Source organism: Eikenella corrodens, assembly GCF_900187105.1.
GTDB lineage: Bacteria > Pseudomonadota > Gammaproteobacteria > Burkholderiales > Neisseriaceae > Eikenella > Eikenella corrodens.
Genome location: NZ_LT906482.1, coordinates 391,242 through 843,994, shown reverse-complemented (window position 1 = coordinate 843,994; position 452,753 = coordinate 391,242). Strand labels below are relative to the sequence as shown.

General features: G+C 55.3%; 422 protein-coding genes, 16 tRNA genes, 9 rRNA genes, 1 other RNA gene and 12 pseudogenes (1 of these 460 only partly in view). 231 read left to right on the top strand and 229 right to left on the bottom strand.

The annotated features are described in order from the left end of the window. Positions 1–203: 203 nt before the first annotated feature. Both CKV94_RS04225 and pnp read right to left on the bottom strand, forming a co-directional pair. A complete protein-coding gene (locus CKV94_RS04225) occupies positions 204–698 on the bottom strand; it encodes a winged helix-turn-helix transcriptional regulator (protein ID WP_023887978.1) in 495 nt (164 codons plus the stop codon). A 195-nt stretch (positions 699–893) separates the two neighbouring features. Further along, positions 894–2,999: a polyribonucleotide nucleotidyltransferase gene (gene pnp, locus CKV94_RS04220; RefSeq protein ID WP_003824754.1), complete on the bottom strand. Its 2,106-nt coding sequence runs from the start codon at positions 2,997–2,999 to the stop codon at positions 894–896. A gap of 450 nt (positions 3,000–3,449) precedes the next feature. Here pnp and yccS point away from each other — a divergent pair, with 450 nt between their 5' ends. Next, positions 3,450–5,645 (top strand): YccS family putative transporter, encoded by a 2,196-nt coding sequence (gene yccS, locus CKV94_RS04215; protein WP_003824752.1) that lies wholly within the window; start codon positions 3,450–3,452, stop codon positions 5,643–5,645. A 160-nt stretch (positions 5,646–5,805) separates the two neighbouring features. On the opposite strand, the gene dusA is transcribed toward yccS, so the two are convergent. The 6 genes and pseudogenes from dusA to CKV94_RS04185 form a co-directional block, all read right to left on the bottom strand. Then, positions 5,806–6,807 (bottom strand): tRNA dihydrouridine(20/20a) synthase DusA, encoded by a 1,002-nt coding sequence (gene dusA / locus CKV94_RS04210; RefSeq protein WP_035581209.1) that lies wholly within the window; start codon positions 6,805–6,807, stop codon positions 5,806–5,808. A gap of 55 nt (positions 6,808–6,862) precedes the next feature. Beyond that, positions 6,863–6,938 (bottom strand) — tRNA-Lys (locus CKV94_RS04205). 2 nt (positions 6,939–6,940) lie between these two features. Further along, positions 6,941–7,016, bottom strand: a tRNA-Asn gene (locus CKV94_RS04200). Between the two features lie 238 nt (positions 7,017–7,254). Further along, positions 7,255–10,500 carry an exodeoxyribonuclease V subunit gamma gene (gene recC, locus CKV94_RS04195; protein WP_003824750.1) on the bottom strand — a complete coding sequence of 1,082 codons (3,246 nt, stop codon included), beginning with the start codon at positions 10,498–10,500 and terminating at the stop codon, positions 7,255–7,257. 110 nt (positions 10,501–10,610) lie between these two features. Continuing rightward, positions 10,611–10,717 (bottom strand): annotated as a pseudogene (locus CKV94_RS11345) (IS5/IS1182 family transposase); the annotation flags it as partial. 171 nt (positions 10,718–10,888) lie between these two features. Continuing rightward, positions 10,889–11,098, bottom strand: coding sequence for a hypothetical protein (locus CKV94_RS04185; protein ID WP_003824749.1), 210 nt, complete (start codon positions 11,096–11,098; stop codon positions 10,889–10,891). A 36-nt stretch (positions 11,099–11,134) separates the two neighbouring features. Between CKV94_RS04185 and tatA the strand changes: the two genes are divergently transcribed. From tatA to CKV94_RS04160, 5 genes are all read left to right on the top strand, one after another. After that, positions 11,135–11,344 carry a Sec-independent protein translocase subunit TatA gene (gene tatA, locus CKV94_RS04180; RefSeq protein ID WP_035581206.1) on the top strand — a complete coding sequence of 70 codons (210 nt, stop codon included), beginning with the start codon at positions 11,135–11,137 and terminating at the stop codon, positions 11,342–11,344. Between the two features lie 3 nt (positions 11,345–11,347). Next, positions 11,348–11,824, top strand: coding sequence for a Sec-independent protein translocase protein TatB (gene tatB / locus CKV94_RS04175; RefSeq protein ID WP_003824746.1), 477 nt, complete (start codon positions 11,348–11,350; stop codon positions 11,822–11,824). Next, positions 11,821–12,570, top strand: coding sequence for a twin-arginine translocase subunit TatC (tatC, locus tag CKV94_RS04170; RefSeq protein WP_003824745.1), 750 nt, complete (start codon positions 11,821–11,823; stop codon positions 12,568–12,570). Before tatB ends, tatC begins: the two co-directional genes overlap by 4 nt. Before the next feature lie 153 nt (positions 12,571–12,723). Then, positions 12,724–13,071 (top strand): DUF2069 domain-containing protein, encoded by a 348-nt coding sequence (locus tag CKV94_RS04165; RefSeq protein WP_371125766.1) that lies wholly within the window; start codon positions 12,724–12,726, stop codon positions 13,069–13,071. Beyond that, positions 13,068–14,921 (top strand): PglL family O-oligosaccharyltransferase, encoded by a 1,854-nt coding sequence (locus CKV94_RS04160; protein ID WP_003824743.1) that lies wholly within the window; start codon positions 13,068–13,070, stop codon positions 14,919–14,921. The genes CKV94_RS04165 and CKV94_RS04160 overlap by 4 nt, the downstream gene beginning before the upstream one ends. A gap of 68 nt (positions 14,922–14,989) precedes the next feature. Here CKV94_RS04160 and CKV94_RS04155 read toward each other — a convergent pair whose 3' ends face one another. Continuing rightward, positions 14,990–15,643, bottom strand: a complete 654-nt coding sequence (locus CKV94_RS04155) for an IS1595 family transposase (RefSeq protein ID WP_095114596.1) — start codon at positions 15,641–15,643, stop codon at positions 14,990–14,992. Positions 15,644–15,944: 301 nt separating this feature from the next. On the opposite strand from CKV94_RS04155, the gene CKV94_RS04150 reads away from it, so the two are divergent. Beyond that, entirely contained in the window at positions 15,945–16,622 is a 678-nt protein-coding gene (locus CKV94_RS04150) for a response regulator transcription factor (protein WP_003824739.1), read from the top strand. On the opposite strand, the gene CKV94_RS04145 is transcribed toward CKV94_RS04150, so the two are convergent. Further along, entirely contained in the window at positions 16,601–16,807 is a 207-nt protein-coding gene (locus CKV94_RS04145; protein WP_003824738.1) for a hypothetical protein, read from the bottom strand. The genes CKV94_RS04150 and CKV94_RS04145 overlap by 22 nt on opposite strands. Here CKV94_RS04145 and CKV94_RS04140 point away from each other — a divergent pair. From CKV94_RS04140 to CKV94_RS04120, 5 genes are all read left to right on the top strand, one after another. Then, complete coding sequence (locus CKV94_RS04140) at positions 16,806–18,245, top strand: sensor histidine kinase (protein ID WP_003824737.1); 1,440 nt, start codon at positions 16,806–16,808, stop codon at positions 18,243–18,245. The genes CKV94_RS04145 and CKV94_RS04140 overlap by 2 nt on opposite strands. A 187-nt stretch (positions 18,246–18,432) precedes the next feature. Then, positions 18,433–19,683, top strand: a complete 1,251-nt coding sequence (locus CKV94_RS04135) for a cell division protein ZipA C-terminal FtsZ-binding domain-containing protein (RefSeq protein ID WP_003824735.1) — start codon at positions 18,433–18,435, stop codon at positions 19,681–19,683. 101 nt (positions 19,684–19,784) lie between these two features. After that, positions 19,785–20,867, top strand: a complete 1,083-nt coding sequence (apbC, locus tag CKV94_RS04130; protein WP_003824733.1) for an iron-sulfur cluster carrier protein ApbC — start codon at positions 19,785–19,787, stop codon at positions 20,865–20,867. 406 nt (positions 20,868–21,273) lie between these two features. Continuing rightward, positions 21,274–21,924, top strand: a complete 651-nt coding sequence (locus tag CKV94_RS04125; protein WP_064103257.1) for an IS1595-like element ISEco1 family transposase — start codon at positions 21,274–21,276, stop codon at positions 21,922–21,924. Positions 21,925–22,123: 199 nt separating this feature from the next. Beyond that, on the top strand, positions 22,124–22,777 hold the full coding sequence (locus CKV94_RS04120; protein ID WP_157727247.1) for an IS1595 family transposase: 654 nt from the start codon (positions 22,124–22,126) through the stop codon (positions 22,775–22,777). A 7-nt stretch (positions 22,778–22,784) separates the two neighbouring features. Here the strand turns inward: CKV94_RS04120 and CKV94_RS04115 are convergent, their stop codons facing one another. The 6 genes and pseudogenes from CKV94_RS04115 to CKV94_RS04095 all read right to left on the bottom strand — a co-directional run bounded on the left by CKV94_RS04115 (position 22,785) and on the right by CKV94_RS04095 (position 26,739). Then, a complete protein-coding gene (locus CKV94_RS04115; protein WP_155733664.1) occupies positions 22,785–23,024 on the bottom strand; it encodes a hypothetical protein in 240 nt (79 codons plus the stop codon). Between the two features lie 8 nt (positions 23,025–23,032). Continuing rightward, entirely contained in the window at positions 23,033–23,383 is a 351-nt protein-coding gene (locus tag CKV94_RS04110) for a hypothetical protein (RefSeq protein WP_095114595.1), read from the bottom strand. A 508-nt stretch (positions 23,384–23,891) separates the two neighbouring features. Then, on the bottom strand, positions 23,892–25,145 hold the full coding sequence (locus CKV94_RS11585) for a 3'-5' exonuclease (RefSeq protein WP_408607581.1): 1,254 nt from the start codon (positions 25,143–25,145) through the stop codon (positions 23,892–23,894). Positions 25,146–25,169: 24 nt separating this feature from the next. After that, positions 25,170–25,912: pseudogene (locus tag CKV94_RS11580) on the bottom strand (UvrD-helicase domain-containing protein); the annotation flags it as partial. A 91-nt stretch (positions 25,913–26,003) separates the two neighbouring features. Beyond that, the gene (locus CKV94_RS04100; RefSeq protein ID WP_003824724.1) at positions 26,004–26,309 is read right to left on the bottom strand and encodes an RnfH family protein; all 306 of its coding nucleotides are present in this window, start codon (positions 26,307–26,309) and stop codon (positions 26,004–26,006) included. After that, positions 26,302–26,739 carry a type II toxin-antitoxin system RatA family toxin gene (locus CKV94_RS04095; RefSeq protein ID WP_003824723.1) on the bottom strand — a complete coding sequence of 146 codons (438 nt, stop codon included), beginning with the start codon at positions 26,737–26,739 and terminating at the stop codon, positions 26,302–26,304. Before CKV94_RS04095 ends, CKV94_RS04100 begins: the two co-directional genes overlap by 8 nt. A 225-nt stretch (positions 26,740–26,964) precedes the next feature. On the opposite strand from CKV94_RS04095, the gene dprA reads away from it, so the two are divergent. The 3 genes from dprA to topA all read left to right on the top strand — a co-directional run bounded on the left by dprA (position 26,965) and on the right by topA (position 31,213). After that, positions 26,965–28,257 (top strand): DNA-processing protein DprA, encoded by a 1,293-nt coding sequence (gene dprA, locus CKV94_RS04090; RefSeq protein WP_003824721.1) that lies wholly within the window; start codon positions 26,965–26,967, stop codon positions 28,255–28,257. Beyond that, positions 28,254–28,724, top strand: coding sequence for a DUF494 family protein (locus CKV94_RS04085; RefSeq protein WP_003824720.1), 471 nt, complete (start codon positions 28,254–28,256; stop codon positions 28,722–28,724). Before dprA ends, CKV94_RS04085 begins: the two co-directional genes overlap by 4 nt. Positions 28,725–28,912: 188 nt before the next feature. Continuing rightward, entirely contained in the window at positions 28,913–31,213 is a 2,301-nt protein-coding gene (gene topA, locus CKV94_RS04080; protein WP_003824719.1) for a type I DNA topoisomerase, read from the top strand. A 237-nt stretch (positions 31,214–31,450) separates the two neighbouring features. Here topA and CKV94_RS04075 read toward each other — a convergent pair whose 3' ends face one another. After that, positions 31,451–31,687, bottom strand: coding sequence for a GlsB/YeaQ/YmgE family stress response membrane protein (locus CKV94_RS04075; RefSeq protein WP_003824718.1), 237 nt, complete (start codon positions 31,685–31,687; stop codon positions 31,451–31,453). A gap of 717 nt (positions 31,688–32,404) precedes the next feature. On the opposite strand from CKV94_RS04075, the gene CKV94_RS04070 reads away from it, so the two are divergent. The 4 genes from CKV94_RS04070 (at position 32,405) to CKV94_RS04055 (ending at position 39,768) form a co-directional block, all read left to right on the top strand. Beyond that, positions 32,405–33,850 (top strand): peptide MFS transporter, encoded by a 1,446-nt coding sequence (locus CKV94_RS04070; protein WP_049258193.1) that lies wholly within the window; start codon positions 32,405–32,407, stop codon positions 33,848–33,850. Positions 33,851–34,072: 222 nt separating this feature from the next. After that, positions 34,073–35,515 (top strand): peptide MFS transporter, encoded by a 1,443-nt coding sequence (locus CKV94_RS04065; RefSeq protein ID WP_003824713.1) that lies wholly within the window; start codon positions 34,073–34,075, stop codon positions 35,513–35,515. Between the two features lie 245 nt (positions 35,516–35,760). Further along, positions 35,761–37,554: an aminopeptidase P family protein gene (locus tag CKV94_RS04060; protein ID WP_035581195.1), complete on the top strand. Its 1,794-nt coding sequence runs from the start codon at positions 35,761–35,763 to the stop codon at positions 37,552–37,554. A 726-nt stretch (positions 37,555–38,280) separates the two neighbouring features. Continuing rightward, positions 38,281–39,768 carry a peptide MFS transporter gene (locus CKV94_RS04055; RefSeq protein ID WP_035581193.1) on the top strand — a complete coding sequence of 496 codons (1,488 nt, stop codon included), beginning with the start codon at positions 38,281–38,283 and terminating at the stop codon, positions 39,766–39,768. On the opposite strand, the gene CKV94_RS04050 is transcribed toward CKV94_RS04055, so the two are convergent. Further along, positions 39,765–39,992 (bottom strand): hypothetical protein, encoded by a 228-nt coding sequence (locus tag CKV94_RS04050; RefSeq protein ID WP_003824705.1) that lies wholly within the window; start codon positions 39,990–39,992, stop codon positions 39,765–39,767. The two genes, CKV94_RS04055 and CKV94_RS04050, sit on opposite strands and share 4 nt — an antisense overlap. 141 nt (positions 39,993–40,133) lie before the next feature. Here CKV94_RS04050 and CKV94_RS04045 point away from each other — a divergent pair, with 141 nt between their 5' ends. From CKV94_RS04045 to CKV94_RS04025, 6 genes are all read left to right on the top strand, one after another. Continuing rightward, on the top strand, positions 40,134–41,930 hold the full coding sequence (locus tag CKV94_RS04045; RefSeq protein WP_003824704.1) for an aminopeptidase P family protein: 1,797 nt from the start codon (positions 40,134–40,136) through the stop codon (positions 41,928–41,930). Between the two features lie 517 nt (positions 41,931–42,447). Next, on the top strand, positions 42,448–44,610 hold the full coding sequence (locus tag CKV94_RS04040) for an ornithine decarboxylase (protein WP_003824702.1): 2,163 nt from the start codon (positions 42,448–42,450) through the stop codon (positions 44,608–44,610). Positions 44,611–44,738: 128 nt separating this feature from the next. Further along, positions 44,739–46,055 carry a putrescine-ornithine antiporter gene (potE, locus tag CKV94_RS04035; RefSeq protein WP_003824701.1) on the top strand — a complete coding sequence of 439 codons (1,317 nt, stop codon included), beginning with the start codon at positions 44,739–44,741 and terminating at the stop codon, positions 46,053–46,055. 218 nt (positions 46,056–46,273) lie between these two features. Next, complete coding sequence (prfB, locus tag CKV94_RS04030) at positions 46,274–47,377, top strand: peptide chain release factor 2 (RefSeq protein ID WP_003824699.1); 1,104 nt, start codon at positions 46,274–46,276, stop codon at positions 47,375–47,377. Between the two features lie 208 nt (positions 47,378–47,585). Beyond that, a complete protein-coding gene (locus CKV94_RS11100; protein ID WP_003824698.1) occupies positions 47,586–47,897 on the top strand; it encodes a hypothetical protein in 312 nt (103 codons plus the stop codon). Next, positions 47,894–48,226, top strand: a complete 333-nt coding sequence (locus tag CKV94_RS04025) for a DUF4328 domain-containing protein (RefSeq protein ID WP_064103570.1) — start codon at positions 47,894–47,896, stop codon at positions 48,224–48,226. The genes CKV94_RS11100 and CKV94_RS04025 overlap by 4 nt, the downstream gene beginning before the upstream one ends. Before the next feature lie 127 nt (positions 48,227–48,353). Here CKV94_RS04025 and hemB read toward each other — a convergent pair whose 3' ends face one another. Beyond that, positions 48,354–49,361: a porphobilinogen synthase gene (gene hemB, locus CKV94_RS04020; RefSeq protein ID WP_035581189.1), complete on the bottom strand. Its 1,008-nt coding sequence runs from the start codon at positions 49,359–49,361 to the stop codon at positions 48,354–48,356. 382 nt (positions 49,362–49,743) lie between these two features. Between hemB and CKV94_RS04015 the strand changes: the two genes are divergently transcribed. The 5 genes from CKV94_RS04015 (at position 49,744) to rrf (CKV94_RS03995) (ending at position 55,040) form a co-directional block, all read left to right on the top strand. Next, positions 49,744–51,285 (top strand): 16S ribosomal RNA (locus tag CKV94_RS04015). A 68-nt stretch (positions 51,286–51,353) separates the two neighbouring features. Then, a tRNA-Ile gene (locus CKV94_RS04010) sits at positions 51,354–51,430 on the top strand. A 35-nt stretch (positions 51,431–51,465) separates the two neighbouring features. Further along, positions 51,466–51,541 (top strand) — tRNA-Ala (locus tag CKV94_RS04005). A 329-nt stretch (positions 51,542–51,870) separates the two neighbouring features. Beyond that, positions 51,871–54,754: ribosomal RNA gene (locus CKV94_RS04000) — 23S ribosomal RNA — on the top strand. 172 nt (positions 54,755–54,926) lie between these two features. Continuing rightward, a 5S ribosomal RNA gene (rrf, locus tag CKV94_RS03995) occupies positions 54,927–55,040 on the top strand. The 16S, 23S and 5S rRNA genes sit together here with 2 tRNA genes alongside, the layout of an rRNA operon. Positions 55,041–55,217: 177 nt before the next feature. Here the strand turns inward: rrf (CKV94_RS03995) and ppk1 are convergent. Next, on the bottom strand, positions 55,218–57,272 hold the full coding sequence (gene ppk1 / locus CKV94_RS03990) for a polyphosphate kinase 1 (RefSeq protein ID WP_003823613.1): 2,055 nt from the start codon (positions 57,270–57,272) through the stop codon (positions 55,218–55,220). A 218-nt stretch (positions 57,273–57,490) separates the two neighbouring features. Between ppk1 and CKV94_RS03985 the strand changes: the two genes are divergently transcribed. Next, entirely contained in the window at positions 57,491–57,832 is a 342-nt protein-coding gene (locus CKV94_RS03985) for a hypothetical protein (protein ID WP_003823610.1), read from the top strand. 87 nt (positions 57,833–57,919) lie between these two features. Here CKV94_RS03985 and CKV94_RS11095 read toward each other — a convergent pair whose 3' ends face one another. From CKV94_RS11095 to CKV94_RS03965, 4 genes are all read right to left on the bottom strand, one after another. After that, a complete protein-coding gene (locus tag CKV94_RS11095) occupies positions 57,920–58,477 on the bottom strand; it encodes an RICIN domain-containing protein (RefSeq protein WP_003823608.1) in 558 nt (185 codons plus the stop codon). A 70-nt stretch (positions 58,478–58,547) separates the two neighbouring features. Then, complete coding sequence (locus CKV94_RS03975; protein ID WP_003823607.1) at positions 58,548–59,003, bottom strand: hypothetical protein; 456 nt, start codon at positions 59,001–59,003, stop codon at positions 58,548–58,550. Positions 59,004–59,090: 87 nt separating this feature from the next. Continuing rightward, positions 59,091–59,582: a hypothetical protein gene (locus tag CKV94_RS03970; RefSeq protein WP_023887725.1), complete on the bottom strand. Its 492-nt coding sequence runs from the start codon at positions 59,580–59,582 to the stop codon at positions 59,091–59,093. A 29-nt stretch (positions 59,583–59,611) separates the two neighbouring features. Continuing rightward, the gene (locus CKV94_RS03965) at positions 59,612–60,106 is read right to left on the bottom strand and encodes a GNAT family N-acetyltransferase (protein WP_003823603.1); all 495 of its coding nucleotides are present in this window, start codon (positions 60,104–60,106) and stop codon (positions 59,612–59,614) included. A 208-nt stretch (positions 60,107–60,314) separates the two neighbouring features. Between CKV94_RS03965 and CKV94_RS03960 the strand changes: the two genes are divergently transcribed. From CKV94_RS03960 to CKV94_RS03945, 4 genes are all read left to right on the top strand, one after another. Then, positions 60,315–60,587 (top strand): hypothetical protein, encoded by a 273-nt coding sequence (locus CKV94_RS03960; protein ID WP_003823599.1) that lies wholly within the window; start codon positions 60,315–60,317, stop codon positions 60,585–60,587. A gap of 71 nt (positions 60,588–60,658) precedes the next feature. Then, a complete protein-coding gene (locus tag CKV94_RS03955; protein ID WP_003823597.1) occupies positions 60,659–61,843 on the top strand; it encodes a multidrug effflux MFS transporter in 1,185 nt (394 codons plus the stop codon). A gap of 93 nt (positions 61,844–61,936) precedes the next feature. Further along, the gene (locus CKV94_RS03950; RefSeq protein WP_035580555.1) at positions 61,937–62,545 is read left to right on the top strand and encodes a hypothetical protein; all 609 of its coding nucleotides are present in this window, start codon (positions 61,937–61,939) and stop codon (positions 62,543–62,545) included. 146 nt (positions 62,546–62,691) lie between these two features. Then, entirely contained in the window at positions 62,692–63,138 is a 447-nt protein-coding gene (locus CKV94_RS03945) for an SMI1/KNR4 family protein (protein ID WP_003823595.1), read from the top strand. Between the two features lie 65 nt (positions 63,139–63,203). On the opposite strand, the gene CKV94_RS03940 is transcribed toward CKV94_RS03945, so the two are convergent. Beyond that, positions 63,204–64,100, bottom strand: a complete 897-nt coding sequence (locus CKV94_RS03940) for a LysR family transcriptional regulator (protein WP_003823594.1) — start codon at positions 64,098–64,100, stop codon at positions 63,204–63,206. Positions 64,101–64,219: 119 nt separating this feature from the next. Between CKV94_RS03940 and CKV94_RS03935 the strand changes: the two genes are divergently transcribed. Continuing rightward, positions 64,220–64,633, top strand: a complete 414-nt coding sequence (locus CKV94_RS03935) for a DoxX family protein (protein ID WP_035580552.1) — start codon at positions 64,220–64,222, stop codon at positions 64,631–64,633. A 96-nt stretch (positions 64,634–64,729) separates the two neighbouring features. On the opposite strand, the gene CKV94_RS03930 is transcribed toward CKV94_RS03935, so the two are convergent. The 4 genes from CKV94_RS03930 to CKV94_RS03915 form a co-directional block, all read right to left on the bottom strand. Continuing rightward, a complete protein-coding gene (locus CKV94_RS03930; protein WP_003823590.1) occupies positions 64,730–65,047 on the bottom strand; it encodes a hypothetical protein in 318 nt (105 codons plus the stop codon). 38 nt (positions 65,048–65,085) lie between these two features. Next, positions 65,086–65,418 carry a hypothetical protein gene (locus CKV94_RS03925; RefSeq protein ID WP_003823588.1) on the bottom strand — a complete coding sequence of 111 codons (333 nt, stop codon included), beginning with the start codon at positions 65,416–65,418 and terminating at the stop codon, positions 65,086–65,088. A gap of 125 nt (positions 65,419–65,543) precedes the next feature. Continuing rightward, the gene (locus CKV94_RS03920; RefSeq protein WP_003823587.1) at positions 65,544–65,987 is read right to left on the bottom strand and encodes a bactofilin family protein; all 444 of its coding nucleotides are present in this window, start codon (positions 65,985–65,987) and stop codon (positions 65,544–65,546) included. A 45-nt stretch (positions 65,988–66,032) separates the two neighbouring features. Further along, positions 66,033–66,914 carry a M23 family metallopeptidase gene (locus tag CKV94_RS03915; protein ID WP_003823586.1) on the bottom strand — a complete coding sequence of 294 codons (882 nt, stop codon included), beginning with the start codon at positions 66,912–66,914 and terminating at the stop codon, positions 66,033–66,035. A gap of 196 nt (positions 66,915–67,110) precedes the next feature. Here CKV94_RS03915 and CKV94_RS03910 point away from each other — a divergent pair, with 196 nt between their 5' ends. From CKV94_RS03910 to CKV94_RS03875, 8 genes are all read left to right on the top strand, one after another. Beyond that, a complete protein-coding gene (locus tag CKV94_RS03910) occupies positions 67,111–67,725 on the top strand; it encodes a hypothetical protein (protein ID WP_003823585.1) in 615 nt (204 codons plus the stop codon). A 93-nt stretch (positions 67,726–67,818) separates the two neighbouring features. After that, complete coding sequence (gene smc, locus CKV94_RS03905) at positions 67,819–71,301, top strand: chromosome segregation protein SMC (protein ID WP_035580549.1); 3,483 nt, start codon at positions 67,819–67,821, stop codon at positions 71,299–71,301. Positions 71,302–71,412: 111 nt separating this feature from the next. After that, positions 71,413–72,336 (top strand): LysR family transcriptional regulator, encoded by a 924-nt coding sequence (locus CKV94_RS03900; RefSeq protein WP_003823581.1) that lies wholly within the window; start codon positions 71,413–71,415, stop codon positions 72,334–72,336. A gap of 68 nt (positions 72,337–72,404) precedes the next feature. After that, a complete protein-coding gene (locus CKV94_RS03895; RefSeq protein WP_231934028.1) occupies positions 72,405–72,731 on the top strand; it encodes a hypothetical protein in 327 nt (108 codons plus the stop codon). 361 nt (positions 72,732–73,092) lie between these two features. Continuing rightward, on the top strand, positions 73,093–74,187 hold the full coding sequence (gene trmA / locus CKV94_RS03890; protein WP_003823579.1) for a tRNA (uridine(54)-C5)-methyltransferase TrmA: 1,095 nt from the start codon (positions 73,093–73,095) through the stop codon (positions 74,185–74,187). 140 nt (positions 74,188–74,327) lie between these two features. Further along, a complete protein-coding gene (locus tag CKV94_RS03885; RefSeq protein WP_003823578.1) occupies positions 74,328–74,714 on the top strand; it encodes a RidA family protein in 387 nt (128 codons plus the stop codon). A gap of 96 nt (positions 74,715–74,810) precedes the next feature. Then, positions 74,811–75,623, top strand: a complete 813-nt coding sequence (locus CKV94_RS03880) for a symmetrical bis(5'-nucleosyl)-tetraphosphatase (RefSeq protein WP_003823577.1) — start codon at positions 74,811–74,813, stop codon at positions 75,621–75,623. 139 nt (positions 75,624–75,762) lie between these two features. Beyond that, entirely contained in the window at positions 75,763–76,323 is a 561-nt protein-coding gene (locus tag CKV94_RS03875) for a hypothetical protein (RefSeq protein WP_050754446.1), read from the top strand. Between the two features lie 180 nt (positions 76,324–76,503). Here CKV94_RS03875 and CKV94_RS03870 read toward each other — a convergent pair whose 3' ends face one another. The 3 genes from CKV94_RS03870 to CKV94_RS03860 are packed head-to-tail and all read right to left on the bottom strand — an operon-like array spanning position 76,504 to position 78,347. Then, the gene (locus CKV94_RS03870; RefSeq protein ID WP_095114594.1) at positions 76,504–77,154 is read right to left on the bottom strand and encodes an IS1595-like element ISEco1 family transposase; all 651 of its coding nucleotides are present in this window, start codon (positions 77,152–77,154) and stop codon (positions 76,504–76,506) included. Positions 77,155–77,208: 54 nt separating this feature from the next. Beyond that, positions 77,209–77,538: a hypothetical protein gene (locus CKV94_RS03865; protein ID WP_003823574.1), complete on the bottom strand. Its 330-nt coding sequence runs from the start codon at positions 77,536–77,538 to the stop codon at positions 77,209–77,211. A gap of 20 nt (positions 77,539–77,558) precedes the next feature. Further along, the gene (locus tag CKV94_RS03860) at positions 77,559–78,347 is read right to left on the bottom strand and encodes an inositol monophosphatase family protein (RefSeq protein WP_035580545.1); all 789 of its coding nucleotides are present in this window, start codon (positions 78,345–78,347) and stop codon (positions 77,559–77,561) included. Between the two features lie 67 nt (positions 78,348–78,414). Here CKV94_RS03860 and CKV94_RS03855 point away from each other — a divergent pair, with 67 nt between their 5' ends. The 11 genes from CKV94_RS03855 to CKV94_RS03805 all read left to right on the top strand — a co-directional run bounded on the left by CKV94_RS03855 (position 78,415) and on the right by CKV94_RS03805 (position 87,214). Further along, positions 78,415–79,137, top strand: a complete 723-nt coding sequence (locus CKV94_RS03855; protein WP_003823570.1) for a 16S rRNA (uracil(1498)-N(3))-methyltransferase — start codon at positions 78,415–78,417, stop codon at positions 79,135–79,137. A 105-nt stretch (positions 79,138–79,242) separates the two neighbouring features. After that, complete coding sequence (locus tag CKV94_RS03850; RefSeq protein WP_003823569.1) at positions 79,243–80,106, top strand: ParB/RepB/Spo0J family partition protein; 864 nt, start codon at positions 79,243–79,245, stop codon at positions 80,104–80,106. A 174-nt stretch (positions 80,107–80,280) separates the two neighbouring features. Then, positions 80,281–80,634, top strand: coding sequence for an ATP synthase subunit I (locus tag CKV94_RS03845; protein WP_003823567.1), 354 nt, complete (start codon positions 80,281–80,283; stop codon positions 80,632–80,634). After that, the gene (gene atpB, locus CKV94_RS03840) at positions 80,624–81,493 is read left to right on the top strand and encodes a F0F1 ATP synthase subunit A (protein WP_003823566.1); all 870 of its coding nucleotides are present in this window, start codon (positions 80,624–80,626) and stop codon (positions 81,491–81,493) included. The genes CKV94_RS03845 and atpB overlap by 11 nt, the downstream gene beginning before the upstream one ends. 57 nt (positions 81,494–81,550) lie before the next feature. Continuing rightward, entirely contained in the window at positions 81,551–81,805 is a 255-nt protein-coding gene (gene atpE / locus CKV94_RS03835; protein ID WP_003823565.1) for a F0F1 ATP synthase subunit C, read from the top strand. Between the two features lie 54 nt (positions 81,806–81,859). Continuing rightward, the gene (locus CKV94_RS03830) at positions 81,860–82,330 is read left to right on the top strand and encodes a F0F1 ATP synthase subunit B (RefSeq protein ID WP_003823563.1); all 471 of its coding nucleotides are present in this window, start codon (positions 81,860–81,862) and stop codon (positions 82,328–82,330) included. 4 nt (positions 82,331–82,334) lie between these two features. Continuing rightward, positions 82,335–82,880 carry a F0F1 ATP synthase subunit delta gene (locus tag CKV94_RS03825; RefSeq protein ID WP_003823562.1) on the top strand — a complete coding sequence of 182 codons (546 nt, stop codon included), beginning with the start codon at positions 82,335–82,337 and terminating at the stop codon, positions 82,878–82,880. Positions 82,881–82,889: 9 nt separating this feature from the next. Beyond that, the gene (gene atpA / locus CKV94_RS03820) at positions 82,890–84,437 is read left to right on the top strand and encodes a F0F1 ATP synthase subunit alpha (protein WP_003823561.1); all 1,548 of its coding nucleotides are present in this window, start codon (positions 82,890–82,892) and stop codon (positions 84,435–84,437) included. A gap of 24 nt (positions 84,438–84,461) precedes the next feature. Further along, positions 84,462–85,340 carry a F0F1 ATP synthase subunit gamma gene (atpG, locus tag CKV94_RS03815; RefSeq protein WP_003823560.1) on the top strand — a complete coding sequence of 293 codons (879 nt, stop codon included), beginning with the start codon at positions 84,462–84,464 and terminating at the stop codon, positions 85,338–85,340. Between the two features lie 40 nt (positions 85,341–85,380). After that, positions 85,381–86,778 carry a F0F1 ATP synthase subunit beta gene (gene atpD, locus CKV94_RS03810; protein ID WP_003823559.1) on the top strand — a complete coding sequence of 466 codons (1,398 nt, stop codon included), beginning with the start codon at positions 85,381–85,383 and terminating at the stop codon, positions 86,776–86,778. 10 nt (positions 86,779–86,788) lie between these two features. Continuing rightward, the gene (locus CKV94_RS03805; protein ID WP_003823558.1) at positions 86,789–87,214 is read left to right on the top strand and encodes a F0F1 ATP synthase subunit epsilon; all 426 of its coding nucleotides are present in this window, start codon (positions 86,789–86,791) and stop codon (positions 87,212–87,214) included. A gap of 352 nt (positions 87,215–87,566) precedes the next feature. Here CKV94_RS03805 and coaD read toward each other — a convergent pair whose 3' ends face one another. Then, entirely contained in the window at positions 87,567–88,082 is a 516-nt protein-coding gene (coaD, locus tag CKV94_RS03795) for a pantetheine-phosphate adenylyltransferase (RefSeq protein WP_003823556.1), read from the bottom strand. Between the two features lie 222 nt (positions 88,083–88,304). Between coaD and lnt the strand changes: the two genes are divergently transcribed. From lnt to CKV94_RS03780, 3 genes are all read left to right on the top strand, one after another. Then, positions 88,305–89,939 carry an apolipoprotein N-acyltransferase gene (gene lnt / locus CKV94_RS03790; RefSeq protein WP_003823552.1) on the top strand — a complete coding sequence of 545 codons (1,635 nt, stop codon included), beginning with the start codon at positions 88,305–88,307 and terminating at the stop codon, positions 89,937–89,939. A 191-nt stretch (positions 89,940–90,130) separates the two neighbouring features. Further along, positions 90,131–90,982, top strand: coding sequence for an RNA polymerase sigma factor RpoH (rpoH, locus tag CKV94_RS03785; protein ID WP_003823551.1), 852 nt, complete (start codon positions 90,131–90,133; stop codon positions 90,980–90,982). A 271-nt stretch (positions 90,983–91,253) separates the two neighbouring features. Further along, positions 91,254–92,093 carry a tetratricopeptide repeat protein gene (locus CKV94_RS03780; RefSeq protein ID WP_003823550.1) on the top strand — a complete coding sequence of 280 codons (840 nt, stop codon included), beginning with the start codon at positions 91,254–91,256 and terminating at the stop codon, positions 92,091–92,093. A gap of 146 nt (positions 92,094–92,239) precedes the next feature. Here the strand turns inward: CKV94_RS03780 and CKV94_RS03775 are convergent, their stop codons facing one another. The 3 genes and pseudogenes from CKV94_RS03775 to zwf all read right to left on the bottom strand — a co-directional run bounded on the left by CKV94_RS03775 (position 92,240) and on the right by zwf (position 96,313). Further along, positions 92,240–93,673, bottom strand: coding sequence for an amino acid permease (locus CKV94_RS03775; protein WP_003823548.1), 1,434 nt, complete (start codon positions 93,671–93,673; stop codon positions 92,240–92,242). A 184-nt stretch (positions 93,674–93,857) separates the two neighbouring features. Next, positions 93,858–94,512, bottom strand: a pseudogene (locus tag CKV94_RS03770) (IS1595 family transposase). A gap of 352 nt (positions 94,513–94,864) precedes the next feature. Next, a complete protein-coding gene (gene zwf, locus CKV94_RS03765) occupies positions 94,865–96,313 on the bottom strand; it encodes a glucose-6-phosphate dehydrogenase (RefSeq protein ID WP_003823545.1) in 1,449 nt (482 codons plus the stop codon). A gap of 118 nt (positions 96,314–96,431) precedes the next feature. Here zwf and pmbA point away from each other — a divergent pair, with 118 nt between their 5' ends. From pmbA to CKV94_RS03750, 3 genes are all read left to right on the top strand, one after another. Next, a complete protein-coding gene (pmbA, locus tag CKV94_RS03760) occupies positions 96,432–97,760 on the top strand; it encodes a metalloprotease PmbA (RefSeq protein ID WP_003823544.1) in 1,329 nt (442 codons plus the stop codon). 143 nt (positions 97,761–97,903) lie between these two features. Beyond that, the gene (locus tag CKV94_RS03755; RefSeq protein ID WP_003823541.1) at positions 97,904–99,139 is read left to right on the top strand and encodes a PDDEXK-like family protein; all 1,236 of its coding nucleotides are present in this window, start codon (positions 97,904–97,906) and stop codon (positions 99,137–99,139) included. A 295-nt stretch (positions 99,140–99,434) separates the two neighbouring features. Next, on the top strand, positions 99,435–100,325 hold the full coding sequence (locus CKV94_RS03750; protein WP_003823540.1) for a DMT family transporter: 891 nt from the start codon (positions 99,435–99,437) through the stop codon (positions 100,323–100,325). A gap of 144 nt (positions 100,326–100,469) precedes the next feature. Here the strand turns inward: CKV94_RS03750 and adhP are convergent, their stop codons facing one another. After that, positions 100,470–101,507 carry an alcohol dehydrogenase AdhP gene (adhP, locus tag CKV94_RS03745; protein ID WP_003823539.1) on the bottom strand — a complete coding sequence of 346 codons (1,038 nt, stop codon included), beginning with the start codon at positions 101,505–101,507 and terminating at the stop codon, positions 100,470–100,472. A 206-nt stretch (positions 101,508–101,713) separates the two neighbouring features. On the opposite strand from adhP, the pseudogene thrB reads away from it, so the two are divergent. Beyond that, positions 101,714–102,619: pseudogene (gene thrB / locus CKV94_RS03740) on the top strand (homoserine kinase); the annotation flags it as partial. 481 nt (positions 102,620–103,100) lie between these two features. Here thrB and CKV94_RS03735 read toward each other — a convergent pair. The 4 genes from CKV94_RS03735 to CKV94_RS03720 form a co-directional block, all read right to left on the bottom strand. Beyond that, positions 103,101–104,063, bottom strand: coding sequence for an IS110 family RNA-guided transposase (locus CKV94_RS03735; RefSeq protein ID WP_003823537.1), 963 nt, complete (start codon positions 104,061–104,063; stop codon positions 103,101–103,103). Positions 104,064–104,238: 175 nt separating this feature from the next. Further along, a complete protein-coding gene (locus tag CKV94_RS03730) occupies positions 104,239–104,526 on the bottom strand; it encodes a DUF2523 family protein (RefSeq protein ID WP_003823536.1) in 288 nt (95 codons plus the stop codon). Between the two features lie 29 nt (positions 104,527–104,555). Then, positions 104,556–104,978 (bottom strand): virulence factor TspB C-terminal domain-related protein, encoded by a 423-nt coding sequence (locus CKV94_RS03725; protein ID WP_003823535.1) that lies wholly within the window; start codon positions 104,976–104,978, stop codon positions 104,556–104,558. Continuing rightward, complete coding sequence (locus CKV94_RS03720; RefSeq protein WP_003823534.1) at positions 104,979–105,269, bottom strand: hypothetical protein; 291 nt, start codon at positions 105,267–105,269, stop codon at positions 104,979–104,981. A 371-nt stretch (positions 105,270–105,640) separates the two neighbouring features. Here CKV94_RS03720 and CKV94_RS03715 point away from each other — a divergent pair, with 371 nt between their 5' ends. After that, entirely contained in the window at positions 105,641–106,291 is a 651-nt protein-coding gene (locus CKV94_RS03715; RefSeq protein WP_064103257.1) for an IS1595-like element ISEco1 family transposase, read from the top strand. Positions 106,292–106,660: 369 nt separating this feature from the next. Here the strand turns inward: CKV94_RS03715 and CKV94_RS03710 are convergent, their stop codons facing one another. Further along, entirely contained in the window at positions 106,661–107,455 is a 795-nt protein-coding gene (locus CKV94_RS03710) for a thymidylate synthase (protein WP_035580579.1), read from the bottom strand. A gap of 188 nt (positions 107,456–107,643) precedes the next feature. On the opposite strand from CKV94_RS03710, the gene CKV94_RS03705 reads away from it, so the two are divergent. Further along, positions 107,644–108,651, top strand: a complete 1,008-nt coding sequence (locus tag CKV94_RS03705; RefSeq protein WP_003825078.1) for an IS5 family transposase — start codon at positions 107,644–107,646, stop codon at positions 108,649–108,651. A 241-nt stretch (positions 108,652–108,892) separates the two neighbouring features. Here the strand turns inward: CKV94_RS03705 and rlmD are convergent, their stop codons facing one another. The 8 genes from rlmD to recJ all read right to left on the bottom strand — a co-directional run bounded on the left by rlmD (position 108,893) and on the right by recJ (position 117,637). Beyond that, positions 108,893–110,185 carry a 23S rRNA (uracil(1939)-C(5))-methyltransferase RlmD gene (gene rlmD, locus CKV94_RS03695; RefSeq protein WP_003823529.1) on the bottom strand — a complete coding sequence of 431 codons (1,293 nt, stop codon included), beginning with the start codon at positions 110,183–110,185 and terminating at the stop codon, positions 108,893–108,895. A gap of 67 nt (positions 110,186–110,252) precedes the next feature. Beyond that, positions 110,253–110,435 carry a DNA gyrase inhibitor YacG gene (gene yacG, locus CKV94_RS03690; protein WP_003823528.1) on the bottom strand — a complete coding sequence of 61 codons (183 nt, stop codon included), beginning with the start codon at positions 110,433–110,435 and terminating at the stop codon, positions 110,253–110,255. After that, the gene (zapD, locus tag CKV94_RS03685) at positions 110,432–111,208 is read right to left on the bottom strand and encodes a cell division protein ZapD (protein WP_003823527.1); all 777 of its coding nucleotides are present in this window, start codon (positions 111,206–111,208) and stop codon (positions 110,432–110,434) included. The genes yacG and zapD overlap by 4 nt, the downstream gene beginning before the upstream one ends. A 3-nt stretch (positions 111,209–111,211) precedes the next feature. Then, on the bottom strand, positions 111,212–111,817 hold the full coding sequence (coaE, locus tag CKV94_RS03680; RefSeq protein WP_003823526.1) for a dephospho-CoA kinase: 606 nt from the start codon (positions 111,815–111,817) through the stop codon (positions 111,212–111,214). Between the two features lies 1 nt (position 111,818). After that, the gene (locus tag CKV94_RS03675; protein WP_003823525.1) at positions 111,819–112,676 is read right to left on the bottom strand and encodes a prepilin peptidase; all 858 of its coding nucleotides are present in this window, start codon (positions 112,674–112,676) and stop codon (positions 111,819–111,821) included. A 74-nt stretch (positions 112,677–112,750) separates the two neighbouring features. After that, the gene (locus tag CKV94_RS03670; protein ID WP_003823524.1) at positions 112,751–113,986 is read right to left on the bottom strand and encodes a type II secretion system F family protein; all 1,236 of its coding nucleotides are present in this window, start codon (positions 113,984–113,986) and stop codon (positions 112,751–112,753) included. A gap of 31 nt (positions 113,987–114,017) precedes the next feature. Continuing rightward, positions 114,018–115,694, bottom strand: a complete 1,677-nt coding sequence (gene pilB, locus CKV94_RS03665; RefSeq protein ID WP_003823522.1) for a type IV-A pilus assembly ATPase PilB — start codon at positions 115,692–115,694, stop codon at positions 114,018–114,020. A gap of 245 nt (positions 115,695–115,939) precedes the next feature. After that, entirely contained in the window at positions 115,940–117,637 is a 1,698-nt protein-coding gene (gene recJ, locus CKV94_RS03660; RefSeq protein ID WP_003823521.1) for a single-stranded-DNA-specific exonuclease RecJ, read from the bottom strand. A 214-nt stretch (positions 117,638–117,851) separates the two neighbouring features. On the opposite strand from recJ, the gene CKV94_RS03655 reads away from it, so the two are divergent. The 3 genes from CKV94_RS03655 (at position 117,852) to fumC (ending at position 119,669) form a co-directional block, all read left to right on the top strand. Next, positions 117,852–117,927 (top strand) — tRNA-Val (locus tag CKV94_RS03655). An 11-nt stretch (positions 117,928–117,938) separates the two neighbouring features. Then, positions 117,939–118,015 (top strand) — tRNA-Asp (locus CKV94_RS03650). 259 nt (positions 118,016–118,274) lie between these two features. Beyond that, a complete protein-coding gene (gene fumC / locus CKV94_RS03645; RefSeq protein WP_035580537.1) occupies positions 118,275–119,669 on the top strand; it encodes a class II fumarate hydratase in 1,395 nt (464 codons plus the stop codon). Between the two features lie 162 nt (positions 119,670–119,831). Here fumC and CKV94_RS03640 read toward each other — a convergent pair whose 3' ends face one another. After that, positions 119,832–121,037, bottom strand: coding sequence for a hypothetical protein (locus tag CKV94_RS03640; RefSeq protein WP_003823519.1), 1,206 nt, complete (start codon positions 121,035–121,037; stop codon positions 119,832–119,834). Positions 121,038–121,135: 98 nt separating this feature from the next. Between CKV94_RS03640 and CKV94_RS11090 the strand changes: the two genes are divergently transcribed. The 6 genes from CKV94_RS11090 to rpsO all read left to right on the top strand — a co-directional run bounded on the left by CKV94_RS11090 (position 121,136) and on the right by rpsO (position 126,889). Further along, positions 121,136–121,417 carry a hypothetical protein gene (locus tag CKV94_RS11090; protein ID WP_003823518.1) on the top strand — a complete coding sequence of 94 codons (282 nt, stop codon included), beginning with the start codon at positions 121,136–121,138 and terminating at the stop codon, positions 121,415–121,417. Positions 121,418–121,607: 190 nt separating this feature from the next. Continuing rightward, positions 121,608–122,162: an anaerobic ribonucleoside-triphosphate reductase activating protein gene (gene nrdG, locus CKV94_RS03635; protein WP_003823517.1), complete on the top strand. Its 555-nt coding sequence runs from the start codon at positions 121,608–121,610 to the stop codon at positions 122,160–122,162. Between the two features lie 63 nt (positions 122,163–122,225). Beyond that, positions 122,226–124,031 (top strand): anaerobic ribonucleoside-triphosphate reductase, encoded by a 1,806-nt coding sequence (gene nrdD, locus CKV94_RS03630; RefSeq protein ID WP_003823515.1) that lies wholly within the window; start codon positions 122,226–122,228, stop codon positions 124,029–124,031. A gap of 344 nt (positions 124,032–124,375) precedes the next feature. Continuing rightward, positions 124,376–125,419 carry a PTS transporter subunit IIC gene (locus CKV94_RS03625; RefSeq protein ID WP_196761997.1) on the top strand — a complete coding sequence of 348 codons (1,044 nt, stop codon included), beginning with the start codon at positions 124,376–124,378 and terminating at the stop codon, positions 125,417–125,419. Positions 125,420–125,593: 174 nt separating this feature from the next. Beyond that, positions 125,594–126,370 (top strand): TrmH family RNA methyltransferase, encoded by a 777-nt coding sequence (locus tag CKV94_RS03620; protein WP_003823510.1) that lies wholly within the window; start codon positions 125,594–125,596, stop codon positions 126,368–126,370. Between the two features lie 249 nt (positions 126,371–126,619). Continuing rightward, a complete protein-coding gene (rpsO, locus tag CKV94_RS03615; protein WP_003823508.1) occupies positions 126,620–126,889 on the top strand; it encodes a 30S ribosomal protein S15 in 270 nt (89 codons plus the stop codon). 135 nt (positions 126,890–127,024) lie between these two features. On the opposite strand, the gene CKV94_RS03610 is transcribed toward rpsO, so the two are convergent. Both CKV94_RS03610 and coaBC read right to left on the bottom strand, forming a co-directional pair. After that, positions 127,025–127,831: an IS481 family transposase gene (locus tag CKV94_RS03610; protein WP_003823507.1), complete on the bottom strand. Its 807-nt coding sequence runs from the start codon at positions 127,829–127,831 to the stop codon at positions 127,025–127,027. Between the two features lie 162 nt (positions 127,832–127,993). Then, the gene (gene coaBC, locus CKV94_RS03605; RefSeq protein WP_003823505.1) at positions 127,994–129,181 is read right to left on the bottom strand and encodes a bifunctional phosphopantothenoylcysteine decarboxylase/phosphopantothenate--cysteine ligase CoaBC; all 1,188 of its coding nucleotides are present in this window, start codon (positions 129,179–129,181) and stop codon (positions 127,994–127,996) included. A 337-nt stretch (positions 129,182–129,518) separates the two neighbouring features. Between coaBC and CKV94_RS03600 the strand changes: the two genes are divergently transcribed. From CKV94_RS03600 to CKV94_RS11085, 6 genes are all read left to right on the top strand, one after another. Further along, positions 129,519–134,003, top strand: coding sequence for an autotransporter outer membrane beta-barrel domain-containing protein (locus CKV94_RS03600; RefSeq protein ID WP_003823504.1), 4,485 nt, complete (start codon positions 129,519–129,521; stop codon positions 134,001–134,003). Between the two features lie 77 nt (positions 134,004–134,080). Beyond that, a complete protein-coding gene (locus tag CKV94_RS03595) occupies positions 134,081–134,611 on the top strand; it encodes an OmpA family protein (RefSeq protein ID WP_003823503.1) in 531 nt (176 codons plus the stop codon). A 583-nt stretch (positions 134,612–135,194) separates the two neighbouring features. Next, on the top strand, positions 135,195–136,319 hold the full coding sequence (locus CKV94_RS03585) for an ABC transporter ATP-binding protein (RefSeq protein ID WP_003823499.1): 1,125 nt from the start codon (positions 135,195–135,197) through the stop codon (positions 136,317–136,319). Between the two features lie 315 nt (positions 136,320–136,634). Continuing rightward, positions 136,635–137,609, top strand: coding sequence for an ABC transporter permease subunit (locus CKV94_RS03575; RefSeq protein ID WP_003823496.1), 975 nt, complete (start codon positions 136,635–136,637; stop codon positions 137,607–137,609). Continuing rightward, positions 137,572–138,591: an ABC transporter permease gene (locus tag CKV94_RS03570; RefSeq protein WP_003823495.1), complete on the top strand. Its 1,020-nt coding sequence runs from the start codon at positions 137,572–137,574 to the stop codon at positions 138,589–138,591. Before CKV94_RS03575 ends, CKV94_RS03570 begins: the two co-directional genes overlap by 38 nt. A gap of 57 nt (positions 138,592–138,648) precedes the next feature. After that, positions 138,649–138,873: a hypothetical protein gene (locus CKV94_RS11085; protein ID WP_155114512.1), complete on the top strand. Its 225-nt coding sequence runs from the start codon at positions 138,649–138,651 to the stop codon at positions 138,871–138,873. Here CKV94_RS11085 and CKV94_RS03565 read toward each other — a convergent pair. Further along, positions 138,870–139,709 carry an XRE family transcriptional regulator gene (locus CKV94_RS03565; protein ID WP_003823493.1) on the bottom strand — a complete coding sequence of 280 codons (840 nt, stop codon included), beginning with the start codon at positions 139,707–139,709 and terminating at the stop codon, positions 138,870–138,872. The genes CKV94_RS11085 and CKV94_RS03565 overlap by 4 nt on opposite strands. 195 nt (positions 139,710–139,904) lie before the next feature. Here CKV94_RS03565 and CKV94_RS03560 point away from each other — a divergent pair, with 195 nt between their 5' ends. The 5 genes from CKV94_RS03560 to CKV94_RS03540 all read left to right on the top strand — a co-directional run bounded on the left by CKV94_RS03560 (position 139,905) and on the right by CKV94_RS03540 (position 146,251). Then, positions 139,905–140,159 (top strand): helix-turn-helix domain-containing protein, encoded by a 255-nt coding sequence (locus CKV94_RS03560; RefSeq protein ID WP_003823492.1) that lies wholly within the window; start codon positions 139,905–139,907, stop codon positions 140,157–140,159. A gap of 65 nt (positions 140,160–140,224) precedes the next feature. After that, positions 140,225–140,701, top strand: a complete 477-nt coding sequence (locus CKV94_RS03555) for a hypothetical protein (RefSeq protein ID WP_003823491.1) — start codon at positions 140,225–140,227, stop codon at positions 140,699–140,701. Then, a complete protein-coding gene (locus tag CKV94_RS03550; RefSeq protein ID WP_003823489.1) occupies positions 140,688–141,020 on the top strand; it encodes a DNA-binding protein in 333 nt (110 codons plus the stop codon). Before CKV94_RS03555 ends, CKV94_RS03550 begins: the two co-directional genes overlap by 14 nt. 105 nt (positions 141,021–141,125) lie before the next feature. Then, positions 141,126–141,881, top strand: coding sequence for a phage tail tube protein (locus CKV94_RS03545; protein WP_003823488.1), 756 nt, complete (start codon positions 141,126–141,128; stop codon positions 141,879–141,881). Between the two features lie 170 nt (positions 141,882–142,051). Continuing rightward, on the top strand, positions 142,052–146,251 hold the full coding sequence (locus CKV94_RS03540) for a tape measure protein (RefSeq protein ID WP_003823486.1): 4,200 nt from the start codon (positions 142,052–142,054) through the stop codon (positions 146,249–146,251). 228 nt (positions 146,252–146,479) lie between these two features. Here the strand turns inward: CKV94_RS03540 and CKV94_RS03535 are convergent, their stop codons facing one another. Both CKV94_RS03535 and luxS read right to left on the bottom strand, forming a co-directional pair. Beyond that, entirely contained in the window at positions 146,480–146,695 is a 216-nt protein-coding gene (locus CKV94_RS03535) for an RNA-binding S4 domain-containing protein (RefSeq protein ID WP_035580529.1), read from the bottom strand. An 83-nt stretch (positions 146,696–146,778) separates the two neighbouring features. Beyond that, positions 146,779–147,288 carry an S-ribosylhomocysteine lyase gene (luxS, locus tag CKV94_RS03530; RefSeq protein ID WP_035580564.1) on the bottom strand — a complete coding sequence of 170 codons (510 nt, stop codon included), beginning with the start codon at positions 147,286–147,288 and terminating at the stop codon, positions 146,779–146,781. Positions 147,289–147,412: 124 nt separating this feature from the next. Between luxS and CKV94_RS03525 the strand changes: the two genes are divergently transcribed. Further along, entirely contained in the window at positions 147,413–147,634 is a 222-nt protein-coding gene (locus CKV94_RS03525; protein WP_003823481.1) for a hypothetical protein, read from the top strand. A gap of 155 nt (positions 147,635–147,789) precedes the next feature. Here the strand turns inward: CKV94_RS03525 and murJ are convergent, their stop codons facing one another. Further along, entirely contained in the window at positions 147,790–149,328 is a 1,539-nt protein-coding gene (murJ, locus tag CKV94_RS03520; RefSeq protein WP_003823479.1) for a murein biosynthesis integral membrane protein MurJ, read from the bottom strand. A 271-nt stretch (positions 149,329–149,599) separates the two neighbouring features. On the opposite strand from murJ, the gene CKV94_RS03515 reads away from it, so the two are divergent. The 3 genes from CKV94_RS03515 (at position 149,600) to tpx (ending at position 151,625) form a co-directional block, all read left to right on the top strand. After that, a complete protein-coding gene (locus CKV94_RS03515) occupies positions 149,600–150,121 on the top strand; it encodes a hypothetical protein (RefSeq protein ID WP_003823478.1) in 522 nt (173 codons plus the stop codon). 196 nt (positions 150,122–150,317) lie between these two features. Beyond that, positions 150,318–150,830: a protein disulfide oxidoreductase gene (locus CKV94_RS03510; RefSeq protein ID WP_035580561.1), complete on the top strand. Its 513-nt coding sequence runs from the start codon at positions 150,318–150,320 to the stop codon at positions 150,828–150,830. Positions 150,831–151,130: 300 nt separating this feature from the next. Continuing rightward, complete coding sequence (gene tpx / locus CKV94_RS03505) at positions 151,131–151,625, top strand: thiol peroxidase (RefSeq protein WP_003823476.1); 495 nt, start codon at positions 151,131–151,133, stop codon at positions 151,623–151,625. Between the two features lie 189 nt (positions 151,626–151,814). On the opposite strand, the gene CKV94_RS03500 is transcribed toward tpx, so the two are convergent. After that, positions 151,815–152,435, bottom strand: coding sequence for an L-threonylcarbamoyladenylate synthase (locus tag CKV94_RS03500; RefSeq protein ID WP_003823474.1), 621 nt, complete (start codon positions 152,433–152,435; stop codon positions 151,815–151,817). A 256-nt stretch (positions 152,436–152,691) separates the two neighbouring features. On the opposite strand from CKV94_RS03500, the gene CKV94_RS03495 reads away from it, so the two are divergent. Continuing rightward, the gene (locus tag CKV94_RS03495) at positions 152,692–153,348 is read left to right on the top strand and encodes a hypothetical protein (RefSeq protein ID WP_003823473.1); all 657 of its coding nucleotides are present in this window, start codon (positions 152,692–152,694) and stop codon (positions 153,346–153,348) included. A 99-nt stretch (positions 153,349–153,447) separates the two neighbouring features. Here the strand turns inward: CKV94_RS03495 and CKV94_RS03490 are convergent, their stop codons facing one another. Both CKV94_RS03490 and CKV94_RS03485 read right to left on the bottom strand, forming a co-directional pair. Next, positions 153,448–153,807 (bottom strand): YbaN family protein, encoded by a 360-nt coding sequence (locus tag CKV94_RS03490; protein ID WP_035574037.1) that lies wholly within the window; start codon positions 153,805–153,807, stop codon positions 153,448–153,450. 411 nt (positions 153,808–154,218) lie between these two features. Then, the gene (locus tag CKV94_RS03485) at positions 154,219–154,704 is read right to left on the bottom strand and encodes an Lrp/AsnC family transcriptional regulator (protein ID WP_035580526.1); all 486 of its coding nucleotides are present in this window, start codon (positions 154,702–154,704) and stop codon (positions 154,219–154,221) included. 803 nt (positions 154,705–155,507) lie between these two features. Between CKV94_RS03485 and CKV94_RS03480 the strand changes: the two genes are divergently transcribed. From CKV94_RS03480 to CKV94_RS03460, 5 genes are all read left to right on the top strand, one after another. After that, entirely contained in the window at positions 155,508–156,785 is a 1,278-nt protein-coding gene (locus CKV94_RS03480; RefSeq protein WP_003823468.1) for an HAAAP family serine/threonine permease, read from the top strand. A gap of 144 nt (positions 156,786–156,929) precedes the next feature. Then, positions 156,930–158,297 (top strand): L-serine ammonia-lyase, encoded by a 1,368-nt coding sequence (locus tag CKV94_RS03475; protein ID WP_035580523.1) that lies wholly within the window; start codon positions 156,930–156,932, stop codon positions 158,295–158,297. Between the two features lie 135 nt (positions 158,298–158,432). Further along, the gene (gene gcvT / locus CKV94_RS03470; protein WP_035580521.1) at positions 158,433–159,533 is read left to right on the top strand and encodes a glycine cleavage system aminomethyltransferase GcvT; all 1,101 of its coding nucleotides are present in this window, start codon (positions 158,433–158,435) and stop codon (positions 159,531–159,533) included. 241 nt (positions 159,534–159,774) lie between these two features. Further along, positions 159,775–160,161, top strand: coding sequence for a glycine cleavage system protein GcvH (gene gcvH, locus CKV94_RS03465; RefSeq protein WP_003823464.1), 387 nt, complete (start codon positions 159,775–159,777; stop codon positions 160,159–160,161). 97 nt (positions 160,162–160,258) lie between these two features. Continuing rightward, the gene (locus CKV94_RS03460) at positions 160,259–160,879 is read left to right on the top strand and encodes a GDSL-type esterase/lipase family protein (protein WP_003823463.1); all 621 of its coding nucleotides are present in this window, start codon (positions 160,259–160,261) and stop codon (positions 160,877–160,879) included. A 191-nt stretch (positions 160,880–161,070) separates the two neighbouring features. Here CKV94_RS03460 and CKV94_RS03455 read toward each other — a convergent pair whose 3' ends face one another. Together CKV94_RS03455 and CKV94_RS03450 are read right to left on the bottom strand one after the other, a co-directional pair. Further along, the gene (locus CKV94_RS03455) at positions 161,071–161,661 is read right to left on the bottom strand and encodes an LURP-one-related/scramblase family protein (protein ID WP_003823462.1); all 591 of its coding nucleotides are present in this window, start codon (positions 161,659–161,661) and stop codon (positions 161,071–161,073) included. 122 nt (positions 161,662–161,783) lie between these two features. Next, positions 161,784–162,749, bottom strand: coding sequence for a PhoH family protein (locus CKV94_RS03450; protein ID WP_003823461.1), 966 nt, complete (start codon positions 162,747–162,749; stop codon positions 161,784–161,786). Positions 162,750–163,103: 354 nt separating this feature from the next. On the opposite strand from CKV94_RS03450, the gene CKV94_RS03445 reads away from it, so the two are divergent. Continuing rightward, positions 163,104–164,135, top strand: coding sequence for a porin (locus tag CKV94_RS03445; RefSeq protein WP_003823460.1), 1,032 nt, complete (start codon positions 163,104–163,106; stop codon positions 164,133–164,135). Positions 164,136–164,608: 473 nt separating this feature from the next. On the opposite strand, the gene CKV94_RS03440 is transcribed toward CKV94_RS03445, so the two are convergent. From CKV94_RS03440 to CKV94_RS11340, 7 genes and pseudogenes are all read right to left on the bottom strand, one after another. After that, complete coding sequence (locus CKV94_RS03440) at positions 164,609–165,910, bottom strand: adenylosuccinate synthase (RefSeq protein WP_003823458.1); 1,302 nt, start codon at positions 165,908–165,910, stop codon at positions 164,609–164,611. Positions 165,911–165,988: 78 nt separating this feature from the next. Further along, positions 165,989–167,023, bottom strand: a complete 1,035-nt coding sequence (purM, locus tag CKV94_RS03435; RefSeq protein ID WP_003823456.1) for a phosphoribosylformylglycinamidine cyclo-ligase — start codon at positions 167,021–167,023, stop codon at positions 165,989–165,991. Between the two features lie 84 nt (positions 167,024–167,107). Further along, positions 167,108–168,022, bottom strand: a complete 915-nt coding sequence (locus CKV94_RS03430) for a TIGR01777 family oxidoreductase (RefSeq protein ID WP_003823455.1) — start codon at positions 168,020–168,022, stop codon at positions 167,108–167,110. A 240-nt stretch (positions 168,023–168,262) separates the two neighbouring features. Next, entirely contained in the window at positions 168,263–168,868 is a 606-nt protein-coding gene (locus CKV94_RS03425; protein ID WP_003823453.1) for a nitroreductase family protein, read from the bottom strand. Positions 168,869–169,056: 188 nt separating this feature from the next. Beyond that, complete coding sequence (locus CKV94_RS03420; protein ID WP_003823452.1) at positions 169,057–169,584, bottom strand: hypothetical protein; 528 nt, start codon at positions 169,582–169,584, stop codon at positions 169,057–169,059. Between the two features lie 76 nt (positions 169,585–169,660). Then, complete coding sequence (locus CKV94_RS03415; protein WP_003823450.1) at positions 169,661–171,091, bottom strand: sodium:proton antiporter; 1,431 nt, start codon at positions 171,089–171,091, stop codon at positions 169,661–169,663. 255 nt (positions 171,092–171,346) lie between these two features. Then, positions 171,347–171,459: pseudogene (locus tag CKV94_RS11340) on the bottom strand (IS5/IS1182 family transposase); the annotation flags it as partial. Positions 171,460–171,564: 105 nt separating this feature from the next. Here CKV94_RS11340 and CKV94_RS03405 point away from each other — a divergent pair. Next, a complete protein-coding gene (locus CKV94_RS03405; RefSeq protein ID WP_003823446.1) occupies positions 171,565–171,792 on the top strand; it encodes an exodeoxyribonuclease VII small subunit in 228 nt (75 codons plus the stop codon). Then, positions 171,785–172,672 carry a polyprenyl synthetase family protein gene (locus CKV94_RS03400; protein ID WP_003823445.1) on the top strand — a complete coding sequence of 296 codons (888 nt, stop codon included), beginning with the start codon at positions 171,785–171,787 and terminating at the stop codon, positions 172,670–172,672. The genes CKV94_RS03405 and CKV94_RS03400 overlap by 8 nt, the downstream gene beginning before the upstream one ends. A 339-nt stretch (positions 172,673–173,011) precedes the next feature. Here CKV94_RS03400 and CKV94_RS03395 read toward each other — a convergent pair. After that, a pseudogene (locus CKV94_RS03395) lies at positions 173,012–174,514 on the bottom strand (DASS family sodium-coupled anion symporter). A 229-nt stretch (positions 174,515–174,743) separates the two neighbouring features. Continuing rightward, the gene (locus CKV94_RS03390) at positions 174,744–175,721 is read right to left on the bottom strand and encodes a hypothetical protein (protein ID WP_003823443.1); all 978 of its coding nucleotides are present in this window, start codon (positions 175,719–175,721) and stop codon (positions 174,744–174,746) included. A gap of 310 nt (positions 175,722–176,031) precedes the next feature. Here CKV94_RS03390 and CKV94_RS03385 point away from each other — a divergent pair, with 310 nt between their 5' ends. Both CKV94_RS03385 and ygfZ read left to right on the top strand, forming a co-directional pair. Further along, positions 176,032–176,283 (top strand): NGO1151 family protein, encoded by a 252-nt coding sequence (locus CKV94_RS03385; RefSeq protein ID WP_035580518.1) that lies wholly within the window; start codon positions 176,032–176,034, stop codon positions 176,281–176,283. 42 nt (positions 176,284–176,325) lie between these two features. Beyond that, positions 176,326–177,183, top strand: a complete 858-nt coding sequence (ygfZ, locus tag CKV94_RS03380; RefSeq protein WP_003823441.1) for a CAF17-like 4Fe-4S cluster assembly/insertion protein YgfZ — start codon at positions 176,326–176,328, stop codon at positions 177,181–177,183. Positions 177,184–177,301: 118 nt separating this feature from the next. On the opposite strand, the gene CKV94_RS11455 is transcribed toward ygfZ, so the two are convergent. From CKV94_RS11455 to rplU, 14 genes are all read right to left on the bottom strand, one after another. Then, on the bottom strand, positions 177,302–178,090 hold the full coding sequence (locus CKV94_RS11455) for a Slam-dependent surface lipoprotein (RefSeq protein ID WP_003823440.1): 789 nt from the start codon (positions 178,088–178,090) through the stop codon (positions 177,302–177,304). Positions 178,091–178,224: 134 nt separating this feature from the next. Further along, positions 178,225–179,127 carry a tRNA pseudouridine(55) synthase TruB gene (gene truB / locus CKV94_RS03370; protein WP_003823439.1) on the bottom strand — a complete coding sequence of 301 codons (903 nt, stop codon included), beginning with the start codon at positions 179,125–179,127 and terminating at the stop codon, positions 178,225–178,227. A gap of 88 nt (positions 179,128–179,215) precedes the next feature. Next, on the bottom strand, positions 179,216–179,713 hold the full coding sequence (locus CKV94_RS03365; protein ID WP_003823436.1) for a peroxiredoxin family protein: 498 nt from the start codon (positions 179,711–179,713) through the stop codon (positions 179,216–179,218). Next, positions 179,710–180,138: an acyl-CoA thioesterase gene (locus CKV94_RS03360; RefSeq protein WP_003823434.1), complete on the bottom strand. Its 429-nt coding sequence runs from the start codon at positions 180,136–180,138 to the stop codon at positions 179,710–179,712. The genes CKV94_RS03365 and CKV94_RS03360 overlap by 4 nt, the downstream gene beginning before the upstream one ends. Positions 180,139–180,183: 45 nt before the next feature. Then, positions 180,184–180,537 carry a hypothetical protein gene (locus tag CKV94_RS03355; protein ID WP_003823433.1) on the bottom strand — a complete coding sequence of 118 codons (354 nt, stop codon included), beginning with the start codon at positions 180,535–180,537 and terminating at the stop codon, positions 180,184–180,186. Between the two features lie 112 nt (positions 180,538–180,649). Next, complete coding sequence (locus CKV94_RS03350) at positions 180,650–181,552, bottom strand: MlaA family lipoprotein (RefSeq protein ID WP_003823431.1); 903 nt, start codon at positions 181,550–181,552, stop codon at positions 180,650–180,652. Further along, on the bottom strand, positions 181,549–181,839 hold the full coding sequence (locus tag CKV94_RS03345; protein WP_003823430.1) for an STAS domain-containing protein: 291 nt from the start codon (positions 181,837–181,839) through the stop codon (positions 181,549–181,551). Before CKV94_RS03345 ends, CKV94_RS03350 begins: the two co-directional genes overlap by 4 nt. 4 nt (positions 181,840–181,843) lie before the next feature. Continuing rightward, positions 181,844–182,434: an MlaC/ttg2D family ABC transporter substrate-binding protein gene (locus CKV94_RS03340; RefSeq protein WP_003823429.1), complete on the bottom strand. Its 591-nt coding sequence runs from the start codon at positions 182,432–182,434 to the stop codon at positions 181,844–181,846. 45 nt (positions 182,435–182,479) lie between these two features. Next, positions 182,480–182,950, bottom strand: a complete 471-nt coding sequence (gene mlaD / locus CKV94_RS03335; RefSeq protein WP_003823428.1) for an outer membrane lipid asymmetry maintenance protein MlaD — start codon at positions 182,948–182,950, stop codon at positions 182,480–182,482. A 7-nt stretch (positions 182,951–182,957) separates the two neighbouring features. Beyond that, complete coding sequence (gene mlaE / locus CKV94_RS03330; RefSeq protein WP_003823427.1) at positions 182,958–183,734, bottom strand: lipid asymmetry maintenance ABC transporter permease subunit MlaE; 777 nt, start codon at positions 183,732–183,734, stop codon at positions 182,958–182,960. 3 nt (positions 183,735–183,737) lie between these two features. Beyond that, on the bottom strand, positions 183,738–184,538 hold the full coding sequence (locus tag CKV94_RS03325) for an ABC transporter ATP-binding protein (protein ID WP_003823426.1): 801 nt from the start codon (positions 184,536–184,538) through the stop codon (positions 183,738–183,740). 251 nt (positions 184,539–184,789) lie between these two features. Further along, positions 184,790–185,788, bottom strand: a complete 999-nt coding sequence (gene pdxA, locus CKV94_RS03320) for a 4-hydroxythreonine-4-phosphate dehydrogenase PdxA (RefSeq protein WP_003823424.1) — start codon at positions 185,786–185,788, stop codon at positions 184,790–184,792. A 174-nt stretch (positions 185,789–185,962) separates the two neighbouring features. Then, positions 185,963–186,235, bottom strand: a complete 273-nt coding sequence (gene rpmA, locus CKV94_RS03315) for a 50S ribosomal protein L27 (protein WP_003823422.1) — start codon at positions 186,233–186,235, stop codon at positions 185,963–185,965. A 29-nt stretch (positions 186,236–186,264) separates the two neighbouring features. Continuing rightward, a complete protein-coding gene (gene rplU, locus CKV94_RS03310) occupies positions 186,265–186,573 on the bottom strand; it encodes a 50S ribosomal protein L21 (protein WP_095114592.1) in 309 nt (102 codons plus the stop codon). Positions 186,574–186,963: 390 nt separating this feature from the next. On the opposite strand from rplU, the gene CKV94_RS03305 reads away from it, so the two are divergent. The 10 genes from CKV94_RS03305 to pheT all read left to right on the top strand — a co-directional run bounded on the left by CKV94_RS03305 (position 186,964) and on the right by pheT (position 198,604). Then, positions 186,964–188,505, top strand: a 16S ribosomal RNA gene (locus tag CKV94_RS03305). Between the two features lie 68 nt (positions 188,506–188,573). Beyond that, positions 188,574–188,650, top strand: a tRNA-Ile gene (locus tag CKV94_RS03300). 35 nt (positions 188,651–188,685) lie between these two features. After that, positions 188,686–188,761 (top strand) — tRNA-Ala (locus CKV94_RS03295). A 329-nt stretch (positions 188,762–189,090) separates the two neighbouring features. Continuing rightward, a 23S ribosomal RNA gene (locus CKV94_RS03290) occupies positions 189,091–191,974 on the top strand. Positions 191,975–192,146: 172 nt separating this feature from the next. Further along, a 5S ribosomal RNA gene (rrf, locus tag CKV94_RS03285) occupies positions 192,147–192,260 on the top strand. Positions 192,261–192,700: 440 nt separating this feature from the next. Then, complete coding sequence (locus tag CKV94_RS03280; RefSeq protein WP_003824819.1) at positions 192,701–193,129, top strand: ComEA family DNA-binding protein; 429 nt, start codon at positions 192,701–192,703, stop codon at positions 193,127–193,129. A gap of 97 nt (positions 193,130–193,226) precedes the next feature. Next, a complete protein-coding gene (trxB, locus tag CKV94_RS03275; protein ID WP_003824821.1) occupies positions 193,227–194,174 on the top strand; it encodes a thioredoxin-disulfide reductase in 948 nt (315 codons plus the stop codon). Positions 194,175–194,485: 311 nt separating this feature from the next. Next, positions 194,486–194,929, top strand: coding sequence for a DNA polymerase III subunit chi (locus tag CKV94_RS03270; RefSeq protein ID WP_035581275.1), 444 nt, complete (start codon positions 194,486–194,488; stop codon positions 194,927–194,929). A gap of 151 nt (positions 194,930–195,080) precedes the next feature. Further along, positions 195,081–196,073, top strand: coding sequence for a phenylalanine--tRNA ligase subunit alpha (gene pheS / locus CKV94_RS03265; protein WP_003824824.1), 993 nt, complete (start codon positions 195,081–195,083; stop codon positions 196,071–196,073). Positions 196,074–196,243: 170 nt separating this feature from the next. After that, positions 196,244–198,604 carry a phenylalanine--tRNA ligase subunit beta gene (pheT, locus tag CKV94_RS03260; protein WP_003824825.1) on the top strand — a complete coding sequence of 787 codons (2,361 nt, stop codon included), beginning with the start codon at positions 196,244–196,246 and terminating at the stop codon, positions 198,602–198,604. A gap of 66 nt (positions 198,605–198,670) precedes the next feature. On the opposite strand, the gene CKV94_RS03255 is transcribed toward pheT, so the two are convergent. From CKV94_RS03255 to kdsA, 11 genes are all read right to left on the bottom strand, one after another. Then, complete coding sequence (locus CKV94_RS03255) at positions 198,671–199,108, bottom strand: type IV pilin protein (protein ID WP_049257746.1); 438 nt, start codon at positions 199,106–199,108, stop codon at positions 198,671–198,673. A 12-nt stretch (positions 199,109–199,120) separates the two neighbouring features. Further along, positions 199,121–199,645: a pilus assembly PilX family protein gene (locus CKV94_RS03250; RefSeq protein ID WP_035581278.1), complete on the bottom strand. Its 525-nt coding sequence runs from the start codon at positions 199,643–199,645 to the stop codon at positions 199,121–199,123. Beyond that, positions 199,627–200,718, bottom strand: coding sequence for a PilW family protein (locus tag CKV94_RS03245; protein ID WP_003824829.1), 1,092 nt, complete (start codon positions 200,716–200,718; stop codon positions 199,627–199,629). The genes CKV94_RS03250 and CKV94_RS03245 overlap by 19 nt, the downstream gene beginning before the upstream one ends. A gap of 6 nt (positions 200,719–200,724) precedes the next feature. Then, positions 200,725–201,288, bottom strand: coding sequence for a type IV pilus modification protein PilV (pilV, locus tag CKV94_RS03240; RefSeq protein ID WP_049257748.1), 564 nt, complete (start codon positions 201,286–201,288; stop codon positions 200,725–200,727). A gap of 19 nt (positions 201,289–201,307) precedes the next feature. Next, positions 201,308–201,964, bottom strand: coding sequence for a GspH/FimT family pseudopilin (locus tag CKV94_RS03235; RefSeq protein ID WP_141744157.1), 657 nt, complete (start codon positions 201,962–201,964; stop codon positions 201,308–201,310). A 60-nt stretch (positions 201,965–202,024) separates the two neighbouring features. After that, complete coding sequence (dnaB, locus tag CKV94_RS03230) at positions 202,025–203,413, bottom strand: replicative DNA helicase (protein ID WP_023887936.1); 1,389 nt, start codon at positions 203,411–203,413, stop codon at positions 202,025–202,027. A gap of 395 nt (positions 203,414–203,808) precedes the next feature. Continuing rightward, positions 203,809–205,209: a DEAD/DEAH box helicase gene (locus CKV94_RS03225; protein ID WP_003824832.1), complete on the bottom strand. Its 1,401-nt coding sequence runs from the start codon at positions 205,207–205,209 to the stop codon at positions 203,809–203,811. Positions 205,210–205,552: 343 nt separating this feature from the next. Then, positions 205,553–206,242 carry an energy-coupling factor ABC transporter permease gene (locus CKV94_RS03220; RefSeq protein ID WP_003824834.1) on the bottom strand — a complete coding sequence of 230 codons (690 nt, stop codon included), beginning with the start codon at positions 206,240–206,242 and terminating at the stop codon, positions 205,553–205,555. A gap of 12 nt (positions 206,243–206,254) precedes the next feature. Further along, entirely contained in the window at positions 206,255–206,914 is a 660-nt protein-coding gene (gene ung / locus CKV94_RS03215; RefSeq protein WP_003824836.1) for a uracil-DNA glycosylase, read from the bottom strand. A 71-nt stretch (positions 206,915–206,985) separates the two neighbouring features. Then, positions 206,986–207,411, bottom strand: coding sequence for a DUF4870 family protein (locus CKV94_RS03210; protein WP_003824837.1), 426 nt, complete (start codon positions 207,409–207,411; stop codon positions 206,986–206,988). Between the two features lie 45 nt (positions 207,412–207,456). Next, on the bottom strand, positions 207,457–208,308 hold the full coding sequence (gene kdsA, locus CKV94_RS03205) for a 3-deoxy-8-phosphooctulonate synthase (RefSeq protein WP_003824838.1): 852 nt from the start codon (positions 208,306–208,308) through the stop codon (positions 207,457–207,459). A gap of 412 nt (positions 208,309–208,720) precedes the next feature. On the opposite strand from kdsA, the gene CKV94_RS03200 reads away from it, so the two are divergent. Beyond that, positions 208,721–209,884, top strand: coding sequence for a 5-(carboxyamino)imidazole ribonucleotide synthase (locus tag CKV94_RS03200; RefSeq protein WP_003824840.1), 1,164 nt, complete (start codon positions 208,721–208,723; stop codon positions 209,882–209,884). Positions 209,885–209,951: 67 nt separating this feature from the next. Here the strand turns inward: CKV94_RS03200 and CKV94_RS03195 are convergent, their stop codons facing one another. Both CKV94_RS03195 and CKV94_RS03190 read right to left on the bottom strand, forming a co-directional pair. Beyond that, positions 209,952–210,605, bottom strand: a complete 654-nt coding sequence (locus tag CKV94_RS03195) for an IS1595 family transposase (RefSeq protein WP_095114591.1) — start codon at positions 210,603–210,605, stop codon at positions 209,952–209,954. Positions 210,606–210,842: 237 nt separating this feature from the next. Beyond that, a complete protein-coding gene (locus CKV94_RS03190) occupies positions 210,843–211,781 on the bottom strand; it encodes a D-2-hydroxyacid dehydrogenase (protein WP_003824841.1) in 939 nt (312 codons plus the stop codon). 166 nt (positions 211,782–211,947) lie between these two features. On the opposite strand from CKV94_RS03190, the gene cls reads away from it, so the two are divergent. After that, complete coding sequence (cls, locus tag CKV94_RS03185) at positions 211,948–213,405, top strand: cardiolipin synthase (RefSeq protein WP_003824843.1); 1,458 nt, start codon at positions 211,948–211,950, stop codon at positions 213,403–213,405. 295 nt (positions 213,406–213,700) lie between these two features. Here the strand turns inward: cls and CKV94_RS03175 are convergent, their stop codons facing one another. Further along, positions 213,701–214,708 (bottom strand): IS5 family transposase, encoded by a 1,008-nt coding sequence (locus CKV94_RS03175; RefSeq protein ID WP_003825078.1) that lies wholly within the window; start codon positions 214,706–214,708, stop codon positions 213,701–213,703. 209 nt (positions 214,709–214,917) lie between these two features. Here CKV94_RS03175 and CKV94_RS11335 point away from each other — a divergent pair, with 209 nt between their 5' ends. Continuing rightward, the gene (locus CKV94_RS11335) at positions 214,918–215,358 is read left to right on the top strand and encodes a hypothetical protein (protein ID WP_003824844.1); all 441 of its coding nucleotides are present in this window, start codon (positions 214,918–214,920) and stop codon (positions 215,356–215,358) included. A 129-nt stretch (positions 215,359–215,487) separates the two neighbouring features. On the opposite strand, the gene CKV94_RS03165 is transcribed toward CKV94_RS11335, so the two are convergent. The 4 genes from CKV94_RS03165 to gmk form a co-directional block, all read right to left on the bottom strand. Continuing rightward, on the bottom strand, positions 215,488–215,772 hold the full coding sequence (locus CKV94_RS03165) for a DUF3079 domain-containing protein (protein WP_003824848.1): 285 nt from the start codon (positions 215,770–215,772) through the stop codon (positions 215,488–215,490). Between the two features lie 108 nt (positions 215,773–215,880). Next, the gene (locus CKV94_RS03160; RefSeq protein WP_003824850.1) at positions 215,881–218,409 is read right to left on the bottom strand and encodes a RelA/SpoT family protein; all 2,529 of its coding nucleotides are present in this window, start codon (positions 218,407–218,409) and stop codon (positions 215,881–215,883) included. A gap of 2 nt (positions 218,410–218,411) precedes the next feature. Continuing rightward, a complete protein-coding gene (rpoZ, locus tag CKV94_RS03155) occupies positions 218,412–218,618 on the bottom strand; it encodes a DNA-directed RNA polymerase subunit omega (RefSeq protein ID WP_003824851.1) in 207 nt (68 codons plus the stop codon). 85 nt (positions 218,619–218,703) lie between these two features. Continuing rightward, entirely contained in the window at positions 218,704–219,318 is a 615-nt protein-coding gene (gene gmk, locus CKV94_RS03150) for a guanylate kinase (protein WP_155114529.1), read from the bottom strand. Positions 219,319–219,528: 210 nt separating this feature from the next. On the opposite strand from gmk, the gene CKV94_RS03145 reads away from it, so the two are divergent. After that, complete coding sequence (locus tag CKV94_RS03145; protein WP_003824854.1) at positions 219,529–221,160, top strand: CTP synthase; 1,632 nt, start codon at positions 219,529–219,531, stop codon at positions 221,158–221,160. A 215-nt stretch (positions 221,161–221,375) separates the two neighbouring features. Continuing rightward, the gene (locus CKV94_RS03140) at positions 221,376–221,666 is read left to right on the top strand and encodes a hypothetical protein (protein WP_003824857.1); all 291 of its coding nucleotides are present in this window, start codon (positions 221,376–221,378) and stop codon (positions 221,664–221,666) included. 112 nt (positions 221,667–221,778) lie between these two features. On the opposite strand, the gene CKV94_RS03135 is transcribed toward CKV94_RS03140, so the two are convergent. From CKV94_RS03135 to CKV94_RS03115, 5 genes are all read right to left on the bottom strand, one after another. Beyond that, positions 221,779–223,047, bottom strand: a complete 1,269-nt coding sequence (locus tag CKV94_RS03135; protein ID WP_003824858.1) for an NRAMP family divalent metal transporter — start codon at positions 223,045–223,047, stop codon at positions 221,779–221,781. Positions 223,048–223,248: 201 nt separating this feature from the next. Further along, complete coding sequence (locus CKV94_RS03130) at positions 223,249–224,238, bottom strand: phosphatidate cytidylyltransferase (protein ID WP_003824860.1); 990 nt, start codon at positions 224,236–224,238, stop codon at positions 223,249–223,251. Further along, on the bottom strand, positions 224,235–224,945 hold the full coding sequence (locus CKV94_RS03125; RefSeq protein ID WP_003824861.1) for a lysophospholipid acyltransferase family protein: 711 nt from the start codon (positions 224,943–224,945) through the stop codon (positions 224,235–224,237). Before CKV94_RS03125 ends, CKV94_RS03130 begins: the two co-directional genes overlap by 4 nt. 4 nt (positions 224,946–224,949) lie before the next feature. Further along, complete coding sequence (locus tag CKV94_RS03120) at positions 224,950–225,330, bottom strand: hypothetical protein (protein WP_003824862.1); 381 nt, start codon at positions 225,328–225,330, stop codon at positions 224,950–224,952. Then, entirely contained in the window at positions 225,327–226,895 is a 1,569-nt protein-coding gene (locus CKV94_RS03115) for a phosphatase PAP2/dual specificity phosphatase family protein (RefSeq protein WP_003824863.1), read from the bottom strand. The genes CKV94_RS03120 and CKV94_RS03115 overlap by 4 nt, the downstream gene beginning before the upstream one ends. Before the next feature lie 262 nt (positions 226,896–227,157). Between CKV94_RS03115 and CKV94_RS03110 the strand changes: the two genes are divergently transcribed. Continuing rightward, entirely contained in the window at positions 227,158–227,526 is a 369-nt protein-coding gene (locus CKV94_RS03110) for an ACP-like domain-containing protein (protein WP_003824865.1), read from the top strand. Positions 227,527–227,574: 48 nt separating this feature from the next. On the opposite strand, the gene CKV94_RS03105 is transcribed toward CKV94_RS03110, so the two are convergent. From CKV94_RS03105 to CKV94_RS03090, 4 genes are all read right to left on the bottom strand, one after another. Beyond that, a complete protein-coding gene (locus CKV94_RS03105; RefSeq protein WP_003824866.1) occupies positions 227,575–229,317 on the bottom strand; it encodes a bifunctional alpha/beta hydrolase/class I SAM-dependent methyltransferase in 1,743 nt (580 codons plus the stop codon). Between the two features lie 80 nt (positions 229,318–229,397). Continuing rightward, entirely contained in the window at positions 229,398–230,021 is a 624-nt protein-coding gene (locus tag CKV94_RS03100; RefSeq protein WP_003824867.1) for a DUF2238 domain-containing protein, read from the bottom strand. 88 nt (positions 230,022–230,109) lie between these two features. Next, positions 230,110–230,517, bottom strand: a complete 408-nt coding sequence (locus tag CKV94_RS03095; protein ID WP_003824868.1) for a hypothetical protein — start codon at positions 230,515–230,517, stop codon at positions 230,110–230,112. Between the two features lie 10 nt (positions 230,518–230,527). Beyond that, positions 230,528–231,127, bottom strand: coding sequence for a CDP-alcohol phosphatidyltransferase family protein (locus tag CKV94_RS03090; protein WP_003824869.1), 600 nt, complete (start codon positions 231,125–231,127; stop codon positions 230,528–230,530). A gap of 315 nt (positions 231,128–231,442) precedes the next feature. On the opposite strand from CKV94_RS03090, the gene CKV94_RS03085 reads away from it, so the two are divergent. Beyond that, on the top strand, positions 231,443–231,808 hold the full coding sequence (locus CKV94_RS03085) for a hypothetical protein (protein ID WP_003824871.1): 366 nt from the start codon (positions 231,443–231,445) through the stop codon (positions 231,806–231,808). 388 nt (positions 231,809–232,196) lie between these two features. Here the strand turns inward: CKV94_RS03085 and secF are convergent, their stop codons facing one another. The 5 genes from secF to CKV94_RS03060 all read right to left on the bottom strand — a co-directional run bounded on the left by secF (position 232,197) and on the right by CKV94_RS03060 (position 236,738). After that, a complete protein-coding gene (gene secF / locus CKV94_RS03080) occupies positions 232,197–233,138 on the bottom strand; it encodes a protein translocase subunit SecF (RefSeq protein WP_003824873.1) in 942 nt (313 codons plus the stop codon). A 1-nt stretch (position 233,139) separates the two neighbouring features. Continuing rightward, positions 233,140–234,972: a protein translocase subunit SecD gene (secD, locus tag CKV94_RS03075; protein WP_003824874.1), complete on the bottom strand. Its 1,833-nt coding sequence runs from the start codon at positions 234,970–234,972 to the stop codon at positions 233,140–233,142. Positions 234,973–235,039: 67 nt separating this feature from the next. Further along, positions 235,040–235,342, bottom strand: a complete 303-nt coding sequence (gene yajC / locus CKV94_RS03070; protein ID WP_003824876.1) for a preprotein translocase subunit YajC — start codon at positions 235,340–235,342, stop codon at positions 235,040–235,042. 310 nt (positions 235,343–235,652) lie between these two features. Next, positions 235,653–236,387, bottom strand: a complete 735-nt coding sequence (locus tag CKV94_RS03065) for a UDP-2,3-diacylglucosamine diphosphatase (RefSeq protein ID WP_003824878.1) — start codon at positions 236,385–236,387, stop codon at positions 235,653–235,655. 3 nt (positions 236,388–236,390) lie between these two features. Beyond that, positions 236,391–236,738: an arsenate reductase gene (locus tag CKV94_RS03060; RefSeq protein WP_003824879.1), complete on the bottom strand. Its 348-nt coding sequence runs from the start codon at positions 236,736–236,738 to the stop codon at positions 236,391–236,393. 110 nt (positions 236,739–236,848) lie between these two features. On the opposite strand from CKV94_RS03060, the gene CKV94_RS03055 reads away from it, so the two are divergent. Then, positions 236,849–237,484 (top strand): hypothetical protein, encoded by a 636-nt coding sequence (locus CKV94_RS03055; RefSeq protein WP_003824880.1) that lies wholly within the window; start codon positions 236,849–236,851, stop codon positions 237,482–237,484. Between the two features lie 148 nt (positions 237,485–237,632). Here CKV94_RS03055 and dtd read toward each other — a convergent pair whose 3' ends face one another. The 6 genes from dtd to CKV94_RS11070 all read right to left on the bottom strand — a co-directional run bounded on the left by dtd (position 237,633) and on the right by CKV94_RS11070 (position 243,052). Then, the gene (dtd, locus tag CKV94_RS03050; RefSeq protein WP_003824881.1) at positions 237,633–238,091 is read right to left on the bottom strand and encodes a D-aminoacyl-tRNA deacylase; all 459 of its coding nucleotides are present in this window, start codon (positions 238,089–238,091) and stop codon (positions 237,633–237,635) included. Positions 238,092–238,278: 187 nt separating this feature from the next. After that, positions 238,279–241,026, bottom strand: coding sequence for a DNA gyrase subunit A (gene gyrA, locus CKV94_RS03045; protein ID WP_003824882.1), 2,748 nt, complete (start codon positions 241,024–241,026; stop codon positions 238,279–238,281). Between the two features lie 153 nt (positions 241,027–241,179). Further along, on the bottom strand, positions 241,180–242,214 hold the full coding sequence (locus CKV94_RS03040; RefSeq protein WP_003824883.1) for a tyrosine-type recombinase/integrase: 1,035 nt from the start codon (positions 242,212–242,214) through the stop codon (positions 241,180–241,182). 12 nt (positions 242,215–242,226) lie between these two features. Beyond that, positions 242,227–242,430, bottom strand: coding sequence for a DUF4224 domain-containing protein (locus tag CKV94_RS03035; RefSeq protein WP_064084432.1), 204 nt, complete (start codon positions 242,428–242,430; stop codon positions 242,227–242,229). 10 nt (positions 242,431–242,440) lie between these two features. Continuing rightward, a complete protein-coding gene (locus tag CKV94_RS03030; protein ID WP_223417317.1) occupies positions 242,441–242,800 on the bottom strand; it encodes a hypothetical protein in 360 nt (119 codons plus the stop codon). 45 nt (positions 242,801–242,845) lie between these two features. Next, the gene (locus CKV94_RS11070) at positions 242,846–243,052 is read right to left on the bottom strand and encodes a hypothetical protein (RefSeq protein ID WP_141744169.1); all 207 of its coding nucleotides are present in this window, start codon (positions 243,050–243,052) and stop codon (positions 242,846–242,848) included. A gap of 181 nt (positions 243,053–243,233) precedes the next feature. Here CKV94_RS11070 and CKV94_RS03025 point away from each other — a divergent pair, with 181 nt between their 5' ends. Then, entirely contained in the window at positions 243,234–243,584 is a 351-nt protein-coding gene (locus CKV94_RS03025) for a DNA-binding protein (RefSeq protein WP_155114530.1), read from the top strand. Positions 243,585–243,771: 187 nt separating this feature from the next. Continuing rightward, positions 243,772–244,059, top strand: a pseudogene (locus CKV94_RS11445) (MuF-C-terminal domain-containing protein); the annotation flags it as partial. 423 nt (positions 244,060–244,482) lie between these two features. On the opposite strand, the pseudogene CKV94_RS03020 reads toward CKV94_RS11445, so the two are convergent. The 8 genes and pseudogenes from CKV94_RS03020 to rpsP all read right to left on the bottom strand — a co-directional run. Then, positions 244,483–244,669, bottom strand: a pseudogene (locus tag CKV94_RS03020) (IS1595 family transposase); the annotation flags it as partial. A gap of 80 nt (positions 244,670–244,749) precedes the next feature. Beyond that, entirely contained in the window at positions 244,750–245,616 is an 867-nt protein-coding gene (locus CKV94_RS03015; protein ID WP_035581284.1) for an endonuclease/exonuclease/phosphatase family protein, read from the bottom strand. 82 nt (positions 245,617–245,698) lie between these two features. Next, positions 245,699–248,023 (bottom strand): J domain-containing protein, encoded by a 2,325-nt coding sequence (locus CKV94_RS03010; RefSeq protein WP_003824888.1) that lies wholly within the window; start codon positions 248,021–248,023, stop codon positions 245,699–245,701. Positions 248,024–248,316: 293 nt separating this feature from the next. Then, entirely contained in the window at positions 248,317–250,026 is a 1,710-nt protein-coding gene (locus CKV94_RS03005) for a molecular chaperone HscC (protein WP_003824890.1), read from the bottom strand. Between the two features lie 371 nt (positions 250,027–250,397). Further along, the gene (gene rplS, locus CKV94_RS03000; RefSeq protein WP_003824892.1) at positions 250,398–250,769 is read right to left on the bottom strand and encodes a 50S ribosomal protein L19; all 372 of its coding nucleotides are present in this window, start codon (positions 250,767–250,769) and stop codon (positions 250,398–250,400) included. A 17-nt stretch (positions 250,770–250,786) separates the two neighbouring features. Then, positions 250,787–251,530 (bottom strand): tRNA (guanosine(37)-N1)-methyltransferase TrmD, encoded by a 744-nt coding sequence (gene trmD, locus CKV94_RS02995; RefSeq protein WP_003824893.1) that lies wholly within the window; start codon positions 251,528–251,530, stop codon positions 250,787–250,789. Further along, complete coding sequence (gene rimM, locus CKV94_RS02990) at positions 251,530–252,042, bottom strand: ribosome maturation factor RimM (RefSeq protein WP_035581287.1); 513 nt, start codon at positions 252,040–252,042, stop codon at positions 251,530–251,532. Before rimM ends, trmD begins: the two co-directional genes overlap by 1 nt. A gap of 16 nt (positions 252,043–252,058) precedes the next feature. Beyond that, positions 252,059–252,307 (bottom strand): 30S ribosomal protein S16, encoded by a 249-nt coding sequence (gene rpsP / locus CKV94_RS02985; RefSeq protein WP_023887900.1) that lies wholly within the window; start codon positions 252,305–252,307, stop codon positions 252,059–252,061. A 386-nt stretch (positions 252,308–252,693) separates the two neighbouring features. On the opposite strand from rpsP, the gene hslU reads away from it, so the two are divergent. Both hslU and CKV94_RS02975 read left to right on the top strand, forming a co-directional pair. Continuing rightward, positions 252,694–254,031 carry an ATP-dependent protease ATPase subunit HslU gene (hslU, locus tag CKV94_RS02980; protein WP_003824898.1) on the top strand — a complete coding sequence of 446 codons (1,338 nt, stop codon included), beginning with the start codon at positions 252,694–252,696 and terminating at the stop codon, positions 254,029–254,031. Positions 254,032–254,277: 246 nt separating this feature from the next. Beyond that, the gene (locus CKV94_RS02975) at positions 254,278–254,859 is read left to right on the top strand and encodes an opacity family porin (RefSeq protein ID WP_003824899.1); all 582 of its coding nucleotides are present in this window, start codon (positions 254,278–254,280) and stop codon (positions 254,857–254,859) included. Positions 254,860–254,979: 120 nt separating this feature from the next. Here CKV94_RS02975 and CKV94_RS02970 read toward each other — a convergent pair whose 3' ends face one another. Further along, on the bottom strand, positions 254,980–255,480 hold the full coding sequence (locus CKV94_RS02970; protein WP_035581293.1) for a hypothetical protein: 501 nt from the start codon (positions 255,478–255,480) through the stop codon (positions 254,980–254,982). Between the two features lie 77 nt (positions 255,481–255,557). Further along, positions 255,558–257,345, bottom strand: coding sequence for a M48 family metalloprotease (locus CKV94_RS02965; RefSeq protein WP_003824901.1), 1,788 nt, complete (start codon positions 257,343–257,345; stop codon positions 255,558–255,560). Positions 257,346–257,671: 326 nt separating this feature from the next. On the opposite strand from CKV94_RS02965, the gene CKV94_RS02960 reads away from it, so the two are divergent. The 16 genes from CKV94_RS02960 (at position 257,672) to metK (ending at position 271,769) form a co-directional block, all read left to right on the top strand. Next, entirely contained in the window at positions 257,672–258,103 is a 432-nt protein-coding gene (locus tag CKV94_RS02960; RefSeq protein WP_003824902.1) for an HIT family protein, read from the top strand. Positions 258,104–258,196: 93 nt separating this feature from the next. Beyond that, complete coding sequence (locus CKV94_RS02955; RefSeq protein ID WP_003824903.1) at positions 258,197–258,673, top strand: hypothetical protein; 477 nt, start codon at positions 258,197–258,199, stop codon at positions 258,671–258,673. Between the two features lie 67 nt (positions 258,674–258,740). Next, a complete protein-coding gene (locus CKV94_RS02950) occupies positions 258,741–259,925 on the top strand; it encodes an LD-carboxypeptidase (RefSeq protein WP_035581297.1) in 1,185 nt (394 codons plus the stop codon). Between the two features lie 76 nt (positions 259,926–260,001). Then, entirely contained in the window at positions 260,002–260,484 is a 483-nt protein-coding gene (locus tag CKV94_RS02945; protein ID WP_003824905.1) for an SMI1/KNR4 family protein, read from the top strand. 23 nt (positions 260,485–260,507) lie between these two features. Beyond that, positions 260,508–261,134, top strand: a complete 627-nt coding sequence (gene recR, locus CKV94_RS02940; RefSeq protein ID WP_035581300.1) for a recombination mediator RecR — start codon at positions 260,508–260,510, stop codon at positions 261,132–261,134. 164 nt (positions 261,135–261,298) lie between these two features. Further along, positions 261,299–261,862 (top strand): TIGR01440 family protein, encoded by a 564-nt coding sequence (locus tag CKV94_RS02935; RefSeq protein ID WP_003824910.1) that lies wholly within the window; start codon positions 261,299–261,301, stop codon positions 261,860–261,862. Between the two features lie 146 nt (positions 261,863–262,008). Next, positions 262,009–264,033 (top strand): prolyl oligopeptidase family serine peptidase, encoded by a 2,025-nt coding sequence (locus CKV94_RS02930; protein ID WP_035581302.1) that lies wholly within the window; start codon positions 262,009–262,011, stop codon positions 264,031–264,033. A gap of 277 nt (positions 264,034–264,310) precedes the next feature. Next, on the top strand, positions 264,311–264,547 hold the full coding sequence (acpP, locus tag CKV94_RS02925; protein ID WP_003824915.1) for an acyl carrier protein: 237 nt from the start codon (positions 264,311–264,313) through the stop codon (positions 264,545–264,547). Positions 264,548–264,664: 117 nt separating this feature from the next. Continuing rightward, complete coding sequence (gene fabF / locus CKV94_RS02920) at positions 264,665–265,912, top strand: beta-ketoacyl-ACP synthase II (protein WP_003824919.1); 1,248 nt, start codon at positions 264,665–264,667, stop codon at positions 265,910–265,912. 235 nt (positions 265,913–266,147) lie between these two features. Continuing rightward, positions 266,148–267,128: an NAD(P)H-dependent glycerol-3-phosphate dehydrogenase gene (locus CKV94_RS02915; protein ID WP_003824923.1), complete on the top strand. Its 981-nt coding sequence runs from the start codon at positions 266,148–266,150 to the stop codon at positions 267,126–267,128. Between the two features lie 159 nt (positions 267,129–267,287). Then, positions 267,288–267,623, top strand: a complete 336-nt coding sequence (locus CKV94_RS02910) for a hypothetical protein (protein WP_003824925.1) — start codon at positions 267,288–267,290, stop codon at positions 267,621–267,623. Beyond that, positions 267,620–267,916 (top strand): cell division protein ZapA, encoded by a 297-nt coding sequence (locus CKV94_RS02905; protein WP_003824927.1) that lies wholly within the window; start codon positions 267,620–267,622, stop codon positions 267,914–267,916. Before CKV94_RS02910 ends, CKV94_RS02905 begins: the two co-directional genes overlap by 4 nt. A gap of 17 nt (positions 267,917–267,933) precedes the next feature. Continuing rightward, positions 267,934–268,112: non-coding RNA, 6S RNA (gene ssrS / locus CKV94_RS02900), on the top strand. Positions 268,113–268,280: 168 nt separating this feature from the next. Beyond that, positions 268,281–270,140 (top strand): Fe-S protein assembly chaperone HscA, encoded by a 1,860-nt coding sequence (gene hscA, locus CKV94_RS02895; RefSeq protein WP_003824930.1) that lies wholly within the window; start codon positions 268,281–268,283, stop codon positions 270,138–270,140. A gap of 287 nt (positions 270,141–270,427) precedes the next feature. After that, a complete protein-coding gene (locus tag CKV94_RS11520; protein ID WP_256374335.1) occupies positions 270,428–270,550 on the top strand; it encodes a hypothetical protein in 123 nt (40 codons plus the stop codon). A 49-nt stretch (positions 270,551–270,599) separates the two neighbouring features. Further along, a complete protein-coding gene (gene metK, locus CKV94_RS02890) occupies positions 270,600–271,769 on the top strand; it encodes a methionine adenosyltransferase (protein WP_003824937.1) in 1,170 nt (389 codons plus the stop codon). A gap of 118 nt (positions 271,770–271,887) precedes the next feature. On the opposite strand, the gene CKV94_RS02885 is transcribed toward metK, so the two are convergent. From CKV94_RS02885 to CKV94_RS02870, 4 genes are all read right to left on the bottom strand, one after another. Continuing rightward, positions 271,888–272,478, bottom strand: coding sequence for an NAD(P)H-dependent oxidoreductase (locus CKV94_RS02885; RefSeq protein WP_003824939.1), 591 nt, complete (start codon positions 272,476–272,478; stop codon positions 271,888–271,890). Positions 272,479–272,579: 101 nt separating this feature from the next. Then, positions 272,580–273,131: a hypothetical protein gene (locus tag CKV94_RS02880; RefSeq protein WP_035581305.1), complete on the bottom strand. Its 552-nt coding sequence runs from the start codon at positions 273,129–273,131 to the stop codon at positions 272,580–272,582. A 221-nt stretch (positions 273,132–273,352) separates the two neighbouring features. After that, entirely contained in the window at positions 273,353–275,260 is a 1,908-nt protein-coding gene (thrS, locus tag CKV94_RS02875; RefSeq protein ID WP_003824942.1) for a threonine--tRNA ligase, read from the bottom strand. Positions 275,261–275,624: 364 nt separating this feature from the next. Then, positions 275,625–275,701 (bottom strand) — tRNA-Val (locus tag CKV94_RS02870). Positions 275,702–275,910: 209 nt separating this feature from the next. On the opposite strand from CKV94_RS02870, the gene tgt reads away from it, so the two are divergent. The 3 genes from tgt (at position 275,911) to CKV94_RS02855 (ending at position 279,573) form a co-directional block, all read left to right on the top strand. Beyond that, positions 275,911–277,026: a tRNA guanosine(34) transglycosylase Tgt gene (gene tgt / locus CKV94_RS02865; protein ID WP_003824947.1), complete on the top strand. Its 1,116-nt coding sequence runs from the start codon at positions 275,911–275,913 to the stop codon at positions 277,024–277,026. Between the two features lie 270 nt (positions 277,027–277,296). Further along, on the top strand, positions 277,297–278,871 hold the full coding sequence (locus tag CKV94_RS02860) for a DUF4874 domain-containing protein (protein WP_080543263.1): 1,575 nt from the start codon (positions 277,297–277,299) through the stop codon (positions 278,869–278,871). Positions 278,872–279,012: 141 nt separating this feature from the next. Beyond that, positions 279,013–279,573: an SMI1/KNR4 family protein gene (locus tag CKV94_RS02855; RefSeq protein ID WP_003824950.1), complete on the top strand. Its 561-nt coding sequence runs from the start codon at positions 279,013–279,015 to the stop codon at positions 279,571–279,573. Positions 279,574–279,641: 68 nt separating this feature from the next. On the opposite strand, the gene guaA is transcribed toward CKV94_RS02855, so the two are convergent. From guaA to CKV94_RS02820, 7 genes are all read right to left on the bottom strand, one after another. Further along, a complete protein-coding gene (guaA, locus tag CKV94_RS02850; protein WP_003824952.1) occupies positions 279,642–281,210 on the bottom strand; it encodes a glutamine-hydrolyzing GMP synthase in 1,569 nt (522 codons plus the stop codon). 117 nt (positions 281,211–281,327) lie between these two features. After that, complete coding sequence (locus CKV94_RS02845) at positions 281,328–281,681, bottom strand: hypothetical protein (RefSeq protein WP_035581309.1); 354 nt, start codon at positions 281,679–281,681, stop codon at positions 281,328–281,330. Positions 281,682–281,771: 90 nt separating this feature from the next. Then, entirely contained in the window at positions 281,772–282,563 is a 792-nt protein-coding gene (gene trpC, locus CKV94_RS02840) for an indole-3-glycerol phosphate synthase TrpC (RefSeq protein WP_003824956.1), read from the bottom strand. Next, positions 282,560–283,096: an RNA pyrophosphohydrolase gene (locus CKV94_RS02835; RefSeq protein ID WP_003824957.1), complete on the bottom strand. Its 537-nt coding sequence runs from the start codon at positions 283,094–283,096 to the stop codon at positions 282,560–282,562. The genes trpC and CKV94_RS02835 overlap by 4 nt, the downstream gene beginning before the upstream one ends. 129 nt (positions 283,097–283,225) lie before the next feature. Then, positions 283,226–284,131: a site-specific tyrosine recombinase XerD gene (gene xerD, locus CKV94_RS02830; protein WP_003824958.1), complete on the bottom strand. Its 906-nt coding sequence runs from the start codon at positions 284,129–284,131 to the stop codon at positions 283,226–283,228. Further along, positions 284,125–284,586 carry a methylated-DNA--[protein]-cysteine S-methyltransferase gene (locus CKV94_RS02825; RefSeq protein WP_003824960.1) on the bottom strand — a complete coding sequence of 154 codons (462 nt, stop codon included), beginning with the start codon at positions 284,584–284,586 and terminating at the stop codon, positions 284,125–284,127. The genes xerD and CKV94_RS02825 overlap by 7 nt, the downstream gene beginning before the upstream one ends. Before the next feature lie 12 nt (positions 284,587–284,598). After that, positions 284,599–285,045, bottom strand: a complete 447-nt coding sequence (locus tag CKV94_RS02820) for a peroxiredoxin (RefSeq protein WP_035581312.1) — start codon at positions 285,043–285,045, stop codon at positions 284,599–284,601. Between the two features lie 267 nt (positions 285,046–285,312). Between CKV94_RS02820 and CKV94_RS02815 the strand changes: the two genes are divergently transcribed. Next, complete coding sequence (locus tag CKV94_RS02815; protein ID WP_003824964.1) at positions 285,313–285,864, top strand: nitroreductase family protein; 552 nt, start codon at positions 285,313–285,315, stop codon at positions 285,862–285,864. A 308-nt stretch (positions 285,865–286,172) separates the two neighbouring features. Here CKV94_RS02815 and CKV94_RS02810 read toward each other — a convergent pair whose 3' ends face one another. The 5 genes from CKV94_RS02810 to ligA all read right to left on the bottom strand — a co-directional run bounded on the left by CKV94_RS02810 (position 286,173) and on the right by ligA (position 292,170). Next, positions 286,173–286,475 carry an integration host factor subunit beta gene (locus CKV94_RS02810; protein WP_003824966.1) on the bottom strand — a complete coding sequence of 101 codons (303 nt, stop codon included), beginning with the start codon at positions 286,473–286,475 and terminating at the stop codon, positions 286,173–286,175. Between the two features lie 12 nt (positions 286,476–286,487). Continuing rightward, positions 286,488–288,164 carry a 30S ribosomal protein S1 gene (gene rpsA / locus CKV94_RS02805; protein WP_023887868.1) on the bottom strand — a complete coding sequence of 559 codons (1,677 nt, stop codon included), beginning with the start codon at positions 288,162–288,164 and terminating at the stop codon, positions 286,488–286,490. Positions 288,165–288,328: 164 nt separating this feature from the next. Next, positions 288,329–288,982: a (d)CMP kinase gene (gene cmk, locus CKV94_RS02800; protein WP_035581315.1), complete on the bottom strand. Its 654-nt coding sequence runs from the start codon at positions 288,980–288,982 to the stop codon at positions 288,329–288,331. Between the two features lie 220 nt (positions 288,983–289,202). Beyond that, complete coding sequence (locus CKV94_RS02795; RefSeq protein ID WP_035581318.1) at positions 289,203–289,718, bottom strand: ClbS/DfsB family four-helix bundle protein; 516 nt, start codon at positions 289,716–289,718, stop codon at positions 289,203–289,205. Positions 289,719–289,833: 115 nt separating this feature from the next. Beyond that, positions 289,834–292,170: an NAD-dependent DNA ligase LigA gene (gene ligA / locus CKV94_RS02790; protein ID WP_003824974.1), complete on the bottom strand. Its 2,337-nt coding sequence runs from the start codon at positions 292,168–292,170 to the stop codon at positions 289,834–289,836. Positions 292,171–292,305: 135 nt separating this feature from the next. On the opposite strand from ligA, the gene CKV94_RS02785 reads away from it, so the two are divergent. From CKV94_RS02785 to CKV94_RS02770, 4 genes are all read left to right on the top strand, one after another. After that, positions 292,306–292,755 carry a hypothetical protein gene (locus CKV94_RS02785; RefSeq protein ID WP_003824977.1) on the top strand — a complete coding sequence of 150 codons (450 nt, stop codon included), beginning with the start codon at positions 292,306–292,308 and terminating at the stop codon, positions 292,753–292,755. Positions 292,756–292,969: 214 nt separating this feature from the next. Next, the gene (locus tag CKV94_RS02780; protein WP_050754466.1) at positions 292,970–293,491 is read left to right on the top strand and encodes a hypothetical protein; all 522 of its coding nucleotides are present in this window, start codon (positions 292,970–292,972) and stop codon (positions 293,489–293,491) included. 402 nt (positions 293,492–293,893) lie between these two features. Beyond that, positions 293,894–296,188 carry a 5-methyltetrahydropteroyltriglutamate--homocysteine S-methyltransferase gene (gene metE / locus CKV94_RS02775; RefSeq protein ID WP_003824987.1) on the top strand — a complete coding sequence of 765 codons (2,295 nt, stop codon included), beginning with the start codon at positions 293,894–293,896 and terminating at the stop codon, positions 296,186–296,188. Positions 296,189–296,444: 256 nt separating this feature from the next. Next, entirely contained in the window at positions 296,445–297,320 is an 876-nt protein-coding gene (locus CKV94_RS02770; protein WP_003824989.1) for a prephenate dehydrogenase, read from the top strand. A gap of 566 nt (positions 297,321–297,886) precedes the next feature. Here CKV94_RS02770 and rfbD read toward each other — a convergent pair. From rfbD to minC, 17 genes and pseudogenes are all read right to left on the bottom strand, one after another. Beyond that, positions 297,887–298,759: a dTDP-4-dehydrorhamnose reductase gene (gene rfbD, locus CKV94_RS02765; protein WP_003824992.1), complete on the bottom strand. Its 873-nt coding sequence runs from the start codon at positions 298,757–298,759 to the stop codon at positions 297,887–297,889. Between the two features lie 23 nt (positions 298,760–298,782). Beyond that, a pseudogene (rfbC, locus tag CKV94_RS02760) lies at positions 298,783–299,325 on the bottom strand (dTDP-4-dehydrorhamnose 3,5-epimerase). Between the two features lie 119 nt (positions 299,326–299,444). After that, positions 299,445–300,239 (bottom strand): glycosyltransferase family 25 protein, encoded by a 795-nt coding sequence (locus CKV94_RS02755; RefSeq protein WP_003824997.1) that lies wholly within the window; start codon positions 300,237–300,239, stop codon positions 299,445–299,447. Continuing rightward, positions 300,236–301,231 carry a capsular polysaccharide synthesis protein gene (locus CKV94_RS02750; RefSeq protein ID WP_003824999.1) on the bottom strand — a complete coding sequence of 332 codons (996 nt, stop codon included), beginning with the start codon at positions 301,229–301,231 and terminating at the stop codon, positions 300,236–300,238. Before CKV94_RS02750 ends, CKV94_RS02755 begins: the two co-directional genes overlap by 4 nt. A 103-nt stretch (positions 301,232–301,334) precedes the next feature. Beyond that, entirely contained in the window at positions 301,335–302,201 is an 867-nt protein-coding gene (rfbA, locus tag CKV94_RS02745) for a glucose-1-phosphate thymidylyltransferase RfbA (RefSeq protein WP_003825003.1), read from the bottom strand. Between the two features lie 73 nt (positions 302,202–302,274). After that, positions 302,275–302,646: a hypothetical protein gene (locus CKV94_RS02740; protein ID WP_003825005.1), complete on the bottom strand. Its 372-nt coding sequence runs from the start codon at positions 302,644–302,646 to the stop codon at positions 302,275–302,277. 12 nt (positions 302,647–302,658) lie between these two features. After that, the gene (gene rfbB, locus CKV94_RS02735; RefSeq protein ID WP_003825006.1) at positions 302,659–303,732 is read right to left on the bottom strand and encodes a dTDP-glucose 4,6-dehydratase; all 1,074 of its coding nucleotides are present in this window, start codon (positions 303,730–303,732) and stop codon (positions 302,659–302,661) included. A 92-nt stretch (positions 303,733–303,824) separates the two neighbouring features. After that, positions 303,825–304,247 (bottom strand): annotated as a pseudogene (locus CKV94_RS02730) (IS1595 family transposase); the annotation flags it as partial. Positions 304,248–304,289: 42 nt separating this feature from the next. Beyond that, positions 304,290–305,102 carry a glycosyltransferase family 25 protein gene (locus tag CKV94_RS02725; protein ID WP_003825010.1) on the bottom strand — a complete coding sequence of 271 codons (813 nt, stop codon included), beginning with the start codon at positions 305,100–305,102 and terminating at the stop codon, positions 304,290–304,292. 345 nt (positions 305,103–305,447) lie between these two features. Continuing rightward, positions 305,448–306,347, bottom strand: coding sequence for a hypothetical protein (locus CKV94_RS02720; protein WP_064088051.1), 900 nt, complete (start codon positions 306,345–306,347; stop codon positions 305,448–305,450). A gap of 485 nt (positions 306,348–306,832) precedes the next feature. Continuing rightward, complete coding sequence (glyS, locus tag CKV94_RS02715; protein WP_003825017.1) at positions 306,833–308,896, bottom strand: glycine--tRNA ligase subunit beta; 2,064 nt, start codon at positions 308,894–308,896, stop codon at positions 306,833–306,835. A 112-nt stretch (positions 308,897–309,008) separates the two neighbouring features. Continuing rightward, positions 309,009–309,920 carry a glycine--tRNA ligase subunit alpha gene (glyQ, locus tag CKV94_RS02710; RefSeq protein WP_035581322.1) on the bottom strand — a complete coding sequence of 304 codons (912 nt, stop codon included), beginning with the start codon at positions 309,918–309,920 and terminating at the stop codon, positions 309,009–309,011. Between the two features lie 223 nt (positions 309,921–310,143). Further along, positions 310,144–310,794, bottom strand: a complete 651-nt coding sequence (locus CKV94_RS02705) for an IS1595-like element ISEco1 family transposase (protein WP_064103257.1) — start codon at positions 310,792–310,794, stop codon at positions 310,144–310,146. Between the two features lie 91 nt (positions 310,795–310,885). Then, positions 310,886–311,806, bottom strand: coding sequence for a hydrogen peroxide-inducible genes activator (locus CKV94_RS02700; RefSeq protein WP_003825027.1), 921 nt, complete (start codon positions 311,804–311,806; stop codon positions 310,886–310,888). A 3-nt stretch (positions 311,807–311,809) separates the two neighbouring features. Continuing rightward, the gene (gene minE, locus CKV94_RS02695; protein ID WP_003825031.1) at positions 311,810–312,082 is read right to left on the bottom strand and encodes a cell division topological specificity factor MinE; all 273 of its coding nucleotides are present in this window, start codon (positions 312,080–312,082) and stop codon (positions 311,810–311,812) included. A 3-nt stretch (positions 312,083–312,085) separates the two neighbouring features. Then, the gene (gene minD / locus CKV94_RS02690) at positions 312,086–312,898 is read right to left on the bottom strand and encodes a septum site-determining protein MinD (RefSeq protein WP_003825033.1); all 813 of its coding nucleotides are present in this window, start codon (positions 312,896–312,898) and stop codon (positions 312,086–312,088) included. Positions 312,899–313,022: 124 nt separating this feature from the next. Next, a complete protein-coding gene (gene minC / locus CKV94_RS02685) occupies positions 313,023–313,742 on the bottom strand; it encodes a septum site-determining protein MinC (RefSeq protein WP_003825036.1) in 720 nt (239 codons plus the stop codon). Positions 313,743–313,947: 205 nt separating this feature from the next. Between minC and ruvC the strand changes: the two genes are divergently transcribed. From ruvC to CKV94_RS02610, 15 genes are all read left to right on the top strand, one after another. Further along, positions 313,948–314,484, top strand: a complete 537-nt coding sequence (gene ruvC, locus CKV94_RS02680) for a crossover junction endodeoxyribonuclease RuvC (RefSeq protein WP_003825039.1) — start codon at positions 313,948–313,950, stop codon at positions 314,482–314,484. A 314-nt stretch (positions 314,485–314,798) separates the two neighbouring features. Beyond that, positions 314,799–316,340: ribosomal RNA gene (locus CKV94_RS02675) — 16S ribosomal RNA — on the top strand. A 68-nt stretch (positions 316,341–316,408) separates the two neighbouring features. Next, positions 316,409–316,485: transfer RNA gene (locus tag CKV94_RS02670), tRNA-Ile, on the top strand. 35 nt (positions 316,486–316,520) lie between these two features. After that, positions 316,521–316,596, top strand: a tRNA-Ala gene (locus tag CKV94_RS02665). 329 nt (positions 316,597–316,925) lie between these two features. Beyond that, a 23S ribosomal RNA gene (locus CKV94_RS02660) occupies positions 316,926–319,809 on the top strand. Positions 319,810–319,981: 172 nt separating this feature from the next. Next, positions 319,982–320,095, top strand: a 5S ribosomal RNA gene (gene rrf, locus CKV94_RS02655). Between the two features lie 216 nt (positions 320,096–320,311). Then, a complete protein-coding gene (locus tag CKV94_RS02650) occupies positions 320,312–322,513 on the top strand; it encodes a UvrD-helicase domain-containing protein (protein WP_223417323.1) in 2,202 nt (733 codons plus the stop codon). A gap of 107 nt (positions 322,514–322,620) precedes the next feature. Beyond that, a complete protein-coding gene (locus CKV94_RS02645; RefSeq protein WP_035580030.1) occupies positions 322,621–323,040 on the top strand; it encodes an HIT family protein in 420 nt (139 codons plus the stop codon). 240 nt (positions 323,041–323,280) lie between these two features. After that, complete coding sequence (locus CKV94_RS02640; RefSeq protein ID WP_003822541.1) at positions 323,281–323,883, top strand: sigma-70 family RNA polymerase sigma factor; 603 nt, start codon at positions 323,281–323,283, stop codon at positions 323,881–323,883. After that, positions 323,876–324,088 (top strand): zf-HC2 domain-containing protein, encoded by a 213-nt coding sequence (locus tag CKV94_RS11575; RefSeq protein ID WP_246824954.1) that lies wholly within the window; start codon positions 323,876–323,878, stop codon positions 324,086–324,088. The genes CKV94_RS02640 and CKV94_RS11575 overlap by 8 nt, the downstream gene beginning before the upstream one ends. A 116-nt stretch (positions 324,089–324,204) precedes the next feature. Then, a tRNA-Phe gene (locus CKV94_RS02630) sits at positions 324,205–324,280 on the top strand. A gap of 199 nt (positions 324,281–324,479) precedes the next feature. Next, positions 324,480–324,698: an Arm DNA-binding domain-containing protein gene (locus tag CKV94_RS02625; protein ID WP_003822536.1), complete on the top strand. Its 219-nt coding sequence runs from the start codon at positions 324,480–324,482 to the stop codon at positions 324,696–324,698. Positions 324,699–324,729: 31 nt separating this feature from the next. After that, complete coding sequence (locus CKV94_RS11330; protein ID WP_003822535.1) at positions 324,730–325,143, top strand: AlpA family phage regulatory protein; 414 nt, start codon at positions 324,730–324,732, stop codon at positions 325,141–325,143. 203 nt (positions 325,144–325,346) lie between these two features. Continuing rightward, positions 325,347–325,616, top strand: coding sequence for a DUF7146 domain-containing protein (locus CKV94_RS02615; RefSeq protein ID WP_456298174.1), 270 nt, complete (start codon positions 325,347–325,349; stop codon positions 325,614–325,616). Positions 325,617–326,173: 557 nt separating this feature from the next. Beyond that, the gene (locus tag CKV94_RS02610) at positions 326,174–326,698 is read left to right on the top strand and encodes a hypothetical protein (protein ID WP_035580024.1); all 525 of its coding nucleotides are present in this window, start codon (positions 326,174–326,176) and stop codon (positions 326,696–326,698) included. Between the two features lie 69 nt (positions 326,699–326,767). Here the strand turns inward: CKV94_RS02610 and CKV94_RS02605 are convergent. The 4 genes and pseudogenes from CKV94_RS02605 to CKV94_RS02590 all read right to left on the bottom strand — a co-directional run. Further along, positions 326,768–327,085: pseudogene (locus tag CKV94_RS02605) on the bottom strand (IS1595 family transposase); the annotation flags it as partial. Positions 327,086–327,225: 140 nt separating this feature from the next. Next, positions 327,226–327,618: a 30S ribosomal protein S9 gene (rpsI, locus tag CKV94_RS02600; RefSeq protein WP_003822527.1), complete on the bottom strand. Its 393-nt coding sequence runs from the start codon at positions 327,616–327,618 to the stop codon at positions 327,226–327,228. Positions 327,619–327,630: 12 nt separating this feature from the next. After that, positions 327,631–328,059, bottom strand: a complete 429-nt coding sequence (gene rplM, locus CKV94_RS02595; RefSeq protein ID WP_003822525.1) for a 50S ribosomal protein L13 — start codon at positions 328,057–328,059, stop codon at positions 327,631–327,633. Positions 328,060–328,387: 328 nt separating this feature from the next. Then, positions 328,388–328,951: an alpha/beta hydrolase gene (locus CKV94_RS02590; RefSeq protein WP_003822524.1), complete on the bottom strand. Its 564-nt coding sequence runs from the start codon at positions 328,949–328,951 to the stop codon at positions 328,388–328,390. Positions 328,952–329,194: 243 nt separating this feature from the next. Between CKV94_RS02590 and pseB the strand changes: the two genes are divergently transcribed. The 3 genes from pseB to pseC all read left to right on the top strand — a co-directional run bounded on the left by pseB (position 329,195) and on the right by pseC (position 332,136). Then, positions 329,195–330,193 carry a UDP-N-acetylglucosamine 4,6-dehydratase (inverting) gene (pseB, locus tag CKV94_RS02585; RefSeq protein WP_003822522.1) on the top strand — a complete coding sequence of 333 codons (999 nt, stop codon included), beginning with the start codon at positions 329,195–329,197 and terminating at the stop codon, positions 330,191–330,193. A gap of 103 nt (positions 330,194–330,296) precedes the next feature. Further along, positions 330,297–330,860 carry an Sbal_3080 family lipoprotein gene (locus tag CKV94_RS02580; protein ID WP_179209331.1) on the top strand — a complete coding sequence of 188 codons (564 nt, stop codon included), beginning with the start codon at positions 330,297–330,299 and terminating at the stop codon, positions 330,858–330,860. 118 nt (positions 330,861–330,978) lie between these two features. Beyond that, positions 330,979–332,136 carry a UDP-4-amino-4,6-dideoxy-N-acetyl-beta-L-altrosamine transaminase gene (gene pseC, locus CKV94_RS02575; RefSeq protein ID WP_003822519.1) on the top strand — a complete coding sequence of 386 codons (1,158 nt, stop codon included), beginning with the start codon at positions 330,979–330,981 and terminating at the stop codon, positions 332,134–332,136. Between the two features lie 70 nt (positions 332,137–332,206). On the opposite strand, the gene CKV94_RS02570 is transcribed toward pseC, so the two are convergent. Both CKV94_RS02570 and CKV94_RS02565 read right to left on the bottom strand, forming a co-directional pair. Beyond that, positions 332,207–333,019 carry a formate/nitrite transporter family protein gene (locus CKV94_RS02570; RefSeq protein WP_003822517.1) on the bottom strand — a complete coding sequence of 271 codons (813 nt, stop codon included), beginning with the start codon at positions 333,017–333,019 and terminating at the stop codon, positions 332,207–332,209. A gap of 232 nt (positions 333,020–333,251) precedes the next feature. Beyond that, on the bottom strand, positions 333,252–333,476 hold the full coding sequence (locus tag CKV94_RS02565; RefSeq protein ID WP_003822516.1) for a DUF1653 domain-containing protein: 225 nt from the start codon (positions 333,474–333,476) through the stop codon (positions 333,252–333,254). 146 nt (positions 333,477–333,622) lie between these two features. Between CKV94_RS02565 and CKV94_RS02560 the strand changes: the two genes are divergently transcribed. The 4 genes from CKV94_RS02560 to CKV94_RS02545 all read left to right on the top strand — a co-directional run bounded on the left by CKV94_RS02560 (position 333,623) and on the right by CKV94_RS02545 (position 336,706). Beyond that, a complete protein-coding gene (locus CKV94_RS02560; protein ID WP_035580269.1) occupies positions 333,623–334,039 on the top strand; it encodes a YqaA family protein in 417 nt (138 codons plus the stop codon). Positions 334,040–334,085: 46 nt separating this feature from the next. Next, on the top strand, positions 334,086–334,772 hold the full coding sequence (locus CKV94_RS02555) for a histidine phosphatase family protein (RefSeq protein ID WP_003822513.1): 687 nt from the start codon (positions 334,086–334,088) through the stop codon (positions 334,770–334,772). 104 nt (positions 334,773–334,876) lie between these two features. Continuing rightward, positions 334,877–335,602 (top strand): nitroreductase family protein, encoded by a 726-nt coding sequence (locus CKV94_RS02550; RefSeq protein WP_003822512.1) that lies wholly within the window; start codon positions 334,877–334,879, stop codon positions 335,600–335,602. A gap of 336 nt (positions 335,603–335,938) precedes the next feature. Beyond that, positions 335,939–336,706, top strand: a complete 768-nt coding sequence (locus CKV94_RS02545; protein WP_003822510.1) for a pseudaminic acid cytidylyltransferase — start codon at positions 335,939–335,941, stop codon at positions 336,704–336,706. A 68-nt stretch (positions 336,707–336,774) separates the two neighbouring features. Here the strand turns inward: CKV94_RS02545 and CKV94_RS02540 are convergent, their stop codons facing one another. Further along, positions 336,775–337,047, bottom strand: coding sequence for a GNAT family N-acetyltransferase (locus CKV94_RS02540; RefSeq protein WP_003822509.1), 273 nt, complete (start codon positions 337,045–337,047; stop codon positions 336,775–336,777). Positions 337,048–337,136: 89 nt separating this feature from the next. Between CKV94_RS02540 and pseG the strand changes: the two genes are divergently transcribed. The 7 genes from pseG to CKV94_RS02505 all read left to right on the top strand — a co-directional run bounded on the left by pseG (position 337,137) and on the right by CKV94_RS02505 (position 345,696). Further along, positions 337,137–338,789, top strand: a complete 1,653-nt coding sequence (gene pseG, locus CKV94_RS02535) for a UDP-2,4-diacetamido-2,4,6-trideoxy-beta-L-altropyranose hydrolase (protein ID WP_003822506.1) — start codon at positions 337,137–337,139, stop codon at positions 338,787–338,789. A 51-nt stretch (positions 338,790–338,840) separates the two neighbouring features. Next, positions 338,841–339,893: a pseudaminic acid synthase gene (pseI, locus tag CKV94_RS02530; RefSeq protein ID WP_003822505.1), complete on the top strand. Its 1,053-nt coding sequence runs from the start codon at positions 338,841–338,843 to the stop codon at positions 339,891–339,893. 526 nt (positions 339,894–340,419) lie between these two features. Then, positions 340,420–341,619 carry an oligosaccharide flippase family protein gene (locus CKV94_RS02525; RefSeq protein ID WP_003822503.1) on the top strand — a complete coding sequence of 400 codons (1,200 nt, stop codon included), beginning with the start codon at positions 340,420–340,422 and terminating at the stop codon, positions 341,617–341,619. Further along, positions 341,612–342,697, top strand: a complete 1,086-nt coding sequence (locus CKV94_RS02520; RefSeq protein WP_003822502.1) for a glycosyltransferase family 52 — start codon at positions 341,612–341,614, stop codon at positions 342,695–342,697. The genes CKV94_RS02525 and CKV94_RS02520 overlap by 8 nt, the downstream gene beginning before the upstream one ends. A 24-nt stretch (positions 342,698–342,721) precedes the next feature. Next, positions 342,722–343,546, top strand: coding sequence for a beta-1,6-N-acetylglucosaminyltransferase (locus CKV94_RS02515; protein ID WP_003822500.1), 825 nt, complete (start codon positions 342,722–342,724; stop codon positions 343,544–343,546). Then, positions 343,543–344,406, top strand: coding sequence for a glycosyltransferase family 2 protein (locus CKV94_RS02510; protein WP_003822499.1), 864 nt, complete (start codon positions 343,543–343,545; stop codon positions 344,404–344,406). Before CKV94_RS02515 ends, CKV94_RS02510 begins: the two co-directional genes overlap by 4 nt. A gap of 54 nt (positions 344,407–344,460) precedes the next feature. Then, complete coding sequence (locus CKV94_RS02505; RefSeq protein WP_003822498.1) at positions 344,461–345,696, top strand: sugar transferase; 1,236 nt, start codon at positions 344,461–344,463, stop codon at positions 345,694–345,696. Positions 345,697–345,830: 134 nt separating this feature from the next. Here CKV94_RS02505 and CKV94_RS02500 read toward each other — a convergent pair whose 3' ends face one another. After that, entirely contained in the window at positions 345,831–346,238 is a 408-nt protein-coding gene (locus tag CKV94_RS02500; protein WP_003822497.1) for a Spy/CpxP family protein refolding chaperone, read from the bottom strand. Between the two features lie 183 nt (positions 346,239–346,421). Here CKV94_RS02500 and rpe point away from each other — a divergent pair, with 183 nt between their 5' ends. Both rpe and CKV94_RS02490 read left to right on the top strand, forming a co-directional pair. Beyond that, the gene (rpe, locus tag CKV94_RS02495) at positions 346,422–347,105 is read left to right on the top strand and encodes a ribulose-phosphate 3-epimerase (RefSeq protein ID WP_003822495.1); all 684 of its coding nucleotides are present in this window, start codon (positions 346,422–346,424) and stop codon (positions 347,103–347,105) included. Positions 347,106–347,374: 269 nt separating this feature from the next. Further along, positions 347,375–349,087 (top strand): proline--tRNA ligase, encoded by a 1,713-nt coding sequence (locus tag CKV94_RS02490; RefSeq protein WP_003822494.1) that lies wholly within the window; start codon positions 347,375–347,377, stop codon positions 349,085–349,087. A 52-nt stretch (positions 349,088–349,139) separates the two neighbouring features. On the opposite strand, the gene CKV94_RS02485 is transcribed toward CKV94_RS02490, so the two are convergent. Further along, complete coding sequence (locus tag CKV94_RS02485; RefSeq protein WP_095114590.1) at positions 349,140–349,790, bottom strand: IS1595 family transposase; 651 nt, start codon at positions 349,788–349,790, stop codon at positions 349,140–349,142. Positions 349,791–350,115: 325 nt separating this feature from the next. Between CKV94_RS02485 and CKV94_RS02480 the strand changes: the two genes are divergently transcribed. Then, complete coding sequence (locus CKV94_RS02480) at positions 350,116–350,664, top strand: carboxymuconolactone decarboxylase family protein (RefSeq protein ID WP_003822493.1); 549 nt, start codon at positions 350,116–350,118, stop codon at positions 350,662–350,664. A 340-nt stretch (positions 350,665–351,004) separates the two neighbouring features. Then, the gene (locus tag CKV94_RS02475; RefSeq protein WP_003822491.1) at positions 351,005–352,342 is read left to right on the top strand and encodes a sodium-dependent transporter; all 1,338 of its coding nucleotides are present in this window, start codon (positions 351,005–351,007) and stop codon (positions 352,340–352,342) included. Positions 352,343–352,526: 184 nt separating this feature from the next. Here the strand turns inward: CKV94_RS02475 and gshA are convergent, their stop codons facing one another. After that, positions 352,527–353,870, bottom strand: coding sequence for a glutamate--cysteine ligase (gshA, locus tag CKV94_RS02470; RefSeq protein WP_003822489.1), 1,344 nt, complete (start codon positions 353,868–353,870; stop codon positions 352,527–352,529). A 108-nt stretch (positions 353,871–353,978) separates the two neighbouring features. Between gshA and CKV94_RS02465 the strand changes: the two genes are divergently transcribed. From CKV94_RS02465 to CKV94_RS02455, 3 genes are all read left to right on the top strand, one after another. Then, positions 353,979–354,563 carry a tRNA (mnm(5)s(2)U34)-methyltransferase gene (locus CKV94_RS02465; RefSeq protein ID WP_035580014.1) on the top strand — a complete coding sequence of 195 codons (585 nt, stop codon included), beginning with the start codon at positions 353,979–353,981 and terminating at the stop codon, positions 354,561–354,563. 5 nt (positions 354,564–354,568) lie between these two features. Further along, entirely contained in the window at positions 354,569–355,006 is a 438-nt protein-coding gene (locus CKV94_RS02460; protein WP_003822487.1) for a hypothetical protein, read from the top strand. A 174-nt stretch (positions 355,007–355,180) separates the two neighbouring features. Further along, positions 355,181–355,552, top strand: a complete 372-nt coding sequence (locus tag CKV94_RS02455; protein WP_003822485.1) for a SirB2 family protein — start codon at positions 355,181–355,183, stop codon at positions 355,550–355,552. A gap of 551 nt (positions 355,553–356,103) precedes the next feature. Here the strand turns inward: CKV94_RS02455 and CKV94_RS11065 are convergent. Further along, a pseudogene (locus CKV94_RS11065) lies at positions 356,104–356,214 on the bottom strand (IS5/IS1182 family transposase); the annotation flags it as partial. Positions 356,215–356,380: 166 nt separating this feature from the next. Between CKV94_RS11065 and CKV94_RS02445 the strand changes: the two are divergent. After that, positions 356,381–356,740, top strand: a complete 360-nt coding sequence (locus CKV94_RS02445) for a hypothetical protein (RefSeq protein ID WP_003822480.1) — start codon at positions 356,381–356,383, stop codon at positions 356,738–356,740. Between the two features lie 324 nt (positions 356,741–357,064). On the opposite strand, the gene CKV94_RS02440 is transcribed toward CKV94_RS02445, so the two are convergent. Continuing rightward, entirely contained in the window at positions 357,065–358,216 is a 1,152-nt protein-coding gene (locus CKV94_RS02440; RefSeq protein WP_003822478.1) for a class I SAM-dependent methyltransferase, read from the bottom strand. 260 nt (positions 358,217–358,476) lie between these two features. Between CKV94_RS02440 and mraZ the strand changes: the two genes are divergently transcribed. From mraZ to CKV94_RS02405, 7 genes are all read left to right on the top strand, one after another. Next, a complete protein-coding gene (gene mraZ / locus CKV94_RS02435; RefSeq protein ID WP_003822477.1) occupies positions 358,477–358,932 on the top strand; it encodes a division/cell wall cluster transcriptional repressor MraZ in 456 nt (151 codons plus the stop codon). Then, positions 358,929–359,885: a 16S rRNA (cytosine(1402)-N(4))-methyltransferase RsmH gene (gene rsmH / locus CKV94_RS02430; protein ID WP_003822476.1), complete on the top strand. Its 957-nt coding sequence runs from the start codon at positions 358,929–358,931 to the stop codon at positions 359,883–359,885. The genes mraZ and rsmH overlap by 4 nt, the downstream gene beginning before the upstream one ends. After that, entirely contained in the window at positions 359,878–360,141 is a 264-nt protein-coding gene (ftsL, locus tag CKV94_RS02425; RefSeq protein ID WP_003822475.1) for a cell division protein FtsL, read from the top strand. The genes rsmH and ftsL overlap by 8 nt, the downstream gene beginning before the upstream one ends. An 86-nt stretch (positions 360,142–360,227) precedes the next feature. Continuing rightward, positions 360,228–361,964: a peptidoglycan D,D-transpeptidase FtsI family protein gene (locus tag CKV94_RS02420; protein WP_003822473.1), complete on the top strand. Its 1,737-nt coding sequence runs from the start codon at positions 360,228–360,230 to the stop codon at positions 361,962–361,964. Positions 361,965–361,984: 20 nt separating this feature from the next. Further along, entirely contained in the window at positions 361,985–363,466 is a 1,482-nt protein-coding gene (locus CKV94_RS02415; RefSeq protein ID WP_003822470.1) for a UDP-N-acetylmuramoyl-L-alanyl-D-glutamate--2,6-diaminopimelate ligase, read from the top strand. Between the two features lie 124 nt (positions 363,467–363,590). Then, positions 363,591–364,973 (top strand): UDP-N-acetylmuramoyl-tripeptide--D-alanyl-D-alanine ligase, encoded by a 1,383-nt coding sequence (locus tag CKV94_RS02410; protein WP_035580257.1) that lies wholly within the window; start codon positions 363,591–363,593, stop codon positions 364,971–364,973. Beyond that, positions 364,963–365,991: an MBL fold metallo-hydrolase gene (locus CKV94_RS02405; protein WP_003822468.1), complete on the top strand. Its 1,029-nt coding sequence runs from the start codon at positions 364,963–364,965 to the stop codon at positions 365,989–365,991. The genes CKV94_RS02410 and CKV94_RS02405 overlap by 11 nt, the downstream gene beginning before the upstream one ends. A 93-nt stretch (positions 365,992–366,084) precedes the next feature. Here CKV94_RS02405 and CKV94_RS02400 read toward each other — a convergent pair whose 3' ends face one another. Further along, positions 366,085–366,852, bottom strand: coding sequence for an alpha/beta fold hydrolase (locus CKV94_RS02400; RefSeq protein ID WP_035580011.1), 768 nt, complete (start codon positions 366,850–366,852; stop codon positions 366,085–366,087). A 283-nt stretch (positions 366,853–367,135) separates the two neighbouring features. Here CKV94_RS02400 and mraY point away from each other — a divergent pair, with 283 nt between their 5' ends. From mraY to ftsZ, 14 genes are all read left to right on the top strand, one after another. Beyond that, positions 367,136–368,218: a phospho-N-acetylmuramoyl-pentapeptide-transferase gene (gene mraY / locus CKV94_RS02395; RefSeq protein ID WP_003822465.1), complete on the top strand. Its 1,083-nt coding sequence runs from the start codon at positions 367,136–367,138 to the stop codon at positions 368,216–368,218. Between the two features lie 108 nt (positions 368,219–368,326). Then, entirely contained in the window at positions 368,327–368,614 is a 288-nt protein-coding gene (locus tag CKV94_RS02390; protein WP_003822463.1) for a hypothetical protein, read from the top strand. Positions 368,615–368,731: 117 nt separating this feature from the next. Then, the gene (gene murD / locus CKV94_RS02385; protein WP_035580008.1) at positions 368,732–370,075 is read left to right on the top strand and encodes a UDP-N-acetylmuramoyl-L-alanine--D-glutamate ligase; all 1,344 of its coding nucleotides are present in this window, start codon (positions 368,732–368,734) and stop codon (positions 370,073–370,075) included. An 82-nt stretch (positions 370,076–370,157) separates the two neighbouring features. After that, positions 370,158–370,736 carry a hypothetical protein gene (locus CKV94_RS02380; protein ID WP_003822460.1) on the top strand — a complete coding sequence of 193 codons (579 nt, stop codon included), beginning with the start codon at positions 370,158–370,160 and terminating at the stop codon, positions 370,734–370,736. 109 nt (positions 370,737–370,845) lie between these two features. After that, on the top strand, positions 370,846–372,000 hold the full coding sequence (gene ftsW / locus CKV94_RS02375; RefSeq protein WP_003822459.1) for a putative lipid II flippase FtsW: 1,155 nt from the start codon (positions 370,846–370,848) through the stop codon (positions 371,998–372,000). A 10-nt stretch (positions 372,001–372,010) separates the two neighbouring features. Further along, entirely contained in the window at positions 372,011–373,081 is a 1,071-nt protein-coding gene (gene murG, locus CKV94_RS02370; protein WP_003822458.1) for an undecaprenyldiphospho-muramoylpentapeptide beta-N-acetylglucosaminyltransferase, read from the top strand. A gap of 78 nt (positions 373,082–373,159) precedes the next feature. Further along, positions 373,160–373,876 carry a hypothetical protein gene (locus CKV94_RS11060; protein ID WP_155733683.1) on the top strand — a complete coding sequence of 239 codons (717 nt, stop codon included), beginning with the start codon at positions 373,160–373,162 and terminating at the stop codon, positions 373,874–373,876. 167 nt (positions 373,877–374,043) lie between these two features. Beyond that, entirely contained in the window at positions 374,044–375,441 is a 1,398-nt protein-coding gene (gene murC, locus CKV94_RS02360; RefSeq protein WP_035580002.1) for a UDP-N-acetylmuramate--L-alanine ligase, read from the top strand. After that, positions 375,434–376,483, top strand: coding sequence for a hypothetical protein (locus tag CKV94_RS02355; RefSeq protein ID WP_003822450.1), 1,050 nt, complete (start codon positions 375,434–375,436; stop codon positions 376,481–376,483). Before murC ends, CKV94_RS02355 begins: the two co-directional genes overlap by 8 nt. A 3-nt stretch (positions 376,484–376,486) precedes the next feature. Then, positions 376,487–377,533 carry a hypothetical protein gene (locus tag CKV94_RS02350; RefSeq protein ID WP_003822448.1) on the top strand — a complete coding sequence of 349 codons (1,047 nt, stop codon included), beginning with the start codon at positions 376,487–376,489 and terminating at the stop codon, positions 377,531–377,533. 73 nt (positions 377,534–377,606) lie between these two features. Continuing rightward, complete coding sequence (locus tag CKV94_RS02345) at positions 377,607–378,527, top strand: D-alanine--D-alanine ligase (RefSeq protein ID WP_035580000.1); 921 nt, start codon at positions 377,607–377,609, stop codon at positions 378,525–378,527. Beyond that, positions 378,511–379,266: a cell division protein FtsQ/DivIB gene (locus tag CKV94_RS02340; RefSeq protein WP_003822444.1), complete on the top strand. Its 756-nt coding sequence runs from the start codon at positions 378,511–378,513 to the stop codon at positions 379,264–379,266. The genes CKV94_RS02345 and CKV94_RS02340 overlap by 17 nt, the downstream gene beginning before the upstream one ends. A 131-nt stretch (positions 379,267–379,397) precedes the next feature. Next, positions 379,398–380,636 (top strand): cell division protein FtsA, encoded by a 1,239-nt coding sequence (gene ftsA / locus CKV94_RS02335; RefSeq protein WP_003822442.1) that lies wholly within the window; start codon positions 379,398–379,400, stop codon positions 380,634–380,636. 99 nt (positions 380,637–380,735) lie between these two features. Next, positions 380,736–381,908, top strand: coding sequence for a cell division protein FtsZ (gene ftsZ / locus CKV94_RS02330; RefSeq protein ID WP_003822440.1), 1,173 nt, complete (start codon positions 380,736–380,738; stop codon positions 381,906–381,908). 312 nt (positions 381,909–382,220) lie between these two features. On the opposite strand, the gene CKV94_RS02325 is transcribed toward ftsZ, so the two are convergent. From CKV94_RS02325 to rarD, 5 genes are all read right to left on the bottom strand, one after another. Continuing rightward, on the bottom strand, positions 382,221–382,889 hold the full coding sequence (locus CKV94_RS02325) for a hypothetical protein (RefSeq protein WP_064103821.1): 669 nt from the start codon (positions 382,887–382,889) through the stop codon (positions 382,221–382,223). 62 nt (positions 382,890–382,951) lie between these two features. Then, positions 382,952–383,473 carry a hypothetical protein gene (locus CKV94_RS02320; protein WP_003822438.1) on the bottom strand — a complete coding sequence of 174 codons (522 nt, stop codon included), beginning with the start codon at positions 383,471–383,473 and terminating at the stop codon, positions 382,952–382,954. A 94-nt stretch (positions 383,474–383,567) separates the two neighbouring features. Next, positions 383,568–385,967: a DNA topoisomerase (ATP-hydrolyzing) subunit B gene (gene gyrB / locus CKV94_RS02315; RefSeq protein WP_003822436.1), complete on the bottom strand. Its 2,400-nt coding sequence runs from the start codon at positions 385,965–385,967 to the stop codon at positions 383,568–383,570. A 115-nt stretch (positions 385,968–386,082) separates the two neighbouring features. Continuing rightward, positions 386,083–386,493 (bottom strand): hypothetical protein, encoded by a 411-nt coding sequence (locus tag CKV94_RS02310; RefSeq protein ID WP_003822434.1) that lies wholly within the window; start codon positions 386,491–386,493, stop codon positions 386,083–386,085. Positions 386,494–386,660: 167 nt separating this feature from the next. Continuing rightward, positions 386,661–387,587, bottom strand: a complete 927-nt coding sequence (gene rarD / locus CKV94_RS02305) for an EamA family transporter RarD (protein WP_223417324.1) — start codon at positions 387,585–387,587, stop codon at positions 386,661–386,663. A 30-nt stretch (positions 387,588–387,617) separates the two neighbouring features. Between rarD and CKV94_RS11055 the strand changes: the two genes are divergently transcribed. The 5 genes from CKV94_RS11055 to CKV94_RS02285 all read left to right on the top strand — a co-directional run bounded on the left by CKV94_RS11055 (position 387,618) and on the right by CKV94_RS02285 (position 394,207). Next, positions 387,618–387,857, top strand: coding sequence for a hypothetical protein (locus CKV94_RS11055; RefSeq protein WP_064105795.1), 240 nt, complete (start codon positions 387,618–387,620; stop codon positions 387,855–387,857). 74 nt (positions 387,858–387,931) lie between these two features. Then, on the top strand, positions 387,932–388,588 hold the full coding sequence (locus tag CKV94_RS02300) for a hypothetical protein (RefSeq protein ID WP_003822431.1): 657 nt from the start codon (positions 387,932–387,934) through the stop codon (positions 388,586–388,588). Positions 388,589–388,804: 216 nt separating this feature from the next. Continuing rightward, positions 388,805–389,626: a bifunctional DNA-formamidopyrimidine glycosylase/DNA-(apurinic or apyrimidinic site) lyase gene (mutM, locus tag CKV94_RS02295; protein WP_003822430.1), complete on the top strand. Its 822-nt coding sequence runs from the start codon at positions 388,805–388,807 to the stop codon at positions 389,624–389,626. Positions 389,627–389,671: 45 nt separating this feature from the next. After that, positions 389,672–390,448: a 1-acyl-sn-glycerol-3-phosphate acyltransferase gene (locus tag CKV94_RS02290; RefSeq protein WP_003822429.1), complete on the top strand. Its 777-nt coding sequence runs from the start codon at positions 389,672–389,674 to the stop codon at positions 390,446–390,448. Positions 390,449–390,880: 432 nt separating this feature from the next. Further along, entirely contained in the window at positions 390,881–394,207 is a 3,327-nt protein-coding gene (locus CKV94_RS02285; RefSeq protein WP_003822427.1) for a YadA-like family protein, read from the top strand. Between the two features lie 165 nt (positions 394,208–394,372). On the opposite strand, the gene CKV94_RS02280 is transcribed toward CKV94_RS02285, so the two are convergent. Then, positions 394,373–394,918: a DUF1697 domain-containing protein gene (locus tag CKV94_RS02280; protein ID WP_003822425.1), complete on the bottom strand. Its 546-nt coding sequence runs from the start codon at positions 394,916–394,918 to the stop codon at positions 394,373–394,375. Between the two features lie 78 nt (positions 394,919–394,996). Then, a complete protein-coding gene (gene lgt, locus CKV94_RS02275; protein WP_003822423.1) occupies positions 394,997–395,872 on the bottom strand; it encodes a prolipoprotein diacylglyceryl transferase in 876 nt (291 codons plus the stop codon). Positions 395,873–396,224: 352 nt separating this feature from the next. On the opposite strand from lgt, the gene dapF reads away from it, so the two are divergent. From dapF to CKV94_RS02260, 3 genes are read left to right on the top strand one after another with little or no spacing between them, the layout of a single operon-like run. Beyond that, a complete protein-coding gene (gene dapF, locus CKV94_RS02270; protein WP_003822420.1) occupies positions 396,225–397,073 on the top strand; it encodes a diaminopimelate epimerase in 849 nt (282 codons plus the stop codon). Next, positions 397,073–397,723 (top strand): DUF484 family protein, encoded by a 651-nt coding sequence (locus CKV94_RS02265; protein WP_003822419.1) that lies wholly within the window; start codon positions 397,073–397,075, stop codon positions 397,721–397,723. The genes dapF and CKV94_RS02265 overlap by 1 nt, the downstream gene beginning before the upstream one ends. Then, positions 397,723–398,367 carry a hypothetical protein gene (locus tag CKV94_RS02260; RefSeq protein ID WP_003822418.1) on the top strand — a complete coding sequence of 215 codons (645 nt, stop codon included), beginning with the start codon at positions 397,723–397,725 and terminating at the stop codon, positions 398,365–398,367. Before CKV94_RS02265 ends, CKV94_RS02260 begins: the two co-directional genes overlap by 1 nt. 253 nt (positions 398,368–398,620) lie before the next feature. Here CKV94_RS02260 and CKV94_RS11290 read toward each other — a convergent pair whose 3' ends face one another. The 7 genes from CKV94_RS11290 to CKV94_RS02235 form a co-directional block, all read right to left on the bottom strand. Then, positions 398,621–398,791, bottom strand: coding sequence for a hypothetical protein (locus tag CKV94_RS11290; RefSeq protein WP_169303231.1), 171 nt, complete (start codon positions 398,789–398,791; stop codon positions 398,621–398,623). Next, positions 398,775–399,116 (bottom strand): hypothetical protein, encoded by a 342-nt coding sequence (locus tag CKV94_RS02255; protein WP_003822415.1) that lies wholly within the window; start codon positions 399,114–399,116, stop codon positions 398,775–398,777. Before CKV94_RS02255 ends, CKV94_RS11290 begins: the two co-directional genes overlap by 17 nt. Before the next feature lie 11 nt (positions 399,117–399,127). Next, entirely contained in the window at positions 399,128–399,274 is a 147-nt protein-coding gene (locus CKV94_RS11285) for a hypothetical protein (RefSeq protein ID WP_003822414.1), read from the bottom strand. Positions 399,275–399,283: 9 nt separating this feature from the next. Then, the gene (locus CKV94_RS02250; protein ID WP_003822412.1) at positions 399,284–399,793 is read right to left on the bottom strand and encodes a D-Ala-D-Ala carboxypeptidase family metallohydrolase; all 510 of its coding nucleotides are present in this window, start codon (positions 399,791–399,793) and stop codon (positions 399,284–399,286) included. A gap of 62 nt (positions 399,794–399,855) precedes the next feature. After that, a complete protein-coding gene (locus tag CKV94_RS02245) occupies positions 399,856–400,167 on the bottom strand; it encodes a hypothetical protein (protein ID WP_223417325.1) in 312 nt (103 codons plus the stop codon). A gap of 8 nt (positions 400,168–400,175) precedes the next feature. Then, the gene (locus tag CKV94_RS02240) at positions 400,176–400,559 is read right to left on the bottom strand and encodes a hypothetical protein (RefSeq protein ID WP_003822409.1); all 384 of its coding nucleotides are present in this window, start codon (positions 400,557–400,559) and stop codon (positions 400,176–400,178) included. Further along, entirely contained in the window at positions 400,556–400,954 is a 399-nt protein-coding gene (locus CKV94_RS02235; protein WP_003822408.1) for a hypothetical protein, read from the bottom strand. The genes CKV94_RS02240 and CKV94_RS02235 overlap by 4 nt, the downstream gene beginning before the upstream one ends. Before the next feature lie 64 nt (positions 400,955–401,018). On the opposite strand from CKV94_RS02235, the gene CKV94_RS11435 reads away from it, so the two are divergent. The 4 genes from CKV94_RS11435 to CKV94_RS02215 all read left to right on the top strand — a co-directional run bounded on the left by CKV94_RS11435 (position 401,019) and on the right by CKV94_RS02215 (position 402,860). Further along, on the top strand, positions 401,019–401,183 hold the full coding sequence (locus CKV94_RS11435) for a hypothetical protein (protein ID WP_003822407.1): 165 nt from the start codon (positions 401,019–401,021) through the stop codon (positions 401,181–401,183). A gap of 42 nt (positions 401,184–401,225) precedes the next feature. Then, complete coding sequence (locus CKV94_RS02225) at positions 401,226–401,585, top strand: hypothetical protein (RefSeq protein ID WP_223417326.1); 360 nt, start codon at positions 401,226–401,228, stop codon at positions 401,583–401,585. Positions 401,586–401,598: 13 nt separating this feature from the next. Further along, positions 401,599–401,928 (top strand): helix-turn-helix domain-containing protein, encoded by a 330-nt coding sequence (locus CKV94_RS11430; RefSeq protein ID WP_003822405.1) that lies wholly within the window; start codon positions 401,599–401,601, stop codon positions 401,926–401,928. 74 nt (positions 401,929–402,002) lie between these two features. Further along, on the top strand, positions 402,003–402,860 hold the full coding sequence (locus tag CKV94_RS02215) for a tyrosine-type recombinase/integrase (protein WP_003822404.1): 858 nt from the start codon (positions 402,003–402,005) through the stop codon (positions 402,858–402,860). 29 nt (positions 402,861–402,889) lie between these two features. On the opposite strand, the gene CKV94_RS02210 is transcribed toward CKV94_RS02215, so the two are convergent. The 11 genes from CKV94_RS02210 to CKV94_RS02160 all read right to left on the bottom strand — a co-directional run bounded on the left by CKV94_RS02210 (position 402,890) and on the right by CKV94_RS02160 (position 413,798). Continuing rightward, positions 402,890–402,965: transfer RNA gene (locus CKV94_RS02210), tRNA-Lys, on the bottom strand. Positions 402,966–403,103: 138 nt separating this feature from the next. Further along, positions 403,104–403,784, bottom strand: coding sequence for a hypothetical protein (locus CKV94_RS02205; RefSeq protein WP_155114498.1), 681 nt, complete (start codon positions 403,782–403,784; stop codon positions 403,104–403,106). Positions 403,785–404,010: 226 nt separating this feature from the next. Further along, positions 404,011–406,794, bottom strand: a complete 2,784-nt coding sequence (ileS, locus tag CKV94_RS02200; protein WP_003822400.1) for an isoleucine--tRNA ligase — start codon at positions 406,792–406,794, stop codon at positions 404,011–404,013. 192 nt (positions 406,795–406,986) lie between these two features. Then, complete coding sequence (locus CKV94_RS02195) at positions 406,987–407,433, bottom strand: ExbD/TolR family protein (RefSeq protein ID WP_003822398.1); 447 nt, start codon at positions 407,431–407,433, stop codon at positions 406,987–406,989. Between the two features lie 4 nt (positions 407,434–407,437). Beyond that, positions 407,438–408,094: a MotA/TolQ/ExbB proton channel family protein gene (locus CKV94_RS02190; protein WP_003822397.1), complete on the bottom strand. Its 657-nt coding sequence runs from the start codon at positions 408,092–408,094 to the stop codon at positions 407,438–407,440. Positions 408,095–408,145: 51 nt separating this feature from the next. After that, positions 408,146–409,102 carry an energy transducer TonB gene (locus CKV94_RS02185; protein WP_003822396.1) on the bottom strand — a complete coding sequence of 319 codons (957 nt, stop codon included), beginning with the start codon at positions 409,100–409,102 and terminating at the stop codon, positions 408,146–408,148. A 187-nt stretch (positions 409,103–409,289) separates the two neighbouring features. Continuing rightward, the gene (locus CKV94_RS02180; protein WP_003822395.1) at positions 409,290–409,958 is read right to left on the bottom strand and encodes a hypothetical protein; all 669 of its coding nucleotides are present in this window, start codon (positions 409,956–409,958) and stop codon (positions 409,290–409,292) included. Positions 409,959–410,022: 64 nt separating this feature from the next. Beyond that, entirely contained in the window at positions 410,023–410,787 is a 765-nt protein-coding gene (locus tag CKV94_RS02175; RefSeq protein WP_003822394.1) for a hypothetical protein, read from the bottom strand. Between the two features lie 107 nt (positions 410,788–410,894). Further along, on the bottom strand, positions 410,895–411,254 hold the full coding sequence (locus CKV94_RS02170; protein WP_003822392.1) for a hypothetical protein: 360 nt from the start codon (positions 411,252–411,254) through the stop codon (positions 410,895–410,897). A gap of 72 nt (positions 411,255–411,326) precedes the next feature. Beyond that, positions 411,327–413,492, bottom strand: coding sequence for a heavy metal translocating P-type ATPase (locus CKV94_RS02165; protein WP_003822391.1), 2,166 nt, complete (start codon positions 413,490–413,492; stop codon positions 411,327–411,329). A 96-nt stretch (positions 413,493–413,588) separates the two neighbouring features. Further along, positions 413,589–413,798 (bottom strand): heavy-metal-associated domain-containing protein, encoded by a 210-nt coding sequence (locus CKV94_RS02160; RefSeq protein WP_035579988.1) that lies wholly within the window; start codon positions 413,796–413,798, stop codon positions 413,589–413,591. Positions 413,799–413,944: 146 nt separating this feature from the next. Here CKV94_RS02160 and cueR point away from each other — a divergent pair, with 146 nt between their 5' ends. Then, the gene (gene cueR, locus CKV94_RS02155; protein ID WP_003742986.1) at positions 413,945–414,337 is read left to right on the top strand and encodes a Cu(I)-responsive transcriptional regulator; all 393 of its coding nucleotides are present in this window, start codon (positions 413,945–413,947) and stop codon (positions 414,335–414,337) included. Between the two features lie 56 nt (positions 414,338–414,393). Here the strand turns inward: cueR and CKV94_RS02150 are convergent, their stop codons facing one another. The 4 genes from CKV94_RS02150 to CKV94_RS02135 are packed head-to-tail and all read right to left on the bottom strand — an operon-like array spanning position 414,394 to position 420,872. After that, on the bottom strand, positions 414,394–415,932 hold the full coding sequence (locus CKV94_RS02150; protein WP_223417328.1) for an efflux transporter outer membrane subunit: 1,539 nt from the start codon (positions 415,930–415,932) through the stop codon (positions 414,394–414,396). 40 nt (positions 415,933–415,972) lie between these two features. Beyond that, positions 415,973–417,094 (bottom strand): ABC transporter permease, encoded by a 1,122-nt coding sequence (locus CKV94_RS02145; RefSeq protein WP_003822386.1) that lies wholly within the window; start codon positions 417,092–417,094, stop codon positions 415,973–415,975. Position 417,095: 1 nt separating this feature from the next. Beyond that, positions 417,096–419,879 (bottom strand): ribosome-associated ATPase/putative transporter RbbA, encoded by a 2,784-nt coding sequence (rbbA, locus tag CKV94_RS02140; RefSeq protein WP_003822385.1) that lies wholly within the window; start codon positions 419,877–419,879, stop codon positions 417,096–417,098. Between the two features lie 9 nt (positions 419,880–419,888). Beyond that, the gene (locus CKV94_RS02135; RefSeq protein WP_035579982.1) at positions 419,889–420,872 is read right to left on the bottom strand and encodes an HlyD family secretion protein; all 984 of its coding nucleotides are present in this window, start codon (positions 420,870–420,872) and stop codon (positions 419,889–419,891) included. A gap of 173 nt (positions 420,873–421,045) precedes the next feature. Between CKV94_RS02135 and CKV94_RS02130 the strand changes: the two genes are divergently transcribed. Continuing rightward, positions 421,046–421,621, top strand: coding sequence for a TetR/AcrR family transcriptional regulator (locus CKV94_RS02130; protein ID WP_003822382.1), 576 nt, complete (start codon positions 421,046–421,048; stop codon positions 421,619–421,621). Positions 421,622–421,640: 19 nt separating this feature from the next. Continuing rightward, positions 421,641–421,892, top strand: coding sequence for a hypothetical protein (locus CKV94_RS11050; RefSeq protein ID WP_003822381.1), 252 nt, complete (start codon positions 421,641–421,643; stop codon positions 421,890–421,892). A 201-nt stretch (positions 421,893–422,093) separates the two neighbouring features. Here the strand turns inward: CKV94_RS11050 and trpS are convergent, their stop codons facing one another. The 3 genes from trpS to CKV94_RS02110 all read right to left on the bottom strand — a co-directional run bounded on the left by trpS (position 422,094) and on the right by CKV94_RS02110 (position 424,675). Beyond that, positions 422,094–423,101, bottom strand: a complete 1,008-nt coding sequence (gene trpS, locus CKV94_RS02120; RefSeq protein WP_003822380.1) for a tryptophan--tRNA ligase — start codon at positions 423,099–423,101, stop codon at positions 422,094–422,096. A 307-nt stretch (positions 423,102–423,408) separates the two neighbouring features. Beyond that, positions 423,409–423,879 carry an Aca2/YdiL-like domain-containing protein gene (locus CKV94_RS02115; protein WP_003822378.1) on the bottom strand — a complete coding sequence of 157 codons (471 nt, stop codon included), beginning with the start codon at positions 423,877–423,879 and terminating at the stop codon, positions 423,409–423,411. Between the two features lie 19 nt (positions 423,880–423,898). Continuing rightward, complete coding sequence (locus tag CKV94_RS02110) at positions 423,899–424,675, bottom strand: tRNA threonylcarbamoyladenosine dehydratase (protein ID WP_003822376.1); 777 nt, start codon at positions 424,673–424,675, stop codon at positions 423,899–423,901. Positions 424,676–424,817: 142 nt separating this feature from the next. Here CKV94_RS02110 and CKV94_RS02105 point away from each other — a divergent pair, with 142 nt between their 5' ends. Further along, positions 424,818–425,282 carry a universal stress protein gene (locus tag CKV94_RS02105; protein WP_003822375.1) on the top strand — a complete coding sequence of 155 codons (465 nt, stop codon included), beginning with the start codon at positions 424,818–424,820 and terminating at the stop codon, positions 425,280–425,282. Between the two features lie 103 nt (positions 425,283–425,385). Here the strand turns inward: CKV94_RS02105 and CKV94_RS02100 are convergent, their stop codons facing one another. From CKV94_RS02100 to CKV94_RS02085, 4 genes are all read right to left on the bottom strand, one after another. Further along, positions 425,386–425,808 (bottom strand): hypothetical protein, encoded by a 423-nt coding sequence (locus CKV94_RS02100; RefSeq protein ID WP_003822374.1) that lies wholly within the window; start codon positions 425,806–425,808, stop codon positions 425,386–425,388. 261 nt (positions 425,809–426,069) lie between these two features. Continuing rightward, complete coding sequence (gene hemW, locus CKV94_RS02095) at positions 426,070–427,242, bottom strand: radical SAM family heme chaperone HemW (protein ID WP_035579979.1); 1,173 nt, start codon at positions 427,240–427,242, stop codon at positions 426,070–426,072. Between the two features lie 30 nt (positions 427,243–427,272). Then, complete coding sequence (locus CKV94_RS02090; RefSeq protein WP_035579976.1) at positions 427,273–427,713, bottom strand: hypothetical protein; 441 nt, start codon at positions 427,711–427,713, stop codon at positions 427,273–427,275. An 89-nt stretch (positions 427,714–427,802) separates the two neighbouring features. Next, positions 427,803–428,903 (bottom strand): NUDIX domain-containing protein, encoded by a 1,101-nt coding sequence (locus CKV94_RS02085; RefSeq protein ID WP_003822365.1) that lies wholly within the window; start codon positions 428,901–428,903, stop codon positions 427,803–427,805. Between the two features lie 182 nt (positions 428,904–429,085). On the opposite strand from CKV94_RS02085, the gene CKV94_RS02080 reads away from it, so the two are divergent. After that, positions 429,086–430,168, top strand: coding sequence for an ATP-binding protein (locus CKV94_RS02080; RefSeq protein ID WP_003822363.1), 1,083 nt, complete (start codon positions 429,086–429,088; stop codon positions 430,166–430,168). Between the two features lie 233 nt (positions 430,169–430,401). Here CKV94_RS02080 and glnD read toward each other — a convergent pair whose 3' ends face one another. Then, a complete protein-coding gene (gene glnD / locus CKV94_RS02075; RefSeq protein ID WP_003822361.1) occupies positions 430,402–432,960 on the bottom strand; it encodes a [protein-PII] uridylyltransferase in 2,559 nt (852 codons plus the stop codon). A gap of 115 nt (positions 432,961–433,075) precedes the next feature. Then, the gene (locus CKV94_RS02070) at positions 433,076–435,289 is read right to left on the bottom strand and encodes a RelA/SpoT family protein (RefSeq protein WP_003822358.1); all 2,214 of its coding nucleotides are present in this window, start codon (positions 435,287–435,289) and stop codon (positions 433,076–433,078) included. A gap of 165 nt (positions 435,290–435,454) precedes the next feature. On the opposite strand from CKV94_RS02070, the gene CKV94_RS02065 reads away from it, so the two are divergent. Next, on the top strand, positions 435,455–436,045 hold the full coding sequence (locus tag CKV94_RS02065) for an adenine phosphoribosyltransferase (RefSeq protein ID WP_035579973.1): 591 nt from the start codon (positions 435,455–435,457) through the stop codon (positions 436,043–436,045). 174 nt (positions 436,046–436,219) lie between these two features. Beyond that, positions 436,220–436,786: an azurin gene (azu, locus tag CKV94_RS02060; RefSeq protein ID WP_003822356.1), complete on the top strand. Its 567-nt coding sequence runs from the start codon at positions 436,220–436,222 to the stop codon at positions 436,784–436,786. 155 nt (positions 436,787–436,941) lie between these two features. On the opposite strand, the gene CKV94_RS02055 is transcribed toward azu, so the two are convergent. Then, positions 436,942–437,667 (bottom strand): phosphatidylserine decarboxylase, encoded by a 726-nt coding sequence (locus CKV94_RS02055; RefSeq protein ID WP_003822354.1) that lies wholly within the window; start codon positions 437,665–437,667, stop codon positions 436,942–436,944. Positions 437,668–437,831: 164 nt separating this feature from the next. Then, complete coding sequence (locus tag CKV94_RS02050; protein WP_035579970.1) at positions 437,832–438,395, bottom strand: hypothetical protein; 564 nt, start codon at positions 438,393–438,395, stop codon at positions 437,832–437,834. Between the two features lie 181 nt (positions 438,396–438,576). Here CKV94_RS02050 and argG point away from each other — a divergent pair, with 181 nt between their 5' ends. Both argG and hflX read left to right on the top strand, forming a co-directional pair. Next, positions 438,577–439,923, top strand: coding sequence for an argininosuccinate synthase (gene argG, locus CKV94_RS02045; RefSeq protein WP_035579968.1), 1,347 nt, complete (start codon positions 438,577–438,579; stop codon positions 439,921–439,923). A 179-nt stretch (positions 439,924–440,102) separates the two neighbouring features. Next, a complete protein-coding gene (hflX, locus tag CKV94_RS02040) occupies positions 440,103–441,287 on the top strand; it encodes a GTPase HflX (protein ID WP_003822348.1) in 1,185 nt (394 codons plus the stop codon). A 303-nt stretch (positions 441,288–441,590) separates the two neighbouring features. Here hflX and CKV94_RS02035 read toward each other — a convergent pair whose 3' ends face one another. Next, a complete protein-coding gene (locus tag CKV94_RS02035; RefSeq protein WP_003822346.1) occupies positions 441,591–442,481 on the bottom strand; it encodes an NAD(+) kinase in 891 nt (296 codons plus the stop codon). 246 nt (positions 442,482–442,727) lie between these two features. Between CKV94_RS02035 and miaA the strand changes: the two genes are divergently transcribed. Beyond that, entirely contained in the window at positions 442,728–443,681 is a 954-nt protein-coding gene (gene miaA / locus CKV94_RS02030) for a tRNA (adenosine(37)-N6)-dimethylallyltransferase MiaA (protein ID WP_003822345.1), read from the top strand. Beyond that, positions 443,678–444,196 carry an RDD family protein gene (locus CKV94_RS02025; protein ID WP_003822344.1) on the top strand — a complete coding sequence of 173 codons (519 nt, stop codon included), beginning with the start codon at positions 443,678–443,680 and terminating at the stop codon, positions 444,194–444,196. Before miaA ends, CKV94_RS02025 begins: the two co-directional genes overlap by 4 nt. A 283-nt stretch (positions 444,197–444,479) precedes the next feature. Here the strand turns inward: CKV94_RS02025 and rplI are convergent, their stop codons facing one another. From rplI to CKV94_RS01990, 7 genes are all read right to left on the bottom strand, one after another. Next, entirely contained in the window at positions 444,480–444,932 is a 453-nt protein-coding gene (gene rplI, locus CKV94_RS02020; RefSeq protein ID WP_003822342.1) for a 50S ribosomal protein L9, read from the bottom strand. A 19-nt stretch (positions 444,933–444,951) separates the two neighbouring features. Beyond that, positions 444,952–445,182: a 30S ribosomal protein S18 gene (gene rpsR / locus CKV94_RS02015; RefSeq protein WP_003822340.1), complete on the bottom strand. Its 231-nt coding sequence runs from the start codon at positions 445,180–445,182 to the stop codon at positions 444,952–444,954. 5 nt (positions 445,183–445,187) lie between these two features. Then, a complete protein-coding gene (priB, locus tag CKV94_RS02010) occupies positions 445,188–445,484 on the bottom strand; it encodes a primosomal replication protein N (RefSeq protein WP_003822339.1) in 297 nt (98 codons plus the stop codon). Between the two features lie 10 nt (positions 445,485–445,494). Beyond that, the gene (gene rpsF / locus CKV94_RS02005) at positions 445,495–445,869 is read right to left on the bottom strand and encodes a 30S ribosomal protein S6 (RefSeq protein WP_003822338.1); all 375 of its coding nucleotides are present in this window, start codon (positions 445,867–445,869) and stop codon (positions 445,495–445,497) included. A 250-nt stretch (positions 445,870–446,119) separates the two neighbouring features. Further along, positions 446,120–446,195: transfer RNA gene (locus CKV94_RS02000), tRNA-His, on the bottom strand. Between the two features lie 11 nt (positions 446,196–446,206). Further along, positions 446,207–446,283, bottom strand: a tRNA-Arg gene (locus tag CKV94_RS01995). 38 nt (positions 446,284–446,321) lie between these two features. Then, a tRNA-Pro gene (locus CKV94_RS01990) sits at positions 446,322–446,399 on the bottom strand. Positions 446,400–446,792: 393 nt separating this feature from the next. Between CKV94_RS01990 and folD the strand changes: the two genes are divergently transcribed. Further along, complete coding sequence (gene folD / locus CKV94_RS01985) at positions 446,793–447,656, top strand: bifunctional methylenetetrahydrofolate dehydrogenase/methenyltetrahydrofolate cyclohydrolase FolD (RefSeq protein ID WP_003822335.1); 864 nt, start codon at positions 446,793–446,795, stop codon at positions 447,654–447,656. 120 nt (positions 447,657–447,776) lie between these two features. On the opposite strand, the gene CKV94_RS01980 is transcribed toward folD, so the two are convergent. Then, entirely contained in the window at positions 447,777–448,154 is a 378-nt protein-coding gene (locus tag CKV94_RS01980; RefSeq protein ID WP_003822334.1) for a hemerythrin domain-containing protein, read from the bottom strand. 127 nt (positions 448,155–448,281) lie between these two features. Here CKV94_RS01980 and hemC point away from each other — a divergent pair, with 127 nt between their 5' ends. From hemC to CKV94_RS01960, 4 genes are all read left to right on the top strand, one after another. Beyond that, complete coding sequence (gene hemC, locus CKV94_RS01975) at positions 448,282–449,220, top strand: hydroxymethylbilane synthase (protein WP_003822333.1); 939 nt, start codon at positions 448,282–448,284, stop codon at positions 449,218–449,220. Between the two features lie 281 nt (positions 449,221–449,501). Then, positions 449,502–450,017 carry a CPCC family cysteine-rich protein gene (locus CKV94_RS01970; RefSeq protein ID WP_003822330.1) on the top strand — a complete coding sequence of 172 codons (516 nt, stop codon included), beginning with the start codon at positions 449,502–449,504 and terminating at the stop codon, positions 450,015–450,017. A gap of 48 nt (positions 450,018–450,065) precedes the next feature. Beyond that, positions 450,066–450,869, top strand: a complete 804-nt coding sequence (locus tag CKV94_RS01965) for a tetratricopeptide repeat protein (RefSeq protein ID WP_003822329.1) — start codon at positions 450,066–450,068, stop codon at positions 450,867–450,869. Positions 450,870–451,068: 199 nt separating this feature from the next. Beyond that, entirely contained in the window at positions 451,069–451,914 is an 846-nt protein-coding gene (locus tag CKV94_RS01960) for a leucine-rich repeat domain-containing protein (RefSeq protein WP_003822328.1), read from the top strand. 191 nt (positions 451,915–452,105) lie between these two features. Here the strand turns inward: CKV94_RS01960 and lolD are convergent, their stop codons facing one another. Continuing rightward, positions 452,106–452,753 carry the 3' portion of a lipoprotein-releasing ABC transporter ATP-binding protein LolD gene (lolD, locus tag CKV94_RS01955; RefSeq protein ID WP_003822327.1) on the bottom strand. It continues 33 nt past the right edge of the window, so 648 of the gene's 681 nt are visible here — the last part of the coding sequence; its start codon lies beyond the right edge, outside the window; its stop codon occupies positions 452,106–452,108.

The window sequence follows — 452,753 nt, the reverse complement described above, 5'->3', positions numbered from 1 at the left end:
AAACTGGTTGTACCGCAGGGCTTCCGTTTTGCGAACCCCAGCAGGTGATGTTGGATGAATTCTTGCGTTCGCAGTGCAGGCTGTTGGGTGAGGTAAGAATGGCGTATTGAGGTAAAAGGCTACCTGAACTTTTAGCTACACAGAAACTTCGCTGCGCTACGTTTTAACTCCGTTGAAGCTTACGCTTTCAGGTAGACTTCGGTTTAATCTTCCCAATCTTCCAAGGCCAGCGGCCCGTTTTCCTTCACTTCCTCCATCACCACATAACTGCGGCTTTCCACGGCGGAGGGCAGTTGCAGCAGGATTTTGCCGAGCATGTCGCGGTAGGCGGACATGTCTTGCAGGCGTACTTTGATCAGGTAGTCGTATTCGCCGGACACGAGGTGGCATTCGAGGATTTGCGGGATTTTCAGCACTTCGCGGCGGAATTCTTCAAAAATATCGCCGGATTTAGAATGCAGTTTGATTTCCACGAACACCAGCAAGCCGTAGCCCAAGCGGGCGGGGTTGAGGCGGGCATGGTAGCCGCTGATGTAACCGTCGCGCTCCAATCGGCGCACACGTTCGGTTACGGGGGTGGCGGAAAGGCCGACGCGTTCGGCCAGCTCGGTCATGCTCAGGCGGGCATTTTCCTGCAGGAGCTTGAGGATGTGGAGGTCGATGCTGTCGGCTTCTTTGAAGGTGGGGCGGTTGGGCATGGGCTTCTCCTATCATTATCGTGGTTGAAATAAGAATGCTGCTGCGGTGCCTGACCGTACGTGGGAGCCGTCTACAGCCAGTCGCCTCGTTTCATTCTTATTTTAATCCGCTATGAAAGCGCTTCTCTGTAGTTTCAAATAAAGGCTACCTGAAAAGGTTTCAGGTAGCCTTTGCTTTATCTAATCATCCTGCGCTTATTGTTCGCGGGTTTGATCCAGCAGGGCTTTCATGGAAAGGCGAACGCGGCCGCGGTCGTCCACTTCCAGCGCTTTCACACGCACGTTTTGGCCGACTCTGAGGTAGTCGTTCACGTCTTTCACGCGCTCGTGGGCGATTTGGCTGATGTGTACCAGGCCGTCTTTTCCGGGCATCACGGATACGATGGCGCCAACGTTGTTGTCCAAAATCTTAATCACCACGCCGTTGTACACCTGGCCCACTTCCACTTCGGCCGTGATTTCTTCGATGCGTTTGCGGGCGGCTTCCACGGCTTCCACATTCACGGCGGCGATAGTAATGGTGCCGTCGTCTTCAATGTTGATTTCGGTGCCGGTTTCGGCGGTGAGGGCGCGGATGGTTTCGCCGCCTTTACCGATAACGTCGCGGATTTTGTCTTGGTTAATCTTCATGGTGAAGAGGCGCGGGGCGTGCTGCGAGAGCTCCTGCGGGCCGGCCACGGCGGCTTTCATCTGCTCAAGGATGTGCAGGCGGGCTTCTTTGGCCTGTGCCAGGGCGATCTGCATGATTTCTTTGGTGATACCTTGGATTTTGATATCCATCTGCAGGGCGGTGACGCCTTCAGTGGTACCGGCCACTTTGAAGTCCATGTCGCCGAGGTGGTCTTCGTCGCCCAAGATGTCGGTGAGCACGGCGAATTTGTTGCCTTCCAGAATCAAGCCCATGGCAATACCGGCCACATGGGCTTTGAGCGGCACGCCGGCGGAGAGCAGACTCAAGCAGCCGCCGCACACGGAGGCCATGGAAGAAGAGCCGTTGGATTCGGTGATTTCAGACACCACGCGCATGGTGTAGCTGAATTCTTCGGGCGAGGGCAGCACGCCGAGCAGGGCGCGTTTGGCCAGGCGGCCGTGGCCGATTTCGCGGCGTTTGGGCGCGCCCATGCGGCCGCATTCGCCGGTAGAATAGGGCGGGAAGTTGTAGTGCAGCATGAAGCGGTCGGTGTATTCGCCGCTCAAGGCATCAATAATTTGCTCGTCGCGCTGGGTACCGAGGGTGGCCACGGCCAGGGCTTGGGTTTCGCCGCGTGTGAAGAGGGCGGAGCCGTGGGTGCGCGGCAGTACGCCGGTTTGGATGTTGATGGGGCGCACGGTGCGGGTGTCGCGGCCGTCGATACGCGGCTGGCCGGCCAGAATCTGGCTGCGCACCACGTTGGCTTCCAAATGCTTGAAGATGCCTTTGATTTGGTTGGCGGCCAGGGTGTCGGTGTCTTCCGTAATCAGCGCGGCTTCCACGGCGGCCCAGGCTTCGTCCAGCTTGGCGGTGCGTGCCTGTTTTTGGCGGATTTTGAAGGCTTCGGCCACGGTTTGTCCGGCAATTTCCTGCACTTTGGCCACCAGAGCGGCATCGGTTTCGGGTGCTTTCCAGTCCCACACTTCGGGGTTGACCGCGTCGGCCAGCTCGTTGATGGCGCGGATAACGGCCTGCATTTCATTGTGGCCGTATACCACGGCGCCGAGCATCACGTCTTCGGGCAGGATTTGGGCTTCGGATTCCACCATCAGCACGGCTTGTGCAGTACCGGCCACCACCAAATCCAGCTGCGATTTGGCCAGCTGGGTTTTGGTCGGGTTCAGCACGTATTCGCCGTTCAGGTAGCCCACGCGGGCGGCACCGATGGGGCCGGCAAAAGGCACGCCGCTCAATACCAACGCGGCAGAGGCGCCGATCATGGCGGGAATGTCGGAATCGATTTCCGGATCAACCGATACCACCGTGGCCACGATTTGGATGTCGTGGAAGAAGCCTTCGGGGAACAGCGGGCGGATGGGGCGGTCGATCAGGCGGCTGGTGAGGATTTCTTTTTCGCTCTGTTTGCCTTCGCGCTTGAAGAAGCCGCCGGGGATTTTGCCTGCGGCATAGGTGCGCTCTAGATAATCCACGGTGAGCGGGAAGAAATCCTGCCCGGCTTTCACTTCTTTGTTAGCAGTAACAGCCACCAGCACCACGGTTTCGCCCATGGATACTTTCACCGCACCTGCAGCCTGGCGGGCGATTTCGCCGGTTTCGATGGTAACGGTGTGCTGGCCATATTGGAAGGATTTGACGTGTTTGTTAAACATTAGGATTCCTTTAGGAAAAGGCCGCTGCCGCTAAAACACTAAGCATAAGCCCGCACAGACGCAGGCGCATGGTTAGGGTTTCAGACAGGCAGGGCAGGTTGGAAATAAAACAAAGGTTTGAGGCTACCTGAAAGCGCAGCCCGAAACCGGCGCGCATTCTAACACGCTGCCGGAACGATTGCACCGTATATAGCTAAAAGCAATTATTTTTCTTGCCAAGCGACGAGTTGCACGCAGCGTGTAATACCGCAAGGTGAGGTAGAGCAGCATAAATAAAAAAGTGTTTGGGCTATCAATCAAGATAATCTGTTTTTCAGGTAGCCTCAACCATACAGGCTACCTGAAAGCGAGAGTTTCAATGAAGTTAAAATCCAAGCTTTTCTGTTAAGCCAAATCATCCGCCCTGCGCTAAAATACTGCCCTTTCCCACTCATCCTTTATTTATCCACCATGCCCCTTATCCCATCTCGGCTCAAATGGCTTTCCGCACGCGTGCTGGCCGCGCTGCCGATGCTGGTTAGCGTATGCATAGCCGTGCTGGCCGTTTGGTATTGGCAGAAGCCACTGATGTGTATGCCGCTGGTGCTCGGCGTGATTGCCGGCGGCTTGGTGGATTTAGACAACCGCCTCACCGGCCGCATCCAAAACCTGCTCTCCACCATTGCCGCCTTCAGCGTTTCCTCGCTTACCGTGCAGTTTACGTTCGGCCAGCCGCTGCTGTTTCTGCCCGCGATGACGCTGCTCACTTTCGTGTTTACCCTGTCCGGCGCCATCAGCCTGCGCTACCGCACCATCTCCTTTGGCACGCTGGTGGTGGCGCTCTATACCATCCTCACCATCAACCACAGCATGGTTTGGTATGCCAACACCCTGCTGATTTTGTGCGGCACGCTGCTCTACAGCGGCAACACCCTGCTGCTGCACCTCATTTTGCCGCACCGCCCCGTGCAAGACAGCATGGCCGCCGCCTATACCGAGCTCGCGGGCTATCTCGACATCAAAGCCCAATTCTTCGACCCCGACGACACCGACCAGATCGAGCAGCGGCAAATCGCGCTGGCCATGCAAAACGGCAAAGTAATCGCCGCCTTCAACCAAGTGCGCAGCGCCTTGTTTTACCGCATGCGCGGCCAGCACCGCCACCCGCGCACTGCCCGCATGCTGCACTACTACTTTGCCGCGCAAGACATCCACGAGCGCGCCAGCTCCAGCTACATCGGAGAATACCGCCGTTTTGTGGCCGAGCTCAGCCACAGCGACCTCATCTTCCGCATCCAGCGGCTGATCGAATGGCAGGCGCAGGCCTGCCGCGATGTGGCGCACAGCCTGCAACGCGGCAGCACGGTGCCGGACAATGCCAAGCTGGACAAACTGGCCGCAGGCATCCGCCGCTCGCTCCAGCACCACCAAGCCGCCCAAGCCGATAAGAGCCCGCGCAGCCTGCGCCGCCTCATCGACAACCTCTACGGTATCAACTACCAGCTCACCCACTTGGCCGGCGAGCAAGCGGAATACACCGAAGCCAGCGAGCAAACCCGCATCGTGCGCGAAGATGCCGGCAGCTGGCGCAGCCATCTCAATATCCTGCGCCGCCACCTCAGCTTCGAATCCGGCGTATTCCGCCACGCCGTGCGGCTTTCCATAGTGGTGTTCCTCTGCATCGCCCTGGTGGAAAGCCTCAAGCTGCCCATGGGCTATTGGGTGCTGCTCACCGCCGTATTCGTGTGCCAGCCCAACTATTCCGCCACCAAAAGCCGCCTCATTCAACGCGTGGTCGGCACGATGGCCGGTGTGGCCGTCGGCTCGCTACTGCCCTATTTCACTCCCTCGCTCGCCACCCAGCTGGCCGTGGTAGCTGCTTCCAGCACCCTGTTTTTTTTCTTCCGCACCAACAAATACAGCTATTCCACCTTCTTTATCACCATCCAAGCCATCACCAACCTCTACATCGCCGGCCTGCACGGCATCGACGCCCTGCCTTGGCGGCTGCTCGATACCATTGTCGGCTGCGCGCTGGCCTGGTGGGCCGTATCCATGCTCTGGCCGGATTGGCACTACCTTTCCCTCGCCCGCACCGCCCAACGTGCCCTCGCCGGCAACGCAGGCTACCTGAAAAGCATCACCGACCAGCTCCAGCAAGGCGGCCAGTGCGACGATGCCGCCTACCGCAGCGAACGCCGCCGCGCCCACGAACGCGCCGCCCAACTGAGCAGCACCCTTTCCGACATGTCCGGCGAGCCGAAAAAATACGCCGCGCACCTGCCCGGCGGTTTCACCCTGCTCAAAACCGTTTACGCCATCAACGGCTATATCTCCGCCCTCGGCGCCTACCGCAGCCACCTCAGCCCTGGCCAAATCGAGCCCGATTTCAATGCCGCCTTCGCCCGGGCCGCTAATGAAACCGCCCGCCTGCTCGAACAGCTGCCCAACCTGACCGAAGCCGAATTTCAGGTAGCCTACAGCGCCCTGCGCCAACAACTCACCGCCCTGCGCCCCGATGGCAGCGCCAGCCCCCACGCCCACACCCTCTGGCAGCAGCTTTCCTTGATTGCCAAACTCCTGCTCCCCGCCTACCAAGCCTTGCAAGACGTGGACGATACCCAAACCGAAGCGCAGGATGCGGCGGCAGTGGGCACCAGCGGCTAGGTGATGTTTGCACCCAAAGAGGCTACCTGAAAGCGTAAGCTTCAACGGAGTTAAAACCATGTCTTGGCGTAGCCAAGGCTGAGTTTCTGCGAAACTAAAACACGGTTGCTATTGGCGGCTGCGTTGCTAGATGGCTTTCAGGTAGCCTTTGTTTATGCAGTTAAACCCCGGCGGAAACCTTCTCCCACGCTTCCAAAATCAATTCGGGGCGGTTGCTTTGCAGCAAGGTGGCATCGGAGAGCATCTGCCGCCACACTCGGGCATGGTTGCGGCCATGCAGCAGCCCGAGGTAGTGGCGCAACATGTGGCGAATGGTGAGACCCGGGTCGGCGGCGAGCGAGCGCTGCATATAGCGGTAGAGCGTGTGAATAAGGGTGTTGAAATCGGTTTCAGGTAGCCTTTCGCCGTAAAACAGTCTGTCCCACGATTGCATCAGCATCGGGTTGTGGTAGGCCTCGCGGCCAATCATCACGCCGTCGACGTGTTGCAGGTGTTCGGCGATTTCAGTATTGGTTTTGATGCCGCCGTTGATGATGATTTCCAAATGGGGGAAATCCTGTTTGAGGCGGTAAACATAGTCGTATTTCAAGGGAGGCACATCGCGGTTTTCTTTGGGCGACAGGCCTTCCAGCCAGGCATTGCGGGCGTGGACGATATAGGTGCGGCAGGCAGTTTTGTCGGAGAGCGTGCCCACGAAATCGCATACGGTTTGGTATTCGGTTTGGCGGTCGATGCCGATGCGGTGTTTCACGGTTACGGCGCAATCGGGCGCGGCTTCCTGCATGGCGTTGAGGCAATCGGCCACCAAATCCACTTCGTTCATCAAGCAGGCGCCGAACGCGCCTTTTTGCACGCGCGGGCTGGGGCAGCCGCAGTTGAGGTTGATTTCGTCATAGCCCCAACCTGCCGCGATGGCGGCGGCCTTGGCCAAATCGGCCGGGTTGCTGCCGCCCAGCTGCAGGGCAACCGGGTTTTCGCTTTCGTCTTTGCCTAAAAAACGCTCGGCCTGTCCATGGATGATGGCGCCGGCATGAATCATTTCGGTGTAGAGCCAGGCATGGCGGCTGATTTGGCGTGCCATGTAGCGATAATGCCGGTCTGTCCAGTCCAACATCGGAGCAACAGATAAACGGCGGGCGGGGAGGGTTTGGCGAACGGGCATGATGGGCGGGGGATAAAGAAAAAGCCTAAACGGGATGTTTAGGCTTTTTAAAATTTGGTGGGTCGTGAGCGATTCGAACGCTCGACCAACGGATTAAAAGTCCGCTGCTCTACCGACTGAGCTAACGACCCTTTGGCTCCCCGAGCTGGGCTCGAACCAGCGACCTGCGGATTAACAGTCCGTCGCTCTACCGACTGAGCTATCGGGGAAAGGAAGCGCGCATTTTAGAGAGGAGGCGGGGAGTTGTCAATAGAAATTTGGCATAGATGAGGAAATTTTTTAACAGTTTGCGCGAAAATTTAAAAATACAATTTAAATACAGCGTATTAAATTATGGGGTAATTTGAAGCAAGGCTACCTGAAACTTGTTTGCAAGCCGAATGCGGCTAAGTAAATTTCAGGTAGCCTCTATTTTGGTGTGGTGTGTTCCCGGTGCAGCCCGCCTGTTTAACCAGCTTTTTTGCCTTTGCTCTCTTTGGGCGCGATGCATAAATGCAGCGGGGCGAGCAGCTCTAAAACGAGGCGGGCGAACAGGGGACTGTTAATTGGCTCGTCTTCATCACGGCCGTACACTTGGGCGACTTCGCGATCTTGGTTTTGGCCGGGGTAGTCGCGGCTATCGCGGTATTTACTGCGGGCAGCTTTGAGGGCTGCTTCAGGTAGCCCTTGGGCAGAGAGGTCTTTGGCGGTGCAGGCTTTGGCGGCGGCCAGGCTGGTGCGGGGGAAGAAGGGCAGCGGCTGTTGTTGGCCGAGCAGGTAGTAGTCGAGCCAGCGGGCAAGTTGCTCGGCGGCTTCCGTTTGCGGCAGCGGCGGCAGGGTTTGCGGGCTGTCGAGAGAGACGAGGTGGGTGGCTTGTGCTTTGGGGTGAACGGCGCAATACACCAGGTGTTGCAGCCACAGCCTAATTTCGGCGGGGGCTTTGAGTTCGGCGGCGTGGTAGAAGATTTGGCCGTGTTGGTGCAGGTGGGTGAGGCTGCCGACGAGGGTGTGGCCGCCGTACTCGAAACGGAAGGGGAAGTCGGGCTCGCGCGGGCTGGCGAGCAGTTCGGAATCGAGCTGCTTGGCGGCGGTGCGCTCGGGCTCTTGCAGGATTTCGCCGAGCAGGCCGGCGGGCAGGAGGCTGTCGGCCTGCAGTTTGGCTTCGGTTTGGGCGAAGTCTTCGCGGTGGCGTCGGGCGTCGAGGTAGCGCTGTTTCACTTCGTCGGTGTGTTCGATGGCGTAGGGCTCGGCAGAATCGGCAGGGCGGTCGGCATAGGGGCCTTTCCATTGCAGGGCACGGCGTAGCCAATGGCGCACGGGGTTGCTCCAGAAGTTTAGGAAACTGTCGAGCGATACGGTGGGTTCGCCTGCAGCTTCAGGCAGGGTATCGCCGATAAAGGGCGCGGCTTCGGCGGCGGGTTGGTTGAGGGCTTGGGCATAGTCTTGGCGGAGGCCGGATAGGCTACCTGAAAGCCCGTTTTCGCTAAGTTCGGCTGAACTTTCCCCATCCTGTTGCGGGACAAAGTAGCGGGTGGAAAAGGCTTGCAGGGGGTGTTGGCGCACGTGGGCGGCGGCGAAATCGGCGCTGCTTTGGCCGGCCATTTGCGCCAGCGTGTCGATGAGTTCGCTCAACAGCGGCGAGGGGGCTTGGGCTTCGTCTTTGAGGTGGTCGCGGCCGATGTAGGAAAGATAAAGGTGGCTGCGGGCGCTGAGCAGGGATTCGAGGAACAGGTAGCGGTCGTCGTCGCGGCGGGAACGGTCGCCGGATTGGGGGTGGCGGGCGATGAGGTCGAAGGCGGGGGCGGGGGTTTGGCGCGGGTATTTGCCGTCGTTCAGGCCGAGCAGGCACACGGTATCGAACGGCAGGCTGCGCATGGGCACCATGCTGCAGAAGGTGATGCCGCCGCGCAAAAAGGCGGCTTCGCTGCTTTGGCCGAAGAAGCGGCGCAGGTGCTGGCAGGCGTTGTCGGGCGGCAGGGCTGCGGTATAGCCCGCCAGCGCAGCTTCTTCCTGCCAGGCGGCCAAGGCCTGGCTGATTTGCTGCCAGGCGGCTTGGTCGGCTTCGTCGGGGGTGTCGCCCGCGGCATCGGCCAAGAGGGCGCGGAAACGTTCGATCCAGCCTTCGATGGATGCGGGGCTTTGCCAGCGGCGGTGGTGCTCGCGCAACTTGCCCAGCAGCACAAACCAGGCGGCCTGGGCAGGCTGGCGGGCAAAATCAGCCGGCCAGGGGTGCACTCCCTGCCACAACGTACCTTCGCCCTCGGGCAGCAGCCAGCCCAGCACGCTGCGTTCTGTGGCCTGCTGCCAAGTGAAGACTTTGCCGCTGCCGCTGTGCTCGGCGCGCATTTCGGCATCCGCGCCCCAATGCACGTTGAGTTCGGCCACGCTGCGGCGCAGGAATTCGGCATCGGTTTCATCAATCTGCCAATGGCGGCGCACCGCTTGGGCATCGAGCAGGGGCAGCAGGCGTTCGGTTTCGAATCGGCTCTGCATCAGGGCGATGAGCTGCTCGGCCAGCAGCATCAAAGGCTGGCTGCGGCTGAGGCGCACGTCGGCCACGGAATACGGCAGGGCGCGGCTGCCGGGCGCGGCTTCGCCGAACACGGCGTGAATGAAGGGCAGGTAGTCTTCAACGGCGGGGGTGAGCACGGCGATGTGGTGCGGCTGGAGCTCGGGGTTGTCCGCCAAACGGCGCAACAGGTGTTCTTTGAGGATTTGCAGCTCGCGCAGGGGGCTGTGGGCGGCTTGGATCACGATGCTGCCGTCCATCTGCGCGCTGCCTTTTTCAGGTAGCCTCAACAGCTGGATGTCGGCCTGCAGGTGTTGCAGCAGGCTGGGCGATTCGGACGGCGCGGGGAAGAGTTCCACCTGCTCCATGGCGCGGGTGCTCACGGCCAGGCGGTCGAAAAAGTCGCGCCCCTGTTTGCCCAGCGAGGAGAGCAGCGGGTGGCCGGCTTCTTCGGCTGCGGGTTCGGCCTGTGCGGCCAGCCGTTTCGGGCTTTGGATGTCGCCCCAGTATTGTTGGCTGGGGTTGACCGCAAACAGGTGCACATCGGTGTGTTCGGCCAAGGCCTGCAACAAATCCAGATACACCGGCGCCAGTGTGGAAATGCCGAACGCCAAATAACGCTGCGGCAGGCGCGCCGGATTCAGCGCGGCCAGCAGCCGTTCGTGCTGCGCGGCACGGTGGGCGACGGGGGTGTCGGCGGCGAGCGTGCGCCACAACGCGGCCTGCCAGGCTTCATCTGCGCCCAAGCCGTTGAGCTTGCCCTGCTCCCATTGCGCGAGCCAATGCGGGCGGTACACCAAATATTGGTCGAACACGTCTGCCAGCCGCCCCGCCAAATGATAGGCCGCCGCCGTGCTGCTTTTCAGGTAGCCCTGCAATACGGCCGGCAGAGCCGAATCGGCATTTTCCAACAGCGACAGCAGCCGCCAGCGCAACACTTCCGGCGCAAACGGGTTCAGGCGCGGCGCATCGGGCAGGAAGCGGCGCGTGAGCTGCCAGCTCAGGGCTGCAGGCAGGCTGAAATTCAAATTGGCCGCAATGCCGCTGCGCTCGGCTAAATAATGATTGAGATAACGGCGCATCCCCTGGCTCTGCACCACGATTTCTTCCGGCGCCAACACCGCTTTCAGCGGCGTAGTCCACATCAGCGCAACGGCGGTTTCGGCAAGGAATTCTAGGCGGTTGGAAGAATAAAGGTGGAGCATGGCGCGGGCGGGAGTAAGCAAGAAGAAGGAATTAGCATTATATAGCGAACGGCCGGGTTTGGCGGCGCGGCGGAAGGCTATCTGAAATGGCAACGATGGGCTTGGCGGGAATATAGTGAATTAAATTTAAACCAGTACAGCGTTGGCTCGCCTTGCCGTACTATCTGTACTGTCTGCGGCTCGTCGCCTTGTCCTGATTTAAATTTAATTCACTATACATGGCGGTGTAGCCAAGTCAGCTTTTGGGCTGCCACCCGTTTTCAGGTAGCCTCATTCAGATTGGCAGGATAAAACCGTTCCAACAGGATAACTTGCAGCCCGCCATCTTGCAGGCTAGCTGAAACCCCGTAGGAATAGGCTGGCTATCTGCCCGCAGCCCTAACAAGGGCTACCTGAAATTGGCATGGCATGGCTTGCCCAACACCCGCAGCTTGCTTACTGCTGCGCTGTCATCCCATCCGCTTGCCGCGCCGTTCTTTCGGTTTGCCGCGCCCGCTGTTACAATCGCGGCTGTTTGCAGATTGGCGGCGGGGCTGTTTAATTCGGCCGGAAACAACGTTTTGGCGAAACCTGCCTCGCCGGTTTCAGGTAGCCTCATGTGTGCTGCCGTTGAATGGATTGAAAGGAAAGAATGATGGGTATTTCTAGCGGCCTGCATTGGCTGGTGATTTTGATTGTGGTGGTGCTGATTTTCGGCACGAAGAAGCTGCGCAATGTGGGTAAAGACCTCGGCGGGGCGATTCACGATTTTAAAAAAGGCCTAAACGAAGGCAGCGAGGGCGAAAGCGAAACGGCGGCGCCCAAGCAGATTGTTGAGCATAAAGAAGAGAAGCCGGGCGAATAGGCGATGTTTGATTTCGCGTTCAGCGAGATGCTGCTGGCGGCACTGGTGGCGCTGGTAGTGCTCGGGCCGGAGCGGCTGCCGCAGGCGGCACGGGCTGCCGGACGGATGGCGGGCAAGCTCCAACGTTTGGCCGGCAGCCTGAAGGCGGAGCTGGCGCAGCATGCGGATATGGCGGATTTGCGCCGGATGCAGGAAACGCTGGCGGATACGGCCAGCGAGCTGCGCCAGGAAATGCAGCATCTGCGTTCGGCAGCCGCGCTGGATGTGCCGGCTTGGGAGCGTTTGCCGCCACAGCGCACGCCGGCGGATTTCGGCTTGGATGAAGACGGCCTGCCCGCCCTGCGGGATACGCCGACCGCGCCGGGCTTCCACACGCCCTCGCTGGGCCAGCGCTCGCGCGTGTGCCGGCGCAAGCTGCAGCCGCGCGTGCGGGTACGGCCGCGTTTGCGGGTGCGCAAACAGGCGGGAGGTGGCAGATGAACGCGCAGCCTTTGGTGGAACATTTGAAGGAATTGCGCCGCCGCCTGATGTGGGTGGCGGCGGTGTTGCTGCTGTGCCTGTTTGCGGCAGTGCCGTTTGCCAACCGGCTGTATGCGCTGGTGGCCAAGCCTTTGATGGCAAACCTGCCGCCGGGGGCGCATATGCAGGCGATTGATGTGATTGCGCCGGTGTTTGTGCCGCTGAAGGTGGCGCTGATGGCGGCGTTTTTGGTGTCGCTGCCGCATACGCTCTACCAGCTGTGGGCTTTCGTGGCGCCGGCGCTCTACCGGCACGAAAAACGGCTGGTGTTGCCGCTGTTGCTCTCAAGCGTGGGGCTGTTTTTTGCGGGGATGGCGTTTTGCTATTTTTTGGTGTTCCCGCTGGTGTTTAAAGTGTTTGCCTCGGCCACGCCGGAAGGGGTGAGCATGATGACGGACATCGACCGCTACCTTTCCTTCGTGTTGGGGATGTTTGTGGCCTTCGGTATGGCGTTTGAGCTGCCGGTGTTGGTGGTGCTGCTGTATCGGATGGGGGCGGTATCGCTCGCGGCGCTGAAAACGGCGCGGCCTTATGTGGTGGTGGCGGCATTTGTGGTGGCGGGGATTGTCACGCCGCCGGATGTGATTTCGCAGTTTCTGCTGGCGGTGCCGCTGATTGCGCTGTATGAGGCGGGTTTGCTGATGTGCCGGCTGTTTAAGCCGAATGCGGATACGGCGGAAACCACGGAAGCGGATGAGGCTACCTGAAAGCCTCAGCTTTAGCGCCGCCAAGCCCTTCGTTTGCATTTTCAGGTAGCCTTTCCATTGCGGCAGGCGGGTGTAAAACCTGCCTTTACTGGTTTCAGGTAGCCTCTTTATTCATTCAACCCGATTCTTTTTTAATTTGAACAAGCAATGCCGATTTCGCAATCTTTTGCCTACCGTGCGGCTGTGTGCAGCCTGTTTGCGCTGATTTTCCTTTCCCTGGCTTGGGAGCTGTGGCTGGCGCCGCTGCGCCCGGGCGGCTCTTGGCTGGCTTTGAAGGCGCTGCCTTTGTGCCTGCTGCTGCCGGGGGTGTTGCGGCGCAACAGGCAAACTTTCCTGCTGGGCGGGATGTTGGTGCTGTTTTATGCGGCGGAGGCGGTGGTGCGGCTGTTTGACGCGCAGCCGGCGAGCCGGGTTTGTGCGGCGGCGGCTTTGGCCTTGGGGGTGTTGTTTTTTGTGTCGTGCCTGATGTTTATGCGAGCAGGCAAACGGGAGCGGGCATGATGTGGGAACGGTTGAAAGAAAGCTGGGTGGTGTGGCTGGGCATGGCGCTGATGGCGGTGGTGCCGTTTTTGTCGTCTTGGCGCACGGGGCCGCAGGGGGGCTGGTTTATTGAGAGCGGCTCGCTGCTGTTTGCCGCTTTGTTTGCATTGCTCACGCTGTGGCGCAATCCGGCGCGCGCGCGGCTGCCGGGGGCGATGGTGTTTTTTGTGCTGTTGGCGGGATTTTGGCTGGTGCAGGCGCGGATTTTGCGGCTGCCGTATCCGGAAATGTCGGATTTGACGGCGGCGGTGTTTTGCGTGATGGCGCTGCTGGCTTGGGCTTGTCGGCTTCAGGTAGCCCGGCTGGGGCAAGACAGGGTGGTGGAGATTTTTGCCTGGGCGCTGCTTTGCGGGGCGGTGTTGCAGGGCTTGGTGTGTGTGTTTCAGTTTATCGGCCACACGTCTTGGCTGCCGGGAATGATGCGCGCGCCGCAGAAGTATTTTGTGTTCGGCCAAGTGGGGCAGCGTAATCATTTGGGGCACTACATGATGTGGGGTGTGCTCGCGCTGGGCTACCTGTGGAGCAGGCGGCGGCTGCCGGGGCTGATTGCTTTGGCGCTGGCGGTGTTTTTGCTGCAGGTAATCGGGGTGATTACTTCGCGTACGATTATGGTGTATGTGGGGGCGTTGCTGCTGCTGGTGCCGCTGCTGTATGTGTTGGGCGGCCGCCCGCTGCGCCGTTGGTGCGCGCTGACGGGGCTGTTGGTTTTGGGTGTGCTGGCGGCGCAGTTGATTATGCCTTGGCTGGTGGATACGTGGCTGGCTCCTGATGTGCAATCTTCGGGCGTGGGGCGTTTGGTGTCGGGCGATGCGGCCAGCCCGGGGCGTGCTTCGGAATGGGCGAAGGCGTGGACGGTGTTTACCGAGCATCCGTGGCTGGGCGTGGGCTGGCAGGGCTATGCGCACGAAAGTTTCGCACTGGCCATGCGCGGTTCGGCGTTTCGCAATTATGATGTGGGCGTGTTGTTCACCCACAGCCACAACAGTATGCTGGAAATCTTGGCCGAGATGGGCGTGGTGGGCGCCATCTTGGTGTTCGGCGGCTGGCTGGCGGTGGCCAAGGGCTACCTGAAAAAGGGATTAGGCGCGTCTTCGGCGCTGATGCTGGCTCTGATGACCGTGTCGTTGTGCCACAGCCTGCTGGAGTATCCGCTGTGGTATGTGTATTTCCTCACGCCGTTTGCCGTGATGATGAGCCTCACCCCGGCCAAAGCGCCCGGCTGGTATATCGTGCAGGCAGGCAAGTGGCCGCAACGTTTCGGCATGGCCTTTGCCGCGCTGGCGGCCGCCATCATTGTGCAATACGGCTTTGCCTACCATCGCCTGGTGTTCGCCTATGCCAATCCCACCGAAAGCTATCCGCAATACAAACAGGTGGATACTCTGCGCGAGCTGGAAAGCAAACACTATTTCCTCAAATACTACGCACAGATGGGCTTGATCCGCAAAGTGGATTGGTTGCGCCCGCTGCCCGAGTGGGGTCGTGATGCCGCCCTGCGCGCCAGCCTGTTCCGCCCCTATGCCAACACCGCCGTGCGCGCCTTCTATTTGGAGCAAGACGGCCGCCCGCGCGAAGCTACCGATTGGCTGGTGAACATGGGCCGCTACTACCCCAAACAAATGCCCGGCCTGCTCAGCACCGCCGCCGCTTTCCGTGCCGCGCCCGAAGTGGTGCAGCCCCTGCGCGAGCAGTGCCGGCTGTATGTGCAAACCATGCCCCAGGCCGCCGGCAACCTCACCTGCGGCAACGCTTCCGCCCCTGCCAACAACAGCGGCAGCCGCCCGGCTTCACGCAGCGGCAGCGGGGTTTGACGAGAGATGAGGCTACCTGAAAGTGAAGCGGCAACCCAATTAAAACAAGGGGCTGACGTAGATTAGCCCTAAATTCCACACCACTCCCGCAGGATTTTAAGCTGTTGGGACGGTGTGCCGAAGTTAAACCGAAATTCGCATTCTTTCAAGAACAGCGGGAAGGATTTGCGATCGATTCCGTTATATTTACGTAAGACGCGTTTTGCCTGATTCCAAAAATTCTCAATGCCGTTAATGTGGTTCTGGCGGTCTGCAAATTCCTTGGAATGGTTGATGCGGTGATGGATGAAACCGCTCACGTCCAACTTGTCGTAGCTGCTCAGACTATCGGTATAAACAATGCTGTCCGGCATGATTTTCTTTTTGATGACAGGGAGTAACGTTTCAGACTTGGCATTATCCACGACAACAGTATAGACCCGTCCGTTGCGTTTCAAAATGCCAAAGACAACCACTTTTCCTGCAGCACCGCGACCACGTCTGCCTTTACGCCGTCCGCCGAAATAGCTTTCGTCTAACTCGACGGGGCCATTGAAAACCTCATCGGTAGCCAAGGCCAAATGATGGCTGATGACCATACGGATTTTGCGGTAGAACAGAATGGCGGAGTTGGGCTGAATGTCTAAAATATCGGCAGCGGAACGGGCGGTAACTTGGAGTACAAAAAATTCAAGTAGTTTCTTTTGAACTCTCTTGCTTAATTTACAATTGGTTATCTGCATTTTTGTAGACTAGCATGACTGCTAATCTACGTCAGCCCCTAAAACAAAGCGCCATTTGTTGCTGGGCTTAAACAAGCATAACATCCGTGATATCCCGCCCGGCTTACGCAAAGATACGCAAAAGAATTTGGCTTGTTCGCCTGTATCAGGCAAAGTGTTAAGACGCTTGAAATTCAACAGCCAACCAGCCTAATCCCGGCTACGAAGCTTGAAAAATCACGTTGGTTGGCCAAATTGCCGGGCAGTTCCCGGCGGCAAAATTTCCGTGCTGCAACGGCACATAAAATACTAAGGAGTAAGCATGAACCGTGTTTTATTGGTAGACGACGACGCCCTGCTCACCGAACTCTTAACCGAATACCTGAGCGCCGAAGGGCTGGAAGTCAGCAGCGTGCCGGACGGCGAAGCCGGCGTGAACGAAATCCTCAACGGCAACTACAACGTGGTGGTGCTGGATTCCATGATGCCCAAACTGAGCGGGCTGGATGTGCTCAAAACCGTGCGCCAGCAGAGCAAAATCCCCATCATCATGCTTACTGCCAAAGGCGACGACATCGACCGCATCATCGGCTTGGAAATGGGCGCTGACGACTATGTGCCCAAGCCCTGCCAGCCGCGCGAACTCTTAGCGCGCATCAACGCCATCCTGCGCCGCACCCGCCTGGCCGAGCCGGACAACAACACGCCCAATGTGATTTCCGTGAGCGACGTTACCCTCTATCCGGCCAAGCGCCAAGCCACCATCAACGAAGCCCCTCTGGAGCTCACCAGCACCGAATTCAACCTGTTGGAAGTGCTGATGCGCCATGCCGGCCAGGTGGTGAACAAAGAAACCCTTTCGCTCGAAGCGCTCGACCGCAAGCTGGCTAAGTTCGACCGCAGCATCGATGTGCACATTTCCAGCATCCGCCACAAACTGGGTGATGCCTCGCTCATCCAAACTGTGCGCGGCCTGGGTTATCTGTTTGTGAAAAACTGATATTTTGATTTTAACTTTATTGAAGCTTGCGCTTTCAGGTAGCCTGCATCAAACAGGATAAAGGCTACCTGAAAATACCGCTTCTTCATTTGCACTATCCACCCAACGGCCGCCGCCAAGCCTAAACCGACTGACGGCGGCATTGTTTTGTGGCCGGGCAAACCTTCCCGCCAAAGCATATTCATGAAACTGTTCCAGCGGATTTTCCTCACCTTCTTCTTCGTCATCATCGCCGCCATTTTTGTGGCCAGCTTCTCCTTCTGGCTGGTGCAAGACAGAGTGGCCGAAAGCCGTTTCAAACAGCAGCGCGCCTTCGAAACCGGCCTGCTGAATAGCACCGTTACCGTGTTTCAAACCCGCGGCCTATCCGGCGTGCGCGAAACCCTGCAAGACTGGAACAACACCCCCACGTTCGACAACATCCTCGTGATTTCCGGCGACAGCAAAGCCGATATTTTCCAGCGCCAGGTCGAGCCCGCACGCATCCTGGCCGCCCGCAAATTCGCCGCCGAATACCCCAACACCCGCGCCGTGCGCGTAGCCTACGACCCATTGGGCGAAGAATACATCTTCATGCTGGCCGATTGGGACAAACAGCAGCCCACCCGCCTGCCGTCCCCGCTGATGATTCCCGGCGTGGAAATGGCGCCGGTGTGGCACGAGCTCATCATCCTCAGCTTCATCATCATCGTCGGCCTGCTCCTGGCCTACATCCTTGCCCGCAATATTTCCCAACCGATTCGCACCTTAGAGCGCGGCATGAGCCGCCTGGCCGAAGGCGACCTCGAAACCCGTATTTCCCACCAGCTGCTCGGCCGGCGCGACGAGCTGGCCAAACTCGCTGTCCAGTTCGACCACATGGCCGGCCGCTTGCAAAAACTGGTGGAGCGCGAACGCCACCTACTGCATCACGTTTCGCACGAAATGCGCTCCCCGCTGGCGCGTATGCAGGCTCTGCTCGCCCTGCTGCAAGTGCAGCCGCACAAACAGGAGCAAAACATCAAGCGCCTCGAATCCGAGCTCACCCGCATGGATAAACTCGTGGGCGAGCTGCTCACCCTTTCCCGATTGGAAACCGCCAACGTGGAAATGGAAAAAGACCCGCTCAAGCTCGTGCCCTTCTTGGAAAACTTGGTGGAAGACTGCCGCGCCATCGCCGTGCAGAACAATCAGCAAATCGATTTTGCCTACGCCCCGGCCGATGCCGATGCCACCGTTTCCGCCAACGAGGGCTACCTCTACCGCGCTTTCGACAACGTATTGCGCAATGCCATGGCCTACAGCCCCGAAGGCAGCAAAATCCACGTCCGCCTCTCCGGCCACAAACACCATTGGCACATCGACATTGCCGACAACGGCCCGGGCGTGGACGAACGCCAGCTGCCGCACATCTTCACCGCCTTCTACCGCGCCGACAGCGGTGCGCACAAACCCGGCACCGGCCTTGGCCTGGCCATTGCCCGCCATGTGATCGGCAAACACAACGGCCGCATCAGCGCCGCCAATGTGCAGCCTAACGGCCTGAACATCCACTTCGAGTTGCCCGAGCTCACCGCCAAACAGCAGAAGCTGGAAGAAAAAGAACGCGAAGAAAAAGAGCGTGGGCAGGATGAAGGCAAATAATCCGAACCGTTGCCGCAGCGGGAACGCGTATTTTTCAGGTAGCCTTATTTCCGTCAGCGCTCCAATAATCGTTCAAATCAAACCGAGCCAACACAATATGGCCGGGTTTGCAACGGCCGTCTATGGGAAAGAAAGCCTTTTCGCTATATAATTCCGCTGTTTCGACAGCTCCCCTTCGGAAGTATCAATGAGCACCAACACCATTCTGATTATTGCCATCCTTATTTTCGCCCCCGTGTTCGGCGTATTGCTGTACAACACCTATCAGGAAAAGAAATACCGCGATTCCATCCGCGCCCAATTCGGCCATGCCGATAAGGACGCGCTGATGGAAAGCCACACCCATTCCGTGCGCGACGGCCAGCAGCAAGCTCCCGCTGCCGAAGCAGAGGCTGCCCCGCGCCTGCAGCCGGCCTTTGTTAAATTCAGCCGCTCAAGCGAGCCCGCCGGCGAAACCCCTGTTACCGAAACACCGGCCGCAGCCGACAGCGCCCCTGCCGAGCCGGTATTGCAGGCCGAGCCCGCCGCCGAAGCTCCTGCATTCAACTTTCAGCCCGTGCCGGCTGCCGCGCCTTCGCAAACCCAAGAGCCGGCCAAGCGCAAGCTGCTGCTTGATTTGCAGGATTTGGCCAAACAACAGCTGCCCTGGTTCGACAGCCGCTTCGACTACCTCTGCTACATTTCCCTGAAAGAGCCGCAGGAATTGCACGCCATGCCGCGCCTCTCCAGCCGCCACCGCTTCCGCATCGCCGGCTGCACCATGGACGACCGCTTCCAAATCGCCGAGCCGATTCCCAGCGTGTACTACCAAGGCTTTGTGATCGGCCTGCAAGCCATCAGCCGCAACGGCCTGGCCAGCATTGCTGATTTGGAACAATTCGGCGAACAGGCCAACGCCTTTGCCGAGAAAATGGACGGCGGCCTGCTGCTCACCGACATCGACACCTTCCTCTCCATCGCCCGCCCGCTGGACGATCTGTGCGCCCGCGTGGATCAAACCATCGCCATCCATTTGGTGTCCCGCAACAACGTGAGCGGCGTGGAATTGCGCAACGCCATAGAACGCCAAGGCTTCGAGCTTTCCCACGACGGCATGTTCTACCTGAACGACGCCAAAGGCGAGCCGCTGTTTGCCATCTCCACCCTCGACAACAGCGCCTTCACCGCCACCCTGCTCTCCACCCAAAATTATCGCGGCATCAGCATGCTGTTCGATGCCCCGCACATTCCCGACGGCGAGAAAAACTTCAATCGCTTCATGGATATCGCCGTGAAGCTATCCAGCATGCTCGGCCTGGATTTGGTCAACGACAAGCTCGAAGAGCTTTCCACCCAATGGCTGAAAGAAATCCGCAGCTATGTGGTGGCGCGGCAAGACGAGATGAAACGGGTGGGCATCGAGCCTGGCAGCGAGCTGGCCAAACGGCTGTTCTCGTAGCCGACCCGCTAGAACACCAACCAAACAGGCTACCTGAAACGGCATTTCCCGTTTTCAGGTAGCCTGTTTCCCTAATCCACACACACCTCAAGGAAAACATCATGCACAACGATAACACCCTGCGCGCCGCTGTCGAGGCCGTCGCCATACCCAACAGCAGCCTTACCGTCGGCAGCAGCCATGCCCTGCAAGCCATCGAGCAAACCGCCGGCGGCCTGCAAATCGAACTCTGCTTCGGCTTTCCCGTCGGCCATATTGCCGATCAGCTCAAGCAAAATATCGCCGCCGCGTTGGCTCAAGCCGGTTACACCCAAAATATGCAAACCAGCATCCGCAGCGAAATCACCACCCGCAAAGTCCAGCCCGGCGTGCGCACCATCAATGGCGTGAAAAACATCATCGCCGTCGCTTCCGGCAAAGGCGGCGTGGGCAAATCCACCACCGCCGCCAACCTCGCCGTGGCGCTGCACAACATGGGCGCGCGCGTGGGTATCCTCGATGCCGACCTCTACGGCCCCAGTCAGCCCACCATGCTCGGCGTGCCTGAGCGCAAACCCCAGCAGGAAAACAAACATTTCATCCCCGTGCGCTCGGCCGAAGGCATCCAAGTGATGTCTATCGGCTTTCTGGTCGATACCGACCAAGCCGTGGTGTGGCGCGGCCCCATGGTGAGCCAGGCCCTGCAGCAGCTGCTGTTTCAAAGCGAATGGGATAATGTGGATTACCTGTTTGTCGACCTGCCGCCCGGCACCGGCGATATCCAGCTCACCCTGTCGCAGAAAATCCCCGTTACCGGCGCCATCGTGGTGACCACCCCGCAAGACATCGCCCTGATCGACGCACGCAAAGCCGTGGACATGTTCGGCAAAGTCAACATCCCCATTTTCGGCGTGCTGGAAAACATGTCGGTGCACATTTGCAGCCATTGCGGCCACCACGAGCCTATTTTCGGCCAAGACGGCGGCAAGGCGCTGGCCGAACGCCTCGGCGTGCCGCTGCTGGGCCAGCTGCCCTTGAGCCTGCCCGTGCGCGAAGCCATGGATAGCGGCAGCGCCGCCCAAATGCAGGCCGCCCACCCCGCCATCGCCCAAATCTACACCGAAGCCGCCTGGCAAACCGCCCTGGCCGTGGCCGCCAAAGGCAAAGACTTCAGCAACCGCTTCCCGCAGATTGTGGTGGAATAAACAGCATGGCTGGAATGCAAAAAGGCTACCTGAAATCGTTTATCTGCGGTTTCAGGTAGCCTTTGGTTATCTGTTAATTGTTGTTCCGGCTAGTCGGATAGATTAATTATCCACAAGTTTTAATCGGTTACTTCAAGCGGATAACACACAAGCAGCCCGTAGGCTGCTCATGTGTGATTAACGCATCACGCGTTCAGTTTGTGATAGCGCGCTCGCTCTGTGCTGTCGCCATCCCAAGGGAAGTATGCACAGTTATCTTAATTACATACAAGCAGATAAACTTTTTCTACCATAGACTCTGGCGAGATGGGATTATATTGGATTTGATATGGTGCATGGTGCAATGAATAAACTAAGGGGCTGTCCTAGATAACCAGGAATATTCAAAATTGATTAAAATATTCCTATGAGAAAAAGTCGCCTCAGCCAGCCCGTTCAAAACAAACTGATCGAATTGTTCGTTGCAGGAGCAACCGCCCGTACTGCCGCCGAATTGGCCGGAGTCAATAAAAACACCGCTGCCTACTACTTTCACCGTTTACGCTTGCTTATCTTTAATCGTTGCGAACACTTGGAAATGTTTGATGGCGAAGTAGAAGCAGATGAAAGCTATTTTGGCGGCTGCCGCAAAGGCAAACGCGGTCGCGGAGCAGCCGGAAAAGTGGTGGTATTCGGACTGTTGAAGCGTAACGGTAAGGTTTACACCGTTACCGTGGCCAATACTCAGTCGGCTACCCTGCTGCCGATTATCCGGGAGAAGGTAAGGCCGGACAGTGTGGTCTATACTGATTGCCACAGTGCCTACAATGTATTGGATGTTAGCGAGTTTAACCACTTGCGCATCAATCACCGCACCTGTTTTGCAGACAGGCAAAACCACATTAACGGGATTGAGAACTTCTGGAGTCAGGCCAAACGCCATTTGCGTAAATTCAACGGCATTCCGAAAAAGCATTTCGAACTGTATTTGAAAGAGTGCGAATGGCGATTTAACAACAATGAAATGAAATCTCAAATTGCCATGTTAAAACAAATGGTAAAAGATAGTCTAACCTAGTTATCTAGGACAGCCCCTAAACTAATCCATACCGACTATGATTAGCGATTAAATCTTTTATACCGTATTGTCTAGTTTGGCAAATGATAGAAAACTGTATTTTTACTTCGTCAAAAGTGTGCTGCCTAGAGCCGAGTCTTTCGGTTACCGCTTTATCATAGGGGCTGTACTAGATTAGCAGATATGTTACCCTCGAAATATGAAGATAACACACTGCAAATTAAGGAAGAAAGTACAGAAAGAACTGCTCCGCTTTTTTGTACTCGAAGTTACCGCCCGTTCTGCCGCCGATATTTTGGGTATCCATCCCAATTCGGCAGCCCTGTTCTACCGCAAAATCCGTATGGTCATCAGCCATCATTTGGCCTTGGCTGCCGATGAGGTTTTCGAGGGGCCCGTCGAGTTGGACGAAAGCTATTTCGGCGGACGGCGTAAAGGCAGACGTGGTCGCGGTGCGGCAGGCAAAGTGGTTGTCTTCGGCATTCTGAAACGCAACGGACGGGTCTATACTGTTGTGGTGGATAATGCCAAGTCCGATACTTTGATGCCTGTGATCAAACAAAAAATCATGCCGGACAGCATTGTTTATACCGATAGTCTGAGCAGCTACGACAAGTTGGACGTGAGCGGTTTCATCCATTACCGCATCAACCATTCCAAGGAATTTGCAGACCGCCAGAACCACATCAACGGCATTGAGAACTTTTGGAATCAGGCAAAACGCGTCTTACGCAAGTACAACGGAATCGATCGCAAATCTTTCCCGCTGTTCTTGAAAGAATGCGAATTTCGATTTAACTTCGGCACACCGTCCCAGCAGCTTAAAATCCTGCGGGAGTGGTGTGGAATTTAGGGCTAATCTAGTACAGCCCCTTATCATAAGCTACTTTTACCCAAGCACTTTGTTGCGGCACTATAGTTTCTGTATCAATGAAGGAGTATTTTGCGACACCATTTTGTGAACCCATCATAAGGTATTGCCACCGGCCAAACCTTCCCTTCGCTGATTCAATCCTCATAACAGCATCATCAAACTCATCCGCATAAGCAACGGTTCCGAATAAACAAACTAATAGGAAAATCAATAGTTTTTTCATCATTCAATTCCTCAATCTGAATAAACCTGTTTCACGTCCTTAGACAGCATCAAGTACAGCGCCCATCCGATTCCCCATGCGATATTAAACGCATTCCCGGTCAGGCCGCCAATGCCAGCAATTATCCCCAGTAGGAAAATTGTTGCCAGCACAGATGAACGCTTAAAGCGATACCCTAGCAGCCACACCGGCGCAGCAGATGCCACAATCAGTAGTAGTGAAAGGGACAGTTCCATAGCCCACCCTGTGCCGCCGGTGGGCTGTTGGGCGATGCCACTAATGGTATAGACAATGGATAACAAAGTGCGGATAACCGTAATTGCTAGAAACACATTCAGCGGTGCAGGGATGCGCTTGCTCATCATCCATTTCCTTAACAAGATTTAATGTTTAACATCATACCCCAAGCCCAATAAAAAAGGCAGCCGAAGCTGCCAAGTGTCGTTCTAATGGGACCCCCCTACAAACCGCCAAACATCGCATCCTCTAACATTTGCGGCTCAGCTCGTGCTGCCGCCGCAGATTAAGTGCGTAAAGGCTGCTAGCTGCCTACCTGGACCAAATCAGTGCGGCACAGGACGAAGAGAGTTGGCAGGAAGTCGAAGCCCTGTGCTTTGAGAAAGAATACCGCAGCGCCATCATCCGCGAATGGGCAGAAATCGCCATCGAAGACGGTGAAGAGAACTACGGCTTCAGCGATCAATGCATACCCTCATTTTTAACTTCGTTGAAGTTGCGTTTTCAGGTAGCCTTTTGGTGGCATGGCAAACCAACTGAACTTTCGCTACGGCCTGGGTTCGCCTTGCTGTGCTTTTGTGTTGTCTGTGGCTCACTGCCCCGTATCGAAAGTCAAGTTGGCTCGCTATATATTTATTTGCCCTGCCCCATTTTGGCATTAAGCATATCGAGCATGCTGCGCAGGTTGGCTTTGCCTTCTTCGTGACTCACAATGGGTTCGCCGCCTTTGCGGCCGAGGATTTTGAGGTCGGCTTGGGGCATTTCATCGATAAAGCGGCTGGGCTCGGGGAATTGCCAGCCGCCCTGGCGGCGGCGTTTGACGCAGTGGGTGAGGGTGAGGCTGTGTTTGGCGCGAGTGATGCCGACATACATGAGGCGGCGTTCTTCGTCGAGGTTGCCTTCTTCTACGCTGTCGGCGTGGGGGAAGAGGCCTTCTTCGCAGCCGGCGAGGATAACGTGGGGGTATTCGAGGCCTTTGGAGGCGTGCAGGGTGGAGAGGGTGACGGTGTCGGTTTCTTCTTTGCTGCGGCTGTCGAGCAGGTTCATCAGGGCGATGGTTTGGGAGAGTTCGATCAGGGTTTTGCCGTCTTGTTCGCCTTTTCTGGCCAGCCAGGCGCATAAATCTTGCACGTTGCGCCATTTGATTTCGCCGCTTTTGCCTTCTTCGTGTTCGAGCAGGTAGTTTTCGTAGCGGATGTCGGCCAGGAGCTCTTGGATGAGGCTGCCGGCGGGCTCGCTTTGGGCGCTGCTTTGGTAATTTTGCATGAGGGCGGTGAATTGGCGCAGGGCTTCACGGCCGGCGGCGGGGAGTTGGGCTAGGGCTTCGGCGGTGTTGGCGGCGGCGTAGAGGCTGCAGGAGGCTGCGGCAGCGTAGCGGTTGAGGCTGCTGAGGGTGGCGTCGCCGATGCCGCGTTTGGGGGTGGTGGCGGCGCGCAGGAAGGCGGGATCGTCGTCGGGGTTGGCGAGCAGGCGCAGGTAGGCGAGGATGTCTTTGATTTCGGCTTTTTCAAAGAAGCTTTGCCCGCCAGAAACGCGGTAGGGGATGTGGGCGCTGCGCAGGGCTTCTTCAAACAGGCGGGCTTGGTGGTTGCTGCGGTAGAGGATGGCGAAGTCGGCGTAGTTGAGGCTGCCGCCGCTTTGGTTGCGCCGGCGGATGATGCTGCCGGTGGCGTATTCGGCTTCGTGTTGTTCGTTTTGGCAGGCGATGATGCGCACGGGCTCGCCTTCGCCGTATTGACTCCAGAGGGTTTTGGGGAAGAGCTTGGGGTTGTTGGCGATGACTTGGTTGGCCACGCGCAGGATGCGGGCGGAGGAGCGGTAGTTTTGCTCGAGCTTGATGATTTTGAGGGCGGGGTAGTCTTGCTGGAGCAGGCGGAGGTTTTCCATGTTGGCGCCGCGCCAGGCGTAGATGCTTTGGTCGTCGTCGCCCACGGCGGTGAAGCGGCCTTCGGCACCGGTGAGCAGCTTCATGAGGGTGTATTGGCAGGTGTTGGTGTCTTGGCATTCGTCCACCAAAAGGTGCAGCAGGCGCATCTGCCATTTGATTCGGATGCCGGCTTCGTTTTGCAGCAGGCGGGTGGGCAGGAGGATGAGGTCGTCGAAATCGACGGCTTGATAGCTGTGAAGGGTTTCCTGATAGCCTGCGTAGAGCTGGGCGGTTTGGCGTTCCCATTCGTTGGAGGCTACCTGAAAGGCTTGCTCGGGGGTGAGCAGGTCGTTTTTCCACAGGGAGATTTTGTGCTGGGCGCGGAAGACGGCGTCGCGGCCGCTGCTGCCGAGCAGCTCGGCGATGATTTGCCGCTGTCGGAGCCGTCGAACACGGAGAAGTTTTTTTTGTAGCCGATGTGTTGGGCTTCTTCGCGCAAGAGGCGCATGCCCAGCGAGTGGAAGGTGCAGACGGTAAGCCCGCGGGTTTGGCGGCTGCCGAGCATAGCGGCGGTGCGCTCCTGCATTTCGGCGGCGGCTTTGTTGGTGAAGGTGATGGCGGCGATGTTGTGCGGGGCGTAGCCCACTTCGCGGATGAGGTGGGCGATTTTTTCGGTGATCACGCGGGTTTTGCCGCTGCCTGCGCCAGCCAGCACAAACAGGGGGCCGCCGAGATAATGCACGGCTTCGAGCTGCTGGGGGTTGAGTTGGAAGGGGGGTGTGGACATGGGGTGTGGATAAGGCTGCCTGGGCTTTCAGGTAGCCTTTGGATGGTTTGGGTAATGGATACAGGCTACCTGAAAACGGTTTGCCTGATTTTCAGGTAGCCTCTTTTTTCTGTTTGGCAGCTGCTTTGCGGCGGCGGTTTTCTTTCGGGTCGATGAGTAGGGCGCGGTACACTTCCACGCGGTCACCTTCACGCAGCGGGGTGCTGTCTTCCACTTTTTTGCCAAAGATACCGATGGGCGCGGCGGCAAAATCCACGTGCGGAAATTCGGTTGGCAAGGAGGATTGCAGCACGGCCTGCCGCGCGGTGGTGCCGCTGGCTACCTGAAAAGCCAGCAGGCGTTGTTTCCCCGGCTCGGCATAGGCCACTTCGATATGGAGCGGGGTATTGTTAGGCATAGCGGCGGCCTGCCTCTTTCACGAAAGCATCCACTAGCGTACCGCTGATGTGGCTGAACACGGGGCTGATGAGTGCGGAGAGCACGCGGCTGGAAAATTCGTAGTGCAGCTCGAATTCCACTTTGCAGGCATCGTCGCCCAAGGGCAGGAAGTGCCAAGTTCCGTTCAGGCTTTTAAACGGGCCTTCGAGCAACACCATGCGGATTTCGCGGCCGGGGATGTTGCGGTTGTGCGTGGCAAACGATTGGCGCACGCCCATATAGTCCATAAACAGCCGTGCTTTCAATTCGTTGCCGCTGCGCTCGATGATTTCGGTGCGGCTGTACCACGGCAGAAACTGCGGATAATCCTCCGCTTTGTCCACCAGCTCGAACATCTGCTCGGCAGAATGCGGCACGAGCAGGGATTTCTTCACGGTTTTGAGCGACATACAAACGGCCTTGGCAATGCAAAGTGCGCATTATATAGCGAAACGCCAAACCTCCCCACCGCCAAGCACGCACATGGTGCATAAAAACACATATTATCAATATAAAACAATATATTATTTATTATCTGCCATTCTTGGCTCGAAACTTGCTTGAAGTTTGTTCGATATCGCTCGGCAGCCGCCGACCTGCTTCCCTAACTCCCATTCTCCGCACACGTAAAACACATGGAAAACTCCGCAGAACGTTTGGCTTGGATACAGCTTGCGCTGATGCCGTATATCGGCGCGGAAACGTTTTACGAACTCTGCCGCCACTACGGTTCTGCAGCTGCCGTGTGGGCTGCCGAGCAGGAAGTGGGCGACATCCTGCCCAGCCGCCCGGCGCAGGAAGCCTGGCGCAGCCGCCGCCACGAGGCCGAGGCTGCCGCCGAAGCCGCGCTGGCATGGGAGCAGCAGGAAAACTGCCGTTTATTGTTGGCTTGCGACGCAGATTTTCCGCCGCAATTGGGCGAAGGCATCACCGCACCGCCCTTATTGTTTGCCCGCGGCAACACCGAATGGCTGCATCGGCCTTCAGTGGCCATCGTGGGCAGCCGGCACGCCACGCCGCAAGCGATGCGGATTGCCGGTGAATTTGGCGAAGCCTTGGCCGCTGCCGGCATCGTAACCGTATCCGGCATGGCCGCCGGTATCGACAGCGCCGCCCACGAAGGCGCGTTGCGCAAGCAGGGTGGCACGGTGGCGGTGTGGGGCACGGGCATCGACCGCGTATATCCCGTGGCCAACAAAGCACTGGCGCACCGCATTGCCGAACAAGGCTGCGTGCTCTCCGAATTCCCCTTGGGCACGAGTCCGTTGGCCGGCAACTTTCCGCGCCGCAACCGCCTGATTGCCGCCCTCTCCTCTGCCGTGCTGGTGGTGGAAGCTGCGTTGGAATCCGGTTCGCTGATTACCGCGCGGCTGGCGGCAGACATGGGGCGCGAAGTGTTCGCCGTGCCCGGCTCCATCGACAACCCGCACAGCAAAGGCTGCCACGCGCTGATTAAGCAAGGTGCGAAGCTTACCGAAACACTGGCCGATATTCTGGAAGAATGCCCGCAGCTGCCGCAAACCGCATCGACTAGCCGCCAAACGGCAGCCCAAACCAAAAGGCTACCTGAAAACGAGCGCAGCGAGTTTCTACGTAGTAAAAACGAGCGTAGCGAGTTTCGCCAAAACGAACGTAGTGAGTTTCTACAAAACCAAAACGCAGATGTCGAACATCGCCAAGCCGAATCGCTCCCAAGCGAACAGCCAGCCTTGGTCGATGCCACACCGGCATCAACTGAAACCGAAACCTCACCGCTGCTGCAAGCCATGGGCTACGACGCGGTACACCCCGACAGCTTGGCCGAGCGGCTCAAACTGCCCGCGGCCGATGTGTATGCCGAACTGACTTTATTAGAAATCAACGGCCAAATTGCCCCGCTCTCCGGCGGCCGTTACCAACGGATTGCTCCAAACAGGAATACCAAATGATTGATGTAATTGCCTTCTTGATAAACAACTTCCAAGACTTCGACACCTGCCCGCCCAGCGAGGCCTTGGGCAGCCTCTTGGAGCAGGTGGGTTTCCAGGATGAGGAAATTCGTGATACGCTATTATTTATGAACGTGCTCCAAGAGCGTAGCCGCTCGCTGCACCGCAATTTCCGCGAGGAGCAGGCGATGCGCGTGTATCTGCCCGAAGAACTTGCCGCTTTGCCGCCCGAGGCTTTGGGTTTGCTGCACTTTTTAGTACAAAACGGCGCGCTTTCTGTGGAGCAGCGGGAATTTGTGCTGCTGGCGCTGATGCACCTGGCAGACAAGGCAGACGAACCGCTCACCGATGCACATGTAAAAGTGCTGTCGCTCTTGGTGTTGTGGGCAGACAAATCCGAGCTGCCGATGCTCATCAGCGATGATTTGGTTAATGCCCTGCTGCACGGCCAGGCGGTGATGAATTGAGAAAGGCCGCTGCTCTTTATATAAAAGGCTACCTGGAAAATGAAGGTTTTCAGGTAGCCTTTGATTGAATACGGCGCACTTGCACCAAGATGGATTCAGGCTACCTGAAACCTTGCTTTTATTGGCTAAAGCACAATATTTCTTTAGCTACAGCGTGGCTAAAAACAAAAGTATTTTGCGAGGAAACTATGTCGAAAAACCTGCTGATTGTGGAATCTCCCAACAAAATCAAATCGATTAAAAAATACCTGGGCAGCGATTTTGAAGTATTGGCCTCCTTCGGCCATGTGCGCGATTTGGTGCCGAAAAACGGCGCTGTCGATCCCGAGCACGATTTCGCTATGAAATATGAAGTGCCGGCCAAGAGCAAAAAGCACATCGACGCCATCGTGGCCGCCGCCAAAGAAGCCGACACCCTCTATCTGGCCACCGACCCGGACCGCGAAGGCGAAGCCATTTCTTGGCATATCTACGAAATCCTCAAAACCAAACGCGGCATCAAAAATCTGGACGAGCGTACCCTGCGCGTGGTGTTTCACGAAGTTACCAAAAAAGGCGTGCAGGAAGCCCTCAAGCAGCCGCGCAAGCTCGATATGGGCTTGGTGGACGCGCAACAGGCGCGCCGCGCCTTGGATTACCTGGTCGGCTTCAACCTCTCCCCGCTGTTGTGGAAAAAAATCCGGCGCGGCTTGAGCGCCGGCCGCGTGCAAAGCCCCGCCTTGCGCCTGATTTGCGAGCGCGAAAACGAAATCCGCGCCTTTGAAACGCAGGAATACTGGAGCGTGCATCTCGACAGCCACAAAGGCCGCCAAAAATTCGCCGCCAAACTCACCCAATGGCAGGGCAGCAAACTGGAACAGTTCTCCCTGCTTAACGAAGCCGCCCAGGCCGCCGTGTTGGCCGCCATGCAGGGCAAACCGGCGCAAGTGCTCGATGTGGTGAAGAAAAAAGCCACCCGCAAGCCTGCCGCGCCCTACACCACCTCCACCATGCAACAGGACGCCGTGCGCAAGCTCGGCTTTACCACCGACCGCACCATGCGCACCGCCCAGCAGCTGTTTGAAGGCGTGGATGTCGGCCAAGGCTCGGTCGGCCTGATTACTTATATGCGTACCGACAGCGTAACCCTGTCGCAAGACGCGATAGCCGAAATCCGCCACTACATCGACAACAAAATCGGCGCCGATTTCCTGCCTAAATCGCCGCGCATGTACCGTACCAAATCCAAAAACGCCCAAGAGGCGCACGAAGCCATCCGCCCCACTTCGGTATACCGCACGCCCGAAAGCGTAAAGCCCTTCCTTTCCGCCGACCAATTCAAGCTCTACCAAATGATTTGGCAGCGCACCATGGCCTGCCAGATGGTGGAAGCCAAATTCGACGCCACCACCGTAGACATCGGCGTGGGCGAAGGCGTGTTCCGCGCCACCGGCCAAGTGCTCGTATTTGCCGGTTTCCTGAGTGTGTATCAGGAAGGCCACGATGAAGACGACGAGGATGAAGACAACAAAAAACTGCCCGAATTGGCCGTGGGCGACGCCCTGCCTGTAGACAAGCTCTACGGCGAGCAGCACTTCACCCAGCCCCCGCCCCGCTTCAACGAGGCCACGCTGGTGAAAGCCTTGGAGGAGTTCGGTATCGGCCGCCCCTCCACCTACGCCAGCATCATCAAAACCCTGAAAGACCGCGAATACGTAACCATCGACCAGCGCCGCTTCCTGCCCACCGACACCGGCGAAATCGTGAACAAATTCCTCACCGAACACTTCACCCAATACGTGGACTACGATTTCACCGCCAAGCTCGAAGACCAGCTCGACGACATTGCCAGCGGCAAGCGGCAGTGGATTCCCGTGATGGACAAATTCTGGAAAGGCTTCCACAAACAGATTGAGGAAAAAGCCGGCATCGAGCGTGCCAAAATCACCACCGAAGAGCTGGACGAAACCTGCCCCAAATGCGGCCAGCACAAGCTGCAAATCAAATTCGGCAAACGTGGCCGCTTCATCGCCTGCTCCGGTTACCCCGACTGCGACTACACCCGCAACCTCAACGAAACCGCCGAAGAAGCCGCCAAGGCCGCTGAAGAGCCCACCATCGTAGAAGGGCGCGAATGTCCCAAATGCGGCGGCCAGCTCGTGTATAAAAAAGGCCGTTTCGGCAAATTCATCGGCTGTGCCAACTACCCCAAGTGCAAACACATCGAGCCCTTGGAAAAACCCAAAGACACCGGCGTGGCCTGCCCCAAATGCGGCAAAGGCAGCCTGATCGAGCGTAAATCGCGCTACGGCAAGCTGTTCTACAGCTGCAATACCTACCCCGACTGCGACTACGCCACCTGGAACCCGCCCGTGGCCGAAGAGTGTCCGAAATGCCACTGGCCGGTGCTCACCATCAAAACCACCAAACGCTGGGGCGTAGAAAAAGTCTGCCCGCAGAAAGAATGCGGCTGGAAAGAGCAAATTGAACCGCCTGCTCCGAAAGGCTAAAGCAGCAAAGAAGTGAAAGGCTACCTGAAAATGAGCAATATTTTTCAGGTAGCCTTTTATTGAGCAAATAGATGAATCAAATTTCAATCAGAATAAGACGGCGAGCTTTTAATTCAGCCGGGTGAGTGAACACTATAGGTCTCAAATACAATTACTACACCACGCCAACACGAAAAAAGCAGCCTACCAACCGCTATCGGTTGAGGCTGCTTTCGTTTGTTTGGTGAGACAGAGACCTTATTTCCGCAGGCTTGCAAAGATAGCCAAAATACCCATGGCACCCAGCGTGGAGGCAATCCAGCCTGCGGGCTGCCCGATGGCATACCAGCCCATCGTTTGCCCAACCCAGCTGGCCAGCACCGAACCGCCGATGCCGAGCAGCGTAGTCATAATGATGCCCAAGCGTTGCCCGCCCGGATACAGGAATTTGGCCAAAATACCGATGATGAAGCCGATAATGATGGTGCTGATCATGGTTGGTTTTCCTCTTATGGTGTGGATAGATGATATACATATCAGGCAAACGGTCAGTTTTTCAAGAGAAAGGCTGCCTGAAAAGTAGAATAGCCATCTAACAGTATGAGAACCCAAAATATTGTAATCAAGCTTATATCATTGGGTGGTGAATGCATCGGAAGTACAAGATTAGATTTATTTTGTTAGCATGGCTTTAAGGTTATTATCATTTCGTGTTTACAAAAGTTTTCAAAAATAGCGTGTGCTGCCAAGACAGTCTGTGGAAGATTTGTATATAAATATGGTTAATGTAAATACATAATTTAATAAAAGAAATCTTTCATGTGTGGTCTGGTTATTTGCACGCCATCAACCATGATATGTCGGTTCTTGTGGCATTTTTGACTTGCATCAACGAAAAAAGTTAATGTTTCTTGACGAATATTATTGCGAATATTAAGATTGCATTAACAAATTTTCCCGGTTGATGCAGCAATTGTGCTGTATTGCCCCAACTGGGATGTCAAAACATGTGCCGCTCGGCGGCAGCTTTATCACCCGACGGCGGTACTGTAACGGCAACGGCAAGTGGCCGTTGTACAGAGTATGGCCGATTCAACGAATACCGACACTGGCATTTTCATGTTGTAAGGCAAATGTTTCAGTGCTGTAACGCCAGGTAACTCGGCGGGTTGGCCGGATTTTCAAGTGAACCCTATTAAAGAGGACGCTATGATGACTACGTCGACCGAAAAAAGATTCTTCGGCCACCCGCGACAGCTGGGTACGCTGTTCTATATCGAGATGTGGGAGCGCTTTGCCTTCTATGGCGGGCAATCCCTCTTGATGATTTATCTATATTACAAGGCCTCTCAAGGAGGTGGCTTGGGCATGGAGCAATCGCTTGCCGCAGGCCTTGTGGGTGTGTACGGTGGTAGTATTTATTTGACCACCATCGTGGGCGGTTGGCTGGCCGACCGTGTGCTTGGCACCAAAAATACCCTGCTGTTGGCCACCGTTGTGATGCTTGGTGGTACCGTCCTCCTCGTATTGCTGCCCGGCTATGCCAGCTTGGTTGGCTTGCCATTCATCTCTTTGGGTAGCGGTAGTTTCAAAGCCACGGCCAGCGCCATGGTGGGTTCGCTCTATGAAGATGAATCCGAACGTGAGCTGCGCGATGCTGGGTTCTCTATTTTCTATACTGCCATCAACGTAGGTATCTTTATTGGTACGCTGCTAGTGGGTTATTTACAGCCTAAATACGGTTTCCGTGTGGCTTTTGCCGCTGCCATGGGGGGTATGGTGCTCTGCTTGATTACCCTGTTGCAAGGTCGCAGCAAATTGCCGGAAACGCCGATTCCTAATCCTCTGCCTAAAGAGCAACGCGGCAAAGTGGTTGGTATCGTGGCGGCTATTTTGGCTGTGATTGGCGGTGCAATCGGCTCAGGTTTGGTGAATCTGACCAACTTCTCCAGCGTGATGTTGGGCTTGGTATGCGTGATCAGCGTTGGCTACTTCTTCGTGATGTTCGGCGACAAAAACTCTACTGAGGCCGATAAACGCCACTTGATTGCCTATGTTCCCCTGTTCGTGGTGATGTGCCTGTTCTGGGCGATGTATTTGCAGATGTATAGCGTGGTAACTGTGTATTTTGAAGAAACCGTGCCGCGTAAGTTCGGTGATTTCGAAGTGCCGATTGCTTGGTTGGTTACTTTCCAGAGCTTGAGCGTTATCGTACTGGCCAGTGCCATGGCTGCTTTGTGGACCAAAATGGGTAAACGCCAACCTTCATCCCAGATGAAATTCGCCTTGGCCGCATTGGTGGCTGGTGTAGGCTATCTGGCTTTCATCCCCTTCCTGTCTACCGGTACGCCGATGCCCATCTTCGTGTTGATGGTGGTGCTGGTGTTGCTGACCGTGGCCGAGCTGCTGCTCTCGCCGATTTCCCTCTCCTTCGCCACTAAAGTTGCACCTGAGGCGTTTAAAACCCAGATGGTATCGTTCAACTTCCTAAGCTTGTCTTTGGGCTTTACCTTGGGCGGTGTGCTGGGTGACAAACTCTATACTGCCGAGACGGCCACCAGCTACTACATCATGCTGGCCGGTATGGGTATCGGTTCTGCCGTAGTGCTGTTCGTAATGATGCCTATGCTCAAACGCCTGTTGCACGATGTGGACTAATGCATCAGCTAGCTTTGTGTTTAAGCGCGACCCGGGAATCTGCCTTCGGGCAGATTCCCGAAACGGCAACAATTTGCAAGGTTGTTGTGTGAAGCATGTGGTTGGTTTGCAATAAAGATGATTTGATGTGCCGGAGTAGTATGGCCAAAAGCCCCGTGCCGCACAGATGATTTGGATGGATGTTGCTGTATTGATTAATATAAGTAATGTAAGGGCGTTAACATGAATACGTCGACCGAGAAAAAATTCTTCGGCCATCCGCATCAGCTGGGAACATTGTTCCAAGTTGAGCTGTGGGAACGTTTCTCGTTCTACAGCATGCAGGCCATTCTGGTAATTTATTTGTCTCATCAATTGAGCCAAGGCGGCTTGGCTATGCCGGAGGCGCTGGCTGTGGGCATTGTGGGTGCCTATAGCGGCAGTATCTATCTTTCCACCATTATCGGCGGTTGGCTGGCCGACCGCGTGATCGGGCCTAAAAATACTTTATTCTTTGCGGTTGCCACCATGTTGGTGGGGCATATCTTGCTGGTGATGATTCCCGGTGTGGGCAGCTTGGCTGGCCTGCCGTTTATTGCCTTGGGCAGTGGTGGTGTGAAATCCGCCTGTAGTACCTTGGTGGGCTCGCTGTATGAAGACGAATCCACCCGCAATCTGCGCGATGCCGGTTTCTCCATCTTCTACACAGGTATCAATATCGGTAGTTTCTGCGGCTCGCTAGTGGCGGGCTACCTGCAATCCAATATGGGTTTCCGCATGGCATTTGCCGGTGCGGTGGTGGGTATTGCCATTGGTTTGACGCTTTTTATTAAAGGTAAGAGCAAACTACCGGATTTGCCGCTGCCTAACCCGCTGCCCAAAGAGCAGCGTGGTAAAGCCATCGGTATGGGCGTGGCTATCTTGGCCGTTGTTGGTGGCCTGATCGCAGCCGGTATCCTGCGCTTAGACAACTTCTCCAGCATTCTGTTGGGCGTGGTAAGCTGCATCAGTATCGGTTACTTTGTGATGATGGTGAAAGACAAACAGGCCACCGAGGCCGACAGGCGCCATATCATTGCTTATGTGCCGCTATTTCTTGCCATGTGCGTGTTCTGGGCGATTTATTCCCAAGTGTATAGTTCTGTAACCCTGTATTTCGATAAAACTGTGCCGCGCACTTTCGGCAGCTTTACTGTGCCGGTGGCTTGGCTGGTTACCTATCAGAGCTTGGTGGTGATTGTGCTGGCCAGTGCGATGGCCGCCCTGTGGACCAAAATGGGCAAACGCCAGCCCACATCCCAAATGAAATTCACTTTGGCTATGCTGGTGTTGGGCTTGGGCTACTTAGGCTTTGTGCCCTTCCTTTCCTCTGGTACGCCGATGCCGATTTTCGTCTTGATGCTGCTGTTGCTGGTGATTACCGTCTCCGAGCTGCTGCTCTCGCCGATTTCTCTCTCGTTTGCCACCAAAGTTGCGCCCAAAGCGTTTAAAACCCAAATGGTTGCGTTCAACTTCCTCACCCTTTCCCTCGGCTTTACGCTGGGCGGGGTGCTGGGCGACAAGCTGTATTCAGACGATGCCGCCACGCAATACTTCATAATTTTGGCCGGCCTAAGTATCGGCTCCTTCGTAGTGCTGCTGCTGCTGTTGCCGAAACTCAACAAACTGTTGCACGACGTAGATTAAAGCCTAGCGTTTTCAGGTAGCCTCAACAGCCTCCCAAGTGAGGCTACCTGAAAACGCCACTTCAACATAGCGAAAGCATCATGGAGCGAAGTTTCTACGGAGCGACGCTCATTCAACCGATTCAAACTTAATTTTCCACACTTCCGCCCGTATCCGATTGCACCCGATTGCAGGCCGGCGTGGTAGCTACGCCTACTGTTGCAGTGGAAAATTAAAAAATGCATATTATACAAGGAGTAATTGAAATGACCGCATCTTATGCCCAACGCTTGGCTGCTTTGCGTGCCGCCATGAAAGCAAAAAATATCGATGCCTGGATTATCCCCACCGCCGACCCGCATCTTTCCGAATACCTGCCAGCCCGCTGGGAAGGCCGTTACTGGCTCACCGGCTTCGGCGGCACCGCCGGCACGCTGATTACCACCGCCGATATTTCCGAATTGTGGGTGGACGGCCGCTATTGGGAGCACGCGGAAGATTGCCTAGCCGGCACCGGCACTGTACTGGGCAAACTCGTTACCGGCACGCCCCATGTGGATTCCCTGATTAAAAACCTGAAATCCGGCGCCGTGGTCGGCATTGCCCCCGATGTATTGTCGCTGAGCGAAAAACGCTATTTGGAAAGCCAGCTGGGTAAAGCTGGAATCAGCTTGCGCCACGACATCGATTTGCTGGACGACATCTGGATCGACCGCCCCGGCGCATCCGATAAACCCGTATTCGCCCAAAAAGCCCAGTTTGTTCCCGAAAGCACCGCCCAGAAAATCGAACGCATCCGCCAAGCCATGCAGGCAGCCGGTGCCGACCACCACTTGGTATCCGGCCTGGACGATATCGCCTGGATTACCAACCTGCGCGGCAGCGACGTGCCATACGACCCGATTTTCTTGTCTTATCTGCTGATTAGCGGCAAGGAAGCTACCCTGTTTGTGGATGAAGCCAAGCTCGATGCTGACAGCAAAAAAGTATTGGCCGACGCCCATGTGGCCGTTGCCCCCTATGCCGACGTAGGCAAAGCCGTGGCCAAACTTTCAGGTAGCCTTCTCATCAACCCCGACCGCACCGCCGTGTCCACCCTCGGCAACCTGCCCGCCGGCGTAAAACTGATTGAAGGCCTCAACCCCAGCACCGAATTCAAAGCTTGCAAGAGCGATGCCGAAATCGAGCACAACATCGAAGCCATGGTGCAAGACGGCGTGGCTTTGTGCGGCTTCTTTGCCGAACTCGAGCAAAAACTGGCTGCCGGCGAGCGCATCAGCGAGCTGGATATTGACGATATGCAGCTCAAACACCGCCAACAGCAGCCCAACTTTGTCGGCCTCTGCTTCGGTACTCATGCCGGTTTCAACGCCAACGGCTCCTTGCCGCACTACATCGCCACCAAGGAAAAATTCAGCTATATCGAAGGCCAAGGCCTGCTCTTGGTGGACTCCGGCGCGCACTACCACAACGGCACCACCGACATTACCCGCATGGTGTGCGTGGGCGAGCCCACCCCCGAGCAACAGCGCGACTACACCCTCGTGCTCAAAGCCCACATCGCCCTCGAACAGGCCATCTTCCCCGAAAACCTCAGCGGTGTGCTGCTCGACGTGATTACCCGCGCCCCCATGTGGCGCACCATGCGCGACTACAACCACGGCACCGGCCACGGTGTGGGCTACTTCCTCAACGTGCACCAAGGCCCGCAGATTATTTCCTACTTCAAGCCCGTGAACGGCCAAAACGTGATGAAAGCCGGTATGCTCACCTCAGACGAGCCCGGCCTCTACCGTCCGGGCAAATGGGGCATCCGCATTGAAAACCTGCTGGTTACCCGCAAAGTGAAAAACCCAGAAGAAACCCAGTTCGGCAGCTATTTGTGCATGGAACCGATCACCTTCTGCCCTATCGACACCAAACTCATCGACCGCAGCCTGATGACCGAAGACGAAATCCAATGGCTGAATGACTACCACGCCCTCGTGCGCGAAAAACTCGCCCCACGCACCCAAGGCGCGGCCAGGGAATGGCTGGAAAGAAATACCCAGCCGATTTAATCGGTTGGCTTATTGGATAAATCAGCTAAGTTGAAATAGTTGGCGCAAGAAAGGCTACCTGAAAGTTTTCAGGTAGCCTTTTTATTGCAGCCGGCGGGGATGAAACAGGCCGCTGCACAGCTTGCCGCGAAAGGCCGGATAATAGTTTGCCACTGTGAGCTTGGTGTCCGCCCGCAACTATGCCAAAGGCTACCTGAAAATTGGGCCGTGCCGCCCCAATCGGTTTTGGCGCAGCAACGCGGCTTCGCCATTTTTCCAACGGGGTAGGGCGGTATCACCATACTGCCGAATGAGGCTACCTGAAAACCCCAACGCACATTTTCAGGTAGCCTTTACCGCTATATAAGAACGAGAAAAGCACTAGGCCACACACTCTATCCGGTTTGCCCGAAAATCCCTGAAAGGCACGGTATTCGGCGCTTGTAAAGCATTTTGATTTGGCCGCTGGGAAAATAAATGTTGGGAAATGCAAATTTATGCTTGCACACAGGCGCAGTGCATACTAATATTTGTCGCACCAAGTCCCCCTTTGTGCAAGAGAAAACGGATGCGGCTTTCATTTGGATACCGCCCGTATTTTGCTGCCAAAGGAGGAATTATTTTTTTGTTGCAACAGCGCCGCTTGGCCGGAAGCAGGCTTGCCATGGTTGGATGGGCGCAACGCAGCATTTTTCAGGTAGCCTGTATGCAGGCATAGAAAAACAGATCATTAGTAAGGAACACCTTATGACTACACCAACCAATGAGCAGCTTGCCACTCCTTCCCCCACGGGCGGAGAAGATCAAGGCAAATTTTTCGGCCACCCGCGCCAGCTGGGTACTTTATTCCACATTGAGCTGTGGGAACGTTTCTCGTTTTACGGCATGCAGGCCATCCTGCTGATTTATCTGTATTACGAGGTCTCCAAGGGCGGCTTGGGCATGGATGAAACCAAGGCTGCCGGCATCGTGGGTGCGTATAACGGCAGTATCTATCTGGCCACCATCCTGAGCGGTTGGCTATCTGACCGCATCTTGGGCGCAGAAAAAACGCTGTTTTTGTCTGGCGTGGTGGTGATGCTGGGGCATGTTGTATTGTCCGCATTGCCCAATATGAGCGGTTTGGTAATCGGCCTGTTGCTGATTGCTTTGGGCAGTGGTGGGGTGAAATCTTCCGCCGGTGCGATGGTGGGTTCGCTGTATGAGACTGAATCTACTCGTGATTTGCGCGATGCCGGTTTTTCTATTTTCTACACTGCCATCAATATCGGCGGCTTTGTCGGCCCGTTGATTGTGGGCGTATTGCAGGTGCAATTCGGTTTCCACTACGGCTTTGGTGCTGCTGCCGTGGGCATGGCTTTTGGTTTGTGGCAATACTGGCGTGGCCGTGTTTCCCTGCCGCATACACCGCCGGCCAATCCGCTGCCCAAACAGAAATACGGCGTTGCGCTGGGTGTGGCGGCTGCCGGGTTGGCAGTAATCGGTGGCTGCATCGCTACTGGCCTGCTGCGCTTGGATAACTTCTCACAAGTTCTGTTGGGTACCGTAATTATTACCAGCCTGCTGTATTTCGTACGTCTGTTTTGCGATTCCCAGGTTACCAAAACCGAGAAACAGCATATGCTGGCCTATGTGCCGCTGTTTATTGTAATGTGTTTGTTCTGGGCGGTATGGTCGCAGGTGTTCACGGTGGTTACCGTGTATTTCGACCAAACTTCACAGCGCGTGGTGGGCGGGTTTGAAATCCCCGTGGCTTGGCTGAGCGCTTTGCAGAGCTTGTGGGTAATTGTGTTTGCCGGTGTGATGGCGGCTTTGTGGACCAAAATGGGCTACCGTCAGCCAAGAACGCCGATGAAATTCACTATGGCCATGATCATTCTGGGCGTGTCATATCTGTGTTTTATCCCGTTTTTGTCCACCGGAAAAGTAATGCCGCTCGTCATCATGGCGCTGCTGCTGCTCACCATCACCATTTCTGAATTGCTGCTTTCGCCGATTTCGCTGTCGTTTGCCACAAAAATCGCACCGCAATCGTTTAAAACACAGATGGTGTCGTTCAATTTCCTGACCTTGTCGCTGGGTTTCACTCTGGGCGGGGTGTTGGTGGACGAGTGCTATGTACCGGAGAAGGCTGTAGAGTTTTACGTCCTGCTCGGCGCATTGGGTATCGGCGGTGGCGTGTTGCTGATGGTGATGATGCCGATGTTGAACCGCATGCTGCGTGATGTGGATTAAATCATTTCAAACGAATTATTTTTCTTCACCAGCCGGGTTTGGCCGGGATGAGTCGAGAAGAATATTTGCGATGAAATAATTTTCAGGTAATCTGAAGCTATCCAATCATGAAAACCGCTATTGGCACATGTTGCCATGGCGGTTTTCATGTTTTCTTGTTGAGTAAGATGAAGTGTGAACTTTGCACATGAAAAATCGTATTTGCTGCTTTGCAAGCGAGCCATTTTCAGGTAGCCTTACAGTTGTCGGCAGTATTTAATATGAAAACAATAGCCGTCAGTCATACACACTTCAACCGGACAAGTTTAAAGCAGCAACACCTTGCATCAGCAGCATTTTCCCAGCAACTGTCAAAGGAGTAAGCTATGAGTAATATTCACGCGCAACGTCTCGCCGCATTGCGGCAAGCGATGAAAGAACAGAAGATCGACGTTTGGATCGCGCCCTCCGCCGACCCGCATATTTCCGAATACCTGCCCGAACATTGGCGCGGGCGCACTTGGTTGTCCGGCTTTGACGGCTCGGTTGGCACGCTGGCCGTGAGCGCCGATTTTGCCGAATTGTGGGTGGACAGCCGCTATTGGGAACAGTCTAAACGCCAGCTTGAAGGCAGCGGCTTCGTGTTGCAAAAACTGGGCCAGGGTTATCCCACTATGATTGAATCCTTGGCTGAAAGGCTACCTGAAAACTCTGTAGTCGGTATCCCGGCAGACGGTTTATCACTCTCGCTCAAGCATGAAATGCAAGCCGATTTTGCCAAGAAGAACATCCATCTGAGGCTTGATATTGATCTGCTCAACAGCTTCTGGCACGACCGCCCGGGCTTGCCGGAAAATCTGATTTTCGTGCATGAAGCCCGTTTCGAACCCGAGAGCGTGTCGGAAAAACTTGCCCGTGTGCGTGCTGCCATGAAAGAACTTGGCGCAGACTACCATTTGGTTTCTTCGCTCGACGATATTGCGTGGATTACCAATCTGCGCTGCAACGACGTGCCGTTCAATCCGCTGTTTATCTCCTATTTGCTGATTGATGCCGAACGGGCCACTCTGTTTGTGAATCCCGCCAAACTTACCGATGCTTGCCACAAAGTGCTGAGCGAAGCCAAAATCGATGTGGCCGAATACCGCAGCGTGGTGGATGCCGTGGGCAAACTCAGCGGCAGTCTCTTGGTCGATCCCGATCGCACCGCCGTTTACACTTTGGGTAAACTACCCGCTGGCGTACGTGTTATTGAAAACATCAATCCCAGTACTCTGTTTAAAGCCTGCAAGCCTGAAGCTGAAATCGAGCACACTAAAAACGCCATGGTGCGCGATGGTGTGGCTCTGTGCGGCTTCTTTGCTGAGCTGGAGCAGAAACTGGCTGCTGGCGAAACCGTTACCGAGCTGGATATTGACACCATGTTAATCGACCATCGCAGCCGCCAGGCCGATTACATTTCGCTCAGCTTCGATACTATTGCCGGCTTCAATGAAAATGCTGCCTTACCGCATTATGCTGCCACCCCCGAATACCATAGCACCATCAAAGGGCAGGGCATTCTGCTGATCGACTCCGGCGCACACTATCTGGATGGCACGACTGATATTACCCGCGTTATCCCCATCGGCAAGCCTACTGCCGAGCAGAAGCGCGACTACACTCTTGTGCTCAAAGCGCATATCGCCTTGGCTGAAGCCATCTTCCCGGAAAATCTATCCGGCCAGATTTTGGATGCCATCTGCCGTGCACCGCTATGGAAAGAACAGTGCGACTATGGTCACGGTACCGGCCATGGTGTGGGCTATTTCCTCAATGTGCACCAAGGCCCACAGAAAATTGCCTACAATACCTCCGGCCTCAAGTGCAATAACATGAAAGAAAATATGATTACCTCCAATGAGCCTGGTTTGTACCGTCCAGGCAAATGGGGTTTCCGTATTGAGAACCTGGTGGTGCATCGCCGCGTGAAACAGCCGAAGGAAACCGAATTTGGCCAATACCTGTGCTTCGAGCAGCTTACCCTGTGTCCGATTGATACGCAGTTAATTGAACGCAGTATGCTGAGCGATGAAGAAGCCGCTTGGCTCAATGACTATCATGCTCTCGTGCGCGAAAAACTTGCTCCGCACACTGAAGGCGCAGCCAAAGAATGGTTGGAAAGAAATACCCAGCCTATTTGATAATATGGTTTTAATAATGCGCTAATAAAAAGGCTACCTGAAATTTCAGGTAGCCTTTTTAGCTTTTTCAGCCGGATTTTCCTTCTGAACAGGAATATTTCCTATTTCATGTAAAGAAATTTTTACATAACTTATTTTTACAAATAATAGACTTACGGCCAATAGAGGCGTTTTCTGCTGTTTTTCTAGTGAAAAACATTTGGCAGTTGTTTGGCAGTTATGCTACTATTTCGCCGCGCAGTAAGAAAAAAATTTTAAGAATTGCGCTATGTTAGCAATAGAAGAAATAGAGATGTGAGCCACATTCATTTAAACGCATTGGAATTCAGCAGTTTGTTACTTGGTTAATAAAAAGCAAAGTGCTAAAATTTGTTTAGATGAGGTGCAGAGCCAGAAGGCCGATTCACAAAACTACACAAAAAACGCAAAACATACACTCATCACTCCAAATAAAGAGTTTTTCCCATTGCTGCCGCTGTGGTTTGGCGGTGGTGTTTTTAACATATAGGAGTTTGATATGACGTTTTTGAAAGTAGCAGCTAGCCCGTCTGTTCAACAGGGCTTCACCACTCAGTTAGATGTGGTGGACGTGCAAGGTGCCGACCTCGCAGGTATTGGTGCTGTTGTTGCTTCTACTGCTGATGCAGCTAAGGCTGTAGAGCAGGTTGAAGCCACCGGCTTCGGCATTCCGGTATTTGTTGCTCTGCAACCTGGTGAAAGCGTACCTGAAAGCCTGTTGACCCGTGTGAACGGTGTGATTCAATTGGGTCGCGGCAACGAAGAGTACTACGGCCGCCAAGTAGACACTGCCGTAAACCAATATGGTTCTAAACTTGCTCCTCCCTTCTTCGGCGCACTGAAGCAGTATGTAGGTATCGGTAACGCTCAGTTCGACTGCCCCGGACACCAAGGTGGTCAGTTCTACCGTAAACATCCTGCCGGTCGCGAATTCTACGAATTCTTCGGTGAAAACGTATTCCGCGCTGACTTGTGCAACGCCGACGTTCGCTTGGGCGACTTGCTGATTCATGAAGGTCCTGCCTGTGCAGCTCAACAACACGCTGCTAAAGTGTTCAATGCCGACAAGACCTACTTCGTTCTGAACGGTACTTCCTCTTCTAACAAAGTGGTAACCAACGCCCTGCTGGCTAAAGGCGACTTGGTATTGTTCGACCGTAACAACCACAAATCTAACACCATTGGCGCGCTGATCACTGGCGGTGCTATTCCGGTTTATCTGCAAACTACTCGTAATCCCTACGGCTTCATCGGCGGTATCGACAACGCTTGCTTCGAAGAAGCCTACATCCGCGAACAGCTGGCTAAAGTTGCTCCGGAACGTGCTAAAGAAGAACGTCCGTTCCGCTTGGCTATTATTCAGTTGGGTACTTACGACGGTACCATCTACAATGCTCGCCAAGTAGTAGATCGCATCGGTCACTTGTGCGACTACATCCTGTTCGACTCTGCTTGGGTAGGTTACGAGCAATTCATCCCGATGATGCGCGACTGCTCACCGATGCTGCTGGAACTGAACGAAAACGATCCTGGCATCTTCGTTACCCAATCCGTACACAAACAACTGGCCGGCTTCTCTCAAGCTTCTCAGATTCACAAAAAAGACAGCCACATTAAAGGCCAGAAACGCTATTGCAGCCACAAACGCTTCAACAATGCGTTCATGATTCATGCTTCTACCAGCCCGTTCTACCCGATGTTCGCTTCTCTGGATGTGAACGCTCGAGTTTTGGATGGCGAGGTAGGCCGCAACCTGTGGCGCGACTGCGTAACCGTAGGTATTGAAGCTCGTAAGATGCTGCGTGCAAGCTGCAAGCTGATCAAACCGTTTATTCCGGAAACCATCGACGGCAAACCGTGGGAATCTTACCCGACCGAGAAGATTGCCAACGACCTGCGCTTCTTCGAATTTGAACCGGGCGCTAAATGGCACTCCTTCCCCGGCTACGGTAAAGGCCAATACTTTGTTGACCCGTGCAAATTCCTGTTGACCACTCCTGGTATCAATGTAGAAACCGGTGAATACGAAGACTTCGGTGTACCTGCTACCATTTTGGCTAACTTCCTGCGCGATAACGGTATCGTTCCGGAAAAATGCGACTTGAACTCCATTCTGTTCCTGATGACCCCGGCCGAAGACCTGGCTAAGATGGAACACTTGGTTGCTCTGATCTCTCGCTTCGAAAAACACATCGAAGCCGACAGCCCGATGAGCGAAGTGGTGCCCACTGTATACGGCCGCAACGCCGAGTACTACAAAGGCTACACCATCCGTCGCCTGTGCCAAGAAATGCACGACTTCTACAAACGCAACAACATGAAACAGTTGCAGAGCGAGATGTTCCGTGCCGACGGCTGGCCGAAACAAGCCATGCTGCCCTACGATGCACAGCAAGCCTTCATCCGCAACGAAGTGAAATTGGTTCGCTTGAGCGAAATCGCTGGTCAAATCGCTGCTGAAGGTGCTCTGCCTTATCCTCCGGGCGTACTGTGTACCATCCCGGGCGAAGTTTGGGGCGGTGCAGTGCAGAAATACTTCCTGGCTCTCGAAGAAGGCATCAACTGCTTGCCTGGTTTCGAACCCGAGCTGCAAGGTGTATATCTGCAGACCGTGGAAGACGGCAGCCGCCGTGCCTTCGGTCACGTAGTGGTTAAAGGCTAATAAGCCGTATCAGGCTACCTGAAACGGTTTCAGGTAGCCTTTGTTAGATAAATTTGATTGCGCGGCAGCGCAGGCTTTGCCGGAATATTGGCCAAACCCGCCTGCCGCATTAAGAAGGATTAAGTATTATGTCAACCTCTCAAAACAAGATGGGTGTGGTACAACTGACCATTCTCACCATGGTAAATATGATGGGCTCAGGCATCATCATGTTGCCGACCAAATTGGCTCAGGTTGGTACGATTTCTATTTTGTCATGGCTGGTTACCGCTGGCGGTTCTCTGGCCTTGGCGTATGCGTTCGCTAAGTGCGGCCGCTTTAGTAAAAACCCCGGTGGTATGGGTGGTTATGCCGAGTATGCCTTCGGTAAATCCGGTAACTTTATTGCCAACTATACTTATGCCGTTTCTCTGGTAATCGCCAACATCGCTATCGCCATCACTGCCGTAGGCTACCTCGCCCAGCTGATGGAGTGGCAGCTTTCTCCACAACAAGTAACCATGTGGACCATCATCTTCGTATGGGTTACCACTGTGGCTAACTTCGGCGGTCCGTCTATTACTGGTAAAATCGGTGGCTTCACTGTGTGGGGCGTGGTGATTCCGGTGGTTGGTATCTCCATTATCGGTTGGTTCTGGTTTGATGGCGCTAAATACGCTGCTGCTTGGAACCCGCATAACTACGGTGTGTTTGAAGCTCTGCCGAAATCCATCTCAATCACTCTGTGGTCATTCCTTGGCTTGGAATCTGCTTGTGCAAACTCTGATGCTGTAGAAAACCCCGAGAAAAACGTACCGATCGCTGTATTGGGCGGTACCATGATGACTGCGGTAATCTACATCGTTTCTACCAACGTAGTAGCCGGTATTGTAGACAATCCTACTTTGGCTGCTTCTGATGGTCCGTTCGGTTTGGTATTTGCCCAAATCTTTAATCCGACTATCGGTAAAGTGGTAATGGGTTTGATGGTATTGGCTTGTACTGGTTCTCTGTTGGGTTGGCAGTTCACTGTAGCTCAAGTGTTCAAATCCAGTGCTGACGAAGGCTACTTCCCGAAAGTATTCAGCTCTGTTACCAAATCTAACACTCCGCTGGTAGGTATGATCATCTTGTGCGTGGTGCAAACCCTGCTCTCCCTGATGACCATGAGCCCGAGCTTGAGCGAACAGTTCGACGTATTGGTGAACCTCGCTGTGGTAACTAACCTTGTGCCCTACGTACTGTCTATGTCTGCCTTGTATGTAATGCAGAAAGTTAGCAACGTGCCGGCAGGTGAAATGAAAGTAACCACTTTCGTTGCCCTGATTGGTAATATCTACAGCTTCTATGCTCTGTATGGTTCAGGTGCCGAAGCTATGCTCGGCGGCGGTTTGGTAACCTTCTTCGGTTGGGTAATTTACGGCCAAGTTGCTGGTAAAAAATTCGACCTGAAACAGCCGTACTAATCGGTTACAGCAAACCGGTCTGAACACAGTTTAGACAAATCTGCTAAAAGCAGCCCCCGAATTCTAAATAGAGGAGAATTCGGGGGCTGCGCTTTTTCAGGTAGCCTCATGGATTAAAGGCTACCTGAAAAATACTACCACTGCTTTTCGGGTGTTCTTCCTGAATCTGTTACAATACGCCCCCTGAATTTAACGCATTAAACACCAAGACAATAATCATGGAAGCCGAACGCATCAACCTGCTCAACAACACCCTCGCCGACCTAGAAAAACGCAGCGGCGAAATTCGCGTGTATCTCGATTACGACGGCAAAAAAGACCGGCTGGAAGAAGTGGTCGGCCTCTCCGAAGATCCCGAGCTTTGGAACGATCCCAAACGTGCCCAAGAAATCGGCAAAGAGCGCAAAGTGCTCGAAGGCATCGTGCTCACGCTCGACAACATCGCTGGCGGCATCGACGACAACCGCCTGCTTATCGATATGGCGCTGGAAGAGGGCGATGAAGACAGCTTTGCTGCGATTGAGGAAGACGTAGCAGAGCTGGAAAAACAAATGGCCGAGCTCGAATTCAAGCGCATGTTCAATCAGCCTGCCGACGTGAATAACTGCTTTATCGACATCACAGCCGGCGCCGGCGGCACCGAAGCCGAAGACTGGGCCGGCATGCTGCTGCGCATGTATGTGCGCTATGGCGAGCGCAAAGGCTTCAAAGTGGAAATCATGGAGCAGGACGACGGCGAAATTGCCGGTATCAATCGCGCCACCATCCGCTTGGAAGGCGAGTACGCCTACGGCCTGTTGCGCACCGAAACCGGCGTGCACCGCCTCGTGCGCCACTCCCCTTTCGATTCCAACAACAAACGCCACACCTCCTTTGCCTCCGTGTTCGTCTATCCCGAAGTGGACGACAGCTTTGAAGTGGAAATCAACCCGGCAGACGTGCGCACCGATACTTTCCGCGCATCCGGTGCCGGCGGCCAGCACATCAACAAAACCGATTCCGCCGTGCGCATGACGCATATCCCCACCGGCATCGTGGTGCAGTCGCAAAATAGTCGATCGCAGCACGACAACCGTCGCGTGTGTGAAGAAATGCTGCGCGCCAAACTGTTTGAGCTGGAAATGCGCAAACGCAACGAAGAGAAACAGGCGCTGGAAGAAGGCAAATCAGACGTGGGCTGGGGCAGCCAGATCCGCTCCTACGTGCTCGATTCTTCCCGCATCAAAGACTTGCGCACCAGTCACGAAACCGGCAACACCAAAGCCGTGCTCGACGGCGATTTGGACGACTTTATCGAAGCCAGCCTGAAACAGGGCGTGTGATTACCGCCTAAGTGAATTGAACGCAAAAGGCTACCTGAAAAAGATTAGATAGGTTTCAGGTAGCCTTTTACTTACTCAGTGAGAATAGTGCGATTTGCATGAGAAATGCCGAAGCCGGTGGGATAGTTGGTTTTGCAAGAGCTCAGGCTACCTGAAAAGTGTAAGCAGGATTTTCAGGTAGCCTCAACTGTTTAATCCGAAAGATAAAATGATGACCAAACGACAATGCGAATACACGTTTCGCCCAGCCGACAGCCTTACCCAGCTGGTGCAGCTGCTGGCAGCCTTGGTATGTCTGAGCCAATTATTGAGCTGGCTGCTGCTGATGGGAGCGGCTTTACCGAAGGCATTGGGTTGGCTGGAATTGTCGGACGAGGTGCTTGATAGCCTGGCGGGGGTGGTGGAGTTTGGCGCTTGGGTGCTGATTGGTTTGCTGTTGTGTTCGGGTTTGGTGTTTTTATGTTGGCTGTACCGAGCGGCCTGCAATGCACGGGCTTTGGGGCACAGGGAATGCAGGTGAGCCCGGCTTGGGCGGTGAGTGGTTTTTTCGTGCCGATTATCCATCTGTTTCTGCCTTATCAGGCAGTGAAGGAAATTTGGGTAAATGGGCCGGTGGATAGTGAGCCGGACAGCATATGGCTGAGAATTTGGTGGTTCGGTTTGCTCGGTAGCATGGCATTGAGCCGGTTTGCCGATATATCGGCAGGCTGGGAAACGCAGGGCGGTGAATGGGGCATCAGACTGTTGCTGTATACACTGTCGGCTTGGCTAACGGCGGCAAGTGCTTATGCTTTGCTGCGGCTGGTGGGCGAAATCAATCGGCGGCAGAATAGACTGGCTGGGGAATAGGGTTTTCAGGTAGCCTGAGTGCATGATGGGGACTGCCTGAAGTTTGTCTGAAGTGAGTAATTTTGCCAATAAGGCTACCTGAAAGCGGTGTACCAGTTTTCAGGTAGCCTTTAATATGGCGAGGCAGTTAGCTTTGCTGCTTCAGCTGTTTGGCTGCTTCGATGGCGTAGTAGGTAAGAATGCCGTCTGCACCGGCGCGTTTGAAGGCGAGCAGGCTTTCAAGGATAACTTTGTTGCCTTCCAGCCAGCCGTTTTGGATCGCAGCTTGGAGCATGGCGTATTCGCCGGACACTTGGTAGGCATAGGTGGGCACGCCGAATTGGTCTTTCACACGGCGGATAACGTCAAGATAGGGCAGGCCGGGCTTCACCATCACCATATCTGCGCCTTCCTGTAGGTCGAGAGCGATTTCGTGTAAGGCTTCGTTGCTGTTGGCGGGGTCCATTTGATAAGTGCGTTTGTCGGCCTTGCCTAAGTTGGCGCTGCTGCCCACTGCATCGCGGAACGGGCCGTAGAAGGCGGAAGCATATTTGGCAGAATAGGCCATCAGCCGGGTGTGGATGTGGCCGGCATCTTCCAAGGCTTCGCGGATGGCGCCGATGCGGCCGTCCATCATGTCGGATGGAGCAATCACTTGTGCTCCGGCTTCGGCGTGGCATAGCGCTTGTTTGATCAGCACTTCCACGGTTTCATCATTTAATACGTAGCCATTTTCGTCAATTAGGCCGTCTTGTCCGTGGCTGGTGTAGGGGTCGAGCGCCACATCAGTCATCACGCCCAGCTCCGGGAAGCGCTCGCGCAAGGCGCGCACGGTGCGCGGTACGATGCCTTCCGGGTTGTAGGCTTCACTGGCAGTCAAATCTTTGTGTGGCACGGAAGCAGGAAATAAGGCCAGCATCGGGATGCCTAGTTTGCAAGCTTGCTCAGCTTGTCGCAGCAGATTATCCAAGGTCTGCCGCTCGATGCCGGGCATGGAAGGGATAGGTTCGTTGCTAGAATCTTGCTCCAACACGAATACGGGGTAGATTAAATCATCAACGCTGAGGGTATGCTCACGCATGAGGCGGCGGGAAAAATCGTCTCTACGCATCCTGCGCGGGCGGATGAAGGGAACTTGGCGGAATGGGAAATTCATACTGAAAACCTATCGAAAGTTTTAACGGCGTATATTTTACGCTGCTTAGCAGGGAAATGGGTGAGTAAGATAGGTGGTAGAGATGTTGCGCAATTTTCTGCTAATGAAATTCTGTTTTGTGTTAGAGGCTTAATCTTATTTGTTGGATATTTTGTTTTTAGGTATTTGACAAAGTTTTTTTTGAGGCGTATAGTTCGCATCTTCGCTGTCCCGCATGGCGCAATTTGTTTGTCGCCGGTTTGGTTCAGCAGCTCTTTAACAATCAGATTACCGATAAGTGTGGGTGTTTTACACCTGCACTGTTGAGAAGAAGACAAGACGATGTTTAACATTGTTCTGTCGATTTCTTTGAAGCAGACCAGAAGTTATTAAGTTAGAGATTGAACATAAGAGTTTGATCCTGGCTCAGATTGAACGCTGGCGGCATGCTTTACACATGCAAGTCGAACGGCAGCGGGGTAGTGCTTGCACTACTGTCCGGCGAGTGGCGAACGGGTGAGTAATATATCGGAACGTACCGAGTAATGGGGGATAACCAATCGAAAGATTGGCTAATACCGCATACGTCCTACGGGAGAAAGCGGGGGATCGCAAGACCTCGCGTTATTCGAGCGGCCGATAACTGATTAGCTAGTTGGTGGGGTAAAGGCCTACCAAGGCGACGATCAGTAGCGGGTCTGAGAGGACGATCCGCCACACTGGGACTGAGACACGGCCCAGACTCCTACGGGAGGCAGCAGTGGGGAATTTTGGACAATGGGGGCAACCCTGATCCAGCCATGCCGCGTGTATGAAGAAGGCCTTCGGGTTGTAAAGTACTTTTGTTAGGGAAGAAAAGGGAAGTGCTAATACCACTTTTTGCTGACGGTACCTAAAGAATAAGCACCGGCTAACTACGTGCCAGCAGCCGCGGTAATACGTAGGGTGCGAGCGTTAATCGGAATTACTGGGCGTAAAGCGAGCGCAGACGGTTATTTAAGCAGGATGTGAAATCCCCGGGCTTAACCTGGGAACTGCGTTCTGAACTGGATAGCTAGAGTGTGTCAGAGGGGGGTAGAATTCCACGTGTAGCAGTGAAATGCGTAGAGATGTGGAGGAATACCGATGGCGAAGGCAGCCCCCTGGGATAACACTGACGTTCATGCTCGAAAGCGTGGGTAGCAAACAGGATTAGATACCCTGGTAGTCCACGCCCTAAACGATGTCGATTAGCTGTTGGGCAACTTGATTGCTTAGTAGCGTAGCTAACGCGTGAAATCGACCGCCTGGGGAGTACGGTCGCAAGATTAAAACTCAAAGGAATTGACGGGGACCCGCACAAGCGGTGGATGATGTGGATTAATTCGATGCAACGCGAAGAACCTTACCTGGTCTTGACATGTACGGAACCTTCCAGAGACGGAAGGGTGCCTTCGGGAGCCGTAACACAGGTGCTGCATGGCTGTCGTCAGCTCGTGTCGTGAGATGTTGGGTTAAGTCCCGCAACGAGCGCAACCCTTGTCATTAGTTGCCATCATTTAGTTGGGCACTCTAATGAGACTGCCGGTGACAAACCGGAGGAAGGTGGGGATGACGTCAAGTCCTCATGGCCCTTATGACCAGGGCTTCACACGTCATACAATGGTCGGTACAGAGGGTAGCCAAGCCGCGAGGTGGAGCCAATCCCAGAAAACCGATCGTAGTCCGGATTGCACTCTGCAACTCGAGTGCATGAAGTCGGAATCGCTAGTAATCGCAGGTCAGCATACTGCGGTGAATACGTTCCCGGGTCTTGTACACACCGCCCGTCACACCATGGGAGTGGGGGATACCAGAAGCAGGTAGGGTAACCGCAAGGAGCCCGCTTGCCACGGTATGCTTCATGACTGGGGTGAAGTCGTAACAAGGTAGCCGTAGGGGAACCTGCGGCTGGATCACCTCCTTTCTAGAGAAAAAGTAGGGGTAGAGCATCCACACCTATCGGTAATCAGATACAGATGCGAAGAGAATGTTGGGTTTGTAGCTCAGCTGGTTAGAGCACACGCTTGATAAGCGTGGGGTCGGAGGTTCAAGTCCTCCCAGACCCACCAGTAGTCGTAGAGCGGAGCAGATCCGCCCAGGTACTGGGGGCATAGCTCAGTTGGTAGAGCACCTGCTTTGCAAGCAGGGGGTCATCGGTTCGATCCCGTTTGCCTCCACCACACAATACTTTCCAAATAAAAGTATGCTAAATATACGAGTAAGCTGCTGCATCTTGCAGTTTGCGCGGTAGTTTATTTTTATTTGCGAAGTCAAAACGCATCGATCTTTAACAAATTGGCAAGCCGAAATCAACAAACAAACGAAGTAGGGCTTATCTTTGAGATAAGTCATACAGAAATTTGGGTGATGATTGTATCGACCGAATCCTGAAACACAAAAGGCAGGATTCGGACACAACAAGCAGTAAGCTTTATCAAAGTAGAGGCCTTAAGCCCCAGCTGTAGTCAACGCAGCGCAGGCGAAGTCAAAAAGGCACTTCAAATGATAGAGTCAAGTGAATAAGTGCATCAGGTGGATGCCTTGGCGATGATAGGCGACGAAGGACGTGTAAGCCTGCGAAAAGCATCGGGGAGCTGGCAATAGAGCTTTGATCCGGTGATGTCCGAATGGGGAAACCCACACAGCAATGTGTATCCTAAGCTGAATACATAAGCTTAGAGAAGCGAACCCGGAGAACTGAACCATCTAAGTACCCGGAGGAAAAGAAATCAACCGAGATTCCGCAAGTAGTGGCGAGCGAACGCGGAGGAGCCTGTATGTGATAGTTGTCGGGATAGGAGAAGGAATTGGAAACTTCCGCCATAGTGGGTGATAGCCCCGTATCCGAAATTCCGGCAGTGGTACTAAGCATACGACAAGTAGGGCGGGACACGAGAAATCCTGTCTGAAGATGGGGGGACCATCCTCCAAGGCTAAATACTCATCATCGACCGATAGTGAACCAGTACCGTGAGGGAAAGGCGAAAAGAACCCCGGGAGGGGAGTGAAATAGAACCTGAAACCTGATGCATACAAACAGTGGGAGCACCTTATGGTGTGACTGCGTACCTTTTGTATAATGGGTCAACGACTTACATTCAGTAGCGAGCTTAACCGGATAGGGGAGGCGTAGGGAAACCGAGTCTTAATAGGGCGTCATAGTTGCTGGGTGTAGACCCGAAACCGAGTGATCTATCCATGGCCAGGTTGAAGGTGCCGTAACAGGTACTGGAGGACCGAACCCACGCATGTTGCAAAATGCGGGGATGAGCTGTGGATAGGGGTGAAAGGCTAAACAAACTCGGAGATAGCTGGTTCTCCCCGAAAACTATTTAGGTAGTGCCTCATGTATCACTTCCGGGGGTAAAGCACTGTTATGGCTAGGGGGTCATTGCGACTTACCAACCCATGGCAAACTCAGAATACCGGAAAGTGCAATCATGGGAGACAGACAGCGGGTGCTAACGTCCGTTGTCGAGAGGGAAACAACCCAGACCGCCAGCTAAGGTCCCAAATGATAGATTAAGTGGTAAACGAAGTGGGAAGGCTTAGACAGCCAGGATGTTGGCTTAGAAGCAGCCATCATTTAAAGAAAGCGTAATAGCTCACTGGTCGAGTCATCCTGCGCGGAAGATGTAACGGGGCTCAAATCTATAACCGAAGCTGCGGATGCACCTAGTGCATGGTAGGGGAGCGTTCTGTAGGCCTGAGAAGGTGTTTCGTAAGGAATGCTGGAGGTATCAGAAGTGCGAATGTTGACATGAGTAGCGATAAAGCGGGTGAAAAGCCCGCTCGCCGAAAGCCCAAGGTTTCCTGCGCAACGTTCATCGGCGCAGGGTGAGTCGGCCCCTAAGGCGAGGCAGAGATGCGTAGTCGATGGGAAACGGGTTAATATTCCCGTACTTGATTTAAGTGCGATGTGGGGACGGAGAAGGTTAGGTCAGCAAACTGTTGGAATAGTTTGTTCAAGCCGGTAGGTGGAAGGATTAGGCAAATCCGGTTCTTCATAACACCGAGAAGTGATAACGAGTATCTACGGATACGAAGTGACTGATACCACGCTTCCAGGAAAAGCCACTAAGCTCTAGCTTAAATCGAACCGTACCGCAAACCGACACAGGTGGGCAGGATGAGAATTCTAAGGCGCTTGAGAGAACTCGGGAGAAGGAACTCGGCAAATTGATACCGTAACTTCGGGAGAAGGTATGCCCTCTGAGGTGAAGGATTTACTCCGTAAGCTTTGGAGGGTCGCAGAGAATCGGTGGCTGCGACTGTTTATTAAAAACACAGCACTCTGCAAACACGAAAGTGGACGTATAGGGTGTGACGCCTGCCCGGTGCTGGAAGGTTAATTGAAGATGTGAGAGCATCGGATCGAAGCCCCAGTAAACGGCGGCCGTAACTATAACGGTCCTAAGGTAGCGAAATTCCTTGTCGGGTAAGTTCCGACCCGCACGAATGGCGTAACGATGGCCACACTGTCTCCTCCCGAGACTCAGCGAAGTTGAAGTGGTTGTGAAGATGCAATCTACCCGCTGCTAGACGGAAAGACCCCGTGAACCTTTACTGTAGCTTTGCATTGGACTTTGAAGTCACTTGTGTAGGATAGGTGGGAGGCTTAGAAGCAGAGACGCTAGTTTCTGTGGAGCCGTCCTTGAAATACCACCCTGGTGACTTTGAGGTTCTAACCCAGGTCCGTTAACCGGATCGGGGACCGTGCATGGTAGGCAGTTTGACTGGGGCGGTCTCCTCCCAAAGAGTAACGGAGGAGTTCGAAGGTTACCTAGGTCCGGTCGGAAATCGGACTGATAGTGCAATGGCAAAAGGTAGCTTAACTGCGAGACCGACAAGTCGAGCAGGTGCGAAAGCAGGACATAGTGATCCGGTGGTTCTGAATGGAAGGGCCATCGCTCAACGGATAAAAGGTACTCCGGGGATAACAGGCTGATTCCGCCCAAGAGTTCATATCGACGGCGGAGTTTGGCACCTCGATGTCGGCTCATCACATCCTGGGGCTGTAGTCGGTCCCAAGGGTATGGCTGTTCGCCATTTAAAGTGGTACGTGAGCTGGGTTTAAAACGTCGTGAGACAGTTTGGTCCCTATCTGCAGTGGGCGTTGGAAGTTTGACAGGGGCTGCTCCTAGTACGAGAGGACCGGAGTGGACGAACCTCTGGTGTACCGGTTGTCACGCCAGTGGCATCGCCGGGTAGCTAAGTTCGGGAAGGATAAGCGCTGAAAGCATCTAAGCGCGAAACCTGCCTGGAGATGAGACTTCCCTTGCGGTATAACCGCGCTGAAGAGTCGTTCTAGACCAGGACGTTGATAGGTGGGGTGTGGAAGCGCGGCAACGCGTGCAGCTAACCCATACTAATTGCTCGTGAGGCTTGACTCTATCATTTGAAGTGCTTTGCGGTGTAGAGACACCGGGAAGAGTACTCAATAGAATAAAGCTTACTGGAATCGATACACATTACCCGATTGTTTGGTTAGTAGCCGGACAGAACAGTTTGATTTGATTAACCGGAGTGACATTACCGGTGGCTTGACGATTTGTACAGTTTAAGTTTGGCGGCCATAGCGGTTTGGTCCCACGCCTTCCCATCCCGAACAGGACCGTGAAACGAACCAGCGCCGATGATAGTACGGATTACCCGTGCGAAAGTAGGACACTGCCAAACACCTATTTATGACACCCGCCTAACGGCGGGTGTCATTCTTTGTGGCGTAGAAGGAAGAGAAATAGGAAAAAGGAAGAGAAACGAGAAAAATGAATGAGTGGAGAGGATAGGAAAGAAAAGAGGCTAGCGGAGTGTAATATTCTGCTAGCCTCTTTCACTTCTGCCACTTCCGCGCCGTCAGCGCCGATATTCGGTCAACAGTGTTTCCTGCATATCCAGCCCTTCTTCCCCTTCCTGCGCGGTAGCGCGGATATAGCTGCCGTCGGGTTGCATCAGCCAGGCTTTACGGTTGTCGGCCAGGGCGAGGGTGAGGGCTTCGCGCATGATGCGCTGTTTGATAGCCGGGTTTTCCACGGGGGTGCAGATTTCGATGCGGCGGAAGAAGTTGCGGCTCATCCAGTCGGCGCTGGCGATGAAGAGCTCTTCGCGCCCGCCGCTGTGGAAGTAGAACACGCGGGAGTGTTCGAGCAGGCGGCCGATGATGGAGCGCACGCGGATGTTTTCGGAAAGGCCGGGCACGCCGGGGCGCAGGGTGCACATGCCGCGCACGATTAAATCTATCTGCACGCCGGCCCGGCTGGCTTCATACAGGGCGCGGATGATGCCGGGCTCGATCAGCGAATTCATCTTGGCAATGATGCGGGCGGGTCGTCCGGCGCGGGCTTCGGCGGTTTCGGCGGCAATGCGCTCCAGCAGCATGGGGCTGAGGGTGAAGGGGCTTTGATAAAGCTTGTTGAGCCGCGTGGGTTGGCCTAAGCCAGTGATTTCCATGAAGATGGCGTTCACGTCGGCGGTGATGGCTTCGTCGGCGGTGAGCAGGCCGAAGTCGGTGTAGATGCGGGAAGTGCCTTGATGGTAGTTGCCGGTGCCGAGGTGGGCGTAGCGCTTCAGGTAGCCTCCTTCGCGGCGGATAACGAGCGCCATTTTGGCGTGCACTTTGTAGCCGAACACGCCGTACACCACATGCGCGCCCGCGCTCTCCAGCCGTCGCGCCCAGTTGACGTTGTTTTCTTCGTCGAACCGCGCCATCAGCTCCACCACCACGGTTACCTGTTTGCCTGCATTGGCGGCGGCAATCAGGGCGCGGGCGAGGTCGGAATGGGTGCCGGTGCGGTAGATGGTCATCTTGATGGCCACCACATCCGGATCGGCGGCGGCTTCTTGGATGAAGCGCACGGTGGGGGCGATGGATTGGTAGGGGTGGTGCAGCAGCACGTCATGCTGTTTGAGCACTTCAGGCATGGGCTGGTCTTTGCGCACATCTTTGGGCAGGCCGGGCGAGAATGGTGGGAATTTCAAATCAGGTCGGTCCACCATATCGGGCACGGCCATCAGGCGCACCAAATTCACGGGACCGACCACTTGGTAGAGCTCGTTCGGGCTCAAATTGCATTGCGCGAGCAGGAATTCGGCCACATGCGGCGGGCAGTTGTCGGCCACTTCCAGCCGCACTTCGTCGCCATACTGCCGCTCGCGCAGCTCGGTTTGCACGGCGGCGCGCAGGTTGGTGAGGTCTTCTTCGTCCACCGTGAGCTCGCTGTTGCGTGTGAGGCGGAATTGGTAGCAGCCCTCCACATCCATGCCGGGGAAGAGCTTGTGCACATAGGCATGCAAAATGGAGGAAAGCAGCACGAAACCGTGCCCTTCGCTGAGTTCTTCCGGCAGCTTCACCACACGCGGCAAAATGCGCGGTGCCTGTACCACGGCCATGCCGGAGGCGCGGCCGAAAGCGTCTTTGCCGGAAAGCGACACCACGAAATTGAGCGACTTGTTGAGCAGGCGCGGGAAGGGGTGCGCCGGATCGAGCCCTAGCGGGGTGAGGATGGGCAACAGCTCGCGGTCGAAATAGCTTTCAATCCAGGCGCGCTGCTGATCCGTCCACTGGCGGCGCGGATAGAAGAAAATACCCTCTTGGCGCAGCGCGGGAACCAGCTCTTTGTTGAACAGCTCGTATTGCTCCTGAATTAATTTTTTGGCCTCGGCCGCCGCGGCCGCCATAGTTTCGGCCGGCGTGGTGCCGTTATCCAAGAGCATGTGCGGGTTGAGCTGGCTTTCCTTCTTCAGCCAGGCCACGCGCACTTCGAAAAATTCGTCTAAATTAGAAGAAACGATGCACAAAAAGCGCAACCGCTCCAAAAGCGGCACGCCTTCGTCCCGCGCCTGCGCCAGCACGCGGCGGTTGAACGCCAGCAGGCTCAGTTCGCGGCAAAGGATGGTGGGCTGGTTCGGCATAAGGCTACCTGAAAAAGAAAATTGAATGAAAACGCAGTGTAAACAAACAGCTGCTTAGAAGAAATCGGCGCTATAATGGCTATGCCGCCATCGGCAAAGTGCCATGTGCGCCCGCTATAATTAACATAGCAATTATCGTTCCAACCTGCGCCTAAAGACAAGATATAGGCACGAAGCAGGCCGAACGTTTCCACCCGCCACCTTTCGGGAGACCCATCATGCGAATCCTGTTCCTCCTCTGCGCCGCCCTCTTCAGCGCTGCCGCCACAGCCGAAACCAGCGCCCAAATCAACCTGCAAATCAACCCCTCCGCTGATTACTACTACGGCGGCTACGACAACTACCCCGGCTACTATCCCAGCCGCAGCTACTATTTCTACAACGGCTCCAACCAATACGGCGGCGGCGAAATCCAAACCACCGAGCAATACAGCCGCGGCGGTATCGGCTACACCGAACACCGCAACTGCCACACCAGCGCCGGCTCCACCATCTGCACCGGCAACTGGCGGCCGGTATCGCCCGTGCGTGGCAATATCCAAATCAACTACCGGCACTAAGTACCCGCAGCGATATAAAAGGCTACCTGAAAACCACCCTTCGGTTTTTCAGGTAGCCTTTTTATTGTCACACAACATGCAGCCAAGCTATCGGTAAAATCGCTGCCCCATCCCGTTATCGCAATATTGCAGGCTCACCGTGCCGCCGCTGCCGTCCAGGCACAGGCCGTTGGCGGCGCTGCGGATGTGGCTGCCCTCGGCAATCCAATGCTGGTTGCGGCTGTTTTGGCAGGCGGTGGCGATGACGGGGCTGCCGGCGCCGCCGGTAGCCTCGGCGCACAGGCCGTTGATGTTGAGGCGCGGGCCGTCGAACATGAATTGTTGGTTATTGCGCCCGTGGCAGGGCTGGCTGACCAGATAGGCGGGCATGCCGCTGCGCTCGAGGCTGAGGCAGGAATTATCGGCGGCCTGGCGCAGCAGGGTGCGGCGGCCGTTATTGAGCACGGGGCGGTAGTAGCCGTCGAGAGGGGCGCTTTCGCTCATGATGACGGTGGTGCCCGGGGCGGCATCCACGCGCACGGTTTTGTGCACGGTGTGTGTGGTTTCCACGGGCAGATCGAGCGAGAAGGACCGCCCGTTTGGGCCGTTGAAATACGTGCAGGCGGGGAGGGCGAGCAGGGCAATCAGGAATGGCGGGATTTTCATGGCGGCTCTTTCGGCGGGAGGAGTAGGCTACCTGAAAGCTGCGGGCGGTTTCAGGTAGCCTGTATGCGGTTTACGGCTGCACTTCAACATTGGCGAGTGCTTCGATATCCAACACGATTTCGTCTTGGCTGTCGCATTTTAAGGGGTGTTGATCGCTGTTGATCACTTCGCCGTTCTTAATGAAGAAGGCGTGCGACTGCCAGCCGGTGTAGCCGCCATAGCTGTTTTTGGCATTCACGCGGGCACACACCATATAGGAGGGATAATAGCTGATCTGCCCGGCGGCAACGTATTGGTTTTTATGCACGTGCAAATATTTCCGCGGCCGGGTGAAGCCGCCGTACATCACAGAATGGGGGTCGATCAGGGTTTGGGCAAGGTGGCGCTTGATGAGTTGCTCGTAGTTGCGCGGGTAGCTGCCGTAGTCCATGCGGCGGATTTGATCCATGGTGAGTACGGTAGGTTTAGGTAGGCAGCCGGCGAGCAGGAAGCTGCCGAAGAGGGCGGCGAGAAGGCGTTTTGTCATGCGTTTCCCTTTCTGGCAAAGCGTTGAGGCTACCTGAAAACCAAGCTGCAGCAGAGTGCGAAACGGTTTCAGGTAGCCTCAGGGCAGTTAGGGGTTTACTCTGATTTCTTTCCCATTTTCCAGCACTTTAATATAAGAGCCGGGCTCTACGGACACCATGGGGTCGTCGTCGCTGTAGCATCCGGTGCCGAACACGTTTTCATAGATGCGGCCGTCGCGGATGAGGTAGGGGTGTAGCTGCCAGCCGGTGTAGCCGCCATAGCTGTTTTTGGCATTGACGCGGGCGCACACCACATAGCCGGTGATGATGCGGATCGGGGTATCGGTTTCGATCGGGTGGAATCTTCGCTCGAAGCGCACAAATTTTCTTGGGCGGGAAATGCCATCCAGCATCATGGAGCGGGGATCGATCAGGGTTTGGGCGAGGTGGCGCTTGATGAGCTGCTCGTGGTTGCGCGGGTAGCTGCCGTAGTCCAGGTGGTGGATTTGCTCCATGGTGAATTCGGTGGGATCGGGCAGGGTGTAGCAGCCGGTGAGCAGGGTGCTGCCCAAGAGGGCGGGGAGGAGGAGTTTTTTCATTTTATATCCTTGTTTGATGTGGTGAAATATCAGCGGCAGTCGGTGAGCAATTTGCGCATCAGCCGGCATTCGATGCCGATTTCTTGATTCAGCGGCAGCATGGCTTCGCCAAGGGGGCGGTAGCCGTTGAGCAGGTAAAACGGTTCGGAATTGAGCGAGGCATAGAGCTTGAGCATGCCCAGCCCGTGTTGGTAGACCAGCTCTTCGGCGCGGCCGAGCAGGGCGGTGCCGAGGCCTTGGCGCTGCACGAAGGGGTGCACATACAGGGCATCGAGCTGGGATTCTTGCAGATTAAGCTGGAAGAAGCCTTGGATGTGGTGCTTGAATTCGATCACCCACAAGAGCTTGCGCTCGTCTTCGAGAGTGTCGAGGTAGCTGTCGGGGCTGAGCAGGGCAAGCCAGGCTTGCAGCACGGCTTCGCTGTAGTTGCGGGCGCAGGTGTAGCGCACGGCGTATTGGTGGGCGTTGTAGATATGCTCGCAATCTTGGATGCGTGCCGGACGCAGGTGGGTAATCAGGCTCATAACGGGCAGGTGGGTGCGGTGAAACTGGCGGAATTATATAGCTTGTCCAAATTATATAGCTTGTCCAATAGAATAACCAATTGGCTTGGGCAATCGGGGATATAATTAGGGCTACCTGAACCCTGCATGAGCCAAATCAACTAAAACTCAGGTGCACTAATTTTCAGGTAGCCTTTAAGCCCCACCCCACCCATCAAAAGGAATCCTTATGCCCTCTCATCTGAAAAGCTGGCTGGCCGTGTGCCTGCTGCCGCTGTTGCTGGCCTTGTGGTTTGCGCTGAATCCGGCGCACGATGCCACGGGCTATTTGCTGCACGGGGTGGTGATGTGCTGCGCCTGTGTGTTTCTGCTGAAATATGTGCTGTTTGCATTGGTGTCGGCGCATTTGCGCCAGGATGCGGCAGCCAAGCGGCGCGCTTTGCTGCAATTGTTGCCGTTGGCCGTGTTCGGCGGCTATGTGGCCTATTATTTTATTCGCTGATTTTTTCTTATTTTTTTATTGCGTTAATTCTGATGAACTCTCCTGCTTCTTCCCGCCTTTCCGATAAACAAATGGCGCTGCTCATGGCCGCAATGGCGGCGGTGATGCCGTTTTCGATTGATACCTATCTGCCCGCCGTGCCGGCGATGGCGGCCAGCTTGGGCGTGGGCGAAACCGATATTCAGCAAAGCCTGAGTATTTTTCTGGTGGGGCAATCGGCGGGCGTGCTGCTGGGCGGTGTGTTTTCCGATTTTAAAGGGCGGCGGCCGGTGGTGCTGGCCGGGCTGGGGGTATACCTTGTGGCCAGCTTGGGGCTGATTTTGCTGCAAACCCTGCCGCAACTGATGCTGCTGCGTATGCTGCAGGCTTTTGGCGCGGGCATGGTGGCGGTGAGCGGCGGGGCGATTGTGCGCGACCACTACGAAGGCCGCCGCGCGGCGCAGATGTTTGCGCTGATCGGCGTGATTATGATGGCGGCGCCGATTTTGGCGCCGATGGTGGGCTGGCTGATGCAAATAATCGGCGGTTGGCGCGCGGTGTTCGGCTTCCTGCTGGGCTATGCCGCGCTGGTGTGGCTGCTGCAATGGCGTTTCCTGCCGGCCAACCGCCCCGCCGCCAAGCCGGCGGGTTCGCCGCTCTCGATTATTTTCACGGGCTACCGCAGCGTGTTTGCCAAGCCGCAATCGCTCGGCTTTCTGTTTTTCCAGTCGTTCAGCTTTTCTTCTATGTTTGTGTTCCTCACCGAATCGCCTTCGGTGTATATGAAGTTCTACGGCCTGAGCAACGGCTTCTACACCCTGCTGTTCGGCCTCAATATCGTGACCATGGTTTTCTTCAACCGCATCACCGCCTGGCGGCTGAAAAGCGGCAGCGAGCCGGCCAATATCCTGCTCATCGGCATCGCCGTGCAGTTTTGCGCCAACTTCCTGCTGATGCTGCTTTCCCAATCCACCGCCATGCCGTCCTTGTGGCTGTTTGCGCCTTTAGTGATGGTATCGGTGGGCACGCAGGGGCTGGTGGTAGCCAACACCCAGGCCTGCTTCATGGGCTATTTCAAAGCCGAAGGCGGTAGTGCCAACGGCGTGTTGATTTCCAGCCAAGTGCTGATTGGCGCCGCCATGGGCTTCCTCACCACCCAGCTGCACGACGGCAGCGCGCGCATCATGCCCGCCATGATGCTGGCCTCCACCCTGTGCGGTAGCGCATTGCTGTTTGCCCTGTCGCGGCACGTGTGGCTGGACAAAGCCCGGCAGTAAGCGGAAAGGCTACCTGAAAGCCGCCATCCTCTTTTCAGGTAGCCTATTCTCCCTGCAGCAGGCTACCTGAAACCCATCTTAGAAAGGCATAACATGAGCAAAAACAAAGGCAAACACCAAGGCAAACTCGACACCCTCTGCCAACTCCCGCCCGACATCCCCGCCATTAAAGCCTACCTCAAAGAGCTTAACGCTCAAGCCCGGCATGTGGCCGCCAACAGCAACGATTATCCCAAGCAAACCATCAGCGCCGACGTGTGGCGGGATGGCTACCAAATCGTGAACACCGCCCGCACCCTGGCCGAATGGCTTGAGCAGCAAAGGCTTTACGAGCTTTTGCCGCAAGCCATTGAATGCTGGGGCACCGCCGCCTTCGCCGTGGTTTCCCACTACCGCGCCGAAATCGGCCCCTTCATGCACGCCGCGATGCGGCTGCAAAAACGGCGCGGCAACAGCCAAGCCGTACAGGAAATGTGCTGCGCCATACTGGGCGATTTCACCCTCCTGCTGGAGGGCGCCGAAGACCTGCTCGCCGACGGCTGCACCGACCCGGCCGATTATCAGGAATACAGCGAACTGACCGCCATCTCCTACCTCGACCTCGCCGCCCGCCTCCTTGCCGAACACGGCGACAGCGAAGCCCAAGCCATCCGCCAACGCCTCCAACGCCTGCCGCAATATTGGGCAACCCTGAAGCTGTAGTTTCACGTTTAAAGGCTACCTGAAAAATACTGACTGCTTTGGGGCTAAAAGCAGCTGTAAAACGGCAGCAATATCCGCCCTGTTGCCTATTTATTCCGTTTTCAGATAGCCTCTTCCTTCTTACCGCCACTACTAAGGAAACTGCCATGCCTCAAGCCTTTCTCGACCAACTCGAAGACCTTATCCGCGCCGATTTCGCCGAACAAGACGGCATGGCGGAAGAACTCCTCTCAGGTGAGCCTGTATCCGAGGCCGAAATTGCCGTCGCCGAACAAGAGCTCGGCACGTCCTTCCCCGCCCTGTATCGCGCCTTGCTGCTGCGTTTCGGCACAAACTGCTATCTGGGCATAGAAATCGACGATTTGGCGCAGGTGGTAGAGAACACAAAATGGGTGCGCCGCCACTTCGCCGAACACGAAACCCTGCCCGCCGGACTGCTGCAACAGGGCATCGCTTTCGCGGGCGACGGCAGCGGCAACTACTTCATGCTGCACGAAGGCGCGGTATGGCTGCCCGACCACGACAGCGGCGAATGCATTCGGGAAGCCGAAAGCCTCGAAGCCTTCCTGCTGACTGCCAACGGCGCGGATTAAGCAGCAAAAACAGGCTACCTGAAACCATTTGGCGTTTCAGGTAGCCTTTGCTTTGGCCGGCTATTCTATAAATCAGCCTGTTCGCTCGCGGCCTTCTCCACCATAAAGTCGATAAAACTGCGCACTTTTGCGCTTAAGAGTTTGCGCTGGGTGTAAACGGCATAGAAGGGGACGGGGGCTGTTCGGTGGTCGGGCAGCAGACGGCGCAGGCGGCCGGTTTGCAGGTCGGCGCGCAGCAGCCATTCGGGCAGGTAGCCGATGCCGGCGCCGGCGCACACCAGCTGGTAGAGCATTTGGGTGTTGTTGCTGTGTATGGCGGCTTGCAGCTCGATGTTGTGGCTTTCTCCCCGGCCTTGCAGGGTGAGGGCGGAAACGTCGGTGTAGCTGGGCAGGATGGCTTGGTGTTGTGCCAAATCCTGCGGGGCGGCGGGCGTGCCGTGTTCGGCTAAATAGGCGGGCGCAGCCACCAAATGGAAATCGATTTTGGCCAGGGCGCGGGCAATCAGGTTTTCGGCCGGCTGTTTGGAGAGGCGAAGTGCCACGTCTTCGCCGTCTCCGTCTAAATTCACGCTGTGGTTGGTGAGCGTGAGGTGCAGCGATACTTCGGGATAACGGCGGCGGTATTCGGTAATCCAGCCGGCAAACACGGGATTGGCAAACCACACGGGGATGCTCACGCGCAGCCGGCCCTGCACCCGGGCGGTGCTACCGGCGGCGCGGGCGGCGGCCTGTTCGAGGAGGTCGAGCGCGGAGAGGCAGTCGCGGTAGTAGGCTTCGCCCTGCTCGGTGAGGCTGAGGCGGCGGTTGTTGCGGTAGAGCAGGCGGGCATTCACGCTTTTTTCCAGGTGCGCCACGTGTTTGCTGGCCATGGGCACGGAAATATCCAGCTGCTCGGCGGCGCGGGTGAAGCTGCCGCTGTGTACCACTTGGCAGAACACTTTCATGCTTAATAAGGTATCCATGTTTTCTCTTTGGGAGAAACTGTATTGCTGAATTGGCTGTGTTTTCGCTATTGGGAAATGATTATACTGCACACGTACTTTCAACTGACATTGGTTTCACGCATTAAGAGGAAAAAATCATGAATGCAAATTGGGAAAATTGCCGCAGCATGGTGTTGTCGGTATTGCGTATCGCGGCGGGCTATATGTTTATGCTGCACGGCTCGGCCAAGCTGCTCGGCTTGCCGCACGTGGAAATGTTTGACGGCTTGCAGCTCTTCTCGCTCTACGGCGTGGCCGGTATGCTGGAGCTGGGCGGCGGCCTGTTGGTGTTGCTCGGTTTGTTTACCCGCCCGGCAGCGTTTATCCTTTCCGGCCAGATGGCGGTGGCTTATTTCATCGGCCACGTTTCGGGCAAAGGCCATGCGCTGATTCCGTTTATGAACGGCGGCGAAGCAGCCGCGCTGTTTAGCTTCGTGTTCCTGTATCTGGCGGCGGCTGGCGGCGGCAAATGGTCGCTGGATGCGCTGCTGTGCAAGAAGCGGCAGCGGTAATGTTGCGCTTCGTAGAAACGCGTTTCAGGTAGCCTTAACGCTCAAGCAGGCTACCTGAAAAAAGGAGCCGGGTTTGCCCTGGCTCCTTTTTGTTTACTATAAAAGATGCAGCACTTTGCTGCTGAAGGTATCCCGCATCGTTAAGGCAGCCATATCCGCCTCCCGAAACGTGGTTTTCTCCCCTTCAAAGGCATATTCATAAATCTTTCGATTCAGTGCATCGAAGAAATAGCCGTAGAAACAGTCTTCTCGGTTTTGATCCTCCACAAAGTCGGTAATGTGGATGTGCTGTTCATCTATGCCCAAATAATCTTTGATTTGCTGAAACTGGCAGGGAAACTCAAGTGGAAAAGCCTGCGTGAGGTCTCGGATGTCTTCCAGGAATACTTCGTTGGGAATATCTTCTAGTTCCATAGCTTCTGTTTTTCTTCATTCGCGCGGCAATACCCTGCCTACGACTTAATCAGCCGCCGCAGCGAATCGTGGCTGTGCTTAATATCGGCAATCAGGCGGTCGTATTGGCGCATGCGCCGCATGGAGCGGGCAATCAGATAAATGCCGAACACCGCCAGCCCCAAATTGATGGCTACCACCAACATGAGCAAAGGCCATACTTCCATCACGTTATACCACCTGGAAGTGGCAATCAGCGCGCTGAAAATGGAAAGCGGCAGCGCCAACACGGCAATGCCCGTGCGCATCACCGAAAGCGCGGTGCGCTTTTCCGAGAGCAGCAGCTGCACTTTGTTGATGCTGAGGATGTCGTTTTGTTGTTTGGGAGACATGGCAGGCTACCTGAAACGTTGGTGTTGATGGCATAGCAAGTTTTGTCTGCTACCCATACTAGGATTACTAATTAAGGCTACCTGAAAGTTTCAGGTAGCCTTTTATTTTGGCTCAACCAGGCAAACTATTTATTGGCCAACTTATCTGCTGGTGCAGCAATGGCTTTTTCTGGGGCGCTGCCGGCGGGGGGAAGGGTGGCGTTGCCAACGTTGCGATCCATGCGGATATCACCGGTGTAAACGGCGCCGTCTTCCACTTGCAGGGATTGGGTACGGATATTGCCGGTTACGCGGGCATTGGGTTTGAGGTGGAGTTTTTTCACTTCGATCAAGCCTTCGGTTTTGCCGAATACAATCAGATCGCTGCCGCGGATGTCGCCGTTCACCGCGCCTTTGTCGCCAACGATGACGGTGCCGCCGGCTTGTACGTTGCCTTGGATTTGACCGTCGATTTTCACCGATTGCTGGCTCAGGATGTCGCCCTGAATCCGGCATTGTGCGCCGATGATGGTGTCGATGGCGCTGGTGGAGTTGCTGGGTTGGGAACGGTCTTTTTTATCTTTAAACATGGTTGTTTCTCCGCGGATTGAATGGAAATGGTATACCTCGCAGCTTTATTTTGCGAGGCTGAGGAAGGTGGCAGGGTCGTGTGGCTCGTTGTTGAGGCGCACTTCATAATGCAGGTGCGGGCCGGTGGAGCGGCCGGTAGAGCCGATTTTGCCGATGAGGTCGCCGGCTTTAACCGTTTGCCCGGGCTGCACGTCGATGTGCGACAAATGGCCATACACGGTACTGTAGCCGTAGCCGTGGCGCACTTTCACCACTTGGCCGTAGCCGTTCATGGTGCCGGCAAATTCCACTGTGCCATTGGCAGTAACGCGCACGGGGTCGCCTACATTGCCGCGAAAATCCAAGCCGTGGTGGAACTCGCTGCCTTTGCCGCTAAACGGGTTATGCCTAGGGCCGAAGCCGGAAGAGAGCCCGCCTTGCGCAGGGCGGCCAAGCGGCACGTTGTTGGCAGCTTTAAGCAGATTTTCAATAGTTTGGCTGAATTCGGGCGTATCGGCTGGCGGCAGAATATTGCGCGGGCCGCCGGCTTGGCTGATGGGTTTGCCGGGCTCGGATGAGGCAGCCGGTTTGGGAACGGGCACGTTTGCGCCGCGCTGGCGTAAGTAGTTTTGCAGGTCGGCCACAGCTTTTTCGGATTGGGCAAGCTGGTTCAGTTTGGCAGTAACTTCGGCGGAGCGGGCTTCTTTCAAGTCTTCTATTTGCTGATTGAGCGCTTGAGTTTGCTGTTGCTGTTGCGCAAATTGGTTGTAGCTTTGGTAGTAGTGCCAACCCAAAGCCAGCAGGGCAGCCAACAGCGCCACCGTGGCCAGGGAAAGGCCGATGATGGTGGGTTTGATGGCGCGCAGCCGAGATTCAGCGATAACGAAAGTATCGGTGCGGTGCTCGTCCAGCACCATCACCGTAACAGTTTTCTTTTGCTTATCCATTGATTTACATAGTAAATGAGTGATTACTCAAGTTTGCATTGTATTACAAAATGCTATCGTTTGGCAAAAACAAAACTATCATTTAGCGGGTGGTTTGTGGTTGGACAATCGGCGGCTTTCAGGTAGCCTCATGCCCATGCGTGGCTTATCTTGCCGGTTTCGCTATACAATCAGCCAGCGCAATCTAGGAAAGCAAATGGGCAATTTTTTTCACACTATGCGGCAGATACAACGGGATAAAGAACAGCTCGACCGTAACGTCATGCAGGCTTTATTTAGTTTGCCCGTATTTTGGCTGTTCAGTATGCTGCTGGCTGCCGGATTGGGTATGGGCGCATTGGTAACTTCGGCCGAGTTGCATAAGCGGCAGCGGCAGTTGGGCGTTCCGGTAGCCTATACGCATCATGCCGCCGCTGAGCTATGGCGGCGTCAATGGTATGACGATGACGACAACCTCCACGTAGTCGGCAGCATTCGTACCGCCGAAGGCCAACCGCTTAATTTGGATTGCCGCAACTTGGCCGATCCGTTGTGCCAATATGATGAAAACATTTGGCAGCGCGAAGAAAACCTATCCGTGCAAAATATCACCCAAGCCCATTGGCTGAGCTACCATGTGATTACCGAGCTCGCCTACACCAAAGACGGCAACGAGCGGCAATATCGCGCCGCCTTCAGCCCGCAGGAGGAAACCGAAAACTGGCGGCTGTATGCCCGCTTGTGGACACGTGCTGCCACCGTGGCCGGAGCAGGCTGGCTTGGGCTCAGTATTGCTTGGTATCGGCGTGCCAGACGGCGCAAAAAGGCATAGCAAAAGGCTACCTGAAACCTTCTTCCTGTTTCAGGTAGCCTGCCCCGCCGCCTTTCTTTTAAAATACAGCATTCCGCTTTTTCATTGTTTTTCATGCGTCTCACCCACATCAAACTTGCCGGCTTCAAATCTTTCACCGACCCCACCACCATCCACGTGCCCGGCCAGCTGGTGGCCGTAATCGGGCCCAACGGCTGCGGCAAATCCAATGTTATCGACGCCGTGCGCTGGGTGCTGGGCGAAGCCTCGGCCAAACAGCTGCGCGGCGAGAGCATGCAAGACGTGATTTTCAACGGCGCTGCCACCCGCCGCCCCGCCCCCCGCGCCTCCGTGGAGCTCGTGTTCAGCAATGCCGACGGCAGCCTGCATGGTGCATGGGGGCAATACGGCGAAATCAGCATCCGCCGCCAGCTCACCCGCCAAGGCGAATCCAGCTACTACATCAACGGCCAGCAAGTGCGCCGCCGCGACATCACCGACCTTTTCCTCGGCACCGGCGTCGGCGCGCGCGGCTACGCCGTGATCGAGCAGGGCATGATTGCCCGCATCATCGAAGCCCGCCCCGAAGAATTGCGCGCCCACATCGAAGAAGCCGCCGGCGTATCCAAATACAAAGAACGCCGCCGCGAAACCGAAAACCGCCTGTGCGACACCCGCGAACACCTCCAACGCCTCGGCGACTTGCAGTCCGAACTCGGCCGCCAAGTGGAAAAACTCCAACGCCAGGCCGCCGCCGCCGAGCGCTACCGCAGCCTCACCGCCGAACTCAACCAGGCGCAAAACCGCCACGACTTCGCCCAATGGCGGCACACGCTTGCCGCCGCCGATCGCGCTGCTGCTGAACACGAACGCGCCCGCCAGCAGCAAGACGAGCTTGCCCGGCAAAACCAGGCCATGAACGATGCCGTACAAGTGTTGCGCCAAACCGAACAGCACCAGCAGGCCGAGCAATACCGGCTCAACCAGCAGCACGCCCTGCTGCGCGAGCAAACCGCCCGCCTCGAAGAGCAAATCCGCTCGCGGCAGAGCCAACGCCAGCGGCTCGAACGCGAACAGGCTGCCACCCAAGCCACCATCCAGAAAATCGACAGCGAACACGCCGAGCTGCAACAGCAGCACGCCCAAGCCGAACAGGCCGCCAAGCAGCAGCAGATGCAGCTCGAACTGCTGACCGCCGAAGCCGTCGCCCTCGAAGAGCAACTGCCCGAGCTCGAAGCCGCCCAGCAGCAGGCTGCCGAACAGCAGCAAAGCCGACACAACGAAGCCGCCCGCCTCCGCCGCGAGCTCGCCCTGAAGCAGCAGCAGCTGCAACACAGCCGCCAAAGCATCAGCCGGCTGCAAGAGCGCCAAGCCCGTTTGCAGCAGGAAGCCGCTGCCCTGCAAGGCGATGCCGGGCAGGACACCGCCGCCGCCCAAGCCCGGGCCGACACCCTCGCCGCCCAATACCAACAAGGCGAGAAGCAACTGCAACGGCTCGAAGAGCAAACAGGCTACCTGAAAACCGCCCTCGCCGCCGCCCGCGAACGCGAACAGGAGCACGAACGCCGCATCCTCGCCGCCGAAGCCGAGCAGAAAACCCTCGCCGCCCTGCTGGCCGACACCGCCCGCCACAACTTCTGGCAGGGCAGCGAACAAGCCGATGCGTCCGCCCTGTGGCAGCACATCCGCGTGCCCGAAGAATGGCAGGGTGCGCTGGCCGCCGTGCTCGGCGAGCGGCTCAACGCCCGCGCGCTGCCCGCTGATTTCCAGCCGCCGTCGCCGTTGCCCGAATCCCCCGCCGCCTGGTTCGACCGCGAAGCCCACGCCCACCGCGCCGCCAGCCCGGCTCAGGCGCTGATTCACCAAATCCAGGCCGAGCCGCCTTTTCAGGTAGCCTTAGCACACTGGCTCGAAGGTATTTTGTGTGCGCCTAATTTGGATTACGCGCTGGCGCAGCGCAGCCGCCTCGAGCCCGGCCAAGAATGGCTCACCCCGCAAGGCCACCGCATCGACCGCCTCGGCGTGCTGCTGCACCATGCCGACGGCGGCAACCGGCAAATACGCCACCGAGCCCGCCACGACGAAATTGTTGCGGCACTGGCCGAATGGCAGCCGCAGTTTCAGGTAGCCCGAGTCGAAGCCGAAAAACTGGCGCAGCAGCAAGCCCAAGCCGAAACCGAGCTGCGCCAAGCCCAAACCGAACAACGCCGCCTCGCCGCCGAGCTGTCCGCCGCCCAACAGCAGGCCGGTGCCCTCGCCGCCCGCGCCGCACAAGCCGGGCAACGGCGCGAACACATTGCCCAAGAACAGACACAGCTGGCGCAGGAGGCGGAAGAGCTGGCGTGTGCTGCCGAAATTCTGGCCGAAGAAGCCGTCTCCCTCGAAGACAGTCTGCCCGAGCTGGAAGCCGAAAGCCGCGCCCAAGCCGAACACAGCCAACAGGCGCAGCAAGCCCTGCGCCAAGCCCGCCAGGCCGTGCTCGAAGCCGACCGCCGCCGCAGCGCCGCCGAAATCGAAGCCCACCGCCAAACCCAGCAGCTGCAAAACCTCGCCGCCCGCATGGCCGCGCTGGTGCAGCAAAAAGCCGATTGGCAGCAGCGCCAGAGCGAGCTCGCCCTCACCTACGCCGAAGACAACGAAGACGAGCAACGCCTGCAGTTGGAAGAACTGGCCGAAGCCGCCTTCACGCTGGAAGAACAAATCCAAGCCGCCGCCGCCGAGCTGGCCGAAACCCAAGAGCAGGGCAGGCAGCAATACGCCCGCCAGCAAGCGCTGGCCGCCGAGCTGCCGCAGTGGCAGCAGGCCGCCCAAACCGCCCTGTTGCAACAGCAGGAAGCCCTGCTCAACGCCAAACATTTCCACGATAACTTATTGGCGCGCCAAGCCGATATCGCCGCGCTCGAAGCCGAGCAGCAGGCAGGCTACCTGAAAACCGACTGGCCGCAGCAAATCGACAGCATTTCCCGCCGCATCCAAGCCCTCGGTGCGGTGAACCTGGCCGCCCTCGACGAACTGGCCGAAGCCCGCGAGCGCGACGGCTACTACCAAAACCAACGCGCCGACCTGCAATCCGCCATCGCGCTGCTGGAAGAAGCCATCGCCCAAATCGACGGCGAAACCAAACAGCGCTTCCAAGCCACCTTCGATGCCGTGAACCAAAAAGTGCAAACCTTCTTCCCCACCCTGTTCGGCGGCGGCGAAGCCAGCCTGCACATGGTGGGCGACGATTTGCTCACCGCCGGCGTATCCATTATGGCGCGCCCGCCCGGCAAGAAAAACAGCACCATCCACCTGCTCTCCGGCGGCGAAAAAGCCCTCACCGCCATGAGCCTCGTGTTCGCCCTGTTCAGCCTCAACCCCGCCCCCTTCTGCCTGTTGGACGAAGTGGACGCCCCGCTCGACGATGCCAACACCGCCCGCTTTTGCAATCTGGTGAAAGAAATGAGCGCCCAAACCCAGTTCCTGTATATTTCCCACAACCGCCTGACCATGGAAATGGCCGAGCAGCTTATCGGCGTTACCATGCAGGAAAAAGGCGTATCCCGCATCGTGGCGGTGGACATCAAACAGGTGCTGGAAATGGCGGAAACCGATTGAAATTAAAATTTCAGGTAGCATCACCCTTGGCTGGGGCTACCTGAAAGCCGATAAGGCAGACAAAATAAAATGTCGGCACCCTGCCGACACACCCCAAAGGCTACCTGGAACATGGAATCCATCATCGAACTGCGCCACCTCAAAACCCTGCTCGCCCTGGCCGAAACCGGCAGCGTTTCCCTTGCCGCCAAGCGCGTGTTCCTCACCCAATCCGCCTTGTCTCACCAAATCCGCGCCTTGGAAAACCACTTCGGCACGCCGCTGTTCGAGCGCAAAACCACCCCCCTGCGTTTCACACCCGCCGGAGAGCGGTTGTTGCAGCTGGCGCGCGAAGTGATGCCGCACCTGGCTGCCGCCGAGCGCGACCTGGCGCAGATTGCCGGCGGCGGCGCGGGCGAGTTGCGGCTGGCGGTGGAGTGCCACACCTGTTTCGACTGGCTCATGCCCGCCATGGGCGACTTCCGCCCGCTGTGGCCGAAGGTGGAGCTCGATATCGTGTCCGGCTTCCAGGCCGATCCGGTCGGGCTCTTGCTGCAACACCGCGCCGATTTGGCCATCGTGTCCGAAGCCGTGCCGCAGGCGGGCATCCGCTACCAGCCGCTGTTTGCCTACGAAATGGTGGGCATCTGCGCCCAAGATCATCCCCTGGCGGCTAAACCCGTGTGGCAGGCGCAGGATTTCGCCGCCGAAACCCTGATTACCTATCCCGTGCCCGACGATATGCTTGATTTGCTGCGCAAAATTCTGCTGCCCGCCGGCATCAACCCGCCGCGCCGCCACAGCGAGCTCACCATCGCCATCATCCAGCTCGTGGCCAGCCGCCGCGGCATCGCCGCCCTGCCGTATTGGACGGTGATGCCCTATCTGGAAAAAGGCTACATCGTCGCCCGCACCATCGGCAGCCCCCCGCTCACCAGCGAGCTCTATGCCGGTATGCGCAGCGACGACACGCATAAAAGCTACCTTGATAACTTCTGCCAAATCATCCGCGACCGCGGCTTCGCCGATTTGCCCGGGCTGAGCGTGTTGGAATAGCGGTGTAGTGGGAAGGTTGGCTGAAATAAGGTGTTTGCAGAGCTGAAAATCGGTAGCCAAGAGCAGCTATGCTCGGGAGTACGCCGGAAATACGAGGCATATTCTCAATATTTTGGTGCAAGCGGAATTCAGGGGTGTGTTTAAAAGGTGGCGTAATGGATAGAGGTAGCTCTTTAAGAGACAAGATCTATATAAATGCGGTGTTGTCTACTGTTAATCTGATTAGCAGCAATGTGAATCTAATCGAGGTGTATATTGATGCAGAAAAGGAAATCATCGAATTCCATTTTTCATTAAGTCACATTAATAACGTAGAACTAGGTCTAATCCAAGATATTGTCGATGGCTATATTGATGCCAACACGGATGCTGCCGGAGAGGGGGTAAGCTATTAGTTTGATTTCAAAATGTTTATTTCTGAAAATGGAAATAGCTTATCCCGAGCAGATAGGCGATATATACCGATTTATGGGAAATGTGATGCTGAGTATTTTAAAGCAAGAAATAATGACGATTATGTTGAAGAATATGTGAAAAAGAGAATAGTGTTTTTATAATGATTTGCAGATAAAAATACTGCCAAACGATGCTAGTGCTTTCTATGTCAGAAATGTCTGTAAGGTTGAGTTATATAACTATCTGTTGTAGCGTTAAATCTTGCCTGAAATCAATCGGGTTGCTTAGAGGCTAGCCTTCAGGTAGCCTAATCTTTCCCGCTATAATCCCCACCTTTACTTTCTACTCCCGACGCCCACCATGACCCAGCCCAGCCCCGAATATACCGCCCAGCTGCAACAAAAAGCAGGCTACCTGAAACAGCGTTTTGCCGAATTTTCCCCGTCGGAATGGCAGGTGTTTGCTTCGCCTGAAAAGCATTACCGGATGCGTGCCGAATTTCGGGTTTGGCACGATGGCGACAACATCAGCTATGCCATGTTCGAGCCAGGGCAGAAGGCCGGTTCGGCCTCGTTGCGCCGGATCGATTCCCTGCCTGCCGCGTCTGCCGCGATCAATGCTGTGATGCCCCGGCTGCTGGCTGCCGTGCAGGCCGATCCGCTGTTGCGGGAGCGGTGGTATCAGTGCGAATTTTTGTCTACTCTGAGCGGCGATATGCTGGTGGGCATGATTTACCACAAGCGGCTGTGCGGGCAATGGCAGGCTGCGGCGGCGCGTTTGCAGCGCGAATTGGGCATCATGATTATCGGCCGCAGCCGCGGGCAGAAGCTGGTGTTGGCGCAGGATTTCGTTACCGAACGCTTGCATGCCGACGGGCGCGATTGGCTCTACCGCCAATACGAAGGCGGCTTCAGCCAGCCCAATGCGCTGGTGTGCCAAAAAATGCTGGATTGGGCCTGCGGCGCGGCGGCGGGGCTGGGCGGCGATTTGCTGGAGCTCTATTGCGGCAACGGCAATTTCACTCTGCCGCTGGCGCGTTATTTCCGCCGCGTGCTGGCCACGGAATTGTCGAAAACCTCGGTGCAGGCGGCGCAGTGGAATATTGAGGCCAACGGCGTGGCCAACATCCGCCTGGCGCGGCTTTCCGCCGAAGAGTTCACCCAGGCCTACCACGGCGTGCGCACCTTCCGCCGCCTGCAGGAGCAGGGCATCGAGCTGGCGGATTATGCGTTTTCCACCGTGTTTGTCGATCCGCCGCGCGCCGGCATAGACGATGCCACCTTGCGCCTGCTGCAGAATTTCGACAACATCATCTACGTTTCCTGTAATCCGGAAACCCTGCACGCCAATCTCACCACGCTCACACAAACCCACCGCATCGAACGCGCCGCGCTGTTCGACCAATTCCCGTTTACGCCGCATATTGAGAGCGGGGTGTTGCTACGGCGGCGGTAGGGCTGCTGCGGCAAAAGGAAAAGGCTACCTGAAACTTTCAGGTAGCCTTTTATATGTGCTGCGGCTGCCTGTTTGGTTTGTCATTGGTGTTGGCGATATAATCAAGCTCTTCCCAACAACCGACTCAAAGGAGTTTCATCATGGCAAAAACCATCATCCATACCGACCACGCCCCCGCCGCCATCGGCGCTTATTCCCAAGCCGTGCGCGCCGGCGATACCATTTATTTGAGTGGCCAGATTCCGCTGGTGCCCTCCACCATGCAGGTGGTGGAAGGCGGCTTTGCCGAGCAGACCCGCCAAGTGTTTGAAAACCTCAAAGCCGTGATTGAAGCCGCCGGTGGCAGCTTTGCTGATGTGGTGAAACTCAACGCCTACCTCACCGACCTTTCCAACTTCGCCACCTTCAACCAAATCATGGGCGAATACTGCCACGAACCCTTCCCCGCCCGCGCTGCCGTGCAGGTGTCTGCCCTGCCTAAAGGCGTACTGGTGGAAGTGGAAGGCGTGGTGGTGCTGAACGCCTAAGCATATAGAGGCTACCTGAAAACTGTTGCAGCTTGCGTTTTCAGGTAGCCTTTCGCTTTGCCCGATCCACTATAAATAACCCCTAACACAAACATCATGGCACACTACGCAATCGGCGACCTGCAAGGCTGTTTCGCCGAATTTCAAGAACTGCTCGCCCACATCGGCTTCAACCATGGCCGCGACACCCTTTGGCTGGTGGGCGACATCGTTAACCGCGGCCCCCAATCCCTCGACTGCCTGCGCTACATCAAACAGCACGAAAGCAGCATCCGAACCGTGCTCGGCAACCACGACCTACATCTTTTAGCCATCGCCTATGGCCACGGCAAGCTCAAGCGCAGCGATACCGTGGGCGACATTCTCGATGCTCCCGACCGCCAAGTGCTGCTCGATTGGCTGCGGCACCAGCCCCTGATGCTGCAACACGGCAACAACCTGATCGTGCATGCCGGCATTTGGCCGCAATGGGCGGCCGAAACCGCGCAGCAGCGTGCCGCCGAAGTGGCCGCCGCCCTGCAAAGCCGCCCCGATTGGTTTTTTGCCCATATGTATGGCAACAAGCCCGATAGCGACTGCGCCGATAACGAAACCGAACGCCTGCGCTTTGCCACCAATGTGTTCACCCGCATGCGCGCCCTGCACCGCGACGGCCGCATGGATTTCGACTATAAAGCCACCTTGCCCGAAATGCCATCCGACCTCATGCCCTGGTTCCGCGCACCCAACCGGCAAACCCTTGGCTGTCAAACTATATTCGGCCACTGGTCGGCACTCGGCCTGTATCGCGGCGAGCAGGTATGCGGCATCGATACTGGCGCGCTGTGGGGCGGCCAGCTCACCGCACTGGATTTAGACACGCAGCAGATTTTTCAGGTAGCCTCCAAGCAGCCCAAGAAGTTCGGCTAAAGCATTGTTGACACATGATTTAATGTTTATTAACACGAACAGGCGGGCAAGCATGGCGGGCTTTTGTTACAATGCGGCCTGTTCGTGCCTGCCTGAAAGTTTATCGCAGCGCGGTTCCCAACCAATTGAAGGAGTTCCTATGAACAGCAAATTAGTCATCCCCGCCGCCATCGCCGTATTGGCACTGAGCGCCTGCTCCAGCAGCAAAGCCCCTGAGGGCAATCAGCCGCAAACCCAGCAGGGTCAGCAAGCGCAGCAAGGCAACGGTGAAGCTACTGCTGCCATTGGCAAGATTCAGGTAGCCCAAGTGGACAGCATCGACAAAACCGTAGAAGTGCACTACACCTGCCAAGCCGGTAACGGCCAGCAGCAAAAAGTGAGCGCCATGTATGGCATCAAGAGCGATACCTTGGTGGTAACGCAGCTGAAAATCAACGATAAAGTTTCCCCCGGCCTGTGGCGTGTGCTCAACGACAGCAATGGTCAACAGCAAAACAGCTACTACAGCAACGGCGTGATTTGGGTAACCGGCAAAGCCACCCCCGCTACCGTGGCCCGCACCAATGCCATCGGCCTGCTGCAGGCACAGAGTGTGGATGATGCCGGCAACCCGGTAAACCTTACAACTGTGCTGGAAAACTGCCAAGTGAGCCGCCAAGCCACTCCGGCTCATGGCAACCGCCAGCAACGCCGCCGCTAAGCCGGTGTGATGGAAATGGAAAAGCTGCCTTAATGGGCAGCTTTTTTTGTGGGAGAACAGGCTACCTGAAAGGGTATGGATGGTTTCAGGTAGCCTGTGGTTATGGTGAGTTGGCTTCGATTGATGCTCGTCGCTCGTCATCTTGTATCGAAAAATAATTTAAGGGGCTGTCCTAGATAACTAGGTTAGACTATCTTTTACCATTTGTTTTAACATGGCAATTTGAGATTTCATTTCATTGTTGTTAAATCGCCATTCGCACTCTTTCAAATACAGTTCGAAATGCTTTTTCGGAATGCCGTTGAATTTACGCAAATGGCGTTTGGCCTGACTCCAGAAGTTCTCAATCCCGTTAATGTGGTTTTGCCTGTCTGCAAAACAGGTGCGGTGATTGATGCGCAAGTGGTTAAACTCGCTAACATCCAATACATTGTAGGCACTGTGGCAATCAGTATAGACCACACTGTCCGGCCTTACCTTCTCCCGGATAATCGGCAGCAGGGTAGCCGACTGAGTATTGGCCACGGTAATGGTGTAAACCTTACCGTTACGCTTCAACAGTCCGAATACCACCACTTTTCCGGCTGCTCCGCGACCGCGTTTGCCTTTGCGGCAGCCGCCAAAATAGCTTTCATCTGCTTCTACTTCGCCATCAAACATTTCCAAGTGTTCGCAACGATTAAAGATAAGCAAGCGTAAACGGTGAAAGTAGTAGGCAGCGGTGTTTTTATTGACTCCGGCCAATTCGGCGGCAGTACGGGCGGTTGCTCCTGCAACGAACAATTCGATCAGTTTGTTTTGAACGGGCTGGCTGAGGCGACTTTTTCTCATAGGAATATTTTAATCAATTTTGAATATTCCTGGTTATCTAGGACAGCCCCTAATTTAATCCGCCATAGCTTGTTCAATACAGGTGATTTGGGCGGCGGTGATTTTTAGGAACATGCCGGCATTGAGCATGATCTCGGCGTGTTCTGCGTATTGAGTCAGGGTTAGTTCGGGCACGAAATAGGGAAACAGGCCATCTTCAGGATCGCAGTAATCGAAATACTGATTGGTTTCCAAGATGATGCCCAAGATGCCACTGCAATGGATACGGCCGATGTTTTTGCCTGTGATGGTATCAGTGAAGTGTAAATCGACATCTCGTCCGCTAGGGGAGAACTCGATTTTATATAGGTTGGAATTACGGAAGAGGGTGTGGGTATGCAGCATGTTTCAGGTAGCCTTTCTGCCTACTGATTCGCCCGAATCCAGGCCAACCAGCGCTCAAACAGGTCGGGCTGCAGGCCGGCGATGACGGAGCGTTTGAAAACGTGTTCGCCGCTCCAGAAGTCGTCGCCTTCCAGCGTGGCCAGGCGGCCGCCGGCTTCTTCGTAAATCAGGGCGCCGGCGGCGTAGTCCCACAGTTTTTGGCCGCCGTGCAGGTATAGGTCGTAGCGGCCGGCGGCGAGGTAGCACCAGTCGAGCGTGCTGGAGCCCATACTGCGCTGCGAGCCGAAGGGGTGGAGGGTTTGCATGCGGCTAGCGAGTTTGCCGGAGCGCAGATATTTCACTTCCACGCCGGCAATAGACTCATGCAGTTTTTTCGGTGTGTTACGTAAGGGCAGAGGGTGGCCGTTGAGGTGGGCGCCGTGACCGCGTTCGGCAGTGAACATTTCCTGCATCATGGGGTGGAAAATGGCACCCAGCTGGGCGCGGCCGTGGCGGATATAGGCCACGGAGAGGGCGAAGTGTGGCAGGCCGTTGATGAAGTTGTTGGTACCGTCGATGGGGTCGACTACCCACAGCCCAGTTTCGGCATGCCGCCACATGGCGTGTTGTTCGTCGGCACTCATTTCTTCGCCCAACATCGGGCAGTTGATGATTTGCGGCAGGCGTTCGGCAAACATGGCCTGGGCGTGCAGGTCGGCTTCGGTGAGGCGGGTACCGTCGCTTTTGGTACTGACGGCGGCGTTGAGAAAACGCGGCATCACGGCAGTTTGTGCCACTTCGCGAACCAGTTCTGCTAAACGGTTGAGCAAAATCTTTCCTTCCCGATGCTTTTCTGATAGAAACGGGATATTAACCATTTTTCGGGGTAAACAACAGATGCCGCGTTTTTATGTTCCGCAAACTTTTGTTGCCGGCGAGGTGCTGAGGCTACCTGAAAATGTGTGCCGGCATATCCAAGTGCTGCGCTTGCAGGCGGGTGCACCGCTGGTGTTGTTTGACGGGCAGGGGCAGGCGGTGGCGGCGGAATTGCTGGAAATCGGGCGTAAACAGGCGATGGCGCGGGTGGATAAGTTGCTCACGGAATCGCGCGAATCGCCGCTGGCAGTTACGCTGATTCAGGCAGTGTCGGCTTCAGAGAAAATGGATTTTGCGGTGCAGAAGGGCACGGAATTGGGGGTGAAGCGCATCGTGCCGACGGTTTCCATGCGTTCGAATGTGCGGCTTTCGGGCGAGCGGGCGGAGAAAAAGGTGCGGCGCTGGCAGGAAATTGCCATCTCGGCCTGTGAGCAATGCGGGCGCAACGAAGTGCCGCCGGTGGCACCGATTGTTGATTTAGCGCAGGTGCTGGCTGCGCTGCCGGCCGATTCGGGCGCGCGGCTGCTGTTGAGCCCGCACGGCGGTGTGCCGCTGCGCAGCCTGCCGCCGGTACAAAGCTCGGTGTTGCTGATTGGGCCGGAAGGCGGGTTGACAGCAGAAGAAGAGGATTTGGCACGCTCGTATGGCTTTCAGGCGGTGCAGCTCGGCGCACGGGTGTTGCGCACTGAAACGGCGGCGCTGGCGGCATTGGCGGCGATGCAGGCCTTGTGGGGCGATTTTTAGCGGCATGGGCGCTGTGCTAAAATGCGCGAATTGAAAGTTTTCAGGTAGCCTTCTTTCTTACCTTAGAGGCTACCTGAAAAAATAACTGGATTAGGAAACAGATAAATGGCAAAACCGAAAAGCGGCCTCGGCGGCCGGGGCTTGGATTCTTTGTTGGCCGGTGCGGTGGGCGACAGCAGCGGCGACAGGCTGACCAGTGTGCCGGTGCGCGACATCAAGCCGGGGCGCTATCAGCCTCGTTCGCAAATGGACGACGAAGGCTTGCAGGAGCTGGCCGATTCGATTAAGGCGCAGGGCGTGATTCAGCCAGTTATCGTGCGCGAGCACGGCCTGTCGCAATACGAGCTGATTGCCGGCGAGCGCCGTTGGCGCGCCAGTCAGCTGGCGGGTTTGGCCGAAATTCCGGTGGTGATTAAAAGCATCGGCGACGAAGCGGCACTGGCGATAGGCTTGATTGAAAATATCCAGCGTGAAAACCTCAATCCGATTGAAGAGGCTCAGGGTTTGAAGCGTTTGGTGGATGAATTCGGCCTCACGCATGAAACCGTGGCCAAGGCAGTAGGGCGCAGCCGAAGTGCGGTGTCGAACAGCCTGCGCCTGTTGGCTTTGCCCGAACCGGTGCAGGAAATGCTGTTTTTACGCCAGCTGGAAATGGGGCACGCGCGGGCCTTGTTGTCGCTGCCGGTGATGGAACAGCTGTCCTTGGCGCAGAAGGCGGTAAAAAACGGCTGGTCGGTGCGCGAGGTGGAACGGCGCAGCCAGCTGGTGCAACAGGCGCCACAGGAGAAGAAATCGAAAACCGTCAGCCCGGATATACGTTACCTGAACGAGGCGCTTACGGAAAAGCTGGGTGTGCGCGCGGAAGTACAAACTGCCAACCACAAACGGGGTAAGGTGGTGTTGCATTTCGACAGCCCGGAAACTTTTGCGCGGCTGATGCAGCAGTTGGATGTGAAGTTACCTGATTGAGCAAAGGCTTGCTTGAGGTTTTAGGTGCTTGGGAGTTATGTCTGCATGGTTTTCAGGTAGCCTTTAAGGCTTTGAATATTGATATTGTTTGACAAGAATTAACACTTTTCTTGACTTTGTTGGCGTTTTTGCTTATATTTAAAAAGCTAACATTTAGTGTATGAAGATGGATGTATGGCGGCAACAATTTATCTCCAATTGGTAATCACGGCGATACTTGTTGCTGTTTTTTGGGTGTTTTCCGGTACGGTTGCAGCTAAGTCGGCAGCGCTGGGTTGTTTGTGTTATACCGTACCCACCATCTTAGCGGTACTAGTTTTAAGGTTTTTCCTGAAGTTTCCGAAATGGAGTGGCAGCGCATTCTGGCTGGGAGAAAGTTTAAAAATAGTACTGGCGCTCGTGTTAATGGCGCTGGTGTTCGTTTTTTATCGCCAACACATCGTGTTCGTTCCGTTTATTGTCGGGCTGGGTGCGGTGAGTCATGCGGTGTTACTGATATTTTTGAAGGTTAAGAAGTATGGCCGGTGAAAGCATGAGTGCAGCCGACTACATCAAGCACCATTTGCAAAGCTTGACCAGTTTGTCGGATGTAAGCAAAGGACAGGGTCTGCAAAATATTGCCGACTTCTCGTTTATAAACTTGGATTCCCTTTTTATTGCGGCTTTTTTGGCGGTTCTCGGGTCGCTGGCAATGTGGTATGCCGCTCGCAAGGCGACGCCAGGGGTGCCGGGGCGTTTTCAAGCTGCTATAGAAATCTTGTTCGAGTTTATCGATAATTTGTGCAAGGGTATTATTCACAATGAGCAATCGCGTAAAACAGTGGCGCCGTTGGGTTTGGCGCTGTTTGTTTGGATTGTCCTGATGAATACTATGGACTTACTGCCGGTGGATTTGTTGCCGTGGATTTGGCAGCATGTAACTGGTAATCATCATGCCCTACTGCGTGTGGTACCAACTGCAGATTTAAATATTACTCTGGGTATGTCGATTGGTGTGCTACTTACCTGTTTCATGTTTAATGTCAAAATTAAAGGGTTGGGTGGTTGGATTCATGAGCTGTTTGCTGCCCCCTTTGGTATTTGGCTGGCTCCGTTCAATTTTATTTTGAATCTGGTGGAGTTTTCTTCCAAAACCATTTCGCACGGCATGCGACTGTTCGGTAATATGTATGCTGGTGAGTTGGTGTTTTTGCTGATTGCTATGCTGGGTGGTGCTTGGGCTATGCCGGGTGAAGCAGTTACCTGGATTGACCCAGTGCTGGCGTTCTTCCATATCTTGGCTGGGTTTATTTGGGCAGTATTCCATATTTTGGTTATTGTGTTACAAGCGTTTATTTTCGTTGCTTTGGCTTTTGTTTATATCGGTCAGGCACATAGTTCTCATTAGTAGTTTGTTGTTTTTTTTGTAGTAGTTTAACTTTCACTTTTAGATAAGGAGTTTTAAATGGATTTGAATAGTGCATTGGCCATCACTTGCGGCCTGATTGTTGCGTTCGGTGCTGTGGCTGCTGCGGCTAGTATCGCGTTCGTGGGCTCAAAGTATCTGGAGGCTTCTGCTCGCCAGCCTGAGCTGATTGAACCGCTGCAAACCAAATTATTCCTGATTGCCGGTTTGATCGACGCGGCATTCTTGATCGGCGTGGCTGTTGCTTTGCTGTTCGCCTTCGTGAATCCGTTTGCCCCGGCAGTTGCAGGTTAAGATTACACAAACTTTTGACGTTTGTTTTAACCCTAACTGTGAAGGTTGAGTAAAGTGAATATTAATTCAGCTTTAATCATACAAATAATTGTCTTTTGCCTGCTGGTGTGGTTCACCGTGAAATTCGTGTGGCCACCCATTGCTAAGGCTTTAGATGAGCGTGCCAGCAAAATTGCCGAAGGTTTGGCTGCTGCCGAGCGTGGAAAAAGTGATTTCGAACAGGCTGAAAAGCGTGTGGCTGAACTCATGGCTGAAGGTCGTGATCAAGTTGCCGAAATCATCACTAATGCAGAGAAGCGAGCCTCTCAAATCGTTGAGGATGCCAAAAAGCAGGCCTCTGATGAGGCTGCTCGTGTTGCTGCACAGGCTAAGGCCGATGTGGAGCAGGAAGTTAATCGGGCACGCGAAGCTCTGCGTGAGCAGGTGGCTGCGCTGGCAGTTAAAGGTGCTGAACAGATTCTGTGCAGCGAGATTAATGCCGATAAACATGCCCAATTGCTGGGTATGTTGAAGCAGGAGCTGTAAAACTATGGCTGAACTTGCCACCATTGCCAGGCCATATGCCAAAGCATTATTTGAATTGGCATCTGAAAAAGGCCAAGTCGAACTTTGGTTGGAGAAGCTGAAAGATTTGGCGTGGGCTGTCGGACAACCTAAGCTTATCACGTTACTGGATGATGCTGGCATCGCTCCTCACCAGAAGGCAGATGCCTTGATTGGATTGCTGGATGATATCCAGACGCTGCAATATACGGATTTCAAAAATTTTCTGTATGTGCTGGCTGAAGGTGGTAGATTGACAGTTTTGCCAGAAGTCTATAACCAATATCAAGCATTGGTGCTGGCAAAAGACCATATACAGAAGGCTATAATTTACAGTGCCTTCCCGATGAGTGAAGGACAGTTCGCCAAGGTGGTAAGTGATTGCCAGCAGAAGTTTGGCCACAAGCTGGAGGCTACCTTAAAGGTGGTGCCCGAGCTGATTGGTGGTATCAAAATTGAAGTTGGAGATAAAGTTTTGGACTTGTCCGTGCGGGGGAAGTTGAAAAACCTGTATACGGCCATGATAAATTAGGAGAGTTTCATGCAGCTTAATCCTGCTGAAATCAGTGAGTTGTTAAAATCTAAAATTGAAAACCTGAATGTAAAACAGGAAGCCAACACCTATGGGGGTGTGATTTCTGTGACCGACGGTATCGTGCGTGTACACGGATTGTCGGATGTAATGCAGGGTGAGATGTTAGAGTTCCCCGGCAACACGTTCGGCTTGGCCATGAACTTGGAGCGTGACTCGGTTGGTGCGATTGTATTAGGCGAGTACGAGCACATTAAAGAAGGCGATCAAGTTAAATGTACCGGCCGTATTTTGGAAGTGCCGGTTGGTCGTGAGCTAGTTGGCCGTGTCGTGAACGCCCTGGGTCAACCGATTGATGGCAAAGGCTCTATTAACGCTAAAGAAACTGCGCCGATTGAGAAAATCGCTCCGGGTGTAATTGCACGCCAATCCGTAGATCAGCCAATGCAAACTGGCTTGAAATCAGTGGATTCTATGGTACCGATTGGTCGTGGCCAGCGTGAATTGATTATTGGCGACCGTCAAACTGGTAAGACAGCTGTTGCATTGGATGCGATTGTCAATCAAAAAGGTACCGGTGTTATCTGTATTTATGTGGCAATCGGGCAAAAAGCCTCTTCTATTGCCAACGTGGTACGCAAACTGGAAGAGCATGGCGCGATGGAGCATACCATTGTGGTGGCGGCAACTGCTTCTGAAGCAGCAGCTCTGCAATTCATCGCTCCGTATTCTGGTTGCACGATGGGCGAGTATTTCCGTGATCGTGGTGAAGATGCGTTGATTGTATATGATGACTTGTCCAAACAAGCCGTTGCCTATCGTCAGATTTCTTTGCTGTTGCGTCGCCCGCCTGGTCGCGAAGCTTATCCAGGTGATGTCTTCTATCTGCACAGTCGTCTGTTGGAGCGAGCCGCACGCATCAATGCTGATGAGGTGGAAAAACGTACGAATGGCGAAGTAAAAGGTAAGACGGGGTCATTGACCGCGTTGCCGATTATCGAAACCCAAGCTGGTGACGTGTCTGCTTTCGTGCCGACTAACGTAATTTCTATTACTGACGGCCAGATTTTCTTAGAAACCGATTTGTTCAACTCAGGTATTCGTCCGGCCATTAACGCAGGTATTTCTGTATCACGCGTGGGTGGTTCCGCTCAAACCAAGGTTATCAAGAAATTGGGTGGTGGTATCCGTTTGGCTTTGGCTCAATATCGCGAATTGGCAGCATTCTCTCAATTTGCTTCTGATTTGGACGAGGCTACCCGCAAGCAGTTGCAACATGGTGAAGTGGTTACTGAATTGATGAAGCAAAAACAATTCAGCACCATGAGTATTGCTGAAATGGCTTTGACCTTGTGGGCAATTAACAAAGGCTCTTACGAAGATATACCGGTATCTAAGGCATTAGCGTTTGAGGCTGACTTTTTGGGCTATGTGCGCACGCAACACGCCGATGTGCTGGATCAAATCAATCAGCAAGGCGTGATGAGTGATGAGAACGAGCAAGTTTTGACCGAAGCTATCAACACATTTAAAGCCTCCCGCAACTACTCGGCTTAAACCGCAGAAAAGGAAAAGTCTGAAATGGCAGTAGGGAAAGAAATCCTCACAAAAATCCGCAGTGTACAGAATACACAGAAGATTACCAAAGCCATGCAGATGGTATCGACTTCCAAAATGCGGAAAACGCAGGACAGAATGCGTTTGGCACGGCCTTATGCCGAGAAAGTGCGCATAGTGATGAGCCACTTGGCGCAGGTAGAAACTGAGCATAAGCAGTTGCCAATCTTGGAAAGCCGAGAAAACATTCGGCGTGCTGGTTTCATCTTGATCACTACCGACAAGGGCTTGTGTGGCGGGTTGAATGCCAATTTGCTAAAGAAGTTTTTGGGGCAGGTGCAAGAGTATCAGCAGCAGGGAGTGGAGGTGGAGGTTATCTGCTTCGGTAGTAAAGGCTTAGCTGCCTGTAATCGTGCAGGCCTCAATGTGGTGGCCAGTGCGGTGAATCTGGGTGACACTCCGAAGATGGAAGTGCTGCTTGGTTCGCTGACTGAAGTGTTTCAGCGTTATGCTGATGGTGGCTTGGATATTGTGCACTTGGTGTATTCTAGATTTATCAATACCATGCGCCAAGAGCCAAATTTGGAGACCTTGCTGCCTATCGGCCACAATGTGCTGAACGAAATATCGGAAGCAGAAGAATACGGCCGAGAATATGTTTATGAGCCGTCACCAATTTTGGTGTTGGAATATTTGGTACGCCGCTATTTGGAATCGGTGGTGTATCAGGCTTTGTGTGAAAACATGGCTTCCGAGCAGTCTGCCCGTATGGTAGCAATGAAGGCCGCTACGGATAACGCAAGCAACGCAATTAAGGAATTACGCCTGATTTACAACAAATCCCGTCAGGCAGCGATTACTACTGAATTGTCGGAAATTGTAGCCGGTGCCGCTGCAGTATAGGTGGGCAGAGCAGGCAGATTTGAATATTTAGGATAGATAAATGAACCAAGGCAAAATCGTACAAATTATTGGTGCGGTAGTCGACGTGGAGTTTCCGCGTACCGCCATTCCGCGTGTTTACGATGCACTCAAACTGGTTGATACTGATTTGACGCTGGAAGTACAGCAGCAGCTTGGTGACGGCGTTGTCCGTACCATTGCGATGGGTAGTACAGACGGTTTGAAACGTGGCTTGGCTGTGCAAAATACTGGTGCACCGATTACTGTGCCGGTGGGGAAAGCCACCCTAGGCCGCATCATGGACGTTCTGGGCAACCCCGTGGACGAACAAGGTCCGATCGGTTCTGACCAAACCCGTGCTATTCATCAATTTGCACCTAAGTTCGACGAACTCTCCAGCACTACCGAATTGTTGGAAACAGGCATTAAAGTGATCGATTTGCTTTGTCCGTTTGCTAAAGGTGGTAAAGTGGGTCTGTTTGGCGGTGCCGGTGTGGGCAAAACCGTGAACATGATGGAGCTGATTAACAACATTGCCAAAGCGCACAGTGGTCTTTCCGTATTCGCCGGTGTGGGTGAGCGTACTCGTGAAGGTAACGACTTCTACCACGAAATGAAAGACTCCAACGTGTTGGATAAAGTGGCAATGGTGTATGGCCAGATGAACGAGCCGCCTGGTAACCGCTTGCGTGTTGCTCTAACTGGTTTGTCGATGGCTGAATACTTCCGTGACGAAAAAGACGAAAACGGCAAAGGCCGTGACGTATTATTCTTTGTGGATAATATCTACCGCTATACTCTGGCGGGTACCGAAGTGTCGGCTCTGCTTGGCCGTATGCCTTCTGCTGTGGGTTATCAGCCAACTTTGGCTGAAGAAATGGGTCGTTTGCAGGAGCGTATTACCTCCACCCAAACTGGTTCCATTACCTCTATCCAAGCCGTATATGTACCGGCCGACGACTTGACCGACCCGTCTCCCGCCACTACGTTTGCCCACTTGGATGCGACTGTAGTATTGAGTCGTGATATTGCTTCCTTGGGTATTTACCCTGCGGTAGACCCTCTGGACTCCACTTCTCGCCAGCTCGATCCGATGGTGCTCGGCCAAGAGCACTACGATGTGGCTCGTGGCGTGCAATCTACCTTGCAGAAATACAAAGAGTTGCGCGATATCATCGCCATTTTGGGTATGGACGAGTTGTCTGACGAAGACAAGATGACTGTGATGCGTGCCCGTAAGATCCAGCGTTTCTTGTCGCAGCCTTTCCATGTGGCAGAAGTGTTTACCGGCTCACCCGGCAAATACGTTTCGCTGCGCGATACCGTGGCCGGCTTCAAAGCTATTCTGAGTGGCGAATACGACCACCTGCCGGAGCAGGCCTTCTATATGGTAGGTGGCATCGAAGAGGCTGTGGAAAAAGCCAAAACCCTGAACTGAGGAATGCAGCATGAGTATCATGCAAGTTGATGTGGTCAGCAACGAGGAGAGTATCTACTCCGGCGAAGCCAGCTTCGCCGTGGTGCCGACCCTAAACGGCGAGCTCGGTATTTACCCGCGCCACGAGCCGATTATGAGCTTGGTGCGCCCTGGGGTGCTGCGTTTGCAGGTACCGGAGCAGGAAGAAGAGGTGTTGGTGGCCGTTTCCGGCGGTATTTTGGAAGTGCAGCCACACAAAATCATGATTTTGGCCGACGTGGCTGTGCGCAGTGCCGAGCTGGATCAGGCACGTGCGGAGGAAGCTAGAAAAGCTGCCGAAGCCGGTGTGAAACAGGCCAAAGATGATGAGTCAATGGCTAAAGCCCAGGCAGCATTGGCGATTGCACTGGCTGAATTGAAGGCTCTTAATTACCTGCGCATTAAACACAAGCGTTAAACCAATCGGTTCGACGGACGAAAATAAAGCACGATCACATCGTGCTTTATTTTTCTTGTTGGTGATGGCAAGCCAAATTGATTTTCGATATAGTGGATTAAATTTAAATCAGGACAAGGCGGCGAGCCGCAGACAGTACAAATAGTACGGCAAGGCGAACCAACGCTGTACTGGTTTTTGTTAATTCACTATACAAGGTGGTAGGCGCACAGCCAGGTGAACCAACACTGTAGTGAGTGTTAAGTTGGTTTGCTATAAGGCTACCTGAAAAAGTTGAGGCCAAGGGAACATACCTACTCCGCCAGCAATATCGTTTTCAGGTAGCCTGCCTTGAGGGGCGGATGGTGGGCAATCAATCTTCAGCCAAACAGCCGTGGTCAGCCAGTATTTTACGGTACACAGCATCGGGGACATAGCGGCGGATGGTTTTCTGCCAGTTTTGCGGGCCGACCATGCCTTTGACCATGGTGGAAGATACTTCGGCAAATTCGCGCGGCGGCATCAGGATAACGGTGGTGATGGCTGGTTGCAGGTCGGCATTGATGTAGCGCATGGCACGTTCGTATTCATAGTCTGAGCCGCTGCGGATGCCACGCACCACGAAATCGGCTTGGATGCTATCGGCAAAATCAACCAGAAAACGGTTGTGGAACTGAGTAACGCGCACATTGGGGAATTCGGCGGTGATGTCCACCAACATAGCTTTGCGCTCTTCCAGTGTGTAGGTGGCCTGCTTGTCGGGATTGGTGCCGATGGCCACGATAAGTTCGTCAAACATGGCCTGTGCGTGGCGGATCATCCATAGGTGGCCGTTGGTGGGGGGGTCGAAACTGCCGGCGTAAACGGCGCGGCGGTGGTGTGGTTTCATGGTTGGTTCTGCATACGACAAATTAAAAACGGGCGAAGCCTACCCCGCTTGCTGCGGCAGTGCAAGTTTATTTTGGTAGGTTGTGCAGGTTGAGGCTGTTACTCGGTATCTTCAGCCATTGCGTTTTCAGGTAGCCTCCAGCCAGAAAAGGCTACCTGAAAACACCATGCAGCGATAATTTGGCTATATAATGCCGCTTCTTTATCAAGGCTACCTGAAAACATGAATTGGGTTGCGAAATTTGAGGATTGGTGTAGTCGGCGCTATGTGTATTGGCCGCTGGTAATGCTGCTGGCAGCCGCCACGCCGCTGGCGTTTGCGCCGTATTACCATTTTTGGCTGATGCCGCTGCTGTTAGGTGCCCTGATTCGGCTCACCGAGCTACGGCCGCAAAACAGCGTGTTTGGCGCCTACTGTTTCGGGTTGGTGGGCTACGCTGCACAGTTCTATTGGATACACACCGCGCTGCACGACATATCCGGCCTGCCCAATCTGTATGCCTTACCGCTCACCATTCTGTTGCCCGCTTATCTTGCTCTTTATCCTGCCGCCTGCTTTTGGTTGCTGGAAAAAGCGCGCCTACCCCGTGGTTGGCGTATTGGTCTTTTGCTGCCCGTGTTGTGGGCGCTGGCCGAATTTGCCCGCGAGCGGGCGATTACCGGCTTCGGTTGGGGTGCGTTGGGTTACAGCCAGGTGGCCGACTTTTCCCCACTAGCCGGTTATGCCCCCGTGGGCGGGGTGCACTTGCTTACCCTGCTGTGCGCCTTTTGCGGCGCGTGGCTGGTGCTGGTGCTGCACAACCAAGGTTGGAAGCGGCGGGTATTGCCGCTCGTGTTGCTCGTCGGCGTTATCGCCGGCGGCTGGCAGCTGCGCCAAGTGCGTTTCACCGAGCCCGATGGCAGCAGCGCCACCGTGGCGTTGGTGCAAGGCAATATCGCGCAAACTTTGAAATGGGATGCCGACTATCTGAACGAAACCATGCAAAGCTACTATGAACAAGTAGCCAACAGCCATGCCGACATCACCATCCTGCCCGAAACCTCCATTCCCGTGATGCGGCAGGACTTGCAGGAATACAATCCCGGCATCCTCGACCAATTTGCCTACGAAGCCCAGCGCAACGGCAGCGCGCTCGCCATGGGTATTGCCCAATACAATCAGCAGCGTACAGGCTACCTAAATGCCGTGATTAACTTGAGCAATTACCATCCCGACCGCCCAGACGACATCCCGTTCTACGCCAAAAACCACCTCGTGCCCTTTGGCGAATACAAACCCCTGCCCGCTATTACCGAGCCGCTGTACCGCATGATGAACATGCCCTTGGCTGGTTTTGACCGTGGCGGCAGCGCCCAAGCACCGCTGCTTTTGGCCAACCAGCGCGTGACGTTTAACGTGTGCTACGAAGACGGCTTTGGCGACGAACTAATTGCTTCTGCCAAACAAGCCAGCCTCCTGGCCAACGTGAGCAATTTGGGCTGGTTTGTCCGCTCCAACGCCATCCACCAGCATTTGCAAATATCGCAAACCCGTGCCCTTGAGCTCGGCCGCTATATGGTACGTGCCACCAACACCGGCGCCACCGCCATCATCAACCCGCAAGGCCAAGTGGTGAAACTCGCCCCGCCCGACACCCGCACCGTGCTCGAAGGCAATATTGAAGGTTATCGCGGCGAAACCCCGTATATGAAAATGGGCGGCTCGCTGCCATTGGTGTGCGGTTTGTTGTGTTTGGCCGTATTGCTGATTCTGGCCGGCTATCTGCCGCGTTGCAAACCTGCTTCCGATGCAATAGAGGAAAGGCTACCTGAAAAAAGCAGCGAGCCAAGTGCCGAGCCGAAAGATGAGGGCAAATAAATACGGTTGCCCGAAGTTGTTGCTGGTTATTGCAATATAGAAAATAAATTAGAATTTAAAAAATACAAAATTTAACCTATCGTAAACCAAAATCACACAATATAGGTGTTTAATCACCCCTGTAACTAAAGAGACAGAAGAGATAAATGCCGCCGAAGGCGGTGTAAAATACCAAAAGGAATCAGAGAACAATGAATAACGCATTTGCATTGCCCATCCCCAGCGGCCACGGCAGCTTGGAGCAATACATTCACACGGTAAACAGCATCCCGCTGCTCACGGCAGAGGAAGAACACAGCTTGGCTGTACGCCAGCTGCAAGGCGACCTGGAAGCCGCCAAGAAACTGATTTTGTCGCATCTGCGCGTAGTGGTATCCATCGCACGCGGCTACGATGGCTACGGCCTCAACCAAGCCGACCTGATTCAAGAAGGCAACATCGGCTTGATGAAAGCCGTAAAACGTTATGAACCCAATCGCGGCGCCCGCCTGTTTTCCTTTGCCGTACATTGGATTAAGGCTGAAATCCACGAATTTATCCTGCGCAACTGGCGCATGGTGCGCGTGGCCACCACCAAGCCGCAGCGCAAACTTTTCTTCAACCTGCGCAGCATGCGTAAAAGCATGAACGCCCTCTCGCCCGAAGAAGCGCAAACCATCGCCGACGATTTGGGTGTGAAAATGGACGAAGTGCTGGAAATGGAACAGCGCATGACTGGCAAAGATATTGCTTTGCTGCCGGACAACAGCGATAGCGATGAAGACAGCTACGCTCCCATCGACTGGTTGGCCGATACCCGCAGCGAGCCCACCCAGCAAATTGCCCAAAAAGCCCGCTACGCCATGCAGACCGAAGGCCTGCAAAACGCGCTTGCCCAGCTGGATGACCGTAGCCGGCGTATCGTGGAAAGCCGCTGGCTGCAAGACGACGGCGGCCTCACCCTGCACGAACTGGCTGCCGAATACGGCGTTTCCGCTGAGCGTATCCGCCAGATTGAAGCCAAAGCCATTCAAAAATTGCGTGGCTTTATGAGTGAAGAGTAAGCTGCTTGTACAGATGAATGAAGGCTGCCCGAAAGGGCAGCTTTTTTATTGGATAGTGTTTGGGCTTTGCATGGATTATGGTTGAGTCCGCATTGTATATTTGGCCAGCCCTGCCTTGTTACGCTTCAACGTCGTTGCCGCTTGGCTTTCAGGTAGCCGGTGTATGGTATGTCGCTTGCTTGCAGATGGGGATGGAGGCTACCTGAAAAATTAGAGGTGCTGATTTGTGGGCTGTGCAGTGATCGTGTGAATTTCATTTTAAGGAGGCATAATGAAGAGGGTAGTTTGTATGGTGGCGTTATTGGTAGTAAATGGTTTTGCTTGGGCGGATGGATGGATAAGTGGGGAGGTTTCCACAGCAAGCGGAAACTCGGGCGTGGTTATGTTGCAGCAACAGGCTGAGCGAAGCGATATGAATGCCCAATTTACTTTGGGTGTGGCTTATGAGCATGGGTTGGGTGTGGAGCGGAATGCTGCGTTGGCGCGGAAATGGTATGAGGCAGCATCATCTCAGGGGCATATAGTTGCGCCATATCATTTGGGGGTAATGTATTACCAGCCTGAATCTGGCAGGCCGGATTATGTTCGGGCTAGGCAGTGGTTTGAAAAGGCTGCCATGCGCTGGATGCCGCCAGCTATGATGTTTCTGGCAGGTATGTACCGGCATGGGTTGGGGGGAGAACGGGATGATCGGCGTTTGGTAGAGCTGGATGAACAGGCGGCACTACGAGGTTATCCGGTGTCACAAAATAGTTTAGGTTTGATGTATTTGGAGGGAGTGGGGAAGCCTCAAAATTATGCACTGGCCAAACAATGGTTTGAGCGGGCGGAGGCACAGGGTGAAAGTGCAGGGGCGTTTAATCTCGGCAGAATGTACCTCGAAGGATTGGGTGTGATGTCGGATATCCATACAGCCATGCGCTGGTTCGAGCAATCGGCGGCACAGGGGAACCAAGATGCACAAGTGATGTTAGGCAAGATTTATTATCGGGGAATGGAGGGTGTGTTACCTAATCGTGCGGTGGCTATTGGATGGTTTGAAAAAGCTATGGCCCAAGGAGATGATGAAGCAAGGCGGATTTTGCAAGATATTCGTGGTGGTGGGGAGTGAAAGATGTAGCCGAGGCAAGCTGTTAGAGTTAGAGCAACTATTTCTTTCTGCTATCTTGGCTTGCCTTGCCGTGTTACTTGCTGATGAAATGTCAAAGGCTACCTGAAAAATATTTTCAGGTAGCCTTCCGTATCTAAGCAGACAAACTATTCGTCTTCATCATCCTCGTCTTCTTCATCCCCCAAATCCACTTCTTCCAGCGGAATCAGGTGAGTGCGATAACGCAGCTTGTGGTAGAGGTAGAAACCGAAGAATACGGGCAGGCCCATATAGGTCACCACAATTCGTTCCCAGTCCACGTCGCCATGCATTACCAGCTGTGTATCCTGCCCCAGAATCACCAACACGCACAACACCAGCGCAACCAGCGGGCCGAAGGGGAACCATTTGGCACGGTAATCCAAGTCTTTCAAATCGAAGCCCTGGGCGATATAGGCACGGCGGAAGCGGTAGTGGCTGATGGCGATACCCAGCCAAGAGATGAAGCCGGTTAAGCTTGAAGCGGCCAGAATATATTCATAAGCGTGGTCGTTGAAAATCTCGATTAAAAACAGCAACAGCACCACCACTGCCGTGGCCAGCACCGAACGTACCGGTACGCCGAAGCGGTTTACCTTGCGGAAGCTCTTATAAGCCATGCCGCTTTTGCCCATGGCATACAACATGCGCACCGAAGCATACATACCCGAATTGCCGGCGGAGAGAATGGAAGTGAGGATGACCGCATTCATCACTGCCGCCGCCATAGCCAAACCGGCGCGCTCAAACACCAACGTAAACGGCGATTTGGCAATCTCAGACACGTTTTCCGCCCCCAGCAATTCCGGGCTGGTATAGGGAATCAGCAGGCCGATCACAAAAATCGACAAAATATAGAAAATCAGAATGCGCCAAAACACCTGTTTCACGGCTTTCGGGATACTCTCTTTCGGGTTTTCCGATTCGCCGGCGGTAATGCCGATGAGTTCTGTGCCTTGGAAAGAGAAGCCGGCAATCAGGAATACGCCCAGCATGGTTAAGAAGCTACCTGAAAAACCGTTGCCTAAAAATGGCGCGTCGCCCACGGTAAAATTAGCCAGACCCACATAGTCGCCGCCGAGAATACCGAAAATCGTCAGCATGCCCACGCCGAGGAAGGCGACTACCGTAACCACTTTAACCAGCGAAAACCAATATTCCGATTCGCCGAAAGCTTCTACCGATAATAAATTTAGCAGCACAATCAGCCCGAAAAACAGCAGGCTCCAGCCCCAGGGCGGCATAAAGCGCATCGGTTCCCAATACGTGATTACCAAGGCGGCAATAGAAATGTCTACTGCTACGGTGATGACCCAGCTAAACCAATAATTCCAGCCCAAGGCATAACCCAGCGAGGGATCGACAAACTTGGCGGCATAAGTGGAGAACGAGCCGGACACCGGCAGATGGGTGGCCATTTCGCCCAAGGAAGTCATCAGGAAATACACCATCAGGCCGATGGCGGCATAGGCCACCAATGCGCCGCCCGGGCCCGCCATATGAATGGCGCTGCCGCTGGCCATAAACAGGCCGGTGCCGATGCTGCCGCCGATGGCGATCATCGAGAGATGGCGGGTTTTCAGGTTGCGGCGGATTTTGTTTTTGTTGGCCTGCGTGGCAGCAGGGTTGGCCGCGGTTGAAGGGTTTGGGTTCGGTGTACTCATGCTCTATTTCTCCTAACCAGGCTGCCTAATGGCAACCAAACCGAAACGGAAACTTTGGCAAAGGGGCTGACGTAGATTAGCCCTAAATTCCACACCACTCCCGCAGGATTTTAAGCTGCCGGGACGGTGTGCCAAAGTTAAATCGAAACTCACATTCTTTCAAGAACAGCGGGAAAGATTTGCGGTCGATTCCGTTGTATTTCCGTAAGACGCGTTTTGCCTGATTCCAAAAGTTCTCAATGCCGTTAATGTGGTTCTGACGGTCTGCAAATTCCTTGGAATAGTTGATGCGGTAATGGATAAAACCGCTCACGTCCAACTTGTCGTAACTGCTCAGACTATCGGTATAAACAATACTGTCCGGCATGATTTTCTGTTTGATAACAGGCATCAAAGTATCGGACTTGGCATTATCCACCACAACGGTATAGACCCGTCCGTTGCGTTTCAGAATGCCAAAGACAACCACTTTTCCTGCCGCACCGCGACCACGTCTGCCTTTACGCCGTCCGCCGAAATAGCTTTCGTCCAATTCGACAGAGCCATCGAAAACCTCATCGGCAGCCAAGGCCAAATGATGGCTGATGACCATACGGATTTTGCGGTAGAACAGGGCTGCCGAATTGGGATGGATACCCAAAATATCGGCGGCAGAACGGGCGGTAACTTCCAGCACAAAAAAAACGGAGCAGTTCTTTCTGTACTTTTTTCCTTAATTTGCAGTGCGTTATCTTCATGTTTCGAGGGTAACATATCTGCTAATATAGTACAGCCCCTTGGCAAAACTGCAAATTAGCAAAGATTCCCTCCTTAACTTTGGGGGCATTATAGGAGCAATTACCACCCGCTAAAACTGCTTAAACCCGAAGTTAAATCAAATAAACGGCATATGCTGCCATTTTTAATAGAAACATTACTCGAAACAAGGGCTTCTGATTCGCCTGAGAGCGGCATGATACCTAGCTTTGCGCGAGATTTTGAGCTACCGAACCCAGTTATCGCAACGTGTCATAAACACCACATCCGCATACTTGAGGCTACCTGAAAACCGTCTATTTGCGATATTGAGTTTTCAGGTAGCCTTTGGCCCTAGCGATTGCGCCAATCCACGCCGCAGGCGGCGGCCATTTCGATGGCGGCTTCGGGGGCGTGGCTGCCGGCAGGGTAGGGCTGGGGTTCGGGTTGGCGTGCCACCCAGTCGTCGAGCACGGGCTGGAGCCAGCGCCAGGCTGCTTCGAGTTCGTCGCTGCGCATGAAGAGGGCGAGCTTGCCGTCTATCGCGTCGAGCAGCAGGCGCTCGTAAGCGTCGGCACGGCGTTCGGGGAATATTTTGAGTAAGTCCAAATCCAGCGCGGCTTCGTGTACGCACAGGCTGGTGCCGGGGGCTTTCATTTGCAGGAACAGCTTCACGGATTCTTGCGGCTGCAGGCGCACGCTGATGCGGTTGGGCGAGCCGCCGCAGCCGAATACGGGGTGGGCCTCCGGCCAGAAGTGAAGCACGATTTCGGCCAGCCGCCCGGCCATGCGCTTGCCGCTGCGCAGCAGGAAGGGCACGCCGCGCCAGCGCGGGTTGTCGATTTCGGCACGCAGGGCGATAAAGGTTTCGGTAAGGCTTTGCGGGGAGACATTGGCTTCTTCGCGGTAGCCGCATACGTTTTCGCCCCGGATTTGGCCGGCGGTATATTGGCCGCGCACCACGTCGGCGCGCACGCTGTAGGCGTTGAAGGGCTTGAGTGCGCGTAAGACGTTGAGCTTGGCATTGCGCACGTCGCTGTCGCCGAGTGAGAGCGGCGGCTCCATCGCGGTGAAACACAAAAGCTGCAACAGGTGGTTTTGCAGCATATCGCGCAGGGCCCCGGTTTGGTCGTAGAACTCGCCGCGTTTTTCCACGCCGAGCTCTTCGGCAATGGTGATTTCCACGGCGCGGATTTGGGCGGCACACCACAATGGCTCGAACAGGCGGTTGGCAAAGCGCAGGGCGAGCAGGTTTTGCACGGGCTCTTTGCCGAGATAATGGTCGATACGGTAGATCTGCTCTTCGCGGAAGAAGGCGGCCACGGCGGTGTTGATGCTTTGTGCGGAGGCAAGGTCGTGGCCGAGCGGTTTTTCCAGCACGATGCGGGTTGCGGGGCGGTTCAGCCCGGCGGCAGCCAGATGGCGGCAGATGGGCATGAAATAGTGCGGCGCGGTGGAAAGGTAAATCACCAGGGCGCGGCTGTTTTGCCCGGCTTCGGCGCCGAGCAGCGCGGCGAGGTGGTGGAATTGTTCGGCGTTTTCGGCGTCTACGGGCAGATAGTTGATGCGTTGGCAGAAGGTATGCCACGTTTTGGCTTCGAGGTTGGGAATATGCGGCCGGGCGGATTCCTCCACTTTTTTCAGGTAGCCTTCGCGCCCTAAATCGCGGCGGCCAAGGCCGATGATGCGGCCGCCCGGGTGCAGCGTGCCGGCGGCATGGGCTTGATAGAGGGCGGGCAGCAGCTTACGCATCACGAGGTCGCCGGTGCCGCCGAAGAAGACGATATCGAAAGGGGTAGGCATGGTTGGATAGGCCGTTAAGAAAAAACAGGCGCATTATAGCCCCGCCGTCAGGCTACCTGAAAATTTAGCATCGGCTCAGGTACAATACGGCGTTTTCATTTGATACGGGCACACCACCATGTTCAACCACAGCGAACAAACCCTGCGCGACGTTTGCGCCCAAGCCCTCGAGCTGGCCAAAGCCGGCGGCGCCACTGCAGCCGAAGCCGACGTGAGCGAATCCATCGGCCAATCCGTGCAGGTGCGGCTGCAGGAAATCGAGCACATCGAATACCAGCAAGACAAATCGCTCGACCTCACCGTGTATGTAGGCCGTCGTAAAGGCCGCGCCAGCACCGCCGATTTTTCCCCCGCCGCCATTGCCGACACCGTGCGCGCCGCGCTCGACATCGCCCGCTACACCGCCGAAGACCCCTGCGCCGGCCTGGCCGAAGCCGCCCTGATGGCCACCGAATTTCCCGATTTGCAAAGCTACTACGAATGGCCGCTGAGCACCGCCGAAGCCGCCGAGCTCGCCCGCCGCAGCGAAGCCGCCGCCCGCGCCGCCGATTCCCGCATCAGCAATTCCGAAGGCGCCTACATCCAAACCGGCCACTACCAATACGTATACGGCAACAGCCATGGCTTTATGCAACACCAGCGCAGCAGCCGCCACAGCCTGTCTTGCAGCGTGGTGGCCGGCAGCGGCAGCGGCATGCAGCGCGATTATTGGTACGACCTCGCCCGCAGCAGCGCCGATTTGGATACGCCCGAACACATCGGCCAAACCGCCGCCCGCCGCGCCGTGCAGCGCCTCGGCGCCCAAAGCCTGCCCACCGGTAGCTACCCCGTGCTGTTCGATGCCACCGTTTCAGGCAGCCTTATCGGCCACCTCGCCGGCGCACTCAGCGGCGGCGCGCTCTATCGCCAAACCAGCTTCCTGCAAGACAGCATTGGCCGCCAAATCCTTCCCGCCGCCCTCAGCCTGCGCGAAGAGCCGCACCTGCCCAAAGCCTTGGCCAGCACCGCCTTCGATGCCGAAGGCGTCGCCACCCGCCCCCGCTTCGTGATTGAAAATGGCATCATCCAAGGCTACTTCCTCAGCAGCTACAGCGCCCGCAAGCTCGGCCTGCCCACCACCGCCAACGCCGGCGGTGCCCACAACCTCATCCTCAGCCACACCCACCCAAGCCAAGCCGAGCTCCTGCGTGAAATGGGCAGCGGCCTGCTCGTTACCGAACTCATGGGCCAAGGCGTCAACACCCTCACCGGCGACTACTCGCGCGGCGCCGCCGGCTTTTGGGTGGAAAACGGCCAAATCGCCTACCCCGTGCAGGAAATCACCATCGCCAGCCGCCTGCAAGACATGCTGCCCAACATCGCCGGCGCCGCCAACGACGCCCTCAAACGCAGCGCCCACAAAACCGGCTCCCTGCTGCTCGAACAGATGACCGTGGCCGGGCATTGAGCGGGCGTGTGCCGGATGTGGTAAAAAAGGCTACCTGAAAACGTGGGCTGCAACGAATTGAACCTGCCGCATTACCGTTTTCAGGTAGCCTTTTACTTTATTCAAAACAAAATTTTGTAACTACTGAAATCCAAAGGAGAACCATGTCTCAAGAAAAAATCCTCCATTTGCTGCGCTGGTTTGCCAACGAGCTGGAGCAGCAACGTGTGCAAAGCTTGCGCGCCGAACTACAAGATGCCAACCGCTTTAATCCGCTGCGTTTTCTGAAAACAGATGAAACAGGCGTATCTGATATTCTCGCTTTTCTGCTGAACCCTGAGGAAACACACGGCCAGCGCGATTTATTTCTCAATAGCTTTCTCAAGGCCATCGGGCGTAGCGATTTCCTGGCCTACGATAAGGTGGAAGTTGTTTGTGAAAAAATGCTTCAGGACAGTATGCGCCGCCACGATATTTGGCTTTCAGGTAGCCTAAAAGGAAAAAGGAAATGGGTAGTTTCTATTGAAAACAAACTACGAGGTGCAGGCGACCAAAACGAACAAATAGCCGACTATTGGCAAGATCTCCAATGCTATGCTTCCGCGGAAAACTGCCATATTGTTTATTTGCCTGTCTGGGGAGATAACCCAAGTCAAGAGTCTGTTAGCGAGGAAGAATGGCAAGACTTATTAAACAATCGCCAAGCCAGCGTACTGTCTGCCGGACAAATCATAGAATGGTTGGCAGATACACCGATAGTTGCTCCTGCCTTGAAAGAATTTACCGTTTATTTCCAACGTTTTTTGAAAGAAGAGATTATGGGGAAAATAGAACGATCTGATGAATTGATCAAACAAATTATCAAAGATAAGAATCTGCTTATTAGTGCATTAACACTCATGAATCAAAAAGAGGCAATTTATGATTACTTGACTGAAACACTAGTCCAGCAGTTACAAGAAAAATGTATAGAAGCCTACCCTGAATTAGCTAATAACGGATGGAAAATAGGCAGGTCAAATTCTATTTATGCTAGGTATGCAATGATTGGTTTTTTTCATGAAACAGATGCTATCAGTATTACGCTGGAAAGTCAGGAGCCAGTGTTTAAAAAGATCTACTATGGTATTCGGTGTTATAAAGATGGAGTAACTGAAGCTACATATCAATCTTTAGGCAATTACTTAACTGAAATTGCCCAACTAGAGGGCACTAAGCGTAACAAATGGTGGTTGGCTTGGAAATACTATCGCGAGCCCCATTTGGAAAATTGGACACCTAAAACATGGCAAGATGTGAGTACAGGTAAACTTGCTGAAGCAATTTTCCAATCGTGGCAGCCGTTTTTAAACAGCATCAATAGCTATTTTGAACAAGGCTTGCCATTCGAGTTGAAATAAACAGTAGGTAGTGTATGCCAGTATAGTCATGAGAAGGCTACTTGAAAGTTTCAGGTAGCCTTATTCCATGCTGTTTGGAAAAGAGCCTATCGTAGATTAGGCATCGATACCTAGCCCACATTTCAGGTAGCCTGAATGAAATAATGTGTGCAAAAAAGCGACTGCGAGGCAGGGTTTGTTTGCTTTAGCGCAGGGTTTGTGCGGGAAGCCTGTTTCTGCCCTTGCTGGCAGTTATATGGGTGTAGTATACTGTTTACACTATAGTTTTTCGGCAGGATGTGCCTGAGGGGGAGCTGTGTTTTACCAAATTGTTGCGCTGCTTTTATGGAGCAGCGCTTTTATTGCGGCCAAATATACCTACACGATGATGGAGCCGGAGCTTATGTTGTTGTTTCGGCTGATGATTGCTTCTGTTCTGGCCTTGCCGCTGTGTTTGCGCTATTGGCGGCAGATTGATGCGCGGTATTGGCGGGGTTTGCTGTGGCTGTCGTTTTTGAATTATGTGATGGTAATGATGCCGGAATTTGTGGGGGCGAAATATACGTCGGCGGCCAGCGCCACTACGATTATCGGCTTGAGCCCGATTTTAACGGTGTTTATCGGCCACTTCTTTTTCCACGACCGGGCGCATTGGTTTGTGTGGCTGTGCGGTGTGGCGGCGTTTGCCGGGGTGGCGCTGCTGATTGCGGGCGGCAAGAGCAGCGGGGAAATCAGCCTTTGGGGCTGCACGTTGGTGATGTTGGGCAATACGGTGTTTTGTGCGGTATTGCGCCCTTCGCAGAAGATGATTGAAAAGGTGGGGGTGCAGGCGTTTACTTCGATAACGATGGCGGTAGCGCCGCTGCTGTGCCTGCCGGCAAGTTTGACGCTGGCCGACAGCCTGCATATCGATTGGAATTGGCGCGGCACGCTGGGGCTGGTGTATTTGGGGGTGTGTTGCAGCTGGCTGGCCTACAATTTATGGAATATCGGGATGAAAACGGTGTCGGCGAATTTTTCGGGCATTTTATCGGCGCTGGGGCCGATTTTTGGGGCGTGGCTGGCGGTGTTGATTTTGGGTGAGCAGATTTCGGTACTGTCGTGGCTGGGGATTGTGTTGGTGGTGGCGGCTACTTTGGCGGCGGTGTTTGTGCCGAAATGGTTGAGGCGTAGGGAAGTGGCGCAAGGGGTTCGTTATGTGGAATAAATAGATAAAGGGAAAGGCTACCTGAAAACGTGTGCGGCAACGAAGTTTAAACGCAGCACAGCAAGCTCCAAGGTTTCAGGTAGCCTCATCCGCAAAACAGGCCGCCCCATTTTTGGAGCGGCCTGTTTGTTTACAGCCTAAGGTTTAGTGATGGCAACCGCAGGCTTTCATGTCGATAACCATACGGCCTTGGATTTTGCCGTCGCGCATTTCTTGGAAAATGGTGTTGGCTTCGTCCAGCTGGCGCAGCTGCACCACGGGTACCACGATGCCTTCGGCGCCGAATTGGAAGGCTTCTTCCAAGTCTTTGCGTGTGCCCACCAGAGAGCCCACCACTTCGATGCCGTCCAGCACCAGGCGCGGAATCGACAAATCCATGGTTTCTGGCGGCAGGCCAACGGCTACCACGCGGCCGCAAGCGCGCACGCAATCCACGGCGGAATTGAATGCAGCACGAGACACGGCGGTTACCACGGCGGAGTGTGCGCCGCCGGTTTTCTCTTGAATGAACTTGGCAGCGTCTTGTTTGGCCGGGTTCACAATCAAATCAGCGCCGGACTCTTTGGCCAGAGCCAGTTTGTCGTCGTTGATGTCTACGGCGATCACGTGTGCGCCGAACACTTTCTTGGCGTATTGCACGGCCAGGTTGCCCAAGCCGCCGGCGCCGTAGATGGCAATCCACTGACCGGGCGCAGCGCCGGCCACTTTGATGGCTTTATAGGTGGTTACGCCGGCGCAGGTGATGCTGCTGGCCTGAGCGGGATCGAGGCCTTCCGGCACTTTCACCGCATAATCGGCTTTCACCACGCAGTGGGTGGCCATGCCGCCGTCGGCGGTGTAGCCGGCGTTCAGCACGCTGCGGCAGAAGGTTTCGCGGCCGGTGATGCAGTATTCGCAGTGGCCGCAGCTGGCAAACAGCCAGGCAATGCTCACGCGGTCGCCTACTTTCAGGGTGGTTACATCAGGGGCAATCTGCTTCACGATGCCGATGCCTTCGTGGCCGAGCACGCGGCCGGGTTTTTTACCGTAGTCGCCGGCAGCCACGTGCAAGTCGGTGTGGCACACGCCGCAGTATTCCACTTCCACCAGCGCTTCGCCCGCACCCACGGCAGGGATGTCGCGCTCAACGATTTCTACGTTACCATCGCATTGGGGGGTAACAACTGCTGCTTTCATTTTCATGGCTATGATCCTTGTGCTGATTAGTTGATTAGGGGGACTACTCAATCGTGAGTATGCACTTTTCCCAAGCCGGCAGTCAAGGCTTAAAAGCAAAATAACTTATTGATTTAAATCATGTTATATTATAACTCTCACTTGGATTGGCCTGCCTGCTGTTTCATTTGCTAGAATGCCCATTCCTCAACCACTTTGCCGCGATGCCCGCCATGTCTGTTTACACCAGCGTTTCCGATCAAGAAATCCGCCAGTTTTTAGAAGACTACGACTTAGGCAGCTTCGTGTCGCTGCAAGGCATTGCCCAAGGCGTAACCAACAGCAACTACTTCCTCGACACCGACCGCGGCCGCTATGTGCTCACCATCTTCGAGGTACTCACCCGCGAAGAGCTGCCATTTTTCATGGACCTGAGCCAGCACCTCAGCCGCAACGGCGTGGCCTGCCCCGCGCCCATTCCCCGCCGCGACGGGCGCTTCGAGAGCACGCTCGCTGGCAAACCCGCCTGCCTTGCTACTTTCCTTAATGGCCGCGACACCGCCGTGCCCGATACCGCCCAATGCTTCCACACTGGCGCCATGCTCGCCAAGATGCACATCGCCGGGCAGGGTTTCGGTCAAAGCATGCCCAACCCGCGCCATGCCGCCTGGTGGGAAGCTGAAAGCCGTCGCCTGCTGCCCTGCCTGAGCAGCGAAGATGCCGCGCTGCTGCAAGACGAAATCGCCTTTCTCGCCGCCCACCCCGACAGCCACCTGCCTCACGGCATCATCCATGCCGACCTGTTTAAAGACAACGTGTTGCTCGACGGCATTCAGGTAGCCGGCTTCATCGATTTCTACTACGCCTGCAACGGCAGCTTCATGTACGACCTCGCCATCGCCGTAAACGACTGGGCGCGCCTGGCCGACAACCGTATCGACCCGCAGTTGCAGCAAGCCTTTATGCGCGGCTATCAAAGCGTGCGCCCCCTCACCCCTGCCGAACAGGCCTACCTGCCCATCGCCCACCGCGCCGGCTGTATCCGTTTCTGGGTGTCCCGCCTGCTCGACTACCATTTCCCGCAGGGCGGCGAAATGACCTTCGTGAAAGACCCCGACGTTTTCCGCGACCTGCTGCTCTATTTCCGCCAAAGCCCCGCCCCCGCCGCAACCGACCAAGCCCCGTTCAGCCTCGAAGGCAAAGTGTTCCAACCCGCCGAAGCAGGCCATGCAGGCAAAACGCCCGAACGTTGCCGCTTCCGCCAAGACGACGACACCGTGTGGGCGGAATACCAAGGCGGCGGCATCCGCAAAGGTTTCCTGCTCGGCCGCTACACCGAGCACAGCAGCATCGCCTACACCCGCCAACACCTCACCCTCGCCGGAGCCGCCCACAGCAGCAGCGGCCGCCTGCGCATCGAAACCCTGCCCGACAGCCGCCTGCGCCTGCATTTGTTCGGCGAAGACGGCGAAGCGGTGTGGGAGGAGTGTGCGCCGTAAGTCGGGAGGGATAGGGAAAGATACCGTAATCAAAAGTCAAGAACTTTTTAAAAACGCAAGCAACAGTAAGGCAGCGATAGCCATAGGCTGCCGCTTTTTTGCAACACTTCAAACTGCTGTTTTACGCTGGTTTGTGCCGATTCTCGTCAAACGGCTGGCCTGTTTTAATCACGGCATAGGCGTATTTGACGATTTTGCACATCATCAGGATATAAACCTGTTTAGGGTGCTTACCTTGTTTTATCTTTTGCTCAAACCAAGGCCGCCACAGTTTGGATCTTAGGCAAGCTGCCCGAGCCGGATAGTAAAGTGCTTTTCTTACTTTCTTATCGCCCATCTTGGATATTTTGGCTTGTCTAACGCTTGTGCCTGAATCTTTGATTACGGGCGATAGTCCTAAATAGCTGATTAGCTTCTTTGAGTTCTCAAATTTATCTATATCAACCAGTACAGACAAAAGCCATGCGGCTGTAGATTTTCCTACGCCGCTGATTGTTTGCAATAGCTTTTGGTTATGGCTTAATTCTTTATCGGAATCTATCAAATTTTGAATGGCTTTCTTACAACTTTCTATCTCGTTTTTTATTGCTTCTAATATTCTTTCTATTCCTGATTTTATTACTGTATCTGATACTTCTTGTCTATTGCTTTCTATATTCAGTAAAACGTTTAATTGCTCAATCCGCCTATTTAACACCTTTAAAGTATTACGCTTTTCTGATATGGGTTTCCATAACGGCGGATTTTCTTTTTCGCAATAATCGGCAATTAGTTTCGCATCTTGTTTGTCGGTTTTTGTTCGTCTTAATCTGTATTCTGCGTACAGCTTGATAGAAAGCGGATTGATTACGCTAATCTTGATTCCTGATTCATGCAATGCGCTGGCCAGCGGCAAGTAATAAACGCCGGTGTATTCGCAGCAAGCATGAATTTCCTTACCTTGTTGTTGATGGCTTTTTATGCGTTCTATCAATTTTTCTATTCCTGCCTGATTGTTCATAACGCGCATAAAATCTTCTTGACCGCTGAAATATGCGTCTATGGTTTGCTTAGAAATATCCAAACCAAGGGCGATTTTTTGCATGTTGCAATCCTTATATTGTGTCTGTGGACAAAGATACCGTATTGATTTTTGACATAAGTAAAGCCACATCCGCCAATCTTTCCCATTGTCTAAATGACAAGGCTAAATGTAGGCGTGATGCGGCTTTATGCTTTAAGCAAGTTTTGAGCCAATTAGAATATATATTCTATGCTGTTTACTTCTGCCGGAATATGCTGCCGAGCTTGGCCACCGAATTAAAGGAAACGAGAAAGGCTACTGCACCCAGTATCCAGTTTAGAGCCACCCCTAGGCCGCCTATATACATGATCTGGACAGCAGAGAGCGGAGCAGCGGACAGCTGGCTAGTCAGGGCATCAATCAATTGGGTTTGGAGCAGGTTTAGTCCGGTGTAGGAAATGGCGGAAATGCCAAGCGCCATGATGATTTTGCCTGCTAGGGTAGTCAGAACGGCGGTAAACATACCGGCTAGGGTTTTACCCATCTTTGCTTCCTTTCGTTTCTTAAGGCAGCCTAACGGCGATTAAGGGCGCTAAATACCATCAAAAATGCGGCAGTCATAGCCATCATGATGACAAATGGGCGTGCTTTGCGGGCGGTGTCGCACATGGGTTCGTAGCTCAGGCTTTGCTGCGTTCCCGCTATACTGAAAGAGGTGGGAGCGGGACAGGCTGCATCTGTGTTGAAGATATGGAGCGGGGAAAGGGCAATATTGATGTTTTGCTGTGGTAATACGATATCTTGATAGTCCATATTCCCCATTGGAGCACACATCATGCTATTGGGATTTTGCGCGCAAATATCGGGCTTTTCTGCGGTACTGTCGGACTTGGCCGGGCGGGTATCCGCCGCCGCAGCCGGCTTCATCTTCGCCGCTTCTTCGAACTGCCGAATTTCGGAGTAATCCGGTACGCGTTTTTTATGCTTCTTAGCCATTTACGCCACCATTTCGAATCCGGGAACAACTTGCTCGAACTCGATTTCTGATACGTTGCGGAAAAAGGGAATTTGTAATTGGATGGCGTCAATGACGAATCTAACGTAGGTGTCGAGCAACCAGCGCACGAAATCGACTGAAAGATTATCTAATTCAATGATGTCTTCGAAAAGAATGAAACTGCGATCTGATTCGATGTTCAGTTTGATGGCGAGTTCACAGAAGAGATCGCCTGGCTGCTGGCCTAGATAGGCGGTGATATTTGGATAAGTAGGTAATTGATAAGACATAAGAAAAGCTCCTTTGAGTTAGCTTGATCAAAGAGAGCTAGTCCAGCCTTATGATGTGAATAATGCCTGTCTGGCAAAGATACCGTCAGGACTAGCCCCCGACGGCGCGAAATATATAAGGCTACCTGAAAACGTAGCGCAGCGAAGTTTCTGCGTAGCTAAAGTTTCAGGTAGCCTTTGGTTGAATAAGCGCGCAGGTTGGGTTGGGAAATCCAACGTTCCACACTTTTAAATTTGTTGGGTTATGCCTGCGGCTGACACAACCTACTCTTGCTCAATAATCAGCACAAGGTCGGAAAAATACAATGAGGGATAAATTAAGGGGCTGTCCTAGATAACCAGGAATATTCAAAATTGATTAAAATATTCCTATGAGAAAAAGTCGCCTCAGCCAGCCCGTTCAAAACAAACTGATCGAATTGTTCGTTGCAGGAGCAACCGCCCGTACTGCCGCCGAATTGGCCGGAGTCAATAAAAACACCGCTGCCTACTACTTTCACCGTTTACGCTTGCTTATCTTTAATCGTTGCGAACACTTGGAAATGTTTGATGGCGAAGTAGAAGCAGATGAAAGCTATTTTGGCGGCTGCCGCAAAGGCAAACGCGGTCGCGGAGCAGCCGGAAAAGTGGTGGTATTCGGACTGTTGAAGCGTAACGGTAAGGTTTACACCGTTACCGTGGCCAATACTCAGTCGGCTACCCTGCTGCCGATTATCCGGGAGAAGGTAAGGCCGGACAGTGTGGTCTATACTGATTGCCACAGTGCCTACAATGTATTGGATGTTAGCGAGTTTAACCACTTGCGCATCAATCACCGCACCTGTTTTGCAGACAGGCAAAACCACATTAACGGGATTGAGAACTTCTGGAGTCAGGCCAAACGCCATTTGCGTAAATTCAACGGCATTCCGAAAAAGCATTTCGAACTGTATTTGAAAGAGTGCGAATGGCGATTTAACAACAATGAAATGAAATCTCAAATTGCCATGTTAAAACAAATGGTAAAAGATAGTCTAACCTAGTTATCTAGGACAGCCCCTAAATTAATTATATTTTTTATGTCCGTTATATCGCTATTTGCAAGTATATTTGTCATCTTTATAATTGATACTGTTGCAATTATTGCTACACACGCTTATCAAGGTAGGCTTGGTTCCGATACAACAGCATATATTCTAAGCTTCTTTGATAATCCTACCTTTTTAAATATATACTAATCGCCATCCCTTTGGGATCTATCTTTTTGGCGCTTATCTATCGGAATTAGCAAGAACTGATATGAGTTGCCCATTATCCCAAGCTGTGTATGCATACCGTACAAACTCTATACTCCCCACAACATGAAAGGCTACCTGAAAATTTCAGGTAGCCTTTTTTGATTGCCGCCAGTATCACACCGCCACTTGCGCTTTGATGTGCGGGTGCGGGTCGTAGTTTTGCAGTTCGAAGTCTTCAAAGCGGAAGTCGAACAGGTTTTGCACTTCGGGGTTGAGCTGCATTTGCGGCAGGGCTCGCGGCTCGCGGGTGAGCTGGAGGCGGGCTTGCTCGAAGTGGTTGCTGTAGAGGTGGGCGTCGCCGAAGGTGTGGATGAATTCGCCGGGTGCGAGGCCGCACACTTGCGCCATCATCATGGTGAGCAGGGCGTAGCTGGCGATGTTGAAGGGCACGCCGAGGAAGACGTCGGCGCTGCGCTGGTAGAGCTGGCAGGAGAGGCGGCCTTCGGCCACGTAAAATTGAAACAGGGCGTGGCACGGGGGCAGCGCCATTTCGTCGACAAGGGCGGGGTTCCAGGCGGATACGATGAGGCGGCGGCTGTCGGGATTGCGTTTGATTTGCTCGACAACGTTGGCGATTTGGTCGATATGCCGGCCGTCGGGGGCTGGCCAGGAGCGCCATTGGTAGCCGTATACGGGGCCGAGGTCGCCGTTTTCGTCGGCCCATTCGTCCCAGATGGATACGTTATTTTCTTTCAGGTAGCGGATGTTGGTGTCGCCTTTGAGAAACCAAAGCAGCTCGTGGATGATGGAGCGCAGGTGGAGCTTTTTGGTGGTGAGCAGGGGGAAGCCTTGGGCGAGGTCGAAACGCATTTGGTGGCCGAACACGGAACGGGTGCCGGTGCCGGTGCGGTCGGATTTGTCGGTGCCGTGGCTGAGGATGTGCTGCATGAGGTGGAGATAGGGTTGCATGGTGTGATTGGTTTGGGCGTCGAAATGGGGTGTATTGTACACGTTTGAGGGTGTGGGGAGGAAAGGGAAAGGCTACCTGAAAACGTAGTGCAGCGAAGTTTCTGCGCAGTTAAAGTTTCAGGTAGAGACCTTTGCAAAATTCCCCAAAATCCCCTAAATTTCCACCCAAGACATTTAGGGGATTTCTCATGAGCACCTTCTTCCAGCAAACCGCACAAGCCATGATTGCCAAACACATCGACCGCTTCCCACTATTGAAGTTGGATCAAGTGATTGATTGGCAACCGATCGAACAGTACCTGAATCGTCAAAGAACCCGTTACCTTCGAGACCACCGCGGCCGTCCCGCCTATTCCCTGTTATCCATGTTCAAAGCCGTCCTGCTCGGACAATGGCACAGCCTCTCCGATCCCGAACTCGAACACAGCCTCATCACCCGCATCGATTTCAACCTATTTTGCCGTTTTGACGAGTTGAGCATCCCCGATTACAGCACCTTATGCCGCTACCGCAACTGGCTGGCGCAAGACGACACCCTGTCCGAATTGCTGGAACTGATTAACCGCCAACTGACCGAAAAAAACCTAAAAGTAGAGAAAGCATCCGCCGCCGTCATTGACGCCACCATTATTCAGACCGCCGGCAGCAAACAGCGTCAGGCCATAGAAGTCGATGAAGAAGGACAAGTCAGCGGCCAAACCACACCGAGTAAAGATAAAGATGCCCGTTGGACAAAGAAAAACGGCCTCTACAAACTCGGTTACAAACAACATACCCGCACCGATGAGGAAGGCTATATCGAGAAACTGCACATCACCCCCGCCAATACCCATGAGTGCAACCACCTGTTGCCTTTGCTGGAAGGAATAGCCAAAGACACAACCGTCTATGCCGATAAAGGCTACGACAGTGCGGAAAACCGGCAACATCTGGAAGAGCGTCGACTGCAGGATGGCATTATGCGCAAAGCCCACCGCAACCGCCCGCTGACGGAAGCGCAAACCAAACGCAACCGATATTTGTCGAAGACCCGTTATGTGGTCGAACAAAGCTTCGGTACGCTGCACCGTAAATTCCGCTACGCGCGGGCAGCCTATTTCGGACTGATTAAAGTGAGTGCGCAAAGCCATCTGAAGGCGATGTGTTTGAACCTGTTGAAAGCGGCTAACAGGCTAAGTGTGCCTGTTGCCGCCTAAAAGGCGGCCCGGATGCCTGATTATCGGGTATCCGGGGAGGATTAAGGGGGTATTTGGGTAAAACAGGAGGTATTGGGGGAGGGAAACAGCCGAAAACCTGTGTTTGGGTTCTGGCTGTCGGGGGAAGGGCTTTTTTGCAAAGGTCTCAGGTAGCCTTTTTATGGGAATGATCAGAATGCTGGTGCGTTGGCTTGCTGCCCTGCTCTATTCGCATTTCAAGCCGCTACAACGTGCACGGAGGCTATTCCAAGTCGAAGCAGCCGACGGTTTCGACGTGGGCGGTTTGGGGGAACATGTTGACGATGCCGGCATTGCGGAAGCGGTAGCCTTTGCTCACGAGTACGGCGGCATCGCGGGCGAAGGTGGCGGGGTTGCAGGAAACGTATACGATGCGGCGGGGTAGATAGGGGGCGTGCAGGGCTTGGACGAGGGCGTAGGCGCCGCTGCGGGGCGGGTCGAGCAGGATTTTGTCGAAATAGCCCCAGCCGGCGACGGTGTGTTCGGTGGTTTGGAAGAGGTCGGCGCTGTGGAACTGGGCGCGTTCGGCGAGGTGGTTGAGGCGGGCGTTTTGGCTGGCGCGCTCGGTGAGTTCGGGTGAGCCTTCGATACCGATAACTTGTGCGCCGGCGGCGGCTATGGGGAGGCTGAAGTTGCCGAGGCCGCAGAAAAGGTCGGCGATGCGTTCGCCGGGTTGGGGCTGCAACAGCTGTATGGCGCGGGCAACGAGCAGGATGTTGGCGGTGGGATTGACTTGGGTGAAATCGCCGGGGCGGTAGGGGAGGGTGAGGGCGTATTCGGGCAGGCTGTAGCTGAGTTGGGGGCTGTCGGGCAGGAGGGGTTGGGCGGGCCGGTGTGGGGTTTGCAGCCAGATGTGCCAGTTGGCGGGCAGGCTTTGGGCGTGTTGGATGAGGTGGGCGCGGGCGGCTTTTGGGAGGTGTTCGGTGTGTAGGGTGAGGCTGTTGGCGGCGGGGCTGTGGTGCAGTTCGATGGTACGGACGGGGGTATGCAGGCGGTTGAGCTGCTGGAGCAGGGCGCGGGTGTTGCTCAGTTGGTTGGCAAGCTGGGGGGCGAGGATGGGGCATTGTCGGATGTCGACAATGCGGTGGCTGCTGCGGCTTTGGAAACCGAGGGTGGTGCGGCCTTGGCTGTGGTGGGCGCTGAGGCGGGCGCGGTAGCGGTAGCCCCAGGCTTGGCCGTAGATGGGGGGCAGGAGGTATTGGGGGCGGACTTTGCCGAGGCGTTGGAGTTGGTCTTCGAGGATGCGTTGTTTGTAGGCTACCTGAACGTTGCTGTGGACGTGTTGGAGGGTGCAGCCGCCGCATTGGCTGTAGTGGGGGCAGGCGGGGGCGATGCGGTAGGGGGAGGGGGTGAGGATGCGGGTGGCTTGGGCTTCGTCGTGGTGTTTCTTGCTGCGGGTGATTTGGTAGGCAACGGTTTCTTGGGGCAGGGCGCCGGTGATGAAGGTGGTTTTGCCGTGGATGCGGGCTACGCCGCGGCCTTCGTGGTCGATGCTGTGGATGGTGGCGGTGTTCATGGTGTGGGGTGGGGATAGATTGAGGCTACCTGAAAGCGGGATTGGGGTTTCAGGTAGCCTCTGTCGACTATTCGTGGTCGCCCATCTGGGGCGGAGCTTCTTCCTGGCTGGGGATGCGGTAGCTTTCGTCTGCCCAGGTGCCCAGGTCGATCATTTTGCAGCGTTGGCTGCAGAAGGGGCGGTAGGGGCTGTTTTCGTTCCAGAGTACGGGCTTCTGGCAGGTGGGGCAGGATACGGTGGGCTGGGTCATGGTTTGTCGGCGATGGGGTCGAAGCTGCACATTTTGAGCTGGAAGGGGATGTCGGTGTCGATCTGCTTTCCGCGCGGGCTGTCTTGGGTGGCTTGGGTGAAGCGGATGTGGGTGAAGTATTTGTTGGCGGAAATCTCGGGCAGGGTGTGATGGGATTGGGCTACATCTACGGTGAGCATGTGGATGTTGTTGCCAAGCTTGGTGTTTTGATAGTTGCCTTGGCGGGCGAGGCATTCGAGGCGGATGCTGTTGCGGCGCAGAATGCGCAGCAGCAGGGAAATGGCGTCGCCGGTGGGGGTGAGGGAGCGAATCCAGCAGCCGAGGTCGGCCACGCGCTGCTCGAAGGGCAGTTGCAGCCAGTAGTGATAGGAGGGAAGGTCGAAGGGGCTGGTGCCGCCGGACACGAGCATGCGCTGCTTTACGCCCATGAGCCATTCGTTTTCACGCAGGTGTTGGCCGAATTTTTGCTGGACTTCTTGCAGGTTTTGAGTGGCCTGGTAGAGGTCGTCCTGTTCGGGAGTGGAGTCGTATTGCTCGCGTTCGGCTTGGGAAATTTGCTGACGTTGGCGTTCGAGCTCTTGCAGGATGTCGAGCTTGAGTTCGGCGCGGGAGGCGCAATCCATGATTTCAAACAGGGTGCCGAGGGCGGCGTGGTGTGCCCAAGGCTCTGGGTGGCTGACGGTGGCGTTGAAGCGGGAAAAGAGATGCTCGAGGCGCAGGAAGTTGCGGATGCGTTCGGACAGGGGATGTTCGAAGGTGATGATGGCGGACATGGTTCAACTACCGAATAATTGTTGGTAAATAAGGTGTTGCCGCTCCACTGCGGCAGCAAGCTCGGGCAGGCCGGCTTCGTTGCTGATGATATCGTCGGCAATGCTGCGGCGCTGTTGGCGGCTGGCCTGGGCGGCGAGAATGCCGTTAATCATATCACGGGTAAGGCCGCTGCGTTCAATGGTACGGCGGATTTGCGTTTCTTCACTGCAATCGATAACGAGAATGCGCTGGAGAATGCTTTGAAAAACAGGTTGCTCGGCAAGCAGGGGAATTTCGATGATGCCGTAGGCGGTTTGGGGGTATTGCTGCTGTTGTACCCGGATTTCGGCGAGAATCAGCGGATGGAGGATATTTTCGAGCTTGGCTTTGGCTTCGGAGGATTGGAAAACGAGTTGGCGCAGAGCATCGCGCTTGAGGCTACCTGAAAAATCGAATACGGCCTCACCGAAGGCAGCATGGATGGCGGGGAGGGCAGCTCCGCCGTTTGCGGTAAGGGTGCGGGAGACGGCATCGGCATCAATCAGCGGCACGCCGTGTTGGGCAAACAGGCGGGCAGCGGTGGATTTGCCGCTGCCGATGCCGCCGGTGAGGCCGACCCAGGCGGTCATATCAGATGAATCCGGATTTGTGCAGCCACCATTGGATGCCTTGCAGGATATAGCTGTTGGCAGCGAAAACCAGCCAGCCGGCAATGGCGAGCGCGGGGCCGAAGGCGATAGGTTGGCCTTTAGCGGCACGCATTACTAGGGCGGCAACTAGGCCAACCAAGGCGGCCACGAAAACAATAACGGGCAGGGTGCTGACGCCAAGCCAGGCGCCCAGTGCGGCGAGTAGTTTGAAGTCGCCATAACCCATGCCCTCCTTGCCGGTGATGAGTTTGAACAGGTGGAACAGCAGCCAAAGGCTCAAATAGCCGACCACGGCGCCGAGCAGGGCTGAAGGCAGGCTGACGAAGCCGACTTGCCAGTTAAACAGCAGGCCGAGCCAAATCAGGGGCAGGGTGAGCTGGTCGGGCAAGAGCTGGGTGTCGGCGTCGATAAAGGTGAGGGCAACCAGTACGGCGGTGAATACGAGGCCGCCAAGGGTGAGCCAAGTGTAGCCGTATCGCCAAGCGACGATGCCAAATAGGATGCCGGTGAGCAGCTCGACGGCGGGGTAACGCCAGCCGATGGGGGTGCGACAGCTATGGCAGCGGCCGCGCAGCAGCAAGTAGCTGATGATGGGGATGTTCTGCCACGGTTTTACCGGGCTGCCGCATTTGGGGCAGCGTGAGGGCGGGGTGCTGATATTGAACGGTTTTTGGTCTTCTTCGTCCAGCGGCAGTTCGAGATGCTGTTTGGCAGCAATGCGCCATTGTTTCTCGAGCATGACCGGCAGGCGGTAGATAACCACGTTAAGAAAGCTGCCCACCAGCAGGCCGAGCAGGACGGCGAAGGGGATGTAGATTTCGGGATCAAGATTGGTCATAGGCGTGGTGTAGGTATGTTTTCAGGTAGCCTGTGGCAGGCTACCTGAAAGGTTATTCATGGAGATCCAGTAATTTAGCCGATAGCATTACCTAAGTTGAACAGCGGCAGATACATGGCAACCAAGATGACACCAATGATACTGCCTAATACTACCATAATGATTGGTTCCATTAGAGATGATAGAGTAGCTACAGCAGTATCTACTTCTTCTTCATAAAATTCTGCCGCCTTATTCAGCATGTCATCCAAAGAGCCTGATTCCTCACCGATAGAGGCCATCTGCAAGACCATGTTGGGGAATAGGTCAGTAGAGCTCATTGCAGTGGTTAAAGAAGTACCTTGGTTGACTTGGTTTCGAATGCTTCTGGTGGCTTCTTCATAAATGATATTGCCTGATGCGCCACCTACGGAGTCTAGCGCTTCCACCAGTGGCACACCAGCGGTAAATAGGGTGGCAGTGGTGCGAGCCCAGCGGGCAATCGTACCTTTTTCTACGATATTACCAAAGATAGGCAATTTCAACAGCATAGCATCTACTCGTTTTTGCAGTGCAGGTGAACGTTTATGCCATTGGATAAAGCCAGCAACAGCAGCTACCATTGCAATAATAACCATCCATCCCCATGCCACCATAAAGTCAGAGATACCCATCATAAATTGAGTAAGTGCAGGCATTTCTGCATTCATGCCGTCATACACTTTTTTAAACTCAGGTAGCACAAACATCATCATGATGATGACCAAAACAATGGCTACTACTACCACGGCAATCGGATAGGTTAATGCACTTTTAATTTTCTTCTTAATAGCAAGGGTTTTCTCTTTATATACAGCCAGTTTGTCGAGTAAACTTTCCAGTACACCACCTGCCTCACCAGCATCCACCAGGTTACAATAGAAATCATCAAAATATTTTGGGTGTTTGCGGAAGGCATTGGCCATAGAAGTACCCTGCTCGATGTCGTTACGCACTTCCATCAAGAGCTTGGTCATGGAGGCATTAGAGTGGCCTTTTGCTACAATATCAAATGCCTGCATTACCGGCAGACCGGCTTTCATCATGGTGGCTAGCTGGCGGGTAAATACAGTAATGTCGCCCTGGGTAATTCTCTTTTCGCGAACTTTCTTTTTCTTGTGCAGGCTAATAACCTTGACACGACGACGGGCGAGTTTGGCACGGGCGTCCTGTTCGTCTTTGGCGACTACTTCGCCACGGACGATTTGCTCAGACTCCATGTGCCGGCCTTCAAATTCGTAGCTGACTCCTGCCACTTTTTTATTGGATTGGGTTCTTTTGTTTATAGCCATGATAATTCCCTTTTAAATGAAACGAGCTTTCTTAGTCGTTGGTGCTGGCAAGGATTTCTTCTAAGGTAGTAATGCCTTGCATTGCTTTCAAAATACCAGCTCGGCGTAAGTCTACCAGCCCGTCGGCATAGGCCTGTTCGGCAATATCCACCTCGGTGCCGTTATTGATAATGATTTTTTGTATGGCATCGGTAACCGGCATGATTTCATATACACCGGCTCGGCCTTTGAAACCTTTGCCTTTGCAACGGTCGCAACCCACCTGACGGTATAGCTGCCAGTCGTCCTTGGCCAAGTCTTCCTCGGTGAAGCCAACTTTCAGTAAAGCCTCGGCTGGCGGACGCTCGATCGGTTGTTTGCAGGTACACAGTCGACGCACCAAACGCTGAGCCATAATCAGATTAACCGAGCTGGCAATATTGAACGGTGCTACCCCCATGTTCAGCATACGGGATAGTGTGGCTGGAGCGTTATTGGTGTGCAGGGTAGAGAATACCATGTGACCGGTTTGCGCAGCTTTAATGGCGATATCGGCAGTTTCCAAGTCGCGAATTTCACCCACCATGATGATGTCCGGGTCTTGGCGCAGGAATGCTTTCAGTGCCGCAGCAAATGTCATGCCCTGTTTGTCGTTTACGTTTACCTGATTGATACCGGGCAAGTTAATCTCGGCCGGGTCTTCGGCGGTGGAGATGTTTACGCTATCGGTATTCAAAATGTTTAGGCAGGTGTACAGCGACACAGTTTTACCCGAACCGGTCGGACCAGTTACCAGCACCATGCCGTACGGGCGGTGGATGGCTTCCAGCAGCAATTCTTTTTGGAAAGGTTCGAAACCAAGCTGGTTGATATTCAGCGTGGCGGCATCCGAGTTCAAAATACGCATTACAATTTTTTCGCCGAATAGCGTGGGCAGCGTATTCACACGGAAGTCGATGGGCTTTTGGTTTTTGTTGAACTGAATCTGGATTCGGCCGTCTTGTGGGACGCGTTTTTCGGAAATATCCATTTTGGACATTACTTTGATACGTGAGGCAATCTGTCCGCGGATATTTAGCGGAGGCTGTACCACTTCGCGCAGCTGGCCATCGGTACGGAAGCGGATACGCGCCATTTCTTCGTAGAATTCGAAGTGGATATCGGATGCGCCGGTGTTAAGGGCATCAGACAGCACCTTGTGGATGAATTTAGCAATCGGGCCGTCTTCTTCTTCGTCATCCACTTTGAGCGAAGCTGGTGTGGCCAGGGTGGTTGAGTCAGCAGAAATTTCATCCAAAATGGCGGTGGATGTTTGGCTGGCGAACTCCAACAGGCGGTCTAGCTGTTCATCATTGACTAGGATCAGGTCAACAATCAAGCCGCTAGGGAAAACAAGCTTTTGGTATGTTTGCAACAAAGTGGGGTCGGAGACACCCAAAAACAGTTTTTGCCCACGCTTGAACAAAGGTACGCAGCGGTACTCCGTCATCTGGCTGTCGTTGAGTACATCTTGCACCATCATGCTGCGGGAGTAGAGGGACAAATCCAAAATCGGATAGTGGAACAGCTTGGCTAGAAGCAGTGCCAAATCTGCCTGCTTGATAATGCCAGCCTCAGCTAGCATGGGAATGATATTTTTGTTTTGATTAACTTTTTCGCGGTATTTTTCAACCTGATCCTGCTCAATCAGTTTGTTTTGAAACAGGATGCGTAATAGTCCGACGCTCATATATTTGCCTGAGTAAAGTAGAACGGATTTTAAAATTCTGGGCGGATATTTGCTTTTAGGATGTCGCCCGCAAAGCCCGCATTTAGTAAGAATGCTTTTACACTATTATAGTTAAGATGTGATTATAAGTTAAATCATGGTAAGAATGCATTGTTTATGGAAAAAGTGGTTATTTCCTGTGGCGAGCTGGATATGTTGGTGTGAGTGAGAAAATAGATTAAGAGTTTTGGCTGTGTGGTGTGTATTTAGCCTGCTTCCCAATGGTCGATGTGTAGTTGCAATTCATATTGGTTGCGCCATTGGTTGGCAATGGGGCGGTATACCGTGTGGATTTTGGCTGGAAGTTCTTCGGCGCAGCGGAAAAACATGGCTTCCACAGTGTGTCCGCCACAATTTAGGCCGGCTTTTTTATGGCCGTTGCCTACTACCCGCTGCCACAATACTTCAAATTGGTTGTAGAAACACGGGGGTTGAAAGCCTTGTCCCCATACTTGGTTGGATAGTGTTTCGGCAGTATGCAGAGAGATTTCTTCAGGGCTCAGGCTACCGTCAGTGAGGAAGGTGCGGGTGAGTGCGTCTTGATCCAGCAGTTCGGTTAGTACACTTTCGAAAGCTTGTTGGAAGCGGGGGAAATCCTGTTCACGAATGCTGAGGCCGGCAGCCATGGCGTGGCCGCCAAATTTTAGAATTAATTCGGGATGGCGTTTGGCCACCAAGTCGATGGCATCGCGCAGATGTAATGAGGGAATGGAACGGCCGGAGCCGCGCAGTTCGCTATTGCCTGTGGGGGCAAACACGATGGTGGGCCTATGGAAACGGTCTTTGAGCCGGCCGGCCACGATACCAACCACGCCCTGGTGCCAATCGGGATGAAAGGCGGTAATGCTCAGGCCGTTGCCAACGATAATTTGATCGGCCAGGGCAAGGGCTTCCTGCAGCATGGTTTGCTCGATTTCCTGCCGTGCACGGTTCAGTTCATTTAGCTGTTCGGCCAGTTCGGCGGCGGTGTCCGGATCTTCGGCCAGTAGGCAGGCAATACCAATTTCCATGTTTTCCAAACGGCCGGCAGCATTGATGCGCGGGCCGATGGCAAAGCCCAAATCAAACGGCTTGGCTTGTCGCATATCGCGCTGGGCTACCTGAAAAAGCGCCTGAATGCCAGGACGGGTTTTGCCAATTTGCATTCGTTTGAGCCCTTGGCTAACCAAGATTCGATTGTTGTAATCCAATGTCACCACATCGGCCACGGTGCCCAAGGCCACCAAATCTAAAAGCTCAGCCAAATTGGGTTCAGGTAGCCTTTGTGGGTTGAACCATTGTTGGGTGCGCAGTAGGGCTCGTAGGGCGGTTAATACATAGAAGATTACGCCTACGCCGGCCAGATTCTTGCTGGCAAACGCGCATCCCGGTTGATTGGGATTAACGATGATACATTCAGGTAGCGTGTCGCCCGGTAAGTGATGGTCGGTGATGATTACGTCCATACCCAATGCTTGGGCGCGTGCCACACCGGCAGTGCTGGAAATGCCGTTATCTACGGTTAACAGCAGCTGAGTGCCTCGTTCGGCAGCCAGGTCGGCCAGTTGCGGGGTGAGGCCGTAGCCGTGTTTGAAACGATCCGGTACTAAAAACTCCACCTGTGCGCCCATATGGCGCAACCCCCAAATGCCTACTGCGCAGGCTGTGGCGCCATCGGCATCGTAGTCGGCTACAATTAAAATTCGCTCTTGCTCCTGGATGGCGCGAGCCAACCGTTCGGCGGCAGCATCAATATTTTTCAGCGATTGATAGGGCAGCAAGCTGGCTAAATGGTTATGTAGTTCGGCGGGGGAACGGACATTGCGGGCTGCAAACAAACGTGCCAGCAAGGGCGGGGTGCCGGCGGCCAGCAGGGCTTGTTCGGCTTCGGGGTCGGCTTGGCGGGTACGGATAACGGCGTTCATAAAGCCATGGTGAATAATAAAATAAACTATTTATTATAGCGCAAACTGGCATGCTAAGAGATTTCTGACGGTTTGAGAGAGAAATTTATAAAAGTTTTTTCACTTTTATAACAGCGTGTTGATATTTTAACGTAAGTTTTTTGCAAGATAATGCTTGCAATGATGTGGAGAGTTTGGTTTAATGCGCATCTTCTAGTGCTGTGCACGAAGACATGGGTGATTAGCTCAGTTGGTAGAGCGTCTGCCTTACAAGCAGAATGTCGGCGGTTCGACTCCGTCATCACCCACCATTTTTTTGCGCGCGGTGGTAGCTCAGTTGGTTAGAGTACCGGCCTGTCACGCCGGTGGTCGCGGGTTCGAGTCCCGTCCACCGCGCCATTTATAATCAAAACCCCTCTGCTGAAAGGCAGAGGGGTTTTAGCATTTCTGATTGTAATATTCCGTATATTGTCGCCGTGAAAAACTGCTTGGTTTTATGGTATATTCGCTGTGGCCGATAACAGGTTGGATTACTTTTTATATAGTATTTTCAAATTAATATGATGCAAAGGCTGCCCGCTTGGTTGCGCTGCTATTGGAAGCAGCTATAGCCAGTTGGTTTTAATTTAGACATTTAACAAACTTCAGGAGTTGCATGATGGAATTTCGCATTGAAAAAGATACCATGGGAGAAGTAAAGGTGCCGGCCAACCGGTATTGGGGCGCACAAACCGAGCGCTCGCGTAACAACTTCAAAATCGGCCCGGCTGCTTCTATGCCGCATGAAATCATTGAAGCCTTTGCCTATTTGAAAAAAGCAGCCGCTTTTGCCAATGCCGACTTGGGCGTATTGCCTGCTGAGAAGCGCGATCTGATTGCCGCCGCCTGCGACGAAATTTTGGCGCACAAGCTGGATGAAGAGTTTCCGCTGGTGATTTGGCAAACCGGTTCCGGCACGCAGTCCAACATGAATTTGAACGAAGTCATTTCCAACCGCGCCCACGTGTTGAACGGTGGCAAACTGGGCGAGAAAAGTGTTATCCACCCCAATGACGACGTAAACAAATCCCAGTCCTCCAACGACACCTATCCCACCGCCATGCACATTGCTGCTTACCAAAAAGTAGTGCAGCATACCCTGCCCGCCGTTAAGCGCCTGCAAAAAACCTTGGCTGCCAAAGCCGAGGCATTTGCCGACGTGGTGAAAATCGGCCGTACCCATCTGATGGATGCTACCCCGCTCACCCTCGGTCAAGAATTTTCTGCCTATGCCGCTCAGCTTGCCTACGGCATCCGTGCCTTGGAAAACACCCTGCCGCACTTGGCCGAACTTGCCTTAGGCGGCACTGCCGTGGGCACCGGCTTGAACACGCCCAAAGGCTACGATGTCCAGGTAGTCTCCTATATCGCCAAATTCACCGGTCTGCCTTTCGTTACCGCACCGAACAAATTCGAAGCATTGGCCACGCACGACGCGATTGTAGAAACCCACGGCGCATTGAAGCAGCTGGCTGTGTCGCTGTATAAAATCGCCAACGATATCCGCCTGTTGGCTTCAGGCCCGCGTTCCGGCATCGGCGAAATCCTGATTCCCGAGAATGAGCCCGGCTCCTCCATTATGCCCGGCAAAGTGAACCCCACCCAATGCGAAGCCCTCACCATGGTGTGTGCCCAAGTGTTGGGTAACGACACCGCCATTTCATTCTCCGGCACGCAGGGCCAGTTCCAGCTCAACGTGTTCAAACCTGTGATGGCTGCCAACTTCCTGCAATCTGCGCAGCTTTTGGCCGATGCTTGCATCTCGTTTGACGAACATTGTGCAGCCGGCATTGAGCCCAACCTGCCGCGCATCAAGCAGCAGCTCGACAATTCATTGATGCTGGTTACCGCGTTGAACACCAAAATCGGCTACGAAAACGCTGCCAAAATCGCCAAAGCCGCCCACAAAAACGGCACCACCCTGCGCGAAGAAGCCGTGAAATCCGGCCTCTTGACCGCCGAGCAGTTTGACGACTGGGTACGTCCTGCCGATATGGTAGGCAGTTTGAAATAAGTTTGGTTAGGCAGGAGGAAGCGCATATTGGAAGCAGTATGCGCTTTATTTTGTTTGTTGTTTGCACGGCAGGAAGGCTACCTGAAAGTTTGGCTGCGCAGAAACTTCGCTGCGTTGCGCTTTCAGGTAGCCTTTGCTTGTGATTACTGACGGTTCAGTTTGTTAACGGCTGCGGCCGTTGTTGTCGTACACCATTCTGGTGCCTTCAAAGATATGGATGCTGGCGGCGCAGGTGTCGGTTGAACATGCTTTCATCGGCAGGGTTACGCTGTAGCGGCCGCTGCGGGCGGGGCGGTAGCTGAACAGGGGCACGCTGTCACCCAATACGTCTTGTTTCACCACGCGGCCATTGAGGCGTACGGTGAGGTCGATGTCGGAGCAGTTGTCGTCGCAGTCGCCGTAGAAGGTGTAGGCTTTGCCGGCGGTGAGGTTAACTTGCTCGGTGTGGCTCTGGCCGGCGGCAAGGCGTTGCTGGCGCAGGAGGAGTACGCGGGCGGCCGGGTCGTGGCTTTCTACGATCTCCACATTGCTTCGTTGTGCGCGCAGCAGGGAGGGATCGGTGTCGGTACTGCTTTCAAACACTTGTACGGAGTAGGCGCAGGAGTCGTTGTCGCAGTCTTCCATGCTGATGTTGAGCTGATGGCGGCCGCCTTGCTCTGCTCTGAAGTTCAGCAGGGGTTCGCTGTCGCCATCGGTGTCGGAGGCGATGGTTTTGCCGTTGGCGCTGAGGGTGAGGTCGAAGTCTTCGCAGGCTTGGTCGCAGCGGCCGAATACGTTGTAGTATTTACCGGCAGTGAGCTCAATGTCCACGCTGCGGCTTTGGCTGTCGGCGAGCTGGCCGCTAATCAGGGGCAGTTCGCGGACGTTTTTATCGATACCTTGTTGCTCTTCTCGGATGATTTTTTGTAAGGCTGCCAAGGACGGGCCTGTGTTGTCGCTGTTGCCTACTTTGCCGCCGCTAAATACTTGCAGCATGGAGCGGCAGCGGCTGCGTGAGCAGTCTTTCATTTCAGTATTGAGTTCTACACGGCCATCGCGCTCGGCTTGCCAGGTGAAGCGGGAGCCGTCGCCGCGGTTTTTACGGAATAGGGTGGTGCGGCCTTGGGTAACGCTGAATTTGATGTTAGAGCAGTTTACGGAGCAGTCGGCAAACACGGTATATACCTGGCCGGCTTTCACATCCAGCGTGGTGGAGTTGCTTTGTCCTTCTTCTAGGCGAATGCTGCGCTGAAACAGCTGCTGTGCGGCAGGGTCTTCATTTTTGATGGTTTCGGTGTGGCTGGATGCTTGGCCGGTGAGATAACTGTCGGCAGCAAAAGCGGGTAGGGAGAGGGCGGCCAAAATTGGCAGCAGGGCGAGTTTTTTCATGGGTTGTTTCCTTTTGTTGGAGGAGAAAGAAATTTTGCTAAACGGCTGATAACGAAGGACTGCGCTTTCGCTACAAGGCGTGTTAACGCTGTAGCAGCGTGCTCATCCGTTATATGCAAAATTTTGCGGCATTATGCCTAATTGCGTTAAATTTTCCAACTAATTTGCTCGGGTATGTGTGTTTTGGCGAATACATCAAAGGCTACCTGAAAGTTTGGTTTCGCAGCAACGCTGCTTGGCATCGTTTTGCTGAGATAGAAGCTTCACTTTCAGGTAGCCTTTTTCTTGCCTGCAGCAAATCACGCGCACTTTGCGTTAAGTCAAACTGTGTGTTTGTGGCAGGAGCGGAAAAATTTGGTTTTCCCGAAGTGATGAGCTGATGCAATCCCTTGTCCGTACAAAAATCTTCCCGTGCGGTAAAGCCCGTTTCATTTAATAATCATTCGCAATTAACCCGATTTAACGGCAAAGCTGCTTGCGTTTTTCCCGGTAAAGCACGACAATCCACCACAACATATAGTGTTTGAGAATATTTCGCGCACTATATGTTGTATTTTTAAGGATAGGGCTATGGAAACGCTGAATTTTACCCGAGAGCAAATCGTTTGGCAGGAAGTGCCGGGCGAAGTGTCGCTGGCGTTTCTGTTTTCCGGCTGCCCGTTACGCTGCAAAGGTTGCCATAGCGCCGACAGCTGGAAGGGCGGTTTGGGCAGCGAACTGACTGCCGAATACTTGCAAAGCCGCTTGGAACGTTATCGCGGGCTGATTAGCTGCGTGCTGTTTATGGGCGGCGAGTGGCTACCTGAAAAACTGCTGCCGCTGCTGGCGCAAGTGCGAGAAGCTGGGCTGAACTCCTGCCTCTATACCGGCTTGGAGCAAGATGAACTGGAGCGCACTTCCATCGCCATCATCCCGCAGCTGACCTATCTCAAAACCGGCCGCTGGAAGATGGAGCTTGGCGGTCTCGACAGCCCGCACACCAACCAGCGCTTTATCGACCTGCGCAGCGGAGAAGTGCTGAACCATCTGTTTGTGAAAGACACGCTCGCCTCCCGCCCCAAAATCATCCCCTTGGTGCACGCCCCGCAACCGGTTGCCGAGGGTGCGCTTTTCCAACCTGCCTGAACGCAGGCTTCCCCCAATCGCAACATCCCACGCTAAACTTCACATCAAACTAGGAGAGTACACATGATTCGGCTGCATCCCGAACAGTTAAACGGCAAACTGCAATTCATGCACGACTACATCAGCGCGCAAAACGCGGCAGACGGCTCGAAAATGGACGCCAACGCCAACGTAACGCAGAAGAACATCGCCACGATGGAAGCCGAGCTGATGAAAGACTTTTTCGTGCAGATCAACCGTGCCCAGGTGTCGCGCAAAATTGCCGAAGTGTTCGACCAATCTGTGGCAAACGAATATCTGCGCCAAATTGAAGCACATGAAATCTATGTGCACGACGAAACCAGCCTGAAACCCTATTGCGTGTCGGCCACGCTGTATCCCTTCCTGCTTGACGGCTTAAGCAAACTCGGTGGCGAATCCAAGGCGCCGCAGCATCTGGCTTCGTTTTGCGGTTCGTTTATCAACCTGGTGTTTGCCATCAGCGCGCAGTTTGCCGGCGCGGTGGCGACGGTGGAGTTTCTGACCTATTTCGACTACTTTGCCCGCAAAGACTACGGCGACGATTATTTGGAAACCCACGGCAAAGAAATCGCCAACCATATGCAGCAGGTGGTGTACAGCATCAACCAGCCCGCCGCCGCGCGCGGCTATCAGAGCGTATTCTGGAATATTTCCGTTTACGATCAATACTATTTCGACGCGATGTTCGGCGATTTCGTCTTCCCCGATTTCAGCAAACCGGTGTGGGCGAGCGTGGCGAAGCTGCAAAACTTCTTCCTCAAATGGTTCAATCAGGAGCGCACCAAAGCCGTTTTGACCTTCCCCGTCGTTACCGCTGCGATGCTGACCGACGGCGGCAAATGCAAAGACACCGTGTTCGCCGACGAAATGGCGAAAGAGTTGGCGGAAGGCAATTCCTTCTTCGTCTATCTTTCCGATAACCCCGACTCCTTGGCTTCCTGCTGCCGTTTACGCAACGCCATTGAAGACCGCACCTTCAGCTACACACTTGGTGCGGGCGGCGTGGCGACCGGTTCCATCAACGTCATCACCATCAACATGAACCGGCTGGAACAAGACGGGCGCGACCTTGCCGCAGAAGTCGCCAAAATCCACAAATACCAATACGCTTACCGCAAACTGATGGAAGAATACCAAGCCGCCGGCATGCTGCCCGTTTACGATGCAGGCTTCATCACGCTGGATAAACAGTTCCTCACCATCGGCATCAACGGCATGGCAGAGGCCGCCGAATCGCAAGGTATCAAAGTCGGCTACAACGACGACTACATCAACTTCGTCCAAGGTCGTCTGAAAACCATATTCGAAGCCAACCAAGCCGCCAGCAAACACTACGGCGTGAAGTTCAACACCGAGTTCGTCCCCGCCGAAAACCTCGGCGTGAAAAACGCCAAATGGGACAAAGCCGACGGCTACAAAGTCAACCGCGAATGCTACAACTCCTATTTCTACGTCGTTGAAGACGAAGAAATCAACGCGCTCGACAAATTCCTGCTGCACGGCAAAGAACTGGTGGACTGGCTCGACGGCGGCTCTGCGCTGCACCTGAACCTTGACGAAGCACTACCCGAATCCGGCTACCGCTCGTTATTGGACATTGCCGCGCAAACCGGCTGCAACTACTTCTGCGTGAACGTGCGTATCACCATCTGCAACGAATGCGGCCACATCGACAAACGCACCCTGCACGCCTGTTCCGCCTGTGGCAGCCACGACATCGACTACGGTACCCGCGTCATCGGCTACCTGAAACGCGTATCCGCATTCAGTAGCGGACGGCGTAAAGAACACGCACTGCGGCACTACCACCGCGAGCAGCAACAGCAAAAATGGCGGCAAGTAGCCTAAGCCGTTTGCAATGAAGCCTGCCATTTTCAGGTAGCCTTTCCCCCATCTCCGGGCTACCTGAAAACTTCAAGCACACCGCCTTTGCGGTGTGCCTTTTTATGTGTTGGTCATCTGTCTTGCTAGTAGGGCAGGGTAGGCTCCGCAGTAATGACGCTGCAGGCTAACTGGCACCAAACAAGCTATGCTGTTGCCAATCAACTGGGCCGAATCTTAATATTGAGTAACCCCTTTCTTTTACCCTAATCAAAGGCTACCTGAAAATATTCTCCACCAAATTGACGATCTTTTGGCAGCAGGTCTATAGTCAAGCCAACTATCTCAATACAACCAACAGGAGCAAAATCGTGGAAAAGCTCACCCCAAAATCCTTCATGATGCACCTGCTCAACGGATCGGCCTTAGGCATTGTGGTTGCCCTCGTGCCGGGCGCGCTGTTGGGCGAATTGTTTAAGGCGCTCACGCCGTATTGCGAGCCGCTGGGCATGCTTACGCAAATGATCGGCGCCACCAACGCCATGGTCGGCATCGCCGTGGGCGTGGCCATCGGCTATATGTTTAAATTCACGCCGATTGAATCGATTTCGGTGGGGCTGGCTACCATGGCCGCCGGCGGAGCGGTGCGTTTTGCCGACGGCATCATCCAGCTCAAGGGTACGGGCGATATTTTCACCATGGTGTTCACTGCCGGTATTGCCGTCGGCCTGATTGTGCTGCTGCGCGGCAAGGTGCGCGGCTATGCGATTTTGGTGGTACCTGTGGTGAGCCTGTTTGTGGCGGGCGCGTTGGGGCGGCTGGCGTTTCCGTATTTCATCGCCTTTTCGCAGCTGCTGGGCTCGTGGATTGCCCACCTGCTCACGCTGGAGCAAACGCTGATGGCGGTGTTGATTGCCATCGCGTTTGCCTGCCTGATTGTGTCGCCGGTGTCATCCGTGGGTATTGCCACGGCGATTCATTTGGCTGGCGTGGGCTCGGGTGCAGCCAATTTGGGCATTTGCGCCTGTGCGTTTTCGCTGGCCGTGGCCGGGCGGCGGGTGAACCCGTTGGGCACTTGCGCGGCGCATTTTGTGGGTTCGCCCAAGCTTTCCATGCCCAATATCGTGGCTAAACCCAAGCTCTTGCTGCCGATTATGCTCAATGCTGCGCTGGCTGGGGTGCTGGCTTCGCTGTTTCAAATCCAAGGCACGGAATTTAGCGCGGGTTTCGGCATCAGCGGCCTCATCGGCCCGGTGAACCATTTGAAACTCGCCGGCTGGGGTGCGGGGCAGCTGGCGGTGTCGCTGCTGGTGTTTGTGATTGTGCCCGTGGCCGGGGCGTTTGCAGTGGACTGGCTGTTTGTGAATAAGCTTAAATGGATTGCGCCGGAAGATTACAAGATTGATGTGTCATGAAAAGAGGCTACCTGAAAAATGGGAAAGCAGTTTTAATTTCGTTGAAGCCAGTGCTTTAGCTTCGCAGAAACTCGTCTTCCTACGGAACCCTCGTTTTCAGGTAGCCTTGGTTTGTGTGCCGAAAGGCTGTCTGAACAAGCAAAATTACCTTGCCCTGCTATATAATCTGCTGCCATGAACACCATCGAATCCGCCCAAAACCCCACGCTCAAACATCTGGCCAAACTGCTGCGCAGTGCCCGTGCGCGCCGCGAGAGCGGGCAGGCTGTGCTGGAAGGGGTGCATTTGCTCTCCGCCTATTTGCAGGCTGGCGGGCAGGTGTTGCAAGTTTATGTGCCGGCAAGCAAAATGCAGCAGCCGGAAACCGCGCGGCTGCTCTCGCAGCTGTCACCCGAACGGGTGGTACAGACGGCGGGTGCGGCCTTGCAGAAAATCACCAGCCTCTCCGATGCCGAAGAAATCACCGCGCTGATTGCGCTGCCGCCTACTGAGCCGTTTGATGCTGAGGCCGATTGTGTGGTGTTGGAACGCATTCAAGACCCGGGCAATATCGGCACGATTCTGCGCAGCGCGGCAGCAGCGGGTGTGGGGCAGGTGGTGCTTTCCGCTGATTGTGCCGATGCGTGGTCGCCCAAGGTGTTACGCGCCGGCATGGGGGCACATTTCGCGCTGCGTTTATTTGTTGAGCCGGATTTGGCGGCGTGGCGGGAGCGATGCCATGTGCCGCTGCTGGCCACCGCGCTGCACCGCAATAGCGTGAGCCTGTACGATTGCGATTTGCGCGCGCCAGCCGCCTGGCTGTTTGGTAACGAAGGCGCGGGCGTGAGCGAAACTATGCTGGCTGCCGCCAGCCGCCTCGTGCATATTCCGATGGCGGTACAAACCGAATCGCTGAACGTGGCGATGGCGGCCACCGTTTGCTTGTTTGAGCAGATGCGGCAGCGGTTGTAGCGGAAGTTCGGTTTTCGGCTAAAAGGCTACCTGAAAACGAGGCTTCCAAAGAAAGCTGGGTTTTCAGGTAGCCTTTTGGTTGCATGGCGGCATCATCTTTAGTGCGATTTTGCCTATGCGGCTGTTTTTGGCAGCGGTTTTGTGCCATAATTCGCGCCTGCCTGTTTTAGCAGGCATTAGGAGTTGGCGTGGGTCTTCCCGGCTCGGCCAGCTTGTCCGGCCGCAAGGCTATATTTTTGGAGTTTTATTATGGCATTAACCGTAGAACAAAAAGCGCAAATCATCAAAGATTTCCAGCGCAAAGAAGGCGATACCGGCTCTTCTGAAGTGCAAATCGCTCTCTTGACTTTCCGCATCAACGATCTGGCTCCGCACTTCAAAGCCAACCCGAAAGATTTCCACAGCCGCCGCGGCCTGTTGAAAATGGTGAGCGCCCGCCGCCGCCTGTTGGCCTACCTGCGCAATACCGATGTGGATACCTACCGCGATGTGATTACCCGCTTGAATCTGCGTAAGTAATCTTTGCCCAATAAAAACCGTGCCGCTGGAGCTTTCCGGCGGCACGGTTTTTTTGTTTTAGCTGCATTACAGTTGCATTTTAGCTTGGCAGCAACTTAGCTTCCTTTGGAAGCCTGTAGTAAATCATCGCGTTGTTTACACCACAGGTTGAGAAAAATAAGCCTGCAAGACCTCAAACGGCGTATCGCCGCCCAGACTACCGTGCGGCTTCACCGTATTATAGAAATTAACAAATCGGCACAACTCCTTTTGCCGATGCTCCGGACTGTCAAACGACTGTTTCTCATGCCACATCTCCATCAGGGTACGGATAACCCGCTCCGCCTTACCGTTGGTCTGCGGACGGGCAGGACGGGTAAACTTTTGATTAATGCCGTTTTCCCAACAGGTAACGCCAAAGGCATGATTTGCCCCTCCTTTGTATTCGCTGCCGTTGTCCGAATATACACACTCGATCAGATACGGACAGGGTTCGATGACTTGTTCGGCCAGAAACTTGGCGGCGCTGTCTGCGGTTTTGTCCGGCAAAATGGCAGCGTATAGCTCCCTTGAGAAATCGTCGATGGCGACAAACAGGTAATCCCGCTTATCGGTAGCTTTCTGCCCTTTGAGCAGCGGCAGCCGTTTGGTGTCGAGATGCACCAGCTCTCCGGGGTAGGATTTATTGTAGCGTTTGGCCTGCTTTTTAAGTTTTTCCTGAATGCTGCGTTCTACCTTGGCCAGGCGTTTCATTCCGTACTTTGCCTGTTTGAAACGGTTGTTGGTACTGGTTTGGGGTTTGAGCAGCCTGCCCCTTGCGGCTTTAAGTGCGCGGTAGATGGTGACGCGGCTGACTTGGTAGCGGCGAGCTAGGGAGGTGACGCTTTCCTTCTCCTGCGTGTAGGCTAGCCAAATGGCTTGGCGGTGGTGCGGGGTGAGACGGGTGTTTTTGTGCATGTTCATGTTTCAGTATTCTCCTGGAAATACTGTAAACAACGCTACTGGTTTCTACACGTAAGGCTACCTGAAAATAGTATCGTTCAAGCCCTGCTTTTGGGCTGCTGCGTTGGTTCTCCTTCCTGCTCTTTTGGTATGAAAACCGCTCTGCAGCCATAGGGCAGGCTTTCAGGTAGCCTTTTCCAGCAGGCGGGCGATTTCGGCCACGATGGCATCAGCGGTATCGCGTTTGCCCATTTCCGGTAGCGCGGTTTCGGCTGAATCGCTGATGAGTGTTACTTGGTTGTTGCCGCTGCCCATGGCGCTGACGGCGTGGTTGGCCACGATCAGCGGCACGCCTTTGCGCAGCCGTTTGGCGCGGGCGTGCTCGAGCACGTTATGGCTTTCGGCGGCAAAACCCACGCAGAAGGGCGCGTTGGGCAGCCGAGCCACGGCGGCGAGGATGTCTGGGTTTTCGGCCAATTCGATAACGGGCGGCGTGCCGCTGCCGTCTTTTTTCAGCTTTTCGGCGCTGCGGTTGGCCACGTGGTAGTCAGCCACGGCGGCCACGCTGATGAATACGTCGCAGCTGCCTACTTCCCGCATTACAGCTTCGTGCATTTCACGTGCGCTGTGGGCATTGTGCATGGCCACCCCGGCGGGCAGGGCTACCTGAAGCTGCCCGGCCACCAGCACCACTTCCGCCCCGGCGGCACGGCAGGCCTGCGCCAGCGCCACACCCATGCGGCCGCTGGACAGATTGGTGATGCCGCGCACGGGATCGATGGCTTCAAAGGTGGCGCCGGCCGTGAGCAACACGCGTTTGCCGGCCAGCAGTTTGGGCGTCCACAAATCGGGCAGCAGTTCGGCCAATTCAGCGGCTTCGAGCATGCGGCCTTCGCCGGTTTCGCCACAGGCCTGGCTGCCGCTGGCGGGGCCGAACACGGTGATGCCGTCGGCCTGCAGTTGGGCGATGTTACGCAGGTTGGCCGGGTTGCACCACATTTCCACGTTCATGGCGGGGGCAACGGCCAGCGGGCAGGCGCGGGCGGCGGCCAGGGTGGAGAGTAGGTTGTCGGCCATGCCGTGGGCGATTTTAGCCAAGGTGTTGGCGCTGGCGGGAGCGATGAGGAATACATCGGCCTCACGGCTGAGGTGAATGTGTGCCATGCCGTCGGCGGAGTCGGTAGTATCGTCCGTCCACACAGTGTGCCCGCTCAGGGCTTGGAAGGTTTGCGGAGAAATGAAACCGGCAGCGGCGCGGCTCATGGCCACGCTCACGGTATGCCCCTGTTTTCTGAGCAGGCGCACGAGTTCGCAGGATTTATAGGCAGCAATGCCGCCGCTGATGCCGAGCAGGATGTGTTTGGTGGGCATGGTATATGGCGTGATGTGAAAAGATGGGCGCTATGGTAACACAGGGATGGGCAGGGTGTTTCAGGTAGCCTTTGGGTAGGGAAGGCTACCTGAAACCAGTTATTGCACACTGATAACAGAGAAACAGTATCTATTTAGAGCAATTATTTCAATGAGATGTGTTGTATTACTGTTTTGTATCTTTTATCCATCAATTGCTGTTGTTGGTGATAAGTTTTCGTTAGTTCTCTTGCTTGCATATGCTAGAATCCGCCGTTTTTATTTTGCGGAACGGTATGCGGGCATTTGAAACCATGTTCAAATGCGTCAGCGTATTTGCACCTAAGGAGTTAATTTAATGAATAAAATTTATAATATCGTGTACTCTGAAGAGCGCGGCACCTGGGTGGTGTGCTCAGAATTGGAGCGTGCTAGCCGGAAGAAGTCTTCCAGTAGCTCTGCCACCAAGCTGCTGGCTTCTGCCGCGGTAATTGGTCTTGGCGTATCTGCTTTGCCCGCAGCGGCTTCTACTTGTGGCAATGGCAGCACTGTAGCCAGCGGTGGCAGCTGTGATATGGGCACATTCAGCGCAACCGTTAATGACCGCAAGGTTGGTCAGGCTTTGGCTAATAATGGTGATACCGTTACTGTAACCACTTCAGATATTAACAAAATCACATCAGCAGGCAGCTCGTTCCGAGCCGGTAAGCTGCGTGATTTATTTACCGATCCAACGATTCTTCAGCAGTTGGGTGATTTGCAGCGTGTGAACCCCAACCAAAAAGGCGAAACCCGTACTGTTACCGACCCAATCAGCGGCAGCAATCAAACCGTTAACGTATACAATAATATTGGCTTTATATCTGCGTTGGACATCGATAGCATCGTGGCGACGGGGAATGATGTTTATGTGGATATGCGCATCGGCACCGCCACCGGCAGCGGCAGCAAAATCATTGCCTCTTTGGGCGATCCCAATGCAGCTATGGTGGATAATTCAGTTGCCACCAACCGTACGGCCACGCCAATGCCTGCAAAAGATACGCGCATGGTGCAGGCTGAAAACGGCGCTTCGGCGGAATGGACGTCTAAAAACCGCATCCGGTTTGAGCAAAATGTGGTTGCATCCGATAAATTATCTATTACCCAGACTTTGTTCCAGCCGAAAACCGTTACCTTTATGGATGGCAGCTCCCATCGGCTCGACACAGTACAAGATCTGATCAATTACAACAACAATGTTTTGAAACCGGCTATCGGCACGCCAGGTTTTGCCAAACCTGGCGAAACCCAACAGGCAGCGTATGACCGTTGGTTCAATGAGGCTGCCAAAACTCAAAATTATAAGTTTGAACAACCTAACCCCATTACGCCCACTCCAGATTCGTTGCTGCCGACCAAAGAAATTTGGGTTTTGGCTGCTACCGGCAGCGGCTCAACTGCTACATTGAAGAATGGTGGTCAAATCGACCATCGTACCGGGCAAAATACCGGTGGCGGTATGTTGGCTGAAGAAGGCGGTAAGGCCGTTATTGAAGAAGGCGCTAATTTGTCAGGCGTCTTCAGCAGCTTGGTTGTGCGTGGTGTGGGTAGTGTCGGTGAAAACCACGGTGTGATTTCTGGCGGCTATTACGCTTCTGATAATTTTGATACCAGTAAAGCCGGTCAGGCCAATAAAAACGATGTTTATGTTGAAGGGACAACAGTTAATGCTACTAATAATGGCGTTTTCAAAAACGACGGTATCATCAACGTTGCCGGCTTCACTTATCCCAACCTAAATTTCAATAACTACGGTATTCGGGTAAACAATAATGCCACAGCTGTAAACCAGGCCGGCGGTGTTATTAACGTTGCGGTGAATCACACGCCGAATAATCCTGTACATGGCGTACGTGTGGAAGATAATGGTACGTTTACGGGCGAAGCCGGCAGCGAAATTTTCATCGGTCGTACCGCACAATATAGCAAGAACGCGCCCACTACCTTAATCGGCAACACCTCCGATCAGGTTGGTATCTTGGTGAGAGGCAACAATGCTACCGTAAATCACGATGGCACTATTACCATCGGTAAGGAAACCCAAGGTGCAACCGCTGTTAGGGCAAGTAATGGCAATGCCTCGACTACGGTTAATTTGGGTGCGAACAGTGTCATTAATGTACTGGGCAATGCTACGGTAGCAGGCGGTCAGCCGAAGCAGAATATCGGTGTTCAAGCACAAAATTCCGGGGCTGCACAAATCACTAATGCCGGCACAATTAATGTGAGCGGCACCAATGCTGTGGGTGAGAATATTGTGGCCGAAGCTGGTCATACGGCCAAGATTACCAATACTGCCAGCAGCAAAATTATCGTGGAAGAAACCAGCGCCAACACTGCTACCCGTAACTACGGCATCTATGCTGAAGGACGAGGCACAGGTAAGGCTGATGTGGTGGTGGATGGTACGCTGACGCTGAAAGGCGATAACGTAATCGGTGCCCATGCGCGCGGCAACTCAGTGATGGAAGTGAATTCGAACATGACAACCGTGTTCGATGACGCCAACAACGCAAAAAACCAAATCGCTTACTATATTCACGGTGGTTCAGCCACCGCCAATGTAGCGGCTTTGGCTAATAATACCGATATTACTACTGAAAACTCCACTCTATTCCGTGCGGAAGCAGGCGGTACCATTAATGCGGCAAGTTTGAACGTAACCGCTTCCGGTAAAGATGCAGTCATCTTGGCCAGCAACGGCAAAGATGCCAATGCCAACAAAGCATCCACCATCACAGTAAATAATGGTACGTTCAACCTCACTGGAAACGGCGCAACTGTTGCGCTGGTGTCCGGCGGTGCGACTGGCAATCTGAAGGGCACGGCAACCGTTGCTGACAGCGCCACTGGTGCCACCATCGGTAAGGCAGATGGCAAAAGCTATGGTTTGGAGAATCAACTGATTGCAGGTAGCGCCAGTGATAACACCACCAAACTGGTTTCTGAGCTGAACACCACTACCAACGCAGCTGGCGTAACCGGATACACCGCACAAAACAGCGGTACAGTAGACTATTCAGGTAACCTTGATCTGAAGGGTGCCAACAGCGTTGCCGTACAAACGCTGAATAACGGTACAGCCAACCTGAACAACGCAACGGTGAAAGCCAATGGTGATGCTTTGCGAGCCAATGCTGGCAACAACACCATCAACGTTAATGGCGGTACGGTAACCGGTACCACCAACATATTCAATTCAGTTGCTGGTACCAACTCTCTCGTTGCCACTAATGGTGCGGTGTTGAATGGTGTTATGTCGCTGGCGGCAGGTACTTCTTCCGTGGAGCTGGCTAACGGTACCACTTGGAACAATACCGGCAATTCCACCGTAACCAGCCTGGATAATGCCGGCACCGTAGCCTTTGCTACACCGATTACCGCTGCTGTTGGCAACTACAAAACCATCACCGTAAACGGCGACTACACCGGCAATAACGGTAAATTGGTGGTGAACACCCTGTGGAACAGCGATGCCGACAAAGATTCTGACCACCTGATCATCAAAGGCACTGCTAGCGGCACTACCGTGGTTAGCACGCCGAACGGCATCATCGGCAACATCAGCAAAACCAACGCCCAGCAATTCTCGTCTGACGTGGTTACTGTAGAAACCCCGAGTGCTAACGCCCCTAATCAGCAAGAAGGTCAGCCTGACAGCAATGCTATCTTTACCGGTACGGCTAATACCACCAATGCCGGCCAAGCTCAGCTTGTATTGAAGAGCACTGCTGGTGGTAAAAACGTGTATGCCTGGACGCTGTTTGCCGACCCCAACGCCGGTCCGTCGACCTACATTTACGCCCCTGCCGTAGCCGGTTATGTGTTGATGCCGCAAGTGAACCAAGAAATTGGCCACCACACCATCGGCACCCTGCACGAGCGCCGTGGCGAGAACCAAACCCTGGCTTGGGATGATTGCGCCCGTTGCGGAGAGCAAGCCAAAGGCCAAACTTGGACCCGCCTCCTGGGCAGCCGCCTCGATAGTGATGGCAAAGAACGCTTCAATTTTGAAACCAAAATGGGCGGCTTCCAGATTGGCCACGACTTCGCTGTTCACCACAATGATAAAGGCGGCCACCGTCTCACCGGCGGCTACCTGGCCTACACCCGAGCCAGTACCGATTTCTTTGACCGCTATCGTGCTGTAAACGGCAGCATCAGCCCTGACCACTACAGCGGCAAAGGCACCTCCGATGCGGTTAGCTTGGGCCTGAGCAACACCTACTATGCCGCCAACGGCAGCTACTTCGACTTGGTTGGCCAGCTGAGCTGGTTGCGTAATAAATACCAAGATCGCGACAGTGCCAGCGTGAAACAAAACGGCTGGGGCGCTGCCCTTTCTGCCGAAATTGGCCGTCCGTTTGCCTTAGGCAGCCATGCCAATAACCAAGGTGGCTGGCTGATTGAGCCGCAGGCACAACTGGTATACCAATACGTTGGTCTCAAAGATTTCAACGACGGTATCCGACAAGTTAGCCAAGACAAGCAGCACAGCTTGCGCGGCCGCCTCGGCGCCCGCTTGGCCTACAACGGCCCCAGCCGCAGCCTGCGTACCAACACCTTCTATGCCGTGGCCAACGTATGGCACGACTTTATCAAGCCGCATGGCGTAGATATTGGTGAAGACAATGTGCGCGAGAAACGCAACGCCACTTGGGGCGAAGTTGGCCTCGGCGCCCAGCTGCCCGTATCCCGCAACGCCTATGTGTATGGCGATGCCCGCTACCAACACAACTTTGGCAGCACCAGCCGCCATGGTTATCGTGGCAGCGTAGGTTTCAAATACACTTGGAAGTAAGCGTTTGATGCAGCAAAGGCTACCTGAAAAAGTTTGAACGAACAGTTTTCAGGTAGCCCCAACAAGGATTGAATACAATGAATCAGATTACAAAAACCCTCCTCCTCACCGCCTTGGCCACCGGTTTGAGCAGCCAAGCCGCCGCCCGCGACGTGCACCACCGCTGGTGTGCCGAAGAAGCGCCTGTTGCGCAACCCGTTGTGGCAGCGCCGCAAGTTGAGCGCATCAACCTCTCGGCTGATGCCCTGTTCCGCTTCAACCAATCGGATGCCGCCGATATGTTGCCCGAAGGCAAAGCCACCCTCGACCGCTTAGCCGAAAACCTCGTTAGCCGTCAAGCTCATATCGACAGCATTGCCCTCACCGGCCACACCGACCGCCTCGGCAGCGAGCAATACAACTACAATCTCGGCCTGCGGCGTGCTCAAACAGTGAAAAACTATCTGCAGGACAAAGGCGTGCAAGCCCCCATCAGCGTAGCCAGCGCCGGCGAAAGCCAGCCAGTTACTACGGCTTGTACCGGCACCCGTGCTACTGCGGCTCTGAAAGCCTGCCTGCAGCCTGACCGCCGCGTTACTGTGGATATTTCCGGCACAGCAGCGCAATAGTAGTTCAGCCAGTTGGAATCGAGGCTACCTGAAACGCAGCAGAGCGGAATTGCCGCGAAGCTGAAATTTCAGGTAGCCTTTTCTCTGGTTAAACCAAGGTATTGGATTGTTTGAAATCTTGGGTATGAGTTGAGGCTACCTGAAAAAGGGAATGATGGCTTGTTGACTTGGCCGGGCAGCTTTCAGGTAGCCTTTTACAGCACCGGCATGCCTTCAGTCGGCAACACTTTCCCTGCCGAATCGGCGAAAAGCGGGCGCATTCGGTTTTTTTCATTGCCCCTGCCGGTGCTCTATCCTACAATTACGCTTTGCAGTCTGTGATTTATAGTGAATTAAATTTAAACCAGTACAGTGTTGGCTCGCCTTGCCGTACTATTTGTACTGTCTGCGGCTCGCCGCCTTGTCCTGATTTTTGTTAATCCACTATATCGCTTGAAATAGAAAGACGATACGGGGCGAAGCGCCTTGCCGCTTCAATGCCACCATTTTTACCTCGTTGCTATTTTGAACAAGCATACACAAACTGCCACCTGCGGCTTCCCGTGCGGAAGCCGGTTTGCAACTGCTGCGGAGCCCTGTGCCCATGTCTGAAAAATATATTCCTCCCCAAAAGCCCTATCTGCAAATCAAAGACGTGGTGAAAACCTACGGCGAGAATTATGCGGTGGACCACATCGATTTGGATATCGACCGACACGAAATCTTCGCCCTGTTGGGCAGTTCCGGCTCGGGCAAGTCCACATTGCTGCGTATGCTGGCGGGTATGGAAACGCCGGATCAGGGCAAGATTATTTTGGACGGGCAAGACATCACCCGCCTGCCGCCCTACGACAGGCCGATTAACATGATGTTCCAAAGCTACGCCCTGTTTCCGCACATGACGGTGGAGCAGAACATCGCCTTCGGCCTGAAGCAGGACAAAATGCCCAAAGACCAGATTGCCGAACGGGTGGAGGAAATGCTGCGCCTGGTACAGATGAGCAAATACGCCAAACGCAAGCCGCACCAGCTTTCCGGCGGGCAGCAGCAACGTATCGCGCTGGCCCGCGCGCTGGCCAAACAGCCCAAACTTTTGCTGCTGGACGAGCCTCTGGGTGCGCTGGATAAAAACCTGCGCCAGCAAACCCAGCTGGAATTGGTGGATACGCTGGAGAAAGTGGGCGTAACCTGCATCATGGTAACGCACGACCAAGAAGAAGCCATGACCATGGCCACGCGCATCGCCATTATGTCGGAAGGGCAGTTGCAACAAGTGGGTACGCCGCGCGAGGTGTACGACTTCCCCAACAGCCGCTTCACCGCCGAATTCATTGGCGAAACCAATATCTTTGAGGGACATTTGGTGGTGGATGAGGCCGACCATGCCGAAATCGACTGCCCCGAGCTGGCGCAGAATATCCTCATCGACCACAGCGTGGCTGGACCGGAAGAGCAGACCATGTGGGTCAGCATCCGCCCGGAAGACATCAATATGCACAAGGAAAAGCCGGCCAATGTGGGCGAACACAACTGGACCATCGGCACGGTGAAGGAAATCGCCTATTTGGGCAGCTTCGCTATTTATCATGTGCAGCTGCCCAGCGGGCGCATGGTGAAAAGCCAGGTGCTGTCGTCTTATTGGTATTTGGCCAACCTGGAGCCGCCCACTTGGGACGAAACCGTGTATCTGAGCTGGCCGGCCAACCAGCCCGTGCCGCTCACCCGCTAAAGGCTACCTGAAAGCGAAGCTTCAACGCAGTTATAGTGGATTAAAATTGCAATGATACGGCGTTGCCAACGCCCTTATGTACTACCCGTACACGGCGGGCGTTGCCGCCTTGTCTCATTTTTATTTTAATTCACTATAAAACGTAGCGAAGCGAAGTTTCTGCGGAGCGGATCGAGTTCCCGCAAAGCCAAAACGCGGTTGCAACACAGTTAAGACCAACATACCGGTTCGGCAAGGCAGCCGAACATAAAAAGGCTACCTGAAACCTGAAACCGCACTTTCAGGCCAGGGTAAGCAAGAGAGGCTACCTGAAAAATGAAATGGCAGGCTTTAAAACGCAAACTCAGCCCCGGGCAGGGGCTGGTTATCGGCATACCTTATTTGTGGCTGCTGGTGCTCTTCCTGATCCCCTTCTTCTTCGTGTTGAAAATCAGCCTGGCCGAGCAAGCCACCTCGATTCCGCCCTACACCCCGCTCTACACGGTGGACGAAGCGGCCGGACGTGTGAATATTTCCCTGAGCTACCTGAACTACACCGGCATTTTCGAGAATTTCTGGTCGTCGCTGTGGCTCGGACTCAACCCGTTTGCCGATAAATCCGGCAGCAACCTGTATGTGCACATCTACCTGCTTTCTATCAAAACCGCCATCACCACCACGCTGATTTGCCTGCTGGCCGGCTACCCCATCGCCTACGCCATCTCGCGCAGCCGCGAAAAATGGCGCAACCCGCTGCTCTTGGCCATTATGCTGCCGTTTTGGACTTCACTGCTGCTGCGCGTGTACGCCTGGATGGGCCTGCTTTCGCAAAACGGCATCATCAACAACCTGCTGTTGCGTTGGGGTTGGATTAACCAGCCGCTGGACATGTTCTACAACAGTTTCTCGCTCAATATTGTGATGGTGTACACCTATCTGCCCTTTATGGTGCTGCCGCTGTACACCCAGCTATTAAAGCTGGATAACCGCCTGCTTGAAGCCTCTGCCGATTTGGGCGCCGGGCCGGTGAAATCGTTTTTCTCCATCACCCTGCCGCTCTCCAAAAGCGGCATCATCGCCGGCTCCATGCTGGTGTTTATCCCGGCGGTGGGCGAATTTGTGATTCCCGATTTGGTGGGCGGGCCCGAACACCTGATGATCGGTAAAGCCCTGTGGCAGGCCTTCTTCACCCAAAACGACTGGCCGCTCGCCTCGGCCATGGCCGTGGTGATGGTGCTGCTTTTGGTGGTGCCTATCGGCCTGTTCCACCGTCATGAAGCCAAACAGCTGGAAGGAGCGCGCCGTGGCTAGAAAATCTACATCGTCCACCTGGTTTCTGCGCATCTGCCTGTTTTTGGGGCTGGCCTTCCTCTATATCCCGCTGCTGGTGCTGGTGGTGTATTCCTTCAACCGCTCCGAGCTGGTTACCGTATGGGGCGGCTTCTCCACCAAATGGTACGGCGCGCTGCTGAATAACAGCGAGATTTTGGAAGCCACCTGGCTCTCCATCCGCATCGCCCTTATTTCCTCCGCCGCCGCCGTGGTGCTCGGCACCATGGCCGCCTATGCCCTGGCGCGCATCAAACGCTTCCGCGGCAGCACCTTGTTTACCGGCATGGTGTCTGCCCCTATGGTGATGCCCGACATCATCACCGGCATCTCGCTGGTGATGCTGATTTTGCAGGTGCAGGCCTTGCTGCGCGGTTCCAGCCTGAGCTGGCTGCAATTTGAGCGCGGCTGGTTCACCATTTGGCTTGGTCATACCACCCTGTGCATGGCCTACGTTACCGTGGTGATCCGCACTCGCCTGGGCGAGCTCGACCAATCCTTGGAAGAAGCTGCACAGGATTTGGGCGCCAAGCCGTGGAAGATTTTTTGGGTGATCACCCTGCCGCTGATCGCTCCCGCCATCGCTTCCGGTTTCCTGCTCGCCATGACCCTTTCCATGGACGACCTGGTAATCACCTCCTTCCTCAGCGGCCCCAACTACACCACCCTGCCGCAGCTGATTTTTGCCAAAGTAAAACGCGGCGTGAACCCGCAGATGAACGTGCTGGCCACCTTCCTGATCACCATCATCGGCACCCTCGTCATCACCGGCAACTACCTCATGATGCGCCGCGTAAACAAACGCGACCGCGAAGCCGCCCTGGCCTACAAACAAGCCCAAGAAGCCGCAGCGGCAACAGCCGCTCCGCCACCCTCCGCGCTGATTGAAGCTGAAGAGGCTGCGCAGGAGGCAGATGACCATGCGGAAGAGCCTGCAGCAACCGATGAGGTTTCGGAGGATTAGCATTGCCGAAATGGTGAGGCAATAAGCTCAGTTTGAAATAAAGGCTACACTGGGGGAGTGATATATTTTGCATCGGAAGACCGGGAACAAAAAAATGGCCGCAATCCTTTAATGACGGGGATTACGGCCATTTTCTTATCCGGAAACCGTGGCGCTTTATTTTTCCAAAAACTGGTCAAAAATGGGCAGAATTTTGGTGCAGAATGGTCAGGGAATGGATGGGAGTGGGTAAAAAAGCGGAAAAAATGGGCTGGATTTAACCGGGTGTTAAACGCCGGTTAAAGGGCACGACCTAGCCATACCACCTTGCCGATGATGCTCACGCTGCTATCGCTATTGTCACCGTTTTGCAGGGGCACCTCAAAGGGCTTGTATTGTGGGTTCTCGCTGGTAACCAGCAGAGCATGAGGCAAGCGTTGTACCCGTTTTACAAAGATTTCGTTACCGATCCGGAGGGCATACAGGCCGTCACTAGCCTCAGTGCGGCTGTGGTCGACGAGGATGGCATCTTTGTCGTTGAGGACACCGGCCATGCTGTCGCCCTTAACCATAACTACAGATAAGTTATTAAAATCTGTTGTAACAAATGCTTCCAACCAGTCGCGCCGGAAAGCCAAGGTAGATTTTGGCGGTATATCATCTGCCCATGCACCATGCCCGGCTGATAAAGCCACGTCATATAACGGGATAAATACAAACTCATCTATATCAACAGGCCTGCCTTGTACGTCAAAGGCACAACCTTCTCCGGTCGACTCTCCACGTTCGGCTTTTCTAATATTGTTCAATGTATTTTTCGTTTCAGCCAGCCGCTGTTGCAGCAGCCGGCGGCCTTCGTCTTGCTCGGAAACGTTATAGGATGCCTGAGGTTCTTTTAAGCGGTTAGCACCTGAGGCAAACATAGGCCCTTGTCCAGTTGCCAGCCACAGCAGATTTACATTGGTCGCATCAGCAAGCCGTAATAGATTGCTCATTTTCGGGTCAGACTCTCCGTCAATCCATCTCTGTGCGGAAGGTGGGGCAATACCTGCCTGCCTGGCAAGCTCTGAAACGTTTCCGTTAAAAAGCTCTAAAATTTTCGCCATTCTGTCGGCAAATTGTAGGTTTGAGTTGCTCATGTCTAAGTTTAACCTTTTTATAAAAATAAGTTTAACGTTAAACTAAACCTAAATATACAAAATATTCAAAGGAGTAGCTAAAAAATAGCCAAATATTCAAGATTAACCTTGAATCTTTTAAGATTTACGTTTAATATGCCGACACGCTAAGCAAACAAGCATGGACATAACGTTAAGCAAAAGGAGTGAATCAAAATGCAAAAAAATACAGCAGACTGGCATCGCGCGGATGTGGTTGCTGCGCTTAAAAAAGTAGGCTGGTCAGTAAGAGCTTTATCTATCGCCAGCGGCTTGGGGCCGAACACCTTAAAGAATGCCCTTTCCCAACCGTATCCCAAGGCTGAACGCATTATCGCGGACGCTCTAGGCATGAAGCCGGAGGAGATTTGGCCGCAACGGTATGCAGCTAGGAATTTCCGCCCAACGCTTCACAAAACAGTTAATGCTTAGGCGCATTGTACGGAATAAAAACGAAAAAATCACGCTCTTAAAATCCCGTCTAGTAGATTTTTACTATGAGAAACAGCAAAAAACAGCCCAAAGCCACCTCGCTCGACCATGCCATCGAGCTGGCCAAGCACCATGCTAAAGAGCGCAGGCTGCCATCCAAGGTAATGGCCGACCTGATGGGCGTGGAGCTCAAAACGTATTACCGCTGGCTGCTCGAAAACACCATGCCACTTAACCGGATAGCCCAGTTTGAGGCTTTAACTGGCAGCCGATACATCAGCGAGTATTTGAGCGTGCTGCATGGCGACCGTGTAGTCATTGAAATCCCACGTGGCCGCAAAGGCTCTACCGCTGATATTGCCAAAGTACAGAGCCAAACAGCGGAAGCCATTGCCCTATTGGCTAAATGGCACGAAGACGGCAGCGGTGTGGATGAGACCATCGAAGCCTTGACCGGTGTACTGGCCTTGCTCGCCTACCACCGCGAAAACGTCAAAAAGGCAGAGACACCAGAGCTAGGGTTTGGAGATGATGATGAGTGAATATCTAAGTGCAGGTGACTTAGCCATGCTCCAAATATCTTTTCTGCCGAAAACACATAAAGGAATTGCTGATAAAGCTAAGCGAGAACATTGGGTTGGCCGTAGGCGAGGGAAAACTGGTGGTGGTTTTGAGTACCAAATAGCCGCCCTGCCGCAGGAAATCCAAGACGCCATCGCTGAAAAACACCTGATGGGGATGTTGGCCAAGTCCACGGCCAAGCCCCCTGTGCAGGAGAAAAAGCAATCTAAGCCAGCTGTTCTGCGCCCATCCCAAGCCGGCTTGCCTTTGGACACTGTTATTAAGGACTTGGTGCAATAAGGGACAGCAAGACAAAACAGGCTACCTGAAAAGGCAGCCTGTTTTTTTGCGCACTGAAACGCTTGCCGACACAGCGGCAGGGGATGGCGGGTAAAGGAGCAATAAATGTCCCGTTTACAAGACGACGGCCTGATTGTCGAAGGCACCGTGATGGCGCGCAACCGCCGCCTGCCCGATACCGGCTTTTTGCCCATCGGCAACGTTACCGCCCTCAAACTCAAGACCGAGAGCGAAAAGAAAACCCGTACCAGCAAGCAGAAAGGCAGCTACGGCCAGGCACTGGATACCATCACCATTAAAAAACCGACCACCGTGTCCTTTACCCTGGATACCTTTGACAAAACTAATCTGGCAATGGTGCTGATGGGTGCAGACAGCGTAGTGGATGCCTCTGCGGTCAAAACCACCGACCAGCCGGTTACGGTTGCCAAAAAAGGCATTTGGATCAGCCTCGGCCACGCCAACCTCGACCCGACCAAGGTTATTGTCAAAAACGCCGCCGGCACCAAGGTGGACGAAGCCGACTACGAACTCAACGCCAATATCGGCCTGGTACTGGTCAAAGAGTCTTGCACCACCGTGCAGGACGGCGAAGAGGTCAAAATCACCCATACCACCAAGGCGGGCGGCGGTTTCCATATCGACGCAGACAAGGTGAGCGACTGGGATTTGGAAATCCTCGTGGACACCACCAACCGCGTGAACGGCAAAGAGGGCAAGCTGCACATCCCGTCTGCCGTGATTGCCTCTGATTCCGAGCTGGATTGGTTTGCTGACGACTTCAACAGCGCCAGTTTCAGCGGCAACACAGTATTGGTGGCCGGTTATCCCTCATCCTACAGCTACAGCGAATTTAACTAATTCCTCACTCTGCAAACTCCGAGACTTCGGCGGCCTTCCCGGCCGCCTTTTTTTACACCAAGGGCCGGTGGAGGTTATGTAACACGGCATAGGTGCTGAAGCGCTTACCGCCACCCGTAGGCTACCTGAAACCCATACTGCGCCATCATGGCGACAAGTGCGAGCAAAAAATGGCAAAACAGATCGAAGCGGGCTTAAAAATCAAGGCTGGCGTGGAAGGTGCGGAAACCCTGCGCCAATTGGCCGATGAAATCGAAGCGATGGGCGGCGACACCGCCCAGCTGCGCGAACAGAGTAAATCTTTGGGCGAGGCGTGGCAGCGGGTGGCGGCGCAACAGGCATTGATTGCCCGTTTCCGCGAGCTCAAAACCGAATCGCGCGGTTTGGCTGACGAGCTGGCCGCTACGCAGGCAAACATCAATACGCTGGCGCAGCGGATGCAGGCCGACCCGTCGGCGGCATTACGCCGACAGTTTGATGCGGCCACGCAAAAGGCCGCGCGGCTCAAGGATAAACAATCGGAGTTGCAGCAGAGTTTGCAAAGGGTGCGCAACGAGATGCGCGCCGCCGAGCTGCCAACCCGTAACCTGCACCAAGAGCAGGCGCGCTTGGGTGAGGCTGCCAAAGCCGCCGAAGCCAAACTGCACGGATTAACCGTCGAGGCGCAGCGCCTCAAGGCGACGGCTGCCGCCCGCGTACGGCTGGGCTTGGATGTAGACGACCGGGTACGACGTGAGATTACCGCCACCACCGCCGCCTACCGCACCCTGCGCAGCAGCGGCACCCTGACCAAGCAGCAGCTCGCCCGCGCCACCGAGCTGTACAAGGCCCGGCTGCGCGAACTCAAGGCCGAGCTGGACGGCGTGCCGGGCAAGATGACCCCGATTGCCTCCTCGCTCAAAGGCCTGGGCACGGCCGGGCTGGCCGCCGCCGGGGTTGGTGGCGGGCTGTACGCAGTCAAAGAGGGCGTACAGGCGATTTTGGATAAGACCCAAGAGTTCCAACAAATCCGCAAGCGCCTGGATTACGCTTTCGGCGGTGCCGAAGAGGGCGGCAAGCAGCTGGACTTTGTGCGCGGCGTGGTCGAGCGCCTGGGCTTGGATATGGTCAGCGCCGCCAACGGCTACGCCCAACTGGCCGCCGCTACCAAAGACCTCAACATCAGCCACGTGCAAACCCAGCAGATTTTCAGCGGCGTGGCCAATGCCGTGGCCGCCATGAACCTGTCCGCCGATGAGGCCAACGGCGTGTTCTTGGCACTCTCCCAGATTGCAGGTAAGGGCAAAGTCAGCATGGAAGAGCTGCGCGGCCAGTTGGGCGAGCGGCTCTCTCCGGCAATGGCGATTGCCGCCAAATCAATGGGCGTCACCACCGCCGAGCTGGAAAAAATGGTCGAATCCGGCATCAGTGCCGAAGAGTTCCTGCCCAAATTCGGCGCGGCCTTGGAGCAGGCGTTTGCCGCTGATGCCGCCCGCAATGTGGAAACGCTCAACGGCCAAATCAACCTGCTTAAAAACCGCTTCGCCGAGCTGCTCAACGGCTTCGGCGAAGGCGGTGTGGCCGAGGCGGCGATTTCGGTGTTGCAGGACATCGGCGGGATGCTGGATTGGCTTGAAGAGCGCATCAACGGCATGGATGCCACGGTTTCAGGCGGCCTGAAAGACACCTTTGTTTCCGCCTACGATGCCATCAAAGAGGGCGCGGTCGCCGTCTATGATTTATTAGACACCGTGCTGGATGTCATCAACAGCATCGGCGGCGGTATCTCTACCTTGGCCGGGAACAGTGCCGAGGATTTCGACTTTATCAAAGGCCTAATCAACAGCGTCAATATCGCCTTCCCGGGCGTGGCCTATCCCTCGCCCACCTACGCCAACCCGCCCTCCCAGCTGCTGGAAACGCAGGTGGCCGATACCGCCAGCTATTACGGCGTGCGCCCGCTGGCCGCACCGATTACCGCCCAATCCGGCATGATTCAGGTAGACCAAATCTACGAAAAGCTGGTGCCGACCTCCATCATCGAGACCGCTTTTGCCGACCAGTTCCCCACCGGGGCGGGGGTGTGGATTCCGACCGCCCCGCGCCGCCGTATGGCGCAGATTGCCGGCAGCTACAGCGGCGACATCTATCTGGAGTCATCCGTGCAGCCAGGCACGGTGGAGCTGCCCGGTTACACCGACGACGGCCAAGGCCACCTGAAAAAAGACAACAGCGGCGACGTGTTGGCGGTGGACTACGAAAAAGGTGTGATCCGCGCCGCCAGCGGTTTTGATTTGGAGGTATTGGCCGTGCCGGCCGCCCGCTACAGCGCCGCCAACTATACCGCCATCATCAACGTGGACGACACCAATCAGGGTACGGAGTGGGCTCCATTGCTGCGTCCCAAACCCGCCCCCGGCGCAACTGCCGTGTCCTTTATCAGCGGCGGCAACTGGTACACCCTGACCGATAACGGCGATTATGTGCTGCGCGATGCCGACGGCACCGTGCGCGGCCGGGTCGAGCGCAGCGGTTCGGTGCTGATTTCGCTGCCGGCTCAGCCTGATGTGGACAGCAAAATTGTAGTCGCCTGGTCGCCTTTGGATGCTTTTAAAGCCATTGACGGGCAGGAGCCCGGCAACACCGTTACCCTGCCGCCGGTGCAGCCCACCAGCCGCCTCACCGACAACAGCCTGCAAAACATCAAGCCCGGCACCCTGCGCCTAGGTTGGAGCCATAACGGCAGTAAGAGCGCTACCGACAGCAACGGCGCATTGAGCGGCGACGTGCAGGGCGCGGTGGATTATGCGCAGGGCATCATCACCCTGCAAAACGCCCCCAATGCCGCCTACAGCGTAACCGCCGATGTTTACACCGAGCAGCGTACGGTCAAGCAGATGGCGCTCACCACCAATGCCGATTTGGTCGGCGGTACCATCGGCCCCTGTCAGGCCGGCACAGTACTGATTGAGGTAACCGCCACGTTTTCCGAGAGCGAGAGCAAGTCTTATTGGGACTGGTCGGCAGTAAACGGCTTCGGCCAGTCCGCCCGCCGTGGTACGCGCACCCATTCCAGCCGCCGTGCCTACGCCCACGCCATCTCCGATGACGGTAACGGCGGCCTGGTGCTCTACGGCAAAAAGCTGCCCGGCGCTACCATCAACTACGTTTCCGGTACGTTTAGCATTCCACTGGCCGCGCTGGCACGCGATGCGCGGCATATCCGCTACCAAGACCACCAAATCGACAACAAGGCCACACCCATCAGTATCAGCGTAGTGGACGACGGCGGGCCGCAGCGCAAATACAGCGCATCGGTTTCTGCCGCCACCGTGTCCTATATCGCCGCCGGTGCGGCCACCCGGCGTCTGACCCTGACCTTGTCCAACAACAGCCAGGCAGCCAATGTGCTGCAAAACAAGCCGTGGCCGCGCCAGTGCCTGCTCAACTCATGGGTATTCCGCCTGGGCAGCACCCGCTTAATCGAGCGCGACGGCACCCTGTACAAAAACATCGATCCCAAAACCGGCAACGGCGAGGCGGTGGGTTACTTGGATGCCCTAAGCGGCGAGTTGGTATTTAAGGATGCCGGTGCTTCCGGCGATGTGGTTATCGAGGCGGGGGTGTACAGCCTGGCCGATATGCGGCTCAAGCAGTATTACGGCCGCACCCCCGCCGCCCCGGTCAAACCGCAGAGCTTTACCGTGTACGCCGAGGCTGCCGGCCACACCCGCACCGGCACTTCACAGGCCGACGAGAGCATCACCGGCGAGCGCCTACAACACATTCCCGACATCAACCGTTTGCGCCGCCAGCTTGCCGGGCTGCTGGCACCCGTTCCACGCAGCAAACTGGTACCGCCAGCAATTAAGGCTGCCATCGTGGCCGCCATCCGCAGCTTCGGCGGCTATATCGACCTCGACTGCTTGGTTTCATGGTTGCTATTCAGCGGCAACACCGCCGCCGACTTGGACGAGCTATGCCGCAAAACCATGTACAACTGCATCAGCCTCAGCGACTACCCCGAGGCACAAGGCTACCTGCAAGGCGTGGAGATAGTCAGCCAATCCTACCGCGAGCTGCTACCGCAGCATATCGGCAACCCGCGCACGTTATTGGTGCTCGACCCGCCCTACGTATGCACCCAGCAGGGAAACTACCGTAAGGCAGCCTACTTCGGCATGGTCGAGTTCCTGCGCCTGATGGCAATGGTAAGGCCGCCCTTCATATTCTTTTCGAGCACGCGCAGCGAGCTGCCCGCCTATCTCGACCTTGTAGCCGAGCTGCGCCTGCCCGGTTGGGAGCGTTTTTCAGGCTGCCAAACCGTCACTGTGGGCAGCACCATCAACCACAGCTCACGGTATGACGACCACCTGATTTATAAGTTCTGACGGCGGGCTCAAACAGGCATGCGAAACCCCCACTTAACAGGTCGTTAAACGGGGGTTAAAAATAGGCTATGCAAAGTTTTCCGCCACGGGTAAGCTATGCAAAGTTTTCCGCCTTTCTATGCAAAGTTTCGCGCTTTTATATTCTACCTGAAAGCGTAATGCAGAAATTTTGCTGCATTGCACTTTCAGGTAGCCTTTTTATCGGTGGTTACGCCAGCCTTGGCTGAGTTATTCCTGTACTTCAATCGCGCTGCCGTTATCCAACTCGATGATTTCGCCGGCGAGGATTTTGGCGGTTTTGCGGGTTTCAGTTGCGCCGTTGCGGCGTACGCGGCCTTCGGCGATCCAGGTTTTGGCTTGGCCGCCGCTGTCGGCCAGGCCGGTGAGTTTGAGGAGGTCACACAGGGCGATGTATTCGTGGCCGTTGAGGGAGAAGGTTTGCATGGCTTTCGTTTCGAATATTTGGTTTGGCGGGCGATAGAGGTTACCTGAAAAATATGTTTCAGGTAGCCTCTTTGTTTGGCGGTTTACAGCTTGCCGAGGATATCTTCGCTCAGGGCGAGGTCGGCATTTTTATTGATGCCGATTTGGCGGGCGAGGATGTTGCGGGCGATTTGCTGCGCTTCTTCGAGGGAGTGCATGCGGTAGGTGCCGCATTGGTATTCGTTCAGCTCGGGGATTTGGCTTTGGTCTTGTACGTTTAAAATATCCTGCATGGCGGCTTGCCAGGCGGCGGCTACGGCTTCTTCGCTGGGGGTGCCGATGAGGCTCATGTAGAAGCCGGTGCGGCAGCCCATGGGGGAAATGTCGATGATTTCTACGTTGGCGCCGTTGAGATGCTCGCGCATGAAGCCGGCAAACAGGTGTTCCAGCGTGTGGATGCCTTTTTCGGGCAGGATTTCTTGGTTGGGCACGCAGAAGCGCAGGTCGAACACGGTGATGTCGTCGCCTTTGGGGGTACGCATGTTTTTGGCCACGCGCACGGCGGGGGCGTGCATACGGGTGTGGTCTACGGTGAAGCTGTCGAGCAGGGGCATGGCGGTTCCTTTGGTGTGTTGGGATTGCGAAGGCAGTATCATACCATTTTCGCTTGTGGCTTGAAAAAATGTATGCTTTGTGTAAAATTTCGCCTCTTTCTCAACCACAAACAAGGGGACAATTATGCAAAACATAGGTAGCACTTTGGCCATTTTGGGCATCCTGGCGATTTTTCTAGATTTCTTCAACCGTGTGCCGAAAGTATTGGCTTGGATTTACAACTGGGGCGACGGCGTGGCCTGGGGCATTAAGATTGCATTCGTTGTGGTGGGCGGCGCGTTGTGGCTGATCGGCCGCAATCAGGAAGCGGCGCATCCTGCCTTGGCAGAGGAAGACGACGAATAATCCTCCCCTGCAACGATAAAAATCCGCCGACAAGCATGTGGCTTGCCGGCGGATTATTTTGTTTGGATTGTGGTTTTAACTTCGTTGCAGTTGTGTTTTTCAATTTTCAGGTAACCTCCAACGGCTGGTCAAAAGGCTACCTGAAATCTCCAAAGCTACATCTCCCGTCGCTTAAAGTGGTGCGGCCGGAAGCCCAGCAGCCCCAGTGTGGAAAAATACAGCACCATGCCGAAGCCGATCAGCGCAAACAACTGTCCCGTGCGCTGCAAGCCGCCCACGTGCACCCACTCCAGCGCCACATAATGCTGCACCGCCCAAAGCCCGCCGGCCATCACGGTCAGCGCAATCGCCAGCTTCAGCAAAAACGCGCGCCAGCCCGCCTTGGGCTGATACATCTCTTTAATCCGCAACAATAAAAACAGGAACGCCGCATTGATACATGCGCCCAAGCTGATGGATAACGCCAGCCCCGCATGCTGCAGCTTCCACACAAATATCAGGTTCATCAGCTGCGTGCACACCAGCGTTACAATCGCCACCTTCACCGGCGTTTTGATGTTTTTCTGCGCGTAAAATCCCGGCGCCAGCACCTTAATCAGAATCAGCCCCAAGAGCCCCACCGCATAGGCAATCAGCGCCTGTTGCGTCATCAGCGCGTCGTGCATGCCGATTTTGTTATACATAAACAGCGTGGCCACCAGCGGGAAGGCCAACACCGCCATGCCCACCGCCGCCGGCGCCGTGAGCAGCAGGCACAGGCGCAAGCCCCAATCCAACAGCGCGGAAAATTCCCGTTTGTCGCCCGTGGCGGCGTGTTTGGACAGCCCCGGCAGCAGAATCGTGCCCAGCGCCACGCCCAACACGCCGGTGGGCAGCTCCATTAGTCGGTCGGCAAAATACATCCACGATACGCTGCCGCTTTGCAAGTACGACGCGATATTCGTGTTGATCACCAACGACACCTGCGCCACCGACGTGCCCAAAATGGCCGGCGCCATCTGTTTGATTACGCGGTTTACCGCCGGATCGCCAAAACGCAGCTTCGGTATTTTCAAAAAGCCCAACCTAAACAGCCAAGGCAGCTGGAAACTCAGTTGCAGCACTCCGCCGCAAAACACGCCCCAGCCCAAAGCCATCACCGGTTGCTCGAAATGCTTCGCCCCCAGCAGCGCAAAGCCGATGAGCGACACATTCAGCAACACCGGCGTGAATGCCGGCACGGAAAACTTGCCGTAAGTGTTGAGAATGCTGCCCACTAAAGACGATAGCGAAATCAGCAGGATATACGGGAAAATAATCCGCAAAAGCTGCGAAGCCAGCACAAACTTCTCCGGCTTGCCGCCCCAGCCGCTGGCCGTGGCCCAAATCACCGCCGGCGCCGCCAGCACGCCGATGGCGGTAACGATGAGCAGCGCAAACATCAGCATCCCCGCCACATGCTGCACAAATTCCTGCGTCTCTGCCGGCGATTTCTTCTGCCGGTATTCCGCCAAAATCGGCACAAAAGCCTGCGAAAACGCCCCTTCAGCAAAAATACGGCGCAGCAGGTTGGGCAGGCGGAAGGCCACCACGAATGCGTCCATCGCAATGCCCGCGCCGAAAATCCGCGCCAGCACCGCATCGCGCACAAAACCGAGCACCCGCGACAGCATGGTCATGCTGCCGATTTTCGCCAACGCGCTAAGAAGGTTCATGCTTTATTACCTATAGATAAAACGGGCGCAAGTGTACCGCAAGCAGCCGCTTTTGTGGGAGAGGCCGAAGAAAAGGCTACCTGAAAGCGCAGCTTCAACGCAGTTAAAACGGAGCGAAGCGAAGTTTCTGCGAAGCTAAAGCGCCGACCGCAACGCAGGGCAAACGAGCGAAGATACGGTAGAATGCTGCGCGAAACGTTGAATAAGCTTTCAGGTAGCCTATTTTGTCAAGGAAGGCTACCTGAAATCTACCGCCCACACCAAACACATCATGCCCAAACTCAGCCTTCCACAATGGCACACCCCCGAGCAAGTCCGCGACATCCTGCTCGAGCTGCCCGAAACCAAGCGCAACCGCGCCCTTTATGAGCTCGTCTGGCAATTCGACCACGATAATCCGCAAGGTGTTCCGGAAAGCGAAGCCCAGCTCGCCACCCTGCGCCTGCTCTGGCACGACCCGCGTATTCAGGGGCTGGAAAACATCAAATTGTGGTTGAAAGAAGTGCTTTATTCGGACGAGGGCAACGGCTCATGGCTCGCCCTCCAGCCCGAAATCGAAACCCTAATCGACGCACTCCACCCCGAAACCTGCGGCGAATACGGCGAACACGGCGGGATGCGACACAGCGCGACAACGCTTGAACCTTTCGTTGCCAGAATGATTGCCCGAAACACCGAAAACGCCCGCTACACCGCCTTCTGCTGCCTGTATTGGAGCGAAACCCTCTGCCGACATCGTCTCGATTTTGATGAATGGCTGAAAAACGAAATCCGCCAGCTGCACGAGAAATAAGGCCCGGCATCAGTTGCTGAGAATCTGCTCCGCATTGTTTTTCAGGTAGCCTTTTTAGGGATTGAGGCTACCTGAAAACGCCGCTTCAACGAAGTTAAAGCGGAGCGAAGCAAAGTTTCTGCGAAGCTAAAGCCGAGCTGCAATAAAGTTAAAACCTAAGCCTTCCACACACCATCCAAACCAAGCTATGCCACCTATCCGCCAACGTCTTTTCTCCTTCCTGCGCCAAGCCGTCGCCATGGTAGCTGCCTTTATCGTGATCAGCCTGCTGCTCGACTGGTATCGTGCACCCGCCGTGCCGCCGCAGGTTGCCGCACTGCCGCTGCACACCCTGCAAGGGCGGCAAACCACCTTGTCCGAATTAGGCGGCAGCCGCACCACCGTGTTGTATTTTTGGGGCTCGTGGTGCGGCATCTGCCGGCATACGTCTCCGGCGGTGGACAAACTCGCGCGCAACGGCGTGCCTGTGGTGGGCGTGGCTTTGCAATCGGGCAGCGATGAAGAAGTGAGGGGCTACCTGAAAACGCACGGCTGGCAGTTCGACACGGTAAACGATGCAGATGGCGGTTGGGCGCGGCAATGGCAGGTGCAGGTAACGCCCACCATCGTGCTGGTGAAAAACGGCCGCGTGCGCCACAGCACCACCGGCCTGGCCAGCTATTGGGGCTTGCGCGCGCGGATTGCTTTATTGGATGCGTTGGATGGGTGAGGCTACCTGCAAAGTTGGATAGTGAGCCGGCTGAATGGCCGATATGGTGTTGGGTTGCTTGGCTGTATTTTTGTATTGCCTGCTGCTCGCCGCTTTGTATTGCCTTGCAAAACGCTGCTGCGCGTCGTTTTAACTCCGTTGAAGCTGGGCTTTAGCTTTGCAGAAACTTTGCTTCGCTGCGTTTTAACCTCGTTGAAGCTGCGCTTTCAGGTAGCCATTGCTTGGCAATCCGTAGAAAAACCTCTATCCTTGCCGCCGCGTAACAGCAATCTTCATCAACATCAAGAAAAGGATAGTAAAATGGCAAACATCACCTTCCGCGGCACGCCCGCCAACACCGTAGGCAACCTGCCCGCCGTTGGCGCCGCCGCTCCCGCCTTCACCCTCACCGCCGCCGATTTGTCCGACAAAACCTTGGCCGACTTCGCCGGCAAACGCAAAGTGCTCAACATTTTCCCCAGCATCGACACCGGCGTGTGTGCCCAATCCGTGCGCACCTTCAACCAACGCGCCGCCGCGCTGCAAAATGCCGTGGTGCTGTGCGTTTCTGCCGACCTGCCCTTCGCCCTTTCCCGCTTCTGCGGCGCGGAAGGCATTGAAAACGTGGTAACGCTCTCCAGCTTCCGCAGCAGTTTCGGCGCCGACTACGGCATCACCCTGGCCGACACCCCGCTGCGCGGCCTCACCGCCCGTGCCGTGGTGGTGCTGGATGAAAACAACAAAGTTCTGCACGCCGAACTCGTGCCCGAAATCGGCCAAGAGCCCAACTACGAAGCTGCCCTGGCCGTGCTGTAACCCGGCTTAGCCAAGCCAAAGCGAAACCGCCTGCACACAACGGATGCAGGCGGTTTTGTTTTGGGTAGGGTAGGGGCTAACTGAAAGCTTACAGCGGCAGTTTTTAAGCTAATCTGCTGCCAGATTAAAAGGCTACCTGAAACTTTCAGGTAGCCTTTAAGGACAATCAGCTTACAAACAGTCTGACAGTTACAACCCAAATACCGATGTATCGCCCGCACCTTGGCGGATAAGCTCGGTGCCGTTGGTCATATCGATTACCGTGGTCGGCTCGGTGCCGCACCAGCCGCCGTCGATGATTAAATCCACGGCGTGTTCGAGCAGGTTGCGGATTTCGTAGGGGTCGGTTTGCGGCTCGGTTTCTTCGGGCAGCATCAGGGTGCAGGAGAGCATGGGTTCGCCCAGCTCGGCCAAAAGGGCGAGGGCGATTTTATTGTCGGGTACGCGCAGACCGATGGTTTTGCGTTTGGGGTGCAGCGTGCGGTTGGGCACTTCTTTGGTGGCGGGCAGGATAAAGGTGTAGGCGCCGGGGGTGGCAGCCTTAAGCTGGCGGAATTGGCTGTTGTCCACTTTGGCATAAGTGCCCAACTCGCTCAAATCGGCGCACATCAGGGTGAGGTGGTGTTTCAAATCGATTTGGCGGATGGCGAGGATGCGTTCCATGGCCTCCTTGTTGCCCATCTGGCAGCCGAGGGCGTAGCAGGAGTCGGTGGGATACACGATCACGCCGCCCTGGCGCACGATTTCGGCGGCTTGTTTCACCAGCCGCTCTTGTGGATTTTCGGGGTGGATGGCGAAGAATTGTGCCATGGCTCTCTCCTGCTGGAAAAAAATGAATATTTTAAGCCTTTATGCCGTGCCTTGTCCTGAATTAAATTGAATTCACGCCGCTTAAAGCCCATTGCGTTTTTCAGGTAGCCTGTTTACCTGTTTAAACCTAAGCCAACAGCCTGTGTGCCTGCTGCTTGATATAATGCTGTATCTATTCATAACACAGCAGATTAATTCGCCATAGCAAGCCAATGCCATATGGGGAATTAAACGCTTTAGCAATACACACCAAATCATGTTTGAAAAATTAGCTTATATTGTTCTGCCCGGCTTTTTGCTGCTGGCTTTCGGCATCAGTGCCGCTACCGAAACTCCCGCCGCCCGCAGCGAAACCGCTCCGGCCGAAATTTCCTATCTCTGCCAGCTCGCCGACGGGCGTAGCGTGCGTACTGCCTTGCCGCAAGGCCGTTGCCGCCCCGTGGCCAAATCTTTGGCCGAGGAAGAAGCTGATTTGCCTAAACAGGCCGATGCCGCTTCCTCTCCTGTGGCTGCTGCCTCCGAGCCAGTTAAACAGACTGCCGATAAAGCCGATAACGGCAGCAGCGAATTGCCTGATGTGTGGCAAGAAGCTGTGGCTGCTGCCAGCGATGTGGAAATCAGCAAACCCGTGCCCATGCGCGTTACCCTGCGCCACCAGCCCGAGCCGGAACGCCGCAGCACCCCCATTGTGCGCCCTGCACCGGTGATTGCTGCCGCCAAGCCGCTCACGCCCAAGGAAATCATCACCCGCGACATCCGCCGTGAAGAGCGCGCCTTAGCGCAGGCCGAACGTGAGCTGGCCACCGCCCGCCGCAACAACCAGTCTGATCGCGCCGGCAACCTGCAATTGCAAATCGCCGACCGCCGCTCTGGCCTGCAGTCGTTGCGTCAAGAGCTGCGCCGGCATCAGTAGGCTGCTGTAGTAAGTATGATTAAAGGCTACCTGAAAGGTTTCAGGTAGCCTTTTTATGTGTGTTGGACAAGCTTGTGATTTTTTATGGCCCGATAACATTCACTCACTTGGCAGCCGCCACATCCATACTGTTACTGCCAAGCACACGATCACCATCCCCACGCCTGCCCACCAGCGTTCGGGAAAGCGATACAGCATCCACACGCACGAGCAGGACATCATCAGTGCCGACAAGATCTTGCCTTTAAGCGGAATTGCCCGTTTGCGCTCCCAGTTGCGCACCATCGGACCGAAATAGCGGTGCTCGCTGAGCCAACGGTGGAAACGCGGCGATGTGCGTGACCAACAGCCTGCCGCCAACAGCACAAACGGTACAGTTGGTAAGCCCGGCAAGAAAATGCCGATAATGCCCAGGAGCAGAGCCAGCCAACCTGCCAGCCACACAAAAGGCCGCCACAGCGGCAAGTAAGAGTCGCGGCCGGTTTGCCGGCGATGCCGGATCCATGCCACCCCCGCCACCAGCCCGACCACTAACACCACAATTATCCATTCCGTTTTGCCCATTATTTCTAAGTCTCTCGCACAATTTGACGTGATTGTATCATTTGGAGAAGGGAATACGACTTATTCACAGCTAGTATGCTTAGGACTTGGTTTTTTGATGCAAGGCAAAACAGCGGTTTGAAGGGCTTGGGTTGTTTGTTGACGCAACGGGCAGGGATAAAGCCCGCTCTACAAAGTTTCAGGTAGCCTGCAATAGCCAGGCTACCTGAAACAAAACTGCAAATGTAAAAAAATCAGGTGCCCCCCTGCAAAAGGCTACCTGAAATTTTGCTTTTCCTAATTACTCAATAATCTAGCAATAAAATCCTACTCTGCTTGCAAATGATCCAAAGGTAATACGGTGGAGTTTTTCACTTCCTGCAGCACAAAGCTGGAACGCGCGTCCACCACGCCCGGATGTGCCAAGAGGGTGTCGAGGATAAATTGGGAGAAGCTTTCCATATCTGCGAAAAAAGCGTGCAGCATATAGTCGGTTTCGCCGGTGAGCGCGAAGCAGCGCAGCACCTGCGGCCAATCGCGTACGGAGTCGGCAAAGCCATCGCGCAGGTGGGTGCTCTTATCTACGGATACGCGGATAAACACCTGTAAGCCGAGTGCCACAGTGGAAGGGTGTACCAAGGCGGCATAGCCACGGATAATGCCGGTGGACTCCAACTGCTTGAGCCGTCGCAGGCAGGGGGAAGGGGAAAGGGCAACACGTTCGGACAGCTCAACGTTGCTCAGTCGTCCGTTGTGTTGCAGGGCCTGAAGGATTTTCAGGTCGATTTTGTCAAGCGAAACAGTGGTTGTCATGATTCGGTATCCAATCATACTACTGGGTTAGAGATTGTGCTGCACGCCGGTGAGCTGGCAGCCAAAACGGTGTTTCAGGGAGGCTTGTGGCCAACCATTAACTACACTGTATATCTCCGGGCGGTATTATATGTGAAACACCTTGAAATAGTCCGCCATATTTTTCACCAATAGCGGAATATACCGCCTGTCCGCCAGCTTTGCCGGACACTTTCAAGCCTAGCCATGAAAAGGTTGTCAAGCCAAACTTCAAAAACATTCGTGTTTCTATCCGACTATAGTGTAAGCACAATTTAGCTAGAATTGCTATTCCAATCATAGAAAAGTGATTGAAAATGCCAAGAAATCCTGTTGGAGTGCTTGCTTTCAGGCTCTAGTTAAGGCTTTTGTAAGAGAGACCATTAATACAACAACATCGTGAAGATGAGAATTTCCTGAAATTACTAAAATGGAAGGATTTTGGGTCTGTTTCATTATTATTAACTACTAGAATGATTTCTGAGGCGATCTCATCGTTTATTGTGAAAAGGAGGCCAAAACAAAAGAATCAAGCCCGTTTCGCATATCGAGTTTACCCTGTAAAAAGCTGCTGTTTTTCAAGTAACCTTGCGCTAGCGCAAACCCAGGACAGGCCAAACCTGTACAATATGAATGATTTTATGTCAGTCTACCTTCTAACCATTAAGCTTATTAATTGACTTGGAGGATCAATTATCAACCTTTAATGACGGGCTTCAGGTATTACTGATAAAACAGACCCTGGGGCTCATAAAATTCTGGTAAATAATCTGGAGAGTTTCACAATGCAGTCACAACATACCAACCACCAGCAAGCGGTCTCCTCAAAGTTAAATAAATTTGACTTAGCTTGGGTGCTAAATCTGTTCGGCACTGCCGTGGGCGCGGGCGTATTGTTCCTTCCGATTAATGCTGGCATGAGTGGATTCTGGCCGCTCGTTGCCATGGCTGTTATTGTTGGCCCGATGACTTATTTTTCCCATCGAGGATTGGCGCGTTTTGTGCTTTCTTCTGCCAAGCCCGGTAGTGATATTACCGAAGTAGTGGAAGAGCACTTCGGTAAAACTGCTGGTAAATTAATTACCCTGCTCTACTTCTTTGCCATTTTCCCCATTTTGCTGATTTATGGTAACGGCATCACCAATACCGTAGACTCCTTTCTCGTCAACCAGCTAGGTATGGCTTCTCCTCCAAGGGCCTTGTTGTCGCTCATTTTGATTGCTTCGTTAATCGGTGTGTTGCTGCTGGGGGAACGTTTCGTTTTGAAAGTAACCGAATGGCTGGTATATCCGCTGATACTTATTTTGTTTGTCTTATCGGTATACCTGATTCCTGAATGGAATACTTCTTCGCTTGCCACTATTCCGAGCGCAAGCGCGTTTTTAAGCACCTTATGGATTACGATACCCGTGTTGGTTTTCTCCTTCAACCATTCACCGGCCATCTCTTCTTTCGTTTTGTCCCAACAGCGAGAATACCAAGATGGCGAATTAACAGACCAGCATGCCAGCAGAACCCTACGCAGTACTTCCGCCGCGTTATTGGTTTTTGTGATGATGTTCGTATTCAGTTGTGTATTGACATTAACTCCGTCCGAACTGGCCTTGGCAAAAGAGCAAAATATTTCGATTCTGTCGTTTCTTGCCAATAAATTTGACAATCCCTACATTTCCTATTTAGGCCCGTTGGTTGCATTTTTAGCCATTACCAGTTCTTTTTTCGGCCACTATATGGGTGCGCGCGAGGGTTTGGAAGGCCTATTTATCAAACTCAAACGTGACTCTGGCTCGGATGTAGCCATCAATCATAAAAAATTGAACCTCTATTCCGCCCTGTTCTTCCTGATTACGTTGTGGGTTGTTGCCATCATCAATCCGAGCATCTTGGGTTTGATTGAATCGCTTGGTGGTCCTATTATTGCGATGATCCTGTTTATTATGCCGATGTACGCTATTAGAAAAGTACCGGCAATGAAACGGTTCCAAGGCAAATTCAGCAATATTTTTGTGGTGGTAATGGGTCTGATAGCAATATCCAATATTATCTATAACCTAATTGCTTAAATTAAGTTGTAACCATATTCAGGCCATCTGAAACCATCAGTTCAAATGTTTGAGAACATGCGAAGTAAGAGGTTTTCAGATGGCCTTTTAGATAAATATCATTCTGTTTGTAGAGCCAGTATTGAAAGAGAAGGGAGCAGAGCCATGATTAGTGTATTCGATATTTTTAAAGTTGGGGTTGGTCCTTCGAGCTCGCATACTGTTGGCCCGATGAAAGCAGATAAACAATTTATTGATGACTTGTGTGCTCAAGGCAAATTAGAGCAGATAGAGCATATCCGCATCGATGTATATGGTTCATTATCTATGACTGGTTTGGGTCATGGGACAGATACCGCTATCATTATGGGGTTGGCTGGTTATTTGCCGCATAATGTCGATATCGATTCGATTCCGACTTTTGTTGAGACGGTTAAAGCCAGCGACAAATTGGCTGTGGCATTAAACAAACACGAAGTACGCTTCCAATATGCCGAAGATATGGTGTTTCATAACGATTTTTTGCCTCTGCATGAAAACGGCATGATCATCACAGCCTTTGATAAAGAAGGAAAAGAAAGCTACCGCCAAACTTATTATTCCATCGGCGGCGGTTTTATTGTTGATGAAGCACATTTTGGTGTTGAAGAAAAACAAACCATTGAAGTCCCCTTCCCTTATAAAAACGCCAAAGACATTATCAAATACTGTAACAATAATGGTCTGTCCATTTCCAAGCTGATGTATCAAAATGAAGTGGCATTGCATGGTAAAGAAGCAGTTGAAGAGTACCTGCAATATATCTGGCAAACCATGTCTGATTGTATGCAGCATGGCTTAATAACTGAAGGCGTGTTGCCAGGCCCGCTAAAAGTTGTCCGTCGTGCTGCAGGGCTTCACCGCTGGCTTTCTGCTAATAAAAGCCTTAGCAATGATCCGATGCAGATTATAGATTGGGTAAATATGTATGCTCTCGCGGTAAGCGAAGAAAATGCCGCCGGTGGGCGCGTAGTAACTGCCCCGACCAACGGTGCGTGCGGTGTCGTGCCTGCTGTCTTGATGTATTACGACAAATTTGTCGAACCGCTCACTCCCGAAATCATCAACCGATACTTGCTCACTGCAGGCATTATTGGCTCGCTCTATAAAATGAATGCCTCTATTTCGGGAGCGGAAGTAGGCTGCCAAGGCGAAGTTGGTGTAGCCTGTTCAATGGCAGCGGCAGGGCTGGCGGAAATTTTAGGCGGTACCCCGGAGCGCGTTTGCAGTGCAGCAGAAGTCGCCATGGAGCATAGCCTTGGTCTTACCTGCGACCCAGTAGGCGGCCAAGTGCAGGTTCCTTGTATTGAACGTAATGCCATCAGCTCGGTAAAAGCCATCAATGCCGCACGTATGGCTCTGCGCCGTGCCAGCACACCATGTGTCGATTTGGATGAAGTGATTGACACCATGTATGAAACTGGTAAAGATATGGATGCCAAATACCGCGAAACCTCACGAGGCGGCTTGGCAATCAAGATTGTCTGCAATTAATATTACGACCTGCTCTCATTCAAGAAGCCATCTCTAGATAACTGGGAGTTATTTAATAGAGCCCCTATGCCCCAGCGCAGGTACTTTGGGAGAGATAGGGAGGCTTCCCCCATTTTTGCCCCACAGGAGACCCTTATGTCCGACATCAAAACCACCCCTTTCCATCAAGCACACAAAGACGCAGGTGCCAAGCTGGTTGATTTCGCCGGCTGGGAGCTACCCATCCACTACGGCTCGCAGATTGCCGAACACGAAGCCGTGCGCACCGACGCCGGTATGTTCGACGTGTCACATATGCTCGTTACCGACGTAACCGGCGAAAAAGCCAAAGCCTTCTTCCGCAAGCTCTTGGCCAACGACGTGGCCAAACTCGGCTTTGTGGGCAAGGCCCTCTATTCTGCCATGCTCAACGACCAAGGCGGCGTCATCGACGATCTCATCGTTTATCGCGGCAACGAAGCCGAAACGCAATACCGCATCGTATCTAACGGTGCCACCCGCGAAAAAGACTCCGCTCAGTTCCAAAAAATCGGTGCCGAATTTGGCATCAAGCTCACCCCGCGCTACGATTTGGCCATGCTCGCTGTGCAAGGCCCCAAAGCCGTGGCCAAGCTGCTCACCGTGAAGCCTGAATGGGCCGACACCATAAACGGCCTCAAGCCCTTCCAAGGCGCTGATTTGGGCAATGATTGGTTTGTCGCCCGCACCGGCTACACCGGCGAAGATGGCGTGGAAGTGATTCTGCCTGGCAGCGAAGCCGAGGCTTTCTTCAAAGCATTGCAACAAGCCGGCGTGAAACCCTGCGGCCTCGGCGCACGCGACACCCTGCGCATGGAAGCCGGCATGAACCTCTACGGCAACGACATGGACGACAACACCAGTCCGCTCGAAGCCGGCATGGCCTGGACGGTGGATTTGAAAGACGAAGCCCGCGATTTCGTCGGCAAAGCCCCGCTGGTGGCTCTGAAAGAAAAAGGCGTGAGCGTGAAACAGGTTGGCTTGCTCTTGGCCAAAGGCGGCATACTGCGCGAGCACATGGAAGTGATCACTCCGCAAGGCAAAGGGGAAACCACCAGTGGCGTGTTCTCGCCCAGCCTCAAGCAATCCATCGCCATCGCTCGCGTGCCCAAAGACTTTGAAGGCGATACCGCCAAAGTGTTGATTCGCGGCAAAGAAGTGGATGTGCGCGTATTGAAACTGCCCTTCGTGCGCAACGGCCAGAAGCAGTTTGATTAAACGCGGTTAGGTTTTTCAGGTAGCCTGTCCAAGTGAGCACATAGGCTACCTGAAAACGGGATTTCCAGGTTGTGCGAAGTCGAAACAAACACTGCGAACCCACCCGAACACACACCACGAATCTGCCCTGCACAAGATATCGTTTCAGGTAGCCTTGCGTCAGCGCAAACCAGATACAGGCAAAACCTGTATAATGTGAATGACCTTACGTCAGCCCACCTTCTAATTACGGAGAAAAACCATGAGCAACAACATTCCCGCCGAACTCAAATATGTTTCCAGCCACGAATGGCTGCGCGCCGAAGCCGACGGTAGCGTAACCGTGGGCGTAACCCACCACGCACAAGAGCTTTTGGGCGATATCGTATTCGTTGAACTGCCCGAAGTTGGCGCCTCGCTCGCCGCTGAAGACCAAGCCGGTGTAGTGGAATCGGTGAAAGCCGCTTCCGACGTGTACTCCCCGATTGCCGGCGAAGTTGTGGCCGTAAACGAAGGCCTGCCCGATGCGCCCGAAACTGTAAACAGCGATCCCTACGGCGATGGCTGGATCTTCCGCATCAAGCCGGCCAACCCTGCTGACTTGGACGGCCTGATGAACGCCGAGCAATACGCCGCTGAAATCGCTTAATCCGCTAAATAACAGCCTGAAAGCCGCAACGCTTTCAGGCTGTTTCCATTTTTGCCCGCAGCAGGTTTACTCAAAGGCTACCTGAAACCATCTATCCATGAACAGACGACAATTCCTCATCGGCAGTGCTATCCTCGCCTTGGCCGCCTGCAGCAAACGCCACAACCGCTCCCAAGCCCTCCCTAAAGGCAGTGCCGTACTCGCCTTAGGCGATTCACTTACCTATGGCTACGGTGCCGCTCCCGCTGCTGCCTATCCCGTGCAGCTGGCTACGCTCACCGGCTGGAAAGTCATCAACGGTGGTGTATCCGGCAACACCACTGCCGATGCCCTCGCCCGCCTGCCTGAGCTTATGGGGCAACATCCTAAGCTTGTCATCATCAGCATCGGCGGCAACGATTTCCTGCGCAAACTGCCAGAAAGCACCACCCGCGCCAACATCGGCAAAATCATCCAAACCGTGCAGGCCGCCAATATCCCCGCCGTACTGGTGGCCATCCCTCATTTCACCGTAGGTGCACTGTTCGGCAAACTCAGCGACCACCCGCTCTACCACGAAATAGCCGAGCAATACCGAATCCCCCTGCTGAGCGGTGCTTGGTCGGAAATTCTCGGTGATAAGGATTTGAAGTCCGACCAAATCCATGCCAACGCCGAGGGCTACCGCAAATTTGCCGAATTACTAAAAGCATTTTTGGAAGAGCAGGGGCTGGTGTAGCAACGAGGCTGATCCGTATTAAAGATTAAAGGCTACCTTAAAACAAAAGCGTCGAGCAGTAAAGGAACTGCCTGACGCTTTTGTTGCATGAAAATTTTATGGTGCTGCGTTTTAATTTTGTTGAAGTTGCGTTTTAGCTTTGTAGAAACTCGTCTTCCTTCAGATTTTCAAGCGGTGTCTGCTTCCTAGTTCTACCCCTTCGCCCGTTCCAACAGCATCAACATCATCAGCGACAGCGTAACCAATTCATCATGCGCCGCCGTACCGGTTTTTTGCAGGCTGAAGCGTCGCTCCATCAGTGAAGGCCCTTTTTTCAGCAGATACGCCTCCTGCCCGGCGGCATCGTTTACTCCAAAACTTGGATTGAGAAAATAACCGCTAAGCATGCCCACAACCGGAGTCTCGCCCACAAGCGCATCCCAAAATGCCAACCACGGGTTTTTCTCGCGCACTTCATACAGTAGCCGGTTGCCGGCATCGTATATTTGGTAGGAAATGCGCCACAGCGAGCGCATGCCGTTGCGCCGTATCGAGCCGAGCTCCTCGCCGTTTTCGTTCACAATCCGGTAGCAGGCGTTGAAATCGATGATGCGGTCGGCCTGTATGCGGTATAGCCGCGTGCGGCGGGTGGCATCGCTAAAAATCTCTACGGCTTCCTTCAGCTTAAAAATCTTCTGCCGTGTGTAGGCCACTTCTCTGCCTCTGGCATCCACCACGCTGAAATCGTTGGATGGTGTGAATATTTTGAAATGGAAATGCAGCGGCAGTTGCATGTTTTGCATAACTGTTCTTTACTTTATAAAGACTGAAGTTGGGTTGGTAATAAATTTCAGGTAGCCTCAAACCATGTGCTCGCAGGCTACCTGAAACTGGATATATATTAAAGATACCAAGGCGGCAAACGCTATTCTTCCAGCTCCGCATCTGCAGCGTCGTAGGCATCCACGATTTTCTGCACCAAGGGATGGCGTACCACGTCTTCGCTGGTAAAGGTGTGGAAATAAATGCCATCGATGCCTTGCAGTTTTTCCCGCGCGTCTTTCAGGCCAGATTTAATGTTGCGCGGCAAGTCGATTTGGCTGATGTCGCCGGTAATCGCTGCCTTGGCGCCGAAGCCGATACGCGTGAGGAACATCTTCATCTGCTCCGGCGTGGTGTTCTGCGCCTCATCTAGAATCACATATGAGCCGTTCAGCGTGCGTCCGCGCATATAGGCCAGCGGGGCAATCTCAATCAGCCCGCGTTCCAGCAGCTTGGTAACGCGGTCGAAGCCCATCAAATCATACAGCGCGTCATACAGCGGGCGCAGATAAGGGTCTACCTTCTGCGCCAAATCGCCCGGTAGAAAGCCGAGTTTTTCCCCCGCTTCCACAGCTGGGCGCACCAACACAATACGTTCCACTTCGTGCTTGCTCATGGCATCCACTGCTGCCGCCACTGCCAAATAAGTCTTGCCTGTGCCCGCCGGGCCTAGGCCGAACACAATATCGTGGCTGAGTAGTGCGCGGATATAGCCGTTTTGGCGCGGTGTGCGCCCACCCAGCTTGCCGCGCCGAGTTTGCAGGAAATACTGATGCCCAGCTTCGTTTTTCGGTACAAAAGCTTCATCGGCCGTTTTGGCTTCGACGGCTGCGAGCCGGATGTCGTTATCACCTAAATCCCTTCGCTCAGCCAATTCGGCTAGTTTCAAAAGCGCTTCCCGTGCCGCATGGGCGTGACTGCCAATAAAGGTAAACTCGGCAAACCGCCGTCCGATTTCCACTTCCAGCGCTTTGCCCAGCTTTTCCAAGTTTTCTTCCAGCGGCCCGCACAGCCGTTGCAAAACAGTGTTGTCGATCTCTTCAAATTTCAGGTGTACAGTGTGGCTCATAAGCTCTCAAATATTCGTTGCAAACCTCCGGCTGTTGCTTTCCAAGTCTGCCGGAACAATATAATTTATAAGATGATAGGCCGTATTGCCCGCTAGGGCAAACTCCCTGTTGAACAGTTTTTAAGCGGCATAAAATCCATCCCCAATATGACGGCACATTGTTGCATAAAGCATACAATTTCGCCCGCATCTGCCGTTTTGCCCACGATTGGATTTGTTTTTTTGCCGCCGAACAATTATATTGCAGTCATGAAATCGCTAATGCGGCGATTGCGTGAGAGCTTAAATAAAGAAAGACGAAGTTTCTTTTTTAAGTGTGTATTTTTAGTTTAGACATAGATAAAGGAATGCAGCATGAAAAAAACCCTGATTGCATTAGCATTGGTTTCCTTGCCGGTTGCCGCTTCTGCAGAAGTGATTCTGTACGGTAACATCCGTGGCGGTGTTGAATTTACTCGTGAAGGCACTTCTGCCCAGCTGAAGAGCGAAAGAAACGCTTGGGGCGTGGTTGACTACGGTAGCTACATCGGCTTTAAAGGTTCTGAAGACCTGGGTGGCAACCTGAAAGCCATTTGGCAGGTTGAAGCTAACACCAGCTTGGCCGGTAACAGCTTTGTAAACAACCGTGACAGCTTCGTTGGTTTGGAAGGTGGCTTCGGTACCGTTAAAATTGGTCGTGTAAGCACCCCGCTGAAACAGGCCTTGGATGCCCAAGACAACTGGGAATACGACAGCCGCGTTTTAGGCTTGGGTTATTACGGTCGTTTCGGTCAACGCCGTACCAGCTTGAACTATCAGTCTCCTGACTTCGGTGGCTTCGACTTCGCTTTCCAGATGGCTCCTGGCTCTAACGTACACGGCGGTCGCACCAACGACGGCAAACCGGTATTCGGTTTGGGCTTGGGCTACAAAAACAGCGGCTTCTTTGCCCGTTACGCAGTTGAGTATGCCCGCAAATCTACTGCCGCTGCTGGTGGTCTGAAAGACAGCCACGTTCACAACCTGTCTGCAGGTTATGATGCCAATAACCTGTACGTTGCTGGTGGTATCCAATACGGCAAAAACGTAAGCCCGGTTGGTAGCACTGATATTAATATCGCTACTCAAACCGAGAATAATGCCAAAACCAAAGAGGCTCAAATCTCTGCAGCTTACACTTTTGGTGCCGTTACTCCGAAGGTTACTGTAGCTTACGGTCGTGCTGACAGCGATAATACTGCTCATGATGGCGGTCGCTACCTGCAAGCCATCGTTGGTGCTGACTACGCATTCTCTCGCCGCACCACTGGTTTGGTATCTGTAGGTTGGTTGCGTGAAAAAGCCAACTCTAACGATAAGAACGTTAACAACTGGGGCGTAGGCACTGGCGTAGTACACAAATTCTAATTTGTGGCTAGCCTAGTCTAGTAACCCAACAAAAAGGCTTGCTTCGGCAAGCCTTTTTGTTTGTCTATACTCTTCTATTTGCTTGGCACACAGGAGAGTAAGGCTACCTGAAAATATGGTTTCACCGAAATTAAACCAGTCATTTGCATTTTCAGGTAGCCTTCACTGTAACATAGCAAATTATATGCATAGTGAGTATTACGCATATATTCAAGTTACCCCTTGTAGTATTGCTCTTGCCGTATACATATGGAATTGTTCTGTATCTTCCTTGTGCACTGAAGAGTGCTACCTGAAACCTAACATTGTTGTTCTGCAGCTTTGTGTACTGTTTATCCACTCTCACATGGTTGGAGATAAACTACTAATTGGCAGGAGAGGTGGCCATAAGAGCACAACTCCTTTTCATCTACCCACATAAAAAGGCTACCTGAAACCTTTCAGGTAGCCTTTTCTCATCCAGTTGCAGCGGTTTAATTAGTAAACGGATGCTGCAGCACGATGGTTTCCACGCGATCGGGGCCGGTGGAGACGATGGCGATGGGCGCGCCGCACACCTCTTCGATGCGTTTCAGGTAGCCTTTGGCGTTTTCCGGCAGCTGATCAAAGCTTTGCACGCCGAAGGTGGATTCTGTCCAGCCGGGTAAGGTTTCGTAGATCGGGGTGCAGCCGGCCACGGCATCGCTGCCGAAGGGCAGGATATCGGTGGTGCTGCCGTCGGGCAGGGTGTAGCCGGTGCAGATTTTGATCTCGGGGATGCCGTCCATCACGTCGAGTTTGGTGATGCACAGTCCGCTGATGCCGTTGATTTGGATGGCGCGTTTGAGGGCGGCAGCATCGAACCAACCGCAACGGCGGGCACGGCCGGTTACCGAGCCGAATTCGTTGCCGCGTTCGGCTAGGCCTTTGCCGGTGTCGTCGAACAGTTCGGTGGGGAAGGGGCCAGAGCCGACGCGGGTGGTGTAGGCCTTCACGATGCCGAGCACATAATCCAAGGCCTGCGGCGGCACGCCTGCACCGGCAGAGGCAGCGCCTGCCAAACAGTTGGACGAGGTAACAAAGGGATAAGTGCCGTAGTCGATATCCAGCAGCGTGCCTTGCGCACCTTCAAACAGCAGGCGTTCGCCGCGCTGAATGGTGTCATGCAGGCTGCGTGACACATCGGTGAGCATCGGCAGAATACGTTCTTTGAAGGCGTTGATTTTAGCCATCACGTCATCAAACTGCACGGGCTCTGCGCCATGCAGATGCTGCAGCTGCACGTTATACACTTCAAGGTTGGCGCGCAGTTTGTCGGTTAACAGTTTGGCATCGGCCAAATCGCCCAAACGGATGGCGCGACGGGATACTTTGTCTTCATAAGCCGGGCCGATGCCTCGGCCTGTGGTGCCGATTTTGCCAGCGCCTTTAGAGGCTTCGCGGGCATGATCGAGCGCAATGTGGTAGGGCAGAATCATCGGGCAGGTGGGGGCGATGTGCAGCCGGCCGGCCACATTTTTCACGCCTGCAGCAGTGAGCTCGTCGATTTCGCCGAGCAGGGCTTCGGGGGAAACCACCACGCCTGAGCCGATATAGCAATGCAGGTTTTCATGCAGGATGCCGCTGGGAATCAGGCGCAGCACGGTTTTTTTGCCGTTCACCACCAGCGTGTGCCCGGCATTGTGGCCACCTTGGAAGCGCACCACACCGGCGCACTCTTCTGCCAGCCAGTCTACGATTTTGCCTTTGCCTTCGTCGCCCCACTGCGCGCCGATTACTACGATATTTTTTGCCATGATGTTGTTGCCTTTGTTGGAATATTCGTTGGAGTTTCTCTTTTCAGGTAGCCTTTAAGTGAGGCTACCTGAAATTATTTATGCCACCTGTGTTTGATGCTCGCTTCCCGCACGCTCGCGGATTGTGCCCAGGCGATACACGGTTTCGCCTTGTTCGGTGAGGAAGGACTGCGCTGCCTCAGCCTGCTCGGCAGGCACGATAACGGCCATACCGATACCGCAGTTGAAGGTGCGGTACATTTCCTGTTGTTCCACGTTGCCGGCCTGTTGCAGCCATTGGAACAGTTTGGGCAGCGGCCAGGATTGGGCATCGATTTGCGCCACACAGTTTTCGGGCAGTACGCGCGGGATATTTTCGGTGAGGCCACCACCGGTAATGTGTGCCATGCCTTTGATTTCAAATTTTTCCAGCGCCGCCAAAATCGGTTTCACATACAGGCGGGTGGGCGCGATAACGGCTTGGCGCAGGGTTTTGCCGCCATCGAATTCGGCATCCAAATCGGGATTGCTGCGCTCGATGATTTTGCGGATGAGGGAGTAGCCGTTGGAGTGCGCGCCGTTGGAGGCGAGGCCGAGCACCACGTCGCCGGGCCGGATGCTGCGGCCGTTGATGACTTTGCTTTTTTCCACCACGCCCACGGCGAAGCCGGCCAAATCGTATTCGCCTTCGGGATACATGCCGGGCATTTCGGCCGTTTCGCCGCCAATCAGGGCGCAGCCGGATTGTTCGCAGCCCTCGGCGATGCCTTTAATCACATCGGTGGCGCGCGCCACATCGAGCTTGCCGCAGGCGAAATAGTCGAGGAAAAACAGCGGCTCTGCGCCTTGCACGAGGATGTCGTTCACGCTCATGGCCACCAGGTCGATGCCCACGGTGTGGTGAATATCCCATTCAAACGCTAGTTTCAGCTTGGTGCCTACGCCGTCGGTGCCGCTTACCAGCACGGGGTTTTGATACTTTTTGCTGATTTCCACCAGCGCGCCGAAGCCGCCCAAGCCGCCCAACACTTCGGGGCGCATGGTGCGCTTGGCAAAGGGTTTGATGTTTTCGATCAGTTGGTCGCCCGCATCGATATCGACACCGGCATCACGGTAGCTGAGGGATTGGGTCATGGCACTCTTTCGGGAAAAAATTTAAAACAGGAAAACGCTATTTTACCTGATTTTAAGCAGCAGCTAAGGATTGAATTGGGCAGCCTAATTCAGCAGGTTGTCGAGCGCACGCTCAATGGTGGGGAAGGTAAACTCAAACCCTTGCTGCAACAAGGCTTTCGGCGGGGCAAATTGGCCGTCTAACACCAAATCGGCTTGCTCGCCCAGCATCAGGCGCAACATCTGCTCGGGAACGGAAAACAACAGCGGGCGGTGCAGCCGTTGGGCGGCGGCGCGGGCAAAGTCGAGTTGGGTGGTGCGCTTGGGGGCAGTAAGGTTGTAGGCCTGAAAGCCGCTGTGTGTTTGCGTGGACAGGAAACGGATGGTGGCCACGGCATCATCCATATGCACCCACGGCAGGGGCTGCTCGCCGCTGCCGAGCCGGCCCGCGCAGTAGCGCACCGGTTTGAGCAGCTGCGGCAAAATGCCGCCATCCCTGCCCAACACCACGCCAAAGCGGCATACGGCCACCGGCACGCCGCTCTCCTGCTGTACGCACTGTATCGCCGCTTCCCATTGCTGGCAAAGCTGCGAAGGGAAAACATTTTGTGGCGGCGCGTTTTCCGCACACGGCGGCCAGCCCTCCGCGCTGCCGTTGCCATAATAGCCCACGGCGGAAGCCTGAATGATGAGGCGCGGCGGCTGCGGGTGGCGGCGCAGCCAGTCGGCCACCGCTTGCACCGGCTGCAAGCGGCTTTGCAACAGCTCCTGCTTGCGCTGCGCCGTCCAGCGGCCTTCGCCCACCGACGCCCCGGCCAGGTTGATCAGCAAATCAGGGCGGATGCTGTCGTAGAGGTGGTGCAGCGCGGCGATGTATTCAAAACGCTTATCTACCTCCCGAGCGCGGGCCGGATGGCGGCTAACGATAATCACACGATGCCCTTCGGCCTGGTATGCTGCAGCCAGATGGCGGCCGATAAAGCCGCTGCCGCCGATAATCACGATGGTTTGACGGCTCATGCGTACCTCCGGCCGGCAAAAGAAAAGGCTACCTGAAACATGATTTCTCTTTCATGCGTAAATTTTCAGGTAGCCTGCCATGTTCCGGGCGGGTGTGCAAGTTTATTGGCGTGAGGAATTGGAATGGAGAGAATGAAGCAGTGGGTTATTCTCTTTATGCGGAGCTGGGCTTCAAAATGGAACGCTGAAAAAAGGCTACCTGAAAATCTTCAGGTAGCCTTTTTATATTCCATACGCTGCTTACAGGCCGTGTACTTTAAAGCGGCCTTCAACCGGGGCGAACTGCTTGTCTGCGGCGGGCGCGGCGATGCCGCCGAATACGAGCTGGGCGCGCAGGGTCCAGCTGGCGGGGATTTGCCATTGTTCGGCCACGGCTTGGTCGATAACGGGATTGTAGTGTTGCAGGTTGGCGCCGATGCCGGCGGCGGCGAAGGTGATCCATACGGCGTATTGGTGCATGGCGTCGGCGTGTTCGGCCCATACGGGGAAGTTGGCGGCGTAGGCGGGGAATTGCTCTTGCAGGCCGCGCACGACGGATTGGTCTTCAAAGAAGAGCACGGTGCCGGCTGCGGCGGCGAAGCCGGCCAGTTTTTGGGCGGTGGGCTCGAATTTGTCGGCGGGCACGATTTGGCGCAGGGCGACTTCGGTGAGCTGCCAGAGTTTTTCGTGTTCGGCGCCGAACAGCACCACGACGCGGGTGGATTGGGAGTTGAAGGAAGAGGGGGTGTGCAGCACGGCGTGTTCTACGATGGCGGCCACTTCTTCGGCGGGCAGGGGCAGGTTTTTGTTGAGCGCGTACACGGAACGGCGGGTGCGGGCGGCCTCTTGCAGGATTTGATGGCTCATGATTTTTCCTGGTGTGATGATAATGTAATGTGCGGCAGTATAAGGGTTTTGCGGCGCGGGGTGGTAGCGCTTTGCGGCAAGATGGTGTTTCTTGCTGGGAAAAGATGGGGGGTGATTTTGCGGGGGATGATTTTCAGGTAGCCTGTATGGAAGGGGCTACCTGAAAGTGGGGCTGGGTTTGCATGGTTTTAATCGCCGTGGTTTTGATCGTCTTTGGCGATGGTGGTTTTTTGATTTGTTTGCTCTTGGGTACGCAGTTTCCATGCTGTATAGCGGATGGAGCGGATGACTACCCAGCCCCAGATGACGAATAGTGGGGGTGCCCAGTTGTATCTTATCCAGTCGGAAAAAGGGGTTCTTGGGGTTTGGTAGATAGCCATTATGCCCAAACATGAGGCAATTAAGGAAAAGATGTCTTTGATGCCATAAGGCATATATTTGGTTTTGGTGTCTTCTTCCGGGAATAACGTTGCCGAAAAAAAGTATTTGATTAAAAGATAGAGTGATAAAACAAATGCAACGGGAGGGCCAATCATAAACACCCAAAATATCATGATACGCATGAGGTCATCAGGATGTGTAGCAAAGGCAAGGGGTGCAGCCCAGATAAGTAGAAAATTAGCGGCGGCAGCAGCAAAAGAGATGATGGTTGTGGCAACGATTGCTAGGCCATACCCAAAAGACTGAAGGGCAGAATAAGAACCGGATTGCTTCATTTTTCGCTCCACAAAATTTAAAGGCTACCTGAAAACCAAAGCAAGGTTTTCAGGTAGCCTTTATCTTACTGCGCCCTTACAGAATCTGCCACACGAAGAAAATCAAAGTGTGCAGGATAAACAGCGGCACGAGGATGCCGAACGACCAGGCCATGTAGCCGAAGAAGCCGGGCATGGGCACTTTGCGTTGTTCGGCGATGGCTTTTACCATGAAGTTGGGGGCGTTGCCGATGTAGCTGAGCGCGCCCATGAACACGGAGCCCATGGATACGGCCAGCAGGGTGTGGAACAGGTGGCCGTTCATCAGGGTGTGCGCGTCGCCGCCGGCCATGTTGAAGAACACGAGGTAGGTGGGGGCGTTGTCCAAAAAGGCGGAGAGCATGCCGGTCATCCAGAAATACATGGTGTTGATCGGGTTGCCGGAAGCATCGTGCACAAGGGAAATCAGCGGGGCAAACGCACCGTGTTCGCCGGCTTGCAGCATGGCCAATACGGGGGCGATGGTGATGAAGATGCCGAGGAAGAGTTTGCCCACTTCGGCAATCGGGCCCCAGTTGAATTCGTTTCCGGCACGCACCTGTTTGGGGGTGATGGCGAGGGAGGTAACGGCCAGTGCCACCAAAATCAGGTCGCGGGCGAGGTTTTGCAGGGCGTAGTGGGTGCCGAAAATTTCCAGGCCGGGGTGCGCGGGCTTCCAAATGCCGGACATCATCACGGCTGCCACCACGCCGCCCAGGAGCAGGAAGTTCCATTTGCCCATGAGCTTGATTTTTTCGGGCGGGCTGTCGGGGCTCGGGTCTTTGGCAAGGATTTCATCGGCTTGGGCGAAGTATTTGCTGTCGAGGATGTAGAACACGGTGAGCAGCACGGCAGCGCTAATCAGCACGGGCGGCAGCATGTGTTGCACCGTCCACAGGAAATCCACGCCTTTGAGGAAGCCGAGGAAGAGTGGCGGATCGCCCAGCGGGGTGAGGCCGCCGCCGATATTGGCCACGAGGAAGATGAAGAAAATCACCACATGCACACGGTGCTTGCGGTTGTCGTTGGCTTTGAGGATGGGGCGGATCATCAGCATGGCGGCGCCGGTGGTGCCCATCACGGAGGCCAGGAGCGTGCCGATGGCGAGCAGCGCGGTGTTCATGCGCGGGCTGCCGTGCAGATTGCCCCATACGAGGATGCCGCCGGAGATGGTGTAGAGCGCCCACAGCAGCAAAATGAAGGGGATGTATTCGGCCACCAGGGCGTGCACCAGCACATGCAGGCTGGTGGAGAAGCCATACACTAGGGTGAAGGGGATGAGGAAGGCCAGCGTCCAGCCGGCGGTAATTTTGCCGAAATGGTGGTGCCAAATATGGGCGAAAAACAGCGGGCCGGTGGCGATGGAGAGCAGAATCAGCACGAAGGGGATGCCCCAGGGCAGGCTCAGTTCGGCGCCGTTGAGCTCGCCGGCCAGCGCGGGAAGCGGCAGGGCGAGCAGCGGCAGGAAGAGGGCGGTTCGGATACGCATCGGGTTTCCTTTTGACGGGTGGTCTCAAACAAAATACTTCAGCCGGACGGCTTATCCGGCTGCTTTGCCGTGCCGATTGTAAATGAAAGCGGGCGGTGTGTCAGTATGTGTTATCCGATGATGCGGCAGGCTACCTGAAAACGGTGGGGAGTTCGGCTGCGCCGGCAGAGGCGGCACAGTGCGGCACATTTGTGGCAAATGTTCTATGGGCCGCTTTTCGGGTTTGCAGAAGGCAGGGGCTACCTGAAAAATATTGCTTGGGCGGGGCAAATATAGTGAATTAAATCTAAACCAGTACAGCGTTGGCTCGCCTTGCCGTACTATTTGTACTGTCTGCGGCTCGCCGCCTTGTCCTGATTTTTGTTAATCCACTATAGATTTTCAGGTAGCCTGCCGCACAACGGGGCTACCTGAAACCCACCCGCCCGCTGTGCTACAATCCCGCCCTTGAATCGAACTGCCGCAAACCCGCCATGACCAAGAAAAAACCGAAAACCTTTGAAGAAGCCGTGAGCCGGCTGGAAGCCATCAACCAAGCCATGCAGGCCAGCGATATGCCGCTGGAAGACGCGCTGGCCGCCTATCAGGAAGGCAGCGAACTGGTGCGTTTCTGCCAAGCGCGGCTGGCCGAAGTGGAGCAGAAGCTGCAAGTGCTGGATTCCGGCGTGGAACGCGAGCTGGTGTTGGAACAAGATGAATAAACCCGATAATTGGCAACAACGCGCCCGCGCCCAAGCCGAACTCGTGCTGGAGCGCGTGCTGCCCGCAGAAAACAGCCTGCCGCAGCGGCTGCACCAAGCCATGCGCTATGCTGTGCTCGGCGGCGGCAAACGGCTGCGCCCGCTGTTGGTGCTGGCTGCCGCCGAATTGGGGCAATCTGAAGCCGCCGCTGCCGAAGCCGCCCTGGCCGCCGTGGAGCTGGTGCACGTTTATTCCTTGGTGCACGACGACATGCCCGCCATGGACAACGACAGCCTGCGCCGCGGCAAACCCACCTGCCACGTCCAATACGACGAAGCCACCGCCCTTCTGGTGGGAGACGCGCTGCAAACCCTTGCTTTTGATGTGCTCAGCCGCCCCAACGGCCTGCCTGCGCCTCGGCAGCTGCAAATGGTGCACACCCTCGCCCGCGCTTCCGGCAGCCTCGGCATGGCCGGCGGGCAGGCCATCGATTTGCAATCCGTGGGGCAGCGCATCGGCCAGGCCGAGCTGGAAACCATGCACCGCCTGAAAACCGGCGCCCTCATCCGCGCCGCCGTGGCCCTGGGTGCGCTAAGCTGCCCCGATTTGGACGATGCTGCCCTGGCGCGGCTCGACGACTACGCCGCCAAACTCGGCCTTGCCTTCCAAGTAATCGATGACGTGCTCGATTGCGAAGCCGACACCGCCACCTTGGGCAAAACCGCCGGTAAAGACCAAGAAGCCGACAAGCCCACCTATGTCAAACTCATGGGACTGAACGCCGCCCGCGACTATGCTGAACGGCTCGTGGCCGAAGCGCAGCAAGCCTTGTCCGGCTTCGACGCCCGCGCCGACCGTCTGCGCCAACTGGCCGCCTTTGTTACCGAACGGCGAAACTAAGGGGTTACCGGCCGAAAAAGAGAAAGGCTACCTGAAAACCTGCTAAAAGGATTTTCAGGTAGCCTTTAATTTGGCACCAAGCCATAGGCCGGATACTGGTATCCGACAAAACGTTATGTTGGAAATATCGGATTCGAGAGTCCGACCTACGGCTTTCGAAACAGCACGGGCTAACTGCCATGCCGATTGCTCAAGCCACTACGTATCGATCTACGTTGTGCATTGTTGATCGACTATAAAAAGGCTACCTGAAACTTTAGCTTCGCAGAAACTTCGCTGCGCTGCGTTTTCAGGTGGCCTTCCGTTATGCTTCAACGTTACCGGTGTAAAGCTTCGGGTTTACCAGTAATTCATCACTTTCCACCAAACGCCGCCGATGATCACGAAGACGGCGAGGTTGACTACGCTCATGATGAAGCCTGCTTTCCACTATTCGCCCAAGGTGGTGTAGCCGGAACCGAAAATCACGGGCGAAGTGCCGGTGGCGTAGTGGGTGAGGGTCATCATGATGCTGGAAGAAGAAGCCAGCAGCAGGGCGTAGAGCATGGGGGGCGCGCCCAGAGCCAGGCCGGCGGCATAGAAGGCGCTGAGCATGGCGGTGATGTGGGCGGTGGTGCTGGCGAAGATGTAGTGGGCATACATGTAGGCCAGAAGCAGCAGGGTTACCGCGCCAACCCAGCCCATGCCCATGCCGCCGATGCCGCTTTCCAAGAGTTTGGAGAGCCAGGCAATCAGGCCGAGCTTGTTGAGGAAGGTGGCCATCATCACCAGGGCGGAGAACCAGGTAACGGTGTCCCACGCGCCTTTTTCAGTCAGGACATCCTGCCAGGTAAGCACGCCGCTGAGCAGCAGCAGGGAGAGGCCGAGGAAGGCGGTGGTGGTGGGGTTGACGGCGTAGGCTTTGCCGAAAATCATGGCCGGAATGCCTGCCCACAGCAGCAGCAGGATGGCAAAAATGCCCAACATGATTTTTTCGCCGCGGTTCATCGGGCCCAGTTCTTGCAGCTTGTCTTTGGCAAACTGAGAAGCGTTCGGGGTTTCCTTGATTTCGGGCGGGAAGAAGAAATACAGCACCAGCGGCATTAGGAACATGGCCGCTACACCGGGCACAAACATGGCAATGGCCCAAGTGGCCCAGCTCAGATGGATATCGGAGTTGGTGGCTTTGGCAATCAGATCCACGATCAAAGGGTTGGGCGCAGTGGCGGTGATGAACATGGCCGAAGTAATCGGGTTGCTGTGGTAGTTTACCAAGGCCAAGTATTTACCGATGCGGCTTTGCGTACCTTTTTCCGGGTCGGAATCGAAGCTGCCGGCAATGGATTTCATAATCGGGTGGATGATGCCGCCGCCGCGCGCAGTATTACTGGGCGTTACCGGAGCGAGAATCAGCTCGGAAATGGCCAGGCTGTAGCCGATGCCCAGCGTTTTCTTGCCGAACAAGGAGATAAAGTAGTAGCCGATACGCGCGCCCAGCCCGGTTTTCAAGATGCCGCGCGAAATCATGATGGAAATACCGATGAGCCAAATCAGCGGGTCGCCGAAGGAGCTCAGCGCATCTTTAATGGCCACGGTAGCCGGATTTTTGATCGGGTTGCCTTCGGGATCAAGTTCGGGCACGGTTACTTTGGTAATGGCCACCAGCATAATGGCGAGAATCGACAGTGCGCCGATGGGCATGGCTTTGCCGATAATGGCGGCAATCACGCCCACAAACAGCGCCAACAGATGCCAGGCATTGGGGGTAACGCCCTGCGGCACGGGAATGACAAACCAAATCAACAGCGTCAGCGCAACGGCCACCGCCATTGGTATGGGCTTAAACCCGAGTTTGTTGTCCATTTCCTACTCCTTAATTCAAGTTGATGAAAGTACTGCAACCAATGAATTGTCTAGCGCATTTTAGCAGTTTTTTACGTAAATAGAAGGAATTTACTTTGCTAAAATTTATTGTGGATACAATGAATTGTTGAAATGAAACGAATGCGGAGGCATCGAGGCGGCGCAAAATGGCAAAGGCTACCTGAAAACCGGCGGGGATTTTCAGGTAGCCTTGATTCGGGGTTGGCTGTTATAGCTGTTCTTTTTTCACGGCAGCCAGGGCGCGAGCGAGGTTGTAGGCCAATACGTCGTCCACCAGGCGGGGCACTTCGTCTAAGAAGGCCTGCTGCATATTCTGCACCATCAGCGCGGTTTGCCGCTGCAACGCGGTTTTCACCATGCCGGATACGGCATCGGCCAGATGCGGGCGCAGTTTTTCGGCCAAGCGTTCGAGCAGGACTTGCTCGCTTAAGCAGAGGATTTTGTGTTGCAGATTGCTGGGCAGTGTGTAGGCGTTGAGCAGCACCACTTTCTCGGCAGCGGCGGCCAGCGCAGCGGTGCCGGGCTCGGCTTGGGCATCGTATTCGGGCTGTGCGGCCGCCTCGGCGGCGGCTTCGATTTGTTCGGCTATGTTTTGATCGGGCGTTACCGTGGGCTGTGCGCCGCCCAGCCATACGGTGGCCTGCTCGAGAACGGGCTCGTCGCGGCCGACGCGCAGGGAGTTTTGGGCGGCCAGCCAGTCTTCTTGAAACAGGATTTGCGGATTATTCAGCTCGGCTTCGGAGCTGGCGGTTTGCAGGTTGTGCTGTTGCTGCCAATGTTGGAGATAGGCTTGATAGGCCTGTTTTTGTTCGTCCAGATTCAAGCGGCGGTGGCGACTGCCGCTGAGCGCACTGGGGCGCGTGCCGGTGCTGGCGGGCTGTGCGGCAGGTTCGGCCACGGGCGTGGGGGTGTGAAGTGGTGCGGTGCGGGGTTCGGCAGTAGGCGCGGCGGCCGGGGCTGGCGTTGGGTTGGCCTCGGCCACCAAGGTGTCGTATAGGAAGGCGGCCGAAGGATGGCGGTTGGATTGGGCGGCAGGCGGTTGTTGTGCCTGTTTGGCCAGGTGGCGGCGTTTTTGTTGCAGGCGTTCCAGGCCTTTTTCCCAATCTTCGGTGTCTGATGCGGTGGATTGCGGGGCAGAAGTGTCGTCGTTGAGGGTGAAAACCAGATTATCTTGCGCTTGGGTCATGGTGGTTTTTCCGAGGAGAGGTTTGCTTGGTATAGTGAATTAACAAAAACCAGTATAGCGTTGCCTCGCCTTGCCGTACTATCTGTACTGTCTGCGGCTCGTCGCCTTGTCCTGATTTTTGTTAATCCACTATATTGACTGTTTCAGGTAGCCTTTCATTGCTCGCCGTGAGGCTACCTGAAAACGTAACGGACGATATTATTTCATAAAATATGCCTCTGTGGGTGGCGGCTGTCCAAGCGCCGGGCTTGAGCTTATAATCCGCCCCGTTGCCCGGCAGCGTGGCCTAGGGGCGGAAAGGAAGAAGGTTATGGAAGAAATCAATCAGAGAATCAGCTATTTGGAAGAAAGCTGCGAGGCTTTGCGCGTGCAAAACCTGGTGTTGGGTAGCGCGCTGAAAAGCTTGCTGCGCAGCCTGCCGCCGGATATGGCGCAAGATGTACTGGAGGCAGTGCGCGCGGGGTTTGATGATGAATTAGCGCGGCTGGAATATTCCGACAGCGCACAAAGCGAGCTGTTCCACGATGCAACTTATACCTTTTTTGGCGAGAAGAATTACTGACTAAATCATTAAATTTCGTTTGCTAAAACACAGGAGAAAACCATGCACACACTTTGCAAACTGCCCTTTTTCGGCGTGGCGGAGGTGAGCGGCGCTGATGCCGCCGAATTTCTGCACAGCCAGCTTTCCAACCACATTTTAGATTTGCAGCCGGGTGAGGCTTGTTTCGCCACCTACAATTCGCCGCGCGGTCGGGTGCTGGCGAATATGCTGGTGTTGCGCCGTGCCGATCGTTTCTTGCTGGTGATGGCGGCGGATTTGCTGGAAGCCACGATAAAGCGGCTGCGGATGTTTGTGCTGCGCAGCAAAACGGTGTTCCACACCGACAGTGCCTGGCAGGTGTACGGCCAAAGCGGTGCGGATACGGGCGTGGATGCCGCCGCGCTCAAATTTGCCGCCGAAGAAGGCGATAACGGGCTGATTATGCTGGTTTTGGCCGGTGGCAACCGCATGGTGCTCAGCCCGGCGCCACTGCCCGATGCCGACTATCCTGCCGCTGCCGAAGCCTGGCAGGCCGCCGAAATTCTGCAGGGGCGGCCGTGGATTTCGCAGCCCACCATGGAAAGCAGTGTGGCGCAAATGCTGAATCAGCACCTGCTCGGCGGCGTGCATTTCAAAAAAGGCTGCTATCCGGGGCAGGAAATCATCGCCCGCGCGCAGTATCGCGGCCAAGTGCGGCGCGGCATGGCGGTGTGCCGCAGCGCCATGCCTGTAGCCGTTGGCAGCAAGGTGGAGGCCGATGGCGAGGAAGTGGGCATTGTGATTAACAGTGCGGCGTACGATGGGGCTGTTGTGCTGCTGGCGGTTATCAAGCACGGCGCGGCAGGCAAGGCCTTGCAGGCCGGTGGGCAGGCTTTGCAAACGCTGAAGTTGTTGTTTGAAACGGAAGCGGATGAATGAGATAGCCGCCTGCCGGATTAAAGCGTAATAAGAAACAGGCTACCTGAAAAAGTTTCAGGTAGCCTGTTGTGTTGCTGCTTGGCTGAATTGCACAGCAAAAGCGTTTTGGCCAGATCGATTAGGGAGTGGTTTTCCGTGTGCCGAAAGCGCCGGTGTACTCACCTTGTTTGTAGTAGGTGCCGCCCATTTCGTCGGCATGGCCGCCATAGAAGTGGCCGCTGAATTTCGCGCCAGAGTTGGCCGTGCCGCTAAAGCTGTTGCCGTTAATGATGCCGTTGTCCAATACAACGGCTGTGTTATTGGGAGTAAGCGTGCCGCTGATGGTGCGGTTGCCGAAATTAACATTAAAGTTGGCCGCGCCGGTTGCAATCTGGGCATTGGTTTGGTTGGACACTGGGGCGTGAACGGCATAACCGGAATAGTTAAATGTACCGCTGGTAGGCATGTCGTTGGCTGAGGTTACGATGCCTTGTGAAAACATATAGCCCTGGGCATTGGTTCCTTCGCGGACATAGCCATAGCTGGATTGAGTCATCACTTGCCCTACGCGAGCGGTGTTTCGTGCTTGCATGTTGAGCAGACCGCCGGCAGACATGTTGGGAGGGATGATATTCAGTTCTTGACCATCTACCTTCAGCACGCCAAAGTTTTGCTGGGTGAAGGACAGAGCCTGCTCGCTGATGCGCTGATAGCCGTTAGACGACAGGGTGATGGCCTTGCCGGTACGCTGATTAGCGGGAGGGGGAGGAGGATTGCCGCCGCCCGGATTGGGATCGTTGGGATTGATCGGACTGTTGGGGTTGGGGCCGTTGCGACCGTTGTCGATCGGGCTGCCGCCGCCACCGCTGCCGCAAGCAGCCAAGCCAAGGGCGGTGATGGCGATGGCCAGTAGGGTTTGTGCTTTCATTCTTATTCCTTGTGTTGAGAAGGTTCTCGGCCTGCTGACCGGGTATCGCATGCAGCGATGGTTGGCTGACATGGCTTGGAGAACGTGAGATAACAAAGGGCGCGATTCTAGCATAAATATGGGGTTGGCCTAATTCAGTTGGCTTGTGTGCTCATCAGGCGGAGGGCTTTCAGGTAGCCTTGTTGGCTGGTGACGAGGCCGATGAATTCGCCGTTGGCGGCGTAGATGCGCAGGGGGGTGTTTTCTGGTAGTTCCGGCGGGGCGGCAGGGGTTTGGCCGAAGCGTAGGGCGCGGATGGTTGGTTCGCTGGCAGTGTGCTGCGGCAGATGTTGCACCAATGCATCACAGGGCAGCAGCAAGGCATCGCGCTGTTCTTCTGTGAGCGCAGTCAGGCTTTCGATGCTGTGGCTGTGTTCGATTTGGAAGCCGGCGGTGGCGGTGCGGCGCAGGGCGGTGAGATGGGCCAGGGTATGGGCGCTTTTGGCAATGTCTTCGGCGAGGGTGCGGATGTAGGTGCCTTTGCTGCATTGCACGCTGATTTGGGCTTCGGGGAATTGGAAGCGGAGGATTTGGATGTCGTGGATATGGATGTTGCGGGGCTGGCGTTGGATATCGATGCCTTGGCGGGCGTATTGGTAGAGGGGTTTGCCTTGGTGCTTGAGGGCGGAATACATGGGGGGCAGCTGCTGCTGCGCGCCGAGGTGCTGCTGGCAGGCTACCTGAAACTCGGCTTGGCTGATTTCGGTGTGGCTGGTGGCGATGATGTTGCCTTCGGCATCGCCGGTATCGGTGGCTTGGCCGAGGCTGAGGGTGGCGATGTAGGCTTTGTCGGCATCGAGCAGATATTGGGCGAATTTGGTGGCTTGTCCGAAGCAGACGGGGAGCAGGCCGGTGGCCAGCGGATCGAGCACGCCGGTGTGGCCGGCTTTTTCGGCACGGTAGAGGTGGCGGGCTTGTTGGAGGGCACTGTTGCTGGAGAGGCCGGTGGCTTTGTCGAGCAGGAGGACGCCGTCGAGGGGGCGTTTTTGAGGTTTCATGGTGTGGATTATTGATTGATGGCTTTAAAGTTTATTTTTTTCAGGTAGCCTTTCCGCGAAGGAAGGCTACCTGAAAATATTGTGCGGTCTATTCAGCGAGCAGTTGGTCGGCAAGGCGGTACACTTCGGCGAAGTCGGGCTCGCCCACATAGGTTTTGGCGATGCGGCCGTTTTTGTCCACCAGAAAGGAGGTGGGGGCGGCGATGACTTGATAGGCCTGCTGGGTTCGGCCTTGTGCGTCGTGGAGCACGGTGAAGGGCAGGTGGTGGGTTTGGGCGTAGGTTTGCACCACGGGCAGGGGGTCGCTCGGCACGGGAATGGAAACGGCGATGATTTGGAAGTTTTTGCCTTGGTAGTCTTGGTGCATCCGGATGAGTTTGGGCATTTCGGTTACGCAGCCGGGGCAGGAGGGAAACCAGAAGTTGATGAGGGTAACTTTGCCTTGCAGGGCGGTTTGATCCACGTTTTGACCTTGCAGGTTTGGCAGGGCGAAGGCGGGGGCGCTTTGGCGTTTGGGGGCGAACAGGATGTAGCCGGCGGCGGCGAGCACGGCCAGCAGGAGGAAGGCGCCGAGGTATTTTTTCATGAGGCGGGTTCTGCGGGGTTGGATGGGATATGGGCGGCAATGGCTTGCTGCAGTTCGGCGGGGAAGCGGATGGCGCGGCCGGTGGTTTGGTCGATGAGCATGAAGCTGACGCGGGCTTCGGCGAGGATGCGCGGGCTGCCGGTTTTGCGGATGGTTTGACTGATCACGGCTTGGCGCGCGTCAGCCTTGGCAAAGGCGGTTTCGATATCGAGTCGGTCGCCGAGGAGGGCGGCGCGGCGGTAGTGGATGTCGATGTGGACGATGGCCATGCCGTAGCGGCTGTTGCGGAAGAATTCGGCCAGCCCGTTGTGGTCGAAATAATCCCAGCGGGCTTCTTCGAGGAATTCGAGATAGCGGGCGTTGTTGACGTGGCGGTACACGTCGAGGTGGTAGCCGCGCACGGTGAGGTGGGTGTGGTGTGGCATGGTGGGGATGGAAATGGCCGGCGTATGGGCTGCCGGCCGTTGGTTTTACAGGGGCTGGAAGGGTTCGCGTTCCACTTCGCGGGCGGATAAATCGCAGAGGATGGGGGAGAGCTGGATGTCGAACCATTCGGCAAAGATGTCGGGGTGCAAATCTGGCCATTGGCTTTCGTCTTCGCACCAGTCGGCCAGTTCGGCGGCGAAGATGGTGTCGATTTGGGATTTGATTTCTGCCCACACTTCTTCGCCGTCATCGCAGGGGTTGGTGAGGTAGGCGTTGGCGTTGTTTTGCAAATCTTCGAGGGTCAGGTCGTCGAGCTCGGCGCCGGGCAGGGCGGTGAGCCAGTTCCAAAACGGCTGTAGCGGCACCAGCCGGAATACGCTGCGGTTGATTTCGTACATGATGCGCTCCTTTGTTGAGGCGGTGGGGAAAAAGGTTTCAGGTAGCCTTTGTTTTTCAGGTAGCCTTTGCTGCTTGTGGAAAGGCTACCTGAAAATCTGAAGGGTGGCAATTTTAGCGGCTAATGATTTCTTCGTGGATGGTATTGGGAGCCGGGCGGCCACTGTTTGTGTTGTCTGCTGGAGTATTGGAAGCTGGGGTGACCAAGTTTGCTGCGGGCTCGGTAGACGGTTGCGCGGTGATGGCTGGTTCAGCGGGGGGTTGTTCGGTGGCGGCTACGGCTTCGCTGCCGGTGTTGCCGCTATCTTCTTCAAAACTGGGCACGTAGTCGTCTTCACTGCCGGGCAGGGTGGTGCCGGTTTGTTTGGCACGGGCGGCCATGTAGGCATCGCGGATGAAGGTGTAGCGGTCGAGCGCAACTTGGTTCACGCCGTCGGTGAGGTCGAGCAGGTTGGCGCGGGTATCCAGGGTTTTCACGCCGGTGGCGGCCCAATAACCGGCGCCGTTGCCGAAGGCAAGTTTTTCAGGGGAGTAAACGCTGGTGATGGTGTTGCCCAGTGCATCGCGCACGGTGCTGGGGCCGAGCAGGGGATAGACGAAGTAGTTGCTGTTTTTCCAGCCCCAGCTGGCGAAGGTGTCGCCGAGGGTGTTTTTGTTGTTGGGCATTTGGGCTTCGCTGGCGATGTCGATGAGGCCGCCGAAGCCAAAGGTGGTATTGATGCCGACGCGCACGAGGTCGGTGCTGGCTTTGGAAATATTGAGCCGCAATAAGTTGCTGCCCACGCTTACGATGTCGCGCAGGTTGTTGAAAAAATTGCCGATGCCGCTGCGCACGGGGCGAGGGGTAACGGTGCGGTAGCCGCGTGCCACGGGGGAAAGGAAGTGGCGGTCGATGCGGTCGTTTACGCCGAACATGAAGCGGTTGTAGCCTTCATAGGGGTCGTAGGCGACGCCTTCGGCCAAGGCATTGCCGGACAGGCCGATGGTGAGCAGGGTAAGGGTGAGCAGTTTTTTCATGATGTTATCCAGCCGCCTACTTCATACAGTTCGGCCAAAGCGGCCACGCCGGCGGGCAGGCCGCGGAATACCCAAGCGGCTTCGGGGCGGCTGCGTTTGGCGGTGGCCATGAGGGAAATGCAGACGGAATCGGCTTGGCTGACGCCGGAGAAATCGATTGCGGGGACAGGACTGTTTTTCAGGTAGCCCAGCTGTTTGCAATAGGCGTGAAACAGCGGGGCGGTTACCGTGGCAACGGTTACTTCCCCACTGAGGTACACGGTTTCATCGCGGCATTCGCTGTGCATGGATTCAGCTGCCGTTTTTGCTGCGCAGCTCTTGAATCAGGCCGTCGATGCCTTTTTGCGCGATGGTGTTGTTGAATTGGCTGCGGTATACGGTTACCAGGCTGGCGCCTTCTACGGCCACGTTATAAACGCGGTATTTGCCGCCGCTTTGGTACATGGTGTAATCCATGGTTACCGGTTTGCCGCCGGAGGGGGTGATGTCGGCGGTAACGATAATGCTGTTGCCGCGCTGAACGGCGTTTTCGCGGATAACCACGTTGGCGTTGCGGTATTGCAGCATGGTGCCGGAGTAGGTGCGGATGAGCAGGGTTTTAAATTGCTCGGTCAGCGCGGTTTTCTGCGCCGGGGTGGCGTTGCGCCAGTTGGCGCCCACAGCCAACTCGGTCATACGGGTAAAGTCGAAATAGGGAATGGCATAGTTTTCGGCCTGACGGCGAACTTGCACATCGTTGTTGTTTTTGGCGTTTTGCAAGATATTCAGCACTTGGGTGCTGTTCTGCTTGAGTTGCGCCACGGCCTGCTGCGGCGTAGCGAAGGCCAGACCGATGCTCATGATGCCGATGCTCAGGGCGGCTGTGAGTGCGGATTTTTTCATTGATGTTTTCCTTTCTCAGTGAAAAATGAAAATATTGTAGTGTGTTTATTGTGTTGAGCCGTTTTTTTCTACGGTGTTGGTCATAAATTTGCCGATTAACTGCTCCAGCACCAAAGCGGAACTAGTGATTTCAATGGTGTCGCCGTTTTTCAGCTCGGTTTCCTCCGCGCCCTGCTGCAGGCCGATATATTGCTCGCCCAACAGGCCGGAAGTGAGAATTTCGGCGGAAACGTCGGTGCTGAAACGGTATTGGCTGTCGATATTTAGGCTCACATTGGCTCGGTAGGTTTTCGGGTCGAGCTGGATGGAGGATACCCTACCCACCACCACGCCGGAAGCTTTTACCGGGGCTTTTACTTTCAAGCCGCCGATGTCGGTAAAGCTGGCGGAAACGGTGTAGGACGATTGCCGGGAAACCGTTTGCCCGCCGGCTACGCGTAGTGATAAAAATACCACAGCGGCAATGCCCAAGGCCACAAAAACGCCAACCCAAAGTTCTAAAGTACTTCTTTTCATAATCCGGTTATCCGATAAACATGATGGCAGTTAAAACAAAATCCAAGGCCAAAACCGTGAGCGCGCTGCTCACCACGGTGCGGGTGCTGGCCCGCAGGATGCCTTCCGGCGTGCTGCGGCAGTGGAAGCCTTGATACACGGCAATCAGAGAAATAGCCACGCCGAACACCACCGATTTAATCAGCCCGTTCACCACATCGTAGCCTACATCGATATTCGCCTGCATCTGCGACCAGAAAATGCCGCCGTCCAAGCCCAGATAGCGCACGCCGATAAGATAGGCGCCGTAAATGCCGGCCACATTGCAGATAGAAGCTAACAGCGGCATGGAAATCACGCCTGCCCAAAAACGCGGCACCACCACGCGGGCAACGGGATCGACCGCCATTACCTTCATCGCCTCCAGCTGCTCGGTGGTTTTCATCAGGCCGATTTCGCTGGTCATCGCGCCGCCCGCACTGCTAGCAAACAAGATGCCGGCCAACACCGGCCCCAATTCGCGCAACAGCGATGCGGCCACCATATAGCCCAAAATATCGGCCGATTTGAATTTGGCCAGCTGCGTGTAGCCCTGCAAACCCAATACCATGCCCACAAACAGCCCGGACACGGCAATGATGACAATGGATAGCACACCGGTGAAATATATTTGGCGGATACCCAGCTGCAGGCGTGGCAGCAGCGTGCCGGAGCGAGCCAGCACGGCAAACAGGAATAGGGTGGTTTTGCCTAGCTCCTGCAGAAAATCCAGCGTTTTCGCGCCTAGGGTTCGGAAAAAATTCATAATTTAGCTATTGAGCAAAACTTGTTGTATGCCGCGTTCGGCCGGATAGCGGAAGGCGACCGGGCCGTTGGGCAGGCCGTTGATAAACTGGGTAATCCACGGCGAATCGAGGCTGCGCATTTCTTCAGGGCTGCCTGAAAATAGGATTTCGCCGTGGGCAAGGAAAATCACTTGGTCGGCAATTTGCAGCGAGCGTGGCACATCGTGTGTAACCATCATGCTGGTGGAGCGCAGGGCACGGTTGATTTTGCTGATTAAGTCGGCAATTACGCCCAGCGAAATCGGGTCGAGGCCGGTGAATGGCTCGTCATACAGCATCAGCGCGGGGTCAAGGGCGATGGTACGCGCCAAGGCAACGCGGCGGGACATGCCGCCGGATAGCTCGTCCGGCATCAGGTTTTCCGTGCCGTGTAGGCCGACGGCACTGAGTTTCAGGCGCACTAAATCGCGGATGATTTCTTTGGGCAAGTCGGTTTGCTCGCGCAGCGGGAAAGCCACGTTTTCATATACGGATAAATCGGTAAACAGTGCGCCGAATTGGAACAGTACGCCCATATTGCGCCGATGTTGGTACAACTCTTTTGCGTTAAATGCGGCAAGGTCACGGCCGTTAATCAGCACGCGGCCGGAAGTGGGTGCAATTTGGCCAGTAATCAGGCGCAGCAGGGTAGTCTTACCACTGCCGGAACCACCCATCACGGCGGCAAACGTGCCTTGGGCTACCTGAAAACTAACGTTGTTCAGGATGGGGCGTTCGCCATAGGCAAAGGCGACGTTTTGCATTTCGATGAAGGGTGTGGCCATAGGCAGCAGGGGGTTAGGTTTACATACAAGGGTGTCGATTATAGGGAAAAAGCGCACTGGGTTCAATGATTTTGCCAATGGTGAGGCTGAGTGCTGGCTGGAAGTGTTGTAGATTCTTTCAGGTAGCCTTTGTGTGTGAGGAAGTGTTTTTATATCATGTAGATAGATTAAAAGGAAGGCTACCTGAAAGTTTTAAGACTGCTGAATGAGTGGTGGATTCTCAGGTAGCCTTTGTGCCTGATAGTATGCGGCTATGATGGCGCGCGGTGGTGTTGCCAGTGTTCGGCCATATCGAGGGCGGTTTGAATGGCGGTGAGCAGGCTGCAGTGGTCGGCGCGGCCGGTGCCGGCTAGGTCGAGAGCAGTGCCGTGATCGACTGAGGTGCGGATGAAGGGCAGGCCAAGGGTGATATTCACGCCTTGGCCGAAGGAGGCATATTTGAGTACGGGTAGGCCTTGGTCGTGATACATGGCGAGCACGGCGTCGGCATCTTTGAGCAGGAATGGCTGAAACAGGGTGTCGGCGGGATAGGGACCACGTACGTCGAGGCCTTGCTCGCGCAGGGATTGTAATTCGGGTTCAATGATTTGAATCTCTTCCCAGCCAAGATGACCTTGTTCGCCGGCATGGGGGTTTAACCCGGCCACGAGGATGGTGGGCTTAGTAATGCCGAATTTGGTTTGCAGGTCGGTGTGCAAAATGTGCAACACGGAGTGCAATAGCGGGCGGGTGATGGCGGCGGGGATGTCTTTGAGGGGGAGGTGGGTGGTGGCGAGGGCAACGCGCAGGCCGTTGCCGGCCAGCATCATGACGACTTGTTCGGTGTGGCTGATGGCGGCGAGGTATTCGGTGTGGCCGCTGAAGGGGATGCCGGCATCGTTGATGATGCCTTTGTGCAACGGGGCGGTTACCATGCCGGCAAATTCACCTTGGTGAATGCCTCTATAGGCACGATCGAGCAGGGAGAGTACGTAGCGGGCGTTGGAGGAGTTGAGTTGGCCGGTGTGGCAGGGTGCGGTGAGGGGAATGTGTAAAACTTCCAGTGCGCCAGGGGCAGGCGGATGGTTGGGGTGATAATCGGCAAGGGGGGTGTCGTAGCCGAGTTGACGGGCACGTTCGGCGAGGAGTTGTTTGTCGGCTAATACAACGCAGCGGCAGGGCAAAGCCTGCTGAGCTAAAGTAAGACAGATATCGGGGCCTATGCCGGCAGGCTCGCCGGAGGTGATGGCTAGAATAGGGGTGATGGACATGGTGAGGCTACCTGAAAATTAAAGATGGTAGGATTATAGCAGTTGGTAGTTAAGCAGATTTTTGATGGCGGATAATGCTTGTGTGCTAAATGAGGGTGTTAGTCAGGATAATTTATTGAGCAAAATAAAAGGATGCTACCTGAAGTAGCATCCTGAGATTTAGCTAGCCGTTAATTATTCGTCGGCGCCAGTGTAGGGGCGCACGTTAACGGTTTTACGGTTGTGTGCGCCTTTTACGGTAAATTCTACGTAGCCGTCCACTTTGGCAAACAGAGTATGGTCTTTACCCATACCTACGTTGTTGCCTGCATGAAACTTGGTGCCACGCTGGCGAACGATGATGGAACCGGCAGGAATCAGCTCGTTACCGTAGGCTTTTACGCCCAGGCGTTTGGCTTCTGAATCGCGGCCGTTGCGGGTGCTGCCGCCTGCTTTTTTACTTGCCATGTTTGATACTCCTGAATTAGGTTAAAAACTTAGGCGATGGCCACGATTTCAATTTGGGTGAAATTCTGGCGGTGGCTTTGGCGTTTCTGATAGTGTTTACGGCGGCGCATTTTGAAAATGCGGATTTTTTCGCCGCGGCCATGAGCCACTACCTTGGCTGTTACTTTTGCGCCTTCAATAAAAGGTGCGCCTACTTTTACAGACTCGCCGTCAGCAATCATCAAAACTTCAGTCAGTTCGATTTGGCTGTCGAGTTCGGCAGGTATCTGTTCTACTTTCAATTTTTCGCCAACAGCAACTTTGTATTGTTTGCCGCCGGTTTTTATGACCGCGTACATACTCAACTCCATGTGGGGTTATATCAAAGGGTTAATTTATCTGGTGTTCGATAATGTCTAGAACACAAGAACTGCGCATTCTATTGCATCTGTGGTTATCTTGTCAAAAGGTTATTTTCCTTTTGTAGTCTGATGACTGTGTTGTTGTTGGTAAAGAATGGGTCAAAAGATGTTTGACAAAGTTTTTTTTGAGGCGTATAGTTCGCATCTTCGCTGTCCCGCATGGCGCAATTTGTTTGTCGCCGGTTTGGTTCAGCAGCTCTTTAACAATCAGATTACCGATAAGTGTGGGTGTTTTACACCTGCACTGTTGAGAAGAAGACAAGACGATGTTTAACATTGTTCTGTCGATTTCTTTGAAGCAGACCAGAAGTTATTAAGTTAGAGATTGAACATAAGAGTTTGATCCTGGCTCAGATTGAACGCTGGCGGCATGCTTTACACATGCAAGTCGAACGGCAGCGGGGTAGTGCTTGCACTACTGTCCGGCGAGTGGCGAACGGGTGAGTAATATATCGGAACGTACCGAGTAATGGGGGATAACCAATCGAAAGATTGGCTAATACCGCATACGTCCTACGGGAGAAAGCGGGGGATCGCAAGACCTCGCGTTATTCGAGCGGCCGATAACTGATTAGCTAGTTGGTGGGGTAAAGGCCTACCAAGGCGACGATCAGTAGCGGGTCTGAGAGGACGATCCGCCACACTGGGACTGAGACACGGCCCAGACTCCTACGGGAGGCAGCAGTGGGGAATTTTGGACAATGGGGGCAACCCTGATCCAGCCATGCCGCGTGTATGAAGAAGGCCTTCGGGTTGTAAAGTACTTTTGTTAGGGAAGAAAAGGGAAGTGCTAATACCACTTTTTGCTGACGGTACCTAAAGAATAAGCACCGGCTAACTACGTGCCAGCAGCCGCGGTAATACGTAGGGTGCGAGCGTTAATCGGAATTACTGGGCGTAAAGCGAGCGCAGACGGTTATTTAAGCAGGATGTGAAATCCCCGGGCTTAACCTGGGAACTGCGTTCTGAACTGGATAGCTAGAGTGTGTCAGAGGGGGGTAGAATTCCACGTGTAGCAGTGAAATGCGTAGAGATGTGGAGGAATACCGATGGCGAAGGCAGCCCCCTGGGATAACACTGACGTTCATGCTCGAAAGCGTGGGTAGCAAACAGGATTAGATACCCTGGTAGTCCACGCCCTAAACGATGTCGATTAGCTGTTGGGCAACTTGATTGCTTAGTAGCGTAGCTAACGCGTGAAATCGACCGCCTGGGGAGTACGGTCGCAAGATTAAAACTCAAAGGAATTGACGGGGACCCGCACAAGCGGTGGATGATGTGGATTAATTCGATGCAACGCGAAGAACCTTACCTGGTCTTGACATGTACGGAACCTTCCAGAGACGGAAGGGTGCCTTCGGGAGCCGTAACACAGGTGCTGCATGGCTGTCGTCAGCTCGTGTCGTGAGATGTTGGGTTAAGTCCCGCAACGAGCGCAACCCTTGTCATTAGTTGCCATCATTTAGTTGGGCACTCTAATGAGACTGCCGGTGACAAACCGGAGGAAGGTGGGGATGACGTCAAGTCCTCATGGCCCTTATGACCAGGGCTTCACACGTCATACAATGGTCGGTACAGAGGGTAGCCAAGCCGCGAGGTGGAGCCAATCCCAGAAAACCGATCGTAGTCCGGATTGCACTCTGCAACTCGAGTGCATGAAGTCGGAATCGCTAGTAATCGCAGGTCAGCATACTGCGGTGAATACGTTCCCGGGTCTTGTACACACCGCCCGTCACACCATGGGAGTGGGGGATACCAGAAGCAGGTAGGGTAACCGCAAGGAGCCCGCTTGCCACGGTATGCTTCATGACTGGGGTGAAGTCGTAACAAGGTAGCCGTAGGGGAACCTGCGGCTGGATCACCTCCTTTCTAGAGAAAAAGTAGGGGTAGAGCATCCACACCTATCGGTAATCAGATACAGATGCGAAGAGAATGTTGGGTTTGTAGCTCAGCTGGTTAGAGCACACGCTTGATAAGCGTGGGGTCGGAGGTTCAAGTCCTCCCAGACCCACCAGTAGTCGTAGAGCGGAGCAGATCCGCCCAGGTACTGGGGGCATAGCTCAGTTGGTAGAGCACCTGCTTTGCAAGCAGGGGGTCATCGGTTCGATCCCGTTTGCCTCCACCACACAATACTTTCCAAATAAAAGTATGCTAAATATACGAGTAAGCTGCTGCATCTTGCAGTTTGCGCGGTAGTTTATTTTTATTTGCGAAGTCAAAACGCATCGATCTTTAACAAATTGGCAAGCCGAAATCAACAAACAAACGAAGTAGGGCTTATCTTTGAGATAAGTCATACAGAAATTTGGGTGATGATTGTATCGACCGAATCCTGAAACACAAAAGGCAGGATTCGGACACAACAAGCAGTAAGCTTTATCAAAGTAGAGGCCTTAAGCCCCAGCTGTAGTCAACGCAGCGCAGGCGAAGTCAAAAAGGCACTTCAAATGATAGAGTCAAGTGAATAAGTGCATCAGGTGGATGCCTTGGCGATGATAGGCGACGAAGGACGTGTAAGCCTGCGAAAAGCATCGGGGAGCTGGCAATAGAGCTTTGATCCGGTGATGTCCGAATGGGGAAACCCACACAGCAATGTGTATCCTAAGCTGAATACATAAGCTTAGAGAAGCGAACCCGGAGAACTGAACCATCTAAGTACCCGGAGGAAAAGAAATCAACCGAGATTCCGCAAGTAGTGGCGAGCGAACGCGGAGGAGCCTGTATGTGATAGTTGTCGGGATAGGAGAAGGAATTGGAAACTTCCGCCATAGTGGGTGATAGCCCCGTATCCGAAATTCCGGCAGTGGTACTAAGCATACGACAAGTAGGGCGGGACACGAGAAATCCTGTCTGAAGATGGGGGGACCATCCTCCAAGGCTAAATACTCATCATCGACCGATAGTGAACCAGTACCGTGAGGGAAAGGCGAAAAGAACCCCGGGAGGGGAGTGAAATAGAACCTGAAACCTGATGCATACAAACAGTGGGAGCACCTTATGGTGTGACTGCGTACCTTTTGTATAATGGGTCAACGACTTACATTCAGTAGCGAGCTTAACCGGATAGGGGAGGCGTAGGGAAACCGAGTCTTAATAGGGCGTCATAGTTGCTGGGTGTAGACCCGAAACCGAGTGATCTATCCATGGCCAGGTTGAAGGTGCCGTAACAGGTACTGGAGGACCGAACCCACGCATGTTGCAAAATGCGGGGATGAGCTGTGGATAGGGGTGAAAGGCTAAACAAACTCGGAGATAGCTGGTTCTCCCCGAAAACTATTTAGGTAGTGCCTCATGTATCACTTCCGGGGGTAAAGCACTGTTATGGCTAGGGGGTCATTGCGACTTACCAACCCATGGCAAACTCAGAATACCGGAAAGTGCAATCATGGGAGACAGACAGCGGGTGCTAACGTCCGTTGTCGAGAGGGAAACAACCCAGACCGCCAGCTAAGGTCCCAAATGATAGATTAAGTGGTAAACGAAGTGGGAAGGCTTAGACAGCCAGGATGTTGGCTTAGAAGCAGCCATCATTTAAAGAAAGCGTAATAGCTCACTGGTCGAGTCATCCTGCGCGGAAGATGTAACGGGGCTCAAATCTATAACCGAAGCTGCGGATGCACCTAGTGCATGGTAGGGGAGCGTTCTGTAGGCCTGAGAAGGTGTTTCGTAAGGAATGCTGGAGGTATCAGAAGTGCGAATGTTGACATGAGTAGCGATAAAGCGGGTGAAAAGCCCGCTCGCCGAAAGCCCAAGGTTTCCTGCGCAACGTTCATCGGCGCAGGGTGAGTCGGCCCCTAAGGCGAGGCAGAGATGCGTAGTCGATGGGAAACGGGTTAATATTCCCGTACTTGATTTAAGTGCGATGTGGGGACGGAGAAGGTTAGGTCAGCAAACTGTTGGAATAGTTTGTTCAAGCCGGTAGGTGGAAGGATTAGGCAAATCCGGTTCTTCATAACACCGAGAAGTGATAACGAGTATCTACGGATACGAAGTGACTGATACCACGCTTCCAGGAAAAGCCACTAAGCTCTAGCTTAAATCGAACCGTACCGCAAACCGACACAGGTGGGCAGGATGAGAATTCTAAGGCGCTTGAGAGAACTCGGGAGAAGGAACTCGGCAAATTGATACCGTAACTTCGGGAGAAGGTATGCCCTCTGAGGTGAAGGATTTACTCCGTAAGCTTTGGAGGGTCGCAGAGAATCGGTGGCTGCGACTGTTTATTAAAAACACAGCACTCTGCAAACACGAAAGTGGACGTATAGGGTGTGACGCCTGCCCGGTGCTGGAAGGTTAATTGAAGATGTGAGAGCATCGGATCGAAGCCCCAGTAAACGGCGGCCGTAACTATAACGGTCCTAAGGTAGCGAAATTCCTTGTCGGGTAAGTTCCGACCCGCACGAATGGCGTAACGATGGCCACACTGTCTCCTCCCGAGACTCAGCGAAGTTGAAGTGGTTGTGAAGATGCAATCTACCCGCTGCTAGACGGAAAGACCCCGTGAACCTTTACTGTAGCTTTGCATTGGACTTTGAAGTCACTTGTGTAGGATAGGTGGGAGGCTTAGAAGCAGAGACGCTAGTTTCTGTGGAGCCGTCCTTGAAATACCACCCTGGTGACTTTGAGGTTCTAACCCAGGTCCGTTAACCGGATCGGGGACCGTGCATGGTAGGCAGTTTGACTGGGGCGGTCTCCTCCCAAAGAGTAACGGAGGAGTTCGAAGGTTACCTAGGTCCGGTCGGAAATCGGACTGATAGTGCAATGGCAAAAGGTAGCTTAACTGCGAGACCGACAAGTCGAGCAGGTGCGAAAGCAGGACATAGTGATCCGGTGGTTCTGAATGGAAGGGCCATCGCTCAACGGATAAAAGGTACTCCGGGGATAACAGGCTGATTCCGCCCAAGAGTTCATATCGACGGCGGAGTTTGGCACCTCGATGTCGGCTCATCACATCCTGGGGCTGTAGTCGGTCCCAAGGGTATGGCTGTTCGCCATTTAAAGTGGTACGTGAGCTGGGTTTAAAACGTCGTGAGACAGTTTGGTCCCTATCTGCAGTGGGCGTTGGAAGTTTGACAGGGGCTGCTCCTAGTACGAGAGGACCGGAGTGGACGAACCTCTGGTGTACCGGTTGTCACGCCAGTGGCATCGCCGGGTAGCTAAGTTCGGGAAGGATAAGCGCTGAAAGCATCTAAGCGCGAAACCTGCCTGGAGATGAGACTTCCCTTGCGGTATAACCGCGCTGAAGAGTCGTTCTAGACCAGGACGTTGATAGGTGGGGTGTGGAAGCGCGGCAACGCGTGCAGCTAACCCATACTAATTGCTCGTGAGGCTTGACTCTATCATTTGAAGTGCTTTGCGGTGTAGAGACACCGGGAAGAGTACTCAATAGAATAAAGCTTACTGGAATCGATACACATTACCCGATTGTTTGGTTAGTAGCCGGACAGAACAGTTTGATTTGATTAACCGGAGTGACATTACCGGTGGCTTGACGATTTGTACAGTTTAAGTTTGGCGGCCATAGCGGTTTGGTCCCACGCCTTCCCATCCCGAACAGGACCGTGAAACGAACCAGCGCCGATGATAGTACGGATTACCCGTGCGAAAGTAGGACACTGCCAAACACCTATTTATGACACCCGCCTAACGGCGGGTGTCATTCTTTGTGGCGTAGAAGATAGATGTTCTACACAGTATTTGCCCATAAGAGGCTAACTGAAAGTTTAAGGTAGCCGCTTGAGCCTTGGATGAAAATTATTTGATCTGTGTATAGAGTTGGATATCCGGGGCTTTGGCAAAGCTTTATATCTAGTTTTATAAAAAACTGTTGGGATGTATGGGTACATTGGACTTCTGTACAGAATGCAGATTTTTATTTAATTTCATTTATTATTAAAAGGTTATGCTGGCAGATTAGATGGATGGTTCGGCAACTTTATATGAGCAAGTGTGCAAAATGCAATTATTTGTTATTTAAGGGTAAAACTAGTTGCGCTATGGATGGTGCTAACTTATAGTTGCGATTGGTAATACTTTTTTCACTAGACTTCAAGGAGTTAAAATTATGAAGAAGTTTTTATTCGTCATTGTTAGCTTGCTGAGTTTTTCTTGGGCATTAGCACAAGTTAATATTAATACTGCCACTGCACAAGAGCTACAAACCTTGAACGGTATCGGTCCGGCTAAAGCTGCTGCAATTGTGGAATATCGTACCGCTAACGGCCCGTTCAAATCTCCTGAAGACATTAAAAACGTGCGTGGTATCGGTAATGGCATTTATCAGAAGATTTCTTCAGAAATTACCGTTGGTAATGGCCAGACTGCCCGTACTCCGGCTGCTCGCCCTGCTACTCAACAGCAACAACCGCAACCAGCTGCCGCCAAACCGGCTACTCCGGCTGCTAAACCAGCTACTCCCGCAGCTAAACCATCTGCCAGCAAACCTGCCGCCACCCGTCCGGCTCCCAACAAACCAGCTGCTGCTAACCCCTAATAAGTATGAAATGCTTATACACCGCCTGCCATATTGCCGGCGGTGTTTTTATGTACGAAAGCGGGTACAATAAACACCGTTTTATTTGGAGAAAACTATGCCTAAGCACCACAAACTCATCATCCTCGGTTCCGGCCCCGCAGGTTACACCGCCGCCGTTTATGCCGCCCGCGCCAACCTCAATCCCGTCATCATCACCGGTTTGGAACAAGGCGGCCAACTCATGACCACCACAGAAGTGGATAACTGGCCTGCCGATGCCGACGGCGTACAGGGCCCCGAATTGATGGCGCGCTTCCTCGCCCATGCCGAACGCTTCGGCACGGAAATCGTTTTCGACCACATCCACACCGCACAACTGCAGCAACGCCCGTTCAAACTCATCGGTGATGCGGGCGAATACACCTGCGACGCACTCATCGTCGCCACCGGCGCATCGGCCAAATACCTCGGCCTGCCGAGCGAAGAAACCTTCGCCGGACGCGGCGTGTCCGCCTGCGCCACCTGCGACGGCTTCTTCTACAAAAAACAAGACGTAGCCGTAGTCGGCGGCGGCAACACCGCCGTGGAAGAAGCACTCTACCTGGCCAATATTGCCAACACCGTAACCCTGATACACCGCCGCGACAGCTTCCGTGCCGAAAAAATTATGGTGGACAAACTGATGCGCCGCGTGGAAGAGGGCAAAATCATCCTGAAAACCGAAGCTGTATTGGAAGAAGTATTGGGCGACGACAGCGGTGTAACTGGCGCGCGGTTGAAATTCAATGACGGCCACAGCGAAGACATCGCCGTCAAAGGCGTATTCATCGCCATCGGCCACAAACCCAATACCGACATCTTCAAAGGCCAGCTCGATATGGACGACGCAGGCTACCTGAAAACCAAAGGCGGCAGCGGCGACAACGTGGGCGCAACCAACATCGAAGGCATTTGGGCGGCGGGCGACGTGAAAGACCACACCTACCGCCAAGCCATCACCAGCGCGGCCTCCGGCTGCCAAGCCGCTCTCGATGCTGAACGCTGGCTCGACCGGCAACGTTAAATGCACTCAGGCTACCTGAAAAACGAAACCTCCGAAAGCCGTTTTAGCCTCGCAAAACTCAGCCTTGGTTATGCCAAGACATCGTTTTAACCACATTGGAGCTTGCGTTTTCAGGTAGCCTTTTAGCCTTACCGAATTTCAGGTAGCCTGCCTGCGATATTCCCCACCGGAAACAAGCGCGGCGGGTAACGATACAGGCTACCTGAAAACTCCAAACACCCTGTCCAAGCCATTTGCAGCCAATCCGGCCGCAGGGCACAGGCAAACGATTTGCCGACCCCAGCCTCCCCGCCATTTTTCAGGTAGCCCCCATGCCCACCGTTACCTTCTACACCCACGTTGCCGATTTAGAAACCTTCGCCTGCCGCCTGGCCAAACGCGCGGTCGAAGCCGGCTGCCGCGTGCTGGCTTGGTGCGGCGGCACGGAGCAGCTGGCAACCCTCGACCGCCAATTGTGGGCGTTTGAGGCCGAAAGCTTCCTGCCGCACGAAATCTGGCTGCCAAAAGAAAACCCGTGTCCGATAGAACCACCGATACTGCTGGCTGAAGGCGAAGCCCTGCCCACAGCAGAAAGCAGCCTGGTGGTGCTGAATTTATCGGCAGACTTGTGGAGCCATGCGCCGAATACGCCGGAGCGTGTGCTGGAAATCGTGGGCCGCAGCGAAACCCAGCTTGCTGCCGCCCGCCGCCGCTTTGCTGCCTACCGTAACGGCGGTTTCAAAATCGAACACCACAATATGCAGGGCAAAGCCTAGTTTTGTCCATCGTCCGCTTTGCCGGTCTGCTATAAAAACAGCCCATTTTCGGCTAAAATGCCGCCTTTCCCGCCTTCGGTTTTGCTGCCGGATTTTTCAGGTAGCCTGCAGGTGTGTCGCCCCCATTTCCAACATCATTTCACAATAAAATATGCAAAACGCAGAACAAATTGCCGCCGCCGGCATTGCCGCCATCCAAAACACCGCCGACCAGCAAGCCCTCGAACTCGTCAAAGCCCAGTACCTCGGCAAAACCGGCGAACTCAACGCCCTGCTCAAACAGCTCGGCAGCCTGCCGCCCGAAGAGAAAAAAACCGTCGGCGCGTTCATCAACGAATACAAGCAACGTTTCCAAGCCGCCTACGATGCCAAACGTGCCGAGCTGGCCGAAGCCAAACTGCAAGCCCAGCTTGCCGCCGAAGTACTCGATATTACCCTGCCCGGACGCACGCAGGAAAACGGCGGTCTGCATCCCGTAACCCTGACTTTGCAGCGCGTGGTCGAACTCTTTCACGGCATGGGTTTTGAAGTGGCAGACGGCCCGGAAATCGAAGACGATTTCCACAACTTTCAGGCTTTGAACATCCCTGCAAACCACCCGGCACGCGCTATGCAGGATACGTTCTACGTTGAAAACGGCGATGTTTTGCGTACGCACACTTCCCCGATTCAAATCCGCTACATGCTCGATAAAAAAGAGCCTCCCATCCGCATTATTGCCCCTGGCCGCGTCTATCGTGTGGACAGCGATGCTACGCACTCGCCCATGTTCCATCAAGCCGAAGGCCTGTGGGTGGAAGAGGGCGTAACTTTCGCCGATTTGAAAGCCGTGTTCACCGATTTCATCCGCCGCTTTTTCGAACGCGATGATTTGCAAGTACGTTTTCGCCCGTCTTTCTTTCCGTTTACAGAACCGTCCGCTGAAATCGACATCATGGGCGAAAACGGCAAATGGCTGGAAGTCGGTGGCTGCGGCATGGTGCATCCCAACGTGTTGAAAAACGTGAATATCGATCCCGAGAAATACACTGGTTTCGCCTTTGGTATCGGTCTCGATCGTTTTGCTATGTTGCGTTACAACGTGAACGATCTGCGACTGTTTTTTGATAACGATTTGAACTTTTTAAAGCAGTTTGCGAAATGATCGTGCAGGTTGTCTAAAAATCAAAAAGCTGTCGGCGCCGCAGAAAGCTGAATAAGGCTACCTGAAAGCAACAGCCCCAACAAAGTTAAAAACCAGCCTGCGCCCTAAACAAACAGGTCGTCTGAAAACAAAATCTGATAAAAAGTTAATTAGTTGATTGAGAACATAACATGCAATTCTCCTACTCATGGCTGAAAACCCAAGCCGATACCGAACTTTCCGCCGATAAGCTGGAACATCTGTTAACCATGTCCGGCTTGGAAGTGGAAGAAGCCGAGACTGCCGCGCCGGCTTTTACAGGCGTGGTGATTGCCGAAGTGAAATCCGTTGAAAAACATTCTGATGCCGACCGTTTGAACGTTACCCAAGTCGATGCGAGTACGGGCGAGCTGGTGCAGATTGTGTGCGGTGCGCCGAATGTGAAAGCGGGCATCAAAGTGCCGTGTTCGTTGCCGGGCGCGGTGTTGCCGGGCAATTTCAAAATCAAGCCGACCAAGATGCGCGGCGTGGTGTCGAACGGGATGTTGTGTTCTACCGATGAACTCGGTTTGCCCGACGACGGCGTGAACGGCCTGCACATTTTGCCGCAAGACGCTCCCGTCGGCGTAAACATCCGCGAATATCTGGATTTGGACGATACGGTATTCACGCTGAAAATCACGCCGAACCGTGCCGACTGCCTGAGCATCAAAGGCATTGCGCGCGAAGTGTCTGCGCTGACGGGTTGCGCGTTTAAGCAGCCTGCAATCCATGCCGCGCCAATCACGGGCAGCCGCAAACAGCCCGTGCAGATTGATGCGCCTGCCGATTGCGGCCGCTTTATCAGCCGCGTGATTGAAAACGTGAACGCGCGCGCTGTTACGCCGGATTGGATGAAGCAGCGTTTGGAGCGCAGCGGTATACGCAGTATTTCCGTGCTGGTGGATATTGGCAATTATGTGATGCTGGAAATCGGTCAGCCAATGCATGTTTTTGATGCCGACAAACTTTCAGGCAGCCTGCACATCCGCCGTGCGCGCGAAGGTGAAACGCTGGAATGCCTGAACGAGAAAACCGTCTCTCTGTCTGAAAACACGCTGGTAGTGGCCGACGAAAAAGGCGCGTTGAGTTTGGCAGGGCTGATGGGCGGCGCAGCGAGCGCGGTTTCAGACGACACACAAAATATCGTGCTGGAAGCGGCTTGGTTTGCGCCTGAAATCATCGCAGGGAAATCGCGCCAGTACGGTTTTGGCTCGGATTCGTCGTTCCGCTTTGAGCGCGGTGTGGATTACCGGTTGCAGGCCGATGCCATTGAGCGTGCCACCGAATTGGTTTTGCAAATCTGCGGCGGTGCGGCAGGCGAAATGGTGGAAGCGTTGGGCAGGCTACCTGAAAACAAACAGGTCGAATTGCGTTTGGGTCGTCTGAAAACCGTATTAGGCGTGGACATTCCCGCCGAACAGGTGGAAACCATTTTGCAGCACTTGGGCCTGCAACCTGAAAAAACGGCGGAAGGCTTCCGCGTTACCGCGCCGAGCTTCCGTTTCGACATCGAAATCGAAGCCGATTTGATTGAAGAAATCGGTCGCGTTTACGGCTATGAAAATATCCCCGACGATTACACGTCAGGTCGTCTGAAAATGCTGGCGCTGCCCGAAACCCGCCGTCCGCGTTTTGCCGTTTATAACGAAATGGCGGCGCGCGGCTACCGCGAAGTGGTCAGCTATGCCTTCGTTGACGAGCAGTGGGAACACGATTTTGCCGTCAACGCCAACCCCATCCGTCTGCAAAACCCGCTGGCGGCGCAGTATGCCGTGATGCGTTCCACGCTCATCGGCGGCTTGGTGGAAATTCTGCAAAACAATCTGAACCGCAAGCAAAACCGCGTGCGCGTGTTTGAAATCGCCCGCGTGTTCAGCAAAGGTTCAGACGGCCAGTTTGTACAAAACGAACGCATCGGCGGCCTGTGGTACGGCGCAGCGATGCCCGAACAATGGGGCGAAAAAACGCGCAACGCGGATTTTTACGACATCAAGGCCGATGTAGAAAATCTGTTGAAAAACAAAGCAGTTGAGTTCGTCAAAACCGAACATCCCGCGCTGCATCCCGGCCGCGCCGCCAATATCGTTTCAGACGGCCAGGTCATCGGCTTTGTCGGCGAATTGCATCCGAAATGGCTGCAAAAATACGACTTGCCGCAAGCGCCGCTGGTATTTGAAATCGACATGGCAGCAGTGTTGGAACGCGAAAAAACGCGCTATCAGGCAGTATCGAAATTCCAGCCGGTGCGCAGGGATTTGGCGTTTGTGGTGCCCGAAGTCACCACTTTCGAGCAGTTGCAGGCTGCTTCGCGCGGCGTTAAATCCGATTTGATTCAAGAAATTACATTGTTCGACGTATATCGTGGGGTAGGGCTACCTGAAAACATGAAGAGCATGGCAGTAAAAGTGATTTTGCAGGATGCAGAACGTACCTTGACGGATGATACGGTTGAAGAGATCGTGCATAAGTTGATTGCTGCTGCTGAAACTGTTGGTGCACATTTGCGATAGAATAGATAAGAACACGAAGCCGGCTGCTTGGTGTCAAGCAGCCGGCTTAGTTATATGAAATAAAATTTATTTGTTAATCATCGTGCAAGAAGATGATTTGCTTTGTGCCTCACTTACAGTTTTGCATTCGTAGACAGTGCCAGCAGCAGTAATATATAGTGACTTAGTATAGCCATTTTGTCTAGGCTGAAGGTATACGTAATACGTGTTGATGTCCGCACTATTTGTTAGAGCCGATACAAAATTATACCGACGGCCTGAGTCACTATTCTTACCATTGACTAGAGTAGCGAGCCCTGCAGTTGAGTAACTACCGTTATTACGTAGTTTATTCTGCCTCATTTGAGAAACTATATCTAATAAATGGTTTTTAGCAGCAGCTAAATGTGTTTTCTCAATATGAGCCTGATAAGAAGGCATTGCAATAGCAGCTAATATACCGATTATCGCTATAACAACCATCATTTCTACAAGTGAGAAACCTCTTCTAGTTTTCATTTCCATTGATCATTCCTGTTATTTGCCAGAATATTCAACGTAAGACTGTAATGTGACTACAGTATTATTGTTAGCTCCCCATGCGCGGGCCGTTACGCGGAAGACATTTTTATAGTTTTGGTCGGCAATTTCACCCAACCGTTCCACCATATAACAAGCATTATTAGTGTTAGACGACTGACTCTTTAAACAGTGCCTACCTTTGTTTGCTTCATTTAAATTGACAACGGAATCACTTCTTTTCCAAACAGGCGTAGAATCAGATGCTTTACCGCCACAAATGCCATCTGTACAAGAGTTACTATTGGCTACAGCAGTAAATGCTTTATTTTGCTCAGTTACAATACGTTGTTCACCATTCCGTAGGGCTTGTTCAGCGAGAGAGAAGGCATATTTCCTATCTGCATCATTTGAGCTAATACGCATTTCTGTATTGGTTGATTGCATGCTGGCAACAACAATTAGTGCAATAACCAGCATCATAATTAGTACGATGAATAGAGTATAGCCTTGTTGTTTTTGAGTTACGATTGATTGGCGCATACGTTTCCTCCACGAACATTAGCTCTAATTAAATATTGGTTAACGGTACCATATGTGTTTGCATCATCATTAAGCCGCAAGCGCATTTCAAGGATAGTTGGCAACATAGAAATACGAGTTACGTCAGGTGCATTTCCCAACGTCGTACGGTTACTAGAGAACGTTACAGAAGTATTGGTATTGTTGCAGCCTGCATATAATTGCTGGATACCCATTCCTTGGATGTTAGAAACCATCAATTGAGGGTTCCCCCATGAACCACTTGGAGTAAGAGTAAATCGATATAAAGCATCAGCTGTGGTGTTAACATTAGGAATTCGACCAATAACGTAGGCAACCCCATATACTTGGGATAGAGTGGTTTGAGGGAGATAAAAAACGTCAGGACCACTAAAGTGAGAAATAATTGATCCTCCACCGAAACCGGAGCCAATAACTAGGTCATTCCCATTATTGGTAAGGGCATTACCATTACCAATATACATGCGGCCACAAGAAGATAAAGCGATAGGGCCACCAGCATTAGCAACATCTCTTAATTCTTTAGGAGCATCCTTTGCTGTAGGATTGGTTACTTCTGTGACAGGAGTAAGATTTTGCCCGTATACGAAAATGAGTGCTGAAGAGGAGTTACTTGGTACGAACCCAGAAATATTAAATGTATTTTTAGCCGTGTTGGCATTCATTATACTAATTCCACTGTAAGCTGGATCATCTAGAACCAGTTTAAAATTTGCAGTATTAGATTGAAAGCCATCGGTAGAATGGGGCGATGTGGGCATCTGTTTTTGTACTAAATTCCCCATATTGAAACAACCAAAAGAGCCGGCCATTTGGGCGTCGCGGAGAATTAACTCTGAGGCATTGCGCAGGTCTTGCTGTGCAGCTAGACGGCTTTCAGAGTTTGTACGCATTCTACTGGTAATACCATATGTAATACCAATGGCAAGTAAAACAACCAATGCCAATGAGCTAGCAACCATGAATTCAATCAAAGTAAATCCATGTGGTTTTGCCTGAAAATTTGGAATATGTGGTTTGCTCTTTGGAGAGCGGCATAGATGATATTTCATAATAATTTAGTCTCCTACAACCGCACTATAGCTATAGTTAAAGTCATCGGAATTTTGAGTATCCCCATTACTTTCTGTCCATTTTACCTCGATTGTAGTAGTGGGCGTATCACCAGAGGTACTAGTAATTGCATATGAAATGCCGGTCGCATTGGGTAATGCATTTTGCAGTTCTGCAGTAAATGCATTTAGTTGGCAGGCGATGAGAGCCTTACGCTTTATGCCGGTTGCATTACCACATACGGTAATATCGACGGCAGATGATGTAGGAGTAATATTTTGTGTTGATTTATTATAGTCGGTGTAGGTGAATTTGGTTGTGGCAGCTGAGTGAGTGCCAATATTATTGATTACATCAGGGTTGCTTAACATACCAGCAGATAGGTTCTGTACGGCCTGAGCAACACGAGTTTGCATTTCTGCTTCACGGACGTTACCCACAGATTTTAATTGTGCAAGCATAAGAGCCATAATGCCAAATGCCATAATAAATACAGAAATGAGCACTTCTAATAGAGTACTACCTCGATTAAGATGTATCGGCTTTAATATGAATTTATGATTAGACATGCTGTTATTCCTTCAAGCTTTAAGATAAAGCACAATAGGTTGCATAACTGCTTGCAGTTAATGAATTGAACTCAGAAGGTGTCATATTCCCGTTGCAGGTGATTACACGACCACTTGGTGCAATTAAAGCCATACGGACATGCTTCCCATCACTCGCTGCTATTCTGATGTAGTTGGATGAGTATGTGTATTGGCCATTAGATTTACCAACACCAAAAGTACCATTGGGCATAAAAATAAAGCGATTCTTGTCGGTTATTGGGTTGCTAAGGGCAATATCAAGACTATTAATTGTTATTGACTCATTATTAATTAATACTGAGCGCAGATCCATGTCATTGCTAGAATTTACGATGCCACTTTCATAGTCATTATTACCATTTTTGTCGATAAATGCTAATAAGGAGTTTCCTCCTTTATCACAGCCATTATTGGGTTTAGCATCAGATTTCAGTTTAATACCACCACAAATGATAACAGGACTGTTTCTGCGTACAGCCTCAGTTCTAGCAAATCGGAAAATCGTTGTGATCTGGTTTATTCTATTACCAAGCTTTTGTGTGGCAATAAAATTACTCAAGTTCGGCATGGCAATTGCAGCCATAATTCCAATCAGGGTTAGGGTAATGAGCAATTCTATCAGGGTAAAGCCCTGTGTATGTTGTCGTGTCTTCATGGCCATCACTTTAAAATGGGAAATGGGGCACAAAAATAGGCAGATTGAGTAAGATTGTTCTTATTCTTCAGTAAAGTAAGTATGCCCAGTATGTACTGCATTGTCAAATTTGCTGAATTCGCCGGTAAAGACCAGCGGGATTTTGCCGGTGGGGCCGTTACGGTGTTTGCCGATGATGCATTCGGCCATGCCTTTTTTGTCGGTATCGGGGTGGTAGTATTCATCACGATACATGAACATAATCAGATCGGCATCCTGTTCGATGGCACCGGATTCGCGCAGGTCGGACATCATGGGGCGTTTGTCGGTGCGGGATTCAACAGTGCGCGACAGTTGTGAGAGGGCGATAATCGGAATATCCAACTCTCTGGCCAGCGATTTGAGCGAACGGGAGATTTCCCCCAATTCTGCTGCGCGGTTGTTGCTGTTGTGGCCGGTGCCGCTCATCAGCTGTAAGTAGTCGATAACCACTAGCCCCAATTTACCTTTTCTTCTGGCCAATCGGCGCACGCGAGCGCGGACTTCCAGCGAATTTAAGGCGGGGGTTTCGTCGATAAAGATGGGGGCGTCTGACAGTTTGTGTAGAGCGTCATTGAGCCTAGCCCAATGTTCGTCTTGCAATTGACCGGTTTTGAGTAAGCCCTGATCCAGCCTCCCAACCGAACCGAGCATACGCATTACCAGCTGCACCCCGCCCATTTCCATCGAGAAGATGGCAACGGGCAGGTGCGTACTGATAGCGACGTTTTCCGCGATATTCAATGAAAAAGCGGTTTTCCCCATTGCCGGCCTTCCAGCAACGATGATGAGATCGCCGCCGTGCAAACCGGCTATTTTTTTATCTAGATCGATGAATCCGGTTGGAATGCCGGTCACATCGTCTTTATTTTCCCTTGAGTAAGCCTTATCGATTTTGGCGACGGCTTCTTTCAGCATGGCAGGCATCTCTAAGAATTCGTGTTGCACTCTGCTGGTGCTTTCAGCGATTTTAAAGATTTTGGCTTCCGCCTCGTCCAACATCTGTTTGACGTCCCTACCTTGCGGATTGTAAGCATTTCTAGCAATCTCTGTGCCAGCTTGTGCGAGTTGTCGCATGATGGAACGGCTACGCACGATTTCGGCATAGCGGGAGATATTGATGGCAGAGGCAGTATTTTGTGCCAAATCCACTAGATAGCCGAAGCCACCGGCTTCTTCCAGCACTTCTTCACGTTGCAACACCTCTTCCACGGTAATGGTGTCGGCCGGACGGTTGCGTTCGGCCAGGTGGGCTATGGCGCGGAAAATCAGGCGGTGTTCGTAGCGGTAGAAGTCTTCTTCCGAGATGGTGCCGGCAATGCGGTCCCAGGCGGAGGAATCCACCATCAGCCCGCCCAATACCGACTGTTCGGCTTCCATCGAGTGTGGTGGCAGAGCTAGGCTTTCGTTGCTTTGGTCTTGAATATCCATAATAGTTTGTTGCGACAGGAAAATAGAGGCTACCTGAAAAAATATCATTACTTAAATGCGCGGCTTAAGGCTACCTGAAAAGGGTCAAAATCTTTGCAGACCTAGTTTGGGGTACGTTTCTACGCACCACACTTCTCGAACGTTTGGAAAAGATTGAAATATTATCCGCGCATTTCCGTTTTCGCTTGCGTTGAACTGTGCTCAAGCCATGCAGCTTGCAAAGGATTGAGGCTACCTGAAAACCGGTGTGCACTCATTTTTCAGGTAGCCTGTGAAGTGTGCCCTAAGCGAGCCAGCATACTGACAAATTCCGTCACTTTTTTGCATGTGCACAGAAAGCAGGTTGGTACTGTTACGCCTAAACTAGGCTCATGCACAGAGAGTAAACAGACTATTCAGCTGTCGGCACCATAATTCGGTTGCACCAATGCGCACACTGGGCGGTGGCGGCGGCTGCGGTGACGGCGGCCGGGGATGCGGCCGCATTCCTGTTCGGGGCTGTCGGCATGGCTACTGCGTGCGGAGGATTTGCTGCGGCTGTCTGCATTACGGCCACGGCGGCTGTTGCGTGCTTCACGCGGCTCGCGCGTGTCGCGCGAGGAATGTTCGGCAGCGGGGCGGCTGCCTTCCTGTTGATGTTGCCACCAGCGCGGTTCGAAGCCTTCAATCCGCTCCACCGGCAGTTCTTTGCCGATGAGTTCTTTAATGGCTTCAAACATTTTCTGCTCGTCTTCGTCCATCAGCGAGATGGCCACGCCCTCGGCGCCGGCGCGGCCGGTACGGCCGATACGGTGCACATAGTCTTCGGCCTGGGTGGGCATTTCGTAGTTGATCACGAATGGCAGCTCGGCGATGTCCAACCCGCGCGCGGCTACGTCGGTGGCCACCAGCACGCGCAGTTCGCCGGCCTTGAAGGCGTTGAGCGTTTCCAAGCGTGTTTGCTGCGATTTATCGCCGTGAATTGGCGCCACGCTGAGGCCGCGCCGTTTTAGGTCGCGGGCTACCTGATCGACGCTCTGCTTGGTTTTGCAGAACACGATTACCTGATTGATGTGCAAATCCACAATCAGCCGCTCCAGCAGGTTGCGCTTCTGGGCGGTATCGATGGCGATGATGTGCTGCTCGACGCTGGCGCTGGCGGTGTTCTGCGGCGCGGTTTGCACCTGCTCGGGTCGGTTCATAAAATCCTGCGCCAGCTTGCGGATGGGCGGCGAGAAAGTGGCGGAAAACAGCAGGGTTTGACGCTGTTTGGGCAAAAGCTGCATGATACGGCGGATGTCATCGATGAAGCCCATGTCGAGCATGCGGTCGGCTTCGTCGAGCACCACGATTTCCACTTTATCCAGTCGGATATTTTTTTGCTGCACGTGATCCAGCAGGCGGCCCACGGTGGCCACCACGATTTCGCAGCCGGCGCGCAGGTCGGCAGTTTGTTTGTCCATATTCATGCCGCCAAACAGCACGGTGTGGCGCAGCGGCAGGTTTTTGATGTAGGCGGCGGTGTTTTGGTCGATTTGGTCGGCCAGCTCGCGGGTGGGGGTGAGCACCAGCATGCGCACCGGGTGCATGGCGGGCGAGGTGCTGGTGGTGGCGTAGCGGCGCAGGCGCTCCAGGCTGGGTAGCATGAAGGCGGCGGTTTTGCCTGTACCTGTTTGGGCGGCGGCCAGCAGATCGTGGCCGGCCAGCACTTTGGGGATGGCGGCGGTTTGGATGGCGGTGGGCTGCTCGTAGCCCTGGTCGGCCAGTGCGGCAGTGATTTCGGCGGAAAGGCCGAGATTGGTAAAGGGATTGTTCATATTTGCTCCGTGTGGCAGCTGCGCGGTGGGTGGCTGCGGGGAATGGGGATGGGCTTTGGCGGCAGTTTGGATGAATTTGGCCGGCAAAGGCTGAAGGCTACCTGAAAATATAGGCGGTAACGAAGTTAAAGCAGGCCGGCGATACGCTTGAGTTGTGCGCAAACCGGCACGATAAAATGCCACGAAAAGTGTTTCAAGAGTAGGCGGTTGCAGGGAAACCCGGCCGGAGGCTACCTGAAAGCGTGGGCTTCAACGAAATTCAAATAAAAGGCCGGCAATGCAAGATGCCGAACAAGCCGTATTGTGCCTGAAAAACCGGTTTTCAGGTAGCCTTTGCCGCGGCCTATTTCCAGATTTGCCGCGCATTCTGGCGCAGGTAGTCGGCATCGGAGAAGGTGGTGATCAGATGCGGTTTGAGGGCGATGAAGATGGCCGACAGCAGGCCGGTGAGGAAGGCTTCGCCCCAGGCAATCAGAAAGAACACCGGCAGCACGGAATTTAGCAGGATGGCGGTGGGAAAAGTTCCAGCCAAATACAGCAACACTCCGTTGGCCGCTGCGCTGAGCAAGATACCGGCCGCGGCGGCGAAAAAGCCGTTGAGAAAGATGTAGATAAACAGGTTGCGCGGCAGCCGCCGCACGATTTGCCGCGCCAGCGCCACGCCGGCCAGCGGCGGCACAATGCCGGCCAAAACTGTTAGCCCCGCCACGCTCAAATCGCCCACGCCTTGCCACAGCCAGATATAGGGCAACAGCAGCAATACGGCCAGGCAGAACGCTGCCGGAATGTCCACCATCAAGGCCAGCAAGCCGATACCCAGCAAATGGTAGCTCAACCCGCCCAGCATTCCGCCGGCCGGTGCGGCGCGCAGGCTCCAGCACAGCGCCATGATCAGCAGCCCAACCCACGCCGCTTGGCGGTGCGTGCGCCATGTTGCCAAGGCCGGGCGCAGGGCAGCGGCAAACAATAGCAGGCACAGCACATCGGCGGCCAGCAACCAAGGCAGGGGAAACCAGTGAGCGGGGAAATTCATGGGGTTAGCAGCTCAGATTTGCCAATCAATCGGTGGCAGGCCGTGCTGTTGCAAATAGGCGTTGGCTTGCGAGAAATGGCGGCAGCCGAAGAAGCCGCGGTGGGCGGAGAGCGGCGAGGGGTGCGGCGCGGTGAGTACCAGATGGCGGGAGCGGTTGATAATAGCGCCTTTTTTCTGCGCATGGCTGCCCCACAGCATGAATACCAAGTGTTCGCGCCCTTCGTTGAGCACGGCAATCACATGGTCGGTGAAGGTTTCCCAGCCCAGCGCGGCGTGGGAATGAGCCTGGCCGGCGCGCACGGTGAGCACGGTGTTGAGCAGCAGCACGCCCTGCTCCGCCCAGCTTTGCAGGTAGCCGTGTTTGGGGATTTGGAAACCAGGGATGTCTTGCGCCAACTCTTTGTAAATATTAACCAATGATGGCGGAACGGCCACGCCTTCGCGCACGGAAAAGGCCAGCCCGTGCGCCTGATTCGCACCGTGGTACGGGTCTTGCCCGAGGATGACCACGCGCACCCGGCCGAATTCGGTGGCACGGAAGGCGTTGAACACGTCGGCGGCGGGCGGGTACACAATCTGCCCGGCTTCGCGCTCGTGGTGCACGCTGTGGATAATGTGTTGGAAATAGGGCTGCTGTTTTTCCGCACCGATGGCTTCGTGCCAAGTTTGCATGGGGTTTCCTTGAGAGATGGGGAGAGGCTACCTGAAAACAGAAAACGCTATTTTCAGGTAGCCTTATTGGTTTACATCAGCCAGCCTGTTGGGGTAACAGATCGGTTTTCACGCAGACGTAGGAAGCCAGCGATAACACGGAACACATACCAAGCTCCCACTAAAGGCAAAATTAGGAAGCCAACAAGCACAAATAGCAAAACGTAGCCAATAGCACTGCCAATGACCGTTATCCAAAAAGTTTTCAACAAAAATTGAATGTGATCGAAATAAATCGTACCGCGCAGCTCATTGCGTTTAGCGTAAGCCATAATGACACCGCCCAAAGTAGGCACAATGCCAAAGCCGAACATACCCAACGCATACAATGCGTAGATAACGTAAAGATAGGACACATTGCGCTCTTCTCGCGACATATTTGCCAAATCGGGTACAGCGAGCTCCGCAATGGGATCAAACGGCTTGCCGCCACGTTCCGACTGTTTATTATCCATCATTCATTCCTTAATATTTTGATTATATTGTGTATTTAGTTATACGGGTTAATGCGTATCCAGCTCGGCAAAACCTTTCACCAGATTATCAATCTGCTTGAGCTGGTTCAAGAAAGGCTCGAGCTGGCTTAAGCGCAGGGCGCAGGGGCCATCGCATTTAGCCTGCTCGGGATCGGGGTGGGCTTCCAAAAACAGCCCGGCCAGCCCCACCGCCATGCCGGCGCGCGCCAAGGTAACAATCTGCTCGCGCCGCCCGCCGGCTGAATCGCTACGTGCGCCGGGTTGCTGCAGGCTGTGGGTTACGTCGAAAAACACCGGCACGTTCATCTGCTTCATGGTGTCGAAGCCGAGCATGTCCACCACCAAGTTGTTGTAACCAAAGGCAGAGCCGCGCTCGCACAAGATGATTTTATCGTTGCCCGCTTCCAGGCATTTATTGATGATGTGGCGCATTTCGTGCGGGGCGAGGAATTGCGCCTTTTTCACGTTGATAATCGCGCCGGTGCGCGCCATGGCATGCACCAAGTCGGTTTGGCGGCTCAAAAAGGCCGGCAGCTGCAAAATATCGGCCACCTCCGCCGCCGGCGCGGCTTGGTAGGGCTCGTGGATATCGGTAATCACCGGCACGTTGTAGGCTGCTTTAATATCCGCGAGCCATTGCAAACCCTTTTCCAAACCCGGCCCGCGGAAAGAATGCAGGCTGGAGCGGTTGGCCTTGTCGAAGCTGGCTTTGAACACATAGGGAATATCCAGCTTACGGCAGATTTCTATATAGGTTTCGGCAATTTCCATGGCCAAATCGCGGCTTTCCAGCACGTTCATGCCGCCGAACAAAACGAAGGGGCGGTGGTTGGCAATAGTGAAGCCGTGAAGCGGGATTTGCGAAAGGGCAGTTTGCATGGCGTGTGTCCGTTGTGTGGGTGGATTAAAAGATGACCCGATTATAACGGAAAAGGACGGAATGAAACGGAAGGCTACCTGAAAACGAGGTTGCCGAAGGCAGACGAGTTTCTGCGAAGTTAAAACGAGTTTGCTGAAAGCAGACGAGTTTCTGCGAAGCAACGGGACAAGATAGTTATATATTTTCAGGTAGCCTATTTGGGAAAGGCAGGCAAACCAATGAATTGCCCTCTGCGTAGACTGAGCGCACTAGGCTTGGTGCCGAGATTTGAGTACAATACTCCACTTAAAGAAATGTGTTTGCTGCAAGCAAACAAACCGCCAGCCGCCGCCGGAATCACAAGCAAACAGAGGCTGGCGTTTGCTTCAGCCCGGCCGACAGCGCGCCCCTGTAGGGTGCAGAAAGTGGAACATGACCAAAGCAAAAACAACGCCGATTTTACCGCCCGCCATGCTGGGCATTTTGGGCGGAGGCCAGTTGGGCCGGATGTTTACCGTGGCCGCCAAACAAATGGGCTACAGCGTAACTGTGCTCGACCCTGATCCCAACTCCCCCGCCGCCGCCCTGGCCGACAAACACATCTGCGCCCCGTATGACGACCTCGGCGCGCTGGCCGACCTTTCTACTTGCGCCGCCGTTACCACCGAATTTGAAAACGTCAATGCCCAAGCCATGCGTGCCCTGGCTTTGGAAACCCGCGTGTGCCCCAGCGGCGACAGCGTGGAAATTGCCCAAAACCGCATTCAGGAAAAAGCCTGGATAGCCAAGGCCGGCCTCGAAACCGCACCTTATCTGCCCGTTACCCAAGAAGCCGACCTCACCGACGAAGCAGTCGAGCCGCTGCTGCCCGGCATCGTCAAAACCGCCATGCTCGGCTACGACGGCAAAGGCCAAGTGCGCGTGTCCAGCCCGGAAGAAGCCCGCGCCGCCTTCAAACAGCTCGGCGGCGTGCCCTGCGTGCTGGAAAAAATGCTCAACCTGCATTCCGAAATTTCCGTGATTGTGTGTCGGCTCAACAGCCAGCAGGTGAAATGCTTCCCGCCCGCCGAAAACCGTCACGAAGACGGCATCCTGGCCTACTCCATCGTGCCCGCCCGCCTGCCCGACGAAGTGCAGAAGCAGGCGCAGGAAATGGCCTGCCGGCTGGCCGAAGCCATGAATTATGTCGGCGTTCTGGCGGTGGAAATCTTTGTAATCGGCAACGACCATAAATTGATTGTGAACGAAATCGCCCCGCGCCCGCACAATTCCGGCCACTACACTTTGGATGCCTGCGCCAGCAACCAATTCGAGCAGCAAGTGCGCCTCATGTGTGGCCTGCCGCCCGCCGATACCCGCTTGCTCTCCTGCTGCAGCATGGCCAACCTTTTGGGTGATATTTGGCTGCCCTCAGGCAAAGTAAACTGGCTGCCGCTCCTGCAACGCCCAGACGTGTGCCTGCACCTCTACGGCAAAAAAGATGCCCGCCCGAAGCGCAAGATGGGCCACTTCACCGTGCTCTCCTCCCAGTCTGCCGACATCGCGTTTATGCTTGCGCACAAATTGCAGCGGCAACTGCAACGTAAAGAAAAATAACAAACGCAAACCTAACGGGGCTGCCGGAAACGGCAGTCTTATTTTTAGGGGCTGACGTAGATTAGCCCTAAATTCCACACCACTCCCGCAGGATTTTAAGCTGCTGGGACGGTGTGCCGAAGTTAAATCGAAATTCGCATTCTTTCAAGAACAGCGGGAAAGATTTGCGATCGATTCCGTTGTACTTGCGTAAGACGCGTTTTGCCTGATTCCAAAAGTTCTCAATGCCGTTGATGTGGTTCTGGCGGTCTGCAAATTCCTTGGAATGGTTGATGCGGTAATGGATAAAACCGCTCACGTCCAACTTGTCGTAACTGCTCAGACTATCGGTATAAACAATACTGTCCGGCATGATTTTCTGTTTGATAACAGGCATCAAAGTATCGGACTTGGCATTATCCACCACAACAGTATAGACCCGTCCGTTGCGTTTCAGAATGCCAAAGACAACCACTTTTCCTGCAGCACCGCGACCACGTCTGCCTTTACGCCGTCCGTCGAAATAGCTTTCGTCTAACTCGACGGGGCCCTCGAAAACCTCATCGGTAGCCAAGGCCAAATGATGGCTGATGGCCATACGGATTTTGCGGTAGAACAAAATGGCGGAGTTGGGCTGAATGTCTAAAATATCGGCAGCGGAACGGGCGGTAACTTGGAGTACAAAAAATTCAAGTAGTTTCTTTTGAACTCTCTTGCTTAATTTACAATTGGTTATCTGCATTTTTGTAGACTAGCATGACTGCTAATCTACGTCAGCCCCTATTTTTATGGGGAATGGGGACGGGCTTCATTAGCGGGCAGAGGCTACCTGAAACTTTCAGGTAGCCTCTATTTTTCCCAAATGAAGGCGAGGCTTTGCTGACAGCAGCTCGCAGCCAGGTTTTATAGCGATACTTGCCTGCTGCAACGTAAAAGGCTACCTGAAATCTTCAGGTAACCTTTATCTTGCCCTATCTGTTTATAACACGTTTTGTGGCCTGCCTTCGGCGAAGGCGGTGATATTGGCTTCGAGAATTTCGGTCATATTGAGCAGAGCCTCCTGGCTGGTCCAGGCAATGTGTGGGGTAACTATGAGGTTGGGCAGCGGGGCGAGCAGTGGGTTGCCTTGGCGCGGGGGTTCTTGGCTGAGTACGTCGAAACCGGCGCCGCCGAGCCGGCCTTGTTGCAGGGCGTCGAATACGGCTTGTTCGTCGGCGAGGCCGCCGCGGCCGGTATTGATAAGGATGGCGGTCGGTTTCATCAGGCGCAGCTCGGCTTCGCCGATCATGTGGCGGGTGTGCTCGTTGAGCGGGCAGTGCAGGGAAACGGCATCGGCCTGCTGCAAGGCTACCTGAAATGGGGTGTAGCCTTCGCGCACGGCGGCTGCGTGTTTGTGTTCGCCCCAGATGACTTTCATGCCGAAGGCTTGGGCGTAGCCGGCGAGGGTGCGGCCGATGTTGCCGCGGCCGAAGATGGCGAGGGTTTTACCACCGAGGTCGTGCATGGGGGTGTTGAAGTGGACGAATTGGGGGGATTGCTGCCAGGCGCCGGCAGCGATGTCGCGCATACAGGCGGGCAAGTGGCGGATGAGGGAGAGCAGCATCATGAAGGCATGTTGGCCCACGCTTTCGCTGCTGTAGTTGCGCACGTTGCACACGGTAATACCGGCGGCTTTGGCGGCGGCCAGATCGATGTGGTCGTAGCCGGTGGCGGCCACGGCGATGAGTTTGAGCTGGGGGTTGGCGGCGAAGTGTTCGGCGCGGATGGCGACTTTGTTGGTGATGGCGATTTGTGCGCCGGCGAGGTGGGCGTTGGTTTGCTCGGGCGCGGTGGCGGGAAATTCGTGCAGGGTGTGGGGGAAGTTGAAAGAGAGCGGGCGGGCGGGCAGGGTGTCGCGGTCGAGGAAGACGATGTGCATGAATGGCTCCTTGGAACAGGGATGGAAGACGATATGGCCTGCAGTGAGTATAGCGCGAAACCGGAGGCGGGCGGGAAGGCTACCTGAAAAGCTGTCGCGGTTGCTTTCAGGTAGCCTTTACTGCAGCTATACTGTTGCCTTTCCCCGGTTTTGATTTGAAAACATAATGAGTTGGTCGAATATTTTTCTGAGCACGCACTTTTTGCTCACGCTGGGCATTGCCTTACGGGTGATTTACGCCCGCCGCTCGGGCAGTGCGGCGCTGGCTTGGCTCACGCTGTTGTTTGCCTTTCCGTTTGTGGGCGTAGCGGCTTATCTGCTGATTGGCGAGCCGAAGCTGGGGCGGTTGCGGGCGGCGCGCCGGGCGGAACTGCATGCTTTCCACGATGAATTTGCCGACCGTTTCCTGCCGCCCGAGGCCGCGCCGGTGGAGGATATTCGGTTCAGGCAGTTGGCGCGTTTTGTGCAGGGCAGATCGGGCTACGCGCCCACCGGCGATAACGGCGTGCGCCTGATGGCTGATTCGGATGAGATTTTGCAGGCCTTCGTGGACGACATTGATGCGGCGCAGCATTGCTGCCTGCTGGAGTTTTATATTGTGGATGGCAGCGGGCGGGTGGAAGCGGTGCTGGATGCGCTGATGCGCGCGGCAGATCGCGGCGTGCGCTGCCAGCTTTTGGCCGATTCGCTGGGCAGCCAGGGCTTTTGGTTGTCGGACTGGCCGGATTGGCTGCGCGAAGCCGGGGTGGAGGTTACTCCTGCGTTGCCATTTGGGCTGATCAGCTCGCTGTGGGTGCGCGCCGATGTGCGCAACCACCGCAAAATCCTGGTGGTGGACTACCGCATTGCCTACACCGGCAGCTATAACCTGGTTGACCCCAAGCTCTTCAAGCAGGGTGCTGGCGTGGGCGAATGGGTGGATGCGGTGCTGCGGTGTGAAGGCGTGGCGGCGCAGGAATTGGCGGCGGTGTTCTACGGCGATTGGGCGGTGGAAAACTCACACAACCTCAATGCCACCTTGGAATACCTGAGCGGCTACCTCACCGGCACACACGAACGCTTTGCCGGCAGCGGCAGCGAAACCCTGCAAGTGCTGCCCTCGCACCCGGGCGGCGATACTTCGCTGGTGTACGATGTGTTGGTGAACGCGCTGAACGTGGCGCAGGAATCTGTGATCATCAGCACGCCTTATTTCGTGCCGGATGAAGCCTTGCTCAACACGCTCACTATGACCGCCCAGCGCGGCGTGAAAGTAACCTTAATCCTGCCGCGGCGCAACGATTCTCGTCTGGTGCGCTACGCCAGCAGCGCCTACTATCAGCCGCTTTTGGATGCGGGCGTGAGGCTGAAAATGTATGGCGGCGGCCTGCTGCACACCAAGGCGGTGGTGGTGGACAACCGCTTTGCCCTGTTCGGTACGGTAAACATGGATATGCGCAGTTTCTACCTCAATCTCGAAGTGAGCCTCGCCCTTTATTCGCCCGACACCGTGGCCGCCGTGGCCGCGCTGCTGCAAGGCTACCTGAAAGACTGCGAAGAAGTGGAGCTGAATAAATGGCAGCAGCGCCCGCGTATCCGCCGCTTTGTCGAACGCTGCGTGCGGCTGGCCAGCCCGTTGTTGTAGAAGCAGCCGGCCAAGCCATGGTGTGAAATAATTATAAATTGGCATCTTTACCAAAGCCGAAGGCTACCTGAAAACTATTTCATATCATTGGGCTTGGGGCGGAAAAACATTTATGTTAAGATAAACACATTCTTTTATAGAGACCTTTGCAAAATACCTCTCTTCACCTTTTCGCTGACAGCCAGAACCCAAACACAGGTTTTCGGCTATTTCCCTCCCCCAATACCTCCTGTTTTACCCAAATACCTCCTTAATCCTCCCCGGATACCCGATAATCAGGCATCCGGGCCGCCTTTTAGGCGGCAACAGGCACACTTAGCCTGTTAGCCGCTTTCAACAGGTTTAAACACATCGCCTTCAGATGGCTTTGCGCACTCACTTTAATCAGTCCGAAATAGGCTGCCCGCGCGTAGCGGAATTTACGGTGCAACGTACCGAAGCTTTGTTCGACCACATAACGGGTCTTCGACAAATATCGGTTGCGTTTGGTTTGCGCTTCCGTCAGCGGGCGGTTGCGGTGGGCTTTGCGCATAATGCCATCCTGCAGTCGACGCTCTTCCAGATGTTGCCGGTTTTCCGCACTGTCGTAGCCTTTATCGGCATAGACGGTTGTGTCTTTGGCTATTCCTTCCAGCAAAGGCAACAGGTGGTTGCACTCATGGGTATTGGCGGGGGTAATGTGCAGTTTCTCGATATAGCCTTCCTCATCGGTACGGGTATGTTGTTTGTAACCGAGTTTGTAGAGGCCGTTTTTCTTTGTCCAACGGGCATCTTTATCTTTACTCGGTGTGGTTTGGCCGCTGACTTGTCCTTCTTCATCGACTTCTATGGCCTGACGCTGTTTGCTGCCGGCGGTCTGAATAATGGTGGCGTCAATGACGGCGGCGGATGCTTTCTCTACTTTTAGGTTTTTTTCGGTCAGTTGGCGGTTAATCAGTTCCAGCAATTCGGACAGGGTGTCGTCTTGCGCCAGCCAGTTGCGGTAGCGGCATAAGGTGCTGTAATCGGGGATGCTCAACTCGTCAAAACGGCAAAATAGGTTGAAATCGATGCGGGTGATGAGGCTGTGTTCGAGTTCGGGATCGGAGAGGCTGTGCCATTGTCCGAGCAGGACGGCTTTGAACATGGATAACAGGGAATAGGCGGGACGGCCGCGGTGGTCTCGAAGGTAACGGGTTCTTTGACGATTCAGGTACTGTTCGATCGGTTGCCAATCAATCACTTGATCCAACTTCAATAGTGGGAAGCGGTCGATGTGTTTGGCAATCATGGCTTGTGCGGTTTGCTGGAAGAAGGTGCTCATGAGAAATCCCCTAAATGTCTTGGGTGGAAATTTAGGGGATTTTGGGGGATTTTGCAAAGGTCTCTTATAGTGAATGAATGAAAACCGAGACAAAGCGGTGCGCCGCAGGTAGTGCTAAGCAGTGCTAGCAAGGCGGATCAACGCAGTGTCGTTTTTTGTTCATTTACTATAGTAGACACTTCCCTTCAACTTTATATAAGGATCCAACCATGAAGAAAACATCCGTATTCGCCGCTTTGATTGCCGCTTTCGCTTTGACCGCTTGCGGTGACAACCCCGCTCCGGCTGCTGCATCTGATGCCTCTGCCGCTTCCGCAGCTTCTGCTCCGGCTGCTTCCGCACCCGCTGCCAGCGATGCTGCTTCTGCTCCGGCTGCCGCTGCATCTGATGCCTCTTCCGCCGCAGCTGCCGGCGACCACTGGTGTCAGCCTTGGGAAAACAAAATCGAAGAATACCTGGCTAGCGTGAAAGACGAGCAACGTCGCAAAGAATTTGCCGATATCTACGCCCCCCTGCGCCAGAACATGCGCAACATCCAGGAAAACATGATGAAGACCACTCCCGAACAGCGTAAACAGGAGTGCGATGCTTTGATCAGCCAGCTGGAAAAAGACATTGCTGAAGATATCGAAGACGCTAAAAGTGAATAAGCACGATTGCAGCTGTATTGAAAATACCGCCGGAAAGCCCGGCGGTATTTTTGTTGGCTGGCTGGATTGATGGAGACAAGTTTCAGGTAGCCTTTGTTGTTCTGGAAAGGCTACCTGAAAACATGTGGGCTAATGCTGCTTGAGCGGCAGTTTGATATGCGGTTTGGCAGGTTTGGCCGGCGCTTCCGGGACGGGCACAGGGGCGGCTTTGAGGCCGAGTTCGATTTGCTGCTCATCGCTGAGCAGGTTGCTCCAGTCGCCGTGTTTATACCATTCGGGGCCGTCGGTTTCGATGGGGTGTTGGATGCGTTCGCAGCCGTTGCCGCACTGCAGGTCTTCGGTGCGGCAGTATTTGTCGCAGCCCCAGCAGATGCGTTCGGGGTGTTTGGGGAAAATGGGAAATTTTTTGGCCATGATGTGTGTCGTTTATTGATATGGTTTAAAGCATGGTGGCGTGGCTGGAAGCGGGATGCCTGTAGCTGTCGTATTGCCTGGTCAGCTACAGGAATGAACATCCCGTTTTCATTGGCGCTGCACTTTGCGCACCTGCGAAATGGCATATAGGGCGCTGATGATTTGCTCCAGCTGCTCGAGGTTGGATATTTGCAGGCGGAAGCTGAATTCGATGAAGCCTTCGCTGTTTTCCTGAGCGGAGCTGAGGGTATCGACCGATTCGATGTCGGCGCCCTGCCCGGATACGGCTTGTGCCATGGCGGCGAGCAGGCCGTGGGCGCGTTTGGCGGATACGGTGATGCTGGTGTGGTAGGTTTTCTTTTGCTCGATACCTTCCCAGTTGGCATCCAGCTGTTGCTCAGGCGGGGCTTTAAGGGTGTTGGGGCAGGTGTCGCGGTGAATGATGAGGCCGTGGTCTTTCACCAGCAGGGCTTTGATGTTGTCGCCGGGGATGGGGTGGCAGCAGGAAGCGAGTTGGACGCGGCCGCTGTCGCTGCTGCCCACGCTGATGGGGGCAATTTTTACGCCGTTGCTCTCGGGCTGGCGGCCGGCGATTTCGGCAATGTGCATGGCCACGGATACGGGGGCGAGCCTGCCCATGCCCACGTCGTAGAGGATGTCTTCGAAGCTGGTGTTTTTGCGGCTGAGATCGTCGAGATAGCTTTGTTTGAGGTCTTCGGAGAGCAGGAGTTCTTGGGGCAGCAGGGCGGTGAGGGCGCGTTGCAGCAGCTGCTCGCCCAGGCGCACGGCATCGCCGCGGTCGATGTTTTTGAGTTTGTTGCGGATGGCGCTGCGGGCGCGGCCGGAAATCACGAAATTAAGCCAGGCCGGATTGGGGCGGGCGGTGTTGGAAGTGATGATTTCCACGCTGTCGCCGGTGCGCAGGCGGGTGCGCAGGGAAACCATGTTGTTGTTGACGCGGGCGGCGATGCAGCGGTGGCCGATGTCGGTGTGCACGGCATAGGCGAAATCCACGGGCGTGGCGCCTTCGGGCAACACGAGGATTTTGCCTTTCGGCGTGAATACATACACTTCGCGAGGGAACAAATCCACTTTCACATGCTCAAGGAATTCGATGGCGTTGTCGCCTTGGGCTTGGAAATCGAGGATGTTTTGCAGCCATTGGTGGGTGCGTTGGGCGGCCGGGTCGGTGGCGGGGTTTTTGTAGAGAAGATGGCTGGCCACGCCTTCTTCGGCCACTTTATCCATTTCGCGGGTGCGGATTTGCACTTCGATGGGCAGGCCGAAGGGGCCGACCAGGGTGGTGTGCAGGCTTTGGTAGCCGTTGGCCTTGGGGATGGCGATGTAGTCTTTGATGTGGCCGGGCTTGGGCTTATAGAGGCTGTGCAGCGCGCCGAGGGCGGCGTAGCAGGCAGGGATGTTGTTAACGATGACGCGGAAGCCGTAAATATCCATTACTTCGGAAAAATGCAGTTTTTTGTCCTGCATTTTCTTGTAGATGCTGTAGAGGTTTTTTTCGCGGCCGCGGATTTTGGCTTCGATGTTGGCGCTCACCAGCCGTTGGCTGAAGGCGCTTAATACTTTGCCCACCACGTCGCGGCGGTTGCGGCGGCTGGCTTGGCGGGCGCGCTCGAGCACGGCGTAGCGGTTGGGCAGCAGGTATTTGAAGGAGAGGTCTTGCAGCTCGCGGTAGGCATGGTTGAGGCCGATGCGGTTGGCGAGCTGGGCGTAGATTTCCAGCGTTTCGCGGGCGATGCGGCGGCGGCTGTCGGGCTTTTTGGCATCCAGCGTGCGCATATTGTGCAGGCGGTCGGAGAGCTTGACGATGATGACGCGGATGTCTTTGGTCATCGCCATGATGAGCTTGCGGAAGCTTTCGGCCTGATGCTCGGCCTGGCTGTCGTATTCGAGTTTTTCCAGCTTGGAGAGGCCGTCCACCATATCGGCAATGGCCTGGCCGAATTCGGCGGCTAGCTCTTCTTTGCTCGTGCCGGTGTCTTCAAGCACGTCGTGCAGCACGCCGGCGCACAGGCCTTGGGCATCGATATGCCATTCGGCCAGCTGCTGGGCCACGGCCATGGGGTGGGTGATGTAGGGCACGCCGCTGTTGCGGAATTGGTTTTGGTGGGCGCGGATGCCGAAATCGCAGGCGCGGTTGAGCAGGCTTTGGTCTTCGGTTTTCAGGTAGCCTGCGGCGCGCAGCAGGGATTGGCGGCTGCGTTCGATGATGAGGTGGTATACCTCGTTGATTTGCCGGCGGCACTGGGTGAGCTGGGCTTCTTGGCCGGCTTCGGTATCTGTGTGGATATGGGCGGCGATTTCGGTGCACACTTCGCCGAACGTGGGCTGCAAAAAGGCAGGGTCGGCCTGTGTGCCGAGGTCTTCCATGGCAATTTGCACCAGCACCGCGCACAGGGCGTGTACGCGCTGTTTTTCCTCGGCCAGCGCGGCGGTGAGGCGGAAGGCGCGTTCGAGCTGATCGGGTTGCCCCTGCTTGGCGGCGGTGTCGTGAATGTAAACGCAGGCAGCTTCGAGCAAGGCCCAGCGTTCCATTTTTTTCAGGTAGCCTGTTTGGGCAAACAGGTGTTCACGCCAGGCGGCAACGGGGGCGGCATAGTCGGCGCAGGGGGCAATCATGGTTACTTACTGCGGGAGAGGATTTCTTCGCCGATTTGGCCGGCGGCGATTTCGCGCAGGGCGGTTACGGTGGGTTTGTTGTTGCGGATGTCGTCCACCAGAGGCATGGAGCCGTTGGCCAGCTGGCGGGCGCGGTAGGCGGCGGCCAGGGTGAGATTGAAGTGGTTGGGGATGCGGGTGATGCAGTCTTCTACGGTAATACGTGCCATGATGTGTTCCTTATATGTGGTGAATTAATGGGGTAAATGTTTTCAGGTAGCCTGCGGGCAGCTGGAGGCTACCTGAAAAATAAAATTAAGTGTTGTCGCCGCTGCCGAGCAGTTCGTTGAGGAAGGGCGTTTGGTTTTCCAAACGGCAACGCTGGGATTTGATGATGTGCAACAAGGCGGCTTCGGTGGCGGTAAGGTCGTCGTTTACCACCAAATAGTCGAATAGGCGCGCCTGCTCGATTTCGTTGCGCGCTTCGGCCAGCCGCACGGCAATCACTTGCGGGGCATCGGCGGCGCGCTGGCGCAGGCGCTGCTCCAAAGTGGTCAAAGATGGCGGGGCGATGAAGATGCTGTAGGCCTGCGGCAGCAGGCGGCGGATTTGTTCCGCACCTTGGGTGTCGATTTCGAGGATAACGTCGACGCCTTGGCGGGTGAGGCTTTCCAGGCTTTGGGTGCTGGTGCCGTAGTAGTTGCCGTACACTTTGGCGTATTCCACGAACTGGCCTTCTTCTATCATGCGCTCGAATTCGGGCACGCTGACGAAGTGGTAGTGTTTGCCGTTTTCCTCGCCGCGGCGCGGGGCGCGGGTGGTGTGGGAAACGGACACGCGGATGTCGGAATGGTGCTGCAGCAGCCGGGCGATCAGCGTGGTTTTGCCTGTGCCTGAGGCGGCGGAAATAACAAAAATATTGCCTTGCATGGTGCGGAAATTTTTTAGTTGAAATTCGGGCGTATTATCGCATAGCATTCAGGGCTTTGAAAGGGCGGCGGATCAGGCTTTGCACTTTGTTGGTGTGCGGTTTTCAGGTAGCCTGCCCGAGTAAAGGCTACCTGAAAACCGAAAATCCCCGCGCTTTTGCTTTTGCGGGAAACGGGGTAAAATTACGCTTTCCAAATCGGGCATTGCATCATGACCAAATTTATTTTCGTAACCGGCGGCGTGGTATCTTCCTTAGGGAAAGGTATCGCCGCCGCTTCTATTGCCGCCATCCTCGAATCGCGCGGGCTGAATGTAACCATGCTTAAGCTGGATCCGTATATCAACGTGGATCCCGGCACGATGAGCCCTTTCCAGCATGGCGAGGTATTTGTGACCGAAGACGGCGCGGAAACCGACCTCGACCTCGGCCACTACGAACGTTTCATCGACGCCAAGCTCACCCGTGCCAACAGCTTCAGCGCCGGGCAGGTGTATGAAAACGTGATTGCCAAAGAGCGCCGCGGCGACTATTTGGGCGGCACGGTGCAGGTGATTCCGCACATCACCGACGAAATCAAACGCCGCATCCACGAAGGCGCAGCCAATAAAGACGTGGCTATTGTGGAAATCGGCGGTACGGTGGGCGACATCGAATCGCTGCCGTTTTTGGAAGCCATCCGCCAGATGCGCAGCCAGCTCGGCCGCGCCAACACCCTGTTCGTCCACTTAAGCTACGTCCCCTACATCGCCGCCGCCGGCGAAATCAAAACTAAGCCCACTCAGCATTCGGTGAAAGAATTGCGCGAAATCGGCATCCAGCCCGACGTGCTTATTTGCCGTATGGACAGGCTGCTGCCTGAAGAAGAGCGGCGCAAAATCGCCTTGTTCTGCAACGTGGAAGAGCGCGCCGTAATCGGCTGCTATGATGCCGACAGCATCTATAAAATCCCCGAAATGCTGCACGGCCAGGGCATCGACGATGCCATTTGCGAGCAGCTCCAGCTCAATATCCAGCAGGCCGACCTCACCGAATGGCGCAAAATCGTGCATGCCATCGAGCATCCGAAGCACACCGTACACATCGCCATGGTGGGCAAATATGTGGATCTGACCGAATCCTACAAATCTCTCAGTGAAGCCCTGAAGCACGCCGGCATCCACACCGAAACCAAGGTGTGCATCACCTATATCGACAGCGAAAACATCGAAACCGAAGGCACGGACTGCCTGAAAAACTTCGATGCCATCCTCGTGCCCGGCGGTTTCGGCGTGCGCGGCGTGGAAGGCAAAATCGCCGCCGCCCGCTATGCCCGCGAAAACAAAGTGCCCTATTTGGGCATCTGCCTCGGTATGCAGATTGCGCTCATCGAGTTTGCCCGCCACATGGCCGGCATGGAAGGCGCCAACTCCACCGAATTCGATTTGAAAACGCCCTATCCCGTGGTGGCGCTGATTGATGAATGGCAAACCGCCGACGGCGCGGTGGAAAAACGCGACGAACACGCCGATTTGGGCGGCACCATGCGCTTGGGCGCGCAGGAAGTGGCGCTTGCCGACGGCAGCCTGGCCGCCGCCATCTACGGCAGCACCAATATCAAAGAACGCCACCGCCACCGCTATGAAGTAAACAACCATTTCGTTCCGGCGCTGGAAAAGGCCGGGCTGGTGATCAGCGGCGTATCCGGCGGGCGCGAACGCTTGGTGGAAACCATCGAGCTGCCGCAGGGCACGCATCCTTGGTTCTTCGCCAGCCAGTTCCACCCCGAATTCACTTCCACTCCGCGCAAAGGGCATCCGCTGTTCACCTCGTTTGTGAAAGCTGCCTTGCAGCATAAAGAGTAAGTAAGATTGCAATGCCAGAGGCTACCTGAAAAACCGATTGCAAACGCAGCCGAGCTTTTCAGGTAGACTTTTGTTTGGTTGGCAGGCCGGGCGATTATGCCGATGATTGGCTATGCACAGATGATTGTTCGGCTGGCCACTATTTGCAGCAATCAGGAAAAAATACATGACCGAGCCAGAGTTGTTACGGCGTTTTGACCAAGCATTAACCGATATTGCCCAACTCGCTCGCCGAAGCGATTGGCGAACAACATTGGAAGCAGGCTTTTTTCGATCGGGCTCTGCAAACCTTGGCAAACGAATCGCTGCCGGAGCGTGAGCGCTTGCAGCTGGTGTGCGAGCAAACCCAGGTGTTCGGTGGCATGGGCTCTTGGAATGATTCCCCGCCGTTCTCCGCAGCTGAGCATGGTCTGCTCACTGAATTTGAAACGGCTACCGAGGCGCTGTATGAAATACGTTCGTTGGCCATGGTGCATTTGAGGCGTAAGGGCTGGCAGCGGGGGTAGGGCGGATGCTTGGTGGTGTACGCTCTAATGTAGAACCCATTACGGGGATATGGATTGGAATTAAAAGGCTACCTGAAAAATTTCAGGTAGCCTTTTGCTTGGCGGATGATGTTTACTTCAGTGGATCCAACAGGCCGCTCAAGTTTAGCAGGAACAGCAGGGTAAACCCGGTGAGGTAGATGAGGCCGATGATGGCGAGGAAGTTCATGCCGGCGGTGAGTTTATGGCGTTCGTCGCCTTTCACGAGGCGGTAGTTGAGCCAGGCAAACACGGGGGCGGAGAGGAAGGCGGTGATCATGGCGAATTTGAGCAGTTCGGCCATAGCGCTGTTGAACCAGAAAATCACTGCCAATCCGGAGCCGGCCACCCAAGTATTCCAGGCAAAAAGCTCGATATTGCCGGTTTTGTCTTTGCCGCGCAGCAGTCGGATGGGTTCGGCGATGGCGCGTGCATAGCCGTCTACCACGGTAATCGTGGTGCCGTACATGCAGGCGAAGGCGATGAAGGCCACCAGCGGTTTCGACCAGCTGCCAATGGTAACAGCATACATATTGATTAGCTGGCTCACGTATTTGCCGCCTGCCATCTGCACTTCTTCGCCGTTGCCATATTGCACATATGCACCCAAGGCGAGGAACACCACGGCCAGCACTGCACTGGTGATGTAGCCGACGTTGAAATCGAAAATGCCGTCGCGGTAGCTGGAAGGATTGAGCCGTTGTTTTTCGGTTACCCATAGCGAATTGATGGCCGAAATTTCAATCGGCGCCGGCATCCAGCCCATCAGCGCGATGAGGAAGCCTAAGGCGGTGAATGTCCACGGAGTAGGCTCGATAAAGTCGGGCTTCATCTGCATGCCGCGCGACATGGCGATGGCGGCTGCGGCCACGGTGGCGATGGTAAGGCTCACGATGATGATTTTGGAAACATTATCCAAAGCCTTGTAGCGCCCGCTGGCCAGGATAATCAGGCAGGAGGCCATAATCAGCGCGGAGATTGCGCCTACATCCAACGTTAGCGAAGGAATCGCCATTTTGACGATGGCGGCGGTTACGATGGCCACTGCGCCGGCGTTAATCGTGGCCGATGCCACGCACAAAATCAGGAACACCCACAAATAAAAGCGGCTTTTCTCGGCATAGCCTTCAATCAGGCTTTTGCCCATGTCCAGCGTGTAGTGTGCGCTGAAGCGGAAAAACGGGTATTTAAACAGGTTGGTGAGGATAATGATCAGTGCCAACTGCCAGCCGTAGAGCGCGCCGGCCTGGGTGGAGGCAATCAGGTGTGAGCCGCCCACCGCTGCCGAGGCCATCATGATTCCGGGGCCCAGCGCGTTGATGCGGCTTTTCCAAGTTGAAGCGTGTGCGTGGTGTTCAGACATAAAATTCCCGCCTGGTGAGGCGTCCTTCACGAAAAAAAAGGCGCATTTTAACGTAAATCAAAACGCGCCCTAATAAATATTTGGCTATTTTATATTTTATTTAATCAAAATTATTCTATTTCAAGCAGAAATTGGTGCATTGCAAGCATAATGTGCTATGAAACTTTTTTCAGGTAGCCTGGTATCGCTTTTTACTTGCCGTTAGCCGTGCCAATAGTAGCGGACGATGTGGAAGAAAATCGGTGCGGCAAAGCAGATGGAGTCCACGCGGTCGAGCATGCCGCCATGGCCACGGATCATGTTGCCCCAGTCTTTCACGCCGTAGTCGCGCTTGATGGCAGACATCACCAGCCCGCCGAAGAAACCCATCAGGCAAATAGTGAAACCGATGGCGGCAGCCTGGCCGTGGCTAAACGGGGTAATCGGCGACATCAATGCGGCAAGCGCGGTGGCAGACAAAATGCCGCCCACCGTGCCGGATACGGTTTTAGACGGGGAAAGCGAGGGCATAATTTTGGCACCACCCACCAATTTGCCCCAAACGTATTGCAACACGTCCGAAGCTTGTACCACACCGATTAGGAAAATCAGCAGCAGGATATTGCCGCTGCTGTCGAAGCCGTCCAAATTCAGGAACATCAGGGCTGGCACATGGGAGAGGCAGAAGATGCAGATCATCGCCATCCACTGCGTTTTGGCGGCGCGTTCGAGGAAATGGGCGGTTTGGCCGCTCAGGCTGGCAATAATCGGCAACACCAGAAAGCCGTACACGGGGATGAAAATGCTGAACATGCCGTACCAGCCGTCATAAACAAAATAATATTGCACCGGCAGCAGCAGGTAGAAGCAGGTGACCATGCTGTAATAATCGCTGCGGCGGCGGTAAACGAGGGTCATGAATTCGCGCAAGGCGGCAAACGAAATCAGGAAAAACAACACCACCGTACCGGCTTTGCCGAACCAGAAGGCGGCCAGCAGCACCAGCGTCATCAACCACCAAGCGTAGATGCGGGCGTTGAGGTTGGCGATGGTAGCATTGCCTGCGCCGTTTTTGCGTTTCAGCCATTGCCCGATGATGCTGGCGAAAATCAATACGGCAAACACGCCGGTAAAGATATAGCCTGCCTGCGGGGTCAGATGGGCGGCGGTTTGTTCGGTAATGATTTGGCTGGATGTGTTGGCAAAGCTCATGATGCTTCTCCTGTGTTTTGGTGCGGCTCAGCGTGTTTGTTTGGGCGAACCTCGCTCCGTTCGCTTTCAGACGGTTTTAAGGCCAGCAGGGCTTCGCGGCTACGGGCGAGGAAGGCTTCTTTGTCTTCATCTTCGCGCAGGGTCAGCGGTTCGCCAATATGGACTTCACACAACAGCGGCACGGGCAGCACTTTACCTTTGGGCAGGACGCGGTTGATGTTGTCTATCCATATCGGCACAAATTCGGTATCCGGTTTGCTTTTGGCTAGATGGTAAATGCCTGATTTGAATGGAAGCAGGATTTCGTTTTCGTCCGTATTGCGTGTGCCTTCGGGGAAAATAATCAGCGAATCGCCCGCTTGGAGCGCATGGTTCATCTGCTCGGTAATCAACTGCGGATTGTCGCTGTGGCGCGGAATCAAGAGCGCGTTGAAGACGTTTTGGATGATGAAGCGTTTGAGTTTGTTGGTCAGCCAGTAATCCGAGCCGGCCACGGGGCGCGCGGAAAGCCGCCAGTGTCGCGGCAGGGAAATCCACACCAGCAAGAAATCGCCGTGGCTGCCGTGATTGGCGTAATACACTTTTTGCTGCGGATCGAACGCCAGCTCGTGCGGACTTTTGGGCTGAACCCCGGTGAGGAAGGATACCGACAGATACAATGCTTGGTCGGTTAGCCAGGCAAGTTGTTTTTTAAGAAAGTTTTTCATGGCATCAGAGGAGTTGGATCAGGAATATTGTTGATTGTGCAGCGGTTAGATACAAGCTTTTGCGCCATAAGGCGAGTGCGCCCGATACACGTTGCGGCATATTGTGGCTGTCTGCAATGCGGCGCAAGCCGGTTTGCCGTAAAGTTTGGTCGAAGGCTTCGGGCGTGTAGCGGCCGTCGGCGAAATCTTGGAACACGCGGCGGTCGAACTCGATGCGGATGTAGCAGTATAACAGCGCTGCGGCCAAAATCAGCTGCACTGCCGCCCACGCGCCGCCCTGTTGTGCCGACAAAGCCAGCAGCAAGGCATTGAATGCGGCGGTATGGCGGGCGGTGGCGAGCAGGCGAGCGGTAACTAGGCTGTCGGTTGCTGGTATCGTGTTCATGGGTTTTCCTTTTGATCTGCGCCGAAGTTTTTCAGGTAGCCTGCTGCTGCTTCTACTGCCTTGGCCGTTTCCTGCGGCAGCACCATCTGCGGGCGGGCCTGTTTCAGCTCCGCCGTTGCCTGCGCCAAATCCCGGCAGCCGCCGTAAACCAGCAGCCAAGTAAGCACCACCGACGCGCTGCGTCCGTAGCCCAGCGCGCAACAGGTCAGAACCTTGCCGTGTTGCCGGCGCAATGCTTCCAGCAACAAAGCCGCCTGCACCAAATCGTTTTCAGACGGCGCAACCATATCCAATAGCGGCAAAGTGCGGTATGCGCCGTGATAACGAGGACGGGGATATTCGGCGCATACGTCCAATACGGCGGGGAGGCCGTCTGAAATTACTAGGGGTTGCGGAGATTTAGCTTGTGAAGCGGATTTTTGTGGCAAAAAATGGTAGATGCAAGGCAAAAAGCGCAGCAAGGTTGAACATCTTGAGAGCATTTTTAACGCAGCAGATGCCGTTTTTTTCCCAAAAACTCCGCCGCAATGCTGAATCTCCGCAACCCCTGAGATACTGCCAATCCACACATCATCGCGCACCTGCGCCGTCTTCGCCTTGCCACGCAGCCAATAAGCCATGTTCAGCCGCACGCCTGCCAGATAAGGCAGCAGCAAAATCGTTGCCGCCGCCGACAGCCTGCCGTCTGCCTGTTTTTGGAACACCGCGTTGCCGGTCAAATAGGCGAAAGCAACCACCAATAACGATACGCTGACCCACAACATCCACAACCACGCGCCACCGAACAAAGCAGGCAGAGCCGACAATACCGCGCCCGCCAGATACAGCATGGCGATTTTGATTTCGCGGGAACGTGTTTCGGGGGAGATTTTGGCTTTACCGGAACTCAGCTTTGCTTCGCAAGATACCGTTTTCAGGTAGCCTGTTTGTTCAGCTGGCTGTACTACAAACAAATCTCGCCTCTTGAACGGCGATACGCCGTATTGCGGTATTGCCCACAACACCAGCCAGCCCAACAGCGCACCGGTCGGCACGTCGATAAAATGGTGTTGGTAAGTCGTCAGTACCGACAAAGCAATCAGGCTTTGCCACAGCAAAATCGGCAAACGGATTTTAGGAAATCGCGTCCAATAAAACGCACCGACAATGATAGACAGCGCGATATGCAGCGATGGCGCTTGGTTGTACGGCAAGTCAAACGCTACCAACGAATCAAAAAGCCAACCCCACAGTCCGTCGGTAGGCGGCTTCTGCCAGCTGAAATGCAGCGGGAACAGCATGAAGCAAGTGGTAGCAATGATTTGCGCCGCCACCAGCCGTGCGACGTAGCGGTTTTGTTCGCCCGCATCTCGACAAAGGAAAAACGCCGCCGCATACATCAGGTTCAGCGACCAATAAGGCACAATCGTCCACGCCCAAAACGGAATGCCGCGCTCCCACGCAAAAGCGACTTCCGGCACATAGGCCAGCGATGCCGCGTAATGGTTGGACAGGCCGTAGCTGGTGTAGAACAGCGCACCGACCAAGGCAAGCTTGAGTAGAGAGGTTTTCAGGGTGGGTTTCATGGAGTGGATTGTAAACGTTCGGTGCAAATCAGATGAAATCCGCTTTCAATACAAGGCATGCCAATGTGGTGGCAGAAATTAAGTTAATTTTCCATATCAGAAGCATAATATTATTTTACTGTTATATTGGTTGCATATTCTTGCCGGAGGAATACAATAGCGCCCGCTGCCGGGCAGATTATTCATTTGCTTTAGGAGCAGCGCAGGCAGCTTGAGGCTACCTGAAAAATTTCTTGATGCTCAATTAGGAGTCATAACCATTATGAAACTATTATCTGTTGTTACTGCGGCTGCACTGGCTGCCGTTTCCCTGAGTGCTGCGGCTGCGCCCGGCGGCATGGTTTCCTACACCTGCGACAACGGCAAACAGTTGAACGTGTTGTATGAGTTCAACCGCCAAGGCAAGCCGGTAAGCGCTGCGGTGAATGCCGCCGGTACGCAGGTAAACCTGGCTTATAACAGAAGACAGTCCGACAGCACCGGTACCACCTTCAGCAACCGTCGCGGCTACTCTCTGTCTGCCGGCTACATCGACAGAAACACCCACACCACCTCCGATGTGGTGGGTTTGACCGCTCCTGGCGGCCGTTTCGTGGTGAAAAACTGCTCACCTGTGAACGCCAGCAACTAAGATTTTTCGATAAAAGGCCGTCTGATTTTCAGGCGGCCTTTTCTTATTTTATTTTTTCACTGCCAGGCTAACGGTGAAAATACCGTCTTCGTCTATCCATTGGTGGATTTTTTCAAAACCGGCTTGCTCAACCAACTGATCCATTTCCTGCTGGCTGCGGCGGCGCATTACCCAATTGGGGCTGCCCGCTTTGTGGCTGGTCAGCGCGCGCGCAATCATTTCGAGCTGCGGATGCCACGGCTGTCCGGTGTAAATCAGGTAACCACCTGTTTCAATCGCATCGCCGAAGCCGTAGAGCGAGTTCAAAATCAAATCGTTGTCGGCAAACAATTCGTGCAAACCGGAAACAATGCCGAGCGTCGGACGCGGTTGCAAATCCTGATAGTTGGCGCGGTCGTAGGCATTGACTTCGTTAAAAGTAACCGTGTCTTGCAGGCCGCGTTCGGCAATCAGCTTGCGGCCGGCTTCGACGTTAATCGGGCTGTAATCACGCAGGCGCACAGAATCGGGCAACGTGTCGGCAGTCAACGCGTCAAGCACATAGCGGCCGTGTCCCGACGCAATATCGAGAACGTGTACCGGTTTGCCCGCTTCGCGCAGCTTGGCAGAGGCCGTCTGAATCGCTTTGCCGATATTGATTTTGCGTTGACGGATACCGCGCCAGCCGATGGCGTTCAGATAATGTTTGTCCACCGCCACACCAAAGGCATTGCTGCCTTGCGGCTGGTTGCGGTACACATAATCCAGCGTGCTGCCGGAGTCGTAGCCGGTTTCTTTGCCGATTTTCAAACCTTCGCTCCAACGCGCGCCAAGATCGAGGGAGGCGCGGTAAACCGCCCAAAATGCGCCGCGCGGCGACCAGATGGGTAAAGGTGTGGCCAGTTCGTCGGCTTCACGGCGGCTGTCGCCGTGTAGGTGCTCTTGGGTCAGATCAATCGGTAGGGGTGGGTTGTCGAAACGCTGGCGGATAAAGCGGCGCATTTCGACAAAGGCGATTTCACGGTTTTGCTCGCCCAAGGTGTCGTGATAGAAGCCGGGCAGGATATGGCGTTCTTTGATGCGGCTGCTCAGGCGGTTGTAGAAATCGTGTTGCGGTTTGTGGTGAACCACCCAATCGCTGCCTGAAATCAAAAGCTGTACAGGCGTGGTAATGGCTTGCGCGTCGGCGACGACGCGTTCGGCGGCCTCATATAAACCGAGCAGAATGCGCACGGAAATGGCGCGGGTGATGAGCGGATCGTTGTCGTAGCTGGTTTGGCGTTCTTGGTTGTGGGTCAGGTAGTGGGCTTTGACGTAGCTGTTGACAAAGAAATTGCCGCGCCATTTCTGCATGATTTTCAGACCCGTGCGGGCAAAAGGGACGTAGAGTTTGACTTTGAATGCGGGCGATGCCAATACGGCGCAGCGGATTTTCGGCGCGTAGTCGTGCAGCCAAGTGGACACCAATACCGCGCCGACGCTTTGCGCGATCACGCAGATGTTTTCAGGCTTGATGCCGTATTCGCTTTGGATGTGGCGGATAAAGTCGTCCACGTCGGCAACGGAAGTACCGATGCTGGGGCTGTCGCCGCGTTCGCCGGGGCTGTGCCCATGACCGCGCGCGTCCCATGCGAAATAGGCAAAATCGTCGAAACCGAGTTCGTCGGCAACAAACATCATCCGGCCGGAATGCTCGTGGCCGCGATGGAACAACACGATGGCTTTATCGGAAGAGCCGTCGGCAGCGGGGCGGTAGCGGTAGAAAAGTTTGGTGCCGTCTTGGGTGGCGAAGTGTTTTTGCTGTTCCTGCATATGTGTACTCCTTGGTGAGATACATTTTAAAGAGGCTACCTGAAAAGCGGTTTGATGCGTTTTCAGGTAGCCTTTAACAGTTAAGATTGGCTGCCCAAATGTTTATCTGGGCGGGTGAACAGGAAGACGAATAAGGAAGTGAGCGCGCCCAGCGTGTCGGAGAGCATGTCTTTTTGCGCGTCCCAAATATCGCCTTGTGAGCCGAGCACTTCTATGCCAGCCTGGCCGCCGTCGATTACGGCATACTGCCATTCGATGATTTCGTAAGCTGCGGCCACGCTCATGATGAAGAACAGGGAAAAGAATAAGGCAATCGGCACACGGCAGAGTTTGCGGCGCAGCAGCCATTCGGCCATCGGGTAGGCGTAGAAGCCGATGATGTAGTGCCCAACGCGGTCGAAATGGTTGCGTCCTTCGCCCAAAAACGGGGCAAGTAGGCGGTTGGCCCAATCGAAGGGCACGTCGGCGAAGGTGTAGTGTGCGCCAATGGTGTGCATAATCAGCCAAAAGCTCATGAATACATAAGCCAAATTGCTGAAACGGAAGCGGCGGTAAGTGGCGATGAGTGCGACAAATACGGCGGATACGGGGATGATTTCGGCATACCAAACGGCGCGGTCGGACGGGTTGATGCCCGACCAAACGATGAGTGCGGCGATGAAAATGGTGAGGAAGAGGGGGATGATGGGGAAGGATTTTTGCATAGGGTTGATGTGTGGGGATAAATGTTGACCGATTTTAATTTTGTTGGGTGGCTTTCAGGTAGCCTGTATGGGAGGCTACCTGAAAAAATCAATAATTCAAATTCCTTTGAAGATGTTTCAGCATCACAATCACAAACAGGGCGGTTGCGAAGGATAGCATAAACATCAGCACGGCGGCCGGAGTCGAACGCGGGATAGACTGCACGGCCATCACCAGCAACCAAACGGTTGCCCCGGCAAAGGCGAGTGCGGTGGTGCTGAAAAAAGCCACGGCAAACCAAACCCAAATTTTGGTAACGCAGCGTTCAAAGCGGCTGTATTGCCCGCTTTCCCGCACGGCTTCTAAATAGACATCTAAGAAGACCAAGCCCACGCAGATGGCGGCACCCAACCACAACCCTTTGCTGTGCCAACCGGTTATCCCGGCGAAGCGATAAGTGTAGATAGCGATAAGTAGCAGCAAAAATACCGTCCACGCATTGAATACTTTTTTCATGATTGGGTTTTCAGGTAGCCTTTAAGCCGTTGATGATGCGACGATAGCAGGTGTAAGCCAATGCCGCGCAGGCCAGCCACATCAGGGCGTAGAAAGCGATATGGAAACTGCCTACTGCCGCATACCACACCGCCAGCGCGCCGATGAAGAACGCGCGGTCGCTCTTGCCGAACGGGCCGTCATAGTGCCGCCCGTTGCCATGTACCTGCCCCAGCACACCGCAAAATTCCGTCATGGCCGCCAGCCAAATAAACAGGGCGATTTGCACGCCGCCGAAAGGGGCGATGAAGGCAAAAGGCAGATACAGCGCGGCATCGGCGGCTACGTCTGTGATCTCGTTCAGGTAGCCACCCAAGGCTGATTGTTGGCCAAATTCGCGCGCCAGCATGCCGTCCACCGCGTTCAACGCCATGCGCAGAAATAGCCACACGGGCATGAGCCAAAATAACGCGGGAAGGTGCGCCAAGCAAGCCAGCAGCAGCCCGAGCGCAATCGAAACCGTACAGGCGAACACGGTTACCTGATTGGCCGTTACGCCTTTCTGATACAGCCGCCGCACCAGCGGGCGTAATAGGTTTTGGAATTTAGGTTTGAGGGCGTAGATGCTCATGGTATGCGGTCTCAGTGGTGGGGGCGGTTGTATTATAGATGAAAGCAGTAAATGGTTGCTGTCTGTTGTGTATCAAAAAGAAGTAGTTGGTCGTATTTTTGGTAAGTGCTGGTAGCAGGATGGGTACATTTGTCTGAAATGGTACAACTTGGTTTGTAAGCTGATGGATAATGGGGTTTAGGAATTGTCAGGAATTTGTATATAAGGGTAAAATATGCGGATAATTCAACCCGATGGTTTGCTAGTTGGCAGATTGTTGGGGCATCGATAAATAGTTAAGTTTGAAAGCAACACCGCTGGAAAGGGAAAACAAAAATGTTGATGGCGTTTGTATTGGGATTTTGGTGCCTTTGGATGGGTGAGCGCGAGCCGAGCGTTTTGCTGGAAGGCTTTTTCTTTACTGTTATTGCCATTGCGGCAAATGGGTTTATGCAGTGGCAGATGCCTAATACGGATACGGTATGGGCGTTGCAGTGGGGCTTAGTTTGGGCTTGGGCTGCGCTGATGATGTTTGTGGTGGATACTTTCGGCTCAAACTTAGGTATTCGTTTGGTGGTTGCTTTGGTGGCCGGCGGCGGTTACTTTTGGCTGGAGCAAAACGGCTGCGGTTTGGCCGCTGGCTGGTTGGGTGCAGAGGCAAAATGTGTGCGGGAGGCTGTAACAGCTTCACAATTCAGATAAATAGCAAGATATTGGCTGTATTTATAAAGGCTACCTGAAGTTTTAGCTTCGCAGAAACCACGCTGCGTTGTATTCTTTGGTAGCCTTTAGTATAGCGTTGGCGTTATTGCGGTATCTTTGGTGGTTTACTGCTTTGGATGAGCCATATGCTGTCGCTACCAGATACCATTTGTAGCAAAGGCTACCTGAAAATCTACTGGGGTTTCAGGTAGCCTTTTGTTATGCCGAGGAGGTATATATGTGCCGTGATTCGGTTGGTTATTGCTGCCAATTCATGATAGTTTGAATCTGTATCAGGGCAAGACAGCACAAAATAGTCCATATAAAACGGCATAGGCGTTTTCAGGTAGCCTATGCCGTTTTGATGCCTGTCGGAATGAGCAGCTGCTTACACCACAGCTTCTTCTTTCTGCTTCTGCGGTTTGTGGATGTTTTCGCGAGTGAGACCGAAGAAGAGGAGCAGCGGGCTGGCCACCAGTACGGAGGAGTAGATACCGAACACGATACCGATGGTGAGCGCGATGGCAAAGCCGTGCAGGGCGGCACCGCCGAACACCAGCATGGAGACCACCATGGCTTCGGTGGAGCCGTGGGTGATGATGGTGCGGCTCATGGTAGCGGTGATGGCGTTGTCGATAATTTGCGGGATGGTTTTGCCGCGCATGGCGGGCTTGTGGATATTCTCACGGATACGGTCGAATACCACCACCGATTCGTTCACCGAATAGCCGAGCACGGCCAAGATACCGGCCAGCACAGTGAGTGAAAACTCCCATTGGAACAGGGCGAAGCAGCCGAGAATCACCACTACGTCATGCATATTGGCGATGATGGCGGATACGGCGAAACGCCATTCGAAACGCACGGAGAGGTAGATGATGATACCGATCACCACCATGCCCAAGGCCAACAGGCCGTGGGTAACCAGCTCTTCGCCCACTTGCGGGCCGATGAATTCAACCTTGCGCAGGCTGGCGTCGGCATGGTCTTTGCGCAGCAGCTCCAATACGTTGTTGGAGAGCTGGGCAGAGGTCATGTCTTGGCGGTTGGGCAGGCGGATCATCAGCTGCTTGTTGGTGCCCAAACTTTGCACTTGGGCTTCGCCCATTTTGAGTTCGTTCAGGCGCGTGCGCACTTGGTTCGGGTCAGCGCCTTCTTTGGCGTATTGCACTTCGATAACGGTGCCGCCAGTGAACTCAACCGAGTAGTTGAGCCCTTTGGTAACGAGGAAAAACACGGCGGCGATGAAGGTAATCAGCGAAATCAGAGTGGTGATTTTGCCGTAGCTCATGAACGGGATGTCGTGTTTCAAACGGTGGAAGAAATCCATCTTAGTGCTCCTTTGCGGTAGGCAGGGTGATGCCGATGGACAAATTACTCAGTTTGCGGCGGCGGCCATACCATAAGTTGACAAAGGTACGGGAAACCACCACTGATGAGAACATGGAAGTGAGGATACCGATACAGTGCACCACGGCAAAACCGCGCACCGCGCCGGAACCGAACACCAAGAGGGCAATACCGGCAATCAGCGAGGTGATGTTGGAATCGACGATGGTGTCCCAAGCGTGGCGGTAGCCTTCGCTGATGGCCTGCTGCGGGCTCACTCCGTCGCGCAGTTCTTCGCGGATACGCTCGTTAATCAGCACGTTGGAGTCGATGGCCATACCGAGCGTGAGCGCAATGGCCGCAATGCCGGGTAGGGTGAGCGTGGCTTGCAGCAGCGACAAAATCGCAACCAGGAACAATAGGTTGGCGGTGAGCGCCAGTACGGAGAAGATGCCGAACAGGCGGTAGTACACCACCATAAAGGCAGCCACAACCAAGAAGCCCCACAGTGTGGAGTGGAAACCTTTTTGGATATTTTCCTTACCCATAGACGGGCCGATGGTGCGCTCTTCGATGATTTCCATCGGCGCAGCCAGCGAGCCGGCGCGCAGCAGCAGCGCGGTGTCGTTAGCTTCGGCCACGTTCATGCTACCTGAAATCTGCACATTGCCGCCGGGAATCGGTTCGTTGATGGTCGGCGCGGTAACGATTTCGGCTTTACCTTGGTCGATCAGGATCATGGCGGTGCGGCGGCCGACGTTGTTGCGGGTCAGGTCGGCGAAAATGCTGGTGCCGGCGTTATCGAGCTTCAGGTTTACCGACGGGCGGTTGTCGTGGGTGAAGCCGGCTTGGGCATCGTTGATGTTGTCGCCGGTGAATTCCACCTGTTTGCTCACCAACAGCTGGCCACCTTCGGCGGTGGGCAGCAATTCATAGCCGGCCGGCACGTTGCCGGCTTCCGCCTGTTGCAGCAGCGCGGGGTCGTCGGCCACCATGCGTACTTCCAGCGTGGCGGTACGGCCAATGATGTCTTTGGCTTTGGCGGTGTCTTGCACGCCGGGCAGCTGCACCACGATGCGGTCGGGGCCGGCCTGCTGAATAATCGGCTCGGCCACGCCCAATTCGTTCACGCGGTTGTGCAGGGTATTAATATTCTGCTTCACGGCGGCATCGCGGATTTGCGTTTGGGTAGTTTCGGGCAGGCTCACCACCAAGTTGTTGCCGTCAGCCTTCAATTCCACATCCGGTGCGATTTCTTTTAGCTTAGGCAGGGCAGCTTGCAGGGTGGCTGCATCTTGGAAGGGCACAATCAGCGTGTCGCCGCTGCGGCGCATATTGCCGGTGCGGATTTTGTCTTTACGCAGCTGGCGGCGGAAGTCGCCGGAGATGCGGTCGAAGGTTTTGTCCACTGCCGCGTGCATGTCCACGCGCATGGTAAAGTGCACACCGCCGCGCAGGTCGAGGCCGAGGAACATCGGGTTGGCGCCGAGTTTGGTCATCCAGTCGGGCGTATTGGCAATCAAGTTGAGGGCGATGATGTAGTTGTCGCCCAATTTCTGCTCGATCACGTCGCGGGCTTTGCTCTGCAACTCTTCATTGGGCAGACGCACGCGCAGGCTGCCGTCGGCAATAAACATGCCGTTGTGCTGGATGTTGGCTGCCTTCAGCGCCTCTGCCACGGCTTGTTCGGTGGTTTGATCGATGTGGATCGACTGGCGGTTGGTGGAAACCTGCACGGCCGGGGTTTCGCCATAGAAGTTGGGCAGGGCGTAGATGGCGGATACAACGATAACCAGCCCAATCAGCAGGTATTTCCAAAGCGGATAACGGTTCATAACGGGCTTTCAGAAACGGAAAACGGGCAGCATGGCCGGAATGCGGCTGCTGCGCCGTAGGAAAAGGTTAGTTGTCGAGCTTTTTGATGATGGCGTCGCGGTGGAAATCGACCACGGTGTTGGGGGCAACTTCTAGGCCGATGATTTCTTCGCCGATTTTGGAAACTTTGCCGATCATGCCTGCACCGGTCATCACTTTGTCGCCTTTTTTCAGTTCGCTGAGCATCTCGCGGCGGCGCTTCTCGTCACGCTGTTTCGGCCGGAGAATCATGAAGTAGAGCATGGCGAAGAGGAAAATCAGCGGGAGGAAACTCTGAATGGTACTCATCAGGTCGGGCTGGGCCGCGGCGGCGAGTGGGAAATGCAACATGGGGCAAGACTCCAAAAAGAAAAATGAAAGTGTGCCATTGTAAACGGGCGGCGGGGTTTTTCCAACCCGTGCAACAGAAATTTAAGCGAGGTTGCCATAGGGCTGGAGAATTTTGTGGTGGGAGGGTGTCGGGCGGGCTGAAATTTTGTTGGGTTGGGTTTTATCCCTATCCCTATCAGCGGTATTAACACAGGCTACCTGAAACAATCTGCGATATTGCGGATAGGGGTTTCAGGTAGCCTGTTAGATTTTCAGGTAGCCTTCCTAAGCGGTGGAAAGGCTACCTGAAAATATTCCTGCGCGGGTTTGGCTAATCTAAGGCCAAATGCTGTGCGCTCACACCTTCGGGTGATACGACAAGGCAACCGCCTTCTTTGCCATACCAGTCTTGCAGCACAAAGCGGGTGAAGCTTTGGCCGTTGGGCAGGGTGTGCTGGTGGGTGGCTGGGCGGTGAGTGTGGCCGTGGATAAGATCAGCACCGGGGTGTTGCGCCATCAGGGCGGATACCGCTTCTTCGGTTACGTCGGAAACGGCGCTTTTGCCGTTTTCGGCTTTGCCGCGTTCGCTCATCTGGCGGATTTGCTGCGCCAGCAGGCGGCGTTCAGCCAGGGGCTTGGCGAGGATGACGGCCTGCCATTGCGGCTGGCGCGATTGGGCGCGGAACTGCATATAGGGCAGGTCGGCGGTGCAGAGTTCGTCGCCGTGGGTGAGCAGGTAGGGACGGCCGTAGAGGATAATAGGATGCTGCTCGGGCAGCAGGGTCATGCCGCTGCGGCTGGCGAAGTCTTGGCCGAGCAGGAAATCGCGGTTGCCGGGGATGAAATACACGGGTTTGTGTTGGGCGAATGCTTTTAATTCGGCGGCGATATGGTCGTTAAAGGGAGAGTGATCATCGTCGCCCACCCAGGCGTCGAACAGGTCGCCGAGGATGTAGAGGGCATCGGCCGTGTTTTGCCATTGGTGCAGCTGGCGCAGGAAGAGTTTGGTGAGCTCGGGGCTGTGCTCGGAGAGATGGAGGTCGGCGATAAAGATGGTTTGGTTCATGATTCAGGCGAAAATTTCGGAATAGCGTTCGGGGGAAAAGCCGATGTGGACGCGGCCTTGGTGTTCGAGCACGGGGCGTTTGATTACGGAGGGCTGTGCCTGCATCAGGGCGATGGCGCCTTCGCGGCTGTCGGCGGCAGCTTGTTCGGCCGGGCTGAGTTTGCGCCAGGTGGTGCCTTTGCGGTTGATGAGAACGTCTGCATCAACGGCGTCGAGCCAGCGGGCGAGCTGTTCGGGCGCGGGGGCTTCGGTTTTGAAATTAACGAAGGCGTGGGGCACTTGTTTTTCGTCTAGCCAGGCGCGGGCTTTTTTCACGGTGGCGCAGTTGGGGATGCCGTAGAGGGTGGTCATTATTGTGTATAATCCTTGCCGATTGAAACGCCCGCCATTGTACGGGTAGGATGTTTTTTTGTCATGGCATGGCATAGGCTGTGCCGGATATATTTGATTGTGGAGAATTTATGAAACATTGGATATGGGCGGCCTTGGCTGCCGGGCTGCTGGCCGGTTGCGGCGCGCAGGAAGCTGGCAAGGGGCAGTTTCGAGATGTGCTGGCGCGCTATGCGGCGGCAAATGAAGTGTGCCTGCCGCTGGCTTTGGATGCCGACGGGGCGGCGCCGCTGCTGGGTTCGGAGCGGATTGTGTTGCCGCGCCGCGATACGGAAGACAAACGCATCAACGAAGCGGCCATCAAACAGATGCGGGCTTTGGAGAGTGCCGGATTATATGAGCGCTTGAAAGAGGGAGATGACGATGTGGCGTTGGTTTTCATGCTCACCGAAAGCGGGCGTAAACATACCCGCGCCGGCTTAAATGGGCCGCTGTTCTGCTTGGGGCATGAGCATGTGGATAAAGTGCAGTACTACACTGAGCCGGCTACCAATGCTGCCGGCCTCACCGTATCCCGCGTGGTATATGAGGGCAGCATCACGATGGATGGCTGGGCAAAACGTCTAGTGCGCCAGGGCAGCGAAGCCTGGCAGAAACGCCTGCCGCTGAAACGGGTGGAACAGGCCACGCTGGTAAAAACCAACGACGGCTGGCGCGATATGCGTGAACTGCCGCCCGCCGAAGGCGTGGCGCAGACCGCGCAGTAGCAAAGGTTTCAGGCTACCTGAAAATAGAATGGCACACTAAAACGGCGGCATGGAAATGCCGCCGTGTGTTTTTCTAAGTGAGATGTCGGACTCAAGAATCCGATCTGCGGCTGTCATGCAGCTTTCAGGTAGCCTTTATAGTGCTGCTTTAAAACGTTTTTTGCGAATCCAGCAAAATGGTTACCGGCCCGTCGTTGCACAGGCTGACCAGCATGTGGGTGCGGAAGCGGCCTTCGGCCACGTTCACGCCGTGGCCGCGTAAGAGTGTGGCCACTTGCTGATACAGCGCTTCGGCCTGTTCTGGGCGGGCGGCTTGGGTGAAGGAGGGGCGGCGGCCGTTTCGGGCGTCGCCGTAGAGGGTGAATTGCGATACCAGCAGCACTTCGCCGCCGGTGTCTTTCACCGACAGATTGAGTTTGCCGGCTTCGTCTTCAAAGATGCGCAGGTGGGCGATTTTATCGGCGATATAGCGGGCGTCGGCCTCGCTGTCTTCGCCGCCCACACCAAGCAGTACGCACAGGCCGTGGGGAATTTGGCTGAACGGTGCATCGGGCGCATCGGCGGCGGCGATGTGGGCATGGCTGACTTTTTGGATAACGGCACGCATGGTTTCAGGTAGCCTTTCTGGTGGTTCCCAAGAGGTAGGGTGCGGCTTGGCCTTGTATGCTGCTTACGGCTTGCCGCTTGGTTGCCTGCCTATTGCTGGGATGATGGTTTAGGGCGGATAGGATAAACAAAAGGCTACCTGAAAATTGATGCGCTCTATTTTCAGGTAGCCTTTTCTCGGCGGGCGCTTAAGCCTCGCCTTGTTCTTGGCTCGGGCTTTCGGCTGAGGTTTGGGTTTCGGCGGCTTGTGCTTCGTCTTCCTCTTCTTCGGCTACGCGCTCGAGGCTGACGAGGGTTTCGCCTTCGTCCAGGTTAATCAGCTTCACGCCGGCGGCGGCGCGGCCGGTTTCGCGGATTTGTTCCACCTTGGTGCGGATGAGTACGCCGCCGCTGGTAATCAGCATCAGGTCGTCACTTTCGCTCACCAGGGTGGCGGCCACTAGGTCGCCGTTGCGCTCGCCGGTGTTGATGGCGATATTGCCTTGACCGCCTTTGTTTTTGCGGCTGTAACTGGCAATCGGGGTGCGTTTGCCGTAGCCGTTGGCGGTGGCGGTGAGCACTTGCAGTTCGCTCTGTTCGCACTCGGGGGCGAAGGTGATAAGGCTGACGATGCGGCCGTTTTCGGGCAGTCTCATGCCGCGCAGGCCGCCGCTGCCGCGGCCGCTGGGGCGTACGCCGTGTTTGCCGCTGATGGGGGCACTTTCGGCGTTGTCGTCTTCCTGGCTACCTGAAATTTCGGTGTCGTTGTCGTCGCCGGTTTCTTCATCGTCGCTGCTGCGCTCCCAATATTCGTTGAAGCGGATGGCTTTGCCGAGGTTGGAGAAGAGCATGATGTCGTTGCGGCCGGAGGTGCGCGCTACACCCACCAGGCTATCGCCTTCTTTGAGGGCGATGGCTTTGATGCCAACTTTGCTCACGTTTTTAAACGCAGAAAGTTGCACTTTTTTCACCACGCCCATAGCGGTGGCGAAGAAAACGTATTCGTCTTCGGGGAAGTCGCGCACGGGCAGGATGGCGGAGACTTTTTCGTTTTCGTCCAGCTGGATAACGTTGTTGATCGGGCGGCCGCGCGAGTTGCGCCCGCCTTCGGGCAGTTTATATACCTTAATCCAGTGGCAGCGGCCGTGGTTGGTGAAGCACATCAGGTAGTCGTGGGTGTTGGCCACAAACAGGGTTTCGATGAAGTCTTCGTCTTTGGTGGCGGCGGCCTGCTTGCCGCGACCGCCGCGCCGCTGGGCTTGGTAGTCGGTGGTGGGCTGGGTTTTGATATAGCCGCCGTGGGTGAGGGTAACCACCATTTCGCGCGGCGGAATCAGGTCTTCATCGGCGATGTCGCCGCCGAACGGGTTGATTTCGCTGCGGCGCGGGTCGCCGAAGTTGGTTTTGATTTCGATGAGCTCGTCATGGATGATTTGGGTGATGCGTTCGGGCTTAGCCAAAATATCCAGGAAATCGATAATCTGCGCCATGATGGTTTTGTAGTCGGCGAGGATGGTGTCTTGGTCGAGGCCGGTGAGGTTGCGCAGGCTCATGCGCAGGATGGCGTCGGCTTGCAAGTCGCTCAAATAATAGCCGTCTTCGCGCAGGCCGAGGTTTTCAGGTAGCCCTTCGGGGCGCGCCATGTTTAAATCCAAATCGGTGCGGCTGAGCATATCGCCCACTAGGCCGGACTGCCACGGCCGCGCCAGCAGTTTGGCTTTGGCTTTGGCGGCATCAGCGGATTCTTTGATGAGCTGAATCATCGGGTCGATATTGGAAAGCGCCACGGCTTTGCCTTCGGCGATGTGGCCTTCGTGCCGCGCTTTTTTCAGGCGGAATAAGGTGCGGCGGGTAACCACTTCGCGGCGGTGGCGCAGGAATTCGGCCAGAATCTGCTTTAAATTCAACAGGCGCGGCTGGCCGTCGACCAGGGCCACCATATTGATGCCGAAGCTGTCTTGCAGCTGGGTGAGTTTGTAGAGCTGGTTGAGCACGACTTCGGCGTTTTCATTACGCTTCAGTTCGATGACCACGCGCATACCGGATTTGTCGGATTCGTCGCGCAAATCGGAAATGCCTTCCAGCGTTTTCTCGCGCACCAGCTCGCCGATTTTTTCCACCAGCTTGGCTTTGTTTACCTGATAGGGGATTTCATCGATGATGATGGCTTCGCGCTCGCCGTGTTTACCGATGGGCTCGATGTGGGTTTTGCCGCGCATCACCACGCGGCCGCGGCCGGTGCGGTAGCCTTCGCGCACGCCGGCGAGGCCATAAATGGTGGCGCCGGTGGGGAAGTCTGGGGCTTTGATGGTGTCGATGAGCGCGTCGATAGACGTGTCGGGATCGGCCAAGAGTTGCAGGCAGGCATCCACCGTGTCGCCTAAATTGTGCGGCGGGATGTTGGTGGCCATGCCCACGGCAATACCGGCCGAACCGTTGGTCAGCAGGGAGGGGAAGCGGGTGGGCATCACCAGCGGCTCTTGTTCGCTGCCGTCGTAGTTCGGGCCGAAGTTTACGGTATCTTCTTCAATGTCGGCCAGCATTTCGTGGGCGATTTTCGCCATGCGGATTTCGGTGTAACGCATGGCTGCCGCGCCGTCGCCGTCCACCGAGCCGAAGTTGCCCTGGCCGTCTACCAGCATATAGCGCATGGAGAAGGGCTGCGCCATGCGCACGATGGTGTCGTACACCGCGGAATCGCCGTGCGGATGGTATTTACCGATAACGTCGCCCACGATACGGGCGGATTTTTTATAAGACGAGTTCCAATTGTTTTTCAACTCGTGCATGGCGTAGAGCACGCGGCGGTGCACGGGTTTCAGGCCGTCGCGTACATCGGGCAGCGCGCGGCCGACGATTACAGACATGGCGTAATCGAGATAGCTTTTGCGCATTTCCTCTTCGAGGCTGACGGGGATAGTTTCTTTGGCAAACCGGTGGTCGTGGGTGCTGCTCATGGAGATTTAAAGCCCAATCGATTAAAACGCGTTATTTTATCACATAATCAATCATCAAGACGGCTGCCATAGATAAATACATACTGCATAAATAGAATTCATCTTTTGGCAGCCGTTATATTTCCGCAATTTTTAAAGGCGTTCCGCAAAACACTATTTCAGCGGCTTGAGAATTTTACCGCGCCGGATATAGATTTTAGTCATCTGCTCAGAGGCGTGGCCAAGTTGGTCAGAGGCGCTGCGGGTGTCGGCAGCCAGGTAAATATCCGTGGCGGCTTTGGCTCTCAAGTCGCGGAATTGGAATGCGGACAACTCTTCCGCCAGTTCAGGCCGCTGCTGCATGACGGTTTTTCTCAACTCTAAAAATTGCCTGCTTAGGGCGGCGCGGGACAACGGTTTCCCGTGGCTGTTGAGGAACAGGTAGCCGTTATCTTGGTGGATACGGTCGATGATTTCTTTGAGCTTGCCGCTGATTTCAAAACGCAGCTTAGCGCCTGTTTTCTGCTGGCTGATATGCAGGATGCCTTCGTGGATGTGGCTGCTGTGAATGCCGACTATATCAACAGGGCGCTGGCCGGTGATGTAGGCGATGTCCATTAAATCACGCATCTGCTGGCTGGCAGCCTGATAGACGGCCTGATACAGGTAATCCTCAATATAAACCTCACGGCGCTTCTTGCTGTGCTTCTTGACGTTGCGGCAGGGGTTTTCTTTGCTTGTCCAACCCTGCTCTCTGGCATAGTTAAAGATGGCGCTGAGATAGCCGATTTCGTTGTTAGCGCCGCCTGGGGTGTCTTTGCGCCAGTCGAGATAACGGCGGACGTGTGCCGGTTCGATTTCATCCAGTGGCGCCGGGTTCTCCCCGCCGAAAAACTTAGACAGCTTGCGCACGGCGTTGTTGGCGCTGGAAATGGTGTTGCGGCTGCGGTGGCTGATGATATTCTGCAGGTAGCGTTCGGCTGCAACAGGAAAGGTAACACGGGCGGACTTGGGCAGTTTGGCTGCTTCGAGTTTGCTCCACTCTTGGACGGCGGCAATGTAGTCCGTGCCAAGCGGGATTTCTTTGCGCCGCCCATCTTCCCGCCCGTCGTAGTAGTAATAGACGGTGGTCTTGCCGTTTTTTCGGGTGCGTCTGCGCGCCAGCATTCTATCCGGCAGGTTGCTGTTGGCGCTTCGTTTCCTGCCCATGATTACTCCCTCCTAGACTGCCGGCTGCCACCTGGGCTTGTCCGGCTTATGTTTTTGCGGTTTGCCTTCCAGCACGCTGCGGCTGACAACAGGGTAGCCTGCGGCATTGGTAAAGAACGGAATGCCGTTTTTGCGCAGGGTTTCGGCCTGTTTTTTCGGCTGCTTGCGGCTGGTCAGTTCGATGATTTCTTCGCGGGTTAAAAAGGTGTTGGTCATGTTTCCCCTTTCAAATAATAATCTTGATGATGGACTGCTCGCCGTTCACTTCTTCCAGCCCGTCCAAATCCTGTAGCCCCTGCATGGCCACCTCGTACAAGATCTGGCTAAGGTTCTCACGGGTTACGCCTTCGCTCGTTATCTTGGCTTCGCGGATTTCGTATTCCGGCTTGCCGTGTAGCTTCAGCCAAATCTCGAAGCGGTATTTGCGCGGCTTGTCGAAGATGCGCTTGCGTTTCACGGGGTCGGCGAAGTCGCCGAACATCTCCGCCGCTTCCTGAAATTCGTCACGAGTATCTGCACCAACCAAGGGGAAGGTGCAGTAGCCGCGATAGGGTTTGGACGGTTTCTTTTTTCTGCTCCGGCTCACGGCTTAATCTCCAAACTAAAGACCACCCGAAGGTGGCCTAGTTAATCAATCATTGTTAAATATTTTCTGTACCTCTTCATGCGAAAGAATTTGCCATGCAGATTGGTTTGTAACTGGAAGCCAATCATCTTCAATCCTATTGCCATTTACCAATTCGCTTCTTTTAAAGCGGATAATTACAGCTTCGTCTCTGGAAACAAACAACATAATTCCCCCTGATGATTTTGATTTCGCGAATACTGGATATCTCATTCCACATCTCCTCTACAGATTGCGTTCAATACATCGGCGTGGGCTTGTGCGGCGGCTTCGGTTAAGCCCAGAGTTTAAACTTTATTTAATCAGAGAATTTCAGCGGTTAAAAGAGGCTGAATCAAAATCAGGCCGACTAGAGTGGAGTGTTCGGCGCACATTGGTCAAGGCGCAATATAGAGTGCATACAGATGCTATAAAAAACAATCTGATACCAAATACAATTACCTCAAAAGAGGCTGGGTACATTTATGCATCAGAAGCGGATATGCTGAATAAGGCGCTTTTTGGCTGTACCGCAAAAGAATGGAAGATTAGGAACCCGGGTGAGTCGGGGAATCTTAGAGACCATGCCAGTATCGAGCAGTTAGTTGTCTTGGCTGGGCTGGAAAGTCAAAACGCATTACTAATTGAACAGGGCATTCCACAAGACCAAAGGCTGGTTATTCTAAATAAACAGGCTATTCAGCAGCTTAAATCAATTCTTAATAGTCCAAGTATCCAAAAACTACACCGCCCATTGGTAGAGTGACAGTGCGGAGAACACGCGTGGAACTGAACGAGACGGAGAACACGGCGGAAGAGTAGCGGCGGAAGATGCGCCGAAGCTGAGCCGCAGCGCATCTACGCAGGAGAAATACGAGCAGCGGATTGACGAGCTGTTTGCTGGGGAGAAAGCCGATGTAAAAAACGGGGTAACTATTCTCGACCGTTCGGATATGCTGGATATGCTGGGATTTGGGGATAAGCCCCTAAAACTAGCAGAAGGTAAAGTATTGGCCGGGATTGACAACCATCCGGCCATGACGGCGGAGGTGTGGAAACGGCTGCCTGAGTGGATAGACAAACCGGCAATGGTGTTTGATTCAGATACCGTGGATGGCCGCTTGGTGTTTATCGCCCCGGAGAAAGTGCGCGGCAGCGATGTGCGAATTGTGATTGAGCCGAAAGGTGATGCCTTGGAAGCGCACGTTTTGGTGAACGCCTACAATAAGGACAGTAAATCACCATACTTCCGCTGGGTGAATGACCGCCTGCTGCGTTATGCAGATAAAGAAAAAGCCTCGCGGATTGATGAGCGATTCGGGCTCCGATTGCCCGACATCCTCCGCAATCCAGCTTTCATGCCCGACGCCCAAATTCATGGCATGGGTCGCGGAAACATGAAAGCCTTGAGGCGTACTAAAATTCTAACCGAAAAGAACCTGCAAGGCTACCTGAAAAACAACCCTGCCTTATCGCTGAACCATTCCGGCAACACACCAAGCGCGGCAACGCCGGAACGGGTGGCGGAAATCTGGCAACAGGTAGCGCGCGCGGTGGGGCAGCGCAATATGCGGCTGATTGATGTATTGACCGCCGCAGAAGCCAGCCGCCCGGATGGGGCGCAGGATTTGCGCGGGGTGGATGGCTGGTATGACCCGAAGAGCAACCTCATCGGCAGCCAAGGCCAAATGATGGCTGATGACCATACGGATTTTGCGGTAGAACAGGACTGCCGAATTGGGATGGATACCCAAAATATCGGCGGCAGAACGGGCGGTAACTTCCAGCACAAAAAAAACGGAGCAGTTCTTTCTGTATTTTCTTCCTTAATTTGCAGTGTGTTATATTCATATTTCGAGGGTAACATATCTGCTAATCTAGTACAGCCCCAAACGAAATGGCGGTTTCAGGTAGCCTTTGCTGTTTTTACTTTATTGATGGGCGTATTCCACCAAGAGCGGCCGGTGGTCGGAGTGCTGCCAGGGCAAGGGGTGGGCGGAAACGTTTAGGCCTTTGGCTAAGGCGTGGTCGATATTGAGGAAAAACGGTTTCCAAGTGGGCGTGAAGTAGCGGGTGGCGGGGCGGCTGCCGCCTTCTTGCAGGAAACGGCGGAACAGCGGGGAAAACGGGCTGCTGTTGAAGTCGCCCACAGCCAGCGCGCGCGGTTCGGCGGCAAGGGCGCGGGCGGTTTCGGCCAGGTAGTGCTGCCGCGCCCCGGCCAGTTCGCTGCTGATGGGTGGCGGCGGGTGTAGGGCGTAGAGGGTGGTGCCGTCGGCAGTTTGGGCGCGGATATAGGGGTAGTCGCCAATCATGCGCACTTCGCAGGCGGCCAGCGGCTGTTTGCTCCACAGGGCGAGGGCGAAGGGGCTGTGTTCGCGGTGTTGGCAGCCGTGTGGATAGGCTTGGCGCAGGCTTTGCCAGCCGGGGTTGTCGAGATTGATTTCGCCCAGCGTGAGAAGGTCGGCCTGCTCGGCTAAGAGGGCGGTGCTTTCTGCTTCGGCGGCAGGATTATCGAGATGGACGTTGTACCAAACCAGCCGTGTGCCGCCGGCTGGGGCATCGGGCAGGGCGAAGGGCTGAGCCAGCCATAGCAGAGATGCGGCAGCACACACGAGCCACAGCGCACGCCACTTCGGGCGCGGCCAAATCGCGGCGAGAATGAAGACGGCAGCGTAGTGGGGCAGGAAATGGCTGAATAGTTCGGCCGGCCAAAACAGACTGCCAAGCTGGCCGATCAGCATTGCAGCTAGGGCAAGCAGAGCGAGGATGTGCAGGCGGGGGCGGAGAAAGGCGGACATGTTGTGGTTAGGGAGGTGTAGCGGGTGGGATGGAGGCTACCTGAAAAACGGGCGGGGCGGTTTTCAGGTAGCCTGTTGTATTTCAGACAGCCTTAGCTCCGATTTTCAGCAACCGGCATATCAGCCACAGCACCATACGGCGCAGCAGGATCGAAAGCAGTATGGCGGGGTAGAACAGCAGCAGGTTGTCGGGATACGGGCTGAGATTGGACCAGTTCAACAGAGCCAGCAGCATGATTGCGCCGGTGCCGATTTCCAGCAATACACCATTTTTCTCCTGCATGGCCAGCCGTGCAGTGTGTACGGGCAGCAGCAATAGCCACAGCAAAGCGGCAAAAATGATGCGCCATGGCAGGAGCAGTATGGTTAAACCGAGCAACTGATTGCCGGACAGTATCGAACCACCCAAGCTGGCCACACCCGTTAGCAATAGCAACTGCCACGGCAGTCGTTGGAGGGTTTGCAAACTGAGCGCCTGCCGAATCAGCCGCTCGATTTTGTCCAACCAGGCGGGGCGGTCAAACAGCAGATAGAAGTTGCCATTGAGCCAAAGCAGCGTGGCAGCCAAGATATAGCGGCCATAACCTTTCGGTATAGGAAAAGAGAAAATCAGGAAGGCGAGGCCGAGCAAGCAGAGATTGCTGGTGCTCCAGCCGGCCGTGTCCTCTTCAAGATGCCAAAAATAATATGTCCAACAGGCCAACAGGACGGCAAGGTAGCCGATATTCCACCAAGGCTCAGCGGGCAGCACAGGGGCAAAAAGCACGAGGATGGCCGGAGAAAGCAGTAAATGTATGGCTTTGCCCCAGCCTGTGCGGTATTTGAAATGATTAAAACTTTCACCCAAGCCGGGATTGAGCGACTCTAAGGCTGAATAAATATTGCTGCTGCCCACAGCATAAACAACCTGCATGGCAGCCAGGATGACTACCACCAACATAAAGTCGGCAAGTAAGTCAATACCGCCATTCGGGCTTCCTCCTGCGGCCAAGCTGCCAATCACGGCTGCTAGGATGCAGATAACCACCCAGGCAATACGGCAGCCGTGCCAGAAATCATAGCGCTTGTGTACGGCCGGGCGGTAGGTGTGCAGCAGCAGGCGTTGGCGGCGGTTGGCTTCGTCGGACAATTCCGGCCACAGCAGCATGGCGGCAAAGGCGGCAAACAGGCGGCGCATCAGGCCGGGGGGTGTGCCGAGGAAGCGGGCGAATAGGGCGGATACGGGCAGGCGCTTTTCCGGCTTGCTGCCGTCTTCGTCCGGCCCGGCAGCTTCCGGCTCGAACAGATGAATGATGTCGGCGGTGCGGCGGTATTCTTCCAGCCGCGCCAAGCCTTCCGGGTCGCGCACTTCTTGGAAGAAGGCGTGCGTCCAACCGGAGTAGTCGGCCAGGTGCGCCCACAAGAGTGGGTGGCGGATTTGGTTGTGGTGCAGAAAATCGAGGCAGGCTGCGGCCACATCACGATGTTCCTGTGGCGGTGCATTGTCGAGCATCCGGCTGGTTTCTGGCCAGCGGCGCAGCAGTTCTTCACTACCACCTTGCTTGAACCACTGCCGCCATTGCGTCAGCAGCTGTGTTGCGGCCTGGCCGATGGGCGGAACGAAGGAGTGTGGGTGCTGCGGTTTGGCACGATGTTTGGCCAGCTTGGCCGCTATCCTGCGGTATTCCTTGATCTGTTCTAGCTCGGCCGGGGTGAAGATGTTGTTGCGGAAGTCGGGATGGTGCCAGCCAAAGTAATCCGACCATTGCGCCCACAGCATACAGTCGTCGATTTGGTGGGTGCGCAGGAAGTCGGCGAATTGGCGGGAGGCATTTTCGGTTTCGCCCAGGGGCAGCTGCTCGAGCTGTTCGCGGATGTGCGGCCAGGCGGCTTCGAGCTCGGCCGCACCGCCACGGGTGAAGTAAGTTTCGATATTGCTGAGCAGGGCGGCGCAGGGGTCGCTGCCGTAGGGGTGGGGGCTACCTGAAAATAGTTCGTCTGCTTCGGGCAGATTTCCGTTTTCAGGTAGCCTTTCGTTTTCGGCCGTATTGGGATTAGGGCTACCTGAAAACCGGTAGGTGTGGTGTTCGTCGTGGCTGCCGGCCTGCCAAGGCGGTAAAGCATGATGGGAATCGGCTTGGCCGAATCTGCTTTGCTCGTTTTGGCGAAACTCACTTCGTTCGTTTTGGCGAAACTCGCCCTGCTCGTTTTCAGGTAGCCATTCGCTTGCCGGGAACGACCATTCTGGCGCGGCTTCGCCAGCGAGATAGGGGGCGATGGCGAGGGCTTCGTCAAACGCTTCGCGCAGGCGCTGATAGCCTTCGGCATCGTCGTCGGGGCGGGTGGTTTTCAGCAGTTTGGCGTAGGCGCGTTTGATGGCGCGTTCGTCTGATGTGGGCTCGATTTGCAGGATGTGCCAGCAATCCATGATGGGTTCCGGTGTGGTGTGGGGGCTGCCTGAAAACGAAGTGGGTTTCGCCAAAACGAGCAAGGCGAGTTTCGCCAAAACAGGGGGTGTGGGTTTTATAGTGGATTAACAAAAATCAGGACAAGGCGGCGAGCCGCAGACAGTACACACGTTACGGCAAGGCGAGCCAACGCTGTACCGGTTTTTGTTAATTCACTATAGCGAAACCCACTTTGTTCGTTTTCAGGTAGCCTGCTTGTTGTTTTCCGTGCGGGTTTGGGCATGAATGCCCGGTTGGCGGTTTTCAGGTAGCCCTAGAGCAGCCAGCCGCCGTCGAAGTGGCGCAGGAATTCGCCGAATTCTTTTTGCGCGTGGCGGATGGCGTTGGCGTCTTGGCTCTCCAGCGTGCGCTCGAACTGCATTACGGCGCGGCCGATGGCCTGGCGCCGTTCGCCGAGGTATTCTTCATACAGGCGTTTGCCTTTTTCCAGCAGGTAGATGTTTTCCTGCTGCTCACGCGGGTGGACTTTGAGCGCGGCGAGGCGTTCGAGCGCGGCCTGCACTTCTTCTTCGCTCAGGTTGATGCTGTTGTGGCGGAAGGTTTGGTTGACTTTGATATTGAGGTCTTCGTTGCTCACGTCCACGTCTAACAGGCCGTTGGCATCGTAGCTGAAGCGCACGTCGATGTTCACTTCACCGGCGCGGCGCGGCGGCACGCGCACTTCGAGCTGGCCGAGCTCGAGGTTTTCGTTGGCCAGCACGGATTCGCCTTGCAGCACGCGAAGCGTGATGGCGGTTTGCCGGTCGTTCATGGTGGAATAGCCGGCCACGCGCGATACGGGCACGGGCATGTTGCGCTCGATAATCGGGCTGAAAATGCCGTGTGTGACGCTGCCGTCCGGCAGCTGTTCGGACACTTCCACGCCCAGCGAGAAGGGCATCACATCGGTGAGCACCACTTCCTCCACGTTGCTGTCGCGCGCCAGCAGGGCGGCCTGCACCGCCGCACCGCGCGCGATGGCCTCATCGGGATTGACCGAGGCTTTGGGAATACGGCCGAACAGCTGGGCGATGGTGTTGCGGACAACCGGCATCCGCGTGGCGCCACCCACCAGAATGATGCTGTCGATTTGGCTCGGGTGCAGCTTGGCGTCGCGCAGTGCACGTTCCAACGGCTGGCGCAACCGCGCCATCAGCGGTTTGGCGGCTTCTTGGAACTCTTGGCGGGTAATCGCGGCGGCGGCCATGCGGTTGCCCACGTTCACCTGCACTTCGGCCTGCATTTCTTCGCCGAGCCTGCGTTTGGCGGTTTCCAAAGCCTGCCACAGTTCGCTGCTGTCGGCGAGGCGGGCGCGTTCTTCGTCGCTCAATTCTTTGCATTTGGCCAGAAAAAGCTGGCGCAACACCTGCACGAAGTCTTCACCGCCCAAGTGGTTGTCGCCCGCGCTGGCGGATACCTGCACCACGCCGTCGAAATAATCGAGCACGGATACGTCGAACGTGCCGCCGCCGAGGTCGTAAATCAAAAATCGGGTGTCGTCGGGCTTTTCCTGCAGGCCGTAGGCCAAGCTGGCGGCAGTGGGTTCGTTGAGCAGGCGCAGCGCGTTGAGCCCGGCCATCTGCGCGGCGTTGCGAGTGGCCTGGCGCTGGATGGCGTTGAAGTAGGCCGGCACGGTAATCACCACATCGCGCACTTCTTCGCCCAAATCGGCTTCGGCATCTTCTTTAAGCTGGCGCAGCACCAGTGCGGAAAGTTCTTCGGCACGGAATTTCTTGCCGTTGAGCCGGAAGATTTTGTCGGTGCCCATGAAGCGCTTGAAGGCGGAGGCGGTGGCCTGCGGGGCGGTGCGCAGCCGCTCGCGTGCGGCCAACCCCACCAGTATTGTGCCGTCGTCCGCCACGCTTACCACGGAAGGTGTGAGTGTGTGGCCGAGCCGATTGGGAATCAGGCGGGTTTCGCCATTGATGAATTGGGCGACGAGACAGTTGGTGGTGCCTAAATCAATGCCGATTTGTGTGGTCATGGTGCAAAAGCGGTGAAGTGAAAGGGCATTATTTTAAGTGGAAACAGGCTACCTGAAAAAGCGGGCTGATGGGCGCAAAGGTAAAAGGCGGCGTGTAAGCAACAAGCTGGGAATATGGTGGCATGTGGTTGCGTATAGGTTACCTGAAAATGAATGGGGTGAGTTTCGCGAAAACAAAGGTAATGGGCGCTGCAGAATAGGTTTATGAGTTTCTACGAAGCTGAACTTTCAGGCAGTCTTTTATTATGCAGTATTGTGATTTGTATTCATTGTGTTATTCCAATACTCCTATACATAAGACAAAACAATTGGAGAGTCAAGTCGCAAACAAAAACCTGCCGCAGCGGGCAGGTTTTCGATAACAACAAAGATTAATCTTCCAGTTTGCGGCCAGACAGTTTTTCTTTGATGCGGGCAGCTTTACCAGTGAGGCCACGCAGGTAGTACAGTTTGGCACGGCGAACGTGGCCGCGGCGTTTCACTTCGATTTTTTCCACGTTGGGGGAATACAGCTGGAAAGTACGTTCCACGCCTTCACCGCTAGAGATTTTGCGCACGATGAAGTTGCTGTTCAGGCCACGGTTGCGGCGGGAAATTACCACGCCTTCGTAGGCTTGCAGACGGGTACGGTTGCCCTCGGTTACGCGCACGGAAACGGATACGGTGTCGCCGGGAGCGAATTCGGGGATGGTTTTGTTCAAACGGGCGATTTCTTCCTGTTCGAGCTGTTGAATCAAGTTCATTGCTATAGTCCTTAAGTTTATGATGGGATATCTCGTTCCTCCTGCTGAATTTTCTGCAGGAGCCTAGATTCCTCTGGGGTTAATGCGCGGCCGGCCAAAAGGTCTGGTCGGCGCTGCAGGGTGCGGCGCAACGCTTGTTCTAAGCGCCATTCCGCAATCAGGGCGTGGTTGCCGCTGCGCAATACAGCGGGCACGGTCATGCCCTGAAATTTTATCGGGCGGGTGTAGTGCGGGCAGTCTAAGAGGTCGTTGGCAAAAGAATCCTGCCCGGCTGAGTCGGCATCGCCCAGCACGCCTGGAATCAGCCTTAACACCGCATCCATCAGCATCATGGCCGGCAATTCGCCGCCAGATACTACAAAGTCGCCAATGCTAATTTCTTCATCGATGGCACTGCTCAGCAGACGCTCGTCGATGCCTTCGTAGCGACCGCACACCAAAATCAAACTGTCCAGTTTAGCCAGTTCGGCTGCTTTTTGATGTGTGAGTGGGCTGCCTTGCGGACTGAGGTAAACCACTTTACCGTTGTGCTGCGCTTTGGCAGCATCGATTGCCGATTGGAGTGGTTCGGCCATCATAATCATGCCTGGGCCGCCGCCGAAAGGTCTGTCATCAATGTAGCCCAATTTGTTATCGGCAAACTGGCGCGGGTTGATGCTGTTGAAATGCCATAAGCCGCGTTGCAGGGCGCGGCCGGTTACGCCGTAGTCGGTGATGCTGCGGAACATCTCGCCAAACAGGGTAACGGCTTGGATATACATCAGTAATCCAAGCCCCAGTCGGCAATGATGCTGCCTTGTTCCAAATCCACATTGTCGATGTAGTGATCGACAAACGGGATTAGTTTGCGGCCATGCTCACCATCCACCACCAAAATATCATGTGCACCGGTTTCCATCAGGCTGTTTACTGTGCCGATGAGTTCGTTTTGCCGGTTGTGCACCGTCAAGCCGACCAAGTCTGCCCAGTAGTATTCGCCTTCTCGAGCGGGCTCAAAATCGCTGCGTTTGATTTCGATGGTGTAGCCGCGCAACAGCTGTGCGGCATCACGGTCGCTTATTTCGGCGAATTTTACTTGCAATTCATCGCCGGCCACCTGGCCGTTTTCCAACGTATAACTGCGGGAAACGCTGTCTTTGCTCAGCTGCCATACAGGGTAGTCCAGCAGGCTGTCGGCATATTCGGTATCGGCGGCTACTTTTACCCAGCCTTTGATGCCGAAAGCGCCTTTCACATAGCCCATGGTTACCCAGTTGTCTTGGCTTCGGCTCATGGCGGGTATTCCGGGATTAAGCGGCTTTCTGCTGCTCTTTTACCAAGCGGGCAACGGCGTCGCTCACTTGCGCGCCTTGGCTCACCCAGTAGTTCAGGCGTTCGGTGTTCAGGCGTACGCGTTCTTGTTTTTCGTTGGCTACGGGGTTGTAGAAACCAACGCGCTCGATGAAGCGGCCGTCACGACGGTTGCGTGAATCGGCTACCACGATGTTAAAAAACGGAGAATGCTTGGAGCCGCCGCGCGAAAAACGGATAACTACCATATTATTATTCCTTCTTCCTTCGGGAAATTTGATCAATAAGAAAACAGCGGATTTTAGGGTAATTTGCCATACGGGCGCAAGCATTTGTTGAAAAAATACCGTTTTACCGTGGTATTGGGTGGACGGTATGCCGCAAGCGGCTCGCTTTGGGTGCGGGGTTGCGCCGTATTTTCAGGTAGCCTTTTTCTTGGTAGATGCTACGCCAACAGGCTACCTGAAACCAAACTCTCGGGCAAACTAGTCAGCTGCCCTTGATTTTCGCAGCAGCGGTGCCATTTGCCTGCTGTTCGTGATGGCGGATTAGATTGCCTTTCGATTCCAAGCCGCCGTGGCTAAAGTTAAATTCATCCGCCCTATATTTGATCAAGCTATTTGGGAGCCGTTTTATGAGCACTTCCGTGATGACCCCGCAAGAAATCGTCCATGAGCTGGACAAGCACATCATCGGCCAGCAGCAGGCCAAAAAGGCCGTGGCCGTGGCCTTACGTAACCGCTACCGCAGAAGCCAGGTGGCCGAGCCGCTGCAAAGCGAAATCGTGCCGAAAAATATCCTGATGATCGGCCCCACCGGCGTGGGTAAAACCGAAATTGCCCGCCGTTTGGCGCGGCTGGCCAATGCGCCGTTTATCAAAATCGAGGCCACCAAGTTTACTGAAGTGGGCTATGTGGGGCGTGATGTGGACAGCATCGTGCGCGATTTAATGGAAATCGCCCTGAAGAATTTGCGCGAACAGGCTGTGCGTAAAAACCGCGACCGCGCCCAAGATGCTGCCGAAAATCGCGTGCTCGACGCGCTCTTGCCGCCTCCGCCGCAAACCGGCTTCGAAGGCGAACCGGCCGAACCGCAGCCCGAAAGCCACACTCGCAAAAAATTCCGCGAAATGCTGCGCCGGGGCGAATTGGATGATAAAGAAATCAACATCGAACTGAGCCAGGCCTCCCCCGCGTCCATGCAAGTGATGGGCCCGCCCGGCATGGAAGAATTCAGCAGCCAGCTGCAAGACATGTTTGCCAACCTCAGCAAAGGCCGCACCAAACCGCACAAAATCAAAGTAGCGGCCGCCATGAAGCTCTTGCTGGACGAAGAAGCCGCCAAACTGATTAACGAAGAAGAACTGCGCGAGCAGGCTGTGCACGCTGTGGAGCAACACGGCATCGTGTTCCTCGACGAAATCGACAAAATCGCGGCCGACAGCAACCGGCACGGCGGCGACGTGTCGCGCCAAGGCGTACAGCGCGACCTTTTGCCGTTGGTGGAAGGCACCACCGTGCAAACCAAATACGGCATGATTAAAACCGACCACATCCTCTTCATCGCTTCCGGCGCCTTTCATCTAAGCAAACCCAGCGACTTGATTCCCGAGCTGCAAGGCCGCTTCCCGATTCGCGTGGAATTGAGCAGCCTCACCGTGGAAGACTTCCAAGCCATCCTCACCAGCACCGACGCCAGCCTCACCAAGCAATACCAAGCCCTGCTGGCCACCGACGGCGTAGAGCTCGATTTCGCTCCCGACGGCATCACCCGCCTGGCCGAAATCGCCTTCCAAGTGAACGAGAAAACCGAAAACATCGGCGCCCGCCGCCTGCACACTGTGCTGGAAAAACTGCTGGAAGACGTATCTTTCCACGCCCCGCAAGGCATCACGCAAATTACCGCCGCCTATGTAGACGAGCGGCTGGCCGAAGTAGCCGAACAGGAAGATTTGGCGCGGTACGTGCTGTAAGCTGTTTGGATAAGAGCAGGCTACCTGAAAATTTAGCTTCGTAGAAACCTTGCTGCATTGCGTTTCAGGTAGCCTTTTTATGGGCGAGCTTGGTCAAGGTTGTGGTAAAAGCTCAGACAATCTGCCATTAGAATGTTTTAAAGATTGTTAATATCGCTGCAACACCATACAATCCGGCTGCCGGCAGCTTTCCTAAAAGTATGCCGGTTATTCAAATAATCTTTATTCCTATGAGGAAAACGCAACATGAAAAAAATTCTGGCTACATTGATTGCCCTTGCCGTTCCTGCCGCCGCTTTGGCTGACGACAACCAAGGTTTCTATGTTCAAGGCGACCTGGGCCATGCTTCGGTAAAAGGCAAGGTTTATGGCGAAAGCGCCACGGCCAAAGGCTTCAGCCCGCGCCTTTCTGCCGGTTATGATTTCGGCAACTTCCGCGTGGCTGCCGACTATACGCACTACAAATCCCGCAGCGAAAGCGGCCGAATCAGCAGCTCGACCACTTATGATGCCGAAGCCAAATTCCAAAGTTTCGGTGTTTCCGCCATTTATGATTTCGACCTGAATGCTCCGGTGAAACCTTATGTGGGCGGTCGCGTAGCGCTTAACCGCGTATCGTTCGACACCACTGAAAACGGCACTGGCTACACCGAGCACTATCACCACCGCGAAACTAAAACCGGCGTCGGCATCGTGGCCGGCGTGGGCTACGACATCACCCAGAATATTGCTCTGGATGCAGGCTACCGCTACAACTACTGGGGCAAATTCGACGGCGTGAAAGTGGACTCCCACGAAGTTTCCGCCGGTGTGCGCGTGAAATTCTAATTGCCCGAACCGGCAGCCCGGCTGTGTGCCGGGTTGAACAAAACAAAGGCTACCTGAAAGTTTAGCTTCGCAGAAACCTTGCTGCGTTGCGTTTCAGGTAGCCTTTTTTTGCCTGTGGTTTTATTGCGCTTGGCTGGCGCCGGCGGCTTTGGCTTCCCAGTAGGCGGCCAGGCGTTGGTCTTCGGGGGTGAATCCGGAGGCCATGCGGTAGTATTGGGAGAGTCGGATGGCGGCGGCGGTGTCGCCGTTTTCGGCTTTGGGTTGCAGGCGGGCGATTTGCTGCGGGCTGAGGGCGAAGATGCTGCCGGTGGAGAGCGGGGCTTCGGGGTCGTAGTGCATTTCGTCCAGCACGGCCTGCAGGTGCGGCGGCAGGGGCACGCCGCGCTGTTGGAGTTCGTATGCCCAGGAGGCGGCATCGAGATAGCGGTATTGGGCGAGGAATTTTTCGGCGGTGGCGCGGATTTCTTCGTTGGTTCGCGGCTCGGTAATTTGCGGCTCGCTGGTTTGTGGTTCGCTGGTTTGCAGAGGCTGCGGGCTGGAGGCGGCGGTGGGCATGGCGGGGTCTTTCTGGCAGGCGGTAAGGAGGAAAAGGCAGGAGAGGAGAGCGGGCAGGCGTTTCATGGCTTTCCTTTTGGGATGTGTTTTCGTTTGGCTGAAGGCTACCTGAAAAACGGCAGCAGAGAGGTTTCAGGTAGCCTTTAGCTTTTGCTGCCAGCCAGGCCGAAGTGCCAGGCGCCGACATCGAGGCGCACGCAGAGGTAGCGCCAGAGCAGGGGGCGGCGAACGGGGAGGGTAGCGGCAAGGGGGCGCAGCAGGGCGATTTTGGCGGGCTCGGTGAGCAGCAGCGCGCCTTTCACGGCGGTTTGCAGTTGTTTGGGCGAGAGCTCGGCAGCGCGGGTTAGGGCTTCGGCAGCTGGGTGTTGTGTGAGGCGGCCGGGCGGCGGGGTAGGGGCGAGATAGGCTTTGAGCAGCAGCCAGAGGTAGGTTTGCTCGAGGTTGGTGCCGTGTTGGCGGAAGCGGTTGCGGATTTGGTCGAGCAGGGCTTGCAGGACATGGTCTTCTTGCATCACGAGGGCGGGCAGGAGGTGTTCGAGCAGCTCGGTGCTGGGCAGCAGGGGATGCTGCTGTAAGCGGGCAAGCTGCTGCCAAACGAAGGGGCTGATGCCGCCGTTGTGTTCGGCCTGGTGCCAGCAGCTGGCGGGCAGGGCGGGCACTTGAAACAGGCAGAGCAGGGCGGCAGAGGCATATTCGCCATCGTAGGCGGCGGCCTGCCAGTCGGCTTGCAGGGGCAGATACGGGGCGGACGGGCGGTGGCGGTGGATGCGCGCCTGCATCAGGGCCTGCCGATGGCGGTAGAGGTGTTCGGCTTCTTCTGCTTCGGCGCTCATCGGTTGCGGGGCGGCGAAGCTGAGATGAACGGGGGAAGGCAGGGCGAAGCTGTCGTCGTCGGCCAGTTCTCCGGCCAGTCGGCGTGCGGCGGCGGCATCGAGCCTGCGGATGCGTTCGATGAGCGGCGGGTGGGTGGCGGCGAGGCCGCCGGGGCGGATGCGGCCGAACATCAGGTGGGCGTATTCGTGGGCTTCGGGGGAGGCGAGGCGGCAGGAGGCGGTGCGGGCGCTTTTGCGCAGGGCTTCGATCAGCGGGGCAGTTTGGCGGGTAAGCTGCACGGCAGAAGCGTCGGCCATAAATTCGCGCTCGCGGCACACGGCGGCCTGCAGCCAGAGGGCAAACACGCTGCCTACCGAGCCAAGCGCAATCAGGAGGACGCCAAGGGCTTGCAGCGGCAGGGACTGCATCACGATTTCCACGCCGTTGTCGAAAGGATGGTTGTCTACATTTTTGCGGCGGCGGTATTCCAGATAATGTTCATTGTCACGGCCGTAGAGGAAATAGCGCCCGCTGCTGGCGATGCCCTGCAGGCCGTGCAGCCAGGCGGCCAGGTAGCAGTTTAGGCGCATGTCGCCGTTGCGGATGTGGCTGAATTCGTGGGCGACGATGGCTTGCAGTTCGTCGCGCGTGAGCAGGTTGATGGCGCCTTGGGTAACGCCGATTACGGCGCTGCGCGGGCTCATGCCGGCGGCAAAGGCGTTGATGCTGCCGTCGCGGCGCAGCAGGTACACCGGCGGGGTGGGTAGGCCGGCGGAAAGCGCAGTTTCCGCTACCACGTTGAGCAGCCGCCGTTCGGCAAAGGTGGCATCGGTCAGTTGCAAGGCCTCGCCGCCCAGCCGCTTGGCTATCGCTTCGCCGCCACGCCGCAGCTCGCGCAGGCGGTGCAGGCTCAGACCGATGGTGAGCGCACACACAAACAGGGCGGGCGGCAGGTAGTACCACCACAGGCTGTGCTGTACTTTGGCGCCGAACAAAAACGGCAGGCTGCCGAGCCCGGCGGAAGTGATGGCGACTGTGCCGATCAGTGCCAGCACATAGAACACCACCAGCCGCACGGTGCGGTGGCGCGATTGCTGCTGGCGGTGGAAGAAGCGCATGGGGAAATCCTTGGGAGGGGGAATATGGCTAAAATCATGATTTCTTCCCACAAGGCGAGCCAACGCAGTAGGAAGGAATCTATAGCTTGAATATAGCCAATCCGGCGGGCGAGGTAAAGGCTACCTGAAAGAGGATTGGCATTGGTTTTAACTTCGTTGAAGCGGCGCTTTAGCTTCGCAGAAACTTAGCCTTGGCTTCGCCAAGATTTCGTTTTAACTTCGTTGAAGCTGCGCTTTCAGGTAGCCTTTCTGTCGCTCCACTTGGCAAACCCGCCGCCGTGCTATACCCTTGTCCCGATTCGTTAAACCACCTTGAAGGAACCGAAATGCCCGCCTCCTGCCCGCTGTGCCGTGCCGAAAATGAAACCGTGCTGTGGCAAAACAGCCGCCTGCGTGTGATTGCCGTAAACGACACGCCCGCCGCACCCGCGTTTTGCCGCGTGATTTGGCGCGACCATGTGGCCGAGATGACGGATTTGCCTGCAGCAGAGCGGCAGGAAATGATGGCGGCGGTGTGGCGCACCGAAGCGGCGATGCGTCGGGTATTGCACCCGGTTAAAATCAATCTGGCCAGCTTCGGCAACCAAGTGCCGCACCTGCATTGGCATGTGATTGCCCGCTTTGAAAACGATGCGTTTTTCCCCGATTCGATTTGGGCTGCGCCACGCCGCGAAGCCGTGCCCGAGCTGCCGGAAGGCTGGCAGCGGCAGGTGGCCGAGCTGTTGGCTAAGGAGGAAGAAACAGACGGGCTGGTATAATGCCTGCCTGCCCAATGTAAAGGCTACCTGAAACCGCTATCGCAGGTTTGCTTTAACGGCAGTATCTGTTGTGAATGATGGAATGGAAAAGTTATGCTGAAACAGCCGTATTTATTGACGATTTCGCCCGGCTCGCTCATTTTGTTTGATAACGGCCAAGACAATTTCCTCAACGAATTCCATCAAGAATTTGCAGATTATGCGATTGAGGGCGAATATGAAAACTTGTGGTATCTGCTCGGCACGGACGCATTCTTTGCCGTGCGCGAGAACCAACTTGTTTTGCAGGATTGGAACGGCAAAACCTACTTCACCTTGCCGTTATCCGAGCCTTTAAAATTGGCCGATCATTGTGGCATTATGCTGATCGACACGCCCGAGCCGGTGGCTGCGGCAACGCTCCAAGCCGCATTCGGCAATGTGGCAGACAATAATGAAGCCCTGTCGCAAGCCCTGTTTGACTTTGAAGCACAAAACGGCTGGAGCAGATACGACTGCCAGGCTTTGTGCATCTGCCTGTTCAGCGAAAAAGAACAAGAGCGGATGAAACAAGAATTTGATTTGGCATAAACGCTTTCAGGTAGCCCCAAGGTTGCCTGCTCCCAACACCACCTCAACCGAATTAAGGAAACCCGTCATGCTGTTCCCCCATCTTTCCCGCCGCCGTTTTCTCAGCGCCTCCGCCACTCTGGCCGGGGCAGGCGTGTTGCAGGCGTGCAGTACGCCGGCGATGCCCGTATCGCCGTCCAACCAAAACAGAACCGGCAGCGGCAATACACCGGCACGCCCCGCCCGCAGCGGTAGCGGCACCACCTTGCGCGTGGTAGCTCCTTCCGGCTTCGCGCCCCGAGCCGAACAGGCGCAGGCCGGGCTGTTGCGCCTGTATAACGCCGGCTTCACCATCACCAACCAGCAGGCCGTGGAGCGCCGCAGCCAGCGGTTTGCCGGCACAGATGCCGAACGCATCGCCGATTTCCAAGATGTGGCTTCCGGCAAAGTACCCACCCCGCAAGTGCTGATGGGCATGCGCGGCGGCTACGGCGCAGTACGCCTGCTGCCCCATATCGACTGGCCATCGCTTGGCGCACGTATGCGCGAACACGGCACCCAGCTTTTCGGCTTCAGCGACGTGTGCGCCATCCAGCTCGCCCTGCTCGCCCAAGGCAATATGTGCAGCTTTGCCGGCCCCATGCTTTATAGCGGTTTCGGCAAAGCCCAGCCCTCGGTATACACCATGCAAGCCTTTATCGACGGCAGCACCCGCGCCGATTTGAGCATTCAAGTATCGGAAGTACAGGCCGCCAACGTGCCCACCCTGCACGGCACCATGTGGGGCGGCAACCTCAGCGTGATTGCCTCCCTGGCCGGCTCGGCCTACCTGCCGCAGCCCGAAGGCGGCATCCTCTTCCTCGAAGACGTGGGCGAACAGCCCTACCGCCTCGAACGTATGCTGCAAACCCTGCATCTGGCCGGCATCCTCAAACGGCAACAGGCCATCGTGCTCGGCAACTTCCGCATGGGCAGCGCGCGCGACGTGTACGACGGCGGCTACGACCTCTCCAGCGTGATCCGCACCCTGCGCCGCATCAGCGGCATCCCCGTGCTCACCGGCTTTCCCTTCGGCCACATCAGCGACCTCGCCACCTTCCCGTTGGGCGTGCAAACCACCATCCGCGGCAACAGCACCGGCGGCTACAGTGCCTCCTTCAGCGGACATCCCACGCTCAACCCCGCCGCCCTCACGCTCAACAACCTGCTGCCGCCCCCACCCTCGTCCGACAGCCCGGCCGCAGCGGAAGACAGCAGCGAAGCCAGCGAATAGCCGCAGGATTTCAGGTAGCCTGACCAAAGAAAGGCTACCTGAAAACATACCGATTGATTCAGGAGGCGGCACAAAAATGCTGGAATTTCACGATTGCGAAAAAAATATTTCCGAACAAGAAATTCGGGAAGTGGAAAACAAATTAGGGGTCTTCTTCCCCGCAGACTTTAAGGCGCACTATCTGAAGTGGAACGGCGGCACACCCAACAAACCTATATTTGAAAACCCAAACATCGATTACGACTATATCGAAATCAGAGATTTCATTGCCGTCAAATACGTCCGCGATTTTGGTGACGACCCCGACTTTACCTTGGAAGGCAGGGCGGTAAACGAATGGGGAAAAATGGAAGTGCCGCCCGACTTAATCCCCTACGCCTTTGATTGGGGTGGCAACTACATTTGCCTGCACAAAAACAGCGGCAGGATTTACTACTATGTGCGTGACGTGTGGAGCGATAACATCAGCACGGAAGCCAACTTCGTGAAAAACACCATCCTAATCGCCGATTCGTTCACAGAATTCCTGTCTTACCTGCATACCGACCCGGAAGAGTGAGCAGGCTACCTGAAACCCAAACTATGACCCGCAAAAAAACCGACGCCTTCACCCGCCTCACCCAAGCCCTCGAAGTTTTGCCCAACGTCGGCCCCAAATCCGCCCGCCGCATGGCCTACGAGCTGCTGCGCCACAAGCGCGAAGGCGCTGCCGAGCTGGCCGCCGCCCTGCAGCATGCCCTCACCGCCGTGCAGCATTGCCGCCTGTGCAACACCTTCTGCGAAGGCGAGCTTTGCGCCATCTGCGCCGACCCCGCGCGCGACGGCCGCCGCCTGATGATTGTGCACCTGCCCGCCGACGTGGCCGGCATGGAAGCCGCCCATTGCCACGACGGCCTCTATTTCGTGCTCATGGGGCAAATCAGCCCCGCGCAGGGCATGGATTTGCAGCATATCGCGCTCGACAAACTGGTTGCCCGCCTGCAAGAGAGCGAAGTGGAAGAAGTGATCATCGCCACCGCCTTCACTCCCGAAGGCAACGCCACCGCCTATGTGCTGGCCGAGCTGTTCAAAAACCTGCCCTACCGAGTGAGCCGCCTGGCTCAGGGCATGCCGCTGGGCAGCGAGCTGGAATACATCGACGCCGGCACGCTGGCGCAATCCGTGTATGAACGGCGGCTGGTGAAAGAGCTGGGCGGGGAGGAAGAATAGCCAGTGGGCAGGAAAGGAAAAGAGGCTACCTGAAATTTCAGGTAGCCTTTTGCCAACCGCCGAGCCGTATCTTAGCCTCCATCAAAACCGCCGCCGCACGAAGCTGTTAGAATCTCTCTGACCGCTGAATTTAGAGTGCGGCAACACAACGAAGGAGGCATCTCATGGATCTAACCCAATTAGCCGAACAAACCCGCGCCCTTGCGCTTGATATACTGCACCAATCCGCCATCGGCGAAGGGCAGATTTTCGTGCTCGGCCTTTCTACCAGCGAAGTGATCGGCGGCCGCATCGGCAAGAATTCCAATCAGGAAGTGGGCGAAGTGATCGTGAAAACCCTGCTCGACATCCTGAACGAACGCAAAATCTACCTCGTCGTGCAAGGCTGCGAGCACATCAACCGCGCCTTGGCCGTGGAGCGTGAGTTGGCCGAAAAATACGGGCTGGAAATCGTGAACGTATTGCCCGGCCTGCACGCAGGCGGCAGTGCGCAGCTGGCTGCCTTCAAATATATGCGCGACCCGGTGGAAGTGGAATTCATCACCGCCCACGCCGGGCTCGACATCGGCGACACCTCCATCGGTATGCACATCAAACACGTGCAAATCCCCCTGCGCCCGCAACAGCGCGAACTGGGCGCCGCCCACGTCTGCGCCCTGGCCAGCCGCCCGCGTCTGATCGGCGGCGAACGCGCCGGACACTACAAAGACAGCATCCGCCGCGTGTAACACCAAGCGGCAGGACAAAGGCTACCTGAAAGCGCGAACCGCTAATGTAGTTAAAATCACGGTACACTTTTCAGGTAGCCTTTCTCTTTCCTTCTCGCCAATACTGCTACAATGCCCGCCTTCCGAAACCACCCGCCAAAGGCTACCTGAAAATGTCTGCCGACCGTTATGCCGTGTTTGAAAATCTCAATGCTCCCGAAACCGCTGCTTTTGCCGCTGCCGAACATGCGCAAACGCAAGCCTGGCTGGAGAGCCGGCCGGATTACGAGCCGCTGCGCCGCGATATTTTGGAGGTGTTGCAAGACGAGCAGCAGATTCCGTTTTGCCAGGAGCACCGCGCGCGGATGTATCACTTTTATCAGAGCGAGGAGTTTTCAAAGGGCGTGTACCGCGTGTGCAGCGCGGCTTCGTACCGTGCCGGTCTGCCGGAATGGGAGGTGTTGTTTTCGGTGGCGGATTTCGATGAGGTGCTGGGCGAGGATGTGTATTTAGACGGCGTGTCGCACTATGTGGAGCAGCCGAATCGGGTGTTGCTCTCGCTCAGCCCGGGCGGCGGCGATGCGGCGTTTACGCTGGAATTCGATTTGGAAACGCGCCAAGTGGTGCCCAACGGGTTTCACTTTCCGGCGGGCAAAAACCATATTGCCTGGCGTGATGAAGACAGCGTGTGGGTGTGCCCGGCTTGGGACGAGCGCCAGCTCACGGCTTCGGGCTATCCGCGCGAGGCGTGGCTGTTGCGGCGCGGGCAGAGCTTCGAGGAGGCGCAGCCGCTGCTGCAAACGGCGGCGGAGTCGGTGTGGGTGCACGCTTGGCGTTATCTGGATGCGCAGGGTGCGCCGCTGGATTTGCTGGAAGAAAGCACGGGCTTTTTCAGCCGCCGATATTTTCAGGTAGCCTCCGACGGAGTGCTGCTGCCTTTGGGGCTGCCTGAAACTTGCGAAATTTGCGGTTATTTGGGCGGCTGGCTGCTGGTGTTGCTCAAGCACGACTGGCTGCGGGCCAATCAAAGCTATGCGGCGGGCAGCCTGGTGGCGGTGAAGCTGAACAAGGGCGTGCTGGGGCAGGCGCAATGCCTGTTTGCGCCGCAGGCGGGACAGTCGGTGGAGGGCGTGGAAACCACGCGCCATTTTGTGGCGGCTACCTTGCTGGATAATGTTTCAGGTAGCCTCAAGGCTTGGCGTTTGCAGCAGGGGCAGTGGCAGCCGGCCGAAGTGCCCGAACTGCCGCTGGAGGGAGCGGGAGTGCTGGAGTTTGCCGACCAGCCTTGGGGCGGCGATGTGCTGTATATCGCGGCCAGCAGCTTCCTTTCCCCGCTCACGCTCTATACGCTGGATCTGCATCGGCAGGAGTGGTGTGTGATGCGTCGCCAGCCTGCGCAGTTTGATCCGGAGGGGTTGAGCGTGCGGCAGTTGCACGCGGTGTCGGCCGATGGCGAGCGCATTCCGTATTATCACGTGGGCGGTGGTGAGCCGGACGCGCCCGCGCTGGTGTATGCCTACGGCGGCTTCGGTGTGCCGGAACTGCCGCATTATTTGGGCATCATCGGCCGGCATTGGCTTGCGCAGGGTGGTGCGTTTGTGTTGGCCAATATACGGGGCGGCGGCGAATTCGGCCCGGCTTGGCACGCTGCCGCCCAAGGCGCGGCACGCAAACATAAGAGCGTGGAAGATTTGGTGGCCGTGGCGCAGGATTTGGCCGCGCGCGGTTTGTCTGCACCCGAACGCATCGTGTTGCAGGGCGGCAGCAACGGCGGATTAGTATGCGCCGCTGCTTATTGTGCCGCGCCGCAGAGTATTGGCGGCATGGTGTGCGAAGTGCCGCTCACCGATATGTTGCGCTATCCGCACCTCTTAGCCGGCGCTTCGTGGCAGGAAGAATACGGCAATCCCGATGCCGAGCCGGATAGAGGCTACCTGAAAAAACTTTCGCCCTACCATAATCTGTACGATGGCCAAACCTACCCGCCCGCCCTCATCACCACCAATCTGAGCGACGACCGTGTGCATCCCGCCCATGCGCTCAAATTCCACGCCCGCCTGCGTGAAATCGGCGTGAATAGCCGCCTCTACGCTCCCGAAGCCGGCGGGCATGCGGGCAATGCCTCGCAGGAAGAAGTGGCCGCCGAGCTGGCTGCTGTGTTGGTGTTTTTGCGGCAAACAGTATGCAAATAGCGGAATAGTGGCAGCGGATATCGGGCTGGCTAATGCTGCAGCAGTTGCTGAAATTTCACTATAAAGGCAGATGCCTGCTATTGCCTGTTTATATCGGCTTTTTGGCGTAGTTTGCAAAGGCCGTGCGCTATGCTAATATGCGCACCGTTATTTTCAGGTAGCCTCAAAATCTTTGCAGGGCATGGATAGCAAAACGCATATAAATCCGTTACAATGCCATTTTTAGAGAACTACCTTTAAAATTTTTCCCCGTTTATTTAAGGACAAGGACCCCGCAATGGAAAATATCGAACAACGTGTGAAGAAAATCGTTGCCGAACAATTGGGTAAGAGCGAAAGCGAAGTGAAAAACGAATCTTCTTTCAGCGAAGATTTGGGCGCTGACTCTCTGGACGTGGTTGAGCTGGTAATGGCTTTGGAAGAAGCTTTCGGCTGCGACATCCCCGATGAAGAAGCTGAAAAAATCACTACCGTTCAACAAGCCATTGACTTCGTTACTTCCCGCTCCAACTAATCGGCAGCAGGTTTAACAGCAGAATATCAGCCTCTGCCCCGGCGCATTTCCCGCCAAGGGCAGGGGTTTTTGTTATTGCGGCTGCTTTCGGGCAGGCCGAAGGATAGATAAACAATCATGAGTCAGAGAAGAGTGGTGGTAACCGGGCTGGGGCAGATTTCCCCGGTGGGCAACAACGTGGCCGATGCCTGGCAAAACCTGTTGGCCGGCGTGAGCGGCATTGGCCGGATTACCCGTTTTGACGCGGGCGAACTGAGCGCCCAAATTGCCGGCGAAGTGAAAGATTTTCAAATCGGCGATTACATCGGCGCCAAAGAAGCGCGCCGCATGGATGCCTTTATCCACTACGGCATCGCCGCTGCCTTGCAGGCGGTGGCCGACGCCGGGCTGGATGACTACGCCGCCTTGGATAAAACCCGCGTGGGCGTGAATATCGGTTCCGGCATCGGCGGCTTGCCTTCGATTGAGGAAACCGGCATCGTGGTGCACGAAAACGGCCCGCGCCGCATCAACCCCTTCTTTATTCCTGGCTCGTTGATCAATCTGATTGCCGGCCACGTTACCATCCTTAAAGGCTATCAAGGCCCCAGCTACGGCATAGTGTCTGCCTGTACCACTGGTGCGCACTGCATCGGCGATGCCGCCCGCATGATTCAATACGGCGATGCCGACGTGATGGTGGCCGGCGGTGCCGAAGGCGCGGTGTGTATGCTTGGTGTGGGCGGTTTTGCCGCCATGAAAGCGTTGTCTACCCGCAATGACGACCCCGCGACTGCTTCCCGCCCGTGGGATAAAGACCGCGATGGCTTCGTGATGGGCGAAGGTGCCGGCGTGCTGGTGCTGGAAGAATACGAACACGCCAAAAAACGCGGCGCGAAAATCTACGCCGAACTGGCCGGTTTCGGCATGAGCTCCGATGCGCACCACATTACCGCGCCGAATGCCGAAGGCCCAGCCTTGGCCGTGGCCCGCGCCCTGAAAGATGCCGGTCTCAATCCGAGCGACATTGATTATGTGAACGCGCACGGCACGTCTACCCCGCTGGGCGATGCCAACGAAACCACTGCGCTGAAACTTGCCTTCGGCGAGCACGCCAAAAAACTGGTGGTTAATTCCACCAAATCCATGACCGGCCACCTGCTCGGCGGTGCCGGCGGTGTGGAAGCCGTGTATTCCGTGTTGGCGCTGTACCATCAAAAATCACCGCCCACCATCAATATCTTCGAGCAAGACATTGAAGGCGGCTGTGATTTGGATTACTGCGCCAACGAAGCCCGCGACCTGCCCATCCGTGCAGCCATTTCCAACTCATTCGGTTTCGGCGGCACCAACGGCACGCTTGCGTTCAAACGCTTTAACGGCTGATTAAGCACCGGTATTTAGAGTATAAAAGGCTACCTGAAAACGCAACGAAGCGGAGTTTCTGCAAAGCTAAAACCCGTTTGCCGTTTTTCAGGTAGCCTTTATAGCAAATTAACATGCTGCCTATACCGGACAGCGAGCGATGGGCAGTGCAGATAGCACGGCAAGGTAAGGCCAACACAGTGGCGAAAGTTAAGTTAATTTGCTCTATCACCAGCAATCAACACAGGAGTACACCATGCAAATCTGCATCATCGGAGCCGGTGCTTGGGGCACGGCATTGGCCATCCACTTTGCCCAAAACGGCCAGCAAGTTTGCCTGTGGACACGCGAAACCGAACATGCTGCCGCCATGCGTGCCGAGCGCATCAACTCAGGCTACCTGAAAGATTTTCCCTTCCCTGAAACGCTCAGCATTGCCGACACACCGCCGCCCAAGCCCGAGCTCGTCATCATCGCCACTCCCACCGCCGGCTTGCGCGGCAGCCTGCAAACCATGCGGCAATGGGGCTGGGGCGATATTCCCGTGCTCACTGCCTGCAAAGGTTTCGAGCAAGGCAGCGGCCTGCTGCCGCACCAAGTGGTGCGTGAAGAGCTGCCGGACAACCCGCGCATCGGTATTTTGTCCGGGCCCAGTTTTGCCCAAGAATTGGCGCAACAGCTGCCCTGCGCCGTTACCCTCGCTTCCGACAACACTGCTTGGATTGAATCACTCGCCGCCGCGCTCAGCTCCGCCGTGCTGCGCCTGTATGCCAACGACGATATGGTGGGTGTGGGAGTGGGTGGTGCAGTGAAAAATGTGATGGCCATCGCGGTGGGCATCGCCGACGGCCTGCAATACGGCCTTAACGCCCGTGCTGCCCTGATGACGCGCGGCTTGGCCGAAATCAACCGCCTGGCGCTGGCTTTGGGTGCAAAGCAAACCACCCTGATGGGTTTGGCCGGCATGGGCGACCTGATCCTCACCTGCACCGGCTCGCTTTCGCGTAACCGACAAGTTGGCCTCAAACTGGCCGAGGGCAAACCACTGCCTGTGATTTTGTCCGAACTCGGCCATGTGGCCGAAGGCGTGTACACCATCCGAGAAGCTGGAGCGCAGGCAGCCAAACTCGGCATTGAAATGCCCATCACGCGCATCCTGAACGAGCTTTTAGACGGCAGTATTGATGTGAATGATGTGGCCGAGCGGCTGATGCTGCGCGAAATCCGCAGCGAATAATTACCACCGAACCTATCTTGCCATCGTAATGCGAGCGGATTTTACAGAAGGTATTTAATTATAAATTTTCCCAGTGCTTGTTCCGTATGGCGCAAGTTTCAGTATAATGCGGCCAGGTTGCTGCTTCTGGCAGCCAGAGATTTAGCAAGAGATAGATTCATGAATAATCAACTTGAACATTTGCAAAACTCCATCGAAACACTGGGGAGCCGTTATCAGGCTGCTGTGCGTGAAAAGCAGGCGCTGAGCAAAAAAATTAGCGAGATGGATGCGGCCTGGCAGAAACAGCGCCATGATCATCGTGCTACTATGGATGGATTGCAACTGGCCTATAGTGAAAGAATGTCACGCATGGAGCGCGAGCTCACCAGCCAGATTGAGGCCCTACAGCAAGAAAACGCCGCTTACCGCAAGCTATTGGAGCAAAGTGCCGCGGATATCCGCGCCTTGCTACAACGCTTGCCGGTGCCCGCCGCTAAGGAGCAGGTTGTATGAGTATCGAACAAGTCAATGTGGATATCCTGGGGCGCCAGTTCAACATCGGTACGCCCAACAGCGAGAAAGAAACCTTGCTGCAGGCGGTGCATATGCTGAACCAGAAAATCGGCGTGATCCAATCTTCCGGCCGGATTGTGGAAACCGATAAAATCGTGATTATGGCCGCACTGAACCTCACTCACGACCTGCTTAAAATGAGCGCGAAAGATGGTTTGGCAATTGGCGAAATTGAGCGTAGAATAAGCGCCATGATCGAAAGTTGCGATAAAGCACTTGATTTGGAAAAGTAAACCGATTATTCTTCTTTATAACCCTGCGGTGTTTGTGAAGGCACACTATTCCTTTGAACCAATAATTTCGCTTCAGGCTGCAGATTGAGTGGTGGGCGTGCGCGTTCCTCGTGGACGTACCCGAAACTGCCGGAAGTGGCCAACCTTGATTCAAGGTTCAAGCGAATCGAGCCAAAGCGGCATTCGCGGGGTTACCCATACTAAAAGCCGGTATCGTGGATGCCGGCTTTTGCGTCGGCTGCAAGATTTTCAGGTAGCCTCCATTCCGGTTGAGGCTACCTGAAAAGTTTAATTCCGACCGAAGCACTCAGCCAATATGTTAAAATAACCGCTTATTCCCATACTTAAACACACACCAACCACCATGGCACTCCTACAAATCGCCGAGCCCGGCCTCTCTGCCGCCCCGCACAAACACCGCCTAGCTGTCGGTATCGACTTGGGCACTACCAACAGCTTGGTAGCCACCGTGAAAAGCGGCCATGCTGCCTGCTTGCCCGATGAAGAAGGCCGTTTCCTACTGCCTTCGGTGGTGCGCTATGGTGCTGATGGGCAAATCATCACCGGCCGGGCTGCCCTGCAAAGCCAAACTGCCGACCCGGCCAACACCGTCAGCTCCGCCAAACGCCTGATCGGCCGCAAATTGGAAGACATCGATACCAGCCATCTGCCTTACCGTTTCGGCCAATCCGACCAACTAATCGACCTGCAGACCCGCCAAGGTGCGAAAACGCCGATCGACGTATCTGCCGACATCCTGCGCTCGCTCAAAGCCCGCGCCGAACAGAGCCTTGGGGGCGAATTAGTGGGTGCGGTTATCACCGTGCCGGCCTATTTTGATGATGCCCAACGCCAAGCCACCAAAGATGCCGCCCGCCTGGCCGGGCTGAACGTGCTGCGCCTGCTCAACGAGCCCACCGCCGCCGCCATCGCCTACGGGCTGGATAATGCTGCCGAAGGCACCTTTGTGGTGTACGACCTCGGTGGTGGCACCTTCGACGTATCCATTTTGCAGCTTTCCAAAGGACTGTTCGAAGTGAAGGCCACCGGCGGCAATTCTGCGCTTGGCGGCGACGATTTCGACCACCGCATGCTGTGTCATCTGATTGAAGTGAATCGTCTTTCTATCACCAACGCCCAAGACAGCCGCCTGCTGCTCAGCCTGGTGCGTCGTGCCAAAGAAGAGCTCAGCAGGCTACCTGAAAGCCGTATCCAAGCCGTGCTAAGCGATGGTACATCGATCGATACCATCTTCACCCGTACCCAATTCCATGCTCTCACCCAGCACCTCGTGGCACAAACCCTTGTGCCAGTGAAGCAGGCGTTGAAAGACGCCGGCATCAGCAAAGGCGATATCGGCGGCGTGATTATGGTGGGCGGTGCCACCCGCATGCTGCATGTGCAACAGGCTGTGGCCAACTTCTTCGGCCAAACCCCGCTCACCAATCTAGATCCCGACCAAGTGGTTGCACTCGGCGCCGCCATGCAGGCCGACGTGCTGGCCGGCAACAAGCGCGACAACGACTGGCTGTTGCTCGATGTTACCCCCCTCTCACTCGGCCTCGAAACCTACGGCGGGCTGGCTGAGAAAATCATTCCGCGCAACAGCACCCTGCCTACTGCCCGCGCCCAAGAGTTCACCACCTTCAAAGACGGCCAGACCGCCATGACCATCCACGTGGTGCAAGGCGAACGCGAGTTGGTGGCCGACTGCCGCAGCCTAGCCAAATTCACCCTGCGCGGCATTCCGCCGATGGTGGCCGGTGCCGCCCGTATCCGCGTTACCTTCCAAATCGATGCCGACGGCCTGCTTTCCGTGTCTGCCCGCGAGCAAACCACCGGCGTGCAGGCGCAAATTGAAGTGAAACCCTCCTACGGCCTCGACGACGAAACCATCACCCGTATGTTGTCCGACAGCATCAGCCACGCCGGAGGCGATGCTGCCGCCCGTGCCCGTGCCGAAGCCGTGGTGGAAGCCGAAAGCCTGATTGATGCAGTGGAGGCCGCGTTGGAGCTGGATAGTGACCTGCTCGATGAGAGCAGCCTTGCCGCTATTCGCGCCCAAATCTCCACCCTGCAAAGCCTACTGCCCGAAGCCGAAGCCAACCCCATCCGCAACGCCACCGCCGCCCTTGCCGCCGGCACCGACGATTTTGCCGCCAAACGCATGGACCGCAACATCCAGCGCGCTCTCACTGGCCAGCGGGTGGAAGATATGGCGTGAATAGGGCAGAGTTTGATAAAGGCTACCTGAAAGCGCAGCTTCAACGAAGTTAAAACGAGGTTTCCGAAGGAAGGCCGAGTTTCTGCAAAGCTAAAAATTTCAGGTAGCCTTTTGTGTGTGGAGCTGGCGGGATAGAGCAGTGTGGTCATGCCGCTGTTTGGTTTTATCCACCCCTGCAAATTTTCAGGTAGCCTGCTTCCTGTCGAGGCTACCTAAAACCCATCCCGCCGCTTGCCGCTGCAGACGGGATTTGTTATCATCTGTGGCGCATTAAGAGTTGGGAATCCATGCCAACCTGCCCGCCGCAAACGGCGCGTAAGGTGGACGGCCGAGAGGCCGATGTGGCTCGTCTGAATCAGGCCGGGCAATATCTCTTCCCGCCTGGTGCGGGATTTTTTATTGCCCGTTGAGCCCTCCTTGCTAGGCTGCAAGGTTTATCTATTATCTGAAAGACATATCATGAGCGAATACCTCTTCACCTCCGAATCTGTTTCCGAAGGCCATCCCGACAAAGTGGCCGATCAAGTATCCGATGCCATTCTCGATGCCGTCCTCACCCAAGACCCCAAAGCCCGAGTGGCTGCCGAAACGCTGGTGAACACCGGCCTGTGCGTGCTGGCCGGGGAAATCACCACTACCGCACACGTGGACTACATCAAAGTGGCGCGTGAAACCATTGCTAAAATCGGCTACAACTCTTCCGAGCTCGGCTTTGATGCCAACGGCTGCGCGGTGGGCGTGTATTACGACCAGCAATCACCCGACATCGCCCAAGGCGTGAACGAAGGCGAAGGTATCGACCTGAACCAAGGCGCGGGCGACCAAGGCCTGATGTTCGGCTATGCCTGCGACGAAACCCCCACCCTGATGCCCTTTGCCATCTATTACAGCCACCGCCTGATGCAGCGCCAGAGCGAACTGCGCAAAAGCGGCCAGCTGCCTTGGCTGCGCCCCGATGCCAAAGCGCAAATTACCGCCGTGTACGACAGCGAAACCGGCAAGGTAAAACGCATCGATACCGTGGTGCTTTCCACCCAGCACGATCCGTCTATCGGCCATGAAGAACTGAGCAAAGCCGTGATTGAGCACATCATCAAACCCGTGCTGCCGCCCGAAATGCTCACCACCGACACCAAATACCTCATCAACCCCACCGGCCGCTTCGTGATCGGCGGGCCGCAGGGCGACTGCGGGCTCACCGGCCGCAAAATCATTGTCGATACCTACGGCGGCGCAGCCCCGCATGGCGGCGGCGCGTTCTCCGGCAAAGACCCGAGCAAAGTAGACCGTTCCGCTGCCTATGCTTGCCGTTATGTGGCGAAAAACATCGTGGCCGCCGGTTTGGCGACCCAATGCCAGATTCAGGTTTCCTACGCCATCGGCATCGCCGAGCCCACTTCCATCGCCATCGACACCTTCGGCACGGGCAAAATCAGCGAAGACAAACTCATCGCCATCGTGCGCGAACATTTCGATCTGCGTCCGAAAGGCATTGTGCAGATGCTCGACCTACTGCGCCCGATTTACAGCAAATCCGCCGCCTACGGCCACTTCGGCCGCGAAGAGCCCGAGTTTACTTGGGAGCGCACCGATAAGGCCGCGGCTTTAAAGGCGGCAGCAGGTTTGTAATCCCGTTTGCCAAACAGATTAGAGGCTACCTGAAATTTCAGGTAGCCTCTTTATTATGCAATTAAGCAGTTCTAAGGTAGCCTCAAATTGCGTGCGCAACAGGTGCTCCTTGCGGCTGTTATTCCAGCTTCACTCCTTCGCTTTCCATTTTGGCCTGCAAAGCTGCCAGCTTTTTCTGCGGGTCGAGCAGCGGATTGCGGATATAGTCCAGCAGTGCATCGGCAGAAGCACGTATGGCTTCGCTATCGGCCACCACTGCGCCGTGGAAAATAAACGGCGGCAGGAAGACGGTTTGCAGCAAGGAGGCAGTCTGTACCAAGGGCTTCAAAAACTCGCTCATGGAAAAGCGGTTGTAGCCGCCTGCTTGGTAGGAATCTGCCGGGCCACCGGTGGAAATGGCCGACAACCACTCTTTGCCTGCCAGCGCGTTGCCGCCCGGGCCGTATGCCCAGCCGTAGGTTAGCACGTCGTCGAGCCATTGCTTCATCAGCGGTGGGGTGGAGTACCAATAGAACGGGTGTTGGAACACCAAGCGGTCGTGTTCGGCCAAAGCCTGTTGTTCGGCGGCTACGTCGATTTTGCCGTCGGGATAAAGATCGTACAGGTTGCGCAGGGTAATGCCGGGCTGGTTGGCGAGGCGCTCCGCCCAAGTGTGGTTTACGACAGAACGTTCAAGGTGCGGATGGAACAGATTAACCAAAACTTTCATGATAAGACTCCTTGGTAAGAACACGGTTTATCAAATTTTCGGTATTTCAGGTAGCCTCTTTAATGTGCGGGCAGAATGACTGAAGAACCCTCCAAGCCTACTTATTTATCAGGTCTCTTTTCTCTAAACTCTAAAAATGCATCAAATTTCGCAAACTCTGGCACTTGGATAAGATTCTCCGCCCGTATCATCAATCTATCCCCTTTGCGGACAAATCCGGAGTGAACGGAGAAAATGAAATCGCCGTTTTCCTCTTTGGAGAAATCAGCCACAACCGTGTCTTTCCCATAAAGCAAGCTGGGATTACCCGCCGTTTGCACCTCATACTTCACCACAAAAGGCACATGCCTGGCCTGATAAAACAAGTTGTCTATCTCTTCTTTTGAAAGATGTATTCCGGTTTTCGGCTTCAATCTCACCATGAGTGCAAACAACCCTCGATGCGGAATCGGTACATCGTTCATCGTCTGTTGATAGCCTTCTTGCTGCGTACTGAACGGCACAGAAACCAGCGGCGTGGTATCCACTTCTCTATTCATATCGCTGATATAGTTGCCAACAAACGGGAGGACTGCCACAGTGGCAGCCATACCGATTAGTGCAAACACTATCAACACCGCCAGCGCTATCTTCTTCCAGCGTTTCTGCCCCATCTTCATTCCTCTAAAATACTGCCCAAAAGAATTTTCAGGTAGCCTCATGCAGCCCAGGGCTACCTGAAAAATTGTCCGCCTTCCGTTTGTGGGTTGTCAACGGAAGCCACAGTCAGGGCGTGGATGTTTGGCACAATGTTCCAGAAGAAGTCGGGCATTAATGCCAGGCCTATGTGCCCAAAGATTTTCAGGTAGCCATATAAAAGGCTACCTGAAAATCTTTAAACCACTGCCAGCTCTTGCTGCAAGCGGGCAATAAACTCTTCTATCTGCATGCTGCCCAAATCCTCGCCTTTGCGGCGTACGGCCACTTGGCCGTTTTCCATTTCCTTATCGCCCACCACCACTTGGTAGGGGTAGCGCATTTGGCTGTTGTCGCGGATTTTGTAGCCGATTTTTTCGTTGCGAAGGTCGGCTTCGGCGCGCAGGCCGGCGGCTTTGAGTTTGTTGACCACTTCCAGGCAGTAATCGGCCTGTTTTTCGGTGATGTTCATCACCACCATCTGTACGGGCGCGAGCCAGAGCGGGAAGGAGCCGGCGTGCTCTTCAATCAGGATGCCGATGAAGCGCTCCAGCGAGCCCAAAATGGCGCGGTGCAGCATCACGGGACGGGCGCGGCCGTTGTCTTCGGTAACGTATTCGGCACCCAGGCGTTCGGGCAGCACGAAGTCGAGCTGGATGGTGCCGCACTGCCAGGAGCGGCCGAGCGCGTCTTTGATATGGTATTCCACTTTCGGGCCGTAGAAGGCGCCTTCACCGGGCAGTTCTTCCCATTGCACGCCGCAGGCGGTGAGCGCATCGCGCAGGCCTTGTTCGGCTTTATCCCAAGTTTCGTCGGTGCCGGCACGCTGTTCGGGGCGCAGCGAGAGTTTGATGCTGACGTGCTCGAAGCCGAATTGTTTGTAAATTTTCATCACCAGTTGGTTGAAGGCGCGGGTTTCTTCGGCGATTTGGTCTTCAGTACAGAAGATGTGGGCATCATCTTGCACGAAGCCGCGCACGCGCATCAGGCCGTGCAGCGCGCCGGAAGGCTCGTTGCGGTGGCAGGAGCCGAATTCGGCCAGGCGCATGGGCAGATCGCGGTAGGAACGCAGGCCGTGGTTGAAGATTTGCACGTGGCCGGGGCAGTTCATCGGTTTTACGGCATAGTCGCGTTTCTCGGAGGAGGTGGTGAACATATTGTCTTTGTAGTTCGCCCAGTGGCCGGATTTTTCCCAGAAGGTTTTATCGAGGATTTGCGGGGTTTTGACTTCGCGGTAGCCGGCGGCATCGAGCTCGCGGCGCATGTGCTGCTCGATGGTTTGCCACAGCGTCCAGCCGCGCGGATGCCAAAACACCATGCCGGGGGCTTCGTCTTGCAGGTGGAAGAGGTCGAGCTGTTTGCCGAGGCGGCGGTGGTCGCGTTTTTCGGCTTCTTCAATTCGGGTAATGTAGGCTTTGAGCTCGTCTTTGCTAGCCCAGGCGGTGCCGTAGATGCGCTGCAGCATTTCGTTGTTGCTGTCGCCGCGCCAGTAGGCGCCGGCCAGCTTGGTGAGCTTGAAGTGTTTTAAAAACCGGGTGTTGGGCACGTGTGGGCCACGGCACATATCTACGTATTCTTGGTGGTGGTACATGCCCATGGCTTCCACTTCGGGCATGTCTTCAATCAGGCGCAGTTTGTATTCTTCGCCGCGCTCTTGGAAGATTTTGATGGTTTCGGCGCGCGGGGTCATGATTTTGACCACATCGTAATCTTGATTGATCAGCTCTTTCATCCGTGCTTCGATGGCGGCTACGTCTTCGGGCGTGAAGGGTTTCTCTGTGGCGATGTCGTAGTAGAAGCCTTCTTCAATCACCGGGCCGATTACCATTTTGGCATTGGGATAGAGCTGTTTCACGGCATGGCCGACCAAGTGCGCGCAGGAGTGGCGGATGATTTCCACGCCTTCCGGGTCTTTGGGCGTGATGATTTGCACGGCGGCGTCTTCGGTAATCGGGTCGCACGCATCGCGCAATACGCCATTCACTTTGCCAGCCACGGTGGCTTTGGCCAGTCCGGAGCCGATGGAGGCGGCGATTTGGGCAACGGTTACGGGGGCTTCGTATTGGCGCACGGAGCCGTCGGGCAGGGTGATGTTGATTTGGGACATGATGGTTTGTCTTTCTTTGAAATGGATAAACGGTTGAATGGTTTGGGTTTCAGGTAGCCTTTATCGTTGCATTAGGCGAAACCGAAAAAGTAAAACAGCAGGAACAGGCTGGCAAATGCTATGGCGGCCAATGCGGCCAGTGTAAGCAATAGCGCAAGCGCGGGAGGTAAACGGCGCATATGGCGGGTTCCTTGCAGCGGTTTGGCCGGAGTTTCAGGTAGCCTTAACAGCAATCCAAAAGGCTACCTGAAACAATGTTTCTATAAGGAAGCTAGGTTTCTGCAAAGTTAAAACTAGTAGCGGGCGGCCAAACAAAAAAGAACAACTGAAGTTCCCCAGAAACCCCTGCTGTTCCCACGAATTCTGGTAGGCACGATTGGATTCGAACCAACGACCCCCACCATGTCAAGGTGATGCTCTAACCAACTGAGCTACGTGCCTGTTTAAGGGGCAGCATTATACTGTTTTCCCACCCCTCGCGCAAAGAAAGCGCAGGGCTGGCAGCGGTTTGCTGTATCAGTTAAAGCAATCATTTTTTGCCGGGCAGCGAGCCACAGCAGTATGGGTAATATGGCAAGGCGGGCTAACACGGTAGGAAGAAATAAATGCTTTAGCTATAATCGCCGCATTATTGATAACGGGTTCTCCCCATGCTCAAATTTACCCTACACAAAAAAGACGGCCACGCCCGCCGCGCCACCATCGAACTCAACCACGGCAGCATCGAAACCCCCGTGTTTATGCCCGTCGGCACCTACGGCTCGGTCAAAGCCATGACCCCGCAAAATCTACACGACATCAAAGCCCAAATCATCCTTGGAAACACCTACCATTTATGGCTGCGCCCAGGCCTCGAAGTCATCGAACAGTTCGGCGGCTTACACCAATTTATCGGCTGGAACAAACCGATTTTGACCGACTCCGGCGGTTTCCAAGTGTTTTCGCTATCCGACATGCGCAAACTTACCGAAGAAGGCTGTACCTTCAAAAGCCCGATTAACGGCGACAAACTCTTCCTCTCGCCCGAAATCTCGATGAAAATCCAAACCGTGCTCAACTCCGACATCGCCATGCAGCTAGACGAATGCACCCCCGGCGAAGCCACGCGCGAACAGGCCGAAAAATCGCTGCAAATGAGCCTGCGCTGGGCGGAACGCAGCAAAAAAGCCTTTGAAGATTTGAACAACCCCAACGCCCTGTTCGGTATCGTGCAGGGCGCGATGTACGAAGACCTGCGCGAACAGTCCCTGCGCGGGCTGGAGCAGCTCGACTTCCCCGGCCTCGCCATCGGCGGCTTGTCCGTCGGCGAACCCAAGCCCGAAATGTACCGCATGCTGCGCGCCGTCGGCCCCATACTGCCCGAACACAAACCGCATTACCTGATGGGCGTCGGCACACCGGAAGACTTGGTGTACGGCGTGGCGCACGGCGTGGACATGTTCGACTGCGTCATGCCCACCCGCAACGCCCGCAACGGCTGGCTGTTCACCCGTTTCGGCGACATCAAAATCAAAAACGCCAAGCACAAACACGACACCCGCCCGCTCGACGAATCCTGCACCTGCTACGCCTGCCAAAACTTCAGCCGCGCCTACCTGCACCACCTGCACCGCGCCGGCGAAATTTTGGGCGCGCAGTTGAACACCATCCACAACCTGCATTTCTACCAAACCATCATGGCCGAAATGCGCGAAGCCATCGAGCAAGGGAAATTTGCCGATTGGCAGGCACAGTTCCATGAAAATCGGGCAAAAGGTACGGATTAAGCAGTAGGCTACCTGAAAACTGTTTGAGTTTATTTAGAAAGATGTGCCGAGCATTACAACGTTATCGGTTTTTAGTTTTAAAGAGCAAGTGATGGTTGGCACTCTTTCGACAGAACGGCTTGCTTACAGATGCATTCACATTCTTAAAGAGGGCGTACATCTTTTTGAATTTTTTGACAGTAAGTGTACAGCATTGTAGGATTACTATGTTTCACAGTATTAATATTATAAGTAGACCATTTAGCGAAAATATTTAGGAAAATCGTCATCATGAATAAAACGTTACTTTCAGTTCTGATTTGTACCGTGGCTTTGGCAGGCTGTAAAAAAGACGAATCAGATACGCCCAGTAATGCCGGCTCCAACCAGCAAGCAAATCAAACCGCAGCAAAGCAAAATGAGGGTACAGTCCAACTGGGAACATCAGGCAACGCTGACCGAACCCGGAATATTAGCGTAGGTACGGGAGGAGGCAGTGCAAATAACAATAATAATACTGGTGCTGCTAATGGCAGCAATTCTGGAAATAATGCTGCTAATAATACTAACAATAACAATGCCAGCAACAACAATAATGGCAACAATAATAATGGAAATAACAACGTTAAAACCGTCTCCCTGAAAGAAGCAGTGGGGGATGTTCCTGGTTATGGGCGCGGTTTCTATCGTTATGGTAAAGACCCTTCCCAAATTACTGATGCTGACTTGGAAAAAGCCTATCGTGATGGCTACCGCCTGATGTATATGCCGGCAGACTTATCTCAATGGCGGAATCAGGATTTGCCCCAGTCGTATCTCAATGCATTGGATCAGGGCTTATCTAAAATGAAAAACGTTAATGCCATTTTGCGTTTTTCATACGACTACACAGCAGCCGGCCAAGATACCAATCTGGCACAGGTTCGTCGCCATATCGAGCAACTGCGCCCGATTTTGGCTAAAAACCGTGACAACATTTTCGTATGGCAGGCAGGCTTTATTGGTGCATGGGGTGAATGGCATTCCTCTGCCAATAATTTGAATACAGACCAAAATAAAGCCGAGGTAATCAAGGCCTTGCTGAATGCCAACAATAACGGCATTTATGCCAAGCTTCAGCTGCGTTACCCAGGCGATTTGATGAATTTCCGCAATAACAGCAGTCTGCCTCGCGGTGCCGCTTCCCTAGGTATGCATAACGACTGTTTTATGGCCAGCAAAGACGATGTGGGCACCTATTACCCGCGCGGCAGTGGGCGCTCATCCGAAGAGCTACGTAGCTTTGCTCGCGAAAACAGCATACATCAGGTATTCGGCGGTGAAACCTGCAAACCGCTGGCAGGAGCACGTACGAGCTGTGCCGATATTTTGAGGGAAGGCGCCGAATACCATGTGTCGTATCTGAACTACGACTACCACAAAACCTTTATCGGTAATTGGGAATCCGGCTCCTGCATGACAGAAGTCCGTAAGAGAATGGGCTACCGTTATGTAGTGGAAGAACTCAGTGCCTATGTTGACCAGCAAAACAGTAATATCGTTCACTGGTCGGCAAAAATCGCCAACCGAGGCTGGGCTAATGCACCTGATTGGGGCTATAAACTCTATCTCGTAGTAAACGGCCAAAAAGTCTTGTTGAACAACAGATTCTCAGTGCAGCCCGGTACGGTACAAAGTTTCCGTGGCAGCTTCTTGAAGAGCCAGCTGAATGGGAAAGCCCCGATTCTGCTGATCGATACAGAAGATGCTAATTATTCCGGCCAGCATCCGCTGCAATTTGCCAATGCTGATGATGGCAATGCACAAAAAGCACCGGAAGGCCCATTCCGCACCGGCCTGGCACTGAAATGGCTGTTGTCAATCTAAGTTGGTTTAGCTAATACAGCGGGAAACCTTGGAAACAGGGTTTCCTGCTGTTTGTGTATATAGAGTAGTATTGCTTAGATTGATAGTATTGATTGTGCTATTACACAAAAATACCGTCCAAGCAATTTGAGTGTTATCCACATGATCGAACAAATCATACCAACCATAATTGATAAGCATTTAGACAAAATCGTTAGTCGGCAACTGAACGCATTGCCTAGAAACATCGCTTCCGAAATGCGATCGGATCAGGTGTGTGAAGATGAAGACTGGTTTTTTTGGCTGCCCATTGCCAGTAAAGTGAGTGATGAGGAAATTGCCCAATGGGAAGATAGGACTAAACACCCTCTTTCCCAAAGCTACCGTACATTTTTAAAACACAAACATTTTTATGAATTACCGATTTCGGAGGCATCGTTTTTCGAACACCCTATTCATACTTGGCAGGCAAGCCTTGCCGAAGTGGTTTTTTCTGAGTATGCACAACCATTTTTGCTAGGTAAGGGTTACCTTCCCTTTGCCCATTGGAGCGACTGGGGCTATCTCTGTTTCGATACAAATCGAAACATCGCTAACCACGACTACCCAGTTGTGCTTTGGGATCATGAAAATGTTGACGAAGTACAAGATTTTGCTGGAGACTTCACTAGCTTGCTGTACCAGTTAGACCAGCAAGAACAACAGAATCCGATTTTCAGGTAGCCTCAAGCATAGCCCAAACAAAGCCCTGCCATTATCTGGCAGGGCTTTCTGATGTTTGCAAACCAGGTTTATTCCCACTCAATCGTGGCCGGCGGTTTGCCGCTCACGTCGTACACCACGCGGTTGATGCCGCGCACTTCGTTGATGATGCGGTTGGACACTTTGCCCAAGAGCGAGTAGGGCAGTTCTGCCCAGTGTGCAGTCATGAAGTCGCTGGTGATGACGGCGCGCAGGGCGACCACGTAGTCGTAAGTGCGGCCGTCGCCCATCACGCCGACGGATTTTACGGGCAGGAACACGGCAAACGCTTGGCTGGTGAGGTCGTACCAAGAGGTGCCGTTTTCGTCTTTGTGGTTGCGCAGTTCCTGAATGAAAATGTCGTCCGCCTGGCGCAGTAGGTCGGCGTATTCGCGCTTCACTTCGCCCAGAATCCGCACGCCCAAGCCGGGGCCGGGGAAGGGGTGGCGGTACACCATTTCGCGCGGCAGGCCGAGTGCCACGCCCAGTTCGCGTACTTCGTCTTTGAACAAGTCGCGCAGCGGTTCGAGCAGCTTCAGCTTCATGTTTTCAGGTAGCCCGCCCACGTTGTGGTGCGATTTGATGGCGTGGGCTTTTTTGGTTTTCGCACCGGCGGATTCGATTACGTCGGGGTAAATCGTGCCTTGCGCCAGCCATTTGGCGTTGGCGAGTTTTTTCTCTTCGGCGTCAAATACTTCAATGAATTCTGCGCCGATGATTTTGCGTTTCTGCTCGGGGTCGGTCACGCCGGCGAGTTTCGCCATAAACTGCTCGCTGGCGTCCACATGAATCACGCGCACGCCTAAGTTGTCGGCAAACATTTTCATCACGTTTTCGGCTTCGTTCAGGCGCAGCAGGCCGTGGTCGACGAACACGCAGGTGAGCTGGTCGCCGATGGCGCGGTGGATCAGCGCGGCGGCCACGGAGGAATCCACGCCGCCGGACAAGCCCAGAATCACTTCGTCGCTGCCGACTTGTTCGCGGATTTTGGCCACGGCTTCGTCGATGTAGTTCGGCATGGTCCAGCTGGGCTGTGCGCCGCAGATGTCGAGCACGAAGCGGTTGATGAGGGCGCGGCCTTGTTTGGTGTGGGTGACTTCGGGGTGGAACTGGATGCCGTAGAAGTGTTTATCTGCGTTTTCCATCATGGCGATGGGGCAGGAAGGCGTGCTGCCGATGGTGCGGAAGTTTTCAGGCAGCCTGCACACTTTGTCGCCGTGGCTCATCCACACGTCCAAGGTGTTCGGTGCGCCGTCTTGAATACCGCTGGTGAGGGCGCTGTCTTGCGTTTGCACTTGCGCGTAACCGAATTCGCGCTGGTTGCCGGCCTGCACTTCGCCGCCTAAGTGGTGCGCCATAAACTGCATGCCGTAGCAGATGCCGAGCACGGGCACGCCCAAATCGAACAGCCCCGTGTCGGCCTGATATTCGCTGTCGTACACGGAATTGGGGCCGCCGGAAAGGATGATGCCTTTCGGGTTGAAGGCTTTGATGTCGACCAGCGGCATGTCGTAGGGGTGCAGCTCGCAATACACATGGGCTTCGCGCACGCGGCGGGCGATGAGCTGGGTTACTTGCGAACCGAAGTCGAGGATGAGGATTTTGTCGGGGCTGGTCATATCGGTATCTCTGTGTGGATTTGGATAGGATTTCTTGTTTCAGGTAACCTCTGCCCGCTTTGGCAGTAAGTCAGGCTACCTGAAATATAGGGGTTAAACGCAGCAGGGTGGGGCGGCTTAGCGGTAGCGCCGTAGGAGACGCTGAATGTATACTCGGCGCTGCCGGCATACTGCTGTTGTGTCTGCATCGGCGCCGGTGTCGTAACGGTTGCGCTCGGCTTCCACCTGTGCGCCGTTTTGCCTCCACCATGCTTCTTGGTCGCGGTTGGAGCAGGGTTTGCTCAGCTGCATCAGTTTGTCGGCTTGCTGCTCGGCGGCTTGGGGGAGCGCGAAAGTGTCGTTGTCGGTACAGGCAAACAGATAAGTCATGACTTCGATGCTGTCGCGGTTAATCTGCCGGCATTGCCGGGCGGTGGGCTGGGCGGCCGCAGCCAGGGGCAGCAGGGCCAATATCATCACTAAACGTTTCATGCCTACTCCTTGCGTGAGAAAAATAGACAAACGAAATATTGGGATAGTGTTTTCAGGTAGCCGCACCATCATGGCAGGCTACCTGAAAAGTCAAGCAAACAGTTTTTGCACTTCCGCGCCCACATCGTAGGTACGCATGAAGGTTTCGCCGATTAGAAAGCTGTGCACGCCGTGGCTGCGCATGAATTGCACGTCTTCGCGGCTGCGGATGCCGCTTTCGGTAATCACGATGCGGCCTTCGCCGGCAATTTCTGGCAGTAAATCCAGGGTTTGCTGCAGGCTCACTTCAAAGGTGCGCAGGTTGCGGTTGTTCACGCCGCGCAGCGGGGTGGTGAGGCGGCGGCATTTTTCCAGCTCGTCGGCGTGGTGCAGCTCCAACAGCACGGCCATGCCCGATTCGTGGGCGATGCCTTCAAACTCTTCCAGTTGGGTTGGGGTGAGCGCGGCGGCAATCAGCAGCACGGCATCGGCGCCCATGGCGCGGGATTGGTAGATTTGATAGGCGCTCACCATAAAGTCTTTGCGCAACACGGGCAGCGCCACGGTGGCGCGGGCGGCTTTCAGGTAGCCTGCCGAGCCTTGGAAGTAGGGTTCGTCGGTGAGTACGGAAAGGCAGGCGGCGCCGGCAGCTTCGTAAGCGCGTGCCAGTTGCTCGGGGTGGAAGTCCGGCCGGATCAGCCCCTTGCTGGGGCTGGCTTTTTTGATTTCGGCAATCAGCGCGGCGCGGCCTTGGCTGTGCTGGGTGCGCATGGCCTGTACGAAGCCGCGCGGCGGCGGCATATCGGCGGCCCGGGCGCGGAGTTCGGCTAAGGGCAGGGCGGCTTGGGCGGCGGCCACTTCTTGCTGTTTGGTGGCGAGGATGCGGGTGAGGATGTCGCTCATCGGTGGGTGTGCTCTTCGGGCAGGGCGGCGTGTCGCCGGTTGAATTGCTCCAGGGTTTCCAGATTGTGCAGAAAGCGCGAAAGCTCCCGCAGGGCGTTGGTGTATACGTCTTTTTTGAATTCAATTACTTCGTCGATGGGTGCCCAATAGTCGTGCCAGCGCCAGGCATCGAATTCCGGCTGGCTGCTGGCGCGCAGGTGCACATCGCTTTCGCGGCCGGTGAGCCGCAGCAAATACCAAATCTGTTTCTGCCCGCGATACGCGCCGCGCCATTGGCGGCGCACCCAGTTGCCGGGCACGTCGTAGCGCAGCCAGTCGCGGGTGCGGCCGAGGATTTTCACGTGGTGCGGCAAAAGGCCGACTTCTTCGGCCAGCTCGCGATACATGGCGGCCTCGGGGCTTTCGCCGGGCTTGATGCCGCCCTGCGGAAACTGCCAGGAATGCTCCTGCACGCGTTTGCCCCAGAACACTTCGTTGCGCTGGTTGGTGATGATGATGCCGACATTGGGGCGATAACCTTCTCTGTCCAACATAATATTTTTCGCCCAATTTGAATAATTTTAAACGTACGGATTTTCCCACAAAACGGCACGGCAGGCTACCTGAAAGCTTTCAGGTAGCCTGCCGCCTTGCCCTATTTTCATTTGAATCCGCTATCTTGTTTACCCCCGCGGATGGTGTTGCGCCACCAGCTGTTTGAGCCGCTCGTTGGCCACGTGGGTGTAGATTTGCGTGGTGTTCAGGCTGGCGTGGCCGAGCATCATTTGCACGCTGCGCAGGTCGGCGCCGTGGTTCACCAGATGGGTGGCGAAGGCGTGGCGCAGGCCGTGCGGGCTGAGCTCGCTGATGCCGGCTTCCGCGGCGTAGCGTTTCACCATCTGCCACACCAGCTGGCGGCTGATGCCGCTGCGTTTTTGCCCCACGAATACGAAATCGCACGGGGTGTGTTTGAGCAATTCTCCGCGTGCGGTTTTCAGGTAGCGTTCCAGCCAATACACGGCTTCGGCACCCAGCGGCACGATGCGCTGCTTGTTGCCCTTGCCGATTACGGTCACCACGCCGCGCTGCAAGTCTAAATCCTGCAGCTGCATTTGGGCGGCTTCGGACACGCGCAGGCCGGTGGCATACAGGGTTTCCAACACGGCTTTGTCGCGCAGTCCGAAGATGGTCTCCGTGTCGGGCGCGGCCAGAAGCGCGTCGATTTGCGCTTCGCCGATCAGTGGCGGCAGGGCGCGGCCTTGGCGCGGCGGGCGCAGGTGTTGCGCGGGGTTGTCGCTGCGGCGGTTTTGCAGCTGCAAAAAGCCGTAGAGCTGTTTGACGGCGGAGAGGGCGCGCACTTGGGAAGCGGGTTTTTCATCCGGGGCATACACGGCATTGGCCAAGGCATCGGCATCGGCCTGCTGCCAATCCAAACCTTGCGCGTGCAGGCGGCGCGCGACTTTTTCCAGGTCGCGCCGGTAGCCCGCCAGGGTGTTGGCGGCGAGGCGGCGGGTGAGGAAGAGCTCGTCCAGCGTTTGCTCGATGGGCTCTTGCCAGGCGGCGGGCAGCGGTTCGGCCGGGTTCACCATGCCACTCCTTCGTGTGCGAGCAGCCAGCGTTTCACTACCAGGCTACGTTCGGCATCGCCGCCCATACTGAAGCCGCCCAGCCCGTTGGCCGAGAGCACGCGGTGGCAGGGAATCAGGAGCGGCAGCGGGTTTTTGCCGCAGGCGCCGCCCACGGGGCGCGGGTGGCTGCCGATACGCTGGGCAATCCATTGGTAGCTGCGGGTTTCGCCGAACGGAATCTGCGTAATCTGCGCCCACACGGCCTGCTGAAACGCCGTGCCTGCGGGCGGCACAAACGGCGGCAGCGGGGCGGGGCTACCTGAAAAGTAGCTGTCCAGCCATTGTGCCAGCGGGGTGTCGTTTGGCAGTGCGGGCAGGAAGGGCGCGGCGCTGTGCTGCAGCAGGATTTCGGCGGGCAGACCGTCGTGCAGGCGGCACAGCAGCGTGCCGAAGGGGGCTTGATAGCAGTATTGCATGGCGGTGTTCCGCTAGGCCGTTTCGCGCAGCGCGTCGAGTACGGCTTGGGCGTGGCCGGCGGCTTTCACTTTGCGCCATTCGCGCGAGATGTTGCCTTGCGCATCCAAAACGAAGGTGCTGCGCTCGATGCCGAACACTTTTTTGCCATACATATTTTTCTCTTTGATGACATCAAACAGGCGGCACACGGTTTCATCTTTATCCGACAAGAGCGGCACTTCCAGCGCGTATTTGCACACGAATTTCTGGTGGCTGGCCACGCTGTCGCGCGATACGCCGGCTACCTGAAAACCGAGCGCCTGAAATTCGGGCAAAAGCGCGCTGAATTCCTGCGCTTCGGTGGTGCAGCCGGGCGTGCTGTCTTTGGGGTAGAAATACAGCACCAGCGGCAGGTGGTCGGCGGCGGCGAAATCGTTGCCGTTTTGGTCGGGCAGGGTGAAAAGGTAATTTGTGCTCATGTCGGCTCCTAAGGGGATGAAATCGGCTGGCATTATATAGTGGATTAAAATAAGAATGGGACAAGGCGGCGAGCCGCAGACAGTATGAGCAATACGGCAAGGCAAGCCAACGCGGTAGCATTCTTATTTTAATTCACTATAGCGTTAAACTGGGGCGGGCAACGGGGGGATGGTTGGGATTGGGTTGGAGCGGGTGTTTCAGGTAGCCTTAATGTGTGGTATAAGCACGGCGTTTTGTTTTCAACGCACACTTTAAGGATTAAACCCATGAACGCAATCGATTTGCTTACCACCCGCCGTTCGGTGCGCCACCTTGCCGAACCCGCGCCCAACGATGCCCAGCTGGAAATTATTTTGCAGGCCGCTACGCAAGTGCCTGACCACGGCAACCTCACGCCGTGGCATTTTGTGGTGGTGCAAAGCGAAGCCGGCCGGCAGGCATTCCGCCATATTTTGAAGCAGTGTGCCGAAGAAATCGGCGGCGAAGCGGCACGCAAGGCCGAAGTGGTGGGGCAGATGGCGCCGATGGTGATCGGCGTGGTGTCCAAGCCCAAGTTGGACTGCCCCAAGCCGAAGCCGGAGTGGGAGCAGCTGCTCAGCGCCGGCTGCGCCGCCTATGCCGCCCAACTGGCCGCTAAGGCGCAAGGCTTCGACAATGTGTGGATTACCGGCTTGTGGGTTAATACTGCCGCGCTGCGCGAAGCCTTCGGCTGCGGCGAACACGATAAAATCATCGGCCTGCTGATGATCGGCACGGCACAGAAAGAGGCCAGCGGCCCGAAAAATACGGATTTGAGCGAGTTGGTCAGCCGTTGGTAATGCGGTCGGTAAAAGGCTACCTGAAAGCATAAGCTTCAACACAGTTGAAACGGGCAATGCGAGTTGCTGCGAAGTTAAAAATTTCAGGTAGCCTTTTGCCAACTTGTTACTGGGAGTAGGTGGTTCCAACTTGTCGTTGAATTGCAGCTGAGGTGCGGGAAGCACAAGCTGCCTGTTATTTGGCTTGAATTTTGTTGCAGCTGAAATTTTCAGGTAGCCTTTATTGTGTAACGCTATCTGGATTGTCCCAACAACAAAAAGGCTACCTGAAAATTTCAGGTAGCCTTTTATTCAGCTGAATGCCAATCTTACTTGGCGGCTTGGTCTACGCGTTCGCGCAATTCCTTGCCGGCTTTGAAGTGCGGCACGTATTTTTCGGGCACGTTCACTTTTTCGCCGGTTTTCGGGTTACGGCCGATGCGTGCCGGACGATGGTTCAGGTCGAAACTGCCGAACCCGCGAATCTCGATACGCTGACCACGAGCCAGCGCACGGGTCATGGCATCCACCAAAACCTTCACGCTTTGCTCCACATCCTTAACAGCCAGGCGGGAATGCCCTTGAGCCAGGTACTTCTCGGCCAGATGGGCCATCAACTCTGATTTGGTCATTTTGCGCTATCCTTATTCGTTTTCGCCGCCCAGCTTGGCCTTGAGCAAGTCGCCCAGGCTGGTGGTGCCGGCGTGGCTGGCCGCTGCGTTTACGGTGTTGAGCGCTTCGCGGTTTTCTTTGGCAGTGCGGGCTTTTACCGACAGCTTGATATTGCGGTTTTTGCGGTCTACGGTAACGATGACGGCTTCCACCTCGTCGCCTTCTTTGAGCTTGGTGGTCAGGTCTTCCACGCGCTCGCTGTCGAACTCGGAAGCAGGCAGGTAGGCCACTACTTCGTCGGCCAGCTGCACTTCGGCGCCTTTGGCTTCAACAGATTTCACGGTACCTTTCACCAAGGCGCCTTTGTCGTTGATGCTGATGTAGCTGCCGAAGGGGTCGCCTTCGAGCTGTTTGATGCCCAAGCTGATGCGTTCTTTCTCTACATCGATAGACAATACAACGGCTTCCACATCTTCGCCTTTTTTGTATTTGCGCACAGCTTCTTCGCCGCTTTCGCTCCAAGAGAGGTCGGAGAGGTGTACCAGGCCGTCGATGTTGCCGGGCAGGCCCACGAAAATACCGAAATCGGTGATGGATTTAACCGCGCCGGTGAGTTTGTCGCCTTTGTTGAAGTTGGCAGCAAATTCTTCCCACGGATTGGCCTGGCATTGTTTCATGCCCAAGCTGATGCGGCGGCGGTCTTCGTCGATGTCCAGAATCATCACTTCTACTTCGTCGCCCAGCTGAACCACTTTGCTTGGGTGAACGTTTTTGTTGGTCCAGTCCATTTCGGAAACGTGTACCAAGCCTTCGATGCCCTGTTCGATTTCAACGAATGCGCCGTAGTCGGTGAGGTTGGTTACCTTGCCGAACAGACGGGTGCGGGCGGGGTAACGGCGAGCGAGGCCGCTCCAGGGGTCTTCGCCCAGCTGTTTCATGCCCAAAGATACGCGGCTGCGGTCTTGGTCGAATTTCAATACTTTGGCTTCTACTTCCTGACCCACTTCCAGCACTTCGCTGGGGTGTTTCACGCGGCGCCATGCCAAATCGGTGATGTGCAACAGGCCGTCGATACCGCCCAAGTCTACGAATGCGCCGTAGTCGGTGATGTTCTTCACGATACCTTTCACCACGGTGCCTTCCTGCAGGGTTTCCAGCAGAGCCTGACGCTCTTCGCCCAGGGTTTCTTCCAGCACGGCGCGGCGGGATACCACTACGTTGTTGCGTTTGCGATCCAGTTTGATCACTTTGAATTCAACTTCTTTGCCTTCAAAGTGAGAAGTGTCTTTCACCGGGCGCACGTCTACCAGAGAGCCTGGCAGGAAAGCGCGGATGCTGTTGATCATCACGGTGAGGCCGCCTTTGACCTTGCCGTTGATCACGCCGGAGAGGATCTCGCCGCTTTCCATGGCTTCTTCCAAAGCCAGCCAATCGGCAGCGCGTTTGGCTTTTTCGCGGGAGAGTTTGGTTTCGCCGAAGCCGTTTTCTACGGATTCGATGGTTACGGTAACGAAATCGCCGACTTTAACTTCCAGTTCGCCTTGGGCGTTTTTGAATTCGTTTAAATCAATCAGGGATTCGGATTTCAGGCCGGCGTTCACGATAACGTGTTTGTCGGTAATCGCCACCACTTCGGCGGTAATCACCTCGCCCTGATTCATTTCTTGTACGGCTGAGTATTCTTCCAGTAACTGGGCAAAATTTTCCATAAGGTTTTGTCTTTTCCACGCACGGCCAAGGAGTGCGGAGGGTTGGAGTTGATAGAAGCCTGCCACCCTTGGCATGGCAGGCGTGAGTTAAATCAATTGTTTATGCAACACAGCCGCGCCCAAGCGGAACGGATGCGCCGAAAACGCGGCATTATACAGTAACTTTATTTTTCCCGATACCAATCAAGCACTTTTTTTACTGATTCTTCAATCGTCAGCGCCGAAGTGTCGAGCAGATGGGCTTCAGGCAGCTTTTGCAGCGGCGCAACGGTGCGGTTGCGGTCGGCTTCGTCGCGTGCTTCGATATCGGCCAAAATGCGCTCGAAACCCGCGCCCGCAAGCGGTACGCCGATTTGTTTGGCACGGCGTTCGGCACGCACCTGCGGCGAAGCGGTGAGGAAAACCTTGAGCACGGCATCGGGGAATACCACCGAGCCCATATCGCGCCCGTCGGCCACCAGCCCCTGTTTGGTTAGAAACGCACGCTGCCGCTGCAACAAAGCCGTGCGCACCGCCGGCAGCGCCGCCACCCGTGATGCCCCCATGCCGATTTCTTCGCTGCGGATGGCGGCGGAAACATCTTCCCCGTCCAACAGCACCGCGCCCTCAACAAACTCCACCGGCAAAGCCTGCGCCAGCGCGGCCACCGCAGCTTCGTTATCCCAAGCGATTTGGCGGTTGCGCGCATAGAGCGCGGTGATGCGGTAGAGCGCGCCCGAATCCAGATAACGCCAGCCCAAGGCATCCGCCACCCGCTGCGCCACCGTGCCTTTACCCGATGCGCTCGGCCCGTCGATTGCGATTACTTTTTGCGGCATAGCTGTCTCCGAAAAAAACGCCATCTTACCTGAGATTGCCGATGAACGGGGCGGGGATGGCGCAGATAGGGGAGGTGTGGGGAGAAAAGGCTACCTGAAAATGGGGCGGCTAAATGGCAGGGAACAGGTTTTCAGGTAGCCTTTAAGACAGTTTTAGCAGGGTGCGGAACTTGTGCACATGGGTAGTATTTCTAATTAAGTGCGCCTCTACAGCATGTGTCTAGTCATGCAGATTCTGCTTTTTCCATTTGCGGATATGCGCTCGGAAGTTGGTAAACGGCGCAACCGTATTGATGTGCACCCATTTCCAGACCGGCCATTTTGCCTGGTTGTTTGCCCATCTGCGCTGGTTCGGCTCAAATAACTCCTGTTCGGACAGCGTTTCCAGCCATGTGCAGATTTGGGCAGCCTGCTCACGCAATCGGGCTTGAGCCTCTTGCAGCGAGAGGCTGCCGTATTGCCGGTAAAACTGCTGATACAGCCCGCCCAAATCGTTCCATTTGTAGCCTTCGGCGGGCGTATGAACGGTTTGGCCTGCCTGCTCGTCTCGCTCCCATTGCAACAGCAGGCCGGTCCAACCGAGTTGGTAGGCCAGATGTTCGGCCGGAGTTTTGCCGTCGGGTACGGCACGGCGGTGTTTGTCGGCTTCGGCAATATCGGCAAATTCAGCGAGGTATTTGTCTAGCGCAGTGTGGATGGCTGTAATCAGTTCGGCGGCGTTGGCGTAGGTTTTCATGGAGCTGTCTTTGTATTGATTTGCGTACATGCAATTTGGGTTATCACTTAGCCAAACCATTATGCGCCCAAGTGGGTTACAGATAAGGGAACAGGTTTTCAGGCAGCCTTTGAAGCTAGTTCCCCAGCATCCCCAGCAACTCTTCTTCGCTCAACACCGCCACGCCCAGTGCCTGCGCCTTTTCCAGTTTGCTGCCTGCGGCTTCGCCGGCCACCACGAAATCGGTTTTTTTGGACACGCTGCCGCTCACTTTGCCGCCGGCGGCTTCGATGAGGGCAGCGGCTTGGTCGCGTTTCAGGGTGGGCAGGGTGCCGGTTAGGACGAAGGTTTTGCCGGCGATTGGGTGGTTTTCGGGGTGCAGGCTGCCTGAAACGTTGTCTGTGCTGCTTTCAGGCAGCGCTTCGGTGAAGGCAGTGATTTCTTGCAGCAGGGCGGCGTGTGCAGGCTGCCTGCGCCAGTTTTGCCATTCTTGCGGCAGGGCTTGGTCGGTTTGCAGGGCGTGCAGGCTGCCTGCGAGTTGCCAGAGTTCGGCGGCGCGTTTTTCGCTGAGTTTGATGTTGGGCAGGCGTTGCAGCCATTGTTCGGGGGCGGCGTTGGCGCGGGTTTGCGGCGATGGAGCGGCGGCTTGCGGGGCGACGTGTTGCAATAGGTCGTCCAGCATTTTTTGCTGTGCAGGCTGCCTGAAATAGTGGGCGATGGCGTGGGCGACGACGCTGCCGATGTCGGGCAGGCAGGCGAGGATGGGTTCGGGGGCGCGGCGCACGGTGTCGAGGTTGCCGAACGCGGCGGCGAGTTGTTTGGCGGTGCTTTCGCCGACGTGGCGGATGCCGAGGGCGAACAGGAAGCGGGCGAGCGGCGGGGTGCGGCTTTGGGCGATGCTGTCCAAGATGTTTTGCGCCCATTTGGTGGCGGCGGATTTGCCGTCTTTGATGGTTTGCAGCTTGGCGATGTCCAGTCGATAAATATCGGCAAAGCTGTGCAATACGTCGGCGGCGACGAGGGCTTCGATTTGTTTGTCGCCTAGCCCGGCGATGTCCATGGCTTTGCGGCTGGCGAAGTGGATAAGCCCTTGTGCGCGCTGGGCTTGGCAGAGCATGCCGCCGGTGCAGCGGGCGACGGCTTCGCCTGCTTCGCGTTCGACGGCGCTGCCGCACACGGGGCAGGTTTCAGGCAGCCTGAACGGTTCGTGCAGCGGTTCCATTTGTTCGCCCAATAAATCAACGGGCTGCATCGGGCGGCGTTCCAACAGCACGCGCACCACTTCGGGAATCACGTCGCCCGCGCGGCGCACGACCACGGTGTCGCCCACGCGCACGTCTTTGCGTGCCACTTCGTCTTGGTTGTGCAGCGTGGCGTTGGTCACGGTAACGCCGCCCACGAACACGGGTGCCAGCCGCGCCACGGGGGTAACCGCGCCGGTGCGGCCGACCTGCACGTCAATCGCTTCCACGGTGGTGAGCGCTTCTTCGGCGGGGAATTTGTGCGCAATCGCCCAACGCGGCGCGCGCGACACGAAGCCGAGTTGTTGCTGTTCGGCCAACGAGTTCACTTTGACCACCATGCCGTCGATTTCATACGGCAGGCGGGGGCGGTGTTCGGCCAGCCGTTCGTATTCGCGCAACACGGCCGCCGCGCCGGTGTACGCGCCGAAATAGCCTTTGGGCAGCGAAAAGCCGATTTCGTGCAGCAGCGCGAGTTCTTCCATGTGGCTTTCAGGTAGCCTTTCCACGCCGGAAAGTTGGGCAATGCCGTACGCAAAAAAATGCAGTTTGCGCTGCGCGGTGATTTTGGAATCGAGCTGGCGCAGGCTGCCTGCGGCGGCGTTGCGCGGGTTGGCGAAGGGCTTTTGGCCGGCTTCGAGCTGGCGTTGGTTCAGCGCGGCAAAATCTGCTTTGAGCATCAGCACTTCGCCGCGCACTTCCAACAGTGCAGGCTGCTTTTCGCCGTGCAGCCGCAGCGGGATGTTGCGCACGGTTTTGATGTTTTCGGTCACGTTTTCGCCCGTGGTGCCGTCGCCGCGCGTGGCAGCCTGCACCAAAATCCCGTTTTGATACAACAGGCTGACGGCCAGCCCGTCAAATTTCGGCTCGGCGGCGTATTCCACCTGCGCCACGCCCAGTTCCTTGCACACGCGCTCGTCAAACGCCAAAAATTCGGCGTGGTCGAACGCGCCCGTTTCGTCGTCGCGCGGCGAAAACGCGTTGTTCAACGACAACATCGGCACGGCGTGCACCACGGTTTCAAAGCCGTCCAACACCGCGCCGCCCACCCGCTGCGTGGGGCTTTCGGGCAGCCTGAACTGCGGATGCTCGGCTTCCAGGGCTTCCAGCTCGCGGTAGAGCCGGTCGTATTCGGCATCGGGCACGCTGGGTGCGTCCAAAGTGTAGTATTCGTGGGCGTAGCGGTTGAGCGTTTGCACAAGGGTGCGGATGCGTTGTTGGGGGGTGGACATGGTGGCGGGTGGTGTGAGCAAAAAAGACGGCGCATATTATCACGCGCCCAAGGAGAAGAGGCTACCTGAAAGGAAGGAATAAAGGCTTTCAGGTAGCCTGTATAATACGCGGCATCTCTAAAGAAGGAGCCTGCCATGGCCGAACTAAACGACCATATCTACGAGCAAATCACCGCGCTGTGCGAACAAGGCGACGAGCTGGCCGAGGCGGAGCGCTATGCCGAAGCCATCGAGCGTTTTTGGCAGGCATGGGATTTGCTGCCCGAGCCGCAAACCGAATGGGAAGCCGCCACTTGGATACTGGCTGCGGTGGGCGACACCGAATTTTTGCGCGGCAGCCACGAAGCCGCCCGCGAAGCCCTCAGCCACGCCATGCACTGCCCAGATGCCATCGGCAACCCCTTTTTGCATTTGCGGCTCGGCCAGGCGCAATTTGAGTTGGGCAACTTCGAGCGCGCCGCCGACGAACTCATTCGCGCCTACGCGTTGGGCGAAGAGGAAATGTGGGCGGGCGAAGACCCGAAATACCTCGACTTCCTCGCTACTGTGTGCGAGGACATCGAAAACTACAGCCGTAAACATTGAGCCGCGTTGTTTTGCCATTTAAGGTTGGCTGAAAGCACAGCTTCAATGAAGTTAAAACGAGGCTTCCGAAGGAAGCTGAGTTTATGCGGAGCAGGCCGAGGCCGCAACGAATTGAAGCAAGCCGAGTTGCTGCATAGTTAAACTGTAAGCTATTGTTTCCAGATGGCCAGCAATTTTCAGGTAGCCTCTTACTCTATTGATTGATAAACCACCCATGCCCCTACGTTCCCGCCCGCTCACCCCCGCCGAAACCAAACTCGCCCGCAGCGTGTTTGGCAGCGGGTTGCGTTATGAACGCATCCGCCTGCACGGCGGCGCGTGGTGGCTGCCTACCCGCAATATTGCCGTTGCCCCCTTCGGCCATGTTTACTTTCCCGCCAACCGGTTCTGCCCCGATTTCGCCCAGCGACCCTTGATCGAACGCGCCTGGCTGGTGCACGAGCTGACGCATGTTTGGCAGCATCAAAATGGTTTTCCCGTTTGGTTTGGCGGCAGTTTGCTAGCCCTGCGTTTGGGCTACCTGAAAAACCGCGCCTACCGCCTGCCCATGCTCGATACTGTACCGCACTTAAACCGGCTCAATATGGAGCAACAGGCCGAAATCTTTGCCCTGTATTACCGCGCCGCCATTTGCCATGACCCCGCCGCCACCCCCTACCTGCCGCAGTTGCAACGCCTGTTGCAGCCGTTTTTTGCCAACCCGAAAAGCCGAGAACTGTGGCCGAAATGGCTTTGAAAGCCGGGCGTGGCCGTGTTTTAGCTGCGCAGAAACTCGTCTGCCTGTGGAAGCCTTGTTTCAGGTAGCCTTTGGAGCGTAATGGTAAGGCTGGCTGAGCCAACCCAGCTTAGACTTTTTTCTTCTATCCATTAAAAATTTATTTATAAAGACAGGGTGAGGTGGAAAGAAGAGAAGAACGCGGAATCTTAGAATTTTATTCAATAGTTTGAAAAATAATATTTTTCTTAAAATTAAATAAAACTAGTTTGGGCTGACTTTGCCGATTTCATTAATTTCATTCATACAAAGCAGCAAATTTATCGCTTGCAACTTGCCTCGTCCTGCCGCAAACTTGCCTCCTGAGAAATTTTACTTATTTCCTAAACATTTTCCATTTTGCAAACCATTGAAGGAGTTTTTATGAACACATTCCACCTCTCCGGCTATCCGCGCATCGGCGCGAAGCGCGAGCTGAAATTTGCCGTTGAAGCCTTTTGGAAAGGCGCGAAATCCGAAGCCGAATTGCAGCAGGTAGCGGTCGATATCCGCCGCGCTAACTGGGCCACCCAAAAAGCCGCCGGTGCCGATTTGCTGCCGGTGGGCGATTTTTCGTTTTACGACCATGTGCTGGATTTGCTCTGCACGCTGGGCGGCATCCCCTCCCGTTTCGGCTTTGATGCAGCCAAGCTGACTTTGCCGGAATACTTCCAGCTGGCACGCGGCAACGCCACCCAGTTTGCGATGGAAATGACCAAATGGTTCGACACCAACTACCACTTCATCGTGCCCGAATGGTCGGCCGACACCGAATTTAAGGTAAACGCCAAAAACCTGATTGCCCAAATCAAAGAAGCCAAAGCGCAAGGCCACGACATCAAGCCCACGCTGGTGGGCCCGGTTACGCTAGCTTGGTTGGGCAAGAAAAAAGAAGACTTCGGCTGTCGTGTAACCAAACTGCTGCTGCCCAAACTGTTGCCTGCCTATGCACAACTCTTGCGCGAACTGGCTGCCGAAGGCGTGGATTGGATTCAGATTGACGAGCCGATTTTGGCTGCCGAAGCTTCACAAGTGTGGCTGGACGCATTCGCCCCCGTGTATCAGGAATTGGCCAATACCGGCGTGCGCATCGTCATCGGCACTTATTTCGCCTCCGTGGCCGAACATCTGAACCTGCTGAAATCCCTGCCCGTACACGGCGTGCACATCGACTGCGTGCGCGCACCGGAGCAGCTCTCCGTATTTGCCGACGGCTGGCCGGACAACCGCGTGCTGTCTGTAGGCCTGATTGACGGCCGTAACGTGTGGCGCGCCAACCTGAACAAGGTAATCGACACGCTCGAGCCTGTAAAAGCCAAATTCGGCAACAACTTGTGGATTGCCCCCTCCTGCTCGCTGCTGCATAGCCCGCAAGATTTGGCCGTGGAAGAAAAACTGGACGGCGAAATCAAATCTTGGATGGCTTTTGCCGCACAGAAACTGGTGGAACTGGGCGTGGTGAAACAAGCGCTGGCACACGGCAAATCTGCCGTTCAGGCTGCCTTGGCCGAATCCGATGCCGCTGCCGCCGACCGCGCCACCAACAAGAAAATCCACAACGCAGCCGTACAAAAACGCGTGGCCGACCTGCCCAAAGGCGCCGACCAACGCAAATCACCGTTTGCCCAGCGCATTAAGGCACAGCAGGAATGGATGAAGCTGCCCGTTCTGCCCACCACCACCATCGGCTCCTTCCCGCAAACCACCGAAATCCGCCAAGCGCGCGCCGCGTTCAAGAAAGGCGAGCTCTCCGCCGCCGACTACGATGCCGCGATGAAGAAAGAAATCGCCTACTGCGTGGAAATCCAAGAGAAATTGGAATTGGATGTGCCCGTACACGGCGAAGCCGAGCGCAACGACATGGTGGAATACTTCGGCGAACAGCTGGCCGGCTACTGCTTCAGCCAGTTCGGCTGGGTGCAGAGCTACGGCAGCCGCTGCGTGAAACCGCCGATTATTTTCGGCGATGTATCCCGCCCCAATCCGATGACCGTTTATTGGTCTACCTACGCGCAAAGCCTCACCAAACGCCCGATGAAAGGCATGCTCACCGGCCCGGTAACCATGTTTAAATGGTCGTTTGTGCGCGACGACGTACCGCTGAGCGTGGTGGCCAAGCAAATCGCACTGGCGTTGAACGACGAAGTGCTGGATTTGGAAAAAGCAGGCATTAAGGTTATCCAGATCGACGAGCCCGCCATCCGCGAAGCCATGCCGCTGAAAAAAGCGCAGTGGGACGAATACCTGGCCTGGGCCTGCGAAGCCTTCCGCCTCTCCAGCACCGGCGCGGAAGACAGCACCCAAATCCACACCCATATGTGCTATTCCGAGTTCAACGACATCCTGCCCGCCATCGCCAGCATGGATGCAGACGTGATTACCATTGAAACTTCACGTTCCGACATGGAATTGCTCACCGCGTTCGGCGACTTCAAATACCCGAACGACATCGGCCCCGGCGTGTACGACATCCACAGCCCGCGCGTGCCCACCGAAGCCGAAGTGGAACGCCTGCTGCGCAAAGCGATGGAAGTGGTGCCGGTAGAGCGCCTGTGGGTCAACCCCGACTGCGGCCTGAAAACCCGCGGCTGGAAAGAAACCTTGGAACAGCTTGAAGTGATGATGGCGGTTACCAAGAAACTGCGTAAAGAGTTGGCGGATAAAAACGTTACCCGCTAAACGCTGAGGCAGTTGGAATGAGTAAAGGCTACCTGAAATTTTCAGGTAGCCTTTTTGTTTGTGTAGGTGTCAGGTAGCCTTTGGTGCCGTTTGAGTTTCGTCAAAGCTATACTTTAGCTTTGCGGCAACTCGTCTTTCTGCGGAAACCTCGTTTCAGGTAGCCTTTGGTATGCGGAGTAAGAAACTGCCCTATTGCCGGGCAGGCTTTGCGGCTAGAATATTTACCTGTGATTAGCGAATGGGAAAAGGACGAACAATGGCTTTGTTGCGGCGGATGGTGGTGGTTGGGGTTGGCCTGATTGGCGGCTCGCTGGCTTTGGATGTGAAGCGGCTGGGGCTGGCGGATTGTGTGGCGGGCGTGGATACGGATGTGGCCAATCTGCGGCAGGCGCTGGATTTGGGCGTGGTGGATAAAGGCTTTGCTTCGCTTGGGCAGGCCATATCGGCCGATACGGATTGGGTGCTGCTGGCTACGCCGGTGGGTGCGGTGGGGCGGATTTGCGCGGAATTGGCGCCGCTCTTGCCGGCGGGGTGTGTGGTGAGCGATGTGGGCAGCACCAAACAGTCGGCACTGGCGGCGTTTGCGCGGTATTTGCCTGCTGCATGGCCGCGCTGTGTGGCGGCACACCCGATTGCGGGCACGGAACGTTCGGGCGCGGCGGCGGCACAGGCCGGGCTGTTTGCAGGCAAACGGCTGATTATTTGCCCGCACGAGGGGCAGGATGCGGCGGCGCTGGCGCGGGTGGCAGCCTTGTGGCAGGCAATGGGCGCGCGGGTGGAACACATGGATGCGGCGGCGCACGATGCGGCGTTTGCGGCGGTATCGCACCTGCCGCAGCTCTTGGCCTATGCCTATATGCGGCAGGTGGCGCATGCGCCGGAGGCGGAGGCATGGCTGCGGTTGGCGGGCAGCGGTTTCCGCGATTTTTCCCGCTTGGCGGCCAGCGAACCGGCGATGTGGGCGGACATTGCGCTGACCAACCGCGACAACCTGCTGGCTTTATTGGACGGACAACAGCAACAGCTGGCACGGCTGCGCGAATGTTTGGCACAGGAAGACGGAGCGGGCTTGCGGGAGATATTTGCCGAGGCGAGCACGGCGCGGCATGAGTGGGAAAAGGGAAGAGGGTAGAGAATTTCAGGTAGCCTTTTGAGGCTACCTGAAAGTTTTTGGATGAGTGGCAACGGTGGTTAAACTTCGTTGAAGCAGCAGTAGGTTGTGTTTTTGAGTCCGACCTACGGCTTTTCAGGGGGCGTGTAGTGTGTGTGCGGAACGCACGCACGGATTATCTAAACTCAAACGGTGGTGTGCGTGCCTGCGGCACACACCCTACAGCCGCTTAGTGCGTAGCTTGGATTGGGAAAGCTAATGGTTCACTTGATTTGTTGGGTTATGCCTGTGGCTAACCCAACCTTGTTTCGTTTTAACTTCGTTGAAGCTGCGCTTTCAGGTAGCCTTTTGAGGCTACCTGAAGGTTTTTTGATGATTGGGAAAGACGTATAGTGGATTAACAAAAATCAGGACAAGGCGGCGAGCCGCAGACAGTACACACGTTACGGCAAGGCGAGCCAACGCCGTACTGGTTTTTGTTAATTCACTATATTAGCTTTAATGTATGAGTTTGCTAAACGATTTCAGGTAGCCTGCGGGGGAGGAGGCTACCTGAAAGTTTGCGTGGTTAGAGCTGTCAACAGGCCCTAGAGATAGTCGGCCAGATTGCCCAATGCGCTTTGCCAATCGCTGGGTGTGATGCCGAAGGCGGTGTGGATTTTGCTGCAATCGAGGCGAGAGTCAGCGGGGCGGCGGGCAGGGGTGGGGTAGTCGGCGGTGGTGATGGCGCGCAGTTCGGGCGAGCGGAGCAGGATGCCTTGTTCGGCGGCGCGGCGGAAGATTTCGGCGGCAAAGCCGTGCCAGGTGGTGTAGGGGCTACCTGAAAAGTGGTAGAGGCCGTAGGGGCAGTTTTCGGTTTGGGTGCGCCCGGCGATGTACAGCAGGGAAGCGGCGATGTGGCCGGCATAGGTGGGGGCGCCGCTTTGGTCGGCCACGACGCCTAGGCTGTCGCGTTCGCGGCCGAGGCGGAGCATGGTTTTCACGAAGTTGTGGCCGTGTTCGCCGAACACCCAGGCGGTGCGCAGGATGATGTGGCGCGGGCAGTCGGCCTGCACGGCTTGTTCGCCGACCAGTTTGCTTCGGCCGTATATGGTTTGGGGATCGGGAGTGTCGGTTTCGAGGTAGGGGCGTTCGGTGCGGCCGTTGAAAACGTAGTCGGTGGAAATATGCAGGATGGCGGCGCCTACGGCGTGGGCGGCGCGGGCGAGGTTGTCGGCACCTTCGGCGTTGGCGGCATAGGCGGCGGCCGGTTCGCTTTCGGCTTTGTCTACGGCGGTGTAGGCAGCGGCGTTGATGATCACGGCGGGCTGTTCGCGCTCGACGGTTTGCAATACGGCGGCACGGTTGGCGATGTCGAGTTCGCTGCGGTCGTAAGCGGCTACCTGAAAATTGTGGGCGGCGGCCTGCTGGATGAGGGCTTGGCCAACTTGGCCGTGGTGGCCGGTGATGAGGAGTTTCATGGGGCTACCTGAAATTTGGATGTTTAATCAAACAATACGGCTTGGTTCAGCAGTTTGCCGGCGAGGTCTTTGGGCGAGAGCTTGGGCTCGCCTTGCAGCGGCCATTCGATGCCGACTGCGGGGTCATTCCACAGCAGGGAGTGCTCGGCTTTGGGGTTGTAGTAGTCGGTGCATTTGTAAACGAATTCGGCCTCTTCACTCAATACATAGAAGCCGTGGGCGAAGCCTTCGGGCACCCAGAGCTGGTGTTTGTTTTCGGCGGAGAGGATGGCGCCGGCCCATTGGCCGAAGGTGGGGGAGCTGCGGCGCAGGTCGATGGCCACGTCGAACACTTCGCCGGCAATCACGCGCACGAGTTTGCCTTGGGTGTTTTCGGTTTGGTAGTGCAGGCCGCGCAAGACGGCTTGGCCGGATTTGGAGTGGTTTCCCTGCACGAAGGTACGCGGGGCGATGTGTTCGCGAAACTAGTTGTCGCGGAAGGTTTCCATAAAGAAGCCACGTTCGTCGCCGTGGACTTGGGGCTGTTCGGTGTCGCCTTTTTCGCAGTAGCGGCTGTCTACAAACATTTCCATGCTGTCGATAAAGGCTTGTTTGCATTCGGCCGGGCTCATGGGGCTGACGAAGGAGATATCGGCTCGGGCGAATTGGACAGTGAGCAGGAGGATGAGGAGGGTGTGGAGCTTGGTCATGATTTCATGCCTAGGTAGTTCATGCCGATATGTTTCAGGTAGCCTTTGATGCTGCGGATGATGACGCTGCTGGTTTTCGGCTGGAGGAAGCCTGCTTTTTCTTGGCGGATGGTGCTGTCGAATTTTTCTAGCGCTTCGAGTACGAAGGCGGGGCGGCTGTGCAGGATGCGCAGGCCGTGGTGTTGTTCGAAGTAGAGCCAGTCGTCGGCTGTGGCGCAAGGGGATTGTGTCGCCCGGCACAATTTTTCCGCGCCTTCACGGCTGATGATGTAGGCAACGGTGCCGCAGCCGTATTGTTCCCATGGGGTGCCGAAATAGATGGTGTTGCCGTCTGTATTCATTTTGGCACGATGCTTGATGGGGATGCGACGGTAGTAGTAGGGGAGTTGGTGTGGCAGGGTTTTGACATAACCTAATATCAGGATGTCGAACGGATATTGGGCGGATAGGGCTTTCAGGTAGCCTTCATTTAATAAGGGCTGAGGATTGCGGATAAATTCGGCATCGTCTTCCAAAACCAGGGCGTAGGGGTGCTGTTGGCGGACAATGTGGGCATAAACCTGATGATGGCTGAGGGCACAGCCTAATTCGCCTCGGGTGAGCCAGCGTTGTTTTTTGGTTTTTTTATGCAGTAGCCGGGATGAGAGGCATTCGATATCGGATTGGCTGGCTTGGCGCATATCCACGGCATCGATAAATGTAGCCTCAATGCCCACCCGTGCACATTCCTGCCGCATGTGTTCGCGTCGGTCTTGCTGGTTGGCAAGGGAAATAATGTAAGCTGGAATCATGATGTGGGATCAAAGAGTTGTTTCAAGTGTGCGCCGAAGGTGCCGGGTTGGAAGCTTAAACGGCGGTCGAGTTTGTGCACAGGGGTTTGTGCAGTGATTTCGGCGAAAGCTTCGGCGTTGTAGGGTTGTTCTAATTTGGCCAGGAGCAGATGAGGCAGGGTGTCGTCTACAGGTTCGCCGGCTTGGCCTGGCAGATGGTTGCGCACTAGTTCATTGAACATGATTTGAAAGAAGAAGTAGTGCGGTATGTGGTTTTGGGTTTGCCAAAAATTCAACATCACATCAAGGCAGGTGTGAATCAGTAAGTTGCCGGGTTGGGCGGCGATAATGCAGTTGTTTACCTGAACGGGGTGATCGGGCGACCAATTGAATACATCGGCGTTGAAGCTCTGCCAAAAGTCCTGATGGGCAGCTGTTGGAGAGCGTTGGTACATAAAGAAATCTGTTTGTGCCCATTCTTTTGGGAGTGGGGCGGTGAGCAGTATAGAGGCATCCAGCCAAACGCCGCCGTAAATATCCAATAATGCCAAACGTAACAGATCGGCAAAAAAAGCGGGTTTGAACGCTGGATGTTGGCGTTTGGCTTGAACGAAATCAGGCAGATCCAAATAATTGTGCAGAGTTTGGTCGTCTAGCCGAATAAGTTGGTAGTTGCCGAGATTTTGTTCAACTGAGCGGAAACACAGGCGCACCATTTCGGGCAGTTGCTCTGGTTCGAGACCTTGTCCCCAGTATTGCCAGATGATTTTTTGCCCGCGCAAATCTTGCTTGGCTTGAAGATTAAAACGGGGCAACTGTCCTTGGAAGTAGGCTTGCAGGAAAGGCCGCCATAATTCGGCTGTATGATACATCTGCTTCCGGCTGGCGTATGCGTTGATTTTATTGCGCAGGGGTTTGGGGATGAGACCGCGGTAGAAGATTTTCCACGGCCTTTGGTTGAGGCGCAGCAGCGGGGTGGCGGTGGAGGCGAAATGATCGGCGGGAAACGGCATGGGCTGGTGTTCCTAGGCTACCTGAAAACGGTACGTGCTATTTTACACTATCGAAATGGTAGGTGGCTGCAATGGGGTTGGCTGAGTTTTCAGGTAGCCTGAACTATTTTTTGAGCAGCCGCAGCAGGTATTGGCCGTATTGGTTTTTGGCCATGAGTTTGGCCAAATCGGCCAATTGCTCATTGGAAAGCCAGCCGTTGCGCCAGGCGATTTCTTCGAGGCAGGCTACCTGAAGGGCTTGTACGTTTTGGATGGTGCGCACAAATGAGGCGGCTTCGTGCAGGCTTTCGTGTGTGCCGGTATCGAGCCAGGCAAAGCCGCGGCCGAGCAGTTGCACGGAAAGGTTGCCGTCTTCGAGATAGAGTTGGTTGAGGTCGGAGATTTCGAGCTCGCCGCGTGCGGATGGCTTGATTCGTTTGGCGAATTCGACCACGCGTTTGTCGTAGAAATAGAGGCCGGTTACCGCCCAGTTGGATTTGGGTTGTGCGGGTTTTTCTTCAATAGATAGGGCTTTGAGGTGCTGGTCGAATTCGACTACGCCAAAGCGCTCGGGGTCTTTCACTTGGTAGGCGAATACCGTAGCGCCGTGGGTTTGGGCGGCGGCTTGCTGCAGGGTTTGGGTGAAGGATTGGCCATAGAAGATGTTGTCGCCCAATACCAGGCAGACGTTGTCGCTACCGATAAATTCTTCGCCGATGATGAAAGCTTGGGCAAGGCCGTCTGGGCTGGGTTGTACGGCGTATTGCAGACGGATGCCGAAGTCGCTGCCGTTGCCAAGCAGGCGGTGGAAGGCGGCGTTATCTTCGGGGGTGGTGATGATGAGGATGTCGCGGATGCCGGCGAGCATTAACACCGATAGGGGGTAGTAAATCATCGGCTTGTCGTATACGGGCATGAGCTGTTTGGCTGCACCGCGTGTGATGGGGTACAGCCGTGAGCCACTGCCGCCGGCGAGGATAATGCCTTTCATACGGTTGCCTTCCTGTAGCAGAGGGCTACCTGAAAACAAATGTTTCAGGTAGCCTTTTTATGGTTTGCTGTGCCTATTCCGCGCCCAGCAGTTTGCCGTTGTAGCGGCCGAAGAATTCGCTGATTTCGAAGAATACTTCTTTGCGATCACCATGAGGGCCGACTACGCTGATGCGGTCGTAAATGCCGTTTTGGCCTTGAATCAGGGCTTGGCCGACTTTGCGGTAGCCGGGCATGTTTTGGGCAATCCAGCGGTTTTCGGCAGCAATGCCGCGCGGGGTGTCGTTTTCGTGGATAACCACGGCGTGCTCTTGGCTGCTGCCGTCGGCGCGTTGCTGATGGGCGGCAGCGGGTGCGCGGTGGGGGCGGGTTTTGGCTTCCACACTGCCGGATAGAGCGAGGCCGAGGGCAAGGAAGCTGAGCAGTATGCTATTCCGGATGCTCATAGGTTCTCCGAATTATGGGGTTGATAAGTGGCCAAGCCGCTCTAAACGGTAGCGGCCATCGAGGATGCGTTGCCACCAAATTTTGTTATCCAAGTACCACTGTACGGTTTTGCGCATACCGGATTCAAAGGTTTCCTGTGGCTGCCAGCCTAGCTCGTGGCCGATTTTGGTGGCATCGATGGCATAGCGCAGGTCGTGGCCTGGCCGATCGGGCACAAAGGTAATCAGGTCGGCATAACGCGACACGCCAACGGGTTTTTCGGGGGCAAGTTCCTCTAGTAGGGTACAGATGGTTTGTACCACTTCAAGATTGTTTTTTTCGTTGTGGCCGCCGATATTGTAGCTCTCGCCGATTTTGCCTTGGGTAATGACTTGATACAGCGCGCGGGCATGATCTTCCACGAAAAGCCAATCGCGGATTTGTTGTCCGTTGCCGTAAACAGGCAATGGTTTGCCGGCAAGGGCATTCAGAATCATCAGCGGAATAAGTTTTTCGGGGAAATGGTATGGGCCGTAGTTGTTGGAGCAGTTGGTAATGATGGTGGGCAGGCCGTAGGTGCGTAGCCAGGCGCGCACAAGATGGTCGCTGGAGGCTTTGCTGGCGGAATAAGGGCTGGACGGAGCATAGGGCATGGTTTCGGTAAATAAATCACTGGTGCCATGCAAGTCGCCATACACCTCATCGGTGGAGATATGATGAAAACGGAATACCGAGCGGCGGTTTTCAGGTAGCCCAAGCCAATAGGTACGGGCAGCTTCCAGCAGGTTAAAGGTGCCAACAATATTGGTTTGGATAAACTCACCAGCGCTGTCTATGCTCCTATCCACATGGCTTTCCGCCGCCAGGTGCATCACACAGTCTGGCTGGTGTTGGGCAAATACGCGGTCGAGCTCGGCGCGGTTGCAAATATCCACTTGCTCGAAGGTATAGCGGGGGCTACCTGAAACTTCTGCCAAGGATTCAAGGTTGCCCGCGTAGGTGAGCTTGTCGAGATTGATAACAGAATCTCGAGTGTGGCGGATGATGTGGCGGATAACTGCCGAGCCGATAAAGCCGGCGCCACCGGTAAGGAGGATATTTATCAATTCTTGATAATAATTAAAGTAGGTTTAATAATTAAAGTAGAGGCTATACTGGATTAGCTCTAAATTTTACACCACTCCCACAGGATTTTAAGTTACTGGGACGGTGTCCCAAAGTTAAATTGAAACTCGAAGTTTTTCAAGAATCGAGGGAAAGATTTGCAGTCGATTCCGTTATATATTTGAGAAAGACGTGTTTTGACTGATTCCAGAAATTCTCCATGCCGTTAATGTGGTTCTGGCGGTCTGAAAACGTTTTGGAATGGTTGATGCAGTGATGAGTAAAACCGCTCACATCTAGGTTATCGTAGCTGCTCAGACTATCTGTATATAACGATGTTGTCAGGCATGATTTTCTTCTTGATAGCAGACAATAAGGTTTCAGGCTTAGCATTATCCACCACAATTGTGTGCCCCCGTCCTTGCCGTTTCAGGATACCGAATATCACCACGTTACCTGCTACACAACGACTGCATTTACCTTTGTGGCGTTCACCGAAATAGCTGTCGTCTAACTCGGCACCTAGCATAGCTACTACGCTATGTTAGCCTCATAATTTCTATTTAAAAGGAATAACTTGATAGGGAATTCTACGGTTTATATGGCGTAATATTTGTTTTTTGAGTCGTGTAATCTCGCGTTTAATTTTTTGAGGGAGTTTCCTTTTAGATATATGAGGATTTTTTTTACTACGCTCAACTTCAATTTGACTGCCCAAGCTACTCTCCTGTGGATGGAGAATAGCCTCTTGGATGCAAATAGCAGGATTTAGTTGGTACACATTAATTTTAGTATGAGGAATAAGGTGCTCAAACATTAAAACATCAATTGGAGTAAAATCATCAAGGTGAGTGTTGCGAAGATAGCTGAGTAGCCATTTGATAGCTGCTTGTGAAATGATGTAGCCGCCCGTTCCATGATGAGGGCTACATAACTTATAGATTTGATGATTATGATAACTGTTCCGTGGCATTGACTTAATTTGACATGGTTCGTAAACGGTTTCTAAGCGAATAATAAAGGGTTCATTAATAGGGAAAAACTCTTGTAGCCAAGAGTCATTAGTCAGAAATTTATTAGCTTGTTCTCCTAGCCAAATATCATCCTCAAAAATGCCAATATACGGAAGATTTTGGTCTAAACAATGCTGCCATAAACTTATATGGCTCATAAAGCATCCTTTTTCACCTAAACTGAGATAATCAACTTCAGAAAACAAAGGTAATAATCGCGTGGTAGCGGAGTTCAATTGTTCGCTTGAGCTGATGGCATCAAAGAAAGAGAAGGGAATACTTTTAGAGTTAAATTGACTAAAAATATGTTGGCGACGAGTATGGGAAGTAGCTAAACTAATAATATAATTTTCTAGCATAATAATTTATGAGGCTATCCTATATAATCAAGATAAATTCTATTCTGCTAATTGTTCTAAAGTGGAAATCTGGATATTTATCTCACTGTTAGTAAAGCACTACCCACATCTCTTTAAATACAGCTCAAGAAGCTTTGTTGGAATACCATTAAACTTGTGCAAATGATGTTTTGCTTTTCGGTAAAGTGAATGCTGTGGTTGATGTGTAAATAGCTGAAGCCACTAGTATCAAGTTTTATAGCAGCCTGTACATTATATTTGTGGTTAAAAAAATTCAATGGGTAGAGATTTTTACTACCTACGCTACCAGCCATTTATGAGGAAGTGACAGTTCCATGATGCTTTTTATGGTAGCAGCTGGTTGCCCTGCAAATTAAAGTTATTGAAAGAGCGCAGAATAAATTCTTCATCCAGCATTTCATCAGCAACACGGTCTTGCATATTGTGCTCTCGAAAATATTTTTGAAAATCAAAATCCTGCATTAACATCCATTCTGTTGGGTTAAAGCTACGTTGATTCTTTATATGAGGGAAATGCCAGTTGGTAAGAGGGGCTAAAATGCGTTTTCTTTCCTTCTTGGGTAGGTGTAGAACTTCATATGCACTAAATTGATCATTTATCCAGCCGCGCCAGAATTCAAAGTGAATATTTCTATTATAGATAATCCAACTATCCCCGCCTTCGGCGAAGGGGCGGGCTTTATGTATATAGCATTTTCCGTCATGGCAGTGAAGATTAATTCTGTTTAAAATTACACAGTCTTTCTTTCTAATGGGCAGCTTGCACAATTCAATTGTTTTTGTTGTGTGCCAAATATGGTCTCCATCTACTTTGATTATCCACTTGTTCTTTGGCAATTTGCCCCAAACAAAATTATAGTAATTATCCAGTCTTGTATTTAAATCCAAGCAATCCTCTTTATATCGGATATCATTACCAGGGATTACGTCGTACGGATATTCTACCGAGGTAAATTGTGGGTGTTTTTCGCAAAATGCCAAAATGTACTCTTTAGTGCCATCTGTGCAACTGTTAAAACCGATTACTCCGCCTTCAACAACAGGTAAAATACTTTTCAAGCAGGCATCAATGGTTTTAATTTCATTATGTACACGGATGAATGCATAAGGCCGGATGGGTTTTCGCCAAGCATATAATTTTTGCAAGGTTTCTGTAATATAGAGGCGGTGGCGTGTGTTTGTATAAAAACATATCCAACGGAATAATAAAGAAAATAGAGACATTTCTACTCCTTGTTTGGAAGATTTTTAAGTTTGTTAGCTATTTATTAAATGCTGTTTAAAATACAGGAAATAGTTTTTCTACTTCGTGATAAGAGCTAATAGTGAAGTAAAAATCTCCCTTGTTCGTGATGTTGGGGATTAGAAATAGTCTTTGATAAATCTGCTATAGTTCCCTTCATCGTAGAGTAATAAAGGATGAAGCGCTTGCTCCAATCGTTGAAGCCGGTTTCGTCTATACTAGGTACCCAACTGTTGCTGCATAAAGTCTATGCTAAAGGGTGTCGTTTTGCAGCTGGCCGAAACCGGACGTGGGGGCGGTGGAGATGTGCAGATTTTGCAATACCGCCCAATCATACATAGTAGCCTATGTGGTGGGCAGCGGGGCTTCAAACTAATCCCTGTGATAGTTTCATCAAGGTGGAAGCGATGAGTTCGTAATACATGGAGATTCAGGTAGCCTGCTGTGTGCCGGGCGGTTTGACGGCTTATTCACCCAGCTTGGTAATATCTGCCACAGCATTCATCTGTTCCGCCAAGCAGTTCAGCAGGTTCAGGCGGTTTTGTTTTACGGCGGGATCTTCCGCCATCACCATCACGCCGTCGAAGAAGGCATCGACTTGCGGTTTGACGGAAGCCAGTTCGGACAAGGCGGTTTGGAAATTGCCTTCGACAACAGCAGCGGCGATTTTCGGCTGCAAGCCTTGTGCGGCGGCATACAGGGCTTTTTCTTCGTTCTGTTGCAGCAGGCTTTCATCTACTTCGCCCAACTCGGCATCGGCTTTTTTCAGCAGGTTTTGCACGCGTTTGTTGGCGGCGGCGAGCGCGGCGGCTTCGGGCAGTTGTTTGAACGCGGTAACGGCTTGCAGTTTGGCGGTCAAATCGTCCAAACGGCGCGGCTGTTTGGCGAGTACGGCGGCAACGATGTCTTGCGGATAGTCGTTTTGCAGCAATACGGCAAGGCGCGCTTGCATGAAGTCGGCGGTTTCAGACGGCGTTTTCTCGTTGAGCAAACCTTTGGGGAAGCTGTCGAAGGTCGTCTGAATCAGCTCGTTCACGCCCAAGCCATACTGCATCAGCATCCGCAGGATACCCAAGGCGGCGCGGCGCAGGGCGTAGGGGTCTTTGTCGCCGGTCGGAATCAGACCGATGCCCCAAATGCCGACCAAGGTTTCCAGTTTATCAGCCAGTGCAACGGCAGTGGCAGTTTTACTTTCAGGTAGCCTATCACCGGCAAAGCGCGGCTGATAGTGCTGCTCGATGGCTTCGGCGATTTCTTCGGTTTCGCCGTCCAAGCGGGCGTAGTATTTGCCCATCGTGCCTTGCAGCTCGGGGAACTCGCCGACCATTTCGGTCACCAAGTCGGCTTTCGCCAAACGCGCGGCGCGTTCGGCTGCGGCGGCATCTGCACCCAAAGCTTTGGCAATGTGGGCGGCAATGCTTTGAAGGCGTTCGATACGCTCGGCTTGTGAGCCGATTTTGTTGTGGTACACCACATTTGCCAGCTTGGGCAGGCGGCTTTCCAAAGTCGCTTTTTGGTCTTGCTTGTAGAAGAACTCGGCATCAGACAGGCGCGCACGCAAAACGCGTTCGTTGCCTTGGATGATGTGCGACGGGTCTTCGGTTTGCAGGTTGGAGACCAGCAGGAAGCGGTTCATCAGCTTGCCGTTTGGGTCGAGCAGCGGGAAGTATTTTTGGTTTTGCTGCATGGTCAGAATCAGGCATTCCTGCGGCACGGCGAGGAAATGTTTTTCAAAACCGGCTTCTAAAACAACTGGGTATTCGACCAGCGCGGTAACTTCGTCCAACAGGGCTTCATCTGCGGCAACGGTCGCGTTCAGACGACCTGCCTGCTCGTTCAAGGCTGTCTGAATCGCGGCTTTGCGCTCGGCAAACGAAGCGACGACTTTGCCTTGCTCGCGCATTTGTGCGGCGTAGCTGTCGGCGTTTTCAATGGTGATTTCGCCGTTGGACAGGAAGCGGTGTCCCAAGGTTTGATTGCCGCTTTGCAAACCCAAAACGCTGACGTTCACGATGTCGCCGCCGTGCAGCACAACTAGCCCGTGAACAGGGCGCACAAAGGTAAACGTGCTGCTGCCCCAACGCATCACTTTCGGAATCGGCAGTTTCTTAACTGATTGATTGATAATGTCTTCCAAGAGTTCGCCCAACGGTTTGCCGGTTTGGACGTATTCGTAGGCGTACACATCCTGCTTGCCGTCGTAGACGATGGTCAAGTTTTCGATTTTCGCCCCCGCACCGCGCGCAAAACCTTCCAAAGCCTTGGTCGGCGCACCGTCTTTCATGGCATTCGCCACGGCAGGGCCTTTTTTCACGATTTTCTGATCGGCTTGCACGGCTTTGACGTTTTTGACTTGAACGGCCAAACGGCGCGGTGAGGCGTAGGCGGTAAATTCGGCTGATCCGTCAATCAGTTGCGCTCTTCCCAAGCCTTCAGCAACAGAAGCGGCGAAGTGGTTGCCTAAATTATTCAGGGCTTTGGGAGGGAGTTCTTCGGTGAGGAGTTCGATTAAAAGGGTTTGGGTGTTCATTGCAGCGTGTCGTTTGGTTTCAGGTAGCCTGCCGTTGCTGTAGATGGTGCTGGGTTTTTAATCAGGAGGCAGGCGGCACTTGTTTGTTAGGTTGGTGAGAATTCTAGCATTTTCAGGCTGCTTGCGCCTTGTTTTTAATCAGCGGGAAGCCCAGTTTCTCACGGCTTTCCACGTATTTATGCGCCACGGTGCGGCTCAGCGCGCGGATGCGGCCGATGTAGGTGGCGCGTTCTGTAACAGAAATGGCGCCGCGTGCGTCTAATAGGTTGAAAGTATGGCCGGCTTTGAGGACGAGTTCGTAGGCGGGCAGGGCGAGGCTGGTGTCTTCCACAGCCAGCAGGCGTTTGGCTTGCGCTTCGTAGTCGTTGAACTGGCGCAACAGCCAGTCGGCATCGCTGTATTCGAAGTTGTAGGTGGATTGTTCGACTTCGTTTTGGTGGTACACGTCGCCGTAGGTAACGGAGTTGCCGTCCGGCGTTTTCGCCCAAACGAGGTCGTAAACGTTTTCCACGCCTTGCAGGTACATCGCCAGGCGTTCGATGCCGTAGGTGATTTCGCCAAGCACGGGGGTGCAGTCGATGCCGCCGACTTGTTGGAAGTAGGTGAACTGAGTAACTTCCATGCCGTTGAGCCAAACTTCCCAGCCCAAGCCCCATGCGCCGAGGGTGGGGTTTTCCCAGTCGTCTTCCACGAAGCGGATGTCGTGCACTTTTGGGTCGATGCCCAATTCGCGCAGGGAATCGAGATAGAGGTCTTGGATATTGGCGGGGGCTGGCTTGAGGGCTACCTGAAATTGGTAGTAGTGCTGCAGGCGGTTGGGGTTGTTGCCGTAGCGGCCGTCTTTGGGGCGGCGGCTGGGTTGGACGTAGGCGGCAAACCACGGTTCGGGGCCGAGCGCGCGCAGGCAGGTGGCGGGGTGGGATGTGCCAGCACCAACTTCCATATCGAGCGGCTGGAGCAGGGTGCAGCCTTGGGCGGCCCAGTAGTTTTGCAGTTTGAAGATGATTTGTTGGAAGGTGAGCATGGTTGTGCAGGAAAGTTGGAAAAAATAATGGCGGTATTGTACTTGGTTTGCCGATTAAACAAAACAAAGCTAAAGGCTACCTGAAAAATGGTTGTTGGGATTTTCAGGTAGCCTTTTCATCTTTAAGGCATGGCTGAAGCACTGTGCTTCATCAGGCATTAGGGTTTGCCGCTTGCCGGCCGTTTTAAGGCTACCTGAAAAAATAAGGGGCTGTCCTAGATAACTAGGTTAGACTATCTTTTACCATTTGTTTTAACATGGCAATTTGAGATTTCATTTCATTGTTGTTAAATCGCCATTCGCACTCTTTCAAATACAGTTCGAAATGCTTTTTCGGAATGCCGTTGAATTTACGCAAATGGCGTTTGGCCTGACTCCAGAAGTTCTCAATCCCGTTAATGTGGTTTTGCCTGTCTGCAAAACAGGTGCGGTGATTGATGCGCAAGTGGTTAAACTCGCTAACATCCAATACATTGTAGGCACTGTGGCAATCAGTATAGACCACACTGTCCGGCCTTACCTTCTCCCGGATAATCGGCAGCAGGGTAGCCGACTGAGTATTGGCCACGGTAACGGTGTAAACCTTACCGTTACGCTTCAACAGTCCGAATACCACCACTTTTCCGGCTGCTCCGCGACCGCGTTTGCCTTTGCGGCAGCCGCCAAAATAGCTTTCATCTGCTTCTACTTCGCCATCAAACATTTCCAAGTGTTCGCAACGATTAAAGATAAGCAAGCGTAAACGGTGAAAGTAGTAGGCAGCGGTGTTTTTATTGACTCCGGCCAATTCGGCGGCAGTACGGGCGGTTGCTCCTGCAACGAACAATTCGATCAGTTTGTTTTGAACGGGCTGGCTGAGGCGACTTTTTCTCATAGGAATATTTTAATCAATTTTGAATATTCCTGGTTATCTAGGACAGCCCCAAAAATAATCAGACGATTTCAGGTAGCCTCTGCCAAACCGGCTAGGCTTCGGCAAAACGCACACCGGTAAGCTGGGATTTCAGAATGGCTTGGCGCAATGCCTGCAATGCCTGCGGTCGTACAAAGTTACGGCGCGAGGCCAATACGATGCGGCGGTTGGGTACGGGCGGCTCGAAGGGGATGATGGAAAACAGCAAGTGGTCGTTGTCCGTGAGGGCGCTGGAGGGCAGTACGCTGATGCCCAGGCCGCTGGCTACCATATGGCGGATGGTGTTGATGGAACTGCCCTGCAGGGTGTTGGCCAGGCCGAGGATGCGCTGGCGGGAGGCCAATTTGCTACAGCTTTCTAAAACTTGGTCGCGCATGCAGTTGCCTTCGCTGAGCAGCAGCACTTGCTGTTCTGTCAGCTGCTGCACGGATACGGCGTCGAGCTCTTCGAATTCGTGCCCCTTCGGCACGATGACGAAAAACGGCTCGTCATACAGCGGCTCGGTGATGATGCCCGGCTCTTGGAAGGGCTCGGCCACCACGATGGCGTCCAACTCGCCTTTTTTCAGGGAGTCGGTGAGGTTGGCGGTGTAGTGCTCTTCCAGCATCAGCGGCATATCGGGCGCCAGCTTGCGCAGCGACAAAATCAGGCGCGGCAAAAGATAGGGAGCCACTGTAAAAATCAGCCCCAGCTTAAACACGCCGGCCAGCTCATTTTGTTCGGAGGCGGCCAGGTGTTTGATGCGGTCGGCTTCTTCCAGCACGCGGTGCGCCTGGGTAATGATGCGCTCGCCAGTTTCGGTGGGCTTGACTTCGTTGCTGCTGCGGTCGAACAGCGAAACAGAAAGCTCTTCCTCCAGCTTTTTAATCGCAATAGAGAGAGTGGGCTGGCTGACAAAGCAGCGTTGGGCGGCACGGCCGAAGTGGCGTTCTTGTGCAACGGCCACAATATAGCGCAATTCGGTCAGAGTCATGATTTAGCTTTCTTCGTTTTTGCGTTGGATGTCTGGCAAAACGATGTTGAGCTCCAGAACATCTACGCCGTTTTGCGTTTCCTGCGAGATGCGGATGTCGTCGAGCGAAACGTGCACGTATTTCGACAATACTTCCAACAGCTCTTTCTGCAAGGTGGGCAGGTAGTCAGGCGCTTGGGATTTCACGCGCTCCTGCGCAATGATGATTTGCAGGCGGTCGCGGGCAATGCTGGCGGATTTGGGCTTCTTGCCAAACAATATATCAATCAATGACATGGCTTAACCTCCAAACAGGCGTTGCAGGAAGCCTTTTTTCTCTGCTTCCAAGAAACGCATTGGACGGTTTTCACCCAGCAGGCGAGCCACCACATCTTTATAAGCTTCAGCGGCAGGCGCGCCTTCCTGGTGGATGACAGGCAGGCCGACGTTGGAGGCTTGCAGCACGCTTTGCGATTCGGGAATCACGCCCAAGAGCGGGATGCGCAACACGTCTTCAATGTCTTTCACTGAAAGCATTTCGCCGCTTTCCACACGTTCGGGGTTGTAGCGGGTAATCAGCAGGTGTTCTTTCACCTGTTCACCTTTTTCGGCATGGCGGCTCTTGCTTTGCAGAATGCCCAAGATGCGGTCGGAGTCGCGCACGCTGGATACTTCTGGGTTGGTGGTGACGATGGCTTCGTCGGCAAAATACAGCGCCATCAGCGCACCGGTTTCGATACCGGCGGGCGAATCGCAAATCACGAATTCGAAGTCCAGTTTTTCGGTAAGCTCGGAGAGTACGCGTTCCACGCCTTCGCGGGTGAGTGCGTCTTTATCGCGGGTTTGCGAGGCGGGCAGTACGAACAGGTTGTCGCAATGCTTGTCTTTAATCAGTGCCTGGTGCAATGTGGCTTCGTTTTGGATAACGTTGATTAAGTCGTACACCACGCGGCGTTCGCAGCCCATGATGAGGTCGAGGTTGCGCAGGCCGACGTCGAAGTCGATCACGGCGGTTTTGTGTCCTTTTAAAGCCAGGCCGCTGGCGATGCTGGCGCTGGTGGTGGTTTTACCCACGCCGCCTTTGCCGGAGGTTACTACAATAATTTTTGCCACGGTTATGGTCCTTTCCCTTAGGTGAATCCGTTTTGTTGAAATTAGGTTGTTACGTTTGGCGGGCTACCTGAAAATTGTTTGCTGCCCTTTGTATTGTGTGTAGTCAAGTAAATGTATGTTACGTTCAAATAATCTCGCTGAGGGCGGCGATGGCCAGCCGCTCTTTTTGCAAATAGATCTGCACGGCCTGGCGGTGGAGGTGCGGCGGCAGCTGTTGGTCGAAAGTGCGGTAGATGCCAGCGATGGATACCAGCTCGGCCTGCATCGATTGGGCAAAAATGCGGGCATTTTGGTCGCCGCTGGCGCCTGCTAAGGCACGACCACGCAGGGGAGCATAAATATGAATATGGCCGTCGGCAATCACTTCGGCTCCTTCGTTTACTAAACCTAGTACGATCAGGTCGGCATTTTCGGCATACACCTGCTGGCCGGTGCGGATAGGTTTCTCCACCACCAGGGTTTGACGCACGGCGGGAGCGGGCGGGGTACTGGGCGTTTCATGTTGCGCATTTTCAGGTAGCCTTTTGTTTTCTTCACTATTGGCATTGTCGCAGCAAAAGGCTAAGTGATGGGCACGGGCGGCAGCCTGCCATTGTTCGTTGTGATGGCGCAGGGTGCCGATGGGCAGGCTGTGCTCGGCAAATAGGCCGAGCAGGCTGTCTAAATCCAGATTGTCCGGCGAGTCGAATGCCTGTACGTCGAGCAGCAGCGGCATATCGCTGAGTTCGCGGTATTGAGCGGCGCGCTCGGTGAGGGTTTGACGGATAGCCGCCAGCTCGGTGGTGTTGAGCTGGATGGCGAGCGCGTCAATACGGGCGGATTTGATGTCGAATGCTGGCTTCATCGGTGCGATGGAGTCGTAATTTAAGAATTGAAACGGCTCGCAGTTTACCGTTTTATGTAGGCTACTTCAAATTTGTGCGATGGTCGGCTTATTATCAGGCTACCTAAAAACTTAGCTTATAATGCGGCGAATCGCTTTCAGGTAGCCTGTTTGGCAAACTAGAGGCTACCTGAAAACCAGTTTGAGCAATTTAAATGGAAAAACTATGCAGAAGCCGATACGGATTTTAGGCATCGACCCGGGCAGCCGGGTAACGGGTTTTGGTGTGATTGATGTGCTGGGGCAGAGCCAGCGCTACGTGGCATCCGGCTGCATCAAAACCATCCCGGGCGACGAGCTGGCCGGGCGCATCGGCATTATTGTGCAGCACATTGGTGAGATTATCGATACTTACCAGCCGAACCAGGCGGCGGTGGAGCAGGTGTTTGTGAACGTTAATCCCGCTGCCACACTGATGCTGGGGCAGGCGCGCGGCGCGGCAGTAGCGGCACTGGTGTTGCGCGGATTGCCTGTATATGAATACACGGCTTTGCAGGTGAAGCAGGCGGTGGTGGGACAGGGTAAGGCGGCGAAGGAGCAGGTGCAGCATATGGTGGTGCAGATGCTGAAGTTGTCAGGGAAGCCGCAAGCTGATGCGGCCGATGGGTTGGCTGTGGCGCTTACCCATGCATTGCGTAATCATAGTTTAGCAGCCAAATTGCACAATGCTTCGCAAATTAAAGGTGGGCGCTTTCAGGTTTGATTTTCAGGTAGCCAGTGGTTGTTGTATTTGTGCTGGGTAAATTTCATTTCAGCTTAGATGTTTAGTGTTTTTGAGTGGTATTTTTGTTTTTAGGTATTTGACAAAGTTTTTTTTGAGGCGTATAGTTCGCATCTTCGCTGTCCCGCATGGCGCAATTTGTTTGTCGCCGGTTTGGTTCAGCAGCTCTTTAACAATCAGATTACCGATAAGTGTGGGTGTTTTACACCTGCACTGTTGAGAAGAAGACAAGACGATGTTTAACATTGTTCTGTCGATTTCTTTGAAGCAGACTAGAAGTTATTAAGTTAGAGATTGAACATAAGAGTTTGATCCTGGCTCAGATTGAACGCTGGCGGCATGCTTTACACATGCAAGTCGAACGGCAGCGGGGTAGTGCTTGCACTACTGTCCGGCGAGTGGCGAACGGGTGAGTAATATATCGGAACGTACCGAGTAATGGGGGATAACCAATCGAAAGATTGGCTAATACCGCATACGTCCTACGGGAGAAAGCGGGGGATCGCAAGACCTCGCGTTATTCGAGCGGCCGATAACTGATTAGCTAGTTGGTGGGGTAAAGGCCTACCAAGGCGACGATCAGTAGCGGGTCTGAGAGGACGATCCGCCACACTGGGACTGAGACACGGCCCAGACTCCTACGGGAGGCAGCAGTGGGGAATTTTGGACAATGGGGGCAACCCTGATCCAGCCATGCCGCGTGTATGAAGAAGGCCTTCGGGTTGTAAAGTACTTTTGTTAGGGAAGAAAAGGGAAGTGCTAATACCACTTTTTGCTGACGGTACCTAAAGAATAAGCACCGGCTAACTACGTGCCAGCAGCCGCGGTAATACGTAGGGTGCGAGCGTTAATCGGAATTACTGGGCGTAAAGCGAGCGCAGACGGTTATTTAAGCAGGATGTGAAATCCCCGGGCTTAACCTGGGAACTGCGTTCTGAACTGGATAGCTAGAGTGTGTCAGAGGGGGGTAGAATTCCACGTGTAGCAGTGAAATGCGTAGAGATGTGGAGGAATACCGATGGCGAAGGCAGCCCCCTGGGATAACACTGACGTTCATGCTCGAAAGCGTGGGTAGCAAACAGGATTAGATACCCTGGTAGTCCACGCCCTAAACGATGTCGATTAGCTGTTGGGCAACTTGATTGCTTAGTAGCGTAGCTAACGCGTGAAATCGACCGCCTGGGGAGTACGGTCGCAAGATTAAAACTCAAAGGAATTGACGGGGACCCGCACAAGCGGTGGATGATGTGGATTAATTCGATGCAACGCGAAGAACCTTACCTGGTCTTGACATGTACGGAACCTTCCAGAGACGGAAGGGTGCCTTCGGGAGCCGTAACACAGGTGCTGCATGGCTGTCGTCAGCTCGTGTCGTGAGATGTTGGGTTAAGTCCCGCAACGAGCGCAACCCTTGTCATTAGTTGCCATCATTTAGTTGGGCACTCTAATGAGACTGCCGGTGACAAACCGGAGGAAGGTGGGGATGACGTCAAGTCCTCATGGCCCTTATGACCAGGGCTTCACACGTCATACAATGGTCGGTACAGAGGGTAGCCAAGCCGCGAGGTGGAGCCAATCCCAGAAAACCGATCGTAGTCCGGATTGCACTCTGCAACTCGAGTGCATGAAGTCGGAATCGCTAGTAATCGCAGGTCAGCATACTGCGGTGAATACGTTCCCGGGTCTTGTACACACCGCCCGTCACACCATGGGAGTGGGGGATACCAGAAGCAGGTAGGGTAACCGCAAGGAGCCCGCTTGCCACGGTATGCTTCATGACTGGGGTGAAGTCGTAACAAGGTAGCCGTAGGGGAACCTGCGGCTGGATCACCTCCTTTCTAGAGAAAAAGTAGGGGTAGAGCATCCACACCTATCGGTAATCAGATACAGATGCGAAGAGAATGTTGGGTTTGTAGCTCAGCTGGTTAGAGCACACGCTTGATAAGCGTGGGGTCGGAGGTTCAAGTCCTCCCAGACCCACCAGTAGTCGTAGAGCGGAGCAGATCCGCCCAGGTACTGGGGGCATAGCTCAGTTGGTAGAGCACCTGCTTTGCAAGCAGGGGGTCATCGGTTCGATCCCGTTTGCCTCCACCACACAATACTTTCCAAATAAAAGTATGCTAAATATACGAGTAAGCTGCTGCATCTTGCAGTTTGCGCGGTAGTTTATTTTTATTTGCGAAGTCAAAACGCATCGATCTTTAACAAATTGGCAAGCCGAAATCAACAAACAAACGAAGTAGGGCTTATCTTTGAGATAAGTCATACAGAAATTTGGGTGATGATTGTATCGACCGAATCCTGAAACACAAAAGGCAGGATTCGGACACAACAAGCAGTAAGCTTTATCAAAGTAGAGGCCTTAAGCCCCAGCTGTAGTCAACGCAGCGCAGGCGAAGTCAAAAAGGCACTTCAAATGATAGAGTCAAGTGAATAAGTGCATCAGGTGGATGCCTTGGCGATGATAGGCGACGAAGGACGTGTAAGCCTGCGAAAAGCATCGGGGAGCTGGCAATAGAGCTTTGATCCGGTGATGTCCGAATGGGGAAACCCACACAGCAATGTGTATCCTAAGCTGAATACATAAGCTTAGAGAAGCGAACCCGGAGAACTGAACCATCTAAGTACCCGGAGGAAAAGAAATCAACCGAGATTCCGCAAGTAGTGGCGAGCGAACGCGGAGGAGCCTGTATGTGATAGTTGTCGGGATAGGAGAAGGAATTGGAAACTTCCGCCATAGTGGGTGATAGCCCCGTATCCGAAATTCCGGCAGTGGTACTAAGCATACGACAAGTAGGGCGGGACACGAGAAATCCTGTCTGAAGATGGGGGGACCATCCTCCAAGGCTAAATACTCATCATCGACCGATAGTGAACCAGTACCGTGAGGGAAAGGCGAAAAGAACCCCGGGAGGGGAGTGAAATAGAACCTGAAACCTGATGCATACAAACAGTGGGAGCACCTTATGGTGTGACTGCGTACCTTTTGTATAATGGGTCAACGACTTACATTCAGTAGCGAGCTTAACCGGATAGGGGAGGCGTAGGGAAACCGAGTCTTAATAGGGCGTCATAGTTGCTGGGTGTAGACCCGAAACCGAGTGATCTATCCATGGCCAGGTTGAAGGTGCCGTAACAGGTACTGGAGGACCGAACCCACGCATGTTGCAAAATGCGGGGATGAGCTGTGGATAGGGGTGAAAGGCTAAACAAACTCGGAGATAGCTGGTTCTCCCCGAAAACTATTTAGGTAGTGCCTCATGTATCACTTCCGGGGGTAAAGCACTGTTATGGCTAGGGGGTCATTGCGACTTACCAACCCATGGCAAACTCAGAATACCGGAAAGTGCAATCATGGGAGACAGACAGCGGGTGCTAACGTCCGTTGTCGAGAGGGAAACAACCCAGACCGCCAGCTAAGGTCCCAAATGATAGATTAAGTGGTAAACGAAGTGGGAAGGCTTAGACAGCCAGGATGTTGGCTTAGAAGCAGCCATCATTTAAAGAAAGCGTAATAGCTCACTGGTCGAGTCATCCTGCGCGGAAGATGTAACGGGGCTCAAATCTATAACCGAAGCTGCGGATGCACCTAGTGCATGGTAGGGGAGCGTTCTGTAGGCCTGAGAAGGTGTTTCGTAAGGAATGCTGGAGGTATCAGAAGTGCGAATGTTGACATGAGTAGCGATAAAGCGGGTGAAAAGCCCGCTCGCCGAAAGCCCAAGGTTTCCTGCGCAACGTTCATCGGCGCAGGGTGAGTCGGCCCCTAAGGCGAGGCAGAGATGCGTAGTCGATGGGAAACGGGTTAATATTCCCGTACTTGATTTAAGTGCGATGTGGGGACGGAGAAGGTTAGGTCAGCAAACTGTTGGAATAGTTTGTTCAAGCCGGTAGGTGGAAGGATTAGGCAAATCCGGTTCTTCATAACACCGAGAAGTGATAACGAGTATCTACGGATACGAAGTGACTGATACCACGCTTCCAGGAAAAGCCACTAAGCTCTAGCTTAAATCGAACCGTACCGCAAACCGACACAGGTGGGCAGGATGAGAATTCTAAGGCGCTTGAGAGAACTCGGGAGAAGGAACTCGGCAAATTGATACCGTAACTTCGGGAGAAGGTATGCCCTCTGAGGTGAAGGATTTACTCCGTAAGCTTTGGAGGGTCGCAGAGAATCGGTGGCTGCGACTGTTTATTAAAAACACAGCACTCTGCAAACACGAAAGTGGACGTATAGGGTGTGACGCCTGCCCGGTGCTGGAAGGTTAATTGAAGATGTGAGAGCATCGGATCGAAGCCCCAGTAAACGGCGGCCGTAACTATAACGGTCCTAAGGTAGCGAAATTCCTTGTCGGGTAAGTTCCGACCCGCACGAATGGCGTAACGATGGCCACACTGTCTCCTCCCGAGACTCAGCGAAGTTGAAGTGGTTGTGAAGATGCAATCTACCCGCTGCTAGACGGAAAGACCCCGTGAACCTTTACTGTAGCTTTGCATTGGACTTTGAAGTCACTTGTGTAGGATAGGTGGGAGGCTTAGAAGCAGAGACGCTAGTTTCTGTGGAGCCGTCCTTGAAATACCACCCTGGTGACTTTGAGGTTCTAACCCAGGTCCGTTAACCGGATCGGGGACCGTGCATGGTAGGCAGTTTGACTGGGGCGGTCTCCTCCCAAAGAGTAACGGAGGAGTTCGAAGGTTACCTAGGTCCGGTCGGAAATCGGACTGATAGTGCAATGGCAAAAGGTAGCTTAACTGCGAGACCGACAAGTCGAGCAGGTGCGAAAGCAGGACATAGTGATCCGGTGGTTCTGAATGGAAGGGCCATCGCTCAACGGATAAAAGGTACTCCGGGGATAACAGGCTGATTCCGCCCAAGAGTTCATATCGACGGCGGAGTTTGGCACCTCGATGTCGGCTCATCACATCCTGGGGCTGTAGTCGGTCCCAAGGGTATGGCTGTTCGCCATTTAAAGTGGTACGTGAGCTGGGTTTAAAACGTCGTGAGACAGTTTGGTCCCTATCTGCAGTGGGCGTTGGAAGTTTGACAGGGGCTGCTCCTAGTACGAGAGGACCGGAGTGGACGAACCTCTGGTGTACCGGTTGTCACGCCAGTGGCATCGCCGGGTAGCTAAGTTCGGGAAGGATAAGCGCTGAAAGCATCTAAGCGCGAAACCTGCCTGGAGATGAGACTTCCCTTGCGGTATAACCGCGCTGAAGAGTCGTTCTAGACCAGGACGTTGATAGGTGGGGTGTGGAAGCGCGGCAACGCGTGCAGCTAACCCATACTAATTGCTCGTGAGGCTTGACTCTATCATTTGAAGTGCTTTGCGGTGTAGAGACACCGGGAAGAGTACTCAATAGAATAAAGCTTACTGGAATCGATACACATTACCCGATTGTTTGGTTAGTAGCCGGACAGAACAGTTTGATTTGATTAACCGGAGTGACATTACCGGTGGCTTGACGATTTGTACAGTTTAAGTTTGGCGGCCATAGCGGTTTGGTCCCACGCCTTCCCATCCCGAACAGGACCGTGAAACGAACCAGCGCCGATGATAGTACGGATTACCCGTGCGAAAGTAGGACACTGCCAAACACCTATTTATGACACCCGCCTAACGGCGGGTGTCATTCTTTGTGGCGTAGAAGATAGATGTTCTACACAGTATTTGCCCATAAGAGGCTAACTGAAAGTTTAAGGTAGCCGCTTGAGCCTTGGAAAATTGTTTAAGTTGAACCAACCTTGCAGGAGGAAACAAGAGTTTTGGTTATATAATCCACGCTTCTTTTAGTTATTCCAACACTTCAGATCGTGCTTACATCAGCTCCACAAAACTCCCTACTTGCCGGCTTGAACAATGAGCAACTTTCTGCGGTAACCTGGCCGGCGCAATCTGCTTTGGTGCTGGCCGGTGCCGGCAGCGGTAAGACTAAAGTGCTTACCACCCGCATCGCTTGGCTCTTGCATAGTGGTCAAGCCAGCCTGCATTCGGTGATGGCGGTTACGTTCACTAATAAGGCTGCGAAAGAAATGCGTGCCCGGCTCGAAGCCATGTTGCCGCTTAATATTCGCGCCATGTGGCTGGGTACGTTCCATGGCCTGTGTCACCGATTTCTGCGTTTGCATCACAAAGAAGCTGGTCTGCCAGCTGCCTTCCAGATTTTAGACAGCAGTGACCAGCTCGCTCTAGTCAAACGCCTGCTCAAAGCCCTCAATATTTCCGAAGAAATCATCGCCCCGCGTGCCTTACAAGGCTTTATCAATGCGCAAAAAGAAGCAGGTTTGCGTGCTGCCGTGCTACATGCCAGTAATCCGTTTGAGCAGCGCCTGATTGAATGCTATGCCGAATACGATCGTCTGTGTCGGCAGGAAGGGGTAGCAGATTTTGCTGAACTCATGTTGCGTAGCTATGAAGTGTTGCAAAGTAACGAGATTCTGCGTACGCACTACCAAAACCGCTTCAACCACATTTTGGTGGACGAATTCCAAGACACCAATAAATTGCAATACGATTGGCTCAAACTGCTGGCAGGGCAACATGCTGCCGTATTTGCCGTGGGCGATGACGATCAGAGCATCTACCGTTTCCGTGGCGCGCGCGTGGGTAATATGGCTGATTTCATGCGTGAATTTCAGGTAGCCTCTCCTATCAAGCTGGAGCAGAACTACCGTTCGGTGGGCAATATCCTTGCTGCGGCCAATGCCGTGATTGCCCATAACGACGGCCGCTTGGGCAAGAACCTGCGCACTGAAGCCGAGCATGGTGAGAAAATCCGTTTCCTTTCCGCTTTTACCGACGGTGAAGAGGCCGAGTTCGTGGTAGAAGAAATCAAAGCCCTGCACCGCGACGGTATGGATTTGGCACAAACCGCTGTGCTTTACCGTAGTAATGCCCAGTCGCGCGTTCTCGAGCAAACCCTGTTCCGTGCCGGCCTACCTTATAAAATCTACGGCGGCCTGCGCTTTTATGAGCGGCAGGAGATCAAACACGCACTTGCTTATTTGCGGCTGGCGATTAATCCCGACGACGATAACGCCCTGTTGCGCGTCATCAACGTGCCCGCACGCGGTATTGGCAGCCGTACGGTGGAAAACATTCAAGCCGCTGCTTCGCAGGAAGGCATACCGTTGTGGCAGGCAGCCTGCCACGTAGCCGTGAAGAACGGCAAGGTAGCCACCTTTGTGCGCCTGATTGAAAGCTTGCGCGGCTGCATCGGCCAAGTCGGGCTACCTGATATTGTGGCCGAGGCCGTACGCAGCAGCGGCCTGTATGAGTATTACCAAAACCAAAAGGGCGATCATCAAGACCGCTTAGACAACTTAGACGAACTCATCCGAGCGGCTGAAGAATTCCACCCTGAAGACAGTACGTTTGAAACCCTGCCCGCTGATGTCGTAGAGAGCCCGGCATTCCCCGTGCTTGCCTTTTTGAGCAATGCTGCGCTTGAATCTGGCGAGAACCAGGCCGCCGCCGATGAGTCTGCCGTACAGTTGATGACTGTGCATGCGGCCAAAGGGCTGGAGTTTGACGCCGTATTCCTCACCGGCATGGAAGAAGGCCGTTTCCCCAGCGAATTGAGCCTGGCTGAACACGGCGGGCTGGAGGAAGAGCGGCGGCTGATGTATGTGGCCATCACGCGCGCACGGCAGCGGCTCTACATCAGCATGGCGCAACAGCGGATGTTGCACGGCCAAACCCATTTTGGTACCGTATCGCGCTTTGTGGAAGAAATTCCGCCCGATTTACTGCATTTACTCACTCCCGTGCTAAAACCACGTTTTCCCGTGCCCGAAGGCCGGCCTCAACAGCGCAGGGCAGAATGGGTTGCACCGGTGGCGAAGCAGGATTACGACGGCTTCAGCATCGGCCAAAATGTGCGGCACGCCAAATTCGGCACCGGCGTAATCATTGAGGGGGAGCGCAAAGCCGGCAGCGCCCGCCTCACCGTAAACTTTGGCAAGCAGGGCATCAAAGTGCTGGACACTAAATTTGCCAAACTGGAAGCTGTGTGAGTTTTCAGGTAGCCTTAGGGCTTGAAGCTAATTGCTTAACAGGCTACCTGAAAAACATCAGCCGAAACGTAGCCGAAAAATTCTTATTGACTATCAAGGAGAACGACATGTCCGCATACGACAGCAACAACATCTTCGCCAAAATCCTGCGCGGCGAAATCCCCAACCATACGGTGTACGAAGACGAAAAAGTCCTCGCCTTCCTCGACGTGATGCCACAGGCACGTGGCCATGTGTTGATTGTGCCGAAAACGCAGGCCCTGGAGCTGAGCGATCTGCCATTAGAATACGCACAAGCTGTGTTTGCCACCGCCAAAAAAATCATTGCCGCCCAGCGCAAAGTTTTACAGCGGCACGGCATCGTGCAAATGCAGCTCAATGGCCAAGAAGCCGGCCAAAGCGTGTTCCACTACCATATGCACCTGATTCCCGGGCATCTGCACGAGTTGGGGGAACACGAAGACAAGATGGCCGACCACGCTGAACTGGCCGCGCTGGCTGCCAAACTGCGTGAGGCCATAGCGTAGCCGTGCTTCGATTTGGCAGTATATTGAAGCAGCAATAATTAGATCGGCTGCATTTAGCACAATGTCCACAGCAATGCTAAAAGGCTACCTGAAAAGTTTCAGGTAGCCTTTTGAAAGAATCCTGTGGGGCAGATAAATGCAGCTGCCATGTCAGAATAGCAGTAGCCAAGTCGTCTAATCACAAGAGACCACTCACGGTATGAGGCTACCTGAAAATTTCAGGTAGCCTTCCATAGCAAGATGAAATCCGATCAAGTAGAAACCAATAATCATGAACAGGTTTGGCAGCAAACGGATACCGCCGAACTGCGGTGCAAACTTTTGCGTTTTGCCACCCTGCAGCTACACGATGCCCAATGGGCGGAGGATGTGGTGCAAGACACCATGCTGAAAGCCTTTGCCCGCCGGCAGCAGTTTAAGGCGGCTGCGCAATGGCAAACGTGGGTATTCGCCATTTTGCGCAACACCCTATTAGACAGCCTGCGCAGCCGAAAAAGCCAACTGCAATGGCAAGTGAGCAGTGAAGACGAACAGTTTCTTGATACCGTGCGCCAGCAGCAGTTTGATGAGAGCGACCATTGGACGGATAGCGCCACTCCTCAAACATGGGCTTCCCCAGAAGATACCATCCGGCAGCAGGAGTTTATGCATACCATGGAATACTGTCTCGAGCACCTGCCGGATAATACCGCGCGGGTATTTATGCTGCGCGAGTTGATGGGGTTGGAAGTGGCTGAAATCTGCCAGCAAACCGGTATCAGCGCCGATAACTGCTACACCATTCTCTACCGCGCCCGCAACGGCCTGCGCCGTTGTCTGCAAAGCAATTGGTTAAATGGATAATGAAGGAACAGCTATGCTGAAATGCCAACGAGCCGCAGAATTGATTTCGCTGCAACATGACCGCCCATTGAGCCTTTGGGAATGTTGGCAGTTACGACTGCACTTGCTGGTTTGCTCACCCTGCCAACGCTATCAGAAACAACTGGACACCATCAGTTTGGCAATGCACCATGTGCGGCAGGAACAGGCTGGAGACAAGCAGTGAAAGGTTACCTGAAAAAGTATGTGATAAAATAATATGTTCGTTAATTAATAAAAATATTTTACTGAAAAGGCTTGACTCAGATTGGAATAACTGGTGTAATAGCGAACTTCAATAGTGGCCAGATAGCTCAGTTGGTAGAGCAACGGATTGAAAATCCGTGTGTCGGCAGTTCGATCCTGCCTCTGGCCACCACTAACCGCATTTTAGCGGTTATTTTTTTGTCTAACGCCGTCTATCCGAATCTACAAGACCCAAGCCCAGCAAGGCTTCTAGCTATGTTTAGGGCTTGTTTGGTATCTACCGCCGTCTATCCGAATTGCATTGAAGCAACAGAATTTTGGGGGTATATTGGGGGGTATCTTAGAAATACCGCCGAAAAAATACCCCCAAAATGCCGCTAACCGACCGCCAAATCAAGAATGCCAAGCCTGCCGCCAAAGCCTACAAGCTGGCTGACGGTGGCGGGCTGTATCTGCAAGTTACCCCGGCAGGCGGCAAACTGTGGCGCTTGAAATACCGCGTAGGCGGCAAAGAAAAACTGTTATCAATCGGGAAATATCCCCTTATGCGACCTGCCGAAAAAAGCTACAAGGCATTGAAGAGAAAGTAGAAGGTATAAAGAAAAAGTAAGCTGCTATGCCATGGATGAAAGCTTGTTCTTGTCCATGGATAAAGGCTTGTTATCAGCCATTCCGGCCGCCTATTCGGGCGGCTATATTTTTGCCCGTGTATTTCACTGCTATTTAGCAGCAACGAGATACACGGGCATTTTAATTTGGAGAGCAAGAAACATGGAAAATATTACGATGCGAATGTTGCGCCTGCCCGATGTGATGGCGATTACAGGCTTGAGCCGGGCGGCGATTTATGCCAAGTGCAATCCGAAAGACAAGGCGCGGTACGACCCGGATTTTCCGCAAAGGGTGCAGCTATCCGCCAATACGGTAGCTTGGCCTTGGCTGGTGTCGGGCAATCCGCTGGCCTACCGGCGCAGCCAAACGCCAGCCCGGCAGCCTGCCGCCGCAAGCAACCGGCATAAACACCGCAAGCGATAAATGCGCGGTAAACGGCTTAAATTTGCGTTTATAGCGCGTTTAGGCCGTGCGGCAGTAATTGCCCTATCTTTCCATTCTATCCCCTTAATTTCGCAAATCAGGCCGCCTAGCGCACGTTTTGGCACTAGGCAGGGCGGTTTGCAGCCTGAAGAAGGCCAAATCATGAGTTATGGGGCGAATGCGAGCCGTGGAACGGCAGCCGGCTGATTGCGGATTATCTGCACGGGCGCGGCATTCCCTATCCGGAGCAGTTGCCGATAAGCGGCGATTTGCGCCTGCATCCGCGTTTGGCCTATTGGCACGCGGGGCGGGTTATCGGGCGTTTTCCCGCTATGGTGGCGGTTTACCGCGATACGGCGGGCAAGCCGTGCGGATTGCATCAAACCTATCTCACGGTGGCCGCCGGCGGCGAAGTGGCCAAGGCGGCGCTATATGAGCCGCGCAGCCGGCAACGGCTACTGGAATCCAACTAGCTACCACAGGGGCTCTGTATAGTATTTCATATTCACATCTCAATACCATTCCTGCTAATCAAGGGCCGGGGTCTCATGAAGGAGGACAAAAACAAAATCAGCCAGCAAAAGCAACTGCTACACAACCCCAACAGGCTGTAGCTGCTGCAGGCGCGCCTATACCCCCAGATCCGAATAATGGTAATCATCATAATAGATCAAATAATATCAAGGAAAGGCATAGAGAATATGCTGAAATGGCTGATAATGACATGTGAGCAAATAGTTCTCAATTTGAAAACGGAACTACTAGAAATTCGTCTACTCAGATTTTTGCCAATATATCATAAGAAGAATCTATGATTAATCTAGAAAGAAATGGTTTCTCATGGCATGCAACCAATCAGTCAAATGTTTACTATTTTGAGAAAGGTTGTGTTAGATAAATTTTTTATCCAAGAAGTACATGTGGAGGAATTCGTAATGGGAAAACAGGTTTACCATCAGCAGAAATGTTGATTGATGGAGAGAGAGTTGGTATAAAATACGATTTTGCATAATTAAATATGAGATATTTTATGAAAAAATTTAGTGACATTATGACTAAAAATGAATTTAGATTTCCAGATTTCTTTTTCTTTAATAAAGAGTTAAATTATAATAAATTTTTATTTTTTGATTTTCCATTATTTAGCGATAAAGAATTTGCAAATGAGTTTAGCAATATTCTAATTTTAAATAATTATTTAGAATTAAATATTTTTACTTCAGTCAGTGATAGTCCTGTGGTCAATGTGGATGTAGCAAATAATAATTTAACAGATATAGGCAAAATAATATACGAGAAAGAGATTAATTTAACAGGAGTTGTAATCATACCGCATAATCTTAGTTGGTGTGCAGCACAGTATTACCCTGTTGACTGGGGTGTATTTGCATTTAATACCCATAATAAAAAAGCGAAATCGCTATTTGATTCTTTAGATAAAGATTGGTTTGTAACAATCTATCAGCTACAAAAATCATTAAATGATAAATCTTCTCCCTTGTATGAAGAATTTGGAGAGGAAGGTATAGAGGCAATATTAAATAACTATGCATAAGGGTTTGTTATTTGGGGCTGTGTTTTAACACTCCGTGGATAAGAAATAATAAGGGGCTGTCCTAGATAACTAGGTTAGACTATCCTTTACCATTTGTTTTAACATGGCAATTTGATATTTCATTTTATTGTTGTTAAATCGCCATTCGCACTCTTTCAAATACAGCTCGAAATGCTTTTTCGGAATGCCGTTGAATTTACGCAAATGACGTTTGACCTGACTCCAGAAGTTCTCAATCCCGTTAATGTGGTTTTGCCTGTCTGCAAAACAGGTGCGGTAATTGATGTGCAAGTGGTTAAACTCGCTAACATCCAATACATTGTAGGCACTGTGGCAATCAGTATAAACCACGCTGTCCGGCCTTACCTTCTCCTGGATAATCGGCAGCTAGCTAGGTGAACAAGGTAGGGCGTCATAAATAGTATTCTTTAAGCATTTAAGGCTACCTGAGATTTTCAGGTAGCCTCTTAAATGTTTGTGTATAAATAAAGAGCCGGGGAAGCCGGCTCTTTTGCAATATAAACGAATTAACGTTTGGAGAACTGTTTGGCGCGACGTGCTTTGCGCAGACCGAATTTCTTGCGCTCCACTTCACGGGCATCGCGGGTAACGAAGCCAGCTTGAGAGAGGGCAGATTTCAAACCTGCATCATAGTCGATCAGGGCGCGAGTGATGCCGTGACGGATGGCACCGGATTGGCCGGTTTCGCCGCCGCCGCACACGTTTACCATAATATCGAATGCTTCAGCATTTTCAGTCAGAACCAAGGGCTGACGCACCACCATGCGGCTGGTTTCGCGAGCGAAAAATTCGTCAACGGGGCGACCGTTTACCACAATCTGACCGGAACCTTTTTGCAGGAACACACGGGCTACAGAACTCTTGCGACGGCCAGTGCCGTAGTAGTATTTACCGTTCATAAAATGGTGTCCTTAAATTTCCAATACTTTGGGTTGTTGGGCGGCATGCTGATGTTCGCTGCCAGCGTACACTTTCAGCTTGCGGATCATGGCGTAGCCCAAGGGGCCTTTAGGCAACATGCCTTTAACAGCTTGTTCTAGAGCGCGGCCGGGGAATTTGTCTTGCATTTCCCGGAAAGTGCGCTGGTAGATGCCGCCAGGGAAGCCAGAGTGACGGTAGTAGATTTTGCCTTCATTTTTATCACCGGTAACACGCAGCTTGCCGGCATTAACTACAATGATGTAGTCGCCAGTATCTACGTGCGGGGTGTATTCGGGCTTGTGTTTGCCACGCAAGCGACGGGCGACTTCGGTAGCCACGCGACCCAGAACTTTGTCTTGGGCATCAATGACATACCATTCGCGCTTCACCTCGTGCGGTTTGGCTGAGAAGGTTTTCATAGCAGGAAAATCCAAATTAATATAAGAAAACTTTAATTTTAAAGATTAAGCGGTTTACTGTCAATGTTTATCCTGAGCGGAAACGGAATTTATGGCGTAATCCCTATACATTGTTGCAGTAAGGCAAGACAGGGAGGAAAGCCGTATATATAGATAAGCTTTCAATTGTTGCTACCGTTTAACATTGTTTGGACAGGCGTTGGTGGAGATAATATACATAATTTCAACCGATTATATTTATTTTATACCGGTTTAATTGACGCATGCGAGACGCAACAAAGAGTGTAGAGGCTACCTGAAAACCGTATTGCCCGTAGCGCCAAGGATATTAGTCATCCCACAACATTTCCTGCATCAGCCGCATGCCCCATTGCCAGCCGCCCAAGCGCTGGTTGAGGTGGCCGGACTGCGGTGCGCGTAACAGCCTGGCTTGCCAGATGGTGGCGGTATCGCTTGCCCAGTCGGTTGGGCACAGTGGATTTTCATCTTGCCCAATTACTAAAGCGGCTTTGCAGTTGGTACGGGCGCGTTTCAAGGTATGCCATTCATCATCCATGCAGGCAGATTGCAGGGGGGAGACCAAAATCATGCCGCAAATGCGTTGTTGGCTGCGCATGCTATTTTGGAACTGCCAGGCCATGACGGCCGGTACGCCTGCGCCGTGTGCCACAATCATGGCCTGGCCGGGAATAAGCCGCCACGCTGTGTTGATTTTACTTTGCCATTGGGCAATGCCTTCATCGGCAGCGCAAGATACTTGTTGCACCAGCGGATAACTGCGTGCCCAAATGTCTATCCACATTTCCGGCTCGGCAGCGTCACGCACGAGGAGCAGGGTAAGGTCTTGGGCGGCAGACATAGGCGGTAGGGTGGAGTAGGGGAAAAGCATCATTGTAATGCATGGCTACTCTAAAGAGGAGTAACGTGGGGGAGTCTATATACTGTTATTCCTACTTTGGCACGGCTATAAGTGTAGTTTGGAGAGGCTGTGCTGCCACTTTTCAGGTAGCCTGCGGCACGATAGAAGCCGTTGGATGCCGGTGCTATAATCCGCCACTTCATATTACGCTGTTTCCATTAAGATGATTTTGCGGTGGAATCAGCTGTCCTATTAAGCTAAAACAACAGGTTATCCATGCTTTCTAATTCCACCATCCTCGTAACCGGCGGCACCGGCTCGTTCGGCAACACCTTCGTGCCCATGACCCTAGCCAAATACAATCCCAAGAAAATCATCATCTTCTCCCGCGACGAAATGAAGCAGTGGGAAATGGCGAAAAAATTTCAGGGCGACAAACGCGTGCGCTTCTTCATCGGCGACGTACGCGACAAAGACCGCCTCTACCGCGCGCTTGACGGCGTGGATTACGTCGTCCATGCCGCCGCCACCAAAATCGTCCCCACCGCCGAATACAACCCGTTCGAGTGTGTGAAAACCAACATCAACGGCGCAATGAACCTGATTGACGCCTGCATCGACAAAGGCGTGAAGCGCGTCGTCGCCCTGTCCACCGACAAAGCCAGCAGCCCTGTCAATTTATACGGCGCCACCAAACTCGCCAGCGACAAACTCTTCGTGGCCGGCAACGCCTATTCCGGCGAACACGGCTGCCGCTTCGCCGTGGTGCGCTACGGCAACGTGATGGGCTCGCGCGGCTCGGTAATCCCGTTTTTCCTCACCCAGCGCGCACGCGGCACGCTGCCGATTACCGACCCGCGCATGACCCGCTTCATGATTTCGCTGGAACAGGGCGTGGAGCTGGTGTGGCACGCGTTTGACGACATGGTGGGTGGCGAAATTTATGTGAAAAAAATCCCGTCCATGAACATTTGCGATTTGGCCGCCGCCGCCGCCCCCGAATGCGCGCAGGAAACCGTCGGCATCCGCCCAGGTGAAAAACTGCACGAGCAGATGATTGGCGCGGAAGACTCGTTCCACACCTACGAATACCCCGAACACTTCAAAATCCTGCCCGCCATCAACGGCTGGGACGAAACGCCCGAGCGCATTAAAAACGGCGTGAAAGTGCCCGAAGGCTTCGTGTATGCCAGCGACAACAACACGGAATGGATGACGCGGGAGGAATTGCAGGCGTGGATTGCGGCGAACAAAGAGAAAATCGGCGCGATTTGATAGAGAAGGCTACCTGAAAGAGCAGCTTCAATGAAGTTAAAACTAGTTGAACAATTTTCAGGTAGCCTGAATTTTATGATGGAGACATTTAAAGGAGAAAATTATGTATTCAAATCAAAAGAGACTTTTGGCAGCATTGCTAGGAGCAACCGTCCTTTCTGCATGTACATCGATTACGGTTCAACCTGTTAGTGCAGCTGAAGATATCAGGGAAATCTGTATTGAGAATAACCCGCGTGTGCAGGTTAGAGATTTTGTTAGCGTACTGCAAAATCGGTTGGCATATCATAATATTCAGTCGCAAGTTGTAGAAAATAAATCAGCACAAGGTTGTGTTTATTCTATGACTTATACTGCTTTGCGTTCTTGGGACGTAACTACTTACCTATCACATGCCGAATTATATCTTTGGAAAGAAGGAAGACAAATTGCGCAGGCAGAATATCATTTGCGAGGCGGTGGCGGTCTGGCATTGACAAAATTTGCTTCTACACAAACCAAAATGGAACCTGTCATTGATCAATTGTTAGGACGAAGTGGTGTAAAACAAGGAGCTCCTACAACAGTTACTCAGCCACGAGTTTCCCCTGTTCCTATGCAGCAGCAACAACCTCAGCAAATAGAGCAGGAGCAGCCGATGATAAACGAGAATATGGGCAATAATTAAAACCTAATTTCAGGTAGCCTGCATTCGTACAGGCTACCTGAAAATAAAATCCCAGCAGCTACGCATCAGAAAAGCCATTTCCACAACAAATCCCATCTATCCAACTCAAGGACTCCAAATGATCCCCTACGGCCGCCAAACCATTTCCGAAGCCGACATTGCCGCCGTTGTGCGTGTGCTCCAATCCGACTTCCTTACCCAAGGCTCGCAAGTGCCTGCCTTTGAAGACAGCTTGAAAAACTACTGCGGAGCGCAGCATGCCGTGGCCGTAAACAGTGCCACTTCCGCCCTGCATCTCGCCTGCCTCGCCCTCGGCTTAGGCAAAGGCGACAGCCTGTGGACATCCCCCATCACCTTCACCGCCTCCGCCAACTGTGCCCGCTATTGCGGCGCAGACGTGGATTTTGTAGATATTGATCCGAACACGCTGAATATGTCCCCCGCCGCGCTGGAAGCCAAGCTGAAAGCAGCCAAAGTTTCAGGTAGCCTGCCCAAAATCGTTGTGCCGGTTCACTTCTCGGGCGAACCCTGCGATATGCGGAAAATACACGAACTATCAAAAGAATACGGTTTCAAAATCATCGAAGACGCGTCCCACGCCGTCGGCGGTAGTTATCAGGGCGGCAAAGTTGGTAACTGCCAATATAGCGACATCACCGTATTCAGTTTCCACCCCGTCAAAATCATCACCACTGCCGAAGGCGGTGCCGCCCTCACCAACAGCTCGGAGCTTGCGGCCAAACTCGCCCTGCTACGCAGCCACGGTATCACCCGCAATCCCGAAGAAATGGCTCAAGAGCCGGACGGCGCTTGGTATTACCAGCAAATCGACCTCGGCTACAACTACCGCATGACCGAACTGCAAGCCGCCCTCGGCGTGAGCCAGATGACCCGCATCGACGAATTCGTCGCCCGCCGCCACGATCTGGCCACGCGATACGACCGCCTGCTTGCCCACCTGCCGCTTATTCTGCCGCAGCGCAACCCGCAAAACCGCTCCGCCCTGCACCTCTATCCCGCGCAAGTGCGCGCCGACAGCGGCAAAACACGCCGCCAGGTGTTCGACTTCCTGCGGCAAAACGGCATCGGCGCCAATGTGCACTACATTCCCGTGCACACCCAGCCTTATTACCGCCAACACTTCGGCTTTAAGCCGGGCGACTTCCCTGCCGCCGAAGCCTACTACGCTGGCGCAATCAGCATCCCGCTGTATTTCGGGCTGACCGAAGCCGAACAGGATAAAGTAGTGGAAGCATTGGAGCGGGCTTTCAGCTAGTGACCGCAAACACGACAAAGGCTACCTGAAACCGGTTTTCAGGTAGCCTTTTAACCGCATGGTATGACAGCTAAATCGAATAATCGTCTTTCAATAAATGCTTATACGCGTGCAGATACGAAGCCGCCACAAACGCCGTGCCGCCGGCCACATTGCCTAGAAACACGGGAATCATATTGGCAAAAAACTGCCCCCACGACACATTCGCTCCCGCAAAAATGCCGGCCGGGATGATAAACATATTGGCCACAAAGTGTTGCAGCCCAATCAGCACAAAGGTCATCACCGGAAACCACATCGCCAAAATTCGCCCCGAAGTCTGCTTCGCGCCGAAATAAAACCAAATACCCATGCACACCATCCAGTTGCAGGCAATGGCCGACACAAACGAACGGCCAAAGCTCATGCCCACCTTGGCTTCGGCAATGGCAACGGTTTTCGCCGCCGCCACGCCTTCGGTCAAGCCCACGAAATGCCCGAGGAAATACGCCATACACAAAGCACCGGCCAAATTGCCCAAGCTCACAATCAGCCAGTTGCGCATCAGGTTGGCCACATTGATTCTTTTGCCAAACCAGCCCAGCCCCATCAGCATCATATTGCCCGTGGCCAGCTCGCCGCCGCCAATCAAAATACAAATCAGACAGATAGGGAACACGGCCGCGCCCAGCAAGTTGGCCAGGCCCGGCCATTCGGGCGGAATGCCGGTAACCACTTTTAAAAACGCCAAATAGCCGAAGCCAACATAACCGCCGCCCAGAAAGCTCAAAATCGCCAGCGTTTTCAGGCTCGAGCCTGATTTTGCCTGAGCTTTTTGCAGAGAATCCTGCAAAATTTCATGGGGGTAGAAGTCGCGCAAATGTTCCGGTTTTACAAAATTCATGGCTTGTCCTTATCGGCAGTTCAACGTTGGCAAACTGTATCAAGCACACGGCATTTTGTGAAAGAATGATTACTTTTATGGAAATTGCTGCCGGTTATAAGCCGGCTGGGTGCAGAAGCAAGTAGGCATTTTCAGGTAGCCTGCAAAACGCAATAAAGGCTACCTGAAATGCAGCCAACGTATTTTTACTGCATTGCGCCGTATGTTCAGGTAGCCTTCGGTGTTTCAGCCGTCAGTCGAACGCCTTCACCAGCGCAAACCGTGCCACAGAGCCGTTGTCCGTGGCCACTTCCTCCGCAAACATCGCCAGCGGGCGCACCCACACGCCGTAGTCGCCATAGAGCGCGCGGTATACCGCCAGCGGCTCTTCTGTTTCACTGTGCCGCGCTGTGTGCAGCAGTTCGTAGAGATTGCCTTTGTAGTGGCGGTAGAGGCCGCGGGGCAGGGTGTGGGGCATGGCGGTTTCCTTGTAAAATGCAGCCCTGATTATAGCTTAAACCGCTGGGCTGCTTGCTTGGGTACTCTGGTTTTAGCTGCGCCGCAACTCGGCTTTTTTCGGAAACCTTATTTTCATTTTTCAGCTAGCCTGCAACGCCATTGATGATGTCTGATTTCTCCCTACTCGCCGCGCTGTGGTTTTCCGCTTTCACTTCCGCCACGCTGCTGCCCGGTACGTCCGAGGCCGCGTTTGCCGCCTTCTTATGGCAGCGCCCAGAAGCCGCGTGGGCGGCCTGGCTGGCGGCAGGCAGCGGCAACACCTTGGGCAGCTTCACTTCCTATTGGATCGGCTGCCAATTGCCGGAGCGCGGCCAAAGCAAACTGTCTCCCCGAGCCGTGAGCCTGCGGCGGCGGTATGGCGCATGGTTGCTGCTTTTGGCTTGGCTGCCCGTGGCTGGCGATGCTTTGCCCCTGGCTGCCGGCTGGCTGCGTTTGAACGCGTGGGCATGCACGGCAGCGCTGGCGGTGGGTAAGTTTGCCCGTTATGCCTTGATTTGGCAGGGCGTGGAGTGGTTGCTTTGATTGTGGGCTACCTGAAAACTATCCTTATGAGATAGGACAGAAACACATGAAAACTCTCTACCTCATCCGCCATGCCCAAAGCCACGCCAACGCCGGCGGTGCGCCGCTGCCCGACTGCGAGCTTCCGTTGAGCGACATCGGCCGCCGCCAAGCCGCCGAACTTGTTGCCAGACTACCTGAAAGCAAACACAGCGAGCTGAGCCCACAAGAAAATAGTGCGCCGCCGCACGGCGAACCCTCAAGCCGCTCGGTGTTCGTCTCCCAAATGCGCCGCACCCGCGAAACTGCCGCGCCCTATTGCCGGCACTACGGCATCGAGCCCGCTGAGTTGCCCTGTTTAAACGAATTTTCCTATCTGCCATTCGATTTGATCGCCAAGCTCAGCCCTGGCGAGCGCAAGCCTCTTGCCCAAGCCTATTGGCAGCGCGGCGATGTGGACGAGCGAGTGGGGCAGGGCGCGGACAGCTTTGCCGATTTCGATACACGGCTGGAAGCGTTTTTGCAGCAATGGCATCAGTTGCCCGATGGCAGCTTATTGTTCGGCCACGGGATTTGGATTGCCTTATTGGCCTGGAAACTTTTAGGCTTTCAGGTAGCCTCTCCTGCCGATATGGCTGCCTTCCGTGCCTTTCAAACCGCCCTGCCTATGCCGAATACCGCCGTGTGGGCACTCTCCGGCAGCTGCCGAGAAGACTTGCGGCTGGTGTTTCAAAGCGGCCCGGTGGCAGAGTAAGGCGCCGAATGGTGCAAGGTTACCGCCTGCGCTTGCCAAGGATTAATGCAATCATTTTGAGCATTGTTTAAAATAATGTTTTCAGGCTACCTGAAGGAGTAATCATGACCCTGCAACAAGCCCTCGAACGCCGCCGCTCCGTGCGCCACTACGGCGACGTACCCATTGATGCCGACACCGTGCGCCAATGTCTGCGCCTCGCCCAGCTTGCCCCCAGCAGCTCCAATATGCAGCTTTACGAGTTCTACCACATTACCGATGCTGCCGTGTTAAAGCAGCTCGCCGAAGCCTGCCTCGGGCAGAAAGCCGCCGCCACCGCACCGCAAATGGTGGTGTTCGTTACCCGCCAAGACCTGCACCGCAGCCGCGCCCAAACCGTGCTCGATTTCGAGCGCGGCAACATCCAACGCAACAGCCCGCCGGAAAAACAGGCCAAACGCATTCAGGCGGAAGAAGGCTACCGCAACAAGCTCATGCCCTTTGTTTATGCCCGCTGCTTCGGCCTGCTCGGTGCGTTCCGCAAAATGCTCTCATGGAGCATCGGCCTGTTCCGCCCGATGATGCGCTATGTGTCTGAAGCCGATATGCGTGTGGTGGTGCACAAAAGCTGCGGCTTGGCGGCACAAACCTTTATGCTCGCCATGGCTGAAGCCGGCTACGACACCTGCCCGATGGAAGGGCTGGACAGCCACCGCGTGAAACGTATTCTGAACCTGCCGCGCGGCGCAGAAATCAACATGGTTGTTTCCTGCGGCATCCGCAAGGAAGGCCATGGTATTTGGGGCGAACGCTACCGTCTACCGTTTGACGAGGTGTATCGGCATATTTGAAGCGCCGCACACAAATTTGAGGCTACCTGAAAAGTTCCAGGTAGCCTTTTTGATAGACGGGCGGATTTTACATTTTAGTGGATTAACAAAAATCAGGACAAGGCGGCGAGCCGCAGACAGTACACACGTTACGGCAAGGCGAGTCAACGCTGTACTGGTTTTTGTTAATTCACTATACCATGCCAAGCACCGCCGAAACCCTTGTTGCAGCCACCGCAATCCCTGCCTGCACCCATCGCAAACCGCTGCGGCCACCTGCCCAAATCAGCTATAATCCCCGCCGTAATAAACCGTATTCGCCACGCCTTCCCCAAGGCCGGCAGAAACCGCTACTCCATGACCCTTTGCATCATTCCCGCCCGCGGTGGCAGCAAACGCATTCCGCGCAAAAACATCAAGCCATTCAACGGCAAGCCGATGATTGCCTATTCCATCGAAGCGGCGCTGGAGAGCGGCTGCTTTGTGCGTGTGGCGGTGTCGACCGATGATGAAGAAATCGCCGCCGTGGCGCGGCAATACGGCGTGGAAACCCCGTTTGTGCGCCCGCCCGAGCTGGCGGATGATTTCGCCACCACCGGCGCCGTGATGCGTCATGCCGTTGCCACGCTGCTGGCGGAGAGGCTACCTGAAATTGAGCGCAGCGGGTTGTTACATGGCAAAAGCGGGCAGCCGGATTGTTCAGCTAGCCTCAAGCCAGCCTTGCCCGAAGTCTGCTGCCTGTATGCCACCGCCCCATTCGTGCGCCCTGCCGACCTGCAACGCGGGCTGGATACGCTGCGCCGAAGCGGTGGCGATTATGCTTTTTCGGTAACCGATTTCCCCTTTCCTATCCAGCGTGCCCTGCGGCTGAACGGGCAGGGCGGCGTGTCGATGTTTCAGCCGGAAAATTTTGCCGTGCGCTCGCAGGATTTGGAGCACGCTTGGCATGATGCGGGGCAGTTTTATTGGGGCAGTGCCGAGGCTTGGCTGGCGGAAAAACCGATTTTTAACAGCCGTTCTGCTGCCGTGAAACTGCCGCGCTATCGTGTGCAGGACATTGATACGCCGGAAGATTGGGTGCGGGCGGAAATGATGTGGCGGGTGTTGCAGGAGATGGGCGGTTAGCCAGATTGGCAAACCTAGCTGCGCCTTTTGCCGCGTAGAAGCTCACGGTGTTCGCTTTCAGCTAGCCTTTAGGCTTCCAAATCGGCAAATTCCGGGTGAAAGGCAAGATAGCCGATCACGAACGGGCAGTCGCTGCGGATTTTCACGCCCTGCCGTCGCGCTTCTTCCAGCGTGGTGCGGACGATGTCGGCAGCGATGCCGCGCCCGTAGGGGCTGGCCGGTGCTTCGGTGTGCAACAGCTGCCAGATACCGTCTTCAGCGCGGTAGGACACATAATAGGTTGTGCCGTGTTCGGTGTATTCGAAGCGTTGTGCGGCCGGGTTGTGGGTGATGGTGCGCATAATGGTTTTCCTGTTTTCAGGTAGCCTGTGTTTTTGCTACGCAGAAGGCTGCGTTCGCTTTCAGGTAGCCCTTGATTAAAGACCAAACGATGAAGATTTTAATCCGTGCAGACGCGTCCCTCCAAATCGGCAGCGGCCACATCATGCGCTGCCTCACGCTGGCGCATGAGCTTTCGCGGCGCGGCCATGAGGTGCGTTTTATCTGCCGTGCGCTACCCGGCCATTTGGGCGAAACCATCGAGCGCGCCGGTTTCGGCTTGGTGTTGCTGCCCGTGCCGCCGCAGGCCGGAAGGCTACCTGAACGCGAATTCAGCGAGCTTCTGCGTAGCAGAAATGAACGCAGTGAGCTTTGCCAAAACGAAGCGAAGACAGCAACGCACTTTAAGCCAGCCCATGCCCATTGGCTGCCGGTATCACAGGCGCAGGATGCCGCCGATTGCGTGCCGCATATCCGCGCTTTTGCGCCGGATTGGATTATTTGCGACCACTATGCCTTATCCGCCGAGTGGGAGCAGGCCGCCAAAGCTGCCGCGGGCAGCCGCCTGATGGCGATAGACGATTTGGCCGACCGCCCCCACGCCGCCGATTTGCTGCTGGATCAAAACCTCGGCCACACCCCTGCCGATTACGTTGGCCTGATGCCGCCTGCCTGCCGCCTGCTCACCGGCACGCGCTACGCCCTACTGCGCGAAGAATTTGCAGCGTGGCGCGAGGCAAGCCTGCAACGCCGTGCCGCCCAAGCCGAGACAGGCTACCTGAAGCATATTTTGGTGAATTTGGGCGGCGTGGATAAGGACAACCATACTTTGGCGGTGCTGCAGGCGCTTTCAGGTAGCCTGCCTGCCGCCTGCCGCGTTACCGTGGTGATGGGCAAAACCGCGCCGCACACCGCTGCCGTGCAGGCTTTTGCCGATAGCGCGCCGTATCCTTGCCGCGTGCTGGTGGGCGCAAACAATATGGCCGAGTTGATGGCTGAAGCCAATTTGGCCATCGGTGCGGCGGGCAGCACTTCGTGGGAACGCTGCTGCTTGGGATTGCCCACCATGATGCTGGTGTTGGCGGAAAACCAACGCGGCATCGCTGAAACCTTGCAGCAGGCCGGCGTGGCGAGCGTGGCTGATATGGCGGATTTGCCTGCCAGCTTGGCCAGTCTGTTGGCCGAAACGCCTGCCCTGCGGGCAGAGCAAAGCCGCCGTGCCGCCGCGCTGTGCGATGGGCGCGGCGTGCTGCGGGCAGCCAATAATTTGGCCGATTTCGCGCCTGCCGTGCTGCGACCCGCCGCGTCTGCCGATTGCCGCCGCCTGTTTGAGTGGCGCAATCATCCCGAGATTCGCCGCTTTATGTTCGATAGCGGGGAAATCGCTTGGGATGGGCACCAGGCATGGTTTGCCCGCCAGCTGGCCAATCCCGAGTTCACCATGCTGCTGTATGAAGCCGGCGGCACGGCGCAGGGCTATGCCAGCTTCAAACACCTGGGCGGCGGCCGCTGCGAATGGGGCTTATACCTTGCGCCCGATTGCCCGCGCGGCCAAGGCCACGGCAGCACATTGGGGCAGCTGGCGTTACAATATGCTTTCTGCCGCCTGAATATGCGCGAAGTACACGGCCAAGTGTTGCCGCACAATGCCGCCAGCCAGGCCCTGCACCGCCGGCTCGGTTTCCGCCCGGCAGATAAGGCAGCCGGGCAGGAGGCGCAGCAGGCCTTGTCATTTGTGCTTCGTGCCGAAGATTTTTTGTATTAAACGCTAAAACGGCAGCCTCCCCATGAAGGCTACCTGAAACCGAAACTACCCATGAAACCCGCATTCCAAATCAACGGCCGCCCCATCGGCGCTGCCCACCCGCCCTACATCATTGCCGAGATGTCGGCCAACCATAACGGCAGCCTGCAAACCGCCTTCAACATCATAGAACAGGCCAAGGCTGCCGGTGCCGATGCCGTCAAAATCCAAACCTACACCGCCGACACCATCACGCTGCGCAGCAACGCGCCCGAGTTTCAAATCAAAGGCGGCCTGTGGGACGGGCAAACGCTGCACGAGCTGTATCAAAAAGCACATCTGCCTTGGGAATGGCACAAGCCGCTGTTTGATTTTGCCCGCGAGCAGGGCATCACCATTTTCAGTTCGCCGTTTGACTTCACGGCGGTGGATTTGCTGGAAAGCCTCAACGCCCCGGCTTACAAAATCGCCTCGTTTGAAGCGGTGGATTTGCCGCTGATCCGTTATGTGGCGCAAACCGGCAAGCCGATGATTGTGTCCACCGGCATGGCCGATGCAGAAGAAATCGCCGAAGCCGTGGCCGCTGCGCGCGAAGGCGGCTGCAAGGAATTGGTGCTGCTGCACTGCGTGAGCGGCTACCCCGCTCCGGCGGCGGATTACAACCTGCGCACGCTGCCCGATATGGCGCAGCGCTTCGGCGTGCCGGTGGGTTTGTCCGACCACACGCTGGACAACACCACCGCCATCGCCGCCGTGGCGCTCGGTGCGTGCGTAATCGAAAAACACTTCACGCTAGACAGAAACGGCGGCGGTCCGGACGACAGTTTTTCTTTAGAGCCGCAGGATTTGGCCGAACTGTGCCGCAGCAGCCATACCGCCTGGCAGGCGCTGGGGCAGGCCGATTACGGTTTGAAATCGAGCGAGCAGGGCAATATCCAGTTTCGCCGTTCGCTGTATTTTGTGAAGGATATGAAAGCGGGTGACACCATCGGCGCCGACTGCATCCGCAGCGTGCGCCCCGGCTACGGGCTGGCGCCCAAGCATTACGACGCGCTCATCGGCAAACGCCTGCGCCGCAATGTGGCGGCCAATACGGCCACCGATTGGGATTGCGTGGAAGAGTAGAAAAAGTTTTAGGTAACCTTACGGCAGTGTTAGAGGCTACCTGAAAACTTGAGTACCAACGAAGCTGGGAATTCGCTTTTTGTGAAATCAAACGCAAAATATGGGGAGAAAACGGTTGAGGTTGTGCCTGTTCTGCTGGCGCCGCCGAATGGAGCGCGGTTTTTCGGGAAATAAGGGCTTGCATGTTTGAAGCGGCGCAGCCGCAAGTTGCGAGCCCGCCCGAAAAACCGTGCGGAGAGAGGGAAGTTTGGCGGAGCCAAACCTGTGCCCGCAGTCGCCTTTCTTTTGCTTTCTTTTCTTTGGCGAAGCAAAGAAAAGAAAGTGCCCGCGCCGGCATGAGGCGCAAGGGTGAATAAGGAGCAAATGGAGAAGGCTGCCTGAAACCTGGCTTTCTCCTTGCAAAAGCGCATAATATACTGATTTAATTTAATATTGAAAAGAATTTTATGTGCTCAAAATTTTATAAGAAGCTTAAAGTTTCAGGTAGCCTTCCGGCAGTGTGAGAGGCTACCTGAAAAGTTCCTATATGAAGATTCTAAAAGACAGCCTCATCTACCTAGTCGGCGAAATGCTGGCCAAGGCCATGCCTTTCCTGCTGCTGCCCTATCTCACGCGCAAGTTGGGTACGGCGGGGTTTGGCGAGCTGTCGTATTATCAGGCGGCATTTTCGCTGCTGCTTATCGGCTTCGGCATGAGCCAGGATGGCGCGGTGACGCGGTATTACTATGTATACGGCCAGCGCAACCTGCACAGCGTGGTGTATGCCGGCGCGCTGTATACCGCTTTTGCCGCGCTTATCGGCCTGTTGGCGGTGTGGCAGCTGCATTCGCTGGCGTTGGCGGCGGTGGTGTGTGCGGCGGCGGCGCAAACGGTGTTGGCCACGCAACTGAGCCTGCGCCAATGCCGCAAACAGGCCTTGGCCTATACGGCCATTCAGTTCGGCAGCAGCCTGTTCACCACCGTGTTCACGGTGTGGCTGCTGGAAATGAGCGCGGATTATCCGGTGGAGCGGCGCTTTTTGGCGCTGTTTGCCGGCAATGCGCTGGTGTCGCTGGCGGCTTATCTGCTTTATCGACGCAGTGCCGGGCAGCAGCTGGGATTCAATCGGCGGCGGGTACGGCAGGCTTTGCGCTATATTTTCGCGCTCGGCCTGCCTTTGGTGATTCACCATGCGGGCAATTATGTGAAAGGGCAGTTCGACCGCGTGGTGATTTATCAGGGCTATTCCGCCGCCACGCTGGGCGTGTATTCGGCGGGCTATCAAACCGCCAGCGTGTTGGGCGTGTTGCTGATGGCGTTGAACAAAGCCACTGTGCCGTATTACTACCAGGCCTTGCGCAGCGGCAAAATCACGGCGGCCACGGTGCGCCGCTGGGCGCTGCTCTCGCTCTTGGCCGCGCCGTTGCCGGCATTGGTGGCCTGGCTGATGCCGGAGCGGCTGTTTTTGTGGCTGCTCGGGGCGCAGTATACGGGGGTGCATTACTATATTTGCCTGTTTTTGCTGGGTTTCGGTTTAACCGTGCCCTATTATTTGCAGGTGAATTATTTGTTTTACCACGCGCAAAACCAGCGCATCGCGCTCACTTCGCTGCTCTCGGCAGGCGGCTATTTGCTGGTGTTGCTGCTCACCGCGCGGGTGGGCATCCAATGGGTGCCGCTGGCGATGGTTGCGGGCAACGCGCTGATTTTCCCGATATTGTTCCGGCAGGTGAAACCGTATGGCTGATTTGGCAAATTTAATCATCTGCCTCACGCCCCTGCAGGCCTTGATGGCGCAGCGGCTGATGGCGCAGCGTGCAGAGCCGTTCGATTTGCTGATGCTGTGCTACGAAGATGCGGATAATGCCAAGTTTAGGCATTATTTTCAGGTAGCCTCTGCGGGTAGCCGCCATGCCGAATATGCCCTGATTCCGCAAAGCAAATGGCGGCGCGAGCTGAGTTTGCCCCGCCTGCTGCGCGGGCTAGATAAAGAATACGCCACCGCCTTTGCCGCCAGCATCGATAATCCAAACGTGCAATATGTGCTGAACCGCATCCGCTTTGATGCGCTGGAAACCTTCGACGACGGCACAGGCAACCTGATTCCCGGCAGCGTGCTCTACCGCAACAGCAGCAACCGCCAGCGGCAGCTGATGAACCGCCTGCGCGGCATCCGCCTGCAAACCGAAGACCTGCGCCGCCTCTCGCGGCGGCACCACACGCTCTATCCCGGCCAGCCCAATATTGCCGCGCCCACCGTGCCGCTGGATTTGTGGGCGGCAGCCGAACAAGGGCTACCTGAAAGCGGGCAAGGTGAGCTTCGCCAAAGCGAAGGCAGAGAGGTGCTGAGAAGCGAAAATGGGGCAGTGGATAAGTTTGGCATAAACGAAAGGCTACCTGAAAAAAATACGGCCGATGTGGCTGCCACAAACCCTACGCCCGTCCGCACCCGCCGCATCCTGCTCGGCCAGCCATTGCTGCCCAACGCGGCAGATAACGCCGCGCTGGCCGAAAGCCTGCTGCGCCGTTTTGAGATTGGCGAATATTTCCCGCACCCGCGCGAAACCTACCGCGTATCGGGCGCCGAACACATTGCCAGCCCGCTGATTTTTGAAGACTATCTATTGGAAAGCCTGCGCCGCGAGCCTGATACCCGCTTCGAGGTGTATCACCTCGTCAGCACCGCCGCGCTGAATGTGTACGCCTTCCCGCGCACCGCCGTGTATGCCGTGCGCCCCGCAGAAGCCACCTTTCACACGCCCGGCGTGGCGCGGATTTATGAAGTGATGACGCAGTTGGGCATTCCGATTATCGATATTGAGTGAGTTTCACGATAACTGTTTAGCGTTATGAGCAGCGCCTTTTTAATTTTGTGCCACCGCCCGCCGCTGTATTGGCTGCGGCTGGCCGAGCGTCACCCCGAAATCCGCCTGCTGCTGCACTACGATGCCAAGGCGGATATCGGCGCGTTGTCACCCCTGCCGCCGAATGCGCGCCTGATTCCGCAGCGCGTCAACATCCGTTGGGCGGGTTTCAGCATGGTGGAAGCCACGCTGCACCTGATGCGTGCCGCGCTGGCCGATGCAGACATCCGCTTTGTGCACCTCGTGAGCGGCAACTGCATGCTGCTGAACACCCCCGAGCAAATCGAGTGCGAATTTGCCGCACTGCCACGCGGCAGCCTGTTGCTGGAATGCCATGCCGAGCCGCGCCTGCGCTACCGCGTGCGTTTCAACACGCCGCACGCCGACACCACCTGGCAGCGCCGCCTGCCCGGCAAGCTGCTCACCAAAGCGTTTCAGGCAGCCGATAAAATCCTGCCTGCCACGCAAACAGCTTATGCCGGCAGCCAATGGTTTTCTGCCGACCGTACGGCCTTGGCAGCCCTGCTGAATGCGGCAGATGAACAGGCCTGCGCCTTCTTCCGAAAGAAGCTTTGCCCGGACGAGCATTTCTTTCAATATCTGGCAAAAAGGCTACCTGAAACGGCGGGCATCATGTTGTGGCCCAACAACCGCCGCCATATCCGTTTCGCTCCGGGCAGCAACCACCCCGATATGCTGGCTTTGGCCGAACTGCAAGATTTGCGCCACAGCCCAAACTGGCTGGCACGCAAAGTGGACGACGATACTGCGCTGCGCTTTTTAGACGAGATAGAAGGAACAGCGGCATGATGGCGCCAGCGCAAAACCAACTTTCAGGTAGCCTTTCGGTGGAAAGCACACCGCCGTTTTCCGTGTTGATGTCGCTGTATGCGCGCGAGCGGCCGGAATATCTGCGCCAATGTTTGGCCAGTTTGGCCGCGCAAACCCTGCCGCCAAACGAAATCGTGCTGGTGTATGACGGCGGGCTACCTGAAAACCTGGAAGCCGTGGTGGCAAGCTTTTCAGGTAGCCTACCGCTGAAGATTGTGCGGCTGCCGCAAAACGTGGGGCTGGGGCGGGCACTGAATGCCGGTTTGCAGGCCTGTGAGCACGAATGGGTGTGCCGCATGGACACCGACGATATCTGCCACCCCGAGCGTTTCGCGCGGCAGCTGGCTTTTGTGGCAGCGCACTCAGAGCTTGACGTGTGCGGCAGCCAGATTGACGAGTTTGAACATGCGCCGGCCGATGCCGCGCACAGCCGCCGCGTGCCCTGTGCGCACGAGGAAATTGCCCGCTTTGCTAAAAGCCGTAATCCCATCAACCACATGACGGTGTGCTACCGCAAATCGGCAGTGCTCGCAGCGGGCAATTATCAGCACGCGCCGCTGTATGAGGATTACGATTTGTGGGTGCGCATGCTGCTGAACGGCTGCCGTTTCGCCAATCTGCCCGAAGTGCTGGTGTATGCGCGCGCGGGCGATGAAATGTATCGGCGGCGCGGCGGTTGGGCGTATGCAAAAAATGAGCTGGCCATGCAGCGGCGCTTCTACCGTGCGGGCTTTTTGAGCGCGGCGCAGTGGGCGAAAAACGTGCTGTTGCGATTGCCGGTGCGGCTGCTGCCGAATGGGGTTCGGCAGTGGGTGTATCGAGTGTTGTTGCGGAAATAATTTCAGGTAGCCCGTGGGATTGACCCAGCTGCCAAACGAGAAATAACGAAAATAATGAAAACGATAAAAATGATTTTGCGCTTTGTCGCCGCGGCCTTGGTGATTCTGATTGCGCCGGCGTGGTGGTTTTGGCCGCCGCGCGAGTGGACTCATCCCACGGCCACCAATCTTTCCAGCTACAGCCTGCTCTTGGCCGGCCTGCTGCTCTCCTACGCTTTGAGCCGCAACCTAACGCGTTTCCCCGGCGAGCGTTCCAAGCTGTCGGTGATTCCGGTGGCGGCCATCGGGCTGGGGTTGCCGCTGGTGTTTGCTGCCATGTTGCGCCTGCCGTATTCGGTGTATTACCTGGCCGCCGGGTTTGCGCTCACGGTGTTGTATCTGTTTGCCGAAACCTGGCTGGAAAAGCGGCACATCCGCCATCTGTACTATATTGATGTGGAAGGCATGCGCGATTTGCCGCAACTATCCAACATCCGTTGGCACGAGCTTGCCGAGCCGAAGCTACCTGAAACCGGCCGCGTGAACACAGTGGTGACCAATCTGCACGCGCCCGATTTGGGGGCGGATTGGCAGCGTTTCCTGGCCGATTGTACCTTGCGCGGCATTGCGGTTTACAACATCCGCCAGGTGGAGGAATCTCTCACCGGCCGCGTGAAAATCCGGCATATGTATGAAAACGATTTGGGCTCGCTGCTGCCCAGCCCGGCCTATATGGCGATTAAGCAGGTGCTGGAAGCCTTGATGGTGGTGGCCAGCCTGCCGCTCACCCTGCCGCTGATGCTGGCCACCGCGCTGGCCATCCGGCTGGAAAGCCCGGGGCCGGTGCTGTTTGTGCAAAACCGCGTGGGTCGAGGCGGGCGCGAGTTTAAAATTTATAAATTCCGCAGCATGGTGTGCGATTCGGAAAAACACGGCGCGCAACTGGCGCAGGAAGGCGACGCACGCGTTACCCGCACCGGACGCTTCATCCGCAAAACCCGGCTGGACGAACTACCGCAGTTTTGGAACATCATCAAAGGCGACATGGCGCTCATCGGCCCACGCCCCGAGCAGAAAGCCTTTGTGCAGCAGTTTGAACAAAGCATCCCGTTCTACGGCTACCGCCACATCGTGCGCCCCGGTCTTTCCGGCTGGGCGCAGGTGATGCAGGGCTACGCGGGCAACACAGACGAAACCCAAGTAAAAATCGAGCACGATTTCTACTACATCAAGCACTTCTCCTTCGCACTGGACGTGCTGATTCTGTTTAAAACCCTGAAAACAATCATCACCGGCTTCGGCGCGAGATAGGGTTTGGTTTGCTGCGAGAACCTCATTTTAGTTATATTTGAGGCTTACCCTTTCAGGTAGCCTCACCTGCATCGTCAGCCAAACAATAAAGGCTACCTGAAATTTCAGGTAGCCTTTTCAATCGGACAGGGCTTTTATTGATACTGGCAATGCCGACGCCATTCCTGCCGCTGCTGCGGCGTGAGGATTTGCAGCAGGGCGTGTTGGGCGCGCAGGTTTTCCACTTCGCGTTGCATTTGCGGGGTGTATTTTTCGTTCACATAATGCCGTGCCATGTTTTCATCGAACACCGGGCCGGATAGCACCAAATTGGAAGCCTGTGTGGTGTATTGGCGCAGGTTGCGCGATTGTGCCACAAGGTTGTCCATCCGTTGGCGGTATTCGGCGCGTACTTGGCGCAGCTGCTCCTGTTGGCTGCTGCTGAGCGCAAGCTGGCGCATATCGCAGTTGGGACTGTCGGCCAAGGCAAGGCTGCCGGCAGTGAGCAGGACGGTGGAAAACACAATCCGGCAAAGGGTTTGGCGGCGGGGGAGGGGAGTCATGGGGTTAACTCTTTAGATTCAGTATCGAACCAAGTAAATTTATTGCTGCCAGTATACGAATGACGGCGTGAAACACGGTATAATCTTGGTAAACCTGTGTAAACAACAATGTAGTGGAAATCACTACGTTTTTGGCACGATGTGCGATGAATTATAGTCCCATTTATAGAAGAAAGCACCAACATGACCCACTACCGTATCGCTCCGAGCATTTTATCTGCCGATTTCGCCCGTTTGGGTGAAGAAGTGCAGCGCGTGATTGCCGCCGGGGCCGATTGGATCCATTTTGATGTGATGGACAACCACTACGTGCCCAACCTTACTTTCGGGCCGATGGTGTGCGCCGCGCTCAAGCCTTATGCCACCGTGCCGCTGGATGTGCATTTGATGGTGGAGCCGGTGGATGAAATGATTCAGGCCTTTGCCAAGGCCGGTGCCGACATCATCACCTTCCACCTCGAAGCCAGCCGCCATATCGACCGCAGCCTGAGCCTGATCCGCGACAGCGGCTGCCGCGCCGGGCTGGTGCTCAACCCTGCTACGCCGGTGTATGTGTTGGAGCACGTTTTAGACAAGCTCGATGTAGTGCTGCTGATGTCGGTGAACCCCGGTTTTGGCGGGCAGAAATTTATTCCGCACACACTGGAGAAAATCGAACAGGTACGCTCGCTCACCGACCTCTACGCCGCCGAAAGCGGCCGCCGCATCCTGATTGAGGTGGACGGCGGCATCAAGGCCGACAATATTGCCGAAGTCGCTGCCGCCGGTGCTGACACCTTCGTGGCCGGTTCCGCCATTTTCAATCAGCCCGACTACGCCGCGGTGATTACCGAAATGCGTCGGCAGCTGGAAAAGGCCGGCGGTTGATACGGCAAAAGGCTACCTGAAATTCTCAAATACAGCGGAAGCGCTTCATTTCTTCCTGCTGCGTGAGCTGCCTTGGCATACTTGGTATGGCTTGTGTCTGGCAGCTGGGCAGGGGAAATTGAGTGCTTCCACTCAAGCTTTTTCAGGTAGCCCGTGTTGCGGGCTACCTGAAAAACCAAACCGCAGCTTTCAGGTAGCCTCATGCTGCAGCCCGCCTGAAACATTGATACAATTCTTCGCTTAGTTCTTAATCCCGCAGAAAGCCCGTCATGAAAGCCTCCCAGTTCTTTATTTCCACCCTCAAAGAAGCCCCCGCCGAAGCCGCGCTGGCCAGCCATAAGCTCATGTTGCGTGCCGGGCTGATTAAAGCCAACGCCTCCGGCCTCTACACTTGGATGCCTATGGGCTTGCGCGTGCTGCGCAAAGTGGAGGCCGTGGTGCGTGAAGAGATGAACCGCGCCGGTGCCATCGAGCTTTTGATGCCCGTTATCCAGCCGGCCGACTTGTGGAAAGAATCCGGCCGTTGGGATTTCTACGGCGACGAGCTGCTGCGCATCACCGACCGCCACGACAACACCTTCTGCTTCAGCCCCACCTGCGAAGAGCTGATTACCGACATCGTGCGCAAAGAAATCACCAGCTACAAACAGCTGCCCAAGAATTTCTACCACATCCAAACCAAATTCCGCGACGAACGCCGCCCCCGCTTCGGCGTGATGCGCGCGCGCGAGTTTGTGATGAAAGATGCCTATTCCTTCCACGCCGATTACGAATCCCTGGTGCGCGAGGGCTACCAGCCCATGTATAACGCCTACTGCCGCGTGTTCGACCGCCTAGGCCTCGACTACCGCCCGGTGGCCGCCGACACCGGCAGCATCGGCGGCACCGGCTCGCATGAATTCCAAGTGTTGGCCGAAAGCGGCGAAGATGTCATCGCCTATAGCAGCGAATCCGATTTCGCCGCCAATATCGAGCTCGCCCCCACTCTGCGTCAAAGCGGCGAACGCGCCCCTGCGCAAGCCGCGCTTGCCAAAGTGCACACCCCGGGCGTGAAAACCATTCCCGAACTGGTGGAATTTTTGCAAATTCCGATTGAGCGCACCCTCAAATCCATCGTGTTGGAAGGCGAAGAAGAGGGCGAACTCGTGTTGCTGCTGCTGCGCGGCGACCACGAATTCAACGACATCAAAGCCGAGAAACTGCCCGGCGTGAGAAGCCCGCTGGCCATGGCTTCGCCCGAAGCCATCCAAGCCAAATTCGGTGCCGCCGGCGGCTCGCTCGGCCCGGTGGGCTTCAAAGGCAAAGTGTATGCCGACTTCGCCGTGGAAAAACTGGCCGACACCGTAATCGGCGCCAATGAAGACGACCACCACTACACCGGCTTCAACTTCGGCCGCGACAGCCCCGAGCCCGAATTTGCCGACATCCGTAACGTGATCGCCGGCGACCCCAGCCCCGACGGCAAAGGCTACCTAAAACTTGCACGCGGTATCGAAGTCGGCCACGTGTTCCAGTTGCGAGACAAATATTCCGCCGCCCTGAACGCCTCGTTCTTAGATAACAACGGCAAATCGCAAATCATGGAAATGGGCTGCTACGGCATCGGCATCACCCGCATCGTGGCCGCCGCCATCGAGCAGAACAACGACGAGCGCGGCATCATCTGGACCAACGCCATGGCGCCGTTCCAAGCTGTGATCGTGCCGATGAACTACAAAAAATCTGAAGCCGTGCGCGAGGCCGCCGATAAAATCTACGCCGAACTCACCGCCGCTGGAGTGGACGTGCTGCTCGACGACCGCGACGAACGCGCCGGCGTGCTGCTGGCCGACAGCGAACTGTTGGGCATCCCGCACCGCATCGCCATCGGCGACCGCGGCCTGAAAGAAGGCAAAGTGGAATACACCGAGCGGCGCAGCGGCGAAACCGAATTGGTAGCAGCAGGCGAGATTGCTGCCAAGCTGAAAGGTTTGTTGGCTTAAAGGCTTATGCGAGGGAAGGCTACCTGAATATATTTGGGGCTGTCCTATATAACTAGGTTAGACTATCTTTTACCATTTGTTTTAACATGGTAATTTGAGATTTTATTTCATTGTTGTTAAATCGCCATTCGCACTCTTTCAAATACAGCTCGAAATGCTTTTTCGGAATGCCGTTGAATTTACGCAAATGGCGTTTGGCCTGACTCCAGAAGTTCTCAATCCCGTTAATGTGGTTTTGCCTGTCTGCAAAACAGGTACGGTGATTGATGCGCAAGTGGTTAAACTCGCTAACATCCAATACATTGTAGGCACTGTGGCAATCAGTATAAACCACGCTGTCCGGCCTTACCTTCTCCCGGATAATCGGCAGCAGGGTAGCCGACTGCGTATTGGCTACGGTAACGGTGTAAACCTTACCGTTACGCTTCAACAGTCCGAATACCACCACTTTTCCGGCTGCTCCGCGACCGCGTTTGCCTTTGCGGCAGCCGCCAAAATAGCTTTCATCTGCTTCTACTTCGCCATCAAACATTTCCAAGTGTTCGCAACGATTAAAGATAAGCAAGCGTAAACGGTGAAAGTAGTAGGCAGCGGTGTTTTTATTGACTCCGGCTAATTCGGCGGCAGTACGGGCGGTTGCTCCTGCAACGAACAATTCGATCAGTTTGTTTTGAACGGGCTGGCTGAGGCGACTTTTTCTCATAGGAATATTTTAATCAATTTTGAATATTCCTGGTTATCTAGGACAGCCCCATATATTTTCTGGTAGCCTTTTATGTTGCCGCAGGCGGGTTCTGTTGCCATTCATATATTTGGCTTACCGCACCTGTATTCGTTTTAAGTCTTAGCAAGTATGCCAAAGGCTACCTGAAAGCGAAGCATCAACGCAGATATGGCGTTGGTTTCGGCTTTCAGGTAGCCTTTATGCCTCTGAGTTCTATCGATCCGCACAAACCGTTATTTAGCCGCCGGCGCGCTTTCCGCTACAATGCTGCTTTCCCCACAACACAGCATAAAGGAACCCAATCATGGCACGTCTTCCCGTCCACACCGTAGAAACCGCTCCCGAAGCCGCCAAGCCGCGCGTGGAGGCGGTGCTGAAGGCCAACGGCTTTATCCCCAATCTCATCGGCGTGCTGGCCAATGCGCCCGAAGCCCTGGCGTTTTATCAGGAAGTGGGTAAGCTCAACGCCGCCAACAGCCTCACCCCGGGCGAGGTGGAAGTGGTGCAGATTATTGCCGCCAAAACCAATGAGTGCGGCTTCTGCGTGGCCGGCCACACCAAAATCGCCACGCTGAAAAAACTGCTCTCCGAAAAAGCTGTTCAAGCTTCGCGCAATTTGAACCCCGCCGAATTCGACGATGCCAAACTGGCCGCTCTGGCCGCCTTCACCCAAGCCGTGATGGCGAAAAAAGGCGCGGTGTCCGATGCCGAGCTGCAAGCCTTTCTAGACGCGGGCTACAACAAACAGCAATCGGTGGAAGTGGTGATGGGCGTGGCGCTGGCCACCCTGTGCAACTACACCAACAACCTGGCGCAAACCGACATCAACCCCGAATTGCGCGATTACGCTTAAACACACGCAGCTTGCTACGGTGAGCGAAATAAAGGCTACCTGAACTTTCAGGTAGCTTTTGTCTTGCTTGTTTTATAGTCAGCCAAAACTAGAGATATTGGTATAACTGTCTGTTTGATAATCTAGAACATATTATTTAAGCAATTAACTTGCTATTTATAATTTTATATGGCATAAAATGCTATAAATATAGAAAACATCTGTCAGCCGAGCTTGTATGCCGGCCGATTTGGGCAGTAAAACTGCGTAATGCGGCAGCAGCACAGTTCTGGCGGCGGTTGGGATGTTTGTTTTTGTTAAAATCGCGCCATTCTGAATCGTTTTGGATTATTGCAGTTTTATGAAATCCCCTGCTTCCTGGTCGTCTAAAATCGGCTTTATTTTGTCTGCTGCTGGCTCTGCCATCGGCTTGGGCGCAATTTGGAAATTCCCCTACACCGCCGGCACCAACGGCGGTGCGGTGTTTGTGCTGATGTTTTTGGTGTTTACCGTTTTGGTGGCGCTGCCGGTGCAGCTGGCCGAGTTTTATATCGGCCGTAAGAGCGGCAAAAACGCGGTGGATGCGTTTAAAACGCTCGCGCCAAACAGCCTGTGGCCGTGGATCGGGCGTATGGGCGTGTTTGCCTGCTTTATTTTGCTGTCGTTCTACAGCGTAGTGGGCGGTTGGGTATTGAATTATGTGGTGCATGCGTTTGACGGCAGCATCCACCAAAATGCAGATTTCGGCGCGCTGTTCGGCAGCACGATTTCCAGCCCGGCCGGCTCAATCGCCTATCAGGGGCTGTTTATGCTGATGACGGTGTGGGTGGTGAAAAGCGGCATTGCGGCAGGCATCGAACGGGCAAACAAATACATGATGCCCGCGCTGTTTGTGTTGCTGTTATTGCTGGCGGTGCGCTCGCTCACGCTGGATGGTGCGACGGTGGGCATCTCTTTCCTGCTCAAGCCTGATTGGTCGCACTTCACGCCGCAAACCATGCTCACCGCGCTGGGGCAGGCCTTTTTTGCGCTGAGCCTGGGCGTGTCCACCATGATTACTTATGCCGCTTATTTGGACAAAAAACAGGATTTGTTCCGCTCTGGCAACAGCATTATGTGGATGAATTTGCTGGTGTCTTTGTTGGCCGGTTTGGTGATTTTCCCCGCTGTGTTCGCCTTCAACTTTGAGCCGGGGCAGGGGCCGGGGCTGATTTTCGTGGTGTTGCCTGCCGTGTTTATGAAACTGCCGCTGGGGCAAATCCTGTTTGCCGTGTTTATGCTGCTGGTGGTATTTGCCACGCTCACTTCCGCCTTCTCCATGCTGGAAACCGTGATTGCCGCCGCCATCCGCGAAGATGAAAGCAAACGCAGTAAAACTACTTGGCTGATCGGCACGGCGATTTTTATTGTCGGTATTCCCTCCGCGCTCTCGTTTGGCGTACTCTCCGAATGGAAGCTGTTTGGCAAAACGCTGTTTGACTTATGGGACTACATGATTACTGCGCTGATTATGCCGATCAGCTCGCTCTTGGTGGCGGTGTTTGTAGGCTGGATACGGCAGAAGAGCGATGTGTTCGAGCACATGCGCGAAGGCAGCAGCGTGCCGCAGGCTGTGATTGCGCTGTGGCTCAATGCGCTGCGTTTCCTCGCGCCGGTGGCGATTTTGCTGGTGTTTGCCAATACGTTGGGTTGGATTTAACTCAGGTTACCTGAAAAGAATAAACAAGCCGGCAAACCGTATTAAAGAACGGTTTGCCGGCTTGTTTATGCGAACTGGTTTATCAGCTACTCATGGCTGCAACATGAGGCTACCTGAAAGCGTAGGCTTCAATGCAGTTAAAACGCTGCATAGCGAAAGTTTCAGGTAGCCTTTGCTGGCGATATCAGTAGTTATCCAACTCAATCGAAGCCGCCAAGAGTGAGAGGCGGGCCATCACGCCGTACACATACAGGCGGTTGCCGGCGCAGTCGCAGGTTTGGCTACGGTCGGGCTGGCCGAGGGTTTGCCATTGTTCGAACACGCGCTTGCTGCCGGCGAGGAATTCCGGGTCGTCGCCGCTGCTGTCGGTTTGCGGTACGTTGCAGTTCAATGGCACGAAGTGCATGCCGCTGGCGTTGAGGTTTTCGTCGGCACCGCGCCCTTCGTGCACGCGGAAGAAGCCGCCCACCACGAAGCGGTCGATCATATACACCACCGGCTCGGCCACGGCGCCGTTGAGGGTTTCGTAGGTGTAGATGCCTTCCTGAACAATCACTTCGGTTACGGCTAGACCTTCTTTCACGGTGGCCATTTTGTTGCGGTTTTTGCGGTTGAGCGCGCGCACTTCGTCGGCGGATTTCACACTCATCACGCCCATGCCGTAGGTGCCGGCGTCGGCTTTGACGATGACGAAGGGTTTGTCGGTGATGCCTTTTTCGTCGTACTTGGCCTGGATTTTAGCCAGCACGCGTTCCACGGCGGCGGCCAGGGCGTCTTCGCCTTCGCGTTCGTGGAAGTTGAGGCCGGACACTTTCTCGAAATAGGGGTTAATCTGCCATTGGTCGATGCCGATGAGCTCGGCAAATTCGGCGGCCACTTGATTGTAGGCAGCAAAGTGGGCGGTTTTGCGGCGCGTGGTCCAGCCGCCGTGCAGGGGCGGCAGCACGGTGTGGCGGATGCCTTGCAGGATTTCGGGCACGCCGCCGGAGAGGTCGTTGTTCAACAACACGAGGCAGGGCGAGAAGCCGTCGGCCAGATGCACGCGCTCGCGGGTGCGCAGCAGGGGCTCGAGCAAAATGGTGTGCCCCAGCGCGGTTTTGAATTCGGACGGCTCGGTGATTTCGGGGTTCAGGCTGCCCAGGCGCACGGCAAAGCCGGCCTGTTGCAGGATATTGCTCAGGGCATACACGTTTTCCAAATAGAACGTATTGCGCGTGTGGTTTTCCGGCACAATCAGCACGGATTTGGCCGTTTCGCAGTAGCGTTCTACCGCATCGGTGGCGGCAGCGGCGGCCAGCGGGCTGAATTGGGTGTTTAGGTTGTTGAAGCCGCCGGGGAAGAGGTTCATATCGATGCTGGCCATTTTGTAGCCGCTGTTGCGGATGTCGACCGAGCCGTAAAACGGCGGCTTGTGCCGTTTCCACTGGCTGCGGAACCAGGCCTCGATTTCGGCTTGCTTTTGCAGGATGAGTGTTTCAAAATCCAGCAGATATTGCGCGTATTGCGGGGAAATAACCGGAATACCCATGCTGAGCTCCTTTCAAAAAAGTGTGTGCAGATGGCGGGCATTATACTCCAAGCCCGTGCCGCTACAGCGAATTTCCCTACATACCATCAGGCTATCCCGTTTTATTCTATGCTCGACAACATCCTTCTTTTCGCCCACCGCCTGCTCGCCCAAGCCACACCTGAAGGCGGCATTGCAGTGGACGCTACCGCCGGCAACGGCCACGACACGCTGTTTTTGGCGCAATGCGTGGGCAGCGGCGGGCGTGTGTATGCCTTCGATATCCAGCCGCAGGCTTTGGCTGCCACGCAGGCGCGGTTGCAGGCAGCCAGAGAAGAAAGGCAAGTGCGCCTGATTTCTGCCAGCCACGCCGATTTGACGCACTATGTAAACGAACCCGTACACAGCATTGTGTTCAACTGCGGCTACCTGCCAGGCGGCAATAAAGCACTCACCACCGAAACCGGCAGCACCCTTTCCGCCCTGGCGCAAGCGGTGCACATACTGCGCCCCGGCGGGCTGTTGGCCGTGGTGCTTTATCCCGGCCACGAGGCGGGTGCGCTCGAAGCCCAAGCCGTATCCGAATGGGCGGCTGCCTTACCGCAGCAACAGTTTGCCGTGCTGCACTACGGCTTTACCAACCGCCGCAACCGCCCGCCTTATTTACTGGCGATTGAAAAGCACAATGCCTCTGCCAGCCCAAAGGCTACCTGAAACCAATGGCTAAAAAGCGCAAACCCAGCACCTCCGCCTTCCCGCCCGCCCTGTTTCCCTATATCCAACAGGCCAGCGACGATACCCTGCACCGCATCAGCCGCTTCGATTACAGCATGGAGGCCGAACGCCACGTTGCCGCGCTCAAGCAAATCGTGCACGAACAAAACGGCTACGTGAGCGCCGGTTTGGGGCAAGCCTTCTACCCGGGCGATGTGATCGAACTGGCGGCCTTCGATGTGCAGGATGCTTTCGGCTACACCATCTGCCATCTCATCATGATTCAAAGCGAGCTGGCCGAAACCTGCCGCTTCAATCTTTCGGCCTACTGGCAACGCTACCGCAACGGCGAACGGAGCGCCCTGCCGCCCACCATGCAGGCGCAGCTCGATGCCGCCTACCAGCTAGCCGACGAACATGGCTGTATCGACCACGATTGGTAAAAGGCTACCTGAAAACTATCGTGGCTTAAAATCGGAATAGGGCAGGGCGGCTAGCTAATACTGCAGCATTTTTATTTAAATTCACGATATCCCACGAACGGGCTATTGGCGGCCGCGCAACTTTCAGGTAGCCTGCCGCCCATCACACACTCAATAAAAACATTCGGAGCACCCATGTACCTTATCGTTAAACACAGCCATCTGGTATTTGTTGTGATTACCGTGGTTCTGTTCAACCTGCGCTTTTGGATGCGCACCATCCTGCCGAGCAGCCCCGTGCCCAAAGTGCTGCGCTTTGTGCCGCACATCAACGACACCCTGCTGCTCTTCACCGGCATGATGCTGATGACCATCACCCGCTACGTGCCTTTCGGCAATGCCGATTGGCTGGGCGTGAAACTGATTTTGGTGGTGCTGTATGTGCTGGTGGGCATGTTTTGCCTGAAAAGCCCGCCACGCTCGGCCAAATGGTGGATCGGCTATGCCCTATCGATCGGCTGCCTCTGCACCATTTATTGGCTGGCCACGTATAAGCCAATGTTTTAACACCGGCTGTTTGGCTGATTGAAAAGGCTACCTGAAAACGTAGCGCAGCGAAGTTTCTGCGTAGCTAAAGTTTCAGGTAGCCTTTATTGCAGAAAAGCTTGCACGGTGTGTAGGGTGCGTGCCACAGGCACGCATGCCGTTGTCCGTTACTCCAAAGCCGTGTGCGTGCGTACCGTGCACACCCTACACCCACAAATGAGTAGGCTACCTGAAATTCATTTTTCAGGTAGCCTTTTTTGCCGCCGCACGACTCGGAACTGTTGCGATCGGTGCATAACTAAGGAGTCGTTATCTAACCCGAGCCTACAGAGCTTGCCGCGCTGCCTATCCGGTAGAAAAAGATAAAGAAAAACGCCCGCCGAAGCGGACGTGGTCAATGCTGCAAAGCTTATTGCAACAGCAACATAGCGGCAATCGCCACCAGCCCAATTAGCAATAGAAAGCCAAAGACGGTCCAAGCCAACATCAGGCCGTCGACCAGTGGGTTGGATGGCGAACAATTGCGGCACATTTTCATCTCCTATCAAGGGGGAAATATAACTAAAGCCCTTGTATAGTGAATTAAATTTAAACCAGTACAGCGTTGGCTCGCCTTGCCGTACTATATTGTATTGTCTGCGGCTCGTCGCCTTGTCCTGATTTAAATTTAATTCACTATACTTCATCATTATGCGCGCCAACAAATAAGGTGCGCAATGTTTTGTGTTCAATGCTATCTATCTTTGATTTTTTGCCCTGCCGGTGCGGTTATCGTGGCTGCATATTGCCCGTTTGATACTTGCTGCTTTTTGGATAAAATGGCTGCTTTTATCTGTTTAATATCCGGATATGTCTTTTATTGGAAAAACATTTGGCGGGTTGTCTGCCACATACTATATCCGCCACTTTCTTATCGGCCTGATTTTCTATATTTTCATCATATTCGATTTCAGCGGTAGTAAAGAAAATCCGAATTATTGGTCGATCATGATGACGTTTACCGCATGCCAGTTGCTGTATCCGTATGCGTATTTTGTGTATGACCTTATCGCAGATTATATTTCGGGCGATCGCGGGTCTTATTTTGTTTCGCATATCATGTCGGTTGTGCGGATTCTTGCCGTGATTCTGTGCTGGTTTGGCGCCCCAATCATCGCGCCGCTTGGTTTGGCTTGGTTGTATTGGGAACATGGCAGACAGGAGCAATGAACAGAATATTAAGGATAAGATGCGGAGGCAGCCTGAAAGTAGTTTCTGGCTGTTTTTGTTTTAGAAGGCGGGGCAGTTGCTGTGGGTTGGATTGTTGCAGCCGATATTTTGATTTTCAGGTAGCCTCAACATAGGCAGAGGCTACCTGAAAACCTAAGTGGACATAAATGCCCGCCGTGCAGCCTTCAGGTAGACTTCAGGCTTTCGGTAATACCATCAAAGCAAACAAAACGCTTGCGGAGCATGATTCTGCAAGCGTTTTGTTATTGGAAGGCGCGGGCTGGGGCTACCTGAAAGTGTCGGCTTCAAACCGGCAGTTGGCGGTTACAGCTTGTGGCACAAATCGCCGAGGGCGAAGCCTGGCCAGTCGGGATCGATATTGCGGCCGAAGGCGATAACTTTGAAGAGTTCGCCCATTTCTTGCGGGGCGAGGAGGGTTTGGCAGGCAGTAGCAGCGCGGATGTAGGCTTGGCTTTCCGGTTCGCCTTGGGCGGCCAGCAGGTCGGTGAGGCCGAGGTTGAGCAGGAAAGCGGCCTGGGTGGTGTAGCCGATGAGGTCGAGCCCGGCTTGGCAGGCGGCTTCGGCGATGGCGGTGAAATTTACATGGCAGGTAAGGTCGGTGAGGCCGACGTGTTCGAAGGGGTTGTGTACGGCGTGGTGGCGGTAGTGGCCGATGAGGGTGCCGCCGCTGCGCTGGGGGTGGTAATACTGGGCGGCGTCGAAGCCGTAGTCGATAAAGAGCAGGGCGCCGCGCGTGAGGCGCTGGGCGAGGGTGCGGATAAAGGCTTGCTGGCGCAGGTGCAGTTCGCTGGTGTAGCCGTCGATGGCGGGCAGCAGCGCTTGGGCGGCTGGCAGCAGTTCGGCCGGCAGGGGGGCGCTTTGCCATTGGAATTGTTGGTTTGCATCCAGCCCTACGCCCATCAGCTGCCATTGGCCGCTTTGATAGCGCACGATATCGCAGGGCATGGCATCGAGCACTTCGTTGCCGATGACGATGCCGTCGAATTCGGCAGGTAGTTCGGTGAGCCACGTGATTTGGTGCTGGTGTTGGGGCAGGGCGGCGGCAAGGTGGCGGCGTTGGCGTTCGGCTAGGTCGGGGGAGACTTCAATGATGTAGTAGTGCCGGAGGCTACCTGAAAGCTTGCCGATCAGCTGGGCAGCCAGTTCGCCGGTGCCTGCGCCGAATTCGTAGATATTGCCGGCGGTTTGCGGCAGCAGGGATTGCAGCTGGATGGCGAGGGTTTGCCCGAACAGCGGGGTGAGCGCGGGGGCGGTGATGAAGTCGCCAGCCGCGCCGATTTTGTGTGCACCACCGGTGTAGTAGCCATATTGCGGCTGGTAGAGCGCGAGCTGCATGAAGTCGGCAAAGGGCAGGAAGCCGTGGTTGGCCTGAATGCGTTGTTGTATCAGGCCACACAGTGCCTGTGAGGCGGCCAGAGCTTCGGGGCCGGGGGCGGGCAGGGTAGGGCGGTTCATAGAGCAATTATGCGAATAATCTGGAAAACGTGCGCAATTATAAAGGCTTGCTGCCGGGAGGCAAAATCAGGGCTGCGCGGAAAACGGCAAGCGTGATGATTGAGGCTAACTATCTTATGTAAAAACAGTTTGTTAATCGTGGATTTTTACTGTGTTTGCAATTGACCGATGCCGCTGCTTTGCCGTATAGTGTCGCTTCGTGGGGAATTGTGGGGCGAAGTGCCTTTTCAGTTCCAAAAATCAACCGAAGGTGGGAAAAAGTGTTTGGCGGCGTACATGAATTGAGCATCGACAGCAAGGGGCGCTTGGCGATTCCGGCCAAGTTCCGCGACTTGCTTGTGCGCCACTACACGCCGTCTTTGGTGGTTACCGTGGAGGCGCGCACGCATCTGGTGATGTATCCGGAAGCGGAGTGGCAGAAAACGGCGGAAAATTTGCAGGCGATGAATGTGTCGGGCAATCCGGCGGCCAGGATGTTCCGCGATTTGATGCTGAACCACGCTGAAACGCTGGATTTGGATGCTTCGGGCAGAATTTTGCTGCCGCCGAGCCTGCGCCGCCGCGTGCAGTTTGATAAAGAAGTAACGCTGGTGGGGCGTGCCGACCGGCTGGAGCTGTGGAACCGCGAACGTTGGGAAGCCAATATGAACGCAGTGCTGGATATGGATCCAGACGAATTGGCCGAACAGCTCGATAAAGCCGGGTTCCGCCTATGAGCGCGCAGGAATTGGCGCACGTTACCGTGCTTTTGCATGAGGCGGTGGATGCTTTGGAGGTAAAGCCGGGCGGCGTGTATGTGGACGGCACTTTCGGCCGCGGCGGGCATTCCCGCCTGATTCTGTCGAAGCTGGGTGCAAACGGCCGATTGGTGGTGTTTGATAAAGATCCGCAGGCCATTGCCGTGGCACGGCAGCTGGCGGAAGTCGACAAGCGCGTGCAAGTGGTGCACGGCGGGTTTTCCGGCTTTCAGGTAGCCTTAAAAGGATTGGGCATTGAGGCGGTGGACGGTGCGCTGTTTGATTTGGGCGTGTCTTCGCCGCAGATCGACGATGCCGAACGCGGCTTCAGCTTCCGCTACGATGCGCCGCTGGATATGCGGATGGATACCACACGTGGCCAAACCGCCGCGCAATGGCTGGCCGAGGCTGGTGAAGAAGAGATTCGCGAGGTAATCAGAGATTATGGTGAAGAGCGGTTTAACAGCCAGATTGCGCGCGCCATTGTGCAGCAGCGGCAAGAGCGCCCCATCCTTACAACCGGCCAGCTGGCGCAGTTGGCGGCACAAGCCGTCCGTACTCGCGAACGCGGCCAAGACCCGGCGACGCGGACGTTTCAAGCCATTCGGATTTTCATCAACCGTGAGCTTGAAGAAATAAGCGCGGTACTGCCGCAGGCTGCAGGCTACCTGAAAACCGGCGGACGTTTGGCCGTGATTGCCTTCCATTCGCTGGAAGACCGGATAGTGAAACAGTTTATCCGCCGCCACAGCCGCCCCACGCCGCTGCCCAAGTGGGTGATGGTGCGCGAAAGCGAGCGCCCCGAGCCGCCCTTGCGGGAAATCGGCAAGGCGCAGCGGGCTTCGGCAGCAGAAACCGCGGCCAATCCGCGCGCACGCTCCGCCGTGTTGCGCGTGGCCGAGCGGACGGCGGGAGAGTTTGCAGATGAATAAGCTGAATATCGTACTTTTTGTGTTGACGGTGCTCTCCGCATTGGGCGTGGTGTCGGTGCAGGACAGCTCGCGCGAATCGTTTATTGTGCTGGAAAAAGAGCACCAGCGGCAGGCAGATTTGGAAGAGGAATACCGCCGCTTGCAGTGGCAGCAAGCCAAGCTGGCCAACCACGGTTTCATCAAGGCGGCGGCCGAGCAACAACAGTTGCAGCCGCCCACCATACAGAACACCAAAATCGTGCGTCTGCAATATTAAAAGGCGAATGAAGCTAATAAAGTAGTTGAATAATATTAAAAAGCAGTTTTGCTGCCGTGTGGGTGGCAGCGTAGAGAGTAAATACCATGCTGATTAAAAGCGATTACAAGCCGCAGATGCGGCAGAAGCCAGTTAAACAGAAGAAGCCGGTTAGCACCAATGGCCGGATTGCCTTTGTTTTGCTGGTTTTTGCTTTGGCTTTCGCCTCAGCGGCGGGCTGGAGCGTACATTTGCATACGGTGGAGCAAGACCGCCTGCAAACCGAGGGTAACAAGCGTTTTGTGCGCACTTTGGTGCAGCAGGCCAACCGCGGCACGATTACCGACCGCAACGGTGCGGTGCTGGCCTTGAGCGCGCCCACCGATTCGCTGTATGCCATCCCTTCTGCCATGGAAAAAATGCCCAGCCAAGAGCAGCTGGAGCAGCTTTCTGAAATCATCGAAGTGCCGGTGGAAACCATTGCTGACCGTTTGGCGCGTACCAATAGCGATTTCGTGTTTTTGAAACGGCAGATGAGCGCGGAAACCGCTGCCAAAGTACGTGCTTTGAAAATTGAGGGTTTGGCCTTCCAAACTGAGCCCAAACGGCAATATCCGATGGGCAATTTGTTCTCACACGTTATCGGCTTTACCAATATCGACGGCAAAGGCCAAGAAGGTTTGGAGCTCTCGCGTGAAGACGACCTGCGCGGCCAAGACGGCGCACGCGTGGTGCTGCGCGACAATAAAGGCAATTATGTAGATCAATTGGATTCGCCGCGCAACCGCGATGCAGTGGATGGGCGCAATATGGTGCTCTCGCTGGATCAGCGTATTCAATCGCTGGCGCACGATAAATTGGCGCAGGCTATTGACTACCATCAGGCCAAAGCCGGCACCGCAGTGGTGTTGGATGCGCAAACCGGCGAAATCCTTGCTTTGGTAAACCTGCCGGATTTTGATCCGAACCAGCCCGGCGGCACCGAAATCGCCCTGCGCCGCAACCGTGCGGTGACCGATATGATCGAGCCCGGCTCGGCCATGAAACCTTTCCCGATTGCCAAAGCCTTGGATTCGGGCAAAGTGAACGAGAATATGGTGTTCAACACCAATACTTATAATATCGGCCCGGCTACCGTGCGCGATACGCACAACTACCCTTCGCTCACCCTGCGCGGCATCATGCAGAAATCTTCTAACGTGGGCGTGAGCAAGCTTTCGGCCATGTTTAAGCCAGAAGAGATGCACGATTTTTATAAATCAGTCGGTTTCGGCCGCCGCATGCACTCCGGTTTCCCCGGCGAATCACCCGGCCTGGTGCGCGACTGGCGCAACTGGCGGCCCATCGAACAGGCCACCATGTCGTTCGGCTACGGCCTGCAGATGAGCCTGCTGCAGCTGGCACACAGCTACACCATCTTCACCAGCGACGGCAAACTTTTGCCGGTGAGCTTCCTGCGCCAGAGCACTGCACCGCAGGGCGAGCAGGTAATCAAGCCTGAAACCGCACGCGCCATCCGCCGCATGATGGTATCCGTTACCGAGCCCGGCGGTACCGGCACGCAGGGCGCTGTACCTGGCTTCAACGTGGGCGCGAAAACCGGTACTGCACGCAAGCTGGTGGGTGGTCGCTATGCCGACAACAAGCACATGGCCACCTTCATCGGTTTCGCCCCTGCCGAGCATCCGCGCGTGATTGTGGCGGTGAACATCGACGAGCCTACCCAAAACGGCTATTACGGCGGCCTGGTGGCCGGGCCGGTGTTTAAAGACATCATGGCCGGTTCGCTGAATATTCTGGGCGTAACGCCCACCAAACCTGTGCAGCAAGTCGCTGCCAAATAAATCGGTGCTTGGAGCCGACCATGTATTGCTTGAAGGACAAACAGTTTGACTTGCCCGACAACTGCACCCTGCCGCCCAATGTGGCGGCGGGGTGCATTTTGCGTATGGACAGCCGCCTGGTGCAGCCGGGCGATGTGTTCGTGGCCTGCCAGGGCGAATATGCCGACGGCCGCAACTATATTCCCGCCGCGATTGCCAACGGCGCGGCGATGGTATTTTGGGACAGCGGCGACGGTTTCGCCTGGCGGCCGGAGTGGCAAATCGCCAATCTCGGCGTGCCGCACCTGAAACAAAACGCCGGCCTGCTGGCAGCCAAGCTCTACGGCAATTTTTCAGGTAGCCTTTCGTGCTGGGGAGTAACCGGCACCAACGGTAAAACCTCGATTTCGCAATGGCTTGCCCAAGCCGCCGATTTGCTCGATACGCCCTGCGCCATCATCGGCACGGTGGGCAACGGCTTCTGGGGGCGGCTCGAAGAAACCACCCACACCACGCCCAATCCTGTGCGCGTGCAAACCCTGCTGCACCAATTCAAACAGCAGGGTGCGAAAGCCGTGGCGATGGAAGTATCCAGCCACGGCCTCGACCAAAACCGCGTGGTCGGCACGCCCTTCTCCTCCGCCATCTTCACCAACCTCACCCGCGACCACCTCGATTACCACGGCAGCATGGCCGCCTATGGCGCCAGCAAGGCCAAACTGTTCTATTGGCAGAGTCTTCAACACGCCATCATCAATACGGATGACGAATTCGGCCGCGAGCTGGCCGCCGGGCTGCGTGCCGACCGCCCAAATCTGAACGTGTACGGCTACGGCTTCAATGAACAAGCCGATATCCGCATTACCCGCTTTGCCGCTTCCGACCAAAGCATGCAGGTAGCCTTTGATACGCCTTGGGGCAGCGGTGAAATCCACAGTCGGCTCTTAGGGCGGTTCAATGCGCAAAACCTCGCCGCCTGCGTCGGGCTTTTGTGCGCCGAAGGCTATTCGCTACCTGACGTATTGCGCGTGCTCGCGCAAATCCGCCCCGCCACCGGCCGCATGGACTGCATCAGCCGCGCAGGCCGCCCGCTGGTGGTGGTGGACTATGCCCACACCCCTGACGCGCTGGAAAAAGCGCTGGCCACCCTGCGCGAAATCAAACCGCAGGGCGCGAGCCTTTGGTGCGTGTTCGGCTGCGGCGGCAACCGCGACCGCGGCAAACGCCCGCTGATGGGCAGCGCCGCCGTGCAGGGCGCGGATAAAGTGGTGATTACCAGCGATAATCCGCGCATGGAAGAGCCGCAAGACATCATCGCCGACATCCTGCCTGCCGTGCCGCAGCCCGCGCTGGTGGAGGCCGACCGCCGAGTGGCCATCCAAACTGCCATCCGCCGCGCCGCGCCGCAGGATATCGTGCTGATTGCCGGCAAAGGCCACGAAACCTATCAAGACGTACAGGGCGAAAAACACCATTTCTCCGATTTTGAAATAGCCGAAGCCGCGTTGGATGAGGCTGGCTGAAAGGTTTGAATTTGGTTGAGCCCGTGCGTTCAGGTAGCCTTTTGAGCTTGATACAGGCTACCTGAAAGCGTTAATACTTTTTCAGGTAGTCTGCCGCCCCGTAATATTTTCAATGGAATTCCCCATGCCCACACTCGATTTAGCTTTTGTCTGCCGCGCCCTGAACCTGCCCGCGCCGCAGCACAACCTCCCTATCCGCCGCGTCATCACCGACAGCCGCCAAGCCGCCGCTGCCGACGAGCGCGGCACGGATTTGTTTGTCGCTTTGGTGGGCGATAAACACGACGCCCACGATTTTGTGCCTGCCGTGTTGGCGCAGGGCGCTTTGGCGCTGGTATCGCGCCAAGACTGCATCGCGCTTTCAGGCAGCCTGCCGGTGGCCGACACGCTGGCGGCGCTGCAAACCCTGGCTGCCGCTTGGCGCGAAGCGGTGAACCCGATGGTGCTCGGCATTACCGGTTCTTCCGGCAAAACCACGGTGAAGGAGATGCTGGCCGCCATTCTGCGCCGCCAATTCGGTGAAGCGGCCGTACTGGCTACCGCCGGTAATTTCAACAACCACATCGGCCTGCCGCTCACTCTGCTTGCCCTGCGGCCGCAGCAGCGCTATGCCGTTATCGAAATGGGCATGAACCACTTTGGCGAGCTCGACGCGCTCACCCGCATCGCCTGCCCTGATGCCGCGCTGGTTAATAATGCCCTGCGCGCGCATATCGGCTGCGGTTTCGACGGCGTGGGCGATATTGCCCGTGCCAAAAGCGAAATCTATCGCGGGCTACCTGAAAGCGGCACGGCGCTGATTCCGGCGGAAGACGAATACGCCGAAGTGTTCCGCGCCGCCTGCCGCGCCCTGAATTTGCGCCAAATCGAATTCGGTGTGGACAAGGGCGAAGTGCATGCCGAAAACGTCCGGCTGCTGCCCTTGGGCTGCCGCTTCGATTTGGTGTGGCAAGACCAACGCGCGGCGGTAGAACTGCCGGTGCCGGGCAAACACAACGTGGCCAATGCCGTGGCTGCGGCCGCGCTGGCTTTGCAGGCCGGCGTGGGGCTATCTGAAAGCGCCACCGCGCTGGCCGGGTTTGCCAATATCAAAGGCCGTTTGCAACGCAAGGCCGGCCTGCGCGGCAGCACGATTATCGACGACACCTACAACGCCAACCCCGACAGCATGAAGGCTGCGCTGGATGTGTTGGTCGAGCTGCCGGCGCCGCGTATTTTCGTGATGGGCGATATGGGCGAATTGGGCGACGACGAGGCTCCCGCCCTGCATGCCGAAATCGGCCGCTATGCGCGGGATAAGGGCATCGAAGCCGCTTATTTTGTAGGCGATTTCAGCGTGGAAGCCGCCGAAGCTTTCGGTGTGGCCGGGCTGTGGTTTGCTGCCAAAGACCCGTTGCAGCAGGTGCTGGTGCACGAATTGCCGGAGCAGGCTTCGGTGTTGGTAAAGGGTTCGCGTTTTATGCAGATGGAAGAGGTGGTGGCCGCCTTGCAGGGCCATGAAGCGTAGGCCGCACGGCGGTTATCCGCTCTATCCGGCCAGCAACCACTACGACCCGATCCGCCGCCGTTTTTTCAACCCGGAGCCCAAACGCCGATTGCAGCCGCTGGATTTTGGCGGAGCGTTCAAAATGCTCAGTTGGCAAGGCCGCTTTCCCGCGCAGCCGCTGCCGTTTGAGAAGCCTGATTTTGCTGCCTTCATGCGGCAGGAAGGGCTACCTGAAAATGAACAAAAGGCACGGTTTGTCTGGTTCGGCCATTCCACCCTGCTGATGCGTGTGGCCGGGTTGAACATCATCACCGACCCCGTGTTCGGCATGAGCGCCGCACCGAACAACAAAATGTTTCGCCGCTTCCAGCCGCCGCCCGCCGCGCCGCACGAACTGCCGCCGCTCGACATCATCCTCTACAGCCACAACCACTACGACCACTTGGAGGAATCCTTCGTACGCAGCGTGGCAGACAGCGGGGTGCATTTCCTGGTGCCGCTGGGCATGGAAGTGCTGCTGCGCCGCTGGGGCGTGAAGGCGGAAAACATTTCGGCGGCGGATTGGTATCAGAGCCATACCGTCGGCGGCGTAACATTCACCGCCACTCCCGCCCGCCACGACAGCTCGCGCAACCTGGCCGACCACAACCGTATGCTGTGGGCGGGCTGGGCCGTCGAAGGCGGCGGGCAGCGGTTTTATTTCAGCGGCGATTCGTCCTACGGCAGCCACTTCGCCGACATCGGCCGGCACTTCGGCGGCTTCGACCTGGCCTTTATGGAAAACGGCCAATACGACCGCCGCTGGCCAGACAACCACATGTTCCCCGGGCAAACCGTGCAGGCCGCCATCGACGTGGGCGCGCGCCGCATGATGCCGATTCACTGGGGCGCCTTCAGCCTGGCCATGCACGATTGGGACGAACCCGTGCGCCGCAGCATCCCGCTGGCCATCGAGCGCGGCCTGCCGGTGCTCACGCCGCTAATCGGGCAGGTGTTTGATGTGGATACGGAAACTGAATTGTGGTGGGAAGAGGTTTGAGCGGTTTGGACAAATTCGGCTTCGTTTACTTTCAGGTAGCCTTACTGGTTCAAAGTGGGCTGAAACACAAACAGCCATGTTGGTAACCCAAGCTCAAGCGCACATAAATTCTGCCAAAGCGGTAGCCAAGCCTTCCGGATTTTCCCAAGACATCGAGTGCCCGGCATCGGCAATCACGGCGCAGGGAATACCGTATTGAAGGATAAGGTCGTAGTCTGTGTTGGGCAGGGAACGATCTCCAACTAAATAAATTTTGCGTTGGGGCAGGGAGGAGAGGCGGTACAGCCAATCGGGCGATATACCGTTCACTAAATGATATGCACTACGCCACAATGCCCACGGGGCAACACTTTGTAGGCTGCCTGCCCACGGCGAGAGTTCGTTATTTAGCAATTCGGCATAGCCATTGTGGATGAAATACGCTTCATCCTGTGCGGTAATGTTGCGGCTGAATATACCGCCGCCAGTAATCAGGTTGCATTCGCTTACCATGAGTCCGCGCACGCGGCTGCCGAGCTGTTCGGCGGCTTCAATAGCGATGCTGCCACCCATGCTGTGCCCATAGAGATAGAAGTGCGGCAAGTTAAGATGGTTGGCCAGTTCGGATACGATTGCGGCTTGCGCGCTGGTGGAATAGGAGAAATCCTGTGGGCGTTCGCTGTAGCCGTGACCTGCCAAGTCAAGCAGGATAGTGCGGCGGCCTGCCAAGGCCGGGCTGGCAGCGATGCGGGGGTACTCGTAGCTGGCAGCGCAGCCTAGGCCGTGGATAAATAAGCAAGGGGTGCTGTTTCTGCCCGCATGGGCTGGTAGATCCATAAATCGGATGCGGCAGCGTGCGCTGTGGGAGTGCATGGTTTGCATAGTTTGTGCCTCGCATGGCAGTGGGAATTTCGGTTTTCAGGTAGCCTCTCTTGGGTAGCGGCTTAGTTTATAATGCCACATTTGCCCATTTTACAGTGGTGCAATACAGATAATTATGTTTCAGGTAGCCTTTTCTATTTCCGGCTGCCTAGGTTAATTAAGCGAATTCAATTTAAATCAGAACAAGGCAGCGAGCCGCAGATAATGCAAAGTAGTACAGTACGGAGAGACAATGCAATATCGGTTTAAATTGAACTTACGAGAAATGATTTAAGGAAGTTTTATGCTTTTATGGTTGGCCAAACTCAGCAACTGGATTTCGGCGCTGAACATTTTCCAATACACCACTTTCCGCGCAGTGATGGCGGCGCTTACGGCTTTGGCGTTCAGCCTGATGCTGGGGCCGTGGACTATCCGCAAGCTCACCGAACTTAAAGCCGGCCAGGCCATCCGCAGCGACGGGCCGAAAACCCATTTGGCCAAGGCAGGCACGCCCACCATGGGCGGGGTGCTGATTTTGGTGTCGATTACGGTGTCCACGCTGTTGTGGGGCAATGTATCGCACCCGTATATCTGGATTCTGCTCGGCGTGCTGCTGGGCACGGGCGCGCTGGGCTTCTACGACGACTGGCGCAAGGTAGTGTATAAAGATCCGCACGGCGTGTCGGCCAAATTTAAGATGGTGTGGCAGAGCAGCGTGGCGCTGGCGGCCGGCCTGCTGCTGTTTTATGTGGCGAGCAATTCGGCAAACAATATTTTAATCGTGCCGTTTTTTAAGCAGGTGGCGCTGCCTTTGGGCGTGGTGGGCTTTGTGGTGCTGTCGTATTTCACCATTGTCGGCACGTCCAATGCGGTAAACCTGACCGACGGCTTGGACGGCTTGGCGGCTTTCCCGGTGGTGTTGGTGGCCGGGGGGATGGCGGTGTTTGCCTATGCCACCGGGCACTGGCAGTTTGCACGCTATCTGCAGTTGCCCTTCGTGCCAGGGGCGAACGAGGTGATGGTGTTCTGCGCGGCCATGTGCGGCGCGTGCTTGGGCTTTTTGTGGTTCAACGCGGCACCGGCGCAGGTGTTTATGGGCGACGTGGGCGCATTGGCGCTGGGCGCGGCGCTGGGCACGGTGGCGGTAATTGTGCGGCAGGAATTTGTGTTGGTGATTATGGGCGGGCTGTTTGTGGTGGAAGCTTTGTCGGTGATGCTGCAGGTGGGCTGGTATAAGAAAACCAAAAAACGCATCTTCCTGATGGCGCCGATTCACCACCATTTCGAGCAGAAGGGCTGGAAGGAAACGCAGGTGGTGGTGCGCTTTTGGATCATCACCATCGTGCTGGTGCTGGTGGGCTTGAGTACATTGAAAATTCGTTAAACGGTTTTCAGGTAGCCTAATCTGTTAAAGAGAGGCTACCTGAAAGCAGATACGGTAGGCTGCTATGAAGCCAAAACCCATTGCAACCCAATTTAAAGAACCTAGGTTATGCTGCTACACATGTTGATTTTGCTGGCCTTTGCCAAAATGCAGGATTTCGCTGAGGACTCCTATGCCTGGCAATGGGCGCTGGCTTTTGCCGTTGTAACTTTTTTATTCGGCCTGTTTGGCGGCCCCCTGATTGCGGCAGCTATTTCCGCTGTGATTTGGGGCCTGTATTCATGGGGCTATTTCGCCATGCTGCGGCAGATGGCAGACAGTTTGATTTTGTGGCTGATGGTATGCATCGGCGGGATTATGCTGCCGTGGCTGCTGCTGATGAAACTGCTGGCTTAATACAGCCGCACAGTAAAGGCTACCTGAAAACGCAGGCTGCAACGCAGTCAAAATAAACGGAGTGAAAAACTGAAAAAGCAGCCGCCTGAAAGCAAACCGGGCGGCATGGAGAAAAGAATGAAAAGCGAATGGCAAAACCAAAAAATCCTCGTGGCCGGGATGGGCGGCAGCGGCATTTCCATGTTGGATTTCCTGAGCCGCCAAGGCGCGGCGGTAGCCGCTTATGATGCCGACTTCCCCGCCGCCAAACAGGCCGAACTGCAACAGCGTTTCCCCGGCCTGGCCTGCCACACAGGCTACCTGAAAAACGCATTGGCCGAAGGTTTCGACATTCTTGCCCTTAGCCCCGGCGTCAGCGAGCGCACGCCCGAAATCGAAGCCTTCAAACAGGCCGGCGGCCGTGTGCTGGGCGATGTGGAAATCTTGGCGCACGAGCTTTCCGGCAAGCGCAACAAAATCATCGCCATCACCGGCAGCAACGGCAAAACCACCGTAACCAGCCTGGTCGGCCATTTGTGCCGCGAATGCGGGCTGGATACCGTGGTGGCCGGCAATATCGGCACGCCCGTGCTCGAAGCCTATGAAGACCGGCAGGAGCAGAGCGCCGATGTGTGGGTGCTCGAACTTTCCAGCTTTCAGCTGGAAAACACCGACCATTTGAACGCCGCCGCCGCCGCCGTACTCAATATTTCCGAAGACCACCTCAACCGCTACGATGACCTGCTCGACTACGCCCACGCCAAAGATAAAATCTTCCGCGGCAGCGGTGTGCAGGTGATCAATGCCGACGATGCGCTGTGCCGCGCCATGAAACGCAGCGGCCGCGAAGTGCGCCGCTTTTCGCTGCAGCAGGAAACCGATTATTGGTTTGACGCCGCATCGGGCTACCTGAAACACGGCGCGGAAACGCTGATTGCCGCCGCCGACATTCCGCTGCAAGGCCTGCACAACGCCGCCAACGTGCTGGCCGCACTGGCTTTGTGCGAAGCAATCGGCCTGCCGCGCGAGCAGCTGCTGCGCCATGTGCGCACCTTCAAAGGCCTGCCGCACCGCGTGGAAAAAATCGGCGAGAAAAACGGCGTGGTGTTTATCGACGACAGCAAAGGCACCAATGTGGGCGCCACCGAAGCCGCCATCGCCGGCCTGCAAAGCCCGCTGTTCCTGATTGCCGGCGGGCAGGGCAAAGGGCAGGACTTCACCCCGCTGAAAAACGTGCTGCCCGGCAAAGCCCGCGCTGTGTTGCTCATCGGCGAAGACGCACCGCAAATCCGCCGCGACCTGGCCGGCTGCGGCGTGGAGATGATGGATTGTGCCAGCCTGCAGGAAGCCGTGCAAACTGCCTACCGCCTGGCGGAACCCGGCGACATTGTGTTGCTCAGCCCAGCCTGCGCCAGCTTCGATATGTTTAAAGGCTATGCCCACCGCTCGCAGGTGTTCATTGAGGCGTTTGAGGCCTTGTGATGTTTTCAGGTAGCCTTTGCCAAAGCCGAAAGGCTACCTGAAACTGCCACACCGGCAGGCAAACCGAAAGGGGAAAGCACGAATGGTATTGCACACTTTTTTGGAAAACTTTCCGTGGCGCCGGTTTGGCACGCCTTATGAAACCCATGCCAAAGGGGTGCAGCAGAACATTTTGAATATATTGGCGGGATCGGCTGTAGAAAAAGATTATGAGCGGCTGATTGACAACTTGGAATCGCAGGCTTGGCTGGTGAAATTGTCGCCTTGGGGGCTGAAGGTTTGCCTGGCGTTGCTGGTGGAAGAGAAGCCGAATAAGGCTTGGTTGCTCAAGGGAATGTGTACGCTGTTTGAAGCGGCCAACTATAGTGCCCAATCTCCGCAGGCTCAGGCATTTAAAGAAACCAAGGGCAAGGCGCTGAAATACGGCATATTTAAAGCCAAGCTGTTCGATCCTGCCTTCGATGGCAGGATGGACGACGAGTTTCTTAAAATAAGCAAAACATTAGACAGGCATTATTTACACGTGTCTGTTTTAGAATTGTTTGCGGCAAACCGCGACCTGATAGCGGGTTTGGCCGCTTCCGCAGATGCAGAAACCGCCAAGCAGGCGGCTTTGTTGGCGGAGGCGATTGCCAACCCTAAGCAGTATCCTTGCAGTTAGCCGGCCGCAGATTTGAGCCGCAACAGATTTTTCAGGTAGCCTCTGTTGAAGCCTAAAGGCTACCTGAAACCTTGTTCCATTGATTTTTGAAGTAACTTGAAGTACCTGAATGATTACCGAATCCAAACTCCTCGACCGCAAAATCCTGCGCCACGGCCACATCATCGATCAATCGCTGCTGTGGTTGGTGGTGCTGATGCTGGGCTTCAGCCTGGTGATGGTGTATTCCGCCTCGGTGGCCTTTGCCGGGCAGGGCGGCGGCAATAAATGGGCATTCCTTATCCGCCAGGCGGCCTATATTGCCGTGGGCGGCGGGGCGGCTTGGGTGGCGTTCCGGGTGCCGATGCGCACTTGGCAGAAGTATTCGATGGTGCTGCTGGTGATCAGCCTGCTGATGCTGATTGCGGTGCTGCTGGTAGGGCGCGATGTGAACGGCGCGCGGCGTTGGATTCCTTTGGGCGTGGCCAATTTGCAGCCGAGCGAATTTTTCAAGCTGGCGGTGATTCTTTATCTTTCCGGCTTTTTCATGCGCCGCGCCGAAGTGTTGCAGCATTTGAAGAAAGTGTGCTGGGTGGCGCTGCCGGTGGGCTGCGGGCTGGGGCTGATTATGCTGCAGCCGGATTTCGGCTCGTTTGTGGTGGTGTCGGTAATCAGCGTGGGCTTGTTGTTTTTGGTGGGGCTGCCGTTTCGCTGGTTTATCGTGGTGGTGCTGGCCGGTTTGAGCGGCATGGTGACGCTGGTGTTGATTTCGCCCTACCGCATGGCGCGTGTTACCGCCTTCCTCGATCCGTGGGCCGACCCGCTGGGCAGCGGCTACCAGCTCACTCACGCGCTGATGGCCATCGGACGCGGCGGCTGGACGGGCGTGGGCTTGGGCGCAGGGCTGGAAAAACGCTTCTACCTGCCTGAAGCGCATACCGATTTCATCACCGCCGTGATCGGTGAGGAATTCGGCTTTCTCGGCATGATGCTGCTCACCGCCTGCTATTTGTGGCTGGTGTGGCGTTCGTTTTCCATCGGCAAAATGGCGCGCGATTTGGAGCAGTTTTTTGGCGCGTTTGTGGCCAGCGGCGTGGGCATTTGGCTGGGGATTCAGAGCTTTTTCAATATCGGCGTGAACATCGGCCTGTTGCCCACCAAGGGGCTGACCCTGCCGCTGATTTCCTTCGGCGGCTCGGCACTGGTGGCCATGCTGATAGCCGTGGCGCTGCTGCTGCGGGTGGATTATGAAAACCGGCGCAAAATGCGCGGTTTTGAAGTGTGAGGAGCCGAATATGGGCGTGAAAACCTTTTTGCTGATGGCCGGCGGTACCGGCGGGCATATTTTCCCCGCGCTGGCGGTGGCCGCCGCGCTGCGCGAACGCGGGCACAAGGTGGTGTGGCTGGGCAGCGAGGGCGCGATGGAAACGCGTATCGTGCCGCAGCACGGCATCGAAATCGAAACCCTGGCCATCAAAGGCGTGCGCGGCAACGGCCTCAAGCGCAAGCTGATGCTGCCGTTCACGCTGTGGCACACCATCCGTGCGGCGCGAAGCATCATCCGCAAGCATCAGGTAGACGGTGCCATCGGCTTCGGCGGCTTCGTTACCGTGCCCGGCGGCGTGGCAGCCAAGCTGTGCGGCGTGCCGCTGGTGATTCACGAGCAAAATGCCGTGGCCGGGCTTTCCAACCGAATTTTGGCCAAGCTGGCCAGCCGGGTGCTGTATGCCTTCCCCAAGGCGTTTAGCGATGAAAACGGGCTGGTGGGCAACCCCGTGCGCGCTGATATTGCCGCATTGCCCGCGCCGCAAGAGCGGTTTGCTGAGCGTTCAGGTAGCCTGAAGCTGTTGGTTACCGGCGGCAGCCTAGGCGCAGATATTCTCAACCGCCTGCTGCCCGAAGCAATGGCCTTGCTGCCTGCCGAGCAACGCCCCCAAGTGCGGCACCAAAGCGGGCGCGGCAAGCTGGAAGGCTTGCGCCAGCGTTATGCCGAAGCCGGTGTGCAGGCTGAATGCAGCGAATTTATTGATGATATGGCAGCGGCCTACGGTGCGGCGGATTTGGTGGTGTGCCGCTCCGGCGCGCTTACCATTGCCGAGCTGGCCGCGGCTGGCGTGGGCGCATTGCTCGTGCCCTACCCCTATGCGGTGGACGACCACCAAACCGCCAACGCCCGTTTCGTGGCCGCCGGCGAGGCCGGGCTGCTTTTGCCGCAGAGCGAGCTGACGGCGGAGAAACTGGCTTTGGTGCTGGGCGGCCTCAACCGCGACACTTGCCTCCAATGGGCGCAAAACGCCCGCCAAATGGCCAAACCGGATAGTGCGGCCAAGGTGGCAGAAGCTGCGCTGGCAGCAGTGGGCGGATGATTGGTGTGAGGCTACCTGAAAAGCGGTTTTGAAGTTTCAGGTAGCTTGTCTGAGGCGGTTTTGGAAGGCTACCTGAAAATGGAGTTTGGGATTTCAGGTAGCCTTGGCTTGGCAGGAGAGAGTGCAATGTTCGATTGGCTGAAAAGCAAAAGCCGCCGTGAAACCGGGCGGCTGAATGCGCTGCTGGCCGAAGTGTTCGCACAGCTTGGCGAAGAGCGGCTGCGGCAGGCTGTGGCAGATGGGGCGGTGGCGCGGTTTCCACACGGTTTGGGTAATTGTTTTGACGTGGTTTTCTCTCCCCATGCGGCGGCGTATGAAAACCTGCTGCCGAAGCAAAACGCTGTGTTCCGCCAAATTGCGGTGCGTAACGCGGCCGGGCAGCACACGCGTTTGGAAATCACGGTAATCGACAATCTGCCTGCGGGCATTGCGTTTGACAATGTGGCGTTTGATTTTACGCAGCCGCTGTTTGCGGATACGGGCATGGCCGTCCGGGCGGCATCGGTAACGGAACAGGCTTTGGCACGCCGGCTGGCGGCGTTGGGCTTTGTCGGAGATATACCGGCGGCAGTGGTGAATGAGGTGGAAATCAAAGGGCAGTCCTATCTGCGGCTGCAAGAAACCGCCGATGGTGATTTTGTGGGCTTGGGTGCGGACGATGCGCTGTATTGGTGCAGGCATGCGGGCGGGGTACTGGCGGTGCCGCCGGAGTTGTCTGCCGTGTTGCGGGAGAGGCTGTTTGCCGCGCCACGCGGGGAAACGGCGGCGTTGTTGGCAAGCCTGCTTGATGATTAGCATGCAGATGGTTTAAAGGCCTTGCTTGGGTAGCGTTCCAAGTGGCTGTTTTCAGGTAGCCTCAATAGCAGTATCGGCTTTTCCCGCTTGTGTTGTATCGAAAAATGTTTATCCGCTATACAATAGCGGTTTTGTCTGCAAAGGCTGCTTGGGAAGCAGTGATAACTATGAAGCAACGAGTAAAACGCATCCATTTCGTCGGCATCGGCGGCTCTGGCATGTGCGGCCTGGCCGAGGTGCTGTATAAAGAATTCGACGTATCCGGCTCGGATCAGGCACAAAGCGCGGTAACGCGCCAGCTGGCCGATATGGGCATCAAGGTGTTCCACGGCCATGCGGCAGAGCATATCGAAGGCGTGGACGTGGTGGTTACCTCCACCGCCATCAAGCCGGATAATCCGGAAGTGTTGGCCGCCCGCGAGGCAGGCATTCCGGTGATTCCGCGCGCCATGATGCTGGCGGAAATTATGCGCTTCGGCCAGGGCATCGCCATTGCCGGCACGCACGGTAAAACCACCACCACCAGCCTCACTGCCTCCATTCTCACCGCCGCCGGCCTCGATCCGACTTTCGTTATCGGCGGCAAGCTCACCGCTGCGGGCACCAATGCCAAGCTCGGCGGCGGGCAGTATATTGTGGCCGAGGCCGACGAATCAGACGCCTCTTTCCTGTATCTCACGCCCGTGATTACCGTGGTGACCAATATCGACACCGACCACATGGACACCTACGACCACAGCGTGGACAAGCTGCACCAGGCCTTTGTGGAATTTGTGCATCGTATGCCGTTCTACGGAAAGGCATTTTTGTGTATCGACAGCGAACATGTGCGCGCCATCCTGCCGGAGATTCAGAAACCGTTTGCTACCTATGGCTTAGACGAAACCGCCGATATTTATGCTGATAATGTGCACAGCGAAGGTGCGCAGATGTGCTTTACCGTGCACCTGAACAAACGCTCAATCGCGCCGTTTGAAGTGCGGCTGAATGCGCCGGGGCGGCACAATGTGCTCAACGCGCTGGCTGCCATCGGCGTGGCGCTGGAGTGCGGCGCGGACGTGGAAGCCATTCAGCGTGGGCTGGCCGGTTTCGGCGGCGTGGGACGGCGTTTCCAAAGCTACGGCGAAATCAAGCTGCCGCAAGGCGGCAGCGCCTTGGTGATCGACGACTACGGCCACCATCCGGTGGAAATGGCTGCCACGCTCTCCGCCGCACGCGGTGCTTATCCAGAAAGCCGCCTGGTGTTGGCATTCCAGCCGCACCGCTACACCCGCACCCGCGATTTGTTTGAAGACTTCGTACGCGTGCTGAACACCGCCGATGCAGTGGTGCTGACCGATGTATACGCTGCCGGCGAAGAGCCGATTGTGGCCGCCGACAGCCGTGCGCTCACCCGTGCCCTGCGCGTGGCCGGCAAGCTGGAGCCGATTTACTGCGCTGATGTGGCCGATATGCCCGCCACCTTGCTTAATATGCTGCAAGATGGCGACCTGCTGCTGAATATGGGCGCAGGCAGCATCAATAAAGTACCGCAGGCTTTGCGGGATTTAGCAGCGCATGGATGATTTCCTGAAACGCCGCCAAGAGGCGCGGCAGCGTGCCGCCGCTTTTTGGCAGAGTTGGCAGTGGGAGCAGCCCTGGCAGGCCGGCGGCGGTTGTGTGGCGCTGGTGAATAGCGGAAACTATCTGCTGCACCACTATTTCCCCGGCGTGTTTTTGCAGATCGTGTCGGATTATGCTGTTGATGCCGGCGCTAAATTTCAGGTAGCCTTCAGTAGCGGCGGCCGGTTGGAGCCGATGGCCGATGCAGTGTTGCTGGCTGAGGCTGCGCCACCGGGTTTGCCCTTTGGTGTGCAGGCCTTGCTGCGGCGCTGCCGGGCTGCTGAATTGCCGCATCGCCGGGCTGGTTTTGGCAAAACGCAGCTTTCCGGCAGCCAATTTCAGGTAGCCTGTGCGCCGGGCAGCGATGGTTTGGTGCATTTACAGGTGTTTGTGAACGATAATCCTGATGGCACGGATGCCGACGACCGCCGGTTGGCGGTGTGGCTGCTTTTGGCGCAGGCCTTGGGGCAGTGGGATTTAAACGTGAAAACCGGCTATGTGGAGCTGGTGGAGCAGCCGCCTCGGGGTGGGCTGCCGTTGGCCGAGCTGCCCGCTGCTTTTGATAAGTTGTGGCGTGCCCAGCTGGGGCACAACGGCGTGTATCCAAGCGGCGAGGCGGAATTCCGCGTGTATGGCGCGGAAAACGATGATGGCGAGCCGGCCAAGATTTTGGTGCGCAACGAATCGGCTGCTTCGCTGCTGGGGCGTGCCGATTTGGCCTGGTGTTTGAGTGTGCGCTGTGAAGTGTACGATGACATGAGCCAGGCTCTGGCGCAGGAACTGGCACACGAGTTTTCCGGCTGCGTCGGGCAGCATGAGCAGGGTATTCTCACCGCCATGCTGGCCGATGCGGAAAAAGGCGAATACACCGCCTTTGCCATGGTGGCCGAGCCGGAAGGATTGTGGGAGAAGGTACGGGAAATCACCGCACGCTACGAGCGGCTAGACGCACGGGTTAACTGTGTGTTCGACCCGTCATGGCGGCATTACCGCTTGCAAGGATAAAAGATGACGAAATCAGATACCAACGAAGCCGCAGGCCGGCACAGCCTGAGCGAATGGCAAGATAATGCTCATTGTTTCTGGACAGTGTGGCGGCGCGAAGAGGCGCGGCTTGCAGCGCTGGAAGACCCGGTGGCCTTTGTTACAGAGGCCAACAACCTGCTGCACGAATACTGCCCCGGTGTGGTGGTGGAATTGGAAGGGCCGCCGGCCGACGGCGCGCTGGTGTTCAGTGCCAACGGCGATTTGGAACACTTCCCGCAAGTGCTGGCGCTGATTGCCACGGCAGCTGAATCCACTGAGCGTTCGGTGCTGTGTTTCCGCCAGCGGCTGGGCTCGCCGGAGCAGTTTGCCATCCGCATGGGCGGCGTGGAAATGCAGGCGACGGATATTTTGGTGCGCTGCGAAGAATGGCGCGGCCTGCCCGCGCTGGACGTGGCTTTTGCCAAGCCGCCCAAGGCAGAAGATTTGGAAACCGCGCAGAGGCTGGCGCTGATTATGCTCGACCATGTGTTGGGCGAGTGGGATGCGGTGGTGAAAGTGGGCGCGCTGGATTTTGTGGATGCTGTGCCGCCGGAAGCCGTGCCGCTACACAGGCTACCTGAAAAATTAGACGAAGTATGGAAAGCCTTGGGGCGCGATGCGCTCTATCCCGAGCCGGAATGGCAATATACCGCCTATCAGCGCGATGAAGACGAAGAAAACGAACAAGATGCCCTGGTGCTGCTGCGTAATGAGTCGGCCAACGGCCTGCTTGGCCGGGCGGATATGGGCTGGTGCGTTTCCGTGCGCTGTGAAATCAACGGCGAAGACGCGCTGATGGCGGCCTACCGGCTGCAAGACGAATTCGACGCCGAGGCCTGCCATCAACAGCAAGGCATCGGCACGATTGCCGTCACCAACCTCACGCGGGGTGAGCGCACCATATTTGCCGCTACCGGCGAGCCGGAGCGCCTCATGGCAAAAGCGCAGGCACTGTGCGAGCAGTTTGCCGAACTCAAGCCGCAGGCCGCGTGCGAATACGACCCGAGCTGGCGGCATTACCGGTTTTAAGTTTTCAGGTAGCCTTTCAGACGGGCGTTTGATGGGGCTACCTGAAAGTAGAAGTAAGAAAGAAGCAAAGCAAATGAACAAGCAGTTTGGCAAAGTGGCCGTATTGAACGGCGGATTTTCCAGCGAGCGTGAAGTGTCGCTCGACAGCGGCGCGGCCGTATTGGCCGCCTTGCAGAGCCGGGGCATCGATGCCCACCGGTTCGACCCGAAAGAACAAGACATCCTGCAACTGAAAGCGCAGGGTTTTCAGGTAGCCTTCAATGTGCTGCACGGCACCTATGGCGAAGACGGCACCGTGCAGGCGCTGCTCGATTCCATCGGCATCCCCTACACCGGCTGCGGCATGGCCGCCTCTGCGCTGGGTATGGACAAATACCGCTGCAAACTGATTTGGCAGGCGCTCGGCCTGCCCGTACCCGATTTCGCCGTATTGCACGATGATACTGATTTTGCCGCTGTGGAAGCCGAGCTCGGCCTGCCGATGTTTGTGAAGCCCGCCGCCGAAGGCAGCAGCGTGGGCGTGGTGAAAGTGAAGCAGCCCGGCGAGTTGCCGAAAGTGTACCGCGAGCTGCGCGAACGCCATCTGCACGGCGAAATCATCGCCGAACGCTTTGTCGACGGCGGCGAATACACTTGCGCCGTGCTCGGCCAACAGGCACTGCCCAGCATCCGCATCATCCCGGCCACCGAGTTTTACGATTACGACGCCAAGTATTTCCGTGACGATACGGTATACCAATGCCCCAGCGATTTGGATGCAGCGGGCGAGGCCGAAATCCGCCGCCTGGCCAAAGCGGGCTTTGAAGCCATCGGCGGGCGCGGCTGGGGCAGGGTGGATTTCCTGCGCAGCCAGAGCGGAAAGCTTTATTTGTTGGAAATCAACACCGTGCCCGGTATGACCAGCCACAGTCTGGTGCCGAAAGCCGCCGCGCAAACCGGCTTGGATTTTGCCGATTTATGCGTTGAAGTATTGAGCCATGCGACTTTGGGATAACGCCGGCGCACTCAAACGCATCAACAGCAGCCTTTATCTTTTGGCTGCTGTCGGCCTGATTTCGGCAGCGGTGATGTGGATGATGAATTCGCCGTATTTCCCGGTGAAACTGGTGAAAATCGACGGCGACCTGCACCGCTTAAGTGCCACCCAGCTGCAACAAACCGCCCATCGTCACATCCGCGGCAATATATTCAAAGCCGATTTGAACGAAGCGCGGCAGGCGTTTGAAACGCTGCCTTGGGTGGCTAAGGCGGAGGTGCGCCGAATCTGGCCGGATACGGTGCAAATCCGGGTGGAAGAGCGGCAGCCTGTGGCGCGCTGGGAAGGCGGCGGGCTGGTGGATAGCGAAGGCAAAGGCTTTGATGCCCCCACCGATGAAAACTTTCCCGTATTTGCAGGCACGCCGGGAATGCGTAAAATTATGGTGGAGGAATTTATGGAGTTCCAAGCCATCTTGGCGCCGACTAATCTGAAAATCAGCCGCATGGATTATAGTTCTCGTTCCTCGCGGGAGCTGGCTTTGGAAAACGGCATCCGGCTGCATCTGGGTCGTGTCGACGAACAAGATCGTCTGCGCCGCTTTGTGCAGGCATGGCACGAAATCTTGAAAGAACGCGCAGCTGACGTACAATACGTGGATTTGCGCTATAAAGACGGCTTTGCCGTGCGCTACAAACAGGGCGCGGCAGATGAAGACAACAACAAGCAACAACCGCCATCAGGCGGGTATGACTGAAGCAATTATTTTTCTACAAAATGGCGAGTAGTAGCATAGTACACAAGTACAGCAAAGCGAGTTAGCGTAGTAGAAAATGAATAAGTGCTTTAGCGATAAACAACCATTTCAACAATAAGCGAGACAGAGTTATGTCAAACAACAAACAACTGGTGGGCGCACTGGACATCGGCACCTCGAAAACCATCGTTTTGATCGGCGAAGTGCAAGACGATAAGGAAATTCACATCATCGGCTTTGGCCAAGCGCCGTCACACGGCTTGAAAGCCGGCATGGTAACCAATATTGATGCCACCGCCCAAGCTATTACCCAAGCTATGGAAGAAGCCCAGCTGATGGCTGATTGCCAAATCGGCAGCGTGGTAACCGGCATTGCCGGCAACCATATCCGCAGCATGAATTCGCAAGGTGTGGTGAAAATCAAGGAAGGCGAAGTAACGCAGGCCGACATCGACCGCGCTATCGAAACCGCCAAAGCCGTAAACATCCCGCCTGATCACCAGATTCTGCACACCGTGGTGCAGGAGTACATCATCGACAACCAGCCCGGTGTGCGCGAGCCCATCGGCATGAGCGGCGTGCGGCTGGATACGCGCATTCATATCGTAACCGGTGCGGTTACCGCCATGCAGAACATTCAAAAATGTATCGAACGTTGCGGCCTGCATATCGACAACATGATTCTGCAACCCTTGGCCAGCGGTCGTGCTGTGTTGACTGAAGACGAGAAAGAACTGGGCGTGTGCGTCATCGATATCGGCGGCGGCACGACCGATATCGCCGTGTACACTAACGGTGCAATCCGCCACACCGCCGTCATTCCGGTGGCCGGCGATTTGATTACCCGCGATTTGGCGCAAGCCCTGCGTACTCCTTACAATGCCGCCGAATACATCAAAATCAACCATGGCGTAGCCTTGGCTACCGGCGATGGCTTGGATGAAATGATTGAAGTGCCCAGCGTGGGCGACCGCAGCCCGCGCCAGATTTCACGCCGTGTGTTGGCCAGTGTTATCGGCCCGCGCGTGGAAGAAATTTTAGAACTGACCCGCAATGAACTGCACCGTTCCGGTTTCCCCGAAGAAGTGCTCACTTCCGGAGTGGTGCTCACCGGCGGCGCATCTTTGCTTTCCGGTGTGGTGGAACTGGCTGAAGACGTGTTCAATCTGCCTGCCCGTGTCGGTGTGCCGAAGGAAATGGGCGGTTTGTCGGAACGCATCCGTAACCCGCGCTACGCCACCGCCATCGGCCTCCTGCAAACCGCTGCCGAATACAGCAGCCAGCATGGTACGCATAACACCGTGCGACAGGCTGCAGAGGGAGATCCTGTTTTCTACCGCCTCAAAGAGTGGCTGAAAAACAATTTCTAAGCTTTTTGCTTATTCTTGCACACAAAATCTGTTCAAACCTTTATAATACGGGCGATTTCAGTTTTCAGGTAGCCTTCTGGGGCGCAAAAGGAGTGTTAAATGCAGTTGGTTTATGATGTTGTCGAATCCGCAGCCAGTCCGGCGGTCATTAAAGTTATCGGTATTGGTGGCGGTGGCTGTAATGCTATTAACAATATGATAGACAACACGGTACAAGGCGTTGAATTTATTAGCGCCAACACCGATGCCCAATCTTTACAGGGCAGCAAAGCGCCCAAGCGCATCCAGCTAGGTACTAATTTGACCAAAGGTTTGGGTGCCGGCGCCAATCCGGAAACCGGCCGTAATGCCGCTCTGGAAGACCGTGAAACCATCGCCGACGCCATTCAAGGCGCCAATATGCTGTTCATTACCACCGGTATGGGTGGCGGCACCGGTACCGGCGCTGCTCCGGTAGTGGCCGAGATTGCCCGTGAGCTGGGTATCCTGACCGTGGCTGTGGTGACCCGCCCGTTCGAACATGAAGGCAAACGCATCCAGATTGCCAAAGACGGCTTGGAAACCCTGAAAAACCAAGTAGACTCGCTCATCGTTATCCCGAACGACAAACTGATGACCGCCCTGGGCGAAGATGTAACCGTGCGCCAGGCATTCCGTGCTGCTGATAACGTGTTGCGCAACGCAGTGGCCGGTATTGCCGAAGTGATTACCTGCCCCGGCATGATCAACTTGGACTTCGCCGACGTACGCAACGTAATGGGTATCATGGGCATGGCCATGATGGGTTCTGGTTTCGCACAAGGTATCGACCGTGCCCGTTTGGCTACCGAGCAGGCAATTGCCAGCCCGCTGCTGGACAATGTAACGCTGGAAGGCGCACGCGGTGTGTTGGTGAACATCACTACCGCCCCTGATGGTCTGACCATGAAAGAGTATAAAGAAATCATGTCAGTAGTGAGCGAATATGCTCACCCTGATGCTGAATTGAAATATGGTACAGCTGAAGACGCTGCCATGGAGGAAGGCGAAATCCGCGTTACCATTATTGCCACCGGCCTGAAAGAGCAAGGCGACAACAGCCAGAGCAGCAATTTGCGCATGGTGAAAACTGCCCAAGCTACCGGCACAGATGGCGCATTCCCGGAAATCGACAGTGTTATCCGTTCAGGTCGCACTGCCCGCACCATGAATTTGGCTGCTTCTGATTTTGCCAACCAATCTGTGTTGGACGATTTTGAAATTCCGGCGGTGATCCGCCGCCAGGCTGATTAAGCCAGTTTGGTTTTCAATGTAAAGCCTGCCTCTTTATGAGGCAGGTTTTTGTTTGGTGTGTTGGATAGAATGGTGAAAGGTTACTGATTAGTTGAGTTAGACGAATAGCTGATGAACATTCTTGCACTTTCCAATGTCATTCTTACGCTATTGATGACTGCTGGCGGCGAATCATGAATAGCCATTCAAAATTATATATTGGGGTATTTAGCCTAGCAAAGATCTAAACTTAGTCCGGCTAGAGGATATCATTGCAATCAGTTGCCGCTTATGTTTTCAGGTAGCTTTCGATGCTACCTGAAAATATTTCGGTTAGTGGTTACAGCCGCAGTTGTGGCCGTGTTCGTGCCCATGGTGTTCATGTTCGGGCGAGGGCTGTTTCTCGCCGCCGTGTTCGTTTTGGAAGAATTGGTGCGCTTGGCGGGCGGCCTGGCTGCCGAGGTCTTCGATCATGAGGGAGACGTATTCGGGGAAGAGGTAGCGGCCGCCGAGTTTGGCGCGGGCAGTGTCGGTTTCGGGGTCGAGGCTGGGGATGGGGGTGGAGAGGTCGACTTGGCCGTCCCATTCGATGGTGAAGCGTTTGTCGGCAAAGCGGATGGGGGTAAGCTCGGCTTCTTTGTGGCGGTGCATCAGGCACAGGGCTTGGCGGCTGAATACGTCGTAGAGCCAGGCGTCGCCTTGGTCGGTGTTGAACAGGAGGTAGGCGCTGGGGGTGGCGGTTTCAAAGCCGGTGGCGGTTACGTAGTCTTGGCCGGCACGGGTGTGCTCGACCACGGTGTGGCATTCTTCGGTGAGCGGGGTGCGGCCGAAGCGTTCGCCGGCCTGGTGGCAGATTTCGGCGTGGCGCCAGCTTTGGTATTTGGCTTCTTGGGCGGCGCGGTTGAGCAGTTCGGCGATTTTGCCGCCTTGTTTGTTTTGGCGTTTTTTAGCCTGCTGGCGGAGGTGTTCGAGGGTGTCGGCGGTGGTGTGGATGTATTTCATGCTGGGTCTCTTTTTAATTTGATGTGAGGCTACCTGAAAATATTTCAGGTAGCCTTTCGGGTTTATTGGGCTGCGCCGGAGGCTTCGTTGGCGGCCGGGGTTGCGGAGGCGTCGGCGGGGTTTTTCAGCCAGGCGGCGGTGTCTTTGGCGAGGGTGTCGGTTACGCGTTCGAGCACGGAGCAGGAGCTTTTAAACATGCCGCCCATGCCGCCGAGGGAGCGGCGGGAGAGCTCGGTGGTGGCGGTTTGTTGGCCGTTTTCGTAGCGGGTGAGGCGGATGTGCATGGATTTGTAGTGGCCGGTGAAGGCGCTGCCGTAGCTGCGGGCGTCGGTAATCTGCACTTCGAGGCGGTTGGGCTGCGCGGCGAGGCTGTCGGCGCCGGTGGCCTGCAGTTCGATGCCGCCGGCTTTGGCTTGCTCGATGATTTTACGGCTGAGGTTGGTGCCTAAATCGGTGCATTCTTGGCGGATACGGTCGGCCACTTTGGCTTCGGGGGCGTAGGGGATGGTGTCGGCGATAAAGCTTTGGGCGTAGGTTTGGCCGGCGATGAGGAGGGCGGCGATGGCGGTAAGGCGGCGGAACATGGGTGTCCTTTCTGTGGTGGTTGAACGGTTGGATAAGGGGGTAAATTTTCAGGTAGCCTTTGTAGGGAAGGCTACCTGAAAAATCTGCGCTGCTTTACGCATCAATGTTTTGCGCAATCAGGGCGTTGGTTTCGATGAACTCGCGGCGGGGTTCGACTTCGTCGCCCATCAGGGTAACGAATACTTTGTCGGCGGCGATGGCGTCTTCGATGCGCACTTTCAGGAGGCGGCGCACTTCCGGGTCCATGGTGGTTTCCCACAGCTGTTCGGCGTTCATCTCGCCCAGCCCTTTGTAGCGCTGGATGGCCATGCCTTTTTGCGCACCGGCGAGCAGGATGTCGATGGACTGCTCGAAGCTGTTTACGGTTTGCGGCTCGGCTTCGCCTTTGTGGAGCAGGGCGCCGGGCTCAACCAGGCCTTGGAGCTGTTCGGCGGTGCGGCTGATGGTTTGGTAGGCTTTGCTGTCGATGAATTTCTGGTCGAGATAGGAAACCATCACGTTGCCGTGCAGCTGGCGGGTGATTTTGATGAAATGGCCGCCTTCGTGGCCGTCGAGTCGCTCCAGCGCCACTTCTTCTTTGGCCAGCAGGGAGGAGAGGGCGGCAATGGCGGTATCAGTGCTTTCGGCGCTTTCGAGCGAAATGGGGGCGGTGTCAAGCAGGGCGCGCAGCACGAGGCCGTCGATGATGCGGCTTTCATGTTCGATGGTGCTGCGGGCGCGGAGGAACTGCTTGGCGGCGCGTTCCAGCTCGGCGCCTTCCAGCGTGCGGCCGCCGGAAACGATTTTGGCTTTGTCTACAGCGAGGCCGAGCAGGAATTCGTCTTTTTCCGTGTCGTCTTTCAGGTAGCGTTCCTGCTTGCCGTATTTGGCTTTATACAGCGGGGGTTGGGCGATGTAGATGTAGCCGCGCTCCACCAGTTCGGGCATTTGGCGGTAGAAGAAGGTTAGGAGTAGGGTGCGGATATGGGCGCCGTCCACGTCGGCATCGGTCATAATGATGATACGGTGGTAGCGCAGTTTTTCCAGATTGAATTCTTCTTTGCCGATGGAGGTGCCCAGCGCGGTAATCAGGGTGGCCACTTCTTGACTGGCGAGCATTTTCTCGAAGCGGGCTTTTTCCACGTTGAGGATTTTGCCCTTCAGCGGCAGGATAGCTTGGAATTTGCGGTCGCGGCCTTGTTTGGCGGAGCCGCCGGCGGAATCGCCCTCCACCAGATAAAGCTCGGATAAGGCAGGGTCTTTTTCTTGGCAGTCGGCCAGTTTGCCCGGCAGTCCAAGGCCGTCCATCACGCCTTTGCGGCGGGTGATTTCGCGCGCTTTGCGGGCAGCTTCGCGGGCGCGGGCGGCATCTACGATTTTGCTGCAAATGATTTTGGCGTCTTGCGGATTTTCTTCCAAGAATTCGTGCAGCGCCTGGCTGAGCACTTCGTTCACCACGGGGGCGATTTCGCTGGAAACCAGTTTGTCTTTGGTTTGGGAGGAGAATTTCGGGTCGGGCAGTTTCACGGAAAGCACGCACACCAAGCCTTCGCGCATATCGTCGCCGCTGGTATCCACCTTGGCTTTCTTAGCGATTTCGTTGGCTTCGATATATTGGTTGATGGTGCGTGTCATGGCGGCGCGCAGGGCGGTGAGGTGGGTGCCGCCGTCGCGCTGCGGGATGTTGTTGGTGAAACATTGCACGGATTCTTGGTAGCTGTCGTTCCACTGCATGGCGCATTCTACGGTCATGCCGTCTCTTTCGCCGAGGGTGTAGAAGATTTTGTCGTGCAAGGGTTTTTTGCCGCCGGTGGTGTAGCGGACAAAGCCGGCCACGCCGCCGGATTCGGCGAAGTTTTCGTGTTTACCGTCGCGTTTGTCGAACAGTTCGATTTTCACGCCGTTGTTCAGAAAGGACAATTCACGGATACGCTTGGCCAAGGTTTCAAATTTATATTGCACCTCGCCGAAGGTTTCTTCGCTGGCCATGAATTGCACGCGCGTACCGTGTTTGTCGGCCGGGCAATCGGCCACGGCTTTGAGCGGGGCAACGGTTTCGCCACGGCGGAATTCGACAAAATGCTCTTTGCCTTCGCGCCAGATGGTGAGTTTCAGCCAGTCGGACAGGGCGTTTACTACGGATACGCCCACGCCGTGCAGACCGCCGGAGACTTTGTAGCTGTTGTTGTCGAACTTGCCGCCCGCGTGCAGGATGGTCATGATCACTTCGGCAGCGGAGCGGCCTTCTTTGGGGTGGATGCCGGTGGGGATGCCGCGCCCGTTGTCTTCGATGGTGATGGATTCGTCGGCGTTGATGGACACGGTGATGCTGTCGCAATGGCCGGCCAGTGCTTCATCGATTGCGTTGTCGAGCACTTCGAACACCATGTGGTGCAGGCCGGAGCCGTCCTGCGTATCGCCGATATACATGCCGGGGCGTTTACGCACGGCCTCCAAACCTTCGAGGACTTGGATACTGTCCGCGCCGTATTCTTGCTGGGTTTGTTCTGTCATGGTTGTTTTGCTGTGATGAGAATGAGTTTGAGGCTACCTGAAATAGTGTTTGCTACAAGTAGGTTTGATTTATCAGGGTAGGTTTTCTAGTTTTTTAGCGTGTTAGATTGTTTCTTCACGCTGCGTGGAGTGCTTCTTCATAAGTGGGCGGTTTGCCCTGATAGAGAATCAGTATTTCCGGCTGTTTCATTGTGTTTTTAGGGTTAATCCACTCTAAGGTATTGATCAGGATATACCATTCAACTAGGGATAAGCCGCCTTCCAGTGTTTCGCATACATCAAAATACAGGCAGGGACGGTTTGGTTGGTTATCGCTTTCAGACGTTATCAGTTTGTGTGTGGACCAGTTTTGTTGTTCAAAAATGCCTTGGTCTGCGGCTTTGCCTGCTGCAGCTATTAGAGCGGTCATCCATTGGAAGCCGTCCGCAATAATCAGGTGGCTGTTGCTGAACATGCCGTGATGTTCCACCACGGTGTTATTGTAACGGATAGTGATGTGGTTAAAGCGGATTTCTATTGTAATCATTTTCTATGGTAATCATACAGATGTGTGCTGAGACTCAGGGTTTCAGGTTACTTGAAACCCAACGTGTAATTATAACACATTACCTAAGTCGTTTTGGTCTGAGAAAGAACAGGCTTCCGCTTAGGAAGCCTGGTTTCATTACATTAAAGCAGATAATTTCAGGCAGCCTATTCTGCCTTTTCGCGGCGCATGGTTTGGATACCGTGATACAGCATCACGATGATGCTTGCCCAAATCAGGCTGTGGCTCACCATGGCCACCCAATCTAAATGCTCGCCCAGCACAAACACCGAAAGCAGAAACAGCAGCGCCGGCTCCAGATAGCTCAGCATGCCGAACAGCACCACCGGCAAAAGCTCGTTGGCTGTGAGGTTGACCTGCATTGATACCGCGCCGTTGAGCCCCAAGAGTACGGCAAATAAAAGCAGAATCGGCTTGGCCTCGATCATGGCCGGGCTGGGTGAATACATCACCAGATACCAAATAACGAAAGGCAGCGCCAAAATCAAATCCAGCAAGAGTCCGAGTAGCGGCGGTACGCCTTGCCAGCGGCGCATGATGTAATAAATCGGGAAGGTGGCGAACACGGCAATGGTTACCCAAGAAAATGTGCCGCTGTTCCAGATTTCCAGCGCCACCGCCGCCGAAGCCAGCAGCACGGCAACCAGCTGCAGCCGATCGAGCCGCTCGCGGAACACCATCACCCCGCCCAGCATCATCGCAAGCGGAAACAGGAAGTAGCCCATCGATACGTCCACGCCCTTGCCGTTTACCGGCGCCCACATATAAAGCCAAATCTGCCCGATCATAATCGGCGCGGGCAGCAGCACCAACGCCCAGCGGCGCACATTGCCGCCGATTTCGTGCAGGAATTTGGCCGCATCGTGTTTGGCCGAAGTGAGCAGCATAATAGAGAGCGCACAGGCAAACGTGCCCACGATACGCCAGGCAAACACATCCGTGCCGCTCATCGGCCGCATCCACGGGCCAAACATAAACAGCGAGCCGAACAGAATATTGGAGACCACGGCCGCAATAATCCCCTTGGCCATTCTCGACATATACAGCCTTTCGGAATTAAAGATAGTTAACATTATAAACGTCTTCTCGCTGCTTGGCACGTTTTGGCAGTTTTTGCCCAAATAGCCGTGGGGAAAGAGAAACATGGCAATGATTTGCCTATTTGTTCCGTGGGCAAAGGCTACTTGAAAGATTCCGGCGGTGGTTTGTGTGAAGTTGGGTTAATTAAGATGGAAAGGATTTGGGGTTGCGTGATTAAGACGATTTTTCAGGTAGCCTTCTGCGCACTCAAAGGCTACCTGAAAAATATCGCGGCGCTTCAGGTAGCCTCTCTTGTTGATTAAACATTGCCCAGTTTGTCTTTCTCTTGTACTCTGCTGCCTCCCTGCAATCTTGTTTTTGTTTTAAGGAAGCTGAGATGTCTGTTTATGCTAAAGCCCTTCTGCCGCTGCTGTTGGCCGCCTTGTGTGCCTGTCGTGTGGATGTGGGCTACCATGATGGCGAGGCTGCCAGCCAGGCCGCTGCCGCTGCGCCTGTTTTGCAAAGCGTGGAAGTGGGCAAGACCACAGTGGATCAGATACGGGCGTTGTATCCCGATGCGGTGAAGATGGAAGACGGTGTGATCATTTTCGGCAACCGGAGGCTTGGTAGTGAATCCGGTGCGGTGGAAGTGTATCAGAGCAATGTTCAGAACGGCTTTCCGTTGCGCATATTTTCGTTTGATGGCGAGAGCAAGCTGCTGCAAATGATGATTTTGGCGCGCACGGATAATGAAGTGGCGCCCTTGGTGAAAGATTTGGAAGCCGCCGGGTTTGCACCCTATCCGCACCTGAGCACGGAAGAATTTACCGTGCTCAACAGCGGCATGTTCGTTACGGCCGAAGAGCGGGAAAAGTTTTTGGCCGAAAACGGTATACAGCAGTTTAAGCGCGGCAACCTGCTGGCTTTTGTGATGACTAAGGGTGTCAACAATGGCAAGGCCGGAATCTTTATCATGAACCTCGCCTACGAGCCGGAACACCGCGCCAAATGGCAGCGGCAGGAGGCCGCTAAACAGCAGGCGGGGCAGCAATAGCCTATCAGGTTTCAGCTGGTTTTTTCAGGTAGCCTTCGCACTACAAAGAGGCTACCTGAAAAATAGTGACTGTATTTTTGCTTACCAAAACTAGGCTTTGGCTTTATTAAAAACATCTATCCACTTTATTGAGTTAAAGCTCACGTTTCCCGGTAGCCTAAATTAGATAAAACGTCTAAACTTCCCGCTTTATTCACTTCAACCCTGAATTTTGCTATGCCCGAACTACCAGAAGTTGAAACTACCCGACGGGGTATCCAGCCCTATATGCAGGGCAAAACCGTGGCCGAAGTGGTGGTGCGCCAGCCGAAATTGCGTTGGCCGGTGTCGCCTGATTTAGCGCAGCAGCTTGCCAGCAGCCATATTGTGTATATTCATCGCCGTGCCAAGTATTTACTGTTTGAGTTTCCTCATGGCGTGATGCTGCTGCATTTGGGTATGTCGGGCAGTCTGCGTGTGTACCCCAATGACAGCGCCCCACCGCCGGAAAAGCACGATCATATCGACATCATTACTGTTGACCAAACTGTGCTGCGCCTGCGCGATCCGCGCCGCTTCGGTTCAGTGTTGTGGTTTACTGGCGCAGCCGAGCAACATCCGCTATTGCAACATTTGGGCCCTGAGCCACTACAAGAAGAGTTCACTTCAGGCTACCTGAAAAATGCGCTTTCACGCCGCAAAAGCGCCATCAAAACCGCGTTGATGGATAATAAAGTTGTGGTGGGGGTGGGCAATATTTATGCCAACGAAGCACTGTTTGCCGCCGGCATCCTGCCCACCCGCCGTGCCGACCGTGTGTCTGCCGAAGAGTGCCGCCGTTTAGTGGTGGAAATCCGTAACGTGCTGCACTGTGCCATAGAAGTTGGCGGCAGCAGCTTGCGCGATTTTGTGCACAGCGACGGGCAAAGCGGCTATTTTCAGCAGCAATATCATGTATATGGCCGCGAGGGAGAACCTTGCCACCATTGTGGTACGCCGATTGCACGGCAGATTGTCGGCCAGCGCAGCAGCTTTTACTGCCCGAAATGCCAGCGTTGAAGCCGTTCAGGCAGCCTTCTCAATCTAATAATTAAACCAACACAAATGAGCACGCAATCCACTTCAATCTTTACCCGCCTGTTCCGCATCCTGCACCTGCTATTTTGGTTCTTCCGCGCTGGCTACCGCCTGTTCCGACTGAGTGAATACAACCAGCATAGCAAAGACGTGATGCAGGATTTGGCGCGCAGTATGTTGAAAGTGTTGCATATCCGAATCGAAGCCAATCCGAACAACCCGCCGTTTCCGCCCGTGTTTCTCGGGGCGGCGAATCATGTGTCCTGGCTCGATCCGATGATTCTGATGGCCATGTATCCCACCGTGTTTATCGCCAAGCGCGAAATCCGGTCCTGGCCGGTGTTGGGTGCGGTGGTGGCGCGTACCGGTGCGGTGTTTATCAATCGTAACAGCCGCAACGATGTGGCGCCGGTAAACGAAGCTATTGTGCGCTCGATGAGTGCGGGACACAGCGTGTCGTTCTTCCCTGAATCCAAAGCCTCAGATGGGATGGCGTTGCTGCCGTTTAAAGCCGCACTGTTCCAATCCGCACTGGACAGTGGCCTGCCTGTGGTGGCCGTGGCGCTGCGCTATTGTGACAGCGTAGGCCGTCGTAGCACCGCTCCCGCCTATGCCGGCAATACCAGCCTCCTCACCGCGCTGTGGCGCATCGTATCCATGCCCGAAATCATCGTCCGTGCCGATTGCTCCGAGCCGCTGACTCTAAACGCAGAGGAAGCCGCTGATGCTTCCGCCCGCTTTTTGCTCAAAGATAAGGCGGAAGCTTTTGTTGGCGCGATTGTAAACGGTGAGGATAAGGGCTGATTGCTATTGCAGGAATGAAAAGAGGCTACCTGAAAAGTTTCAGGTAGCCTTTATTAATAACTGGGAGGCTGTTGTTTTTTTGTGAATGATATATTTGTATACTAGATGCACCGTTTTATTCTCAAGCCCACCTTGGCAAGTATTTCAGCTTGAAGCCCGTCAGTGGTGGATTTTTGTCTGTTTGTAGCTTGCTATGTTGGTGGTAGAGCCATCATGCTAAAAAATAGATGGCAAGTTTTCAGGTAGCCTCTGCCTATATGGCGAATAGTTTTTTACATTCACTATATTGATAGTATTGAGTATAATGCGCGGTTTCTTGCCATGTATCAACCTAGCTGTGTAGATTTTAATAGAATGCACAGTGGAGTAAGGCATTTAGTTTTTTGGTTTTGCAACAATCCGTGAAACCCGCAACAGATAAGGAATACCACAATGAACAAAACCTACAAGACTGTTTACAACGCTGTGAGCGGCACTTGGGCAGCTGTTTCTGAGCTGGCTAAATCACAGGGCAAAAACACCACGCGCGCCGCTGCCGCTTTGGTGCTGCTGGCGGTAGCCCCAGCTTGGGGTGCACAAAATACTGGTACAACCACTTCTGGTGGTACTGTTGTGCCCGCTGGTACGGACTATAAAACTTGCTATTACGATGACAACAGTAAAAACGTGGTCTGTGGTGATGCCACCACGACGGCTGCCGATGTTGTAGACAGCAAGCCCGGTAAATCTGTTGCTATTGGTATGTCTTCTACGGCTGCCGGTGAGAGCAATGTGGCTTTGGGTTCGAGTGCGTCAGCTTCCAGCACCTCCGGTTTGGCAATTGGTTCAAACAGCAAAGCGCACCATAATCAAACTGTGGCCATTGGTGAGCGTGCCAGTGCGCTGGGTGAGGCGGATATCGCCATCGGCAAAGCGGCGGGTGAAAACGCAACCAGCACAGGGCGCAATATTGCCGTGGGTGAGGGTGCGGTGAAAGACGCGGTGGCGGCCAATAATGTGATCGGTATCGGTACCGGCGCAGCGCAGAAAATTGACGGTCAGCACGTTATTGCCATCGGTACGGATGCCAACCAAGGTGTGTCCGGTGTGAATCAAGTGGTGGCCATCGGCTATAAAAGCTCTGCTGTAACATCGCAATCGGTTGCCGTCGGCACAGCGGCTTCCGCTAAAAACATTGGTGCTTTGGCTTTGGGCAACAGCAGCAATGCGGCCACTGAAAGCTCAGTGGCAGTGGGCCGTTTCTCGCAAGCCTCCGGTGCAAATTCCATTGCCATGGGCGGCGGCCGCAGTGCGGATAAGTCGGCACGGGCAGGCGGTACGTATTCCATCGCTGTCGGCGCCGGTGCGGAAGCAACACACGCACAATCGATTGCCATGGGTTTGAGCGCAGGGGCAAAAGGCATTGGTACTGTGGCAGTAGGTGACACGGCGCAGGCTTCGAAATTGTATGCGATTGCCATCGGTAACAAAGCAGAGGCATCAGGTGAGAAATCTGTTGTGATTGGTTCGAACGAATCCGACACCAATATTGCCAAAGCCACCGGCAGGCAGTCTGTGGCGATTGGCTGGACAGCGCAGGCAACCGGTGTTACCCAAGCGGTGGCCATCGGCCCGGATGCACAGGCATTGGGCGGACAATCCACTTCCATCGGTAACAACACCCGCGCCAAAGGCAATTCCTCCGTTGCCATCGGCGGTGACGATTGGGATCTTGCCAAAACTAATGTGGGCGCGGATTACCAACGCCTGACCGGCAGCACAATGAGCGCCGGTTACCAAGGCACAGAAACGGCTGAAGCCGCTGTTGCCGTGGGTGTGAAAGCCATGGCTACAGGTGCGCTTGCCACGGCCTTTGGTTCTGGTGCACAAGCCACGCAAGTGGGTGCGGCAGCACTTGGCGTGGGTGCAGAAGCCGACAAAGAAAAAGCCGTGGCCATCGGCGCAGGTTCGCGTACAAGCACTAATGCAGCAGCAGTGACCAGCGCTACCGTGAACGGCGTTACCTACAGCGGTTTTGCCGGTGCGACCAAGATTACGGATGGTTCACAGGTTTCTGTCGGAACGGCAGGTTATGAGCGCCAAATCAAACACGTTGCCCCTGGTGAAATTTCATCCACGTCCACCGACGCCATCAACGGCAGCCAGCTCTACCACGTTGCCGCCCAAGCCGCCAATCCGCTCAAATTCGACGGCGACAGCGGCACCACCGTTGAGCGTCCGCTCGGTACCACGCTCAACGTAAAAGGCGGTGCCACCGGCACGCTCACCGAAAACAACATTGGCGTGGTGGCCGACAAGGCCAACAACACATTGCGCCTTAAACTCGCGCAAAACGTAGATTTGGGCAGTTCAGGTAGCCTGAAAACCGGCAATACTACGGTGAACAACAGCGGCCTGACCATTGCCAACGGCCCGAGTGTGACCAACACCGGTATTGATGCAGGCAACAAGCAGATCAGCAACGTAGCCAGCGGCGGTGACACCGACAGTAACGCCGCCAATATCGGCGATGTGAAACGCATTACCAATCAACTTTCCACCAACATCCAAGCGGCGAAAACCGAAGTGGTGGCGGGCGACAATATTCAGGTAACCCATTCTTTGGGCAACAACAACCAATCTGTTTATACCGTCAAAACCGTTGCCAACCCAACGTTTACCAGCGTGACCGCCGGTGGCAACAAGCTGGATGGCAGCTCGATGACAGTTAATGGTAACACCGTGACCAGTGTGAACGATGCCATCAACCAAACCGCTGCCCAAGCCTTCAGCCCGCTCACATTTACCGGTAACAAAAACAGCGATACCGGCAACGATGGCAGCCAGCAGAAACTGGGAAGCAGCCTGCACATTGGCGGCGGCTTGGCGAACACCGCAGCGGCCAGCAACAGCAATATCCGCACCGAAGTGACGGACGGTAAAGTGGATATTCAATTTGCCGATGCACCCACTTTCGCTGGCACAGTTACCGCGCCTACCTTCAAAGCAGGCAGCAACACGCTGGACAACACGCCGATGATGGTAAACGGCAATACGGTAACCAGCGTGAATAACGCCATCAACCAAACCGCTGCCCAAGCCTTCAATCCGCTCAAGTTTGACGGCGACAGCGGCACCACCGTTGAGCGTAAGCTCGGCACCACGCTCAACGTGAAAGGCGGCGCCACCGGCACGCTCACCGACAACAACATCGGCGTGGTGGCCGATAACGGCAGCAACACATTGCGCCTCAAGCTCGCGCAAAACGTGGATTTGGGTAATGCAGGTAGCCTGAAAACCGGCAACACCACCGTGAACAACAACGGCCTGACCATCAACAACGGCCCGAGCGTGACCAACAACGGCATTGATGCTGGCAACAAGCAGATTAGTAATCTAGCCGATGGCAATAATCCTACCGATGCTGTGAACGTGCGCCAGCTTCAGGCAGCCGTAGCTGCCGGCAGCAACGCTGCCGGCCAACAACTGATTCAGCAGGTGAACAACCACGTTAATAACTTGAACCAGCGCATCGATAAGCTGGAAGACAACAGCAATGCCGGTATCGCCGGCGGCATCGCTCAAAGCTCCATCCCGCAGGTAACCCGCGCAGGTGCGTCCGGCATCGGCGTAGGCACCGGCTACTATGGCGGCCAATCTGCTATTGCCGTGGGCGTATCGTCTATCAGCGACGGCGGTAACTGGATTATGAAAGGCTCGTTCTCCATCAACTCCCAAGGCCGTACCGGCGTTGGCGCTGGCGCGTTGTATCAGTGGTAATACCGCAGACAGTTCGCTGAGGCTCAAAAAAGCCGCCTGCACTTTAATGTTCAAAGTGCAGGCGGCTTTTTTATTTTTCAGGTAGCCTGAATGGGATATAAGATTCGAAGGCTGCATATATGGAATCATACTTGGCCACGAGCTACGCCGGCCAATATGGCTGCTTTATGCTTGATTCGCCAGTTCGATAATTTTCTGAAAGGTTCTGCCGTTGCGTATTGTCAGGCTTTTATAGAAGGCAGAGCCTATCAGTTTTTTATGGTAGTTCGAGCGCAGGTAGTCGGCTTGGTTGTGATTGCTGTAAAAGAAGGCGGTTTCGCCAAAATGCAAATGCTCTTTTTCATCTATCCACGAAAGTGTTTCGGCTTTGATTTGTTCTCGGTTTGCTTCCGGCAGATAAAAGAGAACATCGCGCCGATAGGCGGTTTCATCTCGCCACCAGTTCGGTAGTTTGTCTGCTTCTTGTTGCAAAATATCGGCGCAGATTAGGGCAAAAGGCAGAGGAAAGTCGTAGGTGTTGCTGAAATGGGCGGTTAGCAGTTCTTTGATTTCCTGTTCCGGCGCTGGGCTGTTGAAGAAAAGATTGCCGCTGTTGATATAGGAAACGGGATGTTCAAAACCCATTTCGGTTAAACTTTGCTTTAAGTCAGCCATCACAACCTTATTATTCTTGCCGACATTGATGCCCCGCAGTAAAAGCACGTAGCGCATTTTTATTTCCTTTGGATTAATGTAAGGCTACCTGAAAACTATTTTTCAGGTAGCCTTTTTGTTTTCAAAGCTATGATATCAAACATCAACCTCTGCCGGTTTGACCTTGCGCTTGCCGAAGTAGAGGAAGCCGATCAGGCCGCAGGCGATCATGGGGAGGCTGAGCCACTGGCCCATGGAGAAGTTCAAATAGAGCAGGCCGAGGAATTCGTCGGGCTCGCGGGCAAATTCGGCGATGAAGCGGGCGGTACCGTAGCCGATCAGAAACAGGCTGACCACCTGTCCGGCCGGGCGTGGTTTTTTGGAAAACCACCACAGCAGTACAAACAGCAAAATGCCTTCCAGGGCAAACTGGTAGAGCTGGGAGGGGTGGCGCGGCAACATGCCGTATTGCTGGAAAATCGCGCCCCACAGCTGCGGCTGTTCGGCGGCCAGTTTTAAGTCTTCGCTGTGTGCTTGGGGAAAGCCCATGGCCCAGAAGGCGTCCGGCCGGGTGACGCGCCCCCAGAGCTCGCCGTTTACAAAGTTACCGCCCAGGCGCACGGCGGCAAAGCCTAAGGGCGTGAGCGGAGCGATAGAATCGGCCAGCTTGAGCGGGTTGATTTTATGTTTATAGGCAAACAGGAGGCCGGCGGTTACCACGCCGAGGAAGCCGCCGTGAAACGACATGCCTCCCTGCCATACTTTGAAAATTTCCAGCGGATTGGCAAAATAGTAGGCGTGCTGGTAAAACAGCACATAGCCCAGCCGACCGCCTACAATCACGCCGATGATGCCCCAGGTGAGGAAGTCGTCTAGGGTTTGCGTGGTGAACACGCTGTTGCCTTGGCGGATGCGCCGCCGCCCGAGCCACATAAACAGGGCGAAGCCGACGAGGTAGCTGACGGCATACCAGCGGATGGCGAGCGGGCCGAGCTTGAGCATAACGGGATTGAAAGCGGGATGGATCAACATAGGGAAAATGCGGCTAAAACAAAAGGGCGCATTATAGCGCATCTGGCTATCGGCCGATAACGGGCAGAGGCGTAAAGAAAACCCGGTTTGGGTTGGATTTTGCCGGGTTGTGTTGCGGTTTTGTTGGGAAGGATGGGTTTCAGGTAGCCTGGGTGGAGGGGGAGGTTACCTGAAAAGAGCGATTCAAACCAAGCTGTCTGTCGGAAACACAAGCATCTTGCCGTATGGCATGGCTATGCTGATTTTCAGGTAGCCTATTCCGGGAAGGCTACCTGAAAGTTGAAGCGCGGCTTTAACTTGCGGCGGGGATTGGGTATGATAGCCCGCTTTGAAAGCGTCGGTGGAGGCTGTGATGGCTGTATTGAAATTTACCAAAATGCACGGTTTGGGTAACGATTTTATGGTTATCGACGGCATCAGCCAGCATTTTGATCCGGCGGCAGCGCCGATTGCCGAATGGGCAGACCGCCACCGGGGCATTGGTTTCGACCAGCTGTTGCTGGTGGAGGTGCCGCCGCTGCCCGAAGCCGAGTTTGGCTACCGCATTTTCAATGCAGACGGCAGCGAGGTAGAGCAGTGCGGCAACGGTGCGCGCTGTTTTGCCCGTTTTGTGCACGAAAAAGGCCTGAGCCGAAACCGACGCATCAGGGTGGCTACGGCCAAAGGGCTGATTGTGTTGAATTTACAGGAAAACGGCCTGGTTACGGTGGATATGGGCGAGCCGCGTTTGGCGGCGGCGGATATTCCGTTTTCGCCCGCGCCGGGCGAGGCTGCCGATGCCTTGTGGCACGAGATTGGTTTGGATGGCGCAAGCGCGCGTTTTTCCTGTGTGAATATGGGCAATCCGCATGCCGTGCTGGTGGTGGACGATGTGCACTGTGCGCCGGTGGCCGAGTGGGGCGCGCGCCTGGAGCGGCATCCGCAGTTTCCCGAGCGGGTGAACGTGGGCTTTCTGCAGGTGTTGGATACGCACCATATCCGGTTGCGCGTGTTTGAGCGCGGCACGGGTGAAACCCAGGCCTGCGGCACGGGCGCGTGCGCGGCGGCGGTGGCCGGTATGCGAGCCGGGCTTCTGGCGCGGCAGGGCGCGGTGTGCGTGAGCCTGCCGGGCGGTGATTTGCAGATTGAGTGGGCGGCGGATAACCATGTGTTGATGTCAGGGTCGGCGGCCACGGTGTTTGAAGGAACGGTAACTTACTGATGAACGAAAAGAAAATATTGGCTTATTTGCAGGAGCACCCGGAATTTCTGTTGAACCATGCCGCCGATTTGGGCGTGCGTCCGGCAGAGGGGCGGGTGCAGTCGTTTGCGCAGGCGCAATGGCTGGCGCAGCAGAAAAAGGCGGCCAAAATGGCCGGGCAGTTGGCACAAATCATGCAGGATGCCGATAGCAACCATCAAACGCTTGGTCGGATGCTCGGCTTCGTGCGCCGCTTGCTGGCTGCCAATACGCTGTTGCAGGTGTTGCGTGCGGCGGAGGCAGGCTGGCAGGAAGATTTTGCGTTGCCGTCCGGTCGGGTGTGGCTGCTGGCCGAGCCGCCGAAAAAAGGCGCGGTTTCCGGCGCCTACAGGCTACCTGAAAACCATGCCGCCCATGCTGCCTTGTCTGCCCTGAAAGAGCCGCTGTGCGGCAACCGCATCGCGCCGGCGCTGATGAAGGCGCTGCCGCAGGAGGGCAGGGGGCTGGAGAGCTTCTTGCTGCTGCCCTTGCGCGTGAACGGACAAACCGTGGCGGTGATGGTGGCGGGCGATGCGGATGAAACGCGCTTTACGCCGGATTTGCCGCTGGATTGGATGCGCGAGCTGGCTGCCTGCACCGCAGCGGCGCTGGCTAGAGCCGGCGGGTGGTAATGATGGCTTGGCAAAGCCCGACTTTGTGGGCGCTATCGGTGTATATCGCCGTGTTTCTGATTTTGGCTTTTCAGCGGCAGCAGTTTTCCTGGCTGTGGGGCAGCGTGATGCTGTGGCTGGGCTTCGGCATCCTCAGCGCGCGGATTATGCCCGGCGTACTGGGGATTACCCATGTGGCCAATCTCTATCCGGTGTACGGCTATTTTGCGCTGGGCAGCCTGTTTCTGTTTGCCAACGGCTGGCGTTACGATGCGCGGCAGATGGGCTGGCGGTTGGACGGCGGCGGGGTGTTTCTGGCCTATTTCGCCGTGGCCGGCGCGGTGCAGCATATTACGTTTTTGTTTTTGCTCTTGCTGGCGTGCTGGCAGTATCCGCAAGGGATGTCTGCCCCGCTGCTCACCGGCCTTGCCACGCTGTATTTCCTTAAACCGCTGCTATGGATCGCCGGACAGGCGCTGCTGATGCTGCTGATGTGGCTGCACCGGCGTTATTTGAGCCGAGACGACGTGCTGCTGTTCAGCCCCTTGCAGCTTCAGGGCGTGTTGCTGATCAGTTTGCTTTTTCAGGTAGCCTGTTTGCTGGCGGGCGAAAAAATCCTATTGATTGCCCTGTTGCGCGCGCTTTGGATGCTGTTTTATGGGTAGGGGATGGGGCAAGAATTTGCCAGACTAACTTAATTGGCAGTGTGATGCGAAAAATAAAAACCAGCCTAAGTGATTGCTTAGTCTGGTTTTTATTTTGGTGGGTCGTGAGCGGCTCGAACGCTCGACCTACGGATTAAGAGTCCTATATTTTTATATTAACTATTTGATTTTGCTAAATCTCCGCTTGCTCAAACTATGCCAAACAAAGGCTAAAACAGCCAAACGCTGTCAAACTTTTGTCAAAGTGCTTTGGCTACCTTGGCCATGCCTTAATCAACCCATCATGCCGTGCCGCGCAGTCGTTATACAGATGCACCACCTCCAGCGCCCACGGCAGCATGACCTTGCCCGTAGTGCCGGATAATTCAGGTAGCCTTGGGCAGGGTGTAGCCAAGTCGGCAGGCGGCTCAACGGCGTTCGGCAATGGCGGCGTTGAGGACTGACACCCCGCTTGCATCAACGCAATCGCCAGTAAACACGGGCCGATTGATAATTTGCTGTACCACTTCACGTCTTACTCTCACTTTCTCGTCCCGTTCGGACTTCCCTTGTTGATATTCCACGCTGGCCGCACGGGCGGCTTTTTGCTGCTGCTGATGCTGCTCTATCATCTTGGCCGTGATGACCGCCGTGGCCGCATCGTAGCCCGCCTGATAGCGCTGTCTGCCGTACCAATATTCACCACCGACTACCGCAGCCAGCGCAGCCGCCATCGCCAACCATCGCCAATGCTTGATTATCCAATCCATCTCAATTACTCCTACGAACTACCGAGCATTCTTCGGTAGTTCGCTAGTTCGCGTTCCGCTGTTGCCAGCGCTGTTTTATTGCCAGAAACAAGGGCAGCCTGCCGGGCTGCTTCCTGTTCGGCAATCATGCGCCGCAGCCATTCTTTAGGGGTGTTCATGTTTAGCCCCTACGGATGCAGCCCAAACAGATACTGCGTTTTGCCGCCGTTGCCGCGCTTGGTGGCGGTCAGGATCTGATTGCGTTCCGCCGAATTGTGGCGGCAGCCGAAATGCACCCAGCCGCTTTCGCCGCGTTCCGGGAATTCGTAAATCAGCTGGTCAAACGTGATTTCCCCGTCATCGCGCATTTGGATAATATCGCGCGCCAATTGCAGATTAGAGATACCGGCCGCATCAATATCCGCCGCCGAGCCGAAGCGGTGCGCCGAAGTTTTCGAGCCGCCCACCGCGCCGTTTACCGCTGCGCTGCGGAAGCAGGATAAAACGTGGATGCTCACTTCGCGCCCGTACTTCTTGCCCAGCCAAGCACGGATTTTCTCCAAGCGTTCGGCAGTCTTTTTGATGTTCCCCAGCTCTTGTTCGTTCGGCTTGTTCTCCAGCCCGAGCCGCCTGCCGGTGGCGCTGTTGGTCAGCTCGCGGTAGGTAAAGTGTTCTGTGATTTTGGTTTCCGGTGTCATTCCGTTTCCTTTCTCTCTTTCAGGTAGCCTAAACCCCCCGAATTCGGGGGAATTAAGAGTTGTCAAAGATTTTTTGATAACCGCTTCCATTTTCCTTTGCGCTGCAATATCCCGGCCAGCAAATGGATACGGTGCGAGCGCAGCATAAAATAGGCCGCTGCCGCTACGTTGAACATGATTTCTGTCCAATGATGCACCTGCCCGCTGGCGAGCGAATGGCCGATAACCGCCACCGAGCCGCCCACTAGTAGGCTATGTATCCAGTAGTCAGGTTGCTTGGCTGTCCATTGCCGCACCGAAAGCGAACAGGCGGAATACACGAATATCGCCGCCATCGCCGCTACGTTTATCATCAATAAGCATTGGGTAATCATTGCCAAGTTCATTTCCTTCTACCTCCCCATTTATCAATCCAGCCCGCCCACAAACGGCGCAGGCCGTCATTCAGGAGCGGGGTAGCCCAAGACCAACCCAAGCCAATCAGCATCGGCACGGCGGCCTTGAATACTTCCTGTTCCAGCCCCAAGCTCAAGGCCAGGTAGGCCATAATCATCGGCGACAAAGACCCGGCCAGCAGCATACTAGTGATGATGACCAGCATCCCATTCTTACGGCTGCCCGGTTCCTTCAAGCCGTGATGCAATGCCCCAGCCACCGCGCCCAACACGAGGGCTTCTAACGGCATGCCGGCTATCGTGCCGGAAATGCCAATCATGCCCATGTTCAGCATATGGCCGGGAACGTTAGACGTTTCCAACGGTGTCATTTCTCCTCCCTTCCCATGTTCGCAATTACCGCCAAATCATTCGGCGAAAAACGCCAGCTCTCGGACAACCCCAAAGCCGCGCCCACCCACTCACTGCAAAACCAACGGCGGCGGTTTTCAGGCAGCCCGAATACCACCCCGAACGCGCCGGGCAGGTCGTAGCCTTGGCCTGCCGTGCGGAGGTACAGCCCGACGGTGTGGGCGTGCAGCATGGCATCATCCAGTGGGATTAAATCCCACTTATCCGCAGGCAGCGGCATACGTTTCCAGCGCACCCCGCCGTCGCGGATGCTGGCGGAATAGCACTCATATTCCTGCCCATCTGCCGTTTCAGGCAGTCTGACGGCAAGCTCGCAATGTGAGTACCGCCCGCGCGTCAAAAAACCAGTTGTCATCCAAGCATGGCAGTTAACCCACAAAAATATCCGTACTCATATCCCCGGTTTTATTGAGCAGATTATGATTGAGCAAACTGCAGAAGGAGAGTTGTTTGCCAAAATCAATACGCTGGAAGGAGTTATGACAGCCAGTCAGGGAGATTGGATTATTCGCGGAATCCATGGGGAACTATATCCGTGCAAACCGGATATTTTTGAGCAAACTTATGAAGCAGTTGGAGAGTAATCTAGGCCGCCTTCGGGCGGTTTTGATTTTGGAGATTAAGCCGTGAGCCGTAGCAGGAAAAAGAAACCGTCTAAACCCTATCGCGGCTACTGCACCTTCCCGCTGGTGGGTGCAGATACCTACCGCGAATTCCAGGAGACCGCCGAGATGTTCGGCGACTTCGCCGACCCCGTGAAACGCAAGCGCATCTTCGACAAGCCGCGCAAATACCGCTTCGAGATTTGGCTGAAGATACACGACAAGCCGGAGTACGAAATCCGCGAAGCACGGATAACGAGCGAAGGCGTAACCCGTGAGAACCTTAGCCAGATCCTATACGAGGTAGCCATGCAAGGGCTTCAGGAATTAGACGGGCTGGAAGAAGTGGACGGCGAGCAGTCCATCATCAAGATTATTATTTAAGCAGGGGAACATCATGCAAACCTACAACATCCACGAGGCGGCCGACATCTTGAAATGCCACCCCGTCTCCATCCGGCAGATGTGCAAGGCCGGGGAAATCATGGCATTCAAAGCGGGCAGGGCATGGGTCATTACCGAATCCGCACTTGAAAACTACATCGCCGCGAAGCAAAATGAACGCGAGCAAGCGGTGATTGGCAGAAGGAGTAAAGAAAAATGTCAATCTATCTCAACGACTACGGGATATGGCAAATATCCATATGCTCAGCAGGCGGCAAAAGACTTAGACGCACTACTGGCACGAGGGACAAACGGGCAGCGCAAGAGCTGCACGATAAACTGAAGCACGAGCTTTGGCGTGATGAGAACCTAGGGGAGAAGCCGCAGCACCTGTGGGATGAAGCATGTGTCCGCTGGTTGCAGGAAAACCAAGACAAGAAAAGCTTAGACGGAGACAAAGACAAAATCCGCCTATTGCCAGAATTGCGCGGCGTACTGCTTAGCGACCTGACCCGCGATTTTATCCATCAAGTCGTGAATCAGAAGAACTGTTCCAGCAGCACAAAGAACAGATACTTCGCCCTGATACGCGCCATCCTGAACAAATGCGTGAATGAATGGGACTGGCTGGACAAAGCCCCCAAGCTCAAACTCCACAAAGAGCCCAAGAAACGCATCAGGTGGCTGTATCCAGAAGAAGCACAACGGCTGGTCAATGCCCTAGACAGCCTGCCGTATATGCAGCATTTGGTTATCTTCTCACTCGCCACCGGGTTGAGACAGGCCAACGTGCTCAATCTCAAATGGGAGCAGATAGACCTACGGCGGCAGGTGGCCTGGATATATCCCGACCAAGCCAAAGCCGGGAAAGCGATAGGCGTACCGCTCAACCACACCGCCATGCAGGTATTGATGGACAGGCCGCGCGTCAGCGATTATGTGTTTACGCATAGCAAAGGCGCACGGGTTAAATCCATCAGCAGCCGTGTGTGGCGTGAGGCGTTGGAGAAAGCGGGGATAACGGATTTTCGCTGGCACGACCTGCGGCACACATGGGCAAGCTGGCTCGTTCAGCAGGGGACACCCCTAGCAGCCCTAAAAGAAATGGGCGGTTGGGAAAGTGTCGAAATGGTGCAGAGGTATGCCCACCTCGCACCGGAACACTTATCACAACACGCCCGATTGATTGATTCCGGTATTGCCCCCGGAATCGGTTTACTCCAAAGTTTTGTCAAAGTCTCAAACGCGCAAACCTTGGAGGGTAAAATAATCTAGTCTAAATTGCTGATTAGATTTGATTATTCTGGTGGGTCGTGAGCGGCTCGAACGCTCGACCAACGGATTAAGAGTCCGCTGCTCTACCAACTGAGCTAACGACCCATGTAATGTTGTGCATTGTAAAAATGCTTTAACAGACTGTCAAGCATGGTTTGCATGGCGGGAGAGGAAAGGCTACCTGAAAATTGAAAAATGGTTTTCAGGTAGCCTTTTATTGTGCGAGTAATGTGCCCTGCTTATCTAAGCCACCAGCCAAGCATTTTTGTGCTGATACATCAGATAGTCGGCGATTTTCCCGTCTTCGTATGCCAGGCGGGGTTTTTGATCAGGGGTGCTCGGGATGCGGTTGTCTTGGCGTACGAATTCCAATAAATGGGTTTGGCCGTCTTTTTGCAGCTGCAGGGTGCAGCGGTGCTCGGCGAGGGAGCAATCAGTGATTTCGCAGCCGATGAGCAGGGGTGAGAGTTCGTCCCATTCGGCTCCGTTCAAATTGCCAACCCAACTGCGTGTAGCGGTGTTGCCATATGGGGGCATTTTTACTGCGCGGTTGTCCAGCAGCGTGCTGTATCCCGCGTGCCATGCGGTGTAAACCAAGTATTCGTCTGTGTCCAGCAGCAGGCCGAAAAAGCCGGGGCCGCCCATGCCGTAAGTGCCCAGATGGATGCAGAAACCAACAATTTTGCGCCCGATAGGGGATTTGTCCGCCAAATATTCGGGGCGGCCAAACAGCAGCACATCGCGCTTGAAGCGCATGAAGCCGTAAACCATAGAGGCACGGTTGGCCTCGCGGCGCGACAGGCCGACGGCGTAATGCGGCAGCCAGCCTTGCTCGTACCATTGCGGCACTTCTGCTTTGGGCACCATCATGCAATAGTTTTCTACATTGCCCTGTTGCAGGTCTAAATAGGGGTGGCTTGTCATGTGTTTGATTCTTGATCGTTCAAATCCTTGTTTCTTCCTACTATGTTGGCTCGCCTTATCGTACTGGTTGTACTGTCTGTGGCTCGCCGCCCGATATGAAGAAATCATTATTTCGGCTATATGCGCTTTCAGGCTACCTGAAAAAAGGTGGGCAACGATGCCCACCTTTTTGCTGCGGATAGTTTAATTTCGTTGAAGCTGACGCTTTCAGGTAGCCTCAACCGGCTTAGGCGTAATCCCTCTCTTCACCTTTGCCGTCCACATTCTCTGCGCAGCGGGCGCACAGTGTGGGGTGGGCGGCAACGCTGCCTACGCTGTCCACATAGTGCCAGCAGCGTTCGCATTTGGCCTCGGTGCTGGGGTGGACTTCGGCGGTGAGCGCATCGCCTTTTTGCAGCTCGATTTTGGAAACGAGCATGGCGAAGCGCAGTTCGCTGCCGAGCGCTTTCAGGTAGCCGTATTGCGGTTCGGGCGCGGTGAGGGCGACTTCGGCCTGCAATGAGGAACCAACGGTTTTGTCGGCACGCAGCGGCTCGATGGCGGCGGTAACGGCAGCGCGGGCTTCGCGGATGTGTGTCCATTTTTCCACAAGCGCGGCTTCGCCGGCGGCTGGGATGGGCGGGAAGTCGTGCATGGTGTGATAAAGCACGCTGTCTTCTTCGCCGCCGCCGATGATGTCCCATGCTTCTTCGGCGGTGAAGCAGAGGATGGGCGACATCAGGAGTACAAGGCTGCGGGTGATGTGGTAGAGCGCGGTTTGCGCGCTGCGGCGGGCGTGGCCGTCTTTTTTGGTGGTGTAGAGGCGGTCTTTCAGAATATCCAGATAGAACGCGCCGAGGTCTTCGGAGCAGAACTGTACGATGTCCTGCACGGCGAAGTGGAAGGCGTAGCGCGGGTAGTGGCTACCTGAAACTTTTTCCTGCAACTGGCGCGCCAGCACGAGGGCGTAGCGGTCGATTTCCACCATGTCGGCCTGCGGCACGGCGTCTTCAATCGGGTTAAAGTCTTTGAGGTTGGCAAACAGGAAGCTCAGTGTGTTGCGGATGCGGCGGTAGCTTTCGGTTACGCGTTTGAGGATTTCTTTGGAAATCGCCAATTCGCCGCTGTAGTCGGTGGCGGCCGCCCACAGGCGCAGGATGTCGGCGCCAAATTCGTTATACACCTCCTGCGGGGCAACCACGTTGCCGATGGATTTGGACATTTTGCGCCCGTTCTGGTCGACCACGAAGCCGTGTGTCAGAAGCTGTTTGTAGGGCGCGCGGCCGAGAGTGGCGCAGCCGGTGAGCATGGAGGATTGGAACCAGCCGCGGTGCTGGTCGCTGCCTTCCAAATACAAATCGGCCGGCCAGGCGAGCTCGGGGCGTTGTTTCAGCACGGAGAAGTGGGTGCTGCCTGAATCGAACCACACGTCCATGGTGTCGGGCAGTTTGTTGTATTGTTCGCAGTCTTCGGGCGACAGCAGCTCGGCTTTATCCAGCTCAAACCAGGCGTTGATGCCTTTTTTCTCGATGAGCAGGGCGACTTTTTCCAACAGTGCGGCGGAATCGGGGTGCAGCTCGCCGGTTTCTTTGTGGGCGAAGAAGGTCATCGGCGTGCCCCAGAAACGCTGGCGGCTCACCACCCAATCGGGGCGGCCTTCAATCATGGCTTCCAGCCGCGCGCGTCCCCAGGCGGGGAAGAATTCGGTGTCGTCCACGGCTTTGAGGGCTTTGTCGCGCAGGGTTTTGCCGTCTGTGCCGGCTTTGTCCATGCCGATAAACCATTGGCCGGTGGCACGGTAAATCAGCGGGGTTTTGTGCCGCCAGCAGTGGGCGTAGCTGTGTTCGATTTTGCTGTGGGCGAGCAGGCGGTTGTTTTCTTGCAGCCAGTCGATAATCGGCTGGTTGGCTTCCCACACGGTCATGCCTGCCAAGCGCGGGGTGTCGGCGGCATAGCGGCCTTGCGCATTCACAGGGTTGATGAGCTCGATGCCGTATTTGTTGCAGACGAAATAGTCTTCCAAACCATGCGCGGGGGCGGTGTGCACGAGGCCGGTACCGGCTTCGGTGGTGACGTGGTCGCCGTTTAAAACGGGGATATCGCGTTCGATAAAGGGATGTTCGGCTTGCAGGTTTTCCAAATCCGCGCCGGTGCATTCGGCGAGAACGGGGCTACCTGAAAAGCCGTGGCGCTCCAGTGCGGCTTCGGCCAAATCTTTGGCCAGCACCAGTTTGCCGCGCGGGGTGTCGATGAGTTGATACACGATGTCTGCGCCGGCAGAAATGGCTTGGCTGGCGGGCAGGGTCCACGGGGTGGTGGTCCAAATCACGGCAAAGGCTTCGCCGGAAATTTCAGGTAGCCTGAAAGCTTTGGCCAGCGCGGCGGTGTCTTTAAAGCGATACGCCACATCAATCGCGGGCGATACTTTGTCTTTGTATTCCACTTCGGCCTCGGCCAGCGACGAGCCGCAGTCCAAGCAGAACTGCACGGGCTTGGCGCCGCGATACAGGTAGCCTGCTTTATAAATCTCGCCCAGCGTACGCACCGTGTCGGCTTCGGTTTGGTAGTCCATGGTCAGATAGGGGTCTTCCCAATCGCCAATCACGCCCAAGCGGATAAAGTCTTTTTTCTGACGCAGAATCTGCTCGCCAGCATATTGGCGGCAGAGCTCGCGGAACTTGCTGGGCGGCATTTCCTTGCCGTGCAGTTTTTCCACCATCACTTCAATCGGCAGGCCGTGGCAGTCCCAGCCCGGCACATAGGGCGCGTCGAAGCCCGCCAGCGTTTTGCTGCGGATGATAATGTCTTTCAGGATTTTATTGACCGCATGACCGATGTGGATGTCGCCGTTGGCATAGGGCGGGCCGTCGTGCAGGATGAATTTGGGGCGGCCGGCGGCAATTTTGCGCAGCTTCTGATAACGTTTTTCGTCCTGCCACTGCTTCACCCACGCCGGCTCGCGCTTGGCCAGATTGCCGCGCATGGGGAAGGGGGATTCGTAGAGGTTTACGGTTTTGGCATAGTCGGTCATGTTGGTCTCGGAATGGTTTGATTACGGCCGTGCGGCGGGCGTGTGCAGCTTGCCTGCCGTGCCGGAATAAGTAAAAAACAAGTTGCCGATTTTATAAGGATTTGGCACAAAAGGCTACCTGAAAAAGCCACGCAGCGGAGTTTCTGCGTGGCTAAAGTTTCAGGTAGCCTTTTTATTGGCCTAGGTAGCGGTTTATTGCTGTGGTTGGGTGCGCTCTTTTTCTTCGGTAACGAAGCCAACTTTGCTCAGGCCGGCGTCGCGTACGGCGCTGAGGGCTTTTTCTACGTAGTCGAACTGAGCGTTTTTATCGGCGGCGATGGCAATCACTTGATCGGGATTGGTTTTGGCCAGCTGTTGCAGCTGGCTTTCCAAGGCCTGGAGGGTAATCGGTTCGCCTTCGGCCAAGTGATAGCTGCCGTCGGCAGAAATGGAAATGCGCAGCGGGTCTTTGGGCTGGGCGGCGTTTTCCGCCACCTGCTTGGCCGAAGCGGTGGGCAGTTCCAGCGGGATGGAGTGGGTCATCACCGGCATAGTAATCATGAATACAATCAGCAGCACGAGCATCACGTCTACCAGCGGGGTAACGTTGATGTCGGCCATGGGCGAATCGTCGCCGCCGTTCATCGAACCGAAGGCCATACTCTTACTCCTTATTGTTCATAATCTTAACGTGCAAATCGTAGGCGTAGGCATCCATATCCTGCACCACTTGCTTATTGCCGAACACGATGAAGTTGTAGGCCAGCACGGCGGGGATGGCGGCAAACAGGCCGACGGCGGTGGCCACCAGTGCTTCGCCGATGGGGCCGGCCACGGTGGCGATGTTTACCTGGCCTTGCTGGCTGATATTTTCCAGCGCGTGGTAAATGCCCCACACCGTGCCGAACAGACCGATAAACGGGGCGGTGGCGCCTACGGAGGCGAGGATGGTTAGGCCGCCGTTGAGGCCGCGTTTGGCAATGTCCATTTTATGGCGGATGTGTTGCACCAGATAGTCGCCCAAGGGAATGCTGGTGAGCTGGCTGGCGGGGTTGGCGCGGTATTGGCGCGCGGCCTGAATGGCAGCTTCGGTGAGGTCGGCCAGCGGGGAGGGGTGGGCTTTGGCCAGGCGCAGCATATCATCGAGCGAGGCTACGGTGGCTACAGACTCAATCGTGCCCCGATTGGCGTGGCGCACTTGGTGCAGGCGGAAGCTGCGCATGATGATGATCCACCAGGTGAGGACGCTCATCAGCAACAGCAGCAGAAATACGGTAATCAATACAATGTCGCCTTGGGCGAAAACGTGTCCTAGATTCATGATATTCCTAATATAAGGTAATGAGATTGGGTAATTAGTTTAGTTGGGTTTTTAAGGGGCTTTAAAACGCAAGGTAAAAGTATAGCTCTGGCGCACCGGCTGGCCGTTGCGTTTGGCCGGAACGAAGGTATAGCTCTGGCGCACGGTGTCGGCTGCTGATCTGCCGAACAGCGGATGGGAGGCGGAAACGATTTCCACGCTGGAAGGCTTGCCGTTGGCTTCCACCATCACGCGCAGTTTTACCGTGCCGCTGATGCCTTCTTCTTCCAGTTGCTTCGGATAGGGCGGTTTCGGGTTATTCAGGTAGCCGCCAAGGTGGGTGGGCGCGCTGTCGCCGCCACCTCCTTGGCCGGTACCGGAACCATTACCCGTACCACGCCCGCTGCCGTGGCCGCCGCCTTCGCCGGAGCCGGAACCGGGGCCGCGTCCGCTGCCTTCGCCGGAGCCGACACCGGTGCCTTTGCCGCCACCGCTGCCACCACCTTCTCCGGCGGAAGGCGTACCTTTGCCGCCACCGCCACCGCCTGCGTTGGCGCTATGGCCTGCACCGGGGTTGGCAGGGGCAATAGACCGCTCAGGCTGCGCCTGCGGCTGGGGTTCGGGGCGGGGTTGCGCTTGAGGCTGCGGTTTGGGCTCGGGTTTCGGCTCGGCAGGTTTGGGCTGAACGATATCGGCGGGTTTGTCTTGCCGTTCCACCGGTTTGATTTGCGCGCGCTGTTCCGGCACGGGCTTGGCCGGCTGCGGTTTGGGCTGTTCAGGTTTGGGCGCTTCGGGCGGGGTTTGCTCCGGCGGCCCGGCAGGTGGCTCGTCTTCGGATATGGTGTCGCCACCCGTACCGCCGCCCCCGCCCCCGCCGCCAATCTCGCCGAGATCAACAAAGCTCAGCCCGGGCGGTTCGGGCGGCAGTTGCGGCGGCTTAATCGAGATCAACAGCCAATACAGCAGGGCATGGGCAGCGATCACGAATAAGAGCGCAATCGGGGATAAAAGACGGTTTTCGTTTTGCATGATAGGGCGGCATATTAGTGCGAACCATTTTTGTTTGCAAGTGGTTTTTATTTGCTTGCTGAAAGTGGCAGGTACTTCAGGCGAAAGAATGCTTGGCCGGAATGATGTGAGAGGGTGGGGAATTTAAATGCTAGATTTAAGGCTACCTGAAAATGAAGAACGGTTTTCAGGTAGCCTCATTGTTGGTTTAACTGTGCGGCACGAATAGTTGGCCGTTGAAGCGGTATTTGAGGCGGCGGTTGGTGGGGGTGTGGGTATGGCTGCTGATTTGCGGCTGGCTGATGGTGTGGCTGCCGGGCTCATAGAAGAAGTAGTTGTTGGTGTGTTGGCCGCTGTAGGCGATGTTGAGGTGGTGGGTGGGGTCGGCGGCGGGGGCGGTTTGGATGATGGGCAGGGCTTGGAGCTGCTCTGCGGCGAAGTGGAGGAGGACGAGGGATTTTTCGGTGTGGTCGCCATTGGTCTGCTCGGTGAACAGGAGGTAGGCGTGGCCGTAGCCGTTGAGGCGGAGGGTGTGCAGGCGTTCGATGTGGCCGGGCAGGGTTTGCACGCTGGTGTGGCCGCTTGGGCTGCGGGCTTGGAGCAGGCTGGTGTGGCTGTGCGGCGGGGTGAGACTGCGCACGCGGCCGTCGGCGCTGCTGTGGATAATCAGGCCTGCAGCGCGGGTTTGGCTGAAACGGCAGGCCCAGGATTCGGCGGTTTTCAGGTAGCCTTCTAGCTGCTCGGCGAAGAGGCTGGCTGGTTGGCTGCCGTTGTGTTGCAGGGCGGCAGCGAGGGCGGCATCGGTTTTGGCGGCATGGCGGGCATGCAGCGGGGTAGCGAAGAGGGTTTGCAGGGCGATGAGGGCGTGGCGGAGCATGGCGGTGGGTTTCAGGTAGCCTTTGGGGCTACCTGAAAAGTGTTGGGCGGTATGGTTGGCGGTTTCAATTTAAACGGACAAATTGCTCACCGTTGAAGCGGTAGCGGATGCGGCGGTTGCTGACTTGTGCTGCACCATATGCTGCATCAGGGTGGTTGGCATCTGCTTTCGGCACCAGCGGGAAGCTGATGGTTTTGCTGCGGGCGTCGTAGGCAAAATCTTCATTTCTACCGCTATGGCTGGCGCTGTATTCATAGGAGAGCGTGTTGGTGGCTTTGCTGGTGCGGATAATGTTGAGCGGGCGCAGGCCGTCGTTGCTGATCTGCCAAACCGACAGGCTCTGCCCGTAGAGGGTGTTGCTGTATTTGCCTATGCTGGTGACGAAATAGGCAGTGCCGTGTTGGCCGAGTGTGTCGGAGTAGATGCCGGTTAGGATGCCTTCGCCTTTTTGGGTGGCGCTGCGGCCGGATGGGGTGCGGTATTGGAGTAGGTTGTGGTATTCACGCAGGGTGCCACCGCTTTGGGCATCCCAGCTGAAACTGCGTAGGCGGCCATTGGGCGCTGTGTGGATGATGATGCCGGCTCTGGTGGTTCTGGGGAAACGGCATGCCCAGGAATCGGACTGTTGCAGATAGGTGGAAAGGGTTTGGTGAAAACGGGTTTCGGCGGTTTCGCGCTGATTTTCGTTGGCTGAGCCTGCATAGCTGTGGCTGCCGCCTTCTTTCATCTGCGTGTAGGCTTGCGCCAGCGCAGCATCGGCTTGGGCGCAGGTTTGAGCGTAAACCGGGGAGGCAATGGTGGTGGCGGTGAGGATGAGGAGTTTCCACATGGCTGATGTCCTTTAGGTGGGGCGGGATGTTATTTTGCTGGCATATGCGGCGGTTTTCAAGGCAGGCTACCTGAAAATGGATGTTTGCCCATCAGCCGGTTTGATGTTTACAGGATGCCGCCTTCCCGATTGTATTCAATCATGTCGTTTACCGCTTGAGCAAGCCATGCCCAGCAATCGGGGAATTCTTGACGCTGCTCCCAGCCGGGGAGGGCAAAGTCGTGGATTAGTTGGACTTTGCCGCCTTTGCCGATTTCGAAGCAGGCAGTGTCATCGCAATCGCTGCGTTTGGCGAAGGGAATCAGTTTTCTATTGGGATAGCGCGTTTGCAAGCCTCGGTATAGTTCGGCTGCCCAATGACTATCGAGCAGATGCCAAATATCGAAATCGACTAAATTCAGTTCGACAATTTTTTGAAATGATTCAGGGTATTCAAAGTGGGGAATATCGAGTGTATAACTTTTCATCGGTTGATTCCTAGTTTGAGGCTACCTGAAAAATGAAATTGGGCGTATGCGTTTCAGACGACCTTTCCCATATTACTCAATCTTCACCCGTTTCAACCTTAACGCATTGCCCAACACCGACACCGAACTTGCCGCCATGGCCGCGCCTGCGATGACGGGATTTAAGAAGCCGAGTGCGGCGAGCGGGATGCCCAAGATATTGTAGAAGAAGGCGAAAAATAGGTTTTGCTTGATGTTTTTCAAAGTCGCCTGCGACACCAGCAGGGCATCGGCGAGCTGGTTGACCGAATGCTGCATCAGTGTGGCAGATGCGGTGTGTTCGGCAACGTCCGCGCCGCCTTTCATGGCGAAGCTGACGTTAGCGGCGGCGAGCGCAGGCGCGTCGTTGATGCCGTCGCCGACCATTGCCACGGTTTTGCCGGCGGCTTTGAGTTTTTGCACTTCGGCGGCCTTGTCGCGCGGACTCATGTTGCCGAAGGCGTGTGCGATGCCCAGTTGTTTGGCGACGTATTCGACCGTGCCTTGGTTGTCGCCGCTCATAATGTAAACGTCAATGCCGTGTTTTTTCAGACGGTCTATGGCTTCGGCGGTGTCGGTTTTCAACGCGTCGGCGAGTGCGAATGCACCGATGGGTTTGCCGTTGGCGGAAACGGCGACGATGCTTGCGATGTGCCAGACGTCGTCTGAAAGGTTTTCAGGTAGCCTTAATTCGGCAAAATCAAGTTTGCCCGCTTTCACCAAGCCCACTCCTTCGACTTCGGCGGTAATGCCTGCGCCGACAACGGTTTGCGCGTTTTGTGCAGTGGGGATTTCCAAACCGCGCGCTTGGGCGGCGGAGACAATAGCGTGGGCGAGTGGGTGGGCGGCGTTTTGTTCAACGGCGGCGGCGATGCGGTACAAAGCGTCTTCGTCAAAGCCGCTGTCGGGAACGCAATAAACGGCGGCAACCTGCGGCCTGCCTTCGGTCAGCGTGCCGGTTTTGTCCAACACGACGGCATCGACGTGGGCGGCTTCTTCCATCGCCGCTGCGTCTTTAAACCAAATACCGTGTTTCACCGCTTTGCCCATGCCGACCATAATCGCGGCGGGCGTCGCCAGACCGAGCGCGCACGGACAGGCAATCACCAAAACGGCAACGGCGTGCATCAGCGCAATCGTCCAATCGCCTTTCACCAGCCAAGTGGCGATAAAGGTCAAAAGCGCGATGCCCACGACGGCAGGCACGAACACCGCCGCCGCCTTGTCCGCCACACGCGCAATCGGCGCCTTGCTGCCCTGCGCTTCAGATAGCGCGTTCATCATGTCGCCGAGCAGGGTTTGGCTGCCGAGCTGCGTGGCGCGGTACACCACGCTGCCTTCAGTCATCAGCGCGCCCGCCAACACTTTGCCGCCCGCCTTTTTCTCTTCGGGGTTGGATTCACCGGTGAGGTGGCTCTCGTCCGCCCAGCCGCTGCCGCTTTCGATAATGCCGTCGGCGGCAATGCGTTCGCCGTGATTGGCGCGGATCAGGTCGCCGATTTGCACTTTGTCGATGGGCAGTTGTTCCCATTCGCCATCGCGTTGTACGTTGACTTGGGTCGGCGTGAGTTTCAGCAGCAAACCCAAGCTGTTCAGGCTGGATTTTTTGGTGCGGTGTTCCAAAAACTTACCCAGCGACACAAACCCAATCACCATCACGCCCGCTTCAAAATACACATGCGCCATGCCGTGCGCCGCGTGCGGGCTGAAAAACAGCATATAGACGGAATACAGGTAAATCGACACCGTGCCGATGGTAACGAGCACGTCCATATTCGCCAGCCCGCCTTTAATACTCGCCCAGGCGCTTTTGTAAAACGGCACCGCCAGCCAAAGCTGCACCACGCTTGCCAGCACGAATTGCCACAACGGCGGAATCATCCAATCGTGTCTGCCAATCATCATCCCCGCCATGCCGATAAGGAATGGGACGTTGATGGCGAACAGCAGCCACAGCCGCCAGCCGATATGCGCGGTTTCTTCGGGTTGCGGCAGCGCGTCTTCTATTTTTTCTTTTGCACCGTAACCGGTTTTCTCGATGATTTTGGCGATGTCGGCGGCGGAGGTTTGGCTGTCGTCAAACACCACCTGCGCCTCCTCGCTGGCGAAGTTCACCCCCGCCGATTCGACAAAGTTTTTTTTGTTCAACACTTTTTCAATGCGCGAAGCGCATGCCTGACAGGTCATGCCTTCGATTTGGAAACGGACTTTTTGTTGCATGTTCTTCCCTTGGCTGGTGTGAGGCCACCTGAAAAAAGCGGAGCGGGGTTTTCAGGTAGCCTTTGGGGTGTTGCAGTCAATTCGTTGCGATTCGGTTTACAAAGCCGCATCAAAACCGCCGTCTTCCACCGCCTCTATCAGCGCGGCGGGGCTAGTGAGGGCGGGGTCGAATTCAATCACGGCGTTTTTTTGTTCCAGGCTCACTTCGGCCTTGGTCACGCCGTTTACGCCTTCGAGAATGCGGGTAACGCTTTTCACGCAGCCGCCGCAGGTCATGCCTTCAATGTTTAATGTGATGGTTTGCATAGGGTTTCCTTTCTGTTGGAATGAGGCTGAAATTTTAAAGCCCATTGCCGCTAAAACTTTCAGGTAGCCTGAAATGATGGTCTGCTCTTGCTTTCCCGTTAAGTGCCGCCACTATAAAGCTTCACCCGAAGTAAAGGTCAAGCATCATGATGAACATCAGCCAGGCCGCAGCCGAAAGCGGCCTTTCCGCCAAACAAATCCGCGACTACGAAAAGCACGGCCTAATCGCCCCGGCCGCGCGTAGCGAAGCGGGCTACCGTCGCTACGGCCAGGCCGACCTTGCCCGGCTGCGCTTTATCCGCCATGCGCGGGAAGTGGGCTTTTCGCTGCCGCAGATCGGGCAGCTTTTGAGCCTGCAACACAATCCGCAGCGCACCAGCCGCGAAGTGAAAACGCTCACCGCGCGGCACATTGCCGAGCTGGAAGCTAAAATCGAACGCCTGCAGGGCATGGTGGCCGAGCTGCAACGCTGGCACGACGCCTGCGCGGGAGACGATTGTCCGGATTGCGCGATTTTGGCCGGGCTGGAGGAGCGCTAGGCGGCATTGGCGGAATGAAAACAGGCTACCTGAAAAGTTTCAGGTAGCCTGTTTTACTATTTAGCTGCCGTTTCGGCTGCTTCGGGCTGGTTGCCTTCTTCCTGCCAGCCGCTGCCGATGGCTTTGTAGAGGTTGAGCAGGTTGAGGCCGGAGGCGAGTTGGTTGTCGAGCAGGTTTTGGCTGAAGCCGTGGGCGTTGAGCTGGGATTGCAGGGCGGTGTCGAGGGTTTTGCGGCCGTAGCGGAAGAGTTGGCGGTCGTTGCGTACTTGCTGCTTCGCGGTGCGTTCGGCCTGCTGCAATTCCTGCTGCTGGGCGTTGAGGGCGTGTTGGGCCTGGTAGGCGTTGTCTACGTCGGCGAGGGCTTGCAGCAGGGTTTGGTCGTATTGCAGCAGGGCGGTTTGCAGGCGGGCGTCGGCGGCTTGGATGTTGGCGTGGATGCGGCCGGCGGTGAAGAGGGGGAGTTGTACGCCGATGCTGAAAAGGCCGCCGTTGCCGCTGCGGGCGCGGTTGAAGGGGGCGAGGTCGCTGTTGAGCTCGATGCGGCCGGTTTGCCAGAGGAATTGGATGTCGAAGCGGGGAAGGAGGTCGGATTTGGCGCTGGCGAGCTGGGCGCTGCGGGCTTGGATTTCGGCGGCACGGGCGCGCAGGTCGGGGCGTTGGTTGAGGAGGCTGCTGGGCCGGATGCCTTGCGGCGGGCTGGGCAGGTGTTGCAGCAGGGCGGCTTGGCGCATGGCGTCGCTGTCGAGGCGGAAGGTTTGCGGGGTTTGGCCGATGAGCACGGCGATGCTGCGCTGTTGGGCGTCGAATTGGGCTTGGAGGGTGCTTTGGCGGGCTTGCAGGGCTTGGATTTGGGCGGTAATGGCGGTGGTGTCGTGGGCGGTGGCGTGGCCGGCGTTGAAGCGGCCGGCGGCGTAGCGTGCCAGTTCGTGCAGGGTGGCGAGCTGTTGGGAAACGAGGGTTTGCTGCTGCTGGATGTGGGCGGCGCGCAGGTAGTGTTCGGCGATTTGGGCGGAGACGAGCAGGCGGCTGCCGTGGAGTTGCTCTTGGCTGCCGAGGGCGGCGGCGCGGGCGGCATCGGCATCACTGCGTTTTTGGCCGAAGATGTCGGGCTCCCAGGCGGCGCGGAAGCTGGCGGAGGTGAGGTTGCCGCCGTTGCCGAGGTAGGGGTCGCGGCGGTGGTTGCGGTAGCCTTTGGCATCGGCGGCTAGGCCGGCGCTGGGGAGGAGGTCGGCTTCGGCCAGGCGGGAGGTGGCGCGGGCTTCTTCAAGCCGGCTGCGGGCAATGGCGATGCTGTGGTTGTATTGCAGGCCTTGTTCGATGAGATGGCCAAGCTGGGGGTCGGGCCATTGCTGCCACCAGCGGGCTAAATTGGGGGCGGAATCGGCCTGGCCGGTGTGTTGGAAATTTTCAGGTAGCGTGATGTTGGATTGGCGGTCGATTTGGGTGGTGGTGCAGGCGGTGAGGAGGAGGGCTAGAGCAATCGGGAGGAGTTTGGAGGTAGGCATGGTGGGTTTCCTTGGTGTGGGGCTACCTGAAACCTGAAACAGGATGTGCAAGCTTTCAGGTAGCCTTTGGGGTTGGGGTTTATCGGGCATGAATGCCTGATTTGTGTATTTTCAGGTAGCCTTGCTCCCGCTAATTCTGCTGCGCCAGCATCCGGCGGAAGCGGATTACGGCGATGGCGGTGAAGAGGATGCCGGATACGGCGGTGATGGCTACGCGGTGGCGGATTACGCTCCAGCCGGCGCCCCGGAAAATGATGTCTTTGGAGAGGGCGGTGAATTGGGTCATGGGCGAGAGTTCGGAAAGGCTGCGCAGCCAGGGCGGCAGGTTTTCGATGGGCGAGGTGCTGCCGGAGAGCAGGAATACGGCGATATACACGATGATGCACAGCAGGCTGAACTGCGGCATGGTGGGCGCCTGGGTGGCGAGCAGCACGCCGAGCCCGGCCATGGCAAACAGATACACGGCCTCGCAGAACACGAACAGCGCCAACGAGCCGTTAATCGGCACGCCCACGGCGCGGTGTACCACCAAGAGCAGCGAGAGCAGGGAGGAAACCAGGATAATCAGGCCGTTGGCCAGGATTTTGGCCATCACGATTTCGTTCGCATCCACCGGCATCACCAACAAATGCTCAATCGTGCCGTGTTCGCGCTCGCGGATCACGGCCGCGCCCACCAGCAGGATGGTGAGCAGGGTGGCGTTGCCCACCAGTTGGTTGAGCGGCATAAACCATTCGCTGCGCAGGTTTTCGTTGAACAGCACGTTCACCACCGGCTCGAAGGGCGCGGCGTTACCGTGCCGCCCCAGATAGGCCGCCGTTTCGCGGTTTACGATTTGGCCGATGTACACCGAGCCCACGCCGGCCTGCGACATGGCGGTGGCGTCCACCAATAATTGCAGCTCGGGGCGTTTGCCGGCCAGGAGGTCGGCGGTGTAGTTGGGCGGGATAACCAGCACGAAGCTGTATTCGCCCAAATCCATGGCGCGGTCGATGCGGCTGCCGTCAATGTCGTCTACCTGTTTGAACTGCGGGGCGATCATGGCATCGCGGATGCGGTAGGTGAGCGCGCTGCGGTCTTGGTCGTAGACGGCCAGCGCGGCGTTTTTCACTTCGGTGGTTACGTTTTGCGACACGGAATACACGGAAAAGCTGAACATAAACACCAACAGCGCAAACAGCGCGTAATCGGTGAAGAAGCTGCGGATTTCCTTGCCGCCCAGATACCAAACGTTGCTTATCCATTGGCGCATATCATTTCTCCTGCTTTTTCAAAAGCAGCCCGGCAGCGAGCCAATAGGCGGCGAAAAACAGCAACAGCGTGCCGCACAGCGTGTCCACATCGCGCCAGCCCAGGCCTTTGGTGATAACGCCCAGGCTGATGGTTTGAAACCAGCTGGTGGGGCTGAAGATGCCGATCCACTTGCCGGCGCCGCTCAAGGTGGATGCCGGATAAATCATGCCGGAGAAATCCAGCGCCGGAATCATAGCCAGAATCGCTGCCGCGAAAATGGCCGCCACCTGCGTGCGCACGAAGGTGGACACCAACAGCCCGAAGCCGGTGGAGGCAAACACGAAACACAGCACGCCGGCCGTGAGCGCGATAAACGAGCCTTTCAGCGGCACGCCCAGCCCGAACACCACCACGCCGAGCAACACCAGATAACTTAAGAACGAGAGCAGCACATAGGGCAGCTGCTTGCCGAAAAGATATTGAAAAGAGGAAGCGGGCGAACTGTAGAGGTTCATGATGGAGCCGATTTCTTTTTCGCGCACCACGGATAGGGCGGTTAGCATGGCGGGAATCATCATCAGCGAAAGCATTAAAAAGCCCGGCGTGAGTGCGTTGATGCTTTTAAAGGTGGGGTTGTAGATGAAGCGGGTTTGCAGGCCGCCGCCGGTGTTGATGCGGATGCCTCGTTCGCGGTAGAGCTCGGCCATATAGCGGTTGAGGATGCCTTGGGCATAGCCGTGGAGGTTTTCGCCCACAAACGGCCACGAGCCGTCGAAATAGAAAGCCAGCTGCGGGCGGCGGCCGAGAGTGAGGTCTTTGCCGAAGCCGGGCGGGATTTCAATCACCATACGCGCGCTGCCGTCGGTGAGCACGGCGTTGATGTCGTTACGGGTGGCGAGGCTGGCCCGTTGGCGGAAGTAGGACGAGCCGTCGAACTCCTGCGTTAGCTCGCGGCTGTAGTGGCTTTGGTCTTGGTCGAGCACGGCGAAATCCATTTCGTTTACGTCAAACGACACGCCGAGGCTACCTGAAATCAGATACACCAAGGGGCCCAGCAGGGCAAACATCAGGCGGATGCGGTCGCGCAGCAGCTCTTTGCCTTCGCGTCGGGCGAAGGTGAATACGGTGGAAATCCAATAGAGCAGGCCGGAAGGGGCGGCATGGTTTTCAGGTAGCCTTTGCGTTTCAGGTAGCCTGTCTTGGGCAGATTCTGTAACAGAGTTTTTGCTTTGTGAAAGCTCGCTTTGGGCGCTTTCAGGTAGCCTTTCTGCCGCTTCGGCGGCTTCGTCTTGCTCCAAATAGCGGATAAACGATTCTTCCAGTGTATCGGCGTGTTGGCGGCGGCGCAGTTCTTCCGGTTCGCCCACGGCCAGAACGCGGCCGCGGTGCATCAGCGAGATGCGGTCGCAGCGGGCGGCTTCGTTCATGAAGTGGGTGGAGACGAAAATGGTTACGCGCTCTTCCCGCGCCATGCGGAACAGGTATTGCCAAAACATATCGCGCGCGGCAGGGTCGACGCCGGAGGTGGGCTCGTCCAAAATCAACACCTGCGGGCGGTGCAGGCAGGCGGCGGCCAGCTGCAGGCGCTGGCGCACGCCCAAGGGCAGGGCGGCGGGGGTGGCGTCGGCCAAATCGGCTAGCTCGAATTGCTGCAACACGGCTTCGATGGCGGCGTTGCTCTTTTCGCCCAGCCGGTACAGCCTTGCGTGTAGCACCAGGTTTTGCCGCACACTCAATTCTTCATACAGCGAAAATGCCTGCGACATATAGCCCACGCGCTGGCGCACGGCGGTGCTGCCGGCATCGATTGGTTCGCCCAAGAGCGTGGCCTCGCCTTCGCTGGCATCTAAGAGGCCGGTGAGCATTTTCATGGTGGTGCTTTTGCCGCAGCCGTTGGAGCCGAGGAAGCCGAAAATTTCGCCTTGGCGGATGCGGAAGCTGACTTTGTTTACCGCGATGAAATCACCGAAGCGTTTGCTCAGGTTGTGCGCCTCCATCGCGGGCGGTAGGGAATCGTCGGGGATAAAGAGTGGCAGTTGGGAATCGTCCCAATGGGTTTGCTTGCTTTCAGGTAGCATCCGGATATAGGCCTGCTCCAGCGTGGCACAGCCGCTTTGCGCGAGGATTTTCTGCGTGCGGCCGTGAGCGAGGATTTGGCCGTCGTCCATAGCTAGGAGATAGTCGAACTGTTCGGCTTCGTCGATGTAGGCGGTGGCCACCAGCACGGTCATGCCGGGATTTTCGGCGCGCAGCTCGCGCACCAATGTCCAGAATTGGCGGCGGGAAAGCGGATCGACGCCGGTGGTGGGTTCGTCCAGAATCAGCAGGTCGGGGTTGTGCACCAGGGCGCAGCACAGGCTGAGTTTCTGCTTCATGCCGCCGGAGAGCTTGCCGGCGGCGCGGTCGGCAAAAGGCGCCAGGCCGGTGGACTGCATCAACCGCTCGATGTGTTGTTTGCGCTGGTGTTTGTTCAGGCCGAACAGGCGGGCGTGGAAATCGATGTTTTCATACACGGAAAGCGTGGGGTAGAGGTTTTTGCCCAAGCCCTGCGGCATAAAGGCGATGCGTGGCAACAGCGCTTCGCGTTCGGCCTTGTGCGCCACATTGTGCCCGAGCACGCGCACTTCACCGCTTTGGAGCGTGCGCACGCCGGCAATCAGCGACAGCAGGGTGGATTTGCCCACGCCGTCGGGGCCGATCAAGCCGACGGTGGCGCCGCGCCCGATGGCGATCGACACGCCGCGCAAGGCCTGCACTTTGCCGTAGGCGTGCGAGAGTTGGCTGATTTCGATGGCGTTCGGCATAGCTGCATCCTACTGCGGCAGGCGGGTTTGCAAATCGGCCGGCCAGGCGAGCTTGGAGTCGGTGCGCACAAAGCCGGTGGCCGTCATGCCGCCTTTCAGGTAGCCTTGGTATTTGGCCACCACGTCGGCAGGAATCTGCAATTTCACCCGAAACATCAGCTTGGTGCGCTCTTCGGCGGTTTCCACAAATTTGGGCGTGAACTGCGCCTCTGAGGCAATATAGGTAACTTTGGCGGGGAACACCGCGTCCAAGCCGTCCATCTTAATCCGCGCCTCGCTGCCCAGCGGGATTTGGTTTACCGTGGGCGCGGGCAGGAACAGGCTGATGCTTGCGTCGTTCAGGTTTAACAGGCTTACCACCTTGCCGCCGGCCGGCAGCACGTTGCCCGGCTCGGCTAGCCGGTATTCCACCCGCCCGGCCTGTGGCGCGCGTACCGACAAATCGCCGATAACGGAAGACACCTGCGCCATTTTAGCCCGCGCCTGCCCCACGCCGGCCTGTGCCTCATTGCGCGCTGCTTCTGCCGCCTGCACCGCCGCCCGTGCTGCATCGCGCTGTGCCAAGCGGGTGTTGAGTTCGGTCTGCGAAATTAAATTATCGCGGAACAGCTGGCGGGCGTTGTCTGCCTCCATCTGCGCGGTTCGCAGCTGCTGGCGTTGCGCCTCGATTTGCGCTTGTGCGCGACGCACTGTCTGCTCCAGCTGCGCCTTGCCCGCCTGTGCTTCGGAAAGCTGTGCTTCGGCGGTTTGCGAAGAAATCCGCGCCAACACCGTGCCCGCTTCCACAAACTGTCCTTCGCTCACCGTTATTTCTTCCACCCGCCCGGCATACAGGCTGGCCACATCCATGCGGGCAAACTCCAGCCGCCCGTTGGCATGCGCGATGCCCGCCAACGGATCGGGCGCGGCATATTGGCGGAATGCAAAAAAGCCGATGCCGACAAGTGCAGCAAGCGGCAGCAGGAAAAGCAGAGATTTGGGTAGGCGTTTCATCAAGAATACCTCGGCAATAAGAATGATTTGAGTGTAAGTCTCCAATACAGAGCTGCATACCATTAAAAAGCAATTCCGCGTATCATTAAGCATACGAAATTAGTAAAAAAGTTGCTTAAGCGCACAGATAAACGCAAAATGCTCCAGATGCTACCTGAAGCGAAAGAGCAAACATGAGCGAAAACGAAACTTATACCGACCCCCGCATCATCAAAACCCACCGCGCTATCCGCGAAGCCTTTGTGGATTTGCTGCATGAAAAACCCTTTGCCCAAATTGCGGTGCAAGACATTCTCGACCGTGCCCCGGTAAACCGTTCCACTTTCTACAAATACTACTCTGGCAAAAGCGACCTGGCCGGCAAGATGATTGCCGACTTCAAAGCCGAATACAGCCGATACATCCTTACCCGTTTCCAGGCAGGTAGTTTTGATGTGTTCCTCAACATGATGCCAGAAGCCTCCGACTGGATACACAGCCGCCGCCGCCTGATTCTCGCCCTGTGGAAAGTGGACACCCGCCGCCACCATCTCTACCGCGATATGCACAAGCTGATTAAACAGCAATTCCTCCGCTTCGCCCACACCCTGCCCAACACCGACCCCGGCAAAGATTGGGACTACCAGGCCGACATGCTCGCCACCCTCATTCTCGGCAGCATGAACTACTTCTTCAGCCGCGACCTGCCGCTGCGCCTACCCGAAGTCCGCCAAGCCTGGACGGAAATGAGCCAGCTGCTGCTGCCGTGAGGCAGAGCGACATACTGGGTTGGATGCTAGAACCCGCCATAATGCAAAAGGCTACCTGAAATTCATTTTTCAGGTAGCCTTTCAGCATGAGGTGTATGCCGCAGGAGCGCACGCCGTTACCAGTTATTCCAAAGCAGCGTGCGTGCGTACCGCACACTACACCCCGCAAATGAGCAGGCTACTTGAAATCCATTTTTCAGGTAGCCTGTTGATGGGGCAGGGCGTAGGTTGGGTTGGTAAACCCAACATTCCACAATTTATAGTGGATTAAATTTAAATCAGGACAAGGCGGCGAGCCGCAGACAGTACAAATAGTACGGTAAGGCGAGCCAACGCTGTACTGGTTTAAATTTAATTCACTATATTCCAAAGCCGCGTGCGTGCGTTCCTCACGCCCCCTACATGGCTGCAATGGAAAGGCTACCTGAAATTTCAGGTAGCCTTTTGTGTGTCTGCCAAACAGCAGTATTGTTCAACGAAGCGGACGGATGCCTACGGCGTCGCGCACTTGGTCGAGCAGTTCGCGGGCTTGTTTGCGGGCTTTGGCGGCGCCGGCCTGCAGGATGTCTTCGATTTGTGCGGGTTGGGCGGTGAGCTCGTGGAAGCGTTCGCGTTTGGGGGCAAGCTCTTCGTTCAGCTTGGCACCGAGCAGTTTTTTGGCTTCGCCCCAGGCCAGGCCGTCGGCCAGCATTTGGGTGAATTCGGCAGTTTCGGCGGGGGTGGCGAAGGCTTTGTAGATGTCGAACAGCGGGCTCTCGTCGGGAGTTTTCGGCTCGCCGGGCTCTTTGAGGTTGGTGATGATTTTGTTCACGGCTTTTTGCAGCTTTTTCTCGCTTTCAAACAGCGGGATGGTGTTGCCGTAGCTCTTGCTCATTTTGCGCCCGTCGAGGCCGACGAGGAGTTCCACGTTGTCGTCCACTTTGGCTTCGGGCAGCACGAACAGTTCTTTGAAGCGGTGGTTGAAACGCTGGGCGATGTCGCGGGTCATTTCTACGTGCTGGATTTGGTCGCGGCCTACCGGCACTTCGTGGGCGTTGAACATGAGGATGTCGGCGCTCATGAGGATGGGGTAGCTGTAGAGGCCCATTTCCACGCCGTGGTCTTGGTCGGTTTGCCCGGCATCGAGGTTGGCCTGCACGGCGGCTTTGTAGGCGTGGGCGCGGTTCATCAGGCCTTTGGCGGTGATGCAGGTGAGTATCCAGTTGAGCTCGGGCACTTCGGGGATGTCGCTTTGGCGGTAAAAGGTGGTGCGCTCTGGATCGAGGCCGCAGGCGAGCCAGGTGGCGGCCACGGCCTGGGTGGAGGCGTGGATGAGCTCGGGGTCGTGGCATTTGATGATGCCGTGGTAGTCGGCCAAAAAGAGGAAGGATTCGGCGGCGGGGTCGGCTGCGGCGGCAATGGCGGGGCGGATGGCGCCGACGTAGTTGCCCAAATGCGGGATGCCGGTGGTGGTTACGCCGGTGAGGACTCGTTTTTTCATGGATGGCTTTCTGTGGTTTGGCGGAAATAGGGAGGCGGCGCTGGGGCTACCTGAAAAATGGCAGATTATAGAGCAAGGGCAGGGATGCGGTCATGCCGGCGGCAAAGTGGCGGGGAATTTTTGTTTCGCACAAACTTTGGCATGCTACGGTTTCAGGTAGCCTTTGGGGGTTGGATAAAGGCTACCTGAAAAATTGGAAAATGTCGCAGATGCAATAAGTTATCTTGTTTTGCTCAACAAGGCCACCTGAAACTAATTTAGTTTCGTCTAGACATTGTTTTCAGGTAGCCTCTTTAAGCATCCATATTTATCGGGATTGCTCAAATTGCTCTTGTGCCCAGCGTTGGCGGTTGTCGGGGGTGTCGGCAGTTTGAGCTTGCCCTTGCCGCCAGTTGCGGTAGGCTTCGGCATCGAAGGCGATCACCCGACCACCCATGGCGGCTACTTCGCCGGCCACGCTTTGGCTGATGCGCCAAGAGGCCAGGTCGGGGCAGGCGTTTGGTTCGGGATACCACAGTACCACCACGGCATTGCCGCCCTGCATTTGGGCTTCGAGTTGTTCGGCATATTGGTCGATGGCTTGGTATTTCTGGTTGAGGCGGGTTTCCACGGCGCGAACCACGTGCAGGGGGATGGGGGCGGCGCCGTTTTCCCATTGTGCCCATTCTTCGGCAGAAGCGCCGTGGGGGAAATCGACATTGGCGGCAAGAGCCTGGGCGGCTTCGGCTTGGGTGAGGCCGAGATTGCGGCGCAGGGCTTTGAGTTCGATGGGGAACATGGTTTTCCTTTTAGGTTGGTTATTTAACTTGTGCGGCCAAGTGCTCTATTGCTGCCTGTGCACAAAACAGGCCGAAGGCGGCGGTAACCAGCATACTCGCGCCGTAGCCCGCGCAAGACAATCCTTGCGGTGCGGCATCGGTTTCGCAGGCGGCGCCGGTTTGCGGCGGGGTGACGTTTTCTTCGGAATAGATGCAGCTCACTTTCATGCGCTCTTTCGGATCGCGCGGAAAGCCGTGGCGGCGGCGCAGGGTGTAGCGCAGGTTGGAAAGCAGCGGGTCGTGGGTGGTGCGGGCGAGGTCGGCGCGGCGGATGAGGGCGGGGTCGCGCTGACCGCCTGCGCCGCCGGACACCACAAAAGCCTGCTTCTGCGCCACAAAATGAGCGGCCATGGCGGCTTTCACACGTACTTGGTCGATGGCGTCGATCACAAAATCAAACGGCTCGGCAAATAAGGTTTGCACGTTTTCCGCATCCACAAAATCTTCGATTTCGTGCACGGTGCAGGCAGGGTTGATTTGCAGGATGCGCCGGTGCAGTGCGGTTACTTTGGGCAGGCCGAAATTGTCGGTGAGCGCGTGGAGCTGGCGGTTGGTGTTGGATTCGGCCACGTTGTCCAAATCAATCAGCGTGAGCCGGCCGATGCCGCTGCGCGCCAGCGCCTCCACCGCCCAAGAGCCCACGCCGCCCACGCCCACCACGCAAACATGGGCTTGGGAAAAGCGTTGCAGGGCGGCAGGGCCGTAGAGTCGGGAAATGCCGCCGAAGCGGCGCTCGTTTGGGGCGGAAATAATCATCGGGATAAGTCAAAAAACAGGTAGAAAAAATGGCACATTCAGTGCATCGGTATTATACTGTAAACGTATCAGGAAGAGACCCGTCCGGCGGCTGTAGCCTCTGCGCGGAAGCATCGGAATAACGTTCACTAGGAGAAAGCTTATGTATCAACATATCGTGATTGCAGTAGACGGCAGCCGCACCTCCCAACATGCGCTCAAACAGGCCTGCGGCCTGGCTCAGGCCACCGGCGCGGCGCTCACATTGGTGCACGTGGCCAACCCTGCCGAATACGTGGCCACCGTTGCCCCCGAGTTTTTGCAGTATGAAAACTACGAAACCGCTGCCACCGAACAAGGCAACGCCATTTTGGATGCCGCCATCAAACAGGCGCGTACCACCTTGGGCGAAGATGCAAAACTCGGCCGCCACCTGCTCGTGATCAGTAAAAACGCACGCGATATGGCCAAAAGCCTGGTGGATTATGCCACCGAGCAGAAAGCCGACCTGCTGGTGCTGGGCACCCACGGCCGCACCGGCCTGATGCACCTCCTGATGGGCAGCTTCGCCGAAACCGTGATGCGCGAAACCCGTCTGCCGCTGTTGATTATCCGCCGCGAAGCATAAGGCTGAAGATTGAGGCAGGATTAGAGGCTACCTGAAAGTTTCAGGTAGCCTCTTTTAGTATTGAGGTAGGTTCGGCATGGATGCCCGACCTGCGCGTTGGGTTTTAGAGTTCGTTGCAGCTAATCCGCCACTCTTTGGTGTATTCCCAACGGTAGTCCACCACGATGTCGTTGGCGTCGGTGTAGTAGGTTTGATAGAGATTGCGCCCGTAGCAGACATCGGCGTAGTAGGTGGTTTGGCCGGTGCCCATGCCGGGGTTTTGGTGGGTGCCGAGGTTTTCCCGGCCGGCGTAGCGGGTGCGGTAGTATTTATAGGTGTAGGCATAGCGGTTGTTGCCTACTCTGCTGCGACCGGAATTAGGCTGGTCCCCGTGTTCGCGGAACACTTCGTTGATGTGCTGGCCAACTTGGCGTTTCATGTTGTCGTCTAGAGAGGCGCAGCCGGCAAACAGGAAAACGGCGCCGGTAATCAGGCCGAGGCGCAGCAGGTTTCGGGCGGGGTGTGCGGGGGGCGGATAGGCTTGCATGGTTGGTTTCCTCGCAGGTTGAAATTAAAGGGATAATACTAATAGTGGGGGTGTATTGCCAAGAAGGCTACCTGAAAGTTTCAGGTAGCCTTCTTGGTGGTTTTGCATGTTGTTTGACCTAGGGCAATTTATTGCTGCCGATATGCTGAAAAAAGGGATGGATTTTTGGGGTGGCTCACTTATGGGGCTGGAAACCAAAAATGGTTTTAACTTCGTTGAAGCTCACGCTTTCAGGTAGCCTCTGTAAGGGCGCAAACGGATTTATAAAAACAGTTGCAGCAAATCGTTTAGATAGCGCTGGCCGCGTTCGGTGGGGCGCAGGAGGGTGGGGTCGGGGTCGATGAGGCCGAGCCGGGTGGCTTCCTGCAGGGGGCGGGCGATGGCGGCGAGGCTGTGGCCGGTGCGCTCTTGGAACAGGCGGGCTGGTACGCCGTCGGTGAGGCGCATGGCGTTGAGCATGAATTCGAAGGGCAGTTCGCTTGAGGCTACCTGAAAACGTTCAACGGCATCGGCGGGGTTGCCTTGCATGGCGGCGAGGTAGCTGCGGGGGTGGCGGGCGCGGGTGGTGCGCGTGATGCCGCTGTGGCTGCTGATTTTGCCGTGGGCGCCGGCGCCGATGCCGATGTAGTCGCCGAATTGCCAGTAGTTGAGGTTGTGGCGGCATTGCTGGCCATTTTGGGCGAAGGCGCTGGTTTCGTAGCGTTCGAAGCCGGCATCAAGCAGAGTGTGGTGTACGGCTTGTTCGATGGTGTAGGCGGTGTCTTCTTCGGGGATGCCGGGGGGCGGGGTGCGGCCGAAGGGGGTGTTGGGCTCCATGGTGAGGTGGTAGGCGCTGATGTGGGTTACGCCGAAGGAGAGGGCGGTTTCGGCATCGTGCTGCGCTTCTTCGGGGGTTTGGCGCGGCAGGGCATACATGAGGTCGGTGTTTACGCGGGGGAAGATGGCGAGCGCGGCTTCGATGGCGGCGCGGGCTTCATCGCCGTTGTGGATGCGGCCGAGGGCGTGCAGTTTGGCGTTGTCGAAACTTTGGATGCCGAGCGAAAGGCGGGTAATGCCGGCTTCGGCGTAGCCTTGGAAGCGTGCTTGCTCGAAAGTGCCGGGGTTGGCTTCGAGGGTGATTTCGGCTTCGGGCTGCAGGCGCACCAGGGCGCGTACGCCGCTGAGCAGGCGGTGGATGGATTCGGCGGAAAACACGCTGGGGGTGCCGCCGCCGATGAAGATGGTATCCACCGGCCGCCCCCAGATGTGGGGCAGTTCGTGTTGCAGGTCGGTGAGCAGGGCGTTGATGTAGGCGGCTTCATCGGTGTCGGGCTTGAGGCGGTGGGAGTTGAAGTCGCAATAGGGGCATTTTTGGATGCACCAGGGAATGTGGATATAGAGCGAGAGCGGGGGCAGGGCACTGAGGCCGGAACCGGGGGTTTGCAGTAGGGGCATGGTGTGGCGATTGTTTTTTAAAATAATGGGTTATTCGGCTTGAAAGGCTACCTGAAACACCTGGTTGCCGATGCGGATGTCTGCCAGGTAGCCGTCGCGGCGGTCGGTGCACACGGGCAGGCGGATTTGGGCGGCGAGCCAGGAGCCGTCGGCCTGGCGCTGAAGCGGGAAGCGGTTGAAGCCCATGTCCATGCCGTCCATGCTGAAGCTCACTTCGGCCTGCTGCACTTGGGGCGGCACGTTTTCCAGCGTGATGTCGAAGGGGCGGTGGCGCGCGGCGGTAAAGCGGATGCGGCTGCCGTCGGGCAGGGTGCAGCCTTGGCGCGGGTCGCAATCGGTTTGTACCACCGTTTCGGCAGCAGGCTGTTGCCCGGCACGCCATTGGCGTACGGCGAAATGGCCGCCGGCCAGCAGCAACAGCGCGGCGATGGCAAGCAGGATTTTGGTGCGGGGGGAGAGGGTTTGCGACATAAGAGGCTACCTGAAAAAGTTTGGGTGGGTTATCTGGGTCTGAAAAGCATGATTGCAAAATTATCGGCAAAGGCTACCTGAAAACATCTTCATCGCCCTTGCACCACCGCCTGCGCCCCCGCCGCGAGCCAGCGTTCGGCATAACGCTCCGCCAGCGCCGCATTGGCAGGCAGCAGCACCAGCGGCAGCGGCACGCCTTCGGCCAGCGCGGCGCAGGCGTGTTCCGCCGCGGTTGCGTTATCTATCGGCCACACGGCGGCTTCGGCTTGGGCGGCGGCTGCGGCGGCAATGTCGCCGGGCGAGCGTACCAGCGGCCAGCGGCGCACATCGCCCGGCGTGTCGGCGGCCAAATCGGCTAAATCCGCCAGCAGGCGGCTGCCCGGCGGCGGGTTGGCGGCATGAAGCGGCAGCACGCAGAAACCGTCTGCCGCGTGCAAACCCTCATTCAGGCTACCTGAAAACTGCGTGGGCAAAGCCAGCGCCGTCAGCAGCGCGGCATTGGCCGGCAGCATGGGCGACACATCATAACGCCCCGGCTGCTGCCAGCGCCATTGCTGGCCTTCGCGTGCCTGCAATTCGCCGCGCCAGCCGTCGGCCGGTACGCGGAAAAAACGCAGTCGCACATGGGCGTGTTCGTAGCTGTGGGTTTTGGTGAGCCACGGCACGGCGCTGTGGATTTGGATGCCCAGCTCTTCGGCAAATTCGCGGCGCAATGCCGCCAGCTCGCTCTCGCTCGCCTCCACCTTGCCACCGGCAAATTCCCAATAGCCCGCATAAGCCTTGCCTTCGGGGCGCGAACTGAGCAGCACTTCGCCGCAATCGTTATATACAATGCCGGCCACCACTTGCAGCAGCGGGCGGGGGTCGGCCTCGGCCGGGGCGATGCGGGTGTGCCAGAGCCAGTCGATGCACTCCTGCAACAGGGCGGGCAGGCGGCTGATTTCGCGGGTGTATTCCTTGCGCAGCGGATGTTCCCAATCTTGGTTTTCCACCAGCATCACGCCAAACTGCCCGCGCGGGCCGAAGCCATACCAGCCCGCATCGAGCAGATATTGCCCGCCGCAAAAGCTGATTTGCAGCAGGTCTTCGCCTAAAAGCAGGTCGGCCGGGTTGCTGTCGGCGTGTTCCAGCAGCCAGAAGAAATTGTCGTAGGTGATGGTTCCGTTGCGGAGGTTGAGGTTTTGGGGCATGGTGTGGCGGGGAGAAATACAAACGCGGGCAGTTTACTGGAGCGGGCGGGCTCGGGCAACGGCGGCGTTTCAGGTAGCCTGCAATGAGCAGGCCAGTGTTGGGTTAGACGCTATTAGACGACGAATGTACAATTAGACAAAATGCAGTACAATAATGGCTAATCCCACACAAAGGCACCCGTATGGAAGACCCGCTCTATTTTCCCAGAACCGAATTGGCCGCCGCCCTGCTCAGCAGCCTGAAAAGCGGCGTATCCAACGCATTCACGCTGTTTGCCCCGCGCCGCATGGGCAAAACGCAGTTCCTTACCAACGATATTGCCCCGGCCGCTGAGAAAAACGGCTTTAATGTGTTTTACTTCTCTTTCATGGACAACAAAGACAGCGCCAGCACCGCGCAGTTTTTCCATGAAGCCCTACACCGTTTTACCTTGGAAACCCGCACCGGCAACGGCGTGAAAACCTTTTTCGGCAGCCTCACCAAAATAGACGTGTTGGGTGTGGGCCTGGAGCGCGAAACCCCGCCGCGCGACCTGCCGGGCATCAGCGAAATCATCGCCTATATAGCCGCCGACAGCCGCCCCACCTTGCTGCTGCTAGACGAAGCGCAAGAATTGGCGCGGCTGCCGAACACCGAAGGCATGATCCGCAGCTTGCGAACCGGCCTGGACATCAACCAAAGCCGCGTGAAAACCCTGTTTACCGGCAGCAGCACCAACGGCCTGCGCGCCATGTTCAACGACATCAAGGCTCCCTTCTTCCACTTTTCCCACGCGCTGGATTTCCCCACTTTGGGGCAGGATTTCATCGATTTTTTGGCCGGCGTTTATCACGACCGAACCGGGCAGCAGCTGGATTCGGAGAAGTTTTACGCCATTTTTGAGCAGTTCAATAAAAGCCCGATGTATATCCGCGCCGTGATTCAAGACATGATCATCAACCCCGCGCTCAGCCTGGAAGCCGCCGCGCAAGTGCGGCTCGAACAGATGCAGGAAAACAGCAATATTCCGATGCAGTGGAAAGCATTAAGTGCCATCGAGCGGCTGCTGCTGCAATTGATGGCGCAGGGGGAAGTGAGCCCGTATGGCGTGGAATTCAGAGAGCAGGCCGCCCGGATATTGGGCGTGGAAAGCGTGAAAGTGAGCACCGTGCAAAGTGCCATCAGAAAGCTGCAACGCAAAGACCTGATCAGCAAATTCGGCAACAGCGCGTTTCAAATCAACAATCCTTTGCTGCAAACGTGGCTGAAAGAGAATATGGAATAGCTGTAGGTTGGGTATGAATCATACCTGGCACTGGGTAAAGGCTACCTGAAAATCTGCTAACCGCTTGGTATGGATTGCGGCTGAGTTGGCGCGGATGTTTTCAGGTAGCCTTTGCTATTGCTGTGGGTAGGGGTTAATCCTGCCCGTTTGCCCTTAAAGGCTACCTGAAAATTGGAAGCAGCCGCTAGAACCAGTATGCGGTTCGCGCACATTGGTTTTCAGGTAGCCTGCCTTCAGCCACCGATGCGTTCCAGCAGCAGCCGTTCGAGTTTGAGTTGGAAGGCGGTGTCGGCCAGCTGCGGGTGGCGGATTAGGAAGCTGTCTTCCACGCGTTCGTCGAAGGTGGCGATGGCGGCGTAGCTGAGGCTGATGTTGAGCTGGGCGAACACGTCGGCAATGTCGGCCAGCAGGAAGGCGCGGTTGGCGGCGATGATTTCCAGGGTGTAAGCGCCGGCGGTTTCTTCGGCGGAGAGGGTGATGCGCGGCGCAATGGGCAGATGGCGCAGGCGGCGGCTCAGCCGGTGGGGAGAGGGGTTGGGTTCGACGGCGCCCGGCGGATGGTGCACGAATTGGTCTAAGGCTTGCTGCAAGCGGGTGCTGATGCGCTCGATGTCGTCGGCGAGGCAGTTGGCGGGCAGTTGCAGCACGAAGGTGTCGAGGATGTATTGGTGGTCGGTAACGTAGGCGTGGGCGGCGAGGATGCCGAGCTGGTGGCGGCCGAACAGGCGGCACAGGCCGGCAAACAGGCGGTCGCGGTTGGGCATGAACACCATCACTTGCAGGCCGCCGGTGGCGCTCAGGGGGCGGATGTGGGCTTGGGGCGTTTCGGCGTTGGCAGCCAGCAGGGGCAGGTGCCATAGGATGATGTCGGCGCTGTGGCGCACGAAATAGGCCTGCCCGAGCTGCAGCCACAGCGCCCGGCTTTGCGCTTCGCCCACGCCCGCTTCGGCCAAGGCCTGGCGGGCTTTTTGCTGGCGGCGGCTCACGGCCATATCGCGGCTGGTGGTTTGGCCGCCGAAGTATTGCAGGGCCGAGCGGAACAGGGTTTCGAGCAGGCTGGCTTTCCAGGCGTTCCAGATTTTGGGGTTGGTGCCGCGCATATCGGCCACGGTGAGCAGATAAAGCGCGGTGAGCCGCTCGGGCGTTTGCACACGGCGGCAGAAGGCGGCCACCACGGCCGGGTCTTGGATGTCTTCTTTCTGCGCGGTGAGCGACATTAAAAGATGGTTGCCCACCAGCCACACGAGCAGGTCGGTTTCGTATTGGCTCAGGAAATGGTCGGCGGCAAAGCGGCGGGCGTCTTCCATGCCCAGCTCAGCATGGTCGCCGCCGCGCCCTTTGGCGATGTCGTGAAACAGGGCGGCCAAATACAGCACGGGTTTGCGCTCAAAGGCATGCATCAGGGCGCTGGCAAAAGGCAGCTCGTGGCTGTGCGCTTCCAGAGCCAGCCGGCGCATATTGCGCACCACCATCAGGATGTGGTCGTCCACGGGGTAAACGTGGAACAGGTCGTGCTGCAGCAGGCCGACAATTTTGCCCCACTCGGGCAGGTAATGCGAAAGCGCGCCGTAGAGGTTTAGGAAGCGCAGCAGGTGGGTAAGCCCGCCGCCGTGGCGGAAGAAGCCCACGAAGCAGCGTCGGTTGGCCGGGTCGGCATAAAAACGGGCGTCGGTTTTCTGCACCGCCTGCCACCAGGCACGCAGGGTTTCGGGGGAGAGGCCGGAGAGGTGGCTGTATTGCTGCCACAGCTCCAGCACCTTGAAAATATGCTGCGGCTCGCGGCGGAACAGGGTTTTGTCGCGCACGGCGATGAGGTTGTTTACTTGGAAATAGTGTTCGTCTAAATTCAGCGCCACGCGCGGCAGCGGCGAGGAAATGCGCCCGCGCAGCATCGGAAGCAGGATGCCGCCCAGCTGCTTCACGGTTTTCACCGCGCGGTAGAGCGTGTGCATCAGCCGCTCGCTGCGCACTTGTTTGCTTTCATCGGTGTAGCCCAGTGCGTAGGCCACCTGCGGCTGCAAGTCGAAACGCAGCTGCTCCTGCGGTTTGCCGGCGGCCAGGTGCAGCTCGATGCGGATGCGTGCCAGGCTGCGGTGGCTGCGGCGCAGCATGGCCGCTTCGGTGCGGGTGAGGATGCCTTGGCGGGCGAGGCGGTGCAGTTGCGGCGAAATGCCCTGCACCCGCGCCAGCCAGAGCATGGTGTGGATATCGCGCAGGCCGCCGGGGCAGGTTTTCAGGTTTGGCTCCAGGCTGCTGCCTGCTTGTGCTTTCAGGTGCCGTTGCTGCAATTCCAGCAGTTTGCCTTCGGCAAAGGCCGTCAGGTCGCGCTGCACGTCTAAATCGCGGCGCAGGCGAGCAAATAATTCTTGGCTGCCGTGGAGCAGGCGGGCTTCGAGGAGCGAGGTGTCGCCGGTTAGGTCTTCCGCCGCCCCGGCGCACAGCTCGGCCACGCTGCCGGTTTTCAGCGAGGGGTTCAGCCCCATGTCCCACAGGGTTTGCAGCCAAGTTTCAATTTGCTGCTGTTGCGTTTCATTCAGGGAATCGGCCGCCACAATGCCCAAATCCACATCGGAATGCGGATACATCTCGCCGCGCCCGAAGCCGCCCAGCGCCAGCAGCGCCAGCTCCCCTGCCGGCTGCATTTGCCGCCACAGCGCGGTAACGGTGTGCGAGAGCAGGGCGCTGTAGGCAGCAAAAAAACGCTGCGGGCTGCGGTGGCGGCGGTAGTCGGCAACGATTTGCCGTTTGTGCTCGGTCAGCTCCTGCGCCAAAAGCTGCGGGGATTGCGGCATGGTGGGATTCCTTGGACGGGGTGGGGAGATGGTAGCCTTGGGATGGGAATGGGAAGGCTACCTGAAAATATTTGATTGGGTTTTCAGGTAGCCTTATTTGTGTCAAACCATGCGCCTACAGCCTGCTCACGCCGGTTACGCCTTTCACGTTGGCGAGGCTGGCGAGCACGTGCGGCAGGTCGTCCACCTGATGTACCTCCAGTGTGAAGCGCAGGCTGGCCTGCAGGTTGCGCGATTGGGTTTGCACGGCGGTCACGTTGAGTTTATGCCGTGCCAGTGCTTCGGAAATATCGCGCAACAGGCCGTTGCGGTCTTGGGCGGATACTTCGATGTCCACGGCAAACACTTGCCCGGCAGGCACGCCGGCCCAGCAGGCCGGCACAACTTTTTCAGCCGCGTCGGCGGCGAGTTTCTGGAAAGAGGCGCAGCCGATGCGGTGGATGGAAATGCCGCGCCCGCGCGTTACGAAGCCGGCGATTTCGTCGGGCGGGGCGGGTTTGCAGCATTTGGCCAGCGTGGTGAGCAGGCCGGATTCACCATCCACCAAGATGCCGCCTTTGCCGCCGGTTTCTTTGATGCGCGACTGTTTGACGATGCTCTCGGTGCTCACCGGCGCGGCAGGCGGCTCGACCAGTAGGCCGCAGGCTTTCTGCACGGCGCGGGGCATGATTTCACCGTGTGCCACGGCGGTGTAGAGCTCGTCCGGTTTTTTGAAGCCGAGTTTTTCGGCCAAAGCCTGCATATTGGGCTTGGGCTGGACTTTGAGCAGGGTTTTTTCCAGCTGCAGCCGGCCTTGTTCGCGCACGCTTTCGGCGTTTTGGCGGCGGATGTGCGCGCGGATTTTGGCGGCGGCTTTGCTGCTTTTCACCCAGCCTTCATACAGCCAGTTTACCGATGGCTCGCCCTCTTTGGCGGCAATAATTTCCACGCGCTGGCCGTTCTCCAGCGGGGTGGAGAGCGGCACGATTTGGCCATCTACCTTCGCGCCGCGGCAGCGGTCGCCAAGGCTGCTGTGCAGGGCGTAGGCGAAGTCGATGGGGGTGGCGCCAACGGGTAGGGAGAGCACTTTGCCGTGCGGGGTGAGCACATAAATCGTGTCGTTGAAGAGCTCGGTTTGGAAGGCGGCGGCGAGGTCGGCTTTGCCGCTTTCGGCCATGTTTTCACGCCAATCCAAGAGCTGGCGCAGCCAGGCGATTTTTTGCTCATATGCGGAATCACCTTTGCCGCCTTCTTTATAACGCCAGTGGGCGGCCACGCCGAATTCGTTGAATTGGTGCATTTCTTTGGTGCGGATTTGCACCTCGATGCCTTTGTCTTCCGGGCCGACAATCACGGTGTGCAAGCTTTTGTAGCCGTTGCCTTTGGGGTTGGCGATGTAGTCGTCGAATTCGCCGGGGATGGGCTGCCACAGGCTATGCACGATGCCCAGCACGGTGTAGCACTCGGGCACGCTGTTTACCAGCACGCGCACGGCACGGATGTCGTAGAGCCCTTCGAAATCGAGCTTTTTCTTCACCATCTTGCGGTAGATGGAGTAGATGTGTTTGGGGCGGCCGGCCACGTCGTAATCGCGGATGCCGTATTTGGCCAGCTCGGCTTTGAGGATGCCGAGGAAGTGGTCGATATAGTGCTGCCGCTCGGGGCGTTTTTCGTCGAGCAGGTGGGCGATGCGGCGGTATTCTTCGGGGTTTTGGTGGCGGAAGCCGAGGTCTTCGAGCTGCCATTTGAGCTGCCACACGCCCAAGCGGTTGGCCAGCGGGGCGAAAATATCCAGCGTTTCTTTGGCAATGCTGCGTTTTTCCGGGCTGTCGGGGCAGCCACCGAGGTATTGCATGGTGCGGGTGCGCAGGGCGAGCTTGATCAGCACCACGCGGATGTCGGACACCATGGCCAACAGCATTTTTCGCATGGTTTCGGCCTGCGCGGCACGCTCTTCAGGCGTGGCCAAGCCGTCCACGCGGGCAAAGTGGGTGAGCTTCTGCACTTGGTCGATACCTTGCACCAGGCTGCATACGGTTTGGCCGCATTGCTCGGCTACTTGAAGCTGCCAATCCCCGCCCTGCTTGGACATACCCGACAATATGGTGGCGGCCACGGCTTCGGGCAGCAAATCGAGCTGCGCCACCATCTGTGCGGCACCTACGGTGTGCGGTAGCAGCGGCTCGCCGGCGTGGGTTTGCGCGTTGGCGGGGTAGTGCGCCTCGGCCAGCGCAAGCGCCTGCTGCAAGAGTGCGCGGTCGGCCTCGTTTTGCTGCGCGGCATAGCCTTTCAGCCAGGCCAAACATTCTTGCAGGTTGGTTACATGCGTGTCTGAATAGCCGGTCTCCATGGTTCCCCTTTTTTGCAGTGTGAATTTTTGCGGTATAGGTGTTGATTGTAACCAAAAATCCAACGGGTGGGGCCTGGTTGGTGCAGGGAGTTTGATGCAGGTGCAATTTTGTTGGGGGAAGTGGTAAGATTCGCGTTTCGCACAGGCTACCTGAAAGATACCGCTATGCTGTTCCATCCCGAAGTCATGACCGTTGAAATGCTGGCGCAGAAAATCCGCAAAATCCCCAACTGGCCGCAGGAAGGCGTGCTGTTTCACGACATCACCCCCGTGCTGCAAAGCCCGGAATATTTCCGCCTGTTGGTGGATTTGCTCACCTACCGCTACATGACGCAAGACATCGATGTGGTGGCCGGGCTGGACGCACGCGGCTTCATCATCGGCGCCGCGCTGGCTTATCAGCTCAACGTGGGTTTTGTGCCCATTCGTAAGAAAGGCAAGCTGCCCTTTACCACCGTTTCCGAAAGCTACGCGCTCGAATACGGCGAAGCTACCGTGGAAATCCATACCGACGCCATTAAAGACAACGCCCGCGTGTTGCTGGTGGACGACCTCGTGGCCACCGGCGGCACCATGCACGCCGGCATCAAGCTCATCCGCAAGCTTGGCGGGAATGTGGTGGAAGCCGCCGCCATCCTTGAATTTACTGATCTGCCCGGCGGCGACCGCGTCCGCAACGAAGGCGTGCCCCTGTTTACCCTGTATCAAAACAGCGGCGCGGTAACCGAAGAGCATACGGCACCGCAGGCCGGTTAAAAACCGTCATGCAAATATCCGGCTTTCAGGCTACCTGAAAGCCGGATGGTTTTTGATGCGACAGCATTTTCTGCCGCCGGATAAAACCGTGCCGTATCGGCAGTATCAAAAGGCAGGGCAGTTCGCTATAATCGCCCACGCAGTATTTACCCGTGTTTTGATAAGGACCATGCTATGAAACTGTATCTCCCCCTGATTGCCGCCGCTCTGGCGCTGGCTGCCTGCGGCGGCGAAACCGCCCCCAGCGCGCCTGCTTCCGAAGCCCACCACGACCACGCTGCTTCGGCCGCCTCCGCCGCTTCCCAAGCCGCGCCGGCCTCTGAAGCCACCTCTGCTCCCGCCGCAGCTGCCGAAGACTGCTCGAAATTGGTGGAAACCGGCGACAGCATGCAGTACAACACTGCTGAAATCAGCGTACCCAAAGGCTGTACCGACTTCACCGTTACCCTCAAACACACCGGCAGCATGCCCAAAACCGCGATGGGGCATAACATCGTGATTACCGCCGAGGGCGATGTGAACGGCGTGAACAACGACGGCGTGGGTGCAGGCCCGGACAACGATTATGTGAAACCCGGCGACGAGCGCGTGATCGCCCATACCAAAATCATCGGCGGCGGCGAAGAATCCTCCGTTACCTTCCCCGTGGCCAAACTGGCTGCCGGCACCAACTACAAATTCTTCTGTTCTTTCCCCGGCCATGCCGGCGTGATGAACGGCGTGGTGAAACTGGCGGATTAATCTCCAACGGTTTGCCCAAACAGGCAAAAGGCTACCTGAAAGTTCAGGTAGCCTTTTTTGCTGGCCGGATATGGATGCCGGAAGGCCGATATGCCTGTTTTAACTTCGTTGAAGCTCATGCTTTCAGGTAGCCTTGGCTGAAAGGCCGAGCCTGCTTACTCCGGCAGCACCTCTTCCGCTGCTTCCCGCACCAAGGCCGAAGCTGTTTCGATAACGGTTTGTTCGCCATTCGCTTCCAGCGGCAAACGAGCCAAAATGGTTTCGCTGGCACGCACTTTTTCACCAATGGCCACCAGCGGCACGGCATCGGTGGGCAGATACACATCCACCCGCGAGCCGAAACGGATAAAGCCGTAGCGTTGGCCGCGCGTGATTTTTTCGCCCGGCTGCACGTAGCACAGAATGCGCCGCGCCACCAAACCGGCCACCTGCACAAAGGTTAGCTCGCGCCCGCTTTTCGTGGTGGCGAACACCGCATTGCGCTCGTTTTCCGTGCTGGCCTTATCCAGCGCGGCGTTTACGAATTGGCCGGGGAAGTAGTCCACCTGCGTTACCGTGCCGTCAACCGGCGCGCGCTGGGAATGTACGTTGAACACGTTCATAAACACGCTGATTTTCAGCGCGGGCACTTTGCGGAACGGGTCTTCGGCGCGTTCCACCACCACGATGCGCCCGTCGGCCGGGCAGAGCACTGCTTCCGGATCGGCCGGGATATCGCGCGCCGGATCGCGGAAAAACTGCACCGCAAACACGGTGAACACCCAAAACGGCAGCGACCACCAGCCGCAGCAGATGCTCACCAGCACGCTCAGCAGCAGCCCGCCCAAAATAAACGGCCAGCCTTCCCGCGCAATCAGCGGGTGGGGGTAGAAACGGTTCACGGTATGATCCTTTTTGAATTGAGTTGGAATAGGGCGCGATTATACAAGATACGGGGTAGGGCGGAAGCGGCTTGCGTCAAATCGATGAGGCTACCTGAAAGCATGGGCTTCAACGAAGTTAAAACAGCCCTGCCTGCATTTTCAGGTAGCCTCAGCCCCCCTTTTTACCACTGCTCGCCGCGTTCGCCTGTGCGGTCACCCCAAGTTTCGTCTGGTTCGTAGGGCAGCACCATCATGGCCGAGAACCAGCCGCCGACCGCAAACAGCGCGGGCAGCACATACCACGGCGGCGTGGACATCAGTTGGCTGAACATACCGTCGGGCACGGGCAGCATGCCCTCCAAAGTGTTGGCAATCAGCTGGTTGAGCTCCGGCACTACATCCATGCCCGCCAGCTGCGGCAGGGCATACAAAACCGCCGTCAGTCCCGTCCAGGCCAAAGTGGCCATCGCCCGCCCCGGCAGATTGTTTTGCCAAGCCAAGCGGCCGGCCAGCCAGCCCGTGAGCAGGGCGGGCAGCGCGAGCAGCCACAGGCAGTGGATGGCCGAGGTCAGCACGATGCTCAAACCGTTGAATCCCGCCAGGCGCAGCAGCATGGCCTGCGGCGACTGCCAGCCGCCTTTCCACAACACGGTTAGCGCGCCGTAGAGCAGGCCGCAGGAAATGCCTGCATACAGCACATACCAAATCATCGTTTGCCGCTGCGGCAAATGTTGCCGATTGCCCATGGCCGGTTCCTTGATTTCACCAAAAGCACACAGGCTACCTGAAAGCGCCATGCGCGTAAACCGGCTGGCTTTAACTTCGTTGAAGCTCACGCTTTCAGGTAGCCCGTATCCGGCTGGACAAGTTCATGCGTTTAGGCACACAATCCCAGCCTTCAACCATCTTGCCAAACAAAGGAGCATCATGAGCCAGAACAACGCCACCATTCTGCAAACCCTGCCTGTTGGCCAAAAAGTCGGCATCGCCTTTTCCGGCGGCCTCGACACCTCCGCCGCCCTCCTGTGGATGAAACTCAAAGGCGCTCTGCCTTATGCCTACACTGCCAACCTTGGCCAGCCCGATGAAGACGACTACAACGCCATCCCCAAAAAAGCCATGGAATACGGCGCGCAAAACGCCCGCCTGATTGACTGCCGTGCGCAGTTGGCGCACGAAGGCATCGCCGCCATCCAATGCGGCGCGTTCCATGTGTCCACCGGCGGCGTGCCCTATTTCAACACCACCCCGCTCGGCCGCGCCGTAACCGGCACCATGCTCGTTTCCGCCATGAAAGAAGACGACGTGAACATCTGGGGCGACGGCAGCACCTACAAAGGCAACGACATCGAACGCTTCTACCGCTACGGCCTGCTTACCAATCCCGCGCTGAAAATCTACAAACCCTGGCTCGACCAACAATTTATCGACGAACTCGGCGGCCGCCACGAAATGAGCGAATTCCTCATCGCCAACGGCTTCCAATACAAAATGTCGGTGGAGAAAGCCTATTCCACCGATTCCAATATGCTCGGCGCGACGCATGAAGCCAAAGATTTGGAGTTTCTGAACAGCGGCATCAAAATCGTCAAACCCATTATGGGTGTGGCGTTTTGGGATGAAAACGTCGAAGTCAAACCCGAAGAAGTGCGCGTGCGCTTTGAAGAAGGCGTGCCGGTGGCATTAAACGGCCAAACTTTTGCCGACGCAGTGGAACTCTTCCTCGAAGCCAACCGCATCGGCGGACGCCACGGCTTGGGCATGAGCGACCAAATCGAAAACCGCATTATCGAAGCCAAATCGCGCGGCATCTACGAAGCTCCCGGCATGGCGCTGCTGCACATCGCCTACGAGCGCCTGCTCACCGGCATCCACAACGAAGACACCATCGAGCAATACCGCATCAACGGCCTGCGCCTCGGCCGACTGCTGTATCAAGGCCGCTGGTTCGACAGCCAAGCCCTGATGCTGCGCGAAACCGCCCAACGCTGGGTGGCCAAAGCCATTACCGGCGAAGTAACGCTGGAACTGCGTCGCGGCAACGACTATTCGATTCTGAACACCGAATCGCCCAACCTCACCTATGCGCCCGAACGCCTGAGCATGGAAAAAGTGGAAAATGCCGCATTCACCCCGCTCGACCGCATCGGCCAGCTCACCATGCGCAACCTCGACATCACCGACACCCGCGCCAAACTCGGCATCTACGCCGACAGCGGCCTGCTCTCGCTGGGCGAAGGCTCGGTGTTACCGAAACTGGGCAAGGGTAAGTAAGCCCAAGCTGTAGCAAATAATAAGGCTACCTGAAACGAAACTGCCGAAGGCAGCCGAGTTTCTGCGAAGCCAAGATTTTCAGGTAGCCTCATCAATAAAAGGCTACCTGAAATTGCTTTCGGGCAGCCGCCTGCCCATGCGCTATAATGCCGCATCTTCAATCCATTCCGCCTGATGCCATGCCGCGCCGACCTCCTTTCCAGCCCGATAAATCCCTCAGCCGCCCCGAGCGCGTATTGCTGGTGGGCGTGATGCTGGCCGACAGTTTCTCCGGCAGCAACGAGCAGCGCGCCCGCGCTTTTCAAAATGTGTTGGATGAAGCCGCCGAGCTGGTGCGTGCCGGCGGTGGGGAGTTGGTACACGTTTCCACCGCCCGACGCGACCGCCCCAGCGGCGCATTGTTTGTGGGCAGCGGCAAAGCCGAAGAGCTGGCGGCCGAAGTGCAGGCGCACAATATCGAATTGGCCGTGTTCAACCACGAGCTCACGCCCACGCAGGAGCGCAACCTCGAAGCCAAGCTGCAATGCCGCGTGCTCGACCGCGTGGGGCTCATCCTTGCCATTTTCGCCCAGCGCGCGCAAAGCCAGGAAGGCCGCCTGCAAGTGGAGCTGGCGCAGCTCACCCACCTCTCCGGCCGTCTGGTGCGCGGCTACGGCCACCTGCAAAGCCAAAAAGGCGGCATCGGCCTCAAAGGCCCGGGCGAAACCCAGCTCGAAACCGACCGCCGCCTGATCTCCCAAAAAATCACCACCCTGAAAAAACGCCTTGCCGACGTGCGCCGCCAGCGCGCCACCCGCCGCAAGGCACGCCAGCAGGGCAGCCTGCCCACTTTCGCCCTGGTGGGCTACACCAACACCGGCAAATCCAGTTTGTTTAACCGCCTCACCAAAGCCGACGTGTTGGCCAAAGACCAGCTCTTCGCCACGCTCGACACCACCGCCCGCCGCCTGTATCTCGACCGTGAGCACAGCATCATCCTCACCGACACCGTCGGCTTCGTGCGCGACCTGCCGCACCGCCTGGTGGCCGCCTTCTCCGCCACGCTGGAGGAAACCGCCCAAGCCGACGTATTGCTCCATGTGGCCGACGTTTCCCAGTCCGACTATGAGCAGCGCATGGAGGACGTCAACCGCGTGTTGGCCGAAATCGGCGCGGCCGAGGTGCCGCAGCTCTTGCTCTACAACAAAATCGACCTCCTGCCCGCCGAACAGCAACAGCCCGGCATCCTGCGCAGCAAAAGCGGCCAAATCGCCGCCGTGCGCCTCTCCGTTACCCAAAGCCTGGGCCTGGAGGACTTGCGCCAGGCATTGATTGAGTGGGCGGATACGCATAGCAAGGCTTCAGGCAGCAAAGAGGCTAGCTGAAACGGCTATAGTCGGGATACTTTATTTCCTACAGTGTTGGCTTGCCTTCCCCTGTTTGTCGACGTGGGCTAAGGTGGATTGCCCATGCGGTTGCCCTGGTTATTTATTGTTTGGAAAGGCTACCTGAAAGTGAAGCTAAAAATTTCAGGTAGCCTTTTTAATTTGAATTGTCTGGTATTTACACATGGCGGATTCCAAGGTGGAAAGGCTACCTGAAAAACCAAAAGCCGGGCATGAGCCCGGCTGGTTTCATTTTTACTATCCGTACCTTTATCAAAACTGTTTTCAGGTAGCCTCTGTCTGTTAAACCAGCTGCTCGCCCCAATGCAGTTTCTGGCGCAGGGTTTTGTAGTATTGGTAGTTGGTGGGGTGCAGCACGCGCAGGGTGTTGCGGTAGCGGCGGATGGTGAGCCGGTTCATGCTGTGCAGGTCGATGTGGGATTGGCCATCGCAATGCACGCGGGCGTTGTCGGCTTTGGTGATGAGGATTTCGATTTCGCAGCTGTCGGGCACCACGATGGGGCGGTTGGTCATGGATTGCGGGCAGATGGGTACGAGGGTGAGGGCGCGTAGGGTGGATTGCAGAATCGGCCCGCCGGCGGCCAGGGCGTAGGCGGTGGAGCCGGTGGGGGTGGATACAATCAGCCCGTCGGAGCGTTGGGTATAGACGAATTCTTGGTTGATAAATACTTCGAATTCAATCATCTGCCCCAAGCCGCCACGGCTGATGACGACTTCGTTGAGAGCCAGCGCGGTGCAGTCGGATTCGTCGTGGCGCTGCACGGTGCATTCGAGCATGATGCGCTCTTCGGGCAGGTATTGGCCGGCGAGCATGCGCGAAATGTCGGCAATCATGTTTTGGCGCGGCACTTGGGTGAGGAAGCCTAAATGCCCCAGATGCACGCCCATGATGGGGATGCGGTAGGGGGCAAGTTGGCGGGCTACGGATAAAAATGTGCCGTCTCCTCCGAGCACCAGCACCAAATCGCAGCAGGTACCCATGTCTTCTTTAGACACTCTGTGGCAGCGTTCGGTTAGCAGGTTGGCAGACAAATCGACACCGCATTCTTCGTCTAGCAGCACTTCGATGCTGTTTTCCAGAAAGAAGGTCACCAGCTCGCTCAGTGTTTCGCCCAATTGCGGGGTGTTGGGGCGGGTAACGATGCCGATGCGGTGAAATTGGCTGTGTTTCATGTGGTGTAATGGAGAAATTATGGGGAAATTACGTTAGGCCGAACTCTACCTGATTTTCAGGTAGCCTGAAAGGCGGGAGCGGGGTAGGGCGGGGCAACGAAGCAGCCTTCTTATTTTAAATTCACTATATTTTGTTTTTATCATGCGGCTGATAGAATGCCGCGCCGTGTGGCTTTATGTTTCAGGTAGCCTTTTGTGTAGCTGAAACACAAAGCCGGAATATCCATTTCTTTTTCAGGTAGCCCCATGCCGCAATCCACCCCGCCGCCGGCACTCGCCTTGCTCGGCCCCACTGCTGCCGGCAAAACCGCGCTCGCGCTTGCCTTGGCCGAAAAGCTGCCGCTGGAAATCGTCAGCCTCGATTCCGCACTGATTTACCGCGGCATGGACATCGGCACCGCCAAGCCCACTCCAGCTGAGCGCGCTGCCGTACCGCACCACCTCATCGACATCATCAACCCGCCGCAAAGCTACAACGTGGCCGATTTTTTGGATGACTGCCTGCGCCTGTGCCGAGAAATCCATGCGCGCGGCCGCCTGCCGCTGATTGTGGGCGGTACCATGATGTATTACCACGCCCTCGTCAACGGCCTCAACAGCCTGCCTGCCGCCAATCCTGAAATCCGCCGCCAACTGCAAGAGCAAAAACAGCAACACGGCCTGCCGCACCTTTATGCCCAACTGCAACAGGCCGACCCCGCCACCGCCGCCCGCCTCAAGCCCGGCGACAGCCAGCGCATCGAACGCGCATTGGAAGTGTGGCTGCTCACCGGCCGGCCGCTCAGCCAACACTTCGCCGAACAGCCCGGCGCCACGCCAATGCTCTCCCTACGCAGCATCGCCCTGATTCCGGCACAGCGCGAACGGCTGCACCACAATATCGAACAGCGCTTCTACGCCATGCTGGAGCAAGGCTTTCTTGATGAAGTAGGCCGATTGCAAGTGCAATATCCCGAGCTCAACCCTGACTACCCAGCTGTGCGCTGCGTGGGTTACCGCCAAGCTTGGGCACACCTGCAAGGCGAAACCGACCGCAACACCTTCATCGCCCAAGGCATTGCCGCCACCCGCCAGCTCGCCAAGCGCCAGCTCACCTGGTTGCGCAAACTGCCCGCCGATTTGGTAATCGACCCGTTTCCAGGTAGTCTTCAACAACACAGCCAAGCCATTCATTCTTTTTGCCAACAACACTTCGTATGAGTATTCCCGCCCCCGCCTCTTTCCGCCGCCGCTTCGCCGCCCTATGCTACGAAGCCTTGCTGCTGGCCGCCGTAACCTGCGTGGCCTTTATCCCTGCCGCCGCCGCCAATATGGTGCTGCATAATGTGCCGCTGCTGGCTGAAACTGTCGTGGCGTTGATTATCCTCGCCGTATGGTGGGGCTATTTCCGCCTTTGCTGGTACAGCCCGCGCGGGCAAACCCTGCCGATGAAAGTGTGGCGGCTGCAGCTGCAAACCCCCGCCGGCAGCCGCCCCAGCCTGCGCCAACTGCGCCTGCGCTTCATCTGGGTCACCGTGCTGCTTTTACTACTACCGCTCGCTTCATTTGGCATCCTGCGCCAACTCACCCCGCTGCCGCCTCAAACCGTGGCTGGCATGGCATTAGCGTGGTGGATACTGCCCATCGGCTTTGCCCTTATCCACCCCTCCCGCCAATTTCTCTACGACTACCTTGCTGGTACGGTTTTAACGGAGAAAGTGGGAGAAAGGAAATAGCATTCGCTGCTATATAAGCGGCTATTTGAAGGGCTGGTTGTAGCGTAGTTAAGATTCAAAATATAGTTATCCGAAAAGGTATGGGACAAGATGGTGGGCTTGTATTGTTTTTATTTGGATGATTATGTAACTAGAGCCCTTCTTGTGTACCAAGTTGAGTTGTTCTAGTGCAACGTCCCCCGTTTACTGTTTGCATGGACAGATGATTGCTCAGCCATAATGGGAAAAAGGCTACCTGAAATATTCAGGTAGCCTTTTTGTTGCTGCAGACAACAGCGTAGGTTTATTCCGCAGTCGGTACAACAACCACAGTAATATTGGCCACGGCATCGGTATGCAGGGCGATTTCGATTTCGTATTCGCCAACTGTCTTGAACGGGCCATTGGGCAGGCGTACGTTAGCTTTAGCAGCTTCTACACCAAATGCACGGATAGCTTCAGCGATGTCGGCGTTGGTTACAGAACCGAACAGACGGCCATCCACGCCAGCTTTTTGTGCGATGGTGATAGATTGGCCTTCCAGTTTGGCCTGGCGAGCCTGTGCATCGGCCAGAATTGCAGCTTGACGAGCCTCGAGCTCAGCACGGCGGGCTTCGAAATCGGCCAGGGCAGCTTCGGTAGCGCGCTTGGCTTTGCCTTGCGGAATTAGGAAGTTACGGGCATAGCCATTTTTTACGGTTACTACATCGCCCAGATTGCCCAAGCCACCAATTTTTTCTAACAGAATGATTTGCATAATATAAATTCTCCGTTAATTATTTGTGTTGGTCGGTGTAGGGCAGCAGAGCCAGGAAACGGGCACGTTTTACGGCCACAGACAGCTGGCGCTGATAGTGAGCTTTGGTGCCAGTAATACGGGCGGGGATGATTTTGCCGTTTTCAGAAATGAAATCTTTCAGCAAATCAACTGATTTGTAATCTACTTGTTTGATGCCTTCTGCAGTAAAGCGGCAGAATTTTCTACGTTTAAATGTTTGACGAGCCATCTCATTCAACCTTTATTTTCAATAATTGTCTGTATATGCAATATGGGGCGACGGTATTTTTGGCTGTAAGCTGCAAGAAATCCGGATATATCCACCATACTGCCTGCTTTGTATTGCCAGAGTTTTGCCTGTTCGCCGATTAATTTCGCCTGGAGTTCAAACCGGGCGAGATAGGGTTCACCTGCTTCTGTCTGCCACGATTCATGCTCTAGCATCAATCCCAATACGGCTATGCCGGCCGGGGTGTAGCGCAAGGTGTCGGCATCTTTGATGCGGGCGGTAAGGCTTACAGTATTGTTCAAAATCTCACGCTTAGGCTTCGACAGCAGCTTCTTCCTGAGGCTGGCCGTTCAGCAGGTTTTTGGATTTTTCTTCCTTCATCATGGGAGAAGCTTCAGTAACGGCTTCATCCATTTTGATAGTCAGGTGGCGCAATACGGCGTCGTTGAAGCGGAAACCGGTTTCCAGCTCTTCGATGGCAGCCGGGGTGCACTCGATATTCATCAGCACGTAGTGTGCTTTGTGCAGCTTGTTGATGGGGTAGGCCAATTGGCGGCGACCCCAGTCTTCCAAGCGGTGAATGTGGCCGCCAGACTCGGTAATCAGGGTTTTGTAACGTTCAACCATAGCGGGCACTTGCTCGCTCTGGTCGGGATGAACGATAAATACAATCTCGTAATGACGCATGTTATCTCCTTATGGCTAAATACAGCCCGCCGTCATGCGGAAACAGCGGGCAAGGGGTGGAAAACGCGGCATTATATCGGCAAAATACAGCGTAAGCAAGCATTTGCTGAGTAGGGCGTGGTGACTAGCTTGGTATGTGTGCAATATTTCACACCGTTAACACAGGCTACCTGAAAAAGAAGATTCAATGGCTTGCAGATAAGCTTTGGGATACAAAAAACCCGTATGCCGAAGCATACGGGTTTCAATTTGGGGTGGCTGATGGGGCTCGAACCCACGACAACCGGAATCACAATCCGGGGCTCTACCAACTGAGCTACAGCCACCATAAAACTTTTGGCGCGCCCGACAGGAATCGAACCTGTAACCGCCCGCTTAGAAGGCGGGTGCTCTATCCGGTTGAGCTACGGGCGCTCTACCTATCCTGTCGTTCACAATTTTTCGGAGAACTTTGGTCGGGGCGGTGGGATTCGAACTCACGACCCTCTGCTCCCAAAGCAGATGCGCTAACCAGACTGCGCTACGCCCCGATAAGAAAGGCGAATTCTACTCATACTGCTTTTACCCTGTCAAGCAAGTAATGCAAAATTAAATATCAGGTTTGATTTGTTTGTATTGTTTTATGATAAAAAAACAGTATGTTAATTGAAGATATGCTTGCGCAACATCAGTACATATATACATAAGAAGTTTACATGGCCAAAGCCTCTTCCAATCTAAAAGTGTTATGAACAACATGCTATAATGGCCAAGCCAATAATCGTTGAAATCTCAGCAAAATAGCCGGCTGTAGCATATGTTGCTGCGTAAAGTGTTTTTATTTTTTATCAATAGATTAATACATGATTTAATTTTTACCCGAGGCAGCCATCCAGCCCGTCCATTTTACTTCCCCACCCAACCCGACAGAAAAGGAACAGCCTATGACAGCCCAGATTCTCGATGGTAAAGCCGTTGCTAACGAACGTCTGCTGAAACTTGCCGACAAAGTGGTCGAGCGGCGCAAACAAGGCTTGCGCCCCCCGTGTTTGGCTGTTTTGCTGGTTGGTAGTGATCCTGCCAGTGTTGTGTATGTGAACAACAAAAAAATTGCCTGTGAAAAGGCTAGTTTCGACTCCCGTTCCTACGAATTGGCAGCGTCCACTACCGAAGAAGAGCTGCTGCAACTGATTGACGAACTCAATGCCGCCCCTGATGTGGACGGTATTTTGGTGCAGCTGCCTTTGCCGGCACACATTAACAGCCAATCAGTTATCGAGCGCATCCAGCCGGATAAAGACGTGGACGGCTTCCATCCTTACAACGTTGGCCGCTTGGCCGTGAAAATGCCGCTGATACGCCCATGCACACCTAAGGGCGTGATGACCTTATTGGAAACTTACGGCGTGGAGCTGCGCGGCAAAAAAGTGGTGATTGTGGGTGCATCCAATATTGTCGGCCGCCCGCAGGCGCTGGAAATGCTGCTGGCCGGTGCCACGGTTACCGTATGCCACCGCTTCACCGTAAACTTGGAGCATGAAGTTTCTGAAGCCGATGTAGTGGTAGTGGGCGTGGGCAAACCCAAGCTGATTCAGGGCAGCTGGATTAAATCCGGCGCTGTGGTGGTGGATGTTGGCATCAACCGGTTGGCAGACGGTACGCTCTGTGGTGATGTGGATTTTGAAGCCGCCAAAGAACGCGCTTCCATGATTACCCCTGTTCCCGGCGGCGTAGGCCCGATGACCATCGCCACCCTGCTGGAAAACACCTTCTACGCAGCCACTCTGCACGACCAACCGGCAGCCTAAGCGCATATCGGGTGCACAATAAAGGGCAAACAGCTATATCGACTGTTTGCCCTTGTTTTTCTAAATGATATAACCACCAAAAGGCTACCTGAAACCCTACTGGGCAAGCCACACAATATTTCAGGTAGCCTCTCCCTCTTCACCTAAGATTTCCTGAAACGCTTGAAATAGCTCACGCTCTTCAAAACGTGCATGGCCGCGCAGGGTTTCGGCAAACATTTTCATCCAATCGGGATTGTCGAACTCGGGCGCTGCCAGCATTCGGCGCAACAGCGCATGTTCTTCCTCAAAACGCCGTTGCATGGCCGGCTGTGCCAATTTATTCCACCACGGCGCAAACAGCGCTTCCTCTTCGGCAAAATGCGCCAGCAAATCATCTTTCTGCTTGGCAAAATCGGCACGGTGATCGGCGGCAGGATCGCGCAGGATACGGGCACACATGGCCAGCGAGTGGTGGTGGTCTTGCGACAGCGGAATCAATAAGGGATGGCGTTTCATTTTTCAGGTAGCCTGATGTGGTTAAACAATGGCCGGATTATATAGCGGGCAGCGCAAAACGCCCACAAACACGCCGCCATTTCATGATAGACTGCCCGCCGTTTGCCATTCCGTTTTCCTAATTGAAATGATCCCGCACAAACTTGTTATCGCCAGCCGCGAAAGCGCCCTCGCCATGTGGCAGGCCGAACACATCCAATCCCGCCTGCGTACGCTCTATCCCGGCTGCGAAGTATCCATCCTCGGCCTCACCACCCAAGGCGACCGCATCCTCGATAAAACCCTCTCCAAAATCGGCGGCAAAGGCCTGTTTGTGAAAGAGCTCGAACAAGCCCTATCCGACGGCCGCGCCGACCTTGCCGTACACTCTATTAAAGACGTGCCGATGGTATTGCCCGAAGGCTTTGCCCTGGCCGCCATCTGCGAACGCGAAAGCCCGTTTGATGCCTTCGTTTCCAACAACTACCAGCGGCTTGAAGACCTGCCCGCCGGCGCCGTTGTCGGCACGTCCAGCCTGCGCCGCGAAGCCCAGCTACGCGCCCGTTTCCCGCAGCTTCAGGTAGCCCCTTTGCGCGGCAATGTGCAAACCCGCCTTGCCAAACTCGACCAGGGCGACTACGCCGCCATCATCCTGGCCGAAGCCGGCCTCAAACGCCTCGGCCTCACCCAGCGCATCCGCCACACCCTCTCCCCCGCCGACAGCCTGCCCGCCGCCGGCCAAGGCGCGCTCGGCATCGAAATCGCCGCGCACCGCAGCGAACTGCTACCCCTGCTCGCCCCCCTGAACCACGCCCAAACCGCCGCCTGCGTTACCGCCGAACGTGCCCTCGCCCGCGCGCTGGGCGGCAGCTGCCAAGTGCCGCTGGCCGCCTACTGCACCAAGCAAGACGGCCTGCTCACCCTGCACGGCCTGGTCGGCCATCCTGACGGCTCCGTCATCCTGAGAGAAGAAGCCCAAGCCCCGCGCGAATACGCCGATGCCCTCGGCCGCGCCGTCGCCAAGAAACTGGCCGACAACGGCGCCCAAGAGCTCATCGCCGCCGTGCTGGCCGAGCAGGCCACCTGAAAAAGTATAGTGAATTAAATTTAAACCAGTACAGCGTTGGCTCGCCTTGCCGTACTATGTGTACTGTCTGCGGCTCGCCGCCTTGTCCTGATTTTTGTTAATCCACTATAGAAATCAACCCGAACGGCATCAGGGCAGTATTTCAATAAAAGCAAAACAAATGCCCTCCAAACGTTTTCAGGTAGCCTGTGTTTGAGGCTACATGAAAACGCAATTTGCAACGAAATTATGATTTTATATGCTATTTATCTAGTATCAAACACCTCAAAGCGATTGACCACATGGTAATAGACCGCGAACAAGCCATGCGCCAACTGGCCGAACACGAAATCAGCCAACTCTCTGACGAACAAAAGCTCAATCTGGTTTTGGATTATTGGTATTTGTTTGAAGACTTTGACCTCAGCCACGAATTAAAATTCTTTCTCGCCAACCATGAAGCCGAAAGCCTAACCGAATACACCGATTTTTTCCGCCTCATCGTCCTTATTGGATTGGCGGATAAATGTAAAATATTCAACAACAAATACCTAGCCGAAGAATTAAAACGTTATACTCAAAACGAATTTCAAGTAAGCGGCAACGAAAAACAAACCTTATCCCCTTGCCCCTGCTGCTCGTTTTATTCCCTCAGTCCTCCAACGGATTACGCTGTTTGCCCGATTTGCCAATGGGAAAACGACGGCACGGCCGGCGAGCAATACTCCGCCATCAACCGCGGCACACTCAGCCGCTATCGGGAAAACTTCCTGAAAAAGCATTCAAAAAGCCCACTACAAACCAAATACATTTTGTAAACGGTTCTACACAGAGGCCGTCTGACTCTCCCCAGAAAGGCAGAAACCATGAAACCTAAATCACTCTACCGCGCCGCCCTGCTCGAATACCTCTTTTATGCCTCCTTAACCGCCGATCCTGCCGAAGCCAGCGCCGCCTACCGCACCTACCGCCAACTTGCCAGAAAAGGCTGTCCCGACGGCTGGTTCGGCCTCGGCCGCGCCCGCCAGTACGGCTACGGCGTCAAGCCAAATCCCGCCAAGGCCGAAAAATACTACCGCCGTGCCGCCAAACTCGGCCACGCCGAAGCACAGGAAGCCCTCGGCTGCCTATACGAATTTGCCGAAAAACCTGACTACCGCCGCGCCCGCAAATGGTACGCCCGCAACGCCGCCCAACGCAGCAGCGCCACCCCCGATGCAGCCTACCGCCTCGGTTACCTATATGAAAAAGGCCTCGGCGGTAAAAAAGACATCCAAATGGCCTGCCAGTTCTACCGCAAAGATGCCAAGGCTGGCCATCCCGATGCCCAACGCGCCCTCGGTTACTGCTACGAAAAAGGCCTAGGCCTGCCCGAAAACCATGCCAAAGCCCGCAAATGGTATGCCCGCGCCGCCCTGCAGGCCGATGCCACCGCCTGCAACAACCTAGGCTTCCTCTACCACAACGGCAAAGGCGTGCGCCGCAGCAAAAAACTGGCGGAGAAATGGTACAAACTCGCCGCCCGCGCGGGCAGCATCCTTGCCTTATCAAACCTCGGCGTTCTCTATGAAGACGCAGGCCGTCTGAAAAAAGCCGTCCGCTACTACCGTCGTGCTGCCGAGGCAGGCAACAAATATGCCGCCAAGCAATTGAAGCGGCTGGACAAATAAACACCGGCCGTTTTCAGACGGCCTTCTACAAAAAGGCCGTCTGAAAACAAAAAATCGGCAGGTACAGGTAGGATTTTGTCATCCGGCCTGCTCCTGCCGATTGCCGATTAAAGGGATTACAGCCGCCAGTTCAGTTTAAACATGATATTGTGCGGCATACCGTAAAAATTATAGGCACCATTGACGATTAGGTTGAATCATGCATTTACGTTTCTTTCCTGAAAATGCCACCTCGATAGAACATGCCGAAGTTATTCTCGAAAAGAATGATACCCTTGAGGACATTAAAGCATTTATGAATCAGCATCAATGCTTCAAACTATTCGTGTCGGGAGCCTTTGGATTCGATCAAGATAAATTACCGTTTGACGAACCGGCAGATTTTATTGAAGCCATCACCATCCAATGCAGTAAGATTCGAGATTTAACTCCGCTTTACTTTTTGAAAAATATCAAGAAAATCTGCTTAGAAGGAAATCCGGATATAAAAGGCGGATTGGATTTGCATCAGTTTCAGCATTTGGAGCGTGTGGATTTTTATGACAGCATAAAGAACATTACCGGCTTATTTGATCATAAAAATCTGAAAGCCGTTTATATTGAACCTAAGAAATTAAAATGCTTAAGCATTGAGGAAGAAAATCATACTATCGAACATCTTGGCTTGAGCAACAGCCATATTGCCGATATTGCTGATATACAAAAGTTGCCTGCACTTAAAAGCATTGAATTGGCATATTTGCCCAAAATAACCAATATTTCCTTCTTACTCCGCTGCAAGCAAATCAGTGAAATTCAAATCTGTTCATGCAAAAAGATTGAAAACTTAATCGAGACCTTGTCAAAGTTAGACAGCCTCACTTCCATTACGCTATGGAATCAAGGAAATATTGATACCATTCAGCCTTTTCGCTGTTTAAGCAAGCTACAAATAGTCAGGTTGTGGGAAGCAACAAAAATTCTTGATGGGAAAGTCAGTTTTCTTGATCAAATGCCTGATATGCAGCATTTGGAGATCAAAAGCTATGCTCATTACGATAAATAGCAGGTTAATTTAACCTCCGCCACTTTATTGCCTTGCAGGCTACCTGAAATGCTATCGGGGTAGGGTTTATGTTTATGCCTTTATTTCCTAAAATTGCAAAGGCTACCTGAAAATCGCCAAACTCTTTTGAGTTTGAGCTTTCAGGTAGCCTTTGTTATGCGCTAGGCGACTTGGATAGTTGTTGGATAGATTCAAACTCGCAAACAGCCGTCGTCCATAGTGAGCACGCGGTCGAAGCGTTTGGCCAGCTGCTCGTCGTGGGTGACCACGATGAGGGCGGTACCCAGCTCGCGTTTGAGTTCCAGCATCATTTCCAGCGCGTGGGTAGCGTTTTTACGGTCGAGGTTGCCGGTGGGCTCGTCGGCCAGCAGGCAGTCGGGCTTGGTTACCAGGGCGCGGGCGATGGCGGCACGTTGGCGTTCGCCACCGGAGAGTTCGCTTGGGCGGTGGGTCATGCGGCTGCCCAGGCCGACTTTTTCTAAAATTTCGGCAGCGGCCGCTTGTGCTTCGGCCCGGCTTTTGCGTGCCACCAACAGCGGCATCATCACGTTTTCCAGCGCGGAAAACTCGGGTAGCAGGTGGTGGAATTGGTAGACGAAGCCCAAATGGCGGTTGCGCAACTGGCCGATGGCCACCTGGGAGAGGCTGTTTAGGCCCTGGCCTTGGATTTTCACTTCGCCGCTGGTGGGCTTGTCCAGCCCGCCGAGGATGTGCAGCAGGGTGGATTTGCCGCTGCCAGAGGCGCCGATGATGCCGATGCCTTCGCCTGAGGCTACCTGAAAATCGATATTGCGCAGCACTTCCACTTTGAGGCTGCCGTCGTCGTAGGTTTTGCCAAC

Coding starts and splice junctions, on each gene's coding strand:
- pilV (WP_049257748.1), bottom strand. CDS start 201,288: ATGTCTAATCATAAATTCATATTAAAGCCGATACATCTTAATCGAGGT.
- CKV94_RS03120 (WP_003824862.1), bottom strand. CDS start 225,330: ATGAACACGATACCAGCAACCGACAGCCTAGTTACCGCTCGCCTGCTC.
- CKV94_RS03515 (WP_003823478.1), top strand. CDS start 149,600: ATGCCCAAACTCAGCCTTCCACAATGGCACACCCCCGAGCAAGTCCGC.
- pheS (WP_003824824.1), top strand. CDS start 195,081: ATGCAAAACGCAGAACAAATTGCCGCCGCCGGCATTGCCGCCATCCAA.
- CKV94_RS03365 (WP_003823436.1), bottom strand. CDS start 179,713: ATGAAAAAATACCTCGGCGCCTTCCTCCTGCTGGCCGTGCTCGCCGCC.
- rpoH (WP_003823551.1), top strand. CDS start 90,131: ATGAATAACGCATTTGCATTGCCCATCCCCAGCGGCCACGGCAGCTTG.
- coaD (WP_003823556.1), bottom strand. CDS start 88,082: ATGAAACCACACCACCGCCGCGCCGTTTACGCCGGCAGTTTCGACCCC.
- kdsA (WP_003824838.1), bottom strand. CDS start 208,308: ATGCAAACTGCCCTTTCGCAAATCCCGCTTCACGGCTTCACTATTGCC.
- glyQ (WP_035581322.1), bottom strand. CDS start 309,920: ATGCTCACCTTCCAACAAATCATCTTCAAACTGCAAAACTACTGGGCC.
- CKV94_RS02235 (WP_003822408.1), bottom strand. CDS start 400,954: ATGACAACTGGTTTTTTGACGCGCGGGCGGTACTCACATTGCGAGCTT.
- ruvC (WP_003825039.1), top strand. CDS start 313,948: ATGCAGAAGCCGATACGGATTTTAGGCATCGACCCGGGCAGCCGGGTA.
- CKV94_RS02520 (WP_003822502.1), top strand. CDS start 341,612: ATGGCTGATTTGGCAAATTTAATCATCTGCCTCACGCCCCTGCAGGCC.
- CKV94_RS02130 (WP_003822382.1), top strand. CDS start 421,046: ATGAGCGAAAACGAAACTTATACCGACCCCCGCATCATCAAAACCCAC.
- CKV94_RS11585 (WP_408607581.1), bottom strand. CDS start 25,145: ATGGAAAACCTCCGCCTGCTCCAGCAAGACTACCCCGCCCTCAAAATC.
- rpsI (WP_003822527.1), bottom strand. CDS start 327,618: ATGAACGGTAAATACTACTACGGCACTGGCCGTCGCAAGAGTTCTGTA.
- CKV94_RS03165 (WP_003824848.1), bottom strand. CDS start 215,772: ATGGCCAAAAAATTTCCCATTTTCCCCAAACACCCCGAACGCATCTGC.
- rpsP (WP_023887900.1), bottom strand. CDS start 252,307: ATGGTAGTTATCCGTTTTTCGCGCGGCGGCTCCAAGCATTCTCCGTTT.
- CKV94_RS03385 (WP_035580518.1), top strand. CDS start 176,032: ATGGAAGAAATCAATCAGAGAATCAGCTATTTGGAAGAAAGCTGCGAG.
- CKV94_RS02465 (WP_035580014.1), top strand. CDS start 353,979: ATGCTCGACAACATCCTTCTTTTCGCCCACCGCCTGCTCGCCCAAGCC.
- CKV94_RS03955 (WP_003823597.1), top strand. CDS start 60,659: ATGGCGCTGCTCATGGCCGCAATGGCGGCGGTGATGCCGTTTTCGATT.
- CKV94_RS02050 (WP_035579970.1), bottom strand. CDS start 438,395: ATGGGCAATCGGCAACATTTGCCGCAGCGGCAAACGATGATTTGGTAT.
- CKV94_RS02400 (WP_035580011.1), bottom strand. CDS start 366,852: ATGCAAACCATGCACTCCCACAGCGCACGCTGCCGCATCCGATTTATG.
- CKV94_RS02260 (WP_003822418.1), top strand. CDS start 397,723: ATGATGGCTTGGCAAAGCCCGACTTTGTGGGCGCTATCGGTGTATATC.
- tatA (WP_035581206.1), top strand. CDS start 11,135: ATGGGTATTTCTAGCGGCCTGCATTGGCTGGTGATTTTGATTGTGGTG.
- glyS (WP_003825017.1), bottom strand. CDS start 308,896: ATGAACACCCAAACCCTTTTAATCGAACTCCTCACCGAAGAACTCCCT.
- CKV94_RS04065 (WP_003824713.1), top strand. CDS start 34,073: ATGAATACGTCGACCGAGAAAAAATTCTTCGGCCATCCGCATCAGCTG.
- CKV94_RS03855 (WP_003823570.1), top strand. CDS start 78,415: ATGCCGCGTTTTTATGTTCCGCAAACTTTTGTTGCCGGCGAGGTGCTG.
- CKV94_RS03965 (WP_003823603.1), bottom strand. CDS start 60,106: ATGAGCCTGATTACCCACCTGCGTCCGGCACGCATCCAAGATTGCGAG.
- ileS (WP_003822400.1), bottom strand. CDS start 406,794: ATGACCGACTATGCCAAAACCGTAAACCTCTACGAATCCCCCTTCCCC.
- CKV94_RS02645 (WP_035580030.1), top strand. CDS start 322,621: ATGTCCGCATACGACAGCAACAACATCTTCGCCAAAATCCTGCGCGGC.
- CKV94_RS02180 (WP_003822395.1), bottom strand. CDS start 409,958: ATGCTCCGCCACGCCCTCATCGCCCTGCAAACCCTCTTCGCTACCCCG.
- adhP (WP_003823539.1), bottom strand. CDS start 101,507: ATGAAAATGAAAGCAGCAGTTGTTACCCCCCAATGCGATGGTAACGTA.
- CKV94_RS02325 (WP_064103821.1), bottom strand. CDS start 382,889: ATGAAATACATCCACACCACCGCCGACACCCTCGAACACCTCCGCCAG.
- CKV94_RS03450 (WP_003823461.1), bottom strand. CDS start 162,749: ATGAGCCACACTGTACACCTGAAATTTGAAGAGATCGACAACACTGTT.
- CKV94_RS03125 (WP_003824861.1), bottom strand. CDS start 224,945: ATGAAAAACTTTCTTAAAAAACAACTTGCCTGGCTAACCGACCAAGCA.
- CKV94_RS02320 (WP_003822438.1), bottom strand. CDS start 383,473: ATGTTCCGCCGCCTTACCGCCATCGCCGCCCTCCTCATCGCCGGCCAA.
- CKV94_RS02880 (WP_035581305.1), bottom strand. CDS start 273,131: ATGGGGCAGAAACGCTGGAAGAAGATAGCGCTGGCGGTGTTGATAGTG.
- CKV94_RS03255 (WP_049257746.1), bottom strand. CDS start 199,108: ATGGAAATGAAAACTAGAAGAGGTTTCTCACTTGTAGAAATGATGGTT.
- CKV94_RS02970 (WP_035581293.1), bottom strand. CDS start 255,480: ATGAAACGCCTGCCCGCTCTCCTCTCCTGCCTTTTCCTCCTTACCGCC.
- CKV94_RS03425 (WP_003823453.1), bottom strand. CDS start 168,868: ATGAGCCATCAAATCCTGCAAGAGGCCGCCCGCACCCGCCGTTCCGTG.
- recC (WP_003824750.1), bottom strand. CDS start 10,500: ATGCTCCACCTTTATTCTTCCAACCGCCTAGAATTCCTTGCCGAAACC.
- CKV94_RS02820 (WP_035581312.1), bottom strand. CDS start 285,045: ATGAGCACAAATTACCTTTTCACCCTGCCCGACCAAAACGGCAACGAT.
- coaE (WP_003823526.1), bottom strand. CDS start 111,817: ATGACCGCCTGGGTCGGCCTCACCGGCGGCATCGGCAGCGGCAAATCC.
- CKV94_RS02550 (WP_003822512.1), top strand. CDS start 334,877: ATGACCCTGCAACAAGCCCTCGAACGCCGCCGCTCCGTGCGCCACTAC.
- rpoZ (WP_003824851.1), bottom strand. CDS start 218,618: ATGGCACGTATTACCGTAGAAGACTGCATCACCCGCATCCCCAACCAC.
- CKV94_RS03560 (WP_003823492.1), top strand. CDS start 139,905: ATGCAAAAAAATACAGCAGACTGGCATCGCGCGGATGTGGTTGCTGCG.
- CKV94_RS02090 (WP_035579976.1), bottom strand. CDS start 427,713: ATGTCGCAAACCCTCTCCCCCCGCACCAAAATCCTGCTTGCCATCGCC.
- CKV94_RS11100 (WP_003824698.1), top strand. CDS start 47,586: ATGATGACCAAACGACAATGCGAATACACGTTTCGCCCAGCCGACAGC.
- rbbA (WP_003822385.1), bottom strand. CDS start 419,879: ATGCCGAACGCCATCGAAATCAGCCAACTCTCGCACGCCTACGGCAAA.
- CKV94_RS03960 (WP_003823599.1), top strand. CDS start 60,315: ATGCCCTCTCATCTGAAAAGCTGGCTGGCCGTGTGCCTGCTGCCGCTG.
- CKV94_RS02540 (WP_003822509.1), bottom strand. CDS start 337,047: ATGCGCACCATCACCCACAACCCGGCCGCACAACGCTTCGAATACACC.
- CKV94_RS03475 (WP_035580523.1), top strand. CDS start 156,930: ATGATTAGTGTATTCGATATTTTTAAAGTTGGGGTTGGTCCTTCGAGC.
- CKV94_RS04095 (WP_003824723.1), bottom strand. CDS start 26,739: ATGTCGCTCAAAACCGTGAAGAAATCCCTGCTCGTGCCGCATTCTGCC.
- CKV94_RS03730 (WP_003823536.1), bottom strand. CDS start 104,526: ATGGGTAAAACCCTAGCCGGTATGTTTACCGCCGTTCTGACTACCCTA.
- CKV94_RS02705 (WP_064103257.1), bottom strand. CDS start 310,794: ATGAGAAAAAGTCGCCTCAGCCAGCCCGTTCAAAACAAACTGATCGAA.
- CKV94_RS03895 (WP_231934028.1), top strand. CDS start 72,405: ATGCTCGGGAGTACGCCGGAAATACGAGGCATATTCTCAATATTTTGG.
- CKV94_RS02105 (WP_003822375.1), top strand. CDS start 424,818: ATGTATCAACATATCGTGATTGCAGTAGACGGCAGCCGCACCTCCCAA.
- CKV94_RS02785 (WP_003824977.1), top strand. CDS start 292,306: ATGGCCGAACTAAACGACCATATCTACGAGCAAATCACCGCGCTGTGC.
- dapF (WP_003822420.1), top strand. CDS start 396,225: ATGGCTGTATTGAAATTTACCAAAATGCACGGTTTGGGTAACGATTTT.
- rpsF (WP_003822338.1), bottom strand. CDS start 445,869: ATGCGTCATTACGAGATTGTATTTATCGTTCATCCCGACCAGAGCGAG.
- CKV94_RS02960 (WP_003824902.1), top strand. CDS start 257,672: ATGCCCGCCTCCTGCCCGCTGTGCCGTGCCGAAAATGAAACCGTGCTG.
- CKV94_RS03110 (WP_003824865.1), top strand. CDS start 227,158: ATGAAACTATTATCTGTTGTTACTGCGGCTGCACTGGCTGCCGTTTCC.
- CKV94_RS02505 (WP_003822498.1), top strand. CDS start 344,461: ATGAAAACGATAAAAATGATTTTGCGCTTTGTCGCCGCGGCCTTGGTG.
- CKV94_RS03985 (WP_003823610.1), top strand. CDS start 57,491: ATGCGAATCCTGTTCCTCCTCTGCGCCGCCCTCTTCAGCGCTGCCGCC.
- rpe (WP_003822495.1), top strand. CDS start 346,422: ATGACCCACTACCGTATCGCTCCGAGCATTTTATCTGCCGATTTCGCC.
- CKV94_RS02750 (WP_003824999.1), bottom strand. CDS start 301,231: ATGCCGTTTCCCGCCGATCATTTCGCCTCCACCGCCACCCCGCTGCTG.
- CKV94_RS02165 (WP_003822391.1), bottom strand. CDS start 413,492: ATGCAACAAAAAGTCCGTTTCCAAATCGAAGGCATGACCTGTCAGGCA.
- CKV94_RS02285 (WP_003822427.1), top strand. CDS start 390,881: ATGAACAAAACCTACAAGACTGTTTACAACGCTGTGAGCGGCACTTGG.
- CKV94_RS02390 (WP_003822463.1), top strand. CDS start 368,327: ATGCTGCTACACATGTTGATTTTGCTGGCCTTTGCCAAAATGCAGGAT.
- CKV94_RS03415 (WP_003823450.1), bottom strand. CDS start 171,091: ATGCGTATCCGAACCGCCCTCTTCCTGCCGCTGCTCGCCCTGCCGCTT.
- CKV94_RS02445 (WP_003822480.1), top strand. CDS start 356,381: ATGTCTTTTATTGGAAAAACATTTGGCGGGTTGTCTGCCACATACTAT.
- pseI (WP_003822505.1), top strand. CDS start 338,841: ATGAAACCCGCATTCCAAATCAACGGCCGCCCCATCGGCGCTGCCCAC.
- CKV94_RS02480 (WP_003822493.1), top strand. CDS start 350,116: ATGGCACGTCTTCCCGTCCACACCGTAGAAACCGCTCCCGAAGCCGCC.
- CKV94_RS03405 (WP_003823446.1), top strand. CDS start 171,565: ATGACCAAGAAAAAACCGAAAACCTTTGAAGAAGCCGTGAGCCGGCTG.
- nrdD (WP_003823515.1), top strand. CDS start 122,226: ATGATTCGGCTGCATCCCGAACAGTTAAACGGCAAACTGCAATTCATG.
- CKV94_RS02265 (WP_003822419.1), top strand. CDS start 397,073: ATGAACGAAAAGAAAATATTGGCTTATTTGCAGGAGCACCCGGAATTT.
- cueR (WP_003742986.1), top strand. CDS start 413,945: ATGATGAACATCAGCCAGGCCGCAGCCGAAAGCGGCCTTTCCGCCAAA.
- CKV94_RS03670 (WP_003823524.1), bottom strand. CDS start 113,986: ATGGCTATAAACAAAAGAACCCAATCCAATAAAAAAGTGGCAGGAGTC.
- CKV94_RS02835 (WP_003824957.1), bottom strand. CDS start 283,096: ATGTTGGACAGAGAAGGTTATCGCCCCAATGTCGGCATCATCATCACC.
- CKV94_RS03525 (WP_003823481.1), top strand. CDS start 147,413: ATGCAAAACATAGGTAGCACTTTGGCCATTTTGGGCATCCTGGCGATT.
- CKV94_RS02845 (WP_035581309.1), bottom strand. CDS start 281,681: ATGAAACGTTTAGTGATGATATTGGCCCTGCTGCCCCTGGCTGCGGCC.
- recJ (WP_003823521.1), bottom strand. CDS start 117,637: ATGAACGCCGTTATCCGTACCCGCCAAGCCGACCCCGAAGCCGAACAA.
- CKV94_RS02085 (WP_003822365.1), bottom strand. CDS start 428,903: ATGCCCCAAAACCTCAACCTCCGCAACGGAACCATCACCTACGACAAT.
- rimM (WP_035581287.1), bottom strand. CDS start 252,042: ATGAGCCGAAGCCAAGACAACTGGGTAACCATGGGCTATGTGAAAGGC.
- nrdG (WP_003823517.1), top strand. CDS start 121,608: ATGGAAACGCTGAATTTTACCCGAGAGCAAATCGTTTGGCAGGAAGTG.
- CKV94_RS02170 (WP_003822392.1), bottom strand. CDS start 411,254: ATGAAAAGTTATACACTCGATATTCCCCACTTTGAATACCCTGAATCA.
- CKV94_RS02025 (WP_003822344.1), top strand. CDS start 443,678: ATGAGTATTCCCGCCCCCGCCTCTTTCCGCCGCCGCTTCGCCGCCCTA.
- rplU (WP_095114592.1), bottom strand. CDS start 186,573: ATGTACGCGGTCATAAAAACCGGCGGCAAACAATACAAAGTTGCTGTT.
- CKV94_RS02035 (WP_003822346.1), bottom strand. CDS start 442,481: ATGAAACACAGCCAATTTCACCGCATCGGCATCGTTACCCGCCCCAAC.
- atpE (WP_003823565.1), top strand. CDS start 81,551: ATGGATTTGAATAGTGCATTGGCCATCACTTGCGGCCTGATTGTTGCG.
- mlaE (WP_003823427.1), bottom strand. CDS start 183,734: ATGAATTTTTTCCGAACCCTAGGCGCGAAAACGCTGGATTTTCTGCAG.
- CKV94_RS02755 (WP_003824997.1), bottom strand. CDS start 300,239: ATGATTCCAGCTTACATTATTTCCCTTGCCAACCAGCAAGACCGACGC.
- trpS (WP_003822380.1), bottom strand. CDS start 423,101: ATGAAAAAACGAGTCCTCACCGGCGTAACCACCACCGGCATCCCGCAT.
- CKV94_RS04050 (WP_003824705.1), bottom strand. CDS start 39,992: ATGGCTCGCTTGCAAAGCAGCAAATACGATTTTTCATGTGCAAAGTTC.
- CKV94_RS04150 (WP_003824739.1), top strand. CDS start 15,945: ATGAACCGTGTTTTATTGGTAGACGACGACGCCCTGCTCACCGAACTC.
- truB (WP_003823439.1), bottom strand. CDS start 179,127: ATGAAACCTCAAAAACGCCCCCTCGACGGCGTCCTCCTGCTCGACAAA.
- CKV94_RS03930 (WP_003823590.1), bottom strand. CDS start 65,047: ATGGAACTAGAAGATATTCCCAACGAAGTATTCCTGGAAGACATCCGA.
- CKV94_RS03115 (WP_003824863.1), bottom strand. CDS start 226,895: ATGAAACCCACCCTGAAAACCTCTCTACTCAAGCTTGCCTTGGTCGGT.
- potE (WP_003824701.1), top strand. CDS start 44,739: ATGTCAACCTCTCAAAACAAGATGGGTGTGGTACAACTGACCATTCTC.
- minC (WP_003825036.1), bottom strand. CDS start 313,742: ATGAAGCCAGCATTCGACATCAAATCCGCCCGTATTGACGCGCTCGCC.
- trxB (WP_003824821.1), top strand. CDS start 193,227: ATGCCTAAGCACCACAAACTCATCATCCTCGGTTCCGGCCCCGCAGGT.
- CKV94_RS02570 (WP_003822517.1), bottom strand. CDS start 333,019: ATGAATTTTGTAAAACCGGAACATTTGCGCGACTTCTACCCCCATGAA.
- CKV94_RS02795 (WP_035581318.1), bottom strand. CDS start 289,718: ATGAAAACCTACGCCAACGCCGCCGAACTGATTACAGCCATCCACACT.
- CKV94_RS11520 (WP_256374335.1), top strand. CDS start 270,428: ATGCCAACCTGCCCGCCGCAAACGGCGCGTAAGGTGGACGGCCGAGAG.
- glnD (WP_003822361.1), bottom strand. CDS start 432,960: ATGCCGCAATCCCCGCAGCTTTTGGCGCAGGAGCTGACCGAGCACAAA.
- CKV94_RS03850 (WP_003823569.1), top strand. CDS start 79,243: ATGGCAAAACCGAAAAGCGGCCTCGGCGGCCGGGGCTTGGATTCTTTG.
- CKV94_RS02415 (WP_003822470.1), top strand. CDS start 361,985: ATGTATTGCTTGAAGGACAAACAGTTTGACTTGCCCGACAACTGCACC.
- pseC (WP_003822519.1), top strand. CDS start 330,979: ATGATCCCCTACGGCCGCCAAACCATTTCCGAAGCCGACATTGCCGCC.
- CKV94_RS03550 (WP_003823489.1), top strand. CDS start 140,688: ATGATGATGAGTGAATATCTAAGTGCAGGTGACTTAGCCATGCTCCAA.
- rpsO (WP_003823508.1), top strand. CDS start 126,620: ATGGCATTAACCGTAGAACAAAAAGCGCAAATCATCAAAGATTTCCAG.
- CKV94_RS02810 (WP_003824966.1), bottom strand. CDS start 286,475: ATGACCAAATCAGAGTTGATGGCCCATCTGGCCGAGAAGTACCTGGCT.
- CKV94_RS03585 (WP_003823499.1), top strand. CDS start 135,195: ATGTCTGAAAAATATATTCCTCCCCAAAAGCCCTATCTGCAAATCAAA.
- pmbA (WP_003823544.1), top strand. CDS start 96,432: ATGTTCAACCACAGCGAACAAACCCTGCGCGACGTTTGCGCCCAAGCC.
- CKV94_RS03540 (WP_003823486.1), top strand. CDS start 142,052: ATGGCAAAACAGATCGAAGCGGGCTTAAAAATCAAGGCTGGCGTGGAA.
- metK (WP_003824937.1), top strand. CDS start 270,600: ATGAGCGAATACCTCTTCACCTCCGAATCTGTTTCCGAAGGCCATCCC.
- CKV94_RS04135 (WP_003824735.1), top strand. CDS start 18,433: ATGAGCACCAACACCATTCTGATTATTGCCATCCTTATTTTCGCCCCC.
- CKV94_RS03945 (WP_003823595.1), top strand. CDS start 62,692: ATGCCTCAAGCCTTTCTCGACCAACTCGAAGACCTTATCCGCGCCGAT.
- hemW (WP_035579979.1), bottom strand. CDS start 427,242: ATGCCCCTACTGCAAACCCCCGGTTCCGGCCTCAGTGCCCTGCCCCCG.
- murG (WP_003822458.1), top strand. CDS start 372,011: ATGGGCGTGAAAACCTTTTTGCTGATGGCCGGCGGTACCGGCGGGCAT.
- CKV94_RS11335 (WP_003824844.1), top strand. CDS start 214,918: ATGAAGAAAACATCCGTATTCGCCGCTTTGATTGCCGCTTTCGCTTTG.
- ligA (WP_003824974.1), bottom strand. CDS start 292,170: ATGTCCACCCCCCAACAACGCATCCGCACCCTTGTGCAAACGCTCAAC.
- CKV94_RS03055 (WP_003824880.1), top strand. CDS start 236,849: ATGAAACATTGGATATGGGCGGCCTTGGCTGCCGGGCTGCTGGCCGGT.
- CKV94_RS03600 (WP_003823504.1), top strand. CDS start 129,519: ATGAATAAAATTTATAATATCGTGTACTCTGAAGAGCGCGGCACCTGG.
- CKV94_RS03390 (WP_003823443.1), bottom strand. CDS start 175,721: ATGACCCAAGCGCAAGATAATCTGGTTTTCACCCTCAACGACGACACT.
- CKV94_RS04155 (WP_095114596.1), bottom strand. CDS start 15,643: ATGCAGATAACCAATTGTAAATTAAGCAAGAGAGTTCAAAAGAAACTA.
- ygfZ (WP_003823441.1), top strand. CDS start 176,326: ATGCACACACTTTGCAAACTGCCCTTTTTCGGCGTGGCGGAGGTGAGC.
- yajC (WP_003824876.1), bottom strand. CDS start 235,342: ATGTTGCATTTCCCACTCGCCGCCGCGGCCCAGCCCGACCTGATGAGT.
- CKV94_RS03500 (WP_003823474.1), bottom strand. CDS start 152,435: ATGGCACAATTCTTCGCCATCCACCCCGAAAATCCACAAGAGCGGCTG.
- CKV94_RS03575 (WP_003823496.1), top strand. CDS start 136,635: ATGAAATGGCAGGCTTTAAAACGCAAACTCAGCCCCGGGCAGGGGCTG.
- CKV94_RS02720 (WP_064088051.1), bottom strand. CDS start 306,347: ATGTCTCTATTTTCTTTATTATTCCGTTGGATATGTTTTTATACAAAC.
- atpA (WP_003823561.1), top strand. CDS start 82,890: ATGCAGCTTAATCCTGCTGAAATCAGTGAGTTGTTAAAATCTAAAATT.
- CKV94_RS02475 (WP_003822491.1), top strand. CDS start 351,005: ATGAAATCCCCTGCTTCCTGGTCGTCTAAAATCGGCTTTATTTTGTCT.
- CKV94_RS03805 (WP_003823558.1), top strand. CDS start 86,789: ATGAGTATCATGCAAGTTGATGTGGTCAGCAACGAGGAGAGTATCTAC.
- CKV94_RS03100 (WP_003824867.1), bottom strand. CDS start 230,021: ATGCAAAAATCCTTCCCCATCATCCCCCTCTTCCTCACCATTTTCATC.
- CKV94_RS04115 (WP_155733664.1), bottom strand. CDS start 23,024: ATGATGAAAAAACTATTGATTTTCCTATTAGTTTGTTTATTCGGAACC.
- gcvT (WP_035580521.1), top strand. CDS start 158,433: ATGTCCGACATCAAAACCACCCCTTTCCATCAAGCACACAAAGACGCA.
- coaBC (WP_003823505.1), bottom strand. CDS start 129,181: ATGCCCACCAAACACATCCTGCTCGGCATCAGCGGCGGCATTGCTGCC.
- CKV94_RS01970 (WP_003822330.1), top strand. CDS start 449,502: ATGGTAATAGACCGCGAACAAGCCATGCGCCAACTGGCCGAACACGAA.
- CKV94_RS02560 (WP_035580269.1), top strand. CDS start 333,623: ATGTCTGATTTCTCCCTACTCGCCGCGCTGTGGTTTTCCGCTTTCACT.
- dtd (WP_003824881.1), bottom strand. CDS start 238,091: ATGCGTGCCGTTATCCAAAAAGTCAGCCATGCCCACATCGCCGCCGCC.
- zwf (WP_003823545.1), bottom strand. CDS start 96,313: ATGCCTACCCCTTTCGATATCGTCTTCTTCGGCGGCACCGGCGACCTC.
- CKV94_RS03460 (WP_003823463.1), top strand. CDS start 160,259: ATGAACAGACGACAATTCCTCATCGGCAGTGCTATCCTCGCCTTGGCC.
- CKV94_RS04040 (WP_003824702.1), top strand. CDS start 42,448: ATGACGTTTTTGAAAGTAGCAGCTAGCCCGTCTGTTCAACAGGGCTTC.
- tatC (WP_003824745.1), top strand. CDS start 11,821: ATGAACGCGCAGCCTTTGGTGGAACATTTGAAGGAATTGCGCCGCCGC.
- prfB (WP_003824699.1), top strand. CDS start 46,274: ATGGAAGCCGAACGCATCAACCTGCTCAACAACACCCTCGCCGACCTA.
- CKV94_RS03145 (WP_003824854.1), top strand. CDS start 219,529: ATGACCAAATTTATTTTCGTAACCGGCGGCGTGGTATCTTCCTTAGGG.
- CKV94_RS03920 (WP_003823587.1), bottom strand. CDS start 65,987: ATGTTTAAAGATAAAAAAGACCGTTCCCAACCCAGCAACTCCACCAGC.
- CKV94_RS03005 (WP_003824890.1), bottom strand. CDS start 250,026: ATGACCACACAAATCGGCATTGATTTAGGCACCACCAACTGTCTCGTC.
- CKV94_RS03040 (WP_003824883.1), bottom strand. CDS start 242,214: ATGGGCAGGAAACGAAGCGCCAACAGCAACCTGCCGGATAGAATGCTG.
- CKV94_RS11575 (WP_246824954.1), top strand. CDS start 323,876: ATGGATAATGAAGGAACAGCTATGCTGAAATGCCAACGAGCCGCAGAA.
- CKV94_RS02610 (WP_035580024.1), top strand. CDS start 326,174: ATGAAAAAATTTAGTGACATTATGACTAAAAATGAATTTAGATTTCCA.
- CKV94_RS03710 (WP_035580579.1), bottom strand. CDS start 107,455: ATGCAACCCTATCTCCACCTCATGCAGCACATCCTCAGCCACGGCACC.
- CKV94_RS02190 (WP_003822397.1), bottom strand. CDS start 408,094: ATGAATCTAGGACACGTTTTCGCCCAAGGCGACATTGTATTGATTACC.
- CKV94_RS04070 (WP_049258193.1), top strand. CDS start 32,405: ATGACTACGTCGACCGAAAAAAGATTCTTCGGCCACCCGCGACAGCTG.
- CKV94_RS03565 (WP_003823493.1), bottom strand. CDS start 139,709: ATGAGCAACTCAAACCTACAATTTGCCGACAGAATGGCGAAAATTTTA.
- CKV94_RS04110 (WP_095114595.1), bottom strand. CDS start 23,383: ATGAGCAAGCGCATCCCTGCACCGCTGAATGTGTTTCTAGCAATTACG.
- folD (WP_003822335.1), top strand. CDS start 446,793: ATGACAGCCCAGATTCTCGATGGTAAAGCCGTTGCTAACGAACGTCTG.
- CKV94_RS11060 (WP_155733683.1), top strand. CDS start 373,160: ATGGAGTTTGGGATTTCAGGTAGCCTTGGCTTGGCAGGAGAGAGTGCA.
- hscA (WP_003824930.1), top strand. CDS start 268,281: ATGGCACTCCTACAAATCGCCGAGCCCGGCCTCTCTGCCGCCCCGCAC.
- trmD (WP_003824893.1), bottom strand. CDS start 251,530: ATGTATATCCAAGCCGTTACCCTGTTTGGCGAGATGTTCCGCAGCATC.
- xerD (WP_003824958.1), bottom strand. CDS start 284,131: ATGGTGAACCCGGCCGAACCGCTGCCCGCCGCCTGGCAAGAGCCCATC.
- rpsA (WP_023887868.1), bottom strand. CDS start 288,164: ATGGAAAATTTTGCCCAGTTACTGGAAGAATACTCAGCCGTACAAGAA.
- CKV94_RS02405 (WP_003822468.1), top strand. CDS start 364,963: ATGAAGCGTAGGCCGCACGGCGGTTATCCGCTCTATCCGGCCAGCAAC.
- CKV94_RS02240 (WP_003822409.1), bottom strand. CDS start 400,559: ATGACACCGTTGGAAACGTCTAACGTTCCCGGCCATATGCTGAACATG.
- CKV94_RS02555 (WP_003822513.1), top strand. CDS start 334,086: ATGAAAACTCTCTACCTCATCCGCCATGCCCAAAGCCACGCCAACGCC.
- CKV94_RS02855 (WP_003824950.1), top strand. CDS start 279,013: ATGATCGAACAAATCATACCAACCATAATTGATAAGCATTTAGACAAA.
- CKV94_RS02510 (WP_003822499.1), top strand. CDS start 343,543: ATGATGGCGCCAGCGCAAAACCAACTTTCAGGTAGCCTTTCGGTGGAA.
- CKV94_RS02910 (WP_003824925.1), top strand. CDS start 267,288: ATGAATAATCAACTTGAACATTTGCAAAACTCCATCGAAACACTGGGG.
- CKV94_RS03195 (WP_095114591.1), bottom strand. CDS start 210,605: ATGCAGATAACCAATTGTAAATTAAGCAAGAGAGTTCAAAAGAAACTA.
- mraY (WP_003822465.1), top strand. CDS start 367,136: ATGCTTTTATGGTTGGCCAAACTCAGCAACTGGATTTCGGCGCTGAAC.
- murC (WP_035580002.1), top strand. CDS start 374,044: ATGAAGCAACGAGTAAAACGCATCCATTTCGTCGGCATCGGCGGCTCT.
- CKV94_RS02770 (WP_003824989.1), top strand. CDS start 296,445: ATGGCTTTGTTGCGGCGGATGGTGGTGGTTGGGGTTGGCCTGATTGGC.
- ftsL (WP_003822475.1), top strand. CDS start 359,878: ATGAATAAGCTGAATATCGTACTTTTTGTGTTGACGGTGCTCTCCGCA.
- CKV94_RS02945 (WP_003824905.1), top strand. CDS start 260,002: ATGCTGGAATTTCACGATTGCGAAAAAAATATTTCCGAACAAGAAATT.
- CKV94_RS11330 (WP_003822535.1), top strand. CDS start 324,730: ATGGATGAAAGCTTGTTCTTGTCCATGGATAAAGGCTTGTTATCAGCC.
- CKV94_RS04085 (WP_003824720.1), top strand. CDS start 28,254: ATGATTGATGTAATTGCCTTCTTGATAAACAACTTCCAAGACTTCGAC.
- CKV94_RS02300 (WP_003822431.1), top strand. CDS start 387,932: ATGTCTGTTTATGCTAAAGCCCTTCTGCCGCTGCTGTTGGCCGCCTTG.
- CKV94_RS04120 (WP_157727247.1), top strand. CDS start 22,124: ATGAAGATAACACACTGCAAATTAAGGAAGAAAGTACAGAAAGAACTG.
- CKV94_RS02700 (WP_003825027.1), bottom strand. CDS start 311,806: ATGACTCTGACCGAATTGCGCTATATTGTGGCCGTTGCACAAGAACGC.
- CKV94_RS04055 (WP_035581193.1), top strand. CDS start 38,281: ATGACTACACCAACCAATGAGCAGCTTGCCACTCCTTCCCCCACGGGC.
- pilB (WP_003823522.1), bottom strand. CDS start 115,694: ATGAGCGTCGGACTATTACGCATCCTGTTTCAAAACAAACTGATTGAG.
- CKV94_RS03720 (WP_003823534.1), bottom strand. CDS start 105,269: ATGTCTTATCAATTACCTACTTATCCAAATATCACCGCCTATCTAGGC.
- CKV94_RS04100 (WP_003824724.1), bottom strand. CDS start 26,309: ATGCCTAACAATACCCCGCTCCATATCGAAGTGGCCTATGCCGAGCCG.
- CKV94_RS02185 (WP_003822396.1), bottom strand. CDS start 409,102: ATGCAAAACGAAAACCGTCTTTTATCCCCGATTGCGCTCTTATTCGTG.
- CKV94_RS03900 (WP_003823581.1), top strand. CDS start 71,413: ATGGAATCCATCATCGAACTGCGCCACCTCAAAACCCTGCTCGCCCTG.
- CKV94_RS03970 (WP_023887725.1), bottom strand. CDS start 59,582: ATGAAAAAACTCCTCCTCCCCGCCCTCTTGGGCAGCACCCTGCTCACC.
- CKV94_RS02500 (WP_003822497.1), bottom strand. CDS start 346,238: ATGACTCCCCTCCCCCGCCGCCAAACCCTTTGCCGGATTGTGTTTTCC.
- zapD (WP_003823527.1), bottom strand. CDS start 111,208: ATGTCCGCCATCATCACCTTCGAACATCCCCTGTCCGAACGCATCCGC.
- azu (WP_003822356.1), top strand. CDS start 436,220: ATGAAACTGTATCTCCCCCTGATTGCCGCCGCTCTGGCGCTGGCTGCC.
- CKV94_RS02110 (WP_003822376.1), bottom strand. CDS start 424,675: ATGATTATTTCCGCCCCAAACGAGCGCCGCTTCGGCGGCATTTCCCGA.
- CKV94_RS02515 (WP_003822500.1), top strand. CDS start 342,722: ATGAGCAGCGCCTTTTTAATTTTGTGCCACCGCCCGCCGCTGTATTGG.
- CKV94_RS03090 (WP_003824869.1), bottom strand. CDS start 231,127: ATGAGCATCTACGCCCTCAAACCTAAATTCCAAAACCTATTACGCCCG.
- CKV94_RS02290 (WP_003822429.1), top strand. CDS start 389,672: ATGAGCACGCAATCCACTTCAATCTTTACCCGCCTGTTCCGCATCCTG.
- CKV94_RS03825 (WP_003823562.1), top strand. CDS start 82,335: ATGGCTGAACTTGCCACCATTGCCAGGCCATATGCCAAAGCATTATTT.
- CKV94_RS03210 (WP_003824837.1), bottom strand. CDS start 207,411: ATGATGGATAATAAACAGTCGGAACGTGGCGGCAAGCCGTTTGATCCC.
- rfbA (WP_003825003.1), bottom strand. CDS start 302,201: ATGAAAGGCATTATCCTCGCCGGCGGCAGTGGCTCACGGCTGTACCCC.
- ppk1 (WP_003823613.1), bottom strand. CDS start 57,272: ATGCCGAACCAGCCCACCATCCTTTGCCGCGAACTGAGCCTGCTGGCG.
- CKV94_RS03780 (WP_003823550.1), top strand. CDS start 91,254: ATGAAGAGGGTAGTTTGTATGGTGGCGTTATTGGTAGTAAATGGTTTT.
- tatB (WP_003824746.1), top strand. CDS start 11,348: ATGTTTGATTTCGCGTTCAGCGAGATGCTGCTGGCGGCACTGGTGGCG.
- CKV94_RS04160 (WP_003824743.1), top strand. CDS start 13,068: ATGATGTGGGAACGGTTGAAAGAAAGCTGGGTGGTGTGGCTGGGCATG.
- CKV94_RS01980 (WP_003822334.1), bottom strand. CDS start 448,154: ATGAAACGCCATCCCTTATTGATTCCGCTGTCGCAAGACCACCACCAC.
- CKV94_RS03715 (WP_064103257.1), top strand. CDS start 105,641: ATGAGAAAAAGTCGCCTCAGCCAGCCCGTTCAAAACAAACTGATCGAA.
- CKV94_RS02340 (WP_003822444.1), top strand. CDS start 378,511: ATGCGACTTTGGGATAACGCCGGCGCACTCAAACGCATCAACAGCAGC.
- CKV94_RS03085 (WP_003824871.1), top strand. CDS start 231,443: ATGTTGATGGCGTTTGTATTGGGATTTTGGTGCCTTTGGATGGGTGAG.
- thrS (WP_003824942.1), bottom strand. CDS start 275,260: ATGTCCCAAATCAACATCACCCTGCCCGACGGCTCCGTGCGCCAATAC.
- rplS (WP_003824892.1), bottom strand. CDS start 250,769: ATGAACTTGATTCAACAGCTCGAACAGGAAGAAATCGCCCGTTTGAAC.
- CKV94_RS02590 (WP_003822524.1), bottom strand. CDS start 328,951: ATGATGCTTTTCCCCTACTCCACCCTACCGCCTATGTCTGCCGCCCAA.
- CKV94_RS11430 (WP_003822405.1), top strand. CDS start 401,599: ATGCAAACCTACAACATCCACGAGGCGGCCGACATCTTGAAATGCCAC.
- metE (WP_003824987.1), top strand. CDS start 293,894: ATGAACACATTCCACCTCTCCGGCTATCCGCGCATCGGCGCGAAGCGC.
- CKV94_RS02580 (WP_179209331.1), top strand. CDS start 330,297: ATGTATTCAAATCAAAAGAGACTTTTGGCAGCATTGCTAGGAGCAACC.
- CKV94_RS02825 (WP_003824960.1), bottom strand. CDS start 284,586: ATGCAATACTGCTATCAAGCCCCCTTCGGCACGCTGCTGTGCCGCCTG.
- rpmA (WP_003823422.1), bottom strand. CDS start 186,235: ATGGCAAGTAAAAAAGCAGGCGGCAGCACCCGCAACGGCCGCGATTCA.
- rplM (WP_003822525.1), bottom strand. CDS start 328,059: ATGAAAACCTTCTCAGCCAAACCGCACGAGGTGAAGCGCGAATGGTAT.
- CKV94_RS03495 (WP_003823473.1), top strand. CDS start 152,692: ATGTTTGAAAAATTAGCTTATATTGTTCTGCCCGGCTTTTTGCTGCTG.
- rplI (WP_003822342.1), bottom strand. CDS start 444,932: ATGCAAATCATTCTGTTAGAAAAAATTGGTGGCTTGGGCAATCTGGGC.
- CKV94_RS03545 (WP_003823488.1), top strand. CDS start 141,126: ATGTCCCGTTTACAAGACGACGGCCTGATTGTCGAAGGCACCGTGATG.
- CKV94_RS02380 (WP_003822460.1), top strand. CDS start 370,158: ATGGTATTGCACACTTTTTTGGAAAACTTTCCGTGGCGCCGGTTTGGC.
- CKV94_RS03595 (WP_003823503.1), top strand. CDS start 134,081: ATGAATCAGATTACAAAAACCCTCCTCCTCACCGCCTTGGCCACCGGT.
- CKV94_RS03175 (WP_003825078.1), bottom strand. CDS start 214,708: ATGAGCACCTTCTTCCAGCAAACCGCACAAGCCATGATTGCCAAACAC.
- CKV94_RS03430 (WP_003823455.1), bottom strand. CDS start 168,022: ATGAGCCGTCAAACCATCGTGATTATCGGCGGCAGCGGCTTTATCGGC.
- yacG (WP_003823528.1), bottom strand. CDS start 110,435: ATGACCCAGCCCACCGTATCCTGCCCCACCTGCCAGAAGCCCGTACTC.
- CKV94_RS03455 (WP_003823462.1), bottom strand. CDS start 161,661: ATGCAAAACATGCAACTGCCGCTGCATTTCCATTTCAAAATATTCACA.
- CKV94_RS03875 (WP_050754446.1), top strand. CDS start 75,763: ATGAACAGCAAATTAGTCATCCCCGCCGCCATCGCCGTATTGGCACTG.
- CKV94_RS02145 (WP_003822386.1), bottom strand. CDS start 417,094: ATGCGCCAATGGATAAGCAACGTTTGGTATCTGGGCGGCAAGGAAATC.
- CKV94_RS03095 (WP_003824868.1), bottom strand. CDS start 230,517: ATGAAAAAAGTATTCAATGCGTGGACGGTATTTTTGCTGCTACTTATC.
- CKV94_RS03190 (WP_003824841.1), bottom strand. CDS start 211,781: ATGCACATCGTCTTCCTCGACCGCGACACCCTGCCCGCCCGCCCGCTC.
- tpx (WP_003823476.1), top strand. CDS start 151,131: ATGGCAAACATCACCTTCCGCGGCACGCCCGCCAACACCGTAGGCAAC.
- CKV94_RS03640 (WP_003823519.1), bottom strand. CDS start 121,037: ATGAAAAAACTCGCCCTGCTGCCAATTTTGGCCGCCCTCTCCCTACCC.
- ftsZ (WP_003822440.1), top strand. CDS start 380,736: ATGCAGTTGGTTTATGATGTTGTCGAATCCGCAGCCAGTCCGGCGGTC.
- CKV94_RS03325 (WP_003823426.1), bottom strand. CDS start 184,538: ATGGCCACACCCTTCATCGAAATGCAAAACGTCGCCTTTGCCTATGGC.
- CKV94_RS03555 (WP_003823491.1), top strand. CDS start 140,225: ATGAGAAACAGCAAAAAACAGCCCAAAGCCACCTCGCTCGACCATGCC.
- CKV94_RS03880 (WP_003823577.1), top strand. CDS start 74,811: ATGGCACACTACGCAATCGGCGACCTGCAAGGCTGTTTCGCCGAATTT.
- CKV94_RS03485 (WP_035580526.1), bottom strand. CDS start 154,704: ATGACAACCACTGTTTCGCTTGACAAAATCGACCTGAAAATCCTTCAG.
- CKV94_RS02815 (WP_003824964.1), top strand. CDS start 285,313: ATGAACGCAATCGATTTGCTTACCACCCGCCGTTCGGTGCGCCACCTT.
- CKV94_RS02100 (WP_003822374.1), bottom strand. CDS start 425,808: ATGCAAGCCTATCCGCCCCCCGCACACCCCGCCCGAAACCTGCTGCGC.
- CKV94_RS03620 (WP_003823510.1), top strand. CDS start 125,594: ATGAACACCATCGAATCCGCCCAAAACCCCACGCTCAAACATCTGGCC.
- CKV94_RS02160 (WP_035579988.1), bottom strand. CDS start 413,798: ATGCAAACCATCACATTAAACATTGAAGGCATGACCTGCGGCGGCTGC.
- CKV94_RS03865 (WP_003823574.1), bottom strand. CDS start 77,538: ATGCTGCATACCCACACCCTCTTCCGTAATTCCAACCTATATAAAATC.
- CKV94_RS11095 (WP_003823608.1), bottom strand. CDS start 58,477: ATGAAAATCCCGCCATTCCTGATTGCCCTGCTCGCCCTCCCCGCCTGC.
- gshA (WP_003822489.1), bottom strand. CDS start 353,870: ATGGGTATTCCGGTTATTTCCCCGCAATACGCGCAATATCTGCTGGAT.
- CKV94_RS03270 (WP_035581275.1), top strand. CDS start 194,486: ATGCCCACCGTTACCTTCTACACCCACGTTGCCGATTTAGAAACCTTC.
- rarD (WP_223417324.1), bottom strand. CDS start 387,587: ATGTTAACTATCTTTAATTCCGAAAGGCTGTATATGTCGAGAATGGCC.
- CKV94_RS02460 (WP_003822487.1), top strand. CDS start 354,569: ATGGCTAAAAAGCGCAAACCCAGCACCTCCGCCTTCCCGCCCGCCCTG.
- CKV94_RS03925 (WP_003823588.1), bottom strand. CDS start 65,418: ATGTCTCCCAAACAACAAAACGACATCCTCAGCATCAACAAAGTGCAG.
- CKV94_RS04075 (WP_003824718.1), bottom strand. CDS start 31,687: ATGATCAGCACCATCATTATCGGCTTCATCATCGGTATTTTGGCCAAA.
- CKV94_RS02205 (WP_155114498.1), bottom strand. CDS start 403,784: ATGACAAGCCACCCCTATTTAGACCTGCAACAGGGCAATGTAGAAAAC.
- CKV94_RS02955 (WP_003824903.1), top strand. CDS start 258,197: ATGCTGAAACAGCCGTATTTATTGACGATTTCGCCCGGCTCGCTCATT.
- CKV94_RS02350 (WP_003822448.1), top strand. CDS start 376,487: ATGACGAAATCAGATACCAACGAAGCCGCAGGCCGGCACAGCCTGAGC.
- guaA (WP_003824952.1), bottom strand. CDS start 281,210: ATGACCAGCCCCGACAAAATCCTCATCCTCGACTTCGGTTCGCAAGTA.
- rpsR (WP_003822340.1), bottom strand. CDS start 445,182: ATGGCTCGTCAAACATTTAAACGTAGAAAATTCTGCCGCTTTACTGCA.
- trmA (WP_003823579.1), top strand. CDS start 73,093: ATGACCCAGCCCAGCCCCGAATATACCGCCCAGCTGCAACAAAAAGCA.
- CKV94_RS02565 (WP_003822516.1), bottom strand. CDS start 333,476: ATGCCCCACACCCTGCCCCGCGGCCTCTACCGCCACTACAAAGGCAAT.
- CKV94_RS03420 (WP_003823452.1), bottom strand. CDS start 169,584: ATGAAGCAATCCGGTTCTTATTCTGCCCTTCAGTCTTTTGGGTATGGC.
- CKV94_RS03340 (WP_003823429.1), bottom strand. CDS start 182,434: ATGAAAAAATCCGCACTCACAGCCGCCCTGAGCATCGGCATCATGAGC.
- CKV94_RS11285 (WP_003822414.1), bottom strand. CDS start 399,274: ATGAACACCCCTAAAGAATGGCTGCGGCGCATGATTGCCGAACAGGAA.
- CKV94_RS02915 (WP_003824923.1), top strand. CDS start 266,148: ATGCAAATCTGCATCATCGGAGCCGGTGCTTGGGGCACGGCATTGGCC.
- CKV94_RS03105 (WP_003824866.1), bottom strand. CDS start 229,317: ATGCAGGAACAGCAAAAACACTTCGCCACCCAAGACGGCACCAAACTT.
- apbC (WP_003824733.1), top strand. CDS start 19,785: ATGCACAACGATAACACCCTGCGCGCCGCTGTCGAGGCCGTCGCCATA.
- mutM (WP_003822430.1), top strand. CDS start 388,805: ATGCCCGAACTACCAGAAGTTGAAACTACCCGACGGGGTATCCAGCCC.
- atpD (WP_003823559.1), top strand. CDS start 85,381: ATGAACCAAGGCAAAATCGTACAAATTATTGGTGCGGTAGTCGACGTG.
- miaA (WP_003822345.1), top strand. CDS start 442,728: ATGCCGCAATCCACCCCGCCGCCGGCACTCGCCTTGCTCGGCCCCACT.
- CKV94_RS03225 (WP_003824832.1), bottom strand. CDS start 205,209: ATGAACAATCCCTTTACCAATCTCGGCCTTTCCGCCGAAATCACTGCC.
- rfbD (WP_003824992.1), bottom strand. CDS start 298,759: ATGAAACTCCTCATCACCGGCCACCACGGCCAAGTTGGCCAAGCCCTC.
- CKV94_RS03570 (WP_003823495.1), top strand. CDS start 137,572: ATGAAGCCAAACAGCTGGAAGGAGCGCGCCGTGGCTAGAAAATCTACA.
- CKV94_RS03060 (WP_003824879.1), bottom strand. CDS start 236,738: ATGACCACCCTCTACGGCATCCCCAACTGCGCCACCGTGAAAAAAGCC.
- CKV94_RS02065 (WP_035579973.1), top strand. CDS start 435,455: ATGCTGTTCCATCCCGAAGTCATGACCGTTGAAATGCTGGCGCAGAAA.
- CKV94_RS02485 (WP_095114590.1), bottom strand. CDS start 349,790: ATGAGAAAAAGTCGCCTCAGCCAGCCCGTTCAAAACAAACTGATCGAA.
- CKV94_RS02245 (WP_223417325.1), bottom strand. CDS start 400,167: ATGATTACCCAATGCTTATTGATGATAAACGTAGCGGCGATGGCGGCG.
- pdxA (WP_003823424.1), bottom strand. CDS start 185,788: ATGTCCATCACCCCTATTCTAGCCATCACCTCCGGCGAGCCTGCCGGC.
- CKV94_RS02420 (WP_003822473.1), top strand. CDS start 360,228: ATGCTGATTAAAAGCGATTACAAGCCGCAGATGCGGCAGAAGCCAGTT.
- topA (WP_003824719.1), top strand. CDS start 28,913: ATGTCGAAAAACCTGCTGATTGTGGAATCTCCCAACAAAATCAAATCG.
- CKV94_RS02280 (WP_003822425.1), bottom strand. CDS start 394,918: ATGCGCTACGTGCTTTTACTGCGGGGCATCAATGTCGGCAAGAATAAT.
- CKV94_RS04060 (WP_035581195.1), top strand. CDS start 35,761: ATGACCGCATCTTATGCCCAACGCTTGGCTGCTTTGCGTGCCGCCATG.
- CKV94_RS02780 (WP_050754466.1), top strand. CDS start 292,970: ATGCCCCTACGTTCCCGCCCGCTCACCCCCGCCGAAACCAAACTCGCC.
- CKV94_RS03755 (WP_003823541.1), top strand. CDS start 97,904: ATGTCTCAAGAAAAAATCCTCCATTTGCTGCGCTGGTTTGCCAACGAG.
- CKV94_RS03950 (WP_035580555.1), top strand. CDS start 61,937: ATGAGCAAAAACAAAGGCAAACACCAAGGCAAACTCGACACCCTCTGC.
- pseB (WP_003822522.1), top strand. CDS start 329,195: ATGCTTTCTAATTCCACCATCCTCGTAACCGGCGGCACCGGCTCGTTC.
- CKV94_RS03975 (WP_003823607.1), bottom strand. CDS start 59,003: ATGACAAAACGCCTTCTCGCCGCCCTCTTCGGCAGCTTCCTGCTCGCC.
- acpP (WP_003824915.1), top strand. CDS start 264,311: ATGGAAAATATCGAACAACGTGTGAAGAAAATCGTTGCCGAACAATTG.
- hemC (WP_003822333.1), top strand. CDS start 448,282: ATGATCCCGCACAAACTTGTTATCGCCAGCCGCGAAAGCGCCCTCGCC.
- hflX (WP_003822348.1), top strand. CDS start 440,103: ATGCCGCGCCGACCTCCTTTCCAGCCCGATAAATCCCTCAGCCGCCCC.
- CKV94_RS02115 (WP_003822378.1), bottom strand. CDS start 423,879: ATGTTCCCCATCGAACTCAAAGCCCTGCGCCGCAATCTCGGCCTCACC.
- CKV94_RS02355 (WP_003822450.1), top strand. CDS start 375,434: ATGGATGATTTCCTGAAACGCCGCCAAGAGGCGCGGCAGCGTGCCGCC.
- CKV94_RS03705 (WP_003825078.1), top strand. CDS start 107,644: ATGAGCACCTTCTTCCAGCAAACCGCACAAGCCATGATTGCCAAACAC.
- pnp (WP_003824754.1), bottom strand. CDS start 2,999: ATGTTTAACAAACACGTCAAATCCTTCCAATATGGCCAGCACACCGTT.
- cls (WP_003824843.1), top strand. CDS start 211,948: ATGAGTTGGTCGAATATTTTTCTGAGCACGCACTTTTTGCTCACGCTG.
- CKV94_RS02975 (WP_003824899.1), top strand. CDS start 254,278: ATGAAAAAAATTCTGGCTACATTGATTGCCCTTGCCGTTCCTGCCGCC.
- argG (WP_035579968.1), top strand. CDS start 438,577: ATGAGCCAGAACAACGCCACCATTCTGCAAACCCTGCCTGTTGGCCAA.
- CKV94_RS03870 (WP_095114594.1), bottom strand. CDS start 77,154: ATGAGAAAAAGTCGCCTCAGCCAGCCCGTTCAAAACAAACTGATCGAA.
- CKV94_RS04185 (WP_003824749.1), bottom strand. CDS start 11,098: ATGAGGCTACCTGAAACCGGCGAGGCAGGTTTCGCCAAAACGTTGTTT.
- CKV94_RS11435 (WP_003822407.1), top strand. CDS start 401,019: ATGATTGAGCAAACTGCAGAAGGAGAGTTGTTTGCCAAAATCAATACG.
- CKV94_RS02905 (WP_003824927.1), top strand. CDS start 267,620: ATGAGTATCGAACAAGTCAATGTGGATATCCTGGGGCGCCAGTTCAAC.
- CKV94_RS03135 (WP_003824858.1), bottom strand. CDS start 223,047: ATGTCTGAACACCACGCACACGCTTCAACTTGGAAAAGCCGCATCAAC.
- dnaB (WP_023887936.1), bottom strand. CDS start 203,413: ATGGATATTCAAGACCAAAGCAACGAAAGCCTAGCTCTGCCACCACAC.
- CKV94_RS04125 (WP_064103257.1), top strand. CDS start 21,274: ATGAGAAAAAGTCGCCTCAGCCAGCCCGTTCAAAACAAACTGATCGAA.
- CKV94_RS02310 (WP_003822434.1), bottom strand. CDS start 386,493: ATGATTACAATAGAAATCCGCTTTAACCACATCACTATCCGTTACAAT.
- CKV94_RS03940 (WP_003823594.1), bottom strand. CDS start 64,100: ATGGATACCTTATTAAGCATGAAAGTGTTCTGCCAAGTGGTACACAGC.
- CKV94_RS02250 (WP_003822412.1), bottom strand. CDS start 399,793: ATGACACCGGAAACCAAAATCACAGAACACTTTACCTACCGCGAGCTG.
- secD (WP_003824874.1), bottom strand. CDS start 234,972: ATGAACCGTTATCCGCTTTGGAAATACCTGCTGATTGGGCTGGTTATC.
- CKV94_RS03355 (WP_003823433.1), bottom strand. CDS start 180,537: ATGTACGAAATCAACCGCAGCGTATTCCGGCTGGTGCCGCTACAGCCG.
- CKV94_RS03015 (WP_035581284.1), bottom strand. CDS start 245,616: ATGTCCGCCTTTCTCCGCCCCCGCCTGCACATCCTCGCTCTGCTTGCC.
- CKV94_RS03130 (WP_003824860.1), bottom strand. CDS start 224,238: ATGAGCTTTGCCAACACATCCAGCCAAATCATTACCGAACAAACCGCC.
- minE (WP_003825031.1), bottom strand. CDS start 312,082: ATGTCATTGATTGATATATTGTTTGGCAAGAAGCCCAAATCCGCCAGC.
- CKV94_RS02135 (WP_035579982.1), bottom strand. CDS start 420,872: ATGAAACGCCTACCCAAATCTCTGCTTTTCCTGCTGCCGCTTGCTGCA.
- fabF (WP_003824919.1), top strand. CDS start 264,665: ATGAGTCAGAGAAGAGTGGTGGTAACCGGGCTGGGGCAGATTTCCCCG.
- CKV94_RS02080 (WP_003822363.1), top strand. CDS start 429,086: ATGGAAGACCCGCTCTATTTTCCCAGAACCGAATTGGCCGCCGCCCTG.
- CKV94_RS03610 (WP_003823507.1), bottom strand. CDS start 127,831: ATGAACATGCACAAAAACACCCGTCTCACCCCGCACCACCGCCAAGCC.
- CKV94_RS02625 (WP_003822536.1), top strand. CDS start 324,480: ATGCCGCTAACCGACCGCCAAATCAAGAATGCCAAGCCTGCCGCCAAA.
- CKV94_RS03440 (WP_003823458.1), bottom strand. CDS start 165,910: ATGGCAAAAAATATCGTAGTAATCGGCGCGCAGTGGGGCGACGAAGGC.
- rsmH (WP_003822476.1), top strand. CDS start 358,929: ATGAGCGCGCAGGAATTGGCGCACGTTACCGTGCTTTTGCATGAGGCG.
- CKV94_RS03775 (WP_003823548.1), bottom strand. CDS start 93,673: ATGATCGCCATCGGCGGCAGCATCGGCACCGGCCTGTTTATGGCCAGC.
- trpC (WP_003824956.1), bottom strand. CDS start 282,563: ATGAGCGACATCCTCACCCGCATCCTCGCCACCAAACAGCAAGAAGTG.
- CKV94_RS04225 (WP_023887978.1), bottom strand. CDS start 698: ATGCCCAACCGCCCCACCTTCAAAGAAGCCGACAGCATCGACCTCCAC.
- CKV94_RS02440 (WP_003822478.1), bottom strand. CDS start 358,216: ATGAACCGCCCTACCCTGCCCGCCCCCGGCCCCGAAGCTCTGGCCGCC.
- tgt (WP_003824947.1), top strand. CDS start 275,911: ATGCTCAAATTTACCCTACACAAAAAAGACGGCCACGCCCGCCGCGCC.
- CKV94_RS02935 (WP_003824910.1), top strand. CDS start 261,299: ATGGATCTAACCCAATTAGCCGAACAAACCCGCGCCCTTGCGCTTGAT.
- dprA (WP_003824721.1), top strand. CDS start 26,965: ATGGAAAACTCCGCAGAACGTTTGGCTTGGATACAGCTTGCGCTGATG.
- CKV94_RS03915 (WP_003823586.1), bottom strand. CDS start 66,914: ATGGATAAGCAAAAGAAAACTGTTACGGTGATGGTGCTGGACGAGCAC.
- CKV94_RS03345 (WP_003823430.1), bottom strand. CDS start 181,839: ATGCACAGCGAATGCCGCGATGAAACCGTGTACCTCAGTGGGGAAGTA.
- pseG (WP_003822506.1), top strand. CDS start 337,137: ATGAAGATTTTAATCCGTGCAGACGCGTCCCTCCAAATCGGCAGCGGC.
- rlmD (WP_003823529.1), bottom strand. CDS start 110,185: ATGAACACCGCCACCATCCACAGCATCGACCACGAAGGCCGCGGCGTA.
- CKV94_RS03885 (WP_003823578.1), top strand. CDS start 74,328: ATGGCAAAAACCATCATCCATACCGACCACGCCCCCGCCGCCATCGGC.
- cmk (WP_035581315.1), bottom strand. CDS start 288,982: ATGCCGCAAAAAGTAATCGCAATCGACGGGCCGAGCGCATCGGGTAAA.
- CKV94_RS02195 (WP_003822398.1), bottom strand. CDS start 407,433: ATGGCCTTCGGTTCGATGAACGGCGGCGACGATTCGCCCATGGCCGAC.
- CKV94_RS02525 (WP_003822503.1), top strand. CDS start 340,420: ATGAAGATTCTAAAAGACAGCCTCATCTACCTAGTCGGCGAAATGCTG.
- lnt (WP_003823552.1), top strand. CDS start 88,305: ATGAATTGGGTTGCGAAATTTGAGGATTGGTGTAGTCGGCGCTATGTG.
- CKV94_RS03065 (WP_003824878.1), bottom strand. CDS start 236,387: ATGAACCAAACCATCTTTATCGCCGACCTCCATCTCTCCGAGCACAGC.
- CKV94_RS02345 (WP_035580000.1), top strand. CDS start 377,607: ATGAACAAGCAGTTTGGCAAAGTGGCCGTATTGAACGGCGGATTTTCC.
- CKV94_RS02740 (WP_003825005.1), bottom strand. CDS start 302,646: ATGAGCATCCGGAATAGCATACTGCTCAGCTTCCTTGCCCTCGGCCTC.
- CKV94_RS03675 (WP_003823525.1), bottom strand. CDS start 112,676: ATGACCAATCTTGATCCCGAAATCTACATCCCCTTCGCCGTCCTGCTC.
- secF (WP_003824873.1), bottom strand. CDS start 233,138: ATGGATTTCTTCCACCGTTTGAAACACGACATCCCGTTCATGAGCTAC.
- CKV94_RS03220 (WP_003824834.1), bottom strand. CDS start 206,242: ATGAATTTCCCCGCTCACTGGTTTCCCCTGCCTTGGTTGCTGGCCGCC.
- CKV94_RS02490 (WP_003822494.1), top strand. CDS start 347,375: ATGAAAGCCTCCCAGTTCTTTATTTCCACCCTCAAAGAAGCCCCCGCC.
- CKV94_RS02950 (WP_035581297.1), top strand. CDS start 258,741: ATGCTGTTCCCCCATCTTTCCCGCCGCCGTTTTCTCAGCGCCTCCGCC.
- CKV94_RS03245 (WP_003824829.1), bottom strand. CDS start 200,718: ATGAAATATCATCTATGCCGCTCTCCAAAGAGCAAACCACATATTCCA.
- murJ (WP_003823479.1), bottom strand. CDS start 149,328: ATGAACCTTCTTAGCGCGTTGGCGAAAATCGGCAGCATGACCATGCTG.
- CKV94_RS02255 (WP_003822415.1), bottom strand. CDS start 399,116: ATGGATTGGATAATCAAGCATTGGCGATGGTTGGCGATGGCGGCTGCG.
- CKV94_RS02455 (WP_003822485.1), top strand. CDS start 355,181: ATGTACCTTATCGTTAAACACAGCCATCTGGTATTTGTTGTGATTACC.
- CKV94_RS02410 (WP_035580257.1), top strand. CDS start 363,591: ATGCCCACACTCGATTTAGCTTTTGTCTGCCGCGCCCTGAACCTGCCC.
- CKV94_RS03845 (WP_003823567.1), top strand. CDS start 80,281: ATGGCGGCAACAATTTATCTCCAATTGGTAATCACGGCGATACTTGTT.
- CKV94_RS03235 (WP_141744157.1), bottom strand. CDS start 201,964: ATGAAGACACGACAACATACACAGGGCTTTACCCTGATAGAATTGCTC.
- smc (WP_035580549.1), top strand. CDS start 67,819: ATGCGTCTCACCCACATCAAACTTGCCGGCTTCAAATCTTTCACCGAC.
- CKV94_RS03400 (WP_003823445.1), top strand. CDS start 171,785: ATGAATAAACCCGATAATTGGCAACAACGCGCCCGCGCCCAAGCCGAA.
- fumC (WP_035580537.1), top strand. CDS start 118,275: ATGGAATTTCGCATTGAAAAAGATACCATGGGAGAAGTAAAGGTGCCG.
- CKV94_RS03200 (WP_003824840.1), top strand. CDS start 208,721: ATGACCAAAGCAAAAACAACGCCGATTTTACCGCCCGCCATGCTGGGC.
- CKV94_RS02640 (WP_003822541.1), top strand. CDS start 323,281: ATGAAATCCGATCAAGTAGAAACCAATAATCATGAACAGGTTTGGCAG.
- luxS (WP_035580564.1), bottom strand. CDS start 147,288: ATGCCCCTGCTCGACAGCTTCACCGTAGACCACACCCGTATGCACGCC.
- ftsA (WP_003822442.1), top strand. CDS start 379,398: ATGTCAAACAACAAACAACTGGTGGGCGCACTGGACATCGGCACCTCG.
- lgt (WP_003822423.1), bottom strand. CDS start 395,872: ATGTTGATCCATCCCGCTTTCAATCCCGTTATGCTCAAGCTCGGCCCG.
- hslU (WP_003824898.1), top strand. CDS start 252,694: ATGAGCACTTCCGTGATGACCCCGCAAGAAATCGTCCATGAGCTGGAC.
- CKV94_RS11070 (WP_141744169.1), bottom strand. CDS start 243,052: ATGAGATATCCAGTATTCGCGAAATCAAAATCATCAGGGGGAATTATG.
- CKV94_RS03480 (WP_003823468.1), top strand. CDS start 155,508: ATGCAGTCACAACATACCAACCACCAGCAAGCGGTCTCCTCAAAGTTA.
- CKV94_RS03725 (WP_003823535.1), bottom strand. CDS start 104,978: ATGGCTAAGAAGCATAAAAAACGCGTACCGGATTACTCCGAAATTCGG.
- murD (WP_035580008.1), top strand. CDS start 368,732: ATGAAAAGCGAATGGCAAAACCAAAAAATCCTCGTGGCCGGGATGGGC.
- yccS (WP_003824752.1), top strand. CDS start 3,450: ATGCCCCTTATCCCATCTCGGCTCAAATGGCTTTCCGCACGCGTGCTG.
- CKV94_RS03935 (WP_035580552.1), top strand. CDS start 64,220: ATGAATGCAAATTGGGAAAATTGCCGCAGCATGGTGTTGTCGGTATTG.
- gyrA (WP_003824882.1), bottom strand. CDS start 241,026: ATGAGCAGCACCCACGACCACCGGTTTGCCAAAGAAACTATCCCCGTC.
- CKV94_RS03160 (WP_003824850.1), bottom strand. CDS start 218,409: ATGATTGCCCCCTGCGCCGACTATGCCGCCCCCGTTGCCGCCTGGCGT.
- CKV94_RS04140 (WP_003824737.1), top strand. CDS start 16,806: ATGAAACTGTTCCAGCGGATTTTCCTCACCTTCTTCTTCGTCATCATC.
- CKV94_RS02545 (WP_003822510.1), top strand. CDS start 335,939: ATGACCCTTTGCATCATTCCCGCCCGCGGTGGCAGCAAACGCATTCCG.
- CKV94_RS02965 (WP_003824901.1), bottom strand. CDS start 257,345: ATGCGCTTCTTCCACCGCCAGCAGCAATCGCGCCACCGCACCGTGCGG.
- CKV94_RS11455 (WP_003823440.1), bottom strand. CDS start 178,090: ATGAAAGCACAAACCCTACTGGCCATCGCCATCACCGCCCTTGGCTTG.
- pheT (WP_003824825.1), top strand. CDS start 196,244: ATGCAATTCTCCTACTCATGGCTGAAAACCCAAGCCGATACCGAACTT.
- ftsW (WP_003822459.1), top strand. CDS start 370,846: ATGATTACCGAATCCAAACTCCTCGACCGCAAAATCCTGCGCCACGGC.
- dusA (WP_035581209.1), bottom strand. CDS start 6,807: ATGCCCGTTCGCCAAACCCTCCCCGCCCGCCGTTTATCTGTTGCTCCG.
- purM (WP_003823456.1), bottom strand. CDS start 167,023: ATGACCCAATCCCTCAGCTACCGTGATGCCGGTGTCGATATCGATGCG.
- gmk (WP_155114529.1), bottom strand. CDS start 219,318: ATGCAAGGCAATATTTTTGTTATTTCCGCCGCCTCAGGCACAGGCAAA.
- CKV94_RS04145 (WP_003824738.1), bottom strand. CDS start 16,807: ATGAATATGCTTTGGCGGGAAGGTTTGCCCGGCCACAAAACAATGCCG.
- CKV94_RS01960 (WP_003822328.1), top strand. CDS start 451,069: ATGCATTTACGTTTCTTTCCTGAAAATGCCACCTCGATAGAACATGCC.
- CKV94_RS03350 (WP_003823431.1), bottom strand. CDS start 181,552: ATGAAAAAACTGCTCACCCTTACCCTGCTCACCATCGGCCTGTCCGGC.
- CKV94_RS03910 (WP_003823585.1), top strand. CDS start 67,111: ATGGGCAATTTTTTTCACACTATGCGGCAGATACAACGGGATAAAGAA.
- CKV94_RS03535 (WP_035580529.1), bottom strand. CDS start 146,695: ATGCAAACCTTCTCCCTCAACGGCCACGAATACATCGCCCTGTGTGAC.
- CKV94_RS02725 (WP_003825010.1), bottom strand. CDS start 305,102: ATGCTAGAAAATTATATTATTAGTTTAGCTACTTCCCATACTCGTCGC.
- CKV94_RS03735 (WP_003823537.1), bottom strand. CDS start 104,063: ATGCAAAAAATCGCCCTTGGTTTGGATATTTCTAAGCAAACCATAGAC.
- CKV94_RS03250 (WP_035581278.1), bottom strand. CDS start 199,645: ATGCGCCAATCAATCGTAACTCAAAAACAACAAGGCTATACTCTATTC.
- CKV94_RS03010 (WP_003824888.1), bottom strand. CDS start 248,023: ATGGATTGCTGGCACATCCTGCAAATCGAGCCCACATCAGACGAACGC.
- CKV94_RS03445 (WP_003823460.1), top strand. CDS start 163,104: ATGAAAAAAACCCTGATTGCATTAGCATTGGTTTCCTTGCCGGTTGCC.
- CKV94_RS02885 (WP_003824939.1), bottom strand. CDS start 272,478: ATGAAAGTTTTGGTTAATCTGTTCCATCCGCACCTTGAACGTTCTGTC.
- atpG (WP_003823560.1), top strand. CDS start 84,462: ATGGCAGTAGGGAAAGAAATCCTCACAAAAATCCGCAGTGTACAGAAT.
- CKV94_RS04045 (WP_003824704.1), top strand. CDS start 40,134: ATGAGTAATATTCACGCGCAACGTCTCGCCGCATTGCGGCAAGCGATG.
- CKV94_RS02070 (WP_003822358.1), bottom strand. CDS start 435,289: ATGGAGACCGGCTATTCAGACACGCATGTAACCAACCTGCAAGAATGT.
- gcvH (WP_003823464.1), top strand. CDS start 159,775: ATGAGCAACAACATTCCCGCCGAACTCAAATATGTTTCCAGCCACGAA.
- atpB (WP_003823566.1), top strand. CDS start 80,624: ATGGCCGGTGAAAGCATGAGTGCAGCCGACTACATCAAGCACCATTTG.
- CKV94_RS03280 (WP_003824819.1), top strand. CDS start 192,701: ATGAAGAAGTTTTTATTCGTCATTGTTAGCTTGCTGAGTTTTTCTTGG.
- CKV94_RS03360 (WP_003823434.1), bottom strand. CDS start 180,138: ATGCCACACCACACCCACCTCACCGTGCGCGGCTACCACCTCGACGTG.
- mlaD (WP_003823428.1), bottom strand. CDS start 182,950: ATGAAAAGAAGTACTTTAGAACTTTGGGTTGGCGTTTTTGTGGCCTTG.
- CKV94_RS03035 (WP_064084432.1), bottom strand. CDS start 242,430: ATGACCAACACCTTTTTAACCCGCGAAGAAATCATCGAACTGACCAGC.
- recR (WP_035581300.1), top strand. CDS start 260,508: ATGACCCGCAAAAAAACCGACGCCTTCACCCGCCTCACCCAAGCCCTC.
- CKV94_RS02150 (WP_223417328.1), bottom strand. CDS start 415,932: ATGCCCGATAAACCCCAACCCCAAAGGCTACCTGAAAGCTTGCACATC.
- ung (WP_003824836.1), bottom strand. CDS start 206,914: ATGCAAACTTGGCACGAAGCCATCGGTGCGGAAAAACAGCAGCCCTAT.
- CKV94_RS02175 (WP_003822394.1), bottom strand. CDS start 410,787: ATGTGGAAACTCCTCATCCTCACCGCCACCACCATTGCCTCCCCGGTT.
- hemB (WP_035581189.1), bottom strand. CDS start 49,361: ATGAATTTCCCATTCCGCCAAGTTCCCTTCATCCGCCCGCGCAGGATG.
- gyrB (WP_003822436.1), bottom strand. CDS start 385,967: ATGACAGAACAAACCCAGCAAGAATACGGCGCGGACAGTATCCAAGTC.
- CKV94_RS02860 (WP_080543263.1), top strand. CDS start 277,297: ATGAATAAAACGTTACTTTCAGTTCTGATTTGTACCGTGGCTTTGGCA.
- CKV94_RS01965 (WP_003822329.1), top strand. CDS start 450,066: ATGAAACCTAAATCACTCTACCGCGCCGCCCTGCTCGAATACCTCTTT.